At 70.0% G+C, this 461,373-nt stretch carries 406 protein-coding genes, 2 tRNA genes, 5 pseudogenes and 1 riboswitch (1 of these 414 only partly in view); of the genes and pseudogenes, 191 read left to right on the plus strand and 222 right to left on the minus strand.

What is annotated here, in order from left to right:
- On the minus strand, positions 1-93 hold the beginning of the coding sequence (locus OHB49_RS15660; RefSeq protein ID WP_329160952.1) for a TetR/AcrR family transcriptional regulator. The gene continues 516 nt to the left of window position 1, outside the view; only the first 93 of its 609 coding nucleotides appear in the window; its start codon is at positions 91-93; its stop codon lies off the left edge, out of view.
- A 120-nt stretch (positions 94-213) separates the two neighbouring features.
- Here OHB49_RS15660 and hisN point away from each other — a divergent pair, with 120 nt between their 5' ends.
- Positions 214-1,014, plus strand: a complete 801-nt coding sequence (gene hisN / locus OHB49_RS15665; protein WP_313939112.1) for a histidinol-phosphatase — start codon at positions 214-216, stop codon at positions 1,012-1,014.
- Between the two features lie 183 nt (positions 1,015-1,197).
- A complete protein-coding gene (locus tag OHB49_RS15670) occupies positions 1,198-1,599 on the plus strand; it encodes a CBS domain-containing protein (protein ID WP_030969738.1) in 402 nt (133 codons plus the stop codon).
- Positions 1,600-1,680: 81 nt separating this feature from the next.
- On the opposite strand, the gene OHB49_RS15675 is transcribed toward OHB49_RS15670, so the two are convergent.
- Entirely contained in the window at positions 1,681-3,150 is a 1,470-nt protein-coding gene (locus tag OHB49_RS15675) for a catalase (RefSeq protein ID WP_329160955.1), read from the minus strand.
- Positions 3,151-3,299: 149 nt separating this feature from the next.
- Here OHB49_RS15675 and OHB49_RS15680 point away from each other — a divergent pair, with 149 nt between their 5' ends.
- The 4 genes from OHB49_RS15680 (at position 3,300) to OHB49_RS15695 (ending at position 6,946) form a co-directional block, all read left to right on the plus strand.
- Positions 3,300-3,719, plus strand: coding sequence for a Fur family transcriptional regulator (locus OHB49_RS15680; RefSeq protein WP_030969727.1), 420 nt, complete (start codon positions 3,300-3,302; stop codon positions 3,717-3,719).
- 346 nt (positions 3,720-4,065) lie between these two features.
- Positions 4,066-4,887, plus strand: a complete 822-nt coding sequence (locus OHB49_RS15685; RefSeq protein WP_329160957.1) for an ABC transporter ATP-binding protein — start codon at positions 4,066-4,068, stop codon at positions 4,885-4,887.
- Positions 4,884-5,756 (plus strand): ABC transporter permease, encoded by an 873-nt coding sequence (locus tag OHB49_RS15690; protein ID WP_329160959.1) that lies wholly within the window; start codon positions 4,884-4,886, stop codon positions 5,754-5,756. Before OHB49_RS15685 ends, OHB49_RS15690 begins: the two co-directional genes overlap by 4 nt.
- A gap of 44 nt (positions 5,757-5,800) precedes the next feature.
- Positions 5,801-6,946, plus strand: a complete 1,146-nt coding sequence (locus OHB49_RS15695; RefSeq protein ID WP_329160961.1) for an ABC transporter substrate-binding protein — start codon at positions 5,801-5,803, stop codon at positions 6,944-6,946.
- Positions 6,947-7,029: 83 nt separating this feature from the next.
- On the opposite strand, the gene OHB49_RS15700 is transcribed toward OHB49_RS15695, so the two are convergent.
- The 4 genes from OHB49_RS15700 to OHB49_RS15715 form a co-directional block, all read right to left on the minus strand.
- Positions 7,030-7,103: transfer RNA gene (locus OHB49_RS15700), tRNA-Met, on the minus strand.
- A gap of 124 nt (positions 7,104-7,227) precedes the next feature.
- Entirely contained in the window at positions 7,228-9,306 is a 2,079-nt protein-coding gene (locus tag OHB49_RS15705) for a tetratricopeptide repeat protein (RefSeq protein WP_329160963.1), read from the minus strand.
- Between the two features lie 214 nt (positions 9,307-9,520).
- Positions 9,521-9,594, minus strand: a tRNA-Met gene (locus OHB49_RS15710).
- A gap of 64 nt (positions 9,595-9,658) precedes the next feature.
- A complete protein-coding gene (locus tag OHB49_RS15715; RefSeq protein ID WP_329166495.1) occupies positions 9,659-12,532 on the minus strand; it encodes a UPF0182 family membrane protein in 2,874 nt (957 codons plus the stop codon).
- A gap of 127 nt (positions 12,533-12,659) precedes the next feature.
- Here OHB49_RS15715 and OHB49_RS15720 point away from each other — a divergent pair, with 127 nt between their 5' ends.
- Positions 12,660-13,229: a PPA1309 family protein gene (locus OHB49_RS15720; RefSeq protein WP_329160965.1), complete on the plus strand. Its 570-nt coding sequence runs from the start codon at positions 12,660-12,662 to the stop codon at positions 13,227-13,229.
- 45 nt (positions 13,230-13,274) lie between these two features.
- On the opposite strand, the gene OHB49_RS15725 is transcribed toward OHB49_RS15720, so the two are convergent.
- The 4 genes from OHB49_RS15725 to OHB49_RS15740 all read right to left on the minus strand — a co-directional run bounded on the left by OHB49_RS15725 (position 13,275) and on the right by OHB49_RS15740 (position 16,546).
- On the minus strand, positions 13,275-14,363 hold the full coding sequence (locus OHB49_RS15725) for a YlbL family protein (RefSeq protein ID WP_329160967.1): 1,089 nt from the start codon (positions 14,361-14,363) through the stop codon (positions 13,275-13,277).
- 143 nt (positions 14,364-14,506) lie between these two features.
- Positions 14,507-14,677: a hypothetical protein gene (locus OHB49_RS15730; RefSeq protein ID WP_329160969.1), complete on the minus strand. Its 171-nt coding sequence runs from the start codon at positions 14,675-14,677 to the stop codon at positions 14,507-14,509.
- Positions 14,678-14,804: 127 nt separating this feature from the next.
- Positions 14,805-15,266, minus strand: coding sequence for a molybdenum cofactor biosynthesis protein MoaE (locus OHB49_RS15735; protein WP_030969712.1), 462 nt, complete (start codon positions 15,264-15,266; stop codon positions 14,805-14,807).
- A 137-nt stretch (positions 15,267-15,403) separates the two neighbouring features.
- Positions 15,404-16,546 carry an SDR family oxidoreductase gene (locus tag OHB49_RS15740; RefSeq protein ID WP_030969710.1) on the minus strand — a complete coding sequence of 381 codons (1,143 nt, stop codon included), beginning with the start codon at positions 16,544-16,546 and terminating at the stop codon, positions 15,404-15,406.
- 190 nt (positions 16,547-16,736) lie between these two features.
- On the opposite strand from OHB49_RS15740, the gene OHB49_RS15745 reads away from it, so the two are divergent.
- Entirely contained in the window at positions 16,737-18,203 is a 1,467-nt protein-coding gene (locus OHB49_RS15745) for a zinc-dependent metalloprotease (RefSeq protein WP_329160972.1), read from the plus strand.
- Positions 18,200-18,754, plus strand: a complete 555-nt coding sequence (locus OHB49_RS15750) for an NUDIX hydrolase (RefSeq protein WP_329160974.1) — start codon at positions 18,200-18,202, stop codon at positions 18,752-18,754. Before OHB49_RS15745 ends, OHB49_RS15750 begins: the two co-directional genes overlap by 4 nt.
- Positions 18,755-18,821: 67 nt before the next feature.
- Here the strand turns inward: OHB49_RS15750 and OHB49_RS15755 are convergent, their stop codons facing one another.
- From OHB49_RS15755 to OHB49_RS15770, 4 genes are all read right to left on the minus strand, one after another.
- Positions 18,822-19,577 carry an AIM24 family protein gene (locus tag OHB49_RS15755; protein ID WP_030969704.1) on the minus strand — a complete coding sequence of 252 codons (756 nt, stop codon included), beginning with the start codon at positions 19,575-19,577 and terminating at the stop codon, positions 18,822-18,824.
- Positions 19,578-19,596: 19 nt separating this feature from the next.
- Positions 19,597-20,277: an AIM24 family protein gene (locus tag OHB49_RS15760; RefSeq protein WP_030915534.1), complete on the minus strand. Its 681-nt coding sequence runs from the start codon at positions 20,275-20,277 to the stop codon at positions 19,597-19,599.
- Positions 20,278-20,288: 11 nt separating this feature from the next.
- Entirely contained in the window at positions 20,289-21,896 is a 1,608-nt protein-coding gene (locus OHB49_RS15765) for a TerD family protein (RefSeq protein ID WP_329160976.1), read from the minus strand.
- 107 nt (positions 21,897-22,003) lie between these two features.
- A complete protein-coding gene (locus tag OHB49_RS15770) occupies positions 22,004-22,627 on the minus strand; it encodes a M48 metallopeptidase family protein (RefSeq protein ID WP_030969700.1) in 624 nt (207 codons plus the stop codon).
- 280 nt (positions 22,628-22,907) lie between these two features.
- On the opposite strand from OHB49_RS15770, the gene OHB49_RS15775 reads away from it, so the two are divergent.
- Positions 22,908-24,083 carry a ThiF family adenylyltransferase gene (locus OHB49_RS15775; protein ID WP_030969699.1) on the plus strand — a complete coding sequence of 392 codons (1,176 nt, stop codon included), beginning with the start codon at positions 22,908-22,910 and terminating at the stop codon, positions 24,081-24,083.
- A gap of 41 nt (positions 24,084-24,124) precedes the next feature.
- Positions 24,125-25,546, plus strand: coding sequence for an ABC1 kinase family protein (locus OHB49_RS15780; RefSeq protein ID WP_329160978.1), 1,422 nt, complete (start codon positions 24,125-24,127; stop codon positions 25,544-25,546).
- A gap of 30 nt (positions 25,547-25,576) precedes the next feature.
- Here the strand turns inward: OHB49_RS15780 and OHB49_RS15785 are convergent, their stop codons facing one another.
- From OHB49_RS15785 to OHB49_RS15805, 5 genes are all read right to left on the minus strand, one after another.
- Complete coding sequence (locus OHB49_RS15785) at positions 25,577-25,780, minus strand: hypothetical protein (protein WP_030915520.1); 204 nt, start codon at positions 25,778-25,780, stop codon at positions 25,577-25,579.
- Positions 25,781-25,946: 166 nt separating this feature from the next.
- Positions 25,947-26,270 carry a hypothetical protein gene (locus tag OHB49_RS15790; RefSeq protein WP_030915517.1) on the minus strand — a complete coding sequence of 108 codons (324 nt, stop codon included), beginning with the start codon at positions 26,268-26,270 and terminating at the stop codon, positions 25,947-25,949.
- 32 nt (positions 26,271-26,302) lie between these two features.
- Positions 26,303-26,671, minus strand: coding sequence for a WhiB family transcriptional regulator (locus OHB49_RS15795; RefSeq protein WP_030915514.1), 369 nt, complete (start codon positions 26,669-26,671; stop codon positions 26,303-26,305).
- A gap of 172 nt (positions 26,672-26,843) precedes the next feature.
- Positions 26,844-27,170, minus strand: a complete 327-nt coding sequence (locus OHB49_RS15800) for a hypothetical protein (RefSeq protein WP_267002109.1) — start codon at positions 27,168-27,170, stop codon at positions 26,844-26,846.
- A 166-nt stretch (positions 27,171-27,336) separates the two neighbouring features.
- A complete protein-coding gene (locus OHB49_RS15805) occupies positions 27,337-29,541 on the minus strand; it encodes an ATP-dependent DNA helicase UvrD2 (protein ID WP_443079527.1) in 2,205 nt (734 codons plus the stop codon).
- A 204-nt stretch (positions 29,542-29,745) separates the two neighbouring features.
- Here OHB49_RS15805 and OHB49_RS15810 point away from each other — a divergent pair, with 204 nt between their 5' ends.
- Positions 29,746-30,003: a glutaredoxin domain-containing protein gene (locus tag OHB49_RS15810; protein WP_030969690.1), complete on the plus strand. Its 258-nt coding sequence runs from the start codon at positions 29,746-29,748 to the stop codon at positions 30,001-30,003.
- Between the two features lie 97 nt (positions 30,004-30,100).
- Complete coding sequence (locus OHB49_RS15815; RefSeq protein ID WP_329160982.1) at positions 30,101-30,913, plus strand: phosphotransferase; 813 nt, start codon at positions 30,101-30,103, stop codon at positions 30,911-30,913.
- Positions 30,914-31,282: 369 nt separating this feature from the next.
- On the opposite strand, the gene OHB49_RS15820 is transcribed toward OHB49_RS15815, so the two are convergent.
- The 4 genes from OHB49_RS15820 to OHB49_RS15835 all read right to left on the minus strand — a co-directional run bounded on the left by OHB49_RS15820 (position 31,283) and on the right by OHB49_RS15835 (position 38,316).
- A complete protein-coding gene (locus tag OHB49_RS15820; protein WP_329160984.1) occupies positions 31,283-32,149 on the minus strand; it encodes a bifunctional 5,10-methylenetetrahydrofolate dehydrogenase/5,10-methenyltetrahydrofolate cyclohydrolase in 867 nt (288 codons plus the stop codon).
- A gap of 39 nt (positions 32,150-32,188) precedes the next feature.
- A riboswitch (ZMP/ZTP riboswitch) is annotated at positions 32,189-32,285 on the minus strand.
- A gap of 100 nt (positions 32,286-32,385) precedes the next feature.
- Complete coding sequence (gene nudC, locus OHB49_RS15825; RefSeq protein ID WP_030969683.1) at positions 32,386-33,333, minus strand: NAD(+) diphosphatase; 948 nt, start codon at positions 33,331-33,333, stop codon at positions 32,386-32,388.
- Between the two features lie 44 nt (positions 33,334-33,377).
- On the minus strand, positions 33,378-34,772 hold the full coding sequence (locus OHB49_RS15830; RefSeq protein WP_329160987.1) for a dipeptidase: 1,395 nt from the start codon (positions 34,770-34,772) through the stop codon (positions 33,378-33,380).
- A gap of 10 nt (positions 34,773-34,782) precedes the next feature.
- Positions 34,783-38,316 (minus strand): ATP-dependent DNA helicase, encoded by a 3,534-nt coding sequence (locus OHB49_RS15835; protein ID WP_329160988.1) that lies wholly within the window; start codon positions 38,314-38,316, stop codon positions 34,783-34,785.
- A 163-nt stretch (positions 38,317-38,479) separates the two neighbouring features.
- Between OHB49_RS15835 and OHB49_RS15840 the strand changes: the two genes are divergently transcribed.
- On the plus strand, positions 38,480-39,418 hold the full coding sequence (locus tag OHB49_RS15840) for an SAM-dependent methyltransferase (protein WP_030969678.1): 939 nt from the start codon (positions 38,480-38,482) through the stop codon (positions 39,416-39,418).
- 22 nt (positions 39,419-39,440) lie between these two features.
- On the opposite strand, the gene OHB49_RS15845 is transcribed toward OHB49_RS15840, so the two are convergent.
- Together OHB49_RS15845 and OHB49_RS15850 are read right to left on the minus strand one after the other, a co-directional pair.
- A complete protein-coding gene (locus OHB49_RS15845; RefSeq protein WP_329160989.1) occupies positions 39,441-42,881 on the minus strand; it encodes an ATP-dependent helicase in 3,441 nt (1,146 codons plus the stop codon).
- A 257-nt stretch (positions 42,882-43,138) separates the two neighbouring features.
- Positions 43,139-43,558 carry an MGMT family protein gene (locus OHB49_RS15850; protein ID WP_030969675.1) on the minus strand — a complete coding sequence of 140 codons (420 nt, stop codon included), beginning with the start codon at positions 43,556-43,558 and terminating at the stop codon, positions 43,139-43,141.
- A 233-nt stretch (positions 43,559-43,791) separates the two neighbouring features.
- Between OHB49_RS15850 and OHB49_RS15855 the strand changes: the two genes are divergently transcribed.
- From OHB49_RS15855 to OHB49_RS15865, 3 genes are all read left to right on the plus strand, one after another.
- Complete coding sequence (locus OHB49_RS15855; RefSeq protein ID WP_329160991.1) at positions 43,792-46,626, plus strand: lysylphosphatidylglycerol synthase domain-containing protein; 2,835 nt, start codon at positions 43,792-43,794, stop codon at positions 46,624-46,626.
- A gap of 99 nt (positions 46,627-46,725) precedes the next feature.
- Positions 46,726-48,357 (plus strand): alpha/beta hydrolase, encoded by a 1,632-nt coding sequence (locus tag OHB49_RS15860; RefSeq protein ID WP_329160993.1) that lies wholly within the window; start codon positions 46,726-46,728, stop codon positions 48,355-48,357.
- A 48-nt stretch (positions 48,358-48,405) separates the two neighbouring features.
- A complete protein-coding gene (locus OHB49_RS15865) occupies positions 48,406-50,001 on the plus strand; it encodes an alpha/beta hydrolase (RefSeq protein WP_329160995.1) in 1,596 nt (531 codons plus the stop codon).
- 96 nt (positions 50,002-50,097) lie between these two features.
- On the opposite strand, the gene moeZ is transcribed toward OHB49_RS15865, so the two are convergent.
- The 12 genes from moeZ to OHB49_RS15925 all read right to left on the minus strand — a co-directional run bounded on the left by moeZ (position 50,098) and on the right by OHB49_RS15925 (position 65,336).
- Complete coding sequence (gene moeZ, locus OHB49_RS15870; RefSeq protein ID WP_329160997.1) at positions 50,098-51,276, minus strand: adenylyltransferase/sulfurtransferase MoeZ; 1,179 nt, start codon at positions 51,274-51,276, stop codon at positions 50,098-50,100.
- Between the two features lie 84 nt (positions 51,277-51,360).
- Positions 51,361-52,215, minus strand: a complete 855-nt coding sequence (locus tag OHB49_RS15875) for a spherulation-specific family 4 protein (protein WP_329160999.1) — start codon at positions 52,213-52,215, stop codon at positions 51,361-51,363.
- Complete coding sequence (locus tag OHB49_RS15880; protein WP_030969662.1) at positions 52,203-53,168, minus strand: NAD-dependent epimerase/dehydratase family protein; 966 nt, start codon at positions 53,166-53,168, stop codon at positions 52,203-52,205. The genes OHB49_RS15875 and OHB49_RS15880 overlap by 13 nt, the downstream gene beginning before the upstream one ends.
- A gap of 146 nt (positions 53,169-53,314) precedes the next feature.
- The gene (locus OHB49_RS15885; protein WP_443079660.1) at positions 53,315-54,355 is read right to left on the minus strand and encodes a hypothetical protein; all 1,041 of its coding nucleotides are present in this window, start codon (positions 54,353-54,355) and stop codon (positions 53,315-53,317) included.
- Positions 54,356-55,100: 745 nt separating this feature from the next.
- Entirely contained in the window at positions 55,101-56,882 is a 1,782-nt protein-coding gene (locus OHB49_RS15890) for a glycosyltransferase (RefSeq protein ID WP_329166497.1), read from the minus strand.
- A 190-nt stretch (positions 56,883-57,072) separates the two neighbouring features.
- Complete coding sequence (locus tag OHB49_RS15895; RefSeq protein WP_329161003.1) at positions 57,073-58,767, minus strand: ABC transporter ATP-binding protein; 1,695 nt, start codon at positions 58,765-58,767, stop codon at positions 57,073-57,075.
- Positions 58,764-59,753, minus strand: a complete 990-nt coding sequence (locus tag OHB49_RS15900; protein WP_030969654.1) for an ABC transporter permease — start codon at positions 59,751-59,753, stop codon at positions 58,764-58,766. Before OHB49_RS15900 ends, OHB49_RS15895 begins: the two co-directional genes overlap by 4 nt.
- Positions 59,750-60,733, minus strand: coding sequence for an ABC transporter permease (locus OHB49_RS15905; protein ID WP_329161004.1), 984 nt, complete (start codon positions 60,731-60,733; stop codon positions 59,750-59,752). The genes OHB49_RS15900 and OHB49_RS15905 overlap by 4 nt, the downstream gene beginning before the upstream one ends.
- A 2-nt stretch (positions 60,734-60,735) precedes the next feature.
- Positions 60,736-62,460: an ABC transporter substrate-binding protein gene (locus OHB49_RS15910; RefSeq protein WP_329161006.1), complete on the minus strand. Its 1,725-nt coding sequence runs from the start codon at positions 62,458-62,460 to the stop codon at positions 60,736-60,738.
- Positions 62,461-62,689: 229 nt separating this feature from the next.
- Positions 62,690-62,785: an Ms4533A family Cys-rich leader peptide gene (locus OHB49_RS15915; protein WP_313939076.1), complete on the minus strand. Its 96-nt coding sequence runs from the start codon at positions 62,783-62,785 to the stop codon at positions 62,690-62,692.
- A 167-nt stretch (positions 62,786-62,952) separates the two neighbouring features.
- The gene (locus OHB49_RS15920) at positions 62,953-64,362 is read right to left on the minus strand and encodes a DUF3152 domain-containing protein (protein WP_329161009.1); all 1,410 of its coding nucleotides are present in this window, start codon (positions 64,360-64,362) and stop codon (positions 62,953-62,955) included.
- An 8-nt stretch (positions 64,363-64,370) separates the two neighbouring features.
- The gene (locus tag OHB49_RS15925; protein ID WP_329161011.1) at positions 64,371-65,336 is read right to left on the minus strand and encodes an alpha/beta fold hydrolase; all 966 of its coding nucleotides are present in this window, start codon (positions 65,334-65,336) and stop codon (positions 64,371-64,373) included.
- Between the two features lie 110 nt (positions 65,337-65,446).
- Here OHB49_RS15925 and OHB49_RS15930 point away from each other — a divergent pair, with 110 nt between their 5' ends.
- The 4 genes from OHB49_RS15930 to OHB49_RS15945 all read left to right on the plus strand — a co-directional run bounded on the left by OHB49_RS15930 (position 65,447) and on the right by OHB49_RS15945 (position 67,322).
- Entirely contained in the window at positions 65,447-65,662 is a 216-nt protein-coding gene (locus OHB49_RS15930) for a hypothetical protein (RefSeq protein WP_329161013.1), read from the plus strand.
- Positions 65,663-65,830: 168 nt separating this feature from the next.
- Positions 65,831-66,472, plus strand: coding sequence for a TetR/AcrR family transcriptional regulator (locus OHB49_RS15935; protein ID WP_030969642.1), 642 nt, complete (start codon positions 65,831-65,833; stop codon positions 66,470-66,472).
- A gap of 124 nt (positions 66,473-66,596) precedes the next feature.
- On the plus strand, positions 66,597-66,824 hold the full coding sequence (locus OHB49_RS15940; RefSeq protein ID WP_030915442.1) for a DUF3107 domain-containing protein: 228 nt from the start codon (positions 66,597-66,599) through the stop codon (positions 66,822-66,824).
- Positions 66,825-67,052: 228 nt separating this feature from the next.
- Positions 67,053-67,322, plus strand: coding sequence for a hypothetical protein (locus OHB49_RS15945; protein ID WP_030969634.1), 270 nt, complete (start codon positions 67,053-67,055; stop codon positions 67,320-67,322).
- Between the two features lie 60 nt (positions 67,323-67,382).
- Here OHB49_RS15945 and OHB49_RS15950 read toward each other — a convergent pair whose 3' ends face one another.
- Positions 67,383-68,117: a ferritin-like fold-containing protein gene (locus OHB49_RS15950; protein WP_030915437.1), complete on the minus strand. Its 735-nt coding sequence runs from the start codon at positions 68,115-68,117 to the stop codon at positions 67,383-67,385.
- A 474-nt stretch (positions 68,118-68,591) separates the two neighbouring features.
- On the opposite strand from OHB49_RS15950, the gene OHB49_RS15955 reads away from it, so the two are divergent.
- Positions 68,592-70,439: a DEAD/DEAH box helicase gene (locus OHB49_RS15955; protein WP_030969630.1), complete on the plus strand. Its 1,848-nt coding sequence runs from the start codon at positions 68,592-68,594 to the stop codon at positions 70,437-70,439.
- A gap of 139 nt (positions 70,440-70,578) precedes the next feature.
- On the plus strand, positions 70,579-71,427 hold the full coding sequence (locus OHB49_RS15960) for an alpha/beta fold hydrolase (protein ID WP_329161017.1): 849 nt from the start codon (positions 70,579-70,581) through the stop codon (positions 71,425-71,427).
- A gap of 1 nt (position 71,428) precedes the next feature.
- On the opposite strand, the gene OHB49_RS15965 is transcribed toward OHB49_RS15960, so the two are convergent.
- Positions 71,429-72,325 carry an NYN domain-containing protein gene (locus OHB49_RS15965; protein WP_030969626.1) on the minus strand — a complete coding sequence of 299 codons (897 nt, stop codon included), beginning with the start codon at positions 72,323-72,325 and terminating at the stop codon, positions 71,429-71,431.
- 210 nt (positions 72,326-72,535) lie between these two features.
- On the opposite strand from OHB49_RS15965, the gene OHB49_RS15970 reads away from it, so the two are divergent.
- The gene (locus OHB49_RS15970; protein ID WP_093772755.1) at positions 72,536-72,688 is read left to right on the plus strand and encodes a hypothetical protein; all 153 of its coding nucleotides are present in this window, start codon (positions 72,536-72,538) and stop codon (positions 72,686-72,688) included.
- A gap of 77 nt (positions 72,689-72,765) precedes the next feature.
- On the opposite strand, the gene OHB49_RS15975 is transcribed toward OHB49_RS15970, so the two are convergent.
- The 3 genes from OHB49_RS15975 to OHB49_RS15985 all read right to left on the minus strand — a co-directional run bounded on the left by OHB49_RS15975 (position 72,766) and on the right by OHB49_RS15985 (position 75,157).
- A complete protein-coding gene (locus tag OHB49_RS15975; RefSeq protein WP_078852621.1) occupies positions 72,766-73,371 on the minus strand; it encodes a MarC family protein in 606 nt (201 codons plus the stop codon).
- 146 nt (positions 73,372-73,517) lie between these two features.
- On the minus strand, positions 73,518-74,384 hold the full coding sequence (locus tag OHB49_RS15980; RefSeq protein WP_030969624.1) for a PHP domain-containing protein: 867 nt from the start codon (positions 74,382-74,384) through the stop codon (positions 73,518-73,520).
- 128 nt (positions 74,385-74,512) lie between these two features.
- Positions 74,513-75,157, minus strand: a complete 645-nt coding sequence (locus OHB49_RS15985; protein ID WP_030969621.1) for a DUF6758 family protein — start codon at positions 75,155-75,157, stop codon at positions 74,513-74,515.
- A gap of 157 nt (positions 75,158-75,314) precedes the next feature.
- Between OHB49_RS15985 and OHB49_RS15990 the strand changes: the two genes are divergently transcribed.
- Positions 75,315-76,547 (plus strand): MFS transporter, encoded by a 1,233-nt coding sequence (locus tag OHB49_RS15990; RefSeq protein WP_030969619.1) that lies wholly within the window; start codon positions 75,315-75,317, stop codon positions 76,545-76,547.
- A gap of 88 nt (positions 76,548-76,635) precedes the next feature.
- Here the strand turns inward: OHB49_RS15990 and OHB49_RS15995 are convergent, their stop codons facing one another.
- Positions 76,636-77,220 (minus strand): suppressor of fused domain protein, encoded by a 585-nt coding sequence (locus tag OHB49_RS15995; RefSeq protein WP_030915414.1) that lies wholly within the window; start codon positions 77,218-77,220, stop codon positions 76,636-76,638.
- A 408-nt stretch (positions 77,221-77,628) separates the two neighbouring features.
- Here OHB49_RS15995 and OHB49_RS16000 point away from each other — a divergent pair, with 408 nt between their 5' ends.
- Positions 77,629-78,744 carry a magnesium and cobalt transport protein CorA gene (locus OHB49_RS16000; protein WP_030969616.1) on the plus strand — a complete coding sequence of 372 codons (1,116 nt, stop codon included), beginning with the start codon at positions 77,629-77,631 and terminating at the stop codon, positions 78,742-78,744.
- A gap of 13 nt (positions 78,745-78,757) precedes the next feature.
- Entirely contained in the window at positions 78,758-79,282 is a 525-nt protein-coding gene (locus tag OHB49_RS16005; RefSeq protein WP_329161024.1) for a hypothetical protein, read from the plus strand.
- A 16-nt stretch (positions 79,283-79,298) separates the two neighbouring features.
- Here OHB49_RS16005 and OHB49_RS16010 read toward each other — a convergent pair whose 3' ends face one another.
- Positions 79,299-80,069: a hypothetical protein gene (locus OHB49_RS16010; RefSeq protein ID WP_329161027.1), complete on the minus strand. Its 771-nt coding sequence runs from the start codon at positions 80,067-80,069 to the stop codon at positions 79,299-79,301.
- A gap of 202 nt (positions 80,070-80,271) precedes the next feature.
- Between OHB49_RS16010 and OHB49_RS16015 the strand changes: the two genes are divergently transcribed.
- From OHB49_RS16015 to OHB49_RS16025, 3 genes are read left to right on the plus strand one after another with little or no spacing between them, the layout of a single operon-like run.
- Positions 80,272-81,546, plus strand: coding sequence for a magnesium transporter MgtE N-terminal domain-containing protein (locus OHB49_RS16015; protein ID WP_030969610.1), 1,275 nt, complete (start codon positions 80,272-80,274; stop codon positions 81,544-81,546).
- Positions 81,536-82,108, plus strand: coding sequence for a DUF1003 domain-containing protein (locus tag OHB49_RS16020; RefSeq protein WP_329161029.1), 573 nt, complete (start codon positions 81,536-81,538; stop codon positions 82,106-82,108). Before OHB49_RS16015 ends, OHB49_RS16020 begins: the two co-directional genes overlap by 11 nt.
- Positions 82,109-82,151: 43 nt before the next feature.
- Entirely contained in the window at positions 82,152-83,285 is a 1,134-nt protein-coding gene (locus OHB49_RS16025; protein WP_030969607.1) for an Mrp/NBP35 family ATP-binding protein, read from the plus strand.
- Between the two features lie 109 nt (positions 83,286-83,394).
- On the opposite strand, the gene OHB49_RS16030 is transcribed toward OHB49_RS16025, so the two are convergent.
- The 5 genes from OHB49_RS16030 to sigE all read right to left on the minus strand — a co-directional run bounded on the left by OHB49_RS16030 (position 83,395) and on the right by sigE (position 88,332).
- Positions 83,395-84,054 carry a hypothetical protein gene (locus OHB49_RS16030; RefSeq protein WP_030969605.1) on the minus strand — a complete coding sequence of 220 codons (660 nt, stop codon included), beginning with the start codon at positions 84,052-84,054 and terminating at the stop codon, positions 83,395-83,397.
- A gap of 118 nt (positions 84,055-84,172) precedes the next feature.
- Positions 84,173-84,649 carry a sec-independent translocase gene (locus OHB49_RS16035; RefSeq protein WP_030969603.1) on the minus strand — a complete coding sequence of 159 codons (477 nt, stop codon included), beginning with the start codon at positions 84,647-84,649 and terminating at the stop codon, positions 84,173-84,175.
- Positions 84,650-84,755: 106 nt separating this feature from the next.
- Positions 84,756-86,471, minus strand: a complete 1,716-nt coding sequence (locus OHB49_RS16040) for a S1C family serine protease (protein WP_329161032.1) — start codon at positions 86,469-86,471, stop codon at positions 84,756-84,758.
- Between the two features lie 110 nt (positions 86,472-86,581).
- Entirely contained in the window at positions 86,582-87,574 is a 993-nt protein-coding gene (locus OHB49_RS16045; protein ID WP_329161034.1) for an anti-sigma factor family protein, read from the minus strand.
- Positions 87,571-88,332 (minus strand): RNA polymerase sigma factor SigE, encoded by a 762-nt coding sequence (sigE, locus tag OHB49_RS16050; protein ID WP_199919160.1) that lies wholly within the window; start codon positions 88,330-88,332, stop codon positions 87,571-87,573. The genes OHB49_RS16045 and sigE overlap by 4 nt, the downstream gene beginning before the upstream one ends.
- 181 nt (positions 88,333-88,513) lie before the next feature.
- Here sigE and OHB49_RS16055 point away from each other — a divergent pair, with 181 nt between their 5' ends.
- Positions 88,514-89,179 (plus strand): O-methyltransferase, encoded by a 666-nt coding sequence (locus tag OHB49_RS16055; RefSeq protein WP_030969595.1) that lies wholly within the window; start codon positions 88,514-88,516, stop codon positions 89,177-89,179.
- 116 nt (positions 89,180-89,295) lie between these two features.
- Here OHB49_RS16055 and OHB49_RS16060 read toward each other — a convergent pair whose 3' ends face one another.
- Positions 89,296-89,463, minus strand: a complete 168-nt coding sequence (locus OHB49_RS16060) for a DUF3117 domain-containing protein (protein WP_003966491.1) — start codon at positions 89,461-89,463, stop codon at positions 89,296-89,298.
- Positions 89,464-89,775: 312 nt separating this feature from the next.
- On the opposite strand from OHB49_RS16060, the gene OHB49_RS16065 reads away from it, so the two are divergent.
- Positions 89,776-90,588, plus strand: a complete 813-nt coding sequence (locus OHB49_RS16065; RefSeq protein ID WP_030969592.1) for an enoyl-CoA hydratase/isomerase family protein — start codon at positions 89,776-89,778, stop codon at positions 90,586-90,588.
- A gap of 7 nt (positions 90,589-90,595) precedes the next feature.
- Here the strand turns inward: OHB49_RS16065 and OHB49_RS16070 are convergent, their stop codons facing one another.
- Both OHB49_RS16070 and OHB49_RS16075 read right to left on the minus strand, forming a co-directional pair.
- The gene (locus OHB49_RS16070; protein ID WP_329161037.1) at positions 90,596-91,186 is read right to left on the minus strand and encodes a DNA-3-methyladenine glycosylase I; all 591 of its coding nucleotides are present in this window, start codon (positions 91,184-91,186) and stop codon (positions 90,596-90,598) included.
- Positions 91,183-91,680 (minus strand): hypothetical protein, encoded by a 498-nt coding sequence (locus OHB49_RS16075; protein ID WP_078852619.1) that lies wholly within the window; start codon positions 91,678-91,680, stop codon positions 91,183-91,185. The genes OHB49_RS16070 and OHB49_RS16075 overlap by 4 nt, the downstream gene beginning before the upstream one ends.
- Before the next feature lie 109 nt (positions 91,681-91,789).
- On the opposite strand from OHB49_RS16075, the gene folP reads away from it, so the two are divergent.
- Positions 91,790-92,662 (plus strand): dihydropteroate synthase, encoded by an 873-nt coding sequence (gene folP, locus OHB49_RS16080; protein ID WP_030969585.1) that lies wholly within the window; start codon positions 91,790-91,792, stop codon positions 92,660-92,662.
- Between the two features lie 138 nt (positions 92,663-92,800).
- Here the strand turns inward: folP and OHB49_RS16085 are convergent, their stop codons facing one another.
- Both OHB49_RS16085 and dapE read right to left on the minus strand, forming a co-directional pair.
- Positions 92,801-93,550 (minus strand): TIGR00730 family Rossman fold protein, encoded by a 750-nt coding sequence (locus OHB49_RS16085; RefSeq protein ID WP_030915368.1) that lies wholly within the window; start codon positions 93,548-93,550, stop codon positions 92,801-92,803.
- Positions 93,551-93,635: 85 nt separating this feature from the next.
- On the minus strand, positions 93,636-94,715 hold the full coding sequence (dapE, locus tag OHB49_RS16090; RefSeq protein ID WP_329161040.1) for a succinyl-diaminopimelate desuccinylase: 1,080 nt from the start codon (positions 94,713-94,715) through the stop codon (positions 93,636-93,638).
- A gap of 61 nt (positions 94,716-94,776) precedes the next feature.
- On the opposite strand from dapE, the gene OHB49_RS16095 reads away from it, so the two are divergent.
- Both OHB49_RS16095 and OHB49_RS16100 read left to right on the plus strand, forming a co-directional pair.
- Positions 94,777-95,736 (plus strand): hypothetical protein, encoded by a 960-nt coding sequence (locus OHB49_RS16095; RefSeq protein ID WP_329161042.1) that lies wholly within the window; start codon positions 94,777-94,779, stop codon positions 95,734-95,736.
- Between the two features lie 285 nt (positions 95,737-96,021).
- The gene (locus tag OHB49_RS16100; protein WP_329161044.1) at positions 96,022-96,477 is read left to right on the plus strand and encodes an ATP-binding protein; all 456 of its coding nucleotides are present in this window, start codon (positions 96,022-96,024) and stop codon (positions 96,475-96,477) included.
- Positions 96,478-96,584: 107 nt separating this feature from the next.
- Here OHB49_RS16100 and dapC read toward each other — a convergent pair whose 3' ends face one another.
- Together dapC and fdxA are read right to left on the minus strand one after the other, a co-directional pair.
- Complete coding sequence (gene dapC / locus OHB49_RS16105; protein ID WP_030969578.1) at positions 96,585-97,682, minus strand: succinyldiaminopimelate transaminase; 1,098 nt, start codon at positions 97,680-97,682, stop codon at positions 96,585-96,587.
- A gap of 150 nt (positions 97,683-97,832) precedes the next feature.
- Positions 97,833-98,153: a ferredoxin gene (gene fdxA, locus OHB49_RS16110; protein ID WP_018956287.1), complete on the minus strand. Its 321-nt coding sequence runs from the start codon at positions 98,151-98,153 to the stop codon at positions 97,833-97,835.
- Positions 98,154-98,270: 117 nt separating this feature from the next.
- Here fdxA and OHB49_RS16115 point away from each other — a divergent pair, with 117 nt between their 5' ends.
- The 13 genes and pseudogenes from OHB49_RS16115 (at position 98,271) to OHB49_RS16175 (ending at position 111,121) form a co-directional block, all read left to right on the plus strand.
- A complete protein-coding gene (locus tag OHB49_RS16115) occupies positions 98,271-99,272 on the plus strand; it encodes a GNAT family N-acetyltransferase (RefSeq protein ID WP_329161046.1) in 1,002 nt (333 codons plus the stop codon).
- A 26-nt stretch (positions 99,273-99,298) separates the two neighbouring features.
- On the plus strand, positions 99,299-100,165 hold the full coding sequence (locus tag OHB49_RS16120; RefSeq protein WP_313939049.1) for a transglutaminase-like domain-containing protein: 867 nt from the start codon (positions 99,299-99,301) through the stop codon (positions 100,163-100,165).
- Positions 100,166-100,558: 393 nt separating this feature from the next.
- Positions 100,559-101,899 carry an MFS transporter gene (locus OHB49_RS16125; RefSeq protein ID WP_329161048.1) on the plus strand — a complete coding sequence of 447 codons (1,341 nt, stop codon included), beginning with the start codon at positions 100,559-100,561 and terminating at the stop codon, positions 101,897-101,899.
- 215 nt (positions 101,900-102,114) lie between these two features.
- Positions 102,115-102,882, plus strand: coding sequence for a CoA transferase subunit A (locus OHB49_RS16130; protein ID WP_329161050.1), 768 nt, complete (start codon positions 102,115-102,117; stop codon positions 102,880-102,882).
- Positions 102,879-103,535: a CoA transferase subunit B gene (locus OHB49_RS16135; RefSeq protein WP_030969567.1), complete on the plus strand. Its 657-nt coding sequence runs from the start codon at positions 102,879-102,881 to the stop codon at positions 103,533-103,535. Before OHB49_RS16130 ends, OHB49_RS16135 begins: the two co-directional genes overlap by 4 nt.
- Before the next feature lie 35 nt (positions 103,536-103,570).
- Positions 103,571-103,699 (plus strand): annotated as a pseudogene (locus OHB49_RS16140) (3-oxoadipyl-CoA thiolase); the annotation flags it as partial.
- A gap of 54 nt (positions 103,700-103,753) precedes the next feature.
- Positions 103,754-103,937, plus strand: a pseudogene (locus OHB49_RS16145) (3-oxoadipyl-CoA thiolase); the annotation flags it as partial.
- A 10-nt stretch (positions 103,938-103,947) separates the two neighbouring features.
- A complete protein-coding gene (gene pcaH, locus OHB49_RS16150; protein ID WP_030969562.1) occupies positions 103,948-104,718 on the plus strand; it encodes a protocatechuate 3,4-dioxygenase subunit beta in 771 nt (256 codons plus the stop codon).
- Positions 104,718-105,284, plus strand: coding sequence for a protocatechuate 3,4-dioxygenase subunit alpha (gene pcaG, locus OHB49_RS16155; RefSeq protein WP_329161056.1), 567 nt, complete (start codon positions 104,718-104,720; stop codon positions 105,282-105,284). Before pcaH ends, pcaG begins: the two co-directional genes overlap by 1 nt.
- A complete protein-coding gene (gene pcaB / locus OHB49_RS16160; RefSeq protein ID WP_329161058.1) occupies positions 105,271-106,689 on the plus strand; it encodes a 3-carboxy-cis,cis-muconate cycloisomerase in 1,419 nt (472 codons plus the stop codon). The genes pcaG and pcaB overlap by 14 nt, the downstream gene beginning before the upstream one ends.
- Positions 106,690-106,877: 188 nt before the next feature.
- Positions 106,878-108,050 (plus strand): bifunctional 3-oxoadipate enol-lactonase/4-carboxymuconolactone decarboxylase PcaDC, encoded by a 1,173-nt coding sequence (gene pcaDC / locus OHB49_RS16165; protein ID WP_329161060.1) that lies wholly within the window; start codon positions 106,878-106,880, stop codon positions 108,048-108,050.
- A 5-nt stretch (positions 108,051-108,055) separates the two neighbouring features.
- Positions 108,056-109,234, plus strand: coding sequence for a 4-hydroxybenzoate 3-monooxygenase (locus OHB49_RS16170; RefSeq protein ID WP_329161062.1), 1,179 nt, complete (start codon positions 108,056-108,058; stop codon positions 109,232-109,234).
- A gap of 192 nt (positions 109,235-109,426) precedes the next feature.
- Positions 109,427-111,121 carry an IclR family transcriptional regulator domain-containing protein gene (locus tag OHB49_RS16175; RefSeq protein WP_329161063.1) on the plus strand — a complete coding sequence of 565 codons (1,695 nt, stop codon included), beginning with the start codon at positions 109,427-109,429 and terminating at the stop codon, positions 111,119-111,121.
- Positions 111,122-111,164: 43 nt separating this feature from the next.
- On the opposite strand, the gene OHB49_RS16180 is transcribed toward OHB49_RS16175, so the two are convergent.
- On the minus strand, positions 111,165-113,534 hold the full coding sequence (locus OHB49_RS16180) for a HelD family protein (protein WP_329161065.1): 2,370 nt from the start codon (positions 113,532-113,534) through the stop codon (positions 111,165-111,167).
- A gap of 125 nt (positions 113,535-113,659) precedes the next feature.
- Positions 113,660-115,711: a translation factor GTPase family protein gene (locus tag OHB49_RS16185; RefSeq protein ID WP_329161067.1), complete on the minus strand. Its 2,052-nt coding sequence runs from the start codon at positions 115,709-115,711 to the stop codon at positions 113,660-113,662.
- 579 nt (positions 115,712-116,290) lie between these two features.
- Here OHB49_RS16185 and OHB49_RS16190 point away from each other — a divergent pair.
- Both OHB49_RS16190 and OHB49_RS16195 read left to right on the plus strand, forming a co-directional pair.
- Entirely contained in the window at positions 116,291-117,385 is a 1,095-nt protein-coding gene (locus OHB49_RS16190; protein ID WP_329161069.1) for a hypothetical protein, read from the plus strand.
- A 149-nt stretch (positions 117,386-117,534) separates the two neighbouring features.
- Positions 117,535-118,254, plus strand: a complete 720-nt coding sequence (locus OHB49_RS16195) for a class F sortase (RefSeq protein WP_030969545.1) — start codon at positions 117,535-117,537, stop codon at positions 118,252-118,254.
- A 1-nt stretch (position 118,255) separates the two neighbouring features.
- Here OHB49_RS16195 and OHB49_RS16200 read toward each other — a convergent pair whose 3' ends face one another.
- Positions 118,256-118,711, minus strand: coding sequence for a GNAT family N-acetyltransferase (locus OHB49_RS16200; protein WP_329161071.1), 456 nt, complete (start codon positions 118,709-118,711; stop codon positions 118,256-118,258).
- A gap of 27 nt (positions 118,712-118,738) precedes the next feature.
- The gene (bla, locus tag OHB49_RS16205) at positions 118,739-119,746 is read right to left on the minus strand and encodes a class A beta-lactamase (protein WP_329161073.1); all 1,008 of its coding nucleotides are present in this window, start codon (positions 119,744-119,746) and stop codon (positions 118,739-118,741) included.
- Between the two features lie 259 nt (positions 119,747-120,005).
- Between bla and OHB49_RS16210 the strand changes: the two genes are divergently transcribed.
- Positions 120,006-120,656: an MOSC domain-containing protein gene (locus OHB49_RS16210; protein WP_329161075.1), complete on the plus strand. Its 651-nt coding sequence runs from the start codon at positions 120,006-120,008 to the stop codon at positions 120,654-120,656.
- A 139-nt stretch (positions 120,657-120,795) separates the two neighbouring features.
- Here OHB49_RS16210 and OHB49_RS16215 read toward each other — a convergent pair whose 3' ends face one another.
- Positions 120,796-121,179, minus strand: coding sequence for a hypothetical protein (locus OHB49_RS16215; protein ID WP_329161077.1), 384 nt, complete (start codon positions 121,177-121,179; stop codon positions 120,796-120,798).
- 188 nt (positions 121,180-121,367) lie between these two features.
- On the opposite strand from OHB49_RS16215, the gene OHB49_RS16220 reads away from it, so the two are divergent.
- Entirely contained in the window at positions 121,368-122,639 is a 1,272-nt protein-coding gene (locus OHB49_RS16220; protein ID WP_329161080.1) for an XRE family transcriptional regulator, read from the plus strand.
- Positions 122,636-123,184, plus strand: a complete 549-nt coding sequence (locus OHB49_RS16225; RefSeq protein ID WP_329161082.1) for an N-acetyltransferase — start codon at positions 122,636-122,638, stop codon at positions 123,182-123,184. Before OHB49_RS16220 ends, OHB49_RS16225 begins: the two co-directional genes overlap by 4 nt.
- On the opposite strand, the gene OHB49_RS16230 is transcribed toward OHB49_RS16225, so the two are convergent.
- The 10 genes from OHB49_RS16230 to OHB49_RS16275 form a co-directional block, all read right to left on the minus strand.
- Positions 123,181-123,693, minus strand: a complete 513-nt coding sequence (locus OHB49_RS16230) for a mycothiol transferase (RefSeq protein ID WP_329161083.1) — start codon at positions 123,691-123,693, stop codon at positions 123,181-123,183. The genes OHB49_RS16225 and OHB49_RS16230 overlap by 4 nt on opposite strands.
- Entirely contained in the window at positions 123,690-124,091 is a 402-nt protein-coding gene (locus OHB49_RS16235; RefSeq protein ID WP_329161086.1) for a VOC family protein, read from the minus strand. Before OHB49_RS16235 ends, OHB49_RS16230 begins: the two co-directional genes overlap by 4 nt.
- 94 nt (positions 124,092-124,185) lie before the next feature.
- Positions 124,186-124,797 carry a response regulator transcription factor gene (locus tag OHB49_RS16240; protein ID WP_030915281.1) on the minus strand — a complete coding sequence of 204 codons (612 nt, stop codon included), beginning with the start codon at positions 124,795-124,797 and terminating at the stop codon, positions 124,186-124,188.
- Complete coding sequence (locus tag OHB49_RS16245) at positions 124,794-125,972, minus strand: sensor histidine kinase (RefSeq protein WP_329161088.1); 1,179 nt, start codon at positions 125,970-125,972, stop codon at positions 124,794-124,796. Before OHB49_RS16245 ends, OHB49_RS16240 begins: the two co-directional genes overlap by 4 nt.
- Positions 125,969-126,724 carry an ABC transporter permease gene (locus tag OHB49_RS16250; protein ID WP_037851717.1) on the minus strand — a complete coding sequence of 252 codons (756 nt, stop codon included), beginning with the start codon at positions 126,722-126,724 and terminating at the stop codon, positions 125,969-125,971. Before OHB49_RS16250 ends, OHB49_RS16245 begins: the two co-directional genes overlap by 4 nt.
- A complete protein-coding gene (locus tag OHB49_RS16255; RefSeq protein WP_329161091.1) occupies positions 126,721-127,656 on the minus strand; it encodes an ABC transporter ATP-binding protein in 936 nt (311 codons plus the stop codon). Before OHB49_RS16255 ends, OHB49_RS16250 begins: the two co-directional genes overlap by 4 nt.
- 188 nt (positions 127,657-127,844) lie before the next feature.
- Positions 127,845-129,968 carry a hypothetical protein gene (locus tag OHB49_RS16260; RefSeq protein ID WP_329161092.1) on the minus strand — a complete coding sequence of 708 codons (2,124 nt, stop codon included), beginning with the start codon at positions 129,966-129,968 and terminating at the stop codon, positions 127,845-127,847.
- Positions 129,969-130,143: 175 nt separating this feature from the next.
- The gene (locus tag OHB49_RS16265) at positions 130,144-130,590 is read right to left on the minus strand and encodes a DUF6113 family protein (protein ID WP_329161095.1); all 447 of its coding nucleotides are present in this window, start codon (positions 130,588-130,590) and stop codon (positions 130,144-130,146) included.
- On the minus strand, positions 130,587-131,540 hold the full coding sequence (gene mshB, locus OHB49_RS16270; RefSeq protein ID WP_329161096.1) for an N-acetyl-1-D-myo-inositol-2-amino-2-deoxy-alpha-D-glucopyranoside deacetylase: 954 nt from the start codon (positions 131,538-131,540) through the stop codon (positions 130,587-130,589). Before mshB ends, OHB49_RS16265 begins: the two co-directional genes overlap by 4 nt.
- A 63-nt stretch (positions 131,541-131,603) precedes the next feature.
- The gene (locus tag OHB49_RS16275) at positions 131,604-131,798 is read right to left on the minus strand and encodes a hypothetical protein (RefSeq protein ID WP_030915260.1); all 195 of its coding nucleotides are present in this window, start codon (positions 131,796-131,798) and stop codon (positions 131,604-131,606) included.
- 204 nt (positions 131,799-132,002) lie between these two features.
- On the opposite strand from OHB49_RS16275, the gene OHB49_RS16280 reads away from it, so the two are divergent.
- Positions 132,003-134,135 (plus strand): S9 family peptidase, encoded by a 2,133-nt coding sequence (locus OHB49_RS16280; protein WP_329161098.1) that lies wholly within the window; start codon positions 132,003-132,005, stop codon positions 134,133-134,135.
- Between the two features lie 162 nt (positions 134,136-134,297).
- Here OHB49_RS16280 and OHB49_RS16285 read toward each other — a convergent pair whose 3' ends face one another.
- The 5 genes from OHB49_RS16285 to OHB49_RS16305 form a co-directional block, all read right to left on the minus strand.
- On the minus strand, positions 134,298-135,458 hold the full coding sequence (locus OHB49_RS16285) for an ABC transporter ATP-binding protein (protein ID WP_329161101.1): 1,161 nt from the start codon (positions 135,456-135,458) through the stop codon (positions 134,298-134,300).
- Positions 135,448-136,425: an ABC transporter ATP-binding protein gene (locus OHB49_RS16290; RefSeq protein WP_329161102.1), complete on the minus strand. Its 978-nt coding sequence runs from the start codon at positions 136,423-136,425 to the stop codon at positions 135,448-135,450. Before OHB49_RS16290 ends, OHB49_RS16285 begins: the two co-directional genes overlap by 11 nt.
- A 13-nt stretch (positions 136,426-136,438) precedes the next feature.
- Positions 136,439-137,413 (minus strand): ABC transporter permease, encoded by a 975-nt coding sequence (locus tag OHB49_RS16295; RefSeq protein WP_030969516.1) that lies wholly within the window; start codon positions 137,411-137,413, stop codon positions 136,439-136,441.
- Complete coding sequence (locus tag OHB49_RS16300; protein ID WP_030969514.1) at positions 137,406-138,329, minus strand: ABC transporter permease; 924 nt, start codon at positions 138,327-138,329, stop codon at positions 137,406-137,408. The genes OHB49_RS16295 and OHB49_RS16300 overlap by 8 nt, the downstream gene beginning before the upstream one ends.
- Before the next feature lie 94 nt (positions 138,330-138,423).
- Positions 138,424-140,064 carry a peptide ABC transporter substrate-binding protein gene (locus OHB49_RS16305; protein ID WP_329161105.1) on the minus strand — a complete coding sequence of 547 codons (1,641 nt, stop codon included), beginning with the start codon at positions 140,062-140,064 and terminating at the stop codon, positions 138,424-138,426.
- A gap of 440 nt (positions 140,065-140,504) precedes the next feature.
- On the opposite strand from OHB49_RS16305, the gene OHB49_RS16310 reads away from it, so the two are divergent.
- The 5 genes from OHB49_RS16310 (at position 140,505) to OHB49_RS16330 (ending at position 146,612) form a co-directional block, all read left to right on the plus strand.
- Positions 140,505-141,533 carry an ABC transporter permease gene (locus OHB49_RS16310; RefSeq protein ID WP_313939015.1) on the plus strand — a complete coding sequence of 343 codons (1,029 nt, stop codon included), beginning with the start codon at positions 140,505-140,507 and terminating at the stop codon, positions 141,531-141,533.
- A 74-nt stretch (positions 141,534-141,607) separates the two neighbouring features.
- Complete coding sequence (locus OHB49_RS16315) at positions 141,608-143,392, plus strand: ABC transporter substrate-binding protein (RefSeq protein ID WP_329161107.1); 1,785 nt, start codon at positions 141,608-141,610, stop codon at positions 143,390-143,392.
- Positions 143,393-143,479: 87 nt separating this feature from the next.
- Entirely contained in the window at positions 143,480-144,460 is a 981-nt protein-coding gene (locus tag OHB49_RS16320; protein ID WP_329161108.1) for an ABC transporter permease, read from the plus strand.
- 71 nt (positions 144,461-144,531) lie between these two features.
- Positions 144,532-145,497 carry an ABC transporter ATP-binding protein gene (locus OHB49_RS16325; RefSeq protein WP_329166498.1) on the plus strand — a complete coding sequence of 322 codons (966 nt, stop codon included), beginning with the start codon at positions 144,532-144,534 and terminating at the stop codon, positions 145,495-145,497.
- Positions 145,498-145,523: 26 nt separating this feature from the next.
- Positions 145,524-146,612 (plus strand): ABC transporter ATP-binding protein, encoded by a 1,089-nt coding sequence (locus tag OHB49_RS16330; protein ID WP_329161110.1) that lies wholly within the window; start codon positions 145,524-145,526, stop codon positions 146,610-146,612.
- A gap of 199 nt (positions 146,613-146,811) precedes the next feature.
- Here the strand turns inward: OHB49_RS16330 and OHB49_RS16335 are convergent, their stop codons facing one another.
- From OHB49_RS16335 to OHB49_RS16370, 8 genes are all read right to left on the minus strand, one after another.
- The gene (locus OHB49_RS16335) at positions 146,812-147,954 is read right to left on the minus strand and encodes an ABC transporter ATP-binding protein (RefSeq protein WP_030969499.1); all 1,143 of its coding nucleotides are present in this window, start codon (positions 147,952-147,954) and stop codon (positions 146,812-146,814) included.
- A complete protein-coding gene (locus OHB49_RS16340; protein WP_030969497.1) occupies positions 147,947-149,005 on the minus strand; it encodes an ABC transporter ATP-binding protein in 1,059 nt (352 codons plus the stop codon). Before OHB49_RS16340 ends, OHB49_RS16335 begins: the two co-directional genes overlap by 8 nt.
- Positions 149,006-149,016: 11 nt before the next feature.
- Entirely contained in the window at positions 149,017-149,961 is a 945-nt protein-coding gene (locus tag OHB49_RS16345) for an ABC transporter permease (protein ID WP_030969494.1), read from the minus strand.
- Positions 149,954-150,886 (minus strand): ABC transporter permease, encoded by a 933-nt coding sequence (locus tag OHB49_RS16350; RefSeq protein ID WP_030969492.1) that lies wholly within the window; start codon positions 150,884-150,886, stop codon positions 149,954-149,956. The genes OHB49_RS16345 and OHB49_RS16350 overlap by 8 nt, the downstream gene beginning before the upstream one ends.
- Before the next feature lie 166 nt (positions 150,887-151,052).
- Positions 151,053-152,693, minus strand: coding sequence for a peptide ABC transporter substrate-binding protein (locus OHB49_RS16355; RefSeq protein ID WP_030969491.1), 1,641 nt, complete (start codon positions 152,691-152,693; stop codon positions 151,053-151,055).
- Between the two features lie 406 nt (positions 152,694-153,099).
- Complete coding sequence (gene typA / locus OHB49_RS16360; RefSeq protein ID WP_030969490.1) at positions 153,100-154,971, minus strand: translational GTPase TypA; 1,872 nt, start codon at positions 154,969-154,971, stop codon at positions 153,100-153,102.
- A gap of 138 nt (positions 154,972-155,109) precedes the next feature.
- Positions 155,110-155,799: a hypothetical protein gene (locus tag OHB49_RS16365; RefSeq protein ID WP_234432783.1), complete on the minus strand. Its 690-nt coding sequence runs from the start codon at positions 155,797-155,799 to the stop codon at positions 155,110-155,112.
- A gap of 291 nt (positions 155,800-156,090) precedes the next feature.
- Positions 156,091-158,421 (minus strand): ABC transporter family substrate-binding protein, encoded by a 2,331-nt coding sequence (locus OHB49_RS16370; protein ID WP_329161119.1) that lies wholly within the window; start codon positions 158,419-158,421, stop codon positions 156,091-156,093.
- 282 nt (positions 158,422-158,703) lie between these two features.
- On the opposite strand from OHB49_RS16370, the gene OHB49_RS16375 reads away from it, so the two are divergent.
- Genes OHB49_RS16375 through OHB49_RS16390 form a run of 4 tightly spaced genes read left to right on the plus strand, consistent with a single transcriptional unit; the run spans position 158,704 to position 162,533 of the window.
- Complete coding sequence (locus OHB49_RS16375) at positions 158,704-158,970, plus strand: hypothetical protein (RefSeq protein WP_030969487.1); 267 nt, start codon at positions 158,704-158,706, stop codon at positions 158,968-158,970.
- Between the two features lie 9 nt (positions 158,971-158,979).
- Positions 158,980-159,846 carry a hypothetical protein gene (locus OHB49_RS16380; protein WP_030969486.1) on the plus strand — a complete coding sequence of 289 codons (867 nt, stop codon included), beginning with the start codon at positions 158,980-158,982 and terminating at the stop codon, positions 159,844-159,846.
- Complete coding sequence (locus OHB49_RS16385) at positions 159,847-161,760, plus strand: fumarate reductase/succinate dehydrogenase flavoprotein subunit (protein ID WP_329161122.1); 1,914 nt, start codon at positions 159,847-159,849, stop codon at positions 161,758-161,760.
- The gene (locus OHB49_RS16390; protein ID WP_030969473.1) at positions 161,757-162,533 is read left to right on the plus strand and encodes a succinate dehydrogenase/fumarate reductase iron-sulfur subunit; all 777 of its coding nucleotides are present in this window, start codon (positions 161,757-161,759) and stop codon (positions 162,531-162,533) included. The genes OHB49_RS16385 and OHB49_RS16390 overlap by 4 nt, the downstream gene beginning before the upstream one ends.
- 54 nt (positions 162,534-162,587) lie before the next feature.
- Here the strand turns inward: OHB49_RS16390 and OHB49_RS16395 are convergent, their stop codons facing one another.
- From OHB49_RS16395 to OHB49_RS16405, 3 genes are read right to left on the minus strand one after another with little or no spacing between them, the layout of a single operon-like run.
- Positions 162,588-163,139, minus strand: coding sequence for an isochorismatase family protein (locus OHB49_RS16395; protein ID WP_030969471.1), 552 nt, complete (start codon positions 163,137-163,139; stop codon positions 162,588-162,590).
- A 41-nt stretch (positions 163,140-163,180) separates the two neighbouring features.
- The gene (locus OHB49_RS16400) at positions 163,181-164,677 is read right to left on the minus strand and encodes an MFS transporter (RefSeq protein ID WP_329161125.1); all 1,497 of its coding nucleotides are present in this window, start codon (positions 164,675-164,677) and stop codon (positions 163,181-163,183) included.
- Positions 164,674-165,144: a MarR family winged helix-turn-helix transcriptional regulator gene (locus OHB49_RS16405; RefSeq protein ID WP_329161127.1), complete on the minus strand. Its 471-nt coding sequence runs from the start codon at positions 165,142-165,144 to the stop codon at positions 164,674-164,676. The genes OHB49_RS16400 and OHB49_RS16405 overlap by 4 nt, the downstream gene beginning before the upstream one ends.
- A gap of 147 nt (positions 165,145-165,291) precedes the next feature.
- Between OHB49_RS16405 and OHB49_RS16410 the strand changes: the two genes are divergently transcribed.
- Positions 165,292-166,362 carry a LacI family DNA-binding transcriptional regulator gene (locus OHB49_RS16410; protein ID WP_329161128.1) on the plus strand — a complete coding sequence of 357 codons (1,071 nt, stop codon included), beginning with the start codon at positions 165,292-165,294 and terminating at the stop codon, positions 166,360-166,362.
- A gap of 130 nt (positions 166,363-166,492) precedes the next feature.
- On the opposite strand, the gene OHB49_RS16415 is transcribed toward OHB49_RS16410, so the two are convergent.
- Positions 166,493-167,485: an acetylxylan esterase gene (locus tag OHB49_RS16415; RefSeq protein WP_329161129.1), complete on the minus strand. Its 993-nt coding sequence runs from the start codon at positions 167,483-167,485 to the stop codon at positions 166,493-166,495.
- A gap of 234 nt (positions 167,486-167,719) precedes the next feature.
- On the opposite strand from OHB49_RS16415, the gene OHB49_RS16420 reads away from it, so the two are divergent.
- The 5 genes from OHB49_RS16420 (at position 167,720) to OHB49_RS16440 (ending at position 173,921) form a co-directional block, all read left to right on the plus strand.
- Positions 167,720-168,961 (plus strand): sugar ABC transporter substrate-binding protein, encoded by a 1,242-nt coding sequence (locus OHB49_RS16420; protein WP_313938996.1) that lies wholly within the window; start codon positions 167,720-167,722, stop codon positions 168,959-168,961.
- Between the two features lie 5 nt (positions 168,962-168,966).
- Positions 168,967-169,959: a carbohydrate ABC transporter permease gene (locus OHB49_RS16425; protein ID WP_329161130.1), complete on the plus strand. Its 993-nt coding sequence runs from the start codon at positions 168,967-168,969 to the stop codon at positions 169,957-169,959.
- On the plus strand, positions 169,956-170,858 hold the full coding sequence (locus tag OHB49_RS16430; protein ID WP_443079528.1) for a carbohydrate ABC transporter permease: 903 nt from the start codon (positions 169,956-169,958) through the stop codon (positions 170,856-170,858). Before OHB49_RS16425 ends, OHB49_RS16430 begins: the two co-directional genes overlap by 4 nt.
- An 81-nt stretch (positions 170,859-170,939) precedes the next feature.
- Entirely contained in the window at positions 170,940-172,142 is a 1,203-nt protein-coding gene (locus OHB49_RS16435) for a glycoside hydrolase family 1 protein (protein WP_329161131.1), read from the plus strand.
- Between the two features lie 243 nt (positions 172,143-172,385).
- Positions 172,386-173,921, plus strand: coding sequence for a glucoamylase family protein (locus OHB49_RS16440; RefSeq protein WP_030969453.1), 1,536 nt, complete (start codon positions 172,386-172,388; stop codon positions 173,919-173,921).
- A 34-nt stretch (positions 173,922-173,955) separates the two neighbouring features.
- On the opposite strand, the gene OHB49_RS16445 is transcribed toward OHB49_RS16440, so the two are convergent.
- Positions 173,956-175,005, minus strand: coding sequence for a glycoside hydrolase family 18 protein (locus OHB49_RS16445; RefSeq protein WP_329166501.1), 1,050 nt, complete (start codon positions 175,003-175,005; stop codon positions 173,956-173,958).
- A gap of 92 nt (positions 175,006-175,097) precedes the next feature.
- On the opposite strand from OHB49_RS16445, the gene OHB49_RS16450 reads away from it, so the two are divergent.
- The 3 genes from OHB49_RS16450 to OHB49_RS16460 all read left to right on the plus strand — a co-directional run bounded on the left by OHB49_RS16450 (position 175,098) and on the right by OHB49_RS16460 (position 178,592).
- Positions 175,098-175,577: a hypothetical protein gene (locus OHB49_RS16450; RefSeq protein ID WP_329161134.1), complete on the plus strand. Its 480-nt coding sequence runs from the start codon at positions 175,098-175,100 to the stop codon at positions 175,575-175,577.
- An 89-nt stretch (positions 175,578-175,666) separates the two neighbouring features.
- The gene (locus OHB49_RS16455) at positions 175,667-177,799 is read left to right on the plus strand and encodes a TPM domain-containing protein (RefSeq protein ID WP_329166502.1); all 2,133 of its coding nucleotides are present in this window, start codon (positions 175,667-175,669) and stop codon (positions 177,797-177,799) included.
- A 79-nt stretch (positions 177,800-177,878) separates the two neighbouring features.
- Positions 177,879-178,592: a PspA/IM30 family protein gene (locus OHB49_RS16460; protein WP_329161136.1), complete on the plus strand. Its 714-nt coding sequence runs from the start codon at positions 177,879-177,881 to the stop codon at positions 178,590-178,592.
- Positions 178,593-178,637: 45 nt separating this feature from the next.
- Here the strand turns inward: OHB49_RS16460 and OHB49_RS16465 are convergent, their stop codons facing one another.
- From OHB49_RS16465 to OHB49_RS16490, 6 genes are all read right to left on the minus strand, one after another.
- Positions 178,638-181,187, minus strand: coding sequence for a SpoIIE family protein phosphatase (locus tag OHB49_RS16465; RefSeq protein ID WP_329166503.1), 2,550 nt, complete (start codon positions 181,185-181,187; stop codon positions 178,638-178,640).
- Positions 181,188-181,389: 202 nt separating this feature from the next.
- Positions 181,390-181,818, minus strand: coding sequence for an ATP-binding protein (locus OHB49_RS16470; RefSeq protein WP_030969444.1), 429 nt, complete (start codon positions 181,816-181,818; stop codon positions 181,390-181,392).
- Between the two features lie 144 nt (positions 181,819-181,962).
- Positions 181,963-182,442 carry a (deoxy)nucleoside triphosphate pyrophosphohydrolase gene (locus OHB49_RS16475; RefSeq protein WP_078852615.1) on the minus strand — a complete coding sequence of 160 codons (480 nt, stop codon included), beginning with the start codon at positions 182,440-182,442 and terminating at the stop codon, positions 181,963-181,965.
- Positions 182,443-182,565: 123 nt separating this feature from the next.
- Positions 182,566-182,748 (minus strand): SPOR domain-containing protein, encoded by a 183-nt coding sequence (locus OHB49_RS16480; protein WP_199919158.1) that lies wholly within the window; start codon positions 182,746-182,748, stop codon positions 182,566-182,568.
- A 210-nt stretch (positions 182,749-182,958) separates the two neighbouring features.
- A complete protein-coding gene (locus OHB49_RS16485; RefSeq protein ID WP_443079529.1) occupies positions 182,959-184,719 on the minus strand; it encodes a purine-cytosine permease family protein in 1,761 nt (586 codons plus the stop codon).
- Between the two features lie 211 nt (positions 184,720-184,930).
- Positions 184,931-185,683, minus strand: coding sequence for a GntR family transcriptional regulator (locus OHB49_RS16490; protein ID WP_030969438.1), 753 nt, complete (start codon positions 185,681-185,683; stop codon positions 184,931-184,933).
- 290 nt (positions 185,684-185,973) lie between these two features.
- Between OHB49_RS16490 and OHB49_RS16495 the strand changes: the two genes are divergently transcribed.
- Positions 185,974-187,347, plus strand: coding sequence for a glycoside hydrolase family 18 protein (locus OHB49_RS16495; protein WP_329161141.1), 1,374 nt, complete (start codon positions 185,974-185,976; stop codon positions 187,345-187,347).
- Positions 187,348-187,458: 111 nt separating this feature from the next.
- On the opposite strand, the gene OHB49_RS16500 is transcribed toward OHB49_RS16495, so the two are convergent.
- Entirely contained in the window at positions 187,459-189,042 is a 1,584-nt protein-coding gene (locus OHB49_RS16500; RefSeq protein ID WP_329161142.1) for a S8 family peptidase, read from the minus strand.
- Between the two features lie 250 nt (positions 189,043-189,292).
- On the opposite strand from OHB49_RS16500, the gene OHB49_RS16505 reads away from it, so the two are divergent.
- Positions 189,293-190,390, plus strand: a complete 1,098-nt coding sequence (locus OHB49_RS16505) for a threonine synthase (RefSeq protein ID WP_329161143.1) — start codon at positions 189,293-189,295, stop codon at positions 190,388-190,390.
- A 57-nt stretch (positions 190,391-190,447) separates the two neighbouring features.
- Here OHB49_RS16505 and OHB49_RS16510 read toward each other — a convergent pair whose 3' ends face one another.
- Positions 190,448-190,930 (minus strand): cupin domain-containing protein, encoded by a 483-nt coding sequence (locus OHB49_RS16510; protein ID WP_329161145.1) that lies wholly within the window; start codon positions 190,928-190,930, stop codon positions 190,448-190,450.
- Between the two features lie 597 nt (positions 190,931-191,527).
- Here OHB49_RS16510 and OHB49_RS16515 point away from each other — a divergent pair.
- The gene (locus OHB49_RS16515; protein ID WP_329161147.1) at positions 191,528-192,280 is read left to right on the plus strand and encodes a carbonic anhydrase; all 753 of its coding nucleotides are present in this window, start codon (positions 191,528-191,530) and stop codon (positions 192,278-192,280) included.
- Between the two features lie 126 nt (positions 192,281-192,406).
- Here the strand turns inward: OHB49_RS16515 and OHB49_RS16520 are convergent, their stop codons facing one another.
- The 4 genes from OHB49_RS16520 to ychF all read right to left on the minus strand — a co-directional run bounded on the left by OHB49_RS16520 (position 192,407) and on the right by ychF (position 197,277).
- A complete protein-coding gene (locus OHB49_RS16520) occupies positions 192,407-193,846 on the minus strand; it encodes an ATP-binding protein (RefSeq protein WP_329161149.1) in 1,440 nt (479 codons plus the stop codon).
- 215 nt (positions 193,847-194,061) lie between these two features.
- A complete protein-coding gene (locus OHB49_RS16525; protein ID WP_329161151.1) occupies positions 194,062-194,643 on the minus strand; it encodes a hypothetical protein in 582 nt (193 codons plus the stop codon).
- 324 nt (positions 194,644-194,967) lie between these two features.
- Positions 194,968-195,501, minus strand: coding sequence for a hypothetical protein (locus OHB49_RS16530; protein ID WP_030969417.1), 534 nt, complete (start codon positions 195,499-195,501; stop codon positions 194,968-194,970).
- 687 nt (positions 195,502-196,188) lie between these two features.
- Positions 196,189-197,277 carry a redox-regulated ATPase YchF gene (gene ychF, locus OHB49_RS16535; protein WP_030969415.1) on the minus strand — a complete coding sequence of 363 codons (1,089 nt, stop codon included), beginning with the start codon at positions 197,275-197,277 and terminating at the stop codon, positions 196,189-196,191.
- Positions 197,278-197,577: 300 nt separating this feature from the next.
- Here ychF and OHB49_RS16540 point away from each other — a divergent pair, with 300 nt between their 5' ends.
- Complete coding sequence (locus tag OHB49_RS16540; protein WP_234432804.1) at positions 197,578-198,063, plus strand: DUF6542 domain-containing protein; 486 nt, start codon at positions 197,578-197,580, stop codon at positions 198,061-198,063.
- Between the two features lie 49 nt (positions 198,064-198,112).
- Here OHB49_RS16540 and ppgK read toward each other — a convergent pair whose 3' ends face one another.
- Positions 198,113-198,850: a polyphosphate--glucose phosphotransferase gene (gene ppgK, locus OHB49_RS16545; RefSeq protein WP_329161157.1), complete on the minus strand. Its 738-nt coding sequence runs from the start codon at positions 198,848-198,850 to the stop codon at positions 198,113-198,115.
- A gap of 81 nt (positions 198,851-198,931) precedes the next feature.
- Positions 198,932-199,972, minus strand: a complete 1,041-nt coding sequence (locus OHB49_RS16550; protein WP_443079530.1) for a 4-hydroxy-3-methylbut-2-enyl diphosphate reductase — start codon at positions 199,970-199,972, stop codon at positions 198,932-198,934.
- 136 nt (positions 199,973-200,108) lie between these two features.
- On the opposite strand from OHB49_RS16550, the gene OHB49_RS16555 reads away from it, so the two are divergent.
- The 4 genes from OHB49_RS16555 to OHB49_RS16570 all read left to right on the plus strand — a co-directional run bounded on the left by OHB49_RS16555 (position 200,109) and on the right by OHB49_RS16570 (position 203,879).
- Complete coding sequence (locus OHB49_RS16555) at positions 200,109-201,458, plus strand: APC family permease (protein WP_329161160.1); 1,350 nt, start codon at positions 200,109-200,111, stop codon at positions 201,456-201,458.
- 40 nt (positions 201,459-201,498) lie between these two features.
- A complete protein-coding gene (gene xseA / locus OHB49_RS16560; protein WP_030915081.1) occupies positions 201,499-202,710 on the plus strand; it encodes an exodeoxyribonuclease VII large subunit in 1,212 nt (403 codons plus the stop codon).
- Between the two features lie 108 nt (positions 202,711-202,818).
- Entirely contained in the window at positions 202,819-203,067 is a 249-nt protein-coding gene (locus tag OHB49_RS16565; RefSeq protein WP_030969405.1) for an exodeoxyribonuclease VII small subunit, read from the plus strand.
- A 221-nt stretch (positions 203,068-203,288) separates the two neighbouring features.
- Complete coding sequence (locus tag OHB49_RS16570) at positions 203,289-203,879, plus strand: malonic semialdehyde reductase (protein WP_329161161.1); 591 nt, start codon at positions 203,289-203,291, stop codon at positions 203,877-203,879.
- Between the two features lie 76 nt (positions 203,880-203,955).
- Here the strand turns inward: OHB49_RS16570 and OHB49_RS16575 are convergent, their stop codons facing one another.
- Positions 203,956-204,474: a DUF4245 domain-containing protein gene (locus OHB49_RS16575; protein ID WP_030969402.1), complete on the minus strand. Its 519-nt coding sequence runs from the start codon at positions 204,472-204,474 to the stop codon at positions 203,956-203,958.
- A 331-nt stretch (positions 204,475-204,805) separates the two neighbouring features.
- Here OHB49_RS16575 and glpX point away from each other — a divergent pair, with 331 nt between their 5' ends.
- On the plus strand, positions 204,806-205,837 hold the full coding sequence (gene glpX / locus OHB49_RS16580; RefSeq protein WP_030915070.1) for a class II fructose-bisphosphatase: 1,032 nt from the start codon (positions 204,806-204,808) through the stop codon (positions 205,835-205,837).
- Between the two features lie 199 nt (positions 205,838-206,036).
- Here the strand turns inward: glpX and OHB49_RS16585 are convergent, their stop codons facing one another.
- Positions 206,037-206,408, minus strand: coding sequence for a WhiB family transcriptional regulator (locus OHB49_RS16585; protein ID WP_030969400.1), 372 nt, complete (start codon positions 206,406-206,408; stop codon positions 206,037-206,039).
- Positions 206,409-206,567: 159 nt separating this feature from the next.
- The gene (locus OHB49_RS16590; RefSeq protein ID WP_329161162.1) at positions 206,568-207,242 is read right to left on the minus strand and encodes a DUF1707 SHOCT-like domain-containing protein; all 675 of its coding nucleotides are present in this window, start codon (positions 207,240-207,242) and stop codon (positions 206,568-206,570) included.
- 227 nt (positions 207,243-207,469) lie between these two features.
- Here OHB49_RS16590 and OHB49_RS16595 point away from each other — a divergent pair, with 227 nt between their 5' ends.
- Positions 207,470-209,137: a fumarate hydratase gene (locus tag OHB49_RS16595; protein ID WP_329161163.1), complete on the plus strand. Its 1,668-nt coding sequence runs from the start codon at positions 207,470-207,472 to the stop codon at positions 209,135-209,137.
- A 78-nt stretch (positions 209,138-209,215) separates the two neighbouring features.
- Here OHB49_RS16595 and OHB49_RS16600 read toward each other — a convergent pair whose 3' ends face one another.
- Positions 209,216-210,202 carry a helix-turn-helix transcriptional regulator gene (locus tag OHB49_RS16600; protein ID WP_329161164.1) on the minus strand — a complete coding sequence of 329 codons (987 nt, stop codon included), beginning with the start codon at positions 210,200-210,202 and terminating at the stop codon, positions 209,216-209,218.
- A 199-nt stretch (positions 210,203-210,401) separates the two neighbouring features.
- On the opposite strand from OHB49_RS16600, the gene OHB49_RS16605 reads away from it, so the two are divergent.
- The 7 genes from OHB49_RS16605 to OHB49_RS16635 are packed head-to-tail and all read left to right on the plus strand — an operon-like array spanning position 210,402 to position 226,051.
- Positions 210,402-211,679, plus strand: a complete 1,278-nt coding sequence (locus tag OHB49_RS16605) for an MFS transporter (protein ID WP_443079661.1) — start codon at positions 210,402-210,404, stop codon at positions 211,677-211,679.
- Positions 211,588-214,764, plus strand: coding sequence for a type I polyketide synthase (locus OHB49_RS16610; RefSeq protein ID WP_329161165.1), 3,177 nt, complete (start codon positions 211,588-211,590; stop codon positions 214,762-214,764). Before OHB49_RS16605 ends, OHB49_RS16610 begins: the two co-directional genes overlap by 92 nt.
- A complete protein-coding gene (locus OHB49_RS16615) occupies positions 214,761-220,442 on the plus strand; it encodes a MupA/Atu3671 family FMN-dependent luciferase-like monooxygenase (RefSeq protein WP_329161166.1) in 5,682 nt (1,893 codons plus the stop codon). Before OHB49_RS16610 ends, OHB49_RS16615 begins: the two co-directional genes overlap by 4 nt.
- A complete protein-coding gene (locus OHB49_RS16620; protein WP_329161167.1) occupies positions 220,439-221,758 on the plus strand; it encodes a M18 family aminopeptidase in 1,320 nt (439 codons plus the stop codon). Before OHB49_RS16615 ends, OHB49_RS16620 begins: the two co-directional genes overlap by 4 nt.
- Positions 221,759-221,790: 32 nt before the next feature.
- Positions 221,791-222,498 (plus strand): thioesterase II family protein, encoded by a 708-nt coding sequence (locus tag OHB49_RS16625; protein ID WP_329161168.1) that lies wholly within the window; start codon positions 221,791-221,793, stop codon positions 222,496-222,498.
- Positions 222,495-223,340, plus strand: coding sequence for an SDR family oxidoreductase (locus OHB49_RS16630; RefSeq protein WP_329161169.1), 846 nt, complete (start codon positions 222,495-222,497; stop codon positions 223,338-223,340). Before OHB49_RS16625 ends, OHB49_RS16630 begins: the two co-directional genes overlap by 4 nt.
- Before the next feature lie 29 nt (positions 223,341-223,369).
- Positions 223,370-226,051 carry an amino acid adenylation domain-containing protein gene (locus tag OHB49_RS16635; protein ID WP_329161170.1) on the plus strand — a complete coding sequence of 894 codons (2,682 nt, stop codon included), beginning with the start codon at positions 223,370-223,372 and terminating at the stop codon, positions 226,049-226,051.
- Between the two features lie 52 nt (positions 226,052-226,103).
- Here the strand turns inward: OHB49_RS16635 and OHB49_RS16640 are convergent, their stop codons facing one another.
- Positions 226,104-227,633, minus strand: a complete 1,530-nt coding sequence (locus tag OHB49_RS16640; RefSeq protein WP_329161171.1) for a ricin-type beta-trefoil lectin domain protein — start codon at positions 227,631-227,633, stop codon at positions 226,104-226,106.
- A gap of 106 nt (positions 227,634-227,739) precedes the next feature.
- Between OHB49_RS16640 and OHB49_RS16645 the strand changes: the two genes are divergently transcribed.
- From OHB49_RS16645 to OHB49_RS16660, 4 genes are all read left to right on the plus strand, one after another.
- The gene (locus OHB49_RS16645; RefSeq protein WP_329161172.1) at positions 227,740-229,170 is read left to right on the plus strand and encodes a class II fumarate hydratase; all 1,431 of its coding nucleotides are present in this window, start codon (positions 227,740-227,742) and stop codon (positions 229,168-229,170) included.
- A gap of 44 nt (positions 229,171-229,214) precedes the next feature.
- Positions 229,215-229,931, plus strand: coding sequence for a cytidylyl-2-hydroxypropylphosphonate hydrolase (gene fomD / locus OHB49_RS16650; RefSeq protein ID WP_329161173.1), 717 nt, complete (start codon positions 229,215-229,217; stop codon positions 229,929-229,931).
- A gap of 370 nt (positions 229,932-230,301) precedes the next feature.
- On the plus strand, positions 230,302-232,296 hold the full coding sequence (locus OHB49_RS16655; protein WP_329161174.1) for an ATP-binding SpoIIE family protein phosphatase: 1,995 nt from the start codon (positions 230,302-230,304) through the stop codon (positions 232,294-232,296).
- Positions 232,297-232,429: 133 nt separating this feature from the next.
- A complete protein-coding gene (locus OHB49_RS16660) occupies positions 232,430-233,893 on the plus strand; it encodes a catalase (protein ID WP_329161175.1) in 1,464 nt (487 codons plus the stop codon).
- An 86-nt stretch (positions 233,894-233,979) separates the two neighbouring features.
- Here OHB49_RS16660 and OHB49_RS16665 read toward each other — a convergent pair whose 3' ends face one another.
- Positions 233,980-236,202: a transglycosylase domain-containing protein gene (locus OHB49_RS16665; protein WP_329161177.1), complete on the minus strand. Its 2,223-nt coding sequence runs from the start codon at positions 236,200-236,202 to the stop codon at positions 233,980-233,982.
- A 220-nt stretch (positions 236,203-236,422) separates the two neighbouring features.
- On the opposite strand from OHB49_RS16665, the gene OHB49_RS16670 reads away from it, so the two are divergent.
- The 6 genes from OHB49_RS16670 to OHB49_RS16695 all read left to right on the plus strand — a co-directional run bounded on the left by OHB49_RS16670 (position 236,423) and on the right by OHB49_RS16695 (position 242,997).
- A complete protein-coding gene (locus tag OHB49_RS16670) occupies positions 236,423-237,370 on the plus strand; it encodes an SPFH domain-containing protein (RefSeq protein WP_329161179.1) in 948 nt (315 codons plus the stop codon).
- 26 nt (positions 237,371-237,396) lie between these two features.
- Positions 237,397-237,582: a hypothetical protein gene (locus OHB49_RS16675; protein ID WP_329166507.1), complete on the plus strand. Its 186-nt coding sequence runs from the start codon at positions 237,397-237,399 to the stop codon at positions 237,580-237,582.
- Between the two features lie 307 nt (positions 237,583-237,889).
- On the plus strand, positions 237,890-239,182 hold the full coding sequence (locus OHB49_RS16680; RefSeq protein ID WP_030969369.1) for an alkaline phosphatase: 1,293 nt from the start codon (positions 237,890-237,892) through the stop codon (positions 239,180-239,182).
- A gap of 211 nt (positions 239,183-239,393) precedes the next feature.
- On the plus strand, positions 239,394-239,918 hold the full coding sequence (locus OHB49_RS16685; RefSeq protein ID WP_030969366.1) for a PadR family transcriptional regulator: 525 nt from the start codon (positions 239,394-239,396) through the stop codon (positions 239,916-239,918).
- A complete protein-coding gene (locus OHB49_RS16690) occupies positions 239,915-240,601 on the plus strand; it encodes an ABC transporter ATP-binding protein (protein WP_329161182.1) in 687 nt (228 codons plus the stop codon). Before OHB49_RS16685 ends, OHB49_RS16690 begins: the two co-directional genes overlap by 4 nt.
- Entirely contained in the window at positions 240,598-242,997 is a 2,400-nt protein-coding gene (locus tag OHB49_RS16695; RefSeq protein WP_329161184.1) for an ABC transporter permease, read from the plus strand. The genes OHB49_RS16690 and OHB49_RS16695 overlap by 4 nt, the downstream gene beginning before the upstream one ends.
- 51 nt (positions 242,998-243,048) lie before the next feature.
- Here OHB49_RS16695 and OHB49_RS16700 read toward each other — a convergent pair whose 3' ends face one another.
- Positions 243,049-244,017 (minus strand): hydrogen peroxide-inducible genes activator, encoded by a 969-nt coding sequence (locus OHB49_RS16700; RefSeq protein WP_329161186.1) that lies wholly within the window; start codon positions 244,015-244,017, stop codon positions 243,049-243,051.
- A 131-nt stretch (positions 244,018-244,148) separates the two neighbouring features.
- On the opposite strand from OHB49_RS16700, the gene OHB49_RS16705 reads away from it, so the two are divergent.
- Positions 244,149-244,703: a peroxiredoxin gene (locus tag OHB49_RS16705; protein ID WP_030969360.1), complete on the plus strand. Its 555-nt coding sequence runs from the start codon at positions 244,149-244,151 to the stop codon at positions 244,701-244,703.
- A gap of 12 nt (positions 244,704-244,715) precedes the next feature.
- The gene (locus tag OHB49_RS16710) at positions 244,716-245,249 is read left to right on the plus strand and encodes an alkyl hydroperoxide reductase (RefSeq protein WP_329161188.1); all 534 of its coding nucleotides are present in this window, start codon (positions 244,716-244,718) and stop codon (positions 245,247-245,249) included.
- An 85-nt stretch (positions 245,250-245,334) separates the two neighbouring features.
- On the opposite strand, the gene OHB49_RS16715 is transcribed toward OHB49_RS16710, so the two are convergent.
- The 4 genes from OHB49_RS16715 to OHB49_RS16730 form a co-directional block, all read right to left on the minus strand.
- Positions 245,335-246,735, minus strand: a complete 1,401-nt coding sequence (locus OHB49_RS16715; RefSeq protein ID WP_329161190.1) for an AI-2E family transporter — start codon at positions 246,733-246,735, stop codon at positions 245,335-245,337.
- A gap of 133 nt (positions 246,736-246,868) precedes the next feature.
- On the minus strand, positions 246,869-247,573 hold the full coding sequence (locus OHB49_RS16720) for a hypothetical protein (RefSeq protein WP_030969354.1): 705 nt from the start codon (positions 247,571-247,573) through the stop codon (positions 246,869-246,871).
- 391 nt (positions 247,574-247,964) lie between these two features.
- Positions 247,965-249,287, minus strand: a complete 1,323-nt coding sequence (locus tag OHB49_RS16725; protein ID WP_329161192.1) for a PhoH family protein — start codon at positions 249,285-249,287, stop codon at positions 247,965-247,967.
- A gap of 477 nt (positions 249,288-249,764) precedes the next feature.
- Positions 249,765-250,526 (minus strand): isoprenyl transferase, encoded by a 762-nt coding sequence (locus OHB49_RS16730; RefSeq protein WP_030914966.1) that lies wholly within the window; start codon positions 250,524-250,526, stop codon positions 249,765-249,767.
- Between the two features lie 199 nt (positions 250,527-250,725).
- On the opposite strand from OHB49_RS16730, the gene mgrA reads away from it, so the two are divergent.
- Together mgrA and OHB49_RS16740 are read left to right on the plus strand one after the other, a co-directional pair.
- Positions 250,726-251,766: an L-glyceraldehyde 3-phosphate reductase gene (mgrA, locus tag OHB49_RS16735; protein WP_313938948.1), complete on the plus strand. Its 1,041-nt coding sequence runs from the start codon at positions 250,726-250,728 to the stop codon at positions 251,764-251,766.
- A 256-nt stretch (positions 251,767-252,022) separates the two neighbouring features.
- A pseudogene (locus OHB49_RS16740) lies at positions 252,023-252,762 on the plus strand (DNA glycosylase AlkZ-like family protein); the annotation flags it as partial.
- Between the two features lie 213 nt (positions 252,763-252,975).
- On the opposite strand, the gene OHB49_RS16745 reads toward OHB49_RS16740, so the two are convergent.
- The 3 genes from OHB49_RS16745 to OHB49_RS16755 all read right to left on the minus strand — a co-directional run bounded on the left by OHB49_RS16745 (position 252,976) and on the right by OHB49_RS16755 (position 254,590).
- Positions 252,976-253,434 (minus strand): hypothetical protein, encoded by a 459-nt coding sequence (locus OHB49_RS16745; protein ID WP_030969349.1) that lies wholly within the window; start codon positions 253,432-253,434, stop codon positions 252,976-252,978.
- Positions 253,435-253,529: 95 nt separating this feature from the next.
- On the minus strand, positions 253,530-254,321 hold the full coding sequence (locus tag OHB49_RS16750) for a class I SAM-dependent methyltransferase (RefSeq protein ID WP_329161197.1): 792 nt from the start codon (positions 254,319-254,321) through the stop codon (positions 253,530-253,532).
- Between the two features lie 59 nt (positions 254,322-254,380).
- The gene (locus OHB49_RS16755; protein ID WP_329161198.1) at positions 254,381-254,590 is read right to left on the minus strand and encodes a hypothetical protein; all 210 of its coding nucleotides are present in this window, start codon (positions 254,588-254,590) and stop codon (positions 254,381-254,383) included.
- Here OHB49_RS16755 and OHB49_RS16760 point away from each other — a divergent pair, their 5' ends adjacent.
- The gene (locus OHB49_RS16760) at positions 254,591-254,782 is read left to right on the plus strand and encodes an FCD domain-containing protein (RefSeq protein ID WP_329161200.1); all 192 of its coding nucleotides are present in this window, start codon (positions 254,591-254,593) and stop codon (positions 254,780-254,782) included.
- Between the two features lie 145 nt (positions 254,783-254,927).
- Here OHB49_RS16760 and OHB49_RS16765 read toward each other — a convergent pair whose 3' ends face one another.
- A complete protein-coding gene (locus OHB49_RS16765; protein WP_329161202.1) occupies positions 254,928-258,320 on the minus strand; it encodes a CARDB domain-containing protein in 3,393 nt (1,130 codons plus the stop codon).
- Between the two features lie 732 nt (positions 258,321-259,052).
- Positions 259,053-259,922, minus strand: a complete 870-nt coding sequence (locus OHB49_RS16770) for a prepilin peptidase (protein ID WP_329161203.1) — start codon at positions 259,920-259,922, stop codon at positions 259,053-259,055.
- A gap of 104 nt (positions 259,923-260,026) precedes the next feature.
- Between OHB49_RS16770 and OHB49_RS16775 the strand changes: the two genes are divergently transcribed.
- Positions 260,027-260,398: a DUF192 domain-containing protein gene (locus OHB49_RS16775; RefSeq protein ID WP_030969345.1), complete on the plus strand. Its 372-nt coding sequence runs from the start codon at positions 260,027-260,029 to the stop codon at positions 260,396-260,398.
- Positions 260,399-260,407: 9 nt separating this feature from the next.
- On the opposite strand, the gene OHB49_RS16780 is transcribed toward OHB49_RS16775, so the two are convergent.
- Positions 260,408-261,181 (minus strand): hypothetical protein, encoded by a 774-nt coding sequence (locus OHB49_RS16780; RefSeq protein WP_329161205.1) that lies wholly within the window; start codon positions 261,179-261,181, stop codon positions 260,408-260,410.
- 101 nt (positions 261,182-261,282) lie between these two features.
- Positions 261,283-261,708 (minus strand): hypothetical protein, encoded by a 426-nt coding sequence (locus tag OHB49_RS16785; protein WP_030969342.1) that lies wholly within the window; start codon positions 261,706-261,708, stop codon positions 261,283-261,285.
- A 162-nt stretch (positions 261,709-261,870) separates the two neighbouring features.
- On the opposite strand from OHB49_RS16785, the gene OHB49_RS16790 reads away from it, so the two are divergent.
- From OHB49_RS16790 to OHB49_RS16810, 5 genes are all read left to right on the plus strand, one after another.
- Positions 261,871-263,496, plus strand: a complete 1,626-nt coding sequence (locus OHB49_RS16790; RefSeq protein WP_329161207.1) for a polymorphic toxin-type HINT domain-containing protein — start codon at positions 261,871-261,873, stop codon at positions 263,494-263,496.
- Positions 263,497-263,519: 23 nt separating this feature from the next.
- A complete protein-coding gene (locus OHB49_RS16795) occupies positions 263,520-264,041 on the plus strand; it encodes a hypothetical protein (RefSeq protein WP_329161209.1) in 522 nt (173 codons plus the stop codon).
- A gap of 170 nt (positions 264,042-264,211) precedes the next feature.
- On the plus strand, positions 264,212-266,185 hold the full coding sequence (locus tag OHB49_RS16800) for a hypothetical protein (RefSeq protein WP_052189383.1): 1,974 nt from the start codon (positions 264,212-264,214) through the stop codon (positions 266,183-266,185).
- A gap of 59 nt (positions 266,186-266,244) precedes the next feature.
- Positions 266,245-266,847 (plus strand): hypothetical protein, encoded by a 603-nt coding sequence (locus OHB49_RS16805; protein ID WP_329161211.1) that lies wholly within the window; start codon positions 266,245-266,247, stop codon positions 266,845-266,847.
- Positions 266,848-266,867: 20 nt separating this feature from the next.
- Positions 266,868-267,317 carry a DUF3592 domain-containing protein gene (locus OHB49_RS16810; protein ID WP_030969333.1) on the plus strand — a complete coding sequence of 150 codons (450 nt, stop codon included), beginning with the start codon at positions 266,868-266,870 and terminating at the stop codon, positions 267,315-267,317.
- Positions 267,318-267,400: 83 nt separating this feature from the next.
- Here OHB49_RS16810 and OHB49_RS16815 read toward each other — a convergent pair whose 3' ends face one another.
- From OHB49_RS16815 to OHB49_RS16825, 3 genes are all read right to left on the minus strand, one after another.
- Positions 267,401-267,994, minus strand: a complete 594-nt coding sequence (locus tag OHB49_RS16815; RefSeq protein ID WP_313938937.1) for a hypothetical protein — start codon at positions 267,992-267,994, stop codon at positions 267,401-267,403.
- Positions 267,995-268,213: 219 nt separating this feature from the next.
- Positions 268,214-268,348, minus strand: a complete 135-nt coding sequence (locus tag OHB49_RS16820) for a hypothetical protein (protein WP_329161213.1) — start codon at positions 268,346-268,348, stop codon at positions 268,214-268,216.
- A 133-nt stretch (positions 268,349-268,481) separates the two neighbouring features.
- Entirely contained in the window at positions 268,482-269,351 is an 870-nt protein-coding gene (locus OHB49_RS16825; RefSeq protein WP_329161215.1) for an LLM class F420-dependent oxidoreductase, read from the minus strand.
- Between the two features lie 452 nt (positions 269,352-269,803).
- Between OHB49_RS16825 and OHB49_RS16830 the strand changes: the two genes are divergently transcribed.
- A complete protein-coding gene (locus tag OHB49_RS16830; RefSeq protein ID WP_234432776.1) occupies positions 269,804-270,490 on the plus strand; it encodes a peptidoglycan recognition protein family protein in 687 nt (228 codons plus the stop codon).
- Between the two features lie 124 nt (positions 270,491-270,614).
- Here the strand turns inward: OHB49_RS16830 and OHB49_RS16835 are convergent, their stop codons facing one another.
- Both OHB49_RS16835 and OHB49_RS16840 read right to left on the minus strand, forming a co-directional pair.
- On the minus strand, positions 270,615-271,586 hold the full coding sequence (locus OHB49_RS16835; RefSeq protein WP_329161218.1) for a CDP-alcohol phosphatidyltransferase family protein: 972 nt from the start codon (positions 271,584-271,586) through the stop codon (positions 270,615-270,617).
- A 209-nt stretch (positions 271,587-271,795) separates the two neighbouring features.
- On the minus strand, positions 271,796-272,068 hold the full coding sequence (locus OHB49_RS16840) for a hypothetical protein (RefSeq protein ID WP_329161220.1): 273 nt from the start codon (positions 272,066-272,068) through the stop codon (positions 271,796-271,798).
- A 319-nt stretch (positions 272,069-272,387) separates the two neighbouring features.
- On the opposite strand from OHB49_RS16840, the gene OHB49_RS16845 reads away from it, so the two are divergent.
- The 3 genes from OHB49_RS16845 (at position 272,388) to OHB49_RS16855 (ending at position 279,970) form a co-directional block, all read left to right on the plus strand.
- Positions 272,388-274,715 (plus strand): SpoIIE family protein phosphatase, encoded by a 2,328-nt coding sequence (locus tag OHB49_RS16845; RefSeq protein ID WP_329161221.1) that lies wholly within the window; start codon positions 272,388-272,390, stop codon positions 274,713-274,715.
- Positions 274,716-275,102: 387 nt separating this feature from the next.
- The gene (locus OHB49_RS16850; RefSeq protein ID WP_329161223.1) at positions 275,103-278,840 is read left to right on the plus strand and encodes a S8 family peptidase; all 3,738 of its coding nucleotides are present in this window, start codon (positions 275,103-275,105) and stop codon (positions 278,838-278,840) included.
- Between the two features lie 137 nt (positions 278,841-278,977).
- Entirely contained in the window at positions 278,978-279,970 is a 993-nt protein-coding gene (locus OHB49_RS16855) for a transcriptional regulator TrmB (RefSeq protein ID WP_329161225.1), read from the plus strand.
- Positions 279,971-280,067: 97 nt separating this feature from the next.
- Here OHB49_RS16855 and OHB49_RS16860 read toward each other — a convergent pair whose 3' ends face one another.
- Positions 280,068-280,694, minus strand: a complete 627-nt coding sequence (locus OHB49_RS16860) for a hypothetical protein (protein WP_329161227.1) — start codon at positions 280,692-280,694, stop codon at positions 280,068-280,070.
- Positions 280,694-283,285, minus strand: coding sequence for a Flp family type IVb pilin (locus OHB49_RS16865; protein ID WP_329161229.1), 2,592 nt, complete (start codon positions 283,283-283,285; stop codon positions 280,694-280,696). The genes OHB49_RS16860 and OHB49_RS16865 overlap by 1 nt, the downstream gene beginning before the upstream one ends.
- Positions 283,286-284,155: 870 nt before the next feature.
- Between OHB49_RS16865 and OHB49_RS16870 the strand changes: the two are divergent.
- Positions 284,156-284,426, plus strand: a pseudogene (locus tag OHB49_RS16870) (IMP dehydrogenase); the annotation flags it as partial.
- A gap of 59 nt (positions 284,427-284,485) precedes the next feature.
- Here OHB49_RS16870 and OHB49_RS16875 read toward each other — a convergent pair.
- Positions 284,486-285,325 (minus strand): DUF2461 family protein, encoded by an 840-nt coding sequence (locus tag OHB49_RS16875; protein WP_329161231.1) that lies wholly within the window; start codon positions 285,323-285,325, stop codon positions 284,486-284,488.
- A gap of 268 nt (positions 285,326-285,593) precedes the next feature.
- Here OHB49_RS16875 and OHB49_RS16880 point away from each other — a divergent pair, with 268 nt between their 5' ends.
- Complete coding sequence (locus OHB49_RS16880; RefSeq protein WP_329161233.1) at positions 285,594-286,157, plus strand: dihydrofolate reductase family protein; 564 nt, start codon at positions 285,594-285,596, stop codon at positions 286,155-286,157.
- A gap of 77 nt (positions 286,158-286,234) precedes the next feature.
- On the opposite strand, the gene OHB49_RS16885 is transcribed toward OHB49_RS16880, so the two are convergent.
- From OHB49_RS16885 to OHB49_RS16955, 15 genes are all read right to left on the minus strand, one after another.
- On the minus strand, positions 286,235-286,576 hold the full coding sequence (locus OHB49_RS16885; RefSeq protein ID WP_329161235.1) for a TnsA-like heteromeric transposase endonuclease subunit: 342 nt from the start codon (positions 286,574-286,576) through the stop codon (positions 286,235-286,237).
- 320 nt (positions 286,577-286,896) lie between these two features.
- Positions 286,897-287,547, minus strand: coding sequence for an OmpA family protein (locus OHB49_RS16890; protein ID WP_329166509.1), 651 nt, complete (start codon positions 287,545-287,547; stop codon positions 286,897-286,899).
- Between the two features lie 8 nt (positions 287,548-287,555).
- Positions 287,556-288,170: a hypothetical protein gene (locus OHB49_RS16895; protein WP_329161236.1), complete on the minus strand. Its 615-nt coding sequence runs from the start codon at positions 288,168-288,170 to the stop codon at positions 287,556-287,558.
- A gap of 31 nt (positions 288,171-288,201) precedes the next feature.
- Entirely contained in the window at positions 288,202-288,813 is a 612-nt protein-coding gene (locus OHB49_RS16900; protein ID WP_329161238.1) for a pilus assembly protein TadG-related protein, read from the minus strand.
- The gene (locus OHB49_RS16905) at positions 288,813-289,043 is read right to left on the minus strand and encodes a Flp family type IVb pilin (protein ID WP_329161239.1); all 231 of its coding nucleotides are present in this window, start codon (positions 289,041-289,043) and stop codon (positions 288,813-288,815) included. The genes OHB49_RS16900 and OHB49_RS16905 overlap by 1 nt, the downstream gene beginning before the upstream one ends.
- Positions 289,044-289,258: 215 nt before the next feature.
- On the minus strand, positions 289,259-290,338 hold the full coding sequence (locus OHB49_RS16910) for a response regulator (protein WP_329161240.1): 1,080 nt from the start codon (positions 290,336-290,338) through the stop codon (positions 289,259-289,261).
- 54 nt (positions 290,339-290,392) lie between these two features.
- Positions 290,393-291,709, minus strand: a complete 1,317-nt coding sequence (locus tag OHB49_RS16915; RefSeq protein WP_329161242.1) for a sensor histidine kinase — start codon at positions 291,707-291,709, stop codon at positions 290,393-290,395.
- A 51-nt stretch (positions 291,710-291,760) separates the two neighbouring features.
- On the minus strand, positions 291,761-292,648 hold the full coding sequence (locus tag OHB49_RS16920; protein WP_329161245.1) for a DUF5936 domain-containing protein: 888 nt from the start codon (positions 292,646-292,648) through the stop codon (positions 291,761-291,763).
- A 14-nt stretch (positions 292,649-292,662) separates the two neighbouring features.
- Positions 292,663-293,601, minus strand: a complete 939-nt coding sequence (locus OHB49_RS16925; protein ID WP_329161247.1) for a type II secretion system F family protein — start codon at positions 293,599-293,601, stop codon at positions 292,663-292,665.
- Positions 293,602-293,611: 10 nt separating this feature from the next.
- Complete coding sequence (locus tag OHB49_RS16930; protein WP_030969285.1) at positions 293,612-294,949, minus strand: CpaF family protein; 1,338 nt, start codon at positions 294,947-294,949, stop codon at positions 293,612-293,614.
- A 60-nt stretch (positions 294,950-295,009) separates the two neighbouring features.
- On the minus strand, positions 295,010-295,387 hold the full coding sequence (locus OHB49_RS16935; protein ID WP_329161249.1) for a TadE/TadG family type IV pilus assembly protein: 378 nt from the start codon (positions 295,385-295,387) through the stop codon (positions 295,010-295,012).
- Positions 295,388-295,390: 3 nt separating this feature from the next.
- Positions 295,391-295,813, minus strand: coding sequence for a TadE/TadG family type IV pilus assembly protein (locus OHB49_RS16940; RefSeq protein ID WP_313938921.1), 423 nt, complete (start codon positions 295,811-295,813; stop codon positions 295,391-295,393).
- A 3-nt stretch (positions 295,814-295,816) separates the two neighbouring features.
- On the minus strand, positions 295,817-297,118 hold the full coding sequence (locus OHB49_RS16945; protein ID WP_030914843.1) for an AAA family ATPase: 1,302 nt from the start codon (positions 297,116-297,118) through the stop codon (positions 295,817-295,819).
- Positions 297,119-297,125: 7 nt separating this feature from the next.
- Complete coding sequence (gene cpaB / locus OHB49_RS16950; protein ID WP_030969280.1) at positions 297,126-297,833, minus strand: Flp pilus assembly protein CpaB; 708 nt, start codon at positions 297,831-297,833, stop codon at positions 297,126-297,128.
- Positions 297,834-297,987: 154 nt separating this feature from the next.
- Entirely contained in the window at positions 297,988-298,854 is an 867-nt protein-coding gene (locus tag OHB49_RS16955) for a hypothetical protein (protein WP_030969278.1), read from the minus strand.
- A gap of 726 nt (positions 298,855-299,580) precedes the next feature.
- Here OHB49_RS16955 and OHB49_RS16960 point away from each other — a divergent pair.
- Both OHB49_RS16960 and OHB49_RS16965 read left to right on the plus strand, forming a co-directional pair.
- Positions 299,581-301,242 (plus strand): chitinase, encoded by a 1,662-nt coding sequence (locus OHB49_RS16960; RefSeq protein ID WP_329166510.1) that lies wholly within the window; start codon positions 299,581-299,583, stop codon positions 301,240-301,242.
- A 218-nt stretch (positions 301,243-301,460) separates the two neighbouring features.
- The gene (locus OHB49_RS16965; protein WP_329161257.1) at positions 301,461-303,464 is read left to right on the plus strand and encodes a serine/threonine-protein kinase; all 2,004 of its coding nucleotides are present in this window, start codon (positions 301,461-301,463) and stop codon (positions 303,462-303,464) included.
- A gap of 75 nt (positions 303,465-303,539) precedes the next feature.
- Here OHB49_RS16965 and OHB49_RS16970 read toward each other — a convergent pair whose 3' ends face one another.
- From OHB49_RS16970 to OHB49_RS16985, 4 genes are all read right to left on the minus strand, one after another.
- Positions 303,540-305,015: a GntP family permease gene (locus OHB49_RS16970; protein ID WP_030969272.1), complete on the minus strand. Its 1,476-nt coding sequence runs from the start codon at positions 305,013-305,015 to the stop codon at positions 303,540-303,542.
- A gap of 135 nt (positions 305,016-305,150) precedes the next feature.
- The gene (locus tag OHB49_RS16975) at positions 305,151-305,561 is read right to left on the minus strand and encodes a RidA family protein (RefSeq protein ID WP_030914824.1); all 411 of its coding nucleotides are present in this window, start codon (positions 305,559-305,561) and stop codon (positions 305,151-305,153) included.
- Positions 305,562-305,567: 6 nt separating this feature from the next.
- The gene (locus OHB49_RS16980) at positions 305,568-306,332 is read right to left on the minus strand and encodes an IclR family transcriptional regulator (protein WP_326605479.1); all 765 of its coding nucleotides are present in this window, start codon (positions 306,330-306,332) and stop codon (positions 305,568-305,570) included.
- Positions 306,329-307,417, minus strand: a complete 1,089-nt coding sequence (locus OHB49_RS16985; protein ID WP_030969268.1) for a sugar kinase — start codon at positions 307,415-307,417, stop codon at positions 306,329-306,331. Before OHB49_RS16985 ends, OHB49_RS16980 begins: the two co-directional genes overlap by 4 nt.
- A 138-nt stretch (positions 307,418-307,555) precedes the next feature.
- Between OHB49_RS16985 and OHB49_RS16990 the strand changes: the two genes are divergently transcribed.
- Positions 307,556-308,860 (plus strand): alanine racemase, encoded by a 1,305-nt coding sequence (locus OHB49_RS16990; protein WP_329161262.1) that lies wholly within the window; start codon positions 307,556-307,558, stop codon positions 308,858-308,860.
- A gap of 103 nt (positions 308,861-308,963) precedes the next feature.
- Positions 308,964-310,577, plus strand: a complete 1,614-nt coding sequence (locus tag OHB49_RS16995) for an N-acyl-D-amino-acid deacylase family protein (RefSeq protein ID WP_329161263.1) — start codon at positions 308,964-308,966, stop codon at positions 310,575-310,577.
- 54 nt (positions 310,578-310,631) lie between these two features.
- Here the strand turns inward: OHB49_RS16995 and OHB49_RS17000 are convergent.
- Positions 310,632-310,862, minus strand: a pseudogene (locus OHB49_RS17000) (SIP domain-containing protein); the annotation flags it as partial.
- On the opposite strand from OHB49_RS17000, the gene OHB49_RS17005 reads away from it, so the two are divergent.
- A complete protein-coding gene (locus tag OHB49_RS17005) occupies positions 310,752-311,282 on the plus strand; it encodes a TetR/AcrR family transcriptional regulator C-terminal domain-containing protein (protein ID WP_443079531.1) in 531 nt (176 codons plus the stop codon). The pseudogene OHB49_RS17000 and the gene OHB49_RS17005 sit on opposite strands and share 111 nt — an antisense overlap.
- Before the next feature lie 37 nt (positions 311,283-311,319).
- Here the strand turns inward: OHB49_RS17005 and OHB49_RS17010 are convergent, their stop codons facing one another.
- Complete coding sequence (locus OHB49_RS17010; RefSeq protein ID WP_030969260.1) at positions 311,320-312,189, minus strand: S1 family peptidase; 870 nt, start codon at positions 312,187-312,189, stop codon at positions 311,320-311,322.
- A gap of 160 nt (positions 312,190-312,349) precedes the next feature.
- On the opposite strand from OHB49_RS17010, the gene OHB49_RS17015 reads away from it, so the two are divergent.
- Complete coding sequence (locus OHB49_RS17015; RefSeq protein ID WP_329161264.1) at positions 312,350-312,715, plus strand: iron chaperone; 366 nt, start codon at positions 312,350-312,352, stop codon at positions 312,713-312,715.
- A 102-nt stretch (positions 312,716-312,817) separates the two neighbouring features.
- Positions 312,818-313,651: an arylamine N-acetyltransferase family protein gene (locus OHB49_RS17020; protein WP_329161266.1), complete on the plus strand. Its 834-nt coding sequence runs from the start codon at positions 312,818-312,820 to the stop codon at positions 313,649-313,651.
- A 111-nt stretch (positions 313,652-313,762) separates the two neighbouring features.
- On the opposite strand, the gene OHB49_RS17025 is transcribed toward OHB49_RS17020, so the two are convergent.
- Both OHB49_RS17025 and OHB49_RS17030 read right to left on the minus strand, forming a co-directional pair.
- A complete protein-coding gene (locus OHB49_RS17025; protein WP_329161267.1) occupies positions 313,763-314,071 on the minus strand; it encodes a helix-turn-helix domain-containing protein in 309 nt (102 codons plus the stop codon).
- The gene (locus OHB49_RS17030) at positions 314,071-314,436 is read right to left on the minus strand and encodes a type II toxin-antitoxin system RelE/ParE family toxin (RefSeq protein WP_329161269.1); all 366 of its coding nucleotides are present in this window, start codon (positions 314,434-314,436) and stop codon (positions 314,071-314,073) included. The genes OHB49_RS17025 and OHB49_RS17030 overlap by 1 nt, the downstream gene beginning before the upstream one ends.
- Positions 314,437-314,684: 248 nt before the next feature.
- Here OHB49_RS17030 and OHB49_RS17035 point away from each other — a divergent pair, with 248 nt between their 5' ends.
- The 6 genes from OHB49_RS17035 to OHB49_RS17060 all read left to right on the plus strand — a co-directional run bounded on the left by OHB49_RS17035 (position 314,685) and on the right by OHB49_RS17060 (position 321,093).
- Positions 314,685-315,896: a pyridoxal phosphate-dependent aminotransferase gene (locus OHB49_RS17035; protein WP_030969252.1), complete on the plus strand. Its 1,212-nt coding sequence runs from the start codon at positions 314,685-314,687 to the stop codon at positions 315,894-315,896.
- Between the two features lie 88 nt (positions 315,897-315,984).
- Positions 315,985-316,431: an SCO4983 family protein gene (locus OHB49_RS17040; protein WP_329161271.1), complete on the plus strand. Its 447-nt coding sequence runs from the start codon at positions 315,985-315,987 to the stop codon at positions 316,429-316,431.
- A gap of 121 nt (positions 316,432-316,552) precedes the next feature.
- Positions 316,553-317,656, plus strand: a complete 1,104-nt coding sequence (locus tag OHB49_RS17045; RefSeq protein ID WP_329161273.1) for a substrate-binding domain-containing protein — start codon at positions 316,553-316,555, stop codon at positions 317,654-317,656.
- A complete protein-coding gene (locus OHB49_RS17050; RefSeq protein ID WP_392751863.1) occupies positions 317,656-318,873 on the plus strand; it encodes a toxic anion resistance protein in 1,218 nt (405 codons plus the stop codon). The genes OHB49_RS17045 and OHB49_RS17050 overlap by 1 nt, the downstream gene beginning before the upstream one ends.
- Entirely contained in the window at positions 318,870-320,486 is a 1,617-nt protein-coding gene (locus OHB49_RS17055; RefSeq protein WP_329161277.1) for a substrate-binding and vWA domain-containing protein, read from the plus strand. The genes OHB49_RS17050 and OHB49_RS17055 overlap by 4 nt, the downstream gene beginning before the upstream one ends.
- A 16-nt stretch (positions 320,487-320,502) precedes the next feature.
- Positions 320,503-321,093 carry a hypothetical protein gene (locus OHB49_RS17060; protein ID WP_329166511.1) on the plus strand — a complete coding sequence of 197 codons (591 nt, stop codon included), beginning with the start codon at positions 320,503-320,505 and terminating at the stop codon, positions 321,091-321,093.
- A gap of 257 nt (positions 321,094-321,350) precedes the next feature.
- Here OHB49_RS17060 and OHB49_RS17065 read toward each other — a convergent pair whose 3' ends face one another.
- Positions 321,351-323,177 (minus strand): phosphoenolpyruvate carboxykinase (GTP), encoded by a 1,827-nt coding sequence (locus OHB49_RS17065; RefSeq protein WP_030969240.1) that lies wholly within the window; start codon positions 323,175-323,177, stop codon positions 321,351-321,353.
- A gap of 196 nt (positions 323,178-323,373) precedes the next feature.
- Here OHB49_RS17065 and trhA point away from each other — a divergent pair, with 196 nt between their 5' ends.
- Both trhA and OHB49_RS17075 read left to right on the plus strand, forming a co-directional pair.
- Positions 323,374-324,099, plus strand: coding sequence for a PAQR family membrane homeostasis protein TrhA (gene trhA / locus OHB49_RS17070; RefSeq protein WP_313938899.1), 726 nt, complete (start codon positions 323,374-323,376; stop codon positions 324,097-324,099).
- 131 nt (positions 324,100-324,230) lie between these two features.
- Positions 324,231-324,863, plus strand: coding sequence for a TetR/AcrR family transcriptional regulator (locus OHB49_RS17075; RefSeq protein ID WP_329161280.1), 633 nt, complete (start codon positions 324,231-324,233; stop codon positions 324,861-324,863).
- A gap of 48 nt (positions 324,864-324,911) precedes the next feature.
- Here the strand turns inward: OHB49_RS17075 and OHB49_RS17080 are convergent, their stop codons facing one another.
- Positions 324,912-326,939: a thioredoxin domain-containing protein gene (locus tag OHB49_RS17080; protein ID WP_329161281.1), complete on the minus strand. Its 2,028-nt coding sequence runs from the start codon at positions 326,937-326,939 to the stop codon at positions 324,912-324,914.
- Positions 326,940-327,176: 237 nt separating this feature from the next.
- On the minus strand, positions 327,177-328,835 hold the full coding sequence (locus OHB49_RS17085) for a recombinase family protein (RefSeq protein ID WP_329161283.1): 1,659 nt from the start codon (positions 328,833-328,835) through the stop codon (positions 327,177-327,179).
- A 354-nt stretch (positions 328,836-329,189) separates the two neighbouring features.
- Between OHB49_RS17085 and OHB49_RS17090 the strand changes: the two genes are divergently transcribed.
- Positions 329,190-332,447 (plus strand): tetratricopeptide repeat protein, encoded by a 3,258-nt coding sequence (locus OHB49_RS17090; RefSeq protein WP_329161284.1) that lies wholly within the window; start codon positions 329,190-329,192, stop codon positions 332,445-332,447.
- Positions 332,448-332,531: 84 nt separating this feature from the next.
- On the opposite strand, the gene OHB49_RS17095 is transcribed toward OHB49_RS17090, so the two are convergent.
- Both OHB49_RS17095 and mca read right to left on the minus strand, forming a co-directional pair.
- Entirely contained in the window at positions 332,532-332,771 is a 240-nt protein-coding gene (locus tag OHB49_RS17095; RefSeq protein ID WP_037851702.1) for a hypothetical protein, read from the minus strand.
- 1 nt (position 332,772) lies between these two features.
- Entirely contained in the window at positions 332,773-333,654 is an 882-nt protein-coding gene (mca, locus tag OHB49_RS17100; RefSeq protein WP_093929501.1) for a mycothiol conjugate amidase Mca, read from the minus strand.
- 148 nt (positions 333,655-333,802) lie between these two features.
- On the opposite strand from mca, the gene OHB49_RS17105 reads away from it, so the two are divergent.
- Both OHB49_RS17105 and greA read left to right on the plus strand, forming a co-directional pair.
- A complete protein-coding gene (locus OHB49_RS17105; RefSeq protein ID WP_030969224.1) occupies positions 333,803-334,219 on the plus strand; it encodes a DUF4307 domain-containing protein in 417 nt (138 codons plus the stop codon).
- A gap of 203 nt (positions 334,220-334,422) precedes the next feature.
- Positions 334,423-334,920: a transcription elongation factor GreA gene (gene greA / locus OHB49_RS17110; protein ID WP_030914765.1), complete on the plus strand. Its 498-nt coding sequence runs from the start codon at positions 334,423-334,425 to the stop codon at positions 334,918-334,920.
- A gap of 62 nt (positions 334,921-334,982) precedes the next feature.
- On the opposite strand, the gene OHB49_RS17115 is transcribed toward greA, so the two are convergent.
- The 3 genes from OHB49_RS17115 to ilvA all read right to left on the minus strand — a co-directional run bounded on the left by OHB49_RS17115 (position 334,983) and on the right by ilvA (position 338,184).
- On the minus strand, positions 334,983-335,834 hold the full coding sequence (locus OHB49_RS17115) for an ABC transporter permease (protein WP_030969222.1): 852 nt from the start codon (positions 335,832-335,834) through the stop codon (positions 334,983-334,985).
- Entirely contained in the window at positions 335,831-336,856 is a 1,026-nt protein-coding gene (locus OHB49_RS17120) for an ATP-binding cassette domain-containing protein (protein WP_329161288.1), read from the minus strand. The genes OHB49_RS17115 and OHB49_RS17120 overlap by 4 nt, the downstream gene beginning before the upstream one ends.
- A gap of 98 nt (positions 336,857-336,954) precedes the next feature.
- On the minus strand, positions 336,955-338,184 hold the full coding sequence (ilvA, locus tag OHB49_RS17125) for a threonine ammonia-lyase (protein WP_030969217.1): 1,230 nt from the start codon (positions 338,182-338,184) through the stop codon (positions 336,955-336,957).
- A 156-nt stretch (positions 338,185-338,340) separates the two neighbouring features.
- On the opposite strand from ilvA, the gene OHB49_RS17130 reads away from it, so the two are divergent.
- From OHB49_RS17130 to OHB49_RS17140, 3 genes are all read left to right on the plus strand, one after another.
- Positions 338,341-338,865 carry a MarR family winged helix-turn-helix transcriptional regulator gene (locus OHB49_RS17130; protein ID WP_329161290.1) on the plus strand — a complete coding sequence of 175 codons (525 nt, stop codon included), beginning with the start codon at positions 338,341-338,343 and terminating at the stop codon, positions 338,863-338,865.
- Positions 338,866-338,956: 91 nt separating this feature from the next.
- Entirely contained in the window at positions 338,957-339,463 is a 507-nt protein-coding gene (locus tag OHB49_RS17135; RefSeq protein ID WP_052189379.1) for an RNA polymerase, read from the plus strand.
- Between the two features lie 35 nt (positions 339,464-339,498).
- Complete coding sequence (locus tag OHB49_RS17140) at positions 339,499-339,711, plus strand: hypothetical protein (RefSeq protein ID WP_052189325.1); 213 nt, start codon at positions 339,499-339,501, stop codon at positions 339,709-339,711.
- A 102-nt stretch (positions 339,712-339,813) separates the two neighbouring features.
- Here the strand turns inward: OHB49_RS17140 and OHB49_RS17145 are convergent, their stop codons facing one another.
- Positions 339,814-340,959, minus strand: coding sequence for a cystathionine gamma-synthase (locus OHB49_RS17145; RefSeq protein WP_030969209.1), 1,146 nt, complete (start codon positions 340,957-340,959; stop codon positions 339,814-339,816).
- A 67-nt stretch (positions 340,960-341,026) separates the two neighbouring features.
- Between OHB49_RS17145 and OHB49_RS17150 the strand changes: the two genes are divergently transcribed.
- The 3 genes from OHB49_RS17150 to OHB49_RS17160 all read left to right on the plus strand — a co-directional run bounded on the left by OHB49_RS17150 (position 341,027) and on the right by OHB49_RS17160 (position 343,749).
- On the plus strand, positions 341,027-342,130 hold the full coding sequence (locus OHB49_RS17150) for a hypothetical protein (RefSeq protein ID WP_329161297.1): 1,104 nt from the start codon (positions 341,027-341,029) through the stop codon (positions 342,128-342,130).
- Positions 342,131-342,167: 37 nt separating this feature from the next.
- Positions 342,168-342,539: a hypothetical protein gene (locus tag OHB49_RS17155; RefSeq protein WP_329161299.1), complete on the plus strand. Its 372-nt coding sequence runs from the start codon at positions 342,168-342,170 to the stop codon at positions 342,537-342,539.
- A 70-nt stretch (positions 342,540-342,609) separates the two neighbouring features.
- Complete coding sequence (locus tag OHB49_RS17160; protein ID WP_329161301.1) at positions 342,610-343,749, plus strand: hypothetical protein; 1,140 nt, start codon at positions 342,610-342,612, stop codon at positions 343,747-343,749.
- Between the two features lie 136 nt (positions 343,750-343,885).
- Here OHB49_RS17160 and msrA read toward each other — a convergent pair whose 3' ends face one another.
- Positions 343,886-344,398, minus strand: coding sequence for a peptide-methionine (S)-S-oxide reductase MsrA (gene msrA / locus OHB49_RS17165; RefSeq protein ID WP_030969202.1), 513 nt, complete (start codon positions 344,396-344,398; stop codon positions 343,886-343,888).
- Positions 344,399-344,631: 233 nt separating this feature from the next.
- On the opposite strand from msrA, the gene OHB49_RS17170 reads away from it, so the two are divergent.
- The gene (locus OHB49_RS17170; RefSeq protein WP_329166512.1) at positions 344,632-345,042 is read left to right on the plus strand and encodes a YrdB family protein; all 411 of its coding nucleotides are present in this window, start codon (positions 344,632-344,634) and stop codon (positions 345,040-345,042) included.
- Between the two features lie 67 nt (positions 345,043-345,109).
- Here the strand turns inward: OHB49_RS17170 and OHB49_RS17175 are convergent, their stop codons facing one another.
- The 6 genes from OHB49_RS17175 to OHB49_RS17200 all read right to left on the minus strand — a co-directional run bounded on the left by OHB49_RS17175 (position 345,110) and on the right by OHB49_RS17200 (position 350,424).
- A complete protein-coding gene (locus OHB49_RS17175; protein ID WP_030969198.1) occupies positions 345,110-345,466 on the minus strand; it encodes a DUF1330 domain-containing protein in 357 nt (118 codons plus the stop codon).
- A gap of 102 nt (positions 345,467-345,568) precedes the next feature.
- The gene (locus OHB49_RS17180) at positions 345,569-346,081 is read right to left on the minus strand and encodes a hypothetical protein (RefSeq protein ID WP_329161302.1); all 513 of its coding nucleotides are present in this window, start codon (positions 346,079-346,081) and stop codon (positions 345,569-345,571) included.
- Positions 346,082-346,185: 104 nt separating this feature from the next.
- Positions 346,186-346,869 (minus strand): ABC transporter ATP-binding protein, encoded by a 684-nt coding sequence (locus OHB49_RS17185; RefSeq protein WP_030969195.1) that lies wholly within the window; start codon positions 346,867-346,869, stop codon positions 346,186-346,188.
- A gap of 45 nt (positions 346,870-346,914) precedes the next feature.
- The gene (locus tag OHB49_RS17190) at positions 346,915-348,378 is read right to left on the minus strand and encodes an ABC transporter permease (protein ID WP_329161304.1); all 1,464 of its coding nucleotides are present in this window, start codon (positions 348,376-348,378) and stop codon (positions 346,915-346,917) included.
- Between the two features lie 170 nt (positions 348,379-348,548).
- Positions 348,549-349,814: a L,D-transpeptidase gene (locus OHB49_RS17195; protein WP_329161306.1), complete on the minus strand. Its 1,266-nt coding sequence runs from the start codon at positions 349,812-349,814 to the stop codon at positions 348,549-348,551.
- 250 nt (positions 349,815-350,064) lie between these two features.
- Positions 350,065-350,424, minus strand: a complete 360-nt coding sequence (locus OHB49_RS17200; protein ID WP_078852601.1) for a hypothetical protein — start codon at positions 350,422-350,424, stop codon at positions 350,065-350,067.
- A gap of 109 nt (positions 350,425-350,533) precedes the next feature.
- On the opposite strand from OHB49_RS17200, the gene OHB49_RS17205 reads away from it, so the two are divergent.
- Positions 350,534-350,833, plus strand: coding sequence for an LPXTG cell wall anchor domain-containing protein (locus OHB49_RS17205; RefSeq protein WP_030969188.1), 300 nt, complete (start codon positions 350,534-350,536; stop codon positions 350,831-350,833).
- A gap of 46 nt (positions 350,834-350,879) precedes the next feature.
- On the opposite strand, the gene hutH is transcribed toward OHB49_RS17205, so the two are convergent.
- The 5 genes from hutH to OHB49_RS17230 form a co-directional block, all read right to left on the minus strand.
- Positions 350,880-352,430: a histidine ammonia-lyase gene (hutH, locus tag OHB49_RS17210; protein WP_329161309.1), complete on the minus strand. Its 1,551-nt coding sequence runs from the start codon at positions 352,428-352,430 to the stop codon at positions 350,880-350,882.
- 110 nt (positions 352,431-352,540) lie between these two features.
- Positions 352,541-353,725: a GGDEF domain-containing protein gene (locus OHB49_RS17215; RefSeq protein WP_030969186.1), complete on the minus strand. Its 1,185-nt coding sequence runs from the start codon at positions 353,723-353,725 to the stop codon at positions 352,541-352,543.
- Between the two features lie 86 nt (positions 353,726-353,811).
- Positions 353,812-354,624, minus strand: coding sequence for an enoyl-CoA hydratase/isomerase family protein (locus tag OHB49_RS17220; protein ID WP_329161312.1), 813 nt, complete (start codon positions 354,622-354,624; stop codon positions 353,812-353,814).
- Between the two features lie 68 nt (positions 354,625-354,692).
- Positions 354,693-355,865 carry an adenylate/guanylate cyclase domain-containing protein gene (locus tag OHB49_RS17225; protein ID WP_030969182.1) on the minus strand — a complete coding sequence of 391 codons (1,173 nt, stop codon included), beginning with the start codon at positions 355,863-355,865 and terminating at the stop codon, positions 354,693-354,695.
- A 642-nt stretch (positions 355,866-356,507) separates the two neighbouring features.
- Positions 356,508-357,374 (minus strand): biotin--[acetyl-CoA-carboxylase] ligase, encoded by an 867-nt coding sequence (locus OHB49_RS17230; RefSeq protein ID WP_329161315.1) that lies wholly within the window; start codon positions 357,372-357,374, stop codon positions 356,508-356,510.
- A gap of 57 nt (positions 357,375-357,431) precedes the next feature.
- On the opposite strand from OHB49_RS17230, the gene OHB49_RS17235 reads away from it, so the two are divergent.
- The 5 genes from OHB49_RS17235 to OHB49_RS17255 all read left to right on the plus strand — a co-directional run bounded on the left by OHB49_RS17235 (position 357,432) and on the right by OHB49_RS17255 (position 361,304).
- Positions 357,432-358,308, plus strand: a protein-coding gene (locus OHB49_RS17235) for an IS5 family transposase (RefSeq protein ID WP_406322283.1) whose coding sequence is annotated in 2 segments (ribosomal slippage) — positions 357,432-357,773 and positions 357,775-358,308 — 876 coding nt in all. Because the reading frame shifts where the segments join, the coding sequence is not laid out codon by codon here.
- 209 nt (positions 358,309-358,517) lie between these two features.
- The gene (locus OHB49_RS17240; protein WP_329161317.1) at positions 358,518-360,110 is read left to right on the plus strand and encodes an acyl-CoA carboxylase subunit beta; all 1,593 of its coding nucleotides are present in this window, start codon (positions 358,518-358,520) and stop codon (positions 360,108-360,110) included.
- A gap of 14 nt (positions 360,111-360,124) precedes the next feature.
- Positions 360,125-360,331: an acyl-CoA carboxylase subunit epsilon gene (locus OHB49_RS17245; RefSeq protein WP_030969176.1), complete on the plus strand. Its 207-nt coding sequence runs from the start codon at positions 360,125-360,127 to the stop codon at positions 360,329-360,331.
- A gap of 168 nt (positions 360,332-360,499) precedes the next feature.
- On the plus strand, positions 360,500-360,628 hold the full coding sequence (mmpB, locus tag OHB49_RS17250; protein WP_093773058.1) for a morphogenic membrane protein MmpB: 129 nt from the start codon (positions 360,500-360,502) through the stop codon (positions 360,626-360,628).
- A gap of 64 nt (positions 360,629-360,692) precedes the next feature.
- A complete protein-coding gene (locus OHB49_RS17255; protein WP_030969174.1) occupies positions 360,693-361,304 on the plus strand; it encodes a nucleoside triphosphate pyrophosphatase in 612 nt (203 codons plus the stop codon).
- A 15-nt stretch (positions 361,305-361,319) separates the two neighbouring features.
- On the opposite strand, the gene OHB49_RS17260 is transcribed toward OHB49_RS17255, so the two are convergent.
- Positions 361,320-361,772: a hypothetical protein gene (locus OHB49_RS17260; protein WP_329166515.1), complete on the minus strand. Its 453-nt coding sequence runs from the start codon at positions 361,770-361,772 to the stop codon at positions 361,320-361,322.
- Between the two features lie 423 nt (positions 361,773-362,195).
- Here OHB49_RS17260 and OHB49_RS17265 point away from each other — a divergent pair, with 423 nt between their 5' ends.
- Positions 362,196-363,950, plus strand: a complete 1,755-nt coding sequence (locus tag OHB49_RS17265; RefSeq protein ID WP_030969171.1) for an acetyl/propionyl/methylcrotonyl-CoA carboxylase subunit alpha — start codon at positions 362,196-362,198, stop codon at positions 363,948-363,950.
- A gap of 153 nt (positions 363,951-364,103) precedes the next feature.
- Positions 364,104-364,703 carry a TetR/AcrR family transcriptional regulator gene (locus OHB49_RS17270; RefSeq protein WP_329161320.1) on the plus strand — a complete coding sequence of 200 codons (600 nt, stop codon included), beginning with the start codon at positions 364,104-364,106 and terminating at the stop codon, positions 364,701-364,703.
- Between the two features lie 203 nt (positions 364,704-364,906).
- Here the strand turns inward: OHB49_RS17270 and OHB49_RS17275 are convergent, their stop codons facing one another.
- Together OHB49_RS17275 and OHB49_RS17280 are read right to left on the minus strand one after the other, a co-directional pair.
- The gene (locus OHB49_RS17275; RefSeq protein WP_078852599.1) at positions 364,907-365,869 is read right to left on the minus strand and encodes a DeoR/GlpR family DNA-binding transcription regulator; all 963 of its coding nucleotides are present in this window, start codon (positions 365,867-365,869) and stop codon (positions 364,907-364,909) included.
- Between the two features lie 178 nt (positions 365,870-366,047).
- Positions 366,048-367,487 carry an NAD(P)H-quinone dehydrogenase gene (locus tag OHB49_RS17280; RefSeq protein ID WP_093773064.1) on the minus strand — a complete coding sequence of 480 codons (1,440 nt, stop codon included), beginning with the start codon at positions 367,485-367,487 and terminating at the stop codon, positions 366,048-366,050.
- A gap of 262 nt (positions 367,488-367,749) precedes the next feature.
- On the opposite strand from OHB49_RS17280, the gene OHB49_RS17285 reads away from it, so the two are divergent.
- The 3 genes from OHB49_RS17285 (at position 367,750) to OHB49_RS17295 (ending at position 370,939) form a co-directional block, all read left to right on the plus strand.
- Complete coding sequence (locus tag OHB49_RS17285; protein ID WP_030914674.1) at positions 367,750-368,187, plus strand: gamma-glutamylcyclotransferase; 438 nt, start codon at positions 367,750-367,752, stop codon at positions 368,185-368,187.
- 104 nt (positions 368,188-368,291) lie between these two features.
- Positions 368,292-369,116 (plus strand): purine-nucleoside phosphorylase, encoded by an 825-nt coding sequence (locus OHB49_RS17290; RefSeq protein WP_329161323.1) that lies wholly within the window; start codon positions 368,292-368,294, stop codon positions 369,114-369,116.
- 182 nt (positions 369,117-369,298) lie between these two features.
- Positions 369,299-370,939 carry a phospho-sugar mutase gene (locus tag OHB49_RS17295; protein WP_329161325.1) on the plus strand — a complete coding sequence of 547 codons (1,641 nt, stop codon included), beginning with the start codon at positions 369,299-369,301 and terminating at the stop codon, positions 370,937-370,939.
- 162 nt (positions 370,940-371,101) lie between these two features.
- On the opposite strand, the gene OHB49_RS17300 is transcribed toward OHB49_RS17295, so the two are convergent.
- Entirely contained in the window at positions 371,102-371,740 is a 639-nt protein-coding gene (locus tag OHB49_RS17300) for a PH domain-containing protein (protein ID WP_030969154.1), read from the minus strand.
- A gap of 135 nt (positions 371,741-371,875) precedes the next feature.
- Between OHB49_RS17300 and deoC the strand changes: the two genes are divergently transcribed.
- From deoC to OHB49_RS17315, 3 genes are read left to right on the plus strand one after another with little or no spacing between them, the layout of a single operon-like run.
- Positions 371,876-372,868, plus strand: coding sequence for a deoxyribose-phosphate aldolase (gene deoC / locus OHB49_RS17305; RefSeq protein WP_030969152.1), 993 nt, complete (start codon positions 371,876-371,878; stop codon positions 372,866-372,868).
- Between the two features lie 5 nt (positions 372,869-372,873).
- Entirely contained in the window at positions 372,874-374,331 is a 1,458-nt protein-coding gene (locus OHB49_RS17310) for an aldehyde dehydrogenase family protein (protein ID WP_030969149.1), read from the plus strand.
- On the plus strand, positions 374,331-375,284 hold the full coding sequence (locus OHB49_RS17315; protein ID WP_329161328.1) for an aldehyde dehydrogenase family protein: 954 nt from the start codon (positions 374,331-374,333) through the stop codon (positions 375,282-375,284). The genes OHB49_RS17310 and OHB49_RS17315 overlap by 1 nt, the downstream gene beginning before the upstream one ends.
- Before the next feature lie 68 nt (positions 375,285-375,352).
- On the opposite strand, the gene OHB49_RS17320 is transcribed toward OHB49_RS17315, so the two are convergent.
- Positions 375,353-375,754 (minus strand): hypothetical protein, encoded by a 402-nt coding sequence (locus OHB49_RS17320; protein WP_329161330.1) that lies wholly within the window; start codon positions 375,752-375,754, stop codon positions 375,353-375,355.
- Between the two features lie 129 nt (positions 375,755-375,883).
- On the opposite strand from OHB49_RS17320, the gene OHB49_RS17325 reads away from it, so the two are divergent.
- Positions 375,884-376,525, plus strand: coding sequence for a uridine kinase family protein (locus OHB49_RS17325; protein WP_329161331.1), 642 nt, complete (start codon positions 375,884-375,886; stop codon positions 376,523-376,525).
- A gap of 361 nt (positions 376,526-376,886) precedes the next feature.
- On the opposite strand, the gene OHB49_RS17330 is transcribed toward OHB49_RS17325, so the two are convergent.
- The gene (locus tag OHB49_RS17330; protein ID WP_329161332.1) at positions 376,887-377,633 is read right to left on the minus strand and encodes a SigE family RNA polymerase sigma factor; all 747 of its coding nucleotides are present in this window, start codon (positions 377,631-377,633) and stop codon (positions 376,887-376,889) included.
- 180 nt (positions 377,634-377,813) lie between these two features.
- On the opposite strand from OHB49_RS17330, the gene afsQ1 reads away from it, so the two are divergent.
- The 5 genes from afsQ1 (at position 377,814) to OHB49_RS17355 (ending at position 381,584) form a co-directional block, all read left to right on the plus strand.
- Positions 377,814-378,491: a two-component system response regulator AfsQ1 gene (afsQ1, locus tag OHB49_RS17335; protein WP_176902165.1), complete on the plus strand. Its 678-nt coding sequence runs from the start codon at positions 377,814-377,816 to the stop codon at positions 378,489-378,491.
- A complete protein-coding gene (locus OHB49_RS17340; protein WP_329161333.1) occupies positions 378,488-380,026 on the plus strand; it encodes a HAMP domain-containing sensor histidine kinase in 1,539 nt (512 codons plus the stop codon). The genes afsQ1 and OHB49_RS17340 overlap by 4 nt, the downstream gene beginning before the upstream one ends.
- Positions 380,023-380,649, plus strand: coding sequence for a GerMN domain-containing protein (locus OHB49_RS17345; RefSeq protein ID WP_030969136.1), 627 nt, complete (start codon positions 380,023-380,025; stop codon positions 380,647-380,649). The genes OHB49_RS17340 and OHB49_RS17345 overlap by 4 nt, the downstream gene beginning before the upstream one ends.
- A gap of 86 nt (positions 380,650-380,735) precedes the next feature.
- A complete protein-coding gene (locus OHB49_RS17350; protein WP_030969134.1) occupies positions 380,736-381,284 on the plus strand; it encodes a VanZ family protein in 549 nt (182 codons plus the stop codon).
- Positions 381,285-381,377: 93 nt separating this feature from the next.
- Positions 381,378-381,584, plus strand: a complete 207-nt coding sequence (locus OHB49_RS17355; RefSeq protein WP_030914632.1) for a PspC domain-containing protein — start codon at positions 381,378-381,380, stop codon at positions 381,582-381,584.
- A gap of 69 nt (positions 381,585-381,653) precedes the next feature.
- Here the strand turns inward: OHB49_RS17355 and OHB49_RS17360 are convergent, their stop codons facing one another.
- Both OHB49_RS17360 and OHB49_RS17365 read right to left on the minus strand, forming a co-directional pair.
- Positions 381,654-381,992 carry a hypothetical protein gene (locus OHB49_RS17360; protein ID WP_329161335.1) on the minus strand — a complete coding sequence of 113 codons (339 nt, stop codon included), beginning with the start codon at positions 381,990-381,992 and terminating at the stop codon, positions 381,654-381,656.
- 135 nt (positions 381,993-382,127) lie between these two features.
- Entirely contained in the window at positions 382,128-383,282 is a 1,155-nt protein-coding gene (locus OHB49_RS17365; protein ID WP_030969129.1) for an adenosine deaminase, read from the minus strand.
- Between the two features lie 103 nt (positions 383,283-383,385).
- Between OHB49_RS17365 and OHB49_RS17370 the strand changes: the two genes are divergently transcribed.
- On the plus strand, positions 383,386-384,147 hold the full coding sequence (locus OHB49_RS17370) for an alpha/beta hydrolase (protein ID WP_329161336.1): 762 nt from the start codon (positions 383,386-383,388) through the stop codon (positions 384,145-384,147).
- A gap of 62 nt (positions 384,148-384,209) precedes the next feature.
- Here the strand turns inward: OHB49_RS17370 and OHB49_RS17375 are convergent, their stop codons facing one another.
- Positions 384,210-385,163 carry a LysR family transcriptional regulator gene (locus tag OHB49_RS17375; RefSeq protein ID WP_030969126.1) on the minus strand — a complete coding sequence of 318 codons (954 nt, stop codon included), beginning with the start codon at positions 385,161-385,163 and terminating at the stop codon, positions 384,210-384,212.
- 62 nt (positions 385,164-385,225) lie between these two features.
- Here OHB49_RS17375 and OHB49_RS17380 point away from each other — a divergent pair, with 62 nt between their 5' ends.
- From OHB49_RS17380 to OHB49_RS17390, 3 genes are all read left to right on the plus strand, one after another.
- Entirely contained in the window at positions 385,226-386,536 is a 1,311-nt protein-coding gene (locus tag OHB49_RS17380) for an MFS transporter (protein ID WP_329161338.1), read from the plus strand.
- Between the two features lie 118 nt (positions 386,537-386,654).
- Entirely contained in the window at positions 386,655-387,338 is a 684-nt protein-coding gene (locus OHB49_RS17385) for a L,D-transpeptidase family protein (RefSeq protein WP_329161340.1), read from the plus strand.
- Between the two features lie 105 nt (positions 387,339-387,443).
- On the plus strand, positions 387,444-388,433 hold the full coding sequence (locus OHB49_RS17390) for a sigma-70 family RNA polymerase sigma factor (protein WP_329161342.1): 990 nt from the start codon (positions 387,444-387,446) through the stop codon (positions 388,431-388,433).
- Between the two features lie 60 nt (positions 388,434-388,493).
- On the opposite strand, the gene OHB49_RS17395 is transcribed toward OHB49_RS17390, so the two are convergent.
- The 12 genes from OHB49_RS17395 to OHB49_RS17455 all read right to left on the minus strand — a co-directional run bounded on the left by OHB49_RS17395 (position 388,494) and on the right by OHB49_RS17455 (position 402,460).
- Positions 388,494-388,811 (minus strand): STAS domain-containing protein, encoded by a 318-nt coding sequence (locus OHB49_RS17395; protein ID WP_443079532.1) that lies wholly within the window; start codon positions 388,809-388,811, stop codon positions 388,494-388,496.
- 304 nt (positions 388,812-389,115) lie between these two features.
- Entirely contained in the window at positions 389,116-390,393 is a 1,278-nt protein-coding gene (locus tag OHB49_RS17405; protein ID WP_030969115.1) for a thymidine phosphorylase, read from the minus strand.
- A 112-nt stretch (positions 390,394-390,505) separates the two neighbouring features.
- A complete protein-coding gene (locus OHB49_RS17410; RefSeq protein ID WP_030969113.1) occupies positions 390,506-390,904 on the minus strand; it encodes a cytidine deaminase in 399 nt (132 codons plus the stop codon).
- On the minus strand, positions 390,901-392,187 hold the full coding sequence (locus tag OHB49_RS17415) for an ABC transporter permease (protein ID WP_030969111.1): 1,287 nt from the start codon (positions 392,185-392,187) through the stop codon (positions 390,901-390,903). Before OHB49_RS17415 ends, OHB49_RS17410 begins: the two co-directional genes overlap by 4 nt.
- A complete protein-coding gene (locus tag OHB49_RS17420; RefSeq protein WP_030969109.1) occupies positions 392,184-393,299 on the minus strand; it encodes an ABC transporter permease in 1,116 nt (371 codons plus the stop codon). The genes OHB49_RS17415 and OHB49_RS17420 overlap by 4 nt, the downstream gene beginning before the upstream one ends.
- On the minus strand, positions 393,296-394,888 hold the full coding sequence (locus OHB49_RS17425) for an ABC transporter ATP-binding protein (protein WP_030969107.1): 1,593 nt from the start codon (positions 394,886-394,888) through the stop codon (positions 393,296-393,298). Before OHB49_RS17425 ends, OHB49_RS17420 begins: the two co-directional genes overlap by 4 nt.
- A gap of 257 nt (positions 394,889-395,145) precedes the next feature.
- Entirely contained in the window at positions 395,146-396,186 is a 1,041-nt protein-coding gene (locus tag OHB49_RS17430; protein WP_030969105.1) for a BMP family lipoprotein, read from the minus strand.
- A gap of 138 nt (positions 396,187-396,324) precedes the next feature.
- Entirely contained in the window at positions 396,325-397,590 is a 1,266-nt protein-coding gene (locus OHB49_RS17435) for an amidohydrolase (protein ID WP_030969103.1), read from the minus strand.
- Positions 397,591-397,830: 240 nt separating this feature from the next.
- The gene (locus tag OHB49_RS17440; RefSeq protein ID WP_030969101.1) at positions 397,831-398,886 is read right to left on the minus strand and encodes a hypothetical protein; all 1,056 of its coding nucleotides are present in this window, start codon (positions 398,884-398,886) and stop codon (positions 397,831-397,833) included.
- An 11-nt stretch (positions 398,887-398,897) separates the two neighbouring features.
- Complete coding sequence (locus OHB49_RS17445; protein WP_313938847.1) at positions 398,898-399,824, minus strand: N-acetylneuraminate synthase family protein; 927 nt, start codon at positions 399,822-399,824, stop codon at positions 398,898-398,900.
- Between the two features lie 12 nt (positions 399,825-399,836).
- Positions 399,837-401,081, minus strand: coding sequence for an acylneuraminate cytidylyltransferase (locus OHB49_RS17450; RefSeq protein ID WP_329161350.1), 1,245 nt, complete (start codon positions 401,079-401,081; stop codon positions 399,837-399,839).
- Between the two features lie 20 nt (positions 401,082-401,101).
- Positions 401,102-402,460, minus strand: a complete 1,359-nt coding sequence (locus tag OHB49_RS17455) for a DUF6716 putative glycosyltransferase (protein WP_329161352.1) — start codon at positions 402,458-402,460, stop codon at positions 401,102-401,104.
- A gap of 209 nt (positions 402,461-402,669) precedes the next feature.
- Between OHB49_RS17455 and OHB49_RS17460 the strand changes: the two genes are divergently transcribed.
- Positions 402,670-403,653 (plus strand): glycosyltransferase family 2 protein, encoded by a 984-nt coding sequence (locus OHB49_RS17460; RefSeq protein WP_329161354.1) that lies wholly within the window; start codon positions 402,670-402,672, stop codon positions 403,651-403,653.
- Complete coding sequence (locus OHB49_RS17465) at positions 403,650-405,023, plus strand: polysialyltransferase family glycosyltransferase (RefSeq protein ID WP_329161356.1); 1,374 nt, start codon at positions 403,650-403,652, stop codon at positions 405,021-405,023. The genes OHB49_RS17460 and OHB49_RS17465 overlap by 4 nt, the downstream gene beginning before the upstream one ends.
- Positions 405,024-405,130: 107 nt before the next feature.
- Here OHB49_RS17465 and OHB49_RS17470 read toward each other — a convergent pair whose 3' ends face one another.
- A complete protein-coding gene (locus OHB49_RS17470) occupies positions 405,131-407,479 on the minus strand; it encodes a glycosyltransferase (RefSeq protein WP_329161358.1) in 2,349 nt (782 codons plus the stop codon).
- The gene (locus tag OHB49_RS17475) at positions 407,476-409,029 is read right to left on the minus strand and encodes a hypothetical protein (protein WP_329161360.1); all 1,554 of its coding nucleotides are present in this window, start codon (positions 409,027-409,029) and stop codon (positions 407,476-407,478) included. Before OHB49_RS17475 ends, OHB49_RS17470 begins: the two co-directional genes overlap by 4 nt.
- 218 nt (positions 409,030-409,247) lie before the next feature.
- Between OHB49_RS17475 and OHB49_RS17480 the strand changes: the two genes are divergently transcribed.
- Entirely contained in the window at positions 409,248-410,432 is a 1,185-nt protein-coding gene (locus tag OHB49_RS17480; protein ID WP_443079662.1) for an acyltransferase family protein, read from the plus strand.
- 7 nt (positions 410,433-410,439) lie between these two features.
- Here the strand turns inward: OHB49_RS17480 and OHB49_RS17485 are convergent, their stop codons facing one another.
- Positions 410,440-411,084: a TetR/AcrR family transcriptional regulator C-terminal domain-containing protein gene (locus OHB49_RS17485; RefSeq protein WP_329161362.1), complete on the minus strand. Its 645-nt coding sequence runs from the start codon at positions 411,082-411,084 to the stop codon at positions 410,440-410,442.
- Between the two features lie 38 nt (positions 411,085-411,122).
- Here OHB49_RS17485 and OHB49_RS17490 point away from each other — a divergent pair, with 38 nt between their 5' ends.
- Positions 411,123-412,556 carry an FAD-dependent monooxygenase gene (locus OHB49_RS17490; RefSeq protein ID WP_329161364.1) on the plus strand — a complete coding sequence of 478 codons (1,434 nt, stop codon included), beginning with the start codon at positions 411,123-411,125 and terminating at the stop codon, positions 412,554-412,556.
- Positions 412,557-412,608: 52 nt separating this feature from the next.
- Here the strand turns inward: OHB49_RS17490 and leuE are convergent, their stop codons facing one another.
- Positions 412,609-413,286 carry a leucine efflux protein LeuE gene (gene leuE, locus OHB49_RS17495; protein WP_329161365.1) on the minus strand — a complete coding sequence of 226 codons (678 nt, stop codon included), beginning with the start codon at positions 413,284-413,286 and terminating at the stop codon, positions 412,609-412,611.
- 72 nt (positions 413,287-413,358) lie between these two features.
- The gene (locus tag OHB49_RS17500) at positions 413,359-414,939 is read right to left on the minus strand and encodes an acyl-CoA mutase large subunit family protein (RefSeq protein ID WP_329161367.1); all 1,581 of its coding nucleotides are present in this window, start codon (positions 414,937-414,939) and stop codon (positions 413,359-413,361) included.
- 221 nt (positions 414,940-415,160) lie between these two features.
- On the opposite strand from OHB49_RS17500, the gene OHB49_RS17505 reads away from it, so the two are divergent.
- A complete protein-coding gene (locus tag OHB49_RS17505; protein WP_443079533.1) occupies positions 415,161-416,060 on the plus strand; it encodes a L,D-transpeptidase family protein in 900 nt (299 codons plus the stop codon).
- Positions 416,061-416,248: 188 nt separating this feature from the next.
- On the opposite strand, the gene OHB49_RS17510 is transcribed toward OHB49_RS17505, so the two are convergent.
- The 5 genes from OHB49_RS17510 to OHB49_RS17530 form a co-directional block, all read right to left on the minus strand.
- Entirely contained in the window at positions 416,249-417,409 is a 1,161-nt protein-coding gene (locus OHB49_RS17510; RefSeq protein ID WP_329161371.1) for a hypothetical protein, read from the minus strand.
- A complete protein-coding gene (locus tag OHB49_RS17515; RefSeq protein ID WP_030969074.1) occupies positions 417,409-418,131 on the minus strand; it encodes an RNA polymerase sigma factor in 723 nt (240 codons plus the stop codon). The genes OHB49_RS17510 and OHB49_RS17515 overlap by 1 nt, the downstream gene beginning before the upstream one ends.
- 298 nt (positions 418,132-418,429) lie before the next feature.
- The gene (locus OHB49_RS17520; protein WP_329161373.1) at positions 418,430-419,008 is read right to left on the minus strand and encodes a hypothetical protein; all 579 of its coding nucleotides are present in this window, start codon (positions 419,006-419,008) and stop codon (positions 418,430-418,432) included.
- Between the two features lie 169 nt (positions 419,009-419,177).
- A complete protein-coding gene (locus OHB49_RS17525; protein ID WP_329161375.1) occupies positions 419,178-419,876 on the minus strand; it encodes a DUF4328 domain-containing protein in 699 nt (232 codons plus the stop codon).
- Positions 419,877-420,088: 212 nt separating this feature from the next.
- A complete protein-coding gene (locus OHB49_RS17530) occupies positions 420,089-421,693 on the minus strand; it encodes a family 20 glycosylhydrolase (protein ID WP_329161377.1) in 1,605 nt (534 codons plus the stop codon).
- A gap of 319 nt (positions 421,694-422,012) precedes the next feature.
- On the opposite strand from OHB49_RS17530, the gene OHB49_RS17535 reads away from it, so the two are divergent.
- From OHB49_RS17535 to OHB49_RS17560, 6 genes are all read left to right on the plus strand, one after another.
- Positions 422,013-422,540 (plus strand): 2-oxo-4-hydroxy-4-carboxy-5-ureidoimidazoline decarboxylase, encoded by a 528-nt coding sequence (locus tag OHB49_RS17535; protein ID WP_329161379.1) that lies wholly within the window; start codon positions 422,013-422,015, stop codon positions 422,538-422,540.
- 185 nt (positions 422,541-422,725) lie between these two features.
- Positions 422,726-423,106 (plus strand): succinate dehydrogenase, cytochrome b556 subunit, encoded by a 381-nt coding sequence (gene sdhC, locus OHB49_RS17540; protein ID WP_078852596.1) that lies wholly within the window; start codon positions 422,726-422,728, stop codon positions 423,104-423,106.
- A gap of 5 nt (positions 423,107-423,111) precedes the next feature.
- On the plus strand, positions 423,112-423,588 hold the full coding sequence (locus OHB49_RS17545) for a succinate dehydrogenase hydrophobic membrane anchor subunit (protein ID WP_030969064.1): 477 nt from the start codon (positions 423,112-423,114) through the stop codon (positions 423,586-423,588).
- A gap of 29 nt (positions 423,589-423,617) precedes the next feature.
- Positions 423,618-425,378, plus strand: a complete 1,761-nt coding sequence (gene sdhA, locus OHB49_RS17550) for a succinate dehydrogenase flavoprotein subunit (protein WP_030969063.1) — start codon at positions 423,618-423,620, stop codon at positions 425,376-425,378.
- Positions 425,378-426,136 (plus strand): succinate dehydrogenase iron-sulfur subunit, encoded by a 759-nt coding sequence (locus OHB49_RS17555; protein ID WP_030969061.1) that lies wholly within the window; start codon positions 425,378-425,380, stop codon positions 426,134-426,136. The genes sdhA and OHB49_RS17555 overlap by 1 nt, the downstream gene beginning before the upstream one ends.
- Before the next feature lie 182 nt (positions 426,137-426,318).
- Positions 426,319-426,942, plus strand: coding sequence for a hypothetical protein (locus OHB49_RS17560; RefSeq protein WP_329161383.1), 624 nt, complete (start codon positions 426,319-426,321; stop codon positions 426,940-426,942).
- A gap of 103 nt (positions 426,943-427,045) precedes the next feature.
- On the opposite strand, the gene OHB49_RS17565 is transcribed toward OHB49_RS17560, so the two are convergent.
- On the minus strand, positions 427,046-427,555 hold the full coding sequence (locus tag OHB49_RS17565; protein ID WP_329161384.1) for a MarR family winged helix-turn-helix transcriptional regulator: 510 nt from the start codon (positions 427,553-427,555) through the stop codon (positions 427,046-427,048).
- 87 nt (positions 427,556-427,642) lie between these two features.
- Here OHB49_RS17565 and OHB49_RS17570 point away from each other — a divergent pair, with 87 nt between their 5' ends.
- From OHB49_RS17570 to OHB49_RS17585, 4 genes are all read left to right on the plus strand, one after another.
- Positions 427,643-428,881, plus strand: coding sequence for an MFS transporter (locus tag OHB49_RS17570; protein WP_329161386.1), 1,239 nt, complete (start codon positions 427,643-427,645; stop codon positions 428,879-428,881).
- A gap of 67 nt (positions 428,882-428,948) precedes the next feature.
- Positions 428,949-429,383, plus strand: coding sequence for a hypothetical protein (locus OHB49_RS17575; protein ID WP_030914508.1), 435 nt, complete (start codon positions 428,949-428,951; stop codon positions 429,381-429,383).
- Positions 429,380-429,820, plus strand: coding sequence for a thiol-disulfide oxidoreductase DCC family protein (locus tag OHB49_RS17580; protein WP_329161388.1), 441 nt, complete (start codon positions 429,380-429,382; stop codon positions 429,818-429,820). The genes OHB49_RS17575 and OHB49_RS17580 overlap by 4 nt, the downstream gene beginning before the upstream one ends.
- Positions 429,821-429,858: 38 nt before the next feature.
- Positions 429,859-430,560, plus strand: a complete 702-nt coding sequence (locus OHB49_RS17585) for a TetR family transcriptional regulator (protein ID WP_030969053.1) — start codon at positions 429,859-429,861, stop codon at positions 430,558-430,560.
- Positions 430,561-430,640: 80 nt separating this feature from the next.
- Here the strand turns inward: OHB49_RS17585 and OHB49_RS17590 are convergent, their stop codons facing one another.
- The 3 genes from OHB49_RS17590 to OHB49_RS17600 all read right to left on the minus strand — a co-directional run bounded on the left by OHB49_RS17590 (position 430,641) and on the right by OHB49_RS17600 (position 434,088).
- On the minus strand, positions 430,641-432,194 hold the full coding sequence (locus OHB49_RS17590; protein WP_329161389.1) for an ABC transporter substrate-binding protein: 1,554 nt from the start codon (positions 432,192-432,194) through the stop codon (positions 430,641-430,643).
- Positions 432,195-432,470: 276 nt separating this feature from the next.
- Positions 432,471-433,769 (minus strand): metallophosphoesterase, encoded by a 1,299-nt coding sequence (locus tag OHB49_RS17595; protein WP_329166519.1) that lies wholly within the window; start codon positions 433,767-433,769, stop codon positions 432,471-432,473.
- Between the two features lie 73 nt (positions 433,770-433,842).
- Positions 433,843-434,088, minus strand: coding sequence for an SCO4848 family membrane protein (locus tag OHB49_RS17600; RefSeq protein ID WP_329161391.1), 246 nt, complete (start codon positions 434,086-434,088; stop codon positions 433,843-433,845).
- Positions 434,089-434,209: 121 nt separating this feature from the next.
- On the opposite strand from OHB49_RS17600, the gene OHB49_RS17605 reads away from it, so the two are divergent.
- Positions 434,210-435,487 carry a D-alanyl-D-alanine carboxypeptidase family protein gene (locus tag OHB49_RS17605; RefSeq protein WP_329161392.1) on the plus strand — a complete coding sequence of 426 codons (1,278 nt, stop codon included), beginning with the start codon at positions 434,210-434,212 and terminating at the stop codon, positions 435,485-435,487.
- On the opposite strand, the gene OHB49_RS17610 is transcribed toward OHB49_RS17605, so the two are convergent.
- Positions 435,435-436,364: a YihY/virulence factor BrkB family protein gene (locus OHB49_RS17610; protein WP_329161395.1), complete on the minus strand. Its 930-nt coding sequence runs from the start codon at positions 436,362-436,364 to the stop codon at positions 435,435-435,437. The two genes, OHB49_RS17605 and OHB49_RS17610, sit on opposite strands and share 53 nt — an antisense overlap.
- 175 nt (positions 436,365-436,539) lie before the next feature.
- On the opposite strand from OHB49_RS17610, the gene OHB49_RS17615 reads away from it, so the two are divergent.
- Both OHB49_RS17615 and OHB49_RS17620 read left to right on the plus strand, forming a co-directional pair.
- Entirely contained in the window at positions 436,540-437,889 is a 1,350-nt protein-coding gene (locus OHB49_RS17615) for an FAD-binding oxidoreductase (protein ID WP_329161397.1), read from the plus strand.
- Positions 437,890-437,969: 80 nt separating this feature from the next.
- Positions 437,970-438,725, plus strand: coding sequence for a decaprenylphospho-beta-D-erythro-pentofuranosid-2-ulose 2-reductase (locus OHB49_RS17620; protein WP_030969046.1), 756 nt, complete (start codon positions 437,970-437,972; stop codon positions 438,723-438,725).
- Between the two features lie 59 nt (positions 438,726-438,784).
- Here OHB49_RS17620 and OHB49_RS17625 read toward each other — a convergent pair whose 3' ends face one another.
- Positions 438,785-439,375, minus strand: coding sequence for a 2'-5' RNA ligase family protein (locus OHB49_RS17625; protein WP_030969045.1), 591 nt, complete (start codon positions 439,373-439,375; stop codon positions 438,785-438,787).
- 112 nt (positions 439,376-439,487) lie between these two features.
- Entirely contained in the window at positions 439,488-440,501 is a 1,014-nt protein-coding gene (gene trpS, locus OHB49_RS17630; protein WP_030969044.1) for a tryptophan--tRNA ligase, read from the minus strand.
- Here trpS and OHB49_RS17635 point away from each other — a divergent pair.
- The 4 genes from OHB49_RS17635 to rocD all read left to right on the plus strand — a co-directional run bounded on the left by OHB49_RS17635 (position 440,500) and on the right by rocD (position 444,447).
- Entirely contained in the window at positions 440,500-441,318 is an 819-nt protein-coding gene (locus tag OHB49_RS17635) for an RNA polymerase sigma factor (RefSeq protein WP_443079534.1), read from the plus strand. The genes trpS and OHB49_RS17635 overlap by 2 nt on opposite strands.
- Positions 441,311-442,165, plus strand: coding sequence for a hypothetical protein (locus tag OHB49_RS17640; protein ID WP_329161402.1), 855 nt, complete (start codon positions 441,311-441,313; stop codon positions 442,163-442,165). The genes OHB49_RS17635 and OHB49_RS17640 overlap by 8 nt, the downstream gene beginning before the upstream one ends.
- Before the next feature lie 223 nt (positions 442,166-442,388).
- The gene (locus OHB49_RS17645; RefSeq protein ID WP_329161403.1) at positions 442,389-443,129 is read left to right on the plus strand and encodes a hypothetical protein; all 741 of its coding nucleotides are present in this window, start codon (positions 442,389-442,391) and stop codon (positions 443,127-443,129) included.
- Positions 443,130-443,241: 112 nt separating this feature from the next.
- Entirely contained in the window at positions 443,242-444,447 is a 1,206-nt protein-coding gene (gene rocD, locus OHB49_RS17650) for an ornithine--oxo-acid transaminase (protein WP_030969037.1), read from the plus strand.
- Positions 444,448-444,493: 46 nt separating this feature from the next.
- On the opposite strand, the gene OHB49_RS17655 is transcribed toward rocD, so the two are convergent.
- From OHB49_RS17655 to pdxR, 3 genes are all read right to left on the minus strand, one after another.
- Complete coding sequence (locus OHB49_RS17655) at positions 444,494-445,693, minus strand: glutathionylspermidine synthase family protein (protein WP_329161406.1); 1,200 nt, start codon at positions 445,691-445,693, stop codon at positions 444,494-444,496.
- Positions 445,694-445,699: 6 nt separating this feature from the next.
- Complete coding sequence (locus tag OHB49_RS17660; protein WP_030914471.1) at positions 445,700-445,975, minus strand: hypothetical protein; 276 nt, start codon at positions 445,973-445,975, stop codon at positions 445,700-445,702.
- Between the two features lie 216 nt (positions 445,976-446,191).
- Positions 446,192-447,595, minus strand: coding sequence for a MocR-like pyridoxine biosynthesis transcription factor PdxR (pdxR, locus tag OHB49_RS17665; RefSeq protein WP_329161407.1), 1,404 nt, complete (start codon positions 447,593-447,595; stop codon positions 446,192-446,194).
- A gap of 47 nt (positions 447,596-447,642) precedes the next feature.
- On the opposite strand from pdxR, the gene OHB49_RS17670 reads away from it, so the two are divergent.
- Both OHB49_RS17670 and OHB49_RS17675 read left to right on the plus strand, forming a co-directional pair.
- A complete protein-coding gene (locus tag OHB49_RS17670) occupies positions 447,643-448,155 on the plus strand; it encodes a carboxymuconolactone decarboxylase family protein (RefSeq protein ID WP_329161409.1) in 513 nt (170 codons plus the stop codon).
- A 74-nt stretch (positions 448,156-448,229) separates the two neighbouring features.
- Positions 448,230-448,958 (plus strand): isocitrate lyase/PEP mutase family protein, encoded by a 729-nt coding sequence (locus tag OHB49_RS17675; RefSeq protein WP_329161412.1) that lies wholly within the window; start codon positions 448,230-448,232, stop codon positions 448,956-448,958.
- A 34-nt stretch (positions 448,959-448,992) separates the two neighbouring features.
- Here OHB49_RS17675 and OHB49_RS17680 read toward each other — a convergent pair whose 3' ends face one another.
- The 5 genes from OHB49_RS17680 to OHB49_RS17700 form a co-directional block, all read right to left on the minus strand.
- Positions 448,993-450,375, minus strand: a complete 1,383-nt coding sequence (locus tag OHB49_RS17680; protein ID WP_329161414.1) for a B12-binding domain-containing radical SAM protein — start codon at positions 450,373-450,375, stop codon at positions 448,993-448,995.
- Positions 450,376-450,511: 136 nt separating this feature from the next.
- Entirely contained in the window at positions 450,512-451,501 is a 990-nt protein-coding gene (locus tag OHB49_RS17685) for a malate dehydrogenase (RefSeq protein ID WP_030914454.1), read from the minus strand.
- 178 nt (positions 451,502-451,679) lie between these two features.
- The gene (locus OHB49_RS17690) at positions 451,680-452,807 is read right to left on the minus strand and encodes a helix-turn-helix domain-containing protein (protein WP_329161416.1); all 1,128 of its coding nucleotides are present in this window, start codon (positions 452,805-452,807) and stop codon (positions 451,680-451,682) included.
- A gap of 564 nt (positions 452,808-453,371) precedes the next feature.
- Positions 453,372-454,100: a DUF3017 domain-containing protein gene (locus tag OHB49_RS17695; RefSeq protein WP_329161418.1), complete on the minus strand. Its 729-nt coding sequence runs from the start codon at positions 454,098-454,100 to the stop codon at positions 453,372-453,374.
- 29 nt (positions 454,101-454,129) lie between these two features.
- The gene (locus OHB49_RS17700; protein WP_329161420.1) at positions 454,130-455,008 is read right to left on the minus strand and encodes a bifunctional methylenetetrahydrofolate dehydrogenase/methenyltetrahydrofolate cyclohydrolase; all 879 of its coding nucleotides are present in this window, start codon (positions 455,006-455,008) and stop codon (positions 454,130-454,132) included.
- 237 nt (positions 455,009-455,245) lie between these two features.
- On the opposite strand from OHB49_RS17700, the gene OHB49_RS17705 reads away from it, so the two are divergent.
- Entirely contained in the window at positions 455,246-455,860 is a 615-nt protein-coding gene (locus tag OHB49_RS17705; RefSeq protein ID WP_329161422.1) for a proline-rich domain-containing protein, read from the plus strand.
- A 236-nt stretch (positions 455,861-456,096) separates the two neighbouring features.
- On the opposite strand, the gene purH is transcribed toward OHB49_RS17705, so the two are convergent.
- A complete protein-coding gene (purH, locus tag OHB49_RS17710) occupies positions 456,097-457,650 on the minus strand; it encodes a bifunctional phosphoribosylaminoimidazolecarboxamide formyltransferase/IMP cyclohydrolase (protein WP_329161423.1) in 1,554 nt (517 codons plus the stop codon).
- Positions 457,637-458,293 carry a phosphoribosylglycinamide formyltransferase gene (gene purN / locus OHB49_RS17715; RefSeq protein ID WP_329161425.1) on the minus strand — a complete coding sequence of 219 codons (657 nt, stop codon included), beginning with the start codon at positions 458,291-458,293 and terminating at the stop codon, positions 457,637-457,639. Before purN ends, purH begins: the two co-directional genes overlap by 14 nt.
- A gap of 358 nt (positions 458,294-458,651) precedes the next feature.
- On the opposite strand from purN, the gene OHB49_RS17720 reads away from it, so the two are divergent.
- Complete coding sequence (locus OHB49_RS17720; RefSeq protein WP_329161427.1) at positions 458,652-459,563, plus strand: hypothetical protein; 912 nt, start codon at positions 458,652-458,654, stop codon at positions 459,561-459,563.
- On the opposite strand, the gene OHB49_RS17725 is transcribed toward OHB49_RS17720, so the two are convergent.
- Positions 459,553-461,250, minus strand: coding sequence for a cell division protein PerM (locus tag OHB49_RS17725; RefSeq protein ID WP_329161429.1), 1,698 nt, complete (start codon positions 461,248-461,250; stop codon positions 459,553-459,555). The two genes, OHB49_RS17720 and OHB49_RS17725, sit on opposite strands and share 11 nt — an antisense overlap.
- Positions 461,251-461,373 lie beyond the last annotated feature (123 nt).

A 461,373-nucleotide genomic window follows, 5' to 3' on the forward strand; every position in this document is an offset into this window, starting at 1 on the left:
GGACGCGACGTCGACCATCCGCACCGTCGCCCAGGGCAGGGTGCTGAGCGCCGAGAGGGCGGCGTCCAGCAATGCTTCTCGCGCTGCAGGCATCGTCGCCTCCCACGCCAGGGGTCTGCGCTTCAGAGTTGACGCGCTCTCCCGCACTGTCAAGAGTCCATGCACCGCCAGGGTCCTGTGGCTCTGTTCACCTGCGGTCGATACTGTGACGACATGCCCGATTACCACGATGATCTGCGCCTCGCCCATGTGCTGGCGGACGCCGCCGACGCGACGACGATGGACCGGTTCAAGGCCCTCGACCTCAAGGTCGAGACCAAGCCGGACATGACGCCGGTGAGCGAGGCCGACAAGGCCGCCGAGGAGCTGATCCGCGGTCACCTCCATCGGGCTCGCCCGCGCGACGCGATCCTCGGCGAGGAGTACGGGATCGAGGGCACCGGCCCGCGCCGCTGGGTCGTCGACCCGATCGACGGCACGAAGAACTACGTGCGCGGTGTGCCGGTCTGGGCGACGCTGATCTCGCTGATGGAGGCGGGCGAGAACGGCTTCCAACCGGTGGTGGGCGTGGTGTCGGCCCCCGCGCTGGGCCGGCGCTGGTGGGCGGCGAAGGGCGCGGGGGCGTTCTCCGGCCGCAGCCTCACCTCCGCGACCCGGCTGCACGTCTCGAAGGTCGAGCGGATCCCGGACGCCTCGTTCGCGTACGCGTCGATGACCGGCTGGGAGGAGCAGGGCCGGCTCGACGGCTTCATGGATCTGACCCGGGCCTGCTGGCGTACGCGCGGGTACGGGGACTTCTGGCCGTACATGATGGTCGCCGAGGGTTCCGTGGACATCTGCGCGGAGCCGGAGCTCTCGCTCTGGGACATGGCGGCGAACGCGATCATCGTCCAGGAGGCGGGTGGCCGGTTCACCAGCCTGGACGGGGTGCCCGGTCCGGGCGGCGGGAACGCGGCGGCCTCGAACGGTCTGCTCCACCACGAACTGCTGGGATACCTGAACCAGCGCTACTGATCCGGCGCCGCTACGAGGCGTACAGACTCCCGAGGGGCGCGCGGTCCATTTCCGTGCGCCCCTCGAATGATCTCCACGTACCCCTTGTTGGACTCTCCCAAGGATGCAACGCTGAGAGTCCCCCCACTTGTGAACTTGTGAATCGGCTCACGTGGTCGCTTCACGAAGGAGGTGGCTCCCTTCATGCTCGTCCGTGACGCCATGAGCACGATGGTCCTCACCATCGGCCCCACACACACGCTCCGCCAGGCGGCTCAGCTGATGTCGGCCCGCCGCATCGGCGCAGCCGTCGTCCTCGACCGGGACACCAGCGGACTCGGCATCCTCACCGAGCGCGACATCCTCAACGCGGTCGGCGCCGGCCAGAACCCCGACACCGAGACCGCATCCACCCACACCACCACCGACGTGGTCTTCGCCGCGCCCGGCTGGACTCTGGAGGAAGCCGCGGAGGCCATGACGCACGGCGGTTTCCGGCATCTGATCGTGCTGGACGACCACGGGCCCGTCGGTATCGTCTCGGTCCGCGACATCATCCGCTGCTGGACGCCCACCAGGCGCCACCCGGTGGAACTGGTCGGCTGACGCCCCTGCGCACGTACGGCCGGTGGGCCGCCCCCCTCGACACGGAGGGGACCGGCCCACCGGCACCGGCAGCCGTCCGTACTAGCCGCGAAGGGCCTGGACCGCGGCCTCCAGCCGCTTGCCGAAGTCGCCATCCGCCTGGCGGAAGTTGTTGATCGCGCGCTCGGCGATGTCGTCGCGCGAGACCTTGGCGATGAAACCGGCGAGGTTGTCGATCAGCCGCACCTTCTCGTCCTCGGAGAGGAGCCGGTACAGGTTCCCGGCCTGCACGAAGTCGTTGTCCTCGGCGTGGCGCGGGGCCTCGTGCGTACCGGTCTCACCGGTGACGGAGGTGGGCTCCCACAGCGGACGGTCGGTCTGGACCGGGCCGCCGAAGCTGTTGGGCTCGTAGTTCTTCGCACCCTTGTGGCGGCCGTCGTACAGGTGGCCGTCCCGGCTGTTCGTCCGCGCCTCGGTGGCGTGCGGACGGTTCACGGGCAGGTGGTCGGCGTTGATCCCGACGCGGTAGCGGTGGGCGTCGCCGTAGGCGAAGAGGCGGCCCTGGAGCATCTTGTCCGGGGACGGGCCGATGCCCGGCACGAAGTGCGCGGGGCTGAAGATCGACTGCTCGGTCTCCGCGAAAATGTTCTCGGGGTTGCGATTGAGCTCCAGCTTCCCGATCTCGATCGGCGGGTAGTCCTCGTGCGGCCACACCTTGGTGAGGTCGAACGGGTTGAAGCGGTACGTGGCCGCCTCGGACGCGGGCATGATCTGGACCTGCACCGTCCATGACGGGAAGTCGCCGCGCTCGATCGCCTCGCGCAGATCACGCTGGTGGCTGTCCGGGTCGTCGCCGGCGAGCTTGTTGGCCTCGGCCTGCGTGAGGTTCCTGATGCCCTGGTCGGTCTTGAAGTGGTACTTGACCCAGAAGACCTCGCCGGCCTCGTTGTTCCACTGGTACGTGTGCGAGCCGTACCCGTTCATGTGACGCAGCGTGGCCGGGATGCCGCGGTCACCGAAGAGCCAGGTCACCTGGTGGGTGGACTCGGGCGACAGCCCCCAGAAGTCCCAGACGTTGTCCGCCTCCTGCGAGCCGGTGTACGGATCGCGCTTCTGGGTGTGGATGAAGTCCGGGAACTTGATGGCGTCCTTGATGAAGAACACCGGGGTGTTGTTACCGACGAGGTCGTAGTTGCCCTCTTCGGTGTAGAACTTCAGCGCGAAACCACGGGGGTCACGCACCGCGTCGGCGGAGCCGAGGCTTCCCGCGACGGTGGAGAAGCGCAGGAACGTCTCGGTCTGCTTGCCGACCTCGGAGAGGAACTTCGCACGCGTCCACTGCGAGACATCGCGGGTCAGCGTGAAGGTGCCGTACGCACCGGCGCCGCGGGCGTGCACGATGCGCTCCGGAATGCGCTCACGGTTGAAGTGCGCGAGCTTCTCCAGCAGCGACTGGTCCTGCACCAGGACCGGACCACCGACGCCTGCGGTCTGACTGTTCTGGTTGTCGGCGACCGGCGCGCCGGCCTCCGTGGTGAGCGGTCCCTGCGTCACGTGCGCCTCCTGCGTCATTCCTGCACATCCATCATGTCCTGATGTCCGCACAACCTGCCCCTGCGTATATCGGTATCGATCCTACAATGGACTAAATCTAAGTCAAGCAGAGGTCCAAAGTCACACCCGTTCGGAACCAGGGACCCCTCACTGTTAGGCTTGCTCCTATGAGTGACCTGTTGGAACGACTCCGCGGACGCGGCTGGCGCATGACCGCGCAGCGGCGTGTCGTGGCCGAGGTCCTCGACGGGGACCATGTACACCTGACGGCCGACGAGGTCCACGCCCGTGCCGTCGCCAAGCTGCCGGAGATCTCCCGCGCCACCGTCTACAACACGCTCGGTGAGATGGTGTCGCTCGGCGAGGTCATCGAGGTGGCCACCGATCACCGCGCGAAGCGCTACGACCCGAACGCGCACCACCCCCACCAGCACCTGGTCTGCGGCCGGTGCGGCGCCATCCGTGACGTGCACCCGGCGGGCGACCCGCTGGCGGACCTGCCGGCGGACGAGCGGTTCGGTTTCACGGTCTCCGATGTCGAGGTGACGTACCGCGGTATCTGCCCGAACTGCGCCGCGGCTGCCTGAGACGGGACGAAGGGCCCGGTGCGAGTGACACTCGCACCGGGCCCTTCCACATTCAGCCCGACCGGGACCGGGCCTGCGCACCTCACCGGCCGTTCCGGTGCGGAACCACTTCGACGGGTACCCGTAGATCCTGCCGGAGGTGCGCGCGGCCGACCGCGCACTCCCCCCACCGGACGCGAGCGAGCGGTGCCGGCCGGGCAAGCTGCTGCAGCGCAGCCCCGGAGATGGCTGCGCCCACCCACTCCGCGCGCACCCCCTTCCCGAATCTGACGGGTCGTCATATCGTCGGCGGCGATCGTGTCCGCCCCGCGGCGGATCCACACCTCGACCGTGCGAGGAGAGACCCGTGGGAGATCCGCACCCGACCACACCGTCACCCACCCCGACGCCCACGCCCACCGCCCCCACGCTCCGGGCCCAGGCGCTCACCCGCACGTTCGGGCGCGGCGCCAAGGCGCTCACCGCCCTCGGCCCGGTCGATCTCGACATCGCTCCCGGCGAGTTCACCTGCATCGTCGGCCCCTCCGGCTGCGGCAAGTCCACCCTGCTGCGGATCGCTGCCGGGCTGCTCCGCCCCAGCGCCGGTGAGCTGTCCATCCGTACGGCATCGCCCCGCCCGGCCGCGATGATCTTCCAGGACTACGGCATCTACGACTGGAAGACCGTTCTCGCCAATGTCCGGTTCGGCCTCGACATCCAGCGCGTACCGCGCAAGGAGGCCGACGCCAGGGCACGTGACTGGCTCGCCCGGATGGGGCTCTCCGAGTTCACCGGCGCCTATCCGGCCGCTCTCTCCGGCGGGATGCGGCAACGCGTCGCGATCGCCCGCGCCCTCGCCGTCGAACCTGAAATCCTGCTGATGGACGAGCCGTTCGCTGCCCTCGACGCCCAGCTGCGGACGATCCTCCAGGACGAGCTGCTCGACCTCACCCAGACCACCCGTACCACCACGCTCTTCATCACCCACAGTCTGGAAGAGGCGATCGTGCTCGGCGACCGGGTACTGGTGATGTCCGCCAGGCCGGGCCGGATCATTGCCGAACACCGGCCGCCGTTCGCCCGGCCGCGCACCGGACACGTCCGTTCGACACCCGAATTCACCGCGCTGAAGAGCGAGTTGTGGGAGCTGCTGCGCGGCGAGGTCCGCAGAGAGGTGATCCCGGCATGAGCACCGCCGTGAAAGAAGCGTCTCAGGAGGGTGGAACCGTCCTGGTGCGCAGGCCGGGCCCGCAGGAGCTGCATCCCGTACGCACCCATCGCAGGCGCCGCACCCTGGAGCTGGCGCTCGCCGTCGCCGTGCCGCTGGTTCTCGTCCTGCTCTGGCAGCTGGCCGCCGCCAGGTCCTGGATCGACGACCGCGTCTACCCTGCCCCGTCCACCATCCTCGCGGACGGCTGGGACCGGGCGGCCGACGGCGATCTGTGGCCGGATGTGTGGGCCACGCTCAAGCGGGTGCTCGGCGGCTATGCGATCGGGACCGTCGCCGGATACGCGCTCGGCCTGCTGATGGGGTCGCTCTCGCTCGTACGCGCGGCGCTGGAGCCGTTGCTCGACGCCCTCTACGTCGTCCCGAAGTTGGCCCTGCTGCCGGTCTTCCTCAACATGTTCGGCCTCGGCGAAGGGCCGCAGATCGCTCTGGTCGCCGCCACGGTCTTCTTCTTCGTCTGGATCTCCACCATGGCGGCCGTCCTCGCCGTCCCGATCGGTCACCGCGACGCCGGCCAGGTGTTCGGCGCCTCGCCCTGGCAGATGTTCCGGCACGTACTGCTGCCTGCCTCGCTGCCCGCGGTGCTGGTCGGCGCACGGATCGCGGCGGGCGTGGCCGTCCTGGTCATCGTGGCGTCCGAGCAGATCGCGGCGGCCGACGGGCTCGGCCATCTGATCTTCGACTCCCGGGCGCTGTTCCAGAACGACGTGATGTTCGTCGGCATCGTCTGCGTGGCGGTGCTCGGCGTCGTCTTCTCCGAAGTGGTGCGGATCGCCGGACGGCTGCTCACCCCGTGGGCCCCGCGCGACCGCGGCCGCAGCCAGTCGTGAACGGCACCCCACCCGCTCCACCGAGTTCTTCGTACGGAGGCACTGTGCGCACACGTACCCCTCTCACCTGCACCGTCGCGCTCGTCGCGGCATCGCTGCTCGCCGCGGCGGGCTGTGCCGAGAACGCTTCCGGCAGCGGCGACACCGATGCCGCGCCACGCACCGTCAAGACCGTCGCCGGTTGCGGCGCGGGCAGCTGGACCGACCCGGCCGATCTGGCGGCCGACCGCAGACCGGCCCGCTGCGACAAGGGCGCGCCCGCCCCTCAGCCGCTGGCGAAGAAGCGGAAGATCACCGTCGCCACCGGCACACTCAGTGCGGAGTACGTCGCCCCGCTCCAGGTCGCCGTGGCGAAGGGCGAGTTCGCCAAGGAGGGCCTGGACGTCGAACTGAAGGTGCTTCCCACCCCGGACGCCCTGCCACTGCTCGCCAAGGGCGATGTCGACGCCCAGTGGGCGGCCCCCGAGGCAGCCGTGATGAACGGCATCGACGGCGGCTTCGACATCAAGTGGGTGGCAGGGAACTTCTCCCCGGATCCCACCTCCAAGAGCGGCCTGTGGGTGCGCCTCAAGGACGGCGAGAGCGCCGAGCACGTCGACATGGCGGGCCGGAGGATGGGCACGATGATCGGCAAGGGCTCGGTCATCGCGTATCCGATGGACACCTCGCTCAAGAAGCACGGCGGCGGCCTCGACAAGATCAGTTTCCAGCAGCTCGGTTCCGCGGACGTACTGACCGCCCTGCAGAACGGCGGCGTGGACTCCGCCTGGCTGCTCGACCCGGTCTGGCGCAAGGTGGACGGCGACAAGCGGTACGCGTTCCTGGGCGGCCAGCCGGTCGGCGAACCGCTGGGCGGCCTGCTCTTCGGCCCGACGCTGCTGACCGAGGACCCGGACGCGGGTGTCGCCTTTCTCCGCGCCTACATCCGGACGGTGAACACCTACTTCGCCGGGGACTACAAGTCCGATCCCGCGTTCGTGACGGAGCTGGCGAAGCTGATGAAGATCGACGAGGCGACGCTGCGGTCGACGCCGTCCATGCGGATGGACTGGGAGATCCGGACGGGTACGACGGACCGGCTGCAGCAGGCGTACAGCGACGCGGGCGTCTCGGAGGGCAAGCCGCCGGTACCGGAGGAGAAGGCCGTCGACCGGTCGATGTACGCGGAGGCGGTGGGCCACAGGCTCTGACGCGGCGCCCGTACGGCATGCGCAGAAGGCGCGGCATGCACAGAAGGCCGGATCCTCGAAAGGATCCGGCCTTCTGTCTTCAGTAGCGGGGACAGGATTTGAACCTGCGACCTCTGGGTTATGAGCCCAGCGAGCTACCGAGCTGCTCCACCCCGCGTCGTGAACACAACATTACGTGACGCCCTGGATCAGCGCAAATCCGTTCCTGCCGACTGTGGGAAGCGCGGTGACGCGGGGCCCCGCACCCCCTGTGACGCCCGCGACGCACCCCCGCATACCCGCTATGCGGTCAGCTCCTGGTGCAGGGCCTCACGGAGTCTGGCGGCCCGCTCCGCGACCTCCGCCGGGCCCAGCTCGACCGCACGGGCGCACCAGCGCTGCCCCTCGGTGAGCTCGCCGCGGCGGGCGGCGAGCAGGGCCATCCGCAGCGCGGCCCTGCCGTGGCCGTCGTTCGCGGCGCGGCTCCACCACAGAGCGGCCTCGCGCTCGCTGCCCTCGCGGGCGAGGAGCAGCCCCAGATTGAAGGCACCGTTGCGGCTGCCCGACTCGGCGGCCTCGCGGTACCAGCGCGCGGCGCTCTCCAGGTCACCGCGGGAGGCGGCGAGCATGCCGACGCGCACCTGGGCGCGGCGGTGCCCCTGCTCGGCGGCCCGCTCGTACCAGGCCTCGCACTCGGTCTTCTCCGGCATCGGCTCACCGAGCCCGGGCGGGCCCGGCGGCGGCTGGCGCGAGTCCAGCACCCCGGCCAGCCGGAAGGCCGCCTCGGCGCTGCCGCCGCCCGCGGCGCAGCGCAGATGGCGTTCGGCCTCCTGCTCCTCGCCGTGGTGCAGCAGGGCCATGCCGACCTGCAGCGCGGCCTCGGTGTGCCCGGCGGCCGCGGCCCTCTCGTACCAGGTCAGAGCTGCCCGGTCCTCGTCACGCCCGGCGTGCAGAATGCCGAGGTTGAAGGCGGCGTCGACGCTGCCCGCCTCGGCGGCCTTGGAGAACCAGGGCTGCGCACCGGTCGCGTCGCCCGCCTGGAGCAACAGCACGGCGAGGGCGTTGGCCGCCTCGCGGTGACCGGCGTAGGCGGCACGGCGGTACCACTGCTCGGCCTGCGGTGTACGGTCCTGGGCCGCGCAGAGCAGCCCCAGGTTGTACGCGCCGTTGACGTCGCCCGCGTCCATGGCGGCGCGGTACCAGCGCTCGGCGGTCTGCTGCTCGCCGCGGGCGGCGTGCAGGGCGCCCAGAGCGTTGGCCGCGTTGCCGTCGCCCTCCTGGGCGGCGCGGAGCCACCACACGGCCGCGCTCTCCTCGTCGCCCGCATCGCGCAGCAGGAAGCCGAGCGCGCAGGCCGCCCGGGCCTCGCCGCTCTTGGCGGAGGTGAGGTACCAGCGGCCGGCCTCCTTGAGCTCGCCGCGCTGTTCCAGAATGGCGCCGAGGTGCAGGGCGGCACGGCGGTGACCGCGCGCTGCGGCCTGCCGGTACCACTGCTCGGCCTCACCGATGCGCCCGGTGGCGGGTCCCGCCACCGGTCCGTCGTCCTTGTGCCCGTCCGCACGGCCCCCCTTGCGCGCACCGGTCCCGGTTCCGGTGCCGTCGGCGGCGCCACTGCGCGCCGGCAGGACCGTCCCCAGCCCGGCGTCCGCCCCCGGGCGGCCGAACGCGTCGTGCGGGTCGTCGGCGGCCTTGCTCTCCAGGGTGCGTGCCAGGCGGTACGCGGCCTCTCGGTGCCCCTGCTCGGCGGCAGCGCGCAGCCAGCGCTCGGCGCCGACGTCGCTGCGGTGCTCCAGCAGGTCGGCGAGGGCGTACGCGCCCAGCGCATGGCCCTGCTCGGCGGACTGGCGCAGCCAGTACTCGGCGCCCGGCTCGTCGCCACGCTCGCGGTAGTGGCGGCCCAGCGCGTGGGCCGCGGCGGCGGAACCGGCGACGGCGGCGATACGCCACCAGCCGGCCGCCTCGTCGGCGTAGCCGCGCTGGTGGAGGAGGACACCCAGGTTGTTGGCGGCGGCCCGGTCGCCGTCGGCGGTGGCCGCACGCAGATAGGGCTCGGCGCCGTTGAGGTCGCCCCGGCGCAGCAGCAGCGCACCGAGGACGCTCATCGACGCGGTGTCTCCGGCGTCGGCGGCGCGACGGTGCCGCGCCTCGCTCTCGGCGGTCTCCGTGCTCTCGGTGTTCTCGATGCCCTGAGTGCTCTCGGCGCTGTGTGACGGTTCCGTGTCCCCGGCGGTCCCACCGTTCTCGTAAGCCTGGACAGCCTCGGCGTCGTCCGTGGCATGGGCGGCGAAAGCCGCATCTGCCATGTTTTCCATCTCATGGACGCGCCGCTGCACAAACCGCCCTGTCTCCAACAGAGTTGCCCTGTCCCCCATAAATACCATCGTCCCACCACCTGCAACCCGCGTACACCTGGTATATCGCGGCCAGTGAGGTCACTTCAGCGTTTTGTCGACATGCCCACAGAGAGATAAGTCAAACACGTTCGGAGCCAACACGCGCCCCGCGAACCGCACTTCAGGCCCTTCGTGCGAGAAAGTCTCCGCGACACGACGAAGGCCCGGATCCTCGAAAAGGATCCGGGCCTTCGTCTTTCAGTAGCGGGGACAGGATTTGAACCTGCGACCTCTGGGTTATGAGCCCAGCGAGCTACCGAGCTGCTCCACCCCGCGTCGTTGTGTTCAAACCGTACCACGACGCGAAGGTGGCGCTTTACCCGTTTCTACCCGCCGCCGCTCAGCTGCCCTTCTCCGTCTTGGGCTGGGCCGCAGCCGCACGCCGCAGCGCGTCCTCCAGATCCGCCTGGGCCTTGCCGTAGGCGGTCCAGTCCTGCTTCTTCAGGGCTGCCTGGCCTTCGGTATAAGCCTTCTGCGCATCCGCGATCGCCTGCTTCAGCGCGGCGTCACCGGTGGCCGGTGGCTTCGTGCCCGGTGGCCGGGTGGTCTCCGCCGGCGGCTGGCTGGTGCCGGTGTCCTCCACTCCGAAGACCGCGTTGAGCGCCTCCCCGAGGCTGTTCTCGAAGACGGTCTTCGAACCGTACGAGGCAGCGACCTTGCGCAGCAGCGGATAGTTCTGCGTGCCACCGCGCGTGTACACCGGCTCGACGTACAGGAAGCCGCCGTCGAGCGGCACGGTCAGCAGGTTGCCGTACTCGATGTCGGAGTCGGTGCCCTTGAGGTTCCTCACGAACTCGGCGACATCGTCGTTGCCGTTGAGCTCGCTCTGCACCTGGCCGGGTCCCTTCACCGTCGTGGTGACTCTCAACAGCCTTATCGTGCCGTAGTCCTTGCTGGCCGCATCCGCGTCCACTGCCATGAACGCCCCGAGGTCGGGCCGCCCCTTCGGAGTGAAGGTGGTGGTCAGCGAGAACTTCTGGGCCGTCTGGTCCGGCATCTTTATGCTCAGGTAGTACGGCGGGACGGCGCCGGACTCCTTGTTGGTCGGGTCGTCCGGGACCTGCCACGCGTCACTGCCGCTGTAGAACTGTGCGGGGTTGGTGACGTGGTAGCGGGTGAGCAGCTCGCGCTGCACCTTGAACAGGTCCTGCGGGTACCGCAGGTGGTCCATCAGGTCCTTGGGGATGTCGGCCCGCGGCTCCACCGTCCCCGGGAACGCCTTGCGCCAGGTCTTGAGGACCGGGTCCTCGGTGTCCCACTCGTACAGCTTGACCTTGCCGTCGTACGCGTCGACGGTGGCCTTCACCGAGTTGCGGATGTAGTTGACCTGGTTCTGCTGGGCGACGACCGCACGCTGGTTGGTGGTGAGCGAGTCGGCCGTGGTGTCACCGAGCGTCGTACGCGAGGCGTACGGGTACCCGTTGGAGGTGGTGTACGCGTCGACGACCCACTGGATGCGGTGGTTCACCACGGCCGGATAGGCGTCGCCGTCGATGGTCAGCCACGGGGCGACCGCCTCGACGCGCTCCTTGGGCGTGCGGTTGTACAGAATCCGCGAGCCGTTGCCGATGGCCCCCGAGTAGAGGATCTGCGGCTCGCTGAACGACACCGCGTACGCGGCGCGGTTGAAGGCGCTGCCGAGACTGACCCCGCTGTTGCCCTTGTAGCTGGTGGTCCTCTCGCCGTCCTCCTCGTAGTCGAGCTCCTTCTGGGGCCCACCGACGATGGAGTACTGCTCGGTCTTCTCGCCGTAGTAGATCTGCTGCTCGTACGTGCCGAGCTGGCCGGTTGTCGGCAGACCGGACTCGGTGAAGTCCGGGGAGCCCTTCGGGTTCGTGCCCGTCGTGGTGCCCCGGGCGGCGATGGCGCCGTAGCCGTGGGTGTACGTGAAGTGGTCGTTGATCCAGTTGCGCTTGGGGATGCCGTCCAGATTGAGTTCGCGCAGACCGATGACCGTGTCCTGGTCCTTGCCGGCGGGGTCCTTGTAGCGGTCGACGTCCAGCGTCCTGGGGAACTGGTAGTAGTTCCTCTTCTGCTGGAGCTGCTGGAAGGCCGGGGAGACGACGTTGGGGTCCATCACCCGGTAGCTCGCCGCTTCGTCCGCGCTTGCCCGGAGCTTCGCGTCGTCGGTCGTGGTGCTCTTGCCCGTGTAGTCGTCCACCTGTGCGTCATCGATGTCGTACGCGTCACGCGTCGCCTCGATGTTCTTACGGATGAACGGGGCTTCCTTGGCCTGCTCGTTCGGCTGGACCTGGAACTTCTGCACGATCGCCGGGTACAGCCCGCCGATCAGGATCGCCGAGAGCACCATCAGACCGAAACCGATCATCGGGAGCTGCCAGGTGCGGCGCCACAGCGTCGCGAAGAACAGCACGGCGCAGATCGCGGCGATGCAGAACAGGATCGTCTTCGCCGGCAGGTACGCGTTGGCATCGACGTACCGCAGGCCCGTCCAGTTGTCCGTCGCCTTGAAGTCACTGGACTTCACGGCGAGGCCGTACCGGTCGAGCCAGTACGCCACGGCCTTCAGCGAGACGAAGACGCCGAGCAGTACCGACAGGTGACCGGTGGCCGCGCCGGTCGCCCGCGCGCCGGGGCTGGTGATGCGGAGCCCGCCGTACAGGTAGTGGGTCAGGGCGGCGGCGATCAGCGAGAGCACCGTGGCCGCGAAGCCGAAGCCCAGCAGGAAGCGGTACCACGGCAGGTCGAAGGCGTAGAAGGACACGTCCAGGTGGAACTGGGGGTCCTTCTGCCCGAACGACACGCCGTTCACGTACATCAGCCACGTACGCCACTGCCCGGAGGCGGAGGCTCCGGCGATCAGCCCGACGAGCGCGGTGATCGCGAGCAGCACCCACTTCTTGTACGGGGCGAGACTCATCCGGTAGCGGTCCAGGCTCTGCTGCTCCAGCGACATCGCGCTCAGCGGCGGCCGGAGCCGGTGCGCGAGCCAGATGTTCAGGCCGACGGCGATCGCCATCAGCAGTCCGAAGACGAGGAACAGCCCGATCTTGGTCCACAGGGTGGTGGTGAAGACGGACGAATACGCGACCGACCGGTACCAGAGCCAGTCCGTCCAGAACCCGGAGAACATGACGAACACCATGGCGAGAATCGCCAGGACGCCCAGTGTCATGAGCAGGGTACGGGCGCGCCGGGACGGGCGGCCGACTCTGATCCGTGGCCCGGTCGGGCCCCCGCCGCGGTCCGGCATCTGGAAAGCCAACGTGCGCCCCTCGAAGTTCGCGGTCGTGTGAAGCAGGCCCAGCGATCGTAGAGCCCACCTATGCAACTTACTGAGGCTTTACCTAGTTCCCGTTCCCGGGGCAGAAGGAGGGAGGATGTTGAGCATGTCCAACGTTTCCCCCTCAGGCCCCCCGATGGCCGCGAGTCCCCTCACTGTCGCCGTGCTCGAAATCGACGAGTACGCCTCCGGCCTCGGCTGGGACCAGCCGGCCCGGCTCTTCGCGCTCGTCGACACCGCCAAGCTGCGGGTCCAGGAGCCCGGCCTCGCCGCCCAGCTCGGTCTCGACAGCCCCGATTCGACGACCGCCGCACTCACCCCCATCGAGCAGGAGGAGCTTCCCCCCGGAAAGGCGCTGGACGAGTTCCTCGCCACGATCGCCTGGCCCGACGCGGTCGCAGGCTGCGCCATGACGGTGGAGCGCCTGATGCTGCCGCCGTCCGCCGAGTCCTCCGTACCGGAGGGGCTCAGCGACGCCCAGCTGGCCAAGTGGGTCGCCAAGCACCCCGACCGGCAGGAGGTACGGATGACCGTGGCCGTCCTGCGCAACGGTGCGCGGGAGTCGGCCGTACGGCTCCGGGAGAAGGACTCCCCGACCGAGGTACTGACCGGCGCCGGCCTGGTGCCGGGGCTGGCCGAGGCGCTGGCCGCCACGTTCGAGTCCTGACCGGAGCGGGCGGAACCGCCCGCTCCGCCGCGAGGGGCGGCGCGGTCAGCCTGCCGAGCAGCTCGGCAGGCCGGCCGTGTCGCCCGTGCGGATCTTCTCCAGCGACTGCTTCGCGTCGTCGATCGTCTTCACCTTGACCAGGGTGAGCCCGCTGGGGGTGTCGGAGGCGGCGGCCTTGCAGTTGTCGCCCGGCGTCAGGAAGTACCTGGCGCCCGCGTCGCGCGCGCCGACCAGCTTCATGTTGATGCCGCCGATCGGGCCGACCTTGCCCTGGTCGTCGATGGTGCCGGTGCCCGCGATGAACTTGCCGCCGGTCAGCTGACCGGGCGTGAGCTTGTCGACGATGCCGAGGGAGAACATCAGACCCGCGCTCGGGCCCCCGACATCGGCGAGCTTGATGTCGATGTCGAACGGGAACGTGTGGTCCGTCCCGGCCTGGATTCCGACGATCGCCCGGTTCTCCTTGGGCGCATTCTTCGTCGTGATGGTGATCTTCTCGGTGCCCTCGGGCTGCTTGCCGGCCTTCTCGGCCGCTGCCGCCGTCTTGGCCGGGATCACCGTGAAGGTGACGTTCTCCCCCGGCTTGTGCTTGGTGACGAGCTTCGCGACGTCCTCGGGGTGCTTGACCGCCGTGCCGTCCACCGCCTTGATCACATCACCGGCGTGCAGCTTGCCCTGTGCGGGGCTGTCCTTGATCACCGTGGAGACCACGACGCGCGACGTCACCGGGATGCCCAGTTCGGTCAGGGCGGCGACCTTGGCGCTCTCCTGGGACTGGCTGAACTCCTCGGCGTTCTCCTGCGTCGACTGCTCCTCGGTCTTGCCGCCCGGGTACAGCGTGTCGTGCGGAACGACCACGCTGTCGTGGGCCAGCCAGCCGTAGACGGCCTCGACGAGGTTCATGTTGTAGTCGGCGCCGGTGACCCTGACCGTCGTCATGTTGAGGTTGCCGGACGTCTTGTACGTCCGATGCCCGGAGATCTGCAGGACCGGATCGCCGCCGACCTTGCCGAGCGTATTCACCGTCGGCCCGGGAGACATCTCCGAATACGGCACTGGGATCAGCACGCCTGCGCAGAGCAGCGCGATGAGGATCAGCGTGGAGGCGAGCATCGTCGCGGTGCGGCGTGGCATGGAACGACAGTACGGGAAGGGTCTGTCAGTGCACCGCCGGGGCCGGTCCGTACGGGGCGGAGGGCCGGGCTTCGTGCTGTGCCGAGTGGCGGGGCAGTCGGTGCCGGGATGCGGATTGGCGACTGCGTACGTTCGGTGCTGCGTCAGGCAGCGTCGGAACCGGAGTCGGATCTCTCCATCGCTTCACGGAACCGGGCATATCCGGCGAGTTCGGTGACATCACCGGTCGTGCGATTACGGGTGGCCCAGCTTCCCCATATCGCAGCACCGAAAGCAGCGAAAAGCGGAATCAGCAACCAGGCGAGTGCTGCCATCACTACCTCCCCACGCCATGAGCGACCGCAACTGACCGATGAGCAGATTAGTCTTCTGCAGATCCAACGCTCAGGGCAGGGGTGCGGTTACGCAAATCGGGGCGGATGTCGCCGGTCCGGTTTGCGCTCAGCAGGCGCCTACCCACTCCTCCGTGCCGTCGGAGAACCGCTGGTGCTTCCAGATCGGAACCTCGTGCTTGAGGTCGTCGATGAGCTTGCGACACGCCGCGAATGCCTCCGCACGGTGCGGGCAGGAGACGGCGACGACCACGGCCAGGTCTCCGACCTCCAGTTCACCCACACGATGGACAGCGGCCAGTGCCCGGACCGGGAACTCGGCGACGACCTTCTCGGCCACCCGGCGCATCTCGTCCTGCGCCGACGGATGGCAGGAGTAGCCGAGCGCGCCGACGTCCTGGCCGCCGTCGTGATTGCGCACCGTGCCGACGAAGAGCGCCGTGCCGCCCGCGGCGTCGTCCCCGGCGGCGCGGAAGATCTCGTCGACGGACAGAGGGGTGTCCCGGATCTCCAGCAGCCGGATCGGGTCCTGCGCCGCCTGCTCACCGGGATGGTCATGGGTGGGTGCCATGGCGCCCATGGTGCCGCACGGCACCGACATCGCGGAATAGCGCTTTCCACCGGCGGGCCGCCGGCCGCCTTGGAGCCTTCTACAGCCCCGGGGCGCCCCGGCCCGGTCCTGCCTGGCACACCGCGGCCGGACACGTCTCAGATGCGGCGGCGGGCCTTGCGCGCGCGGCGGACCAGGGCGGCGGTGCCGAGCAGCGCCACGGTCGCACCGGCGGCGCCGGCGGCGGTTGCGTCCTTGCGGCCGAGCCTGCGCCCCGCGACGGTGTGGCGGCCCTCGACCTCTTCGAGGAGGGCGGCGAGCACTTCCTCGTTGGTCCACCCGGGCCGCCAGCCGACGTCGTGCAGACGGCTCACGCTGACCACCCAGGGGTGCATCGTGTACGCGAGGTCTCCCGCCGGGGACGGGGTGAGGCCGATCCGGTGCAGCCGGGCGGCGGCGCCGAGGGCGACCGCGGAGGGCAGTTCCATCCTGCGGACGCCACTGAGCTCCTCGACCTCCTGCTGTTCCAGCCAGCCGTCGCAGCCGACCGCGAACTCTCCGTCGATCTTCTCCAGCGCCGCGTACTCCAGGGCCGTGACCAGGTCCTCGACGTGGCAGAACTGCCAGGTGGGGCGCGATCCGGCGACGACCAGGAGGCGCGGCGACTCGAAGTAGCGGGTCAGCGCCGTGTCCGTGCCGCCGACCAGGACAGTGGGACGGACCACGGTCACGTTGAGGCCGGGATGGGCTCGGGGTGCGCGACGCCCGAGCCGTTCGATCTCCAGGAGGTCACCGACGCCGGTGGCCTCCGCCGTGGCACGCAGTTCGGCGTCCTCGGCGAGTGGGATGTCGTTGTCGGGAAGCGCCCCGTAGACCATCGCCGAGGTGCAGAGCACGACCCGGTGGACCCCGACGGCCGCAGCGGCCGTCAGCACGGTCTGGGTGCCGCGTACGTTGTACGCGGTACGGGCGGCGGGATCGGTCTCCAGGTCGAGATCGAGTGCCAGGTGGACGACGACGTCTGCGCCCCGCAACTTCTCGGCGATGGCGGGGTCCCGTACGTCGAGGATGTGCCAGATCGCCTCGGAGACCTCGCCGCGGCGCTCGTCGATGGCGATGACCTGCTTGATCTCCTCGGAAGCCGCGAGGCGCGCGGTGAGCAGCTCGCCGACGCCGGTCGCGGCACCGGTGACCGCGACGACGGGGCCGCGGCTCTTGGAGCGGCTCTTCGAGGGTTTGCTCTCGGGCGAAAGGTCGGCCAGGTTTCGCGCTGCGCGAACCTGAGGATCTGGGGAACTCACCGGGCGTCTCCAGCGGTTGTCTTCAGTACGTACCCGAATGACGCGTACGTACCAGGTGGCGTCCATCCTGCCGCAGGCCGGGAGTCGGCGGAGCACTGAGGCCCCGAGCGGGCTTGGTGTCTACGCTGGATGGTGATGTCGGGCAGTCGCCGTCGGTTCGAGCCGGCGGCCCTACGAGCCGAGGAAACCCGTGAGTGACACCCCATTCGGATTCGGCCTTCCGCCGGAGGAGCCGGAAGACGGCGACGAGGGCAAGAAGAAGGAACCCGCCGGAGGTGGGCAGGGTTCGGGCGGGCCTGCGAACCCGTTCGGCTTCGGGCCGGGCGCGGGCGGGGACAACCCGTTCGCGGCGATGTTCGGCACGATGAACCCGAACGACCTGGGAGCCGCCTTCCAACAGCTCGGCCAGATGCTGAGCTACGAGGGCGGTCCCGTGAACTGGGACATGGCCAAGCAGATCGCCCGCCAGACGGTCGCCCAGGGCACCCCGGACGGCACGAAGGACGCGAGCGTCGGTCCTTCGGAGCGGGCCGCGGTCGACGAGGCGCTGCGGCTGGCCGATCTCTGGCTGGACGGGGTGACGTCGCTGCCGTCCGGTTCCGTCTCGACCGTGGCGTGGAGCCGTGCGGAGTGGGTCGAGGCGTCCCTCCCCGCCTGGCAGAAGCTGGTCGACCCGGTGGCTGAGCGCGTCGGCCTCGCCATGGGCGATGTGCTGCCCGAGGAGATGCAGGCGATGGCCGGCCCGCTGATCGGCATGATGCGGTCGATGGGCGGCGCGATGTTCGGCCAGCAGATCGGGCAGGCCGTTGGCGTGCTGGCGGGCGAGGTCGTCGGCTCGACCGATATCGGACTGCCGCTGGGCCCGGCCGGAAAGGCCGCGCTGCTCCCGCTGAACGTCGAGAGATTCGGCAAGGACCTGAGCGTGCCGCAGGACGAGGTTCGGCTGTATCTCGCCCTGCGTGAGGCCGCCCACCAGCGGCTCTTCGCCCATGTGCCGTGGCTGCGCTCGCACCTGTTCGGCGCGGTCGAGGGGTACGCGCGCGGCATCAAGGTCGACACCAGCAAGCTGGAGGACGTGGTCGGCCAGTTCGACCCGTCGCAGCCCGAGCAACTGCAGGACGCCCTTCAGCAGGGCATGTTCCAGCCGGAGGACACGCCGGAGCAGAAGGCCGCGCTGGCCCGGCTGGAGACGGCGCTCGCGCTGGTCGAGGGCTGGGTCGACGCGGTGGTGCACGAGGCCGCGAAGGCCCGGCTGACGTCGGCCGACGCGCTGCGCGAGACGATGCGCAGGCGGCGCGCCTCCGGTGGTCCGGCCGAACAGACCTTCGCCACGCTGATCGGCCTCCAGCTGCGGCCGCGGCGGCTGCGGGACGCCTCGCGGCTGTGGGCGTCGCTCACGGACGCGCGCGGTCTCGACGGTCGCGACGCGCTCTGGGCGCACCCGGACATGCTGCCGACCGCCGGTGACCTGGACGACCCGGACGGGTTCGTGCACCACGAGCATGCGGACTTCTCCGAGCTGGACAAGATGCTCGGCGACGCCGCGAAGGGTACCCAGACACCCGCGGACGACGAGGGCGACGCCGGTGACCGGGGCGACGCGGACGGCAAGGGCGGCAAGAGCGGCAGCGACGGCAAGGACGACACCGACCAGTGAGCCTGTACGACGACGCGGTCCTCGTACTGAAGAGGTACGAGTCATCGGCCGACCCTGACCAGGAGCAGCTGCGCCAGGTCTACCTGGACCATCTGTCACGGCACCCGGACGGCATGTGGAAGGCCTGCGGGGCCGGGCATCTGACAGCCAGCGCGCTGGTCGTCGATCCGGAGCGCGGCCGGGTTCTGCTGACGCTGCACCGGAAGCTGCAGATGTGGCTGCAGATGGGCGGGCACTGCGAGCCCGAGGACGACACGCTGGCTGCCGCGGCGCTCCGTGAAGCCACCGAGGAATCCGGCATCAGCGGTCTGACGCTGCTGTCGGGCGGCCCGGTGGCGCTGGACCGGCATGCGATCCCGGCGCCCTGCCACTGGCATCTGGATGTGCAGTACACGGCACTGGCGCCGTCGGGCGCCACGGCGCAGATCAGCGACGAGTCGCTGGATCTGCACTGGTTCCCGTACGACAAGGTGGCCGAGGTGGCCGACGCGTCGGTCGTACGCCTGGTCGCGCGCGCACGCGCGGCGCTGGAGGACGGCCGGCAGCGGTGACGGACCGCAACGGGTAAGGGGCGGCCCCCCAGGAGGTCGCCCCTTACCCGTGTCCATGCGGTGCGGCTCAGTTCCAGGCGTTGTTCTGGTTCTGGGCGTGCGCTCCCTGCTGGCCCATGCCGTACTGGGCGCGCAGCCCCTGGCCGATCTGAGCGCTCTGCGGGGGCAGTACCTCGCTGGGCTGGACCAGGGCGAAGCCTTGTCCGAGGAAGCTCAGCTCCCAGCCCTCGCCGGTGTTGCCGCGCCGCCGCCAGACCCCGGAGGAGTGCGTCTGGGCCTGCATCTGCACCCGCAGCGAGCTGGACCAGGCGACGATCGCATCGGCGTCGACGTTGACGTACTTGTCGGGCGTGACCTGCATCATCAGCGGCTGGCCGGAGGTCATCAGAGCGACCTTGCCGGTGCCGGAGATGTTGAGCTGGTACTTGCCGGTTCCCGAGATGCCGTACTGGCTGTCCACGGCGATGACCTCGGTGTGCAGCGACGAGTCGAGCGCCAGGACGTAGGCGCTGTCCACCGTCATGCCGTCATGGTCCACGTCCACGACATGGACGTACTGCGCCAGGTTGGCGAGGTAGACGGTGCCCTGACCGGAGCAGCGCATCAGGTCGAGGCCCTCACCGGTGGTCGCGCGGGCGCGGCGCTGCCCGTGCGACTGGTACTCGCCGTCGAACTCCATCAGCCCCTGGTAGGCGACCATGGCGCCCTTTCGGGCGAGAACGTCGTCGCGACCGGTCAGCGAGACCCGCAGGAGCTGCGGGTTCTGCACGGTGTACCGCTCCTGGGACTGCTGTTCCGTGTAGCTGAAAAGCGGACTCTGCATGGTGTGTTCTCCCTCCCCCTCAGTTCCGGATCCGCAGGCGGTCCGTACTGTCCTCGCTCGGCTGGACGACGACGATGCCCTGGCCGGAGAACGCCATCTGGTACGCCTCGCCGCTTCCACGCCCGATGAGCGAAGAGGCCTTGAAGCTGCGCTTGCCCTTCACCTTGAGGTTCGGGGACCACGCCACGAGGGCGTCCGGGTCGACGTAGGTCTCGTCGTCGCCGCGTCCGCAGTCCACGACGATCGGCGTGCCGCGCGAGGTGATGGCGACCCAGCCGGTGCCCGCGATGCAGACGTTCCACAGTCCCTGGCCGGCGAACTTGGCCAGCCCCTTGACCCGCTCGACGCCCCAGGTGAGGTGGCCGTCGAAAGCCAGGACGTTGGTGCCGTTGACCGAGAGCGAGTCGTTGTTGAGATTGATGACGACCACATCGGCGCCGTAGTCGGCGAGGTAGAGCAGCCCGTCACCGGCGCACTTCATCAGGGGTGCGCCCTCGCCGGTGATCCACTGGGAGGCGATCTGACGGACGGCGGGCGGATTGGGTTCGTACTGGATGAAGCCCTCGTACGACACCATCGAGCCGGTCCGCGCGAAGAGGTCCTGGCCGGTGGCCATGGCGACCTTGAGCATCGTGCGGCCGTGGTTCTCCATCCGGGCCGTGACGGGGGTCGGGGCGAAGCCCGCGAGTTGCTGGTTCATGACGGGCTCCCTCAGACCTCGTAGGGCTGGACGACGATGAAGTTGCCGGGGGCTCCCCGGAACTGGAGGTTCACGGTCTCTCCGCTGTGCCCGGGGTACGCGTTGCGGCGCAGTCGGACCTGGCTGGAGATGATCACCTGGGACGCCGACGACCAGGCCACGATGGCGTTGCAGTCGGCGAACGTGGTCGGCGTGACCGGCAGGACGACGGGTACGCCGTGGGTCTTGACGATGATCGTCCCGGTGCCCTGGAACTGCATGGTGAACAGCGCGCCACCGGGGATGCCGTGGCCCTCGATCCTGCGGACCTCGTGCTGCAGCGACTCGTCGAAGGCGAGAACGCTCTCCGCCGAGACGCAGATGCCGTCGCCCTGGAGCTCGATGGCGTGCAGATGGGAGCCGTCCTCGGCGAGGAAGACCTGCCCCCGGCCGGTACAGCGCATCAGCTGCATCTCCTGGCCGGTGGCGTTGCCGACGATGCGGCCGGCGAAACCGGCGCCCTTGTAGCTGAAGTCGACCTTGCCCTGGTACATCACCATGGAGCCCTGGCGGGCGAGCACCGGCGTACCACCCATGGTGAGGTCGACCCGCATGAGCTGCTGGTTCTGCGGGGTCCAACGCTGGCCGGTGGCCGTCTCCTTGTACGGCTGGAGCGCGGCCTGCAGGCCGGCACCGGCCTGCGGCACCCCTTGCGGTACGCCCTGGGGCACGCCGGGGGGCTGCTGCCCGTACGGAGCCGGAGCCTGCTGCCCGTAGGGGGCGGCGGGCACGGGCTGGCCCGGGACCTGTCCGAACTGCGGCTGCTGGGGCGGCTGGCCCGGCTGCCCGTACGGAGCCGGGGCCGGTGCGGGCGGCGGCACGGTGCCACCCATCGGCGCCATCGGCGCCGCGATCGTCGGCGCGGCATGCATCTGCTGCTGCGGGGTGGGGGCCGGGGCCTGCGCGGCCGGGGCCCCGAAGGAAGGGGCGGGCTGGGGGACTTGGGGGGCCTGCGGGGCAGCCGGAGCGCCGAAGGACGGGGCCGGGGCGGTCGCCTGCGGCGGCGGGGCGAACGACGGGGCGGCTGCCTGCTGCGGCGCGGCGGGCGCCTCCTCGGCGACCTCACCGCCGAAGTTCTTCAGCAGCGCGTCGAGGCCACCGTCGAATCCCTGGCCGACGGCCGCGAACCGCCAGACGTCCTTCAGATAGAAGTCGCCCAGCATCACCGCACGCTCGGTGGTGAACTCGGAGCCGGTGAAGGCGTACCTGACGACTTCCTCGCCACCCGCGACGATCCGGATGTACCCCGGACCGACCTGCGACATCTGCCCCGCACCGTCGATGGTCGCGGTGAACGACAGCTTGTGGATGTTCGCCGGAATGCGGTCCAGCGTGACGCGGAACGACTCGGTGTCACCGGCCTGGGCACCAAGGAGCTGAATGGACTCCTCCGGCGATTTCGGCTGGTTGAAGAAGATGAAATACCGGTCGTCGGAGAGCTGCTCATTGGCATCGAGGCCGAAGCAGCTGATGTCAAAGGTCAGTCCCGGGCCGGAGATCTGCACACCTACGTACAGGTCCGTCCCCGGCGTGAGATCGCTGATCTTGGCCTTGTGGCCGCGTTGGAATTCCCTTGCCATGCGTAACGACCGTCCCCCATCCCGAATGTGAATGCGTCGCGCCAGGCTAACCGCAAACTCCGACATTGAGCTAAGTCGGTACACACCCGGTACAGAATCACCGAACGTCACTCGCTTCGGGCGGCCGGCAGATGCGGCAACCGGTCGGCCGCCACCACTCCTTCGAGGTAGCCACGGGCCCGCTCGGTTCGCGGATACGCCTCCAGCAGCCGCCAGAACCGCGGCCCATGACCGGGGACCAGGAGATGGGCGAGCTCGTGGACGAGCACGTAGTCGACGACGTACTCCGGCATGCCCTGCAACCGGTGCGACAGACGGATGCTGCCCTCCGCCGGCGTGCAGGACCCCCATCGGGTGTTCTGATTGGTCACCCACCGCACCGACGCGGGTCTGGCCCGGCCGTCGAAATACAGGTCTGACAACCGCTCGGCCCGCGCGGCGAGTTCGCTGTCACCGAGGATGCGCTTGCTCTCCTGGGCGGCGAGTTTGTCGAGCATCACGCTCACCCAGCGCTGCTCCTCCGCCTCCGACATCCGGGCGGGGATCAGCACGATGGTGCGGTCGCCCTCCCGGTACGCGGAGACCGTTCTGCTGCGGCGGCTGCTCCTGCGGACCTCCACCGCGCTCGTCGCCGAGACGCGGGGCGGATGGCTGGCCGCGCTGCGCTGATGATGTCCGGCGCTGCGCGCGGAGGTCTCGCCGGCGAAGCCGGGTGACGGGTCGGCGGGCACGCCACGACGTTACCCGCTGTCAGTGGGGGAAGTCCCGCCCCCGGGGCGGTTGGCGCTTGATCCACTCCACGGCATGCACCATTTGAACGACTAATACCCCTGCCTGTGGATAACTTTCTGCACGTTTCGACGCCTGCCCGCATTCTGGCAACGGATCTCGCGAAGCTCCGGCCACGCCTCGCGCACAGAGACCGCAGAGCGACCACACAGAGATCGCACAGAGATCGCGCACGGACCGCACCGACGCCGGCCGGCGCGACGGACAGAGACCGGGGAAACCATGCATCCGATGTTGAAGCCCGCACTGCGCCGCGCCTGGCGCGGCAGGAACACCGTGCAATTCGGAGTGACACCCGCTCACGCGGTGAAGCTCGGCCCGGTGGATATCGCCACCGGAAGTTTCCTGGAACTGCTCGACGGAACGCGCGGCCTCCCGCTGCTACGCGAAGAGGCACGGGCGCTGGATCTGTCGGACCATCAAGTGGACACACTGGTGAGGCGCTTGGGGAACGCGGGGCTGATCGACGATGTGCGGGCCGGCGGCCCCGAAGCCGCAGCGTTACGGAACCGGGCCGACGTCCTGGAGCGGCAGCGTCCCGACCTCGCGTCACTCTCGGTCATCCACCCCGAACCGGGCGGCGGGATGCGCAGACTGGCGGCCCGCCGTGCGATGCGGGTCCAGGTGAGAGGCGCCGGCCGGGTCGGTGCGGCAATCGCCGCGGTGCTGTCCGGGTCCGGAGTGGGCCGGGTCGAGGTTCTGGACGGCGGAGTCACCGAGCCCTCCGACATCGCGCCGGGCGGGCTTCCCGCAGCGGCGGTCGGAGAGCGCAGGGACACCGCAGCCCGGCAGTTGGTCCGTCGCTCGGCCGTCGGCTCCACTCATCGGGCGACGGGGACGGCAGACGCCGCGGCGAGTGACACGTCAGCGGGTGGCCCATCTGCGAGTGGTGGTCCCGGGCTGTCGTTGGTCGTGGCCGCCCCTCGGGACGGTCTCGCGGTGTACGCCCCCGATCCCCGCGCCGCCGAACCGTGGATCGCGTCGGGCATTCCTCATCTCTATGCCGGGGTGATCGAGGCCACCGGTGTGGTCGGCCCCTTGGTCCTGCCCGGCGGTACGGCCTGCGCGGGATGCCTGGCGCTGACCCGCACCGACCGGGATCCGCAGTGGCCGAGGATGCTGACGCAGTGGCGGTCCGGGCGACGCAACGCGGTACAGGCGTGCGACCTGGGGCTCGCGACAGCGGTGGCCGGTCTCGCCGCGGCCCATGCGCTGTCCTTTCTGGACGGCGAACTGCCCGCCAGCACAGGGGCCAGGTGGGAGGCTGCTCTGCCGCTGTTGGACTGGCGGTCGGAGCAGGTCGGAGCGCATCTCGACTGTTCCTGCGGAGCGGGTGGGCACACTGTGGGGGAGCGCACCTCTGGGCTCGGCACGACGCAGGACACAATGGCCGGGTAACCGCCGCACGCGGCACGGCAGTCTGGGATTTGGAGGGGCGTATGTCTGATCTACCCCGGAAAGCGGTCACCCGCACCGCCAGGTTGGCCGCGCTGCCACTCGGCTTCGCCGGCCGGGCCACGTGGGGTCTGGGCAAACGGATCGGCGGCAGGTCCGCGGAGATAGTGGCCCGCGAGCTCCAGCAGCGGACGGCGGACCAGCTGTTCAAGACATTGGGGGAGCTGAAGGGGGGTGCCATGAAACTCGGTCAGGCCCTGTCCGTCTTCGAGTCGGCGCTGCCCGAGGAGGTTGCCGGGCCGTACCGGGCGGCGCTCACCAAACTGCAGGAAGCCGCGCCCCCCATGCCGACCCGCACCGTCCACACGGTGCTGGAGGAGCGGCTCGGTGAGGACTGGCGGGAGCTGTTCCTCGAATTCGAGGACAAGCCGTCGGCCGCCGCCTCGATCGGGCAGGTGCACCGGGCGGTCTGGCACGACGGTCGCGAGGTCGCGGTGAAGGTGCAGTATCCGGGCGCCGGGGAAGCCCTCCTCTCGGATCTCACCCAACTCAGCCGGTTCGCCCGGCTGCTCGGCCCGCTGATCCCCGGGATGGACATCAAACCGCTCATCGCGGAGCTGCGCGACCGCGTGTCGGAGGAGCTGGACTACGAACTGGAGGCGCGGTCCCAGCAGGAGCACGCGGAGGAGTTCGCGGACGATCCCGATGTGGTGATCCCCGATGTGGTGCACCAGTCGGACCAGGTGCTGGTGACGGAGTGGATCGACGGTGTGCCGCTCTCCGAGGTGATCACGGACGGCACGCAGGAGCAGCGGGACCGGGCGGGCCAGCTGCTGGCCCGCTTCCTGTTCTCGGGTCCGGCGCGCACGGGTCTGCTGCACGCGGACCCGCATCCGGGCAACTTCCGGCTGCTGCCTGCGGAGACGGAGGACGGCGAGGCCGGGCAGTGGCGGCTCGGGGTGCTGGACTTCGGCACGGTGGACCGACTGCCGGGCGGTCTGCCGCAGCCCATCGGGGACTCGTTGCGGCTCACGCTGGCGGGTGACGCGGAAGCGGTGTACGAGCTGCTGCGCGAGGAAGGCTTCGTCAAGGAGTCGATCGACCTCGACCCGAATGCGGTACTCGACTATCTGCTGCCGATCATCGAGCCGGCGCAGGTGGAGGAGTTCACCTTCACCCGGAGCTGGATGCGCAATCAGGCCGCTCGGATAGCGGATCTCCGCTCCCCCGCCCATCAGCTGGGCAAGCAGCTGAACCTGCCGCCCGCCTATCTGCTCATACACCGGGTGACGCTGAGCACGATCGGGGTGCTGTGTCAGCTGGGTGCGACGGTGCGGCTGCGGGACGAACTGGAGTCCTGGGTCCCAGGGTTCCTGCCGATCGAGGACCTGCCCGTCGAGAACCTGCCGATCGCGGACCTGCCTGAGCAGGATCAGCGGGTGGGCGACGCGGCAGCCGAGGCATAGGCCCCCGGGACCGGGCCGGGGGCAGGCCTGTCACCACCAGGGCGAGTCGAGGCGGCCTTCGATCGCCCTGATATGGCTGCGGGCACAGTTGTCACAGAAGTACTGGCGTCTGCCGTTCTCCACGGAGCAGACCCAGGTCGGCGGCGCGTACTCGCTGTCGGCGGCGGTGTCGCACCGGGCGCACACCACGACATGGCCGCCCGGTTGTGCGGGGTGATGAGTCTCCTCGTTCACCTCGTGACGATAACTCCGTCCCCGCCGCGCGGCACGTCACCACACAGCACGACCGCGGGGCCGGTCCGTCCGGACCGGCCCCGCGGAAGGGGTACTGACAAGAGGTACTGATCGCTGCCGGGCAGAGCGGCTGCCCGGCAGCGGGTGGAGCGGTTCTTCGGCCTGACTAGTGCATGACCGCCATGGCCAGCGCGCGGCGGGCGCGCATCGAAGCGCGCTCCGCCCGGCGCTGCATCCGCCGGGCGGAGACCAGGCGTACGGCCTGGCGCTCCGCATCGGCTTCCCTCAGGCGGTCGTGCATATGCGCACGAGCCAGAGCTTCTGGGATGAGTTGCATTTCGCGGGTCCTGTTCTGACGCGAGTCGTTCGCGCCGATGCTTGTGACGTTCGGTGTCGCGGAGCCGACGGGCTCATTCGTGGGGACGGACATTGGTGCCTGATTTCGGGGATCGTGGGTTCGGGGACGGTCGATGGTTCCGATGCGCTTCATGGGTTTGGGGGCCGTGACCCCCAGGCCGGCGATCACGCCGCGACCGGGTTCTTGCGCGGACGGCCACGCGGCCGCTTGCGAGCGACGACGACGCCCTGGATGAAGAGCTCGCCACCCCAGACACCCCACGGCTCGCGGCGCTCCTTGGCGCCGGCGAGGCAGGCCTCGACGAGCGGGCAGGTGCGGCAGAGGGACTTGGCGTACTCGACATCGGCCGGCGACTCGGCGAAGAAGACCTCCGGGTCGTAGGAACGGCAGGGGACGGGCACGCCGAGGTTCTCGATGGCGTCGTCGAGCGCGGTGAGCGCAGTGAGGGGGATCAAGGTGGAGTCCTCCGTGAGGCCGGGCGGGGGGATCGTTTCGGAAGGCGGTACGGACGGGGCGTGCGCTTCGAGTTGCACGGTGGTGGTGTCCTCGTCTGGTCGTTCCGGCCGGTCGGCCGGGTGGCTGCTGGTACCGGGTGCTGCTTGTCCCGAGGCGCCTTCTCGCTGTGTCGTCCGTTTGGACAAAACAAAAGGGCCGCGGATCCCGAGTGGGGTTCCGCGGCCCTGAAGGCGCCGGCCTGATGGTCCATCAGGCTGGATCACTCCAGGGTTCAGGCCCACGGAAGGCCCACATCTTGTGGTGGTGCGTCGTCTGCTGCTCGGCTCCGGCACCGACTGCCGCAAAGGCATAGGCCGCCTTGGCCTGTCCCTTCGCTACTGCTGCCGTCGGTGCCTGGGTCGGTCGCTCATTGCGCTCCCGCACGGGGAGGCTCGCCAGGGACAGCGGGCTGACGGCGGAAATGCCGGACAGACCGGTGCCACGCAGCGAAGATTCCGAAGAGCAGGCGAGGCCGAGCGAGCAGGCGGAGACGACCGACAGATCGGTCATTTTGTTGGTCTCGATGATGCTGATCACGACAATCGCCTCCTCTCGGCGTCTCGGGGGGACCGGTCTCGCCGGTCCTGCGTATTCGGATAAGTACAGCACGGGGTGAGGGCTTCAGAGAAGTCGCTGTTCCCGTGGTTAAGAACCTATGGTGATGACTGGGGCAGGCGCAAACTATTTTTTCGACGAGTTTTTCTCACACCTCCTCGTCATCTCCTCCGAGCCCCTCGTCTGGGTCCTGGCCTGCACATATGGCCAGCACGGCGGCGCCGAACCGGTCCAGCTTCCGGACACCGACCCCGGAGATTCTGGCCAGTTCACCGTCGCCGGCCGGGACCGCCTCCGCGATCGCCATCAGCGTCTTGTCGGTGAACACGCAGTAGGCCGGCTGGCCGATCTCCTTGGCCTGTTCCGCACGCCAGTCGCGCAGCCGCTCGTACAGCCCCTCGTCCATGTCGGAGGGACAGTCCTCACAGCGCATCAGTTTCATCTCACCCGCGTCGGTGAGGGTCTTGCCGCAGACCCGGCACAGGGCGGGGCCACGGCGCCTGCGCTTGGCCGCCGCCGGCCGCTCGACGCCTCCCCCGCCGCTTCCTCCGGTGCCGGCCGCGCCACGGCCGCCGCCGAGCGCCGCCGAGCCGGGGCGCAGCCCGTTGAGGAAGCGGCTCGGGCGCCGTCCGCCGCGGCTGCCCGGCGACCGGGACAGCGACCAGGACAACGAGAGATGGAAGCGCGCCCGGGTGACGCCGACGTACAGCAGTCGGCGCTCCTCCTCGATCTGCTCGTCGGTCTTGGCGTAGGTGATCGGCATCATGCCCTCGGTCAGCCCGACCAGGAACACGGCGTCCCATTCCAGGCCCTTCGCCGAGTGCAGTGACGCCAGCGTGACTCCCTGGACCGTGGGGGCGTGCTGGGCGGCCGCCCGCTCGTCCAGCTCCGCAACCAGGTCGGAGAGCGTCGCCCCCGGCTTGGCCTGTTCGAAGTCCTCGGCCAGCCGGACCAGCGCGGCCAGGGACTCCCAGCGGTCGCGCACCGCCCCGGAGCCGGCGGGCGGCTCCGTGGTCCAACCCTTGGTGGAGAGGACCGCCCGCACCTGCGAGGGCAGCCCCTCCGCGTCGTCGAGCAACGAGTCGTTACCCCCGGCGCGGGCGGCGCCGCGCAGGGCGACGCCCGCCTCCCGTACCTCCGCGCGCTCGAAGAAGCGCTCCGCTCCCCTCAGCTGGTACGGCACGCCAGCGTCGGACAGGGCCTGCTCGTAGACCTCGGACTGGGAGTTGACCCGGTAGAGCACGGCGATCTCGCCGGCCGGGACGCCCGCAGCGATCAGGTCGCGGATCCGGCGGGCGGTGCCCTCGGCCTCGGCGGGCTCGTCCGCGTACTCCGTGTAGGCCGGCTCCGGTCCCTGCTCGCGCTGCGAGACCAGTTCGAGCCGGTGCTCGGCGGCGCGGCCGCGGGCCTGGCCGAGCACGCCGTTGGCGAGATGGACGACCTGGGGCGTGGAGCGGTAGTCCCGGACCAGTTTGACCACGGTCGCGTTCGGGTGGCGGGTGCGGAAATTCAGCAGGTGGTCGGGGGTGGCCCCGGTGAACGAGTAGATCGTCTGGCCGGCGTCCCCGACGACGCACAGGTTGTCCCGGTCACCCAGCCAGAGGTCGAGGAGTCGCTGCTGGAGCGGGCTGACGTCCTGGTACTCGTCGACCACGAAGTGCTGGTACTGGCGGCGGACATGGTCGGCGATGTCATGGCGGTCCTGGAGGATCGCCACGGTGAGGAGCAGCACATCCTCGAAGTCGATCACCGAGCGGTCGCGCTTCAGCTGCTCGTACATCGCGTAGATCTGGGAGATCTCGGCCGGATCGCGCGGGGCGTCCCGCTGGGTCTTGGCGACCACGGCCGGGTAGTCGGCGGGCACGGTCTGGGTGACCTTCGCCCACTCGATCTCGCTGGTGACGTCCCGCAGCTCGTTGCGGTCGAGCCGGATGCGGCAGCGGGCGGCGGCTTCGGCGACCAGCTGGACCTTGCGCTCCACCAGCCGCGGCAGATCACCACCGACTGCTTTCGGCCAGAAGTACTGGAGCTGGCGCAGGGCGGCGGAGTGGAACGTCCGCGCCTGCACCCCGGCCGCTCCGAGCTGGCGCAGTCTGCCCCGCATCTCGCCCGCGGCCCGGTTGGTGAACGTGACAGCCAGCACACTCGTCGGCTGAAGTATCCCGGCACGCACCCCGTACGCGATGCGGTGCGTGATCGCGCGCGTCTTGCCCGTACCGGCTCCGGCCAGCACACACACCGGGCCGTGCAGGGCCAGGGCGACCTCGCGCTGCTCGGGGTCCAGCCCGTCGAGCACGGCGTCCGCCGACTCGGGGACCCGGGGGAAGAGAGAGGAATGCGTTGCTGATGTCACCCCGCCATGCTGCCAGGTCGGGAGAGGCGGACGCGGAAGTTGTCCACAGGGGAGCGGCATCCGTCGTACCAATGCAGGGGCGGCTGCGGGAATGGCGGCCAGGTCACGTACGTTCCACTCCCTGCGGGGGGCACCTTTCCAGCTTTTCCGCGAGACGCGGCAACGCAACGTGACGAGACGAACGAGACAGAGGAGCGGGAAAACATGCCGGGCACTGTGACGATGTACAGCACCACGTGGTGCGGATACTGCCGTCGGCTCAAGGGCCAGATGGACCGCGAGGGCATCACGTACAACGAGATCAACATCGAGCAGGACCCGGCGTCCGCGGCCTTCGTCGAGAAGGCCAACGGGGGCAACCAGACCGTTCCGACCGTTCAGGTAATTTCCTCCAACGGTGGTGCTGAGGTCGTGATGACGAACCCGAGCCTTGCCCAGGTGAAGCAGGCGCTCGGCGTCTGACTCACATGACGCCCACGACCCCCGACCGGCCTGGCGCCGGATCGGGGGTTTTGTATGCCCAGGCTGTACGAGGCGGCCTGGCGGTAGCGTGATCGACATGACGACCGAGGACGAAGCGGACTGTGAGGCGCTGGTCGGAGGCATGGTGAACGCGGGCGCGGTCTTCCGCCGGGGTGCGTTGGTGGAACGCCCGGCACCGCACAACGCACACGCCCTCCATGCCCACCTCCTCGCGCTGAAAGAGCACGGCTTCGACGCGGCTCCGACTCCCGTGGGTCTGACTGCTGACGGTCGTGAGCAGCTGACCTTCATTCCTGGCGACGTGGCTCTGCCACCGTTCCCGCCCTGGGTGCTGACGACAACCGCTCTCGAATCGGTGGGGATCCTGCTGCGCCGCCTGCATGAGGCCAGCGCGACCATCGCGGTCGACACGGACGTCGAGTGGCCCCAGGACCTCGCCGACCCGGAGGGAGGAACGATGTTGTGCCACAACGACGTGTGCCCGGAGAACGTCGTCTTCCGCGACGGTCGTGCCGCCGCCTTGATTGATTTCGACCTGGCGGCTCCGGGCCGTCCTCTCTGGGACGTAGCCATGGCCGCCCGCTACTGGGTTCCCATGCTTGATCCGGTATCCGCAGCTGCCCTGTATCCCGCCGGATTGGATGCGCCTGCACGGCTGCGGATCCTCTCCGACGGCTACGGCCTCTCGGCGGGAGAGCGCGCCGAATTGCCCGGCGTGATCGAACAGGCCACGGAGATCTGCCGGGCCTTCGTCGCCCGCCGCGTGGCTGACGGTGATCCTCTCTACCTCCAAGCGCTGGCCGACCGTGGCGGATGGGAACGCTGGGACCGCATGCAGGCCTGGCTGACCGACCACCGCGAGACGTTCACTGTCGCGCTGCTGGACTGACGTGCTCGGGCGCTGATCCCCCTCACACCTGCCGAGGACCACCGGGACCACACCGACGCCGGACGCCAAGTGTGCGACTTTCCCGTTCTGGAAAGTCGGGCATCTTGGCCTTGCTGTCCGCAGGTCGAAAGCATCGAACGTGACAAGGACTGTCGACGTGAGGGGGAAGACGTGGGTGCACCGTTGCGGAAGCTGTCGAGAGACCTGGAGTGCAAGAATGATCGGCGTCTGATCGCGCGCTTGCGCCCCTCGCGCCGGCGCGAAGTGCCAGGGCGAAGAGCCGGCACCAAGAGCCCGCGTGAACGCCCGTTGCCCTCCGGTCGCCCCGGAGGGCAACGGGCGTTCTCGTACCCGGAAGCCGGCTTCGGGTCACCCCGCCGCGACGCCGAGCTGCCGGGCCGCCGCCGCGACCGTCTGCTCGAGAAGGACCGCGATGGTCATCGGTCCGACACCACCCGGGACCGGGGTGATCAGCCGCGCCCGCTCGGCGGCTGTCTCGGAGTCGACGTCGCCGACGTTGCCCTCGTTGTAGCCGGCGTCGATCACCACGGCACCCGGCTTGATGTCCGCACCGGCGATGAAGCGCGGCTTGCCGACCGCGGCCAGCAGGATGTCCGCCTCCCGCACGATCGACGGGAGGTCCGCCGTTCGTGAGTGGCAGTACGTCACAGTGGCGTCCCGGCCCAGCAGAAGCATCCCGGCGGGCTTGCCGAGGATGGCACTGCGCCCCACGACGACCGCCTGCTTTCCCGCGAGGTCGACGTCGTACTCGTCCAGCAGGCGCACGATTCCGCCGGGCGTGCAGGAGACGAAGCCGGGCAGGCCGAAACTCATCGTCGCGAACGAGTGCATGGTGACCCCGTCGACGTCCTTGGCCGGATCGATCGCTTCGAACGCGGCGCGTTCGTCGATGTGCGGTCCCACAGGGTGCTGGAGCAGGATGCCGTGGACACCGGGGTCGGCCGACAGCGCGGTGACCGCGTCGACCACATCCTGCGTGGTCGAGGTGGCGGGAAGGGCCACGTGCCGCGACTCGATGCCCGCGCTCTCGCACCGGCGGCGCTTCATCCGGACGTAGGTCACCGAGGCCGGGTCCTCCCCTACCAGCACCGTCGCCAGGCAGGGTGCCGTCCCGGTGCGCAGCCGGAGTTCCGCTGCCGTCGCCGAGCTGGTTTCGATGATCCTGCGGGCGAGGGCGGTGCCGTCCATCGGACGGGCTGTCTGAGATCGGGCCACGTTTCGCTCCTGGGTGTCACGAGGATCACGAGGATCACGGTGTGTCGCCCAGGCGCACGGCATCGACGGTTGTCGAGGGTTCCGGCGGGCCGCTCCCCGGTGGTGCTCCACCTCAGCGCCAGTCACGGCCCGGGGCCAGTTTAGTGCGCGATCGTCTCCTCGGGGGGAAGAACCGGCGCGGCCCTGAAGGTACGACCGGGCCACGCGGGCCTCGGTCGCACGCCGAGCAGCGCGCGTCAGCCGAGGCTGCCCGGCCGCGGGAGCGGCTTGCCGTACCAGAGTTCGATCAGACGTGCCGCGATCGAGATGCCGAACGGCGGCAGGACCTCGCCCGACTCGAAGGCCGCTGTCAGGTCCTCGCGGGAGAACCAGCGGGCCTCCTCGATCTCCTCGCCGTCCACATTGATCTCCGACGACGTGGCCCGGGCCATGAAGCCGAGCATCAGGCTCGACGGGAACGGCCAGGGCTGGCTGGCGATGTACTCGACCTCGCCGACCGTGACGCCCGCCTCCTCGAACACCTCGCGGGCCACGGACTGCTCGATCGACTCCCCCGGCTCGACGAAGCCCGCGAGGGTCGAGAAACGGCCTTCCGGCCAGTGCACCTGACGGCCCAGCAGAGCGCGGTCCTGGTCGTCCGTGACCAGCATGATCACCGCGGGGTCGGTGCGCGGGTAGTGCTCGGCGCCGCAGGCCTGGCAGCGACGGATGTGGCCGGCCGCCGCGATGACCGTACGTTCGCCGCAGCGGGAGCAGAAGCGGTGCAGCCGCTGCCAGTTCTCCAGCGCCACCGCGTGCACCATCAGCCCCGCGTCGCGGGGGCCGAGCAGCAGTCCGGCCTCGCGCAGGCCGGCCGGGCGGGCCGGCTGGTCCATGCGGCCGGGCAGGGAGTCCTTCTGGAGTGCGAAGTAGCTGACGCCGTCCTCGTCGGTGCCGAGGAAGTAGCGGTGGGTCTCGGTGACCGGGGCCTCGAAGGCCGGGGTCATGACGATCTCCGTACCGCCGTCGGCCGTGTCGTCGATCAGCACCTGCCCGCCCGAGACCACGAAGACGCGGGTGGTCGGGTGGCTCCAGGCGGCGGAGAGCCATGCCTCGTCGAGGCGGTGGTGCGCGGCGCGGTCGATGCCGCTGGGCGCGGTGAGACCGATGGGCCGGTCTGTCGTGGCGTTGTCGAAGGTGCTCACAGGTGCTTCCTACTCCCCCGGGACGGTTCGGGTGTTCAGAGGATTCAGCGGAGTGCGGCCGCCAGCTCGCCCCACAGGTGGGCGGTGGTCTCCACGCCCTTGAGCAGGAGGTCGAGTTCGACCTTCTCGTTGGGGGCGTGCCAGCCGTCGGACGGTACGGAGATGCCCAGGAAGAGGACGGGTGCGCCGAGCACGTCCTGCAGGTCGGCGGCGGGTCCCGAGCCTCCTTCGCGGGTGAAGAGGATCTTCTGGCCGAAGGCCCGTCCCATGGCTCGGGCCACGGCCTGCAGGGCGGGGTGGTCCAGCGGGGTCAGGCAGGGGCGGGTGGCGGGGGCGAAGGTGATCCGGTGGCGGATGCCTGCCGGGAACTGCGCCTCGGCCCAGGCACGGACGGCCTGCTGGACGTGGTCGGGGTCCTGGCCGGCGACCAGCCGGAAGCTGATCTTCACGAGGGCGGAGGACGGAATGATGGTCTTGCTTCCGGCGCCCTGGTAGCCGCCGCCGATGCCGTTGACCTCGGCGGTGGGGCGGGCCCAGATGCGTTCCAGCGTGGAGTAGCCGGCCTCACCTGTCGTCGCCTGTGACTTTGCCGTGCGCAGCCAGGTGTCCTCGTCGAAGGGGAGCTGGGCGAAGAGGGAGCGCTCGGTGTCGGTGAGTTCCGTCACGCCGTCGTAGAAGCCGGGGATGGCGACCCGTCCGTCCGCGTCGTGCAGCGCGGCGACGAGACGGGCCACCGCGGTCGCCGGATTGGGGACGGCGCCGCCGAACGATCCGGAGTGGATGTCCTGCTCGGGGCCGTACAGCTCGATCTCGCACTCGGCGAGGCCGCGCATGCCCGTGCAGACCGTCGGGGTCGTCTCGTCCCACATGCCGGTGTCGGAGACGATCACGGCGTCCGCGGCGAGACGCGCCGCCTGCTGCTCGACCAGGGTGCGGAAGTGCGGGGAGCCGGACTCCTCCTCGCCCTCGACGAGGAGCTTGAGGTGTACGGCGGGGGTGGTGCGGCCGGTGGTGGCGAGGTGGGCCCGGACGCCGAGGGTGTGGAAGAACACCTGGCCCTTGTCGTCGGCCGCGCCGCGCCCGTACATCCGGCCGTCCCGGATCACCGGTTCGAACGGATCGGTGTCCCAGCCGTCCTCCCGGGCTGCGGGCTGCACGTCGTGGTGCCCGTAGACGAGGACGGTCGGAGCGTCCGGATCGTCGGACGGCCACTCGGCGAAGACCGCGGGCGCACCTGCGGTCTCCCAGATCTCCGTGACCGGGAAGCCGGTCTCCTTGAGCTTGGCGGACAGCCACTCGGCGCTGCGTCGTACGTCTCCGTCGTGCTCCGGCTGGGCGGAGACGGAGGGGATCCGCAGCCACTCGGCGAGCTCGTCGAGGAAGGCTGTGCGGTGCTGCTCGGTGTACGTACGGACGGCGCTGTCCGGGGTGTCGCTCATGGTCTTGAGCCTATCGGCCCATCGGAGGTGGCTCGTCCAGGAGGAGCTGCTCCAGCTCGGCACGGCCCGGCAGGTGGTCGGGACGGACGGCTTCCCCGCTGCGGACGAACAAAAATGTGGTCGTGACGGAGTCGAGCGGTATGTCGTGCAGTTCGGCCCAGGCGAGGCGGTAGACGGCCAGCTGGAGCGGGTCGGCCGCGGGGATGCCTGAGGTGCCTTCACGGCTGCTGGGCACATTTCGGGTCGTCTTCCAGTCGACGATCTCGTACGTGTACCCGTCGGGGCCCTCGTTGCGGTACACGGCGTCGATCCGGCCGCGGATCACCCGGCCCGCGAGGGTGATCCGGAACGGTGTCTCGACGCGGTACGGGGTGCGGTGGGCGTACGGGGTGCGCTCGAAGGCCTCCTTGAGCCCCGCGAGGTCGCGCTCGTCCGCGATGTCGGCGTCGCTCTCGTCGCCCCCGGGCAGCTCGTCGGGGCCGAGCATGGGCAGCGGCAGCTCCTCGAAGCGGGCCTCCACCCAGGCGTGGAACCGGGTGCCGCGACGGGCTGCCGGAGCGGGCGGGCGGGGCATGGGGCGGGCCAGCTCCTGGGCGAAGCCGTCGGGGTCGTCGGCGAGACGCAGCAGCTGCGTGGCGGAGAGCGAGGCGGGCACAACGACCTCGCGCACGGTGGCGCGGGCGCGGCGCAGCTCACCGGCGAGGGCGTCGAGGTCCCGGTCCCAGGAGGCGAGGGTGCGGGACTCCTCCGGGGTGAGCCGTGAGGGGGTACGGGCCGCGGGGACGTGGGGGTCGGGGGCGTGTGGTGCGGAGGCCGGGTCCGGTGCGGGGGAGGGGGCCGGCACCTGGGCCGCGGGGGGTTCGGTCGACCAGGCGTCCCAGTCCGCGGCCTCGTCCGGGTACGGGTCCTCGTCCGGATACGGGTCCTCGTCGGCGTACGCGTCGTCGTCCGGGAAGGGGAACGGGGACGCGTCGTCTTCCGGTGCGGCCGGATACGCCCCCGGCACCGAGTCGCTCCCCGCCGTCGCCAGTTTCTCCAGATGGGCCAGCACCGTGTCCGCGGCCGCCCGGCGGCGGGCGAGTGCCGTGTCGTCCAGAGGGAGCGGCCAGGCGTGGTCGGCGGCCGCGGTGGCCGCCAGCGCCGGGTTCTCCTCGTCCTCGGCCGGCTCGTCCGCCCAGGCCTCGATCTCGCCGTGTCCGGCCGCACAGTGCTCGTACAGCGCCTGCAGAAAGTCGGACGGGCCGCGCGGCTGCTTCTGGGACGGGCCCCACCAGTGGCCGGAGCCGAGCAGCAGGGTGCGCGGCCGGGTGAAGGTGACGTATCCGAGGCGGAGCTCCTCGGTGTGCTGGTGCTCCTTCATCTCCGCCTTGAAGCCCTTGAGCCCCTGGGCGTCCCAGGTGTGGACGACGGGGAGCGTGGCCGCGTCGCCGCGCAGGGCGTGCGGGAGAACCTTGGACTGGGAGGTCCAGGCGTCTCGGGACTGGCCGCTGGGGAACTGGCCGGCGACCAGGCCGGGCACGGCGACGACGTCCCACTCCAGGCCCTTGGACTTGTGGGCGGTGAGGACCTTGACGGTGTTCTCGCCGCCGGGCAGCGCGTTGTCCAGGCCCTTCTCGTACTGGACTGCGGTGCGCAGAAAGCCGAGGAAGGCCAGGAGCGTGGCCTCGCTGTCGACGGCGGCGAAACGGGCCGCCACGTCCAGGAAGTTGGCGAGGGTCTCCCGGCGGCGGGCGGCCAGGGCCTGCGGCGACGCGGAGAGCTCGACGTCGAGGCCGGTGGCGGCCAGGACGCGGTGCAGGACGTCCATGAGGGGATCTGCCAGCGAGCGGCGCAGGTCGCGCAGTTCGGTGGCGAGGCGGGCGAAGCGGACGCGGGCATCGGTGGAGAACGGCAGCCCGTCGTCCTCCGTACCGCTCGATTCGAGGAACGTGTCGAGGGCGTCGGCGAGCGAGACGACTTCGGCCGGGTCGATGCCTTCGACGGCTTCCGCGAGCCGGCGGTCGGGGTCGAAGTCCTCGTCGTCGGCATGGGCGGCGTGGTGGACGAGGAGGCGGGCGCGGCGGCCGAGGAGGGCCAGGTCGCGGGGGCCGATCCGCCAGCGGGGGCCGGTGAGCAGCCGGACCAGGGAGGCGTTCGCGCCGGGGTCCTGGAGGACTTCACAGACCGCGACGAGGTCGGCGACCTCGGGCAGGTGCAGCAGCCCGGAGAGGCCGACGACCTCGACCGGGATGTCGCGGGCGACGAGCGCGGCCTGGATCTCCGGGAAGTCGCCGGCGGTGCGGCACAGGACGGCGATCTCACCGGGTGCCTTCCCGGTCCGTACGAGATGGGCGATCGAGTCGGCGAGCCAGTCGATCTCTTCGGTGTGGGTACGCAGGAGGGCGCAGCGGACGATGCCGTCGCGCTCGGCGCCCGGGGCGGGGCGCAGTGCCTCGACACCCTCGTGCATGGCGCGCAGCGGCTCGGCGAGCCCGTTGGCCAGGTGCAGCAGGCGGCCGCCGCTGCGGCGGTTCTCGCTGAGGGAGTACCGGGTGGCGGGGGTGCCGTCGGCGTGCGGGAAGTGGCGCGGGAAGTCGTCGAGATTGGCGACCGAGGCGCCGCGCCAGCCGTAGATCGCCTGGCAGGGGTCGCCGACGGCGGTGACGGCGTGCCCGGAGGCGGTGCCGTCGGGGCCGCTGCCGAAGAGGGCGGAGAGCAGCAGCCGTTGGGCGACGGAGGTGTCCTGGTACTCGTCGAGCAGGACCACCCGATATTCGTCGCGCAGGATCGCGCCGACCTCGGGGCGGGTGAGGGCGAGCTCGGCGGAGAGCGCGATCTGGTCGCCGAAGTCGAGGAGGTCGCGGCTGCGCTTGGCGTCCCGGTAGCGCCGGGTCAGCGAGAGGAGCTCGCGGCGGGCCTCGGCGGTCTCGGGGATCTTGCGCAGCTCGGCGTTGGTGAGCCGGGCCGATGCGAGCGTACGGAGGAGCTCGGTGTCGTGCTCCGCGAGCTGTTCAGGGCGGACGAGATGCTCGGCGAGCTCGGCGTCGAGTGCCAGCAGATCGCTGACCAGGGTGGGGAACGACCTGGTCAGCGCCGGATACGGGCCGGGGGCCTCGCGCAGCACGCGGGCGGCCAGCTGGTAGCGGGTGGCGTCGGCGAGGAGGCGGGTGGTGGGTTCGAGCCCTATCCGCAGTCCGTGCTCGGTGAGGAGCCTTCCGGCGAAGGCGTGGTACGTGGAGATGCTGGGCTCGCCCGGGGGGTTGTCCGGGTCGATGACGTCCGGATCGGTGACCCCGGCGGCGACGAGGGCCTTGCGGACGCGCTCGGAGAGCTCGCCCGCCGCCTTGTTCGTGAACGTGAGCCCGAGGACCTGCTCGGGGGCGACCTGTCCGGTCCCGACCAGCCACACCACGCGCGCCGCCATCACCGTGGTCTTCCCGGACCCGGCTCCGGCCACGATCACCTGCGGGGCGGGCGGCGCGGTGATGCAGGCCGTCTGCTCCGGGGTGAAGGGGATCCCGAGGAGCTCCTTGAGCTGCTCGGGATCGGTGATACGTGAGGACACTCCACAGAGGCTAACCGGGCGGACCGACAGTGTGCGGGGGCGATGAGCCGGACCGGCCGGTGGCCGGGAAGTGCCTCGTCCGGGGTTGCTGACCGGTCTAGGTTGAAGGCCGATCGGTCCCGATCACATGTGATCGCATCAATGACCTTACGAGGAGGGGCATATGAGCCCCGACGCACCCGTTCCCGACTTCGGGTCGGACTCCGCACCGGACTCCGCCGGGCTCATGAGTCGCATCGATACGACGAAGGCGCATCCGGCCCGGGTGTATGACGTATTCCTCGGCGGCACGGACAACTTTCCCGCCGACCGGGAGGCCGCGGCCATGGCGCTGGCGGCCAATCCGCGGGGACACCTCGACGTCCGGCACAACCGGGACTTCGTACGGCGGGCCGTGACCGAGCTCACCACGCGCGCGGGCATCCGGCAGTTCCTGGACGTGGGGGCGGGACTGCCGACCCGGCAGAACGTGCACCAGATGGTCCAGGACATCGCCCCGGAGTCCCGGATCGTCTACGTCGACCACGACCCGGTCGTCCTGGTCCACGCGCAGGCCCTGCTCACCAGCAGCGCCGAGGGCAGGACGGACTACGTCGAGGCCGACCTGCGCGACCCCGCGAAGATCCTCCTGGAGGCACGCCGGACGCTCGACCTCGACAGGCCGGTCGCCCTCGTTCTCGCCGCTGTACTGCACTTCATCGAGGACGCCGAGGCGTACGACATCGTCCGGAACCTGCTGGACGCTCTGCCCTCCGGCAGCCATCTCGTCCTGAGCCACCTCAGCGAGGACATGAACCCGGTGGCGATCAACAAGGTCGCGGAGACATTCCGGAAGCGGGGGTTCTCCTTCGTGCTGCGTTCGCGTGCCGGCATCGAGCGCTTCCTGACCGAGAACGGCCTGGAGCAACTGGAGCCCGGCATCGTCCCTGCGCACCACTGGCGCCCGGACCATGCGGCCGACGCGGCCGAGGCACCGGAACCGCCGCCCTCCGCGGAGCACCTGGCGGGTCTCGACGCCATCGAACGAACCCGGTACGTGAGCATCGGCGAGGCGACCGACGACGACATCAATGTCTACGTGACCGTGGCACGCAAGGGCTGACCGTCCACAGCCGACAGCCGCGTCACTCCAGGATGTGGCGGCCCTCCGGCTGCGCGCTGCAGGACGCCCGGAATGTGCAGTGGGTGCAGTGCTGGCCGGTCGTGGGGGTGAAGCGTTCGTCCAGGACGCGGCCCGCGGCCGTGGCCAGCAGGTCGGAGACCCACTCGGTGGTGGGCGGCTCCTGGGCCTGCACCTTGGGCAGGGTGTCGCCGCCCTCCTTCCTGGGGGCGGGCTGCCTCAGCTGTACGAGTTCGGCGCCACCGGGGGCGGGACGGTGGCCGTCGAAGATCTCGTCGACCGCCCCTTCCCGGACGGCCAGCTGATACACGGCGAGCTGGGGGTGACGGGCGACCTCGTCCTTCGTCGGAGCCTGCTTTCCGGTCTTGAAGTCGACGACGTACGCCCGGCCGTCGGCGTCCCGTTCGACGCGGTCCATGGAGCCGCGGATCCGTACCTCGTACTCCCCCGCTTCGAGCGTCACGTCGAAGTCGTGCTCGCTCGCGGCGGGGGTGCGGCCGGTGCGGTCCATGACATGCCAGCGAAGGAAGCGCTCGAGGGCGACCCGCGCCTGCTCCTTCTCCTGCTGCGACTTCCAGGGGGCGTCGAAGACCAGCCCGTCCCAGACGGAGTCGAGGCGTTCCATCAGGACCGCCAGATCCGCGGGGGTGCGGCCGGAGGCGACCTCGTCGGCGAGTACGTGCACGACGTTGCCGAAGCCCTGCGCGGCCGTCGCCGGGGCGTCGGCCTTCACCTCGCGGCCGAGGAACCACTGCAGGGCGCAGGTGTTGGCGAGCTGGTCGAGTGCGCTGCCGGAGAGGGCCACGGGGTGGTCCCGGTCGCGGAGCGGGACGGCCGAGCGGGTCGGCCCGTACAGGCCCCACCAGCGGTACGGGTGGGCCGACGGTACGAGCGGCTGGCCCTCGTCGTCGGTGAGTGCGGCCAGCCGGGCCAGCCGGTGGGCCGCCTCGTCGCGCAGGGCGTCGGAGGCATCCGGGTCGACGGTGGTGGCGCGCAGCTCGGCGACGAGCGCGGCGACGGCGAGGGGGCGGCGGGGGCGGCCGGTGACGTCGCGCGGTTCGACGCCGAGCTCGGTGAGGAAGCGGGACGGCTGGTCACCGTCGTCGGCGGGGGCCTTCACCGCGGTGACGATCAGGCGTTCTCGGGCGCGGGTCGCTGCGACGTAGAAGAGGCGGCGTTCCTCGGCGAGCAGCGCGCCCGGGGTGAGCGGTTCGGCGAGTCCGTCGCGGCCGATCCGGTCCGCTTCGAGGAGTGAACCGCGGCGGCGCAGGTCCGGCCAGAGGCCCTCCTGCACCCCTGCGACGACGACCAGCCGCCACTCCAGCCCCTTCGACCGGTGCGCGGTCATCAGCCGTACGGCGTCGGGGCGCACGACGCGCTTGGAGAGGGTGTCGGCGGCGATGTCCTGGGCGTCGACCTCTTCGAGGAAGTTGAGCGCGCCACGGCCACCGGTGCGTTCCTCGGCGCGGGCCGCGGTGTCGAAGAGCGCGCAGACGGCGTCGAGGTCGCGGTCGGCGTTGCGGCCGCCGGCGCCGCCGCGCAGCGCGGCCCTCTCGAGCCGTCCGGGCCACGGGGTGCCGGCCCACAGCTCCCACAGGGCCTCTTCGGCGGTGCCGCCGCCTTCGAGGAGCTCACGGGCCTTGCGCAGGAGCGCGCCGAGACGCTGGGCACCGCGGGCGTACGCGGGGTCGTGCGCGACGAGGCGCTCGGGCTCGGCGAGTGCGCGGGCCAGCAGTTCCCCGGAGGGCGCCGGTACGCGATTCCCGGCGGCCCGCTCCTCGTCGCGCAGCGCCCGCCCGAGCCGGCGCAGATCGGCGGCGTCCATCGAGCCGAGAGGCGAGGAGAGGAGGGTGAGAGCGGTCTCGGTGTCGAGCCAGGGTGCAGGGGGCTCGTCGGAGACAGGATCCAAGGAGGGATCCGCGGCGGGGTCCAGGGCGAGGTCCGGAGCCGCGTCCGCTCCCGATGTCTTCTTCGTAGTCGTCGTGCGGTGCAGCGCCGCCGTTGCGACCGTGCGCAGCGCCGTGAGGAGCGGGGCCACCGCCGGTTCGTGGCGCAGCGGGAGGTCGTCGCCGTCGACCTCCAGGGGCACGCCCGCCGAGGTGAGCGCGCGGCGCACCGCGGGGATGGTGCGGCCGCCGGCGCGTACCAGCACCGCCATCTCGTTCCACGGCACGCCGTCCTCCAGATGGGCGCGGCGCAGCAGGTCGGCGATGTTGTCGAGCTCGGTGGACACGGTCGGGTAGGTGTACGTCTCCACGCGGCCGCCCTCGCGGACCGCGGCGAGCTCGCGGTGGGCGCGCACCTTCGCCGACGGCAGGCGGGTCAGCGGCATCCGGCGGGTGAGCAGCCGGGTGGCGGCCAGCAGCTGTTCGCCGGAGCGGCGCGAGGTGGTGAGGACGCCGACCGGGGCCGGGGCACCGTCCGCTCGCCGGAACGTCTCCGGGAAGTCGAGGATGCCGTTCACATCGGCGCCCCGGAAGGCGTAGATCGACTGGTCCGGATCGCCGAACGCGACCAGGTCCCGGCCGCCGCCCGCCCCCGGCCCGATCCCCCGGTTGCCGGCCAGCGCGTGGAGCAGCCGCACCTGCGCCGGGTCGGTGTCCTGGTACTCGTCGACGAAGACCGCGTCGTACTCGCCGGCCAGCAGCGCCGACACCTCGGGGCGCTCGGCGAGGAGCACCGCCCGGTGGACCAGCTCCGCGTAGTCCAGCACCCCCTGCGCGTCCAGCACGTCCAGGTACTCGGCGAGGAATTGGGCGGCCGCACCCCAGTCCGGGCGGCCGGTGCGGCGCGCGAAGTCGGCGAGGGCGTTCGGGCCGAGGCCCAGCTCGCGGCTCCGGGCGAGCACCGCGCGTACCTCGTCGGCGAAGCCTCGCGTGGTCAGGCAGGCCCGCAGCTCGTCGGGCCAGCGGATGTGCGCGAGGCCCTCCTGCTCCAGTTCGAGCTGGCCGGCCAGCAGATCGCGGACGGTGACGTCCTGCTCCGGTCCGGAGAGCAGCCGCAGCGGTTCGGCGAAGAGGTCGGCGTCCTGGTGGGCGCGGACCAGTGCGTAGCAGAAGGAGTGGAACGTGGTGGCCTGCGGGCCGCGGGCGGCGCCGAGCCGGGCGGCCATCCGGTCGCGCAGCTCCACCGCGGCCTTGCGGCTGAAGGTGAGCACGAGGATGCGGGCCGGGTCACCGCCCCGGGTGACGCGGGCGGCGACCGCCTCGACGAGCGTGGTGGTCTTGCCGGTGCCCGGCCCGGCGAGGACCAGCAGCGGACCGCCGGGGTGATCAACCACCGCCTGCTGCGCAGCGTCCAGGAGAGGGGGGTCCACGGAACCCGGCGGGGTACGCACCAGTCGGTACGCGCCCGTGGTGCTCCCCCTACGGCCCTGCGGGCGTGGAGGGACCCCCTGCCGTACCTGACGGTGCGGACTGTTCCGGGTGAAGGAGGAGGAGCTCACGTGGATCGCCGGTCCTGGTGGGTGTGCTGGTGGTGAGGGGGCGGGGGTACGCGCCGCGAGCTGTCGACGCTACGCCAGCGAAGGGGTCGGATGCGGCGAGTCCGCTGCGGCGATCGTCACGTTCCACGTCGCACCGCAGGCCGCCCGGCAACGTGCGCGGAGAGTCTCGGAGCAGGTCGGGAAGCAGGCCGCACCGCACTTCTCGCACGTCCTGCGGTCCCGGCTGCTCCCGTCGTGGGACCGAATGGCGGAAGCTGTCAGGTGTGAGCTCTTCCGTCCACGCCATCGGCCCCGCCGTGACCACCGGTCACGCCGTCCCACCGTGCGCGCTTCATGTCGAGGCGCGGTATGTGACCCTCCGCGCTGCGCGACGCCTCGCGCAGCGGGGTGCTCTCCTCGCGGTAGTGGTCCAGCGCCCGCAGTTCGTGGCCGGGCAGCAGCGCCCCGTCGGAGCGCACCACACGCCACCACGGCGCCGCACCGCCGTACAGCGCCATGACCCGGCCGACCTGGCGCGGCCCGCCCTCGCCCAGCCACTCCGCGATATCGCCGTACGTCATGACACGGCCGGGTGGGATCAGGTCGGCGACGTCGAGCACGCGCTCCGCGTACTCGGGCAGCTCGTCGGGCGCGCGTTCGTCCCTCGCGCCGTCGTCGCCCGTCCGGTGTTCGCTCATCCGACCCATGGTGCCGTACGGCACCGACAGTGCGGCCCGGATCACGAGCGATCTCTACGTATGCATCCGCTCACCGAGTGTGCACGAAGGGGCAAAGGAGCGTATCTTGCCCATCGCGCGACCGTGCAATGCACCCTGATGCCCCCCTCTGTCTCCAGGCCGTGCCACCATCATGCGGGCGGTGACCGGTGATACGAGAACACGAAGACCAATCAGAGGCGAAGGAGCAGGGCGTGCAGCCACCGAAGGCGGCGGACGCCTCTGATGCCGAGCCGCGCCCGGAAAAAGGCCAGGAACGGGCTCCGACACCGGCGCAGAAGCCGGCACCGGAGCAGAAGCCGTCATCCGCGACGGAGCGCGAGCGGAAGCAGGGGCGCGACCAGGAGCCTGCACAGCAGGCCCGCCCGCACCATCTGGTCGGCTCCACCCTCTCCACCGTCCGCGCAGCCGAAGAGGCCGACCGTGTCTCCGGGGACGAACCGCTGCTCCCGGCACGCGTACACCGCCCCTCCGACCTCATGCGGGTCCTCGTCGGCGTTCTGGCCATCGCCATCCTGTTCTCCATCGCCGCGTTCGCCCACGGCACGACCACCGGTCTCGAGAACGACATCAACAAGGGCACGGACCAGGCGCCCGACGTCCTCATCAAGATCGCCGGTCTGGTCTCCAGCATCGCCGTGCTGCTCGTACCCGTCGCCTTCGCCATCGAGCGGCTGATCAAACGCGACGGACTGCGGATCGCGGACGGGGTGCTTGCCGCCGTGCTCGCGCACGGGGTGACGCTCGCCACCGACCTGTGGGTCGCCAAGTCCGCCTCCGGCACCATCCAGGACGCCCTCACCCAGCCGCAGCCCGGTGCCGCGCTCACCGATCCCGTCCACGGCTATCTCGCGCCCGTCATCGCCTATATGACGGCGGTCGGCATGGCGAGACGGCCGCGCTGGCGGGTCGTGCTGTGGGTGGTGCTGCTGCTCGACGCCTTCGCGATGCTGGTCGGCGGCTATACGACACCGTTCTCGATCATCCTGACCGTGCTGATCGGCTGGACCGTGGCCTACGGCACGCTGTACGCGGTCGGCTCGCCGAACGTCCGGCCGACCGGTCAGCATCTGATGGCCGGTCTGCGCCACGTCGGCTTCCGCCCGGTCACCGCGATGCGCGCCGACGACGCCCTCGACTCCGGCGACCAGAGCGACCGGGGACGCCGCTATCTGGTCTCCCTCGAGGACGGTCCACCGCTGGATGTGACGGTCGTCGACCGGGAACAGCAGGCGCAGGGCTTCTTCTACCGGGTGTGGCGCAGACTCACGCTGCGGGCCTTCACCCAGCGCCGCTCCATCCAGTCGCTGCGCCAGGCCCTGGAACAGGAGGCGCTTCTGGCGTACGCGGCGATCGCCGCCGGGGCCAACGCCCCCAAACTGATCGCCACCTCCGAGCTCGGCCCCGACGCCGTGATGCTGGTGTACGAGCACATCGGCGGACGCTCCCTCGACGCGCTCGAGGACGTGGAGATCACCGACGATCTGGTGCGCGGTGCCTGGCGGCAGGTGAAGGCGCTCCAGTCGCGGCGGATCGCGCACCGCCGGCTCACCGGCGACGCGATCCTGGTGGAGCCTTCCGGCACGGTGTTCGTCACCGATCTTCGCGGCGGGGAGATCGCGGCCGGTGATCTGGTGCTGCGGATGGACATCGCCCAGCTGCTCACCACCACGGGTCTGCGGGTGGGCGCCGAGCGGGCCGTCGCGGTCGCGCTCGAAGTACTCGGTCCCGACGCCGTCGCCAACTGTCTGCCGCTGCTCCAGCCGATCGCGCTCAGCCGCTCCACCCGGGCGGCGCTGCGCAGGCTCGCCCGGGAGCGGTCGCAGCGCGAGCGCGAGGCCGTACTCGAAGCATCGGATGCCGCCAAGCGCGCCAAGGCCCAGGAGTCCGAGGTGTCGGAGGCGGAAGGGGTCCCCTCGGTCCCCGCCGACCGCAAGGCGCTCCGTAATGAGAAGCATGCGGAGAAGCGCGCCGAGAAGCGGGCGATAGACGATGCGCTGGACGAGGCCCGCGAGGAGGACCTGCTGACCCAGATCCGCCGCCAGGTGCTGCTGATCCGGCCGCAGGCGCCCGTCGAGCCGGTTCGGCTGGAGCGGATCAAGCCGCGCACCCTGCTCAGCTTCATCGCCGGTGCCATCGCCGCCTACTTCCTGATCTCCCAGGTCACGGAGGCCGACTTCGGTGCGGTCGTCGAGCAGGCGGAGTGGGGCTGGGTGGCGGCGGCGCTCGGGTTCTCGGCGCTGAGTTACATCGCGGCCGCGATGAGCCTGCTGGGGTTCGTGCCGGAGCGGGTGCCCTTCGGCAAGACCGTGCTGGCGCAGGTGGCCGGCTCGTTCGTGAAGATCGTCGCGCCGCCCGCGGTCGGTGGGGTGGCGCTGAACACACGCTTCCTGCAGCGTTCCGGGGTGCGCCCGGGGCTGGCCGTCGCGAGTGTCGGCGCCTCGCAGCTGTTCGGGCTCGGCTGCCATGTGCTGCTGCTGGGCGCGTTCGGCTATCTGACCGGTACCGAGAAGACCCCGTCGTCGCTCACGCCGTCCAGGACGGTGATCGCCGGACTGCTGACCGTCGCGGTGCTGGTGCTGGTGGTGACCGCGATCCCGTTCCTGCGGAAGTTCGTGGTGACGCGGGTACGGTCACTGTTCGCCGGAGTCGTACCGCGCATGCTCGACGTCGTGCAGCGGCCGCAGAAGCTGCTCACCGGCATCGGCGGCATGCTGCTGCTGACCGGCCTGTTCGTGATGTGTCTGGATGCGTCGATCCGGGCGTTCAGCGGTCCCGACGTACCGCAGCTCAGCTACGCGAGCATCGCGGTGGTCTTCCTCGCCGGCAACGCGCTGGGTTCGGCGGCGCCGACGCCGGGCGGTATGGGGGCGGTCGAGGGTGCGCTGACGCTGGGGCTGATCGCGGTCGGTCTGCCCAAGGAGGTCGCGGCGCCTGCCGTGCTGCTGTTCCGGCTGATGACGCTGTGGCTGCCGGTCCTTCCCGGCTGGCTCTGCTTCAACCACCTCACCCGCAAGGGCGCTCTCTAAGGGCTGTCCCGGCTCACGGATCCGGTCTCCGGACCCGGCCGCCACCCGCTTGGACCGGCGTCCCGCGCGCGGTCCCGCACCCCATCGCACGATGGAGCAATGAGGACCCCCCCTGCCCTGCGCGCCGCGGCCCTCGCCGCAACCGTGACCGTTCTGCTGCCCCTCACCGCCTGTTCGGACAGCGGCGACGGTGCGGCCGACACGGACCGCACCCGGAACTCTCCGCACGCGGCGAACGCCGCCGACACGCCGGTGCCGGCCGACCTGGCTTCCCAGAAGCTGGAATGGAAGCCCTGTCCCGCCCCTTCCGCAGCACAGGGCGGCGGCACCGCCCCCACCCCGCTCCCCGGTGGCACCGCCTGGGAGTGCTCCTCCATGAAGGTCCCACTCGACTACGCGAAGCCGGACGGTGACACGATCGAACTGGCGCTCATCCGTGCCAAGGCCATCAACCAGAGCAAACGGATCGGCTCACTCATCTTCAACTTCGGCGGCCCCGGCTCCTCCGGCGTCGCCACGCTGCCTGAGTTCGGCACCACGTACGACAAGCTCCGAGCCCGCTACGACCTGGTGAGCTTCGATCCACGCGGGGTCGGCCGCAGCGACGGCGTGAAGTGCGAGAACGACAAGCAGCTCGACGCGCGCTTCGAGAGCGACCTCACCCCGGACGACGCCGCCGAGGTGCAGGCCTACGCCAGCGAGCAGAAGAAGTATGTGGCGGCCTGCAAGAAGAACTCCGGCTCCGAACTCCCCTACGTCGGCACCACCAACGCCGCCCGCGACATTAATCTGATGCACCAGGTGCTCGGCGACGAGAAGCTGCACTACCTCGGTTTTTCCTACGGCACCGAACTGGGGGGCGTCTACGCCCACTTGTTCCCGAAGAGTGTCGGCAGGATGGTGCTCGACGCGGTCGTCGACCCGACCGAGGACACCGAAGAGTCCTCCCTCGGCCAGGCGCAGGGGTTCCAGCTGGCCCTGGACAACTTCACCAGGGACTGCGTGAACCGCGGCGCCGCCTGCAAGCTCCCTGGTTCCACCGGGAAGGAGGTCGAGCTGTGGATCGCCGATCTTCTCCAGCGGTTGGACAAGAAGCCGATCCCGGGACTCGGCACCCGTCAACTGACGCAGTCCCAGGCCATCACCGGGATCGCGGCCGCCCTCTACTCCCGGGAGAACTGGCCGCTGCTGGAAGAGGGCCTCGACGAGGCGGACGGCGGCAACGGCGCCCTGCTCCTGGCCTTCGCCGACTCACTGAACGGCCGCTCCGACGACGGTCGTTACGACAACTCGACGGCCGCCAACACGGCCATCAACTGCGTCGACACCAAGCAGCGGTTCAGCGTCGACGAGACGAAGGCGAAGCTCCCGGCGTTCCGGAAGGCGTCGCCGATCTTCGGTGACTATCTGGGCTGGGGTCTGCTGGCATGCACCGGCTGGCCGGTGAGGGGCGCCTGGGACACCCCGGACGTCAGCGCCCCGGACGCGCCCCCCATCCTCGTCGTCGGCAACACGGGAGACCCGGCGACCCCGTACGAGGGCGCGAAGGCGATGGTCGACGCACTGGGCAAGGGCGTCGGGGTGGAGGTGACGTACGAGGGTCAGGGACACGGCGCGTACAACAGCGGCGACGCCTGTGTGCAGAAGGCAGTGGGCGACTATCTGTTGGACGGCAAAGTTCCGGCGGCCGGTACTGTCTGTGGCTCAGGGGCTGGCGGCAGCGACAAATAGCGCGCGTCGCACGCCGTACGTACAGGCACAAGGGGGAGGGGCGTACAGGTGGTTCACCATGCTCGCGCCGGGGCGCTGGCCGCTGCCGCACTGCTGCTGACGGGGGTGCTCGCGGGCTGTGACGGGGGCGCGGACGCGAAGGCGGACGGCAAGGCGGGCCGCAGTGCGGCCCCCTCGTCCACCGGGGCGTCCGGGGCCGCCTCCGACGGATCGGACGGGAAGCCGGGCGCACTGCCCGCCCTGCCCGCGGCCCTCACCTCCCAGCGGCCGGTCTGGAACCGCTGCAAGGCAGTCGGGGGCGAGGGCGCACCGGCGTCCGGCTGGAGATGCGCGACGGTCAAGGTGCCGTTGAACTACGCCGAACCGGCCGGCGACACGATCGGGATCGCACTGATCCGCAAGGAGGCCCGGGACAAGGGCCGTCGACTCGGCTCGATGCTGTTCAACTTCGGCGGCCCCGGCGGCTCGGGCGTCTCGATACTGCCGCGCGCCGCCGGATCGTACGGGAAGCTCAACACCCGCTACGACCTGGTGAGTTTCGATCCGCGCGGGGTGGCGGGGAGCTCCGGGGTGAAGTGCCGCAACGACCGGGAGCAGGAGGACGCCAACCGGACGATCGACCTGACTCCGGACACGGCGGCGGAGGAGGCGGCGTTCATGAAGGACGGCGCGGACTTCGGCGCCGGCTGCGAGCGCAGCTCGGGCAAGGTCCTCCCGTACGTCGGCACGACGAACGCCGCGCGGGACATGGATCTGATCCGCGAGGTGCTCGGCGACAAGAAGCTCACGTACTTCGGCATCTCCTACGGTACGGAGCTCGGCGGTACGTACGCGCATCTCTACCCGAAGAACGTGGGACGCACGGTCCTGGACGCGGTTGTCGACCCCACCGCCGACACGATCGGGCACGCCCGCAACCAGGCGACCGGTTTCCAACGGGCGCTGGAGAACTACCTCAAGGACCGTGGCCAGGACCCGAAGGCGGGCACCCGGCGCATCGCCCGGCTGCTCGAGCGGATCGACGGGAAGCCGCTGCCGACCGGATCGGGCCGCAAGCTCAACGAGACGCTGGCGATCACCGGCATCGTGACGCCGCTCTATTCCAAGAGCAGTTGGCCCGTTCTGACGCAGGCGCTGGACGAGGCCGAGAACCAGGGCACCGGCAATCTTCTCCTCCAGCTCGCCGACTCCTACAACGGCCGTGACGAGAACGGGCACTACGACACCCAGAGCCACTCGCAGCGCGCCATCTCCTGCGCGGACAGCAAGCTCCGGCCGACGGCGGACGACGCGAAGGCGCTGCTGCCCGAGTTCCGGAAGCTGTCCCCGGTCTTCGGCCCGTTCCTGGCGTGGGACACGGCCGGCTGGTGTGCCGACTGGCCGGTGAAGGGTGAGCACGACACCCCGGAGGCGAGTGCTCCCGGCGCCGGTCCGATCCTGGTCGTCGGGACGACCGGTGACCCGGCGACGCCCTACGAGGGTGCACAGAAGATGGCGGACGAGCTGGGCAAGGGCGTCGGCATCATGCTCACCAACAAGGGTGAGGGACACGGCGCATACGGCGAGAGCGCGTGTGTGACGTCGACCGTGGACGCGTACTTCCTGGACGGGAAGGTCCCGGCGAACGGCAGGACCTGCTCGTAGAACAGGTCGACGGATACGGCGAAGGGGCCGGCCCGCGCGGTGCGGACCGGCCCCTTCGAAGCGTTCAGCCCCCGTACGGAGGCTCGGTACAACGGCTCAGTACACCGGCTTCTCGGGCTCGATCTGGTTGACCCACCCGATCACGCCGCCGCCGACATGCACCGCGTCGGCGAAGCCCGCCGCCTTGAGGACCGCGAGGACCTCGGCGCTGCGGACACCGGTCTTGCAGTGCAGGACGATGCGCTTGTCCTGCGGGAGGTCCTGCAGCGCGTTGCCCATCAGGAACTCGTTCTTCGGAATCAGCTTCGCGCCGGGGATCGAGACGATCTCGTACTCGTTCGGCTCGCGGACGTCGATGATCTCGATCTTCTCGTCGGCGTCGATCCACTCCTTGAGCTGCTTCGGAGTGATCGTGGAGCCGAGCGCCGCCTCCTGGGCCTCCTCGGACACGACGCCGCAGAAGGCCTCGTAGTCGATGAGCTCGGTGACGGTCGGGTTCTCGCCGCAGACCGCGCAGTCGGGGTCCTTGCGGACCTTGACCTGGCGGTACTGCATCTCCAGGGCATCGTAGATCATCAGTCGACCGACCAGCGGGTCACCGATGCCGGCGAGCAGCTTGATCGCCTCGTTGACCTGGATGGAACCGATGGATGCGCAGAGCACACCCAGCACGCCGCCCTCGGCACAGGACGGGACCATGCCGGGCGGCGGCGGCTCCGGGTAGAGGCAGCGGTAGCAGGGGCCGTGCTCGGACCAGAAGACGGACGCCTGGCCGTCGAAGCGGTAGATCGAACCCCACACGTACGGCTTGTTCAGCAGCACCGCGGCGTCGTTGACGAGATAGCGGGTGGCGAAGTTGTCCGTGCCGTCCACGATCAGGTCGTACTGGGCGAAGATCTCCATCACGTTCTCGGCTTCGAGCCGCTCTTCGTGAAGGACAACATTCACATACGGGTTGATGCCCAGGACCGAGTCCTTGGCGGACTGGGCCTTGGAGCGGCCGATGTCGGCCTGGCTGTGGATGATCTGGCGCTGCAGGTTCGACTCGTCGACCTCGTCGAACTCCACGATGCCGAGCGTGCCGACACCGGCCGCGGCCAGGTACATCAGGGCCGGCGAACCGAGACCGCCGGCGCCGACACAGAGCACCTTCGCGTTCTTCAGCCGCTTCTGTCCTTCCATCCCGACATCCGGGATGATCAGGTGGCGGGAGTACCTGCGGACCTCGTCGACGGTGAGCTCAGCAGCTGGCTCGACCAGGGGTGGCAGCGACACAGGAACCTCAACAATGCAGGTGGTCGGTTTCTACGTACTTCATCTACGTACGGTTGTTCACCCGTAACACTGCCACGCCCCTCCTCATTCCGAGATACCAGGTCCGATCCGCGAGACGATTTCGTCCCAGTACCCGGGCAGCGCCGCGAATGGGTCGGTTTGTCCACCATGATCGGTGCGGATCGTACGGTCGGTGAAGAAGATCGTCCCGGCCCCCTGCCAGCGGGCGATCCGCATGGCCTCGTCGAGGTGGGTGCGCGGGACGCCGTGCACGAAGTGCGCGAAGCGTTCCGGCGGGTAGTCCGCCGTCCACTCCGCCACCTGCGACCAGCGGTAGTCGGTCCACGGCCCGGAGAAGGTGACCAGCTGGTCGGCCGTCTCGGCGTAGCCGGGATACGGGTGGGTCCCGTGCCCCAGCACCAGCAACCCGCTCCCGGCCTCTTCGTCCCCGCTGTCCTTGCGGTCCTCGCCCTCCTCCAGGAGCGCGGCGAGTGTGCTGGTGAGGCGGCGCACCGCCGGAAGGTCGGCGCGCTCGGCCGGACACCGGTCGAGGTAAAAGCCGTCGACGCGGTACCAGTCGAGGAAGGACTGCGCGTCGGCGACGAGCTCGCCGAACGGCCGGTTGCCGAAGGTCAGATCGAGATGGCCCAGCAGCAGTCCGTCGCCCGCCCGGACGGCGTCCTGCGCGGCCCCGTCGTGCACGGCCCGTTCGCGGGCGTTGCGGAGCCGGCCCGCGGCCTCCAGACAGTGCGGGTCGGGCCGGGCGCCGGGGCCGTTGTCGATGTTGAGGACCGCCCAGTGCAGCGGGGTGCCGGAGCGGGTCAGCTCGGCCCACTCGGTGGGCGCGAGCAACGGGTGCGCGTACCCCGGGACGCCGAAGCCGAGCTGCTCGACACCACTGGTCCGGCGGGCGGTTCCGGCACTGGTCAGATGCGGCATGCCGCCTCCATCCAGATGTCGGCGAGGGACTCCTCCAGATTGATCCGGGGGCGCCAGCCGAGCCGGTCGCGGGCGGTGCGGACGTCGGCCTGCTGCCAGGCCCCGCAGCCGTCCGGGTACGGGGACGGGGTCGCCGAGAGGTGTTCGATGACGGACTCGGCGGGGGTGCGCGGGGCGCCGATGGGGAGCCGGGCGGGAGGTGTGTCGAGCTCGTGCAGGGCACCCGGGTAACCCGCGACCTTGGCGAGCACGGCGGCCGCGTCGCGCAGCCGCACGGCCCGGCCGGTACCGATGTTGACGACGCCCTGCGCGGCGGAGAGCGACGCGGCGTGCACGGCGCGGGCGACATCCCGTACGTCGACGAAGTCGCGCTGCACGCCGAGGCCACTGAGTTTCAGCTCGCCGTCGCCTGACTGCATGGCCCGGCGCATCGCCTCGGCGAGCCGGCCCAGCGGTGAGCCGGCCGGGGTGCCGGGGCCGACCGGCGAGAAGACCCGCAGCACGACCGCGTCGAGGCCTGAGCCGAGGACGAGTTCGGTGGCGGCGAGCTTGGACACGCCGTACGGGCCGCCGGGACGCGGCACGGCATCCTCAGCGGTCGACGATCCGGGCTGCGAGGGCCCGTACTCCGAGGAGCAGCCGACCTGGACGAGACGGGCGCTGCAGGCGCTGCGGCGCATCGCCTCGCAGACGGTGGCGACGGCGACGGTGTTGTGCCGGGTCAGATCGCGGGCGCCGCCGCGGGTGGCGCCCGCGCAGTTGACGACGACCCCGGGGTGGACGGCGTCCAGGAAGCGGGTGAGTGCTCCCGGGCTGCCACCGGCCAGGTCGAACCGTACGTCGGCGTCGTCGCCGCGGCCGAGCGCGGTCAGGTGCACGGCGGGGTCGGCGAGCAGCCGGTCGGCCACGAACCGGCCGAGGAATCCATTGGCTCCGAGCAGCAGAACCCTCATCGTGCGCCCCCTTCGTGCCGACGGCGGGCTGCCGGTGCGGGGGATTGGGGGGTCATGTCCGGTGTCTCCTTGGGGAGGTTGCGAGCGTTACGGGGACAGGCACCCGCGGCGTCGGCTCCGCGGGGTTGGTGCGGGGTCGTGCGGGGTTACGCGCGGGTGTGGGCGGAGGCCCTGGAGAGAGCGACGGTGGCGTGGATCAGCAGCCCGAGCGCGGCTGCGCCGCAGGCGATGGCGGGTACGGCTCCGGTGCCGGCCTCCGCCACGACGGTGTAGACGGGCTGGGCGACGAAGTGCAGGCCGGGCAGCCGTCCGGCCAGGACCAGGGCGGGTGCGACCGCTTCGACGGCGCAGGCTGCGGCGAGTCCGGTGGTGGCGGCTTCGGGGAAGCCATGGACGGTCAGCAGCCGGGCCAGCAGGAGCAGGACGCCGAGGACGGCGGCCGCGACCGGGGCGCCGCCACCTCCGTATCCGAGGGCGGCGAGGTGGAGCAGCCCGGTGAGGACGCACAGGAAGAGCGCGACGGCCCCGAAGAGCAGGGGGCGCACACCTGCTGCGAACTCCTCCAGCGCACGGCTGCCGGCGAGTTTGCGCTGTGCGTGTACGGAGAAGAGGTGCGCGCACCAGGCGGCCGGGGCGACGGCGAGCGCGAGCCCCAGGAGAGGTGCGGGGGTGATCGCCCAGGGCCCTTCGGGACCGCCGCTGAGGACCTGGTCGAGCAGGGCGTCTCCGTACAGGACGTACCCGAGAAGCCAGTACCCGTAGACCGCGGCGGCAGCCGAGGAGCGCCCTTCGCCGGCGTGCAGGGGGCCGCTCCGCAGGCACAGGCCGAGGCCGAGGAGCGCGACCAGCGCCCCGACAAGGGCCACGGTGAGCCGCCCCCCGCCGCCGAGTACCCCGTCGGTGAGTTTCAGGACGACGGCGGTCGCGGTGCAGGCGGCGCCGGGGAGCAGCGCGCGGAGCGTCCAGGCGGCGCGCGTCTCGATGTCACGCATCGGGGCGGGCGCCGTCGCGCGACCTGGCTCGCCCGCGACGGCGGGCACCCGCGCGTAGAGCTCCTCGGCGAGCGAGAAGACGTCGCGGTGCCGGTAGCGGGCGGCGGTGCGGTCGGTGACCCCGTGGGCTTCGAGCCCGGCCGCGATCTCCAGGGGATCGACGGCGCGTTCGCAGAGCTCGCGGTGCCGGTGCATGAGCGTCTTCACGGGGTCGATGGGTCCACGGCGGGCCGCACTGGGCTTGCGCGCGGACACGGCGGTGGTGTGTGCGACCTCGGGGGCGCGGGCGATGGGGGCGGCGTCGGCCGCGGCCTCGGCTCCGGCCTCGGCCGCCTCCGGCTCGGGCTCCGGTTCTTCGGCGGGGAGGCGGTCCGGGGGGGCGGTCGCCTTCGGCGGGCGGACGGGGTCGGTGGGCGCGGGTGGGTACGGGGCCGGGGGCTGATCCAGGGCCGCGGCCCCATGCGGATCTGCGGCCGGATCCGACTCCGTGGTCGGAGAGTGCTCCGCTTCCGGACTACCGGCCGCGTCCGGCGCCTGCGACGGGGCCGGGTCCACCTCCGGGGCGTGCGAGCCTTCGCCCCGGTCGGAGTTTCCGTCCCGCCTCAGGAAATGCCCCATGACCGACGCCGGCCACCCCCTTCCGGAGAGGCCGGGCACCATCGACGTGCGCCCCTTCCCGGTGAGGCCCGGCACCACCGGCGCCCGCCCCGGTCCGGATGCGGGCAGGCCCCAGGCCGGTGCGGAGATCTCCGCGACCCGTGTCTCGGAGACCAGAGCCTCCGAGCGGGAGTCCCAGCTCGCGTCGGGCATCGGTGTGCCCGAGGCACCAGGTGCCTCGGTCGGGCGGCCGCCCATGGGGGTTCCTCCGTGTTCTTCGCCGAGTCCGCGGGGCCGGCCCGCGGCTGTACCCGGCCGGCCCGCCCTCGTGTCCGTCTCCTGCTCACACATCGCCGTCCCCCGTTCGCCGCGCGCCCGCGCACACGCCCTCGGCGGCCCAGCTCGGGGTGTGCCCGGCCGTGAGCGGGACGGGGGCCGCCCAGCTGCCCAGCACATGGGCCTCCGGTGGTGTCGCGAACGGGCGCGGGGCGCCGTCCGCGTTCAGCGCATGCGTGTGTCTGCGCACCGGGGAGTGCGAGATCAGCTCCAGGTAAATGCCGCGAAATGCCGCGAGGTTCTGTTCGACGGTGAAGAGTTCGAGCGCACGGGCGCGGGCCGCCGCGCCGAGGCGTGCGCGGCGCTCGGGGTCGCGCAGCAGCGTGATGCACGCGTCGGCGAGCGCCCGGGGGTTGCGCGGGGGCACCACCAGCCCCGTACCGCCGATCACTTCGACGACGGCGCCGACGTCCGTCGACACCGTGGCACGTCCGCAGAACATCGCCTCGACCAGGCTGATCGGGAAGCCTTCGACGACGCTGGAGAGGACCACGATCCCGCCCGCCGCATACGCCTCCGCCAGGTCCGGCAGTTCGGCGTCGCCGATGTCCTCGAAGGAGACCGGGTTGTCACCGATGGCGTGCGCGTCGGCGGCCTCGTCGGGGAAGAGCTGGGCGGCGAGCGCCCGGCACTGGGCGAGGTATGTGGCGCCTTCCGCGCACGGCGCCGGTGCGCCGATGATGCGCAGCCGCGCGTCCGGTTCGGTCTTCCGTACCTCGGCGAATGCGTGCAGCAGCGCGACCAGGTCCTTGGAGGGTTCGATCCTGCCGACCCAGACCAGCGTGTCGGGTCCGCCGTCGTCGCCGCTCTCCCCGAGCGCGGCGAACCGGGCCGCCTCCATGCCGGGGTAGACGGTGCGCACCTTGGCCCGGTCGGCGCCGCACCGCTCCTGCCAGCGGCGGGCGTGCGTATTGCCCGGGGTGATGAGCGCGGCCTGCCGGTACACCTCGGTGGCGAGCCGTCCGAGGAAGTTGGCGAGCAGGGCGCGTACCGGCGCACTCAGCGGCGTGCCGGTCGCGGCGAGGTAGTGGGCGCGCAGCTGCACACCGTGCTCGGTGACCAGCAGCGGCACCCCGAAGAAGCGTTTGGCCAACAGTCCCGGCAGAGCTGCGGCTCCGCCGGACGTGGCGTGGCAGAGGTCGACCGCGCCGAGGCTCTCCTCGTCGTACCAGTCGAGGGAGAGCGGACGCAGGACGCGGTCCAGCTCCGCGGCGAAGGCGAGTAGGTCGGGGACGGTCGCGGTCTGGACGGTGCGGCCGGTGCCGGGGGCGCGACAGGCGGCTTCGAGTACGCGGACGGCGGTTTCGGAGCGGAGCGCCGCGGGTAGTCCGCCGTGTTCGCGGGCCAGTTCGGCGAGTCCGTACAGCCCGTCCGTGAACTGCGCGTCGGCGGTGTCGGAGACACCCGTCCGACGTACGCCGTCCGCTCCGTCGCGCGTCACGTCCGCCGTACAGATGGATGTGGCGAGCGCCGTGAAGTGCGTCGTGAAGCGGCGCCGTTCGCGACGTCCGTACGACCGCCCGCCTCCGCCGGTCAGCAGCCGGGCGAGCAGCCGCTTGGGGGCGTGGCCGCCCAGGATGTCCTCGTCGGCCATCCACAGCGGCGCCGTCCGCACCCGGCTGACCTGGGGCGGGAGCTGTACCCAGCCCTGCGCCTCCTGCTCGGCGGAGCGGCTGAGCGCGTAGAGATCGAACTCGTGCGTCAGTCCGCGCACCAGACGGTCGCACCAGAGTCTGGACTCACCGGTCGCGTACGGATAACCACCGTCGGTGAGGAGTCCGATCCGCACGAGCACACCCCCGATCTCCCTTGTGGGCGGCCGCCGTTGAAATGGCGACTCGCAGCGGGACGACCGTAAGCGGATACGCCGGTGGCGCGACGGACGGTTGTCCATCGCGCCACCGAAAGGGGTGAACCGTCGTAACTTTCCCGCCCCGGTAGCGTTCCGTCGCGCTATGAGGGTGATCGGTTACGCAGGGTCAGGCTGCGGCCAGCTCCTTGCGGGCCGTGCGGCGCACTGCCGCGAGCGCCGGATCGAGGGCGGGCACGGCGGCCAGCAGCTGCTTGGTGTACGGATCCTGGGGCGCCCCGTACACCTCGTCGACACTGCCCTGTTCGACGATCCGGCCCTGCCGCATCACCGCGACCCGGTCGCTGACCTGCCGCACGACCGCGAGGTCATGGGCGATGAAGACCAGTCCGATGCCGAGTTCGCGCTGGAGCTCGGCGAGGAGTGCGGTGACCTGTGCCTGGGTGGTGACGTCGAGCGCGGAGACCGGTTCGTCGCAGACGATCAGCTTGGGGTCGGCGGCGAGCGCGCGGGCGATGCCGACGCGCTGACGCTGTCCGCCGCTGAACTCGTGCGGGTAGCGGTCGTACCGGTCGGGGTCGAGGCCGACGCGTTCCAGCAGTTCCTGGACGCGCGCCCGGATCCGGGTGTCGTCGAGTGCGCCTGCCGCGCGCAGCGGATCGGCGACGGATTCACCGATCGAGCGGCGCGGGTTGAGTGAGGCGACGGGGTCCTGGAAGACCATCTGGAGCTCACGCCGGTACGGGCGCAGCGCCTTGTCCGACAGCGATCCGATATCCGTACCCCGGTACTGGAGCCGGCCCGCGGTCGGGTCGAGGAGGCGGACGAGCATCCGGCCGAGCGTCGTCTTGCCGCTGCCGCTCTCGCCGACGATGCCGAGTGTCTCGCCGGGGTGGACGGTGAGCGATACGCCGTCCACGGCGGTGATCCGGCTGCCGCCCCGTCCGAATTCGCGTCGCAGATCGATGGCTTCGAGCAGCGGCTCGCCCGCCTGCGCAACACGGGGCACGGCGGCGTCGAGCCCCGGCCCGCCCCCGTCCGCGACACGAGCCGCCGGAACCGGCACCGGCTCCGGGCGCTTCGCGTCCACCCTCGGTACGGCGGCCAGCAGTTCGCGCGTGTACGGCTGCCGGGGCGCGCCGAGCACCTCGGCGACCGGCCCGCGCTCCACCTCTCGGCCCGACTGCATGACCAGCACCTCGTCGACGCTCTCCGCCGCGACGCCCACATCGTGGGTGACCAGCAGGAGCCCCATGCCGGTCTCCCGGCGCAGCGTGTGCAGCAGGTCCAGGATCTGGGCCTGGACGGTGACGTCCAGCGCGGTCGTCGGCTCGTCGGCGATCAGCAGCTGCGGCTCACAGGCCAGCGCCATCGCGATCAGCGCACGCTGCCGCATCCCACCGGAGAACTCGTGCGGCCGGGACCGTGACCGCCGCACCGCGTCGGGGATCCCGACCCGGTCGAGCACGTCGACGGCCCGCGCCCGCGCCGCCCGCCCGGAGGCGCGCGTGTGGACCCGGTACACCTCGGCGATCTGGTCACCGACCGCGTAGTACGGGTCCAGCGAGGACAGCGGGTCCTGGAAGACCATCGCGGCCTTCGCCCCGCGCAGCGCCCGCAGCTCCGCGTCGTCCGCCGCCTGTACGTCCACGCCGGCGACCCGTATCGAGCCGCCGACCGTGGCGCCTGTCCCCCGGTGGAGCCCGAGCAGGGCGTACGCCGACGCGCTCTTGCCTGAGCCGGACTCGCCGACGACGCCGAGCGCGGCACCCTCCTCCAGCGTGAAGGACAGGCCGTCCACGGCCCGTACGCCGTCCGCGCCGTCGAAGGAGATGGTCAGATCGGAGACCTCGACCAGACTCATGCCAGCACCACCCGACGGTCGGCCATCGCCTGCAGGATGTCCGCGACGGCATTGGCAAGGACGACGAAGAAGCCGGTGACGAGCACCAGGCCGACGACGACCGGCAGGTCGACGTTCTTCACGGCGTCGACGAGTTCGCGTCCGACGCCGGGGATGTTGAAGAGCGACTCGGTGAGGACAGCGCCACCGAACATCGAGCCGATGTCGAGCGCGCCGAGCGCGATCACGGGGCCGAGCGCGCCGCGCAGCGCGTGCCGCCCGACGAGCTTCCGCTCGCTCACCCCGTACGCCCGGAAGGTGCGCACATGGTCCTCGGCGAGGGTCTCCAGCATCGACGCCCGGGTCATCCGGGCGTACGGAGCGGCGGAGACCAGGGCCAGTGAGACCCAGGGCAACAGCAGGTTCCAGGCCCACTGTTCCGGGTTCTCGGTGAGCGGTACGTAGTCGGGGAAAGGCAGCAGCTGCAGCGCCGAGCAGAAGACGATGATCAGCAGCAGGCCGACGACGAAGACGGGCGTGGCCATGCCGGCCAGGGTCAGTCCGGTGAGGAGCCGCTCGGTCGCGCGGCCGCGCCGCCAGACCGAGAGCAGCCCGGTGCCGACACCGAGCACGATCCACAGCACGAACGCGCCGATGGCGAGTGAGGCGGTGGCCGGGAGCTTGGTGAGGATCATCTGGGTGACCTGCTCGTCGTTCTGGTAGGAGCGTCCGAGGCAGGGTGCCTGGCAGTGCAGGATTCCGGTGCCGGTCGAGTAGTCGCGGCCGGCGAAGATCCCCTGGAGGAAGTGCGCGTACTGCAGGTACAGCGGGTCGCCGAGCCGCAGTTGGTCGCTGACCTGTGCCACCTGGGCGGGCGAGCAGCGCGGACCGCAGGCGATCTGCGCGACGTTGCCCGGGGCGACGTAGAAGGCGGCGTAGACGACGACGCTGAGGGCGAGGAGCACGAAGAGCGCCCCGCCGATGCGCCGCAGCAGGAACCGGCTCATGCTCCGGCCTCCTTCTTGCGTCCGGTGCCGATCCGCAGCCGGGAGGCGACGCGCGGGTCGAGTGCGTTGCGCACGCCTTCACCGAGGACGGTCAGCGCCAGCACGGTGATGAAGATCAGCAGGGCGGGGATCAGTAGATAGGTGGGCGCCGCCTGGTACCACGTGTCGGCGTCGCTGAGCATCTGTCCCCAGGACGGCGTGGGCGGTTTGATGCCGACGCCGAGGAAGGACAGCGCCGCTTCGACGACGATGTTGCCGGGGAAGAGCAGCACGGCGTAGGTGATGACGGGTGCGGCGAGCGCGGGCAGCAGCTCGCGCCGGGCGATCCGCCGGCCGCTCCAGCCGCTGAGCCGGGCGGCCGCCACATGGTCGAGCGACTTCAGCGCGAGGGTCTGGGCGCGCACGATCTTGGAGATGCCGGACCAGCCGACCAGGCCGACGATCGCGGCGATCAGCACCGGACGTGGGAAGCCGGCGGGGACGACGGCGAGCGCGCCGAGCGCGATCACCATGACGGGCAGGGCGACGACGACGTCGGTGACGCGGCTGAGCGCCTGGTCGACGAGGCGGTTGCCGAGTCCGGCGGCGAGCCCGACGGCCACGCCGATGATCACCTGGAGCAGGGTCGCGGCCAGCGCGACGCCGAGCGAGACCCGGGCCCCGTACACGACGCGGGCGAAGAGATCGCGGCCGGTGAGCGGTTCGACGCCGAGCCAGTGGTCGGCGCTGATCCCGCCGAACGAGCCCAGCGGTACGCCGCCGGTCGCGGAGTCGACGAGGTTCGCGTGGTACGTGGTGGGGTCCTGGCCCTCGATGCCCGCCAGCAGCGGGGCGGCGAGCGCGACCAGGACCAGCAGGGCGACGATCACGGCCGCCACGGCGGCGGAGCGCCGTGCGCGCAGCCGCCGCCAGAACGAGGAGGCCCCGGAGGCGGGGGCCTGCACGGCCCCCGCCTCCTTGACCAGCAGAGCTTCGGCCATGGTTACTTGACCGCGACCTGCGAGATGTCGAGTACACCGGTCCAGTCGCTGATGACGACGTTCTTGATGGACTCGCCGTACAGGCGCTTGTAGACGGGGTGGAACAGCGGCACGGTCACCGCCTGCTCACCGATCTTCTTGTCGAGTGCGCCCCAGCGCTTCGCGGCCGCGCTCAGGTCGGTCAGCTTGTTGATCTCGTCGATCTCCTTGTTGACGGAGGCGTCGTCGAGCTGGGAGGCGTTGAAGTTGTAGCCGTTCTTGACGATCTGGCGTCCGTCGAAGATCGGTGCGAGGAACGGACCGCCGGACGGCCAGTCGGCGCCCCAGCCGGTGAGGAAGAAGCCGGGCTCGCTCTTCACGTTGTAGATCTTGTCCGAGTACGCGTTGGACTCCAGGCCCTGGAGCTTGACCGTGATCCCGGCCTGCTTCAGCGCCTCCTGGATCGCGGTGGCGATCTCCGGGCTGGTGGCGAAGTTCTTTTCGTTGGAGTGCGTGAGGGTGATGGTCAGGCCCTTGGCGTAACCGGCCTCCTTCAGCAGCTCCTTGGCCTTGGCCGCGTCGCCCGTCTTACCGGCGGGGAAGGCGTCGTACGCGTTGAAGCCGAAGGACGCCTGCTCCGGCAGGAAGGTGGTGGCGGGCTCGGCGAGCGAGGAGCCACCGGCCGCGTTGACGACCGAGGTGCGGTCGACGGCGTACGAGATCGCCTGGCGCACCTTCGGGTTGTCGAACGGCTTCACCTTCGGGTTGAAGGCGATGTAGTTCGTGTAGCCGAAGTGGCCGGTGCCGACCCGGGCGGCGAGCTTCTTGTCGCCGGTGACCTTGGCGAGCTCGGCCGGGCCGAGGTTGGTGTCGGTGGTGACTGCGGCGGCGTCGGCGCCGCGGGAGGCGGAGAGCCGCTGGTTGATGACGGCCGAGTCGAGCCCGGAGCGCACGTCGATCCGGTCCGGGTACGCCTTGCGCTCCTCGTCGGTCGCGGCCGACCAGAACTTGTTGCGCTCCAGGACGAGGCGCTCACCGTCGCCCTCGTTCTTGACGACCTTGTACGGACCCGAGGAGATGGGGTGGTTCTCGTACTTCGTGCCGGTGTCCTTGGCCTTCGGCACGGGGGTCGTCTGGGTCTGCGTCGCCAGGTAGGGGAACTCGCCCTCCGGCTTGTTGAGGTGGAAGACGATCGTCTTCGCGTCGGGCGTCTCGATCGAGGCGAGGCCCTTCTTGTCCTTGTACGGACCCCGGTAGTCGGCGCCGCCGATCAGCCAGTCGCGCAGGTAGGGCGCACCCCCGGAGAGCTCGGCGGCGAAGGAGCGCTCGATGCCGTACTTGATGTCGGCGCTCGTGATCGCGGTGCCGTCCTCGTACTTCAGGCCGTCCTTGAGCGTGTACGTCCAGACGGTGGCGTTCTTGCTGGGCGTGCCCAGGTCGGTCGCCAGGTCGGGGACGACCTTCGCGCCGGCCGCACCGGCCTCCCGGTTGCGGGTGGTCAGCGTACGGAAGACCAGGGACGGGACGTTGCCGCCGCCGGAGGTGTAGAGCCGCGCGGGGTCGAAGTCCTCCTGCGCGGCTCTGTTGAGGACGGTGAGCGTGCCGCCCTTGGCGGGCTTGCCCGCTGCGCCGGAGCTGCCGTCGCTGCCCTTGCTGTCCTGGGGCCCGCACGCGGCGGCGCCCGAACCCACGACGAGAACCACGACGGCCGCGGCCACGCGGCGCGATATGACGGACGGTTGACGCATCGGAAGATGACCTCTCGGAGTGCTGCTTGCGGTGAAAACCGGATGGTGGGTCCGTGCAGGCTGCAGCGAGGGTGTGGTGGAACGACCGGCCGGAAAGCGAAAAGGGGACCGGAGCACCGAAACTGCCGCGCCTGCGGACGTGAGAACGCCGGGGCGCGGAAATCGGGAAGGGCCGTTCGGACCGAGACCAGGGCTCGGAGAAAGGGGCCGACGCGCGCTCAGGCAGGTGTCAGCAACAGTGAATGTCGGCGACGCTGTGCCCGGTCACGCCGATGAGCGCCAGCACAATGGCGGCGCATTCGGAGGTGACAAGGCTGCGTGACATGCCGAGAAATATGCGGGACCGCATCGGCGATGTCAACGCCGGACAAGACGCCGGTCTCAGATACTGGACAGCATTTCGGACGGCCGCCCTCCCGGCCCGGGCGCAGGCCTCAGCAGGAGTCGATCAAGGGGTGGCCGGGCAGAACCGGACCGACGCCCCGATCCGGCTCAACCGGCCGGGTGGACCCAGGGGTTGGGGCGGCACTTGATCCCATCGATGTCCAGGGACTTGGTCTGCTGCTGCATCACCGGGGCCAGTGCGCCCGGCGTGCGGCACGTCACATGGTCGTGCCCCAGCCGGTGGCCGACCTCATGGTTGATCAGCATCTGGCGGTAGGCGAAGAGCTTCTCGGGGCCGAACGTCGACGACCCCTGCGCCCAGCGGTAGGCGTTGATCATCACGCGCTCGGTCGCCGCGGAATCGCACGAGACATTGTCCTCGGTCGTATCGAGGCCCGACTTCTTGCACCAGTCGCCGGTGGTCCCCGGGCTGGCCAGCGTGATCACGAAGTCGGGGTCACCCGAAGAGATCCGCTCAAAAGTCATGGCGCCGTCGTGTGCCCAACTCCGGTCGTCATTAAGGGTCTTCTGAACGGCTTCGGCAAAAAGTCCGGCATCGAGACCGAGGCCCTTTTCGACATCGATCCGATAGCGGTACTTATGCCCGCGGCCCGGAGCCTTCGCCCCGCCCGGGACCGCCTCGAAATGCCCGGAGCCCCGGAGGTCCGGGGCGAGCGGATAGCTCTTGGCCATCTTCTGACCGTACGAAAGGGCCTTGACCGCGGCCGGTGCGGGCGTCGGCCGGTCGTCCGAGCGGGAGGAGATGTCGTGGCCACCCTCCCGGTCCATGCCCGTCGGCGCGGCGGCACCGGCCCGCGCCCCACCGCCGTCATGGGCGACCTGCCCCGCGACGACGACCGCGAGCACGGTGGTCACCGCGGCGGCCGCGATGCCGGTGAAGGTACGGCCCTTGGCACCCTTGCCGTCCTTGGGGGCCGGGGCGGTGCCCGGCGCCACATCCCTGTCCCCGCCCGGGGGCCGCTCGTCCCACTCGACGACCGAGCCGAACGGATCGGCCGGCAGGGCGGACGGGGAGCGCGGTGCGGGTGGCGCGAGCGATGCGGGTGGCGCGTCGAAGGCGTCGACGAACTCCCGTCGCGGCCCCGGTATCAGCGGCCGCTCACCGGCCGCCTGCTGCTGGGACGTCGGCTGAGGACGCTGCGGCATCGGCGTCCGCTGACCCATCGACTGCTGCTGAGAGGCCGGCCGAGGTGCCCCCGGCCGTCGCCCCTGGCCACCGGCATCGGTCCGCGCCGGGATCTGCCAGTCGCCGTACCGCTGCCGGGTTCCCGCCCCCCAGCCACCACCCGGTTCACGCAGTTCGGGATGGCCGCCGCGCACCTGCGGGATCCCCTGGAAGGGGGTGTGCCCGTCCGCGCCGGGCGGGGTGTCGGCCGCCCTCCTGCGTCGTCCGTTGCCGGACTCCGGCCGCACCCCCTCACGACCGCCCACCGCCTTCGCGGCGGCATCGCTCTCGGGTCCCTTGGGTGGAGGGCCCTTTCGGCTGTGTCGTCCCACGCCCCGGATCAGCTCCCGCCGCGTTCGTCGAGCAATTCCCGGAACGCCTGGGCGACCGCCTCCGGGTACTCCATCATCGCCACGTGCCCGGCATCGGGCAGTGTCAGCAGCCGCGAATCGCGGAAGGCCGCGGACGCCCTGCGTGCCATCCGGTACGAGACGAGCTGGTCCCGTCCGCCGTACACGAGCTGAGTCGGGGCGAGCACACGCTCGGCCTGGCGCCACAGCCCGTGCTGCCCGCCCAGCGTGTAGGCATCGACGATGCCACGTGCCGAGCGCGTCATCGCGTCCCAGAAGTACGGCAGCTCCAGCCGTCGCTCCATTTCTGCCACCGCATCGCGGAAGCCTTCCTCGGAGACACGTGCCGGATCGCCGTAACAGAGTGCCATGACTCCGCGGGTGCGTTCTTCCGCGGTCCAGTCCTTGCTGAGCCGGGAGAACAGGGATGCGGCACCCGGAACTGCGAGCAGTGCGGTCGGTACGGCAGGCCACTGCACCCGGATCTCGGGCAATGCAGGCGAGACCAGGGTGAGCGTGCGCACCAGATCCGGACGGACGGCCGCGACCCGGGTGGCCACTGCACCACCGAGTGAATTGCCGAAGAGATGAACGGGCCCGTGCTCCTCCGCATCGAGGAGCCGGATCACCGCGCGGGCGTGCCCGGTGACCGAGTAGTTGCCGTCGTCCGGCGGCGGGGAGTCCCCGAAGCCGGGCAGGTCGACCGCCGCGCCGTCCACCACGTCCTGGAGCAACGCCATCAGCACCGACCAGTTCTGCGAGGAGCCGCCGAGCCCGTGCACACAGAGGGCGGGCGGCAGTCCGGACCGCTCCGGCGGGCGGGTGCGGACGTTCAGCGTCAGTCCGGGCAGCGCGACGGAGCGCAGCTTCTCCCCCTCGCCGACCCGGACGGGGCTCACCGTGGGGGCCACCGCGGCGGCAGCGGCGCGGGCTCCCGGCAGCTCGGTCGAAGACATGCGCCAATGTTACGAGACGATCACACCGTGGTTCGTGTGTTCGCCGTCACAGATCGCATAGCGCCAAGAAGGGGGAGCTCCTACGCTCGAAGCTAAGGAAGGGAGTCACCATGATGGTCGACCCCAGTGACCCGGAGACTTTCGAAGACGTTCAGCCGGACGAACCGGACCAGGAGACGCCCGAGGCGGATGCCGTCGAGCAGCACGCCGACCTCCAGCAGAAGAGCGACGATCCGTTGACGGACATCGACCGGGCCACCGCAAATGAGGCAGATGCGGCCGAGCAGCACCGCGTCGTCGCACAGGACGAGGACGACTACCGCTGATACATCCCGTTTTGCCGTGCGGTTCGAAGAATCTGTGGCTACCGCAGCGGTCCGGTCCGTGAAATTCTGCGTCCGCGCCGCGCACACCCGGGTTACTCAAAAGTACGATGGCCGAACGGCGCAGCGCGTACGCAACGGCTGCGTTCGATCACAATTTTGGGAGGCGGCGTGACAGCCATCGAGCAGACAGAGGCGGCGCGCCCGCGGGGCACTCGCCTGCCTCGCCGCGCCCGACGCAACCAGCTGCTGGGCGCCGCGCAGGAGGTCTTCGTCGCGCAGGGCTACCACTCCGCCGCGATGGACGACATCGCGGAGCGGGCCGGTGTCAGCAAGCCGGTGCTCTACCAGCACTTCCCGGGCAAGCTGGAGCTCTATCTGGCACTGCTCGACCAGCACTGCGAGTCGCTGCTGCAGGCCGTCCGTACGGCACTGGCGTCGACGACGGACAACAAGCTGCGTGTCGCCGCGACGATGGACGCCTACTTCGCGTACGTCGAGGACGAGGGCGGCGCCTTCCGACTGGTCTTCGAGTCGGACCTGACGAACGAGCCGGCGGTACGCGAGCGGGTCGACCGGGTCTCGCTGCAGTGCGCGGAGGCGATCTCCGATGTCATCGCGGGTGACACGGGACTGTCCAAGGACGAGTCGATGCTGCTCGCGGTGGGTCTGGGCGGTGTCTCCCAGGTGGTCGCCCGGTACTGGCTGTCCAGTCAGTCGGCGATCCCGCGCGACACGGCGGTGCAGCTCCTCACCTCGCTGGCCTGGCGCGGCATCGCCGGGTTCCCGCTGCACGGCGTCGATCAGCACTGACCGTCCGGCCTTGTTCGCTGCGGGCGTGGCCCGCCGACCCCTGACAGCTCCCCTCACCGGGCTAATGTGTGGTTCGTACGGCGCGGCACACGCGCAGAGGACTGACCGTCGGAGGGACATAGCCGTGGAGGTCAAGATCGGCGTGCAGCACGCACCCCGGGAGATCGTTCTGGAGAGCGGGCTTTCCGCCGAGGAGGTCGAGAGCGCGGTCGCCGAGGCTCTCACCGGCAAGGCGCAGCTGCTCAGCCTCACGGACGACAAGGGCCGCAAGGTCCTGGTGCCGGCCGACCGGGTCGCCTACGTGGAGATCGGCGAGCCGAGCACGCGGCGGGTCGGGTTCGGCGCGCTGTAGGAGCACGCTCGACGCAAGGCAGTGAAGCGGCCCGGCGGGGATCCCCGCCGGGCCGCTTCGTCGTTCCCCGCTGCTCACGGCCACTGACACCTGTGCGACACCTGTGCGAAAAATCTCGCAGGAGGGTTGTATTCCACGGCCCACGGGTAGGACCGCCTACGACCGATTTGCCCCCACAGCTCCACGAGCAGGGGATATCCCCCTCCGCAACCCGCGAGGTGAACGTCTGTGATCTGGGAATCCCTCGGTTCCGTCGTGCTCGGACTCGCCCTCTCCTGGGCGGCGCTCCGTTCGCTGTCGGGTCGGCTTCCGTCCCGCCGTACCGTCTTCGCCACCGGCACTCTGGGTGCCCTGTTCGGCGCGTATCTGACGCATTCGGTGCTGGGGCCGGGCCATGCCCTGGCCACCCTGATCGGCGCGGTGCTGATCGGCGCGGTGACGCTCTCCCTGCTGCTCCGTCCGGACAGCCGCCGCCTGAGCCGATCAGCAGCGGCCTGACCTCGTACGGGACCGGTCGACCGGATCGGCCGACCGGTCCCGGGCCGGCAGCGGCCGAAGTCAGGCAGCCAGTCCGAGCGCGGCCATCCGCTTGGTGTGCGCCTCGGTGATCCGCGAGAACATCCGGCCGACCTCCGCCAGGTCGAATCCGTCGGCCACACCGCCGACCAGCATCGTCGACAGCGCGTCGCGGTCGGCAACCACCCGCTGGGCCTGCGAGAGCGCCTCGCCCATCAGCCGGCGGGCCCACAGCGCGAGCCGGCCGCCGACGCGCGGGTCGGCCTCGATCGCGGCGCGCACCTTCTCGACGGCGAAGTTGCCGTGGCCCGTGTCGTCGAGCACAGCGAGGACGAGCGAGCGGGTGTCCGAGTCGAGGCGGGCGGCTACCTCGCGGTAGAAGTCACTCGCAATCGAGTCGCCGACGTATGCCTTGACCAGGCCCTCGAGCCAGTCCGACGGGGCGGTCTGACGGTGGAAGTCGTCGAGCGCCTTGGCGAAAGGCTCCATCGCGGCGGTCGGCTCCGTGTCGATCGCCGTCAGCCGGTCCGTCAACCGCTCGAAGTGATGGAATTCGGCGGACGCCATCTTTGCGAGCTCCGCCTTGTCGGCCAGCGTCGGCGCGAGTTTGGCGTCCTCGGCGAGCCGCTCGAAGGCCGCCAGCTCTCCGTATGCGAGCGCCCCCAGCAGATCGACGACCGCGGCGCGGTACTGCGGTTCCGCCGATGCCGTGGCCCAGTCCTGGGCGGCGATTCCGGTGGGTGCGGGGGCTTCAGTGGCGTTGTCAGGCGTCTCCATGAACCGCAGAATAGCCCGCCCGACAGGGGGTGGAAGGGCCTGGTCAGCCACCGACATCACACCGTTCCGATGAATTCGCCCAACACACATGCGCGAATCCGGGGTACAGTGATATTGCGCCGACAGAGCATTTTGTATGTGCCGGTGGCGCGAAATGAATGAGGATGCCCGGTCGGTGGCCCGATCGGCTCCGACCCGACAGCCCTCCACGCGGGGCGTACGACACGTACGACCGCAGATGAGGGGCCCCCTCAGCGGCACGAGCGCTCGAGCGACGGCAGTGGTCCCGCGCCACCCGGCCCATCCACGGCCGGATGACCAACCCCGGCACGGTACGACCCCCAGCGTTCGCCTCGGACCGCGTCTCACAGAAGAGGCAGCACCCTGACTACGTTCCGAGACCTCGGGATTCTTCCCGAGACGGCCGAGGCCCTTGAGGCCGTCGGCATTGTGTCCCCGTTCCCCATCCAGGAGATGACGCTCCCCGTCGCACTCTCCGGCTCCGACGTGATCGGACAGGCCAAGACCGGTACCGGCAAGACGCTCGGTTTCGGTCTTCCGCTGCTGGAGCGCGTCACCGTCCCCGCGGACGTCGAGGCAGGCCGGGCCCAGCCCGAGCAGCTGACCGGGGCCCCGCAGGCACTGGTCGTCGTCCCCACCCGTGAGCTCTGCCAGCAGGTCACCAACGACCTGCTGACGGCCGGCAAGGTGCGTAACGTCCGCGTTCTCGCCATCTACGGCGGCCGTGCGTACGAACCCCAGGTCGAAGCCCTGAAGAAGGGCGTCGATGTGATTGTCGGCACCCCGGGGCGACTGCTCGACCTGGCAGGACAGCGCAAGCTCGACCTGTCGCACGTGCGCTCGCTCGTTCTCGACGAGGCCGACGAGATGCTCGACCTGGGCTTCCTGCCCGACGTCGAGAAGATCATCACGATGCTTCCGCCCAAGCGCCAGACCATGCTGTTCTCGGCGACCATGCCGGGTGCGGTCATCGGCCTCGCGCGGCGTTACATGACGCAGCCGACGCACATCCGTGCCACCTCACCCGACGGTGAGGGCGCGACCGTCGCTAACACCTCGCAGCACGTCTTCCGGGCCCACTCGATGGACAAGCCCGAGATGGTCTCGCGCATCCTGCAGGCCAACGGCCGCGGACTCGCGATGATCTTCTGCCGTACGAAGCGGACGGCCGCCGACATCGCCGACCAGCTGGAGAAGCGCGGTTTCGCGTCCGGCGCGGTCCATGGCGACCTCGGCCAGGGCGCCCGTGAGCAGGCGCTGCGCGCGTTCCGCAACGGCAAGGTGGACGTGCTCGTCTGCACCGATGTCGCGGCCCGCGGTATCGACGTCGAAGGCGTCACGCACGTCATCAACTACCAGTCGCCGGAGGACGAGAAGACGTACCTCCACCGCATCGGCCGGACCGGCCGTGCCGGTGCCAAGGGCATCGCGGTCACGCTGGTCGACTGGGACGACATCCCGCGCTGGCAGCTGATCAACAAGGCGCTGGACCTGAAGTTCCCCGACCCGGTCGAGACGTACTCCACGTCGCCGCACCTCTTCGAGGAGCTCGACATCCCGGCCGGCACCAAGGGTGTGCTGCCGCGCACCGAGCGGACCCGTGCGGGTCTTCGGGCCGAGGAGATCGAGGACCTGGGCGAGACGGGCGGCCGTGGCCGCAAGTCGTCCGCCGCGTCCTCGGCGCCTGTGGCAGCTGAGGAGCGGGCGCCGCGTACGCCGCGTCAGCGTCGTCGTACCCGGGGCGGGTCCTCGGTCGCGGACGGCGCCGCCGCTGTGGTGCCGGCGCCGGGCTCGGAGGCCTCGGAGGTCGTGTCGGTTGCCGACGCGCCGGCCGAGCCGCGTACGCCGCGTCGCCGTCGTCGTACCCGTGTCGGGGCCCCGGATGTCGCGGCCGAGGCCGCGGTGGCCGTGGCGGAGGCTCCGGCCGCTGTTGTCGAGTCACCCGTGACGGTCGAGGCGGAGCCGGTGGCCGAGGCCAAGCCGCGTCGCCGCCGGGCTCGCGTCGCCGCCAAGCCTGCGGACGAGGTCGACTTCCAGATCGCGCCGATCGCCGAACCGATGCCGGAGGTCAAGGCGGTGACCAAGCCGCGTCGTCGCACCCGGATCGTCGCCAAGCCGGCGGCGGACGAGGTCGACTTCCAGATCGCGCCGATCGCCGAACCGGTGCCGGAGAGCAAGCCGCGCCGGCGGACGCGGGCTGCGGCGAAGCCGAAGGCGGAGACCGTGGTGGAGGCTCCGGTCGCCGAGGGTGAGGCGAAGCCGCGGCGCCGCCGGGCGCGGGCGGCCACCACCGAGAGCTGATCGCACCAGGTCGGTTGGTCCGGGGCTCCGCCCCGGACGCTTGAACTGCCGGACGGGCTTGAGGGCAACCTCAAGCCCGTCCGGCGTTTGCGTGCACCCGATTCAGCCCGTGCGGCGTTCGAGGACATAGCCTCTTTCCATGAGTCGGCCGCACACCTTCACCCCGCCTCCCTGCGCCCGCGTCCACCCGCTGCGTACCGCGCGCGGGGACTTTGCCGTGCTGGAAGCCCTGCCACCCGCCGAACCGCGTGGCACCGCCCTCCTGTTGCCCGGTTACATGGGCAGCAAGGAGGACTTCATCGCGCTCCTCGAACCGCTCTCCACCGCCGGCTACCGCATCGTCGCCGTCGATGGTCGCGGACAGTACGAGACCGAGGGGACGGACAGTCAGGAGACTTACGCCCAGGGCGAGTTGGCTCGTGACGTACTCACTCAGGCCGCCGCGCTCGACGCCGGCGGTGACGGCGCCGTGCATCTGCTCGGGCATTCTCTCGGCGGCCAGATCGCCCGCGCGGCCGTGCTGCTCGACGCCTCGCCGTTCCGTTCACTGACGCTGATGTCCTCGGGCCCCGCCCAGGTCACCGAGGCCCAGCAGCTCAAGGTGAAGATGCTCAGCGACGCGCTCGCGACGCTGAGCATGGCCGAGGTGTGGGAGGCGATGCGCGCCCTCGACCCACCGGAGGACGCGGCCACGGACGGCGAGGGTCTGCGCCGGCGCTGGCTGCGGCACCGGTCCGCCCAGCTGATCGCCACCGGCCGGCAGCTGGTGACCGAGCCGGACCGGGTGGCCGAACTCACCGCCGTTCCGCTGCCCGTCCATGTGCTGTCCGGCGAGCGCGACGACACCTGGCCGGTCCCCCTGCTCGACACGATGGCGCAGCGCCTCGGCGCGCACCGCACACGGATCGCGGGCGCCGAACACTCCCCCAACACGGACCGCCCGGAGCAGACCGCTGCCGCGCTCGTCTCCTTCTGGGACGGCGTGTAGCTCAGTACTGCGCCTGCAGGTGCTGCCAGAAGCCGTCGCGCAGCGCCCGCCGCAGGTGGGCGTGGCCGCGCAGCGAGTGCTGGAGGAGTCGTTCGGCCTCGACCAGCAGATCCTGGTCCACGGAGCCCGGCAGGTAGGGGTGTCCGGGCAGCAGATCGGCGAGGGACTCGCGACCGCGGGCGGCGAGCCAGGCCGCGGCGATCTGCGCACCGACGAAGCGGACGTCGTCGCGCGAGGGGGCCGGAGTGTCGTCCTCGTATGTGGTGACGGGGCGTCTGGTGACGTACGGGCGACAGAAGTCGAGGTCGAAGGTGCGCTGGCTGTCCACCTCCCAGAGCAGCGGTTCGGCCTGGTTGCGGCCTTCTCCGGCCTCGATGCCCCACAGGTGGACCCGGGCCCCGTACCCCTGCGCCGCCTCGACCGCCGACACCAGGTCCTCGTCGCCGCCGACGAGCGCCGCGTCACTGATGGCGCGGTGCCGGGCGAGCGATTCGAGGTCGGTGCGGATGAGTGAGTCGACCCCCTTCTGCTGGTTGTTGGCGTTGAGGTTGCCGAGTCTGACCTTGACGTCGGGCAGTTCGGCGATGGACTGCTGCTCGACGGTGTGGATCCGGCGCCTGGCCCCGTCGTACCAGTACACGCGCAGGAGTCTGCTGTCCGCGAAGATCGTGCGGGCCTTGTCGATGAACGCCTCGATCAGCCCCTCCGCATCGAGGTCGAAGGAGCGCCGGTCCTCGGTGCCGGTGACGAGCAGCCCGGCCGCCGCGTACACATAGCCCGCGTCCACGAAGATCGCGTGGGTCGAAGGGGTCTTCGACACCTCGGCGAGCATGCGTTTGAGCAGCTCGTTGGTGCGGTCCAGGCGCTCGCCGATCTCTGCGATCTCTGCCTCGCTCATACGGACCTCATCGTCCGCGCACGACCCGTTACCCACTGGTACTTAGACATCCAAAAAATTTCCTTAGCGTAGGGAATGTTTGCAGAGAGCATGCCGTTGTACACCATGTGGAGCGCGAGACACCGATGTCTGGTGCTCCACATCCTTGCGGACGGACCATCCGTCCTCCCAGTAGTTCTCCAGCAGGAGGATCAGACGAAGGGAAGCCATATGCGCTTCGAGATCATGCGACTCGACGATGTCGACGGTACCGCCGTGGACAGCACCGTCGTGGACGCCGCCTCCGTCAACCGGATCGTGCAGCAGGCCGCCGCGACAGGCCAGCGCATCTATATCCGCCCGGCCGAGACCTCGGCTTCGTAACACCTGACGACGCACAAAGACGAAGCGCCCCCGTACGGAATGTCCGTACGGGGGCGCTGTGGCATCTGCGGGCGCCCTCAGGAGCCCTGGATGACCTGGGTGATCCCGTTGATGATCTGCTGTACGGCGATGGCGGAGAGCATCATGCCGGCAAGCCGCGTCACCAGCACGACACCGCCGTCCTTGATCACACGGATGATCAGCAGCGAGTAGCGCATGGCCAGCCAGAGCACGACATGCATGGCGACGATCGCCGTCCATACGGAGATCTGCATGGCGAAGCTGTCGGCGTGCTGCACCGCCAGGATCACCGACACGATCGCCCCGGGTCCGGCGAGCAGCGGCATGCCCAGCGGTACGAGCGCCACGTTGACATCCTTCGTCTGCGTCGGCTCGTCGGTCTTGCCGGTCAGCAGATCGAGCGCGATCAGCAGCAGCAGAAGTCCGCCCGCGATCATCAGGGCGGGGACGGAGACGTGCAGATAGTCGAGGATCTGCTGGCCGAGCACACCGAAGACGGCGATCACACCGAAGGCGACCGCAACCGCCTGGAACGCCATTCGGCGCTGGATCTTGGCGGGCCGTCCGGCGGTCAGGGCGAGAAAGATCGGGGTGATCCCGGGCGGATCCATAATCACAAAAAGCGTGAGAAAAAGGGATCCGAAGACAGCAACGTCGAACACAGTGAGGCCTTGCGAGAAGAGAGCGGGTCGAAACAGGACACACGCAGCCCACGGCCGGATCCGGCCGGGCACGCGAAGAGAGAGGGGGGTGACGTACGCGACGTACGCGGGAAGCAATGAAGTGCGCGAGGCGCGCGGGCGGGGTGCTAGGCGGGGCGGGGTCCGCCGGCACCCGGCACCGGGAAGGCTCCCGTGGCGCGCCGGGTGATCTCGCCGTAGATCTCCGGGTCGGTGGTGTATTCGCCGAGCCGTACGGTCTTCCGGCTGCCGTGGTAGTCGCTGGAACCGGTGGCCAGCAGCCCCAGTTCCTTGGCGAGCCCACGCAGCCGGGCCCTGGTCGGCTCGTCATGGTCCATGTGGTCGACCTCGATGCCGTCGAGGCCTGCCGCGGCGAACCGGGCCATCGATGCCTCGGGCACCACCTCACCGCGCTTGACGGCGAGCGGGTGCGCGAAGACGGTGACGCCACCGGCGGCCTTGACCAGCCGGATCGCGTCGAAGGGATCGAGTTCGTGCTTCTCGGCGTATGCGCGTCCACCGTTGGCGAGCCACTCGGGGGTGAAGGCGTCGGAGACGGTCTCGACGACACCGAGCTCGACGAGCGCGGTGGCGATGTGCGGCCTGCCGACCGATCCGTCGCCGGCGATCCGGGCGATCTGCTCCCACTCGACGGGAACGCCGAGCGCCTGGAGTTTGCGCACCATCGTCTGCGCGCGCGGCACCCGGTCGTCGCGGACCAGCTCGCGTTCGCGCGCCAACTCGGGCTCGTCGGGGTCGAAGAGGTACGCGAGCATGTGCAGGCCCACGCCGTCGATCCGGCAGGAGAGCTCGGCGCCGGTGACGAGAGTGAGGCCCTCGGGGAGCGCGGCGATCGCCTCGGCGTGACCGCGGACGGTGTCGTGGTCGGTGAGAGCGACGACATCGAGCCCTGCCGCGGCGGCGTTCCGCACCAGCTCGGCGGGGGTGTCCGTGCCGTCCGACGCGGTGGAGTGGGTGTGCAGGTCGATGTGCACGACGCGTACTCCAGTGCTCTCAGCCGGACAGGGGGGACGCCCAAGGATAACCGGCATTCGAACACCGCCCGGTCAGGACGGCAGGACAGCGGGCAGCGCAGCAGGGCGGCCGGGACCGTGTGCCGCCCTCAGGGCCGGCTGAGCAGTCGTGGGCTGAGCGCCCCGCAGGGCACGAGGTCGACCTCTCCCCCGGCGTCGCGCAGATCGGTCAGTATCAGCTCGTCGTACATGAGCAGCGCGGACTGCTCGGGCCAGACGACTGCCCACAGCCAGAGCCCGCGCGCCTCACCCGCGAAGACCGCCCGGTCCTCGGGGGCGCTCTTGACCTGCCAGAGCGGGGTGGGCCGTCCGGCGGCCAGCACCTTGGCATTGGGCGGGCCGTCGACATGGAGGTACGGGCCCGGGTCGGGGCCGTCGATCCCGGCGTAACGCGCGCCGAGGCCGACCCCGAGCTCCTCGGCGACGAGCAGCATCTCGCCCACCCCGCCGAGCGGACCGGGTCCCGAGCAGGCGACGACGGTGGCGCGGCCGCCGCTGCGGTCGTCCCCCGCGTACGCCACGCCGGTGAACAACCAGCCGACCGGCAGCGGCCAGGGCATCCACACCGGCACCCGGGCACGGTGCACCACCACGCCGAGCGCCTCGACGCTGGGTGGGATCACCGGCTGCAAGGGATACACGGCGCCGTGCACGTCGCACTGCCAGGTGTCGGCGAAAAGACCGGGCGCCCTGACCCGGCCACCGCACTTCGGGCAACTGGGTTCGCCCCTCATAGCGCCCAACGGTCCTCCCCGGCTGTCGCCGCGTCAAGGACGATCACCCGTCCGCAGCGTGGCTCCCACCAGGATAAATAGATGTAGCTTGCATTCATTAGATTCCCTAACTTATTGTGTGCACAACGCATCGATCTACTGGAGAGCGAGAACCCCCATGCCGGCAGCGGATCCATTCGATCAGGGAACGGGCAGCATCCTGCGCCAGCCCAAGGCCGTCTGGGCCACCGCGGGCGCCTCGGTCGTCGCGTTCATGGGGATCGGGCTGGTCGACCCGATCCTGCCGTCCATCGCCAAGGGTCTCGAGGCCACGCCCAGCCAGGTGTCCCTGCTCTTCACCTCGTACTTCCTGATCACCGCGGTCGCGATGCTGGTCACCGGTTTCGTCTCCAGCCGGATCGGCGGCCGTAAGACACTCCTGACCGGCCTCGCGCTCGTCGTCGTCTTCGCCGGACTCTCCGGCACTTCGTCGTCCGTCGCGGAACTCGTCGGCTTCCGGGCCGGCTGGGGGCTCGGCAACGCACTGTTCGTCTCGACGGCGCTCGCCGTGATCGTCGGCGCGGCGGCCGGCGGCAGCTCCGCGGCGATCCTGCTGTACGAGTCGGCGCTCGGCCTCGGCATGGCCTGCGGACCGCTGCTCGGCGCGCTGCTCGGTGACGCCAGTTGGCGCTACCCGTTCTTCGGCACCGCGGCGCTGATGGCGATCGGCTTCATCTGCATCACGGCGTTCCTGAAGGAACAGCCGAAGCCGGCCCGCAGGACCTCACTGCTCGATCCGGTCAGGGCGCTGGGTCACGGCGGCCTCGCCTCGGTCGCGGCCTCGGCGTTCTTCTACAACTACGCGTTCTTCACGATCCTGGCGTTCACCCCGTTCGTACTGAACATGACGCCGTACAAGTCGGGCGCGGTCTTCTTCGCCTGGGGTCTGCTGCTCGCCGTCTTCTCGGTGCTCGTCGCACCTCGACTGCAGAAGCGTTTCGGCTCGCTCAAGGTGCTCGGCGCCTCGCTGGTCCTGCTCGCCGTCGACCTGCTGATCCTCGGCTACGGCAATCACACCGCCGCGATCGTCTGCACGATCGTCTCCGGGGCCTTCATCGGCATGAACAACACCGTCTACACGGAGCTGGCGCTCGGCGTCTCGGACGCGCCTCGCCCGGTGGCGAGCGCGGGCTACAACTTCGTCCGCTGGTTCGCCGCGGCTGCCGCCCCGTATCTCGCCCCGAAGATCGAGGAGTGGAGCAACATCCACGTCCCGTTCGTGGTCGCCGCGCTCGCGGCCGTGGCCGGCGCGCTCGTCGTCCGGATCCGGCGTACCGCCCTGACCCACGAGGCGGAGGAGCTGGAGCCCAGGCACGCCACCGAGGACGGCGTCGCGGTCTTCGCCAACTGACCTCCGGGTCAACCTTGTTCCGCCCCGCCCGCGGCTCTCCCTCCTGGCCGCGCGGCGGGGCCTCCCCGCATCCCGTATGACGTACGTCTCAGTCCAGGGTCACGGACGTACGCAGCGGATCACGCAGATCCGTCCCGTGCGACAGCCACCGCTCCTGCAGCTCCTGCGCCCCGCGGACCCGCTTCCACGCCGCCTCGTTGTGCGTCATCGGCAGCAGCGGCAGGAACCGCACCGGCTCCATCGGCTCGTCCAGTTCGAGGTCCTCGACCAGACCGCCCGACTCGGCGACCAGCACGGAGCTGAACGGTGCCCCGGGCCACAGCGGTTCACCGAGGTCCAGCGAGGCGCCGGGCGCCACGATCAGCCCCTCGACCTGCGGCGAGGCCGCCAGCACCGCCAGCCCGCGGAGGACCTTGTCGGTGTCGGCGAGACCGGCCCGCACGGAGAGGACCAGCTCGGCGCGCGGCCCCTTCACCGGGTCCGCGAGGGCGGCGGTCGGGTCGGCCATCGGCTGCGCGGACATGCCGAGCGTCGCGTAGCGCACCACATCGCCGTCGACGAAACGGAGCACCTCGATCCGGTCCGTACCGAGGAACGTCACCGCGGCGCGTGCGTCCGGTTCACCGAGAGCCGTCCGGAGACGGGCCTCGACCAGAGCAAGAATTTCTCCCATGCGGCGAGCATAGAACGCGTATCGAACGGGCAAAGTAAGGGATTGGCCCTGTGTCGGCTGATAGTCTTGGCCGCTGGTCGGACAGCACGCAGAAGCGTCGCTCTCAGTTCCGACGACACGTCATCCCCCACGGGGGACCGGCTGGAGGAGGTGGGGCTGCAATGGATCGAAGTCGATCGTGCAGTACCGATCGCTCTTCCGCCCGACACCTTTCTTCGGTGATCTGAAGCCTTCTCGGTCAAGGCCCGGGGCATTGCGCACGACGGAAGAGCACTCCTTTTTTGCCTGTCTGTAGCGAACGCCGTCATCGTGCCGCCGCGGTGCCGCCCGCTTTGCGGATGTGAGCACACGTCCCCATTCCGGGCTGTTCCACGCGCCCGACGACGGCCCTCCGTGAAGGAGCCAGCCATGTCGATGATCCGTGACCTGCGCGCCGCCGTGCGCCCGTCCCTGCGCAAGACCAACGTCCTGCACAGCAATTACGACACCACCCGTGACCCGTCCGCCTCCAGCGCGGTCGTCGACTGCGCGGTCTACCGCGACGGGCGGCGGCAGGAGAGCGGAAGCTGCCTGACACCGCACGAGGCGATGCTCCGGGTACGGGAGAAGGGCGGCTTCGCCTGGATCGGTCTCCACGAGCCGACCGAGGCCGAATTCGCCGGGATCGCCCGGGAGTTCGGTCTCCACCCGCTCGCCGTCGAGGACGCCGTCCACGCCCACCAGCGGCCGAAGCTGGAACGGTACGACGACACGCTGTTCACCGTCTTCAAGACCATCCACTACGTCGAGCACGCCGAGCTCACCGCGACCAGCGAGGTCGTCGAGACCGGTGAGGTGATGTGCTTCACCGGCCGGGATTTCGTCATCACCGTCCGGCACGGCGGGCACGGCTCGCTGCGTGCGCTGCGGCACCGGCTGCAGGACGACCCCGAGCTGCTCGCCAAGGGGCCGTCGGCCGTTCTGCACTCCATCGCCGACCATGTCGTGGACGGCTACATCGCGGTGGCGAGCGCCGTCCAGGACGACATCGACGAGGTGGAGATCGATGTCTTCTCCACCCCCGCGAAGGGCAGCCCGCGCGGTTCGGACGCCGGCCGGATCTACCAGCTGAAGCGTGAGGTGCTGGAGTTCAAGCGGGCCGTCTCGCCGCTGCTGCGGCCGATGCAGCTGCTCAGCGAGCGGCCGATGCGACTGGTCGACCCGGACATCCAGAAGTACTTCCGGGACGTCGCCGACCACCTGGCGCGGGTGCACGAAGAGGTCATCGGCTTCGACGAACTGCTGAACTCGATCCTGCAGGCCAACCTGGCGCAGGCGACCGTCGCCCAGAACGAGGACATGCGCAAGATCACGTCCTGGGCGGCCATCATCGCCGTGCCGACCATGATCTGCGGCGTCTACGGCATGAATTTCGACCACATGCCGGAACTGCGGTGGACGTACGGCTATCCGATGGTGATGGGCGTCATCGGGGTCGTCTGCTTCTCCATCCACCGCTCGCTCAAGCGCAACGGGTGGCTCTAATAGAGTTGGGCCCATGACTGCTGCCGCCGCTGACTCGCTGTTCGGACCGGCCCTCGTCGAGGAGGCCACCAAGAAGTCCGGCCTCATCTGGGTGCGCGGCACCGGGCCCGCGCGGGCGCTGTGGCACACATGGCACGAGGGGGCGGCCCATCTCGTCGGGGACGGCCCAGGCGAGCAGCCGCTGCCGGCCGGCCTCACCGACGGGTCCGCCGCCGAGGTGACCGTACGCAGCAAGGACAAGGGCGGCCGGCTGGTCGCCTGGACGGCCGCCGTGACGGAGCTCGCGCCGCACTCCGAGGAGTGGGAGGCGGCGGTCGCCGAGCTCAAGGGCAAGCGGCTGAACGCGCCGGACGCCGAGCAGATGACCGAACGGTGGGCACGCGAGTGCCGGGTCCTGCGGCTGACGCCCGGCAGCTTCCGTACGGACCTGCCGGACGCCTCGCACGCGGCGCCGCCGCTGCCGACCCCGGCGACCACCCGCCACCCCGTGCCCGACGCGCTCCCGCGGCTGCTGCTGAAGCGCCGCCGCAAGAGCTGACGGCGGCCGGACGGCGCTACGAGGTGGACTTGGGGAGCTGCTGCCCGTAGTCGACGGTGTCGCCCTTGGCCGGGGCCTTCAGCTCGAAGTCCAGGCCCCAGTCGGCGAGCGTGAGAATGCCTCCGCCACCGCCACGGGCGAACCGCAGCGGATACGGCGTGCCCTTCAGCGAGACATCGAGCGCACCGCCCTCCCCCTTGCCGCCGAGGATCTGGACGGTACGGACGGAACCCACCTTGCCGTGGTCGCCCTTGTTGACCTTGCCGTGCAGTGTGAGCATCCCGTCGAGCAGGGTCTTCATGTCCGTGAAGCCGCGCAGCTGCTTGTACGTGGGGTCGCCCTGGGGGACCTTCACGTACTTGTTCCGGAGCTTGTCCCCGGCTGCGGCACCTGCGTCGCCCTTCTTGTCCGTGCTGCCCTTCTCGTCGTGGCTCCAGAAGCCGGAGTCGGCCTTCAGGTAGACCTCGTCACCGATCCGCAGCAGCTCGAACGTGCTGTTCTTCGAGGTGAGCGAGCCCGTGCCGCCGTCCTCCTTGAGCCGCATGTCGATCTTGTACGTACCGCCCTTGCTGACCAGCGTGCCGGCCAGCCGCACCGCGTCCGCGGAGTCCGCCGCCTTCTGTGCCCGCTTCTCGATCTCCGCCGCCGAGAGTCTGCCGACGCCGTTGGTCCCCTTGTCCGGATCCTCGCTGCCGCACGCCGTCAGGGCTGCGGTCAGGCCCGCACAGAGCAGGACGGCAACAGCGGTCCGGCGGCGGGGAGCGACGGGGGGGACGAAAGAGGTCACGGGCGCACTGCCTCTCATCTGCGTGTGGGGGTGGCTGACGGCAGCGTACCGGTGCCGGGTACGCCGTCCGGCGCAGAGCCGTACGGACGGCTCCACCGGGCCGACCCGGAGCGGTACGGGCTAGCCTGATCCCGTCATAACAGCGCATAACCGGCTGGACGGACCGGGTTCCGCCTCGACGGGACGGAAGGAGGCACACCGCATGGCCGCAGGTGCCTCCCGCGTCTTCGTCTCGCACCTCTCCGGTGTGCCCGTCTTCGACCCCAACGGCGACCAGGTGGGCCGCGTCCGCGATCTCGTCGCGATGCTGCGGGTCGGCGGCCGTCCGCCACGGCTGCTCGGCTTCGTCGTCGAGGTCGTCAGCCGGCGCCGGATCTTCCTCCCGATGACCCGGGTGACGGGCATCGACTCGGGCCAGGTCATCACCACCGGCGTGGTGAACATGCGGCGCTTCGAGCAGCGCCCCACCGAGCGCCTGATCCTCGGCGAGTTCCTGGACCGCCGGGTCCGGCTGGTGGAGACCGACGAGGAGGTCACCATCCTCGACGTCGCGATCCAGCAGCTCCCGGCCCGCCGCGACTGGGAGATCGTCAAGTACTTCGTCCGCAAGGGCAGGGGCGGGGCGCTGCGCCGCAAGGGCGAGACCCTGACGGTGGACTGGTCGGCGGTCAGCGGCTTCTCGCTGGAGGAGCACGGGCAGGGCGCCGAGTCGCTCGTCGCCACGTTCGAGCGGCTGCGCCCGACCGATGTGGCCAACGCGCTGCACCATCTGTCGCCGAAGCGGCGCGCCGAGGTGGCCGCCGCCCTCGACGACGACCGGCTCGCCGACGTGCTGGAGGAGCTGCCCGAGGACGACCAGGTGGAGATCATCGGCAAGCTGAAGGAGGAGCGCGCCGCCGACGTCCTGGAGGCGATGGACCCGGACGACGCGGCCGACCTGCTCTCCGAACTGCCGGAGGAGGACAAGGAGCGGCTGCTGATGCTGATGCGGCCGGACGACGCGGCGGACGTGCGGCGGCTGATGTCGTACGAGGAGCGGACCGCGGGCGGCCTGATGACCACCGAGCCGATCGTGCTGCGGCCGGACGCCACGGTCGCCGACGCGCTCGCCCGGGTCCGCCGCTCCGACCTGTCCCCGGCGCTCGCCGCGCAGGTGTACGTGTGCCGGCCGCCGGACGAGACGCCGACCGGCAAGTACCTGGGCGCGGTGCACTTCCAGCGGCTGCTGCGCGACCCGCCGTTCACCCTGGTCAGCTCGATCGTCGACAGCGACCTCGTGCCGCTGACCCCGGACACCCCGCTGTCGGTGGTGACCAGTTACCTGGCGGCGTACAACCTGGTCTCGGTGCCCGTCGTGGACGAGAGCGGGTCGCTGCTCGGTGCGGTGACCGTCGACGACGTCCTCGACCACCTGCTGCCCGAGGACTGGCGGGAGACCGACTTCCACGGCGAGGAGTGGGTGGCCCATGGCGGGTGAGCACCGCCCCCGGACGACGGGACCCGGGCCGTCGTCGACGGGGTCGTCGGCGATGACGCGCACCGCCAGGGGCCGGCTGGATCAGCCGAAGGGCGTGCGGCCGCGGCTGCTGCCGGAGTACGACCCCGAGGCGTTCGGCCGATTCTCCGAGCGGATCGCCCGCTTCCTGGGCACCGGGCGGTTCATCGTCTGGATGACGCTGATCATCATCGTCTGGGTGCTGTGGAACATCTTCGCCCCGGTGAACCTGCGCTTCGACGAGTACCCGTTCATCTTCCTGACGCTGATGCTGTCGCTCCAGGCCTCGTACGCGGCCCCGCTGATCCTGCTCGCGCAGAACCGGCAGGACGACCGCGACCGGGTCACCCACGAGCAGGACCGCAAGCAGAACGAGCGCTCCATCGCGGACACCGAGTACCTCACCCGGGAGATCGCGTCCCTGCGGATGGGGCTCGGCGAGGTCGCCACCCGTGACTGGATCCGCTCGGAACTCCAGGACATGGTGAAGGACATGGACGACCGGCGCACACTATTCCCTGCCGAGAGTGACGAAGACCGCTGACGACCCATCCCGGCGGCGGGCGCGGGCGCCGTAACATCGTCGTATGGCTACCGAAGACGCGGTGCGCGAAGCACTGGCGACAGTGAACGACCCGGAGATCCACCGACCGATCACCGAACTCGGCATGGTCAAGTCGGTCGAGATCGCCGCTGACGGTGCGGTCGCTGTCACGGTGTATCTCACGGTGTCCGGCTGCCCGATGCGCGAGACCATCACCAAGAACGTGACCGACGCGGTCGCGAAGGTCGAAGGCGTCACGCGCGTCGACGTGACGCTCGACGTGATGAGCGACGAACAGCGCAAGGAACTCGCGTCGTCGCTGCGCGGCGGCACGGCGGAGCGCGAGGTGCCGTTCGCCAAGCCCGGCTCGCTGACCCGGGTGTACGCGGTGGCGTCCGGCAAGGGCGGCGTCGGCAAATCGTCCGTGACGGTGAACCTGGCGGCGGCGATGGTCGCCGACGGCCTCAAGGTCGGCGTCGTGGACGCGGACATCTACGGGCACAGCGTGCCGCGGATGCTCGGCGCGGACGGCAAGCCGACCCAGGTCGAGAACATGATCATGCCGCCGTCGGCGTACGGCGTGAAGGTCATCTCCATCGGCATGTTCACCCCGGGCAACGCCCCGGTGGTGTGGCGCGGCCCGATGCTGCACCGAGCGCTGCAGCAGTTCCTCGCCGACGTCTACTGGGGCGACCTCGACGTCCTGCTGCTCGACCTGCCGCCGGGCACCGGTGACATCGCGATCTCCGTGGCGCAGCTCGTTCCGAACGCGGAGATCCTGGTCGTCACGACCCCGCAGCAGGCCGCGGCCGAGGTGGCCGAGCGGGCAGGCTCGATCGCGGTGCAGACCCACCAGAAGATCGTCGGCGTCGTCGAGAACATGTCGGGCATGCCGTGCCCGCACTGCGACGAAATGGTCGACGTGTTCGGCACGGGCGGCGGCCGGAAGGTGGCCGAGGGCCTGACGAAGACGGTCGGCGCCGAGGTGCCGGTGCTCGGCTCCATCCCGATCGACGTACGTCTGCGCGAGGGCGGCGACGAGGGCAAGCCCGTGGTCCTCTCGGACCCGGACTCCCCGGCCGGCAAGGCGCTGCGCGCGATCGCGGAGCGGCTGGGTGGCCGTCAGCGGGGCCTGTCGGGCATGTCTCTGGGAATCACCCCGCGCAACAAGTTCTGACGACAGCCCGAGACCTCGATCGCCGCGACGGAAGAAGCCCGTCCGGCGATCGGGGAAAGCGCGGCGAACCGGACGCGTCCGGTCACGGCTCACCGCACCGATCGAGCCGCTACGCGTACGTGGCGATGTCTGCGACCACCGAGAACCCGAGTCCGTACGCGCTCATCCCACGCCCGTACGCCCCGATGTGCACCTCCCCGCGCGCCGACCCCGCCAGCACCCACCCGTACTCGGACTCGCGGTAGTGGAACGGCACCGGAACCCCGTCCACCGGCAGGGACAGCACCGACCACGCGGGACCGTCCAGATCATCGGCGAGTTCGAACGCCGTCTCCGTCTGCTGGTCCAGCCAGTCGTCGCGCAGTGTGTGGTCCAGCTGCGCGGGCCAGGTGTACGACAGCAGGCCCGAGCCGGCCAGCCAGGCGGCAGACGAGACCGTGGTCGCGTCCAGGACTCCCGTACCGTCGCCGCTGCGCCGCACGGGACTGCTCCCCACGGTCACCACGACCGCGAACCGCTGCTTGTCACCGCCCGAGTCGCCCCGGACCAGTGGCTCGTCACCGTGCCCGGTCGATCCGTGCTGCACCGTGCCGTCCGCCGCCGTGCCGACCTGCATCAGCCAGCGCGGACCGGTGAAGGCCTCGTCCAGTCCGTACCAGGGGAACGACGCCTGCAGATAGCCGTCGACCGTACGCCGGGCCGCCGGCACCTCCTCTTCGGTGACTGCGCTGGACGCACCTTCCGCGCCTGCCCGACTTGTCGTCTCCATCTGCCCGGCCGCCTCCTCGATCCCTAAGGTCCGGAGTGGCCCGCCCCCCTCGGGCAGCCTCGCAACCGGACAGATGGAGAATAGCCATACCGTCCGGACGAGTCGGGATTGACCGGTGTCAGGTGGCGTCGGCGTCGAACGGCGGGCGGTCGTCCTTCGCGGGCTGTTCACGCTTCTTGAGCAGGTCGGGAGCGCCCGGTGACCCGTTCGCCGCGGTGATCGCCGCGCTGCCCGACACGCCGCCCGCGGACTCCACGGCCGTGGTCTCGCGCCCGTTCACCGCGTCGGTGACCTCCGCCATCTCCTTGCGGAGGTCGAAGCTCTCGCGGATCTCCTTCAGCCCGAGATCGTCGTTGCCGTCCATGAGCTGCTTGCGGACGAACGTCTTCGGGTTGAGATCCTCGAACTCGAAGTCCTTGAACTCCGGGCCGAGCTCCGTACGGATGTCTTCCTTGGCGCTCTCGGAGAACTCGCGGACCTTTCGGATGAAGCGCGAGGCGTCCTGGATCACCTTGGGCAGCTTGTCCGGGCCGAAGACGAGCACGCCGAGGATCACGAGCGTGACCACCTCGAGTGCGCCTATGTCATTGAACACCTAGTTGCTCCTCGTGTTCTCCGAGACCATGGACCAGGTCGGATGAGGTCCGGCCCCGGCCCACGGTACCCGGCGGAACTGTCCGGGCGGTAGCGTCCTGGTGCCGTCACGTGCCCGTTGCGGACCCGAGGGTCAAAGTCATGGACAGGTCTTTACCACTGCGGGTCAGCCCGAGGTCCAAACGGTCGCCCGGGCGGTGGGCGCGGATCTTCACGATCAGCTCCTCGCCGCTGTGCACCCGCTGGCCGTCCACCTCGGTGATGATGTCGCCCGGCTTGATGCCGGCCTTCGCACCGGGACCGCCCGGTGTCACCGCGGGCTTGCCCTCGGCGCCCTTCGCGCCGACCTTGGCGCCGTCACCGGTGTACTTCATGTCCAATGTGACGCCGATCACCGGATGGGTGGCCTTTCCGGTGTTGATCAGCTCCTCGGCGACCCGCTTGCCCTGATTGATCGGGATGGCGAAGCCGAGTCCGATGGAACCCGCCTGGCCGCCCTCTGCCGTCGAACCGCTGTCGGCTGCGCGGATGGCGCTGTTGATGCCTATGACGTGGGCGTCGGTGTCGACCAGCGGGCCGCCGGAGTTGCCCGGGTTGATGGGGGCGTCGGTCTGCAGCGCGTCCACGTAGCTGATGTCGCTGCCGTCGCCCTTCTCGCCGCCCGCGGTGATCGGCCGGTCCTTGGCGCTGATGATGCCGGAGGTGACGGTGTTGGACAGGTCGAAGGGGGCGCCGATGGCCACGACCGGGTCGCCGACCTGCACGTTGTCGGAGTTGCCCAGCGGCAGCGGCTTGAGCCCGGAGACGCCCTTGACCTTGACCACGGCGAGGTCGTAGCCGCTGTCCTTGCCGACGATCTCGGCGCTCGCGGTCTCGCCGCCGCTGAACGTCACCGTGATGTCGCCGGAGGGGCCGGCCGGGGCGACCACATGGTTGTTGGTGAGGATGTGGCCTTCGTTGTCGAGGACGAAGCCGGTGCCGGTGCCCGATTCGGTGGTGCCGCTGACGTGGAGGGTGACCACGCTGGGCAGAGCGCTGGCGGCGATGCCCGCGACGCTGTCGGGGGCGCGGCCGCCGCTGTTCTTCGCGGCCTGCGGGAGTTCGACCGTGGTCAGGCCGCCGTTGCGCTCGATGTAGGCCCCGATGCCACCGCCGATGCCGCCCGCAACCAGGGCGAGCAGCAGCGCGCCGACGAGCAGCGAGCCGCGCCGGTTCTTCCCCCGTCCGCCGTCGGAGCCGAGGGGCTGACCGGGCTGGGTCAGTGGCTGCCGGTACCCACCCCAGGGGTCGTACTGCAGCCAGTGCGTGGACTGGGGCGGCGGGGGCGGGGGCGTGAAGGCCGGGGCGGGGACGGGGCCCGGGGTGGTGACGGGTGCGGGCCCGGTGGGTGTCTCCGCGCCGTTCGTGCCCGCGTACGGCGCGGGTACCGGAGGTACCGGGGTGCCGTGGGCCAGCGTCGGGACCGGGCGCTGTACGGGGGGTGCGGGCGCCCAGGGCCCGGGGCCGCCGTACGGCGGGGTGCTGTACTCGTCGGGCTCGTGCAGTGGAGTCACCGCCGGTGCGGGGGCTTCGGGCGCCTGCGCCACGGGCTCGGGTGCTATGGGCTCAGGTGCGGTGGACTGCGCGGGCGTCACGGGCTCGGGTGCCATGGGCTGTGCGGGCGCCACCGGCTCGGGCCGTGCGGGTGTGTCCGCGGCCCGCGCGTCCTCGACCGGCGCATCCGCCGCGGCGGATGCACTCTTCGGCGCTGAAGTGGTGGTGTGTCCCTGCGTGGGACGGCTCCACCACTTCGCCTTCGGCCCGGTGGGCTTTCCGTCGTCCATGTTCTCCCCGCAACTGCCGCAACTGGCCCTCTGCACGCCCGCGAGAGACGTCCCTCCGGGAATTCCTCCCGGGATTCAACCAGGTTTGCGAATGGCTGCGCAGACCCCGGTCAGCGCCGGGGAGAAAGCGGCAGACCGTGATCGGCGGAGCTCGGCAGGGCCGAGGCCGATGTGGGCGTCCAGGACGAGGTCGGCGAGGGCGCGGGGGATGTGGGGGTCAGTCCGCTGCCGAGCGCCCGGGTGAACAGGGGGCTGGTAGCAGTGGGACGTATCAACGGTGGCGCGGACACATTGGTCAGCACCGGCACCATGAAGGGGTTGGGTGTGGCGAGACCCGTGCCCAACAGTGCGGGTACACGGCCGTTCCGCTGCTGGAACGGCGTGGCGGCTGCGACGGTGCGGCGGCTGTGGGGCGCGGCCGACGTGCCGATGCCACCACCGCGGCGGCTGGTCACGCTGCCGCGCTCGGCGCGTGCGTCGGCATCGAGGGGCGTCACGTTGTTGCCGGCGCCCTCGGCACGGACCGGGGCGTCGGGACCGGCGTCCGTCGGCAGGGCGCCGCCGAGCGCGATGGCCGCCAGCGAGACGGCACTGGCCGCCGCGAAGGCGAACCTGCGGCCGCGCCACGGCGAACGGTCCGCGTCCCGGCCCACCTCATGGATGGGGAACGCGGAGCGCGATGCGGCACCCGGAAGCACCGCGGCCGAGCCGTGCGGTGTCGGGAGATAGCCGAAGCGCTCGAGCGGCGAGCTCCCCGAAGGTGAATCGCTGCGGCTGCCGGGAGGCTGGATCGCGGGGAAGCGTCCGTCGGCGAAGCGCCCGGAGCCGCCGAATGGTCTTCCTTGGCTGTCGTCGTCACCACCAGGTCCCCCGGGAAGGCCTTGCAGCCGGGCGAGGAACCCCTCGGACGGCGAAGGCGGTGCGGACTGTGCGAAGACGCTCTTCAGCCGCCGCTGGGCGGCGGCCTCGGCCTTGCACTTGGTGCAGGTCGCGAGATGGGCGAGCACCCGGTCACGGACGTCATGTTTGAGCTCACCGTCGACAAGCGCGGCAAGCCGGTCCCCCAGATGCTGTTCCGCAGGGGTCGGACCCGTGCCACTCACGCCGATCCGCCCTCCCCCGCCACCATCGCGCCCGCCAGCGAGCGCTGCTCGGCGCGGGCCTCGGGAGAGCGGTGCTGCAGCGCCTTGCGCAGGTGCGAGCGTCCGCGGTGGATACGGCTGCGCACGGTGCCGAGCTTCACGCCGAGTGTCGCGGCGATCTCCTCGTACGAGAGTCCCTCGATGTCACAGAGCACGACCGCGGCGCGGAACTCGGGCGCAAGGGTGTCCAGCGCCTGCTGCACGTCCGCGTCGAAGTGGGTGTCGTTGAAAACCTGCTGCGGGGACGGCTCACGGCTCGGCAGCCGCTCGGCGGCGTCGTCGCCGAGGGAGTCGAAACGGATCCGCTGCTTACGACGGACCATGTCCAGGAACAGGTTGGTCGTGATGCGGTGCAGCCAGCCCTCGAAGGTGCCGGGCGTATAGGTCGACAGCGAACGGAACACCCGGACGAAGACCTCCTGGGTGAGGTCCTCGGCGTCATGCTGGTTGCCCGTCAGTCGGTAGGCAAGGCGGTAGACACGACCGCTGTGCGTGCTGACGATCTCTTCCCATGAGGGCGGCATCCAAGCCTGGGAGTCCGCATCTGAGGCGAAGGTCGCGGTCGGTGCGGAGTCGCTGGAAGAACGGTCAGCAATGTTGGTCACGGATTTCGGCTCACCCGCCGACCTGAGGAAGCGCCGCAGCACTCCTCCCCGATCCACAGGCGCAGCCGCACCTCCCCTGTCGGCTCTGGTGGTGTCCAGTGGAGCCCCTACCATAGCCACCTCGCCCGTTAGCTCCGGATAAGCCTTTTTCCTGCTGGGGCCGGGGACCGCCCCGGAACCGCCGGCCGCGGATTCCCGGGCCCGATCTGCGGGCCCTGTCCACGCGCTTTCCCCTGCCCCTTGATAACGCCCGGTCCCATCTGCGGGTTCCCGGGTACAGCGGATACAGTCACCGTTGCGCCAACTACGGGGACAGGAGAGGGTCATTACCGCCAACCGGCAGACGAGCTGGGCGTTCGCCGACGCCTTTGTCGCCGAGGACGAAGCACTGCGCTGGGCCCGGGACCGGGCCCGGGACGCAGGTCTCCGCTCGGTGTCACCAGGCACCGGCGCAGCGCTGCGCCTGCTCGCTGCCACGACGGACGCCAAGGCGGTGGCCGAGATCGGCACCGGAACCGGCGTCTCCGGCATCTATCTGCTGCACGGGATGCGACCTGACGGCGTGCTGACCACGGTCGATCCGGAGCCGGAGCGTCAGCAGTTCGCCCGCGAGGCGTTCCGGGCCGCGGGGTTCGCCGCCAATCGGGCCCGGTTCATCCCGGGACGCGCCCTCGACGTACTTCCGCGACTCGCGGACGGCGGATACGACCTGGTGTTCTGCGACGGCGACCGGCTGGAGAGCCTGGACTGCCTCGCTGAATCGTTGCGCCTGCTGCGCCCCGGTGGTCTGGTCTGCTTCGAGGGTGTCTTCGCGGACGGCCGCACGGTCGACTCGGCGGCGCAGCCCGCCGAGGTGCTGAAGCTGCGGGAGCTGTTGCGGGCGGTGCGGGAGAGCCAGGAGCTGATGGCCACGTTGCTGCCGGTGGGCGACGGCTTGCTGTGCGCGGTCCGGCGCGGCTGACCGTCCATCGGTCCTCACCCCTCGCCCCGCACCCGGGCTGCGAAGTGTCCCGGACGCACCACTGCCCCGGCACGGGCTCCGTGGCGGGGCAGTGGTGAAGTGTGGGCGCCTCCGCGTCAGCCGACGACCTTCTTGAGGGCGTCGCCGAGCGCATCGGCCTCGTCCGGCGTCAGCTCCACGACAAGCCGACCGCCGCCTTCGAGCGGAACGCGCATGACGATGCCCCGCCCCTCCTTTGTCACCTCGAGCGGGCCGTCGCCCGTCCGCGGCTTCATGGCCGCCATGCTCGTTCCCCTTCCTGAAACCAGCTCATATCAACCGGCGGCCCCATGACAGGCGCTGTGTCACCGGCATCGAACACATTGCTTCCAGGCCATTATCCCGCATCACAGACCCCGATGACCAACATCGGTCTGCATCGCTTGCGCAACGCGCTCTCTCAAAACCACTCAATTCGGCGATCCGGCTGCGATACTCCGTCGCCTGCACCCCTGCATCGGGGCGCAATTGTTAGACGCAGGTCACATGTTCGCCCTCCGTGATGTCGGCCATGCTTGGCTCGACAGGCATTGCCCGAGGCGCAAAGGGGACAGCAAATGGCGGACAACGTGGCCGACACGGTGCTCTACGAAGTGACTGACGGTCTCGCGACGATCACGATCAACCGGCCCGACGCGATGAACGCCATGAACACGGCGGCCAAGGTCGCGCTCCGTGACGCGCTGGAGTCGGCCGCCGCCGACACCGCCGTACGGGCCGTTCTGCTCACCGCGACCGGGCGCGCCTTCTGCGTCGGCCAGGACCTCAAGGAACACGTCGCCACGCTCACCGCCACCCGCGAGTCCGGCACGGGCAATGCGCTGAGCACCGTTCAGGAGCACTACAACCCGGTCGTACGGGCGATCACCGGGATGGAGAAGCCGGTCGTCGCCGGGGTCAACGGTGTCGCGGCCGGCGCGGGCTTCGGCTTCGCGCTCGCGTGCGACTACCGGGTGGTGGCCGACAGCGCGTCCTTCAACACCTCGTTCGCCGGGGTCGCCCTGACCGCCGACTCGGGCGTCTCGTGGACGCTGCCCCGGCTGATCGGTCAGAGCCGCGCGGCCGATCTGCTGCTCTTCCCGCGTTCGATCTCCGCGCAGGACGCCTACGAGCTGGGCATCGCGAACAAGGTGGTGCCCGCCGACGACCTCGCCGCGGAGGCCCTGGCGGTGGCCCGCAGGCTGGCGGACGGTCCGACGGTGGCGTACGCCGCGCTCAAGGCGTCCCTGGCCTACGGCGCCGGCCACACGCTGAGCGAGACGCTGGAGAAGGAGGACGAGCTCCAGACGAAGGCGGGCGCGTCGGAGGACCACACGATCGCGGTGCAGGCCTTCCTGGACAAGGCGAAGCCGAAGTACCTGGGGAAGTAGCTCCCCGCTACGCCGCGGTACCCCGGGCCACGCAGTCGGCCAGGTGGTCGTCGACCAGGCCGCACGCCTGCATCAGGGCGTAGGCCGTCGTGGGGCCGATGAAGCGCAGGCCGCGCTTCTTGAGGTCCTTGGCGAGAGCAGTGGACTCCGGGGTGACCGCCGGGACGTCGCCGAGGGAGCGCGGGGCGGGGCGGATGGCCGGGTCGGGGGCGTACGACCAGATCAGTGCGTCCAGCTCGCCGTCCGGCCAGTCGGCCAGCACCTTGGCGTTGGCAAGGGTCGCCTCGATCTTCGCGCGGTTGCGGATGATCCCGGCGTCGGCGAGGAGACGTTCCTTGTCGGCGTCGGTGAACTCGGCGACCGCATGGATCTTGAATCCGGCGAAGGCGCTGCGGAACCCTTCCCGGCGGCGCAGGATCGTCAGCCAGGACAGTCCGGACTGGAACGCCTCCAGGCAGAGCCGTTCGAAGAGGGCGTCGTCGCCGTGGACGGGGCGGCCCCATTCGGTGTCGTGGTAGACGAGGTAGTCGTCGGTGGACAGTGCCCAGGAGCAGCGCAGCCTGCCGTCGGCCGCGACTTCGACGCCGGCGACGCTCATCGCTGCGGCTCCTCGCCGGACCGGGGCCCGGACTGCGGCCCGGAAGCTCCGGGTGGGGGGCCGGACGGCGCCGACGGGTGCGGCGGTTCCCACGGGGACCGCTCGGGACGCGGCGGGTGCGGCGGTTCCCACGGGGACCGCTCCAGGTGCGGCCGGTTCTGCGGCTCCTTGAAGAGCCCCTTGCCGCCCACCGCCGTCGCCTGCGCGCCGGCGAGCGCCGACTCCAGCTCGGCGATCCGCGCGTCCCGTTCGGCGAGCTCGGCGCCGAGCCGGCCGAGGGCGTCGTCGACGTCCGTCATCCGGTAGCCGCGGGCCACCACGGGCAGTCGCAACGCTTCGATGTCCGCACGGCCGACCGGCCGGTTCGCGGGCAGCGGGTCGGTCAGCTGCTCGGGCGCCACGTCCTGCAGGACGGCACTCTTCCCTCCGCCGACCACCGCGAGGGTGACCGCGGCCACGACCACCACCATCGCCAGCAGCAAGAACCAGAACACGCGCATCTCCCCGGGAGCGAAAACCTGTCCGGCTCCGATCGTGCCATGCGGTGCCGACAGTTAGGGTCGCAGGCGACCCACGGGGCGATCTACCAGAGGAGAACACGGGATGCGAAGCGGTGCGCTCAGGCTGGGGCGGCGCGAATTCGGGGCGCACGAGCCGGTGATCATGGCGATCGTGAACCGTACTCCGGACTCCTTCTACGACCAGGGCGCGACCTTCCGCGACGAGCCCGCGCTCGCCCGGGTCGAGCAGGCCGTCGCGGACGGCGCCGCGATCATCGACATCGGCGGGGTGAAGGCCGGTCCCGGCGAGGAGGTGACGGCCCAGGAGGAGGCCCGACGCACGGTCGGGTTCGTCGCCGAGGTGCGGCGCCGCCACCCGGATGTCGTCATCAGTGTCGACACCTGGCGCCACGATGTCGGCGAGGCGGTCTGCGAGGCCGGTGCGGATGTGCTGAACGACGCGTGGGGCGGGGTCGACCCGAAGCTCGCGGAGGTCGCCGCGCGGTACGGGGCGGGGCTGGTGTGCACGCACGCGGGCGGCGCCGAACCGCGGACCCGGCCGCACCGGGTCGTGTACGACGACGTGATGGCGGACATCCTGCGGGTGACGGAGGGACTGGCCCGGCGGGCCGTGGAGCTCGGGGTCAGGCCGGACGGCATCATGATCGACCCCGGTCACGACTTCGGGAAGAACACCCGGCACTCGCTGGAGGCGACGCGTCGGCTCGGTGAGATGACGGAGACCGGCTGGCCCGTCCTCGTATCGCTGTCCAACAAGGACTTCGTCGGGGAGACGCTCGACCGGCCCGTGAAGGAACGGCTGGTGGGGACGCTGGCGACGACCGCGGTGTCGGCCTGGCTGGGGGCGCGGGTGTATCGGGTGCACGAGGTGGCGGAGACGCGGCAGGTGCTGGACATGGTGGCGTCGATCGCCGGGCATCGGGCGCCGGCGGTGGCGCGGAGGGGGCTGGCGTAGCCGGGGCGTGAGGCGGCGGGGCCTGCGACGGGCCTTGTCCGCTGCCCGTCCCTTCCCGAGACCGGGACTCCGCCCCGGACCCCGCACCTCGATCGCCACGGGGGCCTGAGCGAGCCCGTCCGGCGCCCGCGCGCCGTCCTACCGGCCGACTTCCTTCGTCACCAGGGTGACCGCCTCTTCCACGCTGTCCGTGACGTGGAAGAGCAGCAGATCCCGCTCGGACGCCTTCCCCTGCGCCACCACCGTGTCCCGCAGCCAGTCGACGAGCCCGGACCAGTACGCGGTGCCGAAGAGCACGATCGGGAAGCGTGTCACCTTGCCCGTCTGGACGAGGGTGAGCGCCTCGAAGAGTTCGTCCAGGGTGCCGAGGCCGCCGGGCAGGACGACGAAGCCCTGCGCGTACTTCACGAACATCGTCTTGCGGACGAAGAAGTAGCGGAAGTTGACGCCGATGTCGACGTGCGGGTTGAGGCCGGACTCGAAGGGCAGCTCGATGCCGAGGCCGACCGAGACGCCCTTCGCCTCCCGTGCCCCCTTGTTCGCGGCTTCCATCGCTCCGGGCCCGCCCCCGGTGATCACCGCGAAGCCCGCCTCGACCAGCGCCTTGCCGATCTGTACGCCCGCCTCGTAGTCCGGTCCGCCGACCGGGCTGCGGGCCGAGCCGAAGACGCTGATGGCGCTGGGCAGCTCGGCGAGGGCACCGAATCCTTCGACGAACTCCGACTGGATGCGCATCACCCGCCATGGGTCGGTGTGCACCCACTCGGAGTCGCCCTCGGTGTCCAGCAGCCGCTGATCGGTGGTGCCGGGCTGCACCTGTTCCCTGCGGCGCAGTACCGGTCCGAGCCGCTGCTCCTCGGGGACGTGCGCTTCCTCGGGGTTGCCCATGACCTGCTCCCTCCGACGACATGCCGACGTTGTGTGTCAGGTAAGGGTAGATCTACGGAGGTTACGCACAGGGGAATGCTGTGGGTCAGCCGGTGAGCCAGGAGCGGAGCCGCTCCTCGCAGTGGGTGATCCGGTCGACGGCCACGTGCTCGTTGCGCTTGTGCGCGAGGAGCGCGTCGCCGGGTCCGTAGTTCACCGCGGGAACGCCGAGCGCGCCGAAGCGGGAGACGTCCGTCCACCCGAACTTGGGCTGGGCGGTGCCACCGACCGCCGCCATGAACGCCTCGGCCGCCGGGTGGGAGAGGCCGGGCATCGCCGCGCCGGAGTGGTCGTCGACGGTGAACTCGACGACGCCGCAGTCCGCGAAGACCTCATGGACGTGGGCGAGGGCCTCTTCGGCGCTGCGGTCGGGGGCGTACCGGTAGTTGACGACGACGGTGCAGGCGTCCGGGATGACGTTGTTGGCGACGCCGGCCTCGATCCGTACGGCGTTGAGGCCCTCGCGGTACTCCAGTCCGTCGATGACCGGCCGGCGCGGTTCGTACGCGGCGAGGCGGCCGAGGATCGGGGCGGCGGCGTGGATGGCGTTGGACCCCATCCAGCTGCGTGCGGAGTGCGCGCGCTCCCCTTCCGTACGGAGGAAGACCCGCAGGGTGCCCTGGCAACCGCCCTCGACCTGGGCGTCGGACGGTTCGAGGAGGACGGCGAAGTCGCCCTCCAGCCAGTCCGGGTGGGCGTCGGCGACATGGCCGAGCCCGTTGAGGTGTGCGGCGACCTCTTCGTTGTCGTAGAAGACGAAGGTCAGGTCGCGGTTGGGCTCGGGCACGGTGGCCGCGATCCGCAGCTGGACGGCGACGCCTGACTTCATGTCGGAGGTACCGCATCCCCACAGCACGCCGTTCTCGTCGAGCCGGGACGGAACGTTGTCGGCGATCGGGACGGTGTCGATGTGTCCGGCGAGCACCACGCGTTCGGCGCGGCCAAGCTGTGTCCTGGCGACGACGTTGTTGCCGTGCCGGTCGACGGCCAGGTGCGGGAGGGCGCGCAGAGCCGCCTCGATCGCGTCGGCCAGCTCCTTCTCGTCCCCGCTGACCGACGGGAAGTCGACGAGCCGGGCGGTGAGCGCGGGGCCGTCCAGGGTGAGGTCAAGCGTGCTTTCGGGCATGGAACCGACCCTAAGGGACTTCGGTCTCGGGCCCGCTCGGCCCCTCCAGTACGGTGGGGCCGTGCCCCGGACCGCCTCCTCCACCCGCCGACACACCCGCCGCAGCCGCCCCTTCCGTATCGCGGCGGCCCTTACCGTGCTCCTCGCCGTGGCCGGCTACCTGACCGTGCAGTACGTCACCGGCAACAAGGGTGGCGAGCGGTGCACGGTGCAGTCCGCCGACGGTTCGGCGGGCCAAGGGCGTACGTACCGGATGAGTCCGGAGCAGGCCGCGAACGCCGCGACGATCTCCGCGGTCGGCACCACCCGCGGGATGCCGGAGCGTGCGGTGACGATCGCGCTGGCGACGGCGCTGCAGGAGTCCGGGCTGCGCAACATCCAGCACGGCGACCGTGACTCGCTCGGGCTGTTCCAGCAGCGTCCCTCGCAGGGCTGGGGCACCGAGAAGCAGATCCTCGACCCGGTCTACTCGGCCGGGGAGTTCTATCAGCATCTGGCCGAGGTCCCCGGCTATTCGCGGCTGCCGCTGACCGTCGCCGCGCAGCGTGTGCAGCGCAGTGGCTACCCGCAGGCGTACGCCAAGCACGAGCCGGATGCCGCGCTGCTGGCCGCCGCGCTGACCGGCCGTACACCCACGGCGCTGAACTGCACGCCGACGCGGACGGCGGTCGCGGCGGCCGACGCGGCGCAGGTGCGCGCGGAACTGGTGCGGACCTTCGGCAAGGGTGTGCTGCCCGCCGCGGGCGAGGCGAAGGACGGGGAGTCGGCGAGCGGGACGCACGGCGGGGCGTCGGCGGCGGGCACGGTCTCGGTGCCGGTGAAGAAGTCCGCCCGGACCGCCGGGGACGGTGGCACGACGCAGCGCGGCTGGGAGCTGGCGCACTGGGCGGTGGCGCAGGCCGAGGCACTGGACATCGACGAGGTCGCGTATGCGGGCCGGGTGTGGAAGGCCGGGTCGGGCTGGCGGACGGAGCGTGCGGAATCGGGCACCGCAGAGGTCCGCATTCGGCTCGTTCGCTAGTACGGAAGGTCCCCCGTACGGGCCATCCGATCCTTCCCGAAACGGTGGTCACCACACACTTTCGAAACCTCTCTCTGCGTTGCCCAAATCCCTTGGGAACAAAGAGAAGTGACGATTCATCGAACAATCGGTGAATGCAATGTTTGCCCGGGTTGCTCCGTTGCCGATTATGTGACGCATTACCGACTCTTTACCTCGGCACACCGCAACCTCTCCCTCCCCCACGACGGTTGTCACTGCGTCCGGTCAACGGACAGACAGAATCCACAGCGTCGAAGGAGCATCATGTCCCTCCCCCTGACCCGTCGGATCGCCCGTGCCGCGCTGCTGATCGCGGCGGGTGCAGCCCCCGTGGTCGGTGCGGCCGGCGCCGCAGGTGCCGCGGAGCTCCCGCAGACCCCCGAGCTCGGCGGTCTGACCACGGTCGACGGCGCAGGCCTCGGCAAGACCGTCGACGGCGCGTCCCAGCAGGGCGCCAAGGGCGCGGACGCCACCGGCGGCAAGATCGTCGGGACGACCCTTCCGGCCGCCGGCAAGACCGTCGTCAAGACGGGCGGCACGGTCGCCCCCGCCGCGCAGAAGGCCGCCGGTGAGGCCGCGGGCAGCGCCGGTGAGCTGGTCGGTGGGGCCACCGGTGCCGCGCCCAAGGGTGGTCTGCCCACCGACAGCCTCACCGGCGGCCTGCCGACGCACGGGCTGCCGACGCAGGGCCTGCCCACCCAGGGTCTGCCGATCGGCTGATCCAGCCGGCACGGCACATGCGATTGGGCCTCGGGGGTGCGGCTCCCGAGGCCCAATCGCGTGTCGTTCAGATCATGCGGTGCGGATCACGGTGCCGGTCGTCCGATTCAGGACAGCCGCTTGACCGCTGCCTCGACGCGCTCGTCCGTCGCCGTGAACGCCACGCGTACGAAGCGGTCGCCCGCCGGTCCGTAGAAGTCGCCCGGCGCCACCAGGATGCCGAGCTCCGCGAGGTACGCCACGGTCTCCCAGCACGGTTCGTCGCGCGTCGCCCACAGGTAGAGGCTCGCCTCGCTGTGCTCGATCCGGAAGCCGTGGGCCTCCAGCGCCGCTCGCAGTGCCGCGCGCCGGTCCGCGTACCGGGTCCGCTGCTCGGCGACGTGCGCGTCGTCCCCGAGCGCCGCGACGGTGGCCGCCTGGACCGGGGCGGGCGTCATCATTCCGCCGTGCTTGCGGATCAGCAGCAGCTCGCCGAGGACGGCCGCGTCGCCCGCGATGAAGGCCGCGCGGTAGCCGGCGAGGTTGGAGCGCTTCGAGAGCGAGTGGACGGCGACAACGCCCTCGTACGTACCGCCGCAGACGTCGGGGTGGAGCACGGAGACCGGTTCGGCCTCCCAGCCCAGCTCCAGGTAGCACTCGTCGCTGAAGACCAGCACGTCGTGCTCGCGCGCCCAGGCGACGATCCGGGTCAGCTCGTCCTTGGACAGGACGCGGCCGGTCGGGTTGGACGGCGAATTGAGCCAGATCAGCTTGAGGCCGGCCGGGTCGAGCTCGGTCGGGTCGTCGTACACGACGGGCTCGGCGCCGCAGAGCCGGGCGCCCACCTCGTACGTCGGGTAGGCCAGCCGCGGGTACGCCACCTTGTCGCCCGCACCGAGACCGAGCTGGGTCGGCAGCCAGGCCACGAGCTCCTTGGAGCCGACGACCGGCAGCACGTTCTCGTGCGCCACGGAGATCGCGCCGAGGCGCCGCTCCACCCAGCCGGTGAGGGCGTCGCGGAGTTCGGCCGTTCCCCACACCGTCGGATAGCCCGGGCTGTCTGCGGCGGCGACGAGCGCCTGCTGGATCAGGCCGGGCACGGGGTCGACGGGGGTGCCGACGGACAGGTCGACGATGCCGTCCGGGTGGGCCGCAGCGGTCGACTTGTAGGGCGCGAGCTTGTCCCAGGGGAAGACCGGGAGGCGGGAGGAGACTGCTGCGGACACGGATCTCTGCTTTCTCGTACGAGGGTTACGAGGGTGGTTCTGGTGATGCGGATGGTTCGGGGACCGCCGGTGGCCCGGGCCGGAAAACACCTCGGCCCCGCACGGTGACGAGCCGTACGGGACCGAGGCGGCGCACGTGCCGGTCGCTGCCTACTGGTTCTGCGGCGGCAGTGCTGCGATGAACGCGTGGTCGCGCTCGATCAGGCCCAGCTTGGAGGCACCACCGGGCGAACCGAGGTCGTCGAAGAACTCGACATTCGCCTTGTAGTAGTCCTTCCACTCCTCCGGGGTGTCGTCCTCGTAGAAGATCGCCTCGACCGGGCACACCGGCTCACAGGCTCCACAGTCGACGCATTCGTCCGGGTGGATGTACAAGGACCGCTGGCCCTCGTAGATGCAGTCGACGGGGCACTCTTCGATGCAGGCCTTGTCCTTTACGTCGACACAAGGCTGCGCGATGACGTAGGTCACGCTGTCGTTCCTCCTCGGTAGGGCGTTGGCTCTCGCGCGGGAGCGCGGCGTCGTCGATGCCCACGCCTAGTATCTCCGTTCCTGGGCACGAACCGAACAGGAGGGGCGGACAGAGCTGTGGAATTCACCATGGGCGGACGGCTTGAGGTCCGAATTACACCAGCTGACGTGGGCAAACGGGTATCAGTCCGACGCCGCTCCGAAGGCGACGCGGCGGGGTCGAAGTTCACCGACACGGTAGGTGTTCTCACATCATGGGACGCCGATGTGCTGTCGATCACACCGAAGAGCGGTGAGTCCGTCCATATCGCGGAATCGTCGCTGGTGGCGGGCAAGGTCGTGCCGTCGGCACCGGCCCGGCGCCGGGGTCCGGCGGCCACGTTCGCGGAGCTCGCCCCCTTTTATGCCCGCGCCTGGCAGCCCGTGGAGAGCGAACCGCTCGGCGAGTGGCTGCTGCGCTCCGCGGCCGGCTTCACCCGGCGCGCCAACTCCGTGCTGCCCCTCGGCGACCCGGGGATCCCGCTCGACGAGGCGCTCGCACGGGTGAAGCGGTGGTACGACGACCGGGGCCTGCCCGCGTACATCCAGACCGCGACCGGCGCCGAGGGTGCGCAGGAGGAGCTGTGTGCGGAGCTGGAGGGCCACGGGTGGCGGCGCGAGGTGACGGCGCAGGTACGGATCGCGGCGCTGGCACCGATCGGCGATCTGGACGCGGACATCTCGGCGGTGCGGCTGAGCCGGGAGATCGACGAGGGGTGGCTCTCGCGCTACCAGCGGTTCGACACCCCCGGCCCTCATGTGCTGAAGGTGCTGGGCAGCGGGCCCTCGGTGTGGTTCGCGACCGTGCCGGGTGACACGGAGGGCGAGTCGCCCGCCGCGATCGGGCGGTGTGTGGTGGACGGGCGCTGGGCGGGCTTCATGGCCGTCGAGGTCGGTGCCGCGTACCGGCGCCGGGGTCTCGCCACCGCCGTGATGACCGCCCTGGCCCGCCAGGCGCTGGACGAGGGCGCGTCGGCGGCCTGGCTGCAGGTGGAGGAGGACAACGAGGGGGCGCGTGCACTCTACGACCGGATGGGGTTCGAGACGCATCACCTCTATCACCACTTCCGGTCGGCGTAACCGGGGAAGGTACAAACGTGTCCCCCATGAACCCCCCGAACCCGCCGGACCCCGAGAACCCTTCGGGCTCCGGGCGGGACGAGCTCCGTCGGCAGTTCGCCGAGGAGGCGCGCGCCGAACGGCCGGACCTGGCGCTGCTCTGCCTGCTGCTGGCCGCGGAGGCCGACCCGGCACTGGACACGGACGGGATCGACGCGGCGCAGATCGAGCTGGACCGGCTGGCGGGCCTGCTTCCGTACGGGGTACGGGGTGGGCACGCCTGGGCCTCGGCGCTGGCCGAACTGCTCGGTGAGCGGTGCGGGTTCTCGGGCTCCTCGGCGGACTACCAGCGGCTGGAGTCGTCACTGCTGCACCACGTACTTCGGCGCCGGCGAGGACTGCCGATCCTGCTGTCGGTGGTGTGGATCGAGGTGGCGCGGCGGGCGGGCGCCCCGGTTTACGGGGTGGCGCTGCCGGGTCATTTCGTCGTCGGGTTCGGCGATCCGGCCGAGCGGGTGCTGGCCGACCCGTTCGCCGGCGGCCGGCCCATGACCGGGCAGGACGCGGAGCTGCTGGTGACGGGGGCGACGGGAGCGCCGCTGCAACCGTCGATGCTGGTACCGGCCCGACCGCTGGAGATCGTGCTGCGGATCCTGAACAACATCAGGGCGTGGGCGGCGGTCCGCCCGGAGAGCACGCGGGTGGCGCTCTGGGCGGTGGAACTGTCCCTGCTGCTGCCGTCCCATCCGGCGAGGCTGCGCTACGAGCGGGCTCAACTACTCGTGCAGAGCGGAGAGTTCCTTCGCGGGGCGGCCGAGATGGACGAGTACGCGGAGCTGGTCGGGGTGGTGGAACCGACAGCCGCCGAGGCGATCAGAGGGCGGGCGCGCGCGGCGAGGGCGTTGCTGAACTGAGGGCTGTCCCGACTGCGGCGAGCAGGCCCCGGGACGGGCCGTACGCAGGCCGCCGTGTTCACCACCGGCTTCCTGCGGACCGAAGTCGCCCCGGGCGCGCGCCGAGTTGCGCACCCGCCGGACAGCGTACGAGCGCGCGGACCTTCACCCCCCGGCCCCGGAGGATCCCCTCCGGGCTTCCCGCGCGCCCTCGTTCGGCGCGGCACATTCGCTGCCCGAACCATTGACAAGGCCGTTGATTTTCCCGAAACTCACGTCACCTCTCGAACCATTGTTCACCCAGCGAACGCGAGACTCCAGAGGCCCGCTCCGGCCTCAGCGACAGGGAGGCCGTGCCGCCTCCCTTCGGCGTGCAGCGCAGGTACCACGACGACGTGAGAGAAGTGAGTATCAGTGACTACCCCCCACACCCCGCCTGAGCGCTCGTTCCGCACCGTCGGCGCCGTCATGGCCCTGTGCTGGCTGGCCGTGTTCTTCGACGGCATGGACGTCAACATCTACGGCGCCGTGATGCCGCACCTGCTCGACGACTCCTCCCTCGGTTTCACCGCCTCGACCGCCGGCACCGTCGGCAGCTGGACCACCTTCGGCATGCTGATCGGCGCCCTGACCGCAGGCACGCTCACCGACTGGCTCGGTCGTCGGCCCGTCGTGGTCTGGAGCGTCTCGCTGTTCTCCGTCGGCTCCGCGCTGTGCGCGCTCGCGCCGTCCGTGACCGTCTTCGGCGCCGGGCGGTTCCTGGCCGGCCTGGGCCTGGGCGGGCTGATGCCGATCGCCCTGGCAGTCGTCACCGAGTTCGCCCCGCCGCGCCGGGCCGCGCTCTCCATCGGGCTGATGATGACCTCCTACCACGCCGGAGGCATGGTGGCCACCGGCCTCGGTCTCGCCCTCGCACCGGACCTCGGCTGGCGCGCCGTCTTCTGGGCCGGTGTGCTGCCCGCCCTGATCGCGGTGCCGCTGGTACTGAAGTGGCTGCCCGAGTCGCCGGGGGTGCTGCTCGCCAAGGGGCGCGCCTCCGAAGCCGAGGCCGTCGCCGCCCGTTACGGCCTGCCCTCGCCGACCGCGGCCGAGGCACCCGAGGCCGGAGCCCGGGGGCGTTTCGCCGCAGTCGCGTCGCTGTTCGCGCCCGGCTCGCGGATCGCGACCCCGCTGCTGTGGGTCGCCTCCTTCGCCGGTCTGCTGCTCGTCTACGGCGTCTCCACCTGGCTGCCTCAGCTGATGCGGGCCTCCGGCTACTCCCTCTCCTCCTCCGTCACCTTCCTGATGATCATCAACGCGGGCGGCATCGTCGGCATGCTCCTGGCCGGCCGCGCCGCCGACCGCTTCGGCGCCGTGCGCGTCTCCGCGATCTGGTTCATCCTGACCGCCTGCGGCACCTTCCTGCTCAGGGCCCACCTGCCGCTCGGCGTCGCCTACACGGTCGTCTTCATCACCGGCATCTGGCTCTTCAGCGCCCAGGCCATGGTGTATTCGGCCACCTCCACCGTGTACGCGCCCGCCCAGCGGGCCACCGGCCTGGGCTGGGTCACCGGCATCGGCCGCACCGGCGCGGTCGTCGGCCCCTGGCTCGGCGGCGCCGTCATCGAGGGCGGCGACGCCGGCCTCGGATTCACCACCTTCGCCGCCGCCGCCGTGCTGGGCGCGGCCGCGATCTGCCTGGTGCCATTGGCTCGCCGCGCCCGGCGCGGGGCGGCCGCGCAGCAGACCTCGACACTGGCCGGTGCGACCGACTGAGGCCTCGCCCTGCCCCGCCTCGCGAGTGACGTGATCGGACGCGCCCGCGGAACCCCGGCCGACGCCGGGCGTTCCGCGGGCGCGCCGTCCGATGCGGTGGCTGCGCCCGAAACCCTGCCACCCCGAGCCGTTGACGAACCGGGTGTCGGGGCATCAGAATTCGGGAGCACTGTGAACTTAAGTTCACCTGGCGAACACGATGGATAGGCGGGCGCATGGACAAGGTGGTCGCCTCGGCCGCACAGGCCGTGGCAGATGTCCACGACGGTGCATCGTTCGCGGTCGGTGGCTTCGGCCTCAGCGGCGTACCGAACACGCTGATCCAGGCGGTGTACGACACCGGGGTCGGCGGACTGGGTGTGGTCTCCAACAACTGCGGTGCGATGGACTCCGGCCTCGCGGTCCTGCTCTCTGCCGGCCGGATCGCCCGGGTCACGGGCAGCTACATCGGCGCGAACAAGGAGTTCGCCCGGCAGTACCTCGCCGGTGAGCTGGAGGTCGAGCTCATCCCCCAGGGCACCCTGGCCGAGCGGCTGCGCGCCGGCGGTTGCGGCATCCCCGCCTTCTTCACACCGGCCGGCGTCGGCACGCAGGTCGCCGACGGCGGGCTGCCTTGGCGCTATGACGGCGCGGGCGAGGTCTCGGTGGCATCGCCGCGCAAGGAGACCCGCGAGTTCGACGGCGTCGAGTACGTGCTGGAGCGAGGTATCACCACCGACTTCGCACTGGTCCGGGCGGCCAGGGGGGACCGGCACGGCAACCTGGTCTTCAACAAGTCGTCCCGCAACTTCAATCCGCCGGCAGCCATGGCCGGCCGGATCACGATCGCCGAGGTCGAGGAGCTGGTCGAGCCGGGCGAGATCGACCCGGACCAGGTCCATCTGCCGGGCATCTTCGTCCAGCGGGTGGTGGCGCTCACTCCCCGGCAGGCCGTGGACAAGAAGATCGAGAAGCGCACGACCAGGAAGGTGTCGGCCCGATGACCTGGACGCGAGACGAGATGGCCGCCCGCGCGGCCCGCGAGCTGGGCGACGGTGAGTACGTGAACCTCGGCATCGGGCTGCCCACACTGATCCCCAACCACCTTCCCGACGGCGTCCAGGTCGTCCTGGAGTCGGAGAACGGAATCCTCGGCACCGGCCCATTCCCCCGCGAGGACGAGGTCGACCCGGACCTGATCAACGCCGGCAAGGAGACCGTCACCGTCCTGCCCGGCGCCTCCTTCTTCGACTCGGCGCTCTCCTTCGGGATGATCCGCGGCGGCCACATCGACACCGCCGTGCTGGGCGCCATGCAGGTCTCCGCCCGTGGCGACCTCGCCAACTGGGCCGTTCCCGGCAAGCTGGTCACCGGCATCGGCGGAGCCATGGACCTGGTGCACGGGGCCCGGCGGGTCATCGTGACGATGACTCACACTGCCAAGGACGGCAGCCCGAAGATCGTCGAGGAGTGCACGCTCCCGCTCACCGGCCGGACCTGTGTCGACCGCATCATCACCGACCTCGGCGTCCTGGACGTCACCGACGACGGCCTCGTCCTGGTGGAGAGTGCCCCGGGCGTCACCGTCGAGGAGATCCAGCGCCTGACCGCCGCCCCGGTCCGGATCACCGCGGCCGTCGAAGGGAGCGCGCGATGACCCGTCAACTACGCGATGTCCACCGCCCGCCGCGCATGCTGCGGTCCCTGCTGACCCGTACACCGGAACTCGACCCGGCTCGGATCGACAACGTCCTCGTCGGCAATGCCAACGGCGCCGGTGGGGAGGACCGCAACGTCACCCGGATGGCCATGCTGCTCGCCGGACCACCCGTCACCGTCCCCGGCAGCACCGTCAACCGGTTGTGCGCCTCCAGCCTCGACCCCGCGGTCGTCAACCCGCGCGGCGGAGCCATCGCCATCGGCCACCCGCTCGGCGCCTCCGGCGCCCGTATCACCGGAGCCGTCGCCCATCAGCTCGCCGGCGCGGGCTCCGGAACCGGCCCTCGCCGCCCCGTGCATCGGCGTCGGACAGGGCCTCGCCCTGGTCCTGGAAAGGTAGGAAACCCCGTATGACCACCCCTCTGACCCAAGGTCGGATCTCCGAGGAGATAGCCGAGCAGCGCGAGGCCTACGCCAAGGCCGTGGCCGCCGGTGCGCCCGCGAGGAGCCACCCCGACCGCGGTTACGCCCCTTACCGCAGCAGCGTCCTGCGCCACCCCGGCAAGCCGCTGGTCGCCCTGCACGACCCCGAGGCCGTGGAGCTCTCCGGCCCGGTCTTCGGCGTCACCGATGTCACCGCCCTCGACCACGACCTGACCCGCCGGCACCAGGGCGAGCCGCTCGGCGAGCGGATCAGGGTCACCGGCCGGGTGCTGGACCGGGACGGCCGCCCGGTGCGCGGCCAGCTGGTCGAGATCTGGCAGGCCAACGCCTCGGGTCGCTACGCCCACCAGCGCGACGACCATCCTGCCCCGCTCGATCCCAACTTCACCGGCGTGGGCCGCTGCCTGACCGACGACCAGGGCGCGTACGAGTTCGTCACCGTCAAGCCGGGCGCCTACCCCTGGCGCAACCACGTCAACGCCTGGCGTCCTGCCCACATCCACTTCTCGCTGTTCGGCAACGCCTTCACCCAGCGGCTGATCACCCAGATGTACTTCCCGGGGGATCCGCTCTTCGCCTACGACCCCATCCTCCAGTCCGTCACCGACGACTCCGCGCGCCGGCGGCTCGTCGCGACGTACGACCACGACCTGTCCACCCCCGAATGGTCGCTCGGCTACCGCTGGGACATCGTCCTCGACGGTCCGGCCGCCACCTGGATCGAGGAGGGCCGCTGATGTCCACCACCCCGTCGCAGACCGTGGGCCCGTTCTACGGCTACGCGCTGCCCTTCGCGAAGGGCGGCGAGATCGCCCCCGCCGGACACCCCGACGCCCTCACCGTCCACGGCTACGTCTACGACGGCGCCGGGGCTCCCGTGCCCGACGCCCTCATCGAGATCTGGCAGCCCGCACCCGACGGCTCACGCCGCGGCGCGCCCGGCTCGCTGCGCCGCGACCCCGTCACCGGAGCGGTCATCGGCCGGGCCGACGTCGGCTTCACCGGCTTCGGCCGCGTCGGGACCGACGCGGACGGCCACTACGAGCTGCGCACGCTGCCGCCCGGCGGCGTCCCCTACCTCTCGGTGATCGTCTTCGCCCGCGGTCTGCTGCACCATCTGCACACCCGGATCTACCTGCCCGGCCTGACCGACACCGCGGCCGACCCGCTGCTGGCCGGCCTGGAGCCCGCCCGCCGCGCCACGCTCCTCGCCGTCCCGCACGGAGAACGGCTGCACCGCTTCGACATCCGGCTCCAGGGTGACGGTGAGCACGAGGAGACGGTCTTCCTTGCCTTCGACTGACCCCGCCGAGGACCTCGGCCTGCTCTCCCCGGGGCAGGCCGGGTCACCGGTCGAGGCCGCCACCGGCGACGCCGCGTACGTCCGCGCGATGCTGGATGCCGAAGCCGCGCTGACCCGCGCGCAGGCCGCGCTGGGCCTCGCCCCCGCCGCGGCGGCGCAGGTCGTCACGGCGGCGGCCGCCGAGACCGCCCGCTACGACGTCCGGGATCTCGCGCTGCGCGCCCGCTCCGGCGGCAACCCCGTCATCCCGCTCGTCGCCGACCTGACCGCGGCCGTCGCCGAGCACGACCGGCAGGCCGCCGCCCATGTGCACCGCGGCGCCACCAGCCAGGACATCCTGGACACGGCCGCCATGCTGGTCGCCGCCCGCGCCCTGGAACCCGTCCTCGCCGACCTCGGACGCGCGGCCGGCGCCCTGGCACGGCTCGCCGCCGAGCACCGCGACACACCGATCGCCGGACGCACGCTCACCCAGCACGCGGTGCCCACCACCTTCGGCCTCAAGGCCGCCGGCTGGCGCTCGCTGGTGCTCGACGCCCGCGAACGCCTCGCGGCCGTCCGGGCAGCGCTGCCCGCGCAACTCGGCGGAGCGGCCGGCACCCTGGCGGCCTTTCACGCCTTCGCCGAGGCCGACGGCTCGACCGCCGACCCGGATCCCGGCCCGGACCTGGGCCTGCGACTGCTCGCCGGCTACGCCGCCGAGGCCGGACTGGCAGAGCCCACGCTGCCCTGGCACACCCTGCGCACCCCCGTCGCCGACCTGGCCGGCGCGCTCGCCTTCACCGCCGGAGCACTCGGCAAACTCGCGGCGGACGTCCTGCTGATGTCCCGTACGGAGATCGGCGAACTCGGCGAGAGCAGCGGCGGCGGCTCCTCCGCCATGCCGCACAAGGCCAACCCGGTCCGCGCCACGCTGATCGCCGCCGCGGCCCGACAGGTCCCCGCCCTCGCGTCCGTGCTCTACGCCGGGCTCGCCGCCGAGGACGAACGCCCGGCCGGCGCCTGGCACGCCGAGTGGCAGCCCCTGCGCCAGGCCCTGCGCCTGGTCGGCGGAGCCGCCCGCGACGCCGCCGAACTGGCCGAAGGCCTGCGCGTCCACCCGAACCGGATGCGCGACAACCTCGACGCCACCGACGGCCTGATCATCAGCGAGCGGCTCGCCGCGGTGCTGGCGGCCCTGATCGGCCGGGGCGAGGCCAGGCAGGCGCTGTCCCGGGCCTCTCGCCGCGCCGTCGAGCAGGGCATGGAACTCGACGAGGCGCTCCGGCAGGAGCCCGGCATCGCCGGCGCCCTCCCGCAGGACCGGCTGCGCGCACTGACCGACCCGACACGGTACGCGGGCTCCTCGGGCGCCCTCGTGGACCGCGCCCTGCGCCGCACCGGCGCCGCCCAGAACCCGATCTGACACGGCGTCCGCGCTGCGCAGGACTCGATCTGACGCAGCATCGGTGTCGTCCGGGCCCCGATCTGATAGAGCGTCGGACATCGACGGCGCCGGGCAGCCCCCTGCCCCACCGCACCGGCCGGCGGCCGCGGCCGTCCGCGCCCCACCGCCCGCCGGGCGGCCCTGTACCACCAGCACGAGGAGACCGCATGAGCACTTCTGCCCCCGCGCAGCATCTGCTGCACCACCGTGTGGACGGCCGGGACTCCGCCCCGCCGCTGATCCTGGGCCCTTCGCTCGGCACCTCGCTGGCCGTGTGGGACCCGCAGACCCCGTCGCTGGCCCGGACCCGCCGAGTGGTGCGCTGGGACCTGCCCGGCCACGGCGGCTCCCCGGCCGGCCTGCTGCCCGACGGAGGCACCGTCGCCGACCTCGGGCAGCTCGTCCTCGGCCTCGCCGACGCACTCGGCATCGAGGAGTTCGGCTACGCCGGTATCTCGCTCGGCGGCGCCGTCGGCACCTGGCTCGCCGTGCACCACCCCGAGCGGGTCACCTCGCTCGTGATCCTCTGTTCCTCGGCCCACTTCGGACCGCCGGAGGGCTGGTCCGACCGCGCGGCGCTGGTGCGCGCCGAGGGCACCGGCCCGGTCGCGGAGACCGCCCCCGCCCGCTGGTTCACCCCGTCCTCCGCGGCCTCCCCGGCCGCACGGGCGATGGTCGCCGACCTGTCCGCGGCCGATCCCCGGGCCTACGCCGGGCTCTGCGACGCACTCGCCGACCTCGACCTGCGCGCCGAGCTGTCTCGTATCACCGCACCGACCCTGGTCGTCGCGGGCCGCGAGGACCTGGCGACGCCCGTCGCACACGCCCGCGAGCTGGCCGACGGCATCCCCGGCGCGGCCCTGACCGAGGTGGCGCACGCCGCGCACCTCGCCAACGTCGAGCGTCCGGTGCCCGTGCTGGCCGCCCTGCTGGGACACTTCGCGGCCGATGCCGCACCGCCTGCCGACGACGCCTCCCGGCACGACGCCGGTATGGCCGTGCGCCGCGCCGTGCTCGGCGACGAGCACGTCGACCGGGCGATCACCCGCACCACCGACTTCACCGCCGGTTTCCAGGACTTCATCACCCGCTACGCATGGGGCGAGATCTGGACCCGGCCCGGGCTGAGCCGCAGAACCCGCAGCTGCATCACCCTCACCGCGCTGGTGGCCCACGGCCACCACGAGGAACTGGCCATGCATGTACGGGCCGCGCGGCGCAACGGTCTCACCCCCGAGGAGATCCAGGAAGTGCTGCTCCAGTCGGCCGTCTACTGCGGCGTGCCCGCGGCGAACGCCGCTTTCGCCATCGCGAACCGCATTCTCGAAGAGGAGAACTGACCGCCATGGACCACACCACCGTCGCCATCGTCGGCGGCGGCCCCGCGGGGCTGCTGCTCGCCCGGCTCCTGCACAACTCCGGCATCGACTGCGTCGTTCTGGAGAGCCGGGACCGCACCTACGTCGAGCAGCGCCAGCGCGCCGGCATCCTCGAGCAGAGCACGGTCGACGTGCTGCGGGAGTCCGGTGCAGGCGAGCGACTGGACCGCGAGGGCATCGTCCACGACGGCATCGAGCTGCGCTGGAACCGCCGGGCACAGCGCATCGACTTCCCGTCGCTCACCGGCGGCCGCAAGGTGTGGGTCTACGCCCAGACCGAGGTCGTCAAGGACCTGATCGCCCTTCAGGTGGCGGACGGCGCCCCGCTGCTGTTCGAGGCCCAGGTGAACGAGGTCGTCGGAGCCGACACCGACCGGCCCGTCATCCACTACACCCACCAGGGCCAGGACAGGACACTCGGGTGCGACTACGTCGTGGGCTGCGACGGGTTCCACGGCGTGACCCGCAAGGCGGTCCCGGACGGCGTCATGAGCGCCTTCGAGCGGGTCTACCCCTACTCGTGGTTCGGCATCCTGGCCGACGTCCCGCCGTCCTGCGACGAGCTGATCTACGCCCACTCGCCGCGCGGCTTCGCCCTGCACAGCATGCGCTCGGCCACGGTCAGCCGGCTCTATCTGCAGGTCCCGAACGGCACCGATCCGGCCGACTGGCCGGACGACCGGATATGGGACGAGCTCGACGCCCGTTTCGCCACCGACGGCGACTGGCGGCTCGAACGCGGCCCGATCACCTCCAAGGCCGTGCTGCCGATGCGCAGCTTCGTCACCGAGCCCATGCGCTGGGGCCGGGTCTTCCTGGCCGGCGACGCCGCGCACATCGTGCCGCCCACCGGTGCCAAGGGGCTCAACCTCGCGGTCTCCGACGTCGTCGTGCTCGCCCGGGCCTTTGCGCACCTGAAGGACAGCGGCTCCAGCGGGCTGCTCGACGAGTACTCGGACACCTGTCTGCGCCGGGTGTGGCGCGCGGAGCACTTCTCGTACTTCATGACGACGACCCTGCACACCGACCCGGGCCAGAGCGCATTCGAGACCCGGCTCCAGGTCTCCCAGCTGGACCGCGTGTCGTCGTCCCGGCACGCGGCCGCGGAGCTCGCCGAGAACTACGCGGGCCTGCACATCGGTTGAGCTCCTGCGGACGCAGCGGCGGTGCGGGGCCGAAGAACGCCGCGCACCGCGGACGTTGCCCGGGCGCGGCCGCCCATCACCACCTCGTCGGCGCAGGTGGAGCGGGTGCGCAGGGCCCGGCCGCCCCGCGCGGCCGCAGGGTCCGGCGGGTACGGTTTCCGCACACCCCGGAGGCTCGACGAGGAGGACCGCATGCCGCATGCCGCGACCGCACCCGAGGCGGACGCCGCAGCACCCGGCAGCGAGCCGGTCGGACCGCTGGAGCGCGGTCTTGCCGTGCTGCGCGCCCTGGCCGCCCGCCCCGGACCGCGGATGCGCCCCGGCGATCTGGTCCGCGCCACCGGCCTGGCACGCTCCACCGTCGACCGCATCGTCGCCACCCTCACCCACCTGGGATATCTGCGCGTCGAGGACGACCGCGACGTGCTGCTCGCACCGCGCCTGATGGAGCTGGGCAATGCCTACCTCACCTGCTGCGGTCTCCCCGACGCCCTGGAACCGCTCGCCGTCGCGTTGGCCGACGAGCTGGACGAGTCGGTCTCCCTCGCGGTGCCGGACGGCGCCGGGGTGCGGTTCATCAGCCAGTCCACCCGGCGGCGCACCATGGCGCTGGCCTTCCAGATCGGTGACCTGCTGCCCGCCGAGCGGTGCGCCCCGGGCGCCCTCTTCGCCTCCGACTGGGGCCCCGAGCAGCAAGCCGACTGGCGCGCCCGGCTGCGCGACGACCCCCGTGACGCCGGCTTCCCCGCCGTTCCGCCCCGCTCGGCGCCACCGGCCCCCGGCGAGGTGGAGTCGGCCTTCCGGCAGCGGGTGGCCAACGCCCGTGGCGCCGGCTGGGCCGCCGACGACCAGCTGATCGAGCCCGGTCTGGTCGCCGTCGCGGTCCCCGTGCACGCCCCCGACGGCAGCACGGTGTGCGCGCTCAGCGTGGTCAGTCACACCAGCAGGCACAGCGCCCGGTCGCTGGCCGAGCACGCCCTGCCCCGGCTGCGGGAGTACGGGGCGCGGATGGAGGCGGCACTGGCCTCCCCCGCACCGGCGGCCACGCCGCCCGCGCCCGGCGGCCCGGACACCTCGCGCGCCGCCAAGGCGGAACTGGGTCCGGAATTCCTGCAGTCGCTGACCCGGGGGCTGGCCGTGCTCACCGCGCTGGGATCAGCACCTGGTGGGCTGACCCTGTCCGGCGCTGCGGAGGCCACCGGCCTGGCCCGCGCCACCGCCCGTCGGGCGCTGCTCTCCCTCCAGCAGCTGGGGTACGCGGCCCCTGCCGGTGAGGGACGACGTTTCACGCTGCTGCCCACGGTGCTGGAACTGGGCTATGCCCGGCTCTCCCGGCTGAGCTTCGCGGAGATCGCGCAGCCCCATCTGGCCCGGCTGGTGGAGCAGGTCCACGACTCGGCGTCCGTCGCGGTGCTGGCCGACGACGACATCATGTACGTCGCCCGGGTGCACACCGTACGCATCATGAGTGTCAACATCACGGTCGGCACCCGCTTCCCGGCGTACGCCACCTCCATGGGCCGGGTGCTGCTTGCCGGTCTGCCCGAGCGGGAGGCGGCCGAGCGGCTGGCCCGCGCCTTGGTGCGGCCGCTGACGCGGTTCACCCGGGTCGACGCCGCCGATCTCGCCGAGGCCGTGGCACAGGCACGACGGGACGGTCACGCCCTGGTGGACCAGGAGCTGGAGGAGGGGCTGCGGTCGATCGCGGTGCCGGTGCACGACCGCACCGGCCGGGTGGTCGCCGCCGTGAACGTCTCCACCCACGCCAGCCGGGGCACCCTGGACGCCGTGCGGCGAGCGGTGCTGCCCGCGCTCACGGCGGCGGCGGCCGCGATCGAGGAGGACCTGGCGGTCGTGACGGAGCGGATCCGGCTCGCGATCCCCTGACCGCGCCGGGCCGCGATCCCTTTGCGAGGTGTGTCGCCCACCCTCAGGGGAGTTCCGTGACCGTCCCCTCCAGCACCGCTGGGACCGGGCCCCCGTGGATGATCCCGAGGCGTTGTGTCGCCCGGGTCAGTGCGACGTACAGGTCGTTCAGACCGCGTGTCGAGCGGGCCAGGATCTCCGTCGGATCGGCGATGAGCACCGCGTCGAACTCCAGTCCCTTCGCCTGGCGCACCCCCAGCACCACCACCCGGCTCTCCAGGTCGGGCTCGTCCCCGTACACCGCGTCCGGGACCGACTCGACGACCGCGGCGCCCAGTTCGTCGCGGCGGGCGTCGGGGACGAGTACCGCGAGCCGGCCGTCCTCCAGCACGGCGGCCTCCTTCGCAGCCCGGTCGGCGAGGGTGCGGGCCAGCAGGCCTGGCTCGGTGCGCATGCGCCACGGCTCCACCCCCGTCTCCCGCACCGAGCGTGGCAGCTGGAGCCCCGGGCCGAGCGCCGCGAGGACCTCCGTGGTGGATGCCATGATCTCGGCTGGGGTGCGGTAGTTGACCGTGAGGGACACCTGCCGCCACCGGTCGCCGACGTGCGGGGCGAGCGCGGACGCCCACGAAGAGGCACCCGCCGCGTCACCGGTCTGCGCGACGTCGCCGACCAGGGTCATGGAGCGGGTGGGGCAGCGCCGCATCAGCAGTCGCCAGGCCATCTGGGACAGCTCCTGCGCCTCGTCGACGATGATGTGCCCGAAGACCCAGTCCCGGTCGGCGAAGGCGCGTTCGGCGACGGTGCGGACCATGCGTTCCTCGTGACGGTCGGCGAGCGTCTCGGCGTCGAGCATGCCCGTGAGGCTCTCCTCGTCCTCACCTTCGCCTGCCGCGAGGTCGAGGACGCCCTGCGCATACGCGACACCCTCCGCCCGCTCGGCCGCGGCGGCGGCCTCGGCCGCACGGTTGTCCTGACCGAGCAGTTCGCCGGTCTCGTCGAGCAGCGGCACGTCCGCGGCGGTCCAGCCGCCCCCCGGCGCCCGGTACAGCAACTCCCTTTCCGTGCGGGTCAGTTCATGTGCCGCCGAAGTAAGCCGCGTACGGTCGCCGTACAGGTCGGTCAGCAACTGCTGTGCGGTGAGCGGCGGCCACAGGGCGTCGACCGCCGCCCTTACGTCGGTGTCGGTGGCGAGCATCCGCCGTACGTCGGCGATGTCCTGCGCCTCGGTCCGTTCCTGGGCAGCGGCCGAGTCCTCCTCGCCGAGCAGCCCCGGCAGGGCGTCCAGGTCGGCGCGTACGGCACGGTCGAGGTCGGCCTCGGCCAGCACCTCGGCGATGTCCGCCTCCAGCCGGTCGGCGAGGTGGCGGGTGTCCTCGACGGACCGTCGGGCCAGCGCGGCGACGATCTCGCGCCGGAAGACGGGGGCGGCCCTGTTGTGCGGCAGCCTGGTTGCGCGGGCGACGTCGGCGGCGCGTACGCACTCCTGGTGGTCGAGGCGGACGACATCGCCGTCGAACTCGACCTCCAGCCCGGTGCCCGCAGGCACCTGCCGGTCCCGGACCGCCGCCGCGATCACGGCCGCCATCTCCGTACGCCCCTTGAGCTCGGCGGTCTCCGGCGGTTCGGTCCGGTCGGCGCGGACGCCCGGGAACAGCTCGCCGACGGTGGACAGCAGCACGCTGTTCTCGCCGAGACCGGGCAGCACCTGGCCGATGTACCCGATAAAGGTGGGGTTCGGTCCGACGACCAGCACGCCCCGGGAGGCCAGTTGCCGGTGCGTGTAGAGGAGATACGCGGCCCGGTGGAGCGCGACCGCGGTCTTGCCGGTGCCGGGGCCGCCCTGCACCACCAGGACCCCGCGGTGGTCGGAGCGGATGATCGCGTCCTGCTCGGCCTGGAGCGTGGCAACGATGTCGTGCATGCGGCCGGTGCGCCCGGCGTCGAGCGAGGCGAGCAGTGCGGCCTCCCCGGTCAGCTCGCCGACCGGCACCCCGTCGTGGTCGAGAACCTCGTCGTCGAGCCGGACGACCCGGTCCCCCCGGGTGGTGATGTGGCGGCGCTTGCGGACGCCGTGCGGGGCGGCGGGCGTGGCGACGTAGAAGGGGCGGGCGGCGGGTGCGCGCCAGTCCAGCAGCAGCGGATCGTCGTCGGCGGACTCGGCGGGCAGTCCGACGCGCCCGATGTAGTGCCGATCGCCGTCCCGCAGATCGAGCCGCCCGAAGCAGAGCCCGTTCTCGGCGGCGTCGTACCGCGCGACCTGCGCGGCGTACCGGCCGGCGGCGGCCTCGCGCTCCAGCCGCCCCTGCCGGGTCCCGCCGGTCTCCCGGAGGACGCCGGTCAGCTGGTGCCGGGCGTCGTCGCGGAGGGTCTCCACGCGGGCGTGGAGCATGTCGAGGTGGTCCTGCTCGTGTGCGATCTCAGCTGTCGACAAAGGTGCACTGGCTCCCTGCGGGCGGTGTCGGGCGGCAGCCAAGGGTGCCCTACATCGGGACGGAAGGGGAGCCGCGCAGGTCCGGCGGTACGCCGGACTCGGACCCCCTCCCGCCCCGGCACCGGCTACCGGGGATCCCCCTGCCCGGCGATCCTGCGCACCGTGTGCAGCAGGTACTCCTTGCGGTTGAGCGGATTGTGGTCGGTACGCGGACGGTCCGGGGCCGTACCGACAACCGCCCGGTACGAGTCGAAGGCCGTCTCCAGGACGCCTTCGCCGCGCGTGAGAGCCGGAAGCTGTTGGTGCAGTTCATGGACCCGGGCCGCCGGAATCTCACCCTGCAGTACGCACGACGCACCCTGCACGGCCGGTGTCCGCGGCACGGCGCGCAGCCGGGAGAGTACGGGCAGGGCCGGGCCGAGTGTGTCCGCCGGAAGTTCCAGCCGGAACCGGTGCATCGGCTCGTACACGGTGGTGCCGGCCTGTTGCAACGCGGCCATCAGAACCAGCGGTGTCAGATTTCGGAAATCCCCGGCCGTACTCGACATGGATTTGTCGAATACGGCATGCGAATGGCTCTGCCGGGGCCAGTAGCCGGAATGCGTCATCGTGACAATGCAATCGGTTACCTGCCAGCCGTGAATTCCCTGCCGCAGCGCCGAACGGACCGTTTCCTCGACCGCCCTCATCAATGAGAACGGCATGGATCCGAGCTCCACCTCCAGCCGGTATTCCACCCCGCTGCCGATCGGGGCCGGATCGACGCGCAGCCCGATGGTCGCCAGGAAGGGATTGTGCTCCGTGTCCCCGACCTCGAAAGCGGATCCGCTGCCGATCGGCCGTTCCACACAGATGGTGGTGGTCTCCCGGAAGGTGACGTCGATCCCGAATCCGTCGGCCAGCGTCGCCTGAATGACTTCCTTCTGCACCTCGCCGTAGAGCGATACGGACACTTCCTTCCGGATGTCGTCCTGACGCAGATTGATCAGCGGGTCCTGTTCGGCGAGCTGGGCGAGTGCGAGATGGAGTTCACCCCGGCCCGCCGGAGCGAGGGGAACGACGACCGATTCGAGCGTCGGCGGGGCGAAGAAGCGACCGGTCGTGGCGGTGCCCGGCACGCCGACCGAATCGCCGATCCGAATGTCGCCGAGCCCCCGGAGCTTCCCGATCTGCCCCGCACGGACGGACGCGGCACGGACGGCGGAGCCCTGGTCGAAGACGCTGATGGCGGTGACCTTGCCGTCGTCGCGCCCACCTCGCTTGCCCGGCGCGTCGCTGCCATCGGGTCCGCCGTCCCGGCCGAACGGCAGCCGGTCACGGGTCCGTACCGTTCCCGAGAACATCCGGACGTACGCGATCTTCTCGCCGCCCGAACCGCGCTCGACCTTGAACACGGTGCCCGAGACCGGCCCGTCGACGTCGCCCGCGGCCGTGGGCAGCAGCTCCCTGATCCCGCCGATCAGCGCGTCCACACCCGCCCCGGTGATGGCCGAGCCGAAGAAGACCGGATGGACGAGCGCCTGCCCGGTCTGCGCGACCAGCGCGCTGTGGAGCGTGCCGTACGGGAGCGGCGTGCCGCCGTCGACGTACGCGGCGAGGAGAGCGTCGTCGCGGTCGGCGAGCAGTTCGGTCAGCCGGGAGGTGAAGCCGGGGTCGAAGTCCGTGTACGGCACGTAACGGGCGCTCCGCGTCCCCTGCCCGTCGACCGCCCCCATCGCGACCACGTCCCGGGTCAGCTTCTCGGAGACGGTCCGCAGGACGGACGCGTACTGCGCACCGCCGCGGTCGATCTTGTTCACGAAGATGAGTGTGGGAATGCGCAGCCGTTGCAGGGTCCGCATCAGCACGCGGGTCTGCGCCTGCACGCCCTCCACGGCGGAGATGACCAGCACCGCGCCGTCGAGCACGCTCAATACCCGTTCCACCTCGGCAATGAAGTCCGGGTGACCGGGTGTGTCGATCAGATTGACCGTGATGTCGTCGATGGGAAACGAGACGACGGCCGACTTGATCGTAATGCCGCGCTGTCGTTCGAGCGCGAGAGAATCGGTCTGGGTGTTCCCGTCGTCGACGCTGCCGATCTCGTCGATTACCCCGGCGGCGTGGAGCAGCCGCTCGGTCAGGCTTGTCTTACCGGCGTCGACATGCGCCAGAATTCCCAGGTTCAGCATGTGCACGAAGCTTCATGTCCTCAAGATCGGTGGCAATTTCCGTCTGAATGAACACGAGAGTTCCGCGCATGATCGTCTCCTGGGTCTCGATTGACCGATGTCCGGTCGGCCGATGCCGGGAGTACAGCAGGAAGCCGCCCCGGCGGACAACTCATTTATGACCGGATTTCCAGCCGGTACCACCGGATGCCCCGATTTTCTGCGCGGATCGCGGGGCCGGAGGCCCGGGCGACGACCCGGCCAGGGGTGGAGTCGGGACCACGCGGCCTCCAACTCGCCTACGATTCAGGCTAGTTCGGGTGTCGCGTGCGAGCCCGGCCGGCTCCACCGGACGCCCCGTCACCATGAGGCGCAGTCACCAAACGAGTGGGGCGGCGAACCCCAAACCTCGGCGCCGCGTTGCATACAGTCCAATGGGTGATTATTCGCTTTTCGCCACCCGAAGAGACCACGCATTGGCTCCGACGCGGAGCCGCCTAATGGCGCGGAGTCGCTTTTCGATTGACGGTGGGACACGTCGCTACTGCGTCACACCGAGTCGACAGCCAGTCACTCCCGCAGTTGCGCCGAAAGGAACGTGTTCAGATGCGCTCTGCCCGCACCTTGTTCGCTTCGGCCGCCATCAGTGCGGTCCTGGCGATCACGACACCAGCCGCCTACGCGATGACCGTGGCCGACCGGGACGGCGAGGGCTCCTCCCATAGCAGCAACGACCACGGCGGCCGTAGCGACAACCACGAGGGCCGTAACGACAACAACGGCGGCGGCCGCGACAGCGACGAAGGCGGCCGTAACGACAGCAACGGCGGCGGCCGCGGCAGCGACGAAGGCGGCCGCGGCGGCGACGAAGGCGGCCGCGGCGGCGACGAAGGCGGCAGCGACGAAGGCGGCCGTGGCGGCGACGAAGGCGGCCGTGGCAGCGACGAAGGCGGCCGTGGCAGCGACGAAGGCGGCCGTGGCGGCGACGAAGGCGCCACGCCCCGCGGGGGCGTCAGCACCGGTGGTGGCGCCCTGGCCATGAAAGCGGACGGCGAAGATGACCACGGCCACAAGTCCGACCACGGCGAGAAGGGAGGCCACGGCGAGAAGGGAGGCCACGGCAGCGAGGGCGGCAGTAGCTACGGCGGCGAAAACGGCACTGCCGACGGCGACGACGCCGGCACCGGCTTCGTCGACGAGGACGAAAGTGGCTACCTCAACAAGCACGGCGACGAGGCCGGCGAGGAGGACGGCAGCGAGGACAGCAGCGATTACGGCAGCGAGGACAGCAGCGAGGAGAGCAGCGGCTACCTCGAGAAGCACGGCGGTGACAAGAAGGGCAGCGGCTACCTCGAGAAGCACGGCGGCAACAAGGCCGACAACGGCAACAACGGCAGCAAGCCCAGCGGTGGCGTCCGCACCGGTGGCGGCGCCATGGCCATGGCCGTGTCCGATGAGGAGGGCTTCGGCGACGCGGAAGGCTTCGGCGACGAGGAGGGCAGCGGCTACCTCGAGAAGCACGGCGGCGACAACGCCGGCAACGGCGAGACGCCGCGCGGCGGTGTCAACACCGGTGGTGGCGGAACGGCCACGACCGCCGGCAGCGGTCTGGCCGCCGGTTCGGCATTGCTGATCGGTGGACTCGGCGTCGGTGTGTACAAGATGCGCCGCCGTCAGGCCACGGGCGGTGCGGTGGTCTGAACGAACTGAACGGCCAGCGGGTCGCCGCATCTGTCGCGGTCGCCGTCCCTCGGGGCGGCGGCCGCGGCGGCTGCGTTTCCCGCCCCACCACCGGCTGACCGACCCACCGCCCGACCGACTGATGACGCACGGAAGAAAGGCACGCTCCGATGGCCGCCCCGCAGTCGTCCGATTCGACCCCCTCCGCATCCGGCACCGGCTCTTTCACCTTCGGCCGCACCCTGCTCTGGCCCGCGGCAGCAGCCGGACTGGGCCTGCTCATGATCTTCAACTCGTTCGGCACTGCGGAGGACAACAAGCCGCTGGCCGCCCCGTCGGTGGCAGCTCCCGCCCCCGCCGCCGCTCCCCCCGCCCCTCCCGCTCCGTCGGCCGCCGCCTCCCCCAGCCCGACGGGGCTGTTCATGCCGCGTTCCAACCCGACGAAGCTTCAGATCCCGTCGATCGCGGTCAAAGCACCCTTCACACCGCTGACCATCGGCGCGAGCGGGCACCTCAACGCCCCGCCGCCGAACGACACCAACCTGGTCGGCTGGTACAAGGGCGGAGTGACGCCCGGTGAGCGCGGCGCGGCGATCGTCGCCGGCCACGTCGACACGACGACCGGACCGGCGGTGTTCCTTCAGCTCCAGTTCGTGAAGCAAGGAGCCACGGTCGACATCACCAGGGCGGACGGCAGCGTCGCCACGTTCAAGGTCGACTCGGTCGAGAAGTTCAGCAAGGCGAACTTCCCCAACGATCTGGTGTACGCCGACACCCCGAACGCGCAGCTGCGGCTGATCACGTGCGGCGGCACCTACGACAGGAAGGCCAAGGACTACAAGGACAACGTGGTGGTGTTCGCCCATCTCGACTCGACGAAGCGCCCCTGACTCAACGGACCGTCTCCGTCCGCCCCAACTCCTTGAAGAAGTGATGACGGGTGTGACCGCCAGGAATCCCTCCGCCGCTGCCCGTCTCCAGATAGCCCTGCCGACGGTAGAAGCCGGGCGCCTGGAAGGACATCGACGAGACGATCACCGATGTGCAGCCGCGCGCCACAGCCTCGTCCTCGGCGGCGCGTACCAGGCGGGCTCCCCAGCCTTCGTGACGCCGGTCGGCCCGCACCCACACTTCCGATATCCCGGCACAGCCGCCCCAGGTCCAGCCGACCAGCCCGGCCACCAGTTCGCCCGCCTCATCGGTGACCCGAACGGAGAGGCCGCGGTCGTCGTGGGCGCCGGTCGCATCGTTGTTGAACGCGGTCAGCTCTTCGCTCAGCCGGGTGGAGAGCACCGGGTCCTCCGCACCGACGCGAAGGGTCACGCCCTCGCTGTGTCCAGTCGTCATGACGCATGAGTGTGCCGGAGCCACGGATCACGCGAAACCGAAATATGCCTGGTCGGGCCGGTGACAGAGCCGCCTCCCCGGTGCGGTCGTCGGCGGTCGGCTCAGGGCCGCAGCCAGAACACCCGCCGTCCTGGCGACCAGCGGGTTGTCGGCGGGGGCGTCCCGATCGGGCTTGGTGGTCATCACGGCCAGGACGACCGGGGGGCGGCCGGGGGGCCAGGCGATGCCGGCGTCGTTGTTGCCCCCGTAGCTGCCTCCGCCGGTCTTGTCGGCGACGGTCCAGTCGGCGGGAAGCCCGGCGCGGAAGCGTTCTCCGCTGGTGGTGTTGGCGAGCAGCCAACCGGTGAGCAGCCGGCGGTCGCAGGGAACGAGTGCGTCCCCCAGGACGAGGCGCGCGTAGGTGCGTCCGACGGCACGAGGCGTGGTGGTGTCCGTCTCGCGCCATGGCTCCGCCGAATTCAGCTCGGGCTCCCAGCGGTCGAGGCGGGTGACCGGGTCGCCGATGGAGCGGCAGAAGCGGGTGACGGCGCCGGGGCCGCCCAGTTCTCGGAGGAGGAGGTTCGCCGCGGTGTTGTCGCTGTGCGTGATGGAGTACGCGCACAGGTCGGCGACCGTCATCCCGCGGGAGAGGTTCTCGGACCTGCCGGTGATCGGCGAGTTGCCCGAGGCCTCGACGTACTGCGCGGTGTAGCGGATACGGCGGGCCAGGAACTCGCCGTCGCGGTCCAGATCGCGAAGGACCGCCGCCGCGCCGACGGTCTTGAACAGGGAGCACATCGGGAAGCGCTCATCCGGTCGGTACACCACCGTGCGGCCCGTGGCGGTGTCATGGGCATAGGCGCCGAGCCGGGCGGAGTGCTCCCGCTCCAGGGCGCGCAGCTCCCGAGCGGCCCGGGCGGCCGCGCCGGACGCCGTCGAGGAGGTGTGCACGGTCGAGGCGGCGTGCGCGGGAGGCGACAGGGAGGCGGCCAGGGCCGCCCCGGCCCCGGTAGTCAGGATCGTCCGGCGGGTCGGGCCGGCTCCGTTGGATCGCACAGTCGTGGTGCCTTTCCTTCGTACGGCAGGACGTCTGCCAGGACATCACCTCCTACCCCACTGGTTGCGACGACCGCATCAGCCGCTGCTCGACACCCATGGCCGTCATCTGTTTGAAGCAGTGCCGCTCCCTCGCCACCCGCTCCGGCCGGACCACCGGATCCGGCAAGGCGACCGTCCCCCTCTCGTACCACCTCGATTCCGAGGGCGGCGGATAATTGTGTCGCCCCGGCCCGGCGGGGACCGTAGCCTCGCCCGCATGAAGCTGCTCTCCGTCAATGTCGGCTGGCCCCGGCCCAACCCGTGGAAGGGCCTCAGCGCCACAGGGATCGACAAGCGGCCGGTGCATGGCCCCGTCTCCGTCGTCGCCCCCGGCCCGAAGGGCACCGGCACGGTCGGTCTCGTGGGTGACCGCGTGTACGACGTGAAGCACCACGGTGGTTCGGACCAGGCCGTCTACGCCTATGCCCGTGAGGACCTCGACGGGTGGCAGGCCGAGCTGGGCAGGCCGCTTGCCGGCGGCGCCTTCGGCGAGAACCTCACGACACTCGGCCTCGACGTCAACGGCGCCCTGATCGGTGAGCGCTGGCGCATCGGGCCCCACGTGGTCCTGGAGGTGTCGTGCGCCCGGATCCCGTGCGCCACGTTCCAAGGCTGGCTCGAGCGCGAGGGCTGGATCAAACGGTTCACCCGGGCCGCACTGCCGGGCGCGTATCTGCGCGTGATCGAGCCGGGGGAAATTCGCGCCGACGACCCGGTCGAGATCGTGCACCGGCCCGACCACGACGTGAGCGTGGCACTGTCCTTCCGCGCGATGACGCTCGAACCGGAACTGCTGCCGCGGCTGTTGGTCGCCGACGCGTTGCCCGAGGAGAGCAGAGAACTGGCCCGCAGGCGCACGACCACGTAGGCATCCGACGTCGGTGCACCGAGTCGGAGTTGCACCCGTGACCGCACACCGCGTCACGGTGGACCATCCGCTGCCCGATTCGTCGCAGCTCGTTTCCCGGCGGCAGGCCTCCGGGATCACGCCGCGACGGCCGGACGGATCAGGGCGCCGGTTCCTCCGGCAGGGCCACGTACAGGTCACGAAAGGCTGCGGTCAGGCTCGCGATCATCCGCCAGTACGTAAAGGCGACGGCGTCGGACGTGGCGCCGTCCGGCCGTACGGCGAGATCGAGGTTCCGGTACGCGACACGGAACAGCGCCCGGACGCCGCCGCGGCCTTCCTGGTCGTAGCCGTAGTCCTCGACGGCCATCAAGGTCCGCAGATGTCCGACCAGTTCACTGGTCCCCGTGTCGATGACGTCGCGTCGGGGACGTGTCGGGCGTCTCGCCAGCGCATGGTCGACGGCCCGGGCGATCGCGTCGATATCGATGCCGGCGCCGGCGACCGCGTGCTGAGGAGCGGCGTGAGGTTCGGTCCCGGTCACGGGTCCTCCTACCGGCGGCCGGGAGCACACCCGATTGCCTTCAGATCTCCGAGGAATGGTGCTCCAAGGAGATCCCCATATGAACCTCCGCAGAAGGCAATTCGGAGTGTGGTCCGCTTACGGACGACCGGAAATTTCTGGCGCCCGATCGCCCCACTGCCGGTGCCGGTTGTCGCTACCGTGAGTTCATGACGGGAAAGACCGGCAACGCCGTACTGGCCGATCGTATGAATGCTGCGGGTCTGATGCAGCACGAACTCGCAGCCCGGCTCAATGAGCACATCGAGCGGCTGACCGGCCGGCCCGGAACCATTCAGGACCGGCATATCCGGAACTACCTGACCGGAAGAACCCGTTGGCCGCACAGCCGTCAACGGCAGGCTCTGGAGGCAGAATTCGGCTGCACGGCCGAAGAGCTCGGCTTCGTCCCCCGGCAGAGCTCCTCCTCGGCTGCCGTCCGAGCGACACCGGAGGATTCCGTGGAGCGACGAGCCTTCACCACCAGGGCCGCGGTGGTAGCCGCAGGCGTCGTCCTGCCCGCAGCGCGGAACAGCATCGGCCTCAGCGACGTCCGGCGAATCGACCAGGCCCTGGACGCTCTGTATCAGGAGGAGAACAAGCTCGGCGGCACCAGTCGTATCGAAGCCCAGTTCCTGGGCTGGATGAACCATTCCCTGTCCCTGCTCAACAGCGGCCGCGCCTCGGCCCGCGTACGTTCCCTGCTCTATGCCACGGCCGCGAACGCGGCGAGCACCGCAGCCTGGGCCGCTCTCGACTCGCACCACCAGCAGCGGGCCGCGCAGCATCTCGAGCGTGCCGTCACCCTGGCCGGCCTGTCCGGAGATCCCGAGGCCGTTCACCGGGCGTGGAACAACGTCGCCATGCTTGCGGGGCAACGCGGACGACCCATCGAGGCCCTTCATGCCGCGCAGGCGGCGCGGGACTCGGGCATGGCGCGGCGCGATCCTCTGTACGCGTCCCACGCCCACGTCCGGATCGCCCTGTCCCACGCGCGTATCCGCGACAAACAGGCCGCACTGCGCGCCCTGGGCCACGCGGAGGACGCGCTCGCCCGCACCGATCCGGCCCATCGCCCCACCTGGCTCGCCTACTACGACAGGGCGGAGCTGCACGGCCTGGCCGGGATCGTCCACCAGCGGCTCGGCCGCCCCGAGCAGGCCGAAGCCCGTACCCATCAGGCACTTGCGCGGCTCAGTCCCGAGCTCACCCGGAACCGGGTCTACTACACCGCCCAACTCGCTCTCGCCCAGCTGGATCAGGACGACATCGAGGCGGCGTGCGCGACAGCCGACCACGCGCTCACCACAGCCGGAACTGCGCCCGGAAGCCACCGCATCAGCAGTCTCCTCGACGACTTTCGCCGTCGGATGGCCACGCACCCCTCCCCCCTCGCACGCGAATGGCTGCGGCACACGACCGTGAAGGAGACCGCCGAATGAACCTCGATCTGCGGCACTGCACGGACAGCGAACTGCCGGGCATCCGCCACGTCCTCCTGGACGTGTATGCGGAGGTGTACGCCGGTCAACTGCACGTGCCGTTCACCAGCCTTGAGCGTTTCGATCAACGACTGACGAATCACTCCAGAGGCACCGGCTGGGAGGCGGTGATCGGCTATACCGGAACCGAACCCGTCGGCTACGCCTACGCCGCTCCCTTACCCGAGGACGCCCGCTGGTGGACACACATGACCACCCCCCTGCCCGATGGCTTAACGGAAGAGACCGGGTCACGCACGCTCGCCCTGTTCGAGTTGATGGTGCGCAAGCCGTGGCGGGACACGGGCGCCGCGCACGCCATCCATGAGGAACTGCTCAGTCGTCGCACGGAGGAACGGGTCACGCTGCTGTGCGAGCGGGAACACTCCAGGGTCAAGGCGCTCTACGAGACGTGGGGATACGCCCACATAGGCGACCAGCGGCCCTTTCCCGACAGCCCGCTGTTCGCCGTCATGGTGCGCGCCCTCCGCCAGGACAGCCCTTAGGTCAGGACCATCCAGCGTCGGCCGTCGATGAGTTCCCGTGCCGCGTCGAGATGGCCGGCGTGGCACGCGGTTTCGGTGATGACGTGCAGCAGAACGTCCCGAAGGTTGTGCAGGTGCGGTTCGCCGAAGAGGTGGTGCGGCCACCAGGCCAGGCCGGTGTCCGCGGCTGTGGCGGCGATGACGGCATCTGCGAGGTCCGTCTCGTGGCGGTACCGTCCGAGGACGTCGGCGGCCGTCAGATCTGGGCCCACCTGCCAGGCGTCGTCGTTGTCGTCCAGGGCTCGGATGACGTCCTTCTCCCCGGCGACGACGGCGCGGAACCAGAACCGCTCGACGTCCAGCGCAAGGTGCTGCACGAGTCCCAGGCAGTTCCATCCGGACGGCAGCACGGCTTGCCGCAGCGCATCCTCGTCCAGCCCGTCGAGGATTCCCACGATGTGGCGTCGCTGCCCGTCCAGGGCTCTGAGCAGCGCTCTGATCTCGCCGTCCGGTGGCGCTTCCCCGGTCACTTCGCGATCTCCCAGATGTGCCCACCGGGATCGCGGAAGCTGGCGGTCCGGATTCCCCAGGGGCGGTCCATCGGCCCGTTCAGCAGCGTCACGCCTCGTGCGGTCAGCTCCTCGCACATCGCGTCCACGTCGTCCACCGCGAGGGTCAGCTGGAAGCGGGATCCGGCGTCGGGCGACGCGACGCGTGCGGGCTCGATCAGCTCGTGCGCCTCGGTGGTCCTCAGCAGGTTGACGAGGGTGTCCCCGAAGCCGAATACGGCGGAGTTGTCGTCCTCGAAGATCACCGGCAGCCCGAAGACCTCCCGGTAGAAACGTTTCGTGGTGTCCAGGTCCTCGACGAACAGGGTGAGGGCGCCGATGCCTCTGAGCCACGCAGGATCGCTTGTCTTGTCGGTCACGGTTACCGAGGATCTCCGAATCGGCGGTGCCGTGTACAGGGGGCGGTAGGCCCGGGCTGCCCCGTCCCCGCCCGCGGGGCCCGATTCCGGGCCGCTACAGCCACCCCTTCTCGCTCGCGATCCGTACCGCCTCCGCCCTGTTCCGCGCCGCCATCTTCTGGATCGCCGTGGACAGGTAGTTGCGGACCGTGCCCTGCGAGAGGTGGAGCGCGGTGGCGATCTCCGCGTTGGTGGAGCCGTCGGCCGCCGTGCGCAGGACATCGCGTTCGCGTTCGGTCAGTGGGCTCGCCCCGTCGGCGAGCGCGGCCGCCGCCAGCGTCGGGTCGATGACGCGTTCTCCGGCGAGCACCTTGCGTACCGCTTCGGCGAGTTGGGCGGCGGGGGCGTCCTTCACCAGGAAGGCGTCGGCGCCCGACTCCATCGCGCGGCGCAGATATCCGGGGCGGCCGAACGTCGTGACGACGACGACCTTCACGGCCGGGAGTTCGCTCCGCAGCAGTCCTGCCGCTTCGATTCCGGTCATGCCCGGCATCTCGATGTCGAGGAGCGCGACGTCGACGGCGTGTTCGCGGGCCGCGGCGAGCACCTCGTCACCGCGGGCGACCTGGGCCACCACCTCGATGTCGGGTTCCAGACCGAGCAGCGCCGCGAGGGCCTCGCGCACCATGGACTGGTCCTCGGCGAGGAGGAGTCTGATCATGCTCATTCCCCGGATCCTAGGCCGGATCCGAGCGGAACACTGAGGGTGAGGGTGAAGCCTTTACCTGATGAGGAGTTGGTGGGCCGGGTGGTCATCGTGCCGTCGACCGTGGCGAGCCGTTCGGTGATACCGGTGAGGCCGTTGCCCGGCTTCGTACCGGAGCCGCCCAGGCCGTCGTCCGCCACCGTGAGTTCCAGGATCCGGCCACCGAGCGTCTGGCGTGGGGCGAGGGTCACCGTGCAGCGGCGGGCGCCGCTGTGGCGTACGACATTGGTGACGGCTTCCCGCAGCGCCCAGGCGAGGACTTCCTCCGGCTTCTCGGGGAGGTCGTCGGGGGCATCGGTCGGGACGTCGGCGGTGATGCCGGCGGCGGCGAGTGCGGTACGGGCTCCGGCCAGTTCGCCGGGGAGCGTCGGCCGCCGGTAGCCGGTGACGGCGCTGCGCACGTCCACCAGGGCCTGCCGGCTGACCTGTTCGATGTCGGAGACCTGGAGCGCCGCCTGGTCGGGGTGGTCGGGGAGCATCCGTCCGGCCAGCTCGCTCTTGAGCGTGATCAGGGAGAGCGAGTGGCCGAGCAGGTCGTGCAGATCGCGGGCGAGCCGCAGCCGCTCCTCGTTGGCGGCGAGCTGCGCGACGGTTGCGCGGGCCTCGCGCAGCTCGATCGTCGTACGGATCATCTGCCGTACGCCGGTCATCGCGAACCCGCCGAGGAGTGCGGGGACGACCAGGGCGGTGATGATCTCGCGCGGGTGGTCGCCGGTCAGGCCGATGCCGACGAGTACGGCGGTGACGGCGGGGATCAGCCACCCGGCGGTCCGCAGGGGCAGGGTGGCCCCGACGGTGACGGAGACGTACACGAAGAGGACCAGCCAGGGGGTGCCCAGCGTCAGGGAGAGGGCGACGGCCAGGGCGCCGAGGAAGGCGATGGTCGTCCCGACCCGGCGGCGGTCCAGCGCCTTCGACGTGTGGCGGAAGACGAGGACCAGGTACGTCCCGACGAAGACCACCAGGCCGAGGGCGCCCAGCGCGGTGGCACACGGCGTGTGGTTGCCGTCGAGGAGGTCCTTGACCGGGGCGCTCATGAACGCGAGCCAGATGCCGATCCAGAGCAGCTTGATGCCCACCTGGCGGCGGTTGGTCGGCGGGCGCCCGATCCCTACGAACGTCGCGTCGTCGTTCACGCCTTGAGGGTGTCCTTCCGGTAGAGCCAGGCCGCGCCACCCGCGAAGAGCAGGAAGTAGACGCAGAGGATGCCGACGTCCTTGGCGTGCGGCGAGCCGCCCATCTCGACGGCCTGGCCGAGTGAAGCGTACGCGTGGGTGGGCAGCCACTCGGAGATGTTCTGGAGCCACTGCGGGAAGGTCGCGCTGGGCATCCACAGGCCGCCGAGGATCGACAGCGCAAAGTAGATGATCATGGTGATGGGGCGGACCGCGTCACCGCTGGCGATGTAGCCGATGGCGACCCCGAGCGCGGCGAAGACCAGCGAACCGGCCCAGATGACCCCGACCAGCGCGAACCACTGCCAGGCGTCCAACCGCACGTGCTTGACCGCAGCGGCGACCAGGAAGACGACCACGATGCACGGCAGGGTGACCATCGCGGCGCTGGCGATCTTCGCCAGGACGTAGCCACGGCTGGGCAGTGCGGTCAGGCGCAGCTGGCGGACCCAGCCCTTCTCGCGCTCCTTGGCGATGCGCTCGCTGTTGCCCATCAGTACGGCGGTCAGCGCGCCGAACGAGGCCATCGAGACCATGAAGAAGGCCTGCAGCGTCAGGTCGGTGTGCGGGACCTTGTCGGTGGTGTTCTGCGTGCCGGAGATCAGCAGGTAGATCACCGACGGGTAGATGATCGAGAAGAACATGAACTTCTTGTTCCGCAAGGTTCGGGTCACTTCGAGCCTGATGAGTGTCCACGAGAAGAAATTCATCATGCGGTCCTGGCCTCCTCGGCCTCGGTGATGGCGACGAAGGCCTGCTCCAGGCCGAGTCCTGCGACTTCGAGTTCGCGCGGGTAGAGGCCGAGCGCGTAGACCGCGTGGACGGTCGCGTCGGCGTTGTGCGACTGGATTCGGACCCTGTTGCCGCTGATGTCGAGCGTGGACAGGAACGGCAGGTCGCGCAGGGCCGCTTCGTCGACCGGGCCCTCCAGCTCGAAGGAGATCCGGCGGGCCCCGGCCTTCGCCTTGATCTCGGCCGCGGTGCCGTCGGCGAGGAGCCGGCCCTTGTGGAGCACGAGGACGCGGTCCGCGATCGCATCGGCCTCTTCGAGGTAGTGCGTGGCGAACAGGACGGTACGGCCCTGCTCGGCCTGCTCGCGCATGGTGGCCCAGAAGGCCTGGCGGGCGGTGACATCCATGCCGGTGGTCGGCTCGTCGAGAACGATCAGGTCGTTGGCCCCGGCGGTGGCGAGCGCGAACCGTACGCGCTGCTCCTGGCCGCCGGAGAGCTTGTTGACCATCCGGTCGGCGATCGACGCGATGCCGGCGCGGGCCAGGACGTCGGAGACCGGGTACGGCCGCGGGTGCAGATCGCAGACGAGCCGGACGATCTCCTCGACCGTGACGTCCTCCATCAGGCCGCCGCTCTGCAGCATCGCGCCGACCCGGCCCCGGGCGATCGCCTCCTGCGGGGACGTACCGAAGAGCCGGACCGTGCCGGAGTCCGCGGTGCGCAGGCCGAGGAGCAGATCGAGGGTGGAGGACTTTCCGGCGCCGTTGGGGCCGAGGAGCGCCACGGTCTCGCCGGGGTGCAGGTCGAGGGAGAGCCCGTCGACGGCGCGCACGTCCCCGTATACCTTGCTGACCTGGTCGAAGCTGACCACGGCCGCTTGCGCGGTGGTGGCTTCGGTGACTGTCGTTGTCATGCGCCCAGCCTGGCGGAGCGGGGTGTCCGCCCGGCAGGGTCACGGGTCGTGAATCGTGGATGACAGATGTCATGCCCGACGCATGACACCGCCCCTGTGCCGCCGCCATGGCGTACGCATGGCGCCGCCCCCGGCCGGAGGTCCGGGCGGGGGCGGGTGCCGTGCGTACTGCGGCGGTACGGGTGGTGCTATCCGTTGCCGTCGAGGGCGATCGTGGCGGTGCGCTCGGCGGGGGTCCTGCCGAGCAGCGCGGTCTGCATGGCATGCGCCACGTCGTCCGCACTGAGCTGGTGCTTCTTGCCGTCACCCTTGGTGATCATGATGCCGTCGAAGACACCGTCGCAGAGGGTGTCGATCGCGATCTTGTTGTAGTACGCGACCAGTCGGCCCTCGACCGCCCTCATGGACAGGATCTGCGGCAGCGACTTCGCGGGGCCGAACTGGATCTGCTTGGGCCCGGCCTTGATGGTGATCAGGCCGGACATCGCGGGCTTCGCGAATTCCTTCATCGCCCGGTCCAGTTCGGCCTGGCCGACGGTGGGCTCGCGGGTGGCGACCGGCAGTTCGACCGTGGCCGGCTTGCCCGTCTGCACCTGGGCGCGGTACGCGTCCCGGACCGAGATCATCGACCGGTTGACGTCCAGCGCCTTGCCCACCTTGCCGGGGACCTCGACGGCCTTGCCCGGCTCGAACTTGATCGTGCCGTCACGGGCGGAGCCGGAGGCGCCCGCCAGATCGGTCAGCGCGACGCCGAGCTTCTCCTCGTCGACCGGGATCACCGGGTCGGCCTCCCGCTCGCCGCCGAAGAGCGAGCCGATCACCGACACCGGGTTGTAGTCGCTGCCCGCGGCACCGCGCACGGTCTCCTGGCTGTCCAGCGAGAGACCGGCCTTGTCCGGGGCCAGCTGCGTGTTCTTGCCGTCCACGGACAGCTGGAGGGAGGTCTTGGCGCGCTCGCCGAGCGCCGCGTCCAGCTTGGCGACGGCCTGCTCCTTCGTGCCGCCGCCGATGTCGACGCCGAGGACGGTGGTGCCCTTGGGAACCTCGGAGTGGTTCATCAGCAGGCCCGCGCCGTACGCGACTCCGGCCAGACCGACGACTCCCGCGCAGAGCAGGACCAGCTTGGAGCGGCCCTTCTTCACGGGGGCCGGGGCAGGACGGGCGGCGGGGGCGGGTGCCGGGGCGACGGGGCGAACCGGTCCACCCGGCCCACCCGGTCCGGTACCCATCGGGCTGTCCGGGAGACCGGGCGTCAGGCCGGGACCCGGCACGCCCGGCACGCCGGGACCACCGGGAGCGCCCGGCCGTGCGAACGGCGACGGGGCGGACGGCGAGCGGTGCTCCGGTGGGACGACCGGGATGCCACTGGTGAGCGTGTCCCCGGAGACATTGCCCCCGGTACCGGAGCCCGGCGCCGCGAACTGCGGCGTCAGGACGGCCGTGTCGTCGGACATCCGCGGGGGTACGCCACCGGGAGCACCGGGACCGGACGGGCCACCGGGGCGTCCGGCGAATCCGTCCGCCCCACCGAGGTTCGGAGTGAGCGGCGAGGTGCCGGTGACCGGGCCGCCGGTGGCACCGGACGGGCCCGGCGTACGCACACCGAGGTTCGGCGTGGCGCGCGGCCCGGGAATCTCGTCCCCACCGAACTCGTCACGGGCACCGGGGCGGGGCGCCCCCTGGTCGCCCGCGTGCTGCGGACCCTCCGAGAAGTACGGAAGGTCGGCGCGCGGCGGGGGCGGTCCGGCGGGTCCGGCAGATCTGCCGGCGTCCACGTCCGTACCGGCACCCGGGCCCACGCCCGGGCCACCGCCGGCCGGTGCGCCCGCGCCGCCGACCACCGACGTGTTCGTCGGGGCCTTGCGCGGGGCGAACCAGTCGCTGCCGCTCTTCTCTCTGGAGGGCTTGTCGGCGGCCGGTTCCGCGGCCGCCGCTCCGTCCCGCGCCTCGTCGGCCGGATCACCCTGTGCACCCGGTGCGCCGTTGGATGCGGGCCCGCCCGGACGCGGCGTGCTGCCTGTGCGCTCACGCGAGGCGTCCGCCTCGGCGTCGCTCATCGGCGTACGCATGACGACCGGCGGGATGGGGCGCGAGCCGGGGATGTTGATCCGGATGCGCGTCGTCAGTGTCGTCTCGGTCCTCGGCTCTTCGGGCTGAGGCGCATCCGCAGACTCCGGGGACTCCTCAGGGGCGTCCTGCGAAGGGTGCAGCGACGGATACTGGCGTGATCCGTACGGCGGCGTACCCGACGGGTACGCGGCTCCCCCGCGCCCCTGGGGCCCGGAGGACGAACTGTCAGTTTCACGACTCAAAGCAGGTTCTCCCGATTGGCTCCGCCGCCCGTACTTCCCCCATGCCGCAGGCCAGGGGACGGCTCGGCGCGCGAACCACCATACTGGCCGCCGCCGCCGGACACCCCGCGACCGGGGGAGACGGCGGCGCACCCCCCGGACGAACAGGGGGCATTACGGGATCGGACGTGGCACATTACTTGCCAGGTCGACCGCTGTCGGCGCCTTGTTGGGGTGACCGCGACATGGTGGCACAGATCACAGCGATCGCCATCCCGCCCAGCATGAAGAGGGTGAGGCCCAGTTCGTCGCCGAAGAGGTAGTCGCCCTCCGGCCGTCCGCCGAGCAGAACGACGACCGAAATCAGCCAGCCCGCGGCGGGCGCCAGGGCGCCGATCTGGGTGCCGGTGAGCAGCCGGCCGCCGTGGAACAGTCCGGCGGCGGCCACCAGAGCGAGCAGCAAACCGCCGGGGAACCAGGCGGCTTGGACGAACGCTCCGGCGATCCCGACGAGCACGCCGAGGACCGCGAGGCCCAGGTAGGCACCGATGCGGCCGGGGTTCAGGGGCGCGGCGAGGCCGGTGGGCACGGGCTCTCCGGGCGGGGCACCGGTGCGGGGCGGGCGCTGCTTGCCGTTGCTCATGGACGTGCTCCCGACTGTGCTTCCGGTACGCCCGGTACGCCCGGTACGCCCGCGAAGAGATCGTGTTCCCGTACGCCCTCGGGTGCTCCGGAGGCTCCGCGTACCAACTCGTAGTACTCGGTGGTGAAGACAGGCTGTCCCAGATCGTTCGAAAGGGCGAAGAACGGGCCGTCCACGGCGATCTGGGTGCTATGTGCCCGCATCGCCGCCGTCTTGGCCGCCGCGTGGGCCGCGCCGTCGATCTCCGTGGTGATCTGCGTGTCGTTCACCACACCCGGTACGTCGTCTGTCGCGGCGATCCCCGGGAAGGCGTCGGGGGCCGTGTCGCGCAGCCGTGCGAACGCCTGCTCGGCGACGGAGCGCGGCACCCGGTTCCAGTAGATCTTGTCGATGGTGTGCGGCGAGGTGTCCGGGGATGCGTGCGGGGCGTCGGGCCCGGTGCGGTAGGCGGGATCGGCCGCGAGATCCGCTGCGCGCATCGCGACGCGGTGCGCCTGGATGTGGTCCGGGTGCCCGTAGCCGCCGTCGGGGTCGTACGTGACGAGGACCTGCGGCCGTACCGAGCGGATCACCTCCACGAGGTACGCGGCGGCGTCGTCGACGTCCGTGTTCCAGAAGGCGCCGGGCCGGTGGTTCTGCTCGGCGCCCATCATTCCGGAGTCACGGAACCGGCCGGGTCCGCCGAGGAACCGGTGGTCGGTGACCCCGAGCTCCTTCATCGCTGCGGCGAGTTCACCGATGCGATGGGTGCCCAGGGTGTCGTCCCGGTCGGCCACGAGGTGCGCGAGCTCGGGCGGGATGACCTCGCCCTCCTCGCCGAGCGTGCAGGTCACCAGGGTGACCCGGGCGCCCTGGGCCGCGTACAGGGCCATGGTGGCGCCGTTGTTGATCGACTCGTCGTCGGGGTGCGCGTGCACCAGGAGCAGACGACGGGCGGGAAGGTCCGTCATGGGACCCACCCTACGAGCCGGCCGGCCCACGGTCCGACCGTGGCGGGCGGCCCGGGCCCCGGGTCAGAACTTGATGCCCCCGATCATGCCGGCCACATTCGTGGTCAGTTCCGAGATGGTGGGCGCAATGGACGAACTGGCGAGATAGAAACCGAGCAGCATGCAGACCACCGCATGTCCGCCCTTCAGTCCGGATTTCCGGATCAGCAGGAAGACGACGATCGCCAGCAGCACCACCGCCGAAATCGAGAGTGCCACGGCGGTTCACCTCCATCAGTACGGTCGGGGACAGGCAGCACGCATGGAGCCAGCAGGTTCTTACCCACCGAGCGCTACGGATCATAACTATCCGTGGCCCCGCATTGATCGGGGCACAGCAGCACGAGGGGCGCACGACCGAGTGGTCGGGTGCTCTGCCGGGTCCGGGGACCGACGCCCCATCAGGCCCTAGGGTTCGGGGTTATGACCTTGCAGAAGCTTTCGTTTCCCCGACAGCACGCCAGGACTCAGCGGTTCACCCTCGGCGCTCCCCGTGCGTTCACCGTCTCGCCGGACGGGGAGCGGGTGATCTTCCTGCGGTCGGCCTCCGGCACGGACCGGTCCAACAAGCTCTGGGTGCTGGACCTGGCGGCCGACGGCACGCCGAACGAGCGGGTCGTCGCCGACCCCGGGACGCTGCTGGGCGGTTCGGCGGAGAAGCTGTCGGCGCAGGAGCGGGCGCGGCGCGAGCGGAGCCGTGAGGGGTCCTCGGGGATCGTCGGCTACGCGGTGGACTCGGCGGCCGAGTTGGCGGCGTTCGCGCTCTCCGGGAAGGTGTACGTCGCCGAGTTGCGGGCCGGTTCGACGCGCGCGCTGCCGGTACCCGGTCCGGTGCTCGACCCCCGGCCGTCGCCCGACGGGCGCCACGTCGCGTACGTGTCGAAAGGCGCACTGCGGGTCGTGGGGGCGGAGGGCGACGGGGACCGGGCGCTCGCGGAGCCGGAGGACGCGCACATCTCGTACGGTCTCGCGGAGTTCATCGCGGCCGAGGAGATGCAGCGCTCGCGCGGGTTCTGGTGGTCGCCGGAGTCGGACCGGCTGCTGGTCGCCAGGGTCGACGACAGCGCGGTGAAGCGGTGGTGGATCGCCGATCCGGCACACCCGGACCGCAAGCCCGCCGAGGTGGCGTACCCGGCGGCGGGGACACCCAACGCCGACGTGCGGCTCCTGGTGCTGGGGCTGGACGGCACCCGTACCGAAGTGGTGTGGGACCGGTCGCGCCATCCGTACCTGGCACAGGTGCACTGGTCGTCCCAGGGTGCCCCGCTGATCCTTGTCCAGGCTCGCGACCAGCGCAGCCAGCTCTTCCTCGCGGTGGACCCGGAGAGCGGTACGACGCGGACGGTCCATGTCGACGAGGACCCGGTGTGGCTGGACCTCTTCGCCGGAGTGCCCGCGTGGGCGCCGGACGGGCGGCTGGTGCGGATCGTGGACGAGGGCGGGGCGCGGGTGCTCTCGGTCGGCGACCGGCCGCTGACCGGGGCGCAGTTGCAGATCCTGGCGGTCCTGGACATCGGTGAATCGGATGTCCTGGTGACGGCGTCGGCGGGCGAGGAGGCCGCGGAGCCGGAGATCGGCGAGAGCCATGTGTACCGGGTCAACGAGCTGGGCGTGGAGCGGGTCTCCGAGGGGGCGGGAGTTCACTCGGCGGTCCGGGCGGGCGGGGTGACCGTGCTGGTCTCCACCTCGCTGGAGCGGCCCGGCGCCGCGGTGCGGGTGCTGCGGGACGGCAAGCAGATCGCCACGGTCGCGACATGTGCGGAGGAGCCGGTTCTGTCGCCGCGGGTGCAGCTCACCGAGGGGGGCGCACACCGGATTCCGTGCGCCGTGCTGCTCCCCACCGACTATCAGGAGTCGGACGGTCCGCTTCCCGTCCTGATGGATCCGTACGGTGGACCGCACGGCCGGCGGGTCGTCGCCGCGCACAATCCGCACCTCACCTCGCAGTGGTTCGCCGACCAGGGCTTCGCGGTGGTCGTCGCGGACGGCCGCGGCTCTCCGGGGCGTTCCCCCGCCTGGGAGAAGGCGATCAGGGACAACCTGGTCCTCACCCTGGACGACCAGGTGGAGGCGGTGCACGCACTCGCCGAAAGGTTCCCGCTGGATCTCTCCAAGGTGGCGATCCGCGGCTGGTCGTACGGCGGATATCTCGCGGGCATGGCCGTACTGCGGCGGCCCGACGTCTTCCACGCGGCGGTCGTGGGTGCTCCGGTGACCGACCAGCGGCTGTACGACACCCACTACACCGAGCGCTATCTCGGGGACCCGACGACCCAGCCCGAGGTGTACGCGTACAACTCATTGCTCACCGACGAGGGGCTGTCCGAGGCCGCGGACCAGGTCCGGCCGATGATGATCATCCACGGCCTGGCGGACGACAACGTGGTGGTCGCGCACTCCCTGCGGCTGTCGTCGGCGCTGCTCTCGGCCGGGCGGCCGCATGAGGTGCTGCCGCTCAGCGGGGTGACGCACATGACTCCGCAGGAGCAGGTCGCGGAGAATCTGCTCCTGCTGCAGGTGGACTTCCTGAAGCGGTCGCTGGGGCTGAGCGAGTAGTTCCGGCCGCTCGGTCCGACGCCACCGAGAGCGTGGTCAACGGGCAACCGGCCGGGGGGACTTGAAGGTCCTCCCGGCCGGTTCACGGCACCCGCACGGCCGTACGCCGTTCATGCTGGCGCGTTCGTATATCGGACGTGCGACAGCCGAGTTGCCCATGCGTTAACGAATGCGGGGGCCGGTGCCGGGCTCCCCCGGCTCTTCGGGCTCTTCGGGCCCCTCCCCCGGCCCATCCAGCTCCTCGGCGGGCTCGTCGGCGGGCTCCTCGGCAGGCGGCACCACCTGCTTCTCCTCGGCGAAGTGGCACGCCGAGTCGTGATGGGCCGGGGTGTCCGTCAGCCGGAAGACCGCGGGGACCGCGAGCAGCGGCACCTCCAGTGCGCACCGCTCCTGGGCCTTCCAGCAGCGGGTGCGGAAGCGGCAGCCGGACGGCGGGTTGGCCGGCGACGGCACGTCGCCGTGCAGGATGATCCGCTCCCGGTGCTCGCGCGCCATCGGGTCGGGCACCGGCACCGCCGACAGCAGCGCCTGGGTGTACGGGTGCGTGGGGTGGTCGTAGATCTGCTCGTCCGTACCGATCTCGGCGAATCGGCCCAGATACATCACGCCGACCCGGTCGGAGATGTGCCGGACGATGGACAGGTCGTGCGCGATGAAGACGTAACTCAGGTTGAACTCCGCCTGCAGCCGGTCGAGCAGGTTGATGACCTGGGCCTGCACGGAGACGTCGAGCGCGGAGACCGGCTCGTCGGCGACGATGATCTCCGGGTTGAGCGCGAGGCCGCGGGCGATGCCGATGCGCTGGCGTTGACCGCCGGAGAACTGGTGCGGGTAGCGGTTGATGTACTCCGGGTTGAGGCCGACGACATCGAGCAGGTCCTGTACCTTGCGGCGCCGGTCGCTCTTGGGTGCCACCTCGGGGTGGATCTCGTAGGGCTCCCCGATGATGTCGCCGACCGTCATCCGGGGGTTCAGCGAGGTGTACGGGTCCTGGAACACCATCTGGATGTTCCGGCGTACGGCCTTCAGCGCACGGCCGGACAGCTTGGTGATGTCCTCGCCCTTGTACTTGATCGAGCCGGCCGTCGGCTGTTCCAGATGGACGAGCATCCGGGCGACGGTCGACTTTCCGCAGCCGGACTCCCCCACGATGCCGAGGGTCTCGCCCGCGGCCAGTTGGAAGGAGACGCCGTCGACCGCCTTGACCGCACCGACCTGCTTCTTGAACAGGATTCCCTGGGTCAGCGGATAGTGCTTGACGAGGTCGCGGACCTCCAGAATGGGTTCGCCGCCCGTGCGGACGCTCCCCTGCTCAGCGTGCATCGAGCGTCTCCTTCCAGAAGTAGCAGGCGCTCTCGCGGTGCTGGGCCACCTCGAACAGCGGCGGTACCTCGCCGCGGCAGATGTCCTGGGCCAGCGGGCAACGCGGGTTGAAGGCGCAGCCGGGCGGGATGTGCAGCAGGTTGGGCGGCAGCCCCTTGATCGCGTACAGCTCCTGGCCCTTCTGGTCCAGCCGTGGGATCGACTGGAGGAGGCCCTTGGTGTACGGGTGGGCAGGCGCCTTGTAGATCTCGTGGACGGGGGCCGACTCCACGATCCGGCCCGCGTACATCACGGCGATGTAGTCGGCGACGTCAGCGACCACACCCAGGTCGTGGGTGATCAGGATGAGTCCCATGTTGAGCTCGCGCTGGAGCTCGGCGAGCAGGTCCATCACCTGGGCCTGGACGGTCACATCGAGGGCGGTGGTGGGTTCGTCCGCGATGATCAGCGAGGGTTCCAGCGCCATCGCCATGGCGATCATGATGCGCTGGCGCATGCCGCCGGAGAACTGGTGCGGGTAGTTCCCGACGCGTTCCTTCGCGGCCGGGATGCGGACCCGGTCCATCAGCTCGATGGCCTTCAGCCTGGCGTCCTTGCGGGACATCCCTCGGTGCACGACGAACATCTCGCCGAGCTGGTCCCCCACGCTGAGCACGGGGTTGAGGGACGACAGCGCGTCCTGGAAGATCATGGCCATCTCCTGGCCGCGGATCTTCCGGCGCTCGTCGGCCTTGAGCTTCAGCAGATCGCGGCCCTTGAAGATGATCTCGCCACTGCTGATCTTCCCCGGCGGCATGTCGAGAATGCCCATGATCGCCTGTGCCGTGACCGACTTTCCGGAGCCGGACTCGCCGAGGACGGCGAGCGTCTCGCCCTCGGCCACCGAGTAGTTGACGCCGTTGACGGCTTTGGCCACCCCGTCCCGGGTGTGGAACTCCACGTGCAGATCGCGCACTTCGAGCAACATGGCAACGGGCTCCTCAGCGCAGCTTGGGGTCGAGGGCGTCGCGCACCGCGTCGCCGAGCATGATGAACGCGAGCACGGTGATCGCCAGCGCTCCGGCGGGCCAGAGCAGCATGTGCGGGGCGTTGCGGATGTACTGGGAGGCGGCCGAGATGTCGATGCCCCAGGAGACTGCCGGCGGTTTCAGACCGACGCCGAGGAACGAGAGCGTCGCCTCCAGGGAGATGTACGTGCCCAGGGCGATGGTCGCGACGACGATCACGGGGGCGACCGCGTTGGGGGCGATGTGGCGGACCATCATCCGGGAGTTGGAGGCGCCGAGCGCGCGGGCCGCCTGGACGTAGTCGTTCTGCTTGGCGGTGATGACCGAACCCCGGGCGATACGGGCGATCTGCGGCCAGCCCAGCAGCACGATGAATCCGATCACCGGCCAGACGGTCGAGCTGGTCACCACGGAGAGGAAGACCAGGCCGCCCAGGACGACCGGGATGCCGAAGAAGATGTCTGTGATACGGGAGAGGAACGAGTCCCACCAGCCTCCGAAGAAGCCGGCCAGCCCGCCCAGGATGCCGCCGAGGATCGAGACTCCGACGGTGGAGCAGACGCCCACGGTGACCGATGTCCTGGCCCCGTAGACGGTACGGGTGTAGACGTCGCAGCCCTGACCGTCGAAGCCGAACGGGTGGCCGGGCTGGGAGCCCTCCTGAGCCTTGCCCAGGTCGCAGTTGAGAGGGTCCTGGTCCGCGATCAGCGACGGCCAGATCGAGATGATCACCAGGAAGAGGATGATCAGGGAGGAGATGATGAAAACCGGGTTGCGGCGCAGGTCGCGCCAGGCGTCGGACCAGAGACTGCGGGGCTTCTCGGCCGGTCCGGTGCCCTCGGGGCCGCCCGGTGTCTTCTCCAGCGTCTCCCCTTGCGCCATGGCGAGATCCATGGCCGCTCCTGCCCCGCCCGGGGAGATCGCTTCGTCCGGCGTCTGCTCAGGCATAGCGGATCCTCGGGTCGAGTACGGCGTACAAGAGGTCGACGATCAGGTTGGCCGCCAGGAAGACGAGGACCAGGACGGTGACGAACCCGACGACGGTCTGGGAGTTCTGGCGCAGGATGCCCTGGTAAAGCTGGTAGCCGACGCCGTGGATGTTGAAGATGCGCTCCGTGACGATCGCCCCGCCCATCAGGGCGCCCACGTCCGTACCGATGAAGGTGACGACGGGGATCAGCGAGTTGCGCAGCAGGTGCCGGAGGACGACCCGGCGCCTGGGGAGACCCTTGGCGGTGGCGGTACGGACGTAGTCGGCGCGGGCGTTCTCGGCGATCGAGGTCCGGGTGAGCCGGGTGACGTACGCCAGGGAGACCGAGGCGAGGACGAGTCCGGGGACGAGGAGTTCGTTGAACGGCGCCTCCGGGGAGACGGAGGGTTTGATGACGCCCCACTCCACGCCGAGGAGGAGCTGGAGCAGCAGACCGGTGACGAAGGTCGGGATGGAGATGACGACCAGGGTCAGGATCAGCACCGTGGTGTCGACGGGCCGGCCCCGGCGCAGGCCGGTGACGACGCCGAGGGTGATGCCGATGACGACCTCGAAGACGATCGCGACGATGGTGAGCCGGATGGTGATGGGGAAGGCGGTGCCCATCAGCTCGGTGACCTTCTGGCCGTTGAACGCGGTGCCGAAGTCGCCGGTGAAGACATTGCCCATGTAGGTGGCGTACTGCTGCCAGACCGGCTTATCGAGGCCGAATTCCGAGCGGAGCTGGGCTGCGGTCGCAGGATCGCACTGGCGATCGCCGCAGAGACCCGCGATGGGGTCGCCCATCACGTTCACCATGAGGAAGATCAGCAGCGTGGTGCCGAAGAAGACCGGAATCATCTGCAGCAGCCGCCGGATCACATAACGTCCCATGAAGACTCCGGAGGTCGCGGGGGTCGGTGGCGCGGGGATGAGGAAGCCGGATGGCCGGTGCGGCACAGCGCACCGGCCATCCGGCCCTGCGGGGTTACTTGACCTTGATCTGCTCGTACACCGGGACGCTGAACTGGTTCAGCGCGACGTTGGTGATCCGCTCCGAGTAGCCGGCGCTGCCGTTCTGGTACCAGAGCGGGATCACGGGCATCTGCTCGGCAAGGACTTTCTCCGCGTCCTGGAAGGTGGAGACGGCCTTGGCCTTGTCCGACTCGGCGTTGGCCTTGTCGACCAGGGAATCGAACTTCTTGTTGCTCCACTTGCCGTCGTTTGACGAGGCGTTGGTGTAGTAGAGGGGCTGCAGGAAGTTCTGGATCAGCGGGTAGTCCATCTGCCAGCCCGCGCGCCAGGCGCCGGTGAGCTTCTGCTGGGAGACCTGGCTGCGGAAGTCGGCGAACGTTCCGACCGGGGAGCCGACACAGGCCTTGTTGTTCCCCATCGCCTTGTTGATGCTGTTGCAGACGGCGTCGACCCACTCCTTGTGCGAGCCGGTGTCCGCGTTGTACGAGATCTTCAGCTGGCCGCCGGGGATGCCGCCGCCCTCCTGGATCAGCTTCTTGGCGTCCGCCGCGTTGTACTCGCACGGGGCCCCGCACAGCCCCTCCTTGAACCCGCCGTCCGCGCCGAGGACCGGGGACGTCCAGTCGGAGGCGGGAGTGCGGGTCTTCTGGAAGATCTGGTCGGTGATCTGGTCGCGGTTGATCGCCATCGACAGGCCCTGGCGGACCTTGATGCCGCCGGGGGTGTCCCACTTCTTGTCGTAGAAGGGGAAGGCGAGGGTCTGGATGATGCCGGCCGGGGTGTTGATGTACCGGTCGCCGAGGTCCGCCTTGACGTTCTTCAGCTGCGAGGCCGGTACGTCGTCGACGAGGTCGAGGTTGCCCGCGATCAGATCGGTGTAGGCGGTGTTGTTGTCGGTGTAGACCTTGAGGTCGATGCCGCCGTTCTGCGCCTTGTCGTCACCGGGGTACTTGTCCCACTTGCGCAGGCTCATCGAGGAGCCCTTGGTGTACTTGTCGATGGTGTACGGACCGTTGCCGACGGGCTTGGCGAGCCAGCCCGCATGGTCGGTGAAGAAGCTCTGCGGCAGTGGGGCGAAGGCCGGGTAGCCGAGGGTGTCGGGCCAGAGCGAGAACTTCTGCGACAGCTTCACCGTGAAGGTCATCGGGTCGACGATCTTGAGGCCGGAGAGCTTCGCCGCGCCGGCACTGCCGGTGTCGGGGTGGACCTTGTCGTAACCGTCGATGTATCCGAAGAAGTAGGCGTTCTTCTGATTGTTCTTCAGCAGGGCGCCGTAGTTCCAGGCGTCCACGAAGGACTTCGCGGTGATCTTCTCGCCGTTGCTGAAGGTCCAGCCGTCCTTCACCGTGATGGTGAAGTTCTGCGAGTCGGTGGTCGCGATCTTCTGGGCGAGCATGTTCGTCGCCGCACCCGTCTTCGGGTCGTACTTCTTCAGCCCTCGGAAGACCATGTCGAGGACCTTCCCGCCCTGCACCTCGTTGGTATTGGCGGGCTCCAGCGGGTTCTGCGGGTCACCCCACGAGGAGCTGACGATCCCATTGGCGCCGCCACCGCCACCACCGCCGCCGCCCCCGCCGCCGCCACCGCAGGCCGTCGCCACCAGGGCGACGGTCACGGCACATGCGGCCCACTTGGCCTGTGTGGCTCCGCGCATGGAATGCCTCCTCATCGAGCTCCGTCTCACGTGGAGTCAAATATCACCTGATGGCATACCTTCTGCACATTTACACCACCCATCCGAGCGCCGCGGGATCGCCGCGGGCGCATTCCGGTGAGCAGCGGAGTGATAACAGCCGCGCATCGAACGCGCATCACCCGCGCATCCAATTGGGTGGATGTACGAATTCCGAGACAGCGCCGCCCGCATATCGGACTCATTGCCGGGTTCCTCCTCGCATGCGACGAACATCCTTTCGACGAGGTCAAGGGACAGCAAACCCGAGGGCAACCATTGGTCATGTATCCGTCAAGCTTCCAAAGAGCGCCTCAAGTCAACCGGACATTCATTGACCCTCCGTGAATTGCGTTGAAAAAGTCCGAGTAGCCCGTAGGTGTTGCCCTGCGGAGTCCTTCGACCCTCGGGCCAGGAGCACCATGACGATTCCAACCCCGCACACAACCGCTCCTCTTGAGGTAGTGGATGCGAAGGCGTTGCCGACGCCGGATCCTTCGGCTCCCAAGGGCGGCGAGGGCCGTTCGCCGGGGAAGTTGGCCTGGCGGCGCTTCAAGCGCGACCGCACCGGCATGATTTCGGCCTACGTGGTCATCGCCTTCTTCGTGGTGGCCCTCTGCGCCCCCCTGATCGCCAAGCTGTACGGCAAGGATCCGTACACGACCTACGGCCAGAACGACACGAGCCTGCTCGACGACTTCGGCTCCCCGGTCCTGCCCAACGGCGGTATCAGCGGCGACTTCTGGTTCGGCATCGAGCCCGGACTCGGCCGGGACGTCTTCACGTTCCTGCTCTACGCCATGCGTAACTCGCTGCTCATCGCCGCGGCCACGACACTGCTGGTGACGGCGATCGGAATCGCCATCGGCATCACGGCGGGCTATCTCGGCGGGAAGACCGACTACCTCGTCGGCCGGGTCATCGACATCCTGCTGGCTTTCCCCTCCACGCTCTTCTTCATCGCCTTCTGGCCGGTGATGATCTCGATCCTGGTCTCACCGGAGGAGAACACCCCGGTCTGGCTGACCGTCGTCAGTCTCATCTCGGTGATGACCGCCTTCGGCTGGGCGTCCATCGCGCGTCTGCTGCGCGGCGAGGTACTCGCCCTGCGCGAGCGCGAGTTCATCGAGGCGGCCAAGGTCACCGGCGCATCGCCGGCGCGGATCATCTTCAAGGAACTGCTTCCCAACCTCTGGACGCCGATCCTCATCCAGGCGACGCTCGCGCTGCCCGCATACGTCACGGCCGAGGCGGGCCTCGCCTTCCTCGGTGTCGGGCTCACCTCCCCGACACCCGACTGGGGCGTGATGATCCAGCGCGGATCGGACGTCTACCAGAGCGACATCACGTTCATGCTCTTCCCCGGCGTCACCATGGTGATCTTCGTGATCGCCTTCAACCTCCTGGGCGACTCGGTGCGTGACGCACTGGACCCGAAGACCAAGCGCTGAACCGTACTTCCTCCGACCGGGCGACGGGGCCCGCCGGATCCATCATTTCCCTCCATCGACCAGGGCAGGAAGCCATGTCCCTTTCCCGCAGAAACTTCGTCATCGCCACGTCGGTCGCGGCCGGTGGCTCGATGGTCCTCTCCGCCTGCAGCAGCGGCAGCACGGCCGGCAAGGGCAACAAGGGTGGCGGGCACGGCGGCGCCGACAAGTACACCGGCGCCGTCGTCGTCGGCACCAAGGAGGACTCCACCGGTCCCGCACCCGAGGTCGAGGGGGCGAAGAAGGGTGGCACGATCCGCGGCATCGGCCCGGACGACTTCTCCCACCTCGACCCGCAGCGCATCTACTTCTCGTGGAACTCCGCAGTCGGTGACCTCTTCATCCGCTGCCTGACCGGCTACAAGATCGCGCCTGACGGCTCGATGAAGCTCGTCGGTGACCTCGCCACCGACGCCGGCACCATCGGCGACGGCGGAAAGACCTGGACCTTCACGCTGAAGGACGGTCTGAAGTGGGAGGACGGCAAGGAGCTCACCGTCGAGGACGTCCGCCACGGCATCGAGCGCGGCTTCGCCAGCTTCACCACCGAGGGCGCCACCTACGCCCAGACCGCGCTGACGGGCAGCACCGACTTCCGGTCGAAGTACAAGGGCCCGTTCAGCGGCAAGCACCTCGACTCGGTCGCCACCGACGCCGCGGCGAAGACCATCACCTTCAAGCTCGCCGAGGCCCGTCCGGACTTCAACTTCACCCTCGCGATGAGCTCCTACGGCGCCGTCCCGGTCAAGGGCGACAGCAAGGAGCGGTACGACAAGGACCCGGTCTCCTGCGGTCCGTACCGCATCAAGAGCCACGCCGTCGACAAGTCGATGACGCTGGTGCGCAACCCGAACTGGGACCCGAACACGGACTCGATCCGCACCGCCTACCCGGACAGCTTCGTGTACGAGTTCGGTCCGGAATCGCTCCCGGCGACGGACCGTATGATCGCCGACGACGGCGACGACCAGTACGCGATCATGGCGTACAGCGGTGTCCCGGCCGAGCGCATCCAGAAGGTCCTCACCGACCCCGAGCTGAAGAAGCGCACCTTCAACGGCCTGCTGACCGGCATCTACTACTACGCCATCAACACCAAGCGGATCACCGACCTGAAGGTGCGTCAGGCGCTCATCCACGCCTGGCCGCTGGAGCAGATCCGCAAGATCTACGGTGGCCCGTCGGCCGGTGACTACGCGACGTCCATCCTCAGCCCGGACATCCTCGGCTACGCCCATGACGACGTCTACGGCAAGCTGAAGAAGCCGCAGGGCGACCCCGAGGCGGCCAAGAAGCTGCTGAAGGAGGCGGGCAAGGAGGGCCAGAAGGTCGTCTACGCCTTCCCGCAGAGCAACACCTACGACAAGACCAAGGTCGTCATCGAGAACGCGCTCAAGGCGGCGGGCTTCGACCCGGTCATCAAGCCGCTGGACTCGACCAGCTACTACGACCAGGTCCAGCAGATCGACAACAAGTTCGACGTGATGTGGTTCGGCTGGTCCCCGGACTGGCCGACCGGCTACACCCTGGTGCAGCCGCTGTTCGACGGCGGCACCATCGCCAACGGCTCCAACAACATCTCGCAGCTGAAGGTCGACTGGGTCGACGCGGCGATCAAGAAGAACGTCACCATCGCCGACCCGGCCGCGGCCGGCAAGGCCTGGGCCGCGCTGGACAAGCGGATCATGACGGAGGAGGCGCCGATCATCCCCGAGACGTTCCAGCGCCGCTTCTATCTGTACGGCTCGAAGGTCGGCGGCGCCATGTTCCACCCGCTGTGGTCCTCGGCCGTCTTCTACAAGCTGTTCGTGAAGGCCTGACGCCCACACTCCCGAGGCGGGGCGCCCCTGCGGCGCCCCGCCCGCTCCCCTCCCCCTCGTCGGCGTCTGCCAGGGAAATCCATCGCCATGTTCCGCTTCCTCATCCGCCGGGCAATCGGCGCACTGGTCATCCTGCTGATCATCAGTGCCATCACTTTCGTCCTCTTCTACGTCGCACCCCGCGACCCGGCCCGCGTTGCCTGCGGCAAGGTGTGCACACCCGAGACGCTGGCACTGGTAAAGCGCAACCTCGGCATCTCGGATCCGCTGCCCGTGCAGTACTGGCACTGGCTGCGAGCCGTCTTCGTCGGCCGGGACTACACCTCCTTCGGACACTGCCCCGCGCCGTGCCTCGGGTACTCCTTCCACAACCGTGAGCCGGTCCTGGGCACGATCATCGACCGCTTCCCGACGACCCTCTCCCTCTCGGTGGGCAGCGCCGTCATCTTCGTGATCTTCGGTGTGGGCACCGGCATGCTGGCCGCGGTCCGGCAGGGCAAAGCGGTCGACAAGGTGGCCTCCTCCGCCTCCCTCATCTTCTCCTCGATGCAGATCTACATCGTCGGTGTCGTCGCCATGTACTACCTGGCGGACCAGTGGCACATCCTCAGCCGTCCCAAGGACGTCCCGTTCACCGAGGACCCGGCCGGCTGGTTCCAGGGGCTGCTGCTGCCGTGGTTCGTACTGGCACTCATCTTCACCGCCAACTACACACGCATGGCCCGCTCCCAGCTCGTCGAGACGCTGAGCGAGGACTACGTGCGCACGGCACGCGCCAAGGGCCTGTCCCGGCGCACCGTCTTCTTCCGGTTCGCCTGGCGGGGCGCCATGGGGCCGATCGTCACCATCTTCGGACTGGACCTCGGCCTGCTCCTCGGCGGCGCGATCATCACCGAGAAGACCTTCGGACTGCACGGCATCGGCGCACTCTCCATCAAGGCCGTGCTCGACAACGACCTGCCGCTGCTGCTCGGCGTCGTCCTGGTCGCGGCGGCAGCGATCGTCGTCTTCAACATCATCGTCGACGCCGTCTACGCCCTCATCGATCCACGCGTCCGCCTCGCCTAGGGAGAGATCCAGTGAGCACCCCCTTCCTCTCCGTACGCGATCTGCGCGTGCACTTCTCCACCGAAGACGGCATGGTCAAGGCCGTCGACGGGCTGTCGTTCGACGTCGAACGGGGCCGCACGCTCGGCATCGTCGGCGAGTCCGGTTCCGGCAAGTCCGTCACCAACCTGACGATCCTCGGCCTGCACCACCCCGACCACACCGAGATCGAGGGGGAGATCCTGCTCGACGGGCAGGACCTGCTCACCGCCTCGGAGCGGGAGCTGGAGCGGCTGCGCGGCAACAAGATGGCCATGATCTTCCAGGACGCGCTGGCCTCCCTCTCGCCGTACCACAGCGTCGGGAAGCAGATCTCCGAGACGTACCGCAAGCACACCGGCGCCTCCAAGCGGGAGAGCCGGGCCCGGGCGATCGAGATGCTCACCAAGGTGGGCATCCCGCAGCCCGATCTGCGGGTCGACGACTATCCGCACCAGTTCTCCGGCGGTATGCGCCAGCGCGCGATGATCGCCATGGCGCTGGTCTGCAACCCGGAGCTGCTGATCGCCGACGAGCCGACCACCGCGCTGGACGTCACCGTGCAGGCCCAGATCATCGACCTGCTCAAGGAGCTCCAGCAGGAGACCGGCACCTCGATCATCTTCATCACCCACGACCTCGGCGTCATCGCCGACATCGCGGACGACGTGCTGGTGATGTACGGCGGGCGGTGTGTGGAGCGCGGCACCAAGAAGGAGGTGCTGCGGGCTCCCCAGCACCCGTACACCTGGGGCCTGCTGGGGTCCATGCCGACCCTCGAGGGACCGGTCGACGTACCGCTGTCGCCGATCCCCGGCACCCCTCCGAGCCTCCTCAACCCGCCGACCGGCTGCCGGTTCCACCCGCGGTGCTCGTTCACCGAGCAGGTCGGCGGCGCGCGCTGCGCGACCGACCAGCCGCCGCTGGAGCTGCTGGCCGGACGCGGGGCCGCCTGCCACCTCACCGCGGAGCAGCGCACCGAGTTCTTCACCGACTTCGCCGGCACCCGGCCCAACTGACGTACAAGAGACGGGACTTCCCCACTATGAGCAGCACCGATCCCCTCCTGGACGTCGCCGGACTCACGAAGCACTTCCCGATCAGGGGCGGCTTCCCGATCCGGCGGACCGTCGGCGCGGTGCAGGCCGTGGACGGACTGGACTTCACGGTCTCCGAGGGCGAGAGCCTGGGCCTGGTCGGCGAGTCCGGCTGCGGCAAGTCGACGACGGGCCGGCTGGTCACCCGGCTGCTGGAGCCGACCGGCGGCAAGATCTCGTACCGCGGGCAGGACATCACCCATGCCTCGCGGCGCGAGCTGGCTCCGGTCCGCTCCGAGATTCAGATGATCTTCCAGGACCCCTACGCCTCGCTGAACCCGCGACAGACCGTCGGCAAGATCGTCGCCGGGCCGATGGAGATCAACGACATCGACCCGGCCGGCGGCCGCGAGGCGCGCGTACGCGAACTGCTGGAGACGGTGGGGCTCAACCCGGAGCACTACAACCGCTTCCCGCACGAATTCTCCGGCGGTCAGCGCCAGCGCATCGGGGTGGCCCGGGCGCTCGCCCTGGAGCCGAAACTGATCGTCGCCGACGAGCCGGTCTCCGCGCTGGACGTGTCGATCCAGGCGCAGGTGGTGAACCTGCTCCAGAAGCTGCAGAAGGAACTGGGCATCGCGTTCCTGTTCATCGCGCACGACCTCGCCGTCGTACGCCACTTCTCTCAGCGCGTCGCGGTGATGTATCTCGGCCGGATCGTGGAGATCGCCGACCGGGACGATCTGTACGGCAACCCGCGCCACCCGTACACGAAGGCGCTGCTCTCCGCCGTGCCCGAGGCGACTGCCGACGACGTACCGGCCCGTGAGCGGATCCGGTTGACCGGCGATGTGCCGTCTCCGGTCAACCCGCCGTCGGGCTGCCGGTTCCGCACCCGCTGCTGGAAGGCGACGGACAAGTGCGCCGGCGAGACGCCGCCGCTGGTACGCATCGAGGGCAGCCGGGACGGCCATCTGACGGCCTGCCATCACCCGGAGGCCCCCGGCACCGTGTCGTCCGTTCCGCGGGCACGTACGGCCCAGGGAGCGCCGAGCCCGGCCGGGAAGAACACCCAGGACCCCAAGGCCGGGGGCTGACACCCCTGCCCTCGCCCCGGAGGGCCCGGGCGGAGACGGATCCGATCGGTCCGCCGTCCACCGGGCCCCTCCGGCCCGAGGAACCGAGCACGTCGGCCCATTGACCCGAGCCACCTGCGAGCCCGGTTCCCGGTACATGGGAAAGGCGCCCGGAACCGATCGGTTCCGGGCGCCTTCGTGTCTGCGCCTTCGAGCAGCACTACGCCGCGTGCACGACGTCCTTCTCCTCGGCGAAGTGGCACGCCGACTCGTGCGCGGCCGGGGTGTCCGAGGACTTGAAGCGCTCGGGGATCGCCAGCAGCGGCACCTCCGTCGCGCACTTGTCCTGGGCCTTCCAGCAGCGGGTGCGGAAGCGGCAGCCCGACGGCGGGTTCGCCGGCGACGGGACGTCACCGGTGAGGATGATCCGCTCGCGGCCCTCACGGGCCTCCGGGTCCGGAACCGGGACCGCCGACAGCAGCGCCTGCGTGTAGGGGTGCGTCGGGTGGTCGTAGATCTGCGTGTCCGTACCGATCTCGGCCATCTTGCCGAGGTACATGACGCCGACCCGGTCCGAGATGTGCCGGACGATCGACAGGTCGTGCGCGATGAAGAGGTAGGAGAGGTTGAACTCGTCCTGCAGCTTCTCCATCAGGTTGATGACCTGCGCCTGCACCGACACGTCGAGCGCGGAGACCGGCTCGTCGCAGATGATGATCTCCGGGTTGAGCGCGAGGCCGCGGGCGATGCCGATGCGCTGGCGCTGACCGCCGGAGAACTGGTGCGGATAACGGTTGATGTACTCCGGGTTGAGACCCACGACATCCAGGAGGTCCTGCACCTTGCGGCGCCGGTCGCCCTTGGGGGCCACCTCGGGGTGGATCTCGAAGGTCTCCCCGATGATGTCGCCGACCGTCATCCGGGGGTTCAGCGAGGTGTACGGGTCCTGGAACACCATCTGGATGTTCCGGCGTACGGCCTTCAGCGCACGGCCGGACAGCTTGGTGATGTCCTGGCCCTTGTAGAAGACCTCACCGGCGGTGGCCCGCTCCAGCGTCATCAGGAGCTTGGCGACCGTGGACTTGCCACAGCCGGACTCGCCCACGATGCCGAGCGTCTCGCCCTGGTACAGGTCGAACGAGATGCCGTCCACGGCCTTGACCGCACCGACCTGCTTCTTGAACAGGATTCCCTGGGTCAGCGGGAAGTGCTTGACCAGGTTGCGGACCTGGAGGATCGGCTCGCCCTGCGACACCGGCGCCTCGATGGCGGCAACGGCCTCCGCCTCGGTGGCCGCGTCGACCGTCTCCACTTCGGTGACGTTCGGGGTGGCGTCCACGGGCTCCTTGTCGATGTCAGCCATGGATCGTCTCCTTCCAGAAGTGGCAGGCGCTGCCGCGGCCGACCAGCTCGGTGCCGTCCTGCTCGGTCACCGGGCGCAGTGCCGGGATGTCCGTACGGCAGATGTCCTGTGCCATCGTGCAGCGCGGGTTGAAGGCACAACCCGAGGGCACGCGGAGCAGGTTGGGCGGCAGGCCCTTGATCGCGAAGAGCTCCTGGCCCTTCTGGTCCAGCCGCGGGATCGACTCCAGCAGACCCTTGGTGTACGGGTGTGCCGGGCGCTTGTAGATCTCGTGGACCGGGGAGGTCTCGACGATCCGGCCCGCGTACATCACGGCGATCTTGTCCGCGACGTCGGCGACGACACCGAGGTCGTGGGTGATCAGGATGAGACCCATGTTGTACTCGCGCTGGAGCTCCGCGAGGAGGTCCATCACCTGGGCCTGCACGGTCACGTCGAGCGCGGTGGTCGGCTCGTCCGCGATGATCAGGTCCGGCTCCAGGGCCAGCGCCATGGCGATCATGATGCGCTGACGCATACCGCCGGAGAACTGGTGCGGGTAGTCCGAGACCCGGGCCCTGGCGGCCGGGATCTTGACCTGGTCCATCAGGTCGATGGCCTTGGCCTGCGCGTCCTTCTTGGACAGACCCTGGTGGACCCGGAACATCTCGCCGAGCTGGTAGCCGACGGTGAGCACCGGGTTCAGCGAGGAGAGCGCGTCCTGGAAGATCATCGCGATCTTCTGGCCACGGATCTGCCGGCGCTCCTCGTAGGACATCTTCAGCATGTCCTGGCCGCGGAAGAGGATCTCGCCCTGCGGGATCTTGCCGGGCGGCATGTCGAGGATGCCCATGATGGCCTGCGCCGTCACGGACTTGCCGGAGCCCGACTCGCCGAGAACGGCAAGCGTCTCTCCGGCATTCACGCTGTAGTTCACGCCGTTGACGGCCTTGGCCACACCGTCGCGGGTGTGGAACTCCACGTGCAGGTCACGGACTTCGAGCAGCGGGCCGACGTGGTCGTCACCCGAGCGCGGGGACGGGACTTCGGCGGTCTTGTCGATGGTAGTCACGTACGCCCTCCTTATCGCGACTTCGGATCGAGGGCGTTGCGGACGGCTTCGCCGAGCATGATGAACGCCAGAACGGTGATGCTGAGCATGATCGACGGGTACAGCAGGATGTGCGGCGCGACCCGGATCTGGCTGGCGCCGGCGGAGATGTCGCCACCCCATGAGATCGCCGGGTCGGCGAGCCCCAGACCCAGGTACGACAGAGTCGCCTCGGCCGAGATGTACACACCCAGCGAGATGGTCGCGACGACGATCACCGGGGCCATGGCGTTCGGCAGGATGTGCTTGAACAGGATCCGGGACGTGCTCGCACCCAGAGCCCTGGCGGCCTGGACGTAGTCCGCCTGCTTGATGGTGATCACGGCACCGCGCATGACACGCGCGATCTGCGTCCAGCCGAGGAACGCGAGGGCGAGGGTCACGCTCCAGACGGTGCGGTCGGTGAACGCCTGCAGGACCACCATGGCGCCGAGCAGGAAGGGCAGTCCGAGGAAGACGTTGGTGAACCCGGACAGGAGCGCGTCGATCCAGCCGCCGAAGTAGCCGCCCACCATGCCGATCAGGCCGCCGAACACGGTCACCAGCAAGGTGACGGAGATACCGACGGTCACCGAGGCCCGGGTGCCGTAGATGACACGCGCGTAGACACTGCGGCCCTGGCCGTCGTAACCCAGCCACTCGGCCGAACCGACCTTGCCGAGCTCGGGCTTGCCGAGGAAGTGGTGCGCCAAGTCGCTGAAGGTGGGCGAGACGCCGGTGAACAGCCCCGGGAACACCGTCATCACGAGCAGGATCACGATGAGGACGGACGAGATGACGAAGTACCAGTTGGAGCGGAGGTCGACCCACGCGTCGCCCCAGAGGCTGCGGGCCTTCTCGGCCTTCACGGCCACCGGCTCCGCCACTGCGGTCTTCGGGTCTTCGGTCGCGGGTGCGGTCTTGATCACGTCAGGCATAACGGATCCTCGGGTCCAGGACCGCGTACAGCAGGTCGACGAGCAGGCTCATGAAGAGGTAGACCAGCACCAGGACGGTGACCAGGCCCACCAGGGTGGTGCCCTCGCGCCGGACGATCGACTCGTAGATGGTGCCGCCGATGCCCTTCACGTTGAACAGGCCCTCGGTCACGACCGCGCCACCCATCAGGGCACCCAGGTCCGTACCGAGGAAGGTGACGACGGGGATCAGCGAGTTGCGCATCAGGTGCACGCCGACGATGCGGCGCTTGGGAAGTCCCTTGGCCACGGCGGTACGCATGTAGTCCGACCGCAGGTTCTCGGCCATCGTCGTACGCGTCAGCCTCGCCACGTAGGCGAGGGAGAGTGATCCCAGCACGATGGCCGGGGCGATCAACTCGTCCCACTTGGCCTCGCCCGACACGTTCGGTTCGATCCAGCCGAGCTGGAACGCGAACACCGACTTGACGATGAAGCCGAGGACGAAGACCGGGATCGAGATGATCAGCAGGGTGACGACCAGGACCGCGTTGTCCGCGAGACGGCCTGCACGCAGCCCGGCGACCATGCCGAGGCCGATACCGAGAACGATCTCGATGAGGAACGCCATGCCGGCGAGTCGCAGGGTGACGGGGAACGCGTCACCGAGGACGTCCGTGACCGGACGACCGCTGGCTATCTGATTACCGAAATCAAAATGCAGGACGATACCTGTCATGTAATTCCAGTACTGCTGCAGGATCGGCTGATCCAGCCCCAGTTGGTGCCGCATGGCGGCCAGGGTGGCAGGGTCAGCACCCTTGTCTCCGAAGAGTCCCCGCACGGGGTCGCCGGGCAGTGTGTAGACCATCAGGAAGATGAGCAGGGTTGTCCCGATGAAGACCGGGATCATCTGGAGCAGTCGTCGTGCGACATAGCGCCCCATGGTGCCTCCATGTAAGTGGCGAGCGGCAGCCGACGGGCCCTCCCCCGTCACCGACCCCCTGTGGGGTCGTCGGTGACGGGAAAGGGCCCCCCGGCCACGGCGTGCAGTCTGGTCCGGGACCGATGTCAGTGTCGGTCCCGCACCGGCCCGCGGACTACGTCGGTGGTTACTTCTTGACCTGAACCTGAGTCAGGATCGGGTCGCCGTCCTGCGCGTACTGGACGTTCTGGACCTTCTCCGAGTAACCGGCGTTGACCTTGTAGTACCAGAGCGGAATGGTCGGCATGAAGTTGACCAGCTCCTTCTCGATCTCCTGGTACCCCTTGACCGACTCGTCGAGCGTGGCGGCGGAGTCCGCAGCCGCGATCTTCTTGTCGAGGTCCTTGTTGGAGAAGAAGCCGTTGTTGCCGGCCGCACCCGTACGGAACAGGTCGCTGATGAAGTTCGCGTTCACCGGGTAGTCGAGCACCCAGCCGCCGCGGTAGAACGACTTGACCTGCTTGGCGTCACGGGCGTTCAGGTCGGCCTGGAAGTCGGCCTTCGAGTCACCGGCGCACGCGACGCCGGTCGCCTGGGTGATGCTGTTGCAGACAGCCTCGACCCATTCCTTGTGACCGCCGTCGGCGTTGAACTGGATGTAGATCTTGTTACCCGGAACACCGCCGCCCTCCTTGATGAGAGCCTTGGCCTTCGTCGGGTTGTACGTGGTCACGTCACCCGCGACGTTCGGCTGGTAGCCGAGAACACCCTTGGCGACCCAGCCCGTGGCCGGCTCGCGGGTGCCCTGGAGCACCGTCTTGGTGATGGTGTCGCGGTCGATCGCCATCGACAGGCCCTGCAGGACCTTCGGGTCGGTGTTCTTCCACTGCTTGGTGTACATGGCGACACCGAGCGTCTGGATCGCGGAGTACGGCTTGTCCACCGCGCGGTCACCGAGGTCGGACCGGTAGACCGGGAGGTCCTTCGGCGCGATCTGGCGCAGCACGTCGACGTTGCCGGACTTCAGGTCCTCGTAGGCGGTCTCGAGGGTGGTGTAGTTCTTGAAGATCACACCACCGTTCTTCGCCTTGTCGGGACCCTTGTAGTCGTCGTAGCGGACGACCTTGATCTGCTTCTTGTGGTCCCAGCTGACGAACTTGTACGCGCCGTTGCCGACCGGCTTCTCACCGGCGGCCTTCGGGTCCGCGTAGAAGGACTCGGGCAGCGGCGAGAAGACCGTGTAGCCGAGCTTGTACGAGAAGTACGGCAGCGGGTTGTTGAGCTCGATGGTGAAGGTGTAGTCGTCGACGACCTTCAGGCCCGACATGGCGTCGGCCTTCGGCTTGGCCTTCTCGTCCTCGGGGTGGACGTCGGCGAAGCCCTTGATGTCGGCGAACCAGGACGCGTTGGTCTGAGCGTTCTTGATGTTCGCGGCCCAGTTCCACGCCTTGACGTAGGACTCGGCGGTGACCGGCGTTCCGTCGTGGAACTTCCAGTCCTTCTTGAGCTTGACGGTCCAGAGCTTGCTGTCCTTGGTGTCGACAGACTCTGCATTGACCATTACGAGCTTGCCGGCCGGGTCGTAGTCGACCAGCTGCGAGAAGATCGCGTCGGTGACGATGCTGCCGTTCGACTCCATCGTGTTCGCCGGCTGCAGCGGGTTCTGCGGCTCGCCGACCTCGACGGAGAAGATGCCGTTGGCGTTGACAGCACCCGTGCCGCTGTCGTCCTTGCCCTTGCCGCTGTCGCTACCGCCACCACAGGCGGTCGCAGCCAGGGCGATGAGTGCCGCTCCCGCGACCCACTTGGCGCTCTTGGCACCACGCATGGGTTTCCTCCTCATGAGTCCACTTTTGACTACAAGAAAGGCACTGGCGTGATACACCGACACCCCTGACGGTGATCGTTTCAGTGCCTCGAGTGTGCTCGTGAGTCGGCACTCCCCACAGTGCGTGACCCATTGACCCGAGCTCAATGGAGCCAACTATTAAGTACGCCCGGGCTGTAAACCACACTTAAAGGGTCTCGGTTTGACAACATCGACCGGGCATGGTTGACCGAAATCCGGACAAAGCGATCCCAGACAGACACCCGCGAAACGGACCGTTAACACATGTTCCGGAGAGCGACGCCCGATATCCGGACACCCCGGGCAGGAAATCGAGTTGACGAAAAACCCGGGCCCCCACAGTGTCTGCGGGGGCCCGGGGCTGGTGTCAATGGGTCGTACGGGATCAGCGCTTGGCGCGCGACGCGGCGCGGCCGCGCTCCTTCTGGTCCAGGACGACCTTACGGATACGCACGGTCTCCGGGGTCACCTCGATGCACTCGTCCTCGCGGCAGAACTCCAGGGACTGCTCGAGCGACAGCTTCCGGGCGGGCACCACGTTCTCCGTGGTGTCCGCGGAGGCGGCACGCATGTTGGTGAGCTTCTTCTCCTTGGTGATGTTCACGTCCATGTCGTCGGCGCGGGAGTTCTCGCCGACGATCATGCCCTCGTAGACCTCGGTGCCGGCCTCGGTGAAGATGACACCGCGCTCCTGCAGGTTGACCATCGCGAACGGGGTGACCGAACCCGATCGGTCCGCGACCAGCGAACCGTTGTGACGGGTGCGCAGCTCGCCGAACCACGGCTCGTGGCCCTCGAAGATGGAGTGCGCGATGCCCGTACCACGGGTCTGCGTCAGGAACTCCGTACGGAAGCCGATCAGGCCGCGGGACGGGACGATCCACTCCATGCGGACCCAGCCCGAACCGTGGTTCGTCATCGTCTCCATGCGGCCCTTGCGGGTCGCCATCAGCTGCGTGATCGCACCGAGGTGCTCCTCGGGGGAGTCGATCGTCATACGCTCGATCGGCTCGTGCGTCTTGCCGTCGACCTGCTTGGTGACGACCTCCGGCTTGCCGACCGTGAGCTCGAAGCCCTCACGGCGCATCTGCTCGACGAGGATGGCCAGCGCGAGCTCACCGCGGCCCTGGACCTCCCAGGCGTCAGGGCGCTCGGTGTCCAGGACGCGGAGCGAGACGTTACCGATCAGCTCGCGGTCGAGGCGGTCCTTCACCTGGCGGGCAGTGACCTTGTGGCCCTTGCCGCCCTTGCCGACGAGCGGCGAGGTGTTCGTACCGATGGTCATCGAGATGGCCGGCTCGTCCACCGTGATCAGCGGCAGCGCGATCGGGTTCTCGGGGTCGGCCAGCGTCTCGCCGATCATGATGTCCGGGATACCGGCGATCGCGCAGATGTCGCCCGGGCCCGCCTTCTCGGCCGGCTTGCGGGTGAGCGCCTCGGTCATCATCAGTTCGGTGATGCGGACGCTGGACATCGTGCCGTCGCGCTTGATCCAGGTGACCGTCTGCCCCTTGCGCAGCTCGCCCTGTTCGACGCGGCAGAGTGCGATACGGCCGAGGAAGTTGTCGGCGTCCAGGTTGGTGACGTGGGCCTGCAGCGGCGCCTCGTCGTCGTACTCCGGGGCCGGGACGTGCGACAGGATCGTGTTGAAGAACGGCTCCAGGTTCTCGCTGTCGGCCGGGACGGTGCCGTCCTCGGGCTTGGTCAGCGAGGCGACGCCGTCACGGGCGCAGGCGTAGACGATCGGGAACTCGATCTGGTCCTCGTCCGCGTCCAGGTCCAGGAACAGGTCGTACGTCTCGTCGACGACCTCGGCGATCCGGGAGTCCGGGCGGTCCGTCTTGTTGATGCAGAGGATGACCGGCATCTTCGCGGCGAGCGCCTTGCGCAGCACGAAGCGGGTCTGCGGGAGCGGGCCCTCGGAAGCGTCGACGAGCAGCACGACCGCGTCCACCATCGACAGACCACGCTCGACCTCGCCGCCGAAGTCGGCGTGGCCGGGGGTGTCGATGATGTTGATCGTGATCGGGTCCCCGCCGTCCTTGGGGTGATACTTCACCGCCGTGTTCTTGGCGAGGATCGTGATGCCCTTCTCACGCTCCAGGTCGTTCGAGTCCATCATGCGGTCGTCGAGGTGCTCGGCGGCGTGCGCCGCGAAGGCGCCGGCCTGCTTGAGCATGGCATCGACCAGCGTGGTCTTGCCGTGGTCGACGTGGGCGACGATGGCTACGTTACGGATGTCGTGGCGCGTGGGCATGGGTGGCTTGCGCTTCTCTCGGATCGTGGGATCAGGCGTCTTAGTCGGTCTCAAGTCCTGGTACGCCCGCCGGGCGGACGCGCCACGGCTACCCCCCATGGTACGGGGCTGGCGCCGTAGCGGCTTCCCGGGCAGGTGTTACCGGTGGCATGAGAGGCGCACCGCTTCACGGGCCGCTGCCGATGCGCGCTTGGTCAGCGGCGTTTCGCACCTGAGGTCTCCGCCCCCCGCAGCGGTCCAGCTCACCACATGCCCGACGGTCTGTTCCCGCTGCTTGCCATGACCGCAGGAGTGGCGGAAATCGGTCTCGATCAGCTGTACCGAGCTGAACTCCACGAAGTGACCGACAGCGCCGCTGATTCTTCCACCGCTGGCGTTCTCGACAGGCGCATACTCCCCTGGTTCGCCCAGCGACGACGCGTCGTCCCCCTTCTCCGCCAGACCGACGTGAATGCCGAGCGCGAGCAGCACGGCGTCGTTGTCCTGCGAGGTCCCGCCGGTCCCTTCGGTCCGTACGGACGCCATGTCCGTACGCAGGCGGCGCATCGGCTCGGTGAACTTGGCTCCCTCGGCGCCGGTGACATGCTGGGGCTCGGTGACCCCGTTGAGCACCCACCGACGCTGGGTGTTGAACCAGGTGTACGTGCCACCTTTGCAGGGCCGGGGCCGTGATTCCGTGGCGGGAACGTTGCCCTTGCCGGTCCTGGCGGCCGTCGGCGAACCTTCCGGCCGCGGCTTCCCGCGGGTGGTTCCGTCACTCGACGTACAGGCGCTCACGCCCGTCGCCATGACGGCAGCGGCAGCTACGGCCGCCAGTGTCCTCTTCATGTTTTCGCCCCCGTGGTCATGTCTTCCGGAGAATTTCACCGGTGGTCATGGCCATGGTCCCCGGGGCGGGGTGGACGGACTCGGGACTTGAGCAGCTTCAGAGGTGGGGCTCCGAAGCTGCGGGGCTCTGAGGTGCGGGCTAGGAGTTGGGGCTCCGGGGTGGGGGGCTCTCAGAGGTGGGGGGATGGAGCGGCTACCCGGGTCAACAGGTGCTCATGACCTTGCCCGCCGGGACCCGCGGCGGGCAAGAGACTTGAGCCAGTTCTGAGCTTCAGTTGAGGTTCTGACCTGCTACTTCTTACGATTCGCGGGGGAACCGGCCGCTTGCGGCTTCTTGAAACCGATGTCCTGGTAATGGGGCACTCCGAAGCCGAAGGCGCCGACGTTCACGAGCTTCCTGTCGGTGGCCACCAGCTGCGGGCGCTGATAGAGCGGAATCGATGCTGCGGCGGCCCAGATGCGGGCGTCGGCCTGCTTCAGCAGATCCTGGGCGGCGCCTTCGTCCAGCTCGGAGAGCGCCTCGTCGAAGAGCTGGTCGATGTGGTCCGTACCGACGCGGGTGTAGTTCTGCTCGACGAGCAGCGAGCCGTCGGTGGCGGGCACCGGCTTGGCGAAGATGGGCCGGTCGTCGGTGGCCGGGTAGGCGGTGGCGGGCCAGGAGTACAGCGCCAGGTCGTAGGCGCCCGAGGCGACATGGTCCTTGAAGTAGCCGGCGTCCGCGACCTTGATGATCTCCGTGCGGATGCCGATCGAATCGAGCATGGTCGAGATCTTCTCCCCGACGGCCCGCAGAGACTCCGAGCCGGGACCGGACGGCAGGACGAAACGCAAGGTCAGCGGCTTGCCGTCCTTGCCCAGCGCGTCGCGGACGGAGTCGGCGGCCCTGGCCGGTGCCGACGGGGCCGCGGTGCCCATGGGGGCATAGGCACCGACGGCTCCGCCCGGCCCGCGGTTCTGTCCGGCGACCCTGCCGCGGGCGCTCTCGGCGGCGCCCGTGTCGGCGACGGCACGGGCGGTCGTGAAGGCGTCGGCCTGGCGCAGCAGGGCGGCGCTCTGGACGGCGGCGGCCGGGGCGGGCGCGAGGACGTGGCCGGGGCTGGTCTCCTCGTCCTCGCGCGGCTTGTTGTCGTCGCCGGGCTTGTTGTCGTCGCTCTTGTCGGCCTTCGCAGCCTTGTCGGCCGGTTCCGCCTTGCCGTGCTCGCCTCCCTTCGCCTTCTCGCCCTTGCTGCCCGCCTTCGTACCGTCGGATTTCTTCATCGCGCCGCCCCGCGTCCAGCCGGCGTCGGCCAGCAGCGCCTGCGCCTTCTTGGTGTCCTGCTCGCCGAGTGCGCCGCTGTTGTCCTCGTATCCGGGCTGCCCGGCCAGCGCCAGGTGGCTGCCGAGCGGCGCGGCGGGCAGGCCGAGCGGCCCCAGTACGGTGTCGACGAGCTCCTGGCGGTTGAGGGCGCGGGCCACCGCGCGGCGTACCCGTTCGTCGGCGAGGGGCCCGGACTCACCGTTCAGCGCGAGCTGCGTGTAGGCGGGCTCCAGCGACTTGCGCACGACATAGTCGCGCAGCCCGTCCTGCTCGGTGGCGTACAGCTCCGCGGCTTTCCGGGTCTTCCCCCGGCTCACCCGGGCGGCCGCCGCGGCCTTCTCGTCGGAGCCGTGCGCCAGGGCCCAGGAGCGCAGTGCGGCGGCGGGGCCGATCTCGGAGCCCGGGCCGTGGGTGAGCGGCTGGCCGTTCCCTCCCTTGTCGCGCGCCGCGGCCACGATCCGGTGCGCCGCCGCTGCGTCGATGTCCGCGATGTCGACCTTGCCGTCGACCAGTGCCTGGACCCGGTCCTGCGGCTTGACCGCCCGGAAGACCAGCGAGTCGAGCTTGGCCGGGCTGCCCCACCAGTTCGGGTTGCGGGTCAGGGTGACGGTGCCCTTCTTCACGCTGCGCAGCCGGAACGGTCCCGAAGTGGCCGCGAGCGTGGTGCGCGCTCGGTCGTTGAACGCGGCCGGGGAACTGGTGACCTGCTTCGGGTACAGCGGGGAGAAGAGGGAGCGCCAGTCCCCGTACGGTTTGGCAAAGGTGACCCGGACCTCCAGGTCGGTCTTGCCGCGCTCGATCCGCTCGATCCGGTCGTAGCCGGCGTTGCGGGCGGTCCAGAACGCCGAGTCCTTGCCTCTCAGCGCCCGCCACTGGGCGACGAAGTCGGGGGCCCCGATCTCCCGGCCGTCGCTCCAGACGGCCTGCTGGTTGAGCCGGTAGAGCACGACCTGCTTGGGCTCGCGCTCGATGACCTTCGCCGATTCCAGATAGTCGGGGTTCATGCGGGGGGTGCCCTTGGTGTCGAGCGGGAAGAGCGTCGGCAGCAGGGCCCCGGTGATGCGCGTGGTCGTGGCGTCGGCGTCCGCCTGGAAGGCGTTGAAGGTGGTGGGCATCGCGTCGATGGCCCAGTTGACCGTGCCTCCGTCGGCGACCAGATCCCGGCCGGCGGCGGCGACATCCTGTGGCACCACGATGGCGACGGTGGTCACCCTGTCCGAACTGGTGCACCCGGCCAACGCGGGGATCGTGAGCACACCCGTCGCGAGGAGCGCGAGCGTGCGGCGCTTTCGGACTGTCCCGCGCGGGACGCCGACGTGGGACATGGCTGATACCTCCGGGGCCGGCCCGGCCCACCCGCACACGGATGGGCCGGATTGCACTTTTAGTGGCATTTGCAGTTGATCACACTGGTTCTGCTCATCCACTGAAGGTGCCCACGCGCGAGAGTCGGCGCCGACACGGCGCACCGGCCCCGAACCTCACCCGGGCGGCCGAGTGTCCGATCAAGACGGAACGGCCCGCTCTCTTCCCAAAGGAGATGTGACGCGCGACACTCGCATGCGCATGAGCATTGCCACCCGCGACCGCGGAGGTGAGAGCAAGTCATGTCACTGCACGACGAGTTGACAGCTGTTCAGCACTGTCTCGACGACCTGGCCCGCACCGTCGGACGGCTGGAGCGGAGCCTTGCGCAGCTGCGCACGGCCGAAGCCGGTCCGCAGCCGCCCGGAGCCGCCGGTGGCACCGACCCCGCCGACGGCGCCGTCACTGTCACCGACGTCATCACGATCACCGAGGCGCCGTACGACGCCACCCTGTGGACGGACTCGGACGACGAGGGTCTGGGCGTCCGCGGCAGGCACGCCCCCTAGGAGAGTTCCTTGGCCACCGGAACGGAACCAGGTACGGAACCACCACAACTGAAGGGGCCGGCCCGGCGCGGCGCACGCGCCCGGCCGTCCGGTGTGCACGGCGCCTCGCGGGCCGCCATCACCGCCCGACATCTGCGGACCGACCGCTGGTGGCTGGCGCCCGCGGTGACCGCGGGCGGTCTCCTCGCCTTCATCGTCTACTCGACGTGGCGGGCCTTCTCGAACGCGGACTACTACGCCGCCCCCTATGTGTCGCCGTTCTACTCGCCCTGCCTGGCGGAGAACTGCGCCCCCATGCGGCACGGCCCGAACTGGGAGATCTTCGGCAGCTGGTGGGGCCTCTCCCCCGCCCTGCTGATCCTGATCTTCCCGCTCGGCTTCCGGCTGACCTGCTACTACTACCGCAAGGCCTACTACCGGGGCTTCTGGGCCTCGCCCCCGGCCTGCGCGGTGGCCGAGCCGCACACGACGTACACCGGCGAGACCCGCTTCCCGCTGATCATGCAGAACATCCACCGGTACTTCTTCTACGCCGCACTGCCGGTCGCCGGGATCCTCACGTACGACACCGTGCTCTCCTTCCGCGACGAGCACTACGCCTGGGGTCACATGGGCCTCGGCTCCCTGATCTTCCTGGTCAACATCGTGCTGATCTGGGCGTACACCCTGTCCTGCCACTCCTGCCGGCACATCATCGGCGGCCGGCTGCGGCACTTCTCCAAACACCCCGTGCGCTACCGGCTGTGGGGCTGGGTGGGCCGGCTCAACGCCCGCCACATGCTGCTGGCCTGGTCCTCCCTGATCAGCGTGGCGCTCGCCGACTTCTACGTGTATCTCGTCGCCTCCGGCGCCTTCGACGATCCGAGGTTTTTCTGAATGACAGAGCTCGAACGGCAGCAGTGGGACGTCGTCGTGGTCGGTGCCGGAGGCGCCGGGCTGCGCGCCGCCATCGAGGCACGGGAGCGCGGCGCCCGCACTGCGGTGATCTGCAAATCGCTCTTCGGCAAGGCGCACACCGTCATGGCGGAGGGCGGAATCGCCGCCTCCATGGGCAACGTGAACTCCGGGGACAACTGGCAGGTGCACTTCCGCGACACGATGCGCGGCGGGAAGTTCCTCAACCAGTGGCGGATGGCGGAGCTGCACGCCAAGGAGGCACCGGACCGGGTCTGGGAGCTGGAGACCTGGGGTGCGCTCTTCGACCGTACGCCGGACGGAAAGATCTCTCAGCGCAACTTCGGTGGCCACGAGTACCCGCGGCTCGCACACGTCGGGGACCGTACCGGCCTCGAACTGATCCGCACCCTCCAGCAGAAGATCGTCTCGCTGCAGCAGGAGGACTACCGCGAACACGGTGACTACGAAGCCCGGTTGAAGGTCTTCCAGGAGTGCACCGTCACCCGCGTGCTGAAGGACGGCGAGAGGGTCAGCGGGACCTTCTGCTACGAGCGGGAGTCCGGTCGCTTCTTCGTCCTCGAAGCCCCCGCGGTCGTCCTCGCCACCGGCGGCATCGGCAAGTCCTTCAAGGTGACGTCGAACTCCTGGGAGTACACCGGCGACGGCCACGCCCTCGCGCTGCTGGCGGGGGCGCCCCTGCTGAACATGGAGTTCGTGCAGTTCCACCCGACCGGCATGGTCTGGCCCCCGTCGGTGAAGGGCATCCTCGTCACCGAGTCGGTGCGCGGCGACGGCGGCGTACTGCGCAATTCCGAGGGCAAGCGGTTCATGTTCGACTACGTCCCCGATGTGTTCAAGGAGAAGTACGCGCAGTCGGAGGAGGAGGGCGACCGCTGGTACGAGGACCCGGACCACAACCGCCGCCCGCCCGAGCTGCTGCCGCGCGACGAGGTCGCCCGCGCCATCAACTCGGAGGTGAAGGCGGGCCGCGGCTCACCGCACGGCGGAGTGTTCCTGGATGTGTCGACCCGGATGCCCGCAGAGACGATCCGGCGGCGGCTGCCCTCGATGTACCACCAGTTCAAGGAGCTGGCGGATGTCGACATCACGGCGGAGGCGATGGAGGTCGGCCCGACCTGCCACTACGTGATGGGCGGGATCGCCGTCGACTCGGACACCGCGGCGGCCGTCGCCGTGCCCGGTCTGTTCGCCGCGGGCGAGGTCGCGGGCGGCATGCACGGCTCCAACCGGCTCGGCGGGAACTCCCTCTCCGACCTGCTGGTCTTCGGCCGTCGGGCCGGACTGCACGCCGCCGAGTACGCGGCCGGACTGTCCGCAGCCCCCGAGGTGGATGACGTACAGATCGACGAGGCAGCGGCGGAGGCCCTGCGTCCGTTCAGCGCGGAGGACCTGGCGGACGGGGCGGCGGCAGAGAATCCGTACACCCTCCACCAGGAACTCCAGCAGACGATGAACGACCTGGTCGGCATCATCCGGCGGGCACCCGAGATGGAACAGGCCCTGGAGAAGCTGGCCGCCCTGCGGGTACGGGCGCACCGCGCCGGCGTCGAGGGGCACCGGCAGTTCAACCCCGGCTGGCACCTCTCGCTGGACCTGCGGAACATGCTGCTGGTCAGCGAGTGCATCGCCCGGGCGGCCCTGGAGCGCACGGAGAGCCGCGGCGGTCACACCCGCGAGGACTGTCCGACGATGGAGCGCTCCTGGCGGCCGGCCAACCTGCTGTGCCGGCTGGCCGGCGACGACGCCGTGAAAGCGGGCGGCCAGATCGAACTCGTACGCAAGACGACCGAACCCATCCGCCCGGATCTGCTCTCCCTCTTCGAGAAGGAGGAGCTGGTCAAGTACCTCGCCGAAGAGGAGCTGTACGAGTGAGCAGCTACGACGCACGGTTCAGGGTGTGGCGCGGGGACCCCGACGGCGGCGGCCTGGAGGACTTCACGGTCGAGGTGAACGACGGGGAGGTCGTCCTCGACATCATCCACCGGATCCAGGCCACCCAGGCGGGCGATCTGGCGGTGCGCTGGAACTGCAAGGCGGGCAAGTGCGGTTCGTGCAGCGCGGAGATCAACGGACGGCCGCGGCTGATGTGCATGACCCGCATGTCGGTGTTCGGCCGGGAGGAGACGATCACCGTCACTCCGCTGCGGGCGTTCCCGGTGGTCCGCGATCTGGTGACGGACGTGACGTTCAACTACACCAAGGCGCGGGAAGTGCCCGCCTTCGTACCGCCGGAAGGGGTGAAGGCGGGCGACTACCGGATGCAGCAGGTCGATGTCGACCGCTCGCAGGAGTTCCGCAAGTGCATCGAGTGCTTCCTGTGCCAGGACACCTGCCATGTGGTCCGCGACCACGAGGAGAACAAGACGGCGTTCGCCGGACCGCGCTTCCTGATGCGGGTCGCCGAGCTGGACATGCACCCCCTGGACGCCGCTGCCGAGTCGGGACTCGACCGGAAGGCGACGGCGCAGGAGGAGCACGGGCTGGGCTACTGCAACATCACCAAGTGCTGTACGGAGGTGTGTCCCGAGCACATCAAGATCACGGACAATGCGCTGATCCCGCTGAAGGAGCGGGCGGTGGACCGCAAGTACGACCCACTGGTGTGGCTGGGGAACAAGATCAGCCGACGCCGGGACGCTCCGTGACCGGGCTCGAGCCGAGGACCGGGCTCGAGCCGAGCCCGGCCGGCTCGACGGGGCTCAGCCGAGCAGCTTGACGATCGCCTCGGTGGTGTCCGTCTCGCCGAGCCTCGGGAAGATCTTCTCGATGCTGTTGTCGTGGGCGCCGCCGTCCATGTCGGTGACCGCGTCCGTGACGACGGTGACGTTGTAGCCGTGCTCGTTCGCGGCCCGGGCGGTGGACTCCACGCCGATGCTGGTGGCGATGCCCGTCACCACGACCTGCGTGACACCGCGGCGGCGCAGCTGAAGGTCGAGGTCGGTGCCGTAGAAGGCGCCCCACTGCTGCTTGGTGACCACGATGTCGCCGTCGCGCGGACCGAGCTCGGGGACGATGTCGGCCCAATCGGCAGCCGGCTGCCCGGAACGCTGGGCGCCCTCGGTGCGGCCGGGGGCGCCGCCGGTGACACGGACCAGAACGACCGGGAGACCCTTGGCGCGGAACGCGTCGGCGAGGGTCGCGGAGTTCGCGATGACGTCGGCGGCCGGGTGGGCGGTGGGGAGGGCGACGATGCCCTTCTGAAGATCGACGACGACCAGGGCGGTCTTCGGGTCCAGGGTGGTGGCGGTCATGATGGCGCTCCTCTGAGGGGGATGGGTGGTGCCTGTGGTGGTCAGGTGCGGGTGCGCAGTGCGCGGTCGGTGACGGTCAGGACGATCAGCAGCAGGCCGAGTACGACGGAGACCGCTGCCATGAGATGGAGCCCGCTGTCGCTCGCCGACCGGCCGTAGGCGAGGGCGATCAGGCTGGACGCGGTGATGGCCCCGATGTACTGGGCGGTGCGCTGGAGTCCGGCGGCGGATCCGATGCTCTCGGGCGGCGCGTACGCCTGGACGGCGGCCTGGTTGCTCGTACCGATCAGCCCCTGCGGGATGCCGAAGCAGGCTCCGGCGAGCAGCAGTACGGCCAGCGGCGTGGAACCGGAGAGGAACACCAGCACCGCGGACCCGACGGTGAGCAGCACACAGGCCAGCGCGAGAGGGCCGCGGATGCCCTTCGTCCGGGCTCCGAGCAGCGAACAGACCAGTGCGGCGAGTGACATCGGCAGCATCAGCAGTCCGGTGTGGCCGGAGGAGTAGCCACGTACCTCTTCCAACCACTGCGTGTATCCGTACATCACGCAGTAGATCAACAGATAGCTCAGTCCGTGCCGCAGATACGTGCGGGCGAGCGCTGCGTTGCTCGCGAGCATCCGCAGGTCGATGAAGGGTCGCGGGCGGCGCAGCTGCCACCACACCAGCACACCGGTCAGCGCGGCGAAGGGCGCGAGCAGCCACCACATCGGGTGGGCGAGATCGAGCAGGAAGAAGACCAGCACGGTCAGGGCGGTGGCGAAGAGGCCGATGCCGAGCGGATCGAGGTCGACCCGGGGCGCACGGCCGTCGGCTCCACGCGTGCGCGGCGGATCCGCCGGGATCCAGAGCAGCGCGGAGCCGAACGCGATGAGGGCGACGGGCACATTGACGGCGAAGATGCCCCGCCAGCCGACCGCCATGACGAGCAGCCCGCCGAGCGTGGGCCCGATGGCGGCGCTGCCGAGCGCGGCGAAGGAGAGCCGGGCCAGGACGGGGCGTGGGGTGGCGCGGCCGATCCGCCGGGACTCGTCGCGCAGCACCGCCATGGCTGCCGGGTAGGCGGCCGACGTACCGATGCCGAGCAGCAGCCGGGATGCGATCAGCCAGCCGAAACTCGGCGCGAACGTCCCGACGAGACCGGAGGCGATCACGACGACCAGACCGGCGAGGAACACGCGGCGCGGGCCGAGGGCGTCGGCGAGCTTGCCGAGAACGGGCTGGGCGACGGCGCTGGCGAGGTAGAGGACCGAGATGAGCCAGGCGGTGTCGGCGGCACCGATGCCGAAGGTGTGGCCGATCGCCACCAGGGCGGTGGAGATCATGGTGGTGTTGAGCGGGTTGAGCAGGGAGCCGAGGAGCAGCGGCGCGGTGAGGCGCGCACTGAAACCGGGGCCGGTGGCTGCGGGGCGGCCGGCGGAAGTGGCCGGGAGAGGGCCGACGGCAGCGGTGGCCGTCGCGACCGCTGCCGGTACCGGCCGGTCGCTCGTCACTCTCACTTTCACCGCGTCCGCCGGTGTCGGCTCCGGGGCGGTCACCGCTCGACCAGGCGGTCCAGGAGGGCCGTGGCCTCGGCGACGGTACGGCACTCGGCCCCGTCGAGCTCGGCAGCGATCGCTTCGGCGAGCCAGTTGTGCTTGGCGGCCCGGACCGCGCCGAGCGTGGTCCGGCCGACGTCCGAGATGGACATGACCGACTTCCGGCCGTCGGCAGGATCCGGTGCCCGCTCGACGAGCCCCTGGCTCTCCAGCGCCCCGAGGGTCAGCCGCATGGACTGGGGCCGTACGTATTCGGCGCGGGCCAGCGCGGCCGTGGTGGCCGGGCCCTCCTGGTCGAGACGGGCGAGCACCGAGCGCTGGGTCGGGGTGAGCAGGCTGTCCGACGACGTGGTGCGCAGCCTGCGCAGCAGCCGGCTGACGACGGACGCCAGCTGCGTCGCGACCTGCTCCGCGCTGGGCTCGCCGCCCGGCTCGGCGGCGGTGGTTTCGGACAATGGCTCCCGCATGGATCCACCGTAAAAGATGTACAGGCCATCTTGCAAGGTTACCTGTCTATTTTCGCCCACCCTTGCTCGCGGCGCGGCGCACGATCTAGGGTGAATGCGCTTTCATGATGTGCAGGTACGGAAGAAGAAGCGGACGGGTCGGTTCGGGTGAGTGCCCCAACGGTGTACGACGTCGCAGAGCGGTCGGGCGTCTCGATTGCGACGGTCTCGCGGGTCTACCGCAACCCCGACTCCGTGCGTGCCCAGACCCGCGAGCGCGTCCTCGACGCGGCCCGCGAGCTCGGATACGTACCCAGCGGGAACGCGCGGGGCCTGGCCAGCCGGACCACCGGGGTGCTCGGGCTCTGCTTCCCCGACTACGCCGACCCGGACGCCGAGGCCGACGCGGAGGCCGACAGCGACGCCGACGACGCGGTGATGCTCTACTCCGACCAGATCATCCGCGGCATGGAACGCGCGGCACGGCGACACGGGTACGCGCTGCTGATCGCCGCGTCACTGGAGGGCGGGCCCGAGAGCCTTGTCGCGAAGGTGGCCGGCCGGGTCGACGGCTTCGCGGTGCTGGCGCAGACCGTGCCGACCGAGGACCTCGACGTGATCTCACGCCGGCTGCCGGTGGTGATGCTCGCCGGACCGCGCGAGATCGACCACCTCGACCACATCGTCGTGGCCAATGCCGACGGCGAACGCGAACTGGCCCGCCATCTCATCGAGGACCACGGGCTGCGCAGACTCGCCTTCATCGGGGGCGAGGTGGCGTCACCGGACGCCGAGGCGCGCTTCCGCGGCTTCCGGGACGCCTGCCGCGACGCCGGACTCCCGGTGCCGGACGCACCGGACATGCGGGCCGAGATGATGACGCAGGCAGAAGGCGCCCGGACGGCGGAAGCCATGCTCGACCGGTACGCGGGCCTGAGTGACACCGAACGCCCGCAGGCCATGCTGTTCGCCAACGACCAGATGGCGGTGGGCGCACTGCGCGCACTGGAACGGCGCGGGGTGCGGGTGCCCGAGGAACTCGCCGTGACCGGGTTCGACGGGATCCCGCTGAGCCGGATCGTACGGCCGCCGCTGACGACCGTACGGCAGCCGATCCGGCAGCTGGGCGAGCAGGCGGTCGAGCTGCTCGTGCAGCGCCTGGGCGACCGGGAGCGCGAGCCGGTATCCCTGATGCTCCCGGTGTCCCTGGCCCGCCGGGCGAGCTGCGGCTGCGGCTGAGCCCGCCGAACGGGCCGCGGCTGCTGCGCCCACCCTGGACGAGCCGCGAAGCCCGGCCCGTCCGGCGCGTGAGGCCGGGCCGACCCGGCAGTTGCGCACGCCTGGACGCGCAAGCCCGGCCCGACGCCCTCTAACCCAGATGCGCCCGGAAGAACCGCTCTCGCTCCGCCCGCAGCCGCGCCACCTCCCGGGCAAGCCCCTCGTGCTCGAAATGCCCCGCGCTCAGCACCTGCAGTTCACGCGGTCCGGCGAGCGCGTTGTGTACGGCGAACTGGCCAGGTGGCGGCACCGAGGGATCGAACAGCGCTGCCGCCACCAGTGTCGGCAGCTCCAGGTGGGCGGCGGCCGTCGCAGCGTCGAAATAACGCAGCACCTCGGTGACTTCGGGATGCTCCCGGTGATACGCGCGCAACGACTCGCCGCTGCCGACGCACCGCAGCGTGAGCCGCAACGGGTGGTTGCCGAACGTGGGCACCGTCAGCTGCGCCGCGCCGAACCGGTCGTCCCACGGCAGGGCCAGCGCACCGAGCCCGCCGCCGAAGCTCTCCCCGAGATAGCCGAGCCCGGGAGCCCCCGGACCACCCCCGGGGGCCAGCTCCGGAACGAGTTCGTGCAGCGCCGACGCGGCACACCACAGATCCGCCACGCAGTCGCCGATGACGTACGTGTCACGCGACTCGATGCCGTGGCGGACATGCGCGTCGGCCACATCGGGGACGCCCCGCCACAGACCGCGGCTGCCCATGCCGCGCACGCAGGGCAGGATCGCGGCGGACCGGGGCAGAGGCAGTGGCAGATCGGGCCCCGGCTCCTGCCGGCCCCCGTACCCGTGGCCGATGACGAATCCGTGCTCCGCGGCGCCCTCGGCGGGCAGAGCGAGCCAGCCGCCGAGCCGGACCCCGCCCACAGACGTGAACGTCACACCCTGGATCCGCAGTCCGTCCCGCTCGTCCTCCAGCGGGCCGGCCTCCGGCTCCGTGGCGACCTTGCGCGCCTCGTCGTGGCGGGCTCGCCAGAAGGCCGCGAAATCGCCCGGGGCCGCGGGCTCGGGGACGCTCAGGAGCTCGTCCCGCGTGTACCCGTAGGACGGATCGAACGGGAAATCATGCGCAAACGAAGACATGATCACGACAATATCGCCCCATCCCGACAGGGGTGGCCCTGTACGAAATGGGTCACATCCTCTTCATATTCGCAAACACACCGCTTACCGATCCAAAGTTGAACATTCAGATGACGAGCACGTTGCACGAGTGTGACCTAGCACCCCCTTGCGCACCTCCGAATCCGTGTCGCAGAGTGATGTATGCGCTTACAGGCAGCGCATACATCCGGATTGCTCAAGGAGGAGCCCTCCATGTCCCGCACCGCCAGAACCGCCTCGGTCGGTATCGCAGTCGCGCTCGCATTCGGTATCACTGCATGCGGCAGTTCCGGTGCCGACGTCGCCGCGGACAAGAAGCAGACGCTCACCGTCTGGGCCATGGGGGCCGAGGGCGAGAAGCTCGCGGATGTGGCGAAGGTCTACGAGAAGTCGCACCCGAACATCACCGTCAAGGTGACTCCGGTCGGCTGGGACGTCGCCCACCAGAAGCTCGTCTCCGCGGCCGCCGCCGGCACCATGCCGGACGTGGCGCAGATGGGTGGCAGCTACATGGGCGAGTTCTCCGAGCTCGGTGTCCTGGAGCCGGTGGACACCAAGACCTTCGACAAGAAGGACTTCTTCCCGTCCGGCTGGAACCAGGGCGAGGTGGACGGCACCGCGTACGGCGTGCCGTGGTACGTGGACACCCGCGTCCTCTACTACCGCACCGACCTGGCCGAGAAGGCCGGCATCGACAAGGCTCCGACCAACTGGAAGGAGATGCAGGACCTCGCCACCGCGTACCAGAAGAAGGCCGGTACCAAGTGGGGCCTGTCCATCCAGCCCAGCGGCCTGGACACGGTGCAGAACTTCTACTCCTTCCTGTACTCGGCCGGCGGCGAGATCGTCAACGACAAGGGCGAAGCCGTCATCGACAGCCCCGAGGCCGTCAAGGCGCTCAAGGAGTACGGCACGTACTTCGACAAGGGCCTCTCCAACAAGTCCGTGGCGCCCGGCTACGACGTGGTGAAGGACTTCGGCAACGGCCGCGTCCCGATGTTCTTCGGCGGCCCCTGGCACGTCACCCTGCTGAACGAGGGTCAGCCGCAGATCAAGGGCAAGTGGGCGGTGGCCAACGTCCCCGCCGACAAGTCCTCCGTCTCCATGGCGGGCGGCTCCTCCCTGGTGGTTTCCAAGGACAGTGAGCACAAGGCCGCTGCCACGGAGTTCATCAAGTACCTGACCGACACCAAGGGCCAGGCCGACTGGTACAAGCGCACCAAGGACCTGCCCGCCAACACCGCGGCCTGGACCTCCGGGGCCCTCGCCGACGACGCCGACCTCCAGGTCTTCAAGAAGCAGATGGACACCGCCAAGGCCGCTCCCTCGCTCGCCAAGTGGACCGAGATCACCGACAAGGTCGACCAGGCCATCGCGAAGGTCACCCAGGGCAAGGCTTCCGCCGAGGACGCGCTGAAGACGGCGCAGTCCCAGATCGAAGGCCTCGTGAAGTAGGAGCCATGAGCACCACGACCCGAAAGGCCGCACAGCCGGCCAAGGTGCAGGCCGGGCCGGGGACCTCCCAGTCCCCGGCCGCCGGGCCCCAGGAGCGCCGGGGTGGCAAGAGGTCGTCGATGGGTGTGCAGAACGCGGCCGGCTGGCTGTTCTCCACCCCCTTCCTCGTCCTCTTCACCGTCTTCATGGCGTTCCCGATCCTCGCCACCCTGCTGATGAGTTTCACCGACTTCGGGCTGCGCAATGTCACGCACCCGCTGGACGTGAATTTCATCGGCTTCGAGAACTACGCCAATCTGTTCAGCGACGAGAAGTTCCTCAAGTCGCTCTTCAACACGGCGTACTTCGTGGTCATCGGCGTCCCCCTGACGATCTTCCTCGGACTGGTCGTCGCGGTGCTGCTGAACAACGGCATCGACCGGGCCCGGACCTTCTTCCGGGTCGGCTTCTACGCCCCGGTGGTCACGACCATCGTCGCCGTCGCCGTGGTCTGGCGGATTGTCCTGGACCCGAGCGACGGGCTGATCGCCGGCCTCTTCACCGAAGTGGGTCTCACCCCTCCGGACTTCCTCGGCTCCGAGACACTGGCGATGCCGTCGATGATCGCCATGGCGGTATGGCGCAACCTCGGCACGGTCATGGTGCTTTTCATCGCCGGACTGCAGGCCATTCCCACTGAAGTGCGGGAAGCCGCGAAGCTCGACGGCGCCGGTGTCTGGCACGAGTTCCGCAGGATCACCGTGCCCCTGCTGCGGCCGACGCTGCTCTACGCCACCGTCATCACCACCATCGGCTACCTCAACGTCTTCGAGGAACCGTTCGTGATGACGCAGGGCGGACCCTCGGACTCCACCCTCACCGTCTCGCTGAACATGTACCGCGAGGGCTTCAACTTCTTCCACATGGGCTACGCGAGCGCCATGGCGTATGTCCTCTTCGTAGTGATCATGGGCATCACTGTGCTCCAGCTCCGACTGCTGAAGGACAACACGAAATGAGCGCCACCCGTGCACCCGGCGCCGTCCCGACGGCGCCGTCGAAGGAGCCGATCGGGCCCCAGGGAATGAAGCAGACCCGGAGCCCGAAGCGGCTGCTGATCTATGTCCTGCTCGCGGCCGGCCTGTTGATCATGTCCGCCCCGTTCCTCTGGATGGCGCTCTCGGCCTTCAAGACGTCGAGCGAACTGTCGGCCAGCCCGCCCGTGTGGGTCCCCACCGAGTGGACCCTGGACAACTTCCGGGACCTGCTCGACAAGCTCGATCTGCCGCTGTACTTCATGAACTCCGTCATCGTGGCGGTGCTGGTCACCGTCTCCAACCTGGTGTTCTGCTCGATGCTCGGCTACGCCCTGGCCAAGCTGAACTTCGTCGGGCGCAACAAGATCTTCGGGCTGGTCCTGGGCGCCCTGATGGTGCCCGGCAACCTGATGCTGCTGCCGCTCTTCGTGCTGATGAGCAAGCTCCGACTGATCGACAGCTACGCGGGACTTGTGCTGCCTTTCGCCGCGGGAGCCTTCGGTGTCTTCCTGATGAGGCAGTTCATGCAGTCGATCCCGGACGAGCTGCTGGAAGCGGCCCGGATGGACGGCGCCGGCGAGTGGTACATCTTCTGGCGGATCGTGATGCCGCTGGTGAAGCCCGCCCTCGCAACGCTCTCGATCTTCGCCTTCCTCGGTTCCTGGAACAACTTCGTCTGGCCGCTGATCGCGACCAACGACCCGGACAAATACACCCTTCCGGTCGCGCTCGCGACGTTCGCCACGGACCCCAACAAGGCCGGTGGCTCCAACGGCATGCTGATGGCCGGAGCGTTCCTGGTCGTGCTGCCCGTGCTGATCCTTTTCATCGCACTGCAGCGGCACTTCACCCAGGGCATCGCCACGGCGGGCATGAAATAGCCCGCCCCACCGACTCGTACCGGGCCGCGCCCCGCACCCCCGCCGGCCGCCCACCTTCACGCACCAGAAAGACATTTTGCGATGACTCACACCCAGGTCCCGTTCCCCGAAGGCTTCCTGTGGGGTGCCTCCACGGCCGCCCACCAGATCGAGGGCAACAACACCAACAGCGACTGGTGGGTGAAGGAACACGCCGCGGGCACCCACATCCAGGAGCCGAGCCTGGACGCCTGCGACAGCTACCACCGCTGGCACGAGGACATGGACGTTCTCGCCGGACTGGGCTTCACCGACTACCGGTTCTCCATCGAGTGGGCGCGCATCGAGCCGGCCGAGGGCCAGTTCTCCCGGGCCGAGCTCGCCCACTACCGCCGCATGGTCGAAGGCGCCGTTTCGCGCGGCCTGCGTCCGATGATCACGCTGCACCACTTCACCGTGCCGCAGTGGTTCGAGGCGCGCGGCGGCTGGACCGCCGAGGGTGCCACCGAGCTCTTCGCCCGCTACGCCGCCGCCTGCGCACCGGTGATCGGCCAGGACGTCAGCCACGTCTGCACCATCAACGAGCCCAACATGATCGCCGTGATGGCCGGCCAGGCGAAGCGTGGCGACAACAGCTTCCCGCCGGCGGGTCTGCCGACTCCGGACGACGAGACCACCCAGGCCGTCATCGCCGCCCACCACGCGGCCGTCAAGGAGGTCAAGGCGATCAACGCCGACATCCAGGTCGGCTGGACCATCGCCAACCAGGTCTACCAGGCCCTGCCCGGCGCCGAGGACGTCACCGCCGCGTACCGCCACCCGCGCGAGGACATCTTCATCGAGGCCGCCCGCGGCGACGACTGGATCGGCGTCCAGTCCTACACCCGTACCAAGATCGGTTCCGACGGCCCGATCCCGACGGCCGACGGCGCCGAGCGCACCCTTACGCAGTGGGAGTACTACCCTTCCGCGGTGGGCTACGCCCTGCGCCACACCGCCGAGGTCGTCGGCTGCGACGTACCGCTGATCGTGACCGAGAACGGCATCGCGACCGACGACGACAGCCGTCGCATCGACTACTACACCGGGGCGCTGAACGAGGTCGCCACCGCGCTGCAGGACGGCCTCAACATCCAGGGCTACCTGGCGTGGAGCGCACTCGACAACTACGAGTGGGGCTCCTACAAGCCCACCTTCGGCCTGATCGGCTGGGACCCGGAGACCTTCGAGCGGCTGCCGAAGCCGTCCGCCGTCTGGCTGGGCGAGATGGGCCGCACCCGCACGCTGCCGCGCATCGCCGACTGACGGCAACCCACAGACCGGGAGCCACCTGACGGCCCCGTTCAGTACGGGAGCCGACGGAACCTGACGGCCGCCGGTCCCCGTGCTGCTCCGTTCGGCGCGGCCGAAGCCCCACGGCCTCGGCCGCGCCGACGGCCATACCCGAAAACGACGCCACTGCCATACCCGCGGCAATCTCTCCACTGCCGCGTCGAGCACGCCACGAAATTCCCCCTTCCCCCTTCTGCCACTGGGAGCTGGATCTTCATGGACCGTCGCACATTCATCACCGCCGCCGGGACCGGGGCTGCCGCCCTGTCCCTGGGGGCCGTATCCGCGTCCTCCGCGAGCGCCGCGCAGTCTGCGCCATCCCTGGCCGCCGCGCCGGCCGCTCGTTCCGTTCGATCCGCGCGTACCGCGCAACCTGTTCATGCTCTTGATACACCGCTGCTGCTGCGCTGGTTCCGCGATACGTATCACTCGATCGAGGCCATGACGACCGACCTCGGTCTGGCCACGGACAAGATCGACGTCAGCGGCTCCGGCGGCCCCGTCCAGTCCCGCCAGACCTCGCCCACCAATATCGGCTGCGGCCTCTGGTCGACCGTCGCCGCCGCCGGTCTCGGCGTGATCGGCGAAGCCACGATGCACCGCAGGCTGGAGCGCACCGTCCGGACCGTGGAGAAGCTGGAGCGCCACCACGGCTTCTGGCTCAACTGGTACGACGCGCACGACGGTTCGGTGCTGACGGAGTGGCCCGGCACCGGGGACCCGGTCCGCCCGTTCCTCTCCTCCGTCGACAACGCCTGGCTGATCACCGGCCTGCGCATCGCCGCTGACGCCTCACCCGCGCTGCGCCCCCGCGTCGCCAGGATCCTGGCGACCGCCGACTGGTCGTACTACTACACGCCGTACGACCCGGCCGACCCGGTTGCCGGCCCCGGTCAGCTGCGCGGCGGCTTCTGGCCCGACACCGAGGAGCCCACCGGGCACCACTACGGGGCTCTCAACACCGAGCCCCGCATGGCCAGTTATCTGGGCATCGCGGACGGCTCGCTGCCCGCCGACCACTACTGGCACCTGCTGCGCACGATGGTTCCCGAGAACGAGCAGGAACAGCATCCGCAGGGTTCGTACGTCGCCATGGACGGCATCCGGGTGTGGCAGGGCCACTACACGCACCGCGGCCGGAAGATCGTGCCCAGCTGGGGCGGTTCGATGTTCGAGGCGCTGATGGTGCCGCTGTTCGTGCCGGAGGCGGAGTGGTCGCCCCAGTCCTGGGGTCTCACTCACCAGCGTTACGTCCGCAGCCAGATCGAACACGGTATGGAGGAGGCGGAGTACGGGTACTGGGGCTTCTCCCCCGCCAACATTCCCGAGGGCGGGTACCAGGAGTACGGTGTCGACGCCATCGGCATGCAGGTCGACGGCTATGCCTCCAACACCGATCGCACGTACACCACGGACGGCGCTCCGCTGCCGCCCGCGTCGGCCTTCACCAACGGTGTGGTCACCCCGCACGCCTCGTTCCTCGCTCTGCCGTACGCACCGGGCGAGGCGGTCGCCAACCTGCGTGCGCTCGACCGCGACTTCGGGGCCTACCACGAGGGCCTCGGCTTCCGGGACTCCGTCAATGTCCGCACCGGACGGGTCAGTGACTACATGCTCGCCCTCGACCAGGGCATGATCGCCGCGGCACTGGCCCAGGCGATCCGCCCCGGGCTGCTGCAACGGCCGTTCCGGACGGGTGGGTTCCGGTCGAAGGTGCGTCCGCTGCTCGCCAAGGAGCGGTTCTCCATCTGACCCGCGGCGGCGTGAAGCAAAGGCAGTCTCGGGGTCAGTTCCATCCCTCCCGGTACGCCGCCCAGTCGCCGTCCCGCGCCGCGAAGTCGACATAGAGCGCGACTCCGAACCGTTCCCGGCCGCGGTCCGTACGCGCCAGACCCAGTCTGGTGCCGCGGACCGCGGCCGGAACCGTCTCCGCCGCCTCACGGTGTCCGAGGTCGTCCTCGTGGAAGAAAGGCAGTCCCATCAGGAGGTCGGTTCCCGGGGGCGTCACCTCCAGGGCGAGCGCGGTCTGCTCGGCGACGTAACCGCCGTACATGCCCTCCAGTGGCATCCAGGTGTCGTACGACATGACGGCGATCTGGTCGACGCGCCGCGCCACCTGCCCGAAGAACTTCTGCGACCACCACTTGGGACTGCCACTGAGCGTGCCCACGACACTGTGGGCGGCGGGCAGCGGGTCGATCTGGTGAGCGGCGACGGAGAGCGTGGCCCCGCGGGCCTTCGTGAGGGCGTGCAGGTCGTCGAGGAGCGAAAGGTAGTGCCGGTCGCCGGAGTGCAGAGGTTCGAGGTCGAAGTGGACACCGTCGAAACCGGCATCGAGGATCTGCCGCGCGGAGTCGACCACAGCGGCGCGGGACGCGCCCCGTTCCAGGCGCAGACCAGCGGGTCCCTCCGTGGCGAGTACGTCCCCGAGCCAGGCCTGCACCCGGATGCCGGGCAGGGTGCGATGTACGGCATCGAGCAGCCACCGCGCCTTCGGGTAGCCGGTCGCGGGCAGTGTGCCGTTGTGCTCCAGAGGTCCCGCATGGACGTACAGATCCTTGATCCCCGTCCCGCGGATACGCTCGGCGAACGCGTCCAGGTCCCTGCCGTTCCTGCGTCCGTCGACCCAGGCGTGCCCGAGCCAGATGGCATCACGGCCGCGGGTACGGGTGTCGTCGCCCGGGTCGCCGGAGTAGTTGAGCCGCAGGGCGACACCCGCGGTGAGCAGCGGAACCACGATCACCAGGACGAGTCCCAGCGCGATCCGCCGCGGCCAGGTCCGCCACAACTGACTCCAGCGGAACCGGGCCGCCCGGCTCCGCACCGCGCCGGCCATGCCCTTCATATGCGAACGCACTCCGCTTACCCCCTGATTGTCGGTGTGCCGTGGCAGTATGACCGGCATGATGTCCCACCGCCGAAAGGCCGATGCCGCGTAAGCGGCCCGGCGCGCTGCGCGCCGCCGAGCAGAGGACGCCCGGGTGGCTGTCCGAGCCGGGCAGAATCCATCGGCTCTCCCTCGCCACCAGCGCCGCGATCCGTCGCGTGGAGCGTGAGAGCGATCTGTACGAGATCTTCCCGGGGGTCACAGCAGAGGCCCTGAGGCGCTGCTGCTCCTTCTTCCGGCTTCCCGGCCGCACGCTGTATCCCAGCCCCGCCGACTGCCCCTGCCGTGGCTGCTCGCTGGACGACGTGACCCATGCCCGGGATGTGCTGGGCGACATCCTGGCCGCACTTGCGCCACGGCCGCAGGCCGAGCTGGGGCGCCGCATCGCCCGGATCGACGCACAGCTGCTGCGCCGGACCCTGCCCGATCCGTTCGCGCCCGGTCATCCGTGGCGGCGGGAGGCGTGGTGGCGGATGCGTCTGTACGACGGGGTCGTCGATCCCCCACGGCGCCTGCGGTAGGACCGGCGGCTGAGTCGGCCCCGTCACGGCTCCCCAGGGGGATCGCCGGGTCGCGGGTGACTGAGGGTGGACATAGCCTCACACATGTGATGCAGCTCGTGAGCCGTACCCGGATTCTCATACCGGGCCGGGCCCTCGTCGCCGTGCTGGTGGCGGTGTGCTGGCTGGCCCTTGCCGCTGCGCCGGCCGCTCGCGCCGACGACCCCGTCACGTTGTCCCGGGACGGGCAGATCACCGACACGGTGGGTGCGCTCGGCGACCGCCGGGGCCAGGTGGTCGCCGCACTCGACCGTCTCTATGCAGACCGGCGCATCCAGCTCTTCGTCGTGTATGTACGGGACTTCTCCGGCCGTTCCGCGCAGAACTGGGCCGATGAGACGGCCGACAAGAACGGTCTCGGTCTAGACGACGTGCTGCTCGCCGTCGCCACGCACGACCGGCAGTACGCGTACACCGTGGAGCCGGGCTCCCGCCTCACCGACGCACAGCTGCGGGACGTGGCGAACACGGCGATCGAACCGGCCCTCAAGCAGAACGACTGGGCGGGCGCCGCGATCGGGGCGGCCAACGGCTACGCCGCCGTGGTGGCCGGGAAGCCTGTGCCCACCCCTGCCGTCACACCTGGCATCGACGATCCCGGAACAGGCAGTTCCGGCGGGACGAGCACCGGGGACCTGATCCTTCCCGTGGTCCTGGTCGGCGGGGCGGGAGCGGTCGCCGCCTATGCGTACACCCGCCGGAGACGACGAACCACGACCCGCACCACGCCCGGGGCGACCGGCTGGGGACAGGGCGCCGCACCGTCGGGCGGGCCGCCCCGGCCGCCGACTCCGCTGCCGGACCTCGATGCCCATGCCAAACAGGCGTTGGTGGAGACGGATGACGCGGTCCGCACCAGCGAGGAGGAACTCGGTTTTGCCACCGCGCAGTTCGGAGAAGAGGCCGCCGCCCCGTTCACCGAGGCCGCCACGTACGCGAAAGGCGAGCTGACAGCCGCCTTCCGGTTGCGTCAGCAGCTGGACGACGCGTTCCCGGAGGACGATGCGACGCGTCGCCGGATGCTGGACGAGATCATCAACCGCTGTACGGGGGCAAATGCCCGTCTCGATGCCGTCTCCGAGGACTTCGACCGGCTGCGCGCGCTGGAACGCAACGCTCCACAGGCGCTTGCGACAGCCGAGACCGCATTCCGTGCGCTCGCGGGCCGGGTTTCGGCGGCCGAGACCACCCTCACGTCGATGCGCGGCCGGTACGCGGATTCGGCCTCCTCCTCCGTCGCGGGCGACATCGAGCAGGCGAAGGACCGTCTCGTCTTCACGACCTCCAACCTCAACCAGGCGAGACAGGCGGTGGACGGGGGAAACAACGCGGCGGCGGCGGTGTACGTACGGGCGGCCGAGGGCGCGGTCGATCAGGCGACCACGCTCGTCGACGCCGTGGACCGGCGCGCCCGGGAACTCGCGGAGGCGGCGGCCGAACTACCGGCCGCACTCACCGAGACGGCGACCGATCTGGCCGACGCGGGCGGGCTGCTGGAAGGCACCTCGGAGGGGGTGTCGACCGCGGACCTGCGGGGCCGGATCGCCCGCGCGCAGTCGGTACTGGGCGATGTGAACAGGGAGCTGCAGGCCGGCCGCTACGACCCGATCGATGCGCTGCGCAGGGTGGAGGAGGCCGATGCCGCACTGGACGAGGCGCTGGCCGGGGCCCGCGAACGTGAGCAGGGTGACCGTCGGGCCCGGGCCCTGTTCGACCAGGCGATGCTCACCTCGCGCTCGGCGATCGCCGCCGCCGCGGACTACATCACGACGAATCGGGGGGCCGTCGGCAGCCAGGCCCGGACCCGGCTCGCGGAGGCCCAGCGGCGGCTGGAGCGGGCCCGGGAGCTGGCCGGCACGGACGATCCACAGGGTGCGCTGGCCGAGGCCCATCAGGCCGACTCGCTGGCCGGGCAGGCACGGAGCCTGGCCGAAGAGGATGTGCGGGCGTACGGGAACCGGAACGGTCCGGGCGGTGTACAAGGAGGGGGCGGCGGGGTCGGCGGTGCGGTCCTCGGCGGGATCATCCTCGGCGGACTCCTGGGCGGCGGCGGGGGCGGCAGGGGTTACGGAGGGGGGTTCGGCGGCGGATTCGGTGGAGGCGGATTCGGTGGAGGCGGCGGCCCCGGCAGCTTCGGCGGCGGGGGCACTCGCGGCCGACGGGGCGGCGGCGGCCGCTTCTGAACCATCGGCAGAGCATGCACGGGGAGGGTACCCACGGGTCCGTACCGCGTTCGTAGTGTCCATACAAAGGAGAGGTGCCATGACCAAGCAGACCATCCTCGGCCGCGTCACCCAGCTGGCGAAAGCCAATATCAACGCTCTGCTGGATCAGGCGGAGGATCCGCAGAAGATGCTGGACCAGCTGATCCGCGACTACACGGCGAACATCTCGGAGGCCGAGCAGGCAGTGGCGGCGACCATCGGCAATCTGCGGCTGATGGAACAGGACCACCGCGAGGATGTCGACGCGGCCAAGGAGTGGGGCGACAAGGCCCTCGCGGCCAGTCGCAAGGCGGACGAGCTGCGGGCCGCCGGATCGGTGGCGGAGGCCGACAAGTTCGACAACCTGGCCAAGGTCGCGCTCGGCCGGCAGCTCCAGTCGGAGAAGGAGGCGAAGACCGCGGAACCGACCATCGCGTCGCAGACGGTGGTGGTGGACAAGCTCAAGTCCGGCCTGGAACAGATGAAGTCGAAGCTGACGGAGCTGAAGGCCAAGCGGGACGAGCTGGTCGCGCGTGCCAAGTCGGCCCAGGCGCAGAATCAGATGATGGACTCCGTCAAGAACATCAATGTTCTCGACCCGACCAGTGAGCTCAGCCGATTCGAGGACAAGGTGCGACGTGAGGAGGCGAGGGCAATGGGCAAGCAGGAGCTCGCCGCATCATCCCTGGACGCCCAGTTCGAGCAGCTGGACAGCTTGGGCGACAGCGCGGAGGTCGAGGCCAGGCTCGCCGCCCTGAAAACGGCCTCATGACCACCGCGCCCGGAGCGCTCACCGCACTCGCACCACGTCCAGGTGTCAGAACATGCTCAGCAGCTGCTCGACCGTACGCTCGGCGGCCGGCTGTCCGTCGGGCAGCGGCAGTTCGAACCAGACGGTCTTGCCGCGCGGCGTCCGCCTCGAACCCCAGGCCGCGCTCAACAGCCCCACCAGCTGCAGCCCTCGCCCGCCCTCGTCCGTGTCACGCGCCCGGCGACGCCGTGGCTGGACGAGACCCGCATCCCATACCTCGCACACGAGCGTGCGGTCGCGCAGCAGCCTGAGCCGGATCTCGCCCTCGCCGTACCGCAGGGCATTGGTCACCAACTCGCTGACGAGGAGTTCGGTGGTGTCCACCAGGTCGTCGAGGTCCCAGGCGATCAGTTGGCTGCGGGCCAGTTCGCGGGCGCGACCGACGGACCGGGGTTCGCGCGGCAGCCGCCAGTCGCCGACTGCGTCGGCCGGCAGGCCCTGGATACGGGCCATCAGCAGGGCGATGTCGTCCTCGCCGTGCCGGGTGTCGAGGGTGCTCAGGACGTGGTCACAGACGTCCTCCAGGGGAAGTGCAGGTTCGACGAGGGCATTGCGCAGAGCCTGCAGTCCTTCGTCGAGCGGATGGTCGCGGGATTCGACGAGTCCATCGGTGTAGAGGGCGAGGAGGGCGCCCTCCTTGAGTTCGACCTCGACTTCCTCGAAGGGTTCGCCGCCGACGCCCAGCGGCATCCCGGGCGGGACGTCGAGCAGCAGGGCCGGTTCGCCCGGCTCGACCACAACAGGGGGGAGGTGACCGGCGTTGGCGAAGGTGCATCGCCGGGTGACCGAGTCGTAGACGGCATAGACACATGTCGCCAGGTAGACCTCGGACAGGTCGGCGTCGCGGGACTTGTGGGAGGCCCTCGAGGGCCACTGGGCGCCACCTCCGACGCCGTCGGAGGCCGTGCTGCCACCGGGGGTGCCGAGGCCGCGGGCGACCTCGTCGAGCGCGGAGAGCACTTCGGCGGGTTCCAGGTCGAGGAGCGCCAGAGTCCTCACGGCGGTGCGCAGTTCGCCCATGGCGACGGCGGCCCGCAGCCCGCGCCCCATGACGTCGCCGACGACCAGCGCGGTGCGATGCCCGGGGAGTTCGATCACGTCGAACCAGTCGCCACCCACCTCGGTCGCCGCGTTGCCGGGCAGATAGCGGCAGGCGATGTCGAGGCCCGCGGCCTCCGGGTCGCCGGGCGGCAGCAGGCTGCGCTGGAGGATGAGTGCGCGTTCGTGTTCGCGCCGGTAGAGGCGGGCGTTGTCGATACAGACGGCGGCGCGGGCGGCCAGTTCGGTGGCGAGGGCACGGTCGCGCTCGCCGAAGGGTTCGCTGCCCTTCGTACGGGAGAACTGGACGAGGCCGACGACGGTGTCATGGGCGACCATCGGCACGGCGAGGGTGGACTGGACGAAGCCGCGGTCGTCTCCGGGGACGTTCTTGACCCGGCCGGTGCGCAGAGCCTTGGCGCAAGGGGAGTTGAAGGGGTAGCGATGGACGGCGCCCAGTGCCGGCGGTTCGGTGTCCCCGTGGGTCGCGGTGCTGTCCGGAACGGCGTCCGACACGGCGCTGGCGAAACCGACGCGGCGCAGTTCGGCGGAGCCCCCGACGGGCTCCTGGCGGAGCGAGCCCCACCTGCCGGGCGGTGCCTCGTCGCCGGTGAGCAGCCCCTGGTAGAGGTCGACGGAGGCGAGGTCGCAGAAGCCGGGTACGGCCACGTCGAGGAGTTCGCGGGCGGTGGTCTCCAGGTCGAGGGAGTTGCCGATGCGGGCGCTGGCCTCGTTGAGGAGGGCGAGGTTCCGGCGGGCGTTGGCGGCCTCGCGGGCAGCTATATGGCGACGGGTGACGTCGGTGGCCAGACCGGCGACGCCGACGGGCCGGCCTGCTCCGCTGTGCACGCGGTAGAGGTTCATCGACCAGTGGCGGCTCTCCTCGTCACCTGGTGCGGTGCCGACGAGCTGGAGATCGGTGACGGAGTCTCCGGTCTCCAGGACCCGCTTGAGGGTGGCGGTGAGCCGCTCGGCCTCGGGGCGGGCGAGATAGTCGTCGACCGTGCGGCCGCGGTGGTCGTCGGCCTGGCCGCCGAAGACGGTGGCGAAGCGCTGGTTGGCTCGTACGACCGTGAAGTCTGTGCCGAACAACACGAAACCGAAGGGAGATTGGCCGAAAATGGCCTGCGAAGCCGCCAGGTCCGTCTCGATACGGCGCAGGGCTCGGACATCGACGACGATGCAGAGCGCGGCCCGCTCCCCGCTCCCCGTCTCACTGGGCATCACATAGAGCTCGGCGAGCCCGTGAACGGCGTTGTCGCCCGGCATGCGGAAGGGGACGAGGCCCGTCCACTCCTTGCCGTCGAGTATCTCGCCGACCCGGCGATGGCCGTCGGTGCGCAGCTCGGAGGGCATGAAGGCCTCGACCGGATCTCTGCCCACCGCTTCGTCTGCGGCAATGCCGAAGAGACCGGCGGCCCGGCGGCTCCACTGCTCGATCAGCCCGTCGGGGCCGATCGAGAAGGAGGCGACCCTGATGTAGTCATAGATCGAGCCAGGCGGGCTGCTCTGCCACACTACGTTGCCCGCTGTCCCAGGTATTTCGCTCACGCGACCGTCCCCTCCAGCTCACACACCGGACCGGTCCTGCCCGCAGTATTCAGCACTACGGCGCCCACCGACACGGCGTTCACGATCACAGCACGGTCTCAGTCCGTTTCAGCCAGGTACTGACTGGTACTGCCCGAGCTTTGTGATCGCTGTGCGTCCCACCCCACTCCTAACCAGGGAGGGCCAGCTCGAACCACACCGTCTTGCCACTCTTTCCGCGCCGCGTCCCCCAGCGGCGAGCAGAGCGGGCCACGAGCTGCAGCCCTCGGCCCCCTTCGTCATCGGGTCCGGCAGCACGTTCGGTGGGCGGATCCGGAAGCGGATCGGAGACTTCCACAAGCAGTCCGGGGCGGGCGTCCGGACCTTCGCCGTCGGGTTGGGGACGCACGAGTCGCACGCCGATGGGGCCTGAGGTGTAGCGCATGGAATTGGTCACCAGCTCACTGACCAGCAGAACGGTCACATCACCGACCGTCGCATCGAGCCCCCAGCCGCGCAGCGCCTCGTGGACCGCATGCCGAGCAGTGCGCACAGCCCCCGGCACGGCCGGAAAGGTCCACTCGGCGCAGTCGCCTTCGGTATCGATCACGCCGATCACTTCCCAAGACCAGCAAGCAGGGAACGTTCTGTTTAAGGGGACTAATCAGCCCATACCCGATATTCAGGGTGGCCTATCGCTCGAATCGACATGTGGGGCGTACGGGTGCAGGGTGGCGTGCGCGCGCACAGGGGGGGCGCGCGGTCAGTGGCGCGCGCCGTCCGACAAGGGCCCGGTCGGGGCGTCCCGCTCAGGAGTGGCTCCGGGCGCGACTGTTCCGGTCGCGTCTGTTCCGGTCGGCAGGCGGCGCATGGCCTCGGCTACGGCGGGCCGGTCCTGGTCCAGCCAGTCGACGGCGTCACTCTCGCCCGGTCCGAGCCATCTCAGTTCGTCATGGTCCTGGAGCGGGGCGGGCACACCGGACACCAGCCGCGCCGTCCACACCCGGAGCACATATCCGGGCGCCAGCGGCCACTCGCCGGGGATGCGCTCCAGCGGCTCCGTCTCCACACCGAGTTCCTCGCGGAGTTCACGCACGAGCGCCTGCTCGCCGGTCTCCCCGGGCTCCAGCTTCCCGCCGGGCAGCTCCCAGCGGCCCGCCAGCTCGGGCGGGGCGCTGCGGCGCGCGGCCAGCATGCGCCCCTGGTCGTAGACGGCTCCGGCCACCACCACGCGATCGTTCATACGCCGGAGCGTAACCCCCGGCCACGAGCTACGACCCGCCCCGCCGCGACCACTCCGGCCCGCCCCGCCCCGCCTCGCGCCCCACCGGCCGGCCCACCCGATGCGGAGGTCAGGGAAGGCGGGTCAGGGGCGGGCGCTCTGCCCCAGCCGTTCGACCCAATAGAGCTGCTTGTGGCCACGACTGTCGAGTTTCTCGGCGATCTTCTGTGCCTCGGCCTGCGTGGCATATCTGCCGACGCGGTACCTGTTGCCGTTGTCGTCCTGCCTTATCACCAGCCAAGGGAGCACGGCCCCGCCGTCGCTCATCGTGTCCCTCCCGAGCATTGCGCCCCTCCCCTGAACGGCGTGCACGACTCTAAGGATCCCCAGGAAACCGCAGTACGCATATGCCCGAGCGTACGCCTGACCTTCACGCAACGGATACGTAATTACACAAAGAGGCACCGATCCGGCCATCACAAAGGGGCGCAGTCATCCCGATGCGCCCCCCTGTGCCACACGGATCACTTGCGCCGCTTACGCCTCCGCCGCTGCCGTCCGGATCGTCGGCATCGGCATGAGGACCGGACCGGCCGCCGGTTCCTTGCGGCAGACGTCCCCGCATTCCGCGTCCAGCGAGCAGCACAGCGAGCAGATGGGACCCGACCGGACCGGACAGTCGGCGATGTCCGGGAGTTCGTAGGCGGTGTCGCAGACCGAGCAGGTGTGGGTGGCCGTGATGTCCTCGATCTCGACTTCCGGGCCGTTCACCGGGTTGGGGCGGGCCAGGTAGTACTTCCCCTTCGTCGCCCAGGCGATCAACGGGCAGAGAGTCAGGGAGAGTCCGGCCGCGATGAAGGTCGAGAAAGCCTCCGCATAGACACCGAACAGCCCGAAGAAGGCCAGGATCGAGACGGTTGAGGCGATCACCATCGCGCCGAATCCTGCCGGATTCACCGCGTACAGATAAGCGCGTTTGAACTCGATGTACCGCGGGCTGAGCCCGATCCGCTTGTTGATGACCAGATCGGCGGCGACGGCCGCGATCCAGGCGATGCCCACGTTCGAGTAGAAGCCCAGCAGTTTGTTGAGGGCGGCGAACATGTTCATCTCCATCAGCGTCAGCGCGATGGCGAGGTTGAGGAAGATGTACCAGACCCGGCCCGGGTGTTTGTGGGTGATCCGCGAGAAGAAGTTCGACCAGGACAGCGAGCCGCTGTAGGCGTTGGTCACATTGATCTTGATCTGCGAGACGATCACGAACAGAGCGGCAGCCGGAAGGGCGAACGAGCCGAGCCACGGCTTCAGCGCCTCGATCTGCGGTGCGATCGGTTCCAGTGCATGCGTCTTTCCGACAGCCTCCAGGGCCACGAACGCCAGCAGCGCGCCGCCGAGCTGCTTCGCCGCCCCGATGATGACCCAGCCGGGCCCGGCGGCGAGCACCGCGAGATTCCAGCGCCGTTTGTTGGCCTCGGTCTTCGCGGGCATGAAACGCAGATAGTCGGCCTGCTCGCCGATCTGGGCGATGAGCGAGAGTGCGACGCCCGTACCGAGCCCGAAACCGATCCAGGAGAAGCCGGATCCCGCACCCTCCGTGCCGCCGAAGGAGCCGAACGCGCCCCAGGCGTCGGGGGCTTCGAAGGCGAGCACGACGAACGGCAGGACCATACCGACGATCCAGATCGGCTGGGTCCACGCCTGCACCTTGGCGAGCGCCCCCATGCCACGGAAGACGATGGGGATGACGATCAACGTGGTCAGCAGATAGCCGACCTCGACCGGCAGCCCGACGGCCTGATGCATGGCCTGCGCCATGATCGAGCCTTCGAGGGCGAAGAAGATGAAAGTGAAGGACGCGTAGATCAGCGAGGTCAGCGTCGAGCCGAAGTAGCCGAAGCCGGCGCCTCGGGTGACCAGATCCATGTCCAGGCCGTACTTCGCACAGGCCCGGGCGATCGGTATGCCGGTGAGGAAGATGATCGTCGCGGCGGTCAGGATCGAGGCGAAACCGCTGGTGAAGCCGTAGGTGAAGACGATCGAGGCGCCGATCGCGAAGTCGGCGAGATAGGCGATGCCGCCGAGTGCAGTGCCCGCGACCATCGAGGGCGACCAGCGCCGGAAGGAGTGCGGCGCGTAGCGAAGTGAGTAGTCCTCGCGGCTTTCGTCGGCGGCGAGCTTTGCGTAACTGCGCCTGGGGGGTGGCGGTTCGGCGGTCCCGGTCTCCGTTGCTTCCGGGACCCCGATGGGCATCGCCTCCGGGGCCTCGGTCGTCGTCGTGGGGCCGACAGTGTCCGTCATCGGTCACTTCCCGTTCGTCAGTCCGGTGTGCGGGTACGAACGGAAGGTAGGAGCAGGACATGACAAGCCGTTACGGCCAGTGATTGCCCGTCGGTTAAGAGAACTGAGCGGGCGTTAACTCGTCATCACGAGCGCCGGACAGGCCGTCCGGGTATCGGTCACCCGACAGGAACTCGACACACCGGCCGCCCGGCAGGGCGCGACGCACCGGTCACCTGACGGGAAGGTGATAGGAGATCCGGAAGCGGTCGGCGGGAACCACCACGTCAGCCGTCTCGACCGGCCGCCCCGACGCGTAGTACGTACGCCCGATCACCATCACCACATGGCCCGGCACGCCACCGAGCGCCAGGAGCTCCTCCGCCAGCCCCGGGCGCGCGCCGACCTGCTCCACCACGTTGTCCACGACGACATCGATCGCGGCCATCCGCTCGACCACCCCGCAGCCGCCCAGCGGGCCTTCCTCCGGCAGCATCACCGGCGTGCGTCCCGTGATCGCCAGGGGTTCCCAGGAGGTGGAGAGCATCATCGGCTCCCCCGCTTCCCGGAAGATGTATCTCGTACGCATCACCCGGTCCCCCTGCTCGACACCGAGGCGCTCGGCGATCTCCGGGCTCGCCTCCTCCTGTTCACTGCGGGACTCCCACGTCCCTCGCACCCCTTCCGCCGTCTGCTCCTGGCGGAACGGACTGGCTCCGGCGTCCGGCCGGTAGCCGGAGCGGGCGATACGACGCGGGACCGGGCGTGCGCGCACGTACGTACCGGAGCCGGAGCGTCCCTCGACCAGCCCTTCCGCCATCAGCACCTTGCGTGCCTCCAGCGCGACGGTGTCCGAGACGCCGTACTCCTCGCGGATACGGGCCTGCGACGGCAGGCGCGTGTGCGGCGGCAGCGAACCGTTGACGATCTTCTCTCGCAGATCGCTCGCAACGCGCAGATAGGCGGGCTGCTCACCGAATGTCACAGGCCACTCCCAACAGGTTGACAGTCTGCAACAGCCTGGCAACCGTCGGTTGTGAACCGCAAGCACAGGCCAAAGTTTCACCCGAAGTGATGATTCGGTGCTGCCCTGCGCATATCCCGCCCCGGCCACCACGGGAATCCCGATCACGCTCGCCCCGGCGCGGCGTCATGGATCCTCTCGATCACGCCCGATCACCGCCAACCCCTTGACCCGTTTTGGTCCAGACCAATAGTTTCCTCACACACAGCACGGCTCTCGCACCTCACAGCGCACCCACAGGAACGGGCCCCATGCGTCGAAGAACCCTGTCCAGACTGGCCATTGCCGCCTGCGCCCTCTCACTGGTGGCCGGGATCGCACCCGCCGCCTCCGCCTCCGGAGGCTCCGCCTCCCACGCCCACGCCTCCGGTTCCGCCGCCTACAAGCGTGTCGGCTACTTCACCCAATGGGGCATCTACGGACGCGACTTCCAGGTCAAGGACCTTGACACGAGCGGCGCCGCGGCCAAGCTCACCCACATCAACTACGCCTTCGGCAACGTCAGCGCCGACGGCAAGTGCTTCACCGGCAATGTGCCGGGAGAGGCCGACGCCTGGGCGGACTACGCCCGCCCGCTGGACGCCGCGGGGTCGGTGGACGGCGTCGCGGACACCGACACCCAGCCTCTCGCGGGCAACTTCAATCAGTTGCGCGAGCTGAAGGCCAAGCACCCCGGCCTCAAGGTGATGATCTCCCTGGGTGGCTGGAGCTGGTCCACCCACTTCTCGGACGCGGCCCGCACCGCCGCCTCCCGCAAGGCGTTCGTCTCCTCCTGCATCGACCTGTACTTCAAGGGAAATCTGCCGGTGGACGGGGCGCGCGGCGGCGAGGGCGCGGCGGCCGGCCTCTTCGACGGCGTGGACATCGACTGGGAGTGGCCCGGTTCCGCCGGTGACACGGACACGGTCTACCGTCCCGAGGACAAGCGGAACTTCACCGCTCTGGTGCACGAGTTCCGCACCCAGCTCGACGCGTACGCGAAGAGCACCGCCAAGGAGGGCAAGGGGCGCGGGCACAACAGCAGGCCCAAGCACTACGAGCTGTCGGCGTTCGTCCCCACCGCTCCGGCCAAGATCGACGCAGGCTTCGACGTCCGCCGCATCATGCGGGACTTCGACTTCGTGAACCTGCAGGGTTACGACTTCCATGTGTCCGGCGAGGCGACCACGGCGCAGCAGTCCGCGCTGTACGCGAAGGACGACTTCAGCGTCGACCAGACCGTGCGCGATTGGATCAAGCGCGGCGCACCCGCCCGCAAGCTGGTCATGGGCATGCCGTTCTACGGTCAGGGCTGGACCGGCGTGACGGGCGGCGGCGATGGTCTCGGCCGACCCGCCGCGGCCCCCGCGCCCGCCACCTGGGCTGCGGGCTACGAGGACTACAAGGCCCTCAAGAAGCTGGCCGAATCCGGTACGTACAAGATCCATCGGGATGTCAGGAACGGCCACGCCTGGCTGTTCGACGGCACGACCCTGTGGACGTACGACGACCCGCAGGTGCTGCGCACCAAGACGTCGTACATCCGTCAGCACGGTCTGGGCGGCGCGATGTTCTGGTCGCTGGACGGGGACACGGACGACGGCGAGCTGATGACCGCCGTCGACCAGGGCCTCGGTCGGCGCTAGGGGTACCCCGCAGAAGCCCACAGGGCATTGCTCGGCAGAGGTGTGGGGGTGGCCGCCGGAGCGGTCGCCCCCACACGTTCAGCGACTCACGAATGCCCTACGGACGCGACATCAGAACTGCAGCGCCCAGGAGTTGATCCTCCCGGTGTCGGCCGCCGCGTTGTCGCTGACCCGTAGCTTCCAGGTGCCGTTCGCCACCTCCGACGAGGCGTTCACCGTGTAGGTGGTGATCACGTTGTCGCTGCTGCCGCCCGTTCCGTACGCCTTCAGGTTGTAGACCGAACCGTCGGGGGCCACCAGGTCGATCCTCAGGTCGCCGATGTAGGTGTGCGTGATGTCGACGGGCACGCTCAGCGCCGCCGGCGCGTTGCCGGTGACACCGGTGACGGTGACCGGCGACTCGACGGTGGAGTTGTCGCTGATGGTGTAACTCGTCGTGTTCTCGAACTTCGGTCCCGGCGGAGTCGTGGTGCCGGTGCCGACGTTCAGCAGCCGGTTCGGTGAACCCGTGCCAGGGCTGGTCACGACTCCGGTGGCGGCCGCGGCGACCAGTCCGGCGGAGACCTGCGCGGGGGTGTCGCTCGGGTGGTCGGCCAGATAGAGGGCCGCGGCGCCCGCTACGTGCGGGGTCGCCATCGAGGTACCGGAGATCGTGCTGGTGGCGCTGTCGCTGGTGTTCCAGGCCGAGGTGATCGACGAGCCCGGGGCGAAGATGTCCAGCACGCTGCCGTAGTTGGAGAAGCTGGAGCGGGCGTCGGTGCTGGTCGTGGAGCCGACGGTGATGGCCTCGGTGACGCGTGCCGGTGACTTCGTGGAGGCGTTGGTCGACTCGTTGCCCGCGGCCACGGCGTAGGTGATGCCGGACGCGATGGAGTTGCGCACGGCGGCGTCGAGCACGGAGTCCGCCCCGCCGCCGAGGCTCATGTTGGCGACGGCGGGTTTGACGGCGTGCGCCGTCACCCAGTCGATGCCCGCGACGACCTGGGCGGTCGTGCCGGAGCCGCTGTTGTCGAGGACCCGGACGGCGACGATCTTCGCCTTCTTGGCGACGCCGTACGCGGAACCTGCCACGGTGCCCGCCACATGGGTGCCGTGGCCGTAACCGTCCTGTGCGGTGTTGTCGTTGTCGATGGCGTCGTAGCCGTACGAGGCCCGGCCGCCGAAGTCGCTGTGGGTGATCCGGACACCGGTGTCGATGATGTACGCGGTGACGCCCTCGCCGGCCTTGTCGGGGTAGGTGTAACTCCCGTTCAGCGGCAGGCTCTTCTGGTCGATCCGGTCCAGTCCCCACGAGGGCGGCGACGGCTGGGTGCCGGAGACCCTGAAGGTCCGGTTCTGCACGACCGACTTGACCGCCGGGTCCGCGGCGAACTTCTTCGCCTGGGCGGCGGAGAGCTCGACCGCGTAGCCGTTGAGCGCAGCATGGTAGGTCTTCTTGATCTTGGCGCCGTACTCCTCGGCCAGCGCCTTGCCCTGCGCGGAGCCCGCTTCGGCCGCCGATTCGTCGAGTGTGACGATGTAGCTGCCACTGATGGTGCCCGGGGCGCCGGCGTTCTCGATCCGGCCTTCTGCCGCCGTCCCGGCCGCGGTGGCGGGGAACGTCGCAGCGGTGGAGAGGACGAGAGCGGCGCCGGCTATGACGCTCGCTGCGGCAAATCTTCGACGCGCGTGGGGGGTGTGACGCATCACTGACATGTGAGGGGTCCTCCTCAATTGCGGTGCGCTGGTGGGGGCGTGGCGCGGGATGCGGTGACTGAGGACGGAGACAGGAACAGAGACAAGCCGAAGAACATGGTCATGACAAATCAACTGTTCCGGGATCCGTGCTGCCCATCGCCCGGCCGACAGCGAAAGATTGACCGATCCATAGGAATCCCACAAGGGTCCCGTGGGCTGTGCCATACCTTCGCCATTCGCCCGCCACACGCCTGACATGCTGGCGGTCATGGCCACCTATCTCTGCCCGCAGGACGGAACCCGCGCCGAGACCACCAGCCTGACCTGGTGCTGTCCGGTCTGCCGCAGCCCCTGGGATCTCGACTTCGAAGCCGCCGGCCGGGTCTCACTCAACTCCCTGGCCGGACGCGTCAATTCACTGTGGCGTTACGAGGAGGCGCTGCCCCTCTCCTCGCCCACCACCAGCCTCGGGGAGGGCCGCACGCCGCTCGTGCCGGTCACCGGCACGGTCTCCGCCAAGCTCGACTTCCTGATGCCGACGCTCTCCTTCAAGGACCGCGGCGCCGTGATGCTCGCCGAACTGGCCCGCCGACTCTCCCCCGAACGCGTCGTCGCGGACAGCAGCGGCAACGCGGGAACCGCCGTCGCCGCCTACTGCGCGCGGGCCGGACTGCCCTGCACGGTGTACGTCCCCGAGGGCACCTCCCCGAAGAAGACCGAACAGATCCGGGCCCACGGCGCCCGCCTGGAGATCGTCCCCGGCGACCGCGAGGCCACCGCACACGCCGCCCGGGCCGCCGCCGACTCCCCCGGCACCTTCTACGCCTCGCATGTCTTCAACCCGTACTTCCTGCACGGCACGAAGACATACGTCTACGAGATGTGGGAAGACCTCGGCGGCCGGCTCCCCGACGCCATCGCCGTACCGGTCGGCAACGGCACGCTGCTGCTCGGCGCGGCCCTGGCCACCGCGGAGCTCCACGCCCATGGCCTGATCGACGAAAGGCCGGCGCTGATCGCTGTACAGGCCGAGGCCGTCTCACCACTGGCCGCCGCCTTCCACGCGGGCACGGACGGCCTGCTCGACGATCCCGGCCGCGCGGCCGCCCCGACACTCGCCGAAGGCATCGCCATCCCCCGCCCACCGCGCGCACGCCAGATCCTGGCGGCGGTGAGGGAGTCCGGTGGCACATTCCTCACCGTGACGGAGGCTCAGATCCGCGAGGCGCAGCTGGATCTGGCGGCCCGCGGCTTCTACGTCGAGACGACCGGCGTCGCCTGCTGGGCTGCGGTCGGCGACTGGACGGACCGCAGCGTCGTCGTACCGCTGTGCGGCGCGGGACTCAAGACGGGCATGGCGCCCTGACCTCGCATGCGGTCACCCGCACGCCATGTCCGGCATGCAGATGGCCCGCCATGCCGATCAGTCCGTCCAGTACGTGTCGTGCTTGATGAAGAACTCGGTCCGCTCCTCCTGTGACCACTCGGCGGCCTGAGCGACCTTCTCGAAGTACTCCTCGCGCGGCGCACCCGGCGTGAACAGCAGCAGCATCGACGCCGGCGCGTCGGAGTCGTTCCGGAATGCGTGCAGCCCGCCCTGCGGTACGTACACGAAGTCGCCCTGCTCGGTGTCGATCCACCGCTCACCGTTGTAGATCTGCACCGTCCCGTCGAGGATGAAGAACGATTCCGAGATCGACCGGTGGAAGTGCGTGGCCGGGCCGCCCGCTCCGGGTGCCATGTCCATCCGGTACAGCCCGAACTCGCCGTGCGTGGTGTGCGTGGTCGCCAGGTAGTGGGTGGCGCTGCCGGTGCGGAACTGCAGGTTCGGCACCGTGTCCGCCGGCCGGTATGTGGCGCTGATCTCTCCCTTGCCGTCCCCGTAGATCGGCTCCGGATACGACATGCCGTTCTCCTCTCGATGCTGCCGGTGCCCAGCGCGGCATCTGCGGCATGTGCGGCTGACGATCGAGGTCGCTGAGGTGTCGAAGCCGGGCGGTGGTACCTGCCCTCTCGTCGGATCCGCGACTCAACCCTGTGGCTGGAAGTAGCGAACACTGGCTGGAAGTAGCGAACACCCTTCTCGATGAGGTGCCCGGCATAGGCGCGCCCGATGGCCGGCTTCCCCCGGTGCATCCCCACGTACCACTGAGCACTGTCGACGACGACCGGTCGGGCGAAACAGGCGAACCGATTGCGCTGCTTCTTTTGAGCCAAGAGTCGATACGGAACTACCTGGCATCGGTCGAGAGCCGACTGGCATGCAGCGATTGTCCACGGGTCGGACACCGTCCGGAAGCCGACAGGAGAGCCCCGAGGAGTCGTGCCACTCGCGCCCGCCTCGCGCATCACGCTCAATCAGCTGCCCGGGCCGGCTCTGTGGGCCGTCGGTGGCAAAGCAGCGCATGTCCTCGTGCGTCTGCCGTCGGGTTCCCACACCGCGCTGAACAATCGCCCTGGTCAAGACGTAGGACGTGGCTCAGCGGACCGAGGGGAACGACCGATGGACAGTACGGCACATCCGGATCGCAGAGCTCTGCTCGCCGGCGGACTTGCGGTCGCCACGGTCGCGCTTGCGGGGTGCTCATCGACGAGCGCCGCCCCGTCGGCGAGCGGCGCTTCGCCGACGAGCAGCGCTTCGCCGGAGGCGCGGCCGGCCACGCCCGCCGCAGCGTTCGCGAGACTGGTGGACGGCAACAAGCGCTGGGTGAGCGGAGATCTGCGCCATCCCGACCGGGATCCGGACCGGCGCCAGCTCGTGGCCCAGACGCAGGAGCCGTTCGGGTCGATCCTCGCGTGCATCGACTCCCGGGTGCCGCCCGAGCTCCTCTTCGACACCGGGCTGGGTGACCTCTACGTGATGCGCACCGGTGGGGAGGCGGTCGGCCCGGTGGTCACGGGTTCCGTGGAGTACGGGCCCATGACGAGTGGCACTCCACTCATCGTCGTCCTTGGGCATCAGCGCTGCGGCGCCATCGAGGCGGCGTACAAGTCCATCCGAGCCGGCAAGCCGCTGCCGGGAAACCTGGAGGCGATCGCCAAGGCTCTGCGGCCGGCGTACGAGCAGGCGGTCCGGGAAGGCGGTACCGATCCGGTCGAGACCATGGCCCGCGCCCAGGTCAGGCTGACAGCGGCCGACCTGCGCTCCAACCAGGACCTGGCCCCGCTCGTGGGGAAGGGCGCCCTTGCCGTGGTCGGCGCCTACTACTCGCTCGACACCGGCAAGGTGGAAGTCCTGGCCGGCGCGCCCTCCTGACCGGCCGGCCGGACGGATGTGCGTGGCCGGGTCGGTGAGGATGAACGGCACCGCCTCGTCGAGGCGGTGCCGAAGCAGCCGAAAGCACCACGCCGCTCGCGAGGTGGGGGACTTCGGGCTCCGCGGCTATCGGGGCTGCCACGCCCGTACGAGGTCCTCCGGTCCCCAGTGCGCGGCCAGCGGCAGATCGTCGGCCACACCGCAGCGGGAGACCGCGACCAGCGGAGTGTCCGGGGCGGCACCGGGGACGGCGAGCACGTCGCGTACCAAGGCGTCGTACTCGTGACGGCCGAAGGGCTGGGTCTCGAACCACTTGACCGACCCGACGAAGTGCACCTGCCGCGCCACCGGCTCGCGGTCCGCACCGATGAGGTCGACCTCGGGGTTGTTCTGACGGTTCCACCAACCGCCGATGGCCTCGGTCCCGGGCCACTCGTCATCGGGCATCAGACGCAGCAGGGACTCGCGGATCAGCGGCTCGACCGCTCTCCCGCGCCAAGTGGTCCATGACCGCTCGATGCGTTCCAACGCCAGGTCACCGCGGCCACGCTCGATGAGTGGGATCGCGCGCGCCAGGAAGGCCAGCCAGAACCGCAGATACGGGTCGGCGATCCGATAGCGCTTGTTCTTGCTGTCCGGCTTGGCGGACAGGGGGAGATCAGCGGCCACGACTCGCTTGGCCTGCAGCGTGGCCAGCAGCGGGGAGAGCGTGCCGGACGGCAGCGCGCCGGCGCCGCCGGCCCGGGCCGCGATCGCGCTGAACGTGCGTTCACCGCTGCCGACCGCTTCCAGTACGGCCCGTGAGTGCGAAGCCTCGGGGAATTCGCCCAGCAGGGACAGCTCGCCTGCCACCAGCAGGGGCGAGAGAGGATTGGCGACCGAAGCCTGCAGGAAGGCCGTGCGCCCCATTCCCGGCCGCCACGACTGCACGATCTCGGGGAAACCGCCAGTGATCAACTGGGCGTCGACAGCTTCGGAGGCGTCGAGCTCGGTCATGGCTTGCACGTCGGCCAGGTTCAGGGGGTGAACGGTCATTTTCGCTGCCCGACCGAAGAACGGGCGCCCGTACGACTGCAGTGCCTCCATCACCGATGTATCGCTGCCGACCAGCAGCAGAAGCACGGGCTTGGAAGACAGGTGACGGTCCCAGACAGTTTGGAGTGCGCCCTCGAATTCCTGATCCTGCTCGACCAGCCAGGGCACCTCGTCGATCACCGCGATGCTGGGTGAGTGATCGGGTACCGCCAAGGCCAGCGAGCGCAGGGCCTGGTTCCAGTCCTGCGCCTGGAGGCCGGCGACCAGCTCCGCCCCCGGTAGCAGTGACTGCGCGAGGGTCGCGACAAAGTCGGCGCGCTCTGTCACAGGGTTGCGCCCCCGGGTGGCCTGGAACACCACGTAAGGCGCTCCCGAGCGGTCGCAGAACTCCTGGACCAGTCGCGACTTCCCTACTCGGCGCCGGCCCGTCATGATCACGGCCCGTCCCCGGGTGGCGCCGGCACCCTCTGCCACTGTTCGGTACTGCTCAGCCAACAGCTCAAGATCTCCGGCCCGACCTTGGAACTCCACGAGGCACCCCTGGGGTGATTAACGTAGAAAGATTCTTACGTAGATTGAATCTTACTTCATCTCGGGTGGCCTGTTGGAGCGCAGCGGCGGGCATGGGGTGCGCGATTGCGGATTGGAGCCGGCATCGTGCTCGACGAGGGTGGCTGTCAGAGGGTGAGAACACGGTGGAGGGAGGCGGCCGGCGAACGACAGGCGCACCCCGCCGGCCAACTGCCCTACACCTCTGGAGGGTGCACCTCCAGGATCGACGCCGTCCCGCCGGCCACCGCGGTCTCGTACAGCGTGATCCGGTCGCCCGGGGCGAGGTGCCTCCACCGCGCCGGCGTCAGAGGCAGGAGGCGCACTGGAGCCCGAGCGCCGGGCGCGAGGTCGGGAACGAACTCGACCCACACGCGAGCGATGTCCAGGTCGGACGCCCCGCCCTCCCTCCGGTGGCCGATGTCCCACATCGGCCGCAGCACCCCGGCTCCGGGGATCGGAGTACGCCGGAACGCCTCACCAGCCGGGAGGAGCACGAGATCAGCCCGGATGACGCCCACTCGCGTCTCGGCACCCCGCCACCGGCACCACTCCCTGCTCCGTTCGAGCCCCATCATCACCGCCGCGCGTTCCAGCTGCTCCCAGAACCCCGTCGGCGCTGTCCATCCGTCACCCAGTTCCTGGAGCAGGTCGAGCGCCACTTCCCACTCGTCGTGCGCGAGGTAGTCCCAGGCATCAGAAACAGTGATGTCGTTGTCGGTGGCAACGCCTTCGGGCACCAACAGCGAGGCGGCTTCAAGTATCCCCACGACATCCATGCGCCGATTATGGATGCCCTCAGCGCACCAAGAATGCGGTAGCGCGGGAGCGTGGCCTTGCGCTGAGCAGCAGGCGGCCTCGTGCGCAATGCGAGCTGCACACGAGGCCGCCGGTCAGCGAGAACCACCGAAGGGACAGATATCCTTGCCGACCTTCAGACCGATCTGAACACTTTTAGCGTTCTTGATCCCTACAACGGTGACTTCGGCCTGCGTCGGCCACGTCGCGCCCGGGAAGCCTTGACGGTCACGGGCGCTGACGTCTTGCCCGCGGCGACTGTGACCTGCACGCGGCGCGTTCGTCACTCTCATCCGGCCACAATGCTAGTTGCAGGGGAACACATAGTCGTTTGTGTAGTTGATGAAGAGGCTGCTCGAGCTCGTACCCATCTTTGCGGTCACCGGTGCGCAGGCGAAGCTGGATACGTAGACCGGGCCCGCATACGAGCTGAAGTTACCCGAGTCGGTGTCGCAGCCCGTGCCATCCACCTTGCAAACCTTCAAGTACATGTACCGGGAGGCACCGACGTTGTTGTCGAGGATCACGCAGCCCTTGCCGGCGTTCTGGTAGGAGAACAATGTGGCCAGGCGCAGGTCGGGGTCGGTTCCCAGAGGAAGAGGAATCCCCTTGCTCAGCGCGTAGCCGGTCCCGCACACGGTTGCAGCGGCGGCCACGGCCTGCGGATCAGCCTCTGCAATGGCACGGGTCGTGGCGTCGGCGTCCCTCGTAATCTGCACAGCGGAGTTGCCAGGCGACGCACTGGACTTCACTTCAGCGGAAGCCTGCGGTGAGGCAAGGGCAATGACTGCGATGACGGCCAGCCCCGCACCGACGGTGGACCTGAGTGCGTTGAACATGACGTTTCCCCTCCCGATGAAGCAAATGAAGTTGACCGCACGGACCTCTTCCCGGGGCCCGGCGCGCAGTTGGGTAAGCGCTCTCTGCGATCGCCGGAAATCTACGGGGAGCATGCGCTCCCGGGTAAGGGTCCAGACCAGCCAGCCAGCCCAGCGCGGTGGCGGGATTTTGATGCCATGCGCTTACGGGGAGGGCGAGTGCACCGCTGTAATGCAGACATATAATGATCAATTTGGTTCACCGCAGCGTGCGGAGCGTTGGCGTGTGTCGTCGGTCACAACGTCTCCACACTGTTGCCCACATGGAGGAACGTGAGGGCGAGAGTTGTGACGGACCGTTAAATCTGCGAATGCGTAAGAAAGTTGAGCTGGCGACTGCTGGTGGAAGCTGATGGACACCGCTTCATGCCTGGTGTCATCCGGCGGGACAACAGGTATTCGCCTGCGGCTTGAACCAACCATCCGGGCCGCGCCGACTCAACGATGTGAATGTTGGCTTCCCCGCCGATGAGCCCGAGACACCAACGCGGCCATGACGCTGAACATCTGCACCCACACCTGTGGCCCGACTCCGAGGAGTGGACCTGGGCCGCGGTCGACAAGGCGTACGCGGATCTCCCTCACCAAGGTGAGTCAAGGCCGCCCAACCCGCTCCGCCGCAGGTCGGACGGCCTTTCGCAAGATCAACTAGACGTTGAAGCGGAACTCCACCACGTCGCCGTCCTGCATCACGTACTCCTTGCCCTCCATGCGGGCCTTGCCCTTCGCGCGGGCCTCGGCGACCGAGCCCATCGTCACCAGGTCGTCGAAGGAGACGATCTCCGCCTTGATGAAGCCCTTCTGGAAGTCGGTGTGGATGACACCGGCCGCCTCGGGGGCCGTGGCGCCCTTCTTGATCGTCCAGGCGCGGGCTTCCTTCGGGCCTGCCGTGAGGTAGGTCTGCAGGCCCAGCGTGTCGAAGCCGACGCGGCCGAGGGTGGCCAGGCCGGGTTCTTCCTGGCCCATGGACTGGAGGAGTTCGAGGGCCTCGTCGTCGTCGAGTTCGATCAGCTCGGACTCGATCTTGGCGTTGAGGAAGATCGCTTCGGCGGGGGCGACCAGGGCACGCTGTTCGTTCTTGAAGTCCTCGTCGACCAGCTCGTCCTCGTCGACGTTGAAGACGTAGAGGAAGGGCTTGACGGTGAGGAGGTGCAGCTCGTGGAGGAGCTTGCCCTTCTCCGTGCCTGCGGTGATGCCCGCGGCGAAGAGCGTCTCGCCGGACTCCAGGATCTGCTGGGCCTCCTCGACCGCGGCGAGGACCGCGACCTTCTCCTTCTGGAGGCGCGACTCCTTCGTGAGGCGCGGGACGGCCTTCTCGATGGACTGGAGGTCGGCGAGGATCAGCTCGGTGTTGATCGTCTCGATGTCGTCCTTGGGCGAGACCTTGCCGTCGACGTGGACGACGTTCTCGTCCTTGAAGGCCCGGATGACCTGGCAGATCGCGTCCGACTCGCGGATGTTCGCGAGGAACTTGTTGCCCAGGCCCTCGCCCTCGCTCGCACCGCGGACGATGCCCGCGATGTCGACGAAGTCGACGGTGGCCGGGAGCAGGCGCTGCGAGCCGAAGATCTCGGCCAGCTTGTTCAGACGGGCGTCCGGGACACCGACGACGCCCACGTTCGGCTCGATCGTGGCGAACGGGTAGTTGGCCGCCAGCACGTCGTTCTTGGTCAGGGCGTTGAACAGGGTCGACTTGCCGACATTCGGCAGACCGACGATTCCGATCGTGAGCGACACGTTGGCGACTTCCTGGAGTAAGGACGGGTGGGCCGATTCTCCAGTTTACGGGCGGGGGCGAGCGGGCAGTCACGCGTCCGGTCGGGGGCCGATGCGGTTCCCGTTCGACCATGTGGCATCGAACTCACCGCGAAGGTCATCCAAAGGGCGTGTCCAACGCCTCCTCCCTCCCACCTCGCGACCTACGTTGTCCCGGTGGAGCAGCCCAGAACACGTCCCCCTCAGCGCCGGCAGCCGTCGCAGCAGGCCCCGCTGTCCCCGCAGAGCACCATCGACGAGGCCACCACCGTGTACCGGGTGGTGGCCACGCCCGACGGACGGACACGACGGGTGCCGCCCCTCCTGCTCGCGCTGCGCAGGCTGCCCAATCCGCGACTGACCGGCATCGGTGCCGGGCTGTTCGCCGCCGCCGTCATGTTCGCGCTGGCCTGCCTCGACTGGCTGCTGTTCGACGGTTCGTCGATCCTGTACGGGGTGCTGTTCCTGCCGGTCAGCGCGCTGACCGCGCTCTGGGTGCGGCCCGCGGACCTGGTGACCGCACCGATCATTGTGCCGATCGCGTTCGCCGTCGGTGTGATTCCGATCGCCGGCGGCACGGGCGGCTTCGGCGGGCAGACCATGGCAGTGGTCACGGCGCTCGCCGTCCATGCAGGCTGGCTGTACGGCGGCACGCTCATCGCCGGGCTCATCGCCTCCGTACGCAAGGTCCGGCTGATGCGGCAGCGCCGGCGGCGGATGCGGTCGGCCACGAAGACGGCTCGCTCCGCCCGGCGTCCAAATCCCTGAGACCGGGGCAGAGGCAGGGGCAGAGGCAGGGGGCAGCGGCGCAAAAGGGCTATTTGCCTGCCGCCGCCATCGCCGCTCCCACGATGCCCGCGTTGTTCTGCAGCTCGGCCGGCACCATCTCGGCCCGCACATGCTCGATCAGCGGCAGGAACTTGTCGGCCTTTCGGCTGACTCCGCCCCCGATGATGAAGAGCTCGGGCGTGAACAGCATCTCCAGATGCGACAGGTACTTCTGCACCCGGTGCGCCCAGTGGTGCCAGCTCAGCTCCTCGTCCTCCTTGGCCTTCGTGGAGGCGTGCTTCTCCGCTTCGTGGCCGTCCAGCTCCAAATGGCCGAGCTCGGTGTTGGGCACGAGCTGCCCGTCGATGAAGACCGCGCTGCCGATACCCGTACCGAGCGTCAGCATGATCACGGTCCCCTTGCGGTCGCGCCCCGCACCGAAGGCCATTTCGGCGATTCCCGCCGCGTCGGCATCGTTGAGGACGGTCACCGGAAGGCCCAGCTTCTCGCCGAGCAGCGTCCGGGCGTCATGGTCGATCCAGCCCTTGTCGACATTGGCCGCGGTGCGGGTGACACCGCCCGTGACGACGCCCGGGAAGGTGACGCCGACCGGACCCGACCAGTCGAAGTGGCCGACCACCTCGGCCACGCAGTCGGCCACGTCCTTGGGCGTGGCCGGATGCGGTGTCAGTACTTTGTGGCGCTCCTGCGCCAGGTCTCCGCGGTCCAGGTCCACGGGAGCACCCTTGATCCCGGATCCGCCGATGTCCACGCCGAAGATCTGCATGCGAACCACCGTACGGGCTGGCGCCGCCCCCCGCTCACCTTCCCGGAGCACGGGCCACTCCGCCCGGGAGAACGGCAGGCGTCACTCGGCGGTGAGTGCCGCCGCCTCTGCGCGCAGGTCCCGGCGGAGCTCCTTGGGCAGCGAGAAGGTGATCGACTCGTCGGCCGTCTTCACCGTCTCCACGTCGCCGTAGCCGCGCTCGGCCAGCCACTCCAGTACGCCGTCCACCAGCACGTCGGGAACCGAGGCACCGGAGGTGAGGCCGACCGTGGTGACACCTTCCAGCCAGGCCTCGTCGATCTCGCTCGCGAAGTCCACCAGGTGCGCCGCGGGGGCGCCCGCGTCGAGGGCGACCTCGACCATGCGGATCGAGTTCGAGGAGTTCTTGGAGCCGACGACGATGACCAGTTCGGCGTCCTCGGCGAGCTTCTTCACCGCGATCTGACGGTTCTGCGTGGCGTAGCAGATGTCGTCGCTGGGCGGCGAGACCAGCTGCGGGAACTTCTCCTTGAGCGCGTCCACCGTCTCCATCGTCTCGTCGACCGAGAGCGTGGTCTGGGAGAGCCAGACCACCTTCGACTCGTCGCGCACGGAGACACTGGCGACGTCCTCGGGGCCGTCGACCAGCGTGATGTGGTCGGGCGCCTCACCGCTCGTGCCGATGACTTCCTCATGGCCCTCGTGGCCGATCAGGAGGATGTCGTAGTCCTCCTTGGCGAACCGGACGGCTTCCTTGTGGACCTTGGTCACCAGCGGGCACGTCGCGTCGATCGTGGCGAGCTTGCGCTCAGCGGCCTCGGCGTGCACGGTCGGCGCGACGCCGTGGGCGGAGAACATCACGATGGAACCCTCGGGCACCTCCGCCGTGACGTCGACGAAGATCGCGCCCTTCCTCTCCAGGGTCTGCACGACGTACTTGTTGTGCACGATCTCGTGGCGGACATAGATCGGGGCCCCGTACTGCTCCAGGGCCTTCTCGACGGCGATCACGGCACGGTCCACGCCCGCGCAGTAGCCACGGGGTGCGGCGAGCAGGACACGGCGGGCGTCACTGCGGCGCGTGGCGCCCGCACTCGGGGCGGCGGCGGGTGACGGGCTGGGCGTAGCAGTCATGCGTCCCATCGTAAGGCCGTACCGAACAGGCGAGGGTTCGGCCGGGTCGGGAGACTGAGCCGTACGCGACGTTCACCACGTGTACGCCCTGCAATGCCACATATGCCACGTGCGCGACCGTGTCCGTGCGACCGACGGAGGGTTCATGGCGGGCAGCAGTACGGCGGACCGGGCGACCCTGCGGCGGACGCTCGGGTTCCGGGATCTGGTCGTCTATGGGCTGCTGTTCATCGCTCCCATGGCGCCCGTCGGCGTCTTCGGCACGCTCGACGCGAAATCGGACGGCGCGGTCGCGCTGGTGTACCTCGCGGCGACCGTCGTCATGGGCTTCACCGCGTTCAGTTACGCGCAGATGGTGCGGGTGGCCCCACTGGCGGGTTCGGTCTTCACGTATGCGCGCAAGGGACTCGGGGAAGGGCCCGGGTTCATCGCCGGGTGGATGGCGATGCTCGACTATCTCCTGATTCCGGCGGTCGCCTATCTCTTTTCCGGGATCGCGATGAACTCGCTGGTCCCGGAGGTGTCGCGGTGGGTGTGGACGGCGCTCGCGGTGGTCATCACCACGCTGCTCAACCTCTGGGGTGTACGGGCTGCGGCGCGGGTCGGCTTCGCGGTGCTCGCGATGGAGATCGTGGTGCTGCTGGTCTTCCTGGTGTCGGCGGTGGTGGTTCTCGTCCAGGACGGGGCGCAGCGCGGCTGGTGGACGCCGTTCACCGGTGACTCCGGCTTCTCCCTGCGGGCGGTACTGGGCGCGGTGTCGGTGGCCGTGCTCTCGTATCTGGGCTTCGACGCCATCGCCTCGTTCGCGGAGGAGGCCACCGGCGGCTCGGAGAAGGTGGCGCGGGCGCTGCTTTTCTGTCTGGTCCTCGCAGGGGTGCTGTTCGTGGCACAGGGCTATCTGGCGGCGCTGCTGGAGCCGATGACGTCGGCGGATCTGGCCGCCGAACCGGCCAGGCAGGGGTCGGCGTTCTACGACACGGTCGACTTCGCGGTGGGCACGTGGCTGCACGACCTGGTGGCGATCAGCAAGGCGATCGGGGCGGCGTTCGCGGCGCTGGCCGGCCAGGCGGCGGCAGGGCGGCTGCTCTTCGCCATGTCCAGGGAGCAGCGGCTGCCCTCGCTGCTGGCCCGGATCGACCCGCGGTCCGGGGTGCCGCGGGCCGCGATCCTGATCGCCGCGGCCGTGACGCTGGTGGCGGCGGTCTGGGCGGCCCGCCGCGACGACGGCCTCGACCATCTGGTGTCGGTGGTCGACATCGGTGCGCTGACGGCGTTCGTGCTGCTGCACGCGTCGGTGGTCGGCTGGTTCGCCGTACGCCGGATGGACGGGCCGCCGAGCTGGTGGCGGCATGTGCTGGTGCCCGTGGTGGGTGCGGGGGTGCTGATCGCGGTGATCCTCAGCGCGACGGCGAGCGCGCAGGTGGTGGGGGTCTGCTGGCTGGGGGTGGGGCTGGTGGTGCTGGCGATGCAGTGGGGGCGAGGCCCGGCTGTGTAGGGCTGCCTCGTTGTCCGTGGTGGCGGATACGCTCGCTCGCATGGCTCTCAATACCTCCGCGGAAGCCCCGCTGCCCGTCGGCGAGGTGTCACGGCTCATCGGCGGATGGATCGACCGGCTCGGGGCCGTCTGGGTCGAGGGGCAGATCACCCAGCTGTCGCGGCGGCCGGGCGCCGGGGTGGTGTTCCTGACCCTGCGCGACCCGTCGCACGACATCTCGGTGAGCGTGACCTGCTTCCGGCAGGTCTTCGACCGGATCGCGGACGTGGTGACGGAGGGCGCCCGCGTCGTCGTCCTCGCCAAGCCCGAGTGGTACGCGCCCCGCGGCCAGCTGTCCCTGCGGGCCACGGAGATACGGCCGGTCGGCATCGGTGAGCTGCTGGTCCGGCTGGAGCTGCTGAAGAAGTCGCTGGCCGCCGAGGGGCTCTTCGCCCTGGACCGGAAGAAGCCGCTGCCGTTCCTGCCGCAGCTGATCGGCCTGGTCTGCGGGCGGGCGTCGGCGGCCGAGCGCGATGTGCTGGAGAACGCGCGGCGCCGCTGGCCCGCGGTGCGCTTCGAGGTGCGCAATACGGCGGTGCAGGGTGTGCACGCGGTGAACCAGGTGGTCCAGGCGGTGAAGGAGCTGGACGACCTGCCGGATGTCGACGTGATCATCGTCGCGCGCGGCGGCGGCAGCGTGGAGGACCTGCTGCCGTTCTCGGACGAGCAGCTGATCCGTACGGTCGCCGAGTGCCGTACGCCGGTGGTGTCCGCGATCGGGCACGAGCCGGACTCCCCGCTGCTCGATCTGGTCGCCGATCTGCGGGCGTCCACGCCCACGGACGCGGCGAAGAAGGTCGTGCCGGACGTGGGCGAGGAGCTGGACCGGGTGCAGCAGCTGCGGGACCGGGCGCTGCGGACCGTACGAGGGCTGCTCGACCGGGAGGAGCGGGGGCTTGCGCACGCGCTGGGCCGGCCCTCCATGCAGCAGCCGCTGCGAATGGTGGACGAGCGCGCGGCGGAGGTCGACGCGCTGATCGGGCGCAGCCGCCGGGTGCTGGGGCATCTGCTGGACCGGGCGGACTCGGAGCTCGCACACACCCGGGCGCGGGTCGTCGCACTGTCGCCCGCGGCGACGCTGGAGCGCGGGTACGCGGTGCTGCAGCGGCCGGACGGTCATGTGGTCCGCTCCCCCGCGGACGCCGGGGCGCCGGGCGACGAGCTGCGGGCGCGGGTGTCGGAGGGCGAGTTCACCGTGCGGGTGGCCGAGTGAGCCGGTGCGGCGTCCCATTTCCTTCGCCTTTCCCCTTCGCCCGGGCCCGGCGCGGCCGCGGACGCGGTTCGGACCTGGCTGTCGTAGCTCACACATAGGGTGGATCACATGACGGACGACGCGACAACGGCAGCTGCCGCCACGGACACGCTCGGCTACGAGCAGGCGCGCGACGAGCTGATCGAGGTTGTGCGGCGCCTGGAGGCGGGCGGCACGACGCTGGAGGAGTCCCTCGCGCTGTGGGAGCGGGGCGAGGAGCTGGCCAAGGTCTGCCGGCGCTGGCTGGAAGGGGCCCGGGCCCGCCTGGACGAGGCCCTCGCCCAGCCCGGGAAGGACCAGCAGGACGACGCCGGGTGACTCCCGAACCGTAGGGATCCGGGGCGAGCCGGTCCGCCCCGGAATGGATGCGAGCGCGCGGCGGTTATGAGCCTCGTCGGAAATCGGGACGGCCCGCACGCCACCCACGCACACGTTTGTGGAGTGGATCACTCAGGCCAGGTTTTAGTTGAAAGTTAACCTACCCGTCGGTTACCGTCGCTGTATCGCTTGATCCCCATTCGCCCGGAAGGTAATGCAAGATGCCCCTCGTTCTTGACCCCGCCGCCCAGGACCTCCTCTTCCGTGAGGCCCGCACCGCCAACACCTTCACCGACGAGCCGGTCTCCGAGGAGCAGGTCCAGGCGATATACGACCTGGTCAAGTACGGGCCCACCGCCTTCAACCAGTCGCCGCTGCGCATTGTCCTGGTCCGCTCCGACGACGCCCGCGCGCGCCTCGTGAGCCACATGGCGGAGGGCAACCAGCCGAAGACCTCCACCGCCCCGCTGGTCGCGATCCTGGCCGCCGACAACGAGTTCCACGAGGAGCTCCCGGCGCTGTTCCCGCACTTCCCGCAGGCCAAGGACGCGTTCTTCTCCGAGCGCCCGGTCCGCGAGTCGGCCGCCGCCCTGAACTCCGCCCTGCAGGCCGCGTACTTCATCATCGGCGTCCGCGCCGCCGGTCTGGCCGCCGGCCCGATGACCGGCTTCGACGCCGCGGGCATCGAGAAGGAGTTCCTCGACGCCGACCACAGCGTGCTGATGGTCGTCAACATCGGCAAGCCGGGCGACGACGCCTGGTTCCCGCGTTCGCCGCGTCTCGCCTACGACGAGGTCATCCAGACCGTCTGATCCACCCGGTCGCACGGAGAAGGGCCCCGGAGCACCAAGTGCTCCGGGGCCCTTCTCCGTATGCCGTACGCCTGGCTCAGGACGTCTTGAGGGCGGCGGCCATCTCCGCCAGCCGCTGTGTCGAGGCCGAGCCCGTGACGACCGTGGTCGCGCCGTCGTCATGGCGCACCAGGGCGTCGTACTTCGGGCCCTTCCAGTGCTGCCACGCCTCGCCCGCGACCTGCTGCGTGCGCCCGGTGTTCTTCGCGTCCTGGCTGACCTCGGACACGTACTTGTTCGCCGGGGACGTGGACTGCTCCACCGCGACGTACTTGCCGTCCGGGTCGAGGAAGCCCAGGTGCCAGCCGTTACCCGACTGGCGCTCGTAACTGACCGAGGTGGGCTTCCAGTCCTTGGACAAACCGGCCGGAGCGGCCACCGGATACGGCGCCGCACGCCGCGCCGTCAGAAGCTCCACCCGGTAGTCGACCGCCTTGACCGGGTTGGCCTTGTCGTCGTGCGGTACGAAAATGTAGACACCCCCGGCGACGGCCGAGATGACCGCCATCGACAGGAACATGTCCCGCACCGTCTGCTTGCCTCGCTTGCTTGCCACGGGTCCATGTTCGCATTACGCCCGACGGGCCCGACCGAGGGGCGGCCACCCATGACAACCGGTCGGCCAAGGGCTGTCCCGCAATCCCTGGTGGATCAGCGCGCGGCGTCAGATGCGGTGCATCGCAAGGCGGAGGGACGTCCGCATACTGGATGTATTCGGGCGTTCCGACAACGCGGCGAGGTGCCGTAGCTGTCGTCGTGCGCCCGCCAGGGATTACGGGACAGCCATTGGGCCGCTCATACGTGACCCGGTCTGCTCATTTTGTCGACCTGACGATAGAGTCACAGCACCCTCTTCCGGTCGTCGCCGTACAGAAAGGTGCGTTCCGATGTCCGAGCATCACCTGCCGTCACAACTAGAGGTCTCCCCGGAGGCCCCCGACCGCAACCTGGCGCTGGAGCTGGTCCGGGTCACCGAGGCCGCCGCCATGGCTGCCGGGCGCTGGGTCGGCCGCGGTGACAAGATCGGTGCCGACGGCGCCGCCGTGAAGGCCATGCGGACCCTCGTCTCCACCGTCTCGATGAACGGCGTCGTCGTCATCGGTGAGGGCGAGAAGGACGAAGCGCCCATGCTCTTCAACGGCGAACGGGTCGGTGACGGCACCGGCGCCGAGGTCGACATCGCCGTGGACCCGATCGACGGCACGACCCTGAACGCCAAGGGCATGCCGAACGCGATCGCCGTGCTGGCCGCCGCCGACCGCGGCACCATGTTCGACCCGTCCGCGGTCTTCTACATGGACAAGCTGGTGACCGGCCCCGAGGCCGCCGACTTCGTGGACATCAACGCCCCGGTGTCGGTGAACATCCGCCGGGTCGCGAAGGCGAAGAACTCCGCCCCCGAGGACGTCACCGTCGTCATCCTGGACCGCCCGCGCCACGAGGGCATCGTCAAGGAGATCCGGGAGACCGGCGCCCGGATCAAGTTCATCACCGACGGCGACGTCGCCGGCTCGATCATGGCTGCCCGTGAGGGCACCGGCGTCGACCTGCTGATGGGCATCGGCGGCACCCCCGAGGGCATCATCTCGGCCTGCGCCATAAAGTGCCTCGGCGGTGTCATCCAGGGCAAGCTCTGGCCGAAGGACGAGGCGGAGCGGCAGCGCGCCCTGGACGCCGGGCACGACCTCGACCGGGTGCTGTCCACCGACGACCTGGTCAGCGGCGACAACGTGTTCTTCGTCGCGACCGGCATCACGGACGGTGAGCTGATGCGCGGCGTGCGGTACCGCAGCGAGACGGCGACCACCGAGTCGATCGTGATGCGGTCCAAGTCCGGCACGATCCGCAAGATCGACTCGACCCACCGGCTGTCGAAGCTGCGCGCCTACAGCGCGATCGACTTCGACCGCGCGAAGTAGACCGCGCGAGGCAGGCCGCGCCGCGGCAGGAGCCGCGCCGGGCAGGTGACGCGCAGCGGCGACACACGGCAGTCCGTGCGGAGCCGTCGGAACGCGAAGAGGCGCCCCCCATGTGCGGTGGGGGCGCCTCTTCGCGTCGATGCGAGGCGTCGGCGAACGGCTGCCGGTCCGGGGTCGTCGGTTCGGAAGTACAGGCCGGTCAGCCGGCCGCGGCGATGTGGTCGGCCGAGGCGGCCGCCTTCAGCTCCACCTCGCGCCGTCTGCGGCGGGCGAGCACCACACGGCGCTCGGCAGCCGTGAGGCCGCCCCACACCCCGTACGGTTCGGGCTGCACCAAGGCATGTTCCCGGCATTCGACCATCACCGGACAGCGCGCGCAGACCCGCTTCGCGGACTCCTCGCGGGACAGTCGGGCAGCAGTCGGCTCCTTCGACGGGGCGAAGAACAGCCCGGCTTCGTCCCGGCGGCACACCGCCTCCGAGTGCCAGGGGCCGGCCTGGTCCTCCCGAGCAGGAGTGCTCTGGGTGGGAACGGCGGCGACCTGCAGGGGCTGATGCGGCAGTTGCAGCACGGTCTACTCCTGACGACGGCTTCGCGAGCGAGAGACGATGCAGCACTCCCTACCCGCTGTGCGTGCGCCTAAGCACTGAGTGGCACGGAGTTCCGGTTGACGGAATTGCGGTCGACCGGAATTTTGGCCGGATCCAGGGCCGTGCGAACCGCTGCGGGTTCAGCGGCCGAGGTGTTTGCGCAGCTGGTTGTGGAGATCCGTAATGAGTTTCCCGCGCTTCGGCTTTGCCTCGACGTTCCCGAAGACCGAATAGCCGTTGACGACGATCACCGGGGCTTCCGGGTCAGCGGATTCCAGGGTGACGACTTCGAAATTACCGAAGACGCCCGTGCCGCTGCCGCGCAGCGAGATGTTCTCCGGGACCTTGATCTCGACACTGCCGAAGATGGAGGTCGCGTTGATGACGGTGAGCCTCTGGCTGAAAAGCGCCTCGGTCAGATCGATCTCCACGCTGCCGAAGAGCGCGAAGGCGTTCGTACGGCCACCGACCCGCCAGCGACCCTTGCGCGTGGAACTGCTGAAGATCGCCACCAGATTGTCGGCCGGGCCCGCGGGGGCCTCGGGGCCGTACGCGCACGGCGTGGCGGACGACGGCCGGGTGGCGCCGCCGGGGGTCGGCAGGTCCCGTACCAGCGGCTCGAGTTCGCCGACGGTCTTGGCGCGGTAGACGGAGTCGACGCGCTCGGCGTGCTCCTCGGCGGTCAGCCGGCCCTCGGCCATGGCCTCCCGCAGGATGTCCGCGATCCGGTCGCGGTCTGCGTCGGAGGCGCGGATGCCGGCGGGCGCGGGCGGCGCCGGGGCGGCGGGCTGCTGAGGGTGCTTTTCGAGGTCCACCGACCCAGCGTACCCAAACGCGATAGATCGCGACTAGGGCCTGTCCGGTGGATCAGGGCCGGACAGGCCCGGGGCGCACTCCGAGCTGATCGGTGCGGGACGGTGAGCGCACGCGCTGTTCGAACTGAGCCTTACCTCACAGGTTCGGCCCGCTTGCGGCGTTCTACCCTGGTGGGTGCGCTGCCCAAGGGTGGTCAGCCGCTGTCGCCGAGTGAGGAATGGCCGTAATGCCAGAGTTTGCGTACTCCGATCTGCTCCCGCTGGGAGAGGACACCACGCCGTACCGGCTGGTGACCGCCGAGGGCGTCTCGACCTTCGAGGCCGACGGCCGTACGTTCCTCAAGGTCGACCCGGAGGCGCTGCGCACCCTGGCCGCCGAGGCGATGCACGACATCTCGCACTATCTGCGCCCCGCACACCTGGCGCAGCTCCGGCGGATCGTCGACGACCCCGAGGCGTCGTCCAACGACAAGTTCGTCGCGCTCGACCTGTTGAAGAACGCGAACATCGCCGCCGCGGGCGTCCTCCCCATGTGCCAGGACACCGGCACCGCGATCGTCATGGGCAAGCGCGGGCAGAACGTGCTGACCGAGGGCGGTGACGAGGAGGCCCTGTCGCACGGCATCTTCGACGCGTACACCAAGCTCAACCTGCGCTACTCGCAGATGGCCCCGCTGACCATGTGGGACGAGAAGAACACCGGCTCGAACCTGCCGGCCCAGATCGAGCTGTACGCCACCGACGGCGGCGCGTACAAGTTCCTCTTCATGGCGAAGGGCGGCGGCTCAGCCAACAAGTCGTTCCTCTTCCAGGAGACGAAGGCTGTCCTCAACGAGGCCTCCATGATGAAGTTCCTGGAGGAGAAGATCCGTTCGCTGGGGACCGCGGCCTGCCCGCCGTACCACCTGGCCATCGTCGTCGGCGGTACCTCGGCCGAGTTCGCGCTGAAGACCGCGAAGTACGCCTCCGCGCACTACCTGGACGAGCTGCCCGCCGAGGGCTCCCCGACCGGCCACGGCTTCCGGGACAAGGAGCTGGAGGAGAAGGTCTTCGAGCTGACGCAGAAGATCGGGATCGGTGCGCAGTTCGGCGGCAAGTACTTCTGTCACGACGTGCGCGTGGTGCGCCTGCCGCGGCACGGTGCCTCGCTGCCCGTCGCGATCGCCGTGTCGTGCTCGGCGGACCGCCAGGCCACGGCGAAGATCACCGCCGAGGGTGTCTTCCTGGAGCAGCTGGAGAAGGACCCGGCGCGCTTCCTGCCGGACACCACGGAAGAGCACCTCGACGAGGCGGGTGACGTCGTCGAGATCGACCTGAACCGGCCGATGGACGACATCCTCGCCGAGCTGGCCAAGTACCCGGTCAAGACCCGGCTCTCGCTGACCGGTCCGCTGGTCGTGGCGCGCGACATCGCGCACGCCAAGATCAAGGAGCGGCTGGACGCGGGCGAGGAGATGCCGCAGTACCTCAAGGACCACCCGGTCTACTACGCGGGCCCTGCGAAGACGCCCGAGGGATACGCCTCCGGTTCCTTCGGCCCGACGACGGCCGGCCGCATGGACAGCTACGTCGCACAGTTCCAGGCGGCGGGCGGCTCCAAGGTGATGCTCGCCAAGGGCAACCGGTCCAAGCAGGTCACCGACGCGTGCGACGCGCACGGCGGCTTCTACCTCGGCTCGATCGGCGGCCCGGCGGCGCGCCTCGCCCAGGACTGCATCAAGAAGGTCGAGGTCGTCGAGTACGAGGAGCTCGGCATGGAGGCGGTCTGGCGGATCGAGGTCGAGGACTTCCCGGCGTTCATCGTCGTCGACGACAAGGGCAACGACTTCTTCACCGAGCCCGCCCCGGCGCCGACGTTCACCAGCATTCCGGTGCGGGGTCCCGGTCTCGCCTGATCACTTCGTGCGTACGTGCCCGCGGGGGCGTTCCGGTTTCGGCCGGGGCGCCCCCGCGGTGCGTCCGTACCGCTTCGCTCAGGGGTCCAGAAGCCCCGACGTCGCGAGCAGATAGCCGAGTTGGGCGCGGCTGTTGCTGCCCAGTTGTTCCGAGACCTTCCGCATGTGTTCGGCGACGCTGCGACGACTCATGCCGAGCCGGCGGGCGATCGACGCGTCCGTCTCACCGCCCACGACCGCCAGCAGAATGGTGCGCTGGAGGTCGGACATGATGACGGAGGAGCGCAGCGGCGCGCCGTCGGGACGGATCGGGACGGAGCGGGTCCAGGCGTTGTCGAATTGCCGGACCACCATGCCGACCAGGGCCGGGTGCTGGACCCGCAGCGCCGTGTGCGGCTCGTCGGGGACGGGTACGAACGCGATTTCCCGGTCGCAGACGATGACCCGGTCGACGACTTCGGCGACCGTCCGTACCTCGGCTCCGGCCGACGTCACCTGCTCGATGTAGGAGAGCGTCGCCCGGTGCGAGCGGACGGTGTGCTGGTAGATCGTCCGCTGCCGCACTCCGCGCCGCAGCATCCGCAGGTCGCGGGGCAGCGCCTCGCCGAGGACGTGCGAGGGGCGGCCGCCGCCGGGCTGTGCGGTGAGCAGCTCCTCCTGGCAACTGCCCACGGCCGCGTCAAGTGCCTTGCTGATGACGGCTCTTCCGACGAGCCGGGTGAGGACGGGCTGTTCGAGCCGGTGCACTTCCGCGTAGAGCCCCTCGAACGCGGCGAGACTGGCGCGGACCGCGCGCAGATTGCGGTGCTGCTGGTCGATCGCCTCCTCGATGGGGCCGAGTGCGGCGAACGATGCCGTCTCCGGCGGCACGGGGATCAGCGAACCCGGTGCGTCCCGGTCCGTCACCACCAGCTGCAGGGCCCGTAGACAGGCCGGTGCACCGTCCTGCGGAAGGCTTCCCTGCACGAGCGCGCGCCGGTACGCCGCCAGGGCCGTCTCGCAGGGACGGTCGGGCGACGATTCGCGGCAATCACATGCCCGTGGGCCGGATTGATCGTCCTTCACAAGTATGCAGATTACATTTGTGCAAACGGCTCGACATCGGGGGTCGTGGTTGCTCGACGAGTATGTCCGGGTGAAGCTCGGCATCGACCAGACCAACAGCCATTCCGACGACGGACCGGACAGCACGGCGCACGGCGAACGGCGTTATCGATTCCTTGTCGCCGGATACGCCATCTCTTCGTACGGCACCTTCCTGAATATGGTGGCGCTCAATCTGTTCGTCTATGAGACGACGGGCCGGGCGATCGCCATGGGGCTGTTCATGGCGGTGCGGCTGGGGTCCGGCTTTGTCGCCGGTCTGACGGCCGGCACGCTGCTCGCGCGCTTCACCGCCAAGACCGTGATGCTCTGGACGAATGTGGCGCAGGCGGCGGTGATGCTGTTGCTGGTCCTTGCGCCGGACGGGCTGCGCACGGGCGCGCTGATGGCCGTCTCGGTGGTGGTCGGGTCCTGCGGAACGCTCTTCATGGTGTCGCTGCGCAGTTCCATTCCCGAGATGGTGGGCGCCGACCGGCGCGGCTGGGCGAACTCCCTTTCCATCACCGGGCGTTCGCTGGCGATGGTGGCCGGCTTCGCATCGGCCGGTGTGGTCGTGTCGCTGGTCGGTTACACCGCCGCGTTCGTGGTGGACATGGCCACCTTTGTGATCTGTGCCGTGACGGTGGCGCTGCTGCCGATCGCGGGCGGAGGCAGAGGGAAGAGCGCTCGGCCGGATTCGGAGGGGGATTCCGGCGGGCGCGCCGAACAGGGTGCGGCGGCCGCGAAGAAGGCGGAGCGGCGGCGGATGCCTGTCGCGTTCGTCGCGCTGGCCGCCGCGCCCGGTCTCGGCCTGATGGTGGCGCTGCGCGGGGTGGACGCGTTCGGTTCGTCGTCCCACAACGCGGCGCTGCCGATCTACTCCACCGAGCTCGACGCCTCGCGCCCGGCCGTGTTCGTCAGCGCCTTCTGGTGCCTGTGGGCGCTGGGGAACGTCGTCGCACAACAGGTGATCCAGCGGTACGCGAAGCGCACCGGCCGATCGGTGGGTGCGCTGGGCTTCGGTTACGGCACGATCGTGATGTCCGGGGCGTTCATCCTGGCGTTCGCGGGGTTCCCGTTGGTGGCGACAGGGGTGATCGCACTGGTCGCGGGAGCGGCCGACGGGCTCACGGAGGTCTCGTACACCTCGCATCTGCAGACGCTCTCCGCCGACCTTCGCGGGCATGCGTTCGGGCTCTCCGCGACGTTCGAGAATCTTGGCTTCGGCGTCGGAATGATCCTTGTCGCAGCGGCACTTGACCGATTCAGCCCGCTGACGGTCGTCGGATGGTCCCATGGCGCTGCGATGGTGGTCGCGGTGGCGTTCCTGCTCCGGGTGGCGGGGCTGCGGAGGGGAGAGAGGCGCGGTGGTGGAGACGGCGAGGGAGCGCGATCAGGAGCGGGGGAACGAGAACCGCATCGCGGTGATCGGGATGGCGCTGAGGTTTCCGGGGGCTGACACCCCCGAGCAGTACTGGCGCGACATCCGGGCGGGCGTCTCGCACGTACGCCGATTCACCGCGACCGAGTTCGCCGCCGCCGGGATACCGGAGGCGGAGTACGGGGCGGAGGGGTTCGTCGGGGCGGCGGCGCTGCTGGACGGCGACGGGCACGGCGGCATCGACGGGTTCGACGCCGGGTTCTTCGGGATGAGCGGGCGCGAGGCGGCCCTCACCGATCCGCAGCAGCGGCTCTTCCTGGAGTGCTGCTTCCACGCCCTGGAGGACGGCGGCTACGCCGGTCACGACGAGTCGTTACGGACAGGGGTGTACGGGAGCGCCGGTTACCGCCTCTACTCCCTGCACAGCTATCTCGCCGAGAACCTGGCCACGGAGGCACGTTCCGGCGACTGGATGACCGTCAAGCAGGTCCAGGTCGGCAACTACCCGGATTTCACCGCCAATCGGGCCGCGTTCCGGCTGGGTCTGACCGGTCCCGCGATCAATGTGGCGACGGCGTGCTCCAGTTCGCTGGTCTCCGTGCATCTGGCCTGTCAGGCGCTGCGCGCCGGTGACGCCGATCTGATGCTGGTCGGCTCGGCGGCGCTGCATCTGCCGCAGGTGACGGGGCACCGCCATGTGAAGGGTTCCACGCTCTCCCGGACCGGTGCCGTGCGGGCCTTCGACGCGGGTGCGGACGGCACGGTCGGCGGCAACGGTGTCGCTGCCGTCCTGCTGAAGCCGCTGGACCGGGCGCTCGCCGACGGAGACACCGTGCACGCCGTGATCCTGGGCTCGTCGGTCACCAACGACGGTGCGGCGAAGACCGGTTTCGCCGCACCGGGTGTCGCCGGGCAGCGGGATGCCGTGCTGGGCGCGCTGCGGTCCGCCGGGGTCCCGGCGGAATCGGTGGGTTACGTGGAGGCGCACGGCACGGGCACGTTCAAGGGCGACCCGATCGAGTTCGCCGCCCTCACGGAGGCGTTCCGCCGCCACACCGACCGGACCGGGTTCTGCGCGCTGGGCTCCACCAAACCTGCCATCGGACACCTCGACAGTGCGGCGGGTCTGGCCGGGCTGATCAAGGCGGTCCTGGTGCTGCGGCACGGCATCGTCCCGCCGCTGGTGAACTTCCGGGCGCCGAATCCGGCGCTCGCCGTCGAGTCGAGCCCGTTCGTGCTACCGGCGCGGGAGACGGCGTGGCCGGTGCCCGGGGAGGTACGGCGCGCCGGGGTGCACTCCATCGGGATGGGCGGTACCAATGCGCACGTGATCCTGGAGCAGGCGCCCGCGGTGCGGGAGGCGGAGCGGCGGCGGAACGTTTCCTCGCAGGCGCTGCCCCTGCTGCCGCTGTCCGGCGCGAGCCGCGAGGCGCTGGTGGTGTACGCCCGCGCGTTCCGCGAGCGGCTGGTACGCGGGCCCGCGGCGGCGCCCGTCGATCTGCTGGTCACGGCCGCGCTCGGGCGACGCCATTTGCGCCATCGGCTGGTCGTGACGTCCGAGGATCCGGTGGCGGGGCTGGACGCGTTCCTGGCCGGGGCGGCCCCGGGCGCTGCGTACGACACAGGGGTGGTCGACCAGGAGCCGGAGCGGCCCGTCTTCCTCTTCAGCGGGCAGGGCGGCGGACATCCGGGCATGGGCGCGGAGCCTGCGGCCCGCTTCCCCGTCGTGGCCGAGGTACTCGCCTCCTGCGCCCGCGTCTACGAGGAGGAGACGGGGAACGGCGACTTCCTCGACCGGATCGTGCACGGCCACGGCCCGGCCGTCTGGACCACCGACTTCGCGCAGCCCGCCCTCTTCGCCCTCCAGATCGCCCAGGCCCGCCTCTGGCAGCAGCTCGGCGTCACGCCCTCGCTGGTCGCCGGGCACAGCGTCGGCGAGTACGCGGCGCTCTGCGTGGCCGGGGCGCTGAGCGTGGAGGACGGGATGCGGCTGCTGTGCCGGCGCGGGCGGCTGATGCAGGAGCGGTCGGCGGCCGGTGCGATGCTCGCGGCGTTCGTACCGGAGGCGCGGGTACGGGAGTTGCAGGCCGCCGTCGAGGGGCTGGAGCTCGCCGTGGTCAACGGGCCGGCCCACCATGTCGTCGCCGGGCCCCCGGAGGCGGTCGAGGCCGCGCGCGCCCTGCTGGCGGCGGGCGGAGAGGCGTACGAGCCACTGGCCGTGGACCGGGCCTTTCACACCGCTCTGCTCGATCCGGTCCTCGACGAGCTGCGGGCGGCCGTGGAGAAGACCGGGCTGCTCCCGCTCCGTACACCGTTCGTCAGCGGGCTCGACGGGGTGGTGCGGCACCCGGGGTGGCGGCCCGGCGCCGACTACCTGGTCCGGCAGGCACGCCGGACCGCCGACTTCCGCGCGGTGCTGCGGGCCGTCGGTTCCACGGGATCCGCTCGACCCACCGGACCCGCCGGTGTGGTCCTCCTCGAACTCGGTCCCTCCGCCGCACTGACCGGGATGGCGCGTCGGGTGCTGCCGGGTGCGGCCGCCGTACCGACATCGGCGTTCCGGCACGCGGTGGCCCGGCTGCACTGTGCGGGGGTGGCCGTCGACTGGGCGGCGTTGCTCGCGGGGTGCGGCGGCCGGCGGGTGCCGCTGCCGACGTATCCGTTCCAGCATCAGTCCCACTGGGTCGGTCCGCCGCCGGTCCCGACCACTTCGTACGTACCCGAGCGCACAACGGAGGATGGCATGACGGAACAGGCCGTACTGGACCGGGTTTTGGCGCTTACCGCCGGCCATCTCGGCTATCGGCCGTCGGAGGTCGGTGCGGACAGGACATACGTCGGACTGGGCGCCGACTCACTCCAGCTGATCGGCATGGTCCGGCAGTTGGAGGCGGAGTTCGGTACGGAGATCGCGATACGGGAGATACTGGAGGAGGCGGGCACCCCCCGGCTCACGGCTCGCCTGATATCGACGCGTACGGCTCCGAAGCCGCAGGTGGAGGATGAGCCGGAACCGGTCTACGCGACGCGCGCCGAGGTCGAGGAACTGACCCGTCAGGTGGCCCAGCTGGCCCGCAACCAGGCCGCGATGCTCACCCAGCTCTCGGATGCCGTGGCCCTGCTGACCGGCGTCTCCGCCACCCCCGAGGGGGACCGCCGATGAACCACGCGGACGGTGCCGCCGTCGAGGTGGCCCGCGCGGCGGAGCTCTCGCGACGCCTGACCGAACAGCTCGCAGCCGCCGCTGCCCCCTCCCCGCATCGCTTCCCCCCCACCGCTGCCCCTGCTGCCGCCGCACAGCACGGTCCCCGCCTCGTCGTGGATCCCGCGGCCGGCATGGCCGGGGCGGGCGCCGACGCCGCCCAGCGCGCGCACACCGCGTCCCTCGTCCGGCGGTTCACCGAGCGCACCCCCACCTCGAAGGAGCTGGCACAGCAGCATCGGCCGGTGCTCGCCGACAGCCGGGCCGTCGTCGGGTTCCGCCAGGCCACCAAGGAGATGCTGTACCCGATCGCCGCCCGGTCCGCGCACGGGTCACGGCTCACCGATGTCGACGGCAACGACTACACCGACATCACCATGGGCTTCGGCTCCCTGCTCTTCGGGCACGAGCCGGAGTTCGTCACCGATGCCGTACAGCGCCATCTCTCGCAGGGGCTCCGGTTCGGTCCCCGCTCCCCCGACACCGGTGAAGTGGCCGCACTGCTGGCCGAGGTGACGGGGATGGAGCGGGTGGCGTTCGCGAGCTCCGGTACGGAGGCGAACTCGGCGGCGGTCCGGCTGGCCCGGGCCGCGACCGGGCGCGACAAGGTCGTCATGTTCCGCGGCTCGTACCACGGGCACATCGACTCCGTGCTCGGCCGCCCCGGCGGCCCGGGCGCCGTGCCCGTCTCGCGCGGCATCCCCGTGAGCGCCGTCGCCGAGCTGATCGTGCTGGAGTACGGCAGCCAGGACGCCCTCGACACCATCGACGCGCTCGGTGACACCGTGGCGGCCGTCCTCGTCGAGCCCGTCCAGTGCCGCAACCCCGCACTCCGCCCGGCCGACTTCCTGCGGTCGCTGCGCGACCTGACTGCCCGTCGCGGCATCGTGCTCCTCTTCGACGAGATGCTGACCGGTCTGCGCCCGCACCCGCGCGGCGCCCAGCACCACTTCGGCGTCGTCCCCGACCTGGCCACCTACGGCAAGGCACTCGGCAGCGGCTTCCCGATCGGCGCGATCGCGGGCCGCGCCGACATCCTCGACGGCGTCGACGGCGGTCTCTGGCAGTACGGGGACGACAGCAGACCCCCGCACGAGACCACCTTCTTCGGCGGTACGTACATGCAGCACCCGCTCTCGATGGCCGCGGCGCGGGCTGTGCTCACGCACCTCAAGGTGGAGGGCCCCGGTCTCCAGGAGCGGCTGAACGCCCGGACCGACGCGCTTGCCGACCGCCTCAACCGCTTCTTCCGGGACGAGGAGTTCCCGCTCGAACTGGCCCACTTCGGCTCGATGTTCCGGTTCACGCACCGCGCCGACATGGAGCTGCTCTACCACCACCTCCTGCTGCGCGGTCTGTACGTCTGGGAGTGGCGCAGCTTCTATCTCTCCACCGCGCACACCGACGACGACGTGGCCGAGGTCGCCGCCGCCGTGGAGGGTTCGCTGCGCGAACTGCGCGACGGCGGCTTCTTCCCGTCGGCGAAACGGCCCGGCCGGCCGCTGCCCGCACCGCGCACCCGCCCCGCCCCCGACCTCGGCGTCTACTTCTTCGGCGACTACCCGGAGACCACGGACACGGCCAAGGCGTACGACGGCGTCATCGAGACCGCCCGCTTCGCCGACGAGCGCGGCTTCAGCTCCGTCTGGCTGCCCGAGCGGCACTTCCACTCCTTCGGCGGCCTCTTCCCCAACCCGGCGGTACTCGCCGCCGTCCTCGCCCGTGAGACCGAACGGATCAGGATCAACGCGGGCTCGGTCGTCCTGCCGCTGCACGACCCGATCCGGGTCGCCGAGGAGTGGTCGGTCGTCGACAACCTCTCCGGCGGGCGGGTCGGCATCGGCTGCGCCACCGGCTGGCACGCGCAGGACTTCGCCCTGCACCCGGACCGGTTCGAGGACCGCCGGGAGATCGCCTTCTCCCATCTCGACGACGTCCGCCGGCTGTGGGCCGGCGAGTCCGTCGCGCGGCGGACGGGCGAGGGCGCCGAGACCGGCGTACGCATCCATCCCCGTCCGGTGCAGGCCGAGCCGCCGATGTTCCTCGCCACCTCCGGGCAGCGCTCCTCGTACGGGGAAGCGGCCCGCCGTGGGCTGGGGATCGTCACCAACCTCATGAGCCAGACCGTGGCCGAACTGACCGCGAACATCGACCACTACCGGCAGGTGCGCGCCGACTGCGGACTCGATCCGGACGGCGGCCGGGTGACCGTCCTGGTCCACACCTACCTCGGTACGGATCATGCCGCCGCGCGGGCCGAGGCGCTGGAGCCGATGAGTCGCTATCTGCGCTCGTCGCTCCTGATGAGGTCGGCCGCCACCGCGCTGGGCCGCAGCCCCGAGGACGTCGCGACGGCGAGCGAGGAGGACCTGGACTATCTGTTCCGCCGGGCGTATTACCGGTACTGCGACCAGCGGGCCCTGATCGGCACCCCGGAGAGCTGCGCCCCGTTCGTCGACGCCCTGCACAGGGCCGGGGCCGACGAGATCGCCGCGCTGGTCGACTTCGGGCTGCCCGAGGAGCGGATGCGGGCGGGACTGGAACAGCTGGATCTGCTGCGGCGCCGCATCCTGGAGCGGAAATCGCCGGAGGCACAGGGGCCGCACGATACGCAGGGGTTGCAGGAGGCTGAGGGGTTGCAGGAGGCGCAGGGGCCGCAGGACATCACCGCGCCCGCCACCTCCGCGCAGCGGCGGCTGTGGCTCGCGGCCCGGCTGCTCGGCAACTCCGCCGCGTACAACGAGACCCAGGCGGTCCGCCTGCACGGCCGGCTCGACGAGTCCGCCCTCCGCGCCGCCCTGGACGGGCTGGTCGCCCGCCATGCCGGGCTGCGGACCGTGTTCCGGGCCGGCAGCGGCGACGAGACCGTGGTCCAGGTCGTCCGGGCCGGGCTGCGCATCCCGCTCCTGGTGACGGACGCCCGGGGGCAGTCCCCCGACGGGGCCGACCGGACGATCGCGGCGGCGCTCGCCGAGGAGAGCGGGCGCGGGTACGACCTGGCCGAGGGGCCGCTCTTCACACCCCGGCTGATCCGGCTCGCGGACGACGACCAGGTGCTGGTGCTCGGCATGCACCACATCGTCACCGACGCCCACTCCGCGGGGCTGGTGACGAGTGACCTGGAGGAGCTGTACCGGGCGGCGGTGGAGAACCGCGCTCCGGTCTTCGCACGGCCTGCCGGCACGACGGCCGGTGCACCGGAACCGCCCCGGGACCCGGCCGATCTGTCGTGGTGGCGCGAGCAGTTGGGTGAGAAGCCGCCGGTGCTCGAACTGCCCACCGACCGGCCGCGCGAGCGCCGGGTCGCGGGGCGCGGCGGGGCGGTGGCCGTACGGGTCGACCAGGAGCGGACCGTGCGGTGGCAGGAGTGGAGCGGGGAGCAGGGCGCCACACTGTTCGCGACGCTCTGCACGGCATGGCAGCTGGTGCTGCGCGGGCGGTCGGGGCAGGACGAGTTCGTGCTCGGCTCCACCTTCGGGCGGCGCACCCCCGGGACCCGGGACACGGTCGGCTTCCATGTGGCGCTGCTGCCGCTGCGGGTGTCGTTGCCGGACGGTACGGACACCGCCGATGCGGTGCGGGCCACCGGGCGCGCCCTGCGCGAGGCGGACGAGCGGCAGCTGGTCGACCTGGACGCCCTGCTCGTCGGGGGGCACCCGGACCCGGGCAACCCGCGCCCCCTGATCACCGTGTCGGTGGACCTGGACAACGAGACGCTGTCGCGGGTCGACCTGCCGGGACTGCGGGCGGAGGAGGTGCCCGCCGGGACGGAGTCCGCCCCGCTGGAACTCGCCCTGATGGCGACGCGTACCGCATCGGGCCTGCGGCTGCGGCTGCGCTACGACGCGGATCTGTTCGACGCGGAGACGGCGCGCGGGTATCTCGACGAGCTGGTCGGGACGCTGGAGTCGATGACGGGTGGTGGCAGGTCCACCGGGGACGACTCACCGCGCTCCACCGCGGACACGCTCCGCGACGTCTGGGAGTCCGTCCTCGACGTCCGCGGCTTCCCCGCCGAGACCAACTTCTTCGACCTCGGCGGCAATTCGATCACCGCGATCCGCCTGGTCAACCGGGTACGGGACGCGCTCGGTGTCGACTATCCGATGGCCGACTTCTTCTCCGCCGCCACGCTGCGGGCGATGACCGACCAGCTCGCGCCCGAGCCCGCGCCCACCGGGGAGGACGTCGAGGTCGTCGACCGAGCCCCGGTCAGCGACCAGCAGGCCCGGATGATCGCCGGACACCACTCCGTACCGCACTCCGAGTTGTGGAACATCCCGACCCGGATCACCTTCACCGGCGCGCTGGACGTTCCGGCGCTGCGGTCCGCGCTCACCGAGCTGCTGGCCCGGCACCACTCCCTGCGGACCCGGTTCGTCGGGGAGAACGCGTCCTGGTGGCAGGAAGTCGTCGCCGCGCAACCCGTCGATCTGCCCGTCGAAGACCTCACCGGCCTGCCGCCGGGCCAACGGCGGCCCCGGTCAGATGAGTTGTGCCGCGAAACCGCCACGACCGCGTTCGATCTCTCGCAGCCCGCGCTTCCCCGACTGCGGCTGCTGCGCGTCGAGGAGGACCGCTGGGCGCTGATGTTCGTCCTGCACCACATCACCGCCGACGGCTGGTCCCTGTCGCTCCTGCTCGCCGAGATCGCCGCGCTGTACACCGCGGCGGCGAAGGGCGTGCCGCACACTCTCGACCCGCCGGGCTCGCAGGTCACGGAGTACGCCCGCTGGCAGCGCGCCCAGGACGACCCGGAGACCGAGGCCCGCCGGGCCTCGTACTGCGCCGCGTATCTCGACGGAGTGCCGTCCCGGGTGCCCGTACCGACCGACCGCCCCCGGCCCGCGCAGCTCAGCGGGCTCGGCGACACCATCCGCGGCCGGGCGTCGGGGGCGGTGCGGGCGGCCGTCGAGGAGTTCGCCGGGGCTGTTCACACCACCCCGTTCGCGGTGGCGGCCACGGCGCTCGGAGTGTTTCTGACGAGGCTCTCCGGGGAGCCGGACATCCTGCTGAGCGTCCCGTACGCCAACCGTCAGGGAACCGCCTTCGAGTCGCTCGTCGCCATGACGTCGACGGCGGTGATGGTCCGCGTACGACAGGATTCGGCCAATCTCGAGACCACCTGTGCCGAGCTGACGGCGCGCACCGGGGCGGGGGCGATGGGGGCGATGGCGCATGTGCTGCCGACGGCCCGGATCATGCAGGCGATGCGCGATGCGGGCGCCGACGACGTGCCGGACCGGGTGCCGCACGTGCTCGCCTTCCAGAACTCCCTCGACACGGACATCGAGATCCCCGGTCTGGACGTCGAGGTGGAGGATCTGGCACCGCCTCTTTCACGCAGCGAGCTGTGCTTCGGGCTTGCGCCGTGCCGGGACCGTACGAAGGGTTATCGGACGTTCCTGGAGTACTCCACCGACCTGTGGAACCGGGAGACAGCTGAAGAACTCCTCAGCTCGTACATCGCGCTGCTCGAAGAGTTCTGCGCCCGGCCGGACCGCCCGGTCCGGGAACTGCTGCTCCCGTCGTCCCCGTCCCCCACACCCTCGAAGCTCTCACCCCCACCCGCACGCCCGAAGCCCTCACCCCCACCCTCACCCTCGAAACCGAACAGCGGAAAGGCGGACGCCGTATGACGCCGGCCCCCCACCTCAGCCACCCCAGTCACCGCAGTCACACCGACGACCTGCTCACCTTCATCCGGGCCAGCCCGTCCCCGTACCACGCGGTGGCGAGCGCCATCCAGCGGCTGGAGAAGGCCGGCTTCCGCGAGCTGCGCGGTACGGACGACTGGACGGGCACGACCGGCGGCAGCTTCGTCGCCCGCGGCGGCGCCCTGATCGCGTGGTACGTCCCCGAGGACGCCCCGGCCCACACCCCGTTCCGGATCGTCGGCACGCACACCGACTCGCCGAACCTGCGGATCAAGCCCACCCCCGACACGGGCTCGGCGGGCTGGCGCCAGATCGCCGTGGAGATCTACGGCGGGGTCCCGCTCAACACCTGGCTCGACCGCGACCTGGGCGTCTCCGGGCGGCTCGCGCTGCGCGGGCCCGGCGGTACGACCGAGTCGCGGCTCGTCCAGATGGACGAACCGCTGCTGCGGGTCCCGCAGTTGGCGATCCACCTGGACCGTTCCGTCAACGAGGGACTGGCGCTCGACCGGCAGCGCCATGTCGCCCCCCTGTGGGCACTCGGTGCTCCCGAGGAGGGCGCGCTGCTGCGCCGGGTGGCGGCGGCCGCCGAGGTGGACCCGGACGAGGTGCTCGGCTGGGACCTGATGCTGCACGACATCCAGCCGCCCGGATATCTGGGCGCGGACCGGGAGTTCGTCGTCTCGTCACGGCTGGACAACCTGGTGTCGGTGCACGCCGGCGTCACCGCCCTGGCCGGCGCGGCGACGGGAGCCGAGCGGCCCTCGTACATCCCCGTCCTGGCGGCCTTCGACCACGAGGAGGTCGGCAGCGGTTCCGAGACGGGTGCGCAGAGCCCCATGCTCGAGCGGGTCCTGGGCCGCTCCGTCACCGCGCGCGGCGGCAGCTCGGAGGACTGGTCGCGAGCGGTGTCGGGGGCCTTCTGCGTCTCCGCCGACATGGCGCACGCGGTGCACCCCAACTATGCGGAGCGGCACGACCCGGACCACCACCCGCTGCCCAACGGCGGACCGACGATCAAGGTCAACGTCAATCAGCGGTACGCCACCGACAGCACCGGGATGGCCGTGTTCGCGGCGGCGTGCGAGCGGGCGGGTGCGCCGTGGCAGCCGTTCGTCTCCAACAACGCGATGCCGTGCGGTACGTCGATCGGTCCGCTCACCGCTGCCCGGCTGGGCGTCGCGACCGTCGATGTAGGGGTGCCGGGACTCTCCATGCACTCGGCGCGCGAGCTGTGCGGGGCGGACGACCCGGCGTATCTGGCCGCCATCCTGGGCGCGTTCGTGACATCCGGCTGACCCTCCGTACACCCTCGACCGGAAGAGAGACCGTGGAAGAGACTGTCCTGATCTGCCTGCCCTTCGCCGGGGCGGGTGCGTCGTTCTTCACGCCGTGGCAGGGGCAGGGGCAGGCGGGGCTGACGATCCTGCCGGTGCAGCTGCCGGGCCGGGAGAAGCGGTTCGCCGAGCCCGCGTACACCTCGGCGGCCGAGGCCGTGGACGATGCGTACGCCCAGGTCACCGCCGCGCTCGGGGGCACGGGCCGACGGGTGGCCGTGTTCGGGCACAGCATGGGCGCGGTACTCGCGTACGAGCTGGCGTACCGGCTCGAACGCGAGCCGGGGATCCGTCTCGAAGCGCTCTTCGTCAGCGGCTCGCCCGGTCCGTGGACGGCCCGCACCGACCGGGCGGGCGGACTGCCGGAGGACGAGTTCGTCGCACGGGTGAAGAGCTTCGCCGGGTACGCGCATCCGGCGCTGGAGAACCCGGAGATGCGGGAGCTGCTGCTGCCGTCGCTCCGGGCCGACGTACAGCTGCACGAGAACTACCGGCCGGCCTCCGAGCGACCGCTGACCGTGCGTGTCGTCTCGGTCCGCGGGCGTACGGACACGCTCGTCGGCGCGGCCGGTGCCGCCGAGTGGGGGTGGGCGACGAGCGGGAAGCTGACCGTCGCCGAGCTGGACGGCGGGCACATGTATCTGGCCGACCGGCCGGGCGCGCTGCTGGAACTGATCACCACCGAACTGGGCGAGGGATGACGACGAGCGGCGGCACCGGGCGGCTGGCCGGGCGGACCGCGCTGATCACGGGTGCGGCACGCGGGCTCGGCAGGGCCTGTGCGCTGAAGTTCGCCCGCGAGGGCGCGGATCTGGTGCTGCTCGATGTGGCGGGTCCGCTGCCCGGCGTGCCGTATCCGCTCGGTTCGGCGAGCCAGCTCGCGTACACGGCGGAGCTCTGCCGCGATGCGGGCTCCGCCGTGCTGACCCGGCAGGCGGACGTGCGGGATCTCGGCGCCCTGGAGGCGGCGGCGGACGATGCGGAGGAGCGATTCGGGCGGATCGACGTCCTCGTCAACAACGCGGGGATCGCGGCCCCTTCGGGCCGTTCCGCACACGAGATCACCGAGCCCGAGTGGCAGCTGATGATCGATGTGGACCTCGGCGGTGCCTGGCGGGCGATCCGGGCCGTCGGCGGACGGATGACGGCGCAGGGCTCCGGCTCCATCGTCAACATCGCGTCGACGGCCGGCCTGGTCGGCTACCGGCACTTCGCCGGTTACGTCGCCGCCAAGCACGGCCTCGTCGGGCTGACCAAGGCCGTCGCACTGGACTACGCGCCGCGCAAGGTGCGGGTGAACGCGGTGTGCCCCGGGTCGGTGCGGGACGACGAGGCGATGGAGGGCCGGATGCTCGCGGAGATCGCCCGGTCGCTGGAGGTGCCGGTCGCCGAGCATGAGGAGACGTTCGTCCGGGCGCAGCCGATGAACGCACTCGTCGAGCCACAGGACGTCGCGGACGCGGCGCTATGGCTGGCGTCGGACGAGTCGCGTCAGGTGACGGGGAGCGTGTTGACGGTCGACGGCGGATTCACGACGCGCTGAGGCGCACCCCTACGAGGAGGAGAGCACCGGTGCCAACTGCCCGCCATACGCTGACGGTCCGTCTGCCACGGGGTGCGACGGACGACGGCACGGTCGCGACCGTGCTCGCGACGGCGTCGAAGCGGTGGTGGCCGGACGGCCCGCAGCCCCGGCTGTGGACCGAGACCGTCCCGGCACCGGCGGACTCGGAGAGAGCAGCACGCCGACGCGAGACCGAGACCCGACGTCCACTGGGTCCGGGGCAGCCGCTGCGGGTGCTGCTGCTGCGGTACGAGGAGGAGGGTGCGGGTGAGTCCGGGGGCGGGTTCGCGGGCGGGAGCGCGCACGCGCCTGCGGCGGGCGCCACGGACGACGTCGCGGGCACCCGCGCAGGCGGGACCGCGGGTGAGCCCGCCAGTGGGACCGCGCAGGGCACCGTGCGCCCGCCCGTGCCCCGTCCCGGTGATCTCGTCCTCGTCGCCGATCCGGCCGCGTTGGACACGACCTCGCTCCGGCTGATCTCCCGCGTGCTCTGCGGGGAGCTCGGGCCGGACGAGGTACGGACGGCGGAGCACTCCCCCACAGCGCATCCCGCCCTCTTCCCCGGCCCCGGAGCCCTGCGGCGCGCTGCCGCCACCGCACTCGTGCGCGGACGGTACGAGGGCAGGTCGTCCGCACGCGTGACCGTGCCCGTTTCGGCGCTCGACCGGCCTGGGAACACCCTCGGCGCGTTCGGCGGCCGGGCCGTGCTCGAAGCCGACCTGTCCGAGGCCCGGACGGTCGGGGACCTTCTCGCCACTCCCCTCACTCCTGCGGGCGACGACGTCATCGACGAAACCATCGACGAAACCGCCCCTTTCGAGCGCCATGTCGCGCGTGTGCAGGACCAGTTGGCCACCGTGCCGCCCGAGACCCCTCTCATCGACCTCGTCCTGCTCGACGAGACGGAGTCCGCCGAGCAGCTCGCCCTCGGCCGCCCGGCCGCCCCGCCGCCGCTCCCTTCCCGCCGCATCGACGAGGCCTTCGCGGACCAGGCCGCCCTGTGCCCCGACGCGCCCGCCCTGACCTGTGGCGGGCACACCCTGACCTACCGGGAGCTGGACTCCCGCGCCGACGAACTGGCCGCCGGGCTGCGCGCCCGGGGCGTCCGGCCCGGTGACCATGTGGGCCTCTGCCTGCCCCGCTCGACGGACCTCGTCGCGATGATGCTCGCCGTCCTCAAGGCGGACGCGACCTACGTACCGCTGGATCCGGACCACCCCGCGGACCGCCGCGCCCGCACCGCCGAGGACGCCGGGCTGCGGCTGACGGTGGAGGACACCGCCCCCCTCACCGGCCACCCGGCCGGCCACCGGGCCCCCACCGCGCGGCCCGCCACCGCCCCGGCGTATGTCATCCACACCTCCGGCTCGACCGGCCGCCCCAAGGGTGTCGTCGTGCCGCACGCCAATGTGCTCGCCCTCATCGACGCCACCCGCGACGACTTCGGTCTCGGCCCCGGCGACACGTGGACGCTCTTCCACTCCAGCGCCTTCGACTTCTCCGTCTGGGAGATCTGGGGCGCTCTGCTGACCGGCGCCCGGCTGGTCGTCGTCGACTACTGGGTGTCGCGCTCCCCCGCCGACTTCCACGCCCTGCTCGCGGGGGAGGGGGTCACCGTTCTCAGCCAGACCCCGTCCGCATTCACCCAGCTCATGGCCGCCGACCGGGAACACGGGGAACAGCGGGGCCAGGGCACGCCGCTCGCCCTGCGCCTGGTCGTCCTCGGCGGCGAACCGCTGGACGCCCGCCCGCTGCGCGACTGGTTCGACCGCCACCCCGAGGACCGCTGCCGGCTGGTCAACATGTTCGGCATCACCGAGACGACGGTCCATGTCACGGCGCAGACGGTGACCCGGCGCACGGCGTTGTCCGGATCCCGCTCGGTGGGGCGTCCGCTGCCCGGCTGGTACGTCTACGTGCTCGACGCCCGGGGCAGGCCGGTCCCGCCCGGGGCACCCGGTGAGATCCATGTCGGCGGCGCCGGGGTCGCGACCGGGTACCTGGGCCGCCCGGGCCTGACCGGGCAGCGCTTCGTACCCGACCCGTGGCACGGCGGACGGATGTACCGCAGCGGCGATCTGGGCCGGCTGCTCGCGGACGGCACGCTGGAGCATCTGGGCCGGATCGACAGCCAGGTGAAGGTGCGCGGCTTCCGGATCGAGCTGGACGAGATCCGTCACGTGCTGCTGGCCGACCCGTCCGTGACCGCGGCGGCGGTGACGGTGTCCGGGGACGCGTTCCTGGATGCGGCGGGCGTGCGGATCGATGCGTACGTGGTTCTGGCGGCGGACCCGGTCGGCACGGCCGACGGCATACGCCGGCGGGCCGCGAAGCTGCTGCCGGAGCACATGGTGCCCGCCTCGGTGACCGCCCTGCCGCGGCTCCCGCTCACCCCGAACGGCAAGCTGGACCCGTCCCGGCTGCCCGCCCCGAAGGCCCCGGCCGACGCCCCACCCGGCACCGCTGCCTCCGCCCCCGCCGACCCTTTCGCCGAACTTGCCGGGATCTGGGAGTCCGTCCTCGGCGTGCCGGTCGGCCCCGACGACAACTTCTTCGATCTGGGCGGCAATTCGCTCTACGCGATCCGTCTCGCCACCGCGATGCGGGAGCGCGGCCTGCCTCCGGTGCCGCTGCGGCGGCTCTATCTGTCGCCGACGGTCCGGTCCCTGAGCGAGGCGGTGGACGAGTGACGGCGCGGTGGCCGCATCGCGCGACCGCCCCGCCGTCATGCGCCCTGCGGCCCTACGCGAAACGCTGCTTCGCCGTCCCGTCGCACGCCTGGAGCTTCAGCGGGTCCTCGGCCGCCGCGAGTGTGAGGCACAGCCCGGTCGAAGCCGCCGGGCGCAACGTGCCCGACTCCTGGACGAACTGTTGGTTCGCCGCACCCGAGCAGTTCCACAGGATGAGCGTGGCACCCGCCTTGTAGTCGGCGCCCGGCACATCGAGGCACCGGTCGTGGCTCAGTTCCGTACGGACGGCCTTCGTGCCTGCGTCGTACCACCAGCCCTGGTTGCGGCCGCCGTGGCAGTCCCAGCCCGCGATCTTCGTGTTGTTGCGGGTCACCGACGCGGGGACGTCGACACACGTGCCGGTGGCCTCGTTCTTCAGGGGCTTGAAGACCGAGTCCCAGGCGGCAGGCTCCAGGACCGGCTTTCCGGTGCTCGCCGGGTCGGCGCAGCTCGCCTCGCGCAGACCGGAGTTGTAGATCTGGGTCAGGCAGGAGGCGAAGGCGGCGTGCCCGCGCGCGTTGGGGTGGAAGGACTGCCGGACGGAGTTGGAGTCCGGCGGGAAGTGCGACAGGTCGATGTAGAGGCCGCGGGCCCAGGTGTCCTCCATGCAGACCTCGTGGCCGTGGAAGAGCCGGGAGTTGTCGAGGTAGACGGCCCCGGTGTCGGCGGCGGCCTTGCGCATTCCGCGCTCGAAGGCGGGGACGGCGACGTTACGGCCCCAGGCGGCGTCGGAGTCGTAACCCGCGCAGCCACCCGGGATCTTGCCGGGGAAGTTCGGGTTGTCGTTGAAGTCGGGGCCGATCGGGCTGGGGTAGCCCATCACCACGAGTTTGTAGTCGCCACTGGCGTAGCCGGCGTCGGACATGACGGTCCGCAGGTCGCGTACGGTCTTCTCGACCTTGGGGACGAGCCCGTCGACCCGAGCCTGCCAGCCGCCCTCGTACGTCGGCCGGCACGCGCCCTGGAGGAGCACCCAGCGCTCCACGCAGTCCGTCATCACCGGGCCGAACTGGAGGTCGTCGTTGGCACCGGCCACGAGCACGATCATCTTGATACGGGTGTTGCGGGCCTTGATGGCGAGGTTGTCGCTCTGCACGAGTTCGTCGGCGTACTGCCTGGATCCGCCGATCACGATGTTTCCCGTGTACGCCCCCGAGCAGGAGACGTTGTACGTGACGTCGGCGGGGATCCCGGTGCGGTGGATGGCGGAGTCGGGCGAGCGGTGGCACCAGTTGTCGGGGCCGTTGGTGCCTGCCTCGTACGTTCCGACGCCCTCGCCGGAGATCTCGCTGTCGCCGAGCGAGATCAGCCCGGTCCTGCGGTCGGCGAGCGGGCGCTCGGCCGGGTCGCCGTACAGCCGGGTGGCCTCGGCGGCGCGGATGGCCTCCAGCTCGGGCGGGAGGGGGGTGGATGCGGTAGGGGTGGTACCGGACCTGTGTGCCGCGGCGGCCGGCCCGGCGGCAGCGGTCATGCCGCCCACTGCCGCCGTCATGGCCGCGGCGGCCGCGACCGTACAGCGGAGTCTGTGTCTGGTGCGCCTCATTGCGCCTCCCCGGTTTGTGGTTACCCCCGGTATTTACTGGTCGGTAGGCAACTTGGGAATACGCAGAACAAGACAAGTGCTCAACTTTTTCAGGAGGTTGAAACCCATGGACGACGCACAGACATCCGCCGGCCCGGCCGACACCACCGGCGGCACCGAGTACCGCATCGAGCACGACTCGATGGGTGAGGTGAAGGTCCCCGCGCACGCCAAATGGCGGGCCCAGACGCAGCGCGCCGTGGAGAACTTCCCGATCTCCGGCCAGCGCCTGGAGCGGGCCCACATCGAGGCCCTGGCCCGGATCAAGGCCGCCGCGGCCAAGGTCAACGCCGAGCTCAAGGTGCTCGACCCGGACATCGCCCACGCGATCCAGGACGCGGCGGGCGAGGTCGCCGACGGCCGCTGGGACGCGCACTTCCCGATCGATGTCTTCCAGACCGGGTCCGGCACGTCCTCCAACATGAACACCAACGAGGTCGTGGCGACCCTCGCCACCGAACGCCTCGGCCGTGAGGTCCACCCCAACGACCACGTCAACGCCTCGCAGTCGTCCAACGACGTCTTCCCGTCCTCCATCCACATCGCCGCGACCGCGGCCGTCACCGGTGAACTGATCCCCGCCCTGGACCATCTGGCGGCCGCGCTGGAGCGCAAGTCCGCCGAGTTCGCAACGGTCGTGAAGTCGGGCCGTACGCATCTGATGGACGCGACGCCGGTGACCCTGGGTCAGGAGTTCGGCGGCTACGCGGCGCAGATCCGTTACGGCATCGAGCGGCTGAACGCGTCGCTGCCACGACTCGCCGAACTACCGCTGGGGGGCACGGCCGTCGGCACCGGCATCAACACCCCGCCCGGCTTCTCCGCCGCCGTGATCGCCGAGGTCGCCCGCGTCACCGGGCTGCCGCTCACCGAGGCCCGCGACCACTTCGAGGCGCAGGGCGCGCGGGACGGGCTCGTCGAGACGTCGGGCCAGCTCCGTACGATCGCCGTCTCGCTCACCAAGATCTCCAACGACCTGCGCTGGATGGCCTCGGGCCCCCGCACCGGATTGGCCGAGATCAGCCTTCCCGACCTCCAGCCGGGTTCGTCGATCATGCCGGGGAAGGTGAATCCGGTCATTCCCGAGGCCGTCCTGATGGTCGCCGCCCAGGTGATGGGGAACGACACGACGGTCGCCGTCGCGGGTGCGGCGGGCAACTTCGAACTGAACGTCATGCTGCCGGTCATCGCGAAGAACCTGCTGGAATCGGTCCGGCTGCTGGCCAACGTCTCCCGGCTGCTCGCGGACCGTACGGTCGACGGGATCACGGCCGACGTGGAACGGGCCCGGGAGTACGCGGAGTCCTCGCCGTCCGTCGTCACCCCGCTGAACAAGTACATCGGCTACGAGGAGGCGGCGAAGGTCGCCAAGAAGTCGCTCGCCGAGCGGCGGACGATCCGTGAAGTGGTGCTGGCCTCGGGGTATGTGGAGCGCGGCGACCTCACGGTGGAACAGCTCGACGAGGCGCTCGACGTGTTGCGTATGACCCGCCCGTGACGTGGATCGCAGCAACCGGGCGGCCGCATCCCTAAGATCTCTCCATGGCAGGTACGGGAGACAACGCGCGCGCAGAAGTCGATCGCTCGGACGTCGCGTGCTGGGCGCCGGGCGATCACATCCTGTGGCGCTACCGGGGCAACGGTCCGCGGTCGCCCGGCGGCGCCCACAGCCCGGTCCACATCTGCCGGCCGGTCACCGTCGTCCAGGACACCGACGAACTGCTCGCCGTCTGGATGGCGCCCGGCACGGAATGCATCAGACCGGTTCTGGCCGACGGCTCCAGCGTGCACGCCGAGCCGCTCGCCACCCGGTACACCGCGCCCCGCACCGTCGCCCGCTCGACCTGGTTCGGCAGGGGCGTGCTGAAGCTCGCCCGGCCCGGCGAACCCTGGTCGGTCTGGCTGTTCTGGGACCACGGCTGGAGCTTTCGCAACTGGTACGTGAATCTGGAGGAACCGCGAACCCGCTGGGCCGGCGGCGTCGACTCCGAGGATCACTTTCTCGACATCGCCGTGCACCCCGACCGAAGCTGGCGCTGGCTGGACGAGGACGAATTCGCCCAGGCGCAGCGGGTCGGTCTGATGGACCGGGACACCGCGCGGCGGGTACGGGAGGCGGGCCGCGCGGCCGTCGGCGTGATCAACGCCTGGGGCACTCCGTTCCGGGACGGCTGGGAGAACTGGCGGCCCGATCCGCGGTGGCAAGTGCCCGCGCTGCCGGATGACTGGGACCGTACGCCCTCGCATATGCCGTCGTGAGACCCTTGATGCACCCCAGGGGGGCAAACGTAGGATCGTCCTCCGGAGGGCTGCTCCGCTCCAACCGGCGGGCGCGGCACTGGACCTGACCGCAAGTCATCGCACGAGTGCACGATCTTCATGAGCCGCATCAGTTGCATGAGTCGCAACAACCGGACGAACCACTACGAGGGGGTGGAGATGTGCACGCTGTCCGCCGCCGAAACGGCGGAAACGTTGTCAGCGGCACACCCCGCAGGCATACGGTTTCGGCCCCGCGGAGCTGGGCATGCGATGGCAGCCGTTGTCATCACCGCTCTCGCCGGGGCACAGTGGCGCCCCACAAGGTGATTGCCTCATACAACCGGCCCGGACGGACGGAACCCCACGCGTGACGGAGCATCCCACCTCCCACGAAGGCCGGCAGCCTCTCGCCGCCCGGTCGCAGGAACGCGCCCGGCCGCGGCAGCAGGACGCCGCGCCTGCAGCCACCCCTGCCACCGCAGCGATTCCCGGCCCTGCCGCGGCGTCGGGCCCGAAGCCGGCCACGCCCCCGGGCACCGGCTCGAATCCCACGGCGATTCCCGGCCCCGCAACGGCACCGACTCCCGCCGTCGCGCCGAGCGCCGCGGCGGCGGCGGGACCGGACCCGCAGACGGTGGCCCGCCGCGAAGGCGACCGGCTGCGCTTCGTGGGCGCCGCGACCCGCCGGATCGCCCGCGGCATAGATCTGGACGAGATCGTCCTCGGCCTGTGCCGGGCCAGCGTGCCGACGTTCTCCGACGCCATACTCGTCTACCTCCGCGATCCACTCCCGGTCGGCGACGAGCGCCCGGCCACCCCGTTCGTCCTGCGGCTGCGCCGGTCCGACCGGCTGCGTTTAAACGATGAGGAGACCGAGACCTCCCCGGAGACCGAGCGGCTGCGCGCGCCCGCCATCGACCCGCATGCCGACCTGACGCCCGCGGCCGAACTCTGCGAGGTGCAGGCGGGCGGTGCGCTCGCCGAGGTGCTGCGCGGCGTACGGCCCGTCTTCGGGGACTCCGCGGCGGCCCGCGTCGCCCTGCCCGAACTGCTCGGCGCCGGGCGCACCGTCCCCTCCGGCCACCGGGTGATACTCGCCCCGCTGCGCGGCCGCCGGCGGGTGATCGGTGCCGCCGTCTTCCTGCGCGGGACCGAGCGGCCGCCGTTCGAGGCCAACGACCTGCTGGTCGCCGCCCAGCTGGCCACGCACACCGCGCTCGGCATCGACAAGGCCGTGCTGTACGGACGCGAGGCGTACATCGCCGATGAGCTGCAGCGCACCATGCTGCCCGACTCGCTGCCGCAGCCCACCGGCGTCCGGCTCGCCTCCCGCTACCTCCCGGCCGCCGAGACGGCCCGGGTCGGCGGTGACTGGTACGACGCCATCCCGCTGCCCGGCAGCAGGGTCGCGCTGGTCGTCGGGGACGTCATGGGCCACTCCATGACCTCCGCGGCGATCATGGGCCAGCTGCGCACCACCGCGCAGACCCTCGCCGGGCTCGACCTGCCACCGCAGGAGGTGCTGCACCACCTGGACGAGCAGGCGCAGCGGCTCGGCAGCGACCGGATGGCCACCTGCCTGTACGCGGTGTACGACCCGGTCGCGCACCGGATCACCATCGCCAACGCCGGGCACCCGCCGCCCGTGCTGCTCCATCTGGGCGGCCGCGCCGAGGTGCTGCGGGTGCCGCCCGGCGCCCCGATCGGCGTCGGCGGGGTGGACTTCGAGGCCGTCGAGCTGGATGCGCCCGCGGGCGCCACGCTGCTGCTGTACACCGACGGTCTGGTGGAGTCCCGGCTGCGGGACGTCTGGACCGGTATCGAGCAGCTGCGTGAGCGGCTCGCCGCCACCGCCCAGCTCACCGGACCGGATCACTCGCCGCCGCTGGAGGCGCTCTGCGACGACGTGCTCGACATGCTCGGCCCGGGCGACCGGGACGACGACATCGCGCTGCTCGCCGCCCGGTTCGACGGGATCGCGCCGAGCGATGTCGCGTACTGGTTCCTGGAGCCGGAGGACTCCGCCCCCGGACGGGCCCGGCGGCTGGCCCGCAGGGCGCTCAGCAGGTGGGGCCTCGACGAGCTCTCGGACTCGGTGGAACTGCTGGTCAGCGAGGTGGTGACCAATGCGGTGCGGTACGCGGAGCGACCGGTGACGCTGCGGTTGCTGCGGACCGACATCCTGCGCTGCGAGGTCGGCGACGACGCCCCGCAGCTGCCCCGGCAGCGCCGGGCCCGCGACATGGACGAAGGCGGCCGCGGCCTCTTCCTGGTGAACCGGCTGGCCCGCCGGTGGGGTGCGACCCGGCTGTCGACCGGCAAGGTCGTCTGGTTCGAGATGCCTACCCGCGGCCAGCAATAGAACACGGAAGAAATAACCCAAGTCTGGACAAGGTCTACATGTTGCCGACCTCTCGTCGTCGGAGTTGACTCGGTCGTGCCCGGGCGCCGCCTGGACGACCTGACCGACACCCCGCACCGACGGGAGGACGCTCGTGACCGAGGAAACGAAGAACGCTCCTTACACCACGAACAATGCCGGGATCCCGGTGGAGAGCGACGAACATTCGCTCACCGTCGGATCCGACGGCCCGATCCTGCTCCAGGACCACTACCTCATCGAGAAGATGGCCCAGTTCAACCGTGAACGGGTCCCCGAGCGAGTGGTCCACGCCAAGGGCTCCGGTGCCTACGGCATTTTCAAGGTGACCAACGACGTCAGCCAGTTCACCAAGGCCGACCTCTTCCAACCGGGCAAGCAGACCGCCATGCTCGCCCGCTTCTCCACGGTCGCCGGCGAACAGGGCTCCCCCGACACCTGGCGCGACCCCCGCGGTTTCGCGCTGAAGTTCTACACCGAGCACGGCAACTACGACATGGTCGGCAACAACACGCCGATCTTCTTCGTACGGGACCCGATGAAGTTCCAGGACTTCATCCGCTCGCAGAAGCGCCGCCCGGACAGCGCGGTGCGCGACCACGACATGCAGTGGGACTTCTGGACCCTCTCTCCCGAGTCCGCCCACATGGTCACCTGGCTGATGGGCGACCGCGGCATCCCGAAGACGTACCGCAACATGAACGGCTACAGCTCGCACACCTATATGTGGGTGAACGCGGGCGGCGAGAGGTTCTGGGTCAAGTACCGCTTCAAGACCGACCAGGGCATCGACTTCTACCCTCAGGCCGAGGCCGACGAGATGGCCGGCATCGACGGCGACGTCCACCGCCGTGACCTCTTCGAGTCGATCAAGCGGGGTGACCACCCGAGCTGGACGCTGTACGTCCAGATCATGCCGTTCGACGACGCGCCGGACTACCGGTTCAATCCGTTCGACCTCACGAAGGTGTGGCCGCACGGCGACTACCCGGAGATCGAAGTCGGCCGGATGACGCTGAACGAGAATCCCGAGGACTTCTTCGTCCACATCGAGCAGGCGTCCTTCGAGCCGTCGAACCTGGTGCCCGGTATCGGTCCGTCGCCCGACAAGATGCTGCTCGGCAGGCTCTTCTCGTATCCGGACACCCACCGGTACCGGATCGGCCCGAACTACGCGCAGCTGCCGCCGAACCGCCCACGGTTCGGCCGGAACTCGTACGCGAAGGACGGCCCGATGCGGTACGAGCCGACGCGCACGGGGGCGGTCTACGCGCCGAACTCGTACGGCGGACCGGCCGCGGACACCGAACGCTTCGGCGACCCGGCGGGCTGGGCCACGGCGGGCGAGATGGTCCACGAGGCGTACAAGCTGCACCGCGAGGACGACGACTGGGGCCAGGCGGGCACGATGGTCCGCAAGGTGCTCGACGACGCGGCGCGCGACCGGCTCGTGTCGAACATTTCCGGCCATCTCCTGGACGGCGTGAGCCGCCCGGTCCTGGAGCGGGCGCTGCAGTACTGGCGCAACGTCGACAAGGACCTCGGCGACCGGATCGCCAAGGAGGTCAACGGCGGCTGACACCGTCCGTACGCGGAATCATGGGAGAGGGGCGGTGCCGGTCCGGCACCGCCCCTCTCCCGTGCGTTCACCGCTCTGTCATGCGTTCACTGATTGAGCGGGTTGTTGTGTCCGGGCCGCCCGGAGTTCGCTCCGCCGCCCGGCAGGACGGGGGACTCGCTCGGCAGGACGGGGGACTCGCTCGGCGGCTCGATGGGCGACTGACTGGCCGAATCGCTGGGCGTCTCGATCGGGCTCTGCGAAGGCGGGTCCGACGACTCGGACGGCGACGGGTCGGGGCTCTCCGACGTCGAGGGGCTCGTCGACGGGCTGGCCGGCACGGTGACCTCACCGCGCTCGACGTCCTGAAGATCGAACTGGGCACTGGAGCCGCCGCCCAGCGCGCCGAGGGTGTAGTCCGCCCAGATCTGCGCCGGGAAGCCGCCACCGTTGGCCCGGCCGGAGTTCGCGGTACCGGTCAGACTGACCTGGCCGCCGCCTTCCTTGGGGGATTCACCGAAGAGCGCCACGACTGTGGTGAGCTCCGGGGTGTAGCCCGCGAACAGGGCTGACTTGTTGTTCTCCGAGGTGCCCGTCTTGCCCGCCGCCTCGTAGGCCGAGGTGTTGGCCGCCTGGCCGGAGCCGCTGTCCACGACGCCCCTCAGGACGGAGGTCACGGTGTCGGCGGACTTGCGGCTGATCACCTGATTCCCGATGCCCTCGACCGGGTCGACCGTGCGGTCCCGGTGCTTGGCGGACTTCACGATGAACGGGGTGACCTTCCGGCCGTGGTTGTCGAGCGTGGCGTACGCGCCCGCCATGTCCCAGGTCGAGGCGTTCATCGTGCCCAGTGTGATGGCGGGGCGCTCGGGGAAGTTCTGGTCCGGTACGCCGAGCGCCAGCGCGGTCTTCTTCACCGCGGGCGGGCCGACGTCGACCACCATCTGCGCGAAGACCGAGTTGATCGACTTGTTCATCGCGCTCTGCACGGTGACGTTGCCGTAGCTCTGATTGTCCTCGTTCTCGGGGGCGAACGGGGTGTCGCTGCCCACGACGGGCCGCTTGCTGGTGCCGTCGTAGCGGGTGTTGACGCCGATCAGATCGCCGTCCTGGGTTTTCGCCTCGTTCTCCAGCGCGGAGGCGAGCACCAGCGGCTTGAAGGTGGAGGCGGGCTGGTAGTCCCGGCGCGTGGCGTTGGAGATGTAGTGCTTGACGTAGTCCACCCCGCCGTAGAGTGCGACGACCGCGCCGGTCTTCGGGTCGACAGAGGTGGCACCCGCCTGGACGGTCGCGTCGACCTTGTTGTCCTTGCGGTCCAGCTTGGACTCCAGCTGGCGGTCGACCGACGCCTCCAGCTGCTTCTGCCGCTTCTTGTCGATGTTCAGGGTGAAGGTCCAGCCGCCGGCCTCCCGCATCTCCCCCGTGACGCCCTGCTTGTCCAGCTCCTTGTTGGCGGCCTCGACGAGGTAACCGGTCTGGCCCTCCATGCCGGGTGCGGGCTTGGGCTTGTCCGGGACGGGGAACTTCAGGGTGTCGCGCTGGGCCTTGTCGAGCCAGTGCATCTCGACCATGTTGTCGAGCGTGTAGCCCCAGCGCTCCTTGACGAGCCTCCGGCCGGTGGGCGTCGCGACTGCCCAGTCGTACTGGCTGGGGGCCTGGAGCAGCGCGGCCAGATAGGCACCCTGGGAAACGTTGAGGTCCTTGGCGTCGATCCCGTAGTAGGCCTGCGCCGCGGCCTGGATCCCGCTCGCGCCGCGTCCGTAGTACGCGGTGTTGATGTACCCGGCGAGGATGTAGTTCTTGTCCTTCTTCTGGTCGACCTTGAGCGAGATCACCAGCTCTTTGAGCTTGCGGCTGACCGTCGGGTCCTGCGTCAGGTAGTAGTTCTTCACGTACTGCTGGGTGATGGTCGAGCCACCCTGCTTGCCCTTGCCGGAGAGCGTGTTGAAGATGCCGCGCGCGGTGCCCTTCAGGTCGACGCCCTTGTCCTTGTAGAACGTCTTGTTCTCGGCGGCGACGAAGGTGTGCTGCACCTCCTTGGGGACCTCGGCGAGGTCCACGATCTGGCGGTTGACCCCGTCACTCCCGGTCCGGGTCAGCACTGTGCCGTCGCTGTACTGGTAGACGTTGCTCTGCCGCTCGGCCAGGATGTTGGCCTTGGGTATGTCCACGTACAGGTAGAGCGCCACGAAGGCGCCCATGATCAGCAGGCAGAACCCGAAGAACGTGCCCAGCATCTTCCGCCAGGTGAAGAGTCTGCGTATGCCGCCGCTCTTCGCGGCCCGCCGCGCTCCGCGCTGCTGGGCTCGTCGCGCATCCGCTCGACCCATCGCTGTATCGCTCCCGTTTCTCTGCTCGCCTGATCCGCTCAGCCCAGACAGCTAACACTGTCGGCAAGGACAAAATGCAAGCGATCCGGTCTTTTCCGGACGTGACAATCAGCACCCGTTCCTTAAGGAACCGACTCCCGGGAGGTGCACATGGTTGCGAATTCGCTTAATGTGCAATCACATTGCTAGCAACGCGCTAGACACACAAACAGGGGGAATCATGACCGACCAACCGATAGCGGCGCAGACCGACGGCACTCCGGAGATGCCGGCGCCGCAGGTCCGGGAGACCACGGCCCACTCCATCCCCGGCGGCTTCGGCCTGCTCCTGACCGTCCTCGGCGTGTTCCTCGGCGTCGGCCTGGCGATCATCGGTGGCGCCCTGGGCGCCAACGGACACAACGGGGTGGGGATCCCTCTCCTCGTCGTCGGGGTGCTCCTCGCCGTCGCCTCGCTCTTCTGCATGAGCGGCGTCAAGATGGTGGCGCCCGGCGAGGCCCGCGTCATCCAGCTCTTCGGCCGGTACGTCGGAACGATCCGCGCCGACGGACTGCGCTGGATCAACCCGCTGACCAGCAGCCGCAAGATCTCCACCCGGGTCCGCAACCACGAGACCGCGGTCCTCAAGGTCAACGACGCCTACGGCAACCCGATCGAGCTCGCCGCGATCGTCGTCTGGAAGGTCGAGGACACCGCGCAGGCGCTCTTCGAGGTCGACGACTTCCGGAAGTTCGTCGCCACGCAGACCGAGGCGGCCGTCCGCCACATCGCGATCGAGTACCCGTACGACGCCCACGACGAGGGCGGCCTGTCACTGCGCGGCAACGCGGACGAGATCACCGAGAAGCTGGGCGCCGAACTCACCGCCCGGGTGCAGGCCGCCGGCGTACGCATCATCGAGTCCCGCTTCAGCCACCTCGCGTACGCCCCCGAGATCGCCTCCGCGATGCTCCAGCGCCAGCAGGCGGGTGCGGTGGTCGCGGCCCGCCAGCAGATCGTCGAGGGCGCGGTCGGCATGGTCGAGATGGCGCTGACCCGGATCGCGGAACAGGACATCGTCGAGCTCGACTCCGAACGCAAGGCGGCGATGGTCAGCAACCTGATGGTGGTGCTGTGCGGTGACCGCGCGGCGCAACCCGTCCTGAACACGGGCACGCTCTACCAGTGACGGAAGAAACCCCGAAGCGCAAGCAGATGCTGCTGCGGCTGGACCCCGCGGTGCACGACGCGCTGGCCCGCTGGGCGTCGGACGAGCTGCGCAGCGCGAACGCCCAGATCGAGTTCCTGCTGCGCAGAGCACTGGCAGAGGCGGGCCGCCTGCCGACGGCAGCATCCCCCATCCCTCGCCGGGGCCGTCCCCCCAAGCCCCCGGTGGAGTAGGGGCGGAAGAGCGGGAGCGGTCGCCGGGCGACTGCCCCGCAGCGCCGGACGGGCTGGAAGATCAGCCCGCCCGGCGATCGCGGACACGCAGCCGCCGTGTCCGGCGGACGCCGCTGGGGAAACCTGATCCGGCCGTGCCGGACGCACTCCGGCAGGTGTTCCCGGGAACGGAGGGAGACGAGGGGAACCGGGCCACCGGAGCCCCGGCTGCGGGTTGTTCCGCCTCCGGATGCCTCTCGTTCACGACGGGTACCGCCCCCACGCCTACGTTCACGTGTGAAAGCTATGCAATTCACGAGGAGCTGTTGTGAACAGACGCGTGCGTAGTGCGCGATGGGGAGCCCCCGTCGCTGCGGCCGTCGTGGCCGCAGTTGCCACGATGGTGCTCAACCCGACGCTGGGTGCGTCGGCCGTTGCTCCGCAGTCGGCGGCGAAGGCGAAGGCCCCCACGGCGAAGAACGTCATCTTCATCAACGGTGACGGTATGGGTGCCTCGATGCGCGAGGCAGCAAGGCTCAACCTTTCCGGCCTGGAAGGCCAGTTGGCGATGGACCGCCTCACGGCGTCCGGCCAGCTCACCACCACCCCGCGGGACCCGAAGGCCGTCGTGACGGACTCCGCCGCGGCGGCGACCGCATGGGCCACGGGCGAGAAGACCTACAACGGCGCGATCAGCGTCGATGTCGACGGCAACCCGCTGGCGACCCTCGGCCAGCAGGCCAAGGCGGCCGGCAAGGCCACCGGCCTGGTGACCACCGCCCAGGTCACCGACGCGTCCCCGGCGGCGTTCTTCGCCAACACCGCGGACCGCGGACAGCAGGACGAGATCGCCCGACAGTACCTGGACGTCAGCAAGCCCGACGTCATCCTGGGTGGCGGCGAGGACTGGTGGCTGCCGGCCGGTACGCCGGGCGCGTTCCAGGACAAGCCGGCGGAGGACACGACCGAGGCCAGCCGCGGCACCAAGGGCAACCTGATCAAGAAGGCCCAGAAGGCCGGTTACTCGTACGTCAACAGTGCGAGCGGGCTGAGCAAGGCCAAGAACGGCAAGCTCCTCGGGCTGTTCAGCAACGAGGAGATGTTCCAGCAGCGCCCCGAGGGCCAGGGCGACGTCTACAGCCCGGTCGTGGACCTCGGCACGATGACCAGCAAGGCCCTGAGCAGCCTGGACAAGAACAAGAAGGGCTTCTTCCTCATGGTCGAGGAGGAAGGCACCGACGAGTTCGCGCACTCCAACAACGGCACGCGCGTCCTGCAGTCGATGCAGCAGCTGGAGAAGGCCGTCGCGGTGGCCCGCGCATACATCGCGACGCACCCCGACACACTGCTGGTCGTCACCGGTGACCACGAGACCGGCGGTCTCTCGGTCGAGGAGGTCGACGCCGCCGACGAGTCCGGGGACGCCATCTCCGCCGAGGACGGTCCGTTCTCGATCCGCGGCAGCGACCGCAAGTTCACCATCGACTGGACCACGTCGGGGCACACCAGCGTGGACGTGCCCGTGACGGCGAGCGGTCCGCTCTCCGACAGCTTCTCGGGCAAGCACCCGAACACGTACGTGCACGACGTACTCAAGCAGGTGCTGGCACCGCGCCGCTGAACGCGGTGACGCAGGAACGGGCCCCGGGAGCATTCCCCCGGGGCCCGTTCCCGTGCGCAGGCGCGATGCCGTCGGGCCGGGGGCGGCCCGGGCCCGCCGTAAGCCCGCTCAGGGCCGCACCGAGCAGTACGGCTGCTGCCCGACCTCATCTCGAGGAGGACTGCCCCACCCCGTATACACGCGAGGTATACACACCACTTATAGTGTCCGCATGTCTATCGGTCACACCCTCCTCGGGCTCCTCGAGTCCGGCCCCCGCCACGGCTACGACCTCAAGCGCACGTTCGACGAGAAGTTCGGCCACGACCGCCCCCTGCACTACGGCCAGGTCTACTCGACCATGTCCCGCCTCCTCAAGAACGGCCTCGTCGAGGTCGACGGCATAGAGAGCGGCGGCGGCCCCGAGCGCAAGCGGTACGCCATCACCGAGGCCGGTATCACCGACGTCGCCGACTGGCTCGCCCAGCCCGAGAAGCCGGAGCCGTACCTCCAGTCGACGCTGTACACCAAGGTCGTCCTGGCCCTGCTCACCGGCCGCAGCGCCGAAACCCTCCTGGACACGCAGCGCACCGAGCACCTGCGCCTCATGCGCATCCTCACCGACCGCAAGCGCGGCGGCGACCTCGCAGATCAGCTGATCTGCGACCACGCCCTCTTCCATCTGGAGGCCGACCTCCGCTGGCTGGAACTGACCGCCGCCCGGCTCGACCGCCTCGCCGGGGAGGTCGTCGCATGACCCCGGCCGGCTCCCTCCTCGTCGCCCGCGACCTGCATAAGTCGTACGGCTCGACACCCGCCCTGGACGGCGCCTCGTTCTCCGTCCACCCCGGCGAGATCGTCGCCGTGCTGGGCCCGTCCGGCTCCGGCAAGTCGACCCTGCTGCACTGCCTCGCCGGCATCATCACCCCCGACAGCGGCACGGTCGGCTACGCGGGCCGCGAGCTCTCCGCGATGTCCGACGCCGAACGCAGCGCCCTGCGCCGCAGCGATTTCGGCTTCGTCTTCCAGTTCGGACAGCTCGTCCCGGAGCTGACCTGTGTGGAGAACGTCGCCCTGCCGCTCCGCCTCAGCGGCACCAGGCGCAAGGACGCCGAGCGCACCGCCCTCCGCTGGATGGAACGCCTGGAGGTGGACGACCTCGGCGCCAAGCGCCCCGGCGAGGTCTCCGGCGGCCAGGGCCAGCGCGTCGCCATCGCCCGAGCCCTGGTCTCCTCCCCGAAGGTGATCTTCGCGGACGAGCCGACCGGCGCCCTGGACTCCCTCAACGGCGAGCGGGTGATGCAACTGCTCGGCGAGGCCGCCCGGTCCGCCAATGTCGCCGTGGTCCTGGTGACGCACGAGGCCCGCGTCGCCGCCTACTCCGACCGCGACGTCACCGTGCGCGACGGCCGGGCCCGCGACCTGGAGCACTCCGCATGACGCTGCTCGAACCGAAGAAGGTCCCGGCAGCCGAGCAGCCCCGGCCCGCCGAGCCCTCCCGCGCGATCGCCCTGCTGCGCGATCTCGCCCTCGGCATCCGGTTCGCCTCCTCCGGCGGGCGTGAGGGCTGGACGCGCACCGTGCTCACCGCGGTCGGTGTGGGCCTCGGCGTGGCACTGCTGCTGGTCGCCTCCTCCGTACCGCATCTGCTCGATCACCGCTCCGCCCGCGAGCAGGCCCGCGCCGAGTCCCGCATCTCACGCGACGACACCGTCCCGAAGTCGGATTCCACGGTGCTGCGGATCAGCGCGGAGTCCGAGTTCCGCGGCCGCTCCGTCGAGGGCTTCCTGATGCGGCCGGAGGGGGCGCACCCGGTGACCCCGCCCGGCGTGGCGAACTTCCCCGGCCCGGACGAGATGGTCGTCTCGCCTGCCCTGAAGGAGCTGCTCGGCTCCCCGGAGGGCCGACTCCTCAAGGAGCGGCTGCCGTACCGGATCACCGGCACCATCGCCGATCCGGGCCTCATCTCCCCGAGCGAACTGCGCTTCTACGCGGGCAGCGCCACCCTGACCGCCGCCGCGGGCGGCCACCGGCTGGCCGGTTACGGCGACCGGGCCCCGTCCGAGCCCCTGTCGCCCGTCCTCATCGTGCTCGTCATCATGATCTGCGTCGTCCTGCTGGTGCCGGTCGCGATCTTCATCGCGACGGCCGTGCGCTTCGGCGGGGACCGCCGCGACCGCAGACTCGCCGCGCTGCGCCTGGTCGGCGCGGACATCCGGATGACCCGCCGGATCGCTGCCGGTGAGGCACTCTTCGGCGCGGTGCTCGGCCTGCTGGCAGGTCTGGCGTTCTTCCTGGTGGGACGTCAGTTCATGGGCGCCGTCGAGGTGTGGGACGTCAGCGCCTTCCCTGCCGATCTGGTCCCGGCCCCCTGGCTGGCGGCGCTGGTCGCGGTGGCGGTTCCGGTGGCAGCGGTGCTGGTCACCCTGACCGCCCTGCGCTCGGTGGTGATCGAACCGCTCGGAGTCGTACGCAACAGCCGCAGCCGCAGACGCCGGCTCTGGTGGCGGCTGCTGATGCCGGTCGCGGGCGTGGCGGTACTCGCGCTGACCGGAAACGTCGACGGGCGCACCCCTGTCGATCCGTATCCGATCGCGGCCGGCGCCGTCCTGGTCCTGGTGGGGCTCGCGCTGCTGCTGCCGTGGCTGGTCGAGACGTGTGTGAACCGGCTGCGCGGCGGCCCGGTGCCCTGGCAGCTCGCGACCCGCAGGCTCCAGCTGAGCAGCGGTGCGGCGTCCCGTGCGGTCAGCGGCATCACCGTCGCGGTGGCGGGCGCGGTGGCGCTGCAGATGCTCTTCGCTGCGGTGGGCGACGACTTCAACCGGATGACGGGACAGGATCCCTCGCGGGCCCAGTTCACGACGTACTCCGAGAACGTGACCGGTGACGCGGCCGCGCGCACCATCAAGGAGTTCCGGGCCACCAAGGGCGTGCAGGCCGTCATCGGCACGGTCGAGGTGTACGTCACCCGGCCGGGGAAGTACGAGGGCGACATCCAACCCACCACCTCACTGTCCATCGGCGACTGCGCGACCCTGCGCGAGCTCGCCCGGATCGGCTCCTGCAAGGAGGGCGACGCCTTCGTCGTCCACCCCAGGAACGACAAGAAGATGGCCTCCTGGATGGACCAGACCGCTCGCAAGGGCAAGGAGGTCGAGATCAGCTCGTCCATCGAGCCGGACGGCGTGAAGTCGAAGCGGTGGACCCTGCCCGCCGACGCCCCGACCGTCGTCTCCCGCCGCGATCCGATGGGCGAGGACCACTGGGGCATCATGGCCACGGTCGGCGCGGTCGACCCGAGTACGCTGCCCGGCGCGACGGTCAACGCGCAGATCAAGGTCGACGAGAGCGTCGCGGACGTCTCCGAGTACGTACGGAACACGGCGGCCAGGATCGACCCCGGCATGCGCGTCGACTCCCTGCATTCGGTGACGCGCGACCGGCAGTACGCGAGCGTGCAGACCGGCCTTCAGGTCGGCGCGACCGTGACCCTGTTGCTGATCGCCGCCTCGATGCTGGTCTCCCAGCTGGAGCAGTTGCGGGAGCGCAGACGCCTGCTGTCGGTCCTGGTCGCCTTCGGCACCCGGCGGACCACCCTTGGCTGGTCGGTGCTCTGGCAGACCGCTGTGCCGGTGGTCATCGGCCTGGTGGTGGCGGTCGCGGGCGGGCTCGGGCTCGGCGCGGTGATGATCAGGATGATCGCCAAGAAGGTGACCGACTGGTGGCTGTTCCTGCCGATGGTGGGGGCCGGCACCGCACTGATCCTGCTGGTCACTCTGGTCTCGCTGCCGCTGCTGTGGCGGCTCATGCGACCGGACGGCCTGCGGACGGAATGACGAACACAAGGGGGTGCGGTCCCTCCGCGCGGAGGGACCGCACCCCCTTGTTCACGCGTGAGACGTGCTCGCCGTCAGCCGTACCGGCAGCGCCCGCATCGCCTCACGCAGTGCGGCCGCGAACTCCTCGAACTCGCCGTGCCGCGCCGCCCCGGTCCGCATCCCCAGCGCCACCCGCCGCGACGGCGCGGGGTCCGCGAAATACCCGGTGGTCAGCGCGTCGTTGCGGGCGGTCTCCACGGTGACGGCGGTACGCGGCAGCAGCGTCACCCCGAGCCCGCCCGCGACCAGCTGCACCAGCGTGGAGAGCCCGGCCGCGGTCGTGGTCACCGGTGCCCCCTCCGTGCGTCCCGCCTCCCGGCAGATGTCCAGCGCCTGGTCGCGCAGACAGTGCCCCTCGTCGAGCAGCAGCAGCGGCAGCTCACGCAGCGCCTCGCGCGGAATGTCGGCACGACCGCCCAGCCAGTGGCTGCGCTCCATGACCAGCACGAAGTCCTCGTCGAAGAGCGGGAGTTCGGTCACCTGGGGCACCCCGAGCGGCACGGCGAGCAGCAGCAGGTCCAGCCGGCCGGCGGCCAGCCCCTCCAGCAGCGACGACGTCTGCTCCTCGTGCACCTGCAGGTCGAGCTCCGGGTAGCGGTCGTGGACCAGCCGCAGCACGGTCGGCAACAGGTACGGGGCGACGGTCGGAATCACGCCGAGCCTGAGCACTCCGGTGAACGGCGCCCGGACCGCCTCGGCCTCCTCCATCAGCTCACCGACGGCCTCCAGCACCGCCCCGGCCCGCACCGCCAGCCGCTCCCCGGCGGGCGAGAGCAGCACCTTGCGCGTCGTACGCTCGATGAGCTGGACACCGAGTGTCTCCTCCAGCGCGGACACGGCCCCGGAGAGCGCGGGCTGACTCATCCCGATTGCTGCCGCCGCGTCCCTGAAGTGCAGGTGCTCGGCCACGGCCGCGAAGGCGCGCAGCTGCGACAGACTGGGTTGTTTGGGTCGATTGCCCTGGTTGCCCTGCGCCACTGATAGGCACCTCCGATCATCACGACCGAGTGTAGCTATTTCCGCGATCAATGCACTCTGTGCCAAGGTGGACATCGTCCAACCCCCAGGAAATCCTGCAAAAGGGAATTCCTACGCTGCAAGGAGAGCGCGTGCTCACTGTCGGTGACAAGTTCCCCGAGTTCGACCTGACTGCTTGTGTCTCGCTGGAGAGCGGCAAGGAGTTCGAGCAGATCAACCACAAGACCTACGAGGGTCAGTGGAAGATCGTCTTCGCGTGGCCGAAGGACTTCACCTTCGTGTGCCCCACCGAGATCGCCGCCTTCGGCAAGCTGAACGACGAGTTCGCCGACCGTGACGCCCAGATCCTCGGCTTCTCCGGCGACTCGGAGTTCGTGCACCACGCCTGGCGCAAGGACCACCCGGACCTGACCGATCTGCCCTTCCCGATGATGGCCGACTCGAAGCACGAGCTCATGCGTGACCTCGGCATCGAGGGCGAGGACGGCTTCGCGCAGCGCGCCGTCTTCATCGTCGACCCGAACAACGAGATCCAGTTCACGATGGTGACCGCCGGTTCCGTGGGCCGTAACCCCAAGGAGGTCCTCCGGGTCCTCGACGCCCTGCAGACCGACGAGCTGTGCCCGTGCAACTGGACCAAGGGCGAGAACACCCTGGACCCGGTCGCGCTCCTCTCGGGCGAGTGAGCTGACACCGACATGGCACTCGACGAACTGAAGGCCGCCGTCCCGGACTTCGCCAAGGACCTGAAGCTGAACCTCGGTTCGGTCATCGGGAACAGCGAACTCCCGCAGCAGCAGCTGTGGGGCACCGTCCTCGCCTGCGCGATCGCCTCGCGCTCGCCGAAGGTGCTTCGCGAGCTGGAGCCGGAGGCCAAGGCCAACCTCTCCGCCGAGGCGTACACCGCTGCGAAGTCGGCCGCCGCCATCATGGCGATGAACAACGTCTTCTACCGGACCCGGCACCTGCTGTCGGACCCCGAGTACGGGACGCTCCGCGCGGGCCTGCGGATGAACGTCATCGGCAAGCCGGGCGTGGAGAAGGTCGACTTCGAACTGTGGTCGCTCGCCGTCTCCGCGATCAACGGCTGCGGCCAGTGCCTGGACTCCCACGAGCAGGTGCTGCGCAAGGCCGGCGTGGACCGTGAGACCATTCAGGAAGCCGTCAAGATCGCCTCGGTGATCCAGGCGGTCGGCGTGACCCTCGATGCCGAGGCCGTGCTCGCCGAGTAACAGCAGTACCCCTGATACGAGAAGGGCCCCGAGGACGACCGACCGTCCACGGGACCCTTCTTATCGTTCCGACGCGCTCTCCGCCTCAGTGCACCGGCGGCTTCCCTTCCCCTTCGTCCTCACCCTCGGGCGGTGGCTCCGCCGCCGGGAGCGGGGGCGGAGTCGAGGCCGGGGCCGCACCGATCGCGGTGGCCCCGCGGGGCTGCGGTGCATGGCGAATGGCGGCCTCCTGCCCGAACGCCCGCAGATAGCCGACCACCGTATTGGTGACCGCGACCAGCGGCACCGCGACGACCGCACCGCCGATCCCCGCGACCATGCCGCCCGCGGCAACCGAGAGGACGACGGCGAGCGGGTGGACGCGTACCGCACGGCCGAGGATGAACGGCTGCAGCACGTGTCCCTCGATCTGCTGGACGGCCAGCACCACCACCAGCACCATCAGCGCGGTGAACACGCCCTCGGTGACCAGCGCGACGACGACCGCGAGCGCTCCGGAGACCACTGCGCCGACCAGCGGGATGAAGGCGAAGAGGAAGATGAAGACGGCGAGCGGCACCGCCATCGGCACATCGAGGAACCAGATCCCGAGCCCGATGAAGATGGCGTCGATCATGGCGACCAGCACCGTGCCCCGCACATAGGCGGTCAGCGTCCGCCAGGCGCGTGGCCCTGCGCCCGCGACACCCGGCCGGGCCTGGGCGGGTACGAGCTTGAGCACCCACTGCCAGATGCGCTTCCCGTCGTACAGCAGGAAGAGCGTCGAGAACATCGCCAGCAGTATCCCGGTGAGGACCTCCACCATCACGGTGACGCCCTGGAGCCCGGCGGAGGTTATCTCTTCGGTGTTGGTGCCGATGGTGTCGCTGAGGTTCTTCGCGACGTCGTTGATCTGCTGCTCGGTGACGTGGAAGGGGCTGTCGAGCAGCCAGCGCTTCAACTCGTCGATACCGTCCCGCACCTTGTCGGAGAGGGTGTCGAGGTTGTCCATGACCTGCCAGACAACGAACCAGCCGACCAGGCCCATGATGACGAAGCCCAGGATCGCCGTGACGGCGGTGGCCAGGCCGCGCGGCAGCCCGTAGCGCCTCAGCCGGGCGACGGTCGGCTGCAGCATCGCGGTGACGAGCAGCGCGGCGACGAACGCGAGCACCACCAGCTGTACGGCGCTGATGACCCGCATCAGCACCCAGAGCGTGCCGGCCAGGACGAGCAGCCGCCAGCCGGCCTCGGCCGCGACGCGCATCCCCCAGGGGATCGCCGCGACCGGATCGGGCCGGGCGGCGACGGACGGGGCGTATGCGGGCGGTGGCGGCACATGGTCAGCCGTGGCGGCAGCGTGGTCGGCGGCGGCCGGGATCGCCGGCTCGGCGTCCGCGTCCCGGTCCGCCTCGGCCTCCGCCGCGGCCCGGCGTTCCTCCAGGCGCTTGCCCAGCTCGGTCAGTTCGGCGCCCACCCGGCCGAGCCAACCTGGCAGTTTCGACATGTGTGTTCCTCTTCCCCCGATTTCTCTCCCCACCACTCCCCCCGGAGTCGTCCGGACGACGGTACACGCGCGAAGCCCCCCACCGTAGGACGGTGGGGGGCTTCGCAAGGTTGAGACGGAACCTCGGAAGGTTCTAGTACCAGCCGTTGGCCTGCCAGAACGACCAGGCCGCGCACGGGCTGCCGTAGCGGGCGCTGTTCATGTAGCTGAGGCCCCACTTGATCTGGGTGGCCGGGTTGGTCTGCCAGTCGGCGCCGGCGGATGCCATCTTCGAACCGGGCAGCGCCTGGACCAGGCCGTATGCACCGGAAGACGGGTTGCTCGCACGGTAGTTCCAGCTGGACTCGTGGTCCACGATGTTGCTGAAGCACTGGAACTGATCGGCGGGCATCATCTGACGCGCCATCGCCTGGACTTCGGCCACGGTGTACGAGCTCTGCGTGGCGAACGCGGAGGCGCTGCGGACCTCGGAACGGCTGGCGCGCTCGGCGTCCTTCTTGGCCTGCCGCTCCTGCTCCAGCTTGTCCTCGGCCGCCTGCTTCTTCGACTTGGCGTCCTTGGCGGCCTGGATGCGGGCTGCTTCCTCGACGGACTTCTTCGCCGCCGCGTCGGCCGCGGACGCCTGGGCGTCCGCCTGCTGCGTCAGCGAGGCGGTCTGCACCTGGGCCTGCTGGCCCGCGGGGATGTCGGCGAGCAGCGTCGTGTCGGCTGCGGTCGCCTCGAAGTTGTTGTCGTCGACAGCGGGAGTGCTGCCCGAAGCAACGCCTACGACGGCGCCGACGGTGGTGACCGCAGTGGCAGATGCCACGGCGAACCCCCGGACCGAGATCCGGCTCACACGGTGTCCTTCCAGCATCGCCCGCTTAGGTGACCTCGCAGGCGCAATCGTGCCCCTGACACTGGCCTCCCTACTGCTTGGGTCACGGGGAGGCACGGGCCCGGTGGGCAGCTCCCCTGAGGGAGTGCCGCGTGGTGCTCGCGGGCGGCATACGGACGGCGATTGTTGAGTTGTGTGGTGCGTGGCACCTCTGGAGGTGCGGGTGTGCCGTATGCGGGGCCTGACGGAAGCAAGACTCTGCCGGAACCGGCCGCCGCTAAGCAATTCTCCGTTGCGTGTGAAAGCTCACACCCCGTTTGGCTCAGGTGTTTTGCGGAAATGGCGCCGCAACATGATGCCGCCCGGCTAAGCTCCTTGGCTCGCCGGGCGGCATCAACTGTCACATCCAGTATCAGATCTGGCCTTCCTCCAGCATTTCGGTCACCAGTGCGGCGATCTGCGAACGCTCGGAGCGGGTGAGCGTGACGTGCGCGAAGAGCGGGTGGCCCTTCAGCTTCTCGACCACGGCGACGACTCCGTCGTACCGGCCGACCCGGAGGTTGTCCCGCTGGGCCACGTCATGCGTGAGCACAACCCGGGAATTCGACCCGATCCTGGACAACACGGTCAGCAGGACGTTGCGTTCGAGCGACTGCGCCTCGTCGACGATCACGAAGGCGTCGTGGAGCGACCGGCCCCGGATATGGGTGAGTGGCAGGACCTCCAGCATTCCGCGCCCCAGCACCTCCTCGATCACCTCACGCCCGGCGACCGCCGACAGCGTGTCGAAGACGGCCTGCGCCCAGGGGCTCATCTTCTCGGCCTCGGTGCCGGGGAGATAGCCGAGCTCCTGCCCGCCGACCGCGTACAGCGGCCGGAAGACCATCACCTTCTGGTGCTGCCTGCGCTCCAGCACGGCTTCGAGACCGGCGCAGAGCGCCAGCGCCGACTTTCCGGTACCGGCCCGGCCGCCCAGCGACACGATGCCGACGTCCTGGTCGAGCAGCAGATCCAGGGCGATGCGCTGCTCGGCGCTGCGGCCGTGGATCCCGAAGGCCTCCCGGTCGCCCCGGACGAGGCGCACATTGCCCTCGGCCGTGACCCGGCCGAGCGCCTTGCCGCGCTCGGACTGGAGGACCAGTCCGGTGTGCACGGGCAGGTCGGCGACCTCGGGGACGTACAGCGTCTCCTCTCCGAAGAGCAGATCCACCTGTTCGGCCGAGAGGGGAAGTTCGGCCATCCCCGTCCAGCCGGAGTCGGTGATGGCGAGTTCCGCGCGGTACTCCTCCGCGAGGAGGCCGACCGACGATGCCTTGATGCGCAGCGGCAGGTCCTTGGAGACGACCGTGACGTCGTACCCCTCGGCCTGGAGATTGCGCGCGACCGCGAGAATCCGAGAGTCGTTGTCCCCCAACCGGTAGCCGGCGGGCAGTACGCCGGGATCGGAATGGTTGAGTTCGACGCGCAGCGTTCCGCCGAGATCCCCTAGCGGGATCGGGGCATCGAGCCTGCCGTACCGGACGCGGAAGTCGTCCAGCAGGCGCAGGGCCTGCCGGGCGAAGTAGCCGAGCTCCGGATGGTGGCGTTTGGCCTCCAGTTCCGTGACCACGACGATCGGGAGCACGACTTCGTGCTCGTCGAAGCGGGCCATGGCGTTCGGATCGGCCAGCAGGACGCTGGTGTCGAGAACATAGGTGCGCCTGTCGGGCATGCGGCGCTTTGTGCTGGTCACCACGGAAGGACGTACCCCCTCGGACGAGGTTGGGCTGCGACGGCGTCGCGGAGCATCCCAAAGGGAGAGGACGGACCGGGCTGCGGCCACCTTGCGCGGGCCGAGCGCCGGCCCTCCGCGTCGGCCGCACTGTATGTACGGTCCTTCGTGTGCAAAGGGCCTCCCGGGCGAGCGGACTCGATGCCACTCACTTGGACACGACGTCCGCCTGGTTTTTGACCGGACGTCGACCTGACAGGGGTATTCCCTCGAACACGCGAAGCCATGCCGCCACGCGGCGGGCGGGTGAGCCGGAAGTGATGGGCCCGACCACACAGGTCCGGGCCCACGATGTGAGTCCGTCCGGCACTTGAGGCCGGAACCGTTGCGCGGGGCCGCGGGCGAGCCGGAAGCAGTGCCCAGGGGGCACGGGTCCGGGCTCACCCGCCCCGGGGTTCCGTCCTCGAACGCCGGACAGGCCGGGCCGGAGGCGCGGCGGCGTCAGCCGCCGAAGCGGCGGCCTCGGGCCGCGTAGTCGCGCAGCGCGCGAAGGAAGTCGACCTTGCGGAACGCCGGCCAGAAGACTTCGCAGAAGTAGTACTCGGAGTGCGCGCTCTGCCAGAGCATGAAGCCGGACAGCCGCTGCTCACCGCTCGTGCGGATCACCAGATCCGGATCCGGCTGCCCCCGCGTGTACAGGTGCTCGGAGATCAGGTCCGTGGAGACGATCTCCGCGAGGTCCTCGAAGGACGTCCCCTTGGACGAGTGGTCGAGCAGCAGCGAGCGCACCGCGTCCGCGATCTCCTGCCGGCCGCCGTAGCCGACGGCGACGTTGACCAGTATTCCGTCGACGCCGACCGTGGCCTGCTCGGCCTCCTTGAGGACGGTCTGGGTGTGCGCGGGCAGCAGGTCCAGCGTGCCGACGTGGTGGACGCGCCACCGGCCGTCGGCCGCCAGGTCGCGCACGGTGTTCTCGATGATGCCGAGGAGCGGGGTCAGCTCGGACGCGGGCCGGTCGAAGTTGTCCGTGGAGAGCAGCCACAGGGTGACGACCTCGACATCGGTCTCACTGCACCAGCCGAGCAGCTCCTGGATCTTGTCCGCACCGGCCTGGTGCCCCTGCGCTGCCGTACCGCCGGACGCCTTAGCCCAGCGCCGGTTGCCGTCGAGGATGACACCGATGTGCTTGGGCACCTGGGTGTGATCGAGGCGGGCCTCCACCCGGCGCGCGTAGAGCCTGTACACCAGGTCGCGCAAGTTCACTGAGTTCACCTCTCGGTTCTGTGCGGGCCCGCCCGCCCCATTGCCCGGGGTCCGGGGTCGTCCCCCTGGGGATCGCCGCACAAGTCCGCAGAGCCATCGCTCCGCCGTGCCGTGGCAGTCCCCGACGTCGCCACATTACTGCGCAGGCGCCGCACCGGCCCAACCTGGTCTGTCACAAGTACGTGATAAGGAGGGAAACGTGACTGATTCTTCTTCCTCCTACCGGGCTGCCGGTTCGCGCTACGACTCCATGGAGTACCGCCGGACCGGCCGCAGCGGTCTCAAGCTCCCTGCCGTCTCGCTCGGCCTGTGGCACAACTTCGGCGACGACCGCACACTGGACTCCCAGCGGGCGATTCTGCGCCGCGCCTTCGACCTCGGAGTGACCCACTTCGACCTGGCCAACAACTACGGCCCGCCGCCCGGCTCCGCCGAGCTCAACTTCGGAAAGCTCTTCCACCAGGACTTCGCCCCATACCGTGACGAACTGGTCATTTCGACCAAGGCCGGATATGACATGCACCCCGGCCCGTACGGCGAGTGGGGGTCCCGCAAGTACCTGCTGTCGTCGCTGGACGCCTCGCTGAAGCGGATGGGGCTGGATTACGTCGACATCTTCTACTCGCACCGCTTCGACCCGGACACCCCGCTCGAGGAGACGATGGGTGCGCTGGCCTCCGCCGTGCAGCAGGGCAAGGCGCTGTACGTGGGTGTGTCCTCGTACAACTCGGAGCAGACCGCCGAGGCCGCCCGGCTGCTCAAGGAGATGGGCGTGCCCGCCCTGATCCACCAGCCGTCCTACTCGATGATCAACCGCTGGACCGAGGACGACGGGCTGCTGGACACGCTGGAGGCCGCCGGCATGGGCTGCATCTCCTTCGTACCGCTCGCCCAGGGCCTGCTCACCAACAAGTACCTGCACGGCATCCCGGAGGGTTCGCGCGCGACCCAGGGCAAGTCCCTCAGCCCGGATCTGCTCTCGGACGAGGTGGTCCGCAGGCTGAACGGGCTGAACGACATCGCTCAGCGGCGCGGCCAGTCCCTCGCTCAGCTGGCACTCAACTGGGTGCTGCGGGACAGCCGTATGACGTCCGCCCTGATCGGCGCGTCAAGTGTGCAGCAGCTCGAGGAGAACGTCGCGGCGCTCGCCGGACCGGCGCTGTCCGCCGAGGAGTTGAAGGAGATCGACACCTTCGCCGTGGACACCGCGGGCACCAACATCTGGGCCGGACGGGGCTGATCGGTCCGGTTTTCACGGGTCCCACCCGGGACCCGCACCGCCTGCCCACAAAAAACGGGCCGGTCCGTGGGGGGGGGATACGGACCGGCCCGAGGGGGGGTTTCCACCATAACCCTTCGTAAGTGATGCTGCGTGCCACGCCGCTCCATAACTACTCTCCGAATTCGCAGAACTCCGTTCCGGGCACGGATTCCGGGGCCCGGGAGAGGGTGCGAAGACGGCGGACGGCCGGGGGCGCCGCCTTGACGCCGGACCGGCGCAAGCTGGTCCCTGGTCCGTTCCCGGCAGCGGCCCGCAGTGGGCCCGCGGCCACCTTGCGGAGCACGGCCGCGGTGGTGTGCGGGTCCTGGGCCATCGGAGTGAACGCCGCCTCGATCCGCTCGATCCGGGCCGGCCTTCACCCGGTCGGCGGTGGGTCACTTCGGCGCGAACCCGGGCACCACCCCGCTCGACGGCCCGGAGGCGCTGGCCGGGCTCGTACACCGCTACCTGTACGCGTACGGTCCCGCCACACCGCAGCACTTCGCCAAATGGCTTGCTGCGCAGAACAGTCGGGCGGTGTCGGTCTTCGCGGAGCGGGCCGGGGCCGGGGCGATCGAAGAGGTGGCGTACGAGGGTGTCGGGCCGGCCTGGCTGGTGGCCGGCGACACCGACTTCCCCGCCGGGGCGGCGCGCGGGGTGCGGCTGCTCCCCTACTTCGATGCGTTCGCCATCGCGTCGCAGCCCCGCGAGAGGCTCTTCCCGGGCACTGCGTACGCCCGCGCGCTGGCGGGTGGCCAGGCGGGGAACCACCCGGTGCTGCTGATCGACGGCGCGGTCGCCGGGGTCTGGCACCAGCGCCGCTCGGGCCGCCGGATCGCGGTGACCGTGGAGCCGCTGTCCCCGCTCACGGCCGGGCAGTTGCGGGGCCTGGAGGAGCAGGTGGAGCGGGTGGGGGTGGTGCTGGAGGGGAAGCCGGAACTGACGGTCGGAAAGGTGACGGTGGGGCCCCACGCCCAAGGGCTGTCCCCTAATCCCTGGCGGATCGGCGCGCGGCGTCGGATGCGGTGCATCGCAAGGCGGAGGAGCATCCTCATACCGTGCGTATCCGGGCGTTCCGACAACGGACGGGCTACCCCCGTGCCGTTGAGGCTACGGGGGAGAGGTGCCGTAGCTGTCGTCGCGCGCCCGCCAGGGATTACGGGACAGCCCTTAGGGTCGCTTGTCTGCTCAGGTGGTCGCTTCCGCGCCGCGGTGGCCGCGGGTGTAGCGGATCGCGACCGTGTCCCCGCCGATGACCACGAAGCGTCCGCCCTCGCACCGGATGACGGCCTGGTGCACCTCGCCGCGCTCGTCCCGGACCTCCTCCGTGCGGGTGACCGTCCAGCCGCCGTCGGGCGGTTCCGGCAGGTGCGGCAGGGCGGCGAACTCCCACTGGCCGGCGGGTACGCACCACTCGGGCAGCCGCGGCCAGGTTCCGGGGCCGACGTGCAGGGTCCAGTCGGAAGCGCAGGTCAGGAGCAGCGACTGCCTGTCGGAGAGCAGGAACTCGACGGCCTCCGGTTCCCCCATCCGCCCCTCCGGCCGGTAGAAGAGGCCGAGGACGCCGACGACCCGTGCCCCTCTGAGCCATTCGGCATTGCCCTGCCGCGTGCCGCGGAAGGCCTCCTCGTCGTTCTCCACCCTCATGGCCTGTTCCCTCCCATGCGCTCACCGCCCAGGGTCGCATCATTTTGGGCGTACGCCGGTGAAGGGAGAGTGGTGACACAGCGAGCGTCACAGGTTTACGGCTGCCGCGGCTTGCGGGCCTCGATCAGGAAGCGGGTGGTGTGCGCGACGAACGGCCCCTCGGTCTCGATGAGGTGGTGCAGGGCGGCCACTTGCGGCCGGTACTGCTCGACTGTGAAGCCGGGCACCATCCAGATCACCTTGCGCAGGAAGTAGACGACGGCGCCGATGTCGAAGAACTCGGTACGCAGCGTCTCCAGCCGCAGGTCGACGACCTCGAGCCCGGCCGCCTCCGCGTCGGCGCGGGCCCGTTGCGGGTCGCGGGCGCCGCGGGCCTCGGGGGGCTGCGGACCGAGGAAGTACTCGACGAGTTCGAAGACGCTGGCCGGGCCGACCTGCTGCGAGAAGTACGTGCCACCGGGCTGCAGCACGCGCGCGATCTCCGCCCACCAGGTGGTCACCGGATGCCGGCTGACCACCAGGTCGAACGCCGCGTCCCCGAACGGCAGCGGCGGCTCGTCGGCGTCGGCGACCACGACCGCGCCGCGCGGGTGCAGGAGGGCGGTGGCGCGGGCGATGTTCGGCGGCCAGGACTCGGTGGCGACGGTCACCGGCGGCAGCTTCGGGGCGGAGGCGAGGACCTCGCCGCCGCCGGTCTGGATGTCGAGGGCCGCCTGCGCCCGGCCCAGCCGGTCGGCCATGGCGCGCGCATACCCCCAGGAGGGGCGTTGCTCGGTGGCCCGGCCGTCGAGCCAGGAGAAGTCCCAGCCGTCGACGGAGACGGCGGCGGCCTCGGCGACGAGCGCTTCGAAGCGTGCGCGTTCCTCTTCTTCGGATGTTCCCGGCATGCGGGGATGGTGTCATCCGCGCATTCGCGGGCGCGACCTAATTCCGGTGCCCCGGCGGGTCAGTCAGGCGGGCGGGATCCGCGTGCGATCCGGATCGGGACGTTGATGAGTTGGCCTCGGATGGTCGCGGTGGTGGCTCTGGCGTGAAAGGTGGAGGCCGGGGTGCCGAGGGCGCGCATCAGGTTGTGGGTGATCGCTGCGAGGGCGAGCCAGGTGGTATTGGCCAGGAAGTCGCCGGAGAGCAGGTGGGCCGGCGGGCCGCCCTTCATGTGCGCGATCACCTGTCAACCGGTGGATCCGGGCTCAGTAGCAGTCCCGATGCCGCCGAACCCGCCATCGCCGAGCACGAACGCACCGCCCGCGCTGTTCTGCGGCGCAGTCCCTACAGGGCGCGGGAAGCGATGGGGGCCCATCTGCCGAGCAGTTTCGACCGCGGGCGCGGGCAGCACCCGGAGGGCTGACCATCGTGGCCCCGGCCTCGGCGGGTGCCCTGACGACACCCGCCTCGGCCCGGGGCCACGGCGTTTACCTTCCCGGAGCGGACCATGGCGGATCAGAAGCGTTCCGCCGCGCGGCTCCAGGGACAGACCCGGGCGTGGAGGCCGATCACCGCGCCTTCGACGAGGAGGCGGTGGCGGTCCCGTTGATCACGAACTGCGATCCGGGTTCGACCAGGACATTGCCCTCGGCCGAGTTGGTCACGGTCACGTTGGTCAGTGTCGCGCTTCCGCGCGCTCCGCCCTGGGCCAGGATGCCGGATCCGTTGGTGGACTTGTCGATGCGTACGTCCCTGATCTGTACGCCGGGCATGGCACCGCCCCCGCCCTTGAACTGGATACCGTCGTAGGTCGAGTCGTAGATGTCGGTGTCGCGGATCGTGACGCCGGGGATGTCCTGCGCCGCCGCGAAGACCGTGATGGCACCGAATTCCTGGTCCTCGCCCCAGAAGGCACCACCCGTGCGGTGTAGTGCGTTGTTGGCGATCAGCGTCTGTCCGGAGAAGGGCAGGGGGTCGTGATCCGTCGCCAACATGATGCCGGGGTAGTTCATGGTGTCCGAGATGATGTTGTTCTCGATGGTGTTCCCGTAACCTCCGTAGACCGCGATGCCGTTGGCACGCCACGGCAGCCGGATCGTGTTGTTGCGGAAGTGGTTGTCGTGGCCGATGTCCACGGACGGATCCTTCACATAGCGACTGGCCCATACCGCCAGCGCGTCGTCCCCGGTGTTCCGGAAGGACGAGTTGAACACCGTCGAATTGCGGGTGCCGTTGGCGAAGTTGATGCCGTCGGCGTACGTGTTGCGAATCCGCATCCCGTTGAACTCGAGGCCGTCGCCCGGCCCCCACAGCTCGGGGATGTTCGAGTAGTCCCGGCCCGCCCAGACACCGACGTTGGCGTGCTCGATCCACACATTGTTGATCTTGGTGTCGTTGCCGAACCGTCCGTTGAGACCGACGCCGCCCTCGGCATTGCCGTCACCGCCGCGGATCGTGCCCGAGCCGAAGATGGCGATGTCGGATATCTGGGTGTTGTCGTCGATGTCGAAGCCGAAGTTGCCCTCGTGCGGATGGTTGATACCGCCTGCCTGGTGCGGCGGTGTGAGGGTGTAGAGCTGGGAGTGCCACATGCCCGCACCCCGGATCGTCACATCCCTGATACCCACCTGGTTGAACTCGCCCCGGTTGAGCGGGTCGTCGGTCAGGATCTTCTGCTCCTGCCGCCACTGGCCCGCAGGGATCCACACACAGCCGATCTCCCCCTTCTGGTCCGCCGTCACGGCGCGCTGGATGGCGTCCGTGTCGTCGATACCGTCGTTGGGAACCGCCCCGTAGGTCGTGATCGAGGTGCAGCCGGCCGGCTGGCTCGACGCCGGTGCCACCTGCTCCAGGTCGATCAGGTCGATGATGTAGAACGAGGCCGAGTCGTTCGCTTCGCGTTGGAGCCGGAACTTCGTACCGGCCGGGTAGGTTTGTGAGAGTAGGGCGTGGGACTCGTCGAACAGCCGCCTGGCGTCGGTCTGGGGCTGGTTCGTCAGACCCTCGGGGCTGTCGGTGTTGCCGTACAGCCAGCTGTGCTTGGACGAGAGATTGAGTTTCCTGGAGAAGGTGTCGTTGACGTAGAGGCTGATGGTGGCCTCGGTGCCGCCACCACCCGGGGCGTCGGGGATCGAGTTGCGCACGACGATCGAGTTCGATGCGCTGGTGGAGGTGAACTCCACGAACTGGCCTGTGGAGTTCAGCCGCACGGACTGGCGACCCGAGGACTCGGTGGCGAAGTTCGTGTGACCGAATGTGCGCTTCTGGTCGGTGGTCAGCAGAGTGCCCTCGTATCGGGCGTCCTCCGCCTCGTACTCGATGTAGGGCACGGCGGCACCGCGGCCGACCACGACGGAGCGCGCGAAGACGTTGTTGTTCTCGTTGGTCTCGGTGACGGTACCGGTCGCGTCGGCGGTTGCGGTGAGCGTGGCTCCCCCGCTGGTGGCGGTCCAGGTGCCACTGATGGGGACGTTCGCCGTCGCGCCCGCGGCGACCGCGGCGGTCGTGCCGTTCAGTGTGGTGGTTCCGGCCACGAGGCGGGTGACCGTGCCCGCGCTCACCGCTGAGGTACCGCGGTTGTGCACGGCCACGGTGAAGGTGACCGAAGCTCCGACGGCCGGGTTCGCGGGGCTGGAGGTGATGCCGCGGACCTCCAGGTCGGGTCCGGGGCTCTGGCCGACGGTCAGCCGGGAGGCGGCCGTGCGGCTGTTGTTGCTGTTGTCCTGCTCGGCGACGGTGTCGGTCGGATCGACGACCGCCGAGACGGTGTACGTGCCCATCGGACGCTTCCCGACATCGACCGGGACCGTGGCCGAGGCACCGGCGGCGAGTGCGCCGACCGGAGCGGTACCCGCAACAGCCCCCTCAAGGCTGACATCGACCGTGGTGGCCGCGGCGGAGGCGGTACCGGCGTTCCGCACGGTGGCGTTCACGGTGACCGTGTCGCTCTCGGACGGGGCGGCCGGAGACCATGACAGATCCGTGAGGGTCAGGTCCGGGTTGGGAGCTGCGGCTCCGACGACCTGGAACTCGGCGACCTGACCACCCGGAGCGCCGGTGTTGGAGAAGAACGAGAGCCGGATATCGGCGTGCCGGCCGGTGACGGGGATGGTCACCGTGTTCTGGTTCGAGGACGGACTGAACACGTAGTCGGCCCGGTCCCGCAACGAGGTGTACCCGGTGGCGGACTGCTCGCGCCCGAGCACCTGGATGCTCTGCGTCCGCGTCGCCCAGGCCGCGTCGGGGTTCAGCTTGATGACGACGGCTTCGACATCCGCGTTGGCGCCGAGCTTCACCGTCAGAGTCGAGGTACTGCCGGCCGCCTCCCAGTACGTGGTCACGCTGTTGTCGTTGGCGTTGGCCGCGACGTACGTCTGGGTCGTCGAGGAGGCCTCGATCGGCTTGTTGAGGGCCAGATTGGTGCCGTTGACGGGCGGGGGGCCGGGATCGTCGCCGTAGATTTCGAGCTCGGAGATCTGCGCGGCGTTCCACCCGGTGTTCGCGGTCACCTGCACACGGACGTATCGGACGCCCGTGTCCGCGAAGTCGAGGGTGACGGTGTTCGTGGCGCCCGGGCTGAACGTCCGGCCGGCCGAGGCGGAGAGGGTGTTGAAGCTGCTGCCGTCGGTGCTGCCCTGCACACTGAGGGTCTGAATGCGCGTCTCCCACGTGGAGGGCACCTTCAGCACCACCTGGTTGATGTCGGCCTGTGCTCCGAGGTCGACCTGAATCCACTGCGGGAAGGCGTTGAGGGGCCCTTCCCAGTACGACTGCTGGCTACCGTCGGTGACATTGGTCGCGGGATAGGCGCCGTGTGCACCGCTCGTCGTGACCGTCCTGCCGAGGGCGAGGTTGGGGCCTGCCTCTGCCGCCTGAGCGGTGCCGGGCAGGAGTCCGACGGCCATCAGACCGGCCATGATCACGCCGGTGACCAGCCGCAGGCCGGATTGCTTCCATCTCATGGTGTCCTCTGTTCCGTGGGGCGGCGGGGCTGCAGCACAGCGGTGCGCCACGCCGTACCCGCATGACGCAACGCGCCTCACGGGTTCGAGCGAAGAGGCACCGGCTGTCGGCCCGCCGAAGGGGATCAAACGCGAGATGAGGCTGAGGGCAGGGGCGTCTGCCGCGGAATCACCCACTCTGGTCAAGAATTTTGGGAATCTCGTCAACTCTTTGCATCCATCGGGGCATAAGTTTCTAGCAGGTCACCGATTTGTCAACGGTGCGCGTGCGCCGACCGATCGTTCGGGTTCCGGTCACGGCAAGGGATCGGGGCGCGCCAACTCCCCCTGAGAGGTGGGTTGTTCGCAGGCGACCATCCGGCGAAAACAATTCCGCTTGCCTGAACGACGACCCGCGTCACGGGCCGACCCTTCGCCCGGTCAACCAGTCGATTTCCCGTCGTGCGATCGTTGGTGGAAGTGCTGCGCAGACTCCGGAACAGGCTTCCGTTTGCGCTGCTTGCACCACCGCGCGCAGCAGGGGAGTTTCACGTCCAGGCGACCGGTCTCGCCCCCCGATGTCTGCGGGACCGTCACACGATCGAGAGCCCGAAATCCGCGTCCGTGAGGGCAGCACATGTGCACGCCGAGGGCGACGCTCGAGCGAAGCCGAGAGCTCGGGGAAGACTGACGACAACGCCGCAGATGTGCGTGCCGGACCCCGCGAGCCCAGCGTGATCCAAACGAGAGGCCCTAGGAAGCGAGGCCGCCGAACAGTATCCCGAGCAGCGCGCCCGCAATCATGAACGGCCCGAACGGGATGCCCGTCTTACGCCCGGCCCGCCGCAGGATCACCAGCCCGAACCCGTACACGGCACCGAGCACGAACCCGGCGAAGCCGCCCGCGAAGACGACCGCCCACCCGTACCAGCCGAGAACCACCCCCAGCGACAGGGCGAGCTTGACGTCGCCGAAGCCCATCCCGTTCGGGTTGATCAGGAAGAGCAGGAAGTAGAAGCCGCCGAGGGCGAGGCCGCCGAGCAGGGCGGACAGCCAGGAACCGGCGTGCTCCGGGAGCAGCGCCACGCCACCCAGCAGTACGACGGCCGCACCGGCGAGCGGCAGTGTCAGCCGGTCGGGCAGCCGGTGCACGCGGCGGTCGATGGTGGCGAGGAGTACGGCCACGGGGGCAAGCAGCAGCCAGACGGCAAGCTCGGGCCGGAGCCCGGTGGCCGCGGCGAGGGCGGCGCAGCCGAGGGTGGTGGCGACGGGGGCAAGGACGGCGGGGGCGTAACGCGCGACCGGTTCGGCGCAGGGGTCCCCCTCCCGGCCCTGGCCTTCCCCCGTGCTCGCGTCCGCCGACCCGGCGGGCCCGTCGGGTGGGGCCGGTACCGCGGCCGTCTTCGACTGCTCAGTCGTACGCGCCGCAGCACCCGCGGCACACGCCGCGCACCACGTGGAGCCGAGCCAGCCGCGGGCCACCCCGCTGAAGGGGTGGCCGGCGGGGCAGGTGTCCCGCCATGCGTCCTCCGGTTCGACGGAGAACCGGTAGGCGGCGCGCGGGACCAGCAGTCCGGTCGCGGCGCCCCAGAGCGCGGCGACGCCTGTCAGCATGACGTACACGGAACCGACCCTAGGCGGGCAACGCGCACGAGGTCATGGGCCCTGGGGCCCACTGCGCGGCATTTCGGGCCCAGCGGCTGTCACCGGGCGCTACCGTCGTCGCCATGGGTCAATGGCGCAATGGCAACGGGACGTTGACGGTCGGGGACCGGGAGGGGGGACCGGGGCTGGAGATACCGCTTCGGATCGCCGCCTCGTACCGGGCCCGGTCCAAGGGGCTTCTCGGGCAGGACGGGATCGACGGGGCACTGATGATCACCCCGTGCGGGAGTGTGCACACGTTCGGGATGCGGTTCACGATCGATGTGGCGTACCTGGACCGGAAGTTCAACGTCGTGGCGGTCCACACGATGAAACCGGGGCGGCTCGGGATGGTGCGGCTGCGGTCCCGCCATGTGCTCGAGTCGGCGGCCGGGACCATGGAGAAGTGGGGGCTGCGGCCCGGCGTGCAGCTGCAGATCGACCAGGCTGACTGAAGGAGCGGGTCACGGGAGCTTGGCCAGCTGCGCGGTGACCACTTCCACCGGGAGTTCCGGAGGCGTCGCGTCGACGAAGTCGGCGACGTAGAACGTGACGACCGTCGAGCCCCTCCGCACGAGCTGGAAGACCAGTGGCACCTTGTCGCCCTCGATGTTCCCCGTCACCTGGTAGGCGATGCTCTCCTCGCCCACCCGCGGCGCATCCAGCAGATCGACCTTGCTGTACGTGGACGGCCCCTCGTCACTCGAGGTCCTGAACCCGCCCGCACAGGCCTGCACCGCGTCCCCGACGTCGCGCAGCACCTGCTGGGCCGCGCCCTTCGGGTGGGAGGTGAGAATCTCGGTGACGACGGTCTGGTCGTCCTTTCCCTCCTCCGATCCGTCCATGACGGTACGGAAGACGGTGGCGGTCGCGGCGGGTTCGGGAGCGCCGTTGATCACGGCGGCCAGCGGCCGGCAGGCCTGGTTCTCGGCCTTCTCCGTGCCGGTTTCCTCACTGCCCTGCAGGGGGGTGACCTCGTAGGCGGCCACATCGCCGGTGGCCAGGGCCGCCTCGGTCAGCTCCGCCTCGGTGAGCACCCTGCCGGTGCCGGCCGGCAGTGTGCTCGGGGGCGGTGAAGGGGGCGAGGTGTCGTCGCCGGACGGCTTCGCGCTCGATGGACTGCTCGCCCTGGCCGTCTCCTTGCCGCCGGAGGAGTCGTCGCCGGACGGGCCGCAGGACACGGCCGCGAAGCAGAGCGCCGCTGTCGCCACCGCCACAACTGCTGTACGAGCCTTCATCGTTCCCCGTTCCTGGCCATGGGCCCCGTTCCCCTGTCCGGCACGCTAACAACCGGGCGGCGGCGGGTGCGTGGGTCCACGGGCCCAACTCGGGGCGGCGCTCAGGAGGTCCAGGGCCTTTCCTTCGGATCGGGCCGGGTGCCCAGGCCACGGCCGACGAGCGGGGACACCGTACGGATCAGCTTCAGTTGCGTGGAGCGCAGGATCTTCACGGTCACGTCGTCGGACCAGCCGGTCGTCGTGGACCACTCGTAGCCCGAGCCGACCACCTCGCTGGCGAACGCCAGCTCCGTGGCGAGCAGGGCCCGTGCCCAGTCCATCGGCTCCAGGGGTTCCTTCGCGGCCAGAGCCGTACGGATTCTGTCGCCCCTCCGGTTCAGGTCGTCCGCGTCGTCGAAGCCCATGGCCACCGCAAACTCCTCCGTGCAGCGCGCCGGGCCGCTCCACTCGACCAGGCCCTGTTGCAGGAGCCGGGTCTCCTCATCGGTCAGCGTCAGCTGCTCCGCCGTCTGTAAGCGCGTCCTCACCCGTCCACCCTTCCGTCCGTGCCGCTGTGATTGCGTTCGCAGGACGCTAACTTCCCTCCGGGGAAGGCGTCTTGGGTCCCTGGACACGGGTCGCGCACCGCTTGCGGCATTGGGTCCACAGGCCCAAGACACCGGCATGTCGGGACTTTTAGTGTCGAGGCCATGTCTCAGCTGGGGGAATTGCGTCGTCGGATCCGGCGGTGGTCACGGCACACCGTGCCGCATACGGATGTGCGGTTGATGGGTCTGCGCCGTCGGCGTGACCGGGGACAGGGTGCGCTGGAGTACCTGGGCCTCGTTCTGGTGGTCGGGGCGATCGTCGGTGCGCTCGTCGCGACCGGGATCGGTGCGGAGCTCACCGAGAAGATCGGTGTGCAGGTCTGCCGGATCGGGGGCGGCGGGAACTGCGGCGGGGACGGCGGCGCCGAGGCACGGGACGGCGACGCGGGCAAGCCGGGCACCGGGGACCCGGCCTCGGACCGTAACGACGACGGTACGCCGAAGGCGCCTGAGCAGGTCGATTACGACAAGGCGCTCAAGGAACTCCAGGACGCCCAGGCGGAGCAGAAGTCCAACACCGACAAGGCGAAGGAAGCCGCGAAGGAACTGGCGAAGATCCTTGCCGACGAGCTCGGGATCACCGACGCCCTGGACTGCATCACCAAGGGCGACATGGGTGCCTGCACCGAAACACTCATCAATGTGCTGCTGTCCCTGATCGGCGGTGCGGTCGGGAAGCTCGGGGCGAAGTACGGCGCCCCGTGGAAGTGGAAGAAGGCCTACAAGCTCATCAAGAGCTTGAAGAAGCACGGCGGCGACCTCTACGACGCCCTCAAGGGCCTGGTCAAGAACCGCAAGAAGGTCAAGGAAGCCGAGAAGAAACTCGAGGACGCCGGAAAGAAGCTCGACGACGCGAAGAAGGACCCGCCCAAGAAGGAGGACAAGCCGGACGAGAAGAAGCCGACGACCTGCGCCGCGCGGCACAGCTTCCTCGCCGGCACCCCGGTCCTGTTCGCCGACGGCCGCCGCGTCCCGATCCAGAACGTCTCCGTCGGCGACCGCGTGATCGCCACCGACCCGGTGAGCGGTGTGACCGGCATCCGCCGTGTCGAGCGGACCATCACCACGTACGACGACAAGCACTTCACACGGCTCGCGGTGGTGGCGGGCGGCGCGCAGGCCCGGTTGACGGCGACGGACACGCACCCGTTCTGGCTGAGCGACGGCCGTCGCTGGGCGGACGCGGGCGAGATCGGCCGCGGTGACGAGCTGCGCACGGAGGCCGGCTCCACGCTGACGGTCACCGGCGTCTCCCGGTACAGCCGGCGGCAGACCACCTACGACCTGACGGTCGAGGGCATCCACACGTACTACGTGGGCATCGGTACGTCGAACGCGCTCGTCCACAACAACGACTGCGAGATGTCGCCCGAAGAGGTCGAGGCGGCCAGGAAGCCCCAGGTGGGCGAGGGCGACGCGAAGAAGTTCAAGGACCACTTCCTGCGTCACAAGAAGCTGGTCGAGGACGCGCTGGGCACCAAGTACAAGAAGCTCAAGGAGGACGGGCCGCGGTTCCGCGAGGACATCGCGAAGGCCATCAAGGACGGCACCTTCGAGCTGGTCGGCAAGGGCACGTTGAAGAAGGGCGAGCCCGAGGGGCTGATCTATCGTGGCAAGGGCGTGACGATCGTGCTGAAGGAGAACGGCGACTTCTGGACCGCGCTCAAGAGCGGTGAAGGCATGGACACCGGAATCGAGTTCACCAAGCTGTTGCCGAAGAAGAAGTAGCCGCAGAGACAGGGGTGCAGGACATGAGCGGGTGGCGGACCGTCGAAGCGGTACTGCGTGACCACCGCGTACACGATGTCCTGGTCCCGGGCTGGATCGACCGGGACGACGACCTCGCCGAGTTCCGGCCGCAGCCGATGGTCGTATGGCTGCGGCTGGACGAAGGGCTGCTGCGGTTCGAGTCGCAGGGCCAGTACGACCGGCTCGGCGCCTCGCGCGTCCCGGGCGTCGACTGGGCCGATATCGAACTGCTTGCGGAGGCCGAGGACGAGGTGATCGTCGCCTCGTTCGGTGAGCAGCTCTTCGGCGACGGCCGCGACGCACTGCGGTGCACGCGGCTGCGCGCCTATCGGACGTCCGCCGGCGCCGACTGCACCTGCCTCGCCCTCGACTTCGAGGGGGGCCGCACGTTGTTCCTGGATCCGACGTGGACGTTCGGCATCAAGGTGGGCAACGAGGCGGACGAGCAGCGCTGGCTGAAGCTGCACGGCGGCGTGGCCGGTGGCCATGCCGGTGTCGATGCGAACGTGCTGTACGACGGGTAACCCGACACCACCGGCCGCCCGGGACCCAACGTCCGTTCCCCCTTACTTGGGCCCGAACTTGGAGCCAAGGGCCCAGGTCATCCGGTCCGCCCGCCCGTACGCTCACGCCACACCCGGGGTTCAGCAGCGGGGCGGGCAGGCAGTGCGAGTCAGTGGCGGAGGGGAAGACCGTGAGTAGTGGCGGCGGTTGGAGAAGCGGAAGCGGGGGCCACATACCGCGGGAGCGCGGCGGGGGTGTGTTCTTTCCCCTGACGCGCAGTTGGGCCGTCGGCGCCCTCGTCTACGTCTTCGCCGGGATCCTGGTGACGCGTGGAATCGTCGAGACGCTCGCCACCGATGAGCGACTCCAGGACTTCACCTGGAGGCTGGCACTGCTGCATGTGCCCAGCGTCATCACCACCCTCCTCACCGCCCTGGCCGCCGCCCGCGTCCTGCCCGACGAGCAACGCGAGTCCCGTCTCCGGTACCTGCTCGCCACCTTGGGTGTTCCGGTCGTCGGGCTCGCGTACGGCCTCTACGTCTCGTGGCATGTCGTCGGCGTCGAGGGCGTGCTGATGCCGGTGGTGGTTCTGGTCACCGGCTCGGCCGTGGGGCTGGCCGTCGACCGGCTGCTGGAGGCCGACGAGACGGAGCCCGCCGCGCCGAACTCGTACACCTGGCGTGACAGCGGTGCCACCGCCATGGAGTACCTCGGGGTGATCGTCCTCGTCGTCACCTTGATCGGCGCGATGGCGATGGCGGGTGTCGGCGGGCAGATCGGCGACCGGATCCGGTGTGCGATCAGTTCGATGGGCGGCGGCAGTGCCGGATGCACGACGGGCGGCGGCGACCCGACCGCGAAGCCGAAGACCGATGCCGACTACGAGCCCAAGCTGTGCCAGGTCTCCAGCGTCTCCGACACCGTCGGCGACAAGGTGAAGATCGGCTGGTTCGAGTGGGGCAACGAGTACGGCTTCCAGCAGAAGGTCAGCCAGGCCAAGACGGATGTGAACGAGGACGGCAAGGTCGACGAGAACGACAAGCTGGTCTACATGACGTTCACGGACGCCGCGTCCGTCGGCGCCAGCGGCAGTACGCCCGGCGTCAAGCTCGGCAAGCTCGGCAAGGCGGATGTCGACGTCGGCGGCGGCATCAAGATCACCAACGGTGACACCTGGGTCTTCAAGAGCGAGGAGGACGCCAAGAAGATGCGGGACGACATCGAGGAAATGAAGATGTGGGAGACCTCGACCAAGTACAGCGGCGGCTACGGCGGCGGCTGGTACTCGGGCATGAAGTGGGCCGAGAAGAAGGAGGACGTCGAGAAGAAGATCGGCGACAAGAAGATCTCCTACTCGACCATCGGTCTCAACGTGTACGCCGACGGCGGTCTCAACATCAGCGCGGGCGACGAGTCCGCGCTCGGCGCCAAGCTGGGCGGCAAGGCGAAGTTCTCCCCCGACGTGACCATCACCAAGGACGACGTGAACGGCAACGAGTCGTACACGTACACCGCCAAGCTCGAACTCGAGGGCAAGGTCGGCGGCACGGCGGGCCCGCTCACCGGCACGGCCGGCGCGAAGGACACCCGCACCGGGGCGATCACCGTCACCCGTGACCAGAAGACCGGCAAGATCGTCCGTATCGACATGACGAAGACGGTCGAGACGGGCTCGACGTCCGACAAGGGCGAGGCCAAGGGCGACAACGGCAAGAAGGACGGCGACAAGCGCGGCGGCAAGGGCAGTGTCACCGACTCGTCCGGCGAAACCGGCATCGAGGTCCAGACGAACTCGATCATCTTCGGCAAGGACGACGACAAGGCCACCGAGGACAAGCGGGCCATAGCCGAGAAGTGGCTGGACGGCAGCGGCAACAACACCGCACCGTTCGAGTACATGTTCGGTGACAAGTCGCTGCAGCAGAAGCCCGACGGGACGGACCCCTTCGACCAGATGATGTTCCAGGACGGCCTGTCGAGCACCATGCAGTACCACGGCGAGACGGACGCCCAGGAGTTCGGCTTCGAGGTCTCGCTCGGCATGAGTCTCGGGTTCTCCATCTCGGACGAGCACAAGAAGGAGACACTGACGGACGCGCAGTTCCTCGGAGCTCCGCAGGGCGACAAGCGCAGCTTCCTTCCGTACAGCTACTGCGCGAATTGAGCCCGCAGCGCCGGCGGCATCACCCGGCACCACGCAAGACGAGAGGCGATGAACAGACCATGGCAGCGGCAACGGCAAGGACGGCAGTGAACAGGTCCCGGACGCTCGGCGCGGCTGTTGCCGCCGCCATCGGTCTCACCCTTCTCACCGGCTGCGGCTCCTCGGACGCGGGCGCCGTCCCGGACGGCTGGGGAAAGCTCGACACGAAGAGCCTGTCCGTCGGCTACCCGAAGGACAGGGGATACAAGGAGCAGTCCGCGGCCGACCGCAGCAAGAGCAACGCGGCCGTCGCGCTCAAGACGGAGGGCGGGCTGCGCACGGGTATGGTCTCGGTCCAGCTCGACTTCGCCACGGGCGTCGACGACGCGGGCGAGGCGGCCGCCGCGGCGGGCGCGGGCATCGGCCTCGGCGCGACCCGTAAGGCCACCTCCGATGTGCGGCTGGCGGGCGAGGAGAGCGCCCGTGACGCGCGTCGGATCGACTACGAGTTCACCTCGTCCGGCCGGGAGCAGACCCCGGCGAGCGGCACCCCTATGACGGGGGTCGTGGTGGCGGGGGTCGACTCGAAGGACGTACCGTTCGCCATCCGGATCAATGCGGTGAAGGGCTCGCTGAGCGCGAAGGATCTCGACGCGTTCGTCGGCTCGATCACCGTGAAGTAGCCCGTGGAGGACTGGCGTTCATGAATGTTCTGCCCGGCGGCACCGCGACCTTCCTGCTGCTGTTCGGCCTGTTCCTCGGTGCGTTCGCCGTGCGGTCGGCGCTGCGGCTGGGCCGGGTACTGAGCCTGATCCGGCACGGGGTGCAGGTCGAGGGCCGGTGTGCGGAGCGCCGGGTCGTGGACCGGGGCGCGGACCGCGAGCGTGGGTACGCGACGGAGTACGTGTTCGCGTTCCGCACGCTCGACGGCCGCGACATGGAGTTCGTCGACCATGCGCCGGGACCGTTCGGCTTCGAGGTCGGGGCGCCGATCCGGGTCACGTACGATCCGGCGGCCCCGGAGAAGCGCGCCACGGTGGCCGGACCGCGGGCCTGGGGCCCGGTGCTGATGCCCGCGGCGTTCGCGGCCGGTCTGACGGTGTTCTCGCTGGGTCTGCTGTACGGGTTCGTGGCGATGCGGGGCTGGGTCTGAGGCCTGCGCGAGGAGAGCCCGTGCGGGTGCGGCGTCCGGGTCCGAGACCCGCACGGGCTCTCCTCGCGCAGGCCGGGCGACCGTTACCGGCTGGGGACCTCGCTGCCGAACAGCATCCACGGCGACTGCTCGAACGACGCCACACCCGACAGCTGCGGCTGCATCGCCGCCACCTCATGACGTACGGCCAGCGTGTCCGGCCAACTGTCGAAGAGCGTCGTGCCGTTGACGATGACCCCGTCCCAGTCGGTCGCCTCCGATGCCCCCTCCCGGTCGACCACGAAGCCGATGCAGAGCACGGAGGCCCTGCCGATCGCCTCCCTGATCGCGCGGACAGCCAGCTCCTGATCGTCCTGGGACAGCCCGTGGAGTCCGAATTCGAGAGCGACGACACCACCCCTCGTGCGACGGATGCGCGCGTACACCTCGGCGCCGCTCCGCACCCACAGCAGGAAGCTGATCTCGTCGAGCCGTTGCAGGCCCGCCACGGTCACCAGCTGCTCCCAGGTCACCCGCGCCTGGGTGGCCGGCGGTTCGGAGCCGGGGCTGACCAGCGTGATGCGGCCGGTGGCGGGGTGGTCGAGCCGCAGCCCCGCCGCACCCAGATCCCCGAGCAACGACTCGGCATCGAGTCGGCTCCAGCCGAGATGGTACGAGTGGAAGAAACCGTCTTTCATCGACGCTTCACCTCATAAGAGTGTGGGGGCACCTCTTCGGATGTGCGTATGAGCACGTCGAATCACCGCTCGGCGGCGGCAAGTCTTCAGCTCACGTTCGGTCGGTTACGAGCGTAATGAGCACGGCCGACGAGGGCGTGGGCCCACGGGCCCACGGGCGGGCCCCAAAGCGGGTCCGCGCTCGCCTCCGGGCTGACGGCCGATGACGACCTGAACGGCTCAGGCGACCGGCACTGCGGGTGTGTCGAAGAGCGAGGCGTCCCCGCCCTCGGCCAGTAGGAGGCCGTGTTCCACGACGGTGCTGTCGCCCGTGCGACCGCAGTCGACCGCCCCCGGGGCGTCGGCCCGTTCCATCACCCCGTCGCTGATCCACTCCGCCGTCGGTGCCGCGGAACAGGAGCCGACGCCAGGCACGGAGAGGCCCACAACCGGCTGAGAACGGCTCCCGGGCGGCTCAAGGGCTGTCCCGCCCCTGGCAGGACAGCCCTCAGCCGATCGTGTCGAGCCTGGGCACGATGCGGGCGGCGAGCTGTTCGGTGAAACTGACCGGGTGCCGGTCCGGCAGCACCTGGACGGCGGTGATGCCGAGCTCCGCGTACTCCTCGACGTCGGAGAGGAACGCATCGGTCTCGTCCAGGACCGGCCTGCTGAACATGAGGGTCTTCTCGATGGAGTCGTAGTCGCGGCCCGCCGCCGCGCAGTGCACCCGCAGTACGTCGAGCTTGTGGGCCACCTCGTCCACATCGGTGGCGAACAGGTTGCACGCGTCCCCGTACCGGGCGACCAGCCACAGCGTCTTCTTCTCGCCGCCGCCGCCGATCATGATCGGCGGCCGCTCGCCGATCGGCTCCGGCATGCACAGCGTCTCGGCCAGCCGGTAGTGCCGCCCCTCGTACGGGCCGTTCTCCTCGCTCCACATCTGCAGACAGATCTGCAGCGTCTCCTCCAGCCGTTCGAACCGCTCGGCGACCGGGACGACCGGCACACCGAGTCCGCGCTGCTCCCGCTCGTACCAGGAGGCGCCGAGACCCAGCACGGCCCGGCCGCCGGACAGCACGTCGAGGCTGGTGACGATCTTCGCCAGCAGGCCCGGATGGCGGTACATCACACCCGTGACCATCAGGCCGAGCGTCATCCGCTGGGTCAGCGCCGCCACGTATCCGAGGGCCGTGTACCCCTCCAGCATCGGCTCGTCGGCCGTGCTCTGCGGGGTCTCCATCTGGAAGTAGTGGTCCATCACGGTGAACGAAGCGACCCCGCCCTGGTCGGCGATCCGCGCCGCCTCGGCGAGCGTGGGCGCGATGAGTGCGGGGTCGGCGGGTTGCGAGTAGTTCCAGTAGTGCAGGCCGAGCTTCACGTCCACTCCTCCATGCCGGAACATCTGCGACGCCCCCGTGCAGTCCCTCGTCACGGTACGTGCGTCCGGGCCGGCAGGCATGGACGGTACGCCCGGCCGGGTGCCGGGGCGTCGGAGCGGCCCTGCTTCGGAACCCTTGCGTGCGTCTGCATGCTCCCCTGCATGCGGTAACCCGGCGCGCGCAGCGAACCTACTCCCGGAAAGCTGTTGGGCGTACGCACCCCACCGTCCCCACGGCGAAAGACAATGAGGGTCTCCCTGTGCGCTTGTACCGAATGGCACTGTGGGTCACGGTCCCTTTGGCCGTTCCTCTCCTGGCGGCACCGGCCGGGGTGACGAGGGCCGGCAGCGGGACGACGCCGGAAAACCCTCCCTCCGTGCAGCGGACCGGAACCGTTGCGGAGCCGGCCGGTGATTCCGCACGGCCGTTCCCCACCCTCGGAGCGACGCCGGTGGCATTCCCCCGTATGGCGCGTCGGCCCGCCATCGTGTCGCGTGCGCAGTGGCGGGCCGACGAGACCAAGCGCGACGCCCATGCCCACTACGCGGGAGGGGTGACAGCGATCTTCATCCACCACACCGACACCCCCAACGACTACAACTGCGCCGACGTCCCGCTGACCCTGCGCAACCTGTACACGGGCCAGACCCGTGACCGGGACTGGGGAGACCTCGGCTACAACTTCCTCGTCGACCGATGCGGCACCGTCTACGAGGGCCGCGCCGGCGGTGTCGACCGCCCCGTCGTCGGCTCCCACACCCAGGGGTTCAACCGGGGCACCGCGGGGATCGCGGCGATCGGCACCTTCGGACGGGGGACGCAGGTGCCGGCGCCCATGGAGCACGCGATCGCGGCCCTCGCCGCCTGGAAACTCGGCCTGCGCGGTGTCGACCCCCGCAGCAAGGTGCGACTCACGTCCACCAATGACAAGAGCCGCTATCCCAAGGGAACTTCGGCCCAGTTCAACGTCATCTCCGGCCATCGCGACGGCACTGAGACCGACTGCCCCGGGGATGCACTGTTCGCCCGGCTCCCCGCGATCCGGGACATGGCCGCCGAACTCCAGGGAAGGTCTGCAGGAGCATCGTCCGGTATCGGCGTCCCGGTGACCTTGCAGAGCCTCCACCAGGGGAAGTAGCTGACGCCGGGCACCGGCCGGCGCGCCTGGGGGCGCCGGCCGCGCGGCCCTCACCCGTCTTCTGGCTGCCGGCCGTGGGGCTGCAGGTCGTCACCCTCTACGTGCTGCACCCCTCCGCCGGAGGTCAGGCCGCAGTCGTGACGTTCTGCTGCTGCTGCTCGAAGGAGTTCATCGTGCGTGTGAAGTCACGGGTGGACAACAGCAGCTTGTAGACGATTGCCAGTTCGAAGACGAGCAGCAGTGCCGCGCTGACGATGGTTGCACCGATGATCTGGTCCAGGAGCGGGCCGATGATGAACACACTCATCTGAAACTCGATGCCACTGATCAGATGGGTGCGGATGCGGTGACGCAGCATGAACGAGCGAAACCGCAGGTAGCCGGGGAAGCGGTGACGGAACTCCTGCTGCAGATCGATCACTTGCCCTCGGGAGGCGGCGAGTGTCACTGGAGCGGAGGTCGCCTCTTCCTGCGCAGCGGCGGTGGTTGCATCGTGGTCGATGTCGGCCTCGGGGTTGTCCCGAAGCAGGTCCTCCATGAAGGCGAGCTCAGCCTGGTTCTCGTCTCGACGGGCCGACCGGATGCGCGACTTGATCTGCTTGCGCATCGTGTGACGGGTCTTGAAGATCTCCAGCGAGTTGATGTACCGCAGGCCGTCAAGGAAGACGACCACGGCAGCGAGCCAGACATAGATCATCTCACCGGTGCGGTAGTACTGGCCGGCCATGAGGGCGACGGCGCACGCCATGACCCGTATCCGGTCGAAGATGTAGTCCAGCCAGGCGCCGAACACAGACCCCTGGCCGGTGAGACGGGCGACCTTGCCGTCCATGCAGTCGAGGATGAAGCTCAGGTGGTAGAGCAGCGCGCCGGCGATCAGCCAGTACCAGTCGCCCTTGACGAAGCACGCGGCGGCAACCAGCCCCAGGATCAGCGCGCCCCAGGTGATCTGGTTGGGAGTGATACGGGTGCGCCTGGCGACGAACCGCACCAGGGGTGTGGCCACGGGGTCGACGAGGAGCACGGTCCACCATGCATCGCGCTTCTTCTGCGTGATGCGACGCACCTCGACGAGGGGCGGTATGTCTCGGCGCATGGAAATGACTTCCTGAAGTTCTACTGATATTCACCTGAACTTAAGGAGGGAATGATCGAGATACAAGGCTCCACCTGTGCAACCTTTACCCGCCGGTAGGAGTCATGGAGCCCTGGCATGTCCCCCACACGTGCACAAACACGACCTTCGGCGCCGCCGCATACTGCGATGCGGAGCTCACGTACGACCGCAGCCCGGCGAAGCCTCCGTCACCTCGGCAGCTGAGCCCAGGTCCTGATGCCCGCATGCGGCGGCGCCGCGTCGCAGACGCCCCACTCCCCGCCCCGGTCGTCCACGACGGAATCCAGCAACCACAGGGCGCTCCGGCGTCGCTCCCCACAGAGGGTGACGGTATCGGGATCGGCGTGGCGCTGGTGCTGGTCCCGGACGACCACTCGAAATGCGTTGTCGCGGTGCCGGGCCGAGACGTACAGATCCAGGCCCGGAGTCATCATGCCGACGACCCCCACGAACTCACCCACCACGAGCGCGGTCGGCCAGGTGTACTGAGGGATATGCCAACGGCAACCTCACCGCCCGATGGATACGCGACGGCGCAACACGTCACGCAACACCGGTGTCCGAGTACCGGTCGCGGCTGGGCGACCGGCGTGGCCCCGTACGGCTCGGTGTCGCCGCGTCGAGCGCATCGCGGCACACTGAAAACGGGCGTCGATCAGGCGCCGAGTGCTCCTCAGGACGGAGGTCACCACCTCACCTGCGGGATCATCGAAGACTCGGGACGGTCACCCGCTGTCAGGATGAGCGATCGCCCCGACTGCCGACGGAGGTGCCTGGGCCGTGAGGGGCGACGCGCTCATGATCATCGATGGTTCCGGTGTGATCACGGAGTGGAGTCACCAGGCCGCCTCCTTGCTGGGCCTCCCCGCGTCCGAGGTGCTGGGACGTCCGGCGACAGGGCTCTTCACGGTCGGCAGGGGCGACCACGGCGGGGAAGAGCTGCAGCTGAGCAGTCGAGAGGGCCGCACGACAACGTGCGAGCTGTGGGTGCGACCGGTGCTGCGAGACGGCGCCGTGGCCTGGGAAATCGGCCGGCAGTCGACGGAACCCACGGGCGGGGCCCATGCGGACGGCATCAGCGAGAGTCTGATCGAGGCCCTGTTCACCCAGTCACCCATCGGCTTGCACCTCCTCGACCCCGAACTCCGGATCGTGCGCGTCAATACGGCCACACGCGCCTTGCACGGAGTGCCGTCCGAGAGCCTGCTGGGTCGCCCACTCATGGAGGTGTACCCCTTCTCGGACCCTGCGACCGAGGAATCCGTGGCCCGACGGGTCCTGGACCGAGGCATGCCCGTGCTGGACCGCTTGGTGCGCGTTCGCCTCCCTGCCGATCACGGCGGGGAGCGAGTGTTCTCCGCATCCACCTACCGGCTTCAGGACGCCCGAGGTGCAGTCCTCGGGCTCGCGGTTTCCACAGTCGAGGTCACCGAGCGGGAGCGGGCGCACGCGCACACCGCCGTCCTCGCCCGTGTGCGCGAATCCGTCGGCCGGACCCTCGACGTGGTCACCACCTGCCAGGAGGCAGCGGATGTCCTGGTGCCTGGGTACGCCGACATCTTCGTGGTCGAGGTGGTGGATGAAGTCGTACGGGGTGAGGACCCCCCGATCGGTCCGCTCAGCCGGGATGTGCCCCTGCGGCGTGCCGCCTTCCGCAGCCGTGTCGTGGAGCCCGTGCATCCGGTCGGCGATGTACGCACCGCGCCCTACGGAACCCCGTTCGGGCAAGCTCTGTCCGACCTGCGTCCCCGGCTCTTGGACCTGGCTGCCGACAGTTCCTGGCTGGCGGCGGATCCGGCACGTGCCGAGGCCATCCGCGCGGCGGGAGCGCATTCGCTCATCACGGCTCCGCTGACGCTCCGCGGCACGGTACTGGGGCTGTTGAGCCTGTACCGCTGTGGGCAGACCGAGCCCTATCGCGAGGACGACATCGACCTCGCCCTCGAACTCGCCGCCCACACCGCGCTCTGCATCGACAATGCCCGCCGCTTCACCCGCGAGCGGACCATCGCCGCCACGACCCAGCGCCGGCTCCTGCCCCAGAGCCCCGGTCCGCGGACAGCCGTCGACACTGCGTGGCTCCACCTCCCCGCGGACCTGGGTGCGAGCTGGTTCGACACCATCGCCCTGCCCGGCGCCCGCACAGCACTGGTAACCGGCAACGCAACCGGACACGGGATCTCTGCCGCCACCACCATGGGGCAGCTGCGCACCGCGATCCACGCGCTTGCCGCACTCGACCTGGAGCCCGACGAACTCCTCGCCAGACTGCACGACACCACCGGCCGCCTGGCCGAGGAACGTGCGGCGCTCCCACCCGCCGATCCGCTGCACAACGAGACACTGACCGCAAGTTGCATCTACGGGGTGTACGACCCCATCACCCGTATCTGCGCCATCGCCCGCGCGGGGCACCCCGCACCGATCGTCGTCCACCCGGACGGCACGACCCACATCTGTGACATCCCGGCGAGCCCCCTGCTGGGATGCGCCGAGGACCCTCCCAGGGCTTCCGCGAGCTTCGAACTCGCCGAGGGCAGTATCCTCGCCTTCTACACCGCAACCCTGCTCCCGGATGCGGGGACGGATCCCGGCATGCTCCGGAACGTCCTGAGCCGGTCCGACCGCTCCCTGCAGTCCCTGTGCGACGACGTCGTCTACGCACTGGGAAGCGATCCCCCACGAGGCGACGCCGCGCTTCTCCTGTCCCGTACCTCCGGCATCGCCCCCGACCACGTGGCCACCTGGCGACTCACCCCCGACGCGACAGCCGCCGGCGAAGCCCGAGCCCTTACCCGGCGCCGGCTCACCGACTGGGAACTGGACGAGGAATCCGTCTTCACCGCAGAGCTGATCGCCAGTGAACTGGCCACGAACGCCGTGCACTACGGAGCCCCGCCCGTACAACTACGCCTCATCCTGGAGCGCACGCTCACCTGCGAAGTGACGGACGCCGGCAGCTCCGCACCCCATCTGCGGCATGCGCCGGTCGCGGACGAGGGAGGCCGCGGGCTGTTCATCGTCTCCCAACTCGCCCACCAGTGGGGCACCCGCTACAGCCAGACCGGCAAGACCATCTGGGCCGAACAGTCCCTCCCGCCACGTTGAAGGTTCGATGAACCGGGGAAGCAGGGCCGCTCAACGGGCGAGCAGGCGGCTCGGATTCCCGTCAACAGGTCTCGCCGTCCGCACTGGCCGAGATGCAGAAGCTTGTCGATGACGCAGAGAGCGCGGCCGGCGCAGCCGAGCCGGGCTCACGCCCGGCAGCTGAATCCGGCTCGCACCCCGACACCGCACACCCCCCCGGCCCGGCCTCGACCGGCGGGGCCCGCTCCGCCGGGGAGCGCGGCGGGCGGTGGGGCCTGGTGGAGCCACGGGCGGAAGGTGTGACCTTGCCCGGGTTCGCGCGGTTCACGGCTGGCAAGTCCGTGCCATGGCAAGGACTTGCCTTCATCAGGCCTTCTCGTCGGCGTTACCGGCCGATAGACCCATGGCATGTTCTCCCCCTCTCAGGCTTCCGCCTTCCGGCGCAGGCGCTGGCAGCTGCTCTCCGCCGCCACCGCGGTGCCGCTGCTGGCGTCGGGGCTTGCAGTTCTGCAAGCGCCCGCACAAGCCGCTCCGAGCAAACCCACCGTTCCCGCCAAGCCCTCGGCGACCCACAAGGTCACCCTGGTCACCGGCGACGTCGTCACGGTCACCACGATGGCCGACGGCAAGCAGACCGCCGATGTCGACCGGCCGGACAGCGCCGTCGGCGGCGTAAAGATCCAGGAGATCAAGGGTGACCTGTTCGTCATCCCGGACGAGGCCGTGCCGCTGCTGGGCACGGACAAGCTGGACCGGCGGCTGTTCAACGTCACCGACCTGATCGAGATGGGCTACGACGACGCGAAGTCGGCCGCGGTGCCGCTGATCGCGGCGTACGCCCAGCCCAAGTCTCGCTCGGCCGCCGTCGAGCCGACGGCCCCCCGGGGCAGCAAGCTGACCCGCAAGCTCAAGGGCATCCACGGCGCGGCACTCAGCACCGAGAAGCGGCAGGCCCGCACCTTCTGGAGCACCGTCGCGCCGCAGGGCAGCGCGAAGTTGGGCGCGGGTGTGTCGAAGCTGTGGCTCGACGGTCGCGTAAAGGTCAACCTGAAGGACAGCGTGCCGCTGATCGGCGCGCCCGAGGCCTGGGCGGCCGGGTACACCGGCAAGGGCGTAAAGGTCGCGGTGCTCGACACCGGGATCGATGTCAACCACCCCGACTTCGCCGGCCTGATCGACGGCACAACCAGCTTCGTGCCGGGTGAGGCCATCACCGACGTCAACGGGCACGGCACGCATGTGGCCAGCACGATCGTCGGTTCGGGCGCCGCCTCCGGCGGCGACAACAAGGGCGTCGCCCCCGGCGCCGACCTGTTCGTCGGCAAGGTGCTCGGCGGCGCGGAGGGTTATGGCCAGGACTCCTGGGTCATGGCCGGCATGCAGTGGGCCGCCGAATCCGGTGCGGACGTCGTCAACATGAGCCTCGGCGACTCCTACCCGACGGACGGCAGCGACCCGATGTCGCAGACGGTCGACGCGCTCTCCGAGCAGTACGGCACTCTGTTCGTCATCGCCGCCGGCAACGCGGGCCCGGAGAGCATCTCCGCCCCGGGCGCGGCCGCCTCGGCGCTGACCGTGGCCGCCACGGACAAGCAGGACCAGCTCGCGTCCTTCTCCAGCACCGGCCCGCTGGCCTACTCCGGTGGCATGAAGCCGGACATCGCAGCGCCCGGCGTGGACATCACCGCGGCCCGCTCGCAGGAGATGACCGACGGTGGTGAGGGCCTCTACCGCACCCTCAGCGGCACCTCGATGGCCACCCCGCACGTGGTCGGCGCGGCGGCGATCGTGGCCCAGCAGCACCCGGACTGGACCGGCGCGCAGCTCAAGGAACACCTGATGAGCACCGCGAAGGGCCTGGCCGACGGGTACTCGCCGTACGAGGTCGGCACCGGGCGTGTCGACGTGGCCGCCGCTGTGCGCACCACGGTCCGCGGCACCGGATCGCTCTTCTTCGGCAACTACACATGGCCGCACGAGCCGAGCGACGTCGCCGTCAAGAAGGACCTGGCCTTCACCAACACCGGTTCGGCCGACGTCACGCTGAACCTGGCGCTGACCGACGACGGCGGCCCGTTCACGCTGGGAGCGACCAAGGTGACCGTCCCGGCGGGCGGCACCGCCGCCGTCGCGGTGACCGGTGACCCGCAAGCCGCCTCGGCCGGCCGGCACGTCGGCTACGTGATAGGCACCGACGCGGCCACCGGGAAGCCGGTGACCCGCACGTCCGTGGCACTGCTCAAGGAGGAGGAGCGCTACGACCTGAACATCAAGCTGGTCGGCCGGGACGGCAAGCCCGCCGCCGGCTGGGTCACGATCAACCTGGCCGGCGACTTCTGGCCGTGGACGGTCTACGTCGACGGTTCGACCACCATGCGCATGGCACCCGGCCTGTACACCGTCGCGGGGTACCTCGACGTGGCCGGCGAGAAGGCGGACCGCTCGGGTCTGGCCGTGCTGGTCGACCCGGAGACCGTGCTCAAGGACCGCTCCATGGACGTGGTGCTGGACGCGAGCAAGGCACGTCTGCTGCAGACCGAGGCGCCGCAGCGCACCGAGGACCGCCAGCGCAAGGTCGACTTCAACGTCCACTACAAGGGCCTCGACCCGTTCACGGACTACCGCAGCGCGTACGTGCTGCCGGTGACGTACGACGACGTCTACGTCGCGCCGACGGAGCCGATGAAGCAGGGCGAGTTCATGCTGACCACCCGCTGGCGCAAGGGCGAGCCGCAGCTCAGCCTGAGCGCATTGGGCGGTCGGCTCCGCTTCGAGGCACTGGTGCAGGCGGGCAGCATCCTGGACACGGCCACGGACAGGCTGGACGCCGTCTACGCGGGCAACGGTGCGGCGGCCGAATACAAGAAGGTCAAGGCCAAGGGCAAGGTCGTCGTCATCAAGCGCAGCGACGAGGTCTCGCCGCAGGAGCGCGCCGAGGCCGCGGTCACGGCCGGCGCCAAGGCGCTGATCGTGGTCAACGACGGTGTGGGTGCCCTGATGGAGTACGTCGGCGAGTCGACCGTCCCGGTCGCCACCGTGCACCGCGACGCGGGCAGGACCCTTGTCGCGATGGCCAAGGCCGGCATCCTGAAGCTGACCGCGAAGCAGACCGAGTACACGCCGTTCGTCTACGACCTGACCCGGGACTACCCCGGCCAGGTACCGAACCGGGCCCTCGTCTACAAGCCGACCAAGGGTGACCTCGCCCGGATCGATGCGCGCTACTACTCGGCCACGGACGGCGGGTTGGCGGAAGGCTACCGGTCCGACTTCACCCTCAGCCCGTCGTTCAACTTCCCCGAGCGCGAGTGGCACCCGGGCACCCGCACCGAATGGGTGACCCCGGGACAGAACTGGAGGGAGTTCCACGCTCAGGGCGTCGACGGAGACCTGCCGTGGGTAATGGTGTCGGGCGACAACACGTATGCCAAGGGCAGCACCACCCGTCTGGACTGGTTCGCTCCGGCGACCCGGCCCGGCCAGAGCGAGTCCTTCGGTGTGTACAACTCCCGCTGGGGGAACTACATGACCTGGAACGTGCAGGCGTGGGCCTCCGCCAGCGACAACATGCGGCTGGGCGGCTACCTGCCGTGGGGTGAGACGCCGTCCCATCTGCAGATCTTCCAGGGCGACACGCTGATCCACGACAACCCGGTCAGCGGAGACATGCAGTGGGAGGAGGTACCGGCGGGCAACCTGCCCTACCGCGCCGTCCTCGACGTGGAGCGGCCCGGTGACGTTTTCCGGCTGTCGACACGCACCCACACCGAGTGGACGTTCATGTCCGACACCGTCGACTCGGACTTCTTCGAGCCGTTCTCGGTGCTGAACCTGGACTACAAGCTGGAGTCGGACCTGCACGGCGACGTCAAGGCCGATGCGACCCAGAAGATCGCGCTCAAGCCGGTGTCGATGGACCTGGGCACCGTGCCGGGCAACGTCACCAGGGTGAAGCTGGACGTCTCGTACGACGACGGTGCCACCTGGCAGAAGGTAACCCTGGCCAAGGGCTCCCACGGCTACTGGACGGGTTCGTTCAGGACGGCGAAGAAGCGCGGCGGCTTCCTCTCGGTCCGCGCGAGCGCCGGCACGGACAGCGGCTTCGGCGTCAAGAACGAGATCATCCGGGCGTACGGCCTGCGATGAACCGCACCGTCGGGCCCCGGGGAGGCGACTCCCCGGGGCCCTTCCCGTCACACCTGCTCCCAGCAGGGACTATTCAGGGTCTGCCGCCATGGCGCATACTCTCCCCGCTGCGGCAAGCGGAAGAGAGTCGGTCGCCGATGCTGGATGTTCTGGGCCTCGAAGCCGATGACGAGCGCGTCTACCGGGCGCTGCTCGGACGGCCGAACTCCACCGCGATGCTGCTGTCGGATCTGCTCGTCGTATCGCCGGCCGATGTGGACAAGGCCTTGTCCCGCCTGGTCGGGTGGGGACTGGTGATCGGGTCGGCGGACGATCAGTTCACGGCCGCGCCGCCGGCCATGGCGCTCGGCGCTCTCATCAGCCAGCGCCGGGACGGGCTACGCATGGCTGAGCACGCACTGGTGACCTTCGCCGAGGAACACCGGGCGGCGATGACCGGGAACAGCATCAACGATCTGATCGAGGTCGTGACGGGCGTCGACGCCATCCGTCATCGCTTCCTGCAGGTGCAGCAGGCAGCCCGCACGCAGGTCCGCAGCTTCATCACCGCACCGTTCCTCGCCGTGCCGCCCGGCGAGAACACGGCCGAACCCGCGGCCATCGGCCGCGGCGTGCACTTCCGGGTGGTACTGGACCGGGCGGTGCTGGCAGAGCCGGGCATCATCACCGATGCGATCGATTCACTGCGCAACGGCGTGCAACTGCGTGTCGCCGACCAACTGCCGATGAAACTCGTGCTGGCCGACGCCGACCTCGGCCTTGTCCCGCTCGCGGTCACACCGGCCGGAGAGCCCGGCGCCGTGCTGCTGCACCGCAGCGGCCTGTTGGATGCCCTGGACGCGCTGTTCGAGACGGTATGGCGCACCGCCCACCCGCTCGAACTGTCGGGCACCGGCGGCGAAGCCGGAACCACCGTCGAGCTCGGCGCGGAAGGCCCGACCGACCTCGACCGAAAGATCCTCGCGCTACTGCTGGCCGGCCTGACCGACCCGACGGCCGCGACACAGCTCGGCCTGTCACCGCGCACGCTGCACCGACGCCTGCGCCACCTCATGGACATAGCCGGAGTTCGGACCCGGATGCAGCTCGGCGGTCACGCCGTCCGACACGGCTGGGTGGAGCCGCGCTGAAGGTCCTGTGCCGTTCAGCGATGCGACTGATTCGGACTCGGCACGGCGCTGACGGCAGCCCGATACGGACCTGTCCGACGGACGTGGAAGTCACCGCTCAGCCGAGTTTCTGCGCAGCGAGTTCACGGATCTCGGGAGGCAGCGCCTCGTCTGCGGCCAGCCGGGCCAGGGCCTCGCGGCTCTGCGGGACTTCGGCGGTGTTGCGGAGTGTCCACACGGCCTGCTCGGCGGCCATGCCTCGCTGCGCGTACCGCTCGGCAAGCTCCATGGCCCATGGAGTGATCGCCGCGGTGTCATCGACCATGAGTCCGCACCAGTACAGGACCTGTTCGGCGATCCAGGCGGAGATACGGACGGTCCACCGCTCGGTGAAGTCCGTGGTGTCGAAGCCTCTGCGCGCGCACTCCGCTTCGGCCTCGGCCATGCGTTCACGCGTCACGCAGCGGGCGTACGGCATGCGCTCCCGCAACACGTGCCTGATCTCTGTCCATTCGGGCCAGGACGCGTCCTGGCCCAGGAACTTCAGAATCACTTCGGGGGGAGGTTCGGGCGCGGCCAGGGGAGCCGGGGGAAGGCAGGCTTCGAGCACGGCTCGCGCGTAGGCGAGGTTCTCTCGGCTCTCCTCCGTTTCCGGGGGCCAGATGAAGCCGAGGTCCCAGGAGTACGGCAGGGCGCGTACGACCTCGGGAAGCAAGGGCTCCTCGCCGTCGTCCTCCGTAGTCATCACGAGACTCCCAGGTATTCCATCGCGCTCTTGGGATCCTTCATCTTGCCGGAGTCACGAGCGGCCTGCTTCTCCGCGTCGGTCTTGGCGTTCCACGCGGCGTCCATGTCCTTCAGCTGCTTGGGGGTGACGTCCTGACCGGCGATCCGGGCGCCGAGACCGTTGTCCGCGATGGTCTGAGCCGGGGTGCCTGGTGGGGTCGTACCGGTCTTTTTGTCCTTCTGGAAGCCGTTGAAGATCTTGTCCCAGTCCTTGGGGGTCTCGATCTGGTAGCGGGCCGCTCGCGGCGGTGTCACTCCGCTCTCCTTGGCCCAGTCGGCCAGCCGCTCGGCCTGAGCGGGGAGGGACGCCTGAGTGGTCGCATTGGCTGTGTTCTTGACCTCCACGACGTGGACCTTGCCGTCCTTGCCCTTGTAGGCGACGTCGACGTCATCGATGGTGCTGACATCGAGCGGCTTGCCGTCTCCGAAGTCCACCGACTTGCGGCCCTTCTGCGCGCCGACACTCGCGTACACCTTGGTGCCCTCGGCAGCGTCCAGGTCGGCTGCGCGCTTGGCTGCGCGGGCCTCCGCCATGGCTTCGGCCAGCTGGTGGCGGTCGGTGGCCTTGAGGACAGTCCCGCCCAGGGAGCCGCGGCTCTGGGTGTCGATGCGCTTGTCGTTGAGCATGTCGGTGAGATCGTCCAGTGCGGACGCCAGCTCGGCCTTGCCGAATTCACCTCGGCTCAGGTCGGGGTTGTCCTTGGCCCTCGCGGCCAGCTTGTCGATCGCGCCCTCGTTGAGACTGAAGCGCTCGGACTTGGGCGTCTTCTGCTTGTCACTGGCGTCCCGGATGGTCTGCTTGGCCCGGTCGGCCGCGGTGGAGAGTTCGGCTCCGTCAGCGGCCCGGTCGGCGTCGTCAGCTTCCTTCTGGGCGTCGCGAGCGTTGTCCGCCTCCTCGCCCTCGCACTTTTTGTTGCCTGCCGCGAGAACGATCAGGGGGGACTCGGCGTGTCCTGCGGCCAGGATCCCCGTGCCGGAACCGGGCACGCCGCTGGGCTTACGGCCGGTGCCTGCGCCCTCGTACGGCACGAGCCTGGCGGCACCCAGCGCGATGGTGCAACTGCCGTGCTCCTCGGCCTTCTCGGCAGCGTCGTCGGCGTGCTCCTGCGCTTCGTCGGCCGCCTTACGAGCCCCCTTGGCGTCGCCGAGCCCGGCCGCCTTACGGGCCCGGCCCGCGGCATCCTTGGCCTTGTCGGCTGTCTCGGCGATGGCTTGGGCGAGCTTGCCCAGCTTGCCGAGTTTGCTGGACTTCCCGGCGACCTTGGCCACGTCGTAGCCGGGGATGAAGAGCGAACCGACATTCCAGATGACGGTGGTGGCGGCCTGGGTCTCTTCGCCCCGGTTCCAGGTTTCGCGGACCTCCTCGCCGACGAACATGTCGTCCAGGACGTTGACGCCCGTGTTGACCGAGGCGCCGCCCCAGTCGGTCAGCGCGTCGAAGTAGTCACCATCGGCCCACTTGTCACCGGCGTCCTTGGAATCCGTGCTCCACTTGTCGCCGAGCGATTTCCCGTAGTCGACGATGCCGGAGACGGTGTCGATGGGGTGGACGACGGTGTCCCACAGGTCGGTGACATCGCCCCAGATCCCGTCGACGAACAGGCCCTCGCCGACCTGCCCGAGCTGATCGAGGGTGCATCCGAGGAAGCCGGAGCATTCCTCCTCCTTCTTCTTCCCGTCGTTGCCCTCGTCGTCGGCTGTCCCGTCCTCATCAGTGGCGATCGGCTCATACGGGTCAGTAGGATCGCCGGCTTCGCTGGTGGAGCCGGTGTCATCTCCGCCGCCGGGCGCGCCGTTGTCGGTGCCATCACCCGTACCGCCACCGGTACCGCCACCCGTACTGTCGCTGGTGCCGTCATCCGTGTCATCCCTGGTACCGCCACCAGTCGCACCGCCGGCGACGGTGCCGCCATCCGTCGTCGGGCCGGGCTGATCCTCCGTATCGCTGCCCGCCTCAACCGTCTCCCCACCGTCCCCGGTGGCCGGGCACGAGCTACCCGTCAGTGAACAGATCGCCGACTGAAGGCCGTTGGTTATCTGTCCACCGACTCCGCTCAACGCCAGCGCGAGGATGATCGCCGCGACCACAGCGATCAGACCGACATACTCCATCGCCGTCTGCCCGCGGTCACGCCGCCACTTGATCACGTGAGGCAGCGAGAAGGGGGGTCGCCCTGCCCGCTCGCGCTCCGCGAGCCGGAACCACGCCCGGCTCCCCTCCTGGCACAGGAACACGAGAATCACGACAGGCAGAAGGAGCTGAGTGAAACCCTGAACCGAACCGTCACGGATGTTGGACAGGTCACTGAGGATCAGCCACGCCTGTACGGCGATCAGGCCCCACCACACCCGGACCCCACCGGTCCAGGCGCGCCGCGCCAGCACCCAACCGACAACCCCGGGCGCGGCCGCGTACGCAAGCAGCCCCAGCAGCGTGCCGTTCACCGCATCCAGGGAGGCGGCGGTGAGGAACAGGCCGATACCGCCCAGCACGGTCGCCCCGAACAACACGTACACCAGCCAGCGGGCCACCATGAGTGGTTGCGGCATGGGTCGGCGGGGAGCGTCATGGGCCTGCCCTGACGCTCCGGACCATGGGACACCACCAGAGAAGGACATGCCTGACCTCAACCCCCGGAACGGAAACGGCCGTTCGTGGTGGCGCACGGCACCCCACCCCGCGACCAATCGTATGGCGAGCGAACAGACGCGCCATGGGCCCCGGGACCCAAACCCGGGCCCCATTACCGCCCTTGACACGCATCGACCGGCCGAGATCCGCAGCCGGGCGTAGCCGTCGTCCCTCTGCCGGCCGACCACCTGGCGACTGCTTACGGCTGGTCTCCTTCTCCGCCGCCTTCGCCGCGTCGGCATGAGCCGCCGGCGCCGCTCCTTTCAGAGCATGACGGCCTCCGGGTCGATGCAGTGCGGAACTGGTCCCGGACGACGAGGTGCAGTGCGTCGTCACAGTGACGGAGGGAGACGTACCGCTCCTTGGCCGGGGTCATCCTCGCGGTGGCAGCAACGAGTTCGGTCACCGCGAGCGCGTTCGGCCAGGTGTACCGGGCGAGGCGGTGCTTGTGCAGCGGGACCGTGATCACGGTGTGTCAGATGGCCACGCTGCGGGACTTCCTCGCTGACAGCCGCGAGGCGCTCCGGCAGATGATCCGCGACATCAAGGACGGCAGGGCAGACCACCTGTTCTGACGCCGAAGGCCCGGTACCGCGACCATGTGTCGGGGCGCCGGGCTGTAGGGTCTCGCACTTCGTTTCATACGCCGAGGCTGTGACCTGCGACTTCTCGCGGTGTCTCACGCTGCTTCATCTGCGGTTGTCTCAGCTCTCGGTGCATCCCCGCCAGGTTTGCTGAGGCCGGCCCGGACGGGCAGACCGCTGACCTGCGGTGTCTCACGGCCCGCTATCACCCGCGACGGCGGTGCGGTCGGTTGTGTGGAGGCGCCGCACGGCGGAAGACGCGGGGGCGTTCTGCGCCGGATGTTCGACCGCGACATCGCGCTGCGCGGGGGCATCGCCCAGACCGCGCCTACATTCCCAAACTCCTTCCGGACGTGCTCTCCGGAGTCCTCGATCCGGGGCCGTCTTCGACCATGCCGTCCCCCTGGCCGAGGTGCCGGACGGCCATCGGGCGATGGACCACCGGTCGGCGCTGAAGGTGCGCGTCACCTTCTGAGCGCGGGGGCCGACGGCACGGGTTTGATCCCTCCCGTGCCGCGCGGGGCCCTCGTGATGTCAGGCGGCGCGCTTCACGTGGCGGACCAGCCACATCAGCAGGGCGTCCAGGTCAGCGGCGGCCGAGAGGACTCGGTCGACCGCCTCGGGAGTGTGCAGCCACTCCTCGCAGCCGAGGGGACGGGCGGCGATCAGAGAACGGTGGCGCAGCAGGCTCGCACGGGAGTGGTCTGTCGGATAGCCGCGCGGGGGGCGTTTCATCACGTCCCCGGAGATGTCGTAACCCTTCTTCCGCACGTCCTCGACGATGGCGGACAGTTCGCGGCCGCTCTCCTCGGAGGCTACGGCCTTGCGGAACATGTCCACCTGGCCGGGATCGGGGTACCACCAGGCGCCCTGGATCCGCAGGCCGTCCAGGGAGAACCGGAGACCGATCTCGATCTTGCGGCCGAGCCGGATCACCGCGCCCTGGTGCTGCCACCACCAGGAGTCGGTGCGGTAGTGCCAGACGGAGAAGTCCTCGTACCGGGGGTCGGTGTCCGCGACCTCGTTGAGCATGGCGATCATCGGCTGCCGGACCAGGCGTTCGCGGTCCGCGCGGTAGCGCTCGCGGGTCGCGTGGGTCGGTTCGCCCTGGAGCTGCCACAACACGTCCATGGCCTGCTCCGGCCAGCCGGTGAACTGTCCGCGCATGCGCGCAGGATAGCTCACCCATGATCCGCGCGCGGAGAGTGAGGCGGGCAGGGAGGCGTAGCCCCAGACATGGTGGGAGGTGTTGCGGCGGGGCTCGCCGGCCAGTTCGATGTGCCGTGCGCGGTGGGCGAGTTCGTCGAGGAACACGGAGAGTGCAGTCGATATGAAGCGGGCGGTGAGATTGTGCAGCCGAACTTGAGATCCCACAAAAGAGGTTAGGGTCTCGCCGCTCGTGACATGTCGATCTTGCGTGACCTGGGCGTTCTTGGCTGTCTCACGGCCTTGTCACCCATGATCAGTCTCAAATCCGTGGCATTTCCTCGCGAGGGCGAGGTCGAGATGAGGCGGCTTGTCCGAGTACACCACGCTGAGCCCCGAGCACGAGGACTACATGCGAGCTCAGATCGCGCACCGATGAGTTTCCCGCGTCGCGCCGGTCTGTACGCGTGAGACCGACTCACGGAAGGCTGGCGCCATGCGGAAACTGATCTACGGCATGAACCTGACCCTGGACGGCTACATCGCAGCGCCCGGCGACGACATCGGCTGGAGCGTGCCGAGCGACGAGCTGTTCCAGTTCTGGTCCGACCAGTTGCAGGCGACCGACCTGTCGCTGTACGGGTGCAAGCTGTGGCAGACGATGAGCTCCTACTGGCCGACCGGCGACCAGCGGCCCAACGCCACCCCGGCGGAGATCGAGTTCGCGCGCCGCTGGCGGGACATGTCGAAGGTGGTGTTCTCCTCGACGATCGACAAGGTCGACTGGAACACCCGCCTGGTCACCGGCGACGCGGTCGCCGAGATCACCCGGCTCAAGGCCGTGGACGGCGGCCCGATGGACATCGGCGGCGCGACGCTCGCCGGGGCGGCCATGCGGGCCGGGCTGATTGACGAGTACGTGCTGGCCACCGCGCCGGTCCTGGTGGGCAGCGGCACGCCGTTCTTCACCGCGCTGGACAACTGGGTGAACCTGAACCTGGTGGAGACGCGGACGTTTCCCGGCGGCGTAATCCTGACCAGGTACGAGACGAGGCGCTGAGCAGCAGCACCCACGCGCTGGTCTCACGGTGATGTCGTATACGACATCGGTACGACACGACCCGTGAGATTACGACATCAGCCGCGAGACCCGACACACTCCACCGTCCTGCGAGTCCAGTCGAAGGTGAAGGCCACCTCGGGCTTGGAGACACGGTGCAGAGGCTTGACGTCCACCACTACGGGCCCCTGCCCGGTGATCAGCAAGTAGTCCGGGATGTGCTTGCGCACCTTCCCGTCCAGATCCGCTCTCAGCAAGAACGGCTGGGCCACGATGTGGCGTACGGAAGGATCGAAATCGGCGAAGAGGAGACGCGCCAACTCCAGCCGCGACTCGTAGATCACGTGGTCGTTCGTCGTCGCCGCCCGATAGATACCCGAGTAGCGCTTCTGCCCCCTAACCAGCGGAATGTTCGCCAAGGCACCGCCGATGCCAAGAGCTCGACGGACACCTCGCTCCAGGCCCGGTCCTCCATCGCCGCACGCCCCTTGGGGCGGACGCTCACAGACGCAGCGAATTCCCCCACCGCATACCCCCAGCCACACATCAACTTCCTCTGCAGCCAAGGTGCCGGCGCAGCGAGGGCAGGCGGGATCGATCACGGGTCTAGCCACCCGGATAGGTGACGCTCCGACCTGCGAGTCTCACGGCGGCGGCATAGATGCCGCCGCCGTGCAGAATTCGCTGAGACTATGCAGCGAATTTTGAGACCCCACTGGCCTCACGTGTGCGGGTCGGATCAGGAAGCACTGCCGCGCGGGAAGGAGACCTCCACGCGCCGGTTCTTCTTCCGGCCTTCTTCGTCGGCGTTGCTGGCGATCGGGTACTGCTCGCCGTACCCACGGATCTCGAAGGTGACGTTCGAGTCGAGCGACTGGGCCAGCACCGAATGCACCGCGTCGGCACGCTGCTTGGACAGCACGTCACCGTGTGCGGAGGAACCGAGATTGTCGGTGAAGCCGAAGACGCGCACCTTCGTGGCGTTCTGCTTCTTGATCTCGGCAGCGACGGCCGCGATACGGGACTTGGCCGCCGAGCTCAGCTTCGCGCTGTCCTTGCCGAAGAGGACCTCGGCCTGGAGCGCGAACTTGATGCTCGCGTTGCTGTCCTCGCGACGCTCCTCGCCGCCCATGTCCTCGACGACCTGGATGATGTCGAGGACCTTGGCGGGAGCGAGAGTCCCGCCCTCGGCCATCTTGAGGTCGGGATCGTTGCCGTCCACCTCGACCGGGGGCGTCGCGGATGCCTCAGTCCCCGGTGGCACGCTCGGTCCGTCATCGGCCTGTGCTGTCGAAGCACCGAAGACGGACGTGCCGGCCATCAGTACCGCGGCAGCGATGGCGATGCCTGCCGCATGCGTTGGCCTACGCCGTGTGCGGATGTATGTCATGTCGGCCGTCACCCAGAAATCTTCAGCGACGTGGTGGCAAACGTCGGCAGGCTGAAGTCAACTTCGGTCGTTGTGCTGGGAGGAGCCGGGAACTGCATGAATACCGGCAGGGAACTTCCCGGCTGGACGGCTGTCATGCCGACCGTGCAGAGGCACCGCCCATCCGTATCACGAAGGATGTAGTAGCGCTTCTTACCAGCCTTGTCCACCAGCGTCGCACCACCGACGGAGTTGAGATTCTTGTTGACGATAGCGGTCTCGCTACCAGACCACGCCGAGGGATTGACTGCGACATCGCCTTGATTCTTCAGTTCGCCCTGAACGGTCACGAATCCGCCGGAGTCCCGCTTCACTTCGTTGATGACCAGCAGCATGCCCTTGTCGCCCTTGACCTCGGCGAGTTTCACATTCGGGTCTACCTTGTCCCCAGCAGCAGTATCTTCCTGCGAACCCTTGTCCCCATCGGAGGGCTTGTTGGGTGCGGAGGATGACGACGAAGAACCGGGGTTCTTCGTCTTTCCGCCGTCATCACTGCCGCAAGCAGTGACGGCGAGGGCCAGTGCCGCCGCCATCGAGACAGCGGCCACCGCCCTTCGGGTCCTAGCAGTGCGCCGAATGCTCATCGGTTCTGATTCCTTTACTCGTCGTTCGCTGTCAGTCGTCGACCAGGTGGACGGCGAAGATGGCCTTGCTCAGAGCGGCCCATGCATCCTGATCGAAATCAGTCGGGTCGATCGAGAAGCCATCCCGGCCATCACACTTAAAGCTCACCGGCTCACCCGGGTCGCCTTTGAACTTGTAGGTGCATCGGAACTCGATGACTGCAGTCGCATCCGCGGTGCCGTACTTGGTCTCCGTCCCCGGGATCACGGTGTCGCCGACCGGGTAGCGGGTCCGGATGCTGACATGCATCTTGTCCTGCAGGTAGCCATACGTCGCGTAACAGGCTGTCGTGTCAGCCCGGTTGGAGGCAGCGAACCGCCGCGCCTCCAGGCATGGCGATACCGTTTGGAAGGTGTAGTCCTGCAGGAACTCGTGGAGCCCACCCGGCGTCATGAGAGCGGCGACGAACGGAGGGCCCAGCGTGTCACGAGCGTCCTGAGCCGCAGCGAGCACAGCGGCGTCCGCGGCACCCTGGGCGCCGTTACGCGTGGCCGATGCCTTACCGACAGCAAAGAAGGCAAACGCGAGGAAGAGCAGGCCCGCCACCATCACAACGTAGATGGGGAAAGCCTGCCCTGCGTCGCTGCGATTCCTCGCAAGCATCAGCCAGCCTTGATCTGGTCCACCAGAGTGGTGATCTTCCCGCTGATCGCGCCGCCGATACCCGTCGCCACGATCGCGCCGATGATCGCCACGACCACCAGGATGATGCCCAGGTACTCGAAGGCCGTCTGGCCGCGGTCCTTGGCCTCGTAGCGCTTCTGGATGGAACGGACGGCGGTGCTGGCCCAGCCGTTGACGCGGACGGCGGTCTTCAGGGTGATGTTCGACATGGTGTTCCCCTCCAGGTTCGGCCGACCGGTAGCCGGCCGACTCACACGTTTCTTTGTTGTCGCTTCCGTTACCGGCTTCCTCCTGGCCGGTGCCGTTTGCGACATGAGAAACATACGGCGGAACACCCTGCCCGCCAGAGGGTCCCAGGGCCCAATCCCGGGCCCAAAGGGCGAGTTGGGTCCTGACGCCCAAACCCTGGGCCCGCGCGCCCCGCTCAGCCATGGCCACCACTCCCCCTCGCCGGCGCCGTGCCGAGCCAGCGGGCGATCGCCTCGCTGCGGCTGCCGCTGTGCAGCTTGGTGAAGATGCGGTTGATGTGGTTCTTGACGGTCTTCTCGCTGATGAAGCAGGTGGCGGCGATCTGCTGATTGCTCATGCCGGAAGCGATCAGCTCCATGACCTCCACCTCCCGTGAACTCAGCCCGTACTGCTGTCTGTTGGGAGTCATGGCCGACCCCCCGGTTGTTGAAGACTGTGCCACAACTGGTTGCAGTTGCGAAAGACCCTGCGCGAGTCGGCCAGGTCGCGTCGCAGGTGACGGCATTTCAGGAGCCGGCGGATGTGCAGGCGCACCGTGTTGCTGCACATGTCCGGCGCCCTGTCCGTCGTAGCCGGGGCCCTGGTGGGCGACGCCCGTGGTCAGCGCGGTCCCCAGCCCCTCAGGCAGCTGTCCGCCCTGTGGCCCGGGGCCCTGCCGCATATGGGCCAGGAGCGCGTTCGCCGCGGTGGCGGTGAAGTGGGCCCGCCCGCTCTTGGTGTCCCGTACGGCCTGCACGAGTTGGTCCGCCGTGAACTCCCCGTGCACCAGATAGCCGCCCGCGCCCAGTCGCAGCGCCTCGTGGACGATCTCGCTCTCGCGGCTGTACGTCAGCATCATGACCGGGGCGACCTGCACCAGATGCGGCAGCGCGGAGATGCCGTCGACCCCAGGCATGCGAACGTCGAGCAGGACGACGTCCGGGCGGTGCTGAACAGCCATGTCGTAGGCCTGGCGGCCGTCCGCGGCCTCCGCCACGACTTCGATGTCCTCACGGCCGGAGAGCAGCACGCCCAGACCGGCCCGGACCACCGGGTTGTCGTCGGCGACGACGACCCTCAGCGGGCCGGGAAGCGCTACCGGAGGGGCTGCGGGGAACGGAGGCATGGCCTCGGATGCCGCGGACTGCTGGGGGACGGGGAACCCGGAGGAGCTGAGCTCCGAGTTGAGCGAGGTGACGTGCGAGGACGTGTGCTGGGAGGCGTGATTCTGTGCGGCCCAGTTCTGGCCCGACGCACGGGAGACGTCGTCCGGCATCTGCGACCTCCTCTCAGGTTCTTGGGGGGGGTGGGGTGGAGCGGGTCAGTTCGGTCAGTTCAGTTGTGGTGCCTGCGGACCGGCTGCGAGAGCGGCCACCGGAAGCTCCAGGCGTACTTCGGTCCCCTTGGCCGCCTTGCCCTTGCCGATGCGGATACGGGCACCGATGGACGCGGCACGTTCGACCATGCCGACGAGGCCGAAGTGGCCGGCGCGCTTGAGGTCGTCGAGCGTCGTGCCTGGGGGCAGACCGCGCCCGTCGTCGTACACGCTGACGCGCAGGACATCGCCCTTCACGCCGGCCAGCACGATGAGATAGGTCGGGTGGGCATGGCGATGGGCGTTCTCCATCGCTTCGGAGGCGACGGTGAGCAGCTGGCGGGCGACCACCTGCGGCACGAGTGGGACCGGGGTCCCGTTGAGCATCCGGAAGGTGGCCGTGAGCCCGTGTCGCCGGGTGAAGTCGTCTGTCCTGGCCTGGAGTTCGGAAACAACATCCACACCGCCGTCGAGTCCGGAGTCGCGGCGCAGGTCGGAGAGGAGTTCCCGCGACTCCGCCGCTGCCCGGCGGGCGGAGCGGGCGACCAGTTCGGCCTGGTGCTTGACGGTGAGCGGGTCCATCCGGTCGGAGGAGCTGGCCAGGCCGTCGGCGGCCAGCGCCAGGCCGTGCAGGGTCTTGGCCACCGAATCGTGCATCTCGCGGGCGAGCCGGGTGCGCTCGCCCTCGACGGCTTCGTTCACGGCCAGCCGGGCCCTGGTCTCGGTGAGGGCCTGGCTCGCCGTGCCGAACCGGAGGAGGAGATTGCGAAGGGTGACCCCGACGGCGCCCGCGATCACGCAGAAGCCGGGGAGGAGCAGCGAGGTGGCGCCGCCGGCCTCCAGATTCGCATCGGTGCCGTACACGCCGAAGACGATCAGCGTCTGGAGCGCGGCGAACACCGCCGCGCCCCGCCAGCCGTAGACGAGTCCCGCCAGCAGCGGGGTACACACGGTGACGTAGGCGAGAGTGGACTCGGGCGTGGCGGTGACCAGCAGCAGGGCTCCGAACAGCGCGTCGATGCCCAGCAGCCAGGGGTGGCGCAGGAGGACCGGGCCGAAGCGTTCCCAGTCGCGAAAGAGGACGTACGACCCCATGAAGGTGGCGAGGATGGCCGAACCGATCAGCCAGGTGGCCCCGCCCGATGCCGTGCGGTCGATCGCGAACGGCGTGGCTATGGCGATCATCGCGAGCCTGAAGCCGAAGACTTGTCGGCACATGGCCTGGAGCGCGTTGAGCTGGATCGCGAACGCCGGGCGCGAACCGGGGTCGGCGATCGCCTGGCGTACCTCAGCGGTCAGTCCGAGCTGGGAACTGCCGAGCTGGAAAGACATGAGCCTGTCACCTCCCCCTGGTCATCGTGCTCGAGATCCCCGTCAGGCATGTCATCCGCCCGTGAGGAAGCTGAAGTCGACGTTGGCTCCGTACACGAAGCCGACCGTCAGCAGGACCAGGGTTCCCGGGAGCAGGAAGGTCGTGACCGCGAAGGTGGCCTTCGGAACGGCCCTGGCGGCCTTCCGGCGGGCGTTCTGGGCGTCCGTACGCCGCATGTCGTTGGCGATCTGGATCAGCGTGTCGACGATCGGGGCGCCCAGCTCCTCACCCTGCTGGAGCGTGGTCACGAACATCGCGACCTGTTCCGAGTCGTTGCGCTTGCGCAGCTCCTCGAAGGCCTGGCGGCGGCTGACGCCCATGTCCATCTGGCGCAGCGTGATACGGAGTTCGTCGGCCCACGGGCCCTCGTACTTGTCGGCGACGCGCCCCAGAGCCTGGCGGAAGCCGAGGCCCGCCGAGACGACGACGGCCAGGACGTCGAGGAAGTCGGGGAGCGTCCGCTCGATGTGGTCCTTGCGGACCCGGACCGCCGACCAGATGCCGACCTCCACCCAGAACAGACCGAAGCCGATCAGGAGAAGGGAGAGGAAGAGCTGGCCGCGCAGGATCATCGAGAAGGCCCCGAGCAGGCCGAGGGCACCGTAGACGAAGCGGCGGGCGGCGTAGCGGTCGATGGTCAGACCGCCGGGGTTGCCCGCCATGTCGATCTGGCGGCGCTTCTTGTTGACGGCCTTGGGGCCCATCATCCGCAGCACCATGGGGGCCCAGCGCATACCGAGCCGGTCGATGCCGGAACCCACCGCACTGGTGCGGGTGGCGCCGACCTCCAGGGCGATGGCGAGGTCGCCGGGGAGTTTGGCGTCGGCCCGGTACATACGGATGCCGGCGATGGCGCCGAACACCGCGAGACCCACGACGAGCGCAAGCAACAGGTTCATGTCAGCTCCTCCCCTCAGACGTCGATACGGGACATGCGGCGGATCACGATGAATCCGATCGCGTACAGGACGAGGGAGACGATCACGGCGACCTGGCCGATGAGGGCGCCGGTCATCCGGTCGAGTGCGCCCGGCATCACCGCGTTCATCAGGAGCATCGCGCCGAAACCGAAGACCGGGACGGCGTATGCGGTGACGGTCACCTGTGACAGCTGCGTCTTGACCTCACGCCGGGTCTCCTTGCGCTCCTCCAGCGTCTCCGTGAGGTTGCGCAGCGAACTGACGACCGTACCGCCGGCCCGGTTGGACAGGACCAGGGTCGTCACCAGGACGACGAGCTCGCGCGACGGCAGCCGGTCGGTCAGCTCGCTCATCGCGTCGTCGAGCGCCTCGCCGACGGCGAGGCGGCGGGCGACACGGGCCAGTTCCTCTCCCGCCGGGTTCTCCATCTCGTCCGCCGCCATGCTGATGGCGGTGCGCAGCGCGAGGCCGGCCTGGGTGGCGTTGGCGAGGATGCGGGAGAGCTCGGGCAACTGGTTGATGAAGCGTTCGGTGCGCTTGGTCCGCTGCCAGTTCAGGAAGGCGTTGGTACCCCAGAGGCCGATGAGCGCCGCGACCGGGCCGAAGAAGCTGGCGAGGATCGACGAGGCGGTCATCCAGAGTGCGGCCATGGCGACGAGCGCGTAGACGAAGAACTCGCCCGGGGTGATTTCCAGACCCGTGGCGGCGAGCTTCAGCTCCAGCTTGCGGCCCAGGCCCGTCTTCCGCAGCCTGCGGTCGACGCCCTGGAAGCGGCGGTGTCGCCCGGCTGCCGGGATCTGGCCGGTGTGCGACAGCCGGTCGACGAGGGCGTCCCGGTCGGCCTTCCCGCCGGAGTAGGCGTGCAGGCCCATGACGCCTGTCACTCCGAAGAGCAGCGTGACGCCGATCGTGAGCAGAGGGAGATTGTTCATGGCGCGGTACCTACTTGGCCTCTCGGGTGGCGAGCTGTTCGTCGGACGCGGCGACTCCGAAGGCCTGCGGGATGGGCTGGCTGGCCATGTAGAGACGGTCGGCGATCTTGCGCGGGAGCGGGAGGTACTGGAACTGGCCGTAGATCCGCCCGTCGGCGGCCATCGGCTGGGCGTTGAACCGGGCGACGGACACGATGCGGTAGGCGTCGCGGCCGTGCGAGTCGAGGACGGCGATCTCGGTGACCTTGCGGGAACCGTCTGCGTGCCGGGTGAGCTGGACGATGACGTCGACGGCGCTGTTGATCTGGTCGTGCAGCGCCTCGAACGGGATCTTGATCTCGGACATCGAGGCCAGGGTCTGCAGACGCATGAGCGCGTCCTCGGCGTTGTTGGCGTGGACGGTGGCGAGCGAACCGTCGTGACCCGTCGACATCGCCTGGAGCATGTCGAGCGACTCGCCGCCACGGACCTCACCGACGACGATCCGGTCGGGCCGCATACGCAGGGAGTTACGGACCAGGTCACGGATGGTGATCTGCCCCTTCCCCTCGACGTTCGCCGGGCGGGACTCCAGCCGGATCACATGGCTCTGCTGGAGCTGCAGCTCGGCGGAGTCCTCGATGGTGACGATGCGCTCATGGTTCGGAATCAGTCCGGAGAGCGCGTTGAGGAGTGTCGTCTTACCCGTACCGGTGGCACCGGAGACGATGATGTTGAGCTTGGCCTGGACGAGCCCGGACAGCAGGATCAGCATCTGCTCGTCGAGCGAGCCGACGTTGATCATCTCCTGCAGCGTGAACGCACGCGGGAACCGTCGAATGGTGAGCGTCGCGCCGGTCAGGGACAGCGGCGGAATGATCACGTTGACTCGCTCACCGCTGGGCAGTCGCGCGTCGACCATCGGATTCTGCTCGTCCACACGGCGGTTGACGGTCGACACGATGCGCTCGATGGTCTGCATGAGCTGCTCGTGCGAACCGAACCGCATCGGGAGCTGCTCGACCTTGCCGCTGCGCTCGACGAAGATCTGGTCCGGTCCGTTCACCATGATTTCGGTGATGGACGCGTCCTCGAGGAGCGGCTCCAGGATGCCGAGGCCGAGGGCCTCGTCGACGACACGGCGGATCAGCTGGGTGCGTTCGACAGTCGAGAGGACCGGGCCCTCACGGCTGATGATGTGGCTGAGTACGCGCTCCAGGCGGGCCCGCCGGTCGGCGGCGGCCAGCGAGGACATCTCCGCGAGGTCGATCTCCTCGAGCAGCTTGGCGCGGTAGGTCGCCACCATGTGGCTGTCCTCCCGCCCCCCGCTGTTCTTCTCGGGGGCGGTGATGCGGGCCCGCAGGCTCATTCCGTAACTCCCTTGGTCCGACGTGCAGATGGTGCTCCGGCCGCGCGATGCGGGGCTCGGTCACTCCCGAGGGAAGGTGGAGCTTCGCTCGGCGTATCCCCAGCTGAGTCCAGGAACGACGGAGGGGATCTTGACGCGTGCGGTGTAGGTCACCTCGTCGATGCCATAGCTCGGGATGAAACTCGAGTCCCTGCGGTCGTCGCTCAGCCAGTCGCTCATCGCTTCCCGGCCCGCCTCTTCGGGAAGCGTCAGCGGCATGTCGTGGCTGGCCGTACGGGCCGCCGCACGGGCTCCCGTGCCGGCCTGGTTGGCCGTGTACGCGGCCACGCCCAGCTGGATCGCCAGGAGACCCACCAGGAGCAGCAGCGGGATGAAGCCCATGTACTCGATGGCCACCTGGCCACGGTCGCGGCGGGATGTGCCTGTGCGCTCGCTCATCGGTCAGCCCTCCGTCGGCGACGCGGCTTCGCCGGTGATCGTCATCGGCCAGTTGAGTACGCCCGGCACCAGGACCGGCACCTTCAGGCTGACCTCGGCCTTGTACAGAGTGGGCGTCGCCCGGCAGTCCGTTCTCGACTTGCTTTCCCAGGCGTCTGGCAGGTCCTCCCTGGCCGCGCGCTTGCAGGCCAGCGTCGGAAGGTACTCGGCCCCGGTACCCGCTCTGGCCGCCTCGTCAGCCGCGTTCGACGCCAGGCTGAACGTGTAGCCGATCAGCGCGCACTGCCAGAGCGCGATCAGTAACAGGATGATCAGCGGCGTGACGCCCACGAACTCGATCGCGGTCTGGCCGCGATCTTGCTCACGGAAGGAATCACCGTCACGCCTCCTCCGTATCCTCAGGCCTCTCATCTCGGTGGCTGCCATCGGTCAACGTGTCCCCTCGGTCGTCCCACGGCCCCCGGAGTCACCGTCGCGCCGTCTGCGCGGGCGTCCGATGGAGCCTCGGTCGTTCTTGAACTTTCCGGCGTTCTTCCCGCCGCTCCTGTCTGCGCCGGCGGGGAGTTTCACGATCCCCAGCTCTCCGGCCAGGCCCCAGAGCGCCTGCTTCACGGTGCTCTTGGCGTCGAGTTCGTGCATCCGGCCCGCGTCGACGGCGCCCTGGAGTTCCTTGAAGTTCGCGGGAACCGCCGTGTTCGCCATCCGGGTCCCGGTGATCTTCTCGATCAGCGGCGGCTGGATCTCGGTGTTGCGGATGAACCGGTTGACGAGCGTGAGCGTCTCCTCCGCCTTACGGATCTGGAGTCGCTCCCACATCCGTACGGTGCGCTTCGCGCCGCGCACCGCGATCACGTCCGGGGTGGTGACCAGCACCGCCGTGTCGGCCATTTCGATGGCTGCCGCGCCGGCGCCCTGGAGCTGACTGCCGCAGTCGATGACCACCACCTCGTACCGCGAACGCAGCGCGCTGACGATCTGGCGGGCCGACCGGTCGCTGACCTCCTCGCCGCGCTCACCCTCGCCGGGCGCCAGCAGCAGGGCGAGCCCCGTGCTGTGGCTGAACACGGCGTCGGACAGGACGCGGGGCGATATGTCGGCGATCGCCGCCAGGTCGACGATGGAGCGCCGGAACTGCACGTCGAGGTACGAGGCGATGTCGCCGGACTGGAGGTCCATGTCGACCAGCGCGACGGTTTGCCCCGACGCCTGTGACGCCAGGGCGAGTTGGACCGCCGTGACGGTCGCCCCCACACCGCCCTTGGCGCCGCTCACGGTGATGACGGTGCCGCCGGGGCCGGTGAAGACGTCACCTCCGCTGCCCAGGTGACGGCGTACCCCGACCGACCACTGGGCGGCGGACTGGACCCGGTTGGCGAGTTCCTCGTAGCTCACCGGCAGGGTGACCAGGCCACGGGCGCCCGATTCCATCGCCGCGGAGAACAGCCCGGGGCTGGCATCCGCGGTGATCAGCACGACCCCGATGGCGGGGAAGCGCAGGGATACCTCCCGGATCAGCTCCAGAGCCGGCACCGGACCGATCCGCTCATGGACCAGCACGACCTCGGGCAGCTCGTCGAGCGACTCACCCGCGAGGCGGGCGAGGGTGTCGATGAGCTGCGTCGAGTCGCCGACCGGTGCGGCCGGCTCTGCGTCGGGAAGCTGGCTGAGCAGGGTGGTGACGGATCTGGCCGCGTCGGGGTCACCGACGGCCGGGAGGATCCTTGTGGTCATTCGATCCTCACTTGTCCTTGTCGAGCGTGTAGGTGCGGTCGCCCGGTCGAATGGTGCTGTCGCTGCCGGAGGCCAGGAGCGCGAGGCGTACGTGCTCCGCGAAGGACTCGGCGTAGGCGATGCGCTGGGTGTCGAGCGTGTTGAGCGCGAACGTGATGGGGACGGCCTCGGTACCCATGTTCGACTTGGCGTCCCGGCCGGGCTCCAGGGCGGTCAGCTTGCCGACGTCCAGCACCTTGGCGTTGGAGACGATGACCTTCGACTGGGACGGGGCGCCGTCCTGCTCGCCGGCGAACGTGGCGTAGATGTTGACCGTCGCACCGGGGGTGATCTTGCCGGCGACACCGGTGGCGGCGTCGATCATGATGGCGATCTCCTGCTCACCGGGCTGCAGTTCGGGACTCTTCTGCATCATGTCCGACTGGAGCAGCGAGCCCTTGCGCAGCTGTGTGACGGCGATCTTCCCGTTGACTTCGGAGAGGTCGGTCACGGCGTTGGTCGACAGCCAGCGCTTCGGCATCTTGATCTTCTCGAACTGTCCGGAGGACAGCGCCGTGTAGGGGGCGATGTCGGACTTCAGCTGGTAGGCCGACACCTCGGGGCCGACCTTCGAGTTGACGTCACTGATCACCGAGAGCACGCCGGCGAAGGCGCCGAAGGCGCACAGGACTGACAGGAGCAGGAGTATCACGCCGCGGCGCTGGCGGGAGTTCATGGGCCGGACAACCTCGTTCGTATCGGATGCGTGGGGCAGCGGACAGAAGGATGCGCGGTGACTGGGCGTACGTCTGGGAGTCGGTCGGGATTCGTGTCGGGGACTGTGCCTGTACGACGTCTGCATCTACGCGTGTCGCGGAAATGCACGGACGTCACGACCGTGGCTGCACGGCCGCTCCTTGGTTCAGGACACTCCCGGGGTGCATTCGGTTCTCGGGTGGAGGAAGTGGTGAGGAACAGAACCCGCAACGATCTCCGATGAGTTCCATTCCGCACCAGTGACAGTTCTCGCGCCTTACGGAGGCAACCAGTTGGTACAGAACGGAGATGTCCGGAAGATAGGCGGCAAATTCCACCAGCTTTCCGGTTCCCCACCAGCGGGAGGAGTCAGAAGGCAGAGTGGCCTCCTGGATGGCCTGGACCTTCCAGGCGGGAGCCAGGGTCTTGTGCACCCAGTCCGACTGCGACTGGCCCTTGGCGATCAGCAGATGCGTTCCGAACTCCGGCCCGGACGGCGGCTCCACGGCCGGGCCGACCTTGACGAGCTGCGGGTTCGGCCCCGCGACCACGGCGAACTGGGAGCCCGGCACCCACGATTTGGCATGCGTCTTGAGACTGACCGGAACCCGGTCCAGCTTGGTGACCGAGTTCAGCAGGGCGCCCGCGTGGATGTAGTGCGTCAGCAGCCGGGCGGCGGAGGCGACCACCCCGGGACTGAAGTCGCAGATCGACAACTGGCGCAACTGTCTTACGAGTACGGCGATGCCGAGCGGCGGGAGATCCACCTTGAGCAGAGCTATGCGGTCGCTCTCCAGGACCGATCTGACGGAATGCAGCCTGCGCTCGTGGGCGGCCGGCAGTCCGGCCGCGTAGACGGCGACGACATAGCCGTGCTGCTCCAGCAGCACATGCATGTCACTGATCGCCAGATCCATCGTCTGGTCTTCCGGAGCCTGCAGCAAGGCCGCCGTGGGTGTCTGCTGGTCGGTCGGTGGCAGCACAAGATCAGCACTGGTCACTGCTATTGCGGTCGGCACGCTGGTCCCCGTTCGGCTCCGGCCACCGTCGCGCTGACGGCGGCCGCAATCGCTCCTGCTCCGTGCTTCTGCCACAGCACTTTATCCACGTCTTACCAGCCAGAGAACACCTTTCGTGGACCAGTACAGCTACATCCGGGCAACACGCTCGCGACAGGCGGGCGACAGCCAGGTGCGAAATCGGGCGAAACAGAGAGTGGTTAACTCCTGTACCACTGCGGAGGGTTACCGAAACGCGTTCCGATTTTCTCCGGCCTGAATTCATTCGCGCACGTCAGAATGGATCTCGGGCGCTGGTGCCCCATTCCGGAGGCGAGAATTCCGTCACCGTCCGGCCACCCAGGCCGCCCCGGCCCCCCGTCCGCCCGACTCGCCCACGAGAGAGCCCGGTCGGGCCGGCGAAGGACACCCGCAGCGATCCGGACCCCGGCCGGCGCACTCCTGCCGCGCCCCTCACCGGAACCCATGACCGCCAGAGGTCTTGACAACTCGATTGGTCTGGACCAGCTTTGTCGGCCAACGGTGGCCACCGTTCTTCAACGCACCTCCATACGCAGCACGTTCAGTCCCGTGTCGCACCCCCGGCACCCGCCTGCACCCCGATGCATCCCCCTGCATCCCCGACTCCCCCACGGAGGCAAGCACGTGGAACGCTCATCCGGCACCCGGCACGGCAGACGCCGCATCCGCCCGGTCCTCGGCTCCGTCATGGCCGTCGTCGCCGCAGCCGCGCTGACCTTCACCGGCCTCGTCGGCACCGCCCAGGCCGCCGACGTCAACAACGCCAAGAACGCGGGCTTCGAGTCCGGACTCGCCAACTGGACCTGTTCCAACGGCAGCGGCACCACCGTCTCCTCCCCCGTGCACGGGGGAGCCGCGGCCCTGAAGGCGACCCCGGCCGGCCAGGACAACGCCCAGTGCACACAGGCCGTGGCCGTGAAGCCGAACTCCACGTATGCCCTCAGCGGCTGGGTGCAGGGCGGATACACCTACATCGGCGCGACCGGCACCGGAACGACCGACGTGTCGACCTGGACCCCCGACACCAGCGGCTGGACCAAGATCTCCACCAGCTTCACCACCGGTCCGAGCACCACCTCGGTGACCGTATACCTCCACGGCTGGTACGGGCAGGCCCCCTACCTCGCCGACGACATCTCCGTCACCGGCCCGGACGGGGGCGGCGGCGGTGACCCGGCACCGACCGTGCCCGCCACCCCGGCCGGACTCACGGTGGGCTCCGTGACCTCGTCCTCCGTGGCCCTGTCCTGGAACGCGGTGTCCGGCGCGACGGGCTACAACGTCTACCAGAACGGCACCAAGGTGCAGTCGGTGAGCGGGGCCTCGGCCACCGCGACGGGACTGGCCGCCTCGACCTCGTACTCCTTCCAGGTGTCCGCGACCAACGCGGCCGGTGAGTCCGCCAAGTCAACGGGGGTGACCGGTACCACCTCGGCCACCGGTGGCGGCGGGGGCGGCGGTACCGTGCCCAAGCACGCGGTGACCGGCTACTGGCAGAACTTCAACAACGGCGCCACCGTCCAGAAGATCAGCGACGTCCCGGCCAACTACGACATCATCGCGGTCTCCTTCGCCGACGCGACCGGCACTCCGGGCGGCGTCACCTTCAACCTCGACTCGGCTGGGCTCGGCGGCTACACCGTCGACCAGTTCAAGGCCGACATCAAGGCCAAGCAGGCGGCCGGCAAGTCCGTGATCATCTCGATCGGCGGCCAGAACGGCACCGTCTCGATCAACGACGCCACCTCCGCGACGAACTTCGCGAACTCCGTCTACTCGATGATGCAGACGTACGGCTTCGACGGGGTCGACATCGACCTGGAGAACGGCCTCAACTCCACCTACATGACGCAGGCGCTCAGGTCCCTCTCGTCGAAGGCGGGCTCCAAGCTCGTCATCACGATGGCGCCGCAGACCATCGACATGCAGTCGACCTCGAACGAGTACTTCAAGACGGCACTCAACATCAAGGACATCCTGACCGTCGTCAACATGCAGTACTACAACAGCGGTTCGATGCTCGGCTGCGACGGCAAGGTCTACTCGCAGGGCTCGGTGGACTTCCTCACCGCGCTCGCCTGCATCCAGCTGGAGGGCGGGCTCTCGCCGGCCCAGGTCGGACTCGGACTGCCGGCCTCGACCAGTGGCGCGGGCAGCGGCTACGTCTCCCCCACGATCGTGAACAACGCCCTGGACTGCCTGGCCCGCGGCACCAACTGCGGTTCGTTCAAGCCGTCCAGGGCGTACCCGGGGCTGCGCGGTGCGATGACCTGGTCGACCAACTGGGACGCCAAGTCGGGCAACGCCTGGTCGAACGCGGTGGGCCCGCACGTGCACGGCCTGCCGTAACCACCGTCCGGTATCAGTGACCAGTAGCGCCGCCGCTCCCCCGGCGGCGCTGCTGCATGTCCGCGTCCGGGTGCCGGCTTGCGACCTCCGGTCTCCTCCTCGCCGGGATTTCCTTGCGGGAAACGGAAGTTGCGGACCTGGTACAGAGGGAGTCGTGGCACGTTCCGACCCCTCGTGGGACCCTGTTCACCGCGCGATGAAGTGACGGGGGGAGCTACATGGCGGGGGCACGGCTGGAAGGCCTGAGCGAGAGCGATCCGGCAGCACTCGGGGCGAACCGGCTGCTCGGCCGGCTGGCGTCCGGCGGCATGGGGCGGATCTACCTCGCGCAGGCCGCCGACGGGCAGCTCGTGGCGGTCAAGACGCTGCTGGCCGAGGGTGAGGTCAGCGACATCGACCGGCGCCGGTTCGCCCGCGAGGTGAAGCTGGCGCAGCGGATCGACAGCGCGTTCACGGCACGGGTACGGGAAGCGGATCCGGACGCCGAGCAGCCCTGGATGGCCATCGATTACATCGCCGCGCCGGCCCTCTCCGAACTGGTGCGTGCCGCAGGGGTGTTACCCGCGTCGGCGGTACGGTGGCTGGCTGCCGGAACGGCCGAGGCGCTCGTCACGCTGCACCGCGAGGGCATCATCCACCGGGATGTGAAGCCGCAGAACATCCTGCTTCCGCTGACGGGCCCCCGGCTGATCGACTTCGGCATCTCACACGCCAGCGATCTCACCCGGACCAGCCTCACTCTCGGAACCATCGCCTTCACCTCACCCGAGCAGGCACGCGGCGAGACGTCGACGGCGGCGTCCGACGTGTACTCGCTGGGCGCGACACTCTTCCACCTCACCACGGGGCGGCCGCCGTACCGCGCCGACGGGGACACCCTCGCCCTGCTGGCACGGGTGCAGCGCGGTGAACTGGATCTCGACGGGCTGCCGAAGGAACTCGTACCTCTCATCCGTCCCTGTCTGGCGGTACACCCGGCGGACCGCCCCGCACCGGCGGACGTGCTGCATCAGTTCCGCCAGGCGATGGCCGGACTACCGCTCTCGCAGAGCGGGAGCCGCTGGCTGCCGCCCCGCTGGACAGCACTGATCGAGGTGTACGAACGCCAGAGTCACGCCCTGCGGCGCGGCGCGGCGGCGGGCCCCGATGACCTGACCGTCGATCAGCGGACATCGGCGGTACCGCGTCCCGGCCGGACCCAGATGTACACCCGGGACGCGGAGGCGGACGCGGAGGCGGAGGCCGTACGGGCCCGGGCGCAACGCGAGCGGGAACAGGAACGGGAGAGGGAGCAGGAACGCGAACGGGCGGCGCGCGAGCAGGAGCGTGCGGAACGCGAACGGGCCGAGAAGCAGGCCGCCCGCGATCAGGCCGCGCGTCTCAAGGCCGAACGCGCCGCGGAGCAGAGACGCGCCGAGCAGAGCCGCCAGGAGCGGGCCCGCAAGCGGGCTTCCACGGCGTCGGCTCAGCCGCCGCCCTTGTCCGTGGCGTCCGTCACCACCCCGCCGGCGAAGAAGGGATCTTCGAGCGGCTGGTGGCTCATCCCGCTGATCTTCTTCGTCATGGTGGTCTGGCAGCCGTGGGAGTCGGATGCCGGAACCAGCAGCGGCGGCAGCAGCACCTCCAGCAGCAGTGGCTACACGTCGTCGTCCGGTGGCAGCAGCAGTGGCTCGTCCTCCTCCGGCGCCGTCGCGGCCCCCACCCCGACGCCCGATGCCACCGATGCCGCTTTCCGCGCCGTATCGACCGGGGACTGCCTCACGGCGTACGACGACGGCTACGACGACTGGTCCACGACCGCGCCGCGCAGGGTGTCGTGCGGTGCCGCCGACGCCTACACCCGAGTGACGTCGGCGCGGAAAGGGATCAGCTTCGCGGACTGCCCGACCGGTAACGGGCGTTCGTACTGGTACCACATGGGCTCGGTGTCGGACTTCACCGTGTCGCTCTGCCTGGAGCGCCAGTTCCGCACGGGCCAGTGCTTCGTGGCCAAGGTCAGCAACACCTCCGTCACCAAGTCGCTCCTCATGAACGTCTGGAGCTGCGACGCGGCCAAGGTTCCCTCCGGCTACAACGCGACCTTGCAGATCACCGGTTACCACCGGGCGCAGAAGAGCTATCCGCGGGGCTACTGCGCCCGGAGCCAGGGAGACCGGAACAGCTATTGGATCTACGACGTGGACGGCGGGAAGAACGTCCTGTGCACGACACAGACCGACTGAGCCCCGCCGTCGGCCGGCCCTGGGGGGCTGTCGTCCGGATCAGGCGCGAGCCCACCGTGATCCGGATGAGAGGCCCTAGATCACCAGGCTCAGCAGCGCCGCCACCGCGAAGCCCGCCACCGACAGGACCGTTTCCAGGACCGTCCAGGACTTCAGGGTGTCGCGTTCGGTGATGCCGAAGTACTTCGACACCATCCAGAAGCCGCCGTCGTTGACGTGCGAGGCGAAGATCGAACCCGCCGAGATCGCCATGATGATCAGCGCCAGATGCGCCTGCGACATGCCCTGGCCCTCGACCAGCGGCACGACGATGCCCGCCGTGGTGACGATCGCGACCGTCGCCGAACCCTGGGCGACGCGCAGGACGACGGATATCAGCCAGGCCAGCAGGATGACCGGCAGGCCGACGTCGTTGAACGTGTCGGCGAGCGCGTCCGCGATGCCGCTGCCCTTCAGGACGGCACCGAAGATGCCGCCCGCGCCGACGACCAGCAGGATGTTGCCGACCGGCTTCAGCGACGAAGTGGACACCGCCTCCAGGGACTTGCGGGACCAGCCGCGCCGGATGCCCAGCAGGTAGTACGCGAGGAGCAGCGCGATCGAGAGGGCGACGAACGGGTTACCGAAGAACTCGATGACCGAGCGGACGGTGGAGGGATCCAGGGCGATGGAGGAGAACGTCGCGGCGAGGATCAGCACCAGCGGGGTGCCGATGATCGTCAGTACGGTGGCGAGCCCGACCGGCTCCTCGCGCGGGGAGACACCGGAGGCCCGCTGCTCGGCGACGACCGCGGCCTTCGACTCCTCGGCGGCCTCGACCATGTCCTGCGGGACCTCGACGAAGATCCGCTTCCCGATCCAGGCGGCGTAGACCCAGGCGGCGAGGACGGACGGGATGCCGACGACGGCGCCCATGAGGATGACCCAGCCGAGCGAGACGTGGAAGAGACCTGCGGCGGCGACGGGTCCCGGGTGCGGCGGCAGGAAGGCGTGGGTCATCGAGAGACCGGCGAGCAGCGGCATCGCGTACAGCAGGATCGACTTGCCGGACCGCTTCGCGGCGGCGTACACGATCGGCGCGAGGACGAAGATGCCGACGTCGAAGAAGACCGGGATACCGAAGATGAGGCCGGTCAGGCCCATGGCGAGCGGGGCCCGCTTCTCACCGAAGAGGTTCAGCAGGCGGGCGCTCAACACCTCGGCTCCGCCGGAGACTTCGAGGATCGCGCCGAGCATCGTACCGAGGCCGATGATGATCGCGACATGGCCGAGGATGCCGCCCATGCCGGACTCGATGACGGAGACGGCGGCGGATTTCTGCACCGTGCCGAAGAGCTCGGTGACGGAGAGACCGGCGCCCAGGCCGACGGCTATGGAGACGGCGAGCAGCGCGACGAACGGCTGCAGCCTGACCTTGATGATCAGGAAGAGGAGGAGCGCGATTCCGAGGGTGGCGACGGTCAGCAGACCGGCGGTGCCGTCGATCAGGAGGAGGAGTCCACCGGTGTGGGGTGGTGTCTCGACCGGAGGTGGCGTGGCGGCGAGCAGCATGGGACGACTCCGTGGTGTGGGGGTCCTTCGGGCAGGGTGGGGCGCGGCACGGCGTCCCGGTCGTGCGGGGCGCCGTGCCGTGTGGCGTGGTGCTGCGGTGCGGCAAGCGGATCAGCCGTGGATGGGTCGGCTCGTTCAGCTCAGGACGGCGAGCGCGTCGATCTCGATCAGCAGGCCCTTGGGGAGGCCGACGTAGACCGTCGTACGGGCGGCGGGGGCCTCCTTGAGGTTCTGCTCGCCGAAGTACGCGTTGTAGATCTCGTTCATCTCCGCGAAGTGGTCCACGTCCGTGAGGTAGACGCGCATCATCATCACGTCGTCCCAGCTCGCGCCGCCCTCCTCCAGGATCGCCTTGACATTGGCGAACGTCTGGAGGGTCTGTTCACGCAGCGTCGGACCGGCCGGGGTCGGCGCCTGGCCCTCGACGGCGGGCAGGAAGCCGACCTGGCCGGCGACCTGGAGGATGTTCCCCTTCTTCACGCCGTGCGAGAACTTGGCGGGCGGGGCGGTGTGGGTGCTGGGGGTGAGGGCGGTCTTCTCGGTCATGACGGTTCAGGCCTTCTTGGGTTGGGGGGTGGGCGTGCCGGAGTACTCCCGGGTGATGGCGTCGGCGGTGCGGCGCACCAGCGGGAGCAGGGTGAGGAGTTCCTCGGCCGTGACGACGACGTTCGGCGCGGACACCGACATGGCGGCGACGACGCGGCCGTCCGCGCCGCGGATGGGAGCGCCGATGCAGTTGATGGACTCCTCGTGGCCGCCGAGATCGGTGGCCCAGCCCTGTTCGCGGACGGCAGCGAGCTCCTTGAGGAACGCGCCGGCGTTCGGGATCGAACGGGACGTGTACATGGGGTAGTCGAGCTTCTCGGCGATCGCACGCCGTTCCGGCTCGGTCAGGTCGGCGAGCAGCAGCTTGGCGACGGCGGCGACGGTGATCGCGACGGGCTTGCCGATCCGGGAGTACATCCTGACCGGGTAGCGGCTCTCGACCTTGTCGATGTACAGGACCTCGTGCTCCTCGTACACCGCGAGATGGACGGTGTGCCCGCACTGTTCGTTGAGCTCGACGAGGTGGGGGTGGGCGATCTCGCGTACGTCGAGGTTCTCGACGGCCTCCTGCGCCAGGGCGAACAGGCGGGCTCCGAGGCGGTAGCGCTGATCCTGCTGGCGGTAGACGAGTCCGTGCTCGTGGAGCGTACGGAGCAGGCGCAGCGCGGTGGACTTGTGGACGCCGAGGCGGTCGGCGACCTGGCCGAGATCGGCGGGGCCCTGGGCGAGGAGCGGAAGGATGCTCAGCGCGCGGTCGACGGTCTGACTCATGGGGTGGGTACCTCCTCGGATGCCCGATCGGCCGCTGTCCAGCCGGGGCCGAGACGAAGTGTCTCCCAGGCGGTGTCGTCGAGAGCCACCAGCCGGTCGGCGTGGGCACGGGCCGGAGGGTCGGTGAGGTCGCCGGGAACGGTGAGGACGGCGGCGGCCATCAGGTGCCCGTGCCGGACGCGGTCCCGTACGGGCAGGTCGCGGAGGGTGGCCGAGAGGAACCCGGCCGCAAAGGCGTCCCCGGCGCCGACGGGGGCGACGACGTCCACGCGCAGGGCGGGGACGGTGGTGACACTCTCGGGCCCGCCGGCGACGGAGGAGCGGGATCCGGGGCGGGGCCCCGAAAAGACCGTCGCCCCCTCGGCCCCCCGCTTCACGACCAGCACCCCGGGCTCCGGCAGCGCCGCACGGATCGCCTCCGCGCCGTGCAGCCCCCACGCCTCCTCCGCCTCGTCCTCACCGACGAAGACGAGGTCGGAGCGGCGGGCCAGGTCGAGGAGCACGGCCGGTGCCGCGTCGCCGTCGCGCCACAGCCCCGTCCGGTGGTTCACGTCGAAGGAGATCAGCGGGCGTCCGGGGCGGGGCGCCGTCAGCGAGTGGAGCAAGGACAGGCAGTCCGCGGACAGCGCCGCCGTGATCCCGGACAGGTGCAGGATGCGGCCGCAGAGCGCGTCCTCGGCCGGGACGTTCGCCGGGGACATCGCCGATGCCGCGGACCCGGCCCGGTAGTACGCGACCTCGTGCGTGTCGGTCGCCCGGTCGGTCGCCGTGCGGAAGTAGATGCCTGTGGGGCGGTCCGGGTCGCGCTCGACCGCCGATGTGTCGACGCCGTACCGGGAGATCGCCTCGACCAGATGGTCGCCGAACCCGTCCGCACCGACGCGGCTGACCCACTTCGCCCGGTGCCCCGCCGCCGCGAGCGCACAGGCGACATTGGACTCGGCGCCCCCGATCGCACGGCCGAAGGACGGCACGTCGGCGAGGCGTCCGGGCTGCGAGGGCAGGAACGTCACCATGGACTCGCCGAGGCAGACGACATCGCTCGTCGTGGCGGCGTGGGCCGCCCCCGCTGCGGGTCCGGACACTCTGGGCTCCTCGATGATCAGCGTTCGGCGCCGGTGTTCACCATTGACCCGGCGTCGGCTCGGATGTTAGACAGCGTTAAGCGATATGCGCAATGACTGTTGCATATGTTGCAACGATTACTTCTTGAGGAGGCTCCCTTGGCCGCCGACCACCCGGTCACCCCGGCTGGACTCGCCGAACTCGCCGGACTTTCCGACGAACGGGTCGACCACCGCTTCAAGGCACTCCCGCCCGACGCGGACGGCCTGACCGTCGGCGCCCTGGCCGCCGAACGCCGCAACCTCTTCACCGGCGGCTTCACCACCCCGGTCCTCGCCCTGTCCGCCGAGTCGGTCGAGCACAACCTCGCCCTCCTGGAGACGTACGCGGAACGCCACGGCCTCGCGTTCGCCCCGCACGGCAAGACCTCCATGTCCCCGCAGCTCTTCGCCGACCAGCTGAAGCGCGGCGCGTGGGGCATCACCGCGGCCGTTCCGCACCAGGCGCGGGTCTACCGGGCGTACGGCATCCAGCGGATCTTCCTCGCCAACGAGCTCGTCGACCCGGTGGCGCTGCGCTGGCTGGCCGGTGAGCTGGCGGATGACCCGGAGTTCCGCTTCGTCTGTTACGTGGACTCGGTGCGCGGTGTCGAGCTGATGGACGAGGCCCTGCGCGCCGCGGGCACCTCCCGTCCGGTGGATGTCGTGGTGGAGCTGGGCGCGGGCGAGGGTGCCCGCACCGGTGCGCGCACCGAGGCCGACTGCGCGGCGGTCGCCGACGCGGTGGCTTCGACGGGGACCCTGCGGCTGGTGGGCGTCGCCGGCTACGAGGGCGAGGTGCCGGACGCGTCACCGGAGCGCGTACGGGAATGGCTGCGCCGGCTCGTCGCGCTGGCCGCGGACTTCGACAAGGCGGGCCGGTTCTCCGGTGCGGACGCGGTTCTGGTCAGCGCGGGCGGCAGCGCGTGGTTCGACGCGGTGGCCGAGGTCTTCACGGAGATCCCCGAACTCTCCGCACCGGTGGTGAAGTTGCTGCGCTCAGGTGCGTACGTCTCGCACGACGACGGTCACTACCGGCGGCTCACGCCGTTCAACCGGGTGTCCGAGGAGGGAACGCTGCAGCCGGCCTTCCGGCTCTGGGCGCAGGTCCTGTCGCGCCCCTCCGCCGAGCAGGCGTTCCTCAACGCGGGGAAGCGGGACGCGGCGTACGACCTCGACCTCCCGGAGGCGCAGGTGATCCGGTCCGGGCGCGACGGTTCGGTGCGGGCGGCGACGGGGGTCACGGTCACGGGGCTGTCGGACCAGCACACGTGGGTGCGGACCGAGGCGGGGGCGGAGCTCGAGGTCGGCGACTGGGTGGGGATGGGGCTTTCGCATCCGTGCACATCGTTCGACAAGTGGCAGCTGATTCCGCTGGTCGAGGCGGACGGCACGGTCACGGACTACATCCGCACGTTCTTCTGATCCTTGCGGGGCCGACTCCCACCACTCCGCCCCTTCCCGAAACCGGGCGAAGGGGCGGGGTGGGGTGGGGGAAGCGACACCGTCACCGAAAGGCTGCACACCCATGGACCTCGTCATCCGCAACGCCGGCGTCATCGACGGCACCGGCGCTCCCACCTACCGGGCCGATGTCGGAATCGCCGAAGGCCGGATCGCCGAGATCCACCCCGAGGGCGCCCCGGGACCCCGCCCCACCGCCACCCGCACCCTCGACGCCGCCGGCCTCGCCCTCTCCCCAGGTTTCATCGACATGCACGCCCACAGCGACCTGGCCCTTCTCCGCGATCCGGAGCACAGCGCGAAGGCCGCCCAGGGCGTCACCCTGGAAGTCCTCGGCCAGGACGGCCTGTCGTACGCCCCGGTCGACGACCGCACCCTCACCGAGGTACGGAAGGCGATCACCGGCTGGAACGGCGACGGTTCGGACGTCGACTTCGACTGGCGCACGGTCGGCGAATACCTGGACCGCCTCGACCGCAACTTCGGCGGCCAGGGCATCGCGGTCAACGCCGCATACCTCATCCCGCAGGGCACGGTCCGGATGTACGCGGTCGGCTGGGACGACCGCCCGGCCACCGACGCCGAGCTGACCCGGATGAAGGAACTCGTGGCCCAGGGCATGACGGAGGGCGCGGTCGGCATGTCGTCCGGCCTCACCTACACCCCGGGCATGTACGCCAAGGACGCCGAACTCACCGAACTGTGCCGGGTCGTGGCGGAGCACGGCGGCTACTACTGCCCGCACCACCGCTCGTACGGCGCGGGTGCACTCGCCGCGTACGAGGAGATGGTGCAGCTCACCCGTGACGCCGGCTGCCCCCTCCATCTCGCCCACGCCACCATGAACTTCGGCGTGAACAAGGGCAGGGCCCCCGAGCTGATCGACCTCCTGGACCGGGCCATCGCCGCGGGCGCCGACATCTCCCTCGACACCTACCCCTACACCCCCGGCTCCACGACGCTCGTCGCGATGCTGCCGAGCTGGGCGAGCGAGGGCGGACCCGAGTCGGTCCTCACGCGCCTCGCGGACGACGGGACGGCGGAGCGGATCCGGCACCACATGGAGGTGCTCGGTTCGGACGGCTGTCACGGGGTGCCGATCGAGTGGGACACGATCGAGATCTCCGGTGTCAGCGTGCCGGAGCTCGCCGGACATGTCGGCCGTACGGTCGCCGAGTCCGCGCGGCTGCGCGGCGAGGAGCCCTGGGTCACCGCCCGCCGCCTGCTCGTCGACGACCGGCTCGGCACGACGATCCTCCAGCACGTGGGCCACGAGGAGAACGTCCGGCAGATCATGCGGCACCGCGTCCACACGGGCGGCAGCGACGGCATCCTCCAGGGCGACAAGCCGCACCCGCGGGCGTACGGCACATTCCCGCAGTATCTCGGCCGGTACGCACGGGAGTTGGGCATCCTCCCGCTGGAGGAGTGCGTCGCCCACCTCACCTCGCGCCCCGCAGCCCGGCTGCGTCTGCCCGACCGGGGGTACGTCCGCGAGGGCTACCGCGCCGACCTCGTCCTCTTCGACCCGGAGACGGTGGCGGCGGGCTCGACGTTCGAGGAGCCGCGCACGTTGCCGGTGGGCATCCCGCACGTCCTGATCGACGGCCGCTTCGTCATCGAGGACGGCAGGCGGACTTCCGTCCTGGCGGGGCGGGCGGTCCGGTCGACGCCGTAGCCTCCCCCGCCGGCGCCGCCGCCGGCATGCGGCTGACGGTGCTCCGAACCCTTCCGCCCGCTCCTTCGCCCAGGCCAGGTCCTCGTCGGTCGGGGCGTCGTCCTGGGTCAGCGCGCGCCGCCAGTAGCCACTGAACTCCACCGTCGGCCGGGCCGGCCCGCGCTCCTCGACCAGGTGGCGGCGCAGCGCCCGTACCGCCCCCGACTCCCCTGCCAGCCACGCGGCCCCCACCGCCGCCTCACCGGGCAGCTCCGCCACCCGGACCGCGTCGACCAGAGTCCGCCCCGGGCCGCCCGCCCGGTACTGGGCCCGCACGAGTACGCCGGTCTCAACACCCTCGTACGCCTGCTGTACGGAACCGGGCTCGACGCGCACGTCCTGCGGCGGCTGATCGGCACGCTCTTCCACTTCGTACGGGGCTCGGCGCAGACGGTCTCCGAGTCCCGGCAGGCCGCGGCCGTGACGGGCCAGTCCGACGAGGAGTGGTGGTCCGCCCGGTCGGCGCTGCTCGGCGAGGTGGCACCCGACTTCGCCGACCGCTTCCCGGACGTCGGCCGGCTGGAGAGCGAGAGCGCCCCCGAGCCACCGCCCGCCGACGACCCGGTCCCCTACCTGGAGCGCCAGGCCCGGGAGACGTTCACCGTCGGGCTCGGCGTGCTGCTGGACGGGATCGAGGCGGCGGTACGACGCGCGGCTGCGCCGTGAGGCCCGGGGGTCCGGGTCCCACGGCGCACCTCACCGACTACGGCTTGGGCAGGGTGCACCCGGCCCGGTTGAGGTCGATCCTGCTGGCGGTGCCGATGCACGGCACGATGCCATAGGTCTCCTGGGCGTAGTTGATGCCCTGGCGGACCGTCACATTGCCGCTCTCGTCGACCTCGCACGGGTTGTTGTCCGTGCACTGCTGCCCGTCCTCGTTACCGGTGTTGTTGACGGCGACGACCTTGCCGGTCGCGTTGTCGATCACCGGGGAGCCGGACGTGCCGCCGATGGTCTGGCAGGCGGAGGTGTAGCGGACCGAGTCCTTCCAGGTCCACTCGCCCTCCTTGAGGCGGTAGACGAAGCCGTCGACATTGCAGCTGTACGTACGCTTCCAGTAGCCGGAGACGACCGTGATCGCGGTGCCCTGGACCGGATGCGCGGCGTTGAGCTCCAGCGCCTTGATGCCGTAGGTGCTCTCGATCTGCGCGTAGGTACGGGTGAGTTGGTACAGCGAGATGTCGGTGTCGGTCATCGTCCCGTACGCGATCTTGCTGGCGCGCAGGGTGCCGACGCCGGTGCCGGCGGAGTTCAGCAGGGTGAAGCTGCGGGTGGACGACCGGTTCATGACGACCTCACCCGGGCCCGGGAAGCCGGTCTCCATGCAGTGCCCGTTGGAGAGTACGAGGGCCGGGTCGGACGGCAGTGAAGCGGCGGTCCGGACGACGGAGCCGGAACAGTTGCTGAGCGCGACGGTCCCGGCGAAGTTGACGGCTTTGGCCTTGACCGCCTGCGGCGCGGCCACCTTGGCCGTGGGCGCGGCCGCGTCGTGGCTCGTGGCCGCGACAGCGGGGGCCGTTCCCGCTCCGAGGAGCAGAACAGCGAAGAGTGCGCCGACGAGAGGCTTGTTCATGTGGGGGTCCCCTCTGTGACCTCTATGACCGAAGGGTTCCTTCGGCTTTGTCATGCGCATTGTTAAGGGCATACCCGTGCGGAGCAAGAGCCTGTTTTCGGCCTAAGGACTTGTCCCGTGGATCCCTGGTGGATCACGGGACGGCCCTTAGGGTCGTCGCATGGTGCAGAGCAAGGCGGAAGATGTCGACGGATACCTGGCCGAGATCCCGCAGGACCGCCGGGAGGCCCTGGGCAGGCTGCGGCAGATGTGCCGTCAGGAACTGAACGGGTTCGCCGAGGTGATGGCGTACGGGATGCCCGCCTACGAGCGCAACGGCGTCGGCGAGGTCGCCTTCGCCGGCCAGAAGAACTACATCTCCTTCTACTTGCTGCGCTCCGACGTCCGAGAGGCCTTCGCGGAGCGGCTGGCCGGATGCGACATGGGCAAGGCGTGCCTGCGCTTCCGGAAGCCGGAGAACATCGACTTCGACCTGGTGCGCGACCTGTTGCGGGCCACGGCGGCCGGACCGGGCACGGTCTGCTGAGGAAGCTCCCGGGCTCTGGCGGGAGTCCGTGAAGCCCCCGCACCAGCCGGATCACCTCACGGCCGGAGACGTCCCGCCGTACCGATTGCGTACGGTCGATCCATGACGACCGACCACGAGTCCGCGCTCGACCTCGACGCGTACCTCGCCCGTATCGGCTGGACCGGCGAGCGGCTCCCCACCGTGGAGGTGCTGCGCTCCGTGCACCGCGCCCATGCGCTGGGCATCCCGTTCGAGAACCTGGACCCCGTACTCGGCAGCGCGCCCTCGCTCACGCTCGCAGACCTGGAGGCGAAGCTCGTACGCGGTGAGCGTGGCGGGTACTGCTACGAGCAGAACACCCTGCTCGCCGCCGCCCTGACCGCGCTGGGCTTCAAGATCACACTGCTCTGCGCCCGCGTGCTGCTGGGCGCCGCGCCCGGGGAGGTACGGCCCCGCACCCACATGCTCATGCGGGCCGAGGTGCCGGGTGAGCCGACCCCGCATCTCGCCGACGTCGGCTTCGGTGCGGGCAGTTCGCTGCTGGAGCCGATCCCGCTGGTGGCGGACGCGGAGCTGCACGACGCCCCGCGTCGTCACCGGCTCGTCCACGCACCGCACGACGGCCCACTGGAGCTGTGGAAACTGCAGACGCACACCCCGGACGGGGAGTGGGAGGACCAGTACGCGTTCACGCTGGAGCCGTTCGAGGCGCCGGACTACGAGGTCATCAACTGGCACATCGCGACCAACCCGCGCTCCCCGTTCCAGCACCTGCTGTACGTCCAGCGCACCACCCCGGAAGCCCATCTCGCACTGGTGGGCCGCAGGCTCGTGGAGACCGCGCCGGACGGCACCCGCAAGGAGCGTGAGCTGGCGGACGGCGACGAGGTGCTGCGGGTCCTCGCGGCCGACTTCGGCATCCGCCTCCCGGAGGGCACCCGGCTGCCGGAGTGAACGCGCCGGGCAGCGGGCCGAGGGCTGCGGCTCATCCGGCCCGCCGCCCGCCCTCCCGGCGGGCCGTGCCGACCGCTTCGAGGCGAGGCCATCCGCGGGCACACCCCTCGGTCAGGCCGCGTGCGCTTCGAACCAGAGCGATCCCAGGTCATGGCCAGGGGTGAGACGTACATCCGCGTCGAGAGCGGCCGCGAGGCGCCTGAGCAGTTCAACGGTCGGCGCCGTCCCGCCCTCTTCGATGCACTCGATGCCATCCTCGTCCATGCCACAACGCGCGGCCAGGTCGGCTGCGGTCAACCCGAGCGCGGTGCGCCGGTCGTAAAGGGCCTTACCGAAGGCAAGAGCCTCGCGAATGGCGATCCGTTCCGGGTCTTCCGTCTCGGCGCCCGTAGGAATCCAGCGATTGTGCTGCCCTGCCATCACGCCTTCCTCTCATAGGTCTCGGTCACCGATCCATGATGCGCGCTTGCACAGACTTTCTGGGCTCGCACGGCCCGATCGATCTGGCCCTGCTCATGCTGCCTGCTCTTCCGGAACACAGTCAGCAGCACGACGGTCCGAGTCGGAGTGATCCAATAGGTAACTCGAGGCGCCACGTCACGGAGACGAAGTCGCAGTTCCCACACCGGACCCTCAAGGTGGTCGGCCCAGGGGCCTCCCAGCTCAGGACCGAACTCCGCGAGCATCCCGGCCACCTCGTCCACTCTTTTGAAATCGTGGTCGCCGAGGGCTTCCAGCCACGCCCGTACCTCGGGCTCGATCTCGACGTCGTACGGCTCGTTCACACGATGATCAACTCGACGCCGGGGGTCTCGGTCACCGCCTCCGCCTCCCTCACGTGGCGTATCTCACCGGTCCGGCCCGTCACACCCCTATTCCAAGCCCGGCCCCCGCTCCCGCCCGGGGTTCGCACTGTCCGGGGCGGGGCGCACATGGCGATGGAAGACGCGGCTGGCGGGCGGCGCTACCCGGGTGGGTCAACCTGCGGGGAATCCCCGCGCAGCCGGTGAAACACCGCCGTAAGCTCGCTGACATGCAGGTCATCCAGTCCACGAAGCTCGCCAATGTCTGTTACGAAATCCGGGGCCCCGTGCTCGAGGAGGCCATGCGGCTGGAAACGGCCGGTCACCGCATCCTCAAGCTGAACACCGGCAACCCTGCCGCGTTCGGGTTCGAGTGCCCGCCCGAGATTCTCGAAGACATCCTGCGCAACCTCGCCGGGGCGCACGGCTACGGCGACGCGAAGGGCCTGCTGTCGGCGCGCCGCGCGGTGATGCAGCACTACCAGACCAAGGGGATCGACCTCGGCGTCGAGGACATCTACCTGGGCAACGGCGTCTCCGAGCTGATCCAGATGTCGATGCAGGCGCTGCTCGACGACGGCGACGAGGTACTCGTACCCGCTCCGGACTATCCGCTGTGGACCGCCTCGGTGTCGCTGGCCGGCGGTACGGCGGTGCACTACCGGTGCGACGAGCAGGCCGACTGGATGCCGGACCTCGCCGACATCGAGCGGAAGATCACCGACCGCACCAAGGCGATCGTGATCATCAACCCGAACAACCCGACGGGTGCGGTCTACGACGACGAGATGCTGCGCGGGCTGACGGAGATCGCCCGGCGCCACAACCTGGTCGTCTGCTCCGACGAGATCTACGACCGGATCCTGTACGACGGAGCCACCCACACCCCGACCGCGGCCATCGCGCCCGATCTGATGGTGCTGACGTTCAACGGGCTCTCCAAGAACTACCGGGTCGCCGGATACCGGTCGGGGTGGCTGGCGGTCTGCGGCCCGAAGGCGCACGCCTCCTCGTACATCGAGGGGCTGACCATCCTCGCCAACATGCGGCTCTGCGCCAACATGCCGTCGCAGCACGCGGTGGCCACAGCGCTCGGCGGGCGGCAGTCGATCAACGACCTGGTGCTGCCGGGCGGCAGGATCCTGGAACAGCGGGACGTCGCGTACGACCTGCTGACACAGATCCCCGGGGTCACCTGCGTGAAGCCGAAGGGGGCGCTGTATCTCTTCCCACGGCTCGACCCCAAGGTCCACAAGATCAAGGACGACCGGCAGATGGTCCTCGACCTGCTGCGGGCCGAGAAGATCATGGTCGTGCAGGGTACGGGGTTCAACTGGCCGGAGCCCGATCACTTCCGCATCGTGACGCTGCCCTCGACCGAGGATCTGACGGATGCCGTCCAGCGGATCGGGAACTTCCTGGACGGATACAGCCAGCCCTGACCGCGGCGGCGGCCCATATATCGGATCGCGGATAACTTTAGACTGATTCCAAGCTAGGATGGTTCCAAGCAACACCAGGAGGCCATCCATGTACGAACCGATCCGCACCAAATCGGTCCACACACCGGCCGACCACGCCGATGAGTTCCCGCACCGCTCCCGCGAGGAGGAGCTGGACATCCAGCTGGCCGGACACCTGGCCGCACTCCTCGCGGTCACCGACGAGCTCGGCCTCGTCGAGGCGGGCGACCGCATCGCCGAGCAGGTCGCCCGGCTGCGCGGCGCACCTCCCGCCCGGCACGCCGGCCTGACCGACGCCGCACCGGACACGCTCCACCGCCGCGCGCACGCCCTCGCGGGCCGCGCGCTGGTGGTGGCCGCATCCCGCGCCGACACCGCGGCCGCGATCCTCTCGGCCGAGCGGATGGACGCGCACACGGCGGCGATGGCCGCCGCGACCACCCCGCCGCCCGCCGCCGCACCCGGCACCACCGCGCCCGCCCCCGCCCCCGTACGGCTGGTCGGCGCCCTCTGACGGCCCCGGTCCACGGGCCGCGGAGGCGCGTGGACCGGGTGCCACACATCTGCCATCGGCCGCTCCCGTTGCGTACTGGGATGCGCACTTCACCTTCCGTCCACCCAACTCCGTCCGGAATGTGGGTTTCCGCGAGCACGCTGCCTGTGTGAGACGCATCGTAGGAATCGTCCTGGCGGTGCTGCTGATCGGCGGAGTGGCAGTAGCCGTCGTAGCAGGCCGCGACAGCAAGGACACGAGCACGGCAACGAAGACCGTGCGTGGCGTGATCGGGTCGGAGAAGGCGGAGTTCTTCGCCGATCCCGAAGTGGTGAAGGCCCTCGCTGCCAAGGGGTTCACCGTGAAGGCGGAGACGTCCGGGTCCTGGGCCATGGACCAACTTCCTCTGAAGGACTACGACTTCGCCTTCCCCGGCTCGAAGGCGCCCGCCGACGAGCTGCAACGCAAGTCCTCCGTCAAGGGCGGACCGATCCGGCCCTTCTACTCGCCGCTCGTCGTCGTCGCCCACCGCGGCGCCGCACAGGTGCTGGCGGACAACGGGCTGGCGACACTGAGCGGCAAGTCCAGCGGAAAGCTGCTCATGGTCCCGTATCTGAAGGCCGCGAAGGCGGACCGGACCTGGCAGCAGCTCAAGGGTGCTGGAAAACACGCCGAGTTGACCGGCACGGTGTTCATCACGAGTACCGACCCCGTGGCGTCCAACTCCGGCGCCCTCTACCTCGCCGCCGCCTCGTACGTCGCCGACGGCGGCCGGGTCGCCGCCGACGAGGCCGCCATCGACCGCACCGCGCCGCTGTTGAAGAAGCTCATCCAGGTGCAGGGGGCGCAGCAGACCAGCAGCGACGCGCCGTTCCGGGACTTCATCAGCGGAGTCGGCAATCCGCTGGTCCTGGTGTACGAGTCGCAGGTCGCCTCGCTGCTGCTGCAGAAACAGGATCTCGGGGACCTGGTCGTCCTCTATCCGGACACCACCGTCTCCAGCGACCACACCCTCGTACCGCTGACCGACTCGGGACGGCAGTTCGGCGAACTGCTCTCCACCGACCGGCGCCTGCGCGAGCTCGCCGTACGGCACGGTTTCCGCCCCCAGGGCGCGGCGGCCGAGTTCACCGCCTCGACCGCCGGTCACACCGACTACATCGACCAACAGCTGACCGGGATCCGCCAGGCGCCCGTGCCCACCGCCACGGTGCTGCGCGCGATGGCCCGCCGGACCCGCGGCTGATGACACACGCTTCCCGGGAGACCTCACCCATGACCGAAGCCGAGCCGCAGCCGCTCGTCCTCACCCCGCCCGAGCCCGTCGCCCCCGTCCGTACCGAGCAGGCCGCCGGTCTCGTCCCGGTCGACGACTCGGTGCGCACGGAGATGACGCGACGTGCCACCGAGTACGTCGGCAGCCTCGCCGGACTCGACGCCCGCTCGCCCGAGTTCACCAACAGGATCGGGGAGATCGCCGCCCTCGGGCAGGGCGACATCCGCAGCGCCGCCCAGCAGTCCAACCGGATGCTGGACCGTACGGTCCGCGAGCTCTCCGCCGGGTCGGGGGACGGGGACGCGCAGTCGAGGGTCGGTGCCTCGCTCGTCGAACTGCGCCGCACCGTCGAGGACCTGGATCCGCGCGACACCCCCGGCCGCGGCGCCCGCCGGCTGCTGGCGAAACTTCCCGGCGGCAACAGGCTGCGCGACCACGTCGCGAAGTACGCCTCCGCACAGTCCACCCTCAACAGGATCGTCGGCTCGCTCCGCGGCGGCCAGGACGAACTGCGCCGCGACAACGCCGCTCTGCACACCGAGCGCACCCGGCTCTGGGAGACGATGGGCAAGCTCCAGGAGTACGTGGTCCTCACCGAGGCCCTGGACGGCGCCGTCGAGCAGCGCATCCGGGCGACGGAGGCCGCCGACCCCGTGCAGGCGGACGCCCTGCGCGCCGATGTGCTGTTCCCCGTACGGCAGAAGCACCAGGATCTGCTGACCCAGCTCGCGGTCTGCGCGCAGGGCTATCTGGCGATGGACGTCGTACGCCGCAACAACGAGGAACTGATCAGGGGCGTCGACCGGGCCGCGACCACGACGGTCTCCGCACTGCGGATCGCCGTGATGCTGGCATCGGCGCTGGAGAGCCAGCGCAAGGTGAGCGAACAGGTGCAGGTGCTGCGCTCCACGACGGAGGATCTGATCCGCGGCAATGCGGAGATGCTCGCCACGCAGAGCGGTGAGATCCAGCGGATCGCCGCCGACCCTGCAGTGGGTGCGGAGACGTTGCGGACGGCGTTCCAGCAGATCTACCGGACGCTGGACGCGATCGACACGTACAAGGTGCAGGCGACCGAGTCCATGGCGGCGACCGTCGAGTCACTGACGGCCGAACTCCAGCAGGCGAGCAGCCACTTGGAGCGCAGCCGGTCCGCGGGCGCCCTCGAGGGCGGTGGTCTCGGATGACGGGCCGGCTGCGAAGGCTGCGGCGCCGGGTGTCGCGCACATTCGCGTCGCTGCTGGCCGCCGCGGTGCTCGTACCCCTGGCGGCGTGTTCGGCGTCGGACGGTCCCGCGCCGCCCGGGAAGAAGGAGGACGGCGCGCCTCGGGCCGGGACACTTCGAGTGCTCGCATCCAGCGAACTCGCCGATATGAAGCCTTTGTTGGAGCAGGCGCGGAAGGCGACCGGAATCACCGTGCGGCCCACCTGGACCGGGACGCTCGACGCCGTCGAACAGCTCGGGTCCGGGAAGGCGGACGGGGCGTACGACGCGGTGTGGCTGTCGTCCGACGACTATCTGCGGCTCCATCCGGACGCGGCGAAGCGGATCACTTCCGAGACCCCGCTGATGACGTCGCCGGTCGCCCTCGGCGTCAAGCCGTCGGTGGTGAAACGACTCGGCTGGGACCCGTCGGACGTCACCTGGACACAGGTGCACCAGGCGGTCGCCGACGGGCGGCTGACGTACGGCATGACGGATCCGGCTCGCTCCAACTCCGGCTTCTCCGCACTGGTTTCGGTCGCCTCGGCGCTGTCCGGCGCCCAGTCCGCGCTGACCGACGCCGATGTCCGCAAGGCCGGCGGGAAGCTGAAGGAGTTCTTCGGCGGGCAGCGGCTGACCTCGGGTTCGTCCGGCTGGCTGGCCACCGCGTACACCCGGCGCGGCACGGTCGACGCGCTGATCAACTACGAGTCCGTGCTGCTCTCCCTCAACCGGGACAGTCACACCGGGCTCACCGTGATCCGGCCGCGCGACGGTGTGGTGACGGCCGACTACCCGCTGAGCCTGCTCTCCGCCGCCTCGCCCGACGCCAAGGACGCGGTCCGCGCCCTGACCTCGTACCTCCGCTCCCCCGCCGTGCAGCGGCAGCTGACCCGGGAGACGTTCCGCCGCCCGGTCGTCGCCTCCGTACGGCCGGCGGCGCCGCTGGCCACCGAGGCCCGTCGGGAACTCCCGTTCCCCGGCTCGCGATCCGTCGCGGACGGACTGCTCGACAGTTACGAGAACAAGCTCCGGCGGCCCTCGCGCACCGTGTACGTGCTGGACACGTCCGGGTCGATGCAGGGCGAGCGGCTACGGAAGCTCAAGGCGGCGCTGACCGGGCTGACCGGGGACTTCCGGGAGCGGGAGGAGGTCACACTGCTGCCGTTCGGATCGTCGGTGAAGCGGGCACGCACGCATACGGTCGATCCCGCCGACCCGCGGGCCGGCCTCGCGGCGATCAAGGCGGACACCGCCGCCCTGACCGCGAGCGGCGAGACCGCGATCTTCTCGAGTCTGGAGTCGGCCTACGACCGGCTGGGTTCCGACACCGAGTCCGCGTTCACCTCGATCGTCCTGATGACGGACGGCGAGAACACGACGGGCGACTCGGCCGACGACTTCGCCGCCTTCTACCGCTCACTCCCGGCGGCGCGTCGCGCCACCCCCGTCTTCCCGGTCGTCTTCGGCGACTCGGACCGTGCGGAACTGGATGCGATCGCCACCCTGACCGGCGGCCGGCTCTTCGACGCGACCAAGGACCAGGGGCCGGGCTCCCTGGACGGGGCATTTGAGGAGATCCGTGGCTACCAGTAGAGCGTCGGGCCGGGTCATGGCGTACGTCGAGTCACGCAAGAACCTCACCGGGAGTGCGTGCGGGATCGCCGGGCTCGCCCTCACCTTCACGGGACTGGCGGGTGCGTACTGGCCGGTGGTGATCGCCGGGCTGTACGGCGCCGGCGCACTGATCGCCCCGCCCGAGCGGCCGCCCGCCCCTGACTTCCCCGATCCGTCGTCGCAGCTGGAGACGGTGCGGGCCGACTTCGCGACCCTGCGGGAGTATCTGGCCGAAGTGGAGCTGCCGCCCGCCGCCTCCGGGCGGCTCGTCGAGCTGACCGAGCTGCTGGAAGGGCTGCTCGCACCCGGCTGGGTCTCCGAGGCCCTCGCCACCGACCCGGAAGCCATCCACGCCCTGTCCCGCGCCGTGCACCAGGACATCCCGGAATCCGTCGACACGTATCTGCGGACCCGCTGGTGGACGCGGCTGACGCCGGGCACCGAGCCGCCCGAGCGCCCGCTCGAACAGCAGCTGTCGCTGCTGCACCGGGAGGCGGAGTCGCTGGCCGCGGGGCTGCGGGAGGCCGAGGCACGCCGGCAGCAGACGCACACGCGGTATCTGGAGGACCGGGGCCGGGCGAACTGACCCCCACAGGCCCGGCCGGCCTCCGGACGTCCCCACCGGAAGCCGTGTGAAGGAATGGCGGAGCAATGTGAAGGTCTCGTGCATGGACCTGCGGCGTTGTGCGGACGTTCCTTGAAAGGGCGGCCCCCGGAACCGTGAGCGGGTTCCGGGGGCCGTACCGCGTCGGGCCGTTGAACCACAGGTCAGGGTGGATGTCGGGAGACCCGGCCGCGGAGTGTGCATGGGGGCGCACCTCGGGAGTGCGCCCCCGGCGGGCGTCAGCCCAGACGCTGGACCAGCGCGCGGTACTCGTCCCACAGCTCCTTCGGCGTGTGGTCACCGAAGGTGTTGAGGTGCTCGGGGACCAGCGCCGCCTCCTCGCGCCAGACCTCCTTGTCGACCGTGAGCAGGAAGTCCAGCTCGGACTCGGAGAGGTCCAGGCCGTTGGTGTCCAGCGAGCCCTTGGCGGGCAGGATGCCGATCGGTGTCTCGACGCCCTCGGCCTTGCCCTCCAGGCGCTCGACGATCCACTTCAGGACGCGGCTGTTCTCACCGAAGCCCGGCCACACGAACTTGCCCGCGTCGTTCTTGCGGAACCAGTTCACGTAGTAGATCTTCGGCAGCTTGGACTGGTCGCTCTTGTCGGCGCCGACCTTGATCCAGTGGTTCATGTAGTCGCCCATGTTGTAGCCGCAGAACGGCAGCATGGCGAACGGGTCGCGGCGCAGCTCGCCGACCTTGCCCTCGGCGGCGGCGGTCTTCTCGGAGGCCACGTTGGCACCGAGGAAGACACCGTGCTGCCAGTCGAAGGACTCGGTGACCAGCGGTACGGCCGAGGCGCGGCGGCCGCCGAAGAGGATGGCCGAGATCGGCACACCCTTCGGGTCCTCCCACTCCGGCGCGATGATCGGGCACTGCCCGGCCGGCACCGTGAAGCGGGCGTTGGGGTGTGCGGCGGGCGTCTCGGACGCGGGCGTCCAGTCGTTGCCCTTCCAGTCCGTGAGGTGGGCGGGGGCCGTCTCGGTCATGCCCTCCCACCACACGTCACCGTCGTCGGTGAGCGCGACGTTCGTGAAGACGGAGTTGCCCCACATGGTCTTCATGGCGTTGGCGTTGGTGTGCTCGCCGGTGCCGGGCGCGACGCCGAAGAAACCGGCCTCAGGGTTGATCGCGTAGAGGCGGCCGTCCTCGCCGAACCGCATCCAGGCGATGTCGTCGCCGATGGTCTCGACGGTCCAGCCGGAGATCGTGGGCTCCAGCATGGCGAGGTTGGTCTTGCCGCAGGCGCTCGGGAACGCCGCGGCCACGTACTTCGACTCACCCCGCGGCGGCGTGAGCTTCAGGATCAGCATGTGCTCGGCGAGCCAGCCCTCGTCGCGGGCCATCACCGAGGCGATGCGGAGCGCGTAGCACTTCTTGCCGAGCAGGGCGTTGCCGCCGTAGCCGGAGCCGTACGACCAGATCTCGCGGTCCTCGGGGAAGTGCGAGATGTACTTGGTGGAGTTGCACGGCCACGGAACGTCCTGCTGGCCCTCCTCCAGGGGTGCGCCCAGCGTGTGGACGGCCTTGACGAAGAAGCCGTCGGTGCCGAGCTCGTCGAGAACGACCTGGCCCATGCGGGTCATGGTGCGCATGGAGACGGCGACGTACGCGGAGTCGGTGATCTCGACGCCGATCGCGGACAACGGGGAGCCGACGGGGCCCATGCAGAACGGGACGACGTACATCGTGCGACCGCGCATGGAACCGCGGAAGACACCCTGCTCACCCGTGAAGATCTCCCGCATCTCGGCGGGGGCCTTCCAGTGGTTCGTCGGGCCCGCGTCCTCCTCCTTCTCGGAGCAGATGAAGGTGCGGTCCTCGACACGGGCCACATCGCTCGGGTCGGAGGCGGCGTAGTACGAGTTCGGCCGCTTCGTCTCGTCGAGCTTGGTGAACGTGCCGTTTGCAACGAGTTCCCCGCACAGGCGCTCGTACTCGGCCTCGGAGCCGTCACACCAGACCACACGGTCCGGCTGGGTGATGGCTGCGATCTCATTCACCCAGGTGACGAGCTCCTGGTGACGGGTGGGAACAGTGAGGGGAGCCGCGATGTCGCGCGCCACGATCGCTCCTTGTTGAGGGTGTCTTTTTGGTAGGTGCCCCGTGGGGGCCGCGACCCGGATGCTTCGTAGCCGCTCATCCGGTGCCGACCGCACTCATTTGATCATCCGACCGATTCGCCCATATGTCCAGGGGGCCGCCCACGTGAGCATCACCACTCATGTTCGCAACTTACGGAGGCGTAGGTAGCATGCGGACATGACTGCTGCCGCCGCGCCCGAACCAGCCGAGGCCGAACCCGAGGTCGAACCAGCCGGGCTCGACCCGGCCGAGGTGGCGCTGCCGTTCCCGGTGAAGCCACACCTGCGCGGCTGGCTGCACGCCGGAATGTTCCCCGCGGTACTGATCGCGGGAATCGTGCTGATCGCACTCACGGACAGCACCCGCGGCCGGATCGCCTGCGGCATCTACATCGTGACCGCATGCCTGCTCTTCGGAGTGAGCGCGGTCTACCACCGCGGCACGTGGGGACCGCGCGGCGAGGCGGTGCTGCGCCGGCTCGACCACGCCAACATCTTCCTCATCATCGCGGGCACCTACACCCCACTGACCCTGCTGCTGCTCCCGGAGTCGACCGGGCGGCCACTGCTGTGGGCGGTCTGGGCGGCGGCCGTGGCCGGCATCGCCTTCCGGGTGTTCTGGGTCGGCGCCCCCCGCTGGCTCTACACACCCTGCTACATAGCGATGGGGTGGGCAGCGGTCTTCTTCCTGCCCGACTTCATGCGCACCGGCGGGATCGCGGTGCTCGTCCTGGTGATCGTCGGCGGGCTGCTCTACAGCGCCGGCGGCGTCATCTACGGCATCAAACGGCCCAACCCGTCACCCCGATGGTTCGGCTTCCACGAGGTCTTCCACTCGCTGACCCTGGCGGCGTTCGTCGTGCACTACGTCGGCATCTCGCTGGTGGCGTACAACCACAGCTGAGCGCCCTCCCCCGTGCACCCCTCAGTGGCCGCGGCCCGAAAGCCGCGGCCACTTCGCATGCCACCGCTCCGGCACGGACCGGTGGACGCCGACCTGGCCCCGGCGCCCGCCGATGCCCGACAATGGCGATCATGGCCGCCACCCCCCGTACCTCGCCGCCCACCTCCGCCGAGGCGCAGCCCCGGCCGGGGCTGCGCGAACGGAAGAAGCTCAAGACCAGGATGGCGATCCGGCGCTCGACGTACCAGCTGATCACCGAACAGGGGTACGACGCGACCACGATCGAGCAGATCGCGGAAGCGGCCGAGGTGTCACCGAGCACCGTCTTCCGGTACTTCGCGACCAAGGAGGACATCGTCCTCACCGACGAGTACGACCCCCTCATGGAAGCGGCGATACGCAACCGCCCCGCGGACGAACCGCCGCTGCAGTCACTGCGATTCGTCGTGACGGAGACGCTGTCGGCGCTCCTCGCCACCGAGGAGGAGGAACTTCGCCGGCGCACCCGGCTGATGGTGGAGGTCCCCGCGATCCGCGCGCGGATGTCGGGGACCATGTCGGACACGGCAAAGGTACTGGCCCGGGTACTCGCCGACCGCAGCGGCCGCAGCGCCGACGACCTCGAGGTCCGGGTGTTCGTCACGGCGGTGCTGGGGGCACTGCGCGAGGTGACGCTGTACTGGGGCGAGCACGGTCAGGAAGGTGACCTGATCACGATGGTCAACCAGGCCCTGGACACGCTCGAGGGCGGCCTGACGCTCTGACGCCTCCGGCGTGGTCGCGCTCGCGTGACCGAGCCCGGCAGCCCCCGGTCACCCCCCGAGCTTCCGCGCCAGCTCCTGCGCATCCGTCGTCGGCGCATCGCACACGAAGTGCCGGCAGACGTACGCCGTCGGCGCTCCGTCCACCATCGGCCGGTCCATCAGCAGCGGAAACTCCGTACCGCCCGTCGCACCCGCTGCGACCACCGCGCCCGGCGCCCGCCCCAGCAGCGCCGTGCGGTGCAGTTCGCCGCCGACCGGACCGGTGACCGCCACTTCGCGCGGACCGTCGAGCAGCGCCTCCGCGACCGCGAGTCCCCACCCGATGAACCGCGGCACCCGCGGCCCGAGCGCCTTCACCACACCCAGCGCACCCTCCGCGGCGGTGCGATGGGCCTCCGAGCCGGTGTGTGCCGCGTAGGAGAGCAGCGCCCCGGCCGCCGCCGTCCAGCCCGCCGGAGTCGCACTGTCGGTGGGGTCCTGCGGGCGGCGGATCAGCTGTTCCGCGTCGTCCGCCGTGTCGTACAGCTGCCCGCCCTCGCCGGTGAAGTGCTGGAGCACGATGTCGAGCAGGAAGCCGGCGAACTCCAGCCAGACACCCTCGCCGGTGACGGCGGCCAGCGCGAGGAAACCCTCCGCGACATCGCCGTAGTCCTCCAGCACCCCGGCGTTGTCTCCCGTCCGGCCGTCCTTGGACGTCCGGGCCAGCCGGGCGACATCACCCATATGGACCCGGACCAGCAGGTCGGCCGCCTCGGTGGCGCGCTCGATCAGATCAGGACGGTCGAAGTACGCGCCGGTCTCGGCGAGCGCGGCGATCGCCAGACCGTTCCAGGCCGCCACCACCTTGTCGTCCCGTCCGGGATGCGCCCGCTCCTCGCGGGCCGCGAGCAGCCGGGCCCGCACATCGGCCGCCCGGTCCGCATCCACCGCCACCTCGGTGCGCGGCAGTTGCAGCACGGAGGCGCCCTCCTCGAAGGTGCCCTCCTCCGTCACCCCGAAGTACTCGGAGCCGAACGCGGCGTCCTCCTCACCCAGCACCTCGCGCAGCTGGGCGGGCGTCCACACGTAGTACGCGCCCTCGACGTGCTTGCCGCCGCTGTCCTCGCTGTCCGCGTCGAGCGCGGAGGCGAACCCGCCCTCCGCGGTACGCAGTTCCCGCACCATGAAGTCGGCGGTCTCCAGCGCGACCCGGCGGGCCAGCTCGGACCCCGTAGCCCGCCACAGATGGGCGTACACCCGGCAGAGCAGCGCGTTGTCGTACAGCATCTTTTCGAAGTGCGGCACCAATGCACCATCTGGACGCTGCCGGAGCACGTACCGGTGGAAGCCCCCGCCCAACTGGTCGAAGAGGCTCGAGCGCGACATGGCTTCGCAGATGCCCTCGGCCATCTCCAGCGCCCCCCCGGACTCCGTCCGGACGTGGTGCCGCAGCAGGAACTCGATCACCATGCTCGGTGGGAACTTGGTGTCACGGCCACCGAGCCACCCGCTCGCCGGGTCATAATCCCGGCTGATCGTCAGCAGCGCTTGAGCAAGCTCGCCTTCACCGGGAAGCCCGTCCCCTCCGTGATCCAGCTGCCGCCCCGCCAGATCGCCGGTGATGCGCTCCGCGACCTCCCCCACCTCGCCGCGTCGGCTCGTCCAGGCGCTGTTGACACCTTCGAGCACCTGCCGGAAGGACGGCATCCCGTGCCGAGGCTCGGGTGGGAAGTACGTACCGAAGTAGAACGGCTCCCCGCTCGGGGTCATGAAGACGGACATGGGCCAACCGCCCTGCCCGGTCGCCGCCTGCACCGCCTCCATATAGACGGCATCGACGTCCGGACGCTCCTCGCGGTCCACCTTGACGTTGACGAAGTGCTCGTTCATGTAGGCCGCCGTCGCTTCGTCCTCGAAGCTCTCGTGAGCGAGTACATGACACCAATGACACGCGCTGTATCCCACGCTCAGGAAAACCGGCACGTCGCGCCGACGAGCTTGCTCGAAAGCGGCGGGCTCCCATTGCCACCATTCAACGGGATTGTCCGCGTGCTGAAGGAGGTACGGGGACGTCGCGTGCGCAAGTCGGTTGGCCATGCCCCAATCCTTGCGCACGCGGCGAAGCCGCGCCCACATGCCACGAGGGAACGGCAGCGGACAGCATCGGTGGATGCGAATCGCGCATGTGCCGAGCAGGGGAAACCGGGCTGATGGAGGACCGCACAAACCGCGATGGTGACCGGGCGACCAAATTACTCGGTGGATGGCGTGGGCCTGGCCCGGTGGGAAGAAGGGGAGAAGACGGAGTTCGAAGGTCCGACCTCACAGTCAGGTTCATGCCCCGGCGGTGACGTCCTTCCTGGAGAGCCAGTCGAACTCAAGCCGCTCCAGAATCGGGGTGTGGTCCCCCTGCCGGGCAGCGGGCTTGACCGTGATGCCCTTCTTCCCGAGGGCGCACTTCAGAAGCATCCGTTTGTCCGCCATGCCCGCCGCCTCCCATGCCTCACGCATAGTTTCGACCTGCATGCGGGGCGAGAGGTCGGCTTCCGCGTCCAACGCTTCAAGGGTCGCGGTCGTGCTCTCGATGACGGCGCGCTGTCCCTCGCTGAGTTCCTCGAAGCGCTCTTCATGCATCTTCCCGTACACGTAGAAGTCCTCTTCGAGCTTCTTCACGCGCTTCTGCGCAGCTTCGAGGGCCTTCTGCACCTCTTCCTTCTTCACCTGTCTTTCGGGGTCCGCGAAGGCGAGCCACCGACGGGCTATTTCAACGACCACCGGGTCATCGGGTTCCAGCGCCGTGATGTGACTGATCCACGCTTGCCCCACCGCTCGATCGATGCGGTCGGCGAGGGTTACGAGCCCTTCGCAGATGGACTTGCCGCGCGTCTGCCGGACTCCGCACCGGTAGCGCCCTCCACGATGGCTCATCAGGCCACCACACAGTTCCAATTCTCCCGTGCCCCTCTTGTCCCGCATCCGACCGCACCGGTAGCTCCCCGTCCCGAGGTATTTCGCCTCCGGCTTGCTCTTTGCCCAGCGCTCATCGGTTCGCTCAGCGATGAGCACCTTGATCCTGAACCATTCGGCTGGGGTGACAACCCCCGTGCCACACATGACGATCTCGCCCCTCTCGTCACGCATCGGCTCGCCGTACCCCTCCCAACTACCCAAGGGGTTACCGTGCTCGTCCGTCCTGCGCAGCCGAACCGGGACCATGCCCGCGAAGAGCGGGGACTGAGCGAGCTTGCTCACTGCCGTGGGCGACCACGTGGCGCCGCTCCGGGTCCGGTATCCCTCCTCATTGAGCTTGTGGGCCGTGTCTCTCGTCGTCTTGTTGTCGAGCAACAAGTCCGCCAACCGCCGGGCCGCGCCGTACTCGCCAGGGTGGGGTTCGACCTTTCCGCTTCCGGGGGCACCGTAGAGACCGAACGGTGGCCTGCCCGTTCCTCGTCGGCCCTCCGCCTTGCGGGAGTCATGGCCGATCTTGACGCGCTTCGCCATGTCCTTCGCTTCCTCCCTGGCGTGCTCACTCAGGATGGCGAAGACCATACGGCCTCCCTGAGATGAGTCCAGCCTCTCCGAAACGGACACGAGCCGCGATTGCCGGCGGTCGAACTCATCGAGCATCCGACCGACCGCGCCCATGCCGCGCCGGTCGAAGCGGTCCGTTTTCCATACACCGAGCGTCTTGGACTTCCCGTCCATGATTGCTTGTGTGGCCTTCTCGAACTCCCGTCGCCGAACGTAGGACTTGGACGCCGAGAGCTGCTCGAACCAGACGTGCCGGATCTGGACACCGTTCGTCTGCGCCCAACGCACCACGTCGCGCAAGTGCCCTCGCAGCGTGGCCAGGTCCTCCTTCTTGTTACTGCATCGCAGGTAGACGTCCATGAGCCCGGACGGTTCCGCCGTCGCGGGCCTGTCCAGCCCCAGAGCTTCCAATTGCTCCGGACCAAGCCCCAACCCCACCAGCGTCGCGTGATCCTCGCGCATTTCAATCCCCTCCACTCTCAAAGGAAAGGGTATGGAAGTAATGGACCATTTGACTGCATATTCCTAAGAGTGCGGTACAACCATGGTTCACCGTGGACCGGTCGGTCCCCGTGGTGCGGCTCGGGCGGTAAGTACGTACCGAAGCAGAAGAGCTCATCGCCAGCGCTCAGGGAGATGGCCATCGGCCCGCCACTGTTCGGGGCTCAGCAAGAAGCTCCACCCCACCAGCCGTCCGGACTCGTCAGGTGAGCACAACGGCCGCTCGGGTGACACCACTTGCCCGGCTGGCTCTCGCGCTCAGCCGCCCCACACAGGACACTTGTTCCGAACCGAAGCTCTCGGAGGGGGACGAACATGCGGGACAGCCACCGGGCTGAAGCCGAACGGCTGTTGGTACGCGCCGTGGAGGAAGAGGTACGCCGATCCGGCGGCCGGACCGACGCCGCGGGGCTGCTGGCGCGCGGGCGGGCCGCCCTCGATTCCCTGGTGGCCGACGCGGGCGAGGAGTACACCGCGTATGTCCAGGCACTCGACGCGATGGAGGCCGGACAGCAGCCCCTGTCGCAGCGACTCAGCAAGGCGACGATGGGAACCCCGCTTCTGGTGACGGGAGTTGCCGCGGTTGCGGCGTTCGGCGCGGATGTCGCGCTCGGCACCGCGGCCGGGCCGGCGCTCGGCGCGGGCGCCGTCGTCGCCGTCGCGGGCGCCGCGGCCACCGTCGCCAAGGTGACCGCCTCGCACTGGCCCGCCGCCCACCGGAAGGCGGGCGCGCTGGGTCAGCCCGGCGGTCCCGAGCAGCTGCGGCTGCAGTGGCTGGCGGCGCTGGAGGTACGGGGCATACGCCCGTTCCTGGACCAGCAGCGGATGCTGACCGCGTCGTCCCGTGCGCCGAAGAAGAAGGCCGCCACGGTCGTGCCTCAGCTGCGCGGCGGGGATCGCAGTGCGGCGGCGCGCACCCGGTCGCTGCTCGGCCAGTCCTTCAGTCATCTGCCCGCCCCCGACGGGCCGTTCGCGGGCCGCCGGGCCGAGCTGGCGCAGATCGCCCGGTGGGTGCACGCGGCCCGGGCCTCGACGGAGACGAAGCCGACCGTCGTCGTGCTGCACGGCGAGCCCGGGTCGGGCCGCACCACCCTCGCCGTGCGGGCGGCACACGAACTGAAGGACCAGTTCCGGGGCGCCTGCGTGGTGGATCTGCGCTCCGACGTCACCGGCGAGAACCCGCTGCCGACCCGTGACGCACTGCTGCATCTGCTGAACCGCCTGGGCGCGCCCCGCGAGCAGCTGCTGTTCCGGGAGGGGGGCTCCCCCGGTCGCGCGGGGTCGAAGGCCTGGGGAGGGTCCTCGGCGGAGCAGCAGGTGCGACGGCTCGGCGAGCTGTACCACCAGCATCTGACCGGTACGCCGGTGACGGTCGTCCTCGACGACGCCGGCGACCCGGCGCAGGTCCGCATGCTCATCCCCGAGCGCTCCGACAGCCTGGTCCTCGTCACCGCCCGTGCGCCCCTGGACCTGCCCGCCGACATCCCGGCCTGGGTGCATCAGCTGCCGGTGGGGCCTCTGGACGCGGCGGGCGCGGAGGAGCTGCTGGGCGCGTCGGCCGAGGAGCAGGAGCTGGGGCCGTACGACTCCCAGTCGACCGACACCATCATCGAGCTGTGCGGCGGCCTGCCACTGGCGCTGCGCGTCGCGGGCTCCTCGCTCGGGGCGCGTACCCGCAGCTCGCTGGCCGCCGATCTCGCCGGATACGGTCCGGTCGCCCCTGTCGAGCGGACCCTGTGGCTGCGCTACACCGACCAGTCCGAGCAGGCGCGGCGGCTGCTGCGCCGGCTCGCGCTGGCCGGGCGCGCCAGCCTGGGCGCGGCGGCGGCCGCGGCGCTGCTGTCCGCCGAGGAGCAGGAGGCGCAGCGGCTGCTGACGGTCCTGTGCCGGGCCGGGCTCCTCGATCATGTGCGGGGCTCGCGCTACCGGCTGCACGATCTGGTGCGGGGCTTCGCCCTGGCCCGGCTGCTCGACGAGGAGGAGGCGGCGGAGCGTACGGCCGCGCAGGAGCGGCTGATCCACAACTATGCGGAGCTCGCCGGTGCGGTGATCCGGATGGTGGACGGCAAGATGTCGACCCGGGCGGGGCAGTTCGGCTCGCACGGCTTCGCCTCGCTGGACGCGGCGCTGCGCTGGCTGGACGACGAGTCGAGCTTCATCACCTCCGCGCTGCGGCACGCGGAGGGTGTCGACCAGGGGGCCGTGCTGGATCTGCTGGGCGCGCTGTGCGACTACTGCCTGCTGCGCGGCGACCTCTACCGGCTGGGCGAGATCAGCGAGTTGACGCAGGCCGTCGACAAGGGGCTGCTCGAGCGGTCGGTCCAGTGGCGTACGGGTATCGCGGCCCGGCAGCTCGGTGAGCTGGACAAGGCGCGTACCACCCTGTCCTCGGTCGTCGGCCTCTACCGTGAGGCGCAGAACAAGGCGGGTACGGCGCTGGCGCTGTGCTCGCTCGGCATCACCTTGCACCACCAGGGCAATCTGACCGAGGCGGTGGTGCGATTGCGCGAGGCGATCGGGCTGCAGTCCTCGGACGGGCAGGCCACGGACCGGGCGTGGTCGCTGCATGCGCTGGCCGCCGTGGAGCGTGACCGTGGTCGTATCGCCGAGGCGCTGGCCCTCCTCGACACGGCGCTGATCCTGCACCGGGAGGGCGAGTCGCTGCACGGCGAGGCGTGGGCGCGGTTCCAGCTGGGCCAGACCTTGCTGCGGATGGGCGATGTGGCGGGGGCCGACGAGGCGCTGCGCACGGCGCTGGATCTGTACGGCCGCACCCGTGACGAGCGCGGCGAGGCCTGGGCGCTGACCCAGCTGGCGCGCGCCCGGCTGCTCGACGGCGAGGCGGCCCCGGCGGTCGACGAGCTGCGCCGGGCGTTGTCCCTGCACCGGGACAGCGAGGACGCGCGCGGTGAGGCGTGGACGCTGTACTACCTGGGGCAGGCCCTGGAGGAGACCGGTGACACCGATCAGGCGGTACGGGAGCTGGAGCGGGCGCGCACGATGTTCTCCCGGATGCGGGACGTGTACGGGCTGGCGTGTGCCCGGCACCACTCGGGCCGGGTCACCCGCGACCAGCGGGCCGCCCAGACCGGCAATCTGCGCAACTCCGGCTTCGCCCGGCAGCTCCTGGTCGACGCCCGGGCCGACTTCCGGCGGATCGGTGTCGCCCACGGCGAGGCGTGGACGTGTCTGGAGCTGGTCCTGATCGACGCGGGCAACAACCGCGCCCCGCAGGCGCTGGCCCTGTGCGACGAGGCGGCGCAGCTGTTCGACTCGTACGGCGACACGCGGGGCGCCGACTGGGCCCGCTTCCTGCGCTGCACACTGCTGCCGTACGCGTCGGCGGGCGGCACGGAGGTGGGCACGGTGGTGGCCCAGCAGGAACTCGCCGACCTGCTCGGGGCCGGCCATCCGACCCGCGACAACAAGCTGGAGGACTGCGCGGAGGCGTTCACGGTGGTCCTGAACCGCGGGGTCGACCTGGAGGACGGCTGGCAGGCCTGGCGCCTGGGCATGACCCCGACCCGCCACGCCCGCGAAATCATGGGCGTACCGGTGGGGGCGAGGCCGTAGGGCGGGGCCGAGGCCTCTTGCCGGGCACTCGCATGTGCCGGACGGGCGGTGGATCAAGCCCGTCCGGCAGGTGGGGACGGAGCGTTACCGGGCGCGCCCGGTAGCGGTTCCCGATGTCTCGGCGTCGGCGGACACCGCGTCGGGATCCGGTGCCTCCTCGAAGTTCACCTTGCCCATGTGCCGGTTCATGGACTTCATCAGCAGCCACACGCCCACCGCGAGCGCCGCGAAGACGATGAAGCCGAGGACGCCGGGTGTCACCTTGTTCTTGTCGAATTCCTCGGCGAGAGGAACGACGTGGGTCAGTGCCTGGGTCGCGTACATATCAGGCATTGTCGCGGATGCCCGCGAAGAGGTCGCTCTCGGGGAGGGACGTATCGACGAGAGACTTCGCCAGCTCGTACTCCTCGGTCGGCCAGACCTCCCGCTGGATGTCCATCGGAACCCGGAACCAGCCGCCGTCGGGGTCGATCTGGGTGGCGTGCGCGATCAGCGCCTTGTCCCGGATCTCGAAGAACTCGGCGCACGGAACGTGGGTGGTCAGCGTCCGCTCGACGCGCTCGAACTCCTTCCAGCGCTCCAGCCACTCGCCGTACGGCGACTCCAGGCCGCGGGCGAGCAGCGCCTCGTGCAGCGCGACCGTGCGCGGACGGTTGAAGCCCTGGTTGTAGTAGAGCTTCTGCGGCTGCCAGGCCGGGCCGAACTCCACCTCGGGGAACGTCTCGGTGTCCGCGGCGCCGTCGAACGCGATCATCGAGATCTTGTGGGTCATGATGTGGTCGGGGTGGGGGTACCCACCGTTCTCGTCGTACGTGGTGATGACGTGCGGACGGAACGCGCGGATGCTCCGGACGAGACGCGCCGCCGCCTTCTCGTCGTCCTCCAGCGCGAAGCAGCCCTCGGGCAGCGGCGGCAGCGGGTCGCCCTCGGGCAGCCCGGAGTCGACGAAGCCGAGCCACTCCTGCTTGACGCCCAGGATCTCCCGGGCCTCGTCCATCTCCTTCTTGCGTACCTCGTGGATGTGCTCCTGGATGTACGCGTCGCCCTGGAGTTTCGGGTTGAGGATGGAGCCGCGCTCACCGCCCGTGCAGGTCACGACCAGCACGTCCACCCCCTCGGACACATACTTGGCCATGGTGGCCGCGCCCTTGCTCGACTCGTCGTCGGGGTGGGCGTGTACGGCCATCAGTCGAAGCTGCTCAGTCAAGACTCGATCCTCAGTGATTGGTCGCCATTGAGTGCTGCCGTCCCGTAGGGACGTGCGGGGTGGCGGTCGGGCGCGGGTGGCAGACTTCTATAGTGACCGAAGCCGGGGGTGGAAAATTCCGCGATCCCCCGGTACGGAAGGAACGATCATGACTGCGGTGCGTGAAGCACTTCCGGAGGGCCGATACGGGCGCTCCGCGGACGAGCGCGCGGACCGCAAGCTCAGGATCATCGGCGCGATGCTGGGCGTCGCACTGCTCGGCGTGGTCGGCTGGATCGGTTACGACTACGTGGCGGGCCAGAAGATCAGCGCCGAGGTGATCAAGTTCAAGATTGTCTCGGCCGAGCGGGTCGACGTCCACCTGGAGGTCCGCAAGGACCGGGACGCGAAGGGCTACTGCACGCTCCGCTCGCAGCGCGTGGACGGCGACGACGTGGCCCGGAAGGACATCCGGTTCGACGACCGCTCCGACCGGATCGACCGGATCGTCTCGTTGCGTACGACGTCACGGGCGACCAGCGTGGAATTGCTGGGCTGCACCGCCGACGGCGGGGCGTCGCGTTGACCGGCACGGACCGGCTCCGACCTGCGGCTATCGTCCCTGACCTGCGTTGACGCGGTCGTAGCGGTTTACCTTCTCCCCCTTTTCCTGCGGAATTGTTAGGCTCGTGGTTTCGCCCACCCGTGGAGGCACATGCTTCTGGGTAGGGCGATGCTTTGTATTCCCAGTATCGACGCTTGTATTTCCAGTACCGACTAGGAGCACCTGTGACCCAGACCAGCGAAAACGTCACCTGGCTCACGCAGGAGGCGTACAACCAGCTCAAGGCCGAGCTGGAGTACCTGTCTGGTCCCGCGCGCACGGAGATCGCCGTAAAGATCGCGGCGGCCCGTGAGGAGGGTGACCTCCGGGAGAACGGCGGGTACCACGCGGCCAAGGAGGAGCAGGGCAAGATGGAGTTGCGGGTGCGCCAGCTCACCCAGCTCCTGGAGCATGCGAAGGTCGGCGAGGCCCCCGCCGACGACGGCGTGGTCGAGCCCGGCATGGTCGTCACCATCGCGTTCGACGGCGATCCCGACGACACCATGACGTTCCTGCTCGCCTCCCGCGAGTACGCGAGCGCGGACATCGAGACGTACTCCCCGCAGTCTCCGCTCGGTTCCGGCGTGAACGGCAAGAAGATGGGTGAGGACGCCGAGTACGAGCTGCCGAACGGCAAGAAGGCCTCGGTGAAGATCCTCGAGGCGAAGCCGTACACGGGCTGACCCGCCACATCTGCAGCAGCAAGGAGCCCCGGCCGCGTGACGGCCGGGGCTTCTTGCTGCACTCAGGCGGCCGCCGAGCGGTACTTGCGGACCGCCAGCGTCCGGAAGACCGCGATGATCAGCACGGACCAGATCAGCGAGGCCCAGACGGGGTGCTGCATGGGCCAGGCGTCGGACGGTGAGACGCCCGGGTTCCCGAAGAGCTCGCGGCAGGCCTGCACGGTCGCGCTGAACGGGTTCCATTCGGCGATCGGCTGGAGCCAGCTCGCCATGTTCTCGGTGGGCACGAAGGCGTTCGAGATGAACGTGACCGGGAAGAGCCAGATGAGGCCGCCCGAGGTGGCCGCTTCGGGGGTGCGGACCGAGAGACCGATCAGTGCCCCGATCCAGGAGAAGGCGTAGCCCAGCAGGAGCAGCAGCGCGAAGCCGCCGAGCACCTTGCCTGCGTTCTCCTGGGTGCGCCAGCCGACCAGCAGGGCGACGACCGCGAGGACGACCAGGGTGAGCGTCGTCTGGACGAGGTCGGCGAGCGTACGTCCGGTGAGCACCGCACCGCGTGCCATGGGCAGCGAGCGGAACCGGTCGATGAGGCCCTTGTGCATGTCGTCCGCGATACCGGCGCCGGCACCGGCGGTGGCGAAGGTCACGGTCTGGGCGAAGATGCCGGCCATCAGGAAGTTGCGGTACTCGGCAGGGCTGGTGGAACCGCCGATCATCATCGAGCCGCCGAAGACGTAGCTGAACAGCACCACGAACATGATCGGCTGGATCAGCCCGAAGATCACCATCTCGGGGATCCGGGTCATCCGGATCAGGTTGCGCCGGGCAACGACGAGGGAGTCGCGGACCGAGCGGCCCAGGGAACCGCCGGGGCGGGGGGCCGCGACGTGCAGCGTTTCCGTCGTGGCAGTCACTTCGCGGCCTCCTGTCCGGCCTTCCGGCCGGTCTGCGCCCCGCGTCCGCGGGGGACGGTCCCGTTGTCGTCCGTCTCCGTCAGCTCGGCCACATGGCCGGTGAGCGAGAGGAACACGTCGTCGAGGGTCGGGCGGCGCAGGCCGATGTCGTCGATCTCGACCCCTCGGGTGTCGAGATCCCGGATGATCTCGGCGAGCAGTTTGGCGCCCCCGGAGACCGGGACGGTCAGTTTGCGGGTGTGCTGGGTGAGGGTGACCTCGCCCTTGCCCAGGTGGGCCAGGACGGCCCGGGCCGGGTCGATCTGGTCGGGCTGGTGGACGACGACCTCGACGCGCTCACCGCCGGTCTGGGCCTTGAGCTCGTCGGAGGTGCCGCGGGCGATGACGAGGCCGTGGTCGATGACGCAGATGTCGTGCGCCAGGCGGTCGGCCTCCTCCAGGTACTGGGTGGTCAGCAGGAGCGTCGTGCCGCCTGCGACGAGTTCCTCGATGACCTCCCACAGCTGCTGCCGGTTGCGCGGGTCGAGGCCGGTCGTCGGCTCGTCCATGAACATCACCGGCGGGGAGACGACGAGCGCCGCCGCCAGGTCGAGGCGGCGGCGCATCCCTCCGGAGTACGTCTTCGTCGGCCGGTCGGCCGCGTCGGCGAGGTTGAAGCGTTCCAGCAGCTGCCCCGCCCGGGCCTTCGCGTCGCGCCGGCTCATCTGGTAGAGCTGACCGACCATCTGCAGGTTCTCGCGGCCGGTCAGGTACTCGTCGACCGCGGCGAACTGGCCGGAGAGCCCGATCGAGCGGCGGACGTCGTCGGGTCTCTTCAGTACGTCGATGCCCGCCACGACCGCCCTGCCGCTGTCCGGCCGGAGCAGAGTCGTCAGGACACGTACGGCGGTCGTCTTGCCTGCCCCGTTGGGGCCGAGGAGGCCCAGGACCGTGCCTTCCGGCACGTCGAGATCAACACCACCGAGTGCTCGTACATCGCCGAAGGTCTTCACCAGACCTTCGGCATGGATGGCGCCTGGCATACGGATTCCCCCAGAGCGTTCGGGTGACTTCCCTCACAGATCCTAGGATTGTGCGCCTTGCGCCGCCCGGTGAACGCGCACACCGAGGGGCCCGCGTGTCAGACCGTCACCTCGTACCCCGCCTGCCGCAGCGCCGTGGTGACCTCCTCGCAGTGGACCGGCCCCTTGGTCTCCAGGTGCAGCTCGACCTCCACCTCGGTGAGCCCGAGCCGCGGATCGGTCCGTACATGGCCGATGTCGAGGACGTTGGCGTCCGCGACGGACAACGAGGCGAGCAGGGTGGCCAGCGCGCCCGGGCGGTCGGTGAGCCGCACCCGCAGGCTCAGGTAGCGGCCCGCCGACGCCATGCCGTGGGTCAGGATGCGCTGCATCAGCAGCGGGTCCACATTGCCGCCCGACAGCAGCGCGACCACCGGTCCCCGGAACGACCGGGGGTCGCTCAGAAGCGCGGCGACGGGGCTCGCCCCGGCCGGCTCCACCACGAGTTTCGCCCGCTCCAGGCAGAGCAGCAGTGCGCTGGACAGCTCGGCCTCGGAGACCGTGCGGACCTCGTCGACCAGCTCCTGGACGAGCCCGAACGGCACGTCGCCGGGGCGCCCCACCTTGATGCCGTCCGCCATCGTCTGCAGCCCGTCGATGGCCACCGGGTGGCCGGCCGCCAGGGAGGGCGGGTAGCAGGCCGCGCCCGCCGCCTGGACGCCGACGATCCGCACGTCGGGCCGGACGGCCTTCACCGCGACGGCGATGCCCGCGGCAAGACCGCCGCCGCCGATCCCGACGACGATCGTGCGGACCTCGGGGCACTGTTCGAGGATCTCCAGGCCGACGGTGCCCTGACCGGCGATGATGTCCGGGTGGTCGAAGGGGTGGATGAAGACCGCACCGGTCTCCTGGGCGTACTCCTGGGCGGCGGCGAGCGTCTCGTCCACGACCTGGCCGTGCAGCCTGACCTCCGCGCCGTACTCGCGGGTCGCGGCGACCTTCGGCAGCGGCGCCCCGACCGGCATGAAGACCGTTGCCCGTACGCCCAGCAGCGCAGAGGCGAGTGCGACACCCTGCGCATGATTTCCGGCGCTCGCGGCGACGACCCCGGCCGCCCGCTCCACCGGGGACAGTCCGGCGATCCGTACGTACGCGCCGCGCAGCTTGAACGAACCGGTCCGCTGCAGGTTCTCGCATTTGAAGTGGACCGGCGCGCCGACCAGCTCCGACAGATGGCGGCTGCCCTCCATCGCGGTCATCCGGGCCACACCGGAGAGCATCTTCTGCGCGCCCCGGACATCGTCGAGGATCACTGGGGGAAACGGGTGGGGCGTACGGAAGTTCATGACCGCAAGTCTCGCAGCCGGCCGCAGTGCGGGACGCCGCCGCGGCGACGTCCTGCGTCGTTGTCCGCAGGTTTGTGCGGCACTGGTACGCGTTGCCCCGGGGCCGCGTACTCTGTCCCCCACCCATCCGACACCGCACGAAGAGAGCCCCCGGCCATGCCCCCTCAGGACATGACGACAGCTGCGTCTCCTTCCGGGGGCGCCACCCCCGATTTCCCGGGTCCCGACCCCCTCCTCGATGCTCTGCAGCACCAGGTGGCCGTGTTCGCCCGCCGTGCCGAGCAGACCCGCCTCGGCGGTGTCGGCCAGGTCCGCAATTCCATGGACCGGGCCGCTTATCTGCTGCTCAACCGGTTGGACCGGGAAGGCCCGATGGGCGTCAAGGCGCTGGCCGCGGGGATGGGGATCGACTCCTCGACCGTGACCCGCCAGGTCGCGCCGCTCGTCGACACCGGTCTGGTCAAGCGCACGTCGCACCCGGAGGACGGCCGCGCGGTCGTGCTCCAGCTGTCGCCGCGCGGGCAGGCCCGGCTCGACGAGGTGCGGGCATCGCGGCGGGAGCTGATGTCGCAGGTGACGCAGGACTGGACGGCGGAGGAGCGGGACATGTTCTGCACTCTGCTGACGCGATTCAACGCGTCGCTGGCCGCACGGCAGACGCATCAGCCGACGACCAGCTGACCCGGGCGGAGCGCCGGGCGGCGCCTCGGGGGTGGCATTCGCTCGGTCCGACCTCTTGACCAGGGGTGGTCGGCGGCGCTGCCATGTGGGGATGCGAGAGCGGCAGGCGGGTCCTCAGCGGCGCCGCGCCCAGGAGTTCGAGGCCTTTGTGGCGGGCGCGGGCGGCCGCCTGCTGCACACTGCCACGCTGCTCACCGCCGAACCCTCACAGCCGCCCGGGAGCAACGAACGGGCGCTGCGCCTGCTGACCGACGCGCTGGCGCGTACATACGCGGACTGGGACCGGCTGCACGGCGAGGATCCGTACAACCGCACCCGGCAGGAGCTGGCCTCCCGGTTCGCCCGGGAGGCATGGCGCCACCACCGGCCGCGCGGCGGCCTGCTGGACCCGCTGGCCCCGAAAGCGCGGCTGGTCCTCGTACTGCGGCTGTACGAGGGTGTCGCGGAGGAGCAGACCGCCGCGCTGCTGGGGCTTCCGGTGGACCGGGTCCGGGCGATCTGCAACCGCTCGGTGGCCACCATGGGTGACCCCCGGGGGCCCACCCCGCGGCGCCGGACCAGGCGCTGGACCATGGGGCCGCTGGGGGCCGCGCCGTGAAGCGCCCCGGCCGCAGGGAGGACCACGTCCGGCGGATGCTGGACGGGCCGCATCCGCAGGTCCCCGCCGGTCTGACGGAGCGGGCGGCGGAGCGCGGCGGCCGCATGCTGCGCCGCCACCGGGCGGCCCGCGCGCTGGCGCTGACGGTGCTGTTCCTGGCGGTGGCCGCGTTCATGGTGTGGGCGGTGGTCACCGAACCGTGGCAGGTGCCGCCCGCAGAGACGACACCACCCCTGGAAGGCTGGTGAGCCCGGATTCGCACGGAAACACCCTGGACCGCCACGCCGGGCGGGCAGCGAGTCGGCCCGCCCGGCGCCTCGGGGTCACCATCCGTCCCAGGACGGAACGTTCTAGCCGAGCGCCTGCGTCAGGTCGGCCATCAGGTCGTCCGCCGACTCGATGCCGACGGACAGCCGGACCAGGTCGGCCGGCACCTCCAGCGCCGAGCCCGCCACCGAGGCGTGGGTCATCCGGCCCGGGTGCTCCACCAGGGACTCGACGCCGCCGAGGGACTCGCCGAGCGTGAACAGCTTCGCCCGGTTGCAGACCTCGACCGCCGCCTCCTCGCCGCCCTCGACGCGGAACGACACCATGCCGCCGAACGCCTTCATCTGCTTGGCGGCGATCTCGTGCCCCGGGTGCTCCGGCAGCCCCGGATAGAGGACCTGGGTCACCTTGGGGTGCCGGGTCAGCAGCTCGGCGACCTTGGCGGCATTCTCGCTGTGCCGGTCCATCCGGACCGGCAGCGTCTTGATGCCACGCAGCACCAGCCAGGAGTCGAACGGTCCGGCGACCGCCCCCATCGCGTTCTGGTGGTACGCCAGTTCCTCGCCGAGCCCCGCGTCCGCGGCGATCAGCGCACCGCCGACGACGTCCGAGTGGCCGCCCATGTACTTGGTCAGCGAGTGCACGACGACGTCCGCGCCGAGCGCGATCGGCTGCTGCAGATAGGGGCTGGCGAAGGTGTTGTCGACGACCAGCCGGGCACCCGCGGTGCGGGCCACGTCCGCGACGGCCGCGATGTCGGTGATGCCGAGCAGCGGGTTGGACGGCGTCTCCACCCAGATGACCTTCGTACGGTCGTTGACCGCGGCCCGGACCGCCGCCGGGTCGGAGGTGTCCGCGACGGAGAAGTCGACGCCCCACCGCTTGACCACCTTGGCGAAGAGCCGGAAGGTGCCGCCGTACGCGTCGTTCGGGATGACGACATGCGCCCCGGGGTACAGCAGCGTACGCAGCAGGCAGTCCTCCGCCGCGAGCCCGGACGCGAAGGCGAGACCGCGGCGGCCGCCCTCGACGGCCGCGAGATTCTCCTCCAGTGCGGTGCGCGTCGGGTTGGCGCTACGGCTGTACTCGTAGCCGCCGCGGAGCCCGCCGACGCCGTCCTGCTTGTACGTGGACACCTGATAGATGGGCGGAACAACGGCACCGGTGAGGGGGTCGGCAGCGTTGCCCGCGTGGATCGCGAGGGTCTCGAAGCTGTGCTGGTCGCTCATGGGGCCCGAGCGTAGTTCGTCACAGGGGTGATCCACGGCCACTGCGCCGTCCGGTGACAATGGGCGTATGGAGATTCTCTGGTTCCTCATCGCGCTGTGCATGCTCGCCGCGGTGATCGGCCCCTTCGTGCTGCGCCGCAGGTCCGGCATCCACCAGGTCGCGCCCGGCTCCCCGGACGCCGCCGACCCCGACACGTACGGCTTCGTACGCCAGGAGGAACTGGACGTCCGGATGCCGGGCCCCGATCAGGATCTCCTCGATGTCCTCGATGTCGTGCAGCGCACCCAGGACTGGCGCGCGGCCTCGCAGTTGCTGGCCGGGACGCCGAAGGAGAGCGAGGTGCGGTGGCAGCGGGTGCAGGCGTTCGCCGGCGCCGCGTCGCTCGAGCTGATGCAGGCCCCGGGTGCCGGTGGTGCGTGGCTGCGGTCGTGGCGGGCCGAGTCGCCGAAGGACGCGGGCGGTGCGGCCGTGCATGCCGAATTCCTGGTCCAGCAGGCGTGGCGGTCCTCCACCGCGGGGACGGACGACTTCCGGATCATTCTGGAGGAGGCCCGTACGGTCTGCGGCGAGGCGGCCCTGCTGGCGCCCGGTGATCCGGTCCCGTACATCGTCGAACTGGCCGTCGCCCGCGGACTCGGCTACTCCCACGAGGAGTTCGACCAGCTCTGGGTGAAGATCATCGACCGGGCCCCGGCACACATGGGTGCGCACATCGCGGCGCTGCACTTCTGGTGCGAGAAGTGGCACGGCTCCCGCGAGGAGGCCGACCGCTTCGCCGTTTCGGCGGCCGCCCGCGCCCCGCAGGGCTCGCTGCTGGCCGCGCTGCCGCTGTTCGCGGTGTACGAGCATCTGCCCGAGGTCAATCTCGTCAGCGGCTTCTACGAGAGCCTGGTGTTGACGAAGGCGGTCGAGGGCGCGCTGTTCGCGGTGCACGCCGCGCGTCCCGACGATCCGATGCTCGCCCATGTCCGGCATCTGCTGGTGCTGTTCCTGGTGCGGATGGAGCGCTGGTCGGAGGCGATGAACCAACTCGTCCACATCGACGGGCATGTGGGCGCGCTGCCGTGGACGCAGAGTTCCGACCCGGCCGCCGAGTACACGGTGTACCGGGCGCTCGCGGTCGCCGGGTACGAGGCGAACGGCGGCAGTCCCGCGACGCTGCCGAGGTAGCCGCGGGGCGGCTCCGTGCCTGTTCAGCGCCTGTACGGTGATTGTTCCGCCGCTGGTTCCGGACTGCTCACGGACCACGTTGCCGCGCGCGCTGACCGCCGCACTCGACGGGATCGACGCGGGTGCGCTGTGGCAGATCGCCGACCGCCTCCCCAAGTCCGACGAGGCCGGCACCGCGACCGGCCGCGCGGCCCGCGAGTTCGCAAGACCTCGGCTGCGGGCGGGACTGCTGCAACTGGCCGGCGGCGAGCTGGTACGGCAGGGGCAGGCCCGCTGGCAGCTCTCCTGGACCGACTCCGCGACACTGAAGCTGCCTGAAGGGTACGAGGAGACCCTCCCGGCGGCGCCGGATGCGGCGGTGGAGGATGTTCCGGACACGGAACCGCTGCGCAAACTGCTCGCCGCCTAGGGCCACTCCCTTCCCCTATCCCTTCTCCCCTCCCCCGAGCTCACCTCTCTGGATTGGACCGGACCCCCCCGTGGCACGACTGATACCCCTGCTGGTGATCGCTCTCGGCGTGTACTTCTGGCTGAAGGCGCGGAAGAAGACGTCGGAATTCGTGGAAGGCACATCCGGCGCCGCCCCCTCGGCGCCCCGCGCGCGCCGGAGCCGGAAGTCCGGCCCGGCGAGGGCCGCCGCGGAGCTCGGCCTCGTACCGGCCGACGAGCTCGACACCGCGCATGCTGCCGCCCCTGACCCGCGCGAAGAGGAGATACGCGCCACCGTCCGGTCCGGGAACTGGCAGGCGGGCGCCGACTTCCTCGCCGAGGCGGGCCGGGACTGGCAGGAGCGCTACCGGCGGGCCGGCGTCCTCCAGGACGAGGCCGCGGCCGACGACACCTGGCTGCTGGCCTGGCGCACCGCGCAGCCCAAGGACGCGGGAGCGGCCTTCGTGCATGCCGGCGCGCTGATCAGCGTCGCCGCGGACATCCGTGGCGCGAAACAGGCGAAGTACACCACGCAGGAGCAGTTCGCCGGCTTCCACCGGATGATGGCCCAGGCCAGGGAGGCCTGCCACGAGGCCCAGGAGCTGGCCGGAGACGACCCGTGCCCGTACATCGCCGAGATCTCCTGCGCTCTCGGTCTCGGCTACGGGCACGACGACTTCCGCACTCTGTGGGCCGAGATCGAGAAGCGCGACGCCCACCACCTCGCGGCTCACACTTCGGCGCTCCAGTACTGGTGCCGCAAGTGGTGCGGCTCGCACGAGCTGGCCGACCACTTCGCGCGCGAGGCCGCGCAGAAGGGCAGCCCCGGCCGGCTGCTCTCCCTCCTCCCGCTCTACGCCGCGTTCGAGCAGGAGTCGGCGGAGCAGGATCTGGACCCGGACGTGTTCTACAAGAGCCCCGAGCTGATCGCCGCGGTCGACGCCTGCCTGATCGACGTGGCAGCTGCCGCGGCGGCCGACCCCGAGGACCGGCGGATCGTCCGGGTCCGCCATCTGCTCGCCTGGCTGCTGTACTGGCAGGACCGGTACGACGCGGCGCTGGAGCAGTACCGCGCGATCGACGGCTACATCGACAGCGCCCCGTGGACGTACTCCGGGGACCCGAAGGCGCGCTACGTCCAGTCCCGCGACTTCTGCGCCGCGCAGGTCCTGGCCGCGGGCGGGAACTGACCGGTACGCGGTGGGGGCGCCGGCATCCCCGGCGCCCCCACCGCGTTGTGAAGCGGCCCCCCGGAGCAGCCCCCTCGGTACGCAGTCCCGACGTCCCGGACGGCCCGAGCGCCCGACGCCGGGTTGCCTCTCGCGGTCAGCCCTCCGCGCGGGCGGGCAGCCGCCATCCCGGGCGCGGGAAATGGCAGGTGTAACCCTCCGGGTAACGCTCCAGGTAGTCCTGGTGCTCGGGCTCGGCCTCCCAGAAGGGGCCGACCGGCTCGACCTCGGTGACGACCTTGCCCGGCCACAGTCCGGAGGCGTCCACATCCGCGATCGTGTCCTCGGCGATCCGCTTCTGTTCGTCATCCACGTAGTAGATCGCCGAGCGGTAGCTGAGGCCGATGTCGTTGCCCTGACGGTTCTTGGTGCTCGGGTCGTGGATCTGGAAGAACAACTCCAGGATCGCGCGGAAGTCGGTCCGCTCGGGGTCGAAAAGGATCTCGATGGCCTCCGCGTGCGTGCCATGGTTACGGTACGTCGCGTTCGGCACGTCACCGCCGGTGTATCCGACCCGAGTCGCCGTCACGCCCGGGACTCGGCGGATCAGGTCCTGCATCCCCCAGAAGCATCCGCCCGCCAGCACGGCCCTCTGCGTCTGCGCCGCCATTGCAGCCCTCCAATATGTGTCAGCTCAGTCACTCGGGCTGCTCGGTTCACACACCACCGGCATCCCCTACCCACTTGCTCCAACGCGCGAGGGTTCCGAGCGATTCCGTGCCCGCCCGACCGGCCCCGCGGTCGTCGGCCACCGGCGCGGACCGGACCGGTACGCTCGCAGACGTGGACGCCGAGGGGGCACCGATGCGCGATTACCGCACGGACGACAGGGGGATTCCTGCCCTGACCGGGCGCCCCTGGTGGGCGGCCAACGAAGGCCTGGCGTTCGTACTGGAGTTGGCGGCGCTGGTCTGTCTGTCCTGGTGGGGCTTCCACACCGGTGGCGACAACACGACCCTGAAACTGCTGCCGGCCTTCGCGATCCCCGTGCTCGCCATCACCCTGTGGGGGCTGTTCGCCGCGCCACGCGCCCGGATCCGGCTGCCGCTGGCGGGCGTGCTCGCGGTCAAGGCCGTGGTGCTGGGCGGCGGCGCCTTCGGGCTGTATCGGGTCGGCCACCCGGCGGGCGCGGTGGCGCTCGCCGTCGTGATCATCGCGAACACCGCACTGGCGGAGACCTTCCGGCACAAGCCGGCGCCCGGGAAGCAGCACCCTCGGCCTCGGGCGGATGAAGCGGCGGAACGCGACGGATGAGCGGGGAGGTGTCGCGTTCGCGCGCGGGGCCGATCTGCGGACCGTACGGGCTCCGGACCGGCCGTCGTCAGCTGATGACCGGCGGGGCCGCCGCCCGCATCGCGGCCGCGGTCGCGGACGCGTCGTACTCCGGTCCGACGCCCTCGACGAGCACCACGTCGCCCGCCATGTTCCGGGTCCGTAGCGGCAGCAGCTCCTGGTAGGCGGCCGACTCGTACCAGCCGCGGGCGGCCGCCAGGTCGGGGAATCCGATGATGACGAGCGCACCCGGCCAGTCGCCCTCGACGACCTCGACCTGCGTGCCATGGACGAGGAACCGGCCGCCGAACGGGTCCATGGTCGACTGGATGCGTTCGATGTACGTGAGAACCTCCTCGCCGGGGTGGGCGGCGGGGTGCAGGTGGCCTATGGCGTATGCGGTCATGGTGTCGCCCTCCGGATCTGCGTGCTGCGGTGGTTCCGTCAGCCGGTGTGCACCATGCTGCCCGCGGGCGTACGGACCGTCGATTACCTCCGAGGTAGGGGCTCAGTCGTTGATGCCCAGGTCCTCCCGCATCAGCTTCCGCATGGTGTCGAGGTGCGGGTCCGCCGCCTTGAGCTTCTCCAGGGTCCTCTCGACGCTCTCGCCGTCGCGGGATAGGCCGCGGTCCAGGCGTTTGATGGCCGCGTCACCGTTCGCGAGGACCCGGTTGAGGTCGCGGGACGCCTGCAGGATGCGCTCGGGGACGATCATCTGCGCCTCGGCGTAGCGGTCGCGGTGGTCGAGGCGTGCCTCTTCGAGCTGGGCGCGTTCCTGCTCCGTGTAAACGCGGTCCCTGATCCGGTGGAGGGCGTCCTTGAGGAGGGTGTGGAACTGCCGGGAGGCCCGGTTCATGGCCGTGTACTGGGCGCGTCGTTCCTCGAACTTCCGCCGGGCGTCGGCCAGTTCGGCCTCCTCGCCACGCTGCCGCGCGGTCAGCCGCTGGGCGAGTATCGGGGCGAACAGGGTGCCCAGCACGCCGACGACTGCGGTGATCATGGCGGTGATGGCAGCGGTCATGGGTGTGAGATTAGTGCGATGAACGGACGGGGGCGCGGGGTGGCGGCGACGGAGTCGACTCCGTCGCCGCCACCCCGCGCAGGGGAGGCCGGTGGGGCCTACGTTCAGGCCGCCGCGTTCTCCGTGACCGTGACGCGGCCCTTGCGGATGGTCGCCAGCCGCGGCGCCCTGCGGGCGATCGCGCTGTCGTGGGTGACCATGATGAAGGTCAGCCCGTGCTCCTTCCACATCGTCTCCAGCACCTCCATGACCTCGTCGCGCATGGACTCGTCGAGGTTGCCGGTCGGCTCGTCCGCGAGCAGCACCTTGGGCCGCTTGACCAGGGCCCGTGCGATCGCCACGCGCTGCTGCTGGCCACCGGACATCTCGCCGGGGAGGTGTCCGAGCCGCTCACCGAGTCCGACGGATTCCAGTGCCTCCGCGGCCCGCGCGCGTCGCTCCGACGCCTTGCCCCCGAGCGGGACGAGCGCCGTTTCGACGTTCTCCTGCGCAGTCAGCGTCGGGATGAGGTTGAAGCTCTGGAAGACGAAGCCGATGTTCTGCGCGCGCACCTTGGTGAGCTTGGCCTCGCTGAGCTTCGCGAGGTCCACACCGTCGAGTTCGACGCTGCCGCTCGTGGGCCGGTCGAGGCCGCCGAGCATCTGCAGCAGTGTGGACTTGCCGCCGCCCGTGGGGCCCTGGATGACGAGCCGGCCGCCGTCCTCGATGGTCAGATCGACACCGGCGAGCGCATTGACGGTGGACTTGCCGCGGGTATAGCGCTTGGTGACGTCTCTGAGGGTGTACATGGGTCAACTCCTGCTGGAACAGAGGGGGTGGGACGCCCGGGCGGGCTATTCGACGCGGCGCAGCGCATCCGCGGGACGCAGCCGGGAGGCCCGCCAGCCGCCGAAGGCACCCGCGATCAGCCCGCCCGCCACGGCCAGCGCGACGGCGATCAGGATGATGGAGAGGGAGACCGGTGCGGTCAGCGCGATGTCGAGGGACTTGGCCGCGGCCTGCCGGCCGGGTCCTGCCATGGCGGGGCCGCCGAGCATGCCGCCACCACCACCGCCGCCGCCCGAGCCGCCGAGCTGCGCGGTGAGCGTGGGACTGATCGCGGTCACGACGTACGCACCGGCGAGACCGACCGCGATGCCGAGGACGCCGCCCATCAGACCGTTGACGAGGGCCTCGCCGACGACCTGGCGGGTGACCCGGCCGCTCTTCCAGCCGAGCGCCTTCAGCGTGCCGAACTCCCGCACCCGGCGGCTGACCGCGGAGGAGGTGAGCAGCCCGGCCACCAGGAAGGCGGCGATGAGGACGGCGATCGACAGCCACTTGCCGACGCTGGAGGCCAGGTCGGACGCGGTGGACAGGGAGCCGGAGACCGTGTCGGCGAGGTCTGCGGAGGTGGTGACCGTCGTGCCCGAGATGTTCTTCTGGATGGCGGACTTGACGTGGTCGATCTGCTGCGAGTCCGCGGCCTTGACGTAGACCGTGGTGACCTTGTTCTTGGAGTCGGCGAGGGTCTGCGCCTGCTTCAGCGGGATGTAGAGGTTGGCGGCCGCGTCGCCGCTGTCCGCCGTCGAGACACCGACGATCTTGTACTTGGTCCCGGAGACGGTCACGGTCTTGCCGACCGCGAGCTTCTTCTCCTTGGCGTACGAGGCGTCGACGACCGCGACCTTCGCGTCGGTCTCGGTGGCCTTGAACGTACGGCCCTTGGTGATCTTCGACGAGGTCAGCGGGCCGAGGTCCTGCTTGGTGACGTCGGTCCCGTACACGGTGTACGAGTTGACGTCGAACGAGGCGCCGCCACCCCTGACTTCACCCTGCGGCTGCGTGCTGCCGCCCCGGCCCCCGGGGCCGGCCGTGCCACCGGTCCCGTTCTGCTTGAACTCGCCGCGCTTGAACTGGCCGTCCACCTTCAGGACGGTCAGGCTGAGTCCGCCGACGGCGTCCGCGACGCCGTCCTGCGTGCCGACCTTGTCGACGGTGGTGGCGGACAGGGTCTGGAAGCCCTGGACCATGACCCGGTCCGAACTCTGCTTGGCGTCGTCGTCGTTGTCCTTGGCGTCGAACTCGAACCGGGGCCGCTGGGTGCCGGAGCCCGACGCGGCGGCGGCCTTGGTGACCGTCATGTCCGTGCCGAGGCCGTACAGCGATTCCAGGACCTTGTCCTGGGCCTTGCTCATGCCGGAGGAGACCGAACTGACGATGATGACCAGCGCAATACCGAGGGCGAGCCCCGAGGCGACGACCAGCGCCGCCTTTCTGCGGCGGCGCAGCTCGCGCCGGAGATAGGTGAAGAACATGGCGCGAGGCTATGAACCGGTCGTGATGGCGAGTTAAGGCCGGCATGAGATCCCGATGAGAACGGCCACGAACGCCACAGGGCGGTGGCACCGGGGGATCCGGGTGCCACCGCCCTGTGTACGTACGGGACTTCGGGGTCAGGAAGTTGCCGCGTGAACCTCCCGCGGGTTCAGGCCGCGGAGTCCGCCTGCCATTCGGCCCAGCTCAGGTTCCAGCCGTTGAGGCCGTTGTCGGGCGTGATGGTCTTGTCGGGGGAGTTCTTGACGATGACCACGTCGCCGACCATGGAGTTGTTGTAGAACCAGGCGGCGGGCTGGTTGGCGTCGCCCGCACCCTTCACATCGGCGAGGCCGACACAGCCGTGGCTGGTGTTGGCGCTGCCGAAGACCGACGGCGCACCCCAGTAGTTGCCGTGGATGAAGGTGCCCGACTGGGACAGCCGCATGGCGTGCGGCACGTCCTTGATGTCGTACTCGCCCTTGCCGTCGTCGTCGGTGAAGCCGACCGTCGCACCGTTCATCCGGGTCTCCTTGAACTTCTCGGAGATGACCATCTGACCGTTGTACGTCGGGTTGTCGGGGGAACCGGCAGAGATCGGGATCGTCTTGATCGTCTTGCCGTCCTGGGTGACGGTCATGGTGTGCGTCGACGCGTCGACCGTCGAGACCTGGTTGCGGCCGACCTTGAAGGTGACCGTCTTCTGCTGCACACCGTAGACGCCGTCCGCACCCTCGACGCCGTCGAGCGCCAGCTTCAGCGTGACGGTGGAGCCGCCCGTCCAGTACTGCTCGGGACGCAGGTCGAGACGCTGCGAGTTGAACCAGTGGCCGACGACCTGCTGGCCGCTGCTGGACGTCACGGTGATTCCGGCCTGGACGGCCTTCCGGTCCGTGATCGGCTTGTTGAAGTTGATCGAGACCGGCATGCCGACGCCGACCGTGGAGCCGTCCTCGGGGGTGAAGTTCCCGATGAAGCTGTTGGCGGGCGACACGGTGGTGAACGACGCGTTCTCGTGCGCCTCGCGGCCCTTGGTGTCCTCGGCCGTCGCGTTGATCTTGTACGTGGTCGAGCGCTCGAGCTGTGCGTTCGGCTGCCAGCTGGTGCCGTCGGCGGCCAGGGTGCCCGGGACGCTCGCGCCGGCCGACGTGGTCATGGTGACCTGGGTCAGCTTGCCCTTGGTGACGGTGACCTTCGCGGCGTTGTTGATGCTGGCGTTGGTCGCGCCGTTCTTCGGCGCGATCGCTATCTGCGCCTGGGACGCGTCCTCGGCCGCCGCCTTGTCGACTGCCGCCGCCTGAGACTTCTTCGAGCTCTCGTCGCCGCCCGAGCTCGTACCTTCGCTGCAGGCAGTGAGCACGAGTACGCCGCCGAGCAGGGCGGACGCGGCCATCAGGCCCTTGCGCCGCTTGCTGTCCGTCATCACACGCTTCTCCATCGTTGCCGAATCCCCCATAACCCCGAGCGGAACCGTATCGAGACCGATTCCCATCGATGCCGGAACCGTCGTGAGACGGATCCCCATCAATGTTCCAAGAACACCTGGCGGGGGCCCTCCGTTCCACATCCGCCTCAGATGTGGGGAACACCACTCATCGACGCAGCCGTGGCACCTGTGGTTCCAGGGACCGGCACTCACCGGCCCCGGGACGCCGGAAGCGGGCCGGGGCCGGTGCCTACCTCACCCGCTACGGCGCGACGTCGTCCCCCTCCTCCCCGCCGTCACGCTCGTCGTCGAGGTCCCAGTCGCCCGGGTCCTCGGGGTCGTAGTCGACGATCTCGCTGCTCCAGGACGCCTGGGCCAGCTCGACCCCCGGCACCTCGCCGACGAGATCGAACGGGTCCACGAGGGAGGCGAGGGCCTCCGCCCCGTCTTCCCGTACCGCGGACTCGGCCTGCATGCGTTCCTCGGCGTACTCGCCGTCCGGCTCGCCGTACTCGGCCGCGAGGCTCTCCAGCGCGGTGCCGCTGAGGGCCTCCGCGTCGGTGATCTCCAGCACCATGTCCACGCGAAGGCGAACAAACCGTGATGTCTCAGAAGTGCTCATGTGACGGAGCGTAGAGCTACCGGCAGTCACGACTTTCCTGCGACCCGCTGCTTTCATTAGCATCGGCGCACACGGCTAACTCATGGCTTCCACAAGGGGGATCGAATCCGTGGCCATAGCTCGTCGCCCACTCCTGACCGCCACCGCCGCAGGCACACTGCTGTGCGCTCTGTGGTTCGTCCCCTCGGCGAATGCGACGGACGACGCGGCCGGCGGCGCGCCGAGCAGACCTGCCGGCGCGAGCACCGAGGACGAGGCGGCCGGGCCGGCACTGGCCGAAACCGGCACCGGGGTCGACACCACTGCCTATCTGATCGGTGGCGCCGCGTTCCTGGGAATCGGCGCGGGCTTGGTCGCGTACTCCACACGCCGCACCGCCGCGTTGTCCTCGATCGCCGGACGGGCCTGAAATTCCGGCCCGTCCGGCGATGGGGAACGAAGCGCGCAGACCCTTCCTAGGCGAGCGCCCCGGTCACCGGCTGCACGGCCGCGACCAGCTTCCCGCCCCGCACGAACGCCTCCGCCGCAGCCAGATCGGGCGACAGGAAGCGGTCCGGTCCCGGTCCCTCGACCCCCGCCGCCCGCAGCGCCTCGATGGCGGCCAGGGACGCGGGCGCCGGGGTGAGCCCCTGGCCGGCGCGCAGTTCTATGGCGCGGGTCGCCGCGTACAGCTCGACGGCGACGATCCGGCCGAGGTTCTCGACGGCGGTACGGAGCTTGCGCGCCGCCGACCAGCCCATGGAGACGTGGTCCTCCTGCATCGCGGAGGACGGGATCGAGTCCGCCGACGCCGGGACCGCGAGCCGCTTCATCTCGCTGACCAGGGCGGCCTGCGTGTACTGGGCGATCATCAGACCCGAGTCGACACCGGCGTCGTCGGCGAGGAACGGCGGCAGGCCGTGCGAACGGTTCTTGTCCAGCAGCCGGTCCGTGCGGCGCTCGGTGATCGAGCCGAGGTCGGCGGCGACGATCGCCAGGAAGTCGAGCACGTACGCCACCGGGGCGCCGTGGAAGTTTCCGTTGGACTCGACCCGGCCGTCCGGGAGGACGACGGGGTTGTCGACGGCGGAGGCCAGCTCACGGTCGGCGACGATCCCGGCGTACGCGAGGGTGTCGCGCCCGGCGCCGTTGACCTGGGGCGCGCAGCGCACGGAGTAGGCGTCCTGGACACGCGGCGCGTCGTCCTGGTGGTGGCCGGTCAGGCCTGAACCGGCAAGCACCCGCAGCATGTTGTCGGCGCTCGCGCCCTGGCCCGGGTGCGGCCGGATGGCGTGCAGTTCCGGGGCGAGGACCTTGTCCGTGCCGAGCAGCGCCTCCAGGCTGAGCGCGGCGGTGATGTCGGCGGAGGTGTAGAGGCTGCGCAGGTCGGCGAGGGCCATCACGAGCATGCCGAGCATGCCGTCCGTGCCGTTGAGGAGGGCGAGGCCCTCCTTCTCGCGCAGTTCGACGGGGGTGATGCCGTGCGCGGCGAGCAGCTCGCCGGCCGGGCGCACGATGCCGTCGGGGCCCTCCGCGTCACCCTCGCCCATCAGCGCCAGGGCGCAGTGCGAGAGCGGCGCCAGGTCGCCGGAGCAGCCGAGCGAACCGTACTCGTGCACGACGGGGGTGATGCCGGCGTTCAGTACGTCGGCCATGGTCTGCGCGACCTCGGGGCGTACGCCGGTGCGGCCCGAGCAGACCGTCTTCAGGCGCAGGAACATCAGCGCCCGTACGACCTCGCGCTCGACGCGCGGGCCCATGCCGGCCGCGTGCGAGCGGACGATGTTGCGCTGGAGCTGGGCCCGCAGCTCGGGGCTGATGTGGCGGGTGGCGAGTGCGCCGAAGCCGGTGGAGACGCCGTAGACCGGCTCGGGCTTGGCGGCCAGCGCGTCCACGATCTCGCGGGCGGCGGCAAGCGCGCTCACGGCGTCTGCGGAGAGCTCGACGCGGGCACCCGCGCGGGCCACGGCGATGACGTCCTCTGCGGTGGTACCGGACGTCCCCACCACGACTGTGTGCATATCCATATTCAGAAGCGTACGGATTGAATCCCTTCATGTCACTAGTGGTCGTGCGGTTGACCCCTTACCGGCACGTTCGCGGACTCCGCCGGACGCCCCTACCTACGGAACAGCCCTCAGGGCCGGCTCCCGCGCAGCCGGCGGCGGTCGTGGGCGGATTTCGGCGGCGAGTCGGCCAGCCGGATGACTTCGCCGTCGCGCCCCGCCACCACCGGTCTCGCGGAGCGGGCCGCCTTCGCCCGGTACTGGGCCGCGTCCGCCAGACGGAACAGCCGCCGGGCCGAGGTCACCGGCCCGATCGGGTCACCGGTCGACGCGATGCCGCAGGCGACCCCGTCACCCTGCTCCAACTCGGCTGCCCGATCGCAGAGTTCGGTGGCCACCTCGATCACCTCGTCCGCGCCGGGGCCCACCGCCAGCAGGCAGAACTCATCACCGCCGAGCCGGGCGGCGAGGGCGCCGGGCAGCATCGCACCGCACCGGGAGAGCACCGAGCCGAAACGTTCCAGCAGGCGATCGCCGACCGCGTGGCCCAGGGAGTCGTTGACCCCCTTCAGACCGTTCAGATCGCAGACGACCAGACTGACCACCGTGCCGTCGGCGCGGTGCAGCTCCACCGCCTCGTCGAGGCGCGTGTCGACGGCCCGGCGATTGGCGAGCCCGGTGAGCGGGTCGGTGAAGGCGAGCTTGCGGACCTCTTCGAGGCGCTCCGTCTGGGAGATACCGGCGGCGACGACGGCGGCCAGTACGGTCGCGAAGTCCGCGTCCTCCCGCCCGAACACCGGCTCCCCCACCGGGCGCGCCACATAGAGCTCACCCCAGGCCCGCCCGTGCAGGACGATCGGCGCGACCACACAGCAGCCGCGGCGGCGCCGTCGCAGGGCCGCCACGCGCTGATGGCGGTAGACGCGCCCGTAGCCGTGCGCGCCCGCCACCGCCGAGTCGGCTTCGCCGTCCCCGGCGTCGCCGACCGGCCCGTCGGCGGTCTCCACCCAGGCGTCCGGCTCGCCGCCCCCCGCCCACCGCTCATGCAGGAACTCGGTGATCTCCGGGAACTGATGCACCGGATACGTCTCGTCGTCGGGGAACTCCTCCTCCCCCTCGGCCCGTTCACCCGCGTTCACCAGCACCCGCAGCCGCCCCGGCCCCCGCTCCCACACGGAGAGTGCGGCGAAGCTGCCGCCCAGCGCCTGGCACGCCCCCAGCGCGGCCGCCCGCCAGGACTCCGGCGGGGTGTGCGCCGCCGCCATTGCCTGTGCAAGCGAAACCACGGCTCGCAGCCGCGCATCATCACCACCCATCGCTACATCTTATGTAGATTTGCGAAGTCTTGATCAGTTTGAGGCATGGAAAGTTCCGCACTGCGCGTCGGAGCGGTAACGCACCGTCACTCGCCGGGCCAGTTCGGCTTCCGCTTCTCGTTGAACGCGGCCACGCCCTCCGCCCGGTCCCCGGAGAAGGCCACCGACCGCCAGGCCGCGTCCTCCACTTCCAGACCGGCCCGCAGATCGAGCCCGTGCCCGAGCCGCAGCGCACGCTTCGCGGCACGCAGGCCCACCGGCGAGTTGGCAGCGATCCGCCCGGCGAGCGCCAGCGCCTGCGCCCGGTCCTGCCCCGCCTCCACCAGCTCGTCGACCAGACCCAATTCCCGCGCCTCGGCCGCCTCCACCCGGCGGGCGGTGAAGACCAGCTCGGCAGCGCGTGCCGCCCCGATCCGGCGCGGCAGCAACTGCGTACCGCCGCCGCCCGGGATGACACCGACCGAGACCTCGGGCAGGCCCACCACGGCCGTACGGTCGGCGACGATCAGATCGCAGGACAGCGCCAGCTCGAAGCCGCCGCCGAGCGCGAACCCGTGCACGGCGGCGACCGTCGGCATCGGCAGGTCGAGCACGCCGGTGTAGGCGGCGCGGGCGGTGGGCCGCTGGCGGACCAGCTCGGCGTCGGTGAACGAGTTCCGCTCCTTGAGATCCGCGCCCACGCAGAAGGCGCGGTCATGGCTGGAGGTGAGGACGGTGACCCGGACGTCCTGGTCGGCGGCGAGCGCGGCACAGGCGGCGCCGATCGAGCGGGCCATGTCCGTGGACACGGCGTTCATGGCCTTGGGCCGGTCCAGGACCAGTTCGGCAACATGCTCCTGGCCCTCATGGACCCGTACGACGACGAACTCCCCGAACCGCTGCTCGGACGTGACGGTCATGGCTGCACCCCTCCGGTTAACGAGCGTTACCGGAGGATCCTAGGCCGCGCCCAGGGCAGGGACAGGCGTCAGGAGGCGCCTCGTCGCGCCAGCAGCCACGGTTCCACCACGCCGAGTCCGCGCACCGGCCGCTGCCACATCGGCTGCAGCCCGTACCGGTACTTCGGCACGACCAGCGGCTCCACACCCTCCGCGCGCTCCTTCTCGGCGGCCGCGGCCTCCTCCGCCGCCTGCGCCTCGGAGGCCGGGGCGTCGCCCGTGCGCGTCAGCTCCTCGGCGAAAGCGCCGTCCACCAGTACGGCGTCCTTCGGCGCTATCGACGTGAGCCGGCTGGCGAGGTTCACCGTCGTACCGAAGACATCGCCCATCCGGGTCGTGACCGTGCCGAACGCGATACCGACCCGCAGAGCCGGCATCGTCTCGTCCTGGGTCATCGCCTCTATCAGGCGCAGTGCGATCTCGGCCGCCGTGCCGGCGTCGTCGGCTGCGAAGAGAACCTCGTCGCCGAGGGTCTTGATGAGCCGGCCGCCGTGCGCGGCGACCAGGTCGGCGGAGGTCGTCTCGAACGCCTCGACGAGCTCGCCGAGCTCCTCCTCCTCCAGCCGGCGGGTGAGCCGGGTGAAACCGACCAGGTCCGCGAAGCCGACGGCGAGCCTGCGGTCGACCATCTCGTCGTCGTCCGCCGCCTGCACCACGCGGCCGGTCGCAGCGGCGAGCTGGCGCCGCCAGACGTAGATGAGGAACTCCTCCAGCTCGGGCAGGAGCAGCTCGACCAGCGGGTACGTGACCTCGGTGCGGGTCATGCCGGGCTCGGGCGGCTCGGTCAGACCCTCCAGGAAGGAGTCGATCTGCCACTCCGCCAGCCGGGCGGTGGTCTGCCCGGTGGACCGGGCGACCTGCACCGCCATCGGCTCGCTGAGCAGCCCGGCCTCGACGAGGCCCGCGAGCCGCCGCAGCGCCAGCACGTCCGCCTCGGTGAGCGCCTTGGCCTGCCCGATGTCGGCGAACCCCATGGCGCGCCAGAACCGGGACGCCAGGTCCATCGAGACTCCGGCGGTACGGGCCGCCTGGAACGGGGTGTAACGACGGTCGGCGCCCAGGATCAGCTGTTCCAGCCGGATCGCGAGGGGATCGTCGGTCGGTTCGGCCGTGTGGTCGACTTCGTGATGCGGTGTCGCGTGGACCGAGGGTTCCGGCGGGGGCTCCGCGCCCGTGCCGGAGGTCGTGTCGTCGACGGTCACCAGCCGCCTCCTGCCCGTTCCCTGCGCACTGCCCTGCCGATCTGTCGGTGGATCGCCTCAACGATACGGCAGATGTGCGCTACCTCACGTCCTTAGGGCACCCCGGTACGGGGTCGGCCGGGGGCAGGGGCCGTGGGAGGTGCTCTCCGGTGGGTGGTTTCCACGGGACAGAGGTCCGAGGGCACCCAGGGCACCCCGGTACGGGGTGCGCCGGGGGCAGGAGCCGTGAGGGGTGCTCTCCGGTGGGTGGTTTCCACGGGACAGAGGTCCGAGGGTGCCCGGAGGACGACCGGGTCGCGGGCCCGGTACGCGGGATGTACGGCCCGTGAGGGCTTCCAGGGGGCGGCGGCCGAGCGCCCGGGGAACAAGCCGGGGCGCGGGCCCGGTACGCCGGCGCAGGGCCCCTGAGGGCCTCCATGGGGCGGACTGACGCCCGGGGGGAAAGCCGGGGGCAACGGGGCCCTGCACGCGGGCGTACGGCCTGTGGGGGGCTTCCACGGGGCAGGGAGCCGTGGGCCCGGGGGACAGCCGGGCGCGGGCTCGGTGCGCGGGGGTGCAGGGCCTGTGAAGGTTTCTGTGCGGCGGCGGCCTGAGCACCCGGGGGAACAGCCGGGCGCGGGGCCGGTGCACGGGCCCGTGGCTCTAGGTGAGGCCGCCTTCCGCGTCCCGTAGATGCACGATGTCGCCCGCCGACACCGGTTCCTGCAGGCCGTCGGCCGTGGACAGGATCAGGCGGCCGTCACCGTCGATCGCCACCGCCTCCCCGACGAGCGAACGGTCGCCGGGCAACTGGGCCCGTACCGTCCTGCCCAGCGTCGCGCAGCCCGCCGCGTACGCCGCCTGCAGGCCGCTCTCTGCCGCGTCCCCGCCGGCCGCGCGCCACTCGACGTACCAGTGGTCCAGTGAGCGCAGTACGCCGCGCAGCAGCGTCTCCCGGTCGGTGGAGACCGCGCCGGCCAGGGCGAGCGAGGCCGCCGTCGGGGCGGGCAGTTCGGTCGCGCGGAGGGTGACGTTGAGGCCGATGCCGATGACGACGCCGTCCCCGGCTCGCTCGGCGAGGATGCCGCCCGCCTTGCGTTCCTCGCCCTCCACGGTGACCAGCAGGTCGTTGGGCCATTTCAGTGACGTGTCGACGCCCGCGGCCCGCGCCAGCCCGGTCGCGGTCGCGACCCCGGCGAGCAGCGGCAGCCAGCCCCACCGGTGGACCGGCACGTCGTCGCCGGGGGTCAGGTAGACGGAGAAGAACAGGCCCGAGCGGGCGGGCGCCGTCCAGGTGCGGTCGAGGCGGCCACGGCCCGCGGTCTGCTCCTCGGCGACCAGAACCGTGCCCTCGGTCAGCCCCGCCGCACGCGCCGCGAGGTCCGTGTTGGTGGACCCGGTGACGTTCACGACGTCGAGCGAGGTCCACAGCCCGCCCGGCCGCAGCAGCCCGCGGCGCAGCGCGGGGACGTTCAGGGGCGGCCGGTCCAGGTCCGACCAGCGGTTCGGTGACGCATCCGAAGGTGTCATGCAAGCCACCCTAGGACGTGTTTGAGATGTTGATCAAGGTCGTGAAATGATCTTCAGATGTCTCGTGGCGATCTGACGGATGCGCAGTGGGAGCGGCTGGAAGCGGTGTTGCCGCCGATACCGAAGATGGGTCGACCTCCGAGGGATCGGCGGCAGGTGTTCGACGGGATCTGGTGGCGGGCCCGGACCGGCTCGCCTTGGAGGGATCTGCCCGAGCGATACGGCCCCTGGGAGACCGCGTATGCGGTGTTCCGACGGTGGCAGATCGACGAAACATGGGCCCGCGTCCTGAAGAAGTTGCAGGTCAAGGCAGATGCGGATGGGATCATCGAGTGGGAGGTCTCGGTCGACTCCACCGTCTGCCGGGCTCACCAGCACGCCGCCGGGGCCCGCAAAAGGGGCTGACGATCCGGGCCGGACGCGTCCGAACGGCCTCGCGGCCGAGCCGGACGACCACGGCCTGGGACGCTCGCGCGGCGGACTGACCACCAAGATTCACCTCGCCGTCGACGCCTCCTTCCACGTCCTCGCTGCCGTCATCACCGCCGGCCAACGAGGCGACGCGCCCGCCTTCGAGCAGGTGATGGACCGAATTCGTGTCCCCCGGATCAGCGGTGGACGCCCCCGCACCCGGCCCGGACATGTGCTTGCCGACCGGGCGTACTCCTCCCGTCAGATTCGCTCCTACCTGCGCAAACGCGGGATCGCGCACACCATCCCGGAGAAGCGAGACCAGGCCGGACACCGACTCCGCCGCGGTTCCGCCGGAGGCCGTCCGCCCGGCTTCGACCGCGAAATGTACAAGCGCAGGCACAAAGTCGAGTGCCGGATCGGCCTTCTGAAGCAGGCGAGAGGCGTTGCGACCAGGTACGACAAGCTCGCCGTCCGCTACGAGTCGACCGTCCAACTCACCCTCATACGGCAGGCGCTGTGACCACATCTCAAACACGTCCTAGGTGTGGCAAACGACGCACTGCCGAACGGTATCCGCGCCGATACGCTACGGATCAGTAGCCATTCAGAACCTGATCGGCAGCTGCCGGACCGGCCGTCGTCGCGCACGCACCGCGCACGCGGCCTCGCACGCAGCCGTAGAACCCACCAGTCAGTCGTCCCCGTGACCAGGCAGGGAGCCGCCACCCGATGTCCGAGCCGGAAGAGATCGACATCCACACCACCGCGGGCAAGATCGCGGACCTGCAGCGCCGTATCGACGAGGCCACGCACGCCGGTTCCGCACGCGCAGTGGAAAAGCAGCACGCCAAGGGCAAGTTGACCGCCCGCGAGCGGGTGGATCTCCTGCTCGACGAGGGTTCCTTCGTGGAGCTCGACGAGTTCGCCCGGCACCGCTCCACCAACTTCGGCATCGAGAAGAACCGCCCGTACGGAGACGGTGTCGTCACTGGCTACGGCACGGTCGACGGCCGCCCCGTCTGCGTGTACTCGCAGGACTTCACCATCTTCGGCGGCTCGCTCGGCGAGGTCTACGGTGAGAAAATCGTCAAGGTGATGGACTTCGCGCTGAAGACCGGCTGCCCGGTCATCGGCATCAACGACGGCGGCGGCGCCCGTATCCAGGAAGGTGTCGTGGCGCTCGGCCTGTTCGCCGAGATCTTCCGCCGCAATGTGCACGCCTCGGGTGTCGTCCCGCAGATCTCGCTGATCGTCGGACCGTGCGCGGGCGGCGCGGTCTACTCCCCCGCGATCACCGACTTCACGGTCATGGTCGACCAGACCTCGCACATGTTCATCACCGGTCCCGATGTCATCAAGACCGTCACCGGCGAGGACGTCGGCTTCGAGGAGCTGGGCGGAGCCCGGACGCACAACACCACCTCGGGTGTGGCGCATCACATGGCGGGCGACGAGAAGGACGCCATCGAGTACGTCAAGTCACTGCTGTCGTACCTCCCGTCGAACAACCTCTCCGAGGCGCCCGCGTTCCCGGAGGAGGCGGATCTCGCGACGACCGACGAGGACCGTGAGCTCGACACCCTCATTCCGGACTCGGCGAACCAGCCGTACGACATGCACACCGCGATCGAGCATGTGCTCGACGACGGCGAGTTCCTGGAGACGCAGGCCCTGTTCGCGCCGAACATCATCACCGGCTTCGGGCGTGTCGAGGGCTACCCCGTCGGCATCGTCGCCAACCAGCCGATGCAGTTCGCGGGCTGTCTGGACATCAACGCGAGCGAGAAGGCCGCACGCTTCGTCCGTACCTGCGACGCCTTCAACGTGCCGGTGCTGACCTTCGTCGACGTCCCCGGCTTCCTGCCCGGCGTCGACCAGGAGTACGGCGGCATCATCCGGCGCGGCGCCAAGCTGATCTACGCGTACGCGGAGGCGACCGTCCCGCTGATCACGGTGATCACCCGCAAGGCGTTCGGCGGCGCCTACGACGTCATGGGCTCCAAGCACCTGGGCGCGGACATCAACGTCGCCTGGCCGACCGCCCAGATCGCCGTGATGGGCGCGCAGGGCGCGGTGAACATCCTGCACCGCCGCACCATCGCGGCCGTCACGGACCCCGACGAGGCGGAGGCGACCCGCGCCGAGTTGATCGCCGACTACGAGGACACGCTGCTCAATCCGTACGTGGCGGCCGAGCGCGGCTACGTCGACGCGGTGATCATGCCGTCCGACACCCGGGCGCACGTGGTGAAGGGCCTGCGTCAGCTGCGCACGAAGCGGGAATCACTGCCGCCGAAGAAGCACGGCAACATCCCTCTCTAGAAAGGGTTCTGACCATGATCAAGGTCGTACGGGGCAACCCGACCCCGGAGGAGCTGGCTGCCGCACTGGCGGTCGTCCAGGCGCGCGCCGCGGCGACGGCCGCTGTGTCGTCCGGCGCGCCGGCGCTGCCCGAGCAGTGGTCCGACCCGGGCCGAATCGCCCGGCAGGACCGGCCTCGACCGGGCCCGCGGGCCTGGGCACGGACGTACTGGCCCGTTTAGCGCTCGGCGGCCCGGCCGTCCGTTCGCACCGCGTCCTCGGAGGCCCGGACCCCCTGGTGGGTCCGGGCCTCCGTCGTGTCTCCGCGCAGCGATCCGGTCCGTACGCATCAGGGCGGCTGAGTATTCGTACTCAGGCGCCGTGGCGGCGGCCGCAGCAGGATCGGGACCATGCTGTGGTCCGATCCCGAGAACAAGCCCCCCAAAGAGCTGCGCGACGCCCAGGACATGATGCGGCGCGTGTGGCTGGTGCTTGCGCTCGCCATGGTGGTCGCGATGTTCGTGCTGGGCACACGCTGAGGCGCCCCCGGCGTCCGCCCGTCCTGCGGACGCGTGGTCCCCCGCCGCGCCGGGCCCTTCTACGATGGCCGGTATGACTGATCAGCGCCGTCTCGTACTCGCCTCCGCCTCACCCGCCCGCCTCAGCCTGCTGCGCCAGGCCGGGTTCGCGCCGGAGGCGATCGTCAGCGGGGTGGACGAGGACGCGCTGTCCGCCCCCACACCGGCCGAGCTGGCGCTGGTGCTCGCCGAGGCCAAGGCCGCCACCGTGGCCGCCCGCCCCGCGGTCGCGGGCGCCCTGGTCATCGGATGCGACTCGGTCCTGGAGCTCGACGGCGAGGCGCTCGGCAAGCCGGCCGACAGCGAGGAGGCCACCGCCCGCTGGAAGTCCATGCGCGGCCGGGCCGGGATCCTGCAGACCGGCCACAGCGTCATCGACACCGCGACCGGGCGCACCGTCTCCGCGACCGCGTCCACCGTCGTCCGTTTCGGCGAACCGACGGACGCCGAGATCGCCGCCTACGTCGCCTCGGGCGAGCCCCTCCATGTCGCGGGCGCCTTCACCCTGGACGGCCGCTCGGCCCCGTTCATCGACTCCATCGAGGGCGACCACGGAAACGTCATCGGGCTCTCGCTGCCGCTGCTGCGCCGGCTCCTCGGCGAACTGGGACTCTCCGTCACCGACTTGTGGGTCTGACTACCCACGAACGGGTTACGCGGGCGCCGGAGCACCCTCTTCGGCGCCGCCACCCTTCTCGTTCGGGCTACCGGTTCCGCCCCCGTTCCCGTACGCGACCAGCGTGAGCACGATCAGGCCGAGCACGACCATCATGAACACGAACGCGGCCCAGCCGATCAGGCCCACCGTCAGTGCGCCCAGCACCCCGTGCACCACGGCGCAGCTGATCAGGGCGGCCCGGCCGACACGCCCGGGAGCCCGGTCGCGGATGCCGGTCAGCAGCAGGACCAGGCCGCAGAGCACCAGGTACAGCCCGGCGACGCCGCCCATCACCCACGCCCCGGCGGACATGGCGGCCGGATCCAGCCCGGCGAGTGACATCTCCTGGTTGTCGACGACCGTGGCCATGATGCCGTTGACGAGCACCATGCCCGCGGCTTCCCCGAACAGCACGATCGCGGCCACGAACGCCACCGGTCTGCGCACCACGGCGCTCACCCCTTGTTACCTGTAGTAAGTGCGGTAGCGCGGACCCTACTAACGGGTAATCATTCGGACAAGGGTTCCGACCACGTTCACTCGTCCCACTTGCCCGCTTGCCCTCCGCACACACTGTTTACGCACCCCGCTTGTCGCGCCCCTCGTGCGTCGGGCAAAGAAACACTCGCTCGTTAGTAGGTACTCCACAAAGAAACACCGACGGCCGCCCCTCGATGGAACAGAGACCTGGACCACACCTCGTGGCTACTGTGCGGTCATGAATCCCGGCGTACCGTGGTGCCACAAGGGATTTCGCGCCTCGAGCAAGCCTCGAATCACGCTCCGTGTGGGCAAGCTCACCAATGGGGACGGGTCGTAAGGCCGTGTCGGTAGTCCCTAAACTCAGCTTGTTTCAAGGAGGGAGCCATCGTGCGCAAGGTGCTCATCGCCAACCGTGGCGAAATTGCTGTCCGTGTTGCTCGGGCGTGCCGGGATGCCGGGATCGGGAGCGTGGCGGTCTACGCGGACCCGGACCGGGACGCTCTGCATGTGCGTGCGGCCGACGAGGCATTCGCTCTGGGCGGTGACACCCCGGCCGCCAGTTATCTGGACATGGCGAAGGTGCTGCAGGCGGCCAAGGACTCGGGGGCCGACGCGGTCCACCCGGGTTACGGGTTCCTGTCGGAGAACGCCGAGTTCGCCCAGGCGGTGCTGGACGCGGGACTGACCTGGATCGGCCCGCCGCCGCAGGCGATCCGCGATCTGGGTGACAAGGTGGCCGCGCGGCACATCGCGCAGCGCGCCGGTGCCCCGCTGGTCGCCGGGACCCCGGATCCGGTGTCGGGTTCGGCGGAGGTCGTGGCGTTCGCGAAGGAGCACGGGCTGCCGGTCGCGATCAAGGCCGCGTTCGGTGGTGGCGGCCGTGGGCTGAAGGTCGCGCGGACGCTGGAGGAGATCCCGGAGCTGTACGACTCCGCGGTCCGTGAGGCCGTCGCGGCGTTCGGGCGCGGGGAGTGCTTCGTGGAGCGCTACCTCGACAAGCCGCGCCACGTGGAGACGCAGTGCCTGGCCGACTCCCACGGCAACGTGGTGGTCGTCTCGACCCGTGACTGCTCGCTGCAGCGCCGGCATCAGAAGCTGGTCGAGGAGGCTCCGGCGCCGTTCCTGTCCGAGGCGCAGAACGCGGAGCTGTACGCGGCGTCGAAGGCAATCCTGAAGGAGGCCGGGTACGTCGGTGCGGGGACCGTGGAGTTCCTGGTCGGTGTCGACGGCACGATCTCGTTCCTCGAGGTCAACACCCGTCTGCAGGTCGAGCACCCGGTGACCGAGGAGGTCACCGGCCTCGACCTGGTCCGTGAGATGTTCCGGATCGCGGACGGCGAGAAGCTCGGTTACGACGACCCGGCGGTGCGCGGGCACTCGTTCGAGTTCCGGATCAACGGTGAGGACCCGGGCCGCGGGTTCCTGCCCGCTCCGGGCACGGTGACCGTGTTCGCCCCGCCGACCGGCCCCGGTGTCCGCCTGGACGCGGGCGTCGAGTCGGGTTCGGTGATCGGCCCGGCGTGGGACTCGCTGCTGGCGAAGCTCGTCGTGACCGGCGCCACCCGTGAGCAGGCGTTGCAGCGGGCGGCGCGTGCGCTGGCCGAGTTCAATGTCGAGGGCATGGCCACCGCGATCCCGTTCCACCGCGCGGTCGTCGCCGACCCGGCGTTCACCAGCGACCCGTTCCGCATCCACACCCGCTGGATCGAGACCGAGTTCGTCAACGAGATCAAGCCCTTCGCCGCCCCCGCCGATGTGGAGGCGGAGGAAGAGGCCGGCCGTGAGACGGTCGTCGTCGAGGTCGGCGGAAAGCGTCTCGAGGTCTCCCTGCCGTCTTCGCTGGGCATGAGCCTGGCCCGTACCGGACTCGCAGCGGGTGCCAAGCCCAAGCGGCGCGCGGCGAAGAAGAGCGGCTCCGCGGTCTCCGGCGACACCCTCGCGTCCCCGATGCAGGGCACGATCGTCAAGATCGCCGTCGAGGAGGGCCAGGAGGTCCAGGAAGGCGACCTGATCGTCGTCCTGGAGGCCATGAAGATGGAGCAGCCCCTCAACGCACACCGCGCCGGCACGGTGAAGGGACTCGCCGCAGAGGTCGGCAGTTCGATCTCGTCGGGCGCCGTCATCTGCGAGATCAAGGACTGATCCCGCACGAAGTGTTCAGCCCTTGGGCCCCTGCGGAGTCGTATCACCGACTCCGCAGGGGCCCCGGCCGTTCCGCGGCCGGGCAGGAGGAGAGGTCGACCGGTTGCGCGATGGCATCCTGGACCCGGGGGCGGAAAAAGGGAGGACTGCGCAATGGCGATGACCACGGCACAGACGCCGGGCCGGCCGATGCGCGCCGACGCGCGCCGCAACTACGACCGGCTGCTCGGAGAAGCCCGTACGGCGTTCGCGGAACACGGCACGGACGCGTCGCTGGAGGACATCGCGCGCCGGGCGGGCGTGGGGATCGGCACGCTGTACCGGCATTTCCCGAATCGGCACGCGCTGATGAGCGCGGTCTTCCAGGAGGCCCTGGGATCGCTCCTCACCCGCTCCCACGAGTTGGCGGAGGCGGAGAATCCGTGCAGCGGTCTGGTGGAGTGGCTGGGTGCGATCATCACTCATGCGGGTGAGTACCGGGGGCTTGCACAGGCACTCATGTCGACGTCGCGGGACGAGACTTCGGCGCTGTCCGACTGCAATGTGCCGCTGCGTGAGGCAGGGGCGCGGCTGCTGGCCCGGGCGCAGGCGAGTGGCACTGTGCGGGCGGATGTGTCGATCGGTGACCTGATGCAGCTGACGAATGCGATCGCGTTGGCGGCGGAGCAGGCGCCGGAGGATCCGGCGTTGGCGGGCCGCCTGCTGACGCTGACGCTGCAGGGGCTGAAGGGGCCGCGGGCAGCCGGAGGTTGAGGCGGGGCCGAAAAGCCGGGGCTGCGCCCCCGCCCCTCGAAGACCCAAGGGCTGTCCTGTCATCCCTGGCGGGCGGACGACGCCACGTACGGCATCTCGCCGCGTTGCCGCAACGCCCGAATGCGCTCAGCACGAGGACGCCCCGCCGCCTTGCGATGCACCGCACCCGACGCCGCGCGCCGATCCACCAGGGATTACAGCCCTCAGCGGCGGCGCAGGTCCGCCACGCGGGCGCGGTCGCCCGGGGGCTGGTCCGTCAAGGACGCGGCCGCACTGCGCAGTTGCGGACCGGGTCCGCCGTGTGTGCGACGCTGACCGGGAAGCGGCATGTCCCGGCGCGCCTGGCGGCCCGCAGAGAGGGAGTCCGCCCCGGCGGACCCCGTCCCCCCACCGGCCACCGCGATCTGTACGCCCTGGTCCGCCAGGGCCTGCAGTTCGGTGGCGGCCCGGTCGTCATGGCCCGCGGGTTCGTCCGTCACCAGACGGGTGATCAGGTCCGTCGGCACCGTCTGGAACATGGTGTCGGAGCCCAGCTTGGTGTGGTCCGCGAGGACCACCACCTCCGCTGCGGCCTGCACCAACGCCCGGTCCACGCTCGCCGAGAGCATGTTGGACGTGGACAGCCCACGCTCCGCGGTGAGCCCGCTCCCGGACAGGAACGCGCGTGACACCCGCAGGCCCTGGAGCGACTGTTCCGCCCCACTGCCCACCAGGGCGTAGTTGGAGCCGCGCAGGGTGCCACCCGTCATCACCACTTCCACCCGGTTGGCATGGGCCAACGCCTGGGCGACCAGCAGCGAGTTGGTGACGACGGTCAGGCCGGGGATCCGCGCGAGCCGTCGGGCCAGCTCCTGCGTGGTCGTGCCGGCACCGACGACGATGGCCTCGCCCTCTTCGACGAGGCCCGCGGCCAGGTCGGCGATGGCCGTCTTCTCGGCGGTGGCGAGATGGGATTTCTGCGGAAAGCCGGACTCCCGCGTAAAACCGCCCGGCAGTACCGCACCGCCATGCCGGCGGTCGAGGAGTCCTTCTGCCTCCAGTGCCCGCACGTCCCGCCGTACGGTCACTTCGGAGGTCTGGACGACGCGGGCGAGCTCGCGGAGCGATACTGCCCCGTTGGCGCGCACCATTTCGAGGATCAACTGACGACGTTCTGCAGCGAACACGAAACTGACAGTAACGTGACCGCGCGAGGGTTTTCAGCAGTTTGCGCCGAAAAACAGAAGTTGTACACACAAGGGGCCGCCAAGTGATATAGGCGGCCCCGTTGTTGTTCGCTACTGACCGGACACCGGCATGCCACCCGCCTGAGTTGCCGGGGGTTGCCAGGGAATGCCGGGTTTTCTAGGCCTCGCCGGCGCGCTTCCGGGTGTGCAACTGACGTGCCACTTCGGCGATCGATCCCGACAGGGACGGGTACACGGTGAAAGCGTTTGCGATCTGTTCCACCGTCAGATTGTTGTCGACCGCGATCGAGATGGGGTGGATCAGCTCGCTGGCCCGCGGTGCGACGACGCAGCCGCCGACCACGATGCCGGTGCCGGGCCGGCAGAGGATCTTGACGAAGCCGTCCCGGATGCCCTGCATCTTGGCGCGCGGGTTGCGCAGCAGCGGCAGCTTCACCACGCGCGCGTCGATCGCGCCCGCGTCGACGTCGGCCTGGGTGTAACCGACGGTGGCGATCTCCGGGTCGGTGAAGACGTTCGAGGAGACCGTCTTCAGGTTCAGCGGGGCGACCGCGTCGCCGAGGAAGTGGTACATCGCGATCCGGCCCTGCATCGCGGCGACCGAGGCGAGCGCGAAGATGCCGGTGACGTCACCGGCCGCGTACACGCCGGGGGCGCTGGTGCGGGAGACCTTGTCGGTCCAGATGTGGCCGGACTCCTTGAGCCGGACCCCGGCCTCCTCCAGGCCCATCCCCGCGCTGTTCGGGATCGCGCCGACCGCCATCAGACAGTGCGAACCGGTGATCACGCGACCGTCGGAGAGCGTGACCTCGACCCGGTCGCCGACCCGCTTCGCCGCCTGGGCGCGCGAGCGGGCCATGACGTTCATGCCGCGGCGCCGGAAGACGTCCTCCAGCACGGCGGCCGCGTCCGGGTCCTCACCGGGCAGCACCCGGTCGCGGGACGAGACGAGGGTGACGCGCGAGCCCAGCGCCTGGTAGGCGCCGGCGAACTCGGCGCCGGTGACACCGGAGCCGACCACAATGAGCTCCTCGGGGAGCTCGTCGAGGTCGTAGACCTGGGTCCAGTTCAGAATGCGCTCGCCGTCGGGGAGCGCGTCCGGGATCTCCCGGGGGTGACCGCCGGTCGCGATCAGCACGGCGTCGGCGGTGAGCGTCTCCTCCGTACCGTCGGCCGCGGTCACCACGACCTTGCGGGAGCCGTCGGCCGCCTGGAGGCCTTCCAGCCTGCCCCGGCCGCGCATCACGCGTGCACCCGCACGGGTCACGGAGGCGGTGATGTCGTGGGACTGGGCGAGCGCCAGGCGCTTCACGCGTCGGTTGACCTTGCCGAGGTCGACGCCGACCACCCGTGCCGCCTGCTCGATGTGCGGCGTGTCGTCGGCGACGATGATCCCCAACTCCTCGTACGAAGAGTCGAAGGTGGTCATCACCTCTGCCGTCGCGATCAGGGTCTTCGAGGGCACGCAGTCGGTGAGCACCGACGCGCCGCCGAGGCCGTCGCAGTCGACGACGGTCACCTCCGCGCCGAGCTGGGCGCCCACCAATGCCGCCTCGTACCCGCCGGGTCCGCCGCCGATGATCACGATCCGGGTCACGAAAAGTCCGCCTCGCGTATGTCATCCCGCGGCCGTCTGCCGCCCCGGCCGGGGGTCCGGGGGATCACCCCGGGGGAATGCAGTACGTACTCCATTGTCCCGCACGCGCCAAGATGCTTCGCCCCGGGGCCCTCCATACGGGAGAGGGGCCCCCGGACGAGCCGTCGGCGCACTCCTCGGCCCGGTCCCCGGCGGGACCCTCGCCAGGGTCTTCGTCACAGGAATCGCCGCTCGCCGGGCCGCCTCCCGTACCCTCGATCCCATGTCGCTCTACGCCGCGTACGCCGGCAACCTCGACGCGCGGCTGATGACCCGCCGCGCACCGCATTCCCCGCTGCGCGGCACCGGCTGGCTCAACGGCTGGCGGCTGACCTTCGGCGGGGAGCAGATGGGCTGGGAAGGCGCGCTGGCCACAGTCGTGGAGGCGCCGCGTTCGCAGGTCTTCGTGGCGCTGTACGACCTGGCGCCGATGGACGAGGACTCGATGGACCGGTGGGAAGGTGTCGGCCTCGACATCTACCGGCGGATGCGGGTGCGGGTGCACACCCTGGACGGCGAGGAGCCGGCCTGGATGTACGTGCTGAACGCGTACGAGGGCGGGCTGCCGTCCGCCCGGTATCTGGGCGAGTTGGCGGACGCCGCCGAGTCGGCGGGCGCGCCGCACGACTACGTGATGGAGCTGCGCAAGCGCCCCTGCTGAGCCGCACACTTCCCCACGATTTGTGTGAAAGTACGAAGAGGCGTGTGCAGACTCTCTGCATGGGCATCTACGCGCGTAGGGATTCACCGGCTACCCTCATCCGCGTGAACGCATCTGTTATTCCGGACAACATCCAGGGCGACCCGCACGCCGCCGCTGCCGACGCCGCCGCCCGACTGCGCGAGCTGACCGGCGCCGAGACCCACGACGTCGCGCTCGTGATGGGTTCCGGCTGGGCACCTGCGGGCGACGCGCTCGGCGCGCCGGAGGCCGAGTTCCCGGTGACCGAACTGCCCGGCTTCCCGGCGCCGGCCGTCGAGGGCCACGGCGGCACGATCCGCTCGTACCGGATCGGCGACAAGCGCACCCTGGTCTTCCTCGGCCGCACGCACTACTACGAGGGCCGCGGCGTCGCCGCCGTCGCACACGGCGTCCGTACCGCCGTCGCCGCGGGCTGCAAGACCGTCGTCCTGACGAACGGCTGCGGCGGTCTGCGCGAGGGCATGCGCCCCGGGCAGCCGGTCCTGATCAGCGACCACATCAACCTGACCGCGGCCTCGCCGATCGTCGGCGCCAACTTCGTCGACCTGACCGACCTGTACTCGCCGCGGCTGCGCGCGCTGTGCAAGGAGATCGACGAGACGCTCGAAGAGGGCGTGTACGTGCAGTTCCCCGGCCCGCACTACGAGACTCCGGCCGAGATCAACATGGTGCGGGTCATGGGCGGCGACCTGGTGGGCATGTCGACCGTGCTCGAAGCGATCGCTGCGCGGGAGGCGGGGGCCGAGGTGCTGGGCATCTCGCTCGTCACGAATCTGGCTGCCGGGTTGAGCGGGGAGCCGCTGAACCATGAAGAGGTGCTGCAGGCGGGGCGGGACTCGGCGACCCGGATGGGGTCGTTGCTGGCGCGGGTGCTGGACCGCATCTGAGCGGGCGTCGCCCCTGCGGCGGGCGGTTTCCCCTACCCGCCCCTTCTCGAACCGGGGCTCGGCCCCGTGCCCAGCGCCTCGAACGCCGGCGAGGCTGAGAAGTCAGCCCCTCCGGCGATTGAGGAGCGGGGGCCCGGGGGCAGCTCCCCCGTAACCCACCCCATCCCCGAAAGGCGGACACCGTGCAGCAGGACCTCATCGCGCAGGCCAGGACCTGGCTCGCCGAGGACCCCGACCCCGAGACCCGCGACGAGCTCGCCAAGCTCATCGACACCGAGGACCTCGACGAGCTCGCCGCACGGTTCGCCGGCACGCTGCAGTTCGGTACCGCCGGGCTCCGCGGTGAGCTGGGAGCCGGGCCGATGCGGATGAACCGGTCCGTCGTCATCCGCGCCGCGGCCGGGCTCGCCGCCTATCTGAAGGCGCAGGGGCAGACCGGCGGACTGGTCGTCATCGGGTACGACGCCCGCTACAAGTCCGCCGACTTCGCCCGGGACACCGCGGCCGTGATGACGGGCGCGGGCCTGCGGGCGGCGGTCCTCCCCCGCCCGCTGCCCACCCCCGTCCTGGCATACGCCATAAGGCATCTGGGGGCCGTCGCCGGCATCGAGGTGACCGCCAGCCACAACCCGCCGCGCGACAACGGCTACAAGGTCTACCTCGGAGACGGCTCGCAGATCGTGCCCCCGGCGGACGGCGAGATCGCCGACGCGATCGCCGCGGTCGGCCCGCTGGCCGGCGTCGACCGGCCGGAGAGCGGCTGGGAGATCCTCGGCGACGAGGTCCTGGACGCCTATCTGGCCCGTACGGACGCGGTCCTCGCCGCCGGGTCCCCGCGCACCGCCCAGGCGGTGTACACCGCCATGCACGGCGTCGGCACGTCCGTCCTGACCGCCGCCTTCGCCCGCGCCGGGTTCCCCGCGCCCGTGCTCGTCACCGAGCAGGCGGAGCCCGACCCGGCGTTCCCCACCGTCGCCTTCCCCAACCCGGAAGAGCCCGGCGCGATGGACCTCGCCTTCGCCACCGCCCGGCGCGCGAACCCGGACCTCGTCATCGCCAACGACCCGGACGCCGACCGCTGCGCCGTGGCCGTGCCGGACACCACCGCGGACGGCGGCTGGCGGATGCTGCGCGGCGACGAGGTCGGCGCGCTGCTCGCCGCGCATCTGGTCGCCCGTGGCGCCACCGGCGTCTTCGCCGAGTCGATCGTGTCGTCGTCGCTGCTCGGCCGGATCGCCGAGAAGGCGGGCAACGGCTACGAGGAGACGCTGACCGGCTTCAAGTGGATCGCCCGCGTCGACGGCCTGCGGTACGGGTACGAGGAGGCGCTCGGCTACTGCGTCGACCCGGACGGCGTGCGCGACAAGGACGGCATCACGGCCGCTCTGCTCGTCGCCGAGCTGGCCTCCGTGCTCAAGGAGCAGGGCCGTACGCTCCTCGACCTCCTCGACGACATCGCGGTCGAGCACGGGCTGCACGCCACCGACCAGCTGTCGGTCCGGGTGGAGGACCTGTCGGTCATCGCGGACGCCATGCGGCGGCTGCGCGACACCCCGCCGACCGCACTCGCGGGCCTCTCCGTCATCTCGGCCGAGGACCTGTCGGAGGGTACGGCGCAACTGCCGCCCACCGACGGGCTGCGCTACCACCTCGACGGTGCCCGGGTGATCGTCCGCCCGAGCGGCACCGAGCCGAAGCTGAAGTGCTACCTGGAGGTTGTGGTGCCCGTCGGTTCGGCGGGCGAGCTGCCCGCCGCCCGCGCGAAGGGCGCCGAGCTGCTCGCCGGGATCAAGCGGGATCTGTCGGCGGCCGCGGGGATCTGAGCGGGACCGGGCACCGTCATTCACGCATCAGGTATGTGAAGCCGGTGTCCGGTCCACGCAGGACCGGAGCGTCGGATCGCCCCGGTACAGGCCGTGGACGGGGGCGCCGCGGCCGGGGGAGATCGAGGTCGGAGTGCGGCAGCAGCCGCGCAGCCTGCGCCCTCAGCCGGCCGCGAACAGCACGACGAGCGCCACCGCACCCACGACCGCCGGCACGATCACCTCGTACGCCCACCGGACGACGACCGCCCCGGCGCCGTCGGCGCCGCCGTCCCCCGCCCGCTCGGCCATCTCCCGCAGCTCCCGCACCGTCTGGTCGGCCCCGGCGATCCGCGCCTTCGTGTCCCGTACATCCGCGTGCACGGATGTCCGCCGGTACGGATCGTCCTGAGCCTTCTGCGTCTGCTGCCGCGCCGCCTTCTTCCGCTGCCGCAGCGACACCGGCACCGCCCACAGCTGGAACTTCGTGCCGTCCTGCGTGAACAGTTCGCTGGAGTACCCGGCCCGCACATCCGCGACCGCCGTCCACGGCGCCGTGATCGTACGGAACGGGTTACGGATCCGGATGCGCCGGTCGTTCACGAGCACCACCGGCCGCAGCGTGAACGCCACGATCAACGGCACGGCCGTCAGCAGCCCGGCGAGCGCCAGCCACGGCACCCGGCCGGAACCCCGGTACACGGCGTCGCCGCCGATCCACCCGACGAGCAGGAGCAGCAGCACGCCGCCCACCAGCCCGGCGGGCGACCGGAACGTCCGGTCGGCATAGGTCGGCTCGGCTGGGGGCGTGGGGCTCGTCATGGGCCCGATTCTGCCTGATGCGCGGGGGGCACGCCGGAGCGGCCACCCACCCACCGGCCCGGCACCCTCGCAAACCCGGAATGCGGGTCCCCCTGTACAGGCCGCTACGCGCGTAGATATGCTCATCTGGTGACCATGCCCACCACTGCACCCTCCACCACGGCCGAACGCGTGGGAGGTACCCCCCTCTCCGACGTGACCGCGTCCGACAGCGCGCTGCGCCGCTTCCTGCACGGGCTGCCCGGCGTCGACGCCGTCGGCCTCGAAGCGCGCGCCGCGTCCCTCGGCACCCGTTCGATCAAGACGACGGCCAAGGCGTACGCAATCGACCTCGCCATCTCGATGATCGACCTGACGACGCTGGAAGGCGCGGACACCCCGGGCAAGGTCCGGGCTCTCGCCGCCAAGGCCGTCAATCCCGACCCGACCGACCGCACGACCCCGCGCACCGCCGCGGTCTGCGTCTACCCCGACATGGCGGCGACGGCCGCCGCCGCCCTGGCCGGTTCCGGCGTGAAGGTGGCGTCCGTGGCGACGGCCTTCCCGGCCGGGCGCGCCGCGCTCGACATCAAGCTCGCGGATGTCCGCGACGCCGTGGCCGCCGGGGCCGACGAGATCGACATGGTGATCGACCGGGGCGCGTTCCTCTCCGGCCGTTACCTCAAGGTGTACGAGGAGATCCTCGCCGTGAAGGCCGAGTGCGCCCGTGCCGACGGCACCGACGCCCGCCTCAAGGTCATCTTCGAGACCGGCGAGCTGTCCACGTACGACAACATCCGCCGCGCCTCCTGGCTCGGGATGCTCGCGGGCGCGGACTTCATCAAGACGTCGACCGGCAAGGTCGGGACGAACGCCACGCCCGCGAACACGCTGCTGATGCTGGAGGCCGTGCGCGACTTCCGGGCACAGACCGGTGTGCAGATCGGCGTGAAGCCGGCCGGCGGCATCCGCACCTCGAAGGACGCGATCAAGTTCCTCGTCCTGGTCAACGAGACCGTCGGCGAGGACTGGCTGGACAACCACTGGTTCCGCTTCGGCGCCTCCAGCCTGCTGAACGACCTGCTGATGCAGCGTCAGAAGCTCAGCACCGGCCGTTACTCCGGCCCCGATTACGTGACGGTGGACTGATCCCCATGGCATCTGCATTCGAGTACGCACCCGCCCCCGAGTCGCGGTCGGTCGTCGACATCGCTCCCTCGTACGGGCTGTTCATCGACGGCGAGTTCACCGACGCGGCCGACGGCAAGGTCTTCAAGACGGTCTCCCCGTCGTCCGAGGAGGTCCTCTCCGAGGTCGCGCAGGCCGGCGCCGCGGACGTCGACCGGGCCGTGAAGGCGGCCCGCAAGGCGTTCGAGAAGTGGTCGGCGCTGCCCGGCTCCGAGCGCGCCAAGTACCTCTTCCGGATCGCCCGGATCATCCAGGAGCGCAGCCGCGAGCTCGCCGTTCTCGAAACCCTCGACAACGGCAAGCCGATCAAGGAGACCCGCGACGCGGACCTGCCGCTGGTCGCGGCGCACTTCTTCTACTACGCGGGTTGGGCCGACAAGCTCGACCACGCCGGTTACGGCCCGAACCCCCGGCCGCTCGGCGTCGCGGGCCAGGTCATCCCGTGGAACTTCCCGCTGCTGATGCTGGCCTGGAAGATCGCCCCGGCGCTCGCCACCGGCAACACGGTCGTCCTGAAGCCCGCCGAGACGACCCCGCTCTCCGCACTGTTCTTCGCGGACATCTGCCGCCAGGCGGGCCTGCCCAAGGGCGTCGTGAACATCCTCACCGGGTACGGGGACGCGGGCGCGGCCCTCGTCGAGCACCCTGACGTCGACAAGGTCGCCTTCACCGGCTCGACCGCGGTCGGCAAGGCCATCGCCCGCCAGGTCGCGGGCACCGACAAGAAGGTCACCCTGGAGCTGGGCGGCAAGGGCGCGAACATCGTCTTCGACGACGCTCCGATCGACCAGGCCGTCGAGGGCATCGTCACCGGCATCTTCTTCAACCAGGGCCAGGTCTGCTGCGCGGGCTCGCGCCTCCTCGTCCAGGAGTCGATCCAGGACGAGCTGCTGGACTCCCTGAAGCGCCGGCTGTCCACGCTGCGCCTCGGCGACCCGCTGGACAAGAACACCGACATCGGCGCGATCAACTCCCAGGAGCAGCTCTCCCGGATCACGGCGCTGGTCGAGACGGGCGAGGCGGAGGGCGCCGAACGCTGGTCCGCCCCCTGTGACCTCCCGTCGTCCGGCTACTGGTTCGCCCCGACGCTGTTCACGAACGTCACCCAGGCGCACACCATCGCCCGCGACGAGATCTTCGGCCCGGTGCTGTCCGTCCTGTCGTTCCGTACGCCGGACGAGGCGGTCGCCAAGGCCAACAACAGCCAGTACGGCCTGTCGGCCGGCATCTGGACGGAGAAGGGCTCCCGCATCCTCGCGGTGGCGAACAAGCTCCGGGCGGGCGTGGTCTGGGCCAACACGTTCAACAAGTTCGACCCGACCTCGCCGTTCGGCGGCTACAAGGAGTCGGGCTTCGGCCGCGAAGGCGGCCGTCACGGCCTGGAGGCGTACCTCGCCCCGTCGAGCCCGGAGGGCGAGCGTTGATGAATGCAGTTGAGCACACTGACCGACTGAGCGTCTTCAAGACCTACAAGCTGTACGTCGGGGGCAAGTTCCCCCGCTCCGAGAGCGGCCGGGTGTACGAGGTGACGGACTCCAAGGGCAAGTGGCTGGCGAACGCCCCGCAGTCGTCCCGCAAGGACGCGCGTGACGCGGTCGTGGCCGCCCGCAAGGCGTTCGGCGGATGGTCGGGCGCGACGGCGTACAACCGCGGCCAGATCCTCTACCGCATCGCGGAGATGCTGGAGGGCCGCAAGGGCCAGTTCGTACGTGAAGTGGCGGACGCGGAGGGGCTGTCGAAGTCCAAGGCGGCGGCCGTCGTGGACGCGGCCGTCGACCGCTGGGTCTGGTACGCGGGGTGGACCGACAAGATCGGCCAGATCGTGGGCGGGGCGAACCCGGTCGCGGGCCCCTTCTTCAACCTGTCCACGCCCGAGCCGACCGGTGTGGTCGTGGTCGTCGCGCCGCAGGAGTCGTCGTTCCTGGGCCTGGTCTCGGTCGTCGCCCCGGTGATCGCGACCGGCAACGCGGCCGTCGTCATCGCGTCCGCCGACGCCCCGCTGCCGGCGCTGTCCCTGGGCGAGGTGCTGGCCACCTCCGACCTGCCGGGCGGTGTGGTGAACATCCTTTCCGGGAAGACGGCGGAACTCGCGGCCCCGCTCGCGGCCCACCAGGACGTCAACGCGATCGACCTCACCGGCGCCGACGCCGAACTGGCGAAGGAACTGGAGATCGCGGCGGCGGACAACCTGAAGCGAGTTCTCCGACCAGCCGTCTCCCGCCGCCCCGGGAAGGAGGCGCAGGGCGCCGCTCATCCACAGGCTGTGGACGAAGACTGGTCGGCCGACCCGGGCACCCACCGCCTGACGGCCTTCCTGGAGACCAAGACGGTCTGGCACCCCACGGGCGCACTCGGCGTCTCGGGTTCCTCCTACTGACCGACGCGGCTGCGGCCCGCCCCTCCGGAACACTGCGGAGGGGCGGGCCGCAGCCCTGTGCGCCGGGCTCAGCCGTGCAGCAGCCCGGTGACCTGCCCCACCACCGGCAGGTCCTTCAGTGCGCCGCCACGGGTCAGCGGATCGGTGGCGACGCCCGTGGAGAGCGGCTTGAAGTCGGCGACCTGCGTGCCCACCCCGTTCGCCAGCGGGTCCACGCCCGTGTTGGCCAGCGGGTCGAGCTGCAACTGCGTGATGGGCGAGACCGCGTGCCCGAGCGCCCCGGTCGCGCCGCCGGTCGCATCGCCGACCGCACCGAGGCTGCTGTCGGCGCCCGAGGCCGGCGCGACGGGCAGCGGCGCGGCCTGCGCCGCCGCACCCCCCGCACCGAGCGCGGCGCCCACCGCGGTGACGGTCAGACCTGCGCGCAGCAGCGCACGGCGCCGGGACCTGGAAAGTGCATGACGTGCCATGGAGTTCCCACCTGATCGAACCGATCGAGTAATCATCTGGGTACGTAGCGTAGTTGAGGTGTGATGCTGGATACCAACACGGGCCCCGGGGGGTTCCCAGCGCGGGTCGATGCCTCAGACTGGTGTCCCGTGAGTCCCCAACCGATCCCGACCCGCGTCGTGCTGCTCGCGGGCCCCTCCGGCTCCGGCAAGTCCTCCCTGGCCGCCCGCACCGACCTTCCGGTGCTGCGCCTGGACGACTTCTACAAGGAGGGCGACGACCCCACGCTGCCGCTGGTCCCGGGCAGTTCGGACATCGACTGGGACTCCGCACAGTCCTGGGACGCGGACGCGGCGGTCGCCGCCATCACGGAGCTGTGCCGCACGGGACGTACGAACGTCCCGGTGTACGACATCTCCACCAGCTCCCGGGTCGACCGCGAGGCGCTCCACATCGAGCGCACGCCGCTGTTCGTGGCCGAGGGCATCTTCGCGGCGGAGATAGTGGAGCGGTGCCAGGACCTGGGTGTCCTGGCGGACGCGCTGTGCCTGCGCGGCCGCCCGACGACGACGTTCCGCCGCAGGTTGCTGCGGGATCTGCGCGAGGGCCGGAAGTCGGTGCCGTTCCTGCTGCGGCGGGGATGGCGCCTGATGCGGGCGGAACGACGGATCGTGGCGCACCAGACGGCACTCGGCGCGTATCCCTGCGGGAAGCAGGAGGCACTGGGACGACTGGCCGCGGCGGCGGCCGGCCGCTGCCGCCGGGCCCCGGCGGCACGCGGGGTGGCGTAGCCGGGAACACGCCGGGAATTCGGGCGTCCCGCAGCCCGAGTGCCGGCCCGCCTCCGAGCAGTGCGGCCACCGCCCATCCGGCGAGCACCCCCAGCCCGGCCCACGGACCGATGGGCAGCCTGTCGAGATCCGGGCTCCCGCGACTGACCACCACGCCTTCGAGCCGGCCCGGCCCCTTCAGCACTTGAGGACCGGGGTCCGGGGCAGAGCCGCGCAAGGACGCCGCCCCTTGCGCCGGCGCCCCGAACGCACCTCAGGGCCGGACAGGACCCCCGGCCCGTCCGACCCTGCTGTGTTCCCCCGTGAACCACCGCTTCCCCCGAAGCGGCAGCTCCCGTTCCCCCGGTTCCCCCCGCTGCCTTCAGGCCACCAGCTCGCCGAAGGACTCCTCCTCGTCACGGCCGAAGCTCAGCACCTCGTCCTCGCGCAGCCGTCGCAGCGACCGCCAGATGCTCGACTTCACCGTGCCGACACTGATGTCGAGGATCGACGCGATCTCCGGATCCGTGCGCCCCTCGTAGTACCGCAGGACCAGCATCGTGCGCTGGAGTTCCGGCAGCCGCGCCAGCGCCTGCCAGAGCACGGCGCGCAGTTCCGTACCGCGCATCGCGTCCGTGTCGCCCGCCGTCTCCGGCAGCTCCTCGGTCGGGTATTCGTTCAGCTTGCGCCGGCGCCAGGCGCTGATGTGCAGATTGGTCATGGTGCGGCGCAGATACCCGCCGACCGCCGCCTTGTCGCTGATCCGGTCCCATGCCCGGTACGTCGAGAAGAGGGCGCTCTGCAGCAGGTCCTCGGCCTCGAACCGGTCACCGGTCAGGTGGTAGGCGGTTGCGTACAGGGAGGCACGGCGCTCCTGGACGTAGGCCGTGAACGCCGCTTCGGCGTCCGCGGTCTCCGCCAGGGGCTTCCGCTCCCCCGGGCCCTCCCCGTACACCGCTCCCCCGTTGCCCCCCGAAGACGCGTCGACCACCGTCATGTACGACATGTGCTGACGCCCGGCGCCACGAACGCACCCCCGAGCCGCGGCGCCGGACTTCTCGGTGCCCCTGCCGACGTCGTGGAGACGCGTGACAACTGCGCTTGAGGTGGTGCTGTGCAGTGCGTTCATCTCGCGCCCCCGTCGGTGGTGTCCGTCCGTTCCATCTGCCAATGAGCTTGCCCGGGCAGTTTCATGGCGCTGTCCGCCGACTGTCACAGACCTGTCACAGGCCCTCCGACCGGCGTGCCGTCCGAATGAGAGGCCTCCAACGGTCGAACTGAGGCTCTTCCATGGGCCAGAATGACCCCCGTGCCTTTCCTGTTGCTGATCGAGGACGACGACGCCATCCGCACGGCCCTCGAACTCTCGCTGTCACGCCAGGGCCACCGTGTGGCCACCGCGGCTACGGGAGAGGACGGCCTGAAACTGCTGCGTGAGCAGCGGCCGGACCTGGTCGTGCTGGATGTGATGCTGCCCGGCATCGACGGTTTCGAGGTGTGCCGGCGCATCCGGCGCACCGACCAGCTGCCGATCATTCTGCTGACGGCGCGCAGCGACGACATCGACGTCGTCGTCGGACTGGAGTCCGGCGCCGACGACTATGTGGTCAAGCCCGTGCAGGGCCGGGTGCTGGACGCCCGGATCCGTGCGGTGCTGCGCCGCGGCGAACGCGAGTCCACCGACTCGGCGACGTTCGGCAATGTGGTCATCGACCGTTCCGCGATGACGGTGACCAAGAACGGGGAGGACCTGCAGCTCACGCCGACCGAGCTGCGGCTCCTGCTGGAGCTGAGCCGCAGGCCCGGACAGGCCCTGTCGCGGCAGCAGTTGCTGCGGCTGGTGTGGGAGCACGACTACCTCGGTGACTCCCGGCTCGTCGACGCCTGTGTGCAGCGGCTGCGCGCCAAGGTGGAGGACGTACCGTCCTCGCCGACCCTGATCCGTACCGTGCGGGGCGTGGGCTACCGGCTGGACTCGCCGCAGTGACCGCTGCTGCCAAGCGCAGCCTGCTCGCCGGTCTTCGCTGGACCAGTCTGCGGCTGCGCCTCGTCGTCGTGTTCGCGCTGGTTGCGCTGACCGCTGCGGTGTCCGCGTCGGGGATCGCGTACTGGCTCAACCGCGAGGCCGTGCTGACTCGTACGCAGGACGCGGCGCTCGGGGACTTCCGGCAGGAGATGCAGAACCGGGCGGCGTCGCTGCCGTTGCACCCCACCAAGGACGATCTGCAGAACGCCGCCGTGCAGATGGCGAGCAGCAGTCCCGGCTACAGCGTGCTGCTCGTCGACAAGCGCGACGGCGACAAGCCGATCGTGGGCAACTCCAATCTGGACACGTTCACGCTGGACAACGTGCCGCTCTCGTTGCAGCAGCAGGTCAACAGGAAGCAGCCGGCGGAGGCGGGCAACACGTACCCGTACCACCTGTTCTGGCAGCGCACCTCGATCCGCGGTACGCCGTACCTGGTGGCCGGCACGAGGATCATCGGTGGTGGTCCGACCGGCTACATGCTGAAGTCGCTCGACCAGGAACGGCAGGATCTCAACTCCCTCGCGTGGTCACTGGGGATCGCCACCGGACTTGCCCTGGTCGGCTCGGCGCTGCTCGCGCAGGCCGCCGCGACGACGGTGCTGCGGCCGGTGCAACGGCTCGGTGACGCGGCGCGCAAGCTCGGTGAGGGCAAGCTCGACACCCGGCTCGTGGTCTCCGGCACCGATGAACTCGCCGATCTTTCCCGTACGTTCAACAGAGCCGCGAGTTCTCTGGAGAAGAAGGTCGCGGACATGAGCGCGCGGGAGGAGTCCAGCCGCCGGTTCGTCGCCGACATGTCGCACGAACTGCGCACCCCGCTCACCGCGATCACCGCGGTCGCCGAGGTGCTGGAGGACGAGGCCGACAGCCTCGACCCGATGATCGCGCCCGCCGTGCATCTGGTGGTCAGCGAGACCAGGCGGCTGAACGACCTGGTGGAGAACCTGATGGAGGTCACCCGCTTCGACGCGGGTACGGCCCGGCTCGTCCTCGACACGGTCGATGTCGCCGACCAGGTCACCGCCTGCATCGACGCCCGCGCCTGGCTGGACGCGGTGGATCTGGACGCCGAGCGCGGCATGATGGTCCGCCTCGATCCGCGCAGGCTCGATGTGATCCTGGCGAATCTGATCGGCAACGCGCTGAAGCACGGCGGATCGCCGGTACGCGTCGCGGTACGAACCGACGGCGACGAACTCGTCATCGAGGTGCGCGACCACGGCCCGGGCATCCCGGAGGACGTCCTGCCGCACGTCTTCGACCGCTTCTACAAGGCCAGTGCCTCCCGGCCGCGTTCGGAGGGCAGCGGGCTCGGTCTGTCGATCGCCATGGAGAACGCGCACATCCACGGCGGTGACATCACGGCCGCGAACTCGCCGGACGGCGACGGCGCGGTGTTCGTGCTGCGTCTGCCGCGCGATGCCGAAGAGCTCACCCGCACCGCGCGGGACCGAGGAGCCGAGGCCCGGGACGAGGAGGGGGACGCGACGTGAGGCGCAGCAACCGTGGTACGCGTCGGGCGCGCCGCGCGGCCGGAGCGCTGGCCGGCGCCGTCGTCTGCGCCGTGCTGGCCGCCGGGTGCGGGATCAGGACCACTTCGGTGCCGGTCGACGCCGGGGCCGCGCCGTCCCGGGTGCCGTGCTCGATGTCCGCGGAGGACGTCAGCACACAGGCGATGCAGGGGATCCCGGTGCAGATCTATCTGGTCTGTGCCTCGCAGCTGGTCACGGTGGACCGTTCGGTGCAGATCCACGAAGCGAAGTCCGACCGGATCCGGGTCGCGCAGGCGCTCCTCGACGAGCTTCAGGAGGAGCCGGCCGCCGATGAGCGGCAGGCCGGCTTCTCCACCGACGTACCGGCGAACCTGCAGATCAGCGGCGCCCGCGGGGACGATCCGGCGGCCGTGCTACGGCTCAGCGAGCAGCCCGAGGACCTGCCGTCGGAGGCCCTGGCACAGATCGTGTGCACGTACGCGGAGAGCGAGTCGCTGGCCTCGGACGGCACTGTGCTGCTCGGCGGACCGGGGAATTACGCGCCGCGCGCCTACCTGTGCACCTCGGAGACGAAGGCCCGGCCGGAGGCCGTGCCGACGCTCGGTGCGGCGAAGCTGTCCTGAGGGCCGGCCCCCGCGCTGTGTGTGGTCTTCGAGTCATCCTGAGGCGGGGCGGAACCGATCCTGCCGGTAGCCGCGTCTTGGGGGGCGTGCGTCAAGGTTCGGGCGGCCAAGCCGTCATCCGCTTCCGCGCGGTCGGGGTGTTTCTCCTCCTCGCGCATCTGCTGCTTGTCGGGTGGCTGACTCTGCGCCCCCTGGATGTGCCGTGGATGACGGCCGCCAATCTTCGTCCCTTCGCCGGTATAAGGACCGACCTGTCCCTCGGCCCGGCCGAGGCGGCGCACCGGATCGGTGAGGGGTTGCTGCTGCTGGCGCCGCTGGGGGTGCTGCTGCCCATGGCCGGGGGACGGCTTCATGTGTCCCCGTGGGCCTCGCTGGCCCGTACCGTCGCCGCCGGGTCGCTGATCTCGCTGACGATCGAGCTGGCGCAGACCGGGGTGCCGGGTCAGGTCGTCGATGTCGACTCGCTGCTGCTGAACACCGTGGGCGTGGGGCTCGCCCATCTGCTGGTCGTGCCGGTGTGCCGGAAGCGGCTGCGCCGTCGCGGGAAGGACCGGGTACGGCTGGTTCCGCGACCCAGGGACGAGACGCCTCAGGGGTCGACCCCGACGATTTCCAGGGTCGGTATCGCACCGTAGAGCGACGCTTTGCCCCTGTTCGCCGGGCCACCATGGATACATGGGGAGCACGACGGAGCTGCTCCTCGGCAACTGTTCGCGAAGGAGCCCACCATGGCCGCACTTGCCCGCCCCCGTGACGGACGCATGATCGGCGGAGTGTGCGCAGCGCTGGCACGGCGCTTCGGCACATCCGCTGGGACCATGCGCGTGATCTTCCTCGTCTCGTGCCTGCTGCCCGGCCCGCAGTTCCTGCTCTATCTGGCGCTGTGGCTGCTGCTGCCGGCCGAGAAGGCATCGGCGGCCACCACCGCCTGGTAGCCCTGGCACATACGTGAGTGGGGCGGACACCCGGTCAGGGTGTCCGCCCCACTCACGTATGTGCGCGGGTCAGCCGCCGAGCGGAAGACCGTTGGTCGACAGACCGCTGGTGGTCACACCACCGGCGGGCAGCCCGCCGAGCAGGCCCTTGGCCGGGGCGGTGGCGTCGTTGAGGATCTCGGTCTGGCCACTGCCGAGGAGCTTCGTGGCCGCGTCCTGAACCGGCAGGGACTGGGTGGCGGTCCCCAGTGCGGAACCGGCGATCGGCAGGGTGGCGGTCGGCAGAGCGGAGGTCGCGGTGTCGAGGGGAAGCGCGGCGGCGGAGGCCGTACCGGCAGCGGCAGCGGCAGCGGCGAAAGCGGCACCGAGAGCGGCGACACCGAGAGTCCTGGCAGCAGACTGCTTCATGTGAAATTCATCCTTGGGGAAGGGGATGCGAGCGGCTCTGCAACCTAGCCAGCGCGCTACCCGTCCCGCAAACATGGCGGACGCGGCAAACGGCCGGGATCTGATCTTCCCGGCCGTTTGTCACAGAAGCCTGATTCAGCCCGCGGAAGCGGAAGATGCGCTGGTCGCAGCGGTCTGCTCGAACAGCCACTCCGACTTCAGCTCGGCGTATCCGGGCTTGATCACGTCGTTGATCATCGCCAGACGTTCATCGAAAGGAATGAATGCTGATTTCATCGCATTGACTGTGAACCACTGAATGTCGTCGAGCGTGTATCCGAAGGTCTCGGTCAGCCGCTCGAATTCCTGGCTCATGCTCGTACCGCTCATCAGCCGGTTGTCCGTATTCACGGTGGCCCGGAAATGCAGCCTGCGCAACAGCCCGATCGGGTGCTCGGCGTAGGAGGAGGCGGCACCGGTCTGCAGGTTGGATGTCGGGCACATCTCCAGCGGGATGCGCTTGTCCCGTACGTACGAGGCGAGACGGCCGAGCGTCACACTGCCGTCCTCGGCGACCTCGATGTCGTCGATGATGCGGACGCCGTGGCCGAGCCGGTCGGCGCCGCACCACTGGAGCGCCTGCCAGATCGACGGCAGACCGAAGGCCTCGCCCGCGTGGATGGTGAAGTGGTTGTTCTCCCGCTTGAGGAACTCGAAGGCGTCGAGGTGACGGGTGGGCGGGTAGCCCGCCTCGGCACCCGCGATGTCGAAGCCGACGACGCCCAGATCCCGGTAACGGTTGGCGAGTTCGGCGATCTCCAGAGCGCGGGCGGCGTGCCGCATGGCGGTGAGAAGGGCACCCACCCGGATCCGGTTGCCGTCCAGCCTGGCCCGGCGCTCACCCTCACGGAAGCCCTCGTTGACCGCCTCGACGACCTCTTCGAGGGTCAGCCCGGCTTCCAGGTGCTGCTCGGGGGCGTACCGCACCTCCGCGTAGACGACGCCGTCCGCGGCGAGGTCCTCGGCGCACTCCGCGGCCACCCGGACCAGGGCCTCGCGGGTCTGCATGACGGCGCAGGTGTGGGCGAACGTCTCGAGGTAGCGCTCCAGCGAGCCGGAGTCGGCCGCTTCGCGGAACCAGATGCCGAGCTTGTCCGCTTCGGTCTCGGGAAGGGCTTCGTAGCCCGCGTCACGGGCCAGGTCGATGATCGTGCCGGGACGCAGACCGCCGTCGAGGTGGTCGTGGAGCAGCACCTTGGGGGCGCGCCGGATCTGGTCGGGGCCGGGCACATGGAGGGTCGGGCTCATCATCTGGGCACTCTAGCGCCTACGCGCGTAGAGCGCCGCCCGCCGATACGTAACAGTGACCGCGAATACGGGTGGAGTACACCTGTCCTTCTGACACTGTTCTGTCATGGGACAGCGCGCACTCCCCCTGCCTGCTCCAAGGCTGGGACGGGCCGTGAAGACGGCCGGAGCACAACCTGCGGTCAGCGGAGTGGTCCTGCTGCTCCCGGACGGCGAGGCCGACTCGCACCGCCGCCCTTCCTCTCTGTCGTACGCGCTCCAGTTGCCGCTCGCCCGCACCCTGGCCCGGGCCGGCCAGGACGACGGGCTGGCCGCGCATGTCGTGCACTACCGCTGCCGCGGCTGGAACGCCACCGACGCGCAGCTCGCGGCGGACGCCGAGTGGGCGGTGGAGGAGGTCGTACGACGGTACGGCGACGTCCCCGTCTGCCTGGCCGGGCACGGCATGGGCGGCCGCGCGGCGCTGCGCGCGGGCGGCCATCCGGCGGTCAACTCGGTACTGGCGATGGCCCCTTGGCTGCCCGAGGAGCCGTCGGAGGAGCAGGAGCCGGTGAAACATCTGCTGGGCCGCCAGGTATTGCTCGTCCACGGCACGAACGACGCACGCTCCGACCCGGAGTTGTCGTTCCGCCTGGCCCAGCGCGCCAAGAAGGCCAACCGGAACACCTGCCGCTTCGAGGTCCACTCGGACGGCCACGCCCTGCGCCAGCATCGGGCCGAAGTGGTGGCGCTGGCGGTGGACTTCGTGCGGGGATCGCTGTTCGGGCGCACCTACGCCCGCCCGGTCGCCGACGCGCTGGCGGCGCCCCCACCGCTGGGGCTGCGGATGCCGCTGGCCGCCGGGTTCGGGCGGTCGTTGAAGTCCTAGGGCGCGCGGGACGCCCTGGCCGCCCGAAATGCGCTGCATGACTGCGCACGCACTAGCGTCCGTCAGTCGGGCAGCAGATGTCCCCGGCGCGACAGCAGGAACTGCTTGAACGCCGCAACCGGGGGTGTGTCCGGGTGGCCGTCCAGCCAGGCCACGCCGATCTCGCGGGCCGCACGCGGGGCCGTGACCGTCAGTTCGACGACGCCCGGACGGGCCACCGCGGGCGGCGGCAGCAGGGCCACGCCGAGGCCGGCGGCCACCAGGCCGCGCAGCGTCTCCGCCTCCTCGCCCTCGAACGCCACGCGGGGCGTGAAGCCCGCCTCCGCGCACAGGTCGTCGGTGATCCGCCGCAGGCCGTACCCCGGCTCCAGGGTCACGAAAGCCTCGTCGGCGGCCTCGGCCAGGCGGATGCGCCTGCGGGAGGCGAGACGGTGGTCATCGGGGACGACCAGGCGCAGCCGCTGCTCGTCGAGACGGCGGGCCACCAGGTCGGGGGCGTCCGGGACGGGTGAGGTGAGGCAGAGGTCCAGGCCGCCGGCCCGGAGCCGCTCGATCATCGCCTCGCCGTAGTTCTGCACGAGTTGGAAACGCACGCGGGGGTGGTCGGCGCGGAAGGCCCGGATCAGCGCGGGAACGGTCTCCGAGCCCATCGTGTGCAGGAAGCCGAAGGCCACCTTGCCCGCCGTCGGGTCGGCGTCGGCCCGTACCGAGTCCGCTGCCCGCTCCACCTCGGCGAGGGCCCGCTCGGCGGATCCCAGGAAGGTGCGGCCCGCCGGGGTGAGGGAGACGGTACGGCCCTTCCGGGCGAACAGGGCGACGCCCAGGTCCTGTTCCAGCCTGACCATCGCCCGCGACAGCGTGGACTGCGGGACGCCGAGCTCGTGCGCGGCGCGGGTGACGTGCTCGTGGCGGGCCACCGCCTCGAAGTACGCGAGCCGCGGCGCGAGGACCGCGCGAATGTCTTCTTCGTAACTACTCGGTGACAGCCGAGGCCGTGAGCTGTGTTCATGCACCATGGGATTGATTATTGCAAGTTCGTGCATTGGACGCATGAATCAGAGCGATCTACTTTCGAGGTATGCCTCCTGCCAGTACCAAGGCGTCCACCCTCACGCTGGACGCCTCAGCCCCGTCAGCACCCGTCGCCCCCGCTGCCGCCACCGTTCCGGACCGGCTGGAGCCCGGCGGCCCGGGCTACCGCCGGATGAGCTTCGCGCTCTTCGCCGCCGGTGTCGCGACGTTCGCACTCCTCTACTCCACCCAGGCGCTGCTGCCCGCCGTCTCCGCCGGTTTCGGCGCCTCGGCCGGCCAGGCCAGCTGGACGGTCTCCGCGGCGACGGGTGCGCTGGCGCTGTGTGTGCTGCCGATGAGTGCGCTCTCCGAGCGGTTCGGACGACGGCAGTTGATGACCGCGTCGCTGACGGTCGCCGTACTGGTGGGCCTGCTCGTGCCGTTCGCCCCCTCGCTCGGCTGGCTGATCGCCCTGCGCGCCGTCCAGGGCGCGGCCCTGGCCGGGCTGCCCGCCTCCGCGATGGCGTATCTGGCCGAGGAGGTACGGCCCAAGGCACTGGTGGCCGCGATCGGGCTGTTCGTGGCGGGCAACAGCATCGGCGGCATGAGCGGCCGCATCCTCACCGGCTGGATCGCCCAGCTGTGGGGCTGGCGGGCGGCGCTGGGCGCGGTCGGGCTGCTGGCCGTGGCCTGCGCGGTCGTCTTCCACTTCATGATCCCGAAGGCCCGTAACTTCACGCCCGGCACGCTGAACCCGAAGGCCCTGGCGAAGACGGTGGGCGGACACCTCGCCGATCCGCTGCTGCGCAGGCTGTACGCGATCGGCGCCCTGTTCATGACGGTGTTCGGCGCGGTCTACACGGTGATCGGCTACCGGCTGATCGGCGAACCGTTCAATCTCCCGCAGGGCGTCATCGGCTCGATCTTCCTGGTCTACCTCGTCGGTACGGTGTCGTCGGCCGCGGCCGGCCGGCTCGTCGCCCGACTCGGCCGCCGGGGCGCGCTCTACCTGGCCGTCTCCACCACGGCGGCCGGTCTGCTGCTCTCGCTCGCCGACCAGGTGGCCGCCGTACTGCTCGGCCTGGTCCTGATCACGGCGGGCTTCTTCGCCGGGCACGCGGTCGCCTCGTCGTCCGTGAGCCGGACCGCGACGAAGGGCCGGGCGCAGGCGTCGGCGCTCTACCAGTCCGCGTACTACCTGGGCTCCAGCGCGGGCGGCACGCTCGGCGCGATCGCCTTCCACGCCGGTGGCTGGGCGGGAACGGTGTCGATGGGACTGCTCGCGGTCCTCGGCGTCGTCTCGATCACGCTGTACGGGTCGCGGGTCGCCCGGGCCGAGCGGCGCCGGCTCGTACCGGTGGCGTCCGTACAGAACTGAGACATAGGGCGCACAACCATCCACTCCCCGACGCGCGTCTAGCAGGCGGAACCACCGCACAGCGCGCGAAGGGGAGTTGGCGTACATGGGAGTCGTAGGGAACATACGGGGAGTCCGGATGCGGCGCGCGGTCGCGCTGTCCGTCGCCGGGCTGATGGCCGCGCCGGCGCTCGTGCTCGGATCGGGCGCCTCCGCGCAGGCCGCATCCTGCACCACGTCCACCGGGCCGTACCAGAAGCAGGTCGAGAAGTACCTGCACCGGACGGTCGACGGCAAGCAGTCGACGGCCGACTGCAAGGCGATCCAGTCGTTCCAGCGCACCTACGGGGTCACCCCGGACATCGGGTACGCGGGGCCGATCACCTGGCAGACGATGAAGACGCTCACGGCCCAGAAGGCGGCCGGCAAGAACCCCAACAAGGACAAGAAGTGCCCCACCAACAAGGGGCGCATCGCGTGCGTGGACCTGACCCGGCAGCTGAGCTGGATCCAGGACGGCGCCAAGCTGAAGTACGGTCCGGTGCCGATCCGCAGCGGGCGGAACGGATACGAGACCCGCACCGGGGCGAAGAAGGTCTACCTGCGGCACATCAAGCACTGGTCGTCGCTGTACCACGTGTGGATGCCGTACTCGCAGTTCTTCGACGGCGGGCAGGCCTTCCACTCGGTCGGTCTGAAGATGTGGAACCCGCCCGGGTCGCACGGCTGCGTCAACATGCGGGACGCGGACGCCAAGGCATATTGGAATCTGCTGAAGAACGGCGACGACGTGTACGTGTACGGGCGCAAGCCCGGAACGTGACCGGAACGCAAGCGGCTTCGGCACTTCCCACCCCCGTTGTCAGTGGCCTCCTGTAGCTTCCGAAGTGCCGGGTGAGCGGTGACACAACGCAACAGGGGTGGAGCGATGAGTGATCTGACGGCAGCGACGGACATCGACAGCCGTCTGGAAGGACACCGGGCCGAGCTGACCGGTTACTGCTACCGGATGCTCGGCTCGGCCTTCGAGGCGGAGGACGCCGTACAGGACACGATGGTGCGCGCCTGGCGCAACTTCGAGAAGTTCGAGGGCCGTTCGTCGCTGCGCTCCTGGCTGTACCGGATCGCCACCAACGTCTGCCTCGACATGCTGAACGCGGGGAAGAAGCGGGCCCGCCCGGTCGATCTGACGGGCCCGACACCGCTCGCCCAGGCCGCGCTCAACCCGCTGCCGGAGAACACCTGGCTGGAGCCGATGCCGGACGGGCGGATCCTGCCGTCGGTGGCCGACCCGGCGGAGGCCGCGGTGGCACGGGAGTCGGTGCGCCTCGCGTTCGTCGCCGCGCTGCAGCATCTGCCGCCCAAGCAGCGGGCCGTGCTGATCCTGCGCGAGGTGCTGGCCTGGAAGGCGAGCGAGGTCGCCGAGCTGCTCGACACCTCGGTCGCCTCGGTCAACAGCGCCCTGCAGCGGGCCAGGGCGACCCTCGGCGAGAACGAGGGACGGACCGCCGACACCGCGGACCCGCTCGACGAGGAGCAACGCAAGCTCCTCGAGCGGTACGTGGCGGCGTTCGAGGGCTACGACATGGCGGCGCTGACCGCGCTGCTCCATGAGGACGCCGTGATGACGATGCCGCCGTTCGACCTCTGGCTCCAGGGGCAGGACGACATCACCGGCTTCATGGTCTCCATCGGCGCGAGCTGCGAGGGCTCCCGCCTGGTGGCGACCGCGGCGAACGGCACCCCGGCGTTCGCCCACTACAAGCCGAACCCGGACGGCCCGGGCTTCGTGCCGTGGGCGGTGCAGGTCATCGACATCTCGGACGGTGCGATCACCGGACTGCACTGCTTCCTGGACACACCCCGCTGGTTCCCGCTCTTCGGTCTGCCGGACCACCTCGATACCGACGCGGCGTGAGGCGGGGCATACGGCGGCGGAACGCGCCGGGGGCGGACCGAGCGGTGCGGGGCCGGGGGCTCAGTCACGGCACCGATCCTCCACGTTCACGACGTCGGCCAGCCCCACCAGGTCCAGCAGGTTCCGCAGCTCGGGCGGCACGTTGCGCAGCCGCAGCCGCCTGCCGCCCGCCCGGCGCGCGACGAGCCCCAATCGCGCTATCGCCTCGACCAGGACCAGATCCACCTGTACGACCCCGCCCACGTCGCAGTCCACCCCGGCGTCCGGGTCGCGGGCCCTGCCCTCGGGGTCGTACAGCAGGGACTCCAGCTCGGCGCAGAGCGCCGGCACGTCGGGCCTGGTGACGCGACCGGCGATGACCAGAGCCTTCGGGGTCATGGGATCCACACGAAGGAGACCGCCGCAACGGCCGGAACTCATCGCTGCGCGACGGGGCTTCTCAGCTGACCCGGAAGACCCCGGTGTCCAGATCCAGCCGGAACGGCTCCGGCAACGTCAGCTTCTGGCCGTACTCCACCGCGTCCAGGACCCGGTAGGTGCCATCTGTCCGCTGCCCGGCACAAGGTCGACGGTGAGTGCGCCCATGGCGGTCGCCTCCATCGGTGCGTCACCGAGTCCAGCATGCCGAACGGGACCGGCGGCAGTCCACCGGTCCCGTTCACCCGTACGAGCAATCCGCAGGTCAGGCGATACGTTCCCGCACCACCGGGGTGGCGGCGAAGTCCGTGCCGGCCGGGGCGATGTCGAACGACCCGGGCAGGGCCTTCAGCGCGTACTCGAACTTCTCCGGGGTGTCCGTGTGCAGCGTCAGCAGCCGCTGGCCCTTGGTCACCGTGTCGCCCGGCTTGGCGTGCATCTCGATGCCCGCGCCCGCCTGCACCGGGTCCTCCTTGCGGGCCCGGCCCGCGCCGAGGCGCCAGGCGGCGACGCCGATGTCGTACGCGTCGAGACGGGTCAGTACGCCGGAGGTGTGGGCCGCCACCACGTGCTGCTCGCGGGCGACCGGGAGCGTGGCGTCCGGGTCGCCGCCCTGGGCGGAGATCATCCGGCGCCAGACATCCATCGCGGAGCCGTCGGCCAGGGCCTTCTCCGGGTCGGCGTCCTTGAGTCCGGCCGCGTCGAGCATCTCGCGGGCCAGGGCGAGGGTGAGGTCGATGACGTCCTTGGGGCCGCCGCCGGCCAGGACCTCGACCGACTCGCGGACCTCCAGGGCGTTGCCCGCGGTCAGGCCGAGCGGGGTGGCCATGTCGGTGAGGAGCGCGACCGTCCGTACGCCGCTGTCGGTGCCCAGAGCGACCATGGTGGAGGCCAGTTCACGGGCGTCCTCGATGGTCTTCATGAAGGCACCGGAGCCGACCTTGACGTCCAGGACCAGCGCGCCGGTGCCCTCGGCGATCTTCTTGGACATGATCGAGCTGGCGATCAGCGGGATGGCCTCGACGGTGCCGGTGACATCGCGGAGCGCGTACAACTTCTTGTCGGCGGGGGCCAGGCCGTCACCGGCGGCGCAGATCACGGCGCCGGTGGTGTCCAGGACGTCGAGCATCTCGGCGTTCGAGAGGTGGGCGCGCCAGCCGGGGATGGACTCCAGCTTGTCGAGGGTGCCGCCGGTGTGGCCGAGACCGCGGCCGCTGAGCTGCGGCACGGCGGCTCCGCAGGCCGCGACCAGCGGAGCGAGCGGCAGGGTGATCTTGTCGCCGACGCCGCCGGTGGAGTGCTTGTCGGTGGTGGGGCGGGAGAGCGAGTCGAAGTTCATCCGCTCGCCGGAGGCGATCATCGCGGCGGTCCAGCGGGCGATCTCCGTACGGTTCATACCGTTCAGCAGGATCGCCATGGCCAGTGCGGACATCTGCTCGTCGGCGACCTCGCCGCGGGTGTAGGCGTCGATGACCCAGTCGATCTGCTCTGGGGTCAGCTCGCCCCGGTCGCGCTTGGTGCGGATGACGGAGATGGCGTCCATGTCCTGGGAGTCCTTCCGGCCGGTACGTACGCAGGAGTCCCGAATGACTCTACGCGCATAGAGGGTGGATACGGGTGTGGCCCTCCCAACGGACGGGAGGGCCACAGCAGTTCTACTTCAGATGGTCCGGGCCGAAGGCCTGCGGCAGCATCTGGTCGAGCGTGCGGAGGCCGTCCGGGGTCTCCAGGACGAGCTCCGGTCCGCCGAACTCGTACAGCAGCTGCCGGCACCTGCCGCACGGGACCAGGATCGCGCCCGTCCCGTCGACACAGGTGAAGTGGGTCAGGCGTCCGCCGCCGGTGGCGTTCAGCTGCGAGACCAGGCCGCACTCGGCGCACAGGCTCAGTCCGTACGAGGCGTTCTCGACGTTGCAGCCGACCACCGTGCGGCCGTCGTCGACGCGCGCCGCGACGCCTACCGGGTAGCCCGAGTAGGGGGCGTACGCCCGGGACATGGCGTCCCGGGCGGCGACGCGCAGGGCGTCCCAGTCGACGTCGGCAGCCGCGGTCACTTGCCCTGGCCCTTCCGGTACCGCATGCCGTCCGCCTTCGGCATCCGCAGCCGCTGCGCGGAGAGCGAGAGGACGAGCAGCGTGACGATGTACGGGGTGGCGCTCACGAACTCGGTGGGCACCGTGTCCGTGGCGAGGTACCACACCAGCACGGCTGCGGCGATGACGGCGCTGACCACGCCCTGGACGAAGCTCTTGCGGTAGAGCTTCCAGGCGGCGAGCACGGCCAGCACGACGAACAGCAGGAGCAGCAGCGCGTGGACGGACTCGCCGCCGTTGCGCAGCTGGAGCGCGTCGGCGAAGCCGAACAGGCCCGCGCCCATGGCGAGTCCGCCGGGTCGCCAGTTGCCGAAGATCATCGCGGCGAGACCGATGTATCCGCGGCCGCCGGTCTGGCCCTCGTTGTAGATGTGCGAGGTCACCAGGGAGAGGAAGGCACCGCCGAGTCCGGCCATGCCGCCCGAGATGATCACCGCGATGTACTTGTAGCGGTAGACGTTCACGCCGAGCGACTCGGCGGCGACCGGGTTCTCGCCGCAGGAGCGCAGCCGCAGCCCGAACGAGGTCTTCCACATGACGAAGAAGGTCACGACGAAGAGGACCGCGGCCAGGATCGTCAGCAGCGACACATTGGTGATCAGACCGCCGATGACACCGGCCACGTCGGAGACGAAGAACCAGTGGTGCTTCTCGATCGAGTGCAGCCAGCCCGACAGGCCGGGAATGGTCACCGAGGTGATGTCGTCGGCCGGCGGTGACTGCTTGGGGCTGCCGCCCTTGGCCGCCGCGTCACCCGTGTTGAACCAGAGCTTGGCGAAGTAGGTGGTGAACCCGAGCGCCAGGATGTTGATGGCGATACCGGAGATGATGTGATCGACGCCGAAGGTGACGGTCGCGACGGCGTGCAGCAGCCCGCCGAGCATGCCGCCGATGACCCCGGCCAGCACGCCGAGCCAGGGGCTGGTCTGCCAGCCTGCCCAGGCGCCGAAGAACGTGCCGAGGATCATCATGCCCTCGAGGCCGATGTTGACCACACCGGCCCGCTCGGCCCACAGGCCGCCGAGACCGGCGAGCCCGATCGGCACGGCCATCGCGAGCGCCGCGCTGATCTGCCCGGCAGAGGTGACGTCCTGGGCGCCGGTGATGGCGCGCACCGCGGACAGCGCGAGCAGCGCGCCCGCGACGATCAGCAGGACGACGGGGAAGGAGAGGCGGGTGCGGCCGCTGCCACCGGAGACCTTGGGGGCCGCGGGCGGCGGGGTGGAAGTCGCCGTGGCGGTCACGCCGACACCTCCTGCTGGTCGGAGTTACGGGCGGCCTGTGCGGCGAGTTCCGCGCCGACCTTGCTCTGCTGGCGCTTGAGTCCGTAGCGGCGGACGACTTCGTAGGCGATGACGACGCACAGGACGATGACGCCCTGGATGACGCCGACGATCTCCTTGTCGTACCCCTCGAACTCGAGCTTTCCGGTGCCGCGCTCCAGGAAGCCCCAGAGCAGCGCGCCGAGCGCGATGCCGACGGGGTGGTTGCGGCCGAGGAGGGCGATAGCGATGCCGGTGAAGCCGATACCGATGGGGAAGTCGCCGCTGTACTCGTAGCTGTCGTTGAGCAGCGTCGGCATGCCGATGAGGCCGGCCACCGCGCCGGAGATCAGCATCGACGTGACGACCATCTTCTTGACGTCGACACCGCTGGCCTCGGCCGCGGAGCCGGACTGGCCGACGGTACGCAGATCGAAGCCGAACCGGGTGCGCGAGAGCGTGAACCAGTAGGCGATGCCCGCGACGACCGCGACCACGATGAAGCCCCAGACGGGCGTCGGGGTGGTCGGGAACTCGAAGAAGTGCGAGGACTCCGGGAGCGGCTTGGTGGAGATCTTCGTGCCGGCCTCGTCGAGGTGACCGAGGCGGCCCTGCTGGAGCAGGTAGCCGATGACGGCGGTCGCGATGGCGTTCAGCATGATCGTCGAGACGACCTCGCTGACACCTCGGGTGACCTTGAGGACACCGGCGATCCCGGCCCACATCGCGCCGACGATCATCGCGGTGAGGATGATCAGCGGGATCTGGAGGGCGCCCGGCAGGGTCAGCGCGCCACCGACGGCGGCGGCGAAGAAGGCGGCGAGGCGGTACTGGCCGTCGACGCCGATGTTGAAGAGGTTCATCCGGAAACCGACGGCCACCGCGAGACCTGCGAGGTAGTACGTCGTCGCCTTGTTGAGGATGTAGACCTGGCTGTCCGACTTCACCCCGTAGTCGAACATGATGCCGAACGCGCTGAACGGTTCCTTGCCGGTGGCGGCCAGCACGAGAGCGGTCACCAGGAACGCGACCACGATCGCGAGTACGGGGGCCGCGATCCCCAGGAGCAGCCGCTCCTTGTCGAACTTCTTCATCGGTCCTCTCCCCCGTCCCGGGGGTCGGTGTCGGCGGAGTCCGGACCGGACTCCGCATCCGTACCGGACTCGGCCGGCGCTTCGAGATGGCCGCTGGCCGCTCCCGTCATCGCCGAGCCGAGCTCTTCCGGGGTGATGGTCGCCGGGTCGGCGTCCGCGACCAGTCGGCCGCGGTACATGACGCGCAGGGTGTCGGACAGCCCGATCAGCTCGTCCAGGTCGGCGGAGATCAGCAGCACTGCCAGACCCTCGCGACGCGCCTCGCGGATCTGGTCCCAGATCTGCGCCTGCGCGCCGACGTCCACACCCCGGGTGGGGTGCGCGGCGATCAGCAGCTTCGGGGAGTGGCTCATCTCGCGGCCGACGATCAGCTTCTGCTGGTTGCCGCCGGAGAGCGAGGCCGCGGTGACCTCGATGCCGGGGGTGCGGACGTCGTACTCGCGCACGATCCGCTCGGTGTCCGCGCGGGCCGCCTTGAGGTCGAGGAACGCGCCCTTGCTGTTGGGCCGCTCGGTGACATGACCGAGGATGCGGTTCTCCCAGAGCGGGGCCTCCAGCAGCAGTCCGTGCCGGTGGCGGTCCTCGGGGATGACGGCCATGCCGTCCTCGCGGCGCTTGCGCGTCGGGGTACGGGAGATGTCGGCGTCGTCCAGGGTGAGCACCCCGTGGTCCAGGGAGCGCATCCCCATGATGGCGTCGACCAGTTCGGACTGGCCGTTGCCCTCGACGCCCGCGATGCCGAGGACCTCGCCCTTGTGGATGGTGAAGGTGATGCCGTCGAGCACGGCACGCACCACCCCGTCCGGGTCGGTGGCGGTCAGCCGCAGGTCGTCGACGGTGAGCATCGGCGTGTCGGTGACGGTCGACTCGCGGGTCTCCGGCGACGGCAGCTCGCTGCCGACCATCAGCTCGGCGAGCTGCTTGGTCGTGGTGTTCGCCGGGTCGGCGGTGCCGACCGTCGTGCCGCGCCGGATCACCGTGATCTCGTCGGCGACGGAGAGGACCTCGCCGAGCTTGTGCGAGATGAAGATGACGGTCAGGCCCTCGGCCTTGAGCTCGCGCAGGTTGTCGAAGAGTGCGTCGACCTCCTGCGGCACGAGGACGGCGGTCGGCTCGTCGAGGATGAGCGTGCGGGCACCGCGGTAGAGGACCTTGAGAATCTCCACGCGCTGGCGGTCGGCGACGCCGAGGTCCTCGACCATGGCGTCCGGGCGGACACCGAGGCCGTACGCGTCGGAGATCTCCTTGATCCGGGCGCGAGCCCGGTCGCCGATCCCGAACAGCTTCTCGGAGCCGAGGACGACGTTCTCCAGGACGGTCAGGTAGTCGGCGAGCATGAAGTGCTGGTGCACCATGCCGATGCCGCGTGCGATGGCGTCGCCGGGGTTGTGGAACGAGACCTGCTCGCCGTCCACCGCGATGGTGCCCTCGTCCGGCTTCTGCATGCCGTACAGGATCTTCATCAGAGTGGACTTGCCGGCGCCGTTCTCGCCGACGAGAGCGTGGACGGTGCCGCGACGCACGGTGATGTCGATGTCGTGGTTGGCCACGACCCCGGGGAACCGCTTGGTGATGCCGCGGAGCTCCACGGCATGGGGACTGCTGGACGCGTTGATGACGCACTCTCCTTGGCAGGAGCGGAGGGCGGAGGCGGTGGGGGCGAAAAAAGGTACCGCGCCCGGCGGACGCTACGCGCGTAGCGCCACCGAATCGTTGGCCACCCGATAGCAGGTGGCGGACGGTGTGCGTACGACTACGGAGGCGTTCCGCCGAAGGCCGTACGCGAAATCGGGGCCCGGGCGAGCAACCGAAGCAGCTCCCCCCGGGCCCCGATCGACGGGACGGATCAGGTCGTGGTCTTGACCTTGATCGTGCCGTCGACGATCTTCTTCTTCGCCTCGTCGAGCTTGGCCTGGATGTCCGCGAGGTGGTCACCCGTGGTGGTCAGCGAGACGCCGCCCTTGGCCAGGGAGTACGTCTGGACGCCGGTCAGCGGCTTGCCGTCCTTGACGGACTTGATCAGGTCGTAGACACCGGCGTCGACGTTCTTGACGACCGAGGTCAGGATCGTGTCCTTGTACTTCGCCAGCGCCGGGTCCAGGGCCTGGTCGGAGTCGACACCGATGGACCAGGCACCCTTCTGGCCGGCGACGGCCTCGATCGCACCGGCACCGGAACCGCCCGCGGCGGCGAAGATGACGTCCGCGCCCTTGTCGAGCATGCCCTTGGCGGCGGCCTCGCCCTTGTCGGGGCTACCGAAGCCGGACAGGTCCGAACCGGTGGACAGGTACTGGATCTGCACCTTGGCCTTCGGGTTCGTGTCCAGGACACCCTGCTGGAAGCCGGCGGCGAACTTCTTGATCAGCGGAAGGTCCACACCGCCGATGAAGCCGACCTGGCCGTCCTTCGACTTCAGCGCCGCCGCGACACCGGCGAGGTACGAGCCCTGCTCCTCGGTGAAGACGATGGAGGCGACGTTCTTGGCGTCGGAGACCGAGTCGACCAGACCGAAGTTGACCTTCGGGTACTTCGGGGCGATCTTGTCGACCGCGTCCTTGTACGCGAAGCCGATCGCGATGACCGGGTTGTAACCGCCCTCGGCGAGCGACTGCAGGCGCTGCTCGCGGTCGGCCGGGGTCTCACCGTTCTTGGCGGTGAGCTCCTTCGTCTGGGCCTTGAACTCGGCCTTGGCCTTGTCCAGACCGCGAGCGGCGGAGTCGTTGAACGAGTTGTCGCCACGGCCGCCGACGTCGTAGGCCATGCCGATCTTCATCTGGCCCTTGTCGGAGCTGGTGCTCTCGTCGGACGACTCGCCACACGCGGTGGCGGTGAGCGCGAGAGCCGCAGTGACGGCACACGCGGCGGTGATCTTGGATACCCGGCGCAAGGGAAGGCTCCTTCAAACCTGACCGAAGCGCCTCTTCCGGCGCTGGTTTCGCCGCGATCGTAACGCGCGTAGATGTCAGATAAAGCCCTGTACGGAAGCCGTTATCGGATCGTCGCGAACCGGCGGTGACCTGTCCGGTTACGAACGGTTGCCGTCGAGCAAAGCCGCGGCGGTGAACAGCTCCACGCCAACAGTGATCGCCTCCTCGTCCGCATCGAAGTCTCCACGGTGCAGGTCAAGGCGCCGGGTGTCTCCGGGCGTACGCACTCCGAGCCGCGCCATGGCCCCCGGAACGTGCTCCAGATACCAGGAGAAGTCCTCCCCGCCGAGGCTCTGCTCGGTGTCCTCGATCGCATACGATCCGCGGCGCCCGGCCATGGCGGCGGCCAGCAGCTCGGTCGTCCCCGAGTCGTTCACGACCGGCGGAACCCCCCGGACGTAGTTGATCACAGACTTGGCCCGATGCATTCCGGCCACCTCGTCGATGGCGGCATGGACCAGATCCGGCGCCTCCCGCCACGCCGCCAGGTCCAGGCAGCGGACCGTCCCGGACAGTTCGGCGTGCTGCGGGATCACGTTGCACGTGTGCCCGGCCACCAGCCGCCCCCAGGTGACCGCGAGCCCCCAGCGGGCGTCGACCCGGCGGGCGAGCAGGGCGGGCACCTCGGTGGCCACCTTCGCGGCGGCGGTGACCAGGTCGGTGGTCAGATGCGGACGGGCGGTGTGGCCGCCGGGTCCGTCCAGGGTGACCTCGAGCCGGTCGCAGGCCGAGGTGATCGGCCCGGCCCGCAGCCCGATCCTCCCCACATCGACCCTCGGGTCGCAGTGCACCCCGATGATCCGCCCGACGCCTTCCAGCACCCCGGCCTCGATCGCATCGGCCGCCCCGCCGGGCAGCACCTCCTCGGCCGGCTGGAAGATCAGCCGAACGGGGTGCGGCAGCAGCCCCTGCCGGTCGAGCTCGGCGAGGACGAGCCCGGCGCCGAGCACGATGGTGGTGTGGATGTCGTGCCCACAGGCATGCGCCCGGTCGGGGACGGTGGACCGGTAGGGGACGCCGGTCTTGGTGTCCGGGATGGGCAGGGCGTCGATGTCCGCGCGCAGGGCGAGCATGGGCCGCGGGTCGCCCGCCTGCCGGTCATCGCCCTCGTCCGAGCTGCGCGCCCCTGCCGATGTGCCCACGTCGCAGATCAGCCCGGTCCCGGTGGAGAGCACCCGGGGTTCGAGCCCGGCCTTCTCCAGCCGGGCCTTGATGGCCGCGGTGGTACGGAACTCCTGGTTGCCGAGCTCGGGGTGCATGTGCAGATCGCGCCGGAAGGCGATCAGCTCGGCCCGCAGGGGTTCGGGCAGCGTGCCGGGCAGGGCGGCGTCCTCGGGCGGCTCGGGATCGGACTCGCGGGACATCAACTGGTTCACCTGTTGAAGGGTAGGCCCCTTGCCCCCTCAACTGGCCACAGATCAACAAAAGTTCAGCCGCATAGAGGAACAAAATACGGCGTCGGAGCGTGTGCCGTGAGATGGAGGTGGGTAAACTCACCCGTTATCCCCCGAAGGCGTGCACCGTGCCCCGTCGCCGGTCCCGACTCCACACGGCTTACGCTGCGTCGCCGGCCCTCGGTCGGAGTGCGTCGCGCAAAGGAGCCCTCAGGCCTTCGTCACCGCGGTAGCCCGCCACGGGGCCAGCCGCTGTACGTCGCGCGCCGTCTCCGTGACTCCGCTCAGGAATCCCTGCGCGCGCGGCGACGCCGTGTCCCGCAGCCATTCCGGGGCGATGTCGCAGACCGCGACCTTGACCTCCGTGCCGACCAGTGCGAGTGGCAGTGTGTGGACGACCGTGGACGGGAAGCTCAGGACCGTGCGGCCGATCGGGCCGCGGCGCGCGATGAGTTCCAGAGGGAGGTCCGGGCGGACGATCTCCAGGCCGGTGGCGGCTTCCAGGGCGTGGAGTTTTACGGCGGACTCCCGGCGGTGGGCGAAGTAGCGGGTCGCACCGTGGGCCCGGGCCAGGGCGGAGACCGCCTCCAGGTACTGCTCCTGGTCGATGACACCCGTCTCGACCAGAGATGTGCCGACCAGGTCCGCGCCCCGGGTGAGCAGCGGCGGACCGAAGCGGGCGCGGGTCCAGGCAAAGGTGTTGGGGGTGACCGTGATGCCGGCCGGAGCCTCGACCGGCATCGCTGTGAATACCTCGACCGTACGGGTCCTCGACGGGGTGAACCGGCGGCGGGCGGTGGCCGTGACCGGGGCCAGGACCAGATCGCGCGCGCCGGAGCTGCCACGCCGGTGCCAGCGCACCAGCCGTTCGCCGCGCGCCAGTTGGGCGACGAACTCCATCGTGGCCGTGCCGTCGTCGACCACCGTGAGGTGGCGGGCGCGGACCATCGTGAGAAGCAGCTGCACGTACCGGGAGAACGGGTCGCCGATCACGATCCGGTCCGCCCTGCGCAGCAGTCCCGTCAGTGAGCGCAGGGTCTTCAGCGGCGCACCCGCGCCGCCGCGTGCCTCCTGCCAGCGCACGGTGGCGCCTTCGTCGCGGGCCAGCTCCGCCATCCGGCGCAGCTGACCGCGCGACATCGGGTCGACCGGGGGGAGGACGACGACCGTCATGTCCGAACGGACCAGGTCGTCGCCTCCCTCTGTGTAGGCCCACTCCAGGACGTTCAGGAGCTGGACCGGGCTCTCGACGAAGGCGAGGTTCACCGGTCGGCCCGTCAGACCGCGGCCGGCTCAGCGGCCGGAGCCGCCTCGGCGACGACGCCCGCGACACGGCGGAGCTTCTTCATCGGGCCGAGCTCGGACTCGTACACCTTCTTGACACCGTCGCCGAGGGAGGCCTCGATCGTGCGGATGTCGCGGACGAGGCGGGTGAGGCCCTGCGGCTCGACCGAGGCGGCCTGGTCGGAGCCCCACATGGCGCGGTCGAGGGTGATGTGACGCTCGACGAACGCGGCGCCGAGGGCGACGGCGGCGAGGGTCGTCTGGAGGCCGGTCTCGTGGCCGCTGTAGCCGATCGGGACGTTCGGGTACTCCTGCTGGAGGGTGTTGATGACGCGCAGGTTCAGCTCCTCCGCCTTCGCGGGGTACGTCGAAGTGGCGTGGCAGAGCAGGATGTTGTCGCTGCCGAGGACCTCGACCGCGTGGCGGATCTGGCGCGGGGTCGACATGCCGGTGGAGAGGATGATCGTGCGGCCGGTGGCGCGCAGCGAGCGGAGCAGCTCGTCGTCGGTCAGCGAGGCCGAGGCCACCTTGTGGGCGGGGACGTCGAACTTCTCGAGGAAGGCGACGGCCTCCGTGTCCCACGGGGAGGCGAACCAGTCGATGCCGCGCTTGGCGCAGTGCTCGGAGATGGCCTGGTACTCGGCCTCGCCGAACTCGACGCGGTGGCGGTAGTCGATGTACGTCATCCGGCCCCAGGGGGTGTCGCGCTCGATGTCCCACTGGTCGCGCGGGGTGCAGATCTCCGGGGTGCGCTTCTGGAACTTGACGGCGTCGCAGCCGGCTTCGGCGGCCACGTCGATCAGCGCGAGGGCGTTGTCGAGGTCACCGTTGTGGTTGATGCCGATCTCGCCGGTGATGTAGACGGGCTGACCGGGGCCGGCGGTGCGGGTGCCGAGGGTGCGCAGGCGGGAGGTGCTCATGAGGGTGTTTCCTTACTTGGTGGTGGTGTTGGTGGGGGTGGACTGGTGGTTTGTGAGAGTGGGGCCGAGCAGCCAGGCCGCGATTTCGCGGATGGCACCGAAGCCGCCGGGGGTGGTCGTGACGGCGCGAGCGGCGGCACGTACCGAGTCGTGGGCGCTGGCGACGGCGACGGGCCAGCCGGCGAGGGCGAAGCAGGGCAGGTCGTTGACGTCGTTGCCGACGTAGAGCACCCGCTCGGGCGCGATGCCCTGCTCGTCGCACCACTGCTTGAGCGCGAGGTCCTTGCGGTCGATGCCGTGCAGGACGGGGATCCTGAGCTTGTTGGCGCGGGCGGCGACGACCGGGTTCTGCTCGGTGGACAGGATGAGGAGGTCGAGCCCGGACTTGCGCAGGGCCGCGATGCCGAGGCCGTCGCCGCGGTGGACGGCGACGATCTCGCGTCCGTCGGCGTCGATCAGGACGCGGTCGTCGGTCTGGGTGCCGTCGAAGTCGAGGACGACCGCGTCGATGTCGTCGCGGGTCGGCAGCGGCGACGGGTCGAGGAGCGGCGCGAGGGCGCGGGCGCGGGCCAGGTCGTGCGGGTCGTCGATCTCCAGGACCCGGGCGGGGTCGGTGCGGACCAGCGCGGTGTCGCCGAAGAAGCGGTGGCGGTGGGTACGGAAGCCGGCGACGTTCATCGCGTACGCCGCGCCGGTCTCCAGCAGGTCCTCGGGGCGGTCCTGCCGCATCTGCCGGACGCCCTTGTCGTGGTTGACGCCGTAGGCGTGGTCCTCGACGGCGGTGCCGTCGCGCCATATGAAGCCGTGGAAGGGTGCCACGGTGACGGCCGTGTCGGCTCCTTCGCGGGCGACCGCCGCGGCCACGCCGTCGATGTCCTCGCGAGTGAGGAACGGGCTGGTGCACTGGACCAGCAGCACCACGTCGACGGTGCGGCCGTGCATCGCCTCGTACGCGTCGAGGGCGTGCAGCACCGCGTCCTCGCTGCTCGATTTGTCGCCCGCGATGGCTGCGGGACGCTGCACGCAGTGCAGCCGTCCGGAGGCCCCCAGCGAGTCACCCGCGGCCCGTGCGGCGGCCGCGATGGCCGCGTCGTCGGTCGTCACGACGACGTCGGTGACCTCGCTCGATCCCAGACAGGCCTGCACCGCGCGGGCGACCAGCGGTATGCCGCCGACCTGGGCGATGTTCTTGGCCGGGACGCCCTTGGATCCGCCGCGGGCGGGGATCACGGCGAGCACGGTCGGGGTCGGGGTCATCTCTGCTCCTGAAGTGGTGTTCACAGTTCGCCCATCCGCCGGATCACGGGGGCGACCCGCTGGACTCCCTGCCGGTACGCCCCCCGCGCCGCCTCCCGGACGGCGTCGCGGACCGCGCCCCGCACCCCGCCGGTCTCGCGCGGCGCCGCGGCGCCCGGCAGCGGGTGCCCGTCCGGAGCCAGGTGGTGGCGGGCGAGGATGCCGGGGAGGTAGCCGGGGGCGGTGGCGGGTGTGTAGTACGGAGTGAGGTCGGGAAGGCGGTGCTCGGCCAGCAGCGCGTCGACGCGGGCGCGAGCGGTGTCGTAGGCCGTGTCGTAGGTGCCGTCGGCGGCGACGCCCTGGCCGGCCAGCCACTTCTCGTCGGGCTCCGGGTGGGAGCCGCCGTCGAGCCGGTCCCACGAGGTGAGCAGGCCCGAGCCGATGAAGTGGTGGTTGCCGAGGGTCTCGCGGACGCCGAGGTCGGTGAGGATCGCGGTCGGGATGCGCCGGTGCAGGGACTCCAGCGCGGCGGTCGAGGAGACCGTGACCAGCAGGTCGGTGCGGTCGAGGACCTCGCCCATGTGCCCGTACACCAGGCTGAAGTTGGGCGGCAGCCCGCCGGGAAGCTTCGCCGCGAGCCGCTGGTACGGAAGTTCTTCGATGTGCGTGGTGTGCTCACCCGGCTTGGAGCGCAGCTTCAGCAGCACCTCGCGGTCGGGGTGCAGCCTGGCGTGCTCGACGAGACGGCGCAGCAGGTAAGTCCGGTCGGTGCGGGAGGCCGGTACGGAGGGCTGGGCTGCGAACACGACCGTGTCGCGACCCTCTTCCCGCCGGTGCGGCGCGCCGCCGAGGAACGGCAGTGCGGCCTCCGTGACGGCCGAGGCGTCGGCGCCCACTCCTTCGTACACCGCGCGGAAGCGCTCCGCGTCGTGTCGGGAGTTGGCGAGGACGACGTCCGCCCCGTGTCGCAGCAGCAGCCCGTCGGCGAGCTTCTCGTAGACGACACCGACATAGCCGGTGACGACGACGGGCCTGGCGGCCAGCCGCAGGGCGGCGAGCCCGTGCAGCATCGCCTGGACGGCGCCGCCGACCAGGGCGAGGACCACTATGTCGTACCCCTCGTTCCGCACGGTGTCCAGGAACTCGACCGCCGTCACCTCGCGCACCCGGCCGGTCTCGATCCCGACGTCGCCGACCTCGGCGAGCTGGCGCGGGGTCGGGGTCGCGCGGCCGCGCAGCAGCAGTCCGGTGATCTCGACCGGCCGGTCCGCTGCCCGGGGCGCGTCCGGGGCCCCGGTGGTCAGGCGGCGCGCGGTGAGCGCGCCCCATTTCCACCGGGTGTCCGAGTCGGCGAGTACGGCTACCCGGAGCGCCGTCGTCTTGCTGGTACGTGGGGGCACGTCCTAGAAGTTAGGAAGGCATTTCGATTGGCGGCCCAACGTGGCGGCAACAGATGGTTAACAGCCCGCCGACTGTTGGCGAATCGACTCCACAAATGCCCCGTAATCCTCTCGGATTCGGACCGGTTCACCATTCCGACATTCGTCGTTCACCTGCCGTCCGTCCTGGGGCCAGGGCAAATGACGAGCGCCCCCCTAGCGTGTGAAGGGTGGTTAAGCTCTCCGTAATCGTGCCGTTCTACAACGTGCAGACATACGCTCCCGACACCCTGAGAAGCCTGCGGGCCAACGCCCGCGAGGACTTCGAATTCATCCTCGTCGACGACTGTTCGACCGACGGGACCGCGGACATACTCCGCCGCGCCGAGGACGAGATTCCGGGGGTGGTCGTACGCAGACACAAGCAGAACGGCGGACTGGCCACCGCCCGGAACACCGGTCTGGACGTGGCCCGCGGCGAGTACCTCGCCTTCCTTGACGGCGACGACTGGCTCGCCCCCGGCTTCTACGCCGACCTGCTCGCCCGTACCGAGGCACTGGGCTGCGACTTCGTCCGTACCGACCATGTCCAGGCCGACGGCAGGACCCGCACGGTCCACCGTGTCCCGCACGGCCGCAGGGGCGAGGTCATGGACCCGCGGGACGCGATCCTGCCCGCCGGGCGCACCACCTCGGTCGACTATCCGTACGCCTGGGCGGGCCTCTACCACCGCCGTCTCCTGGACCGCGGGCTGCTGCACTTCACGGACGGTCTGCGCACCGCCGAGGACCGGCCGTGGATCTGGCGGCTGCACCGCGAGGCGGATTCCTTTGCGGTGCTGGGGCTTCTCGGCATTTTCTACCGGCGTGGCGTCGCCTCGTCACTGACCCAGATCGGCGACGTGCGCCAGCTCGATTTCATTCGCTCATTTGACCAAGTCGTACGGGAGACAGCGGCGGACCGCGATGCGCAGGCACTCCTGCCGAAAGCGGTCCGTACCTATTGCGCGATCATTTCGCATCACATGAGTTCGATGGAAAGGTTCGAACCCTCTGTGGCCCGTGCCCTGAAATCGATGAGCGCCGGAGCGCTCAAGCGGATGCCGCAGGACGTGCTGGACGACGCCCTCGACTCGATGGACCTGCAGCGCGCGACGCTGCTGCGCCGGCTGCGCCGCCGGCCCGTCACCGCGAAGGAGGTGGCGGCCGCATGAGCAGCAGCCGGACCCGTACGACACAGATCTTCTTCGCCTCCACCCTCTACGGCGCGGCCACGCTCGCCGCCGCCCTGGACGCGGGCGTCTTCGCGGACGCCGACCGCCGCATTCTGCTCGTCTCCAACAACGCGGCGATCCCGGAGACGACACCCGCCGTCGACGCGATGCCCGGGTTCGACGCGCTGCGCGGCCGGTTCGACGACGTCGTGTCGTGGAACGCGACCATCGCCCCCCACCACCCGAGCGGCTGGGCCCCGCGCCCCGACGACGTACCGCTGTGGGAACGGCATCTGCGCCTCGCCTGGGGACTCGGCGACGACGACATCGAGCTCGTCATCGAGTCGATCCAGGTCAACCCGGCGATGGCGATCGCCGAGATCTTCACCGGCGTACCGATCGATGTGTACGCGGACGGGCTGATGAGCTACGGCCCGACCAGGAACAAGATCGACCCGCTGATCGGCACCCGGGTGCGGCGGCTGCTCCACCTCGACCTCGTGCCGGGGCTGAAGCCGTTGCTGCTCACGGAGTTCGGCGTGACGTCCCAGATCGTGCCGACCGAGGCGTTCCTCAAGGTGCTCGGTGAACTGGGCGACGCCCACGATGTCGCGGCGAGCGTGCCGTCCGTGGACGCGCCCGCGCTGTTGCTCGGCCAGTACCTCTCCGCGCTCGGCCTGATCAGCGCGGCGGAGGAGGAGAAGCTGCACCTGCGGATGATGCGCGGCGCGGTCGGACTCGGCCACACCCGCCTGGTGTTCAAGCCGCATCCGACGGCCCCGGCCCAGTGGTCGCAGGCCATGGAGACGGAGGCGGCGAAACTCGGCGCGGAGCTGACCGTGCTGGACTCGGGGGTGCTCACCGCGCCGGTCCTCGCCGAGGTGCTGTACCAGCGGATGCGGCCGGCGCTGGTCGTCGGCTGCTTCTCGACCGCGCTGCTCACGGCGTCCGCGTTCTACGGACTGCCGGTGGCACGGGTCGGTACGGAGATGCTGCTGGACCGGCTGTCCCCGTTCGAGAACAGCAACCGGGTCCCGGTCACGCTGGTGGACGCGGTGGTGCCGGACCTCGGCGACCGGGGCGCGGTGACGGAAGCGGTTGCGGTGTCGCCGGTCGAGTTGAACGAACTGATCACCGCGGTCGGCTTCACGATGCAGCCGAAGATCTATCCGCAGCTCCGGCCGGCCGCGGAGCGATATCTCTCCGCCCATCTCACGGCCACGACCTGGCGCTACTTCAAGCGCAAGCGGCTGACTTCGCTGGGGCTGCCCGGCGGGGTGCCCTCGCAGTTCGCGTTCCTGCCGCGGAATGCCGCGGTGCGCAGGGTCGCGCGGCGGGCGAAGTCGTTGCGGAGGGTTGTGCGCCGATAGCGACTGCCTCCTCGATCGCCGGGCCGGCTTCGAGCCCGCCCGGCGATCGACGGCAAGGCGAAGGGGGCGGGGTGCCTGGTCGGCGCCCCGCCCCCTTCGCCGTGTCGTCAGACGCGCACGCCTCCCTGGATCACTCGGAGGTCCGCCGCGTTCGCCTCGGTGACCTTCCACAGTTCCTGCTGCCGCCCGTGCACATCGGCCACCGTCGCCGCATGGTCGTCCAGCAGCCCGGCCGCCCGCTCCACGAGCCGCGCCCCGAGGTGCCGGTCATGGACGGAGATACCCCACTCGGGCCGTTCGATGTCGGACAGGAAGTACGCCATCTTCGGGTGCGAGATCAGGCTGATGATCGGCGTACCGCAGCCGAACGGGATCATGCCCGCGTGCCCGCGCATGCCGATGACCAGCTTGGTCCGGGCGTACGTGTCACGGATCTCGTCGTTCTCGAAGTCGTACATCGGGATCACCGGCAGCGAGATGCCGTGCTCGCGCCGCAGGTCGAACGCGATCCGCTCGTCGTCCAGCGAGTGGGCCACGCACTGCACCTCGGCGTACTTGCCGAGCCCCTTCACCGCGGTTGCCATCTCGGCGAGGAAGTGCGCGTAGTCGTGGCCGAAGCGGAGCCCGGACCGGTCGTACGCGGCGTTGATCAGCACGGTGTCCTCGCGCTGTTCGGGGTCGGTCCAGCCGTCCACCAGCTGCCGGGTGACCGTGGTCGGGCAGGGCTGGAAGCGGACCTTGTCGTGCAGCGACGTCGGCAGCAGCTCGCGGACCTTCTCGATCGAGCCGTGGTTGCGCAGCCCGAAGAACGAGGCACGCTCCACCAGCTTCCGCAGCGAGGAGAGGAACCGGTCCCGGCCGTGGCCGTACGCCTGGCCGTCGAAGGCGTTGAACCCGACCGCGTACACCATGACGGGTACGTCGATCCGCTCGAGCAGTTCGTCGGGGACGTTCCACTGCCAGCCGCTGTTGCCGTTCGGCGCGGTGTCCGGGATGAAGAGTCCGCCGCCGCCGATGACCAGTCCACGGCGGGCGTTGACCCGTTCCAGTGCGGCCTCGTCGAAGAGCCTGTGGGCGTGGACGGAATGCCAGCGGGCCGGGCCGGTGTCGCGGCCGAAGGCCAGCCGGACGCTCTCCGGGAGCAGCTTGTCCCCGGCGTTGCCCTGTCGGTCCATGTAGAAGGCGACGTGCGCGAGCTGCTCGGCGGCCGGTCCCTCGACGGGGGCGGCAACGTCCGTGGTGCGCTTGTGCATCAGCCGGCTCGCCCGGTGGGTCGGGTCGACGCCGAGCCCTTCGAGGGCGTACTGCGCGGCGGTGGCTTCGTCGCCGTGGATCCAGGCGATCTGGGCGAGGCGTGAGAAGGCGGTCGCGGCCCGGTTGGGGGCGGCGGTGGCCAGCAGGAGCTGGGCGCGGGCCTCCTCGTAGCGCGAGACGCTCATCAGCGCGTGGCCGAGCACCTCGTGCGACCAGGCCTCGTCGACGGGGATCCGGACCCCGCCGAGCAGGTCGGCCGCCTCCTGGTACTCACCGGCGCCGATGTGCGCGGCGGCGACCCGGCGGGCGCTCTCGGGGTCGGCGGTGCGCCGGACATGCGCGGTGCCGTAGTGCACCAGCAGGTCGTGGTGCTTGGCGCCCGGCAGCGCCAGGTACGCGGCGTGGAACTCGGCGTCGGACAGTTCGAACTCGCGCCAGCGGTCCTCGGCCTGGCCGTAGCCGGCCTCGCCGCCCTGCCAGGGCTTGTGCCGACCGGTGAAGTGCAGGATCGCGGTGCTGTCGGGCACCGGAAGGTCGCCGGAGAGCCGCCGCTTGACGAAGTTGTAGCGGGCGTCGAGCTGCACGAAATCACCGTCGAGCACGGCGTTCAGGATGCCCTGGTCGTGCTTGTCGAGTTCGTACGTGCCCTTGCGGCCGACGTCGTCGATCTTCGCGCAGAACTCGTCGCTCAGATACTCGCGCTGGATGACCAGCAGCCCGCTGTTGAGCTTGTGCTGCCCGTAGAAGAACTGCGGAACGGCGGCAAGACCGTCGCGCAGCTTCAGCAGGTCGCCCAGATCGTCGAGGACCACCATGTCGGTGTCCAGAGTGATCACGGTGTCGTAGTCGCGCACCCGGAACACATCGAGGATGAAGTACGCCTTGCGCACCAGGTAGTTGTCCTGGTCGCCCTTGGCGTACGTGTCGTAGTGCTCGGCGTCGACCCGGCGGAAGTCGATGCGCGGGTGCAGCGCCCGGATCTGTGCGACGGAGGCGGGGCGCAGCCCGTCGTGCAGGACGATGAAGTCCTCGCAGACCGCCGGGTTGGACAGGGCGAGGCTGCGCAGCAGGGCGAGGAAGCCGGGCAGGTAGTTCTCGTCCACGAAGCTCGCGAAGGCGACCCGGCGCTTGCCGGTGAGCGCGTTCGTGGGGGCGGGGGCCTGTGGTGCGGGCGTGTCGGTCGTAGTGGGCGTCGTCGTCATCGCAGTCGGATCCTCATATCGGTGACGCTCTGGGCGCGTTCCATGACCCACGCCTTTTCGCTGGTGTACTCGTGCACGGAGGTGATGGGCATCTTCATCGCCGCGGGCAGCCGATAGGCGCCGCTCTCGTAGAAGTCGAAGCCGATCAGGTCGAGCTGCGTGCTGACGTCCAGGTAGTCCAGCAGCCACAGCATGTTGAAGCCGCTGGTGGGGATGGCCGGCCAGACATCCGCGCCGACCTTGCCGATGTCGCGCAGCGGCCAGCGCAGCGACTCGTCGCCGAGGTACTGCTGGGCGCCCGGCACCAGCCGGTTGCGCAGCGAGTACTTCCAGTCGCCGGAGACCCCGCCGAAGACCAGCCGGGTATGGACCTTCTGGTCCCAGTTGAAGCCGTGCTTGTGGATGGTGGCGTGGATGTCGGTGCGCTTGCCGGTCGCCGACGGGTCGATCTTGTACGAGTTGAAGCGGACGACGAGGTCGTACGCATCGATCTCGGCGCCCATCGAACCGGTGCCGACACGCTGCGAGTTGGCGATCAGACAGATCGACTTGCCCGCGATGCGGTTACGGAACTCGCCGAGCGTCGTCCATTCGACGCCGCCGAAGGTGGGGTCGCCGATCGGGCCGCGCATCCGGCTCCGGCGCTGCTCGGCGTAGAGCGCGATGAGGTCCGTGAGAAGGGCGAGGTCGCCGGTGCCCGCGTTGTCACGGCGGCTGCCGCCGCTGCCCGCCGCGCCGCTGACCTCCATCACGAGGCCGAGGTACTGGGCCAGGGCCTCCTGGATCTCCGGCACCGGCGCGCCGGCCCGGTTCTGGGTCAGCAGTGCGCCGATCAGCCGGGGCCGTGCCTGGTTCCAGTCTCCCCGCCCGTGCAGCGCCAGGCCCTCGGCCCAGGAATCGGTGACGGACCGGCCGACGAAGGCCGCGGCCTCGGGGCAACCGTGCTCCAGCTTCCGCAGCAGCTCGTTCTGGCGCTCCGCGCCCACCCGCAGCCCGGCCGTCTTCGCCGCGACCCCGAAGCCGTCCTCGTCGGTGAGGTCGAGGTACTGCTCGTACGCCTCGACGGCGGCGGTCTCCGCGCCCATCGCCTCCAGGGTCCGGGCCCGCAGCCGCCAGCCCGCCCGGGAGCGCTTACGCTGGGTGAGCACGGTGTCCGTGATGAGGATCGCGAGCTTCAGCTCGTCCTCGTAACCGCAGTCCAGCGCCTTGTTGCCGACCGCGAGCAGCGGGTCGAGGAGCTTGTCGCCGAGCACCAGAGCGGAGCCCGAACCACCCCTGGCGGTGCGCCGCAGCAGCGGGATCGGGGAGGCTCCGGAGGACGTCTGCTCCATGCCGGCATGGGTGGCCAGCAGATTCCGCAGGGCCTCCGCGAGCGCCGTACGCCGCCGGTCGAGCCCGGCGACCAGCTTCCCGCTGTGCGCGGCGCAGGCGCGCAGGCAGGTCTCCAGTTCCGTCGGCTGGACAGTGGCGACGTGGGACGTACCGCCTTCGGGCGGGAGCGAGTCCTCCGCGTCACGCTGCCGTGGCCAACGGGTGCGGGCTTTCGTCATGGCGCTCCAAGCGTCTGGTGCCCGTGGGGGAAGGGGCGTATGGAGGGGGACAGATGTTCGGCAACCGTTTGAGGTTCCGTTGCACGGTAAGAAACCTGAACGGCCGCAAGATGAACTCGCTCTGTCAGCACGGGAAACTGCTCCCCTCTCGTCCGTTTCGGGGCTTCGGAGCGACCTAACCTGACCCTTCGCCACTGTGGGAAGGGAAGGCCGTGACCATCACTCCGGAGAATCCGGGCAGAACCCTCGAACGGATTCCTGCCGAACCGGTGCCGGCGCCACCGCGCCCGTCGTCACCGCAGCCCCCGGACGGCCCGGACCGCCGGCCGGCGCGCGCCAGGCCCCGGCTGCGCGCCCTGGACGGGCTGCGGCTGGTCGCCGCACTGATGGTCGCCGCGTACCACTACGGCGGCCGGGGCGGCGACATCACCAAGGCGTGGGGAACCTCCGCCGCTTCCCTGTTCCCCACCGCCCACACCTGGTTCGCCTACGGCTGCCTCGGGGTGCAGATCTTCTTCGTCATCAGCGGCTTCGTGATCTGCATGAGCGGCTGGGGCCGCTCACTGACCTCGTTCTTCGCCTCGCGGGCGGCCAGACTGCTGCCCGCGTACTGGGCGGCGGTCCTGCTGGTGACACTGGTCTTCGCGCTGCCCGCAGTCGCCTACAACGCGGTCTCGCCCAGCGATGCGCTGGTTAACCTGACGCTGCTGCAGCAGCCACTGGGCGTGGACCGGGTGCTCGGGGTGTGCTGGACGCTGTGGGCGGAGATCCGCTTCTACGCCCTGTTCGCCGTGTGCGTGGTGCTGCCGGGGGCCAGCAGGCGACGGATCGTACTCTTCTGCGCCGCGTGGACGCTGGCCGCGGCGCTCGGCAAGGCATCCGGCGAGCCGCTGGCCGACGTCGTCCTGATGCCCCAGTACGCCCCCTTCTTCATCGGCGGCATCGGGCTGTACCTGGTCCACCGCAACCGGCGGGACGCCACGGCCTGGGGCATCGTCGGGGTCAGCTGGCTGCTCGGCCAGCACTACGCGGTGGCCGACCTGTGGCATCCGGCGGGTCCGCACGACTTCTCGTACCGCTCATCGCTGGTCATCATCGTGATCGTGACCGCCGGGTTCGCCGCGGTCGCCGCGATCGCGCTCGGCGCCCTCGCCCGCTTCGACCGCCCTTGGCTGACAGTCGCGGGAGCGCTGACGTACCCGTTCTATCTCGTCCATGAACATCTGGGGTGGGTGGCGGTGAGCGCGTTGCACCGGCGGCTCGGCATCCCGGCCGCGGTGACGGCGGTGCTCACGGTGGCGCTGATGCTGGCGCTGGCGTGGCTGCTGCACCGGTACGTGGAGCGGTGGTGCACCCCGCTGCTGCGCCGATCCCTGACGGGCGGGTCGGGCCGCCCGGCCTGACCACCGCTCAGCGCGTCCCGTACCGTGCCTCGATCCCTGCGACGATCAGCCGCAGGCCGTCCTCGAACCGTTCCTCGTAGTGGGCGAAGATCTCGGCGCCGGCCGCGGCGGCGAGCGGGTACTGCGCCATCCGCTCGGCGCGCTCGCCGATGTCGTAGCCGTCCCGCCGCTCGTCCGGCATCGGCTGGACGCCCTGCTCCTCGCTGACGAAGCCCATCGTGTACGCGTACGCGGTGGTGCCCGCCCGGACGGCCTGCCAGAGTTCGAAGCCGGCGCCGACCATGGTCCGCAGATGGGCCTCCAGCCCGTCGGCATGGTCGGTGCCGGTGAACCTCGCACCGCCGTACACCTTCGCCCCGTCCCGGTAGCGCAGCAGCGCGGCGCGCAGGGCGCTGTGATACGCGACCAACTGGTCCTGCCAGCGGTCCGGGGCCGGTCCCGGCAGATCCTCGTCGAGCATCCGGCGGTACATCACCGTGGCCATCTCGTCGAGCAGCGCCTGCTTGTCCTTGAAATGCCAGTAGAGCGCGGGCGCCTTGACGTCCAGCTCCTTGGCGATGGCACGCAGGGTGAGCCCGTCGAGGCCCACTTCGTTCAGTAGCCGCAGCGCGGTGTCGGCCACCCGCGCCCGGTCGATCTTCGTCGTACCCACCTTGACAATTTAACAGCGTTAAGCGCACACTCCCGACCATGGAACTTAACGGTGTTAAGGAAACCGAGGTGCTGATCGTCGGCGCCGGCCCCTGCGGCCTCGCGCTCGCCTGCGATCTGGCCCGCCGCGGTGTGCGCGCCCTGCTCGTCGAGCAGGCGCCCGCGCTCTTCCCCGGCTCCCGCGGCAAGGGCATCCAGCCGCGCACACGAGAGGTCCTCGACGATCTCGGGGTCGGCGACGCGGTGCGTACCCACGGCGGCCCGGCACCGGTCGGGATGGTCTGGCAGGACGGGCGGCGCCAGGGTGAGCACGACATGTTCCGCCGGGCGGCGCCGACGGAGGCCGAGCCCTACGGGGAGCCGTGGATGATGCCGCAGTGGCGCACGCAGGAGATCCTGCTGGCCCGTCTGCGCGAGTTGGGCGGCGACGTCGCCTTCTCGACCGTGCTGACCGGACTCGACCAGGACGCGGAAGGTGTCACGGCGCACCTGTCCACGGGCCCGGTGCGCGCCTCCTACCTGGTCGCGGCGGACGGCGGACGGAGCACGGTCCGGCGCGCGCTCGCCGTCCCGATGACCGGTGAGACCGTGGACCCGGCGCCGATGCTGGTCGCCGATGTCCGGGTCGCCGAGGAAGCTCTCGACCGGCTCAACTGGCACGTCCTGATGGGTGACGCGGGCTTCGTCACCCTCTGCCCGCTGCCCGGCACGGCGGACTTCCAGCTGGTGGCGCAGTTCAAGGAGGGCGAGCCGGACACCTCCGTCGAGGCTGTACGCGCTCTGGTCGCCGCCCGTACCCACCTCGACGTGGACGACATCACCGAGGTGCGCTGGTCGTCCGACTTCCGCCCGCGCGCCGCGCTGGCCGACCGGTTCCGCATGGGTCGCGTCTTCCTGGCGGGCGACGCCGCCCATGTCCACTCCCCGGCGGGCGGGCAGGGGCTCAACACCAGCGTCCAGGACGCGTACAACCTGGGCTGGAAGCTCGGTCAGGTGCTGCGGCACGGCGCGCCGGTCGCGCTGCTCGACAGTTACGAGGCGGAGCGCCGGCCGGTGGCAGCCGACATGCTGGGGCTCTCCACCCGCATCCACCGCGGTGAACAGGAGCGCGGCACGGCAGCCCAGCAGCTGGGGCTCGGCTACCGCGAGGGCCCGCTGTCGGCCGGCCGTGCGGGCGCGCTGGTGGCGGGCGACCGGGCCCCGGACGGACCGGCCGGAGACGGCCGACGGCTCTTCGACGTGTTCCGGGGACCGCACTTCACGCTGCTGATCGTCGGCACGGACGCGGAACCTCCCACGTTCGACGGCTCGTCGAGCGCCGCCGTCCGCGTCCACCGCACCGACGGCTACGAGGCGTACGGGAAGGGCCTGTTCCTCATCCGTCCCGACGGCTACATCGGCTGGGCGGGCGAGGACGCCTCGGGGCTCGGCTCATATCTGGCACCGCTCGGTCTCGGCATCGAGCGCGGTTGAGTTCCGCAACGTGAGCGACGACGCGTGGCACCGGTGAACCGGCCCGCCCGCCTCACACGCTGCTGAGCGAGAGCTTCGCCGCGAAACCGAGGAACAGCACACCGGCTGCCGAAGTCGCGCCCGCCGACAGCCGCTTGCGGCGGCGGAACGCGGCGGACAGCCGGGTGCCGCCGAATATCAGCGTCGACAGGTAGAGGAAGCTGGCGATCTGCAGCAGCGTGCCCAGCAGCAGGAAGGACAGCGCCGGATAGGCGTACCCGGGGTCGACGAACTGCACGAAGAAGGAGATCAGGAACAGGATCGCCTTCGGGTTGAAGAGGCTCACCACCAGCGCCCGCCGGTAGGGCCGCTCCACCGCCCCTGCCGCCGCCTTCGCCCCGTCCGGTCCGGCCGCGTCGTCGGTCAGCTCGGCGATCTGCCGGTGCCGCTCGCGCCACATGGACACCGCGGCCCGCAGCATGCCGATCGCCAGCCAGGTCAGATAGCCCGCGCCCGCGTACTTGACGATGGCGAAGAGCACCGGCGTGGTCTGCAACAGGGAGGCGGCGCCGAGCGCGGACAGCGTCATCAGCACCGTGTCACCGGTCCACACACCGGCCGCCGCCACATACCCGGTCCGCACACCGCGGCGGGCGGCGACGGAGAGCACGTACAGCGAATTCGGCCCCGGCAGCAGAACGATCAGCACGAGGCCGACAAGGTAGGTCGGAAGATCAGTGACACCCAGCATAAGAAGGAGTGTCGCACGCGGGTACGACACTCCCCTCGGGTGGTGTTCCCGCCCGGTGACCGTCCGGACGGATCAGAACGCGTCCGTCGGCACGTACGTCCCCCACACCTCCCGCAGTGCGTTGGACACCTCGCCGACCGTCGCCCGCGCCGCCAGTGCGTCCTTCATCGGGTAGAGGACGTTGTCCGTCCCCTCGGCCGCCTTCTTCAGCCGGCCCAACGCCTCGTCGACCGCGCCCTGGTCGCGCTCGGCCCGCAGCTTCGCCAGCCGGGCCGCCTGCTGGGCCTCGATCGCCGGGTCGACGCGGAGCGGCTCGTACGGCTCCTCCTCGTCGAGCTGGAAGCGGTTGACGCCGACGACGACACGCTCCCCGCTGTCCGTCTCCTGGGCGATCCGGTAGGCGCTGCGCTCGATCTCGCTCTTCTGGAAGCCGCGCTCGATCGCGTTGACCGCCCCACCCATGTCCTCGACCTTGAGCATGAGGTCCCTGGCCTCCGCTTCGACGGCATCCGTCATGGATTCGACGACGTACGAACCGGCGAACGGGTCGACGGTGGCCGTGATGTCCGTCTCGTACGCCAGGACCTGCTGGGTACGCAGGGCCAGCCGCGCTGACTTGTCGGTCGGCAGCGCGATCGCTTCGTCGAACGAGTTGGTGTGCAGCGACTGCGTACCGCCGAGAACCGCGCCGAGCCCCTGGACGGCGACGCGCACCAGGTTGACCTCGGGCTGCTGGGCGGTCAGCTGGACGCCCGCGGTCTGGGTGTGGAAGCGGAGCATCAGCGACTTGGGGTCCTTCGCGCCGAACTCCTCCTTCATCACCCGGGCCCAGATCCGGCGGGCAGCGCGGAACTTGGCGACCTCTTCGAGGATCGTCGTACGGGCGACGAAGAAGAACGAGAGACGTGGGGCGAAGTCGTCGACGTCCATGCCGGCCGCGACAGCGGTACGGACGTACTCGATGCCGTCCGCGAGAGTGAACGCGATCTCCTGCGCGGGCGAGGCACCGGCCTCCGCCATGTGGTAGCCGGAGATCGAGATGGTGTTCCACTTCGGGATCTCGGCCTTGCAGTACTTGAAGATGTCGGCGATGAGCCGCAGCGAGGGCTTGGGCGGGAAGATGTACGTGCCGCGGGCGATGTACTCCTTCAGGACATCGTTCTGGATGGTGCCGGTCAGCCGGTCGGCCGGAACGCCTTGCTCCTCGCCGACCAGCTGGTACATGAGGAGGAGCAGCGCGGCGGGCGCGTTGATCGTCATCGAGGTGGAGACCTTGTCGAGCGGGATCCCGCCGAACAGGACCCGCATGTCCTCGACCGAGTCGATCGCCACCCCGACCTTGCCGACCTCTCCGGACGCGATCGGCGCGTCGGAGTCATGGCCCATCTGGGTGGGCAGGTCGAAGGCGACGGACAGGCCCATCGTGCCGTTGGCGATCAGCTGCTTGTAGCGGGCGTTCGATTCGGAGGCCGTGCCGAACCCGGCGTACTGACGCATCGTCCACGGCCGGCCGGTGTACATCGACGGGTAGACACCGCGGGTGAAGGGGTAGGCGCCCGGCTCGCCCAGTTTGTCGTCGGCGTTCCACCCGTCGAGTGCGTCCGGCCCGTACACCGGCTCGATGGGCAGTCCCGACTCCGACTCGCGCGTCATCTGATGTGCCTCCCGCTGGAGCTACTTACTGGTAACCAACGACCCTCGCGACGGACTGTAGCGGCGGGCGTGCGACCGATGGAGAGGCACGAGCTGGGACCTTGCTCACAAGGTGCGTCCTACGGCCTTCCCCACCGCACTCACCATCATGCGCGGGCTTTGGCAACCGAGCAGAGCGGGAATTCGTCCCCATAGATACCGAAGGAAGCAGGGGGCCGAGGATGACACACAGAACCGGGCACGGTGCAGGAACGATTGGCCGGACAGCAAGGCACCCGGGCGGTGCAGCGGTGGCTGCCGTCGCCCTCCTCGCGCTGACCGTCACCACCGCGGGTTGCAAGGCGCAGCCCGCCAACGGGTCCCCGGCGGCCACGTCGTCACCGCCGAAGACCTCCGCCCCGGCGACCGACGACGCCAAGCCCGCCGCGACCGCCTCGAAGCCGGCGGCCTCACCGACACCGTCCGCCACGCCGAAGCCCGACCCGCAGGGGAAGACGCTGATGGCGACCGGCTCCCAGGGCAAGCAGGTACGGGAACTGCAGGCCCGGCTCCGTCAGATCGGCCACTTCGACCGCACCCCCACCGCTTACTACGGCACCCTCACCGTCGCCGCCGTCCAGTCCTTCCAGGGCAAGCGCGGACTGTCCCGTACGGGCAGGACGGACACGCTCACCTGGCAGAAACTGCTCGCCATGACCCGGAAGCCGACGGCCGCCGAGCTGAACCCGCCGACCTCCCGCCCCGTCGCCAAGCCCGACAAGCGCTGCCTCACCGGCCGGGTGCTCTGCATCAGCAAGAACAGCCGGACCCTGTCCTGGATGATCGACGGCCAGGTCGTCTCGACGATGGACGTACGGTTCGGCTCGCAGTACACGCCGACCCGCGAGGGCACCTTCTCCATCTACTGGAAGTCCCGGCACCATGTGTCGACGATCTACCACACGGCCATGCCGTACGCGATGTTCTTCAGCGGCGGCCAAGCCGTGCACTACTCGGCGGACTTCGCGGCCCGGGGCTACAGCGGCGCCTCGCACGGGTGTGTGAACGTCCGGGACGAGGGGAAGATCGCCGCACTCTTCGACCAGGTCCGCACCGGCGACAAGGTCGTCATCTACTGGTGAGGGCGAAGAAGCGAAGGGGGCGCGGGCGGGACCGGGGGAACGTGTCCCGCCCGCGCCAGGTGCGCTGAGCCGAAGGTACGGGGGGAACCCCGGCTCTGTGCGCTGCCGATGACCAGTCGGCTCACTCTGTACTGCGCCGACGGCTCAGAAAATGTCACACCCGGTGGCAGCGGAGCGGCCGGCGCAGCTCAGCGAGTGGACGCGATGGTGCCCGGGACGGCCGGGAGCGCGGGGGCCGACGGCGGCGGAGTGGCGGGTTTGAACCAGAGTGACCGGACCGCGTCCGGACCGTCGTTGTCCGTACCCTCGCCGGATCCGCTGCCCTGTTGCGCGTAACCGCCGTCGCCGTCGGGCCGCTCCAGCACGCGCTTGCAGAACCGGTCCAGGTTGCCGGCGCCCCTGGCCATCACTACGAGGCGGCGCCTGCGGTCGGCGTCGAGGTCGCCGTCGCGGTAGTCACGGCAGGCCCTGACGGTCCGGCCCAGCCATTTACCGGACGTGCCGTCCCGGCCGCCGCCGGAGGTGCTGTCGCGGGCGGTCCCGTCACCGGAACGGGGGGCGGCTTCGACGTCGTCCCCGTGACCGTCGCCCTCCGCGCCGCCCCGACCGTCCTGGTCGTTCGCAGCGCCGTCGCCCTTGCGGGGTCCGTCGCCGGGGGTGGACGGGACGGCGGGGTCCGGGGAGGTGTCCGGGCCCGGGGAAACCGGCGGCGCGACGGGCGTCCTGTCGGACGTGGGCCCCGATCCCAGCTCCCCCGGGGAGGCGGGCGCCGATACGGAGGAAGCGGGCAGCGGGTCGGCGTGCCCGCCGAACGGCCCCGGAAGCACGCCCGTACCCGCGGCGACGGCCACCCCGCCGAGCGCGAAGCCCGCGAGGGAAGCGGCGAGACCGAAGCGGAGGGGCCGTCTCCAGCGCCGCGGACGCATGCCGCCACCGCCGGAGGAGGCAGCAAAGAACGACGAGGATGACCGGACGGAGGAGGCGGGGCCGATACGGATGGCTCCGAGCGTCTCGGGCGGCCCCGGATGCGCACCTCGTCCTGGCTGCCCCATCTGCTCCGGCTGCCCCGGCTCGCTGCTCTGCGTGGCATACCCCGCCGCCTGCGCCGCCTGCGTCTCGGACCGTCCCCGCGTACGGGCGGCACGCGGAACTGCGCGGAAGGCGGCCAGCGCGGCGGCCTCACCCGGCAGTTCGCCGTTGGCCGCCCGGGCTCCGCGGGCGGCAGCCAGCGCGGCCATGAGCCGTGCGGCCTCGGTACGCGCGTGGCCGTCGACGGGATCGACCGGTTCGCCGCGGAGCAGTCTCTCCGCCGCGTCCTTGTCAAGCCATTCGTACTGTTCGTCGGCCATCACATGTTCCTCTGCGTCCACGGACGCGAATGCGTCACACCGGCGGACGCCGTCAGTCCGGTGCGCGAGACGCGCTGCGCGGGTACGGCATCGAGCTCCACCGCCTGACCTGCCGCGCTCCCGTGCGGGTGGGAAGCGCCGCGCCCGTCGCCGTTCGTGCCGGTCTCGCCGCTGTCGGCATGGAGCAGTTCCGCCAGCCGTTTCAGCCCGCGGTGCGCGGCCGTACGAACCGCCCCCGGCCGCTTGCCGAGCGTCTGCGCCGCACTCTTCGCGTCCAGGCCGACCACCACACGCAGCACCACGGCCTCGGCCTGGTCCTGCGGCAGCTGGGCGATGAGAGACATGGTGCGGCCGGTGGCCAGGGCCTCCATCGCCTCGTCGGCGGTGTCGGACTCAGCCGGCTTCTCGGACAGCTCCGTCTCGTCGCCGCCCACCGCGGGGCGCCTGCCGCGCATCCGCAGATGATCGAGGGCGCGGTTACGGGCTATGCGCGCCGCCCACCCCCGGAACCGGTCGGCGTCGCCGCTGAACCGGTCGAGGTCCCGCGCTATCTGCAACCAGGACTCGGACGCCACGTCCTCGGCGTCCGGCTCCCCCACCAACGTCCGTATATAGCCCAGCAACCGCGGCTGCACTGCGCGGTACACAGTACGGAAAGCGTCTTCGTCCCCGTCCTGTGCCGCGAGCACCGCGGCGGTCAGCTCCGCGTCGTCCCCCAGCACTCCCTCAACCTGCCCTGCTGTCCTGAATCGCAGCTGGTCACCACTGCCGCGCCACCCTGCGCGACTCAGCACGCTACGTCCTTCGCAGGGGCCGCGTCCATGACTTGTACAACCCGCAACCTTTCACGGACACCGTGCGGTGTGACAGAAAACGCAGTCGCGGCGCTGAGATGAGTACGGGGTCGCCATGCGGCCCCGCGGAAGACGACCGGGGCCTCTCCTGTGGGGGGTGGCGGCCCCGGTCGTCCTCGTCAACTTCGCGAGTGCGTGCGGCACTCCGTCGCCCGAACGGGCTCGATCACGCCGGCCCGCGCCCGCGCGCCCGCCGCGACGTCGCCGCACGGAGCACCCGCTGGCCCTCGGTCGAGACCTCAAGTACCTGGCGCAGCCCCGCCCCCGCGCGGGAGGCCCCCGCGGTCTCCGCCAGCATCTCCAGGATCCGGATCTGCCGACGCACCTCCCCGGCGACCAGCGGCCCGGCCCCCGTCGGACCGTCCTCGCGGCAGCGCCGCAGCAGATCGTCCCCGGCACCGGGGGTCGCGTCCTGCCCGAGGTGGACGTCCAGGGCCAGGAGCGAGCAGGCATCCGCCCAGGCCCGCAGCCCCGGATCCGTCCGCTCCGCAGGCGCTTCACCGAGCAGCTTCCGTATCGCCGGCACTGGCCCGTCCACCCCGGACGGCACGTCGTTCAGCGCCGCGCGGGCCTCGGCCAGACGGTCCGGCCATTCGTCGCCGTTGGCGCAGCCCGCCCAGAGCGGACGCAAGGGGTCGGGGTCGGCGCCCTCCGCGGGCTGCGGCAGGCATCGGTCGAGGCAGGCGATTCCGCTCGCGACCAGTGCCCGCTCGTCCGCGGCGGCGATCAGTTCCAGCAGGCTCATCGGCTTCTCCCCCGTCGGCCTGTCCCCGTACGGGTGCACGGGGACGCGGCACTTCCCGCTGCCGCATACCGCTTACAGCGTCGAATGGCTCAAAATCGTCACTGCTGGAGTCTGAAATAGCACCCACTAAAGGGGGTTCGTCCCCCGCTGAGCCTCAACCGGTTCGTCCTCAGCTGAGCGGATACACACCCAGCGCCGCCCGCTCCCCCTGCATCCGGGTCAGTTTGCGCACGAAGAGGATCGCGAACACCGCCGCCACTATGCCGAACGCATCGGAGACCAGCATCCGTCCGGCCGCGTCCATGACCTCCTGCGCCCCCTCCGCCTTCATGTACTGCTGGGAGGCGTACCGGGAGAAGAACCCGGAGCAGACCCAGGCCCCCCACCACAGATTGACGGGGGCAACGGAGACCGTGCGCCAGCTGCCGTCGGTGTGGGTCTGGGCGCTCGCGGTCCAGATGCCGCCCGCGATCCGACGCGGCAGCACCAGGTTGGCGATCGGGACGAACCAGGCGCCGACCGCCCATCCGGGCTTCATCTGCTGCATGCTCGCGTCGAACACCTCTGCGTTCAGCCGCACCCGCCGGAACCAGAGGATGAAGACGACGCCGGTGGCCAGCATCACCAGGAGCTGGAGGACCCCTGAGGCCATGTACAGGTTGTCGGCGCGATCCGCCTCGGCGTCGTCGAGCGTCGCGAGGCCGCTGCCCAGCGCATCGCCGAGCAGGCTGCGGATGTTCAGCCCTGCGAGCACGGCGAGCAGGTCGGCCGCGGCGCAGACCACGAGCAGGATGACGACTGCCTTCGCGAGCCCGTCGGGAGAACGCAACTGCTGCTGCGGGGACGCGAAGGGTGGAGCCGCAGGCATCGGCGCCGACGCCCCGGCCGGCCCGGCGCACAGGATGCAGAGCCCCTCCGCGGTGACCGGCGGTCTGATTCGGCAGGTTGAGCACAGCATGAAGTGGACCCCCCGGGATTATGGACTTTCCGCAAGAACGCGCGGCTCTCCCCCGGAGCGCGCGGCAAGCGGAATGTAGCCCCGGCCCACCGTGATGTCCATCGACATCCGGTACGGCCCGCTCAGCCCGTCTTGTCGATCGTCCCGGCGAGCGCCTGGAACTGACCCCAGCTCAGCGCCGGCTTCCTCGGATCCCAGAGTTTCTGGGCCGTGGCCCTCAGTGGCATCCGGATCCCCGCCGCCACCTGCGCCGCGGTCTGCGCCTGCGGCAGGTCGCCCCAGACCGCGAACCGGCCGCCCAGGATCTGACTCGAGTAGCGGGCCGGGACCGGCTGGGTGCCGCGCAGGACGAGCGGCGTCCACAGCTCGTAGATCCGCTTCCCCGTCGGGTAGACGAACTGATTGGGCTGGCCGAGCACGTAATAGAGGAACTCGTCGTTGAGGTTCACCACCCGGCGGCCCTCGCTCAGGTACTCCTCCGGCGGCCGGGCGCCGTACTCCTTGCCCGTCCAGTATTCGACCTCGATGTCCTTGTCCGCCCGGACGATTCCGTCGCGGAAGAAGCCGTCGTTCCAGGCCTTGGGCTGCAGGCCGACCGGGCGCACCACCGCCGCCCGGTCGTTGAGCCATCCGGTGGCGAGGTCCTTGATGCCCGCCGCCGCGCCGTACTTCAGCTGGGCGGCGCGCTGCAGCTGCGGGTACGAGGCGGCGGGGTTCTTGACCGTCAGCGCGCGGTATTCGTCGCCACCGAGATGCCAGTACCTACCGCCGAAGAGCTCCGCGAACTCGCCGATCAGCTGGTCGATGAGTTTCGCCGAGTCGGGACGGGAGATGTCGATCGACCCGGTCGAGGGCACACCCGCCGTGTTGCGCAGCTGGAGTTCGGGGTGGGCGCGCAGGACGGCGCCGAGATGGCCCGGGGAGTCGATCTCGGGCACCACATCGATGTGCAGCCGGCCGGCGAGGGCGAGGATCTGGCGGACCTCCGCCTTGGTGAGGTGTTCGGGCGAGACGATCTCGGGGTGGGTGTCGGACTGGATCCGGAATGCCTGGTCGTCGGAGAAGTGCAGGCCCAGCTGGTTGAGCTTGAGGTCGGCCATCTCGCGCAGCCGGTCCTCGATCCAGCCCACGCTGTAGTACTTACGCGCGATGTCGAGGTTGAGCCCGCGCTGCGGCCGGTCGGGGCGGTCGCGCACCTCCCCCTCGGGCATGGTGCCGTCGGCGCGCAGCGACTGTTTGAGGGTGCGGGTTCCGTAGAAGACACCCGCCTGGTCGGGGCCGGTGATGGTCACCCGCCCGTCCTGGGTCCTCAGGGTGTACGACTCGGGGGCGCCCTTGCCGGGGGTTCCGAGGGCCAGCTCGACATCACCCGCACGGGCGGGGACGGCACCCCGGTACCGGATCTTCAGCTCCTTGGCGAGCAGCTGCGCCTCGTCCGCGAGCGCCCCGCTGCCTTCGCCGATCACGACGGAGCTGTCCGAGCCCGGCTGCCAGCCGGGGCCCCGGGCGGGGATGTGTTCGCGTACGGCGGGGATGGTGCGGGGTGCGGTGGAGAGCGGATAACTACGGGTCGGCGAAGGGGACGTGTGCGACGGCGTGCTGGCCACGGCCGTCCCCCCCTGGCTTCCGGTGTCGGATACGTCCGGCCAGACGACGACGGTGATCGTCACCGCGGCCGCCGCGGTGAGGGCGGCGCCGGCCACGAGCGCACCGCGTGAGGGCGACATCGGTCAGAAACCTCCGGTATAGGGGCAATCGGGTAAAAGCATGGAGACAGCCGGGCATTCTCCTCGAGGATTCGTCCATCGGGCGTTCCGAAACTCTCACTTCCGGGTGATATTCGTGCATCCGTCGGACGGCCGTTACCCAGCCTCGCTAGCGTTGGATCACATTCATCTCTCCCTCACCCTGTATCCCCTGGCCTCTCCCGTCCCACCACCCCAGGGTCACAGATGCCGATGATCCGAGGAGTTCACGCTGTCCAGGCCCAGCGAGTCCCACGCCGGCCTCCCCGAACCACCGCCACAACACGACGTCCGGCCCGCCGTGCCCGTCCAGAACAGCCGTCCGGCCCCGGCCCGCGTCAGCGCCCCCTCTCGCGGCCTCGACCGGTTCAACACCGCATCACCTGCCGCCGCCGAAGCAGCCCTGCTCGGCTGCTGCGGCAGCCACCGCTGGGCACAGCGGCTCGCCGCCCACCGCCCGTATCCCGATCTGGGCGCACTGCTCGCCGCAGCCGACGAGGCGGGGTACGACATGGCCCCGGCCGATCTCGCCGAGGCGCTCGCCGCCGAGGACTCCCCCGGATTGCACCACGCCGCACCTCCGTCCGCACATCTGGCGCTGAGCGCCGCGCATGCCGCGTACGAGTGCCGCTTCGGCCATGTCTTCGTGATCTGCCTGGACGCCTTCCTGCCTTCCGAGCACCCGGACCAGGTGCTGGCCGGCATCCGGGCCAGGCTGGGCCACGAGCGGGACGAGGAGCGGGTGGTCACGGCGGACGAGATGCGCAGACTGGCGCGGGGTCGCATCATCGACCTGATGACGGACAAGGACCCGGCGGACACGCCCTGATCCAAACGAAAGGCCCTAGCCCGTCCGTGCCTGTTTGATTGCCACTTTGATCACACCAGAGGCCCCCGCGCGAACGAACCGACAAACCGTCGCTACGATGGCCGGGGCCGGTGGACCGTACCCGGCCGGGTCAGACCGACAGTCAAGCCGGCCGACCCCAATCCCCGCTCCCGGAGGGTTCTTCCGTGCCGGCTGGAACGCTGTACCGCGGCCGGGAAGGCATGTGGTCCTGGGTGGCTCATCGAGTCACCGGTGTCCTCATTTTCTTCTTCCTGTTCGTACACGTCCTGGACACCGCTCTTGTCCGCGTCTCCCCCGAGGCCTACGACGACGTCGTGGCCACGTACAAGACGCCGATCGTCGCGCTCCTCGAATACGGCCTGGTGGCCGCAATTCTCTTCCACGCGCTGAACGGTCTCCGCATCGTCGCCGTGGACTTCTGGGCCAAGGGCCCGCGCTACCAGAAGCAGATGCTCTGGTCCGCCGTGGGTATCTGGGTCGTGCTGATGGTCGGGGCCCTGTACCCCGTCCTCGGCCACGCCGTACGCGAAGTCTTCGGGAGCTGAGGCCAATGTCCACCGAGTCCTCCGCCGCGATCGGCTCCGTCGAAGGCGTCAGCCTCTACGACGTCGACCACCCGGCCCCGGTCATCGAGCCCCCGCGTAAGCGGACGGGCAAGAGCCCCAAGGGTTCGCGCACCAACTTCGAGATGTACGCCTGGCTCTTCATGCGCCTGTCGGGCATCGTTCTTGTCGTCCTGGTCATCGGCCACCTGCTGATCCAGCTCGTGCTGGACGGTGGCGTCTCCAAGATCGGCTTCGCCTTCGTGGCGGGCCGCTGGGCCTCGCCGTTCTGGCAGGTCTGGGACCTGGCGATGCTGTGGCTGGCCATGCTCCACGGCGCCAACGGCCTCCGTACGGTCATCAACGACTACGCCGAACGGGACAACACCCGCTTCTGGCTGAAGATGCTCCTGTACACCGCCACGGTATTCACCGTCCTGCTGGGCACGCTGGTGATCTTCACCTTCGACCCGAACATCCGCTAGGCGCCGGGCCAGAGGGACCAGAGGAAATCATGCAGATCCACAAGTACGACACCGTCATCGTCGGCGCCGGCGGCGCCGGTATGCGCGCGGCCATCGAGTCGACGAAGCGCAGCCGTACCGCCGTGCTCACGAAGCTGTACCCGACCCGCTCCCACACGGGCGCCGCGCAGGGCGGCATGGCCGCCGCGCTCGCCAACGTGGAGGAGGACAACTGGGAGTGGCACACCTTCGACACGATCAAGGGTGGCGACTACCTGGTCGACCAGGACGCCGCCGAGATCCTGGCGAAGGAGGCCATCGACTCCGTTCTCGACCTGGAGAAGATGGGCCTGCCGTTCAACCGCACGCCCGAGGGCAAGATCGACCAGCGTCGCTTCGGCGGCCACAGCCGTAACCACGGCGAGGCCCCGGTCCGCCGGTCCTGCTACGCCTCGGACCGCACGGGCCACATGATCCTCCAGACGCTGTACCAGAACTGCGTCAAGGAGGGCGTGGAGTTCTTCAACGAGTTCTACGTCCTGGACCTGCTGCTGCAGGAGGACCCCGAGACCGGGCTGAAGAAGTCCGCGGGCGTCGTCGCGTACGAGCTGGCGACCGGCGAGATCCACGTCTTCCAGGCGAAGGCGATCATCTTCGCCTCCGGCGGCACCGGCAAGTTCTTCAAGGTGACGTCGAACGCCCACACCCTGACCGGTGACGGCCAGGCCGCCGCGTACCGCCGAGGTCTGCCGCTGGAGGACATGGAGTTCTTCCAGTTCCACCCGACGGGCATCTGGCGCATGGGCATCCTGCTGACGGAGGGCGCCCGTGGTGAGGGTGGCATTCTCCGCAACAAGGACGGCGAGCGCTTCATGGAGAAGTACGCGCCCGTCATGAAGGACCTCGCGTCCCGTGACGTCGTGTCCCGCTCCATCTACACGGAGATCCGTGAGGGCCGCGGCTGCGGTCCCGAGGGCGACCACGTCTACCTCGACCTCACGCACCTGCCGCCGGAGCAGCTGGACGCGAAGCTCCCGGACATCACCGAGTTCGCGCGTACGTACCTCGGTATCGAGCCCTACACGGACCCGATCCCGATCCAGCCGACCGCGCACTACGCCATGGGCGGCATCCCGACCAACGTCCAGGGCGAGGTGCTGGCCGACAACACCACCGTCGTCCCGGGCCTGTACGCCGCCGGCGAGGTCGCGTGTGTCTCCGTGCACGGCGCCAACCGTCTGGGCACCAACTCGCTGCTCGACATCAACGTCTTCGGACGCCGGTCGGGCATCGCCGCCGCCGAGTACTCCGCGAAGCACGACTTCGTCGAGCTTCCCGAGAACCCGGCGCAGCTGGTCGTCGACCAGGTCGAACGGCTGCGCAATTCGACGGGCTCCGAGCGGGTCGCGACGCTCCGTCTGGAACTGCAGGAGTGCATGGACGCCAATGTGATGGTGTTCCGTACCGAGCAGACCATCAAGACGGCCGTCGACAAGATCGCCGAGCTGCGCAAGCGCTACCTGAACGTGTCCATCCAGGACAAGGGCAAGCGGTTCAACACGGACCTCCTGGAGGCCATCGAGCTGGGCAACCTGCTCGACCTGGCCGAGGTCATGGCGACCTCCGCGCTGGCCCGCAAGGAGTCCCGCGGCGGTCACTACCGCGAGGACTACCCGAACCGCGACGACGTCAACTTCATGCGCCACACCATGGCGTACCGCGAGGTCGCCGACGACGGCACCGAGTCGATCCGGCTCGACTACAAGCCGGTCGTCCAGACCCGCTACCAGCCGATGGAGCGTAAGTACTGATGGCAACCCCGACTCTGGACAAGGTGGAGGCGGAGTCCGCCGCCTCCCCGTACATCACGGTCACCTTCCGGATCCGCCGCTTCAACCCCGAGGTCTCCGACGAGGCCCAGTGGCAGGACTTCCAGATCGAGATCGACCCGAAGGAGCGTGTTCTCGACGCCCTTCACAAGATCAAGTGGGAGGTCGACGGCACGCTGACGTTCCGTCGCTCCTGCGCGCACGGCATCTGCGGCTCCGACGCGATGCGGATCAACGGCAAGAACAGGCTCGCCTGCAAGACGCTGATCAAGGACATCAACCCGGAGAAGCCGATCACGGTCGAGGCCATAAAGGGCCTCACGGTCCTCAAGGACCTCGTGGTCGACATGGACCCGTTCTTCCAGGCCTACCGCGATGTCATGCCGTTCCTCATCACCAAGGGGAACGAACCGACGCGCGAGCGTCTGCAGTCCGCCGAGGACCGCGAGCGGTTCGACGACACCACCAAGTGCATCCTGTGCGCCGCGTGCACCTCGTCGTGCCCGGTCTTCTGGAACGACGGCCAGTACTTCGGCCCGGCGGCGATCGTCAACGCGCACCGCTTCATCTTCGACTCGCGTGACGAGGGCGGCGAGCAGCGCCTGGAGATCCTCAACGACCGTGACGGTGTGTGGCGTTGCCGCACGACCTTCAACTGCACGGACGCGTGCCCGCGTGGTATCGAGGTCACCAAGGCGATCCAGGAAGTGAAGCGCGCCCTGATCACGCGTCGCTTCTGACCCTTCCGGCTACGCCAGTTGCACTGGAGGCCCCGCTTTTCCGCGCCAACGCCGCGGGAAGCGGGGCCTCTTGCTGCGCTCTTCGGGCCTTGACGGTACGGTCGTGCGGAACCGGACACCGGTTCGCCGCCCCCGACGCAGCAAGGCGCGGGGCGCACAAGCTTGATCGAGAGCGGGGAACGTTGAGCGATCCGAATCCGTACGCGGACGACTCAGGCAAGTGGGGACCGCCCCAGCAGCCGGGCAATCCGCCCACCGTCCCGGACGCCCAGGGGTACGGCTACCCGGGTGCGGGCACGCCGAGCGCGGGCACGCCGACGTACGGCTACCCGCAGCAGCTGCCCGACTCCGCGGCCCAGCAGGGCCCCGGCTACGGCTACCCGAACGCGAACCAGCCGGCCATCCAGCCGCCCCTGCCCGGTTACGGTTTTCCGCCGCAGCAGGGCCCGGGTCCCGGCGGCGGTGCGCCGATGCTGTCGTTCGGTGACATCACCGTCATGAACGACTCGATCGTGACGCCGTCCGGCACGATGCCCCTCAAGGGCGCGGTGTGGACGGCCACCGACATGTCGCGCACCGAGGAGAAGATCCCGACGGTCGCGATCGTGCTCGCGATCATCTTCGCCCTGCTCTGCCTGATCGGGCTGCTCTTCCTCCTGATGAAGGAGAAGAGGACGACCGGCTTCATCCAGGTATCGGTGACCAGCGGTGGCCGGCACCACTCGACGATGATCGCGGCGACGGGTCCGGAGACCTTCCAGATGGTGATGGCGCAGATCAACACGGCGCGTTCGCTGAGCATCTGACGGCCGGTACGCGGGGGCGGATCGGGGGCGGGGCCGGGCACCGGCAACGCCCCTGCCGGCGTTGAGACGCAGAGCCGTTCAGCAGCGTGAGCCGCGGCGGCACTCAGTCCCACCGGGCATCGTCCCGGTCCTCCGCGACGACCATGATGCGCCGCAACATGTCGTTGAGCAGGGTGCGTTCGTCCCGGTCGAGGACGCCGAGCAGCCGGTACTCCTCGTGGCCGAGGAAGTCCATCGCGCCGAGCCAGGTCGAACGGCCCTCCTCGGTGAGTTCCACGTTGACCCGTCGCCGGTCCGTGGTCGACGGCGTACGACGCACGAAGCCGCGCCGTTCGAGCGCGTCCAGCCGGCCGGTGACGGAGGCGGGGGCCAGGTCGAGGTCGGCGGCGAGCTCGGAGGGGGCCGCCCTTCCGCCGCGTCCGGCGAGCTTGTGGAGCGTGTCGAACTCCTGGCGGTCCAGGTCGAAGTCGACCAGGGACTGTTCGCGCACCCGGCGCAGATGGACCGAGAGCTTCTTCATGCGGGTCACCGCACCCTCGACATCGGGATCGAGGTCAGGAAGCACGGGCTTCCACCGCTCCACATGTCCGTCGGTCCAGTCGCTTCGGTCCATGGGGAAAGGGTACGCCCGGAGCCCGACATGCTTCGGTGCCAGATATTTCGTTGACGAATAGTTCGGTACCGAAATAGATTCCTGCGCATGCCGCATCCCTTGCGCACGCGCGCCTTCCGCCTGCTCTTCATCGGACGCACCCTCTCCCTCCTCGGCGACGCCGCCATTCCCACCGCACTGTCGCTCGCCGTCTATCTGGCCACCGGCTCGACCGCCGCCCTCGCCCTGGTCCTGGCGTGCGCGATGGTGCCCCGGCTGATCCTGCTGCCGCTCGGCGGCGTCGCCGGCGACCGCTTCAACGCCCGTACGGTCGCGCTCACCACCGATCTCGTACGGTGCGCGACCCAGCTCTTCGTCGGGCTGGAGCTGCTCGGCGGCGCGCCCCAGTTGTGGCAGATCGCCGTCGCCGAGGCGATCGGCGGGGCGGCGAGCGCGTTCGCCATGCCGACCTCGTCGCCGCTGATCATCGGAACCGTGGAAGCCCCGGCACTCCTGCGCGCCAACTCCCTGATGGCCGTCGTGAACAGTGCGACCCGGGTGGCCGGCCCCGCGCTCGGGGGAACGCTGATCCTCACCGCGGGTCCGGGCTGGGCCTTCGTGCTGGACGCCGCGAGCTTCGCGGTGAGCGCCGCGCTGCTGTCCGCCATCAAGGTCCGGCACGTGCCGATCCCGCACCGATCGGTGCTCAGCGACCTCAAGGAGGGCTGGAGCGAGGTCCGCAGCCGCGACTGGTACTGGACCAGCCTGATCGCCCACGCGGCCTGGAACGGCGCGGCAGCCGTGCTGATGACCCTGGGCCCGGCCCTCGCCGTACGGGAGATGGGGGGCAAGACCGTCTGGATCGCGCTGCTCCAGACCGGTGCGATCGGCCTGCTGCTCGGCTCACTGCTGGCCGGCCGCGCCCGCCCACGTCGCCCGGTCCTGGTCGCCAACCTGGGACTCGCCACCTACGCGCTCCCACTGGGCCTTCTCGCGGCGGGCGCGCCGGCCGTGCTGACCATCGCCGCGTACGGCATCGCACAGGCGGGCCTCGGCTTCCTCGGCCCGGTCTGGAACACCTCGGTCCAGTCCGCCGTGCCCGCGCACGCACTGGCCCGCGTGACGTCGTACGACTGGCTGCTCTCCCTCGCCGCGATGCCGCTCGGCTACGCCCTGGCCCCGCTCGCCGCCTCGGCCTGGGGGGCCGAAGTCCCGCTCGCCGCCGCCGCGGTGGCAGTCGGCGCAGCCTGTCTGGCCACGGCGGCAGTACCCGGAGTACGGCGCTTCAGGGCACCGGCCGCGAAGTCCGGGACCGCACAGAAGGACCAGCCCGGAGTACCAGCTTGAACATGTTCAAATACAGGTCTACAGTCCATGACAACAGCTTTTGAACGCGTTCAAGGGAGGGTGGGGCATGGACCTCACTGTTGTCGCGTACGTCATCTACCTGCTGATCAGCGTGGCGCTCACCGTCTGGGTCGCCCGCACACTGAGTCGCAACGGCAAGGTCTTCCTCGCCGACGTCCTGCACGGAAACGAAAAGCTCGCCGACGCCGTCAACCACCTGCTGGTGGTCGGCTTCTACCTGGTCAACCTGGGCTTCGTCACCCTCTACCTGAAGAACTCCGACGCGGTCGCCGACGCCCGCGGGCTCTTCGAGGCACTCTCGGTGAAGGTCGGCGTCGTCCTGCTCGTCCTCGGGGTGATGCACCTCGGAAACGTCTACGTACTCAACAAGATCCGCCGCCGCGGCCTGATGGAGCGCGAGCAGACCCCGCCCGTGCCGCCGCAGGGCTGGACAGGCCCCACCGGCCAAGGCCCGTGGGCCGCACCCGCCACCGGCCGGTGACCGGGCAGGTCACGGCCCCGTTCGACGGGCGACGGACGCCCGTCGAACGGCTCACCGTGCTCTACGACGCGCAGTGCTCGCTCTGCGTCCATGTGCGCCACTGGCTGATGAAACAACGTCAGCTCGTCCCGCTCGATCTCGTCCCGGCGGGCTCCGAGGAGGCGCGGCGCCGTTTCCCCGGACTCGACCACGCCGGGACGCTCTCCGAGATCACCGTGATCGGCGACCGGGGGCAGATCTACCGCGAGACCTCCGCCTGGATCGTCTGTCTCTGGGCGCTCGCCGAACACCGGCCCAAGGCCCACTGGCTGGCCACTCCGGTGGGCCTGCCGTTCGCCCGGGCGTCGGTGCTGGCCGCGGCGAAGTACCGGTCGGTGACGGCCGCGCCCTGCGGTCCCGGGGACGAGGCCTGCCAGGTCCCGGACCTCGAAGGCTAGGCGCACATCCCCCGGTCCGGACGGATACCCTCGGGGGTGTGGTGAAGGAAGTGAAGGACGTGAAGGAAGTCAAGGCTCCCAAGAGCGAGCAGACCCGCACACTGATCCTCGAAACTGCGCTCCGGCTCTTCGAGGAACGCGGCTACGACAAGACGACGATGCGGGCCATCGCGCAGGAGGCCGGGGTTTCCGTCGGAAACGCCTACTACTACTTCGCCGGCAAGGAACACCTCGTCCAGGGCTTCTACGACCGGCTCGCCGCCGAGCACGAGGCGGCGGTCCAGCCGGTCCTGGCCGGTGACAAGGATCTGGCCGTACGCATGCGCGGGGTGCTGCTCTGCTGGCTCGACGTGGCCGAGCCGTACCACCGCTTCGCCGCCCAGTTCTTCAAGAACGCCGCCGACCCGGAAAGCCCCCTCTCCCCGTTTTCCAAGGAGTCGGTCGCGGCCCGGGAGGCGGCGATCTCCATTCATGAACGGTGCCTGGCCGGCTCCAGCACCAAGACCGACCCCGACATGGCTGAAGAGCTACCGCAGTTGATGTGGCTGATACAGATGGGTCTGGTGCTGTTCTGGGTGTACGACCGGACGGAGGGCGCCGAGCGCAGCCGCCGTCTCGTCGAACGCACCGCCCCGATCGGCGCACGAGCGATCGCGCTCTCCCGGTTCCGGGTGCTGCGACCGCTCGTGCGTCAGGTCCACGACGTACTGACGGAGTTCCTGCCCGGGACGGCCGGGTGACCGGCCGCGGACCCAGGGACAACCTTCAGGGCCTTTCGTTCGGATCAGGCGAGAGCCCAGCATGATCCGAACGAGAGGCCCTAGATCCAGTTGAGTTCCCACAGCCGCCAGATGCCCGTGCCGTCCGACAGGTACTGCGAGCCGGAGACTTCGGTCGTGCTGACGACGTAGTCCTTCTTCTGCCACAGCGGTACGAGCGGCACGTCCTCGCTGACCAGCGCCTGAAGGTCCTTGAAGTCCCCCGAGGTGCGGCTGCGGTCGCTGTACTGCGACGTGGCCGAGATCAGCTGGTCCATCCTCTTGCTGGTGTAGCCGTTGTGAAGGCTGGTGTCGCGGCCGACGAGCGGCTGGCTGAAGGTGTCGGAGTCCGGGTAGTCGGGCAGCCATCCGACGGTGTACGCGTCGTACTTGCCCGCCGCGTACCCCTTCTGGAACTCCTGCCATTCCACAGCCTTGACCGAGACCTTGAACAGTCCGTCCGCCTCGAGCTGGCGGCGCAGCTCGGCGGTCTCCTTGGTGTACGCGTCGTCGGCGCGGTAGGCGAAGTTGATGTGCAGCGGGATCTGCACCCCGGCCTCCTCCATCAACTTCCTGGCGCGCGCCGGGTCGGGATTCGGGTAGTCGTCGAAGAACGGCGTGCTGTGCCCGATGTAGCCCTGCGGGATCAGCGAGTAGAGCGGCTCGACGGTGCCCTTGTAGACGTCGGTCACCAGCGGTCCGCGGTCGATGATCGACGCGATGGCCTGCCGGACCTTCTTGTTGGCGAGCGGCGCTCCGGGGCGCACGTTGAAGACCAAGTTGCGGATCTCGGCGCTGTCCGCCTCGGTGATGTGCATGTCGGGGTCGCCGGGGTTGAGGTCGGCGAGCGTGGCGGGCGGCAGCTGCCGGTGCGTCACATCGATCTGCCCGGACTTCCAGGCTGCCAGGAGATCGTCCGACTGCTTGTAGTAGCGGACGTCGACCGGGACTCCGGTGTTCTTCAGTGCGCCCTTGTACGTGGGGTTCGGGACCAGTTCGGCCTCGGTGCCCGGCTGGTACGACTTCAGGATGTACGGCCCCGAGCCGTCGACCGTGTTCCCGGTGCGGAGCTTGTCCGCCGGGTACTGGTCGCGGTCGACGATCGAACCGGCCCCGGTGGCGAGCTTCTGCGGGAAGGTCGCGTCGCGCGAGGAGAGGTTGAAGGTGATCGTGCGGCCTTCGGACACCACGTTCTTCAGGCTGGGGAACAGCACCGAGGGGCCGACGTCCGTCTTGATCCTGATCATGCGCTCGATGGAGTACTCGACATCGGCGGCGGTGACCTTCCGGCCACTGGAGAAGGTCAGATCGTCGCGCAGCTTGCACTGGTACGTCTGCAGCTTCTGGCCGATGAACCCACAGCTCTCGGCGGCGTCCGGTTCGGGGACGATCGCCCCGGACTTGAACGTCATGAGGGACTGGTAGATGTTGCTGTACATCGCCCAGGAGCCGGCGTCGTAGGCACCGGCGGGGTCGAGTGAGGTCACCTCGTCCGTCGTGCCGACCGTGATCGGGTCCTTCTTCGCCTCGTCCGAGGGAAGCAACTGCCAGGCGCCGACGCCTGCGATGACCAAAACCGCGAGAATCGCGAGAATCCGTACCCGGATCGACCGCATTGCCGTGCTCTCCCTTACCAGCCCCACCCGGGCAGATGTGCTCAGAAACGCACATCACCACATGCGCGCACTCACCCAATCACACGATTTTCACATCTGGAAGAGGAAATCCGCACCTCTTAGCCAACTCTTTGGCAGTTGAAACCTCTGATGGGCCGAAGGGCCGAAAAAGATGGAGGTGCTGTGTGGTTGTGCCGGGCAGTTGCGCATGCGGCCCCGCGGCACGTCGATGCGGTGCGGCTGTGCGTCGGCGCGCCCGTGAGGTTCCGTCCGCGACTACGCCTGTCGGGAGGCGAGCTGCACGACGGTGATGTCGGAGGGGGCACCGACCCGCACCGGCGGACCCCAGGCGCCCGCGCCCCGCGAGACGTACAGCTGGGTGTCGCCGTAGCGTTCGAGCCCGGCAACCGTGGGGTTGGCCAGTTCGGCGAGGTAGTTGCCCGGCCAGAGCTGGCCGCCGTGGGTGTGGCCGGAGAGCTGGAGGTCCACCCCGTGCGCGACCGCGTCGTCGATGACGACGGGCTGGTGGGCGAGGAGGACGGAGGCGCGGGTACGGTCCCGGTCGCCGAGGGCGCGCTCGAAATCGGGTCCCTGCCCCTCGCTCTCCCCGGCGATGTCGTTGACCCCGGCCAGATCGAATCCGTCCATCTCGACCCGCGCGTTCTCCAGCGGGTGAAGTCCCAATTCCCTTACGTGATCAACCCATTGGGCCGCACCGGAGAAGTACTCGTGATTGCCGGTGACGAAGAATGCCCCATGACGGGCGGTCAGGCCCGCCAGCGGTTCGGCAGCCGGGCCGAGGTCGGCGACGGTTCCGTCGACGAGATCGCCGACGACAGCGATCAGATCGGGCTGGGTCCGGTTGATCGTGTCGACGATCCGCTGGGTGTGGGCGCGGCCCAGGACGGGGCCGAGGTGGATGTCGCTGACGACGGCGATCCGGAAACCGTGCGCGGACCGGGGCAGCTTGGCGAGCGGGACGGTGACCCGCTTGACGCGCGGACCGCGGAGCACGCCGTACGTGCCGTATCCGACGGTACCGAGCCCGGCGACGGCGGCAGCGCCCCCTACCGCCCGCGCCACGAACAGGCGACGGGACGGGTGGGTGGCCGCCGACGGCGGGGCGGGAGCCTCGACGACGAGGGTGGCCGGGGCCGCAGGGGTCCCACTCGCGGGTGCTTCAGCCGGAGATGAGCCTATTTCAGCCGCATCGCTCCCGGCAGCGGCATCGACCCCGCCGGCCGTACCGCCATCCACCGCGCGGCGCGCGAGCACCCACCGCAGAACCGGCCGTACCGCCTCGCCCACCAGCAGAGCGAGCGTCAGATACAGGAGCGCCGCCAGCCAGAGGAAGCCCGGCCAGGCCAGCGTCTGCTGCAGCCGGAAGGGCGCGCCCGCGCGCCCGGAGACCAGAGCACCGATGCTCAGCAGCGGCAGCAGCCAGGCCGCCACGGTGCCCGCCCGGCGCAGCGCACTGCCCGGCGCCGTCGTGTCACCGACAAGACGACGCCACACATAGCGGTGCACGCCGACCAGCAGCGCGAGGACCACGACCGCCACCAGAACGAAGACCACTGCCACTTGCGCTCCCACCCCGGTTCCGCACGTCTGTGTTTCGTACGCCTATGTCCGGTCGCCGTGCGGCCGGTTATGCACGTTCGCTGCGCAGAGCCCTGAGTCCGCGCAACCCGATCACACCGACCGCCGTCCCCAGAAGAAAGGACGTGATGGCGAGCAGCAGATGTACCCAGAAGTACGCAGTCGGGTCACCCGCGTCGTCGAAGGCAAGTCCACTGCCGTCTTTCCATAGATTCTTGGCGAAAGTGACCCAAATGCACCAGCTCCACACCCCGAAGGCGAGCAGGAACCAGGAGACGGGACGGGTGAGCTTCATGAGTTCAGTATCGCCACCGCGCTCCGGCCGGGGCGCTCGGGGTGGGCTGTCCCGGCGGTCCGCTTGGCCGGTCCGGCGGTCCGCATCCCCCTGCACATCATCTGCCTGTACGTTTCCGACCGTGCCTGCTCTGAAAAAGACCGTGTTGACGGTCACCTCTGCCGTCCTGCTGTCCACCTTTGTCGTCGACCCCGCGTCGGCGGTCAGCAAGGACACCACCGACGACCCGAAGCCGACCGCCCCGATGTCGAAGGTCGGTGGGCAGCGGCTCGGCCTCGTCGGCACCCAGGTCGATCTGGGGACGGGCGCCCCGGTGCTGCCGAAGGACCTCACCGGACGGTCCTGGATCGTCGCGGACGCGGAGAGCGGCGAGGTGCTCGCCTCGCACAACCCGCACTGGCGGCTGCCCCCGGCTTCCACGCTGAAGATGCTGTTCGCGGACACGGTCATGGAAGCGCCCGAGCTCCAGCCGAAGACCCTGAAGCACAAGGTGACGAACAAGGATCTCGCCGGCGTCGGTGAGGGCAGCAGCCTGGTCGGCGTCAAGGAGCGCCTGACGTACACGGTCCACGACCTGTGGCTCGGCGTCTTCCTGCGCTCCGGCAACGACGCGGTGCACGTGCTGTCCTCGATGTACGGCGGCGTCCCCAAGACCGTCACCGCCATGCAGGAGCACGCCGAGGAGCTGCAGGCCCTCGACACGCACGTGGTGTCGCCGGACGGCTACGACGCCCCCCGCCAGGTCTCCAGCGCGTACGACCTCACACTGTTCGCCCGCAGTGGACTGCAGAAGGAGGACTTCCGCGAGTACTGCTCGACCGCCACGGCCGAATTCCCCGGCGACAAGAAGGCCGGCAAGAAACGCGAGGCCTTCCAGATCCAGAACACCAACCGGCTGCTCACCGGTGACGTCGGCGTCGAGCCGTACAAGGGCATCGCGGGCGTCAAGAACGGCTACACCACTCACGCGGGCAACACCTTCACCGGTGTCGCCGAGCGCAACGGCAAGGTGCTGCTCGTCACCGTCATGAACCCGAAGTCCGACGAGAGTCACGCCGTCTACAAGGAGGCCGCGAGCCTGCTCGACTGGGGCTTCGACGCGGCCGGCAAGGTGACCCCGGTCGGCGAACTGGTCCCCCCGAAGTCCGCGGAGACCGGAACGGGCAAGGGCATGGAATCGGGCGGCGGGCAGAGCACGACCGGCTCCAACGGCCCGGCGAACAAGGACAAGCACGGTTCGGGCACCACCAAGGCGGCCGCGGCCGGTGCGGGCTCCAGCGGGGTCGGGATCGCGCTCGGGATCGTCGGCGGGGTCCTGGCACTGCTGGCCGGCGGGGTGTTCCTGGTCAACCGGCGCTGGCCGCTGCCGGACCTGGTGCGCCGCCGTCCTCGCCGCTGACGTCTCCGGCACCCTCCTTCGTCTGCCGCCTGCTCGGCGTCGCCGTCCAGGCGGCGCAGAACAGCAGCAGTTTCGCGGTCAAGTTGATCCACAGCAGGAGGGCGATCGGCACGCCGAAGGCGCCGTACATGCTCTTCGACGCGACGCTCTTCATATAGCTGCCGAGCAGCAGCTTGAGGAGTTCGAAGCCGATCGCGCCGATCACCGCGGCCGTCACCAGCCGGCGGTGCGGCGGCTGGACGCCGGGCAGCAGCGTCAGCAGATAGAGCAGCAGCAGGAAGCCGGCCAGGGCGGCCACCACCAGGGCGGCGATCTGCAGCAGCACCCCGCCGGCCCCCCGGTCGGAGATGCCCACCAGCCGGGCGGTCCAGCCGACCGCGGTGGAGCCGGCCGTGGAGGCGGCGAGGGTGACGAGCGCCGCCCCGCCGAGGCCGACGAGCAGCCCGGCGTCCTTGAGCTTACGGACGACCGGATTGCCCTGGTCCACGTCGTCGATCTCCCAGACCGCGCGCAGACAGTCGCGCATCGCACCGATCCAGCCGACACCGGTGAGGAGCAGCAGCACACCGGCGACCAGCCCGACCGTCCCCGCGTGGGCCACCAGACCGGAGATGCCGAGCTGGTCGGAGATGCCGGGCACCTGCTCGGCGACCTTGTCCTCGATCTTGTGCAGCTGCTCGGTGGAGAGCATCGCCGCGCCGATCGCCGCGCCGACCGCGATCAGCGGGAAGAGCGCCAGGAAGCTGATGAAGGTGATCGCAGCGGCGAGCCTAGTCCAGTGGACCCGGTCGAGCGTTTCGTACGAGCGCCAGGCGTGCGTCGTCATCAGCCACGAGACGGGTGGCCCGATGACGGGGAGTTTCTTCAGCCAGTCCATGACGTGCGCGTACCCTCCTGGGCGCGAAAAACCGGCGGGCGGTCCTCACTGCACTCCTCTGGTCGGCGGCGGACGGTTCGCATCCTGAATTGATGACACCCTTTCAAACACCCATTTCGGTGAGTGTTGTAACAAATCCCTCAAAGGTGTTTTCCCTGGCGATACGGTCACCATCATGTCCGTCGACACCGTGTCCCTGACCGGCTGGGGCCGAACCGCCCCGACGACCGCACTGCGGTTCCGCCCCCGTACGTACGAGGAGGCGGCGGTCGCGGTACGCGGCTGCGGACCCCGTGGTTCCATCGCCCGCGGCCTCGGCCGGGCCTACGGCGACGCGGCGCAGAACGCGGGCGGCTCCGTACTCGACATGACCGCGCTGAACCGGATCCGTACCATCGACGCCGCAGCCGGCCTGGTGGTGTGCGACGCGGGCGTGAGCCTGCACCGGCTGATGGAAGTGCTGCTGCCGCTCGGCTGGTTCGTGCCGGTGACGCCCGGGACCCGTTACGTCACGGTGGGCGGCGCGATCGGCGCCGACATCCACGGCAGGAACCAGCATGTCTCCGGCTCCTTCTCCCGACACGTACGGGCCATGGAGGTGCTCACCGCCGACGGCACGATCCGGACGGTGCGGCCCGGCACCGACCTCTTCGACGCGACCGCGGGAGGCCTGGGACTGACCGGGGTGATCCTTTCGGCCACGCTCCAGTTCCAGCCCGTCGCGACGTCACTCATGTCGGTCGACACCGAACGGACCGTCGATCTGGACGACTTGATGGCCCGGCTCACCGCCTCCGACCACCGGTACCGCTACTCGGCCGCCTGGATCGACCTCCTCGCCCGCGGCCGGGCGACCGGACGCTCCGTACTCACCCGCGGGGAGCACGCACCCCTACATGTGCTCCCGGCGCGCGACCGGCGCACACCGCTCATGTTCCGCCCGGGCCGGCTGCCCGCGGCGCCTGCGTTCGTACCGGACGGGCTGCTCGGCCGTACTTCGGTCGCCCTGTTCAACGAGCTCTGGTACCGCAGAGCCCCCAAGTTCCGCACCGGTGAACTCCAGAAGCTGTCCACGTACTTCCACCTGCTGGACGCCGTACCGCACTGGAACCGCGTCTACGGCCGCGGCGGCTCCGTGCGGTACCAGTTCGTCGTCGGGCACGGACAGGAGGAGGCGTTGCGACGGATCGTCCGGCGGATCTCGCAGCGCCGCTGCCCGTCGTTCCTCGCCGTGCTCAAGCGCTTCGGGGACGGCGATCCGGGCTGGCTGTCCTTCCCGATGCCGGGCTGGACGCTCGCCCTCGATCTGCCTGCCGCTCTGCCGGGCCTGGCCCGCTTCCTCGACGGGCTGGACGAGGAGGTGGCGGTTGCCGGCGGCCGCGTCTGCCTGGCGAAGGACTCCAGGCTGCGGCCCGAGACGCTGGCCGCCATGTATCCGCGACTGCCCGAATTCCGGGCACTGCGCGCCGAACTGGACCCGAACGGGTCGTTCCGCTCGGACCTCTCCCGCCGTCTCTCGCTCTGAGCCCGTGCCACGCCCGCCGGCTCTCCTTCCCCCGCCTCTCACCAACTCGCGGTCCGCCGCCCCCGCTAGGAGTGTTTTTCGTGAAGGACGCCTTCGGTGCCCCGCAGTCCCTGCTCCTGCTCGGTGGCACGTCCCGGATCGGGCTGGCGACCGCGCGCCGCCTGATCGCCCGCCGCACCCGCACGGTCTGGCTGGCCGGACGCCCCTCGCCCGGACTGGAGTCGGCAGCGGCGGAACTGCGCGCCCTGGGCGCGTACGTCCGTACCGTCGACTTCGACGCCCTGGACTCCGAATCCCACGAGACCGCCCTCGGCAAGATCTTCACCGAGGGCGACATCGACATGGTGCTGCTCGCGTTCGGCATCCTCGGGGACCAGGAGCGCGACGAGGAGGAACCGCTCTCCGCGGTACGGGTCGCGCAGACCAACTACACGGGGGCCGTCTCCGCCGGCCTGGTGTGCGCCGGCGCACTCCAGGAGCAGGGTCACGGATCGCTGGTGGTGCTGTCCTCGGTGGCGGGCGAGCGGGCCCGCCGCGCCGACTTCATCTACGGATCGAGCAAGGCGGGACTGGACGCGTTCGCCCAGGGGCTGGGCGACGCCCTGCACGGCACCGGGGTGCATGTGATGGTCGTGCGCCCCGGCTCCGTCCGGTCGGGGACGACGGCGGGGATGGCCGGGGCACCGCTCGCGACGACCCCGGAGGCGGTCGCAGACGCGATCGTGACGGGGCTGCGGCGGCGCTCGGAGACGGTGTGGGTACCGGGGGCGCTGCGGGTCGTGATGTCGGCGCTGCGCCACGTGCCGCGGCCGCTGTTCCGGCGTCTTCCGGTCTGAGCGGCGCGGTTACGGGGCCCGGCGGACCGTGGCGGCACGGCCTGCCCGCACCTGCGGCCTCAGGGCTGCAGGGACGGCTCGTCCACGGAGCAGGCGCCCTGCGCGGGTACCGCGGGAGCAGCGCCCTCCGCCCCGAACGGGAACTCGTTGATCTTGCGCCAGACGGCGTCCTGACCCTGCTCGTACAGCGCGAAGGAACCGCAGGTCCAGGACGCCTCGTAGTCGGAGAGCTCCGCGTACGCCCGGTCCATCGCCTCCTCGGCGATGTCGTGCGCCACGGTCACATGCGGGTGGTACGGGAACTGCAGCTCGCGCATCAGCGGGCCGGACGCGTCCCGCACCCGCTTCTGCAGCCAGGAACACGCCGACGCGCCCTCGACGACCTGGACGTAGACGACCGGCGACAGAGGACGGAAGGTCCCCGTCCCGGACAGCCGCATCGGAAAGGGGCGGCCGCCGGTCGCGATCCGGGCAAGATGCCGTTCGACCGCGGGCAGGTCGGCCGCCTCCGCCTCGGTCGGCGGGAGAAGGGTGACGTGGGTGGGAATGCCGTACGCGGCAGGGTCCCCGAAGCTCGCGCGCCGCTCCTGGAGCAGGCTGCCGTAGGGCTCCGGGACCGCGATCGAAACGCCGAGCGTTACGGTCCCCACGTCGTTCTCCTCAATCTTCGAAGGTCGATGGCCGGCTTCGCGCCGTCACCGGAGTCGGTTTCCCGTCGCCAGTGTGCCGCCTGCGGCCACCGTCCCGCCAGGGTCCTTGGACTCAGTGCTTCGCGGGCAGAAAGCCCATCCGGTCGTAGGTCAGCGCCAGGGTCTCGGCGGCCACTGCTCGGGCCTTCTCCGCGCCCTTGGCCAGGATCGAGTCCAGCGACTCGGGGTCGTCAAGATATTCCTGGGTTCGGGTCCGGAACGGTGTGACGAACTCGACCATGACCTCTGCGAGGTCGGTCTTCAACGCACCGTAGCCCTTGCCCTCGTACTTCTGCTCCAGATCCCCGATACCGGATCCGGTGAGGGTGGAGTAGATGGTCAGGAGGTTGCTGACGCCCGGCTTCCCGGCGCGGTCGAAGCGGATGACCGTGTCCGTGTCGGTGACCGCGCTCTTGACCTTCTTGGCCGTGGCCTTCGGCTCGTCGAGGAGGTTGATCAGCCCCTTCGGGGTGGCCGCCGACTTGCTCATCTTGGACGACGGGTCCTGAAGATCGAAGATCTTCGCCGTCTCCTTGAGGATGTACGGGTCCGGGATGGTGAAGGTCTCACCGAACCGGGCGTTGAAGCGCTCGGCGAGGTCGCGGGTGAGCTCGATGTGCTGACGCTGGTCCTCGCCGACCGGGACCTGGTTGGCCTGGTACAGCAGGATGTCCGCGACCTGGAGGACCGGGTAGGTGAAGAGGCCGACGGTGGCCCGGTCGGCGCCCTGCTTCGCGGACTTGTCCTTGAACTGCGTCATCCGGGATGCCTCGCCGAAGCCCGTGAGGCAGTTCATCACCCAGCCGAGCTGGGCGTGCTCGGGGACGTGACTCTGGACGAAGAGCGTGCAGCGTTCCGGGTCGAGTCCGGCGGCGAGCAGCTGGGCGGCGGCGAGCCGGGTGTTCGCACGGAGCTCGACGGGGTCCTGCGGAACGGTGATCGCATGCAGGTCCACGACCATGTAAAAGGCGTCGTGGGACTCCTGCAGCGCCACCCACTGGCGGACCGCACCGAGGTAGTTGCCGAGGTGGAACGAGCCTGCGGTGGGCTGGATTCCGGAGAGCACGCGGGGGCGTTCAGAGGCCATGAAACTCATTGTCTCAGGTACGGAACCGATCTCCGGCAGCCGGTGTATCAAAGGTGTGAGGACGCAGGAGGGGGCCCTGCAGAGGGGCCGGGAGGGGGGCCGCGCCGTCGACGACGGGGGTACGGACCGCGCTCTCGGACGTGCCGAGGGGCAGGTCGAGGGACGGGCCGGGCAGCAGGCCGGGACTCGGGCCGAGGCGGCGGCGAGAGCGCCGGCCGAGGGCGAGGCTGCGGTGATCGCTCGTGTGCGCGCCGGGGAGGCGGAGGCATACGCGCAGCTCGTGCGCGCCCACACGGGTGTCGCCCTGCGGGCCGCGGTCGCCTTCGGGGCGGGGGCCGACGCGGAGGATGTGGTGCAGTCGGCCTTCCTGAAGGCGTACCAGTCGCTGGGCCGTTTCCGGGAGGGGGCGGCATTCCGGCCATGGCTGCTGCGGATCGTGGTGAATGAGACGAGGAACACGGTCCGGTCGGCGGGCCGGGCGCGGGCGGTGGCCGGGCGCGAGGCGATATTGCGGGGCGCCGATCCGGCGATACCGGAGTCGGCGGATCCGGCGGTGGCGGCGCTCGCGGAGGAACGGCGGACGCTGCTGACGGCCGCGCTCGACGAGCTGAGCGAAGACCATCGCCGGGTCGTGACGTACCGCTACCTGATGGAGATGGACGAGGCGGAGACGGCGCAGGCCCTGGGCTGGCCACGGGGGACGGTGAAGTCCCGGCTGAACCGCGCCCTGAAAAAGCTGGAGAAGAAGCTCGGGACGGCTACGGACGGTCGAGGGGCGGACAAGCGAGGGGCGGGAGGGGGTGAGGGGCATGAGTGACACGGAGCGGGGGCGTGGCGGTGGCCGGGCGCGCCTGCGGGCGGAGCTGCTGGCACTGGGACGCGGGATGGATGTGCCGGAGCGGGATCCCGAGCGTGCCGGACTGACGATGGCGGAGCGGGTACTGGCGCAGATCGTCGCGGAGGCGGTCCCGGTGCCCGTGCCCGTTCCTCCGGGGCGGCTGAAGCGGGCCGGGGCGTGGGTGCGCGGGCGGGCCCGCCTGCTGGCCGCGGCCCTCTCCGGGGTCCTGGTCGTGCTGGTGCTGACGCCTCCGGTGCGGGCGACGGTCGCGGACTGGTTCGACTTCGGCGGGGTCGAGGTGCGGTACGACCCGTCCGCGCCGGCCCCCGAGCGGCCGGGTGCGCCGGTGCCGGGCTGTGACACGCCGGTGACGCTGTCGGAGGCGGCGCGGCGGTCGGGCTTCCGGCCGGTCGTGCCGCCGGCGCCAGGCGCACCGGAGGCGGTGGCCGTGACGGGACTGCCGGATGGCCGGTCCATGGTCACCCTGTGCTGGCGGGTGAACGGGCGGACGGTACGGCTCGACGAGTTCATGTCGAGACTCGATCCGTACTTCATGAAGCAGGTGCGGGAGCAGCCGCAGTGGCTGACGGTCGACGACGGCCGCGGCGGCCGGGTTTACGGGCTGTGGTTCGCCCGGCCGCATGTGCTGCGCTTCGGCATGGTCGACGGGGACGGCAACCGGTGGACGCGGTACCAACGGACTGCTGGGCCCACCCTGTTGTGGGTCAAGGACGATCGGCTGACACTGCGGCTCGAGGGCGTGGACGTGCGGGAGCGGGCCCGCGCGGTCGCCAGGTCCACGCTCGGACGGGCCGGCGATCGCTAGGCCTGGGATCGGTGGGCACCGGAGCGGAACCTGCGGGGCTCGAGCGGTGTACCAGAAGTGACGCGATACGGACGGGCCGTAACGCACAGTGCGCCAGTGCAAAGGGGACGTCATGGGAAAGCCAGGAAGCCTGTTGAGACGAGGGCCGCGGCTGCGTTCCGTGCAACGGCAGGAGGGCCGGTCCAGGCAGCGGCCAGGGGCCCGGTTCCTGCGGAGCTCGGCCGTGCTCGCGGTGGTGTGGGGGCTGAGCCTCTGCCTCGCGCCGAGTGCGGTGGCAGGCGGATCGACGACCGTGCTCGTCGCTTCGCCCGACAGCGGGGAGGCGACCGCACTCACCGTCTCGGATCCGAGATATGCCGAGCTGGAGGCCCTGCTGGGAGCGGCCGGAAAAGGCGCCAAGCAGCGGCCGCAGAGCATGGACGGGGCGATGGGGACCCGGCAGATCAATGTGACGTGGATGGTCCTGGATCTGGAGCCGATGCGGACCGACCGCGTCTTCCCGGGCGACGATCCGGACACCATATGGATACACACGGCCTCCGAAGTTCCCTATACCTTCCGCGGGTACTGGCACCGGGCGAAGAATCCGGCGCGGCTGGTCAAGCTGTTCACGGAACTCGGTCTGATGGGGAAGACGAGCAACCGGGACGCGTACGCGAGGTTGTTCCCACAGGCCTGGGACAACAAGAAGATGTCCGCCCCGATGGACCCGCTGGCCGGCCTCGCATCGGAACCGGCGACTTCCCCGTCCGCTCCCCCGTCGGCTTCCGCGGACACCGCCAGGGCCTCCGGCCCCGCCGGCCGCTTCGACGGCGTGTGGTGGGCCGTACCCGGGCTGGTGGCGGGGGCGGCGCTCGCTCTGGCCCTGCGCCCCCTGGCAGCCCGGCAGCGTGGTGACGGCGGGGGAGGCGGAGGCCGGGGCGGCCGCGAGAGCGGCCCACGGCAGGAGCTCCTGGACCTCTGACTGCGGTATCTCACGGGCGCGCCATGGATTGAAGGTTTCCTCCCCGGAGATCCGACCGACGATACAAAGTGGGCACCACCCCGGCCCACGCCGCACGACGAACGGAGATCCCGTGTCGACCACGGAAACCGCCATCGCCTCCGCCGAGGCGCACAGCGCGCACAACTACGATCCGCTTCCGGTCGTCGTCGCCTCGGCGGAAGGCGCCTGGATGACCGATGTCGAAGGCCGGCGCTACCTCGACATGCTCGCGGGCTACTCGGCGCTCAACTTCGGCCATGGCAACCGACGCCTGATCGAGGCGGCCAAGGCACAGCTGGACCGGGTGACCCTGACCTCGCGCGCCTTCCATCACGACCGGTTCGCCGACTTCTGTACGCAGCTCGCCGAGTTGTGCGGCATGGAGATGGTGCTGCCCATGAACACCGGGGCGGAGGCCGTGGAGACCGCGGTGAAGACCGCTCGCAAGTGGGGTTACCGGGTGAAGGGCGTCCCGGACGGCATGGCGAAGATCATCGTTGCGTCGAACAACTTCCACGGCCGGACGACGACCATCATCAGCTTCTCCACGGACCAGGAGGCGCGGATGGACTTCGGCCCGTACACGCCGGGGTTCGAGATCGTGCCGTACGGCGATCTGACCGCACTGCGTGCGGCGATGACGGACAACACCGTGGCGGTGCTGCTGGAGCCGATCCAGGGCGAGGCCGGGGTGCTGGTCCCGCCGCCCGGCTACCTCCCTCGGGTGCGCGAGCTGACCCGCGAGCGGGATGTGCTCTTCATCGCCGACGAGATCCAGTCAGGTCTGGGCCGGACGGGCAAGACCTTCGCCTGCGAGCACGAGGGTGTCGTGCCGGACATGTATGTGCTCGGCAAGGCGCTGGGCGGCGGCGTGGTGCCGGTGTCGGCCGTGGTCTCGTCGGCCGCGGTGCTCGGGGTGTACCGGCCGGGTGAGCATGGCTCGACGTTCGGCGGCAACCCTCTCGCCTGCGCGGTCGCGCTGGAGGTCATCGCGATGCTGCGCACCGGCGAGTTCCAGCAGCGGGCCGCAGAGTTGGGCGACCACCTCCACCAGGAGCTGGGGCTGCTGGTGGGTGGCGGCGCGGTGGAGACGGTGCGGGGTCGCGGGCTGTGGGCGGGAATCGACATCGCCCCTGGTCATGGCACGGGGCGGGAGATCTCCGAGAAGCTGATGGACCGCCGGGTACTGGTCAAGGACACCCATGGTTCGACGATCCGGATCGCCCCGCCCCTGGTGATCAGCAAGGAGGACCTGGACTGGGGCCTGGAACAACTGCGGGAGGTGCTGCGCGGCTGACGCCGCCGCACCGGTGGGGTCGGGTCGGCCCGCCCCACCGGTGTCGCTACAGGATGACGTGGGGCAGGAAGCGTGCGTACTCGTCCGTCACCGGACCCGCCGATTCCCGGATGCCGAGCCCCGCGGACTCGTCCTCGACGACCCAGGCGCCCAGCACGACCCGGTTGCCGTCGAAGTCCGGCAGTGGGGCCAGCTCCTGGTAGCAGCACGGTTCGTCCCGTATCACCACAGGGCTTCCCGGCTCGTGGATCGTGACGCCGGCGCCCTCACGGCCGAGCAGCGGCTTGGCGACATAGCCGATGCCACCGCCACCGTTCCCGTCCCCGGCCAGTTCGCGAGGACCGTCGAGATAGGAGGGCAGCAGATTCGGGTGACCGGGATAGAGCTCCCAGAGGATGGCCAGCAGCGCCTTGTTGGAGAGGAGCATCTTCCAGGCGGGCTCGATCCAGCAGGTGGTGCCCGTGCCGCCGCCGTTGTCGAGGGTGTCCAGGACATGAGGGCCGAAGCGATCGGTCGCCAGCCACTCCCACGGGTAGAGCTTGAAGCAGCTACGGATGAAGCGGAGCCGATCGTCGACGAACCGTCCGGCCAGCCGGTCCCAGCCGATCTTTTCCACGGAGAGCGCCTCCGTGTCGATCCCGGCCTGTTCGGCGGTCTCGCGGAGATACGCGACCGTCATCAGGTCCTCGCCGAGTTCGTCCCCCTCGGAGTGGGCGAAATGCAGCGGTCCCGGTGGCAGCAGTGCGGCCTGCCGCTTCCATGCCGCGACGAGACGTTCATGAAGGGAGTTCCACTGGTCGGCGTCCGGGAAGCGGTCCTCCATCCAGAACCACTGGGCACTGGCCGCCTCCACCAGTGAGGTGGGGGTGTCGGCGTTGTACTCCAGCATCTTCGCCGGACCGGTTCCGTCGTAGCGAAGGTCGAACCGGCCGTACAGCGACGGAAGTTCGGCGCGGCGCCGCCACGACTCGGTGATCAGAGCGGCCAGTCGCCGGTCGGTGATGCCTAGGTCGACGAAGCGGTCCTGCTCGACGATGTGCGCGGCGGCGGCCAGGCACATCGTGTGCAGTTCCTCGACCACGTCCTCCAGCGCCTCGACCTCGGGCAGCGAGAAGACGTAGTACGCGCTCTCGTCCCAGTAGGGGCGCAGCGATCCGTCCGGGTAGCGGGTCAGCGGATAGACGATCCCCTGCTCCTCGACGGTCTCCTGCCAGCCGGGGCGCGGTTCGGTGGTGCGGCGTTCCATGACCGGTCAGCCGCCGCCCGTACCGGAGCAGCCGAAGCCGCCGCGATCGACGGCGGACTTGTCGAAACTACCGCCCTGGACCTTGCCGCCCTTGGAGCTGCCGCCGTAGTAGTAGGTGCCGTGGCCACTGCTGCTCTTGCACTCGTAACTGGGCAGCTTGGAGTGGGTCACCGGGTCCACACACCGCTTGTCCGGCTCCGATCCGCACGAGGTGATCGCGGCCGCGAGAACCCCCATGGAACCGAGCACCACCGTGCTCGACCTCACCCTGCGCTTAGCCATGCTTCCGTCTCCCCCATCGTTCCGTTCCAGCCATAGGACCGTCCGTCAGATTAGATGGCCGCTCGGGAAGGCGGGAACCGGGTACGGCGCAGACCGCCCCGTGGAGTCCGCATGTGTTTTTTGGGCTGATCTGCACACCCGGTTCCGCGGTGTGCTTCGGTACGGTCTCCGTTCTCCGGGCCGTTGCCGCGCGGGCCGCCGTGGGGTCGCCGGTTGCTACGACAGCACCCGGCAGAGTGCTTCCAGAGCGCCCGTCCAGGCGCTGTCGGTCGGGGCGCCGTAGCTGATGACCAGTGCGTCGTTTCCCGCCTCCGCGTCCGCGTGCCGGAAGCGGGCCATGCCTTCCAGGGCCAGTCCCTGGAAGGCCGCGGCCTGGATCACCGATCGCTCGTTGCCGTCCGGGAGTTCGAGGACGGCGTGCAGACCGGCTGCGATGCCGCTGATCCGCAGTGCGGGGGCCTGTTCCGCGAGCGCCGCGACGAGCTGGTCGCGGCGCCGTCGGTAGCGCAGCCGCATCGAGCGCACATGACGGTCGTACGCACCGGACTCGATGAACTCCGCGAGCGTCAGCTGGTCCGGCGCGCTCGACACCCAGTCGATCTCGCCCTTCGCCTCGGCCACCTCCTTCACCAACTCCTGCGGCAGCACCATCCAGGCCAGCCGAAGCCCCGGCGCCAGGGACTTGCTGGTCGTCCCCATATAGACGACCCGTTCCGGGTCGAGGCCCTGGAGGGCACCGACCGGCTGCCGGTCGTAGCGGAACTCGCCGTCGTAGTCGTCCTCCAGGATCAGACCGCCCGTACCCCGTGCCCAGTCCACGGCCGCGGCCCGCCGGTCGGGATGGAGCGGCACCCCTGTCGGGAACTGGTGCGCGGGAGTCATCAGCACCGCGCCCACCCCGCGCATCCCGATCAGCTCCCCGGTCCGGGAGCCGAGTCCGTCGAGCGGCAGGCAGGGAGTGCGCAGGCCGGCGTCCGCGAGCAGATTCCAGTGCGCTTCCAGTCCGTACGACTCGACAGCCACCTCCCGCACCCGCCGCTTCCGCAACACCTTCCCCATCAGCATCAGCCCATGGAGGAAGCCGGAACAGATCACGATCCGCTCCGGGTCCGCGTACACCCCGCGGGCCCGCGCCAGATAGTCGGCCAGTACCGTGCGCAGCTCGATGCGTCCGCGCGGATCGCCGTATCCGAAGGCGTCGTTGGGCGCGGCGGTCAGGGCGCGCCGGGCCGCCTTGAGCCAGTCGGCGCGCGGGAACGTCGACAGGTCGGGCGACCCGGGCATCAGGCTGTAGGCGGGCCGGCGCCGCACCGGCCGGGAGCGCGGGGCCGTCGCAGCCGGCCGACGTGGCTCGGCCCGCTGCGCGACCCGGGTGCCCGAACCCTGCCGGGCGGTGAGCCAGCCCTCGGCGACCAGCTCGGCGTAGGCGTCGGCCACGGTGTTCCGGGCGATCCCCAGGTCGGCGGCGAGCGTGCGGGACGACGGCAGCCGGGTCCCGGGCGTCAGCCGCCCGGTCCGTACGGCCTCCCGCAGCGCGTTCATCAGCCCGGCCCGCAGCCCCGCCGCGCCTGCCGGGTCGATGTGCAGGTCGGCTCCGAAAGTGGCCCAGGAATCCTTCATGGGAATGGACCATACTCCTGCGCCATCTGCCCCGTAGCGTCGTACCCATGACGACGAACGAACACAACCACCCGACCTCCGACTACGCCCCCGAACACAGCCCCCGCATGCAGTGGGCCGAGCTCGCCCCCGACGTCTTCAAGGCCATGGTCCGGCTGGAGACAGCATCCCGTAAGGGCCTGGACCCGATCCTCGCCGAGCTGGTGAAGATCCGTGCCTCGCAGCTCAACCACTGCGCGTTCTGCCTCGACATGCACACCAAGGACGCGCTCGCGGCGGGCGAGTCGGTCGAGCGGATCGTCCAGCTCAGCGCGTGGGAGGAGTCGCGGCACTTCTACACGGAGAAGGAGGTCGCGGCGATCGAGCTGACGGAGGCCGTGACGGTCCTGACCGACGGTTTCGTGCCGGACGACGTGTACGAGAAGGCCGCAAAGCACTTCGACGAGGCCGAGCTGGCCCAGCTGATCGCCGCCATCACGGTGATCAACGCCTGGAACCGGTTCTCCGTGGCCACTCGCATGGTCCCCGGCCACTACGCTCCCAGCGACACCAAGCACTGACCCGGACCGCGGAGCGTCGCCGCCCCGCCGCCGCGCCGTCCCTCCTCCGCCTCGCCTCTCCCGGGAGTCCCGCGATGACCGTCTCCGTCTTCCGCGACCTGCACCACGGCCGCACCCCCGGAGACCCGCTGGTCCTCCCCGGCCCATGGGACGCCGCGAGCGCCCGTGTCCTCGCCGACGCCGGTTTCCCGGCGCTCGCCACGCCGAGCGCCGGGGTCGCGGCCTCGCTCGGGTACGAGGACGGGGCGACACCCGCCGCCGAGATGTTCGCGGCCGTGGCCCGGATCGTGCGCGCCGTTCCCGTACCCGTCTCGGCGGACATCGAGGCCGGTTACGGGCTGCCGCCGAAGGAACTCGTGGAGCGGCTCCTCGACACCGGTGCGGTCGGCTGCAACCTGGAGGACTCGGCCGACGGCGTCCTGAAGGACCCGCAGCGGCAGGCGGACCGGCTGGCGGAGGTACGCGCGGTCGCGGGCGATCAGCTCTTCGTCAACGCTCGCGTCGATACGTACGTACGCGGCGTCCCGGACGGCACCGACCCGGAGACGGAGACGATCGCCCGCGCCCGGCTGTATGCGGCAGCCGGTGCGGACTGCGTCTACCCGATCGCCGCACCGCCCGAGTCCCTTCCCCGCCTGGCCGCCGCCATCCCGGCGCCGCTCAACGTCTTCGCCCTGCCGGACGGCCCGACCCCGCGCCGCCTCGGCGAACTGGGCGCCACCCGCATCACGTTCGGCCCCGGGCTGCAGCGCCAGGCCATGGCAGCCGTCCGCCTGATCGCCGACCGGCTGCACGCGCTGTAACCTCCCGCCGCCCGCGCACCGAGCCCGCCAGGGCCTAGCCGTGGGCCTGTCCGCCCCCGAAGGCAGCCAGGGTCCGTTCCAGCATCGGCATGGCCCGCACCACGTTGCGGGAGCGGATCAGGGCGTCCCAGGCGGGTTCGAACTTCTTCCAGCCGCCCGCGTACGCCAGGTGCCTCAGCCGCTCGTGCGTGCCCGGCTGTGCGGCCGCGCCGCGCCAGATGTTCGACCAGCGGTAGAAGTCCCGGTACGCGCGCCAATAGCCGTCCTCCAGCTGACGCGAGGTCATCCCCTTCGGACGGTGGACGACATGGCGGGTGTCGTAGAGATCCCAGTCCCGGTGGACGATCCGGTCCTCGGCCTCCATCTGCTTCCACAGGCCGGTGGACGGATACGGCGTCATGATGTGAAAGGTGGCCGTCTCGATGCCCTGCTCGACGGCCCACTCCACCGTCCGGTCGAAGACGTCCGGGCCGTCGTGGTCGAGGCCGAAGACAAAGCTGGCGTTGACCATGACACCGGCGTCATGGAGCCGGCGGACGGCGGCGCCGTAGTCCTTGCCGATGTTCTGGTCCTTGCGGCGTTCGGCGAGATTCGCGCTGTTGACGGTCTCGAAGCCGACGAACAGGCTACGCAGCCCCGCGTCCACGGCCCGCTCCAGCAGGTCCGGCTGGAGTACGGACTTCACGGTGCCGGCCGCCTGCCAGAGCCGTCCCATTCCGGCCATCCCGTCGAAGAGCGCCTCGGCGAAGCGCCGGTTGCCGAGCAGATGATCGTCGAGGAAGTAGAGGTGCTTGCCGGGCAGCCGCTCGATCTCGGCGAGAGCGTCGTCCACGGCCTGGGTGTAGAAGGACTTGCCGCCCTCGAAGAACGCGTCCTTGTAGCAGAAGTCGCAGTGGTGCGGGCAGCCGCGCGAGACGACGATCGAGTTGGGCACCAGATACAGGTTCCGCTTGATCAGGTCCCGTCGTACGGGCGGCAGTCCGGCCAGGGTGCGCAGCCTGGAGTCGTACCGGCGGCCCGGCACACCGTCCCGGAACTCCTTCAGGAACAGCGGCCAGGTGTCCTCCCCCGGCCCGGTGAAGATCGTGTCCGCGTGCGCCGCCGCCTCGTCCGGGAGCGAGGTCACATGGAGGCCGCCCATGGCGACGTGGACACCTCGGGCGCGGAAGTGGTCGGCTATCTCGTAGCTGCGCCGGGCGGAGGTGATGTACGGCTGGACGACCAGCAGATCGGGGCTGTCGAGCGCCTCGATGTCGACGCGTTCGACATGCTCGTCGAGGAGCGTCACCTCGTCGTCCGGATCCAGGTAGCCGGCGAGGGTCGCCAGGCCGAGCGGCGGGAAGAGCGAGTACTTGATGGGCCGGAAGAGCGGGCTGGTCGCCTCGGTCAGGGCCGGAAGAATCATCGTCACGCGCATGACAGCCCAGACTGCGCAACCCGTGTCCGCAGTTCCCACCCACGGCCGTTCCCGCCGGCGGCCATGTACGAACGCAGCCGCCCCCGGCAGCGACTGCTGCCGGGGGCGGTGAGGTACGCGCCAGGAGGCGTACGGATCAGATCAGACCGAGCTCGCGAACCGCGTCGCGCTCCTCGGCGAGCTCCTGCACCGACGCGTCGATACGCGTGCGGGAGAACTCGTTGATGTCCAGGCCCTGGACGATCTCGTACTTGCCGTCCTTCGTGGTGACCGGGAAGGACGAGATGAGGCCCTCGGGCACACCGTAGGAGCCGTCCGACGGGATACCCATCGAGGTCCAGTCGCCGGGGGCGGTGCCGTTGACCCAGGTGTACACGTGGTCGATGGCGGCGTTGGCGGCCGAGGCGGCCGAGGACGCGCCACGGGCCTCGATGATCGCGGCGCCGCGCTTGGCGACGGTCGGGATGAAGGTGTCGGCCAGCCACGCCTCGTCGTTGACGAGCTCGGCGGCGTTCTTGCCGGCCACCTCCGCGTGGAAGATGTCCGGGTACTGGGTCGCCGAGTGGTTGCCCCAGATCGTCAGCTTCTTGATGTCGGAGACGGCGGCGCCGGTCTTGGCGGCCAGCTGCGAGATCGCGCGGTTGTGGTCCAGGCGGGTCATCGCGGTGAAGCGCTCGGCCGGTACGTCCGGGGCGGCGGCCTGCGCGATGAGCGCGTTGGTGTTGGCCGGGTTGCCGACGACGAGGACCTTGATGTCGTCCGCGGCGTTGTCGTTGATGGCCTTGCCCTGCGGCTTGAAGATGCCACCGTTGGCGGAGAGCAGGTCGCCGCGCTCCATGCCCTTCGTACGGGGGCGGGCGCCGACGAGCAGAGCGACGTTCGCACCGGCGAAGCCGACGTTGGCGTCGTCCGTGATCTCGATGTTGCGCAGCAGCGGGAAGGCGCAGTCGTCGAGCTCCATCGCGGTGCCCTCGGCGGCCTTCAGACCCTGCGGGATCTCCAGGAGGCGCAGGTTGACCGGCACGTCCGGGCCGAGCAGGTGGCCGGATGCGATGCGGAAGAGCAGCGCGTAGCCGATCTGGCCGGCTGCGCCGGTCACGGTGACATTCACGGGAGTGCGGGTCATGGCGATCTCCGTTAGACAGCTGGCGGTGGGGGTCCCTGCCCCTGGTGCTGGATATCCCCTGAATCTTGATGTGAAGAGATATCCAGCGATCAGGCTATCCGACCCGGAACCTCCCGGCCGCCCGCCCCCCTGTGGCACCGCACACAACCGGTCACGCACCGCTCACCGGGGCCGCGTCTCACCCGGCAGCGTCGGTGCACCCCTTCGTCCCGGACACGAGCGTCGCGCAGGCCCTGGCGTCCGTGGCCTTCTTGACGGCGACCATGGGGGTGTACGCGTCGGTGTCCGTGCCGGCGTCCACGGCGCCGTGCTGCCCCGCGGCTCCGCCTGCGGTGATCCGGACCGTGTCGCCCGGGGTGGCCCTGGTGACCCGGGCCCACGCCGCCGCACACGTCTCGCTGTAGCGCACCTCGACGAGGCTTCCGCCGACCGTGACGCTTGCGGCCGTACGGGCGAACCTGCCGCCGCACCCCATGTCCTCCGGATCCTTCCCCGTGCAGTCGGCGCCACTGCACCTGACGCCGTCCGGCAGCTCGGCCGCGCGCGGACTCGGCGACGCCGACGGGGTGGCCGCGTCCTTCCTGTCGTTGTCGTCACCGCCCGGGACGGTCAGGAGTACCGCGGCGGCTGTCACCATCAGCGTGCCCACCACGCCGGTGAGGAACACGGTCAGCTTGCGGCGGTCGACCGGCTTCCGCGCACCGCCGCCGTGTTGCGGCTGCGGCGGCCCTGCAGCGGATCCGTATGCGTCTGTGGATCCAGCACCCGGGCGCGCCCGTGACTGCTGCGGCACGCGCGGGGATGTCCCGCGCTGAATCGGTACGGACGGTGCGCGACCCCCGTCGCGCCCACCCGCATCCCGGTCTGCGCCCGGGTCCGTATCCGCGTCCGCAGCTGTGCCGACGCCCGTGCCGGTGACCGCTCCGGCGGAGCGGCGGCTCCCGCCATGGCCCACCGGGCTCGGCCCGAACTCGCCGAGCGCCGCACGCGCCTGGGCGATCCGGATGCCCTCCATCGTCATGTCGTGGCGCATCTCGGCGCGGCTCCAGGCCCGCTCCGCCAGCTCCCACATGGTCGTCAGATGCACCTGATCGGTGCCCGTGACCTCGGCGAGAGCAACGATCGCCCGCTTGGGCGCGAGCAGCCGACCGTTCAGATAGCGCTCCCACGACGTCTTGCTGTAGCCCGTGCGGTCAGCAACCGCGGCGATGCCCAGACCACTGCGGTCGATGAGTCTGCGAAGCTGGCCGGCGAACTCCCTGACCTGTGGGTCGAGTTCCTCCGGTAGTGCCTTCCAACGAGGCATTACTTCCCCCTCAGTTCCCCCGAACGTGCCTGATGTACCCCGCTCTGTCGTTCCCCCTTGTCCCGGTACGGCGGCCTACCGTTCCGGACTACCCAGGAGGATGTACAAAGGCAGGCGGTCAGTTCCTGGAGAGGGAGCGCACCGAATCATTGGGGAGTTCGGCTCGCACCGTCGCGCGCCCCCTGCCCCGCCCTGCGTTGCCGTGCCGGTCTGCCGCCGTTGCGCAGCGATCACACCGTGGCGGAACGGTCACTTCCGTGCCACAGGCCACAGGGTTCCCTTGAACCGTCGTTCCTCGTCGGCGAGGCTGGATCCAGGTCGGGGCAAGGCCGCTCAAGTCACCGCTTTCCGGAGCTCCTTCGCTCCCGTGGGCCCCGGCCGCAGGTGTCCGTCCCTTATCGGGGGAGGGGACGGACACCACCTGAACTCAGCGGACGCCATCTCCTGGCCGCGGTCTGCTGCGCAAAAGCCGCGGCCCCCTGGCACCCGGAGTGAGTGCGAGGGGGCCGGTTCGCGCTGCGAGGAGTACGTGGCGTCCTGGACGTACTCGGCGTCGTACGGGAGTCAGCGGATCGTGAAGCGGACCGCGTGCTCCAGGAACGGTACGTCCAGCCACGGCTTGGGCTGCGCCACGAGTGCGAGCAGCACGATCAGAACGCCCAGCAGTCCGTACGTCACCAGGTCGGTGAACCGGGAACGGACCGCCAGCATGCCCACCGAGGGAACCACGCAGCGCAGCACGGCTCCACCGATGAGGGCGACGCCGATCAGTATCGTGCCGATTCTGAAGGCCTGGGCGAAGGGGTTGACGGCAACGATCAGCAGGCCGATCCCGGCCGTGCAGAGCACGGCGAGCAGCGGCCACTGGCGGGCCGGGGCGGGCGCGTCTCCGGACGCCGCCCTGCCGCCGCCCTCGGGGCGCGCCGTGTCCCGGGTGAACGAGGGGAACCGTCGCGACGGGCGGGGCGCGACACCCGGGCCACCGCTGGGAGCGGAGTCGCCGGGGGCGGGTTCGCCGTCAGCGGGATCGCTGCTGCCGGAGCCGACGCCCGCGTCTTCCGCCGTCGGCTCGGCGGCGGTTCCGCCATCCGCCGCTTCGGCATCCCTGGTCTCTTCGCCCGCAGGCCCGGCGTCCGGGCCCTCGGTACCGGCGCCCTCGACCGTAGCGCTCACACCCTCGCCCGGCACGTCCTCGGCACGCTCCTCCGCACCGCGCGCGCCTTCGCCCGGCGGCACCGGAATCGCCCGGTCCGCCGCGGCGGCCGGGTCGGCCGGACTCGTACCAGCACCCATGGGGTTCCTTCCGGATCAGGTCGGTCGGCTCAGTCGGCGGACACGGAAGCCGCGGCAGCGGCATCGCGCTCGGCCGCCTCGACCACGTTGACGAGCAGCTGGGCACGGGTCATCGGGCCGACACCGCCCGGGTTCGGGGAGATCCACGCGGCGACCTCGGCCACCCCGGGGTGCACATCGCCGACGATCTTCCCCTCCTCGTCCCGGCTGACGCCGACGTCGAGCACGGCCGCGCCCGGCTTCACGTACTCGGGCCTGATGATGTGCGGCGAACCCGCGGCGGCGACGATGATGTCGGCCTGCTTGAGCTGGGCGGCGAGGTCACGCGTGCCGGTGTGGCACTGGGTGACGGTGGCGTTCTCGGACTTACGGGTCAGCAGCAGCGGGATCGAGCGGCCGATGGTGACGCCGCGGCCGACGACCACGACGTGCGCCCCGTTGATCTCGACGTCGTGGTGGCGGAGCAGCTGGACGACGCCCTGCGGGGTGCACGGCAGCGGGCCCGTCTCGTTCAGGACGAGCCGGCCGAGGTTCATCGGGTGCAGACCGTCGGCGTCCTTGGACGGGTCCATCAGCTCCAGGACACGGTTGGTGTCGATGCCCTTGGGGAGAGGAAGCTGCACGATGTATCCCGTGCAGTCGGGGTTGGCGTTGAGCTCCCGTACGACGTCCTCGATCTCCTCCTGGGTGGCGGTGTCGGGGAGTTCGCGCTGGATGGAGCCGATGCCGACCTGCGCGCAGTCGCGGTGCTTGCCGTTCACGTACCACCTGCTGCCCGGGTCGTCCCCGACGAGCAGGGTTCCCAGGCCAGGGGTGATGCCCTGTGCCTTGAGGGCCGCCACGCGGACGGTCAGATCGGACTTGATCGCGGCTGCGGTGGCCTTGCCATCGAGAATCTGGGCAGTCATAGTGCCCATCCTCGCGGATGACCCCACCCGCATACCAATTCTGGGTCTCCACGGTGGCCGTCAGATTGCGCTTGCACAACACATACGGCAATCGACTGGACAAAAAGCCGACGTCAAGACCACGATGAGCCGCGCAGTACCGCGGGCAGTGTCGGGGGGACAGACCGTTCTGATTGCGCATGATTCCTCCGCCCGGACCGCATCGTCCCCGCACTTTCGCAACGGAGGAATTTCGCCATGAGCAACGGCGACCCGAACAACCCCTACGGTCAGCAGCCGGGCGGGCAGCCGGGCTACGGCTACCCCCAGCAGGCCCCGCAGGGTGGGCAGCCGGGCTACGGCTACCCCCAGCAGGCCCCGCAGGGTGTTCCGCAGCAGGGTTACGGCTACCCGCAGGCCCCGCCCGTCCAGCCCGGTTACGGCTTCCCGGGCGCCCCGGTCGAGATGCCGGGGATTACCAAGGCGGCCCGCATTTTCCTGTTCGTCATCGTGGCCTGCCAGGTCATCGTCGCCGGACTGTACGCCTACACCCTCTCCCAGTTCGACAAGGTCACCGACGGATCCACCGCCGGAAGCGACACGGAGATGTTCGCCAATGTGGGCAAGGGCGTCCTGGGCTTCCTCATCGTGCTCGCGCTCGTCTTCGCCGCACTCGGCGTGATCCTTGCGCTCAAGTACAGCAACGGCGGCAACGCCGTACGTACGTGCTCGATCGTGTATGGGTCCTTCGCCGTCATCAGCGGGCTCTTCACCATTCCGGTGGGTCTCATCACGCTGATCATGGCGGTCCTGCTCATCGTCTTCGCGGCGAAGAGCGCGTCGGCCCAGTGGTTCCAGCGTCCGCGCGCCTGACCGACCCCACCGGGTCGCCGACCGCATCGGATCGGCTCACCGCTCGCACGCGGATCTCCGTGATGAAGGCCGTAATCCCGCACACTCACGGGGGTTACGGCCTTCCGGCGCCCCCGGCCCGCGTCCGCGGAGTCGGCTTGGCGGGTCCTCAGCTGCGGCAACGCCGAGGGCCCCCGGAGACCAGCTCCGGGAGACGCCCTCGGCGTTCGTTCACGCCGCTCGTCCGTTCATGCTGCTCAGTGGAAGAAGTGCCGCGTACCCGTGAAGTACATCGTCACGCCCGCCTTCTTCGCGGCCTCGACGACCAGCTCGTCACGGACCGAACCGCCGGGCTGCGCCACGGCCTTGATGCCGGCCGCGGTCAGGATCTCCAGGCCGTCCGGGAACGGGAAGAACGCGTCCGAAGCGGCGTACGCACCACGCGCACGCTCCTCACCGGCCCGCTCGACGGCGAGCTTCGCGGAGTCGACGCGGTTGACCTGGCCCATGCCGACGCCGACCGAGGCGCCGCCCTTGGCGAGCAGGATCGCGTTGGACTTGACCGCGCGGCAGGCCTTCCAGGCGAACGCGAGCTCGGCGAGCTCGTCCTCGGAGAGCGCCTCACCGGTGGCGAGGGTCCAGTTGGCCGGGTCGTCGCCGTCGGCCTGGAGCCGGTCGGTGACCTGGAGCAGCGCGCCGCCGTCGATCGGCTTGACCTCGACCGTGGATGTCGGGGCGTCGGGGCAGCGCAACACGCGGATGTTCTTCTTGCGGGCGAGGATCTCGACCGCGCCGTCCTCGTACGCCGGGGCGACGATGACCTCGGTGAAGATCTCCGCGACCTGCTCGGCCATGGCGACGGTCACCGGACGGTTGACGGCGATGACACCACCGAAGGCCGACAGCGGGTCGCAGGCGTGCGCGTTGCGGTGCGCCTCGGCGACGTCGTCGGCGATCGCGATGCCGCACGGGTTGGCGTGCTTGATGATCGCGACGCACGGCTCGGCGTGGTCGTACGCGGCACGGCGCGCGGCGTCCGTGTCGGTGTAGTTGTTGTACGACATCTCCTTGCCGTGCAGCTGCTCCGCCTCGGCCAGGCCGCCGGTGCCGGACGTGTAGAGCGCGGCGGGCTGGTGCGGGTTCTCGCCGTACCGCAGGACGTTGCTGCGCTCGTACGTCGCACCGAAGAAGTCGGGGAAGCCCGTGTCGTCGGCGGCGGCGTAGTCGTCCGCGAACCAGGAGGCGACGGCCACGTCGTACGCGGCCGTGTGCTGGAACGCCTCGGCGGCGAGCCGCTTGCGGGTCGTCAGGTCGAAGCCGCCCGCCTTGACCGCGGCGAGGACGTCGGCGTACCGGTCGGGGCTAGTGACGACGGCCACGGACGGGTGGTTCTTGGCCGCGGCGCGGACCATCGACGGGCCGCCGATGTCGATCTGCTCCACGCACTCGTCGGCGGAGGCGCCGGAGGCGACGGTCTCCTTGAACGGGTACAGGTTGACGACGACGAGGTCGAAGGGCTCGACACCGAGCTCGGCGAGCTGCTCGCGGTGGGCGTCCAGGCGCAGGTCGGCGAGGATGCCGGCGTGCACGCGCGGGTGCAGCGTCTTGACGCGGCCGTCGAGGCACTCGGGGAAGCCGGTGAGCTCCTCGACCTTGGTGACCGGCACGCCGGCGGCGGCGATCTTCCCGGCGGTCGAGCCGGTGGAGACGAGCTCGACGCCCGCCTCGTGCAGACCGCGGGCGAGGTCTTCGAGCCCCGTCTTGTCGTAGACACTGACCAGGGCGCGGCGGATGGGCTTATTCACCGACATGACCGAGATGAACCTTTCGTCCCTCAATGCGATAGCCGTTACGGGCGAGCCGCCCCACGACCTCGACGAGCAGCTTGCGCTCGACTTCCTTGATGCGTTCATGGAGAGCGGCTTCGCCCTCCGGCGTGTCCTCTTCGGTCACCTCGACCACGCCCTGCGCGATGATCGGACCGGTGTCGACGCCGTCGTCGACGAAGTGGACGGTGCACCCGGTGACCTTCGCGCCGTACGCGAGGGCGTCACGCACCCCGTGGGCACCGGGAAAGCTGGGGAGCAGGGCGGGGTGGGTGTTGACGAACCGTCCGCCGAACTCGGCGAGGAACCGCTTGCCCACGATCTTCATGAAGCCCGCGGACACCACGAGGTCCGGGCGGTGCGCGGCAGTGGCGGCGGCGAGCGCCGCGTCCCACTCCTCACGGGTGGCGTAGTCCTTGACCTTGCAGACGAAGGTCGGCAGCCCGGCTCCCTCCGCCCGTTCCAGACCGACGATGCTGTCGCGGTCGGCGCCGACCGCGACGACCTGGGCGCCGAAGCCCGCAGGGTCGTCGCCGATCGCATCGAGCAGGGCTTGGAGGTTCGTACCGGAACCGGAGACCAGCACGACCAGGCGGGCCGGAGCGGCGGAGGGGGGCGGGGAGGCCACGGCTGGGCCCTTTCTCGCGTGGTGAAGCAGAGCGACGCTGTTTGTGGGGTCGTTATTTGTAGGGTCGTACGAAAGAATCGCGCCCCGCGATACGGGGAACTCTACGAAGGAGCCGACCGTCAGCAACGATACCGGCACATCGGGGGACCCCCACGGGACGGGGGTGAGGGGCCGGATCGCAGAGGAGATCCAAGGGAGATCGAGGGGGAGATCACAGAGGGAGTGGGTCCTGGCGGCAGATATCGGCCTCCGGCGTCGTGCTCCCAGCTTTCGGCCCCTCCTGGCCGGGAGGTAGCGTCAGGGGACAGCGAACCGTCCGTCAGGGCGGAAATGACGAGATGGGGAAGACGTTCACCATATGCCGGACCGACGCCGCCGCACCGCCTTCCGCCACCCGCTGCCCGAGCGGACCTCACTGCTGCTGCGGGAACGCCAGTCCCCGACGGGCTCCTCCTCGTCCTCGGATCCTTCGGATTCGTCGGATTCCTCGAGCAAGAAGGACGACAACCCCTTCGCCGCCCCGCCGGAGAACCGCCCCGACCAGCCGTGGCGGCCGCGACACCCGTCGCCCGGCGCGAACGGGAGCGGGGACGAGGGTTCGAACGGGAACGGTGAGGGGTCGCCCGAGGGCGGCTCGTCCGACGACCGGCCGGCCTGGGGCAGCCAGTGGAGCAACCACCAGCCGGGCCGCCAGAGCGGCGGCTTCGGCGGCCGTCCGGGCGGCCAGGGCGGGCCGAACGGCCCAGGCGGTCAGGGCGGGCCCGAGGGCGGCCCCGGAGGGCTGCGCTGGGACCCGACCGACCCCGCTCAGCGGCGCGCCCGCTACGCGCTGCTCTCCGGCATGTGGGCCTTCTTCTTCGCGATCTTCGACTTCCCGGAGATCGCCCTGCTGCTCGGCGCACTCGCCGTGTACTGGTCGATCAGCTCGCTGCGCGCCAAGCCGAGGACTGCAACGGCCGCGGAGAGCGCCGACGGGGCCGCCGGTGCGGGTTCCGGTTCCGGCTCCGCTCCGGCCGCGGGGCCGGCTCCCGGAGCCGGGACCGCCGCCCCGTACGCACAGGGCCAGGGCAGGCCGCAGACGACCGCTGCGGTCAGCGGTCTCGTCACGGCGCTGCTCGCGCTCTCGATCGTCGCGATGACATTCACGGTGCAGCTGGTCTACCGCGACTACTACACCTGCGTGAACGACGCCCTCACCAAGTCCGGACAGCTGGCCTGCAACGACCTGCTGCCGAAGCCGTTGGAGCCGTTCTTCGGCGTCAAGAACTAGCGCCTTCCGGACTGTTCGCCGGCCCAGCCTCCGGAGGCTGGGCCGGCGGCGTCTCGGGGCCCTTGGACAGCGATGCCCAGAGGGAACCCCCGGAGGTCCAGGGGGAATCACCGGCCGTCCGCTCGTGCCACGGGTCGGTCGGCAGAAAGTCGTACGGCACAGCGCCCGCATCCTCCTGGTACCAGGACGTCGCCCCGGGCACGGGCGCGGACGTCGCGGGTGGCGAAGGCGGGGACACCGATACGGAACCGACCCCGGCGGGGGATCCGGTTCGGGTTCCGGTTTCCGTGCCCGTTCCGGTGCCGGGTCCTGGCTCCGACGCCTCGGCCGCATCCTCGCCCCCACGCCTGCGCCACCACCGCGGACCGCTCCGCTGCCGCTCCGAAACCTCCACATCGACCAGGAAGTCGAGCACCGACCCGGTCTCCTCCTCCCCGCTCCCGCCGCTGCCGTGCTGCCGCAGCCGCCAGGCCCTCAGCAGCAGCGCCCCGGGGACACCGATCAGTGCCGTCCACGCCGGCGCCGCCGCCCCTGTGAGCCACCAGACCGGGCCGAACTCGGCCAGCGCCCCGGTACCCATCGGTCCGCCCGCCACAGCGGTCAGCGTCGCCGTCCCGACTCCGCATCCCACCGCCGCCAGGGCAGCCGTCAGCGCGGTCTCCCACGGACTGCAGGCATCCCCGTCACGTCCGGTGAACCGAGCGATCGCCACCCCGGCCGCGACCGGCACCACCGCGGCCGCCCAGTTCAGGACCGTCCCGGGGCCGTGGGCCGGTACCGCTGCCAGCAGGGGGAAGTCCGGCAGCGCCGGTCGCCCGGTGAAGGCGAGCGGGGTGACCGTGGACGCCGTACCGAGTGCGAAGCCGGGCCCGAGCCCATAGGCAGCACCCCACACCGCCGCGTTCGGCACGAGCGCCATCGCCAGCAGCAGCACCGCGGACCGGCCCGCCCAGTCAGCGGAGAGCCCCAGGAACGATGCCTGCACCTGCTCCGCATGCCACACCAGTGACGCCGCCACCAGCAGCGCGCCGCCGCCCAGCAGCACCGCCGTCCCGGCCGCCGCCGCCCGGAACACCGCTTCCGCCCGCCCCGCGAACCGGGTCCGCGCCATCGCCTCGTGCAGCCGCAGCGGCGCCCAGGACGGTGGCGCGACGGGACGCCCGGCCGCCGACCACACGCCCGCCCCCGCCGCACCCGCCACCGCGGGAACCAGCGGGAACAGGAGCGAAGACGGCCGCACAACCATCGAGCCGCTCTTCGCGTAGAACGCGACAGCCGTCGCGACCAGCAGATATCCGCCCGTCACCAGGCAGAAGACGCTCCCGCCCGAGGGCGGGGTGCGCCCGTCGTCGTCAGGCTCCATCACATCGCGGGCGGCCCGATGCACCAACCACATCACCACCGCGGTGAGCAGCAGCGGGACGACACCGACGGGGGCGGGGGCGCCGCTCAGGGTGTCGGTTCTGACGAGTTCGGCGCCGTGCGCCAGCAGCCAGATCCCCGCTGCGGCATGGAAGGCGCCGCCGGGGCCGCTGTCGGAGGCCGGGGAGCTGATCCACACCATCATGACGAGCACAGCCAGCGAGCCGAGTCCGAGCCCCGCGGCAAGCATTCCGCGCAGAAAGGCGGAGACCAGCGCGGCGGACCGGCCCTGCTCAGCCGACAACGACGGGGTGCGTTCGGTCATTTGGGTCACATCGCAATGCTCCCAACGACACGCACTTTTTTCGTGTAACGGGCGAATAGCCGCTGTGTCGCTCAATATACGTTTATGTACTTATTGGCCCAGCGTGGGTCCGCCAGGGGGCCT

Origin of the sequence: Streptomyces sp. NBC_01717, from assembly GCF_036248255.1 — a bacterium.
Taxonomy (GTDB): Bacteria; Actinomycetota; Actinomycetes; order Streptomycetales; family Streptomycetaceae; genus Streptomyces.

Bases quoted from the DNA above. Each gene is read 5' to 3' on its own strand.
- hisN (WP_313939112.1), top strand. From the start codon at position 214: ATGCCCGATTACCACGATGATCTGCGCCTCGCCCATGTGCTGGCGGAC.
- OHB49_RS15670 (WP_030969738.1), top strand. From the start codon at position 1,198: ATGCTCGTCCGTGACGCCATGAGCACGATGGTCCTCACCATCGGCCCC.
- OHB49_RS15675 (WP_329160955.1), bottom strand. From the start codon at position 3,150: ATGACGCAGGAGGCGCACGTGACGCAGGGACCGCTCACCACGGAGGCC.
- OHB49_RS15680 (WP_030969727.1), top strand. From the start codon at position 3,300: ATGAGTGACCTGTTGGAACGACTCCGCGGACGCGGCTGGCGCATGACC.
- OHB49_RS15690 (WP_329160959.1), top strand. From the start codon at position 4,884: ATGAGCACCGCCGTGAAAGAAGCGTCTCAGGAGGGTGGAACCGTCCTG.
- OHB49_RS15705 (WP_329160963.1), bottom strand. From the start codon at position 9,306: ATGGTATTTATGGGGGACAGGGCAACTCTGTTGGAGACAGGGCGGTTT.
- OHB49_RS15715 (WP_329166495.1), bottom strand. From the start codon at position 12,532: ATGCCGGACCGCGGCGGGGGCCCGACCGGGCCACGGATCAGAGTCGGC.
- OHB49_RS15720 (WP_329160965.1), top strand. From the start codon at position 12,660: ATGTTGAGCATGTCCAACGTTTCCCCCTCAGGCCCCCCGATGGCCGCG.
- OHB49_RS15725 (WP_329160967.1), bottom strand. From the start codon at position 14,363: ATGCCACGCCGCACCGCGACGATGCTCGCCTCCACGCTGATCCTCATC.
- OHB49_RS15730 (WP_329160969.1), bottom strand. From the start codon at position 14,677: ATGGCAGCACTCGCCTGGTTGCTGATTCCGCTTTTCGCTGCTTTCGGT.
- OHB49_RS15735 (WP_030969712.1), bottom strand. From the start codon at position 15,266: ATGGCACCCACCCATGACCATCCCGGTGAGCAGGCGGCGCAGGACCCG.
- OHB49_RS15755 (WP_030969704.1), bottom strand. From the start codon at position 19,577: ATGCAGAGTCCGCTTTTCAGCTACACGGAACAGCAGTCCCAGGAGCGG.
- OHB49_RS15760 (WP_030915534.1), bottom strand. From the start codon at position 20,277: ATGAACCAGCAACTCGCGGGCTTCGCCCCGACCCCCGTCACGGCCCGG.
- OHB49_RS15765 (WP_329160976.1), bottom strand. From the start codon at position 21,896: ATGGCAAGGGAATTCCAACGCGGCCACAAGGCCAAGATCAGCGATCTC.
- OHB49_RS15775 (WP_030969699.1), top strand. From the start codon at position 22,908: ATGCATCCGATGTTGAAGCCCGCACTGCGCCGCGCCTGGCGCGGCAGG.
- OHB49_RS15780 (WP_329160978.1), top strand. From the start codon at position 24,125: ATGTCTGATCTACCCCGGAAAGCGGTCACCCGCACCGCCAGGTTGGCC.
- OHB49_RS15790 (WP_030915517.1), bottom strand. From the start codon at position 26,270: ATGAAGCGCATCGGAACCATCGACCGTCCCCGAACCCACGATCCCCGA.
- OHB49_RS15810 (WP_030969690.1), top strand. From the start codon at position 29,746: ATGCCGGGCACTGTGACGATGTACAGCACCACGTGGTGCGGATACTGC.
- OHB49_RS15815 (WP_329160982.1), top strand. From the start codon at position 30,101: ATGACGACCGAGGACGAAGCGGACTGTGAGGCGCTGGTCGGAGGCATG.
- OHB49_RS15830 (WP_329160987.1), bottom strand. From the start codon at position 34,772: ATGAGCGACACCCCGGACAGCGCCGTCCGTACGTACACCGAGCAGCAC.
- OHB49_RS15840 (WP_030969678.1), top strand. From the start codon at position 38,480: ATGAGCCCCGACGCACCCGTTCCCGACTTCGGGTCGGACTCCGCACCG.
- OHB49_RS15850 (WP_030969675.1), bottom strand. From the start codon at position 43,558: ATGAGCGAACACCGGACGGGCGACGACGGCGCGAGGGACGAACGCGCG.
- OHB49_RS15860 (WP_329160993.1), top strand. From the start codon at position 46,726: ATGAGGACCCCCCCTGCCCTGCGCGCCGCGGCCCTCGCCGCAACCGTG.
- OHB49_RS15875 (WP_329160999.1), bottom strand. From the start codon at position 52,215: ATGCCGCATCTGACCAGTGCCGGAACCGCCCGCCGGACCAGTGGTGTC.
- OHB49_RS15880 (WP_030969662.1), bottom strand. From the start codon at position 53,168: ATGAGGGTTCTGCTGCTCGGAGCCAATGGATTCCTCGGCCGGTTCGTG.
- OHB49_RS15885 (WP_443079660.1), bottom strand. From the start codon at position 54,355: ATGCACCGGCACCGCGAGCTCTGCGAACGCGCCGTCGATCCCCTGGAG.
- OHB49_RS15895 (WP_329161003.1), bottom strand. From the start codon at position 58,767: ATGAGTCTGGTCGAGGTCTCCGATCTGACCATCTCCTTCGACGGCGCG.
- OHB49_RS15900 (WP_030969654.1), bottom strand. From the start codon at position 59,753: ATGAGCCGGTTCCTGCTGCGGCGCATCGGCGGGGCGCTCTTCGTGCTC.
- OHB49_RS15905 (WP_329161004.1), bottom strand. From the start codon at position 60,733: ATGGCCGAAGCTCTGCTGGTCAAGGAGGCGGGGGCCGTGCAGGCCCCC.
- OHB49_RS15910 (WP_329161006.1), bottom strand. From the start codon at position 62,460: ATGCGTCAACCGTCCGTCATATCGCGCCGCGTGGCCGCGGCCGTCGTG.
- OHB49_RS15915 (WP_313939076.1), bottom strand. From the start codon at position 62,785: ATGTCACGCAGCCTTGTCACCTCCGAATGCGCCGCCATTGTGCTGGCG.
- OHB49_RS15925 (WP_329161011.1), bottom strand. From the start codon at position 65,336: ATGTCTTCGACCGAGCTGCCGGGAGCCCGCGCCGCTGCCGCCGCGGTG.
- OHB49_RS15930 (WP_329161013.1), top strand. From the start codon at position 65,447: ATGATGGTCGACCCCAGTGACCCGGAGACTTTCGAAGACGTTCAGCCG.
- OHB49_RS15950 (WP_030915437.1), bottom strand. From the start codon at position 68,117: ATGGAGACGCCTGACAACGCCACTGAAGCCCCCGCACCCACCGGAATC.
- OHB49_RS15955 (WP_030969630.1), top strand. From the start codon at position 68,592: ATGACGCTCCCCGTCGCACTCTCCGGCTCCGACGTGATCGGACAGGCC.
- OHB49_RS15960 (WP_329161017.1), top strand. From the start codon at position 70,579: ATGAGTCGGCCGCACACCTTCACCCCGCCTCCCTGCGCCCGCGTCCAC.
- OHB49_RS15965 (WP_030969626.1), bottom strand. From the start codon at position 72,325: ATGAGCGAGGCAGAGATCGCAGAGATCGGCGAGCGCCTGGACCGCACC.
- OHB49_RS15970 (WP_093772755.1), top strand. From the start codon at position 72,536: ATGCGCTTCGAGATCATGCGACTCGACGATGTCGACGGTACCGCCGTG.
- OHB49_RS15985 (WP_030969621.1), bottom strand. From the start codon at position 75,157: ATGAGGGGCGAACCCAGTTGCCCGAAGTGCGGTGGCCGGGTCAGGGCG.
- OHB49_RS15990 (WP_030969619.1), top strand. From the start codon at position 75,315: ATGCCGGCAGCGGATCCATTCGATCAGGGAACGGGCAGCATCCTGCGC.
- OHB49_RS15995 (WP_030915414.1), bottom strand. From the start codon at position 77,220: ATGGGAGAAATTCTTGCTCTGGTCGAGGCCCGTCTCCGGACGGCTCTC.
- OHB49_RS16000 (WP_030969616.1), top strand. From the start codon at position 77,629: ATGTCGATGATCCGTGACCTGCGCGCCGCCGTGCGCCCGTCCCTGCGC.
- OHB49_RS16005 (WP_329161024.1), top strand. From the start codon at position 78,758: ATGACTGCTGCCGCCGCTGACTCGCTGTTCGGACCGGCCCTCGTCGAG.
- OHB49_RS16015 (WP_030969610.1), top strand. From the start codon at position 80,272: ATGGCCGCAGGTGCCTCCCGCGTCTTCGTCTCGCACCTCTCCGGTGTG.
- OHB49_RS16020 (WP_329161029.1), top strand. From the start codon at position 81,536: ATGGCGGGTGAGCACCGCCCCCGGACGACGGGACCCGGGCCGTCGTCG.
- OHB49_RS16025 (WP_030969607.1), top strand. From the start codon at position 82,152: ATGGCTACCGAAGACGCGGTGCGCGAAGCACTGGCGACAGTGAACGAC.
- OHB49_RS16030 (WP_030969605.1), bottom strand. From the start codon at position 84,054: ATGGAGACGACAAGTCGGGCAGGCGCGGAAGGTGCGTCCAGCGCAGTC.
- OHB49_RS16040 (WP_329161032.1), bottom strand. From the start codon at position 86,471: ATGGACGACGGAAAGCCCACCGGGCCGAAGGCGAAGTGGTGGAGCCGT.
- sigE (WP_199919160.1), bottom strand. From the start codon at position 88,332: ATGGTAGGGGCTCCACTGGACACCACCAGAGCCGACAGGGGAGGTGCG.
- OHB49_RS16060 (WP_003966491.1), bottom strand. From the start codon at position 89,463: ATGGCGGCCATGAAGCCGCGGACGGGCGACGGCCCGCTCGAGGTGACA.
- OHB49_RS16065 (WP_030969592.1), top strand. From the start codon at position 89,776: ATGGCGGACAACGTGGCCGACACGGTGCTCTACGAAGTGACTGACGGT.
- OHB49_RS16070 (WP_329161037.1), bottom strand. From the start codon at position 91,186: ATGAGCGTCGCCGGCGTCGAAGTCGCGGCCGACGGCAGGCTGCGCTGC.
- folP (WP_030969585.1), top strand. From the start codon at position 91,790: ATGCGAAGCGGTGCGCTCAGGCTGGGGCGGCGCGAATTCGGGGCGCAC.
- OHB49_RS16085 (WP_030915368.1), bottom strand. From the start codon at position 93,550: ATGGGCAACCCCGAGGAAGCGCACGTCCCCGAGGAGCAGCGGCTCGGA.
- dapE (WP_329161040.1), bottom strand. From the start codon at position 94,715: ATGCCCGAAAGCACGCTTGACCTCACCCTGGACGGCCCCGCGCTCACC.
- OHB49_RS16100 (WP_329161044.1), top strand. From the start codon at position 96,022: ATGTCCCTCCCCCTGACCCGTCGGATCGCCCGTGCCGCGCTGCTGATC.
- OHB49_RS16120 (WP_313939049.1), top strand. From the start codon at position 99,299: ATGAACCCCCCGAACCCGCCGGACCCCGAGAACCCTTCGGGCTCCGGG.
- OHB49_RS16130 (WP_329161050.1), top strand. From the start codon at position 102,115: ATGGACAAGGTGGTCGCCTCGGCCGCACAGGCCGTGGCAGATGTCCAC.
- OHB49_RS16135 (WP_030969567.1), top strand. From the start codon at position 102,879: ATGACCTGGACGCGAGACGAGATGGCCGCCCGCGCGGCCCGCGAGCTG.
- pcaH (WP_030969562.1), top strand. From the start codon at position 103,948: ATGACCACCCCTCTGACCCAAGGTCGGATCTCCGAGGAGATAGCCGAG.
- pcaG (WP_329161056.1), top strand. From the start codon at position 104,718: ATGTCCACCACCCCGTCGCAGACCGTGGGCCCGTTCTACGGCTACGCG.
- pcaDC (WP_329161060.1), top strand. From the start codon at position 106,878: ATGAGCACTTCTGCCCCCGCGCAGCATCTGCTGCACCACCGTGTGGAC.
- OHB49_RS16170 (WP_329161062.1), top strand. From the start codon at position 108,056: ATGGACCACACCACCGTCGCCATCGTCGGCGGCGGCCCCGCGGGGCTG.
- OHB49_RS16175 (WP_329161063.1), top strand. From the start codon at position 109,427: ATGCCGCATGCCGCGACCGCACCCGAGGCGGACGCCGCAGCACCCGGC.
- OHB49_RS16190 (WP_329161069.1), top strand. From the start codon at position 116,291: ATGCGCTCTGCCCGCACCTTGTTCGCTTCGGCCGCCATCAGTGCGGTC.
- OHB49_RS16195 (WP_030969545.1), top strand. From the start codon at position 117,535: ATGGCCGCCCCGCAGTCGTCCGATTCGACCCCCTCCGCATCCGGCACC.
- OHB49_RS16200 (WP_329161071.1), bottom strand. From the start codon at position 118,711: ATGACGACTGGACACAGCGAGGGCGTGACCCTTCGCGTCGGTGCGGAG.
- OHB49_RS16210 (WP_329161075.1), top strand. From the start codon at position 120,006: ATGAAGCTGCTCTCCGTCAATGTCGGCTGGCCCCGGCCCAACCCGTGG.
- OHB49_RS16220 (WP_329161080.1), top strand. From the start codon at position 121,368: ATGACGGGAAAGACCGGCAACGCCGTACTGGCCGATCGTATGAATGCT.
- OHB49_RS16225 (WP_329161082.1), top strand. From the start codon at position 122,636: ATGAACCTCGATCTGCGGCACTGCACGGACAGCGAACTGCCGGGCATC.
- OHB49_RS16240 (WP_030915281.1), bottom strand. From the start codon at position 124,797: ATGAGCATGATCAGACTCCTCCTCGCCGAGGACCAGTCCATGGTGCGC.
- OHB49_RS16250 (WP_037851717.1), bottom strand. From the start codon at position 126,724: ATGATGAATTTCTTCTCGTGGACACTCATCAGGCTCGAAGTGACCCGA.
- OHB49_RS16255 (WP_329161091.1), bottom strand. From the start codon at position 127,656: ATGACAACGACAGTCACCGAAGCCACCACCGCGCAAGCGGCCGTGGTC.
- OHB49_RS16265 (WP_329161095.1), bottom strand. From the start codon at position 130,590: ATGAGCAACGGCAAGCAGCGCCCGCCCCGCACCGGTGCCCCGCCCGGA.
- mshB (WP_329161096.1), bottom strand. From the start codon at position 131,540: ATGACGGACCTTCCCGCCCGTCGTCTGCTCCTGGTGCACGCGCACCCC.
- OHB49_RS16280 (WP_329161098.1), top strand. From the start codon at position 132,003: ATGACCTTGCAGAAGCTTTCGTTTCCCCGACAGCACGCCAGGACTCAG.
- OHB49_RS16285 (WP_329161101.1), bottom strand. From the start codon at position 135,458: ATGCACGCTGAGCAGGGGAGCGTCCGCACGGGCGGCGAACCCATTCTG.
- OHB49_RS16290 (WP_329161102.1), bottom strand. From the start codon at position 136,425: ATGTTGCTCGAAGTGCGCGATCTGCACGTGGAGTTCCACACCCGGGAC.
- OHB49_RS16295 (WP_030969516.1), bottom strand. From the start codon at position 137,413: ATGCCTGAGCAGACGCCGGACGAAGCGATCTCCCCGGGCGGGGCAGGA.
- OHB49_RS16300 (WP_030969514.1), bottom strand. From the start codon at position 138,329: ATGGGACGTTATGTGATCCGGCGGCTGCTGCAGATGATTCCGGTCTTC.
- OHB49_RS16305 (WP_329161105.1), bottom strand. From the start codon at position 140,064: ATGCGCGGAGCCACACAGGCCAAGTGGGCCGCATGTGCCGTGACCGTC.
- OHB49_RS16310 (WP_313939015.1), top strand. From the start codon at position 140,505: ATGACGATTCCAACCCCGCACACAACCGCTCCTCTTGAGGTAGTGGAT.
- OHB49_RS16315 (WP_329161107.1), top strand. From the start codon at position 141,608: ATGTCCCTTTCCCGCAGAAACTTCGTCATCGCCACGTCGGTCGCGGCC.
- OHB49_RS16320 (WP_329161108.1), top strand. From the start codon at position 143,480: ATGTTCCGCTTCCTCATCCGCCGGGCAATCGGCGCACTGGTCATCCTG.
- OHB49_RS16325 (WP_329166498.1), top strand. From the start codon at position 144,532: ATGGTCAAGGCCGTCGACGGGCTGTCGTTCGACGTCGAACGGGGCCGC.
- OHB49_RS16330 (WP_329161110.1), top strand. From the start codon at position 145,524: ATGAGCAGCACCGATCCCCTCCTGGACGTCGCCGGACTCACGAAGCAC.
- OHB49_RS16335 (WP_030969499.1), bottom strand. From the start codon at position 147,954: ATGGCTGACATCGACAAGGAGCCCGTGGACGCCACCCCGAACGTCACC.
- OHB49_RS16345 (WP_030969494.1), bottom strand. From the start codon at position 149,961: ATGCCTGACGTGATCAAGACCGCACCCGCGACCGAAGACCCGAAGACC.
- OHB49_RS16350 (WP_030969492.1), bottom strand. From the start codon at position 150,886: ATGGGGCGCTATGTCGCACGACGACTGCTCCAGATGATCCCGGTCTTC.
- OHB49_RS16355 (WP_030969491.1), bottom strand. From the start codon at position 152,693: ATGCGTGGTGCCAAGAGCGCCAAGTGGGTCGCGGGAGCGGCACTCATC.
- typA (WP_030969490.1), bottom strand. From the start codon at position 154,971: ATGCCCACGCGCCACGACATCCGTAACGTAGCCATCGTCGCCCACGTC.
- OHB49_RS16365 (WP_234432783.1), bottom strand. From the start codon at position 155,799: ATGAAGAGGACACTGGCGGCCGTAGCTGCCGCTGCCGTCATGGCGACG.
- OHB49_RS16370 (WP_329161119.1), bottom strand. From the start codon at position 158,421: ATGTCCCACGTCGGCGTCCCGCGCGGGACAGTCCGAAAGCGCCGCACG.
- OHB49_RS16375 (WP_030969487.1), top strand. From the start codon at position 158,704: ATGTCACTGCACGACGAGTTGACAGCTGTTCAGCACTGTCTCGACGAC.
- OHB49_RS16385 (WP_329161122.1), top strand. From the start codon at position 159,847: ATGACAGAGCTCGAACGGCAGCAGTGGGACGTCGTCGTGGTCGGTGCC.
- OHB49_RS16395 (WP_030969471.1), bottom strand. From the start codon at position 163,139: ATGACCGCCACCACCCTGGACCCGAAGACCGCCCTGGTCGTCGTCGAT.
- OHB49_RS16405 (WP_329161127.1), bottom strand. From the start codon at position 165,144: ATGCGGGAGCCATTGTCCGAAACCACCGCCGCCGAGCCGGGCGGCGAG.
- OHB49_RS16415 (WP_329161129.1), bottom strand. From the start codon at position 167,485: ATGTCTTCGTTTGCGCATGATTTCCCGTTCGATCCGTCCTACGGGTAC.
- OHB49_RS16420 (WP_313938996.1), top strand. From the start codon at position 167,720: ATGTCCCGCACCGCCAGAACCGCCTCGGTCGGTATCGCAGTCGCGCTC.
- OHB49_RS16425 (WP_329161130.1), top strand. From the start codon at position 168,967: ATGAGCACCACGACCCGAAAGGCCGCACAGCCGGCCAAGGTGCAGGCC.
- OHB49_RS16430 (WP_443079528.1), top strand. From the start codon at position 169,956: ATGAGCGCCACCCGTGCACCCGGCGCCGTCCCGACGGCGCCGTCGAAG.
- OHB49_RS16435 (WP_329161131.1), top strand. From the start codon at position 170,940: ATGACTCACACCCAGGTCCCGTTCCCCGAAGGCTTCCTGTGGGGTGCC.
- OHB49_RS16440 (WP_030969453.1), top strand. From the start codon at position 172,386: ATGGACCGTCGCACATTCATCACCGCCGCCGGGACCGGGGCTGCCGCC.
- OHB49_RS16445 (WP_329166501.1), bottom strand. From the start codon at position 175,005: ATGGCCGGCGCGGTGCGGAGCCGGGCGGCCCGGTTCCGCTGGAGTCAG.
- OHB49_RS16450 (WP_329161134.1), top strand. From the start codon at position 175,098: ATGCCGCGTAAGCGGCCCGGCGCGCTGCGCGCCGCCGAGCAGAGGACG.
- OHB49_RS16455 (WP_329166502.1), top strand. From the start codon at position 175,667: ATGCAGCTCGTGAGCCGTACCCGGATTCTCATACCGGGCCGGGCCCTC.
- OHB49_RS16460 (WP_329161136.1), top strand. From the start codon at position 177,879: ATGACCAAGCAGACCATCCTCGGCCGCGTCACCCAGCTGGCGAAAGCC.
- OHB49_RS16475 (WP_078852615.1), bottom strand. From the start codon at position 182,442: ATGAACGATCGCGTGGTGGTGGCCGGAGCCGTCTACGACCAGGGGCGC.
- OHB49_RS16480 (WP_199919158.1), bottom strand. From the start codon at position 182,748: ATGAGCGACGGCGGGGCCGTGCTCCCTTGGCTGGTGATAAGGCAGGAC.
- OHB49_RS16485 (WP_443079529.1), bottom strand. From the start codon at position 184,719: ATGACGGACACTGTCGGCCCCACGACGACGACCGAGGCCCCGGAGGCG.
- OHB49_RS16495 (WP_329161141.1), top strand. From the start codon at position 185,974: ATGCGTCGAAGAACCCTGTCCAGACTGGCCATTGCCGCCTGCGCCCTC.
- OHB49_RS16500 (WP_329161142.1), bottom strand. From the start codon at position 189,042: ATGTCAGTGATGCGTCACACCCCCCACGCGCGTCGAAGATTTGCCGCA.
- OHB49_RS16505 (WP_329161143.1), top strand. From the start codon at position 189,293: ATGGCCACCTATCTCTGCCCGCAGGACGGAACCCGCGCCGAGACCACC.
- OHB49_RS16510 (WP_329161145.1), bottom strand. From the start codon at position 190,930: ATGTCGTATCCGGAGCCGATCTACGGGGACGGCAAGGGAGAGATCAGC.
- OHB49_RS16515 (WP_329161147.1), top strand. From the start codon at position 191,528: ATGGACAGTACGGCACATCCGGATCGCAGAGCTCTGCTCGCCGGCGGA.
- OHB49_RS16525 (WP_329161151.1), bottom strand. From the start codon at position 194,643: ATGGATGTCGTGGGGATACTTGAAGCCGCCTCGCTGTTGGTGCCCGAA.
- OHB49_RS16530 (WP_030969417.1), bottom strand. From the start codon at position 195,501: ATGTTCAACGCACTCAGGTCCACCGTCGGTGCGGGGCTGGCCGTCATC.
- ppgK (WP_329161157.1), bottom strand. From the start codon at position 198,850: ATGCAGATCTTCGGCGTGGACATCGGCGGATCCGGGATCAAGGGTGCT.
- OHB49_RS16550 (WP_443079530.1), bottom strand. From the start codon at position 199,972: ATGGGACGCATGACTGCTACGCCCAGCCCGTCACCCGCCGCCGCCCCG.
- OHB49_RS16555 (WP_329161160.1), top strand. From the start codon at position 200,109: ATGGCGGGCAGCAGTACGGCGGACCGGGCGACCCTGCGGCGGACGCTC.
- xseA (WP_030915081.1), top strand. From the start codon at position 201,499: ATGGCTCTCAATACCTCCGCGGAAGCCCCGCTGCCCGTCGGCGAGGTG.
- OHB49_RS16565 (WP_030969405.1), top strand. From the start codon at position 202,819: ATGACGGACGACGCGACAACGGCAGCTGCCGCCACGGACACGCTCGGC.
- OHB49_RS16570 (WP_329161161.1), top strand. From the start codon at position 203,289: ATGCCCCTCGTTCTTGACCCCGCCGCCCAGGACCTCCTCTTCCGTGAG.
- glpX (WP_030915070.1), top strand. From the start codon at position 204,806: ATGTCCGAGCATCACCTGCCGTCACAACTAGAGGTCTCCCCGGAGGCC.
- OHB49_RS16595 (WP_329161163.1), top strand. From the start codon at position 207,470: ATGCCAGAGTTTGCGTACTCCGATCTGCTCCCGCTGGGAGAGGACACC.
- OHB49_RS16605 (WP_443079661.1), top strand. From the start codon at position 210,402: ATGGTGGCGCTCAATCTGTTCGTCTATGAGACGACGGGCCGGGCGATC.
- OHB49_RS16615 (WP_329161166.1), top strand. From the start codon at position 214,761: ATGAACCACGCGGACGGTGCCGCCGTCGAGGTGGCCCGCGCGGCGGAG.
- OHB49_RS16620 (WP_329161167.1), top strand. From the start codon at position 220,439: ATGACGCCGGCCCCCCACCTCAGCCACCCCAGTCACCGCAGTCACACC.
- OHB49_RS16630 (WP_329161169.1), top strand. From the start codon at position 222,495: ATGACGACGAGCGGCGGCACCGGGCGGCTGGCCGGGCGGACCGCGCTG.
- OHB49_RS16640 (WP_329161171.1), bottom strand. From the start codon at position 227,633: ATGAGGCGCACCAGACACAGACTCCGCTGTACGGTCGCGGCCGCCGCG.
- OHB49_RS16645 (WP_329161172.1), top strand. From the start codon at position 227,740: ATGGACGACGCACAGACATCCGCCGGCCCGGCCGACACCACCGGCGGC.
- fomD (WP_329161173.1), top strand. From the start codon at position 229,215: ATGGCAGGTACGGGAGACAACGCGCGCGCAGAAGTCGATCGCTCGGAC.
- OHB49_RS16665 (WP_329161177.1), bottom strand. From the start codon at position 236,202: ATGGGTCGAGCGGATGCGCGACGAGCCCAGCAGCGCGGAGCGCGGCGG.
- OHB49_RS16670 (WP_329161179.1), top strand. From the start codon at position 236,423: ATGACCGACCAACCGATAGCGGCGCAGACCGACGGCACTCCGGAGATG.
- OHB49_RS16675 (WP_329166507.1), top strand. From the start codon at position 237,397: ATGCTGCTGCGGCTGGACCCCGCGGTGCACGACGCGCTGGCCCGCTGG.
- OHB49_RS16685 (WP_030969366.1), top strand. From the start codon at position 239,394: ATGTCTATCGGTCACACCCTCCTCGGGCTCCTCGAGTCCGGCCCCCGC.
- OHB49_RS16690 (WP_329161182.1), top strand. From the start codon at position 239,915: ATGACCCCGGCCGGCTCCCTCCTCGTCGCCCGCGACCTGCATAAGTCG.
- OHB49_RS16695 (WP_329161184.1), top strand. From the start codon at position 240,598: ATGACGCTGCTCGAACCGAAGAAGGTCCCGGCAGCCGAGCAGCCCCGG.
- OHB49_RS16710 (WP_329161188.1), top strand. From the start codon at position 244,716: ATGGCACTCGACGAACTGAAGGCCGCCGTCCCGGACTTCGCCAAGGAC.
- OHB49_RS16715 (WP_329161190.1), bottom strand. From the start codon at position 246,735: ATGTCGAAACTGCCAGGTTGGCTCGGCCGGGTGGGCGCCGAACTGACC.
- OHB49_RS16745 (WP_030969349.1), bottom strand. From the start codon at position 253,434: ATGAGGGTGGAGAACGACGAGGAGGCCTTCCGCGGCACGCGGCAGGGC.
- OHB49_RS16750 (WP_329161197.1), bottom strand. From the start codon at position 254,321: ATGCCGGGAACATCCGAAGAAGAGGAACGCGCACGCTTCGAAGCGCTC.
- OHB49_RS16755 (WP_329161198.1), bottom strand. From the start codon at position 254,590: ATGAAGGGCGGCCCGCCGGCCCACCTGCTCTCCGGCGACTTCCTGGCC.
- OHB49_RS16765 (WP_329161202.1), bottom strand. From the start codon at position 258,320: ATGAGATGGAAGCAATCCGGCCTGCGGCTGGTCACCGGCGTGATCATG.
- OHB49_RS16775 (WP_030969345.1), top strand. From the start codon at position 260,027: ATGGGTCAATGGCGCAATGGCAACGGGACGTTGACGGTCGGGGACCGG.
- OHB49_RS16780 (WP_329161205.1), bottom strand. From the start codon at position 261,181: ATGAAGGCTCGTACAGCAGTTGTGGCGGTGGCGACAGCGGCGCTCTGC.
- OHB49_RS16790 (WP_329161207.1), top strand. From the start codon at position 261,871: ATGTCTCAGCTGGGGGAATTGCGTCGTCGGATCCGGCGGTGGTCACGG.
- OHB49_RS16795 (WP_329161209.1), top strand. From the start codon at position 263,520: ATGAGCGGGTGGCGGACCGTCGAAGCGGTACTGCGTGACCACCGCGTA.
- OHB49_RS16805 (WP_329161211.1), top strand. From the start codon at position 266,245: ATGGCAGCGGCAACGGCAAGGACGGCAGTGAACAGGTCCCGGACGCTC.
- OHB49_RS16810 (WP_030969333.1), top strand. From the start codon at position 266,868: ATGAATGTTCTGCCCGGCGGCACCGCGACCTTCCTGCTGCTGTTCGGC.
- OHB49_RS16815 (WP_313938937.1), bottom strand. From the start codon at position 267,994: ATGAAAGACGGTTTCTTCCACTCGTACCATCTCGGCTGGAGCCGACTC.
- OHB49_RS16820 (WP_329161213.1), bottom strand. From the start codon at position 268,348: ATGGAACGGGCCGACGCCCCGGGGGCGGTCGACTGCGGTCGCACGGGC.
- OHB49_RS16835 (WP_329161218.1), bottom strand. From the start codon at position 271,586: ATGCGCCGAGACATACCGCCCCTCGTCGAGGTGCGTCGCATCACGCAG.
- OHB49_RS16850 (WP_329161223.1), top strand. From the start codon at position 275,103: ATGTTCTCCCCCTCTCAGGCTTCCGCCTTCCGGCGCAGGCGCTGGCAG.
- OHB49_RS16855 (WP_329161225.1), top strand. From the start codon at position 278,978: ATGCTGGATGTTCTGGGCCTCGAAGCCGATGACGAGCGCGTCTACCGG.
- OHB49_RS16860 (WP_329161227.1), bottom strand. From the start codon at position 280,694: ATGACTACGGAGGACGACGGCGAGGAGCCCTTGCTTCCCGAGGTCGTA.
- OHB49_RS16865 (WP_329161229.1), bottom strand. From the start codon at position 283,285: ATGCCGCAACCACTCATGGTGGCCCGCTGGCTGGTGTACGTGTTGTTC.
- OHB49_RS16880 (WP_329161233.1), top strand. From the start codon at position 285,594: ATGCGGAAACTGATCTACGGCATGAACCTGACCCTGGACGGCTACATC.
- OHB49_RS16890 (WP_329166509.1), bottom strand. From the start codon at position 287,547: ATGACATACATCCGCACACGGCGTAGGCCAACGCATGCGGCAGGCATC.
- OHB49_RS16895 (WP_329161236.1), bottom strand. From the start codon at position 288,170: ATGAGCATTCGGCGCACTGCTAGGACCCGAAGGGCGGTGGCCGCTGTC.
- OHB49_RS16900 (WP_329161238.1), bottom strand. From the start codon at position 288,813: ATGCTTGCGAGGAATCGCAGCGACGCAGGGCAGGCTTTCCCCATCTAC.
- OHB49_RS16905 (WP_329161239.1), bottom strand. From the start codon at position 289,043: ATGTCGAACATCACCCTGAAGACCGCCGTCCGCGTCAACGGCTGGGCC.
- OHB49_RS16910 (WP_329161240.1), bottom strand. From the start codon at position 290,338: ATGCCGGACGACGTCTCCCGTGCGTCGGGCCAGAACTGGGCCGCACAG.
- OHB49_RS16915 (WP_329161242.1), bottom strand. From the start codon at position 291,709: ATGTCTTTCCAGCTCGGCAGTTCCCAGCTCGGACTGACCGCTGAGGTA.
- OHB49_RS16920 (WP_329161245.1), bottom strand. From the start codon at position 292,648: ATGAACCTGTTGCTTGCGCTCGTCGTGGGTCTCGCGGTGTTCGGCGCC.
- OHB49_RS16925 (WP_329161247.1), bottom strand. From the start codon at position 293,601: ATGAACAATCTCCCTCTGCTCACGATCGGCGTCACGCTGCTCTTCGGA.
- OHB49_RS16930 (WP_030969285.1), bottom strand. From the start codon at position 294,949: ATGAGCCTGCGGGCCCGCATCACCGCCCCCGAGAAGAACAGCGGGGGG.
- OHB49_RS16935 (WP_329161249.1), bottom strand. From the start codon at position 295,387: ATGAGCGAGCGCACAGGCACATCCCGCCGCGACCGTGGCCAGGTGGCC.
- OHB49_RS16940 (WP_313938921.1), bottom strand. From the start codon at position 295,813: ATGGCAGCCACCGAGATGAGAGGCCTGAGGATACGGAGGAGGCGTGAC.
- OHB49_RS16945 (WP_030914843.1), bottom strand. From the start codon at position 297,118: ATGACCACAAGGATCCTCCCGGCCGTCGGTGACCCCGACGCGGCCAGA.
- cpaB (WP_030969280.1), bottom strand. From the start codon at position 297,833: ATGAACTCCCGCCAGCGCCGCGGCGTGATACTCCTGCTCCTGTCAGTC.
- OHB49_RS16960 (WP_329166510.1), top strand. From the start codon at position 299,581: ATGGCCGTCGTCGCCGCAGCCGCGCTGACCTTCACCGGCCTCGTCGGC.
- OHB49_RS16965 (WP_329161257.1), top strand. From the start codon at position 301,461: ATGGCGGGGGCACGGCTGGAAGGCCTGAGCGAGAGCGATCCGGCAGCA.
- OHB49_RS16970 (WP_030969272.1), bottom strand. From the start codon at position 305,015: ATGCTGCTCGCCGCCACGCCACCTCCGGTCGAGACACCACCCCACACC.
- OHB49_RS16975 (WP_030914824.1), bottom strand. From the start codon at position 305,561: ATGACCGAGAAGACCGCCCTCACCCCCAGCACCCACACCGCCCCGCCC.
- OHB49_RS16980 (WP_326605479.1), bottom strand. From the start codon at position 306,332: ATGAGTCAGACCGTCGACCGCGCGCTGAGCATCCTTCCGCTCCTCGCC.
- OHB49_RS16995 (WP_329161263.1), top strand. From the start codon at position 308,964: ATGGACCTCGTCATCCGCAACGCCGGCGTCATCGACGGCACCGGCGCT.
- OHB49_RS17010 (WP_030969260.1), bottom strand. From the start codon at position 312,189: ATGAACAAGCCTCTCGTCGGCGCACTCTTCGCTGTTCTGCTCCTCGGA.
- OHB49_RS17015 (WP_329161264.1), top strand. From the start codon at position 312,350: ATGGTGCAGAGCAAGGCGGAAGATGTCGACGGATACCTGGCCGAGATC.
- OHB49_RS17020 (WP_329161266.1), top strand. From the start codon at position 312,818: ATGACGACCGACCACGAGTCCGCGCTCGACCTCGACGCGTACCTCGCC.
- OHB49_RS17025 (WP_329161267.1), bottom strand. From the start codon at position 314,071: ATGGCAGGGCAGCACAATCGCTGGATTCCTACGGGCGCCGAGACGGAA.
- OHB49_RS17035 (WP_030969252.1), top strand. From the start codon at position 314,685: ATGCAGGTCATCCAGTCCACGAAGCTCGCCAATGTCTGTTACGAAATC.
- OHB49_RS17040 (WP_329161271.1), top strand. From the start codon at position 315,985: ATGTACGAACCGATCCGCACCAAATCGGTCCACACACCGGCCGACCAC.
- OHB49_RS17050 (WP_392751863.1), top strand. From the start codon at position 317,656: ATGACACACGCTTCCCGGGAGACCTCACCCATGACCGAAGCCGAGCCG.
- OHB49_RS17055 (WP_329161277.1), top strand. From the start codon at position 318,870: ATGACGGGCCGGCTGCGAAGGCTGCGGCGCCGGGTGTCGCGCACATTC.
- OHB49_RS17060 (WP_329166511.1), top strand. From the start codon at position 320,503: ATGGCGTACGTCGAGTCACGCAAGAACCTCACCGGGAGTGCGTGCGGG.
- trhA (WP_313938899.1), top strand. From the start codon at position 323,374: ATGACTGCTGCCGCCGCGCCCGAACCAGCCGAGGCCGAACCCGAGGTC.
- OHB49_RS17075 (WP_329161280.1), top strand. From the start codon at position 324,231: ATGGCCGCCACCCCCCGTACCTCGCCGCCCACCTCCGCCGAGGCGCAG.
- OHB49_RS17080 (WP_329161281.1), bottom strand. From the start codon at position 326,939: ATGGCCAACCGACTTGCGCACGCGACGTCCCCGTACCTCCTTCAGCAC.
- OHB49_RS17085 (WP_329161283.1), bottom strand. From the start codon at position 328,835: ATGCGCGAGGATCACGCGACGCTGGTGGGGTTGGGGCTTGGTCCGGAG.
- OHB49_RS17090 (WP_329161284.1), top strand. From the start codon at position 329,190: ATGCGGGACAGCCACCGGGCTGAAGCCGAACGGCTGTTGGTACGCGCC.
- OHB49_RS17095 (WP_037851702.1), bottom strand. From the start codon at position 332,771: ATGTACGCGACCCAGGCACTGACCCACGTCGTTCCTCTCGCCGAGGAA.
- OHB49_RS17105 (WP_030969224.1), top strand. From the start codon at position 333,803: ATGACTGCGGTGCGTGAAGCACTTCCGGAGGGCCGATACGGGCGCTCC.
- OHB49_RS17120 (WP_329161288.1), bottom strand. From the start codon at position 336,856: ATGCCAGGCGCCATCCATGCCGAAGGTCTGGTGAAGACCTTCGGCGAT.
- ilvA (WP_030969217.1), bottom strand. From the start codon at position 338,184: ATGAACTTCCGTACGCCCCACCCGTTTCCCCCAGTGATCCTCGACGAT.
- OHB49_RS17130 (WP_329161290.1), top strand. From the start codon at position 338,341: ATGCCCCCTCAGGACATGACGACAGCTGCGTCTCCTTCCGGGGGCGCC.
- OHB49_RS17135 (WP_052189379.1), top strand. From the start codon at position 338,957: ATGCGAGAGCGGCAGGCGGGTCCTCAGCGGCGCCGCGCCCAGGAGTTC.
- OHB49_RS17140 (WP_052189325.1), top strand. From the start codon at position 339,499: ATGCTGGACGGGCCGCATCCGCAGGTCCCCGCCGGTCTGACGGAGCGG.
- OHB49_RS17145 (WP_030969209.1), bottom strand. From the start codon at position 340,959: ATGAGCGACCAGCACAGCTTCGAGACCCTCGCGATCCACGCGGGCAAC.
- OHB49_RS17150 (WP_329161297.1), top strand. From the start codon at position 341,027: ATGGAGATTCTCTGGTTCCTCATCGCGCTGTGCATGCTCGCCGCGGTG.
- msrA (WP_030969202.1), bottom strand. From the start codon at position 344,398: ATGGCGGCGCAGACGCAGAGGGCCGTGCTGGCGGGCGGATGCTTCTGG.
- OHB49_RS17175 (WP_030969198.1), bottom strand. From the start codon at position 345,466: ATGACCGCATACGCCATAGGCCACCTGCACCCCGCCGCCCACCCCGGC.
- OHB49_RS17180 (WP_329161302.1), bottom strand. From the start codon at position 346,081: ATGACCGCTGCCATCACCGCCATGATCACCGCAGTCGTCGGCGTGCTG.
- OHB49_RS17185 (WP_030969195.1), bottom strand. From the start codon at position 346,869: ATGTACACCCTCAGAGACGTCACCAAGCGCTATACCCGCGGCAAGTCC.
- OHB49_RS17190 (WP_329161304.1), bottom strand. From the start codon at position 348,378: ATGTTCTTCACCTATCTCCGGCGCGAGCTGCGCCGCCGCAGAAAGGCG.
- OHB49_RS17195 (WP_329161306.1), bottom strand. From the start codon at position 349,814: ATGGAGAAGCGTGTGATGACGGACAGCAAGCGGCGCAAGGGCCTGATG.
- OHB49_RS17200 (WP_078852601.1), bottom strand. From the start codon at position 350,424: ATGAGCACTTCTGAGACATCACGGTTTGTTCGCCTTCGCGTGGACATG.
- hutH (WP_329161309.1), bottom strand. From the start codon at position 352,430: ATGGATATGCACACAGTCGTGGTGGGGACGTCCGGTACCACCGCAGAG.
- OHB49_RS17215 (WP_030969186.1), bottom strand. From the start codon at position 353,725: ATGGGTGGTGATGATGCGCGGCTGCGAGCCGTGGTTTCGCTTGCACAG.
- OHB49_RS17220 (WP_329161312.1), bottom strand. From the start codon at position 354,624: ATGACCGTCACGTCCGAGCAGCGGTTCGGGGAGTTCGTCGTCGTACGG.
- OHB49_RS17230 (WP_329161315.1), bottom strand. From the start codon at position 357,374: ATGACACCTTCGGATGCGTCACCGAACCGCTGGTCGGACCTGGACCGG.
- OHB49_RS17240 (WP_329161317.1), top strand. From the start codon at position 358,518: ATGTCCGAGCCGGAAGAGATCGACATCCACACCACCGCGGGCAAGATC.
- OHB49_RS17245 (WP_030969176.1), top strand. From the start codon at position 360,125: ATGATCAAGGTCGTACGGGGCAACCCGACCCCGGAGGAGCTGGCTGCC.
- mmpB (WP_093773058.1), top strand. From the start codon at position 360,500: ATGCTGTGGTCCGATCCCGAGAACAAGCCCCCCAAAGAGCTGCGCGAC.
- OHB49_RS17255 (WP_030969174.1), top strand. From the start codon at position 360,693: ATGGCCGGTATGACTGATCAGCGCCGTCTCGTACTCGCCTCCGCCTCA.
- OHB49_RS17270 (WP_329161320.1), top strand. From the start codon at position 364,104: ATGGCGATGACCACGGCACAGACGCCGGGCCGGCCGATGCGCGCCGAC.
- OHB49_RS17285 (WP_030914674.1), top strand. From the start codon at position 367,750: ATGTCGCTCTACGCCGCGTACGCCGGCAACCTCGACGCGCGGCTGATG.
- OHB49_RS17300 (WP_030969154.1), bottom strand. From the start codon at position 371,740: ATGACGAGCCCCACGCCCCCAGCCGAGCCGACCTATGCCGACCGGACG.
- deoC (WP_030969152.1), top strand. From the start codon at position 371,876: ATGCCCACCACTGCACCCTCCACCACGGCCGAACGCGTGGGAGGTACC.
- OHB49_RS17310 (WP_030969149.1), top strand. From the start codon at position 372,874: ATGGCATCTGCATTCGAGTACGCACCCGCCCCCGAGTCGCGGTCGGTC.
- OHB49_RS17315 (WP_329161328.1), top strand. From the start codon at position 374,331: ATGAATGCAGTTGAGCACACTGACCGACTGAGCGTCTTCAAGACCTAC.
- OHB49_RS17320 (WP_329161330.1), bottom strand. From the start codon at position 375,754: ATGGCACGTCATGCACTTTCCAGGTCCCGGCGCCGTGCGCTGCTGCGC.
- OHB49_RS17330 (WP_329161332.1), bottom strand. From the start codon at position 377,633: ATGAACGCACTGCACAGCACCACCTCAAGCGCAGTTGTCACGCGTCTC.
- OHB49_RS17355 (WP_030914632.1), top strand. From the start codon at position 381,378: ATGGCCGCACTTGCCCGCCCCCGTGACGGACGCATGATCGGCGGAGTG.
- OHB49_RS17360 (WP_329161335.1), bottom strand. From the start codon at position 381,992: ATGAAGCAGTCTGCTGCCAGGACTCTCGGTGTCGCCGCTCTCGGTGCC.
- OHB49_RS17365 (WP_030969129.1), bottom strand. From the start codon at position 383,282: ATGATGAGCCCGACCCTCCATGTGCCCGGCCCCGACCAGATCCGGCGC.
- OHB49_RS17370 (WP_329161336.1), top strand. From the start codon at position 383,386: ATGGGACAGCGCGCACTCCCCCTGCCTGCTCCAAGGCTGGGACGGGCC.
- OHB49_RS17375 (WP_030969126.1), bottom strand. From the start codon at position 385,163: ATGGTGCATGAACACAGCTCACGGCCTCGGCTGTCACCGAGTAGTTAC.
- OHB49_RS17380 (WP_329161338.1), top strand. From the start codon at position 385,226: ATGCCTCCTGCCAGTACCAAGGCGTCCACCCTCACGCTGGACGCCTCA.
- OHB49_RS17385 (WP_329161340.1), top strand. From the start codon at position 386,655: ATGCGGCGCGCGGTCGCGCTGTCCGTCGCCGGGCTGATGGCCGCGCCG.
- OHB49_RS17390 (WP_329161342.1), top strand. From the start codon at position 387,444: ATGAGTGATCTGACGGCAGCGACGGACATCGACAGCCGTCTGGAAGGA.
- OHB49_RS17395 (WP_443079532.1), bottom strand. From the start codon at position 388,811: ATGACCCCGAAGGCTCTGGTCATCGCCGGTCGCGTCACCAGGCCCGAC.
- OHB49_RS17405 (WP_030969115.1), bottom strand. From the start codon at position 390,393: ATGGACGCCATCTCCGTCATCCGCACCAAGCGCGACCGGGGCGAGCTG.
- OHB49_RS17420 (WP_030969109.1), bottom strand. From the start codon at position 393,299: ATGAAGAAGTTCGACAAGGAGCGGCTGCTCCTGGGGATCGCGGCCCCC.
- OHB49_RS17435 (WP_030969103.1), bottom strand. From the start codon at position 397,590: ATGTCCCGCGAGTCCGATCCCGAGCCGCCCGAGGACGCCGCCCTGCCC.
- OHB49_RS17445 (WP_313938847.1), bottom strand. From the start codon at position 399,824: ATGAGCACCTCCCGCCTGCGCACCCTCGGCACCCGCACCGCCGGCCCC.
- OHB49_RS17450 (WP_329161350.1), bottom strand. From the start codon at position 401,081: ATGACCCCGACCCCGACCGTGCTCGCCGTGATCCCCGCCCGCGGCGGA.
- OHB49_RS17465 (WP_329161356.1), top strand. From the start codon at position 403,650: ATGAGCAGCAGCCGGACCCGTACGACACAGATCTTCTTCGCCTCCACC.
- OHB49_RS17470 (WP_329161358.1), bottom strand. From the start codon at position 407,479: ATGACGACGACGCCCACTACGACCGACACGCCCGCACCACAGGCCCCC.
- OHB49_RS17475 (WP_329161360.1), bottom strand. From the start codon at position 409,029: ATGACGAAAGCCCGCACCCGTTGGCCACGGCAGCGTGACGCGGAGGAC.
- OHB49_RS17490 (WP_329161364.1), top strand. From the start codon at position 411,123: ATGGAACTTAACGGTGTTAAGGAAACCGAGGTGCTGATCGTCGGCGCC.
- leuE (WP_329161365.1), bottom strand. From the start codon at position 413,286: ATGCTGGGTGTCACTGATCTTCCGACCTACCTTGTCGGCCTCGTGCTG.
- OHB49_RS17500 (WP_329161367.1), bottom strand. From the start codon at position 414,939: ATGACGCGCGAGTCGGAGTCGGGACTGCCCATCGAGCCGGTGTACGGG.
- OHB49_RS17505 (WP_443079533.1), top strand. From the start codon at position 415,161: ATGACACACAGAACCGGGCACGGTGCAGGAACGATTGGCCGGACAGCA.
- OHB49_RS17510 (WP_329161371.1), bottom strand. From the start codon at position 417,409: ATGGCCGACGAACAGTACGAATGGCTTGACAAGGACGCGGCGGAGAGA.
- OHB49_RS17520 (WP_329161373.1), bottom strand. From the start codon at position 419,008: ATGAGCCTGCTGGAACTGATCGCCGCCGCGGACGAGCGGGCACTGGTC.
- OHB49_RS17525 (WP_329161375.1), bottom strand. From the start codon at position 419,876: ATGCCTGCGGCTCCACCCTTCGCGTCCCCGCAGCAGCAGTTGCGTTCT.
- OHB49_RS17530 (WP_329161377.1), bottom strand. From the start codon at position 421,693: ATGTCGCCCTCACGCGGTGCGCTCGTGGCCGGCGCCGCCCTCACCGCG.
- OHB49_RS17545 (WP_030969064.1), top strand. From the start codon at position 423,112: ATGTCCACCGAGTCCTCCGCCGCGATCGGCTCCGTCGAAGGCGTCAGC.
- sdhA (WP_030969063.1), top strand. From the start codon at position 423,618: ATGCAGATCCACAAGTACGACACCGTCATCGTCGGCGCCGGCGGCGCC.
- OHB49_RS17555 (WP_030969061.1), top strand. From the start codon at position 425,378: ATGGCAACCCCGACTCTGGACAAGGTGGAGGCGGAGTCCGCCGCCTCC.
- OHB49_RS17565 (WP_329161384.1), bottom strand. From the start codon at position 427,555: ATGGACCGAAGCGACTGGACCGACGGACATGTGGAGCGGTGGAAGCCC.
- OHB49_RS17570 (WP_329161386.1), top strand. From the start codon at position 427,643: ATGCCGCATCCCTTGCGCACGCGCGCCTTCCGCCTGCTCTTCATCGGA.
- OHB49_RS17575 (WP_030914508.1), top strand. From the start codon at position 428,949: ATGGACCTCACTGTTGTCGCGTACGTCATCTACCTGCTGATCAGCGTG.
- OHB49_RS17590 (WP_329161389.1), bottom strand. From the start codon at position 432,194: ATGCGGTCGATCCGGGTACGGATTCTCGCGATTCTCGCGGTTTTGGTC.
- OHB49_RS17600 (WP_329161391.1), bottom strand. From the start codon at position 434,088: ATGAAGCTCACCCGTCCCGTCTCCTGGTTCCTGCTCGCCTTCGGGGTG.
- OHB49_RS17610 (WP_329161395.1), bottom strand. From the start codon at position 436,364: ATGGACTGGCTGAAGAAACTCCCCGTCATCGGGCCACCCGTCTCGTGG.
- OHB49_RS17615 (WP_329161397.1), top strand. From the start codon at position 436,540: ATGTCCGTCGACACCGTGTCCCTGACCGGCTGGGGCCGAACCGCCCCG.
- OHB49_RS17635 (WP_443079534.1), top strand. From the start codon at position 440,500: ATGAAACTCATTGTCTCAGGTACGGAACCGATCTCCGGCAGCCGGTGT.
- trpS (WP_030969044.1), bottom strand. From the start codon at position 440,501: ATGGCCTCTGAACGCCCCCGCGTGCTCTCCGGAATCCAGCCCACCGCA.
- OHB49_RS17640 (WP_329161402.1), top strand. From the start codon at position 441,311: ATGAGTGACACGGAGCGGGGGCGTGGCGGTGGCCGGGCGCGCCTGCGG.
- OHB49_RS17655 (WP_329161406.1), bottom strand. From the start codon at position 445,693: ATGGAACGCCGCACCACCGAACCGCGCCCCGGCTGGCAGGAGACCGTC.
- OHB49_RS17660 (WP_030914471.1), bottom strand. From the start codon at position 445,975: ATGGCTAAGCGCAGGGTGAGGTCGAGCACGGTGGTGCTCGGTTCCATG.
- pdxR (WP_329161407.1), bottom strand. From the start codon at position 447,595: ATGAAGGATTCCTGGGCCACTTTCGGAGCCGACCTGCACATCGACCCG.
- OHB49_RS17670 (WP_329161409.1), top strand. From the start codon at position 447,643: ATGACGACGAACGAACACAACCACCCGACCTCCGACTACGCCCCCGAA.
- OHB49_RS17675 (WP_329161412.1), top strand. From the start codon at position 448,230: ATGACCGTCTCCGTCTTCCGCGACCTGCACCACGGCCGCACCCCCGGA.
- OHB49_RS17680 (WP_329161414.1), bottom strand. From the start codon at position 450,375: ATGCGCGTGACGATGATTCTTCCGGCCCTGACCGAGGCGACCAGCCCG.
- OHB49_RS17685 (WP_030914454.1), bottom strand. From the start codon at position 451,501: ATGACCCGCACTCCCGTGAATGTCACCGTGACCGGCGCAGCCGGCCAG.
- OHB49_RS17690 (WP_329161416.1), bottom strand. From the start codon at position 452,807: ATGCCTCGTTGGAAGGCACTACCGGAGGAACTCGACCCACAGGTCAGG.
- OHB49_RS17695 (WP_329161418.1), bottom strand. From the start codon at position 454,100: ATGGGTGCTGGTACGAGTCCGGCCGACCCGGCCGCCGCGGCGGACCGG.
- OHB49_RS17700 (WP_329161420.1), bottom strand. From the start codon at position 455,008: ATGACTGCCCAGATTCTCGATGGCAAGGCCACCGCAGCCGCGATCAAG.
- OHB49_RS17705 (WP_329161422.1), top strand. From the start codon at position 455,246: ATGAGCAACGGCGACCCGAACAACCCCTACGGTCAGCAGCCGGGCGGG.
- purH (WP_329161423.1), bottom strand. From the start codon at position 457,650: ATGTCGGTGAATAAGCCCATCCGCCGCGCCCTGGTCAGTGTCTACGAC.
- OHB49_RS17720 (WP_329161427.1), top strand. From the start codon at position 458,652: ATGCCGGACCGACGCCGCCGCACCGCCTTCCGCCACCCGCTGCCCGAG.
- OHB49_RS17725 (WP_329161429.1), bottom strand. From the start codon at position 461,250: ATGACCGAACGCACCCCGTCGTTGTCGGCTGAGCAGGGCCGGTCCGCC.